General features: G+C 53.1%; 435 protein-coding genes, 4 tRNA genes, 1 other RNA gene and 3 pseudogenes (2 of these 443 running past the window's edge). 109 read left to right on the forward strand and 334 right to left on the reverse strand.

What is annotated here, in order from left to right:
• Window positions 1-327: the 3' portion of a carboxymuconolactone decarboxylase family protein gene (locus KJS42_RS01645; RefSeq protein WP_193415162.1), read on the forward strand. The gene continues 126 nt to the left of window position 1, outside the view; 327 of the gene's 453 nt are visible here — the last part of the coding sequence; its start codon lies off the left edge, out of view; it ends in the stop codon at window positions 325-327.
• A gap of 77 nt (window positions 328-404) precedes the next feature.
• Here the strand turns inward: KJS42_RS01645 and KJS42_RS01650 are convergent, their stop codons facing one another.
• Window positions 405-2597: an alpha-galactosidase gene (locus KJS42_RS01650; protein WP_213621766.1), complete on the reverse strand. Its 2193-nt coding sequence runs from the start codon at window positions 2595-2597 to the stop codon at window positions 405-407.
• A 135-nt stretch (window positions 2598-2732) separates the two neighbouring features.
• Complete coding sequence (locus KJS42_RS01655) at window positions 2733-4121, reverse strand: MFS transporter (protein WP_213622092.1); 1389 nt, start codon at window positions 4119-4121, stop codon at window positions 2733-2735.
• 141 nt (window positions 4122-4262) lie between these two features.
• Between KJS42_RS01655 and KJS42_RS01660 the strand changes: the two genes are divergently transcribed.
• Entirely contained in the window at window positions 4263-5144 is an 882-nt protein-coding gene (locus KJS42_RS01660; protein WP_213622093.1) for a LysR family transcriptional regulator, read from the forward strand.
• A gap of 6 nt (window positions 5145-5150) precedes the next feature.
• Here KJS42_RS01660 and KJS42_RS01665 read toward each other — a convergent pair whose 3' ends face one another.
• Both KJS42_RS01665 and KJS42_RS01670 read right to left on the reverse strand, forming a co-directional pair.
• Window positions 5151-5357, reverse strand: a complete 207-nt coding sequence (locus tag KJS42_RS01665) for a DUF5957 family protein (RefSeq protein ID WP_213621767.1) — start codon at window positions 5355-5357, stop codon at window positions 5151-5153.
• Between the two features lie 41 nt (window positions 5358-5398).
• On the reverse strand, window positions 5399-6898 hold the full coding sequence (locus tag KJS42_RS01670; protein WP_213621768.1) for a multicopper oxidase family protein: 1500 nt from the start codon (window positions 6896-6898) through the stop codon (window positions 5399-5401).
• Window positions 6899-7058: 160 nt separating this feature from the next.
• Here KJS42_RS01670 and KJS42_RS01675 point away from each other — a divergent pair, with 160 nt between their 5' ends.
• On the forward strand, window positions 7059-7745 hold the full coding sequence (locus KJS42_RS01675) for a response regulator transcription factor (protein WP_193415158.1): 687 nt from the start codon (window positions 7059-7061) through the stop codon (window positions 7743-7745).
• Window positions 7746-7801: 56 nt separating this feature from the next.
• Window positions 7802-9121, forward strand: coding sequence for a sensor histidine kinase (locus KJS42_RS01680; RefSeq protein WP_239483645.1), 1320 nt, complete (start codon window positions 7802-7804; stop codon window positions 9119-9121).
• 28 nt (window positions 9122-9149) lie between these two features.
• On the opposite strand, the gene KJS42_RS01685 is transcribed toward KJS42_RS01680, so the two are convergent.
• The 3 genes from KJS42_RS01685 to fabF form a co-directional block, all read right to left on the reverse strand.
• Window positions 9150-10349 (reverse strand): VanZ family protein, encoded by a 1200-nt coding sequence (locus KJS42_RS01685; protein WP_213621769.1) that lies wholly within the window; start codon window positions 10347-10349, stop codon window positions 9150-9152.
• Between the two features lie 175 nt (window positions 10350-10524).
• Window positions 10525-11628 (reverse strand): DUF4349 domain-containing protein, encoded by a 1104-nt coding sequence (locus tag KJS42_RS01690; protein WP_213621770.1) that lies wholly within the window; start codon window positions 11626-11628, stop codon window positions 10525-10527.
• A gap of 178 nt (window positions 11629-11806) precedes the next feature.
• Window positions 11807-13045 (reverse strand): beta-ketoacyl-ACP synthase II, encoded by a 1239-nt coding sequence (fabF, locus tag KJS42_RS01695; RefSeq protein ID WP_213621771.1) that lies wholly within the window; start codon window positions 13043-13045, stop codon window positions 11807-11809.
• Between the two features lie 161 nt (window positions 13046-13206).
• Between fabF and KJS42_RS01700 the strand changes: the two genes are divergently transcribed.
• Window positions 13207-14046 carry a helix-turn-helix transcriptional regulator gene (locus KJS42_RS01700; protein ID WP_155605231.1) on the forward strand — a complete coding sequence of 280 codons (840 nt, stop codon included), beginning with the start codon at window positions 13207-13209 and terminating at the stop codon, window positions 14044-14046.
• Between the two features lie 98 nt (window positions 14047-14144).
• Entirely contained in the window at window positions 14145-15116 is a 972-nt protein-coding gene (locus KJS42_RS01705; RefSeq protein WP_213621772.1) for an iron-hydroxamate ABC transporter substrate-binding protein, read from the forward strand.
• Window positions 15117-15189: 73 nt separating this feature from the next.
• Here the strand turns inward: KJS42_RS01705 and KJS42_RS01710 are convergent, their stop codons facing one another.
• From KJS42_RS01710 to KJS42_RS01735, 6 genes are all read right to left on the reverse strand, one after another.
• Entirely contained in the window at window positions 15190-17988 is a 2799-nt protein-coding gene (locus KJS42_RS01710; RefSeq protein ID WP_213621773.1) for a glycoside hydrolase family 3 C-terminal domain-containing protein, read from the reverse strand.
• A gap of 128 nt (window positions 17989-18116) precedes the next feature.
• On the reverse strand, window positions 18117-18431 hold the full coding sequence (locus tag KJS42_RS01715) for a hypothetical protein (RefSeq protein ID WP_193415151.1): 315 nt from the start codon (window positions 18429-18431) through the stop codon (window positions 18117-18119).
• Between the two features lie 37 nt (window positions 18432-18468).
• Window positions 18469-19095 (reverse strand): NUDIX hydrolase, encoded by a 627-nt coding sequence (locus tag KJS42_RS01720; RefSeq protein WP_213622094.1) that lies wholly within the window; start codon window positions 19093-19095, stop codon window positions 18469-18471.
• A gap of 29 nt (window positions 19096-19124) precedes the next feature.
• Window positions 19125-19916, reverse strand: a complete 792-nt coding sequence (locus KJS42_RS01725; protein ID WP_193415150.1) for a lipid II flippase Amj family protein — start codon at window positions 19914-19916, stop codon at window positions 19125-19127.
• A 45-nt stretch (window positions 19917-19961) separates the two neighbouring features.
• Window positions 19962-20465, reverse strand: coding sequence for a GNAT family N-acetyltransferase (locus tag KJS42_RS01730; RefSeq protein WP_193415149.1), 504 nt, complete (start codon window positions 20463-20465; stop codon window positions 19962-19964).
• A gap of 146 nt (window positions 20466-20611) precedes the next feature.
• The gene (locus tag KJS42_RS01735) at window positions 20612-21232 is read right to left on the reverse strand and encodes a class I SAM-dependent methyltransferase (protein ID WP_155605225.1); all 621 of its coding nucleotides are present in this window, start codon (window positions 21230-21232) and stop codon (window positions 20612-20614) included.
• A gap of 160 nt (window positions 21233-21392) precedes the next feature.
• On the opposite strand from KJS42_RS01735, the gene KJS42_RS01740 reads away from it, so the two are divergent.
• Complete coding sequence (locus KJS42_RS01740; protein WP_193415148.1) at window positions 21393-22103, forward strand: hypothetical protein; 711 nt, start codon at window positions 21393-21395, stop codon at window positions 22101-22103.
• A 159-nt stretch (window positions 22104-22262) separates the two neighbouring features.
• On the opposite strand, the gene KJS42_RS01745 is transcribed toward KJS42_RS01740, so the two are convergent.
• The 5 genes from KJS42_RS01745 to KJS42_RS01765 form a co-directional block, all read right to left on the reverse strand.
• Window positions 22263-22784, reverse strand: a complete 522-nt coding sequence (locus KJS42_RS01745) for an HXXEE domain-containing protein (RefSeq protein ID WP_193415147.1) — start codon at window positions 22782-22784, stop codon at window positions 22263-22265.
• Window positions 22785-22852: 68 nt separating this feature from the next.
• Window positions 22853-23590: a sulfite exporter TauE/SafE family protein gene (locus KJS42_RS01750; RefSeq protein WP_155605222.1), complete on the reverse strand. Its 738-nt coding sequence runs from the start codon at window positions 23588-23590 to the stop codon at window positions 22853-22855.
• 123 nt (window positions 23591-23713) lie between these two features.
• The gene (locus tag KJS42_RS01755; protein ID WP_213621774.1) at window positions 23714-25717 is read right to left on the reverse strand and encodes an alpha/beta hydrolase family protein; all 2004 of its coding nucleotides are present in this window, start codon (window positions 25715-25717) and stop codon (window positions 23714-23716) included.
• Window positions 25718-25873: 156 nt separating this feature from the next.
• A complete protein-coding gene (locus KJS42_RS01760; RefSeq protein ID WP_213621775.1) occupies window positions 25874-27340 on the reverse strand; it encodes an amino acid permease in 1467 nt (488 codons plus the stop codon).
• Window positions 27341-27428: 88 nt separating this feature from the next.
• A complete protein-coding gene (locus tag KJS42_RS01765; RefSeq protein WP_213621776.1) occupies window positions 27429-28337 on the reverse strand; it encodes a LysR family transcriptional regulator in 909 nt (302 codons plus the stop codon).
• Window positions 28338-28452: 115 nt separating this feature from the next.
• Here KJS42_RS01765 and KJS42_RS01770 point away from each other — a divergent pair, with 115 nt between their 5' ends.
• Window positions 28453-29733: an amino acid permease gene (locus tag KJS42_RS01770; RefSeq protein WP_213621777.1), complete on the forward strand. Its 1281-nt coding sequence runs from the start codon at window positions 28453-28455 to the stop codon at window positions 29731-29733.
• Window positions 29734-29788: 55 nt separating this feature from the next.
• On the opposite strand, the gene KJS42_RS01775 is transcribed toward KJS42_RS01770, so the two are convergent.
• From KJS42_RS01775 to KJS42_RS01905, 27 genes are all read right to left on the reverse strand, one after another.
• Entirely contained in the window at window positions 29789-30211 is a 423-nt protein-coding gene (locus KJS42_RS01775; RefSeq protein ID WP_193415141.1) for an NUDIX hydrolase, read from the reverse strand.
• Between the two features lie 2 nt (window positions 30212-30213).
• Window positions 30214-30609: a zinc ribbon domain-containing protein gene (locus tag KJS42_RS23315; RefSeq protein WP_193415140.1), complete on the reverse strand. Its 396-nt coding sequence runs from the start codon at window positions 30607-30609 to the stop codon at window positions 30214-30216.
• A gap of 26 nt (window positions 30610-30635) precedes the next feature.
• The gene (locus KJS42_RS01785) at window positions 30636-31136 is read right to left on the reverse strand and encodes a GNAT family N-acetyltransferase (RefSeq protein ID WP_213621778.1); all 501 of its coding nucleotides are present in this window, start codon (window positions 31134-31136) and stop codon (window positions 30636-30638) included.
• The gene (locus tag KJS42_RS01790) at window positions 31133-31633 is read right to left on the reverse strand and encodes a GNAT family N-acetyltransferase (RefSeq protein ID WP_213621779.1); all 501 of its coding nucleotides are present in this window, start codon (window positions 31631-31633) and stop codon (window positions 31133-31135) included. Before KJS42_RS01790 ends, KJS42_RS01785 begins: the two co-directional genes overlap by 4 nt.
• Window positions 31626-32135 carry a cupin domain-containing protein gene (locus KJS42_RS01795; RefSeq protein WP_213621780.1) on the reverse strand — a complete coding sequence of 170 codons (510 nt, stop codon included), beginning with the start codon at window positions 32133-32135 and terminating at the stop codon, window positions 31626-31628. Before KJS42_RS01795 ends, KJS42_RS01790 begins: the two co-directional genes overlap by 8 nt.
• A 118-nt stretch (window positions 32136-32253) precedes the next feature.
• Window positions 32254-32757 carry a GNAT family N-acetyltransferase gene (locus KJS42_RS01800; protein WP_155605214.1) on the reverse strand — a complete coding sequence of 168 codons (504 nt, stop codon included), beginning with the start codon at window positions 32755-32757 and terminating at the stop codon, window positions 32254-32256.
• A 94-nt stretch (window positions 32758-32851) separates the two neighbouring features.
• On the reverse strand, window positions 32852-33559 hold the full coding sequence (locus tag KJS42_RS01805; RefSeq protein WP_213621781.1) for a YjjG family noncanonical pyrimidine nucleotidase: 708 nt from the start codon (window positions 33557-33559) through the stop codon (window positions 32852-32854).
• 43 nt (window positions 33560-33602) lie between these two features.
• Complete coding sequence (locus KJS42_RS01810; protein WP_213621782.1) at window positions 33603-33953, reverse strand: VOC family protein; 351 nt, start codon at window positions 33951-33953, stop codon at window positions 33603-33605.
• A 14-nt stretch (window positions 33954-33967) separates the two neighbouring features.
• Window positions 33968-34882: an AraC family transcriptional regulator gene (locus KJS42_RS01815; protein WP_213621783.1), complete on the reverse strand. Its 915-nt coding sequence runs from the start codon at window positions 34880-34882 to the stop codon at window positions 33968-33970.
• Window positions 34879-35772, reverse strand: coding sequence for a pentapeptide repeat-containing protein (locus tag KJS42_RS01820; protein ID WP_213621784.1), 894 nt, complete (start codon window positions 35770-35772; stop codon window positions 34879-34881). The genes KJS42_RS01815 and KJS42_RS01820 overlap by 4 nt, the downstream gene beginning before the upstream one ends.
• Window positions 35773-35863: 91 nt before the next feature.
• Entirely contained in the window at window positions 35864-36316 is a 453-nt protein-coding gene (locus KJS42_RS01825; protein WP_244868347.1) for a DinB family protein, read from the reverse strand.
• A gap of 164 nt (window positions 36317-36480) precedes the next feature.
• Entirely contained in the window at window positions 36481-37200 is a 720-nt protein-coding gene (locus tag KJS42_RS01830) for a stalk domain-containing protein (RefSeq protein WP_213621785.1), read from the reverse strand.
• Window positions 37201-37234: 34 nt separating this feature from the next.
• On the reverse strand, window positions 37235-38458 hold the full coding sequence (locus KJS42_RS01835) for a WD40 repeat domain-containing protein (protein ID WP_213621786.1): 1224 nt from the start codon (window positions 38456-38458) through the stop codon (window positions 37235-37237).
• A 442-nt stretch (window positions 38459-38900) separates the two neighbouring features.
• A complete protein-coding gene (locus tag KJS42_RS01840) occupies window positions 38901-40412 on the reverse strand; it encodes a sensor histidine kinase (RefSeq protein WP_213621787.1) in 1512 nt (503 codons plus the stop codon).
• Window positions 40409-41104, reverse strand: a complete 696-nt coding sequence (locus KJS42_RS01845; protein WP_155605205.1) for a response regulator transcription factor — start codon at window positions 41102-41104, stop codon at window positions 40409-40411. The genes KJS42_RS01840 and KJS42_RS01845 overlap by 4 nt, the downstream gene beginning before the upstream one ends.
• A gap of 19 nt (window positions 41105-41123) precedes the next feature.
• A complete protein-coding gene (locus KJS42_RS01850; RefSeq protein WP_213621788.1) occupies window positions 41124-41585 on the reverse strand; it encodes a GNAT family N-acetyltransferase in 462 nt (153 codons plus the stop codon).
• Between the two features lie 28 nt (window positions 41586-41613).
• Window positions 41614-42066: a putative immunity protein gene (locus KJS42_RS01855; protein ID WP_213621789.1), complete on the reverse strand. Its 453-nt coding sequence runs from the start codon at window positions 42064-42066 to the stop codon at window positions 41614-41616.
• Window positions 42067-42095: 29 nt separating this feature from the next.
• On the reverse strand, window positions 42096-42248 hold the full coding sequence (locus tag KJS42_RS01860; RefSeq protein ID WP_213621790.1) for a hypothetical protein: 153 nt from the start codon (window positions 42246-42248) through the stop codon (window positions 42096-42098).
• A gap of 127 nt (window positions 42249-42375) precedes the next feature.
• The gene (locus KJS42_RS01865) at window positions 42376-42819 is read right to left on the reverse strand and encodes a VanZ family protein (protein WP_213621791.1); all 444 of its coding nucleotides are present in this window, start codon (window positions 42817-42819) and stop codon (window positions 42376-42378) included.
• A gap of 3 nt (window positions 42820-42822) precedes the next feature.
• Window positions 42823-43452, reverse strand: coding sequence for an NUDIX hydrolase (locus KJS42_RS01870; RefSeq protein WP_213621792.1), 630 nt, complete (start codon window positions 43450-43452; stop codon window positions 42823-42825).
• Between the two features lie 38 nt (window positions 43453-43490).
• Window positions 43491-44129 carry an alpha/beta hydrolase gene (locus KJS42_RS01875; RefSeq protein ID WP_213621793.1) on the reverse strand — a complete coding sequence of 213 codons (639 nt, stop codon included), beginning with the start codon at window positions 44127-44129 and terminating at the stop codon, window positions 43491-43493.
• Window positions 44130-44169: 40 nt separating this feature from the next.
• Window positions 44170-44730 (reverse strand): DEAD/DEAH box helicase family protein, encoded by a 561-nt coding sequence (locus KJS42_RS01880; protein ID WP_193415383.1) that lies wholly within the window; start codon window positions 44728-44730, stop codon window positions 44170-44172.
• Window positions 44731-44814: 84 nt separating this feature from the next.
• Window positions 44815-45384 carry a GNAT family N-acetyltransferase gene (locus KJS42_RS01885; protein WP_213621794.1) on the reverse strand — a complete coding sequence of 190 codons (570 nt, stop codon included), beginning with the start codon at window positions 45382-45384 and terminating at the stop codon, window positions 44815-44817.
• Window positions 45381-45908 carry an RDD family protein gene (locus KJS42_RS01890; RefSeq protein ID WP_213621795.1) on the reverse strand — a complete coding sequence of 176 codons (528 nt, stop codon included), beginning with the start codon at window positions 45906-45908 and terminating at the stop codon, window positions 45381-45383. Before KJS42_RS01890 ends, KJS42_RS01885 begins: the two co-directional genes overlap by 4 nt.
• 22 nt (window positions 45909-45930) lie before the next feature.
• Window positions 45931-46389: a DinB family protein gene (locus tag KJS42_RS01895; protein WP_240908620.1), complete on the reverse strand. Its 459-nt coding sequence runs from the start codon at window positions 46387-46389 to the stop codon at window positions 45931-45933.
• Window positions 46390-46400: 11 nt separating this feature from the next.
• On the reverse strand, window positions 46401-46922 hold the full coding sequence (locus KJS42_RS01900) for a GNAT family N-acetyltransferase (RefSeq protein WP_306433120.1): 522 nt from the start codon (window positions 46920-46922) through the stop codon (window positions 46401-46403).
• 20 nt (window positions 46923-46942) lie between these two features.
• Entirely contained in the window at window positions 46943-47449 is a 507-nt protein-coding gene (locus KJS42_RS01905) for a GNAT family N-acetyltransferase (RefSeq protein ID WP_213621797.1), read from the reverse strand.
• Window positions 47450-47658: 209 nt separating this feature from the next.
• On the opposite strand from KJS42_RS01905, the gene KJS42_RS01910 reads away from it, so the two are divergent.
• Window positions 47659-48909, forward strand: coding sequence for an RICIN domain-containing protein (locus tag KJS42_RS01910; protein ID WP_483311266.1), 1251 nt, complete (start codon window positions 47659-47661; stop codon window positions 48907-48909).
• Window positions 48910-48953: 44 nt separating this feature from the next.
• On the opposite strand, the gene KJS42_RS01915 is transcribed toward KJS42_RS01910, so the two are convergent.
• Together KJS42_RS01915 and KJS42_RS01920 are read right to left on the reverse strand one after the other, a co-directional pair.
• Window positions 48954-49421, reverse strand: coding sequence for a hypothetical protein (locus KJS42_RS01915; protein ID WP_213621798.1), 468 nt, complete (start codon window positions 49419-49421; stop codon window positions 48954-48956).
• Between the two features lie 84 nt (window positions 49422-49505).
• On the reverse strand, window positions 49506-49955 hold the full coding sequence (locus KJS42_RS01920) for a PH domain-containing protein (RefSeq protein ID WP_193415120.1): 450 nt from the start codon (window positions 49953-49955) through the stop codon (window positions 49506-49508).
• Between the two features lie 123 nt (window positions 49956-50078).
• On the opposite strand from KJS42_RS01920, the gene KJS42_RS01925 reads away from it, so the two are divergent.
• Window positions 50079-51068, forward strand: a complete 990-nt coding sequence (locus KJS42_RS01925) for a GNAT family N-acetyltransferase (protein WP_244868348.1) — start codon at window positions 50079-50081, stop codon at window positions 51066-51068.
• Between the two features lie 87 nt (window positions 51069-51155).
• Here KJS42_RS01925 and KJS42_RS01930 read toward each other — a convergent pair whose 3' ends face one another.
• The 5 genes from KJS42_RS01930 to KJS42_RS01950 are packed head-to-tail and all read right to left on the reverse strand — an operon-like array spanning window position 51156 to window position 57960.
• On the reverse strand, window positions 51156-51800 hold the full coding sequence (locus KJS42_RS01930; RefSeq protein ID WP_193415118.1) for a pentapeptide repeat-containing protein: 645 nt from the start codon (window positions 51798-51800) through the stop codon (window positions 51156-51158).
• Window positions 51800-52654, reverse strand: a complete 855-nt coding sequence (locus KJS42_RS01935; RefSeq protein WP_213621799.1) for a nucleotidyltransferase domain-containing protein — start codon at window positions 52652-52654, stop codon at window positions 51800-51802. The genes KJS42_RS01930 and KJS42_RS01935 overlap by 1 nt, the downstream gene beginning before the upstream one ends.
• A 36-nt stretch (window positions 52655-52690) precedes the next feature.
• Entirely contained in the window at window positions 52691-54895 is a 2205-nt protein-coding gene (locus tag KJS42_RS01940) for a DEAD/DEAH box helicase (RefSeq protein WP_155605190.1), read from the reverse strand.
• The gene (locus KJS42_RS01945) at window positions 54892-56238 is read right to left on the reverse strand and encodes an ATP-binding protein (RefSeq protein WP_155605189.1); all 1347 of its coding nucleotides are present in this window, start codon (window positions 56236-56238) and stop codon (window positions 54892-54894) included. Before KJS42_RS01945 ends, KJS42_RS01940 begins: the two co-directional genes overlap by 4 nt.
• 51 nt (window positions 56239-56289) lie before the next feature.
• A complete protein-coding gene (locus tag KJS42_RS01950; protein ID WP_213621800.1) occupies window positions 56290-57960 on the reverse strand; it encodes a TerB N-terminal domain-containing protein in 1671 nt (556 codons plus the stop codon).
• A 125-nt stretch (window positions 57961-58085) separates the two neighbouring features.
• Here KJS42_RS01950 and KJS42_RS01955 point away from each other — a divergent pair, with 125 nt between their 5' ends.
• On the forward strand, window positions 58086-58796 hold the full coding sequence (locus tag KJS42_RS01955) for a M50 family metallopeptidase (RefSeq protein WP_213621801.1): 711 nt from the start codon (window positions 58086-58088) through the stop codon (window positions 58794-58796).
• 108 nt (window positions 58797-58904) lie between these two features.
• On the opposite strand, the gene KJS42_RS01960 is transcribed toward KJS42_RS01955, so the two are convergent.
• Window positions 58905-59723 carry a VOC family protein gene (locus tag KJS42_RS01960; RefSeq protein WP_155605185.1) on the reverse strand — a complete coding sequence of 273 codons (819 nt, stop codon included), beginning with the start codon at window positions 59721-59723 and terminating at the stop codon, window positions 58905-58907.
• 216 nt (window positions 59724-59939) lie between these two features.
• Here KJS42_RS01960 and KJS42_RS01965 point away from each other — a divergent pair, with 216 nt between their 5' ends.
• Both KJS42_RS01965 and murI read left to right on the forward strand, forming a co-directional pair.
• Window positions 59940-60638 (forward strand): HD domain-containing protein, encoded by a 699-nt coding sequence (locus tag KJS42_RS01965; RefSeq protein ID WP_213621802.1) that lies wholly within the window; start codon window positions 59940-59942, stop codon window positions 60636-60638.
• Window positions 60619-61398 carry a glutamate racemase gene (gene murI / locus KJS42_RS01970; protein ID WP_193415110.1) on the forward strand — a complete coding sequence of 260 codons (780 nt, stop codon included), beginning with the start codon at window positions 60619-60621 and terminating at the stop codon, window positions 61396-61398. The genes KJS42_RS01965 and murI overlap by 20 nt, the downstream gene beginning before the upstream one ends.
• Window positions 61399-61483: 85 nt before the next feature.
• On the opposite strand, the gene KJS42_RS01975 is transcribed toward murI, so the two are convergent.
• The 4 genes from KJS42_RS01975 to KJS42_RS01990 form a co-directional block, all read right to left on the reverse strand.
• Window positions 61484-62029, reverse strand: coding sequence for a GNAT family N-acetyltransferase (locus KJS42_RS01975; RefSeq protein ID WP_213621803.1), 546 nt, complete (start codon window positions 62027-62029; stop codon window positions 61484-61486).
• Window positions 62030-62080: 51 nt separating this feature from the next.
• Entirely contained in the window at window positions 62081-62842 is a 762-nt protein-coding gene (locus tag KJS42_RS01980) for a DUF3891 family protein (RefSeq protein WP_213621804.1), read from the reverse strand.
• A gap of 388 nt (window positions 62843-63230) precedes the next feature.
• Window positions 63231-64073 (reverse strand): Gfo/Idh/MocA family oxidoreductase, encoded by an 843-nt coding sequence (locus KJS42_RS01985; RefSeq protein ID WP_213621805.1) that lies wholly within the window; start codon window positions 64071-64073, stop codon window positions 63231-63233.
• Complete coding sequence (locus KJS42_RS01990; protein ID WP_155605180.1) at window positions 64070-65131, reverse strand: Gfo/Idh/MocA family protein; 1062 nt, start codon at window positions 65129-65131, stop codon at window positions 64070-64072. Before KJS42_RS01990 ends, KJS42_RS01985 begins: the two co-directional genes overlap by 4 nt.
• 230 nt (window positions 65132-65361) lie before the next feature.
• Between KJS42_RS01990 and KJS42_RS01995 the strand changes: the two genes are divergently transcribed.
• The gene (locus KJS42_RS01995) at window positions 65362-66939 is read left to right on the forward strand and encodes an FAD-dependent oxidoreductase (protein ID WP_213621806.1); all 1578 of its coding nucleotides are present in this window, start codon (window positions 65362-65364) and stop codon (window positions 66937-66939) included.
• Window positions 66940-67008: 69 nt separating this feature from the next.
• Here KJS42_RS01995 and KJS42_RS02000 read toward each other — a convergent pair whose 3' ends face one another.
• The 9 genes from KJS42_RS02000 to KJS42_RS02040 all read right to left on the reverse strand — a co-directional run bounded on the left by KJS42_RS02000 (window position 67009) and on the right by KJS42_RS02040 (window position 81767).
• Window positions 67009-71733 (reverse strand): S-layer homology domain-containing protein, encoded by a 4725-nt coding sequence (locus tag KJS42_RS02000; RefSeq protein WP_213621807.1) that lies wholly within the window; start codon window positions 71731-71733, stop codon window positions 67009-67011.
• 31 nt (window positions 71734-71764) lie between these two features.
• The gene (locus tag KJS42_RS02005; RefSeq protein ID WP_244868349.1) at window positions 71765-73297 is read right to left on the reverse strand and encodes an extracellular solute-binding protein; all 1533 of its coding nucleotides are present in this window, start codon (window positions 73295-73297) and stop codon (window positions 71765-71767) included.
• Between the two features lie 104 nt (window positions 73298-73401).
• Window positions 73402-74319 carry a carbohydrate ABC transporter permease gene (locus KJS42_RS02010; protein WP_213621808.1) on the reverse strand — a complete coding sequence of 306 codons (918 nt, stop codon included), beginning with the start codon at window positions 74317-74319 and terminating at the stop codon, window positions 73402-73404.
• 18 nt (window positions 74320-74337) lie between these two features.
• The gene (locus KJS42_RS02015; RefSeq protein ID WP_213621809.1) at window positions 74338-75306 is read right to left on the reverse strand and encodes an ABC transporter permease; all 969 of its coding nucleotides are present in this window, start codon (window positions 75304-75306) and stop codon (window positions 74338-74340) included.
• A 386-nt stretch (window positions 75307-75692) separates the two neighbouring features.
• The gene (locus tag KJS42_RS02020) at window positions 75693-77288 is read right to left on the reverse strand and encodes a response regulator transcription factor (protein WP_213621810.1); all 1596 of its coding nucleotides are present in this window, start codon (window positions 77286-77288) and stop codon (window positions 75693-75695) included.
• Complete coding sequence (locus tag KJS42_RS02025; protein ID WP_213621811.1) at window positions 77263-79053, reverse strand: cache domain-containing sensor histidine kinase; 1791 nt, start codon at window positions 79051-79053, stop codon at window positions 77263-77265. Before KJS42_RS02025 ends, KJS42_RS02020 begins: the two co-directional genes overlap by 26 nt.
• A gap of 33 nt (window positions 79054-79086) precedes the next feature.
• Window positions 79087-80613 (reverse strand): extracellular solute-binding protein, encoded by a 1527-nt coding sequence (locus tag KJS42_RS02030; RefSeq protein ID WP_213621812.1) that lies wholly within the window; start codon window positions 80611-80613, stop codon window positions 79087-79089.
• A gap of 237 nt (window positions 80614-80850) precedes the next feature.
• Window positions 80851-81150 (reverse strand): VOC family protein, encoded by a 300-nt coding sequence (locus tag KJS42_RS02035; protein WP_244868350.1) that lies wholly within the window; start codon window positions 81148-81150, stop codon window positions 80851-80853.
• 137 nt (window positions 81151-81287) lie between these two features.
• Window positions 81288-81767, reverse strand: a complete 480-nt coding sequence (locus KJS42_RS02040) for a DinB family protein (protein ID WP_213621813.1) — start codon at window positions 81765-81767, stop codon at window positions 81288-81290.
• Between the two features lie 382 nt (window positions 81768-82149).
• On the opposite strand from KJS42_RS02040, the gene KJS42_RS02045 reads away from it, so the two are divergent.
• Entirely contained in the window at window positions 82150-84276 is a 2127-nt protein-coding gene (locus tag KJS42_RS02045; protein ID WP_244868351.1) for an Ig-like domain-containing protein, read from the forward strand.
• Window positions 84277-84289: 13 nt separating this feature from the next.
• Here KJS42_RS02045 and KJS42_RS02050 read toward each other — a convergent pair whose 3' ends face one another.
• The 29 genes from KJS42_RS02050 to KJS42_RS02185 form a co-directional block, all read right to left on the reverse strand.
• Window positions 84290-85273, reverse strand: coding sequence for a dihydrodipicolinate synthase family protein (locus KJS42_RS02050; protein ID WP_213621815.1), 984 nt, complete (start codon window positions 85271-85273; stop codon window positions 84290-84292).
• Window positions 85270-86568, reverse strand: coding sequence for a hypothetical protein (locus KJS42_RS02055; protein ID WP_213621816.1), 1299 nt, complete (start codon window positions 86566-86568; stop codon window positions 85270-85272). The genes KJS42_RS02050 and KJS42_RS02055 overlap by 4 nt, the downstream gene beginning before the upstream one ends.
• 91 nt (window positions 86569-86659) lie before the next feature.
• Entirely contained in the window at window positions 86660-87982 is a 1323-nt protein-coding gene (locus KJS42_RS02060) for a helix-turn-helix domain-containing protein (protein ID WP_213621817.1), read from the reverse strand.
• Window positions 87979-88806, reverse strand: a complete 828-nt coding sequence (locus KJS42_RS02065) for a sugar phosphate isomerase/epimerase family protein (RefSeq protein ID WP_213621818.1) — start codon at window positions 88804-88806, stop codon at window positions 87979-87981. Before KJS42_RS02065 ends, KJS42_RS02060 begins: the two co-directional genes overlap by 4 nt.
• Window positions 88796-89788 carry a Gfo/Idh/MocA family protein gene (locus KJS42_RS02070; protein ID WP_213621819.1) on the reverse strand — a complete coding sequence of 331 codons (993 nt, stop codon included), beginning with the start codon at window positions 89786-89788 and terminating at the stop codon, window positions 88796-88798. The genes KJS42_RS02065 and KJS42_RS02070 overlap by 11 nt, the downstream gene beginning before the upstream one ends.
• 59 nt (window positions 89789-89847) lie before the next feature.
• Window positions 89848-90663, reverse strand: coding sequence for a carbohydrate ABC transporter permease (locus tag KJS42_RS02075; RefSeq protein ID WP_193415091.1), 816 nt, complete (start codon window positions 90661-90663; stop codon window positions 89848-89850).
• Window positions 90660-91631, reverse strand: a complete 972-nt coding sequence (locus KJS42_RS02080; protein ID WP_155605164.1) for a carbohydrate ABC transporter permease — start codon at window positions 91629-91631, stop codon at window positions 90660-90662. The genes KJS42_RS02075 and KJS42_RS02080 overlap by 4 nt, the downstream gene beginning before the upstream one ends.
• 37 nt (window positions 91632-91668) lie before the next feature.
• The gene (locus KJS42_RS02085; RefSeq protein ID WP_244868352.1) at window positions 91669-93075 is read right to left on the reverse strand and encodes an ABC transporter substrate-binding protein; all 1407 of its coding nucleotides are present in this window, start codon (window positions 93073-93075) and stop codon (window positions 91669-91671) included.
• Window positions 93076-93213: 138 nt separating this feature from the next.
• Entirely contained in the window at window positions 93214-95289 is a 2076-nt protein-coding gene (locus KJS42_RS02090; protein ID WP_213621820.1) for an alginate lyase family protein, read from the reverse strand.
• A gap of 71 nt (window positions 95290-95360) precedes the next feature.
• A complete protein-coding gene (locus KJS42_RS02095) occupies window positions 95361-96437 on the reverse strand; it encodes a dihydrodipicolinate synthase family protein (protein ID WP_213621821.1) in 1077 nt (358 codons plus the stop codon).
• Window positions 96437-97453 (reverse strand): NAD-dependent epimerase/dehydratase family protein, encoded by a 1017-nt coding sequence (locus tag KJS42_RS02100; RefSeq protein ID WP_155605161.1) that lies wholly within the window; start codon window positions 97451-97453, stop codon window positions 96437-96439. The genes KJS42_RS02095 and KJS42_RS02100 overlap by 1 nt, the downstream gene beginning before the upstream one ends.
• Before the next feature lie 130 nt (window positions 97454-97583).
• Window positions 97584-97988, reverse strand: coding sequence for a GNAT family N-acetyltransferase (locus tag KJS42_RS02105; RefSeq protein WP_213621822.1), 405 nt, complete (start codon window positions 97986-97988; stop codon window positions 97584-97586).
• Window positions 97988-98569, reverse strand: a complete 582-nt coding sequence (locus KJS42_RS02110) for an ATP-binding protein (protein WP_244868353.1) — start codon at window positions 98567-98569, stop codon at window positions 97988-97990. Before KJS42_RS02110 ends, KJS42_RS02105 begins: the two co-directional genes overlap by 1 nt.
• A complete protein-coding gene (gene aac(6') / locus KJS42_RS02115; protein WP_213621823.1) occupies window positions 98570-99010 on the reverse strand; it encodes an aminoglycoside 6'-N-acetyltransferase in 441 nt (146 codons plus the stop codon).
• 21 nt (window positions 99011-99031) lie between these two features.
• Window positions 99032-99460, reverse strand: coding sequence for a GNAT family N-acetyltransferase (locus KJS42_RS02120; RefSeq protein ID WP_244868354.1), 429 nt, complete (start codon window positions 99458-99460; stop codon window positions 99032-99034).
• On the reverse strand, window positions 99457-99642 hold the full coding sequence (locus KJS42_RS23320) for a GNAT family N-acetyltransferase (protein ID WP_306433121.1): 186 nt from the start codon (window positions 99640-99642) through the stop codon (window positions 99457-99459). The genes KJS42_RS02120 and KJS42_RS23320 overlap by 4 nt, the downstream gene beginning before the upstream one ends.
• Window positions 99643-99649: 7 nt before the next feature.
• Entirely contained in the window at window positions 99650-99964 is a 315-nt protein-coding gene (locus tag KJS42_RS23325) for a GNAT family N-acetyltransferase (protein WP_306433122.1), read from the reverse strand.
• A 12-nt stretch (window positions 99965-99976) separates the two neighbouring features.
• Window positions 99977-100783: an aminoglycoside phosphotransferase family protein gene (locus tag KJS42_RS02130; protein WP_213621824.1), complete on the reverse strand. Its 807-nt coding sequence runs from the start codon at window positions 100781-100783 to the stop codon at window positions 99977-99979.
• A gap of 238 nt (window positions 100784-101021) precedes the next feature.
• Window positions 101022-101471, reverse strand: a complete 450-nt coding sequence (locus KJS42_RS02135; RefSeq protein WP_306433123.1) for a histidine phosphatase family protein — start codon at window positions 101469-101471, stop codon at window positions 101022-101024.
• Between the two features lie 154 nt (window positions 101472-101625).
• Window positions 101626-102330, reverse strand: coding sequence for a gluzincin family metallopeptidase (locus KJS42_RS02140; protein ID WP_213621825.1), 705 nt, complete (start codon window positions 102328-102330; stop codon window positions 101626-101628).
• A gap of 80 nt (window positions 102331-102410) precedes the next feature.
• Window positions 102411-102917, reverse strand: coding sequence for a GNAT family N-acetyltransferase (locus KJS42_RS02145; protein WP_213621826.1), 507 nt, complete (start codon window positions 102915-102917; stop codon window positions 102411-102413).
• Window positions 102918-103391: 474 nt separating this feature from the next.
• Window positions 103392-103883: a GNAT family N-acetyltransferase gene (locus tag KJS42_RS02150; protein ID WP_213621827.1), complete on the reverse strand. Its 492-nt coding sequence runs from the start codon at window positions 103881-103883 to the stop codon at window positions 103392-103394.
• Between the two features lie 83 nt (window positions 103884-103966).
• On the reverse strand, window positions 103967-104611 hold the full coding sequence (locus KJS42_RS02155) for a PhzF family phenazine biosynthesis protein (protein WP_213621828.1): 645 nt from the start codon (window positions 104609-104611) through the stop codon (window positions 103967-103969).
• Window positions 104612-104754: 143 nt separating this feature from the next.
• Window positions 104755-105006 carry a helix-turn-helix domain-containing protein gene (locus tag KJS42_RS02160; RefSeq protein ID WP_213621829.1) on the reverse strand — a complete coding sequence of 84 codons (252 nt, stop codon included), beginning with the start codon at window positions 105004-105006 and terminating at the stop codon, window positions 104755-104757.
• A 15-nt stretch (window positions 105007-105021) separates the two neighbouring features.
• A complete protein-coding gene (locus tag KJS42_RS02165) occupies window positions 105022-106029 on the reverse strand; it encodes a GPP34 family phosphoprotein (RefSeq protein WP_213621830.1) in 1008 nt (335 codons plus the stop codon).
• Between the two features lie 159 nt (window positions 106030-106188).
• Window positions 106189-108555, reverse strand: coding sequence for an RNA polymerase recycling motor HelD (gene helD, locus KJS42_RS02170; protein WP_213621831.1), 2367 nt, complete (start codon window positions 108553-108555; stop codon window positions 106189-106191).
• A 231-nt stretch (window positions 108556-108786) separates the two neighbouring features.
• A complete protein-coding gene (locus KJS42_RS02175; RefSeq protein WP_213622100.1) occupies window positions 108787-109272 on the reverse strand; it encodes a nitroreductase family protein in 486 nt (161 codons plus the stop codon).
• Window positions 109273-109467: 195 nt separating this feature from the next.
• Complete coding sequence (locus KJS42_RS02180; protein WP_155605148.1) at window positions 109468-109638, reverse strand: hypothetical protein; 171 nt, start codon at window positions 109636-109638, stop codon at window positions 109468-109470.
• A 101-nt stretch (window positions 109639-109739) separates the two neighbouring features.
• Window positions 109740-110498 carry an SDR family oxidoreductase gene (locus KJS42_RS02185; protein ID WP_155605147.1) on the reverse strand — a complete coding sequence of 253 codons (759 nt, stop codon included), beginning with the start codon at window positions 110496-110498 and terminating at the stop codon, window positions 109740-109742.
• A gap of 174 nt (window positions 110499-110672) precedes the next feature.
• Here KJS42_RS02185 and KJS42_RS02190 point away from each other — a divergent pair, with 174 nt between their 5' ends.
• Window positions 110673-111281, forward strand: a complete 609-nt coding sequence (locus KJS42_RS02190; protein ID WP_155605146.1) for a TetR/AcrR family transcriptional regulator — start codon at window positions 110673-110675, stop codon at window positions 111279-111281.
• A gap of 76 nt (window positions 111282-111357) precedes the next feature.
• Here the strand turns inward: KJS42_RS02190 and KJS42_RS02195 are convergent, their stop codons facing one another.
• From KJS42_RS02195 to KJS42_RS02275, 17 genes are all read right to left on the reverse strand, one after another.
• A complete protein-coding gene (locus tag KJS42_RS02195; protein WP_213621832.1) occupies window positions 111358-112014 on the reverse strand; it encodes a PspA/IM30 family protein in 657 nt (218 codons plus the stop codon).
• A gap of 1 nt (window position 112015) precedes the next feature.
• Window positions 112016-112528: a hypothetical protein gene (locus KJS42_RS02200; RefSeq protein WP_213621833.1), complete on the reverse strand. Its 513-nt coding sequence runs from the start codon at window positions 112526-112528 to the stop codon at window positions 112016-112018.
• Window positions 112529-112662: 134 nt separating this feature from the next.
• Entirely contained in the window at window positions 112663-113697 is a 1035-nt protein-coding gene (locus KJS42_RS02205; RefSeq protein ID WP_193415071.1) for a glycoside hydrolase family 88/105 protein, read from the reverse strand.
• Window positions 113698-113722: 25 nt separating this feature from the next.
• The gene (locus KJS42_RS02210) at window positions 113723-115363 is read right to left on the reverse strand and encodes an extracellular solute-binding protein (RefSeq protein ID WP_213621834.1); all 1641 of its coding nucleotides are present in this window, start codon (window positions 115361-115363) and stop codon (window positions 113723-113725) included.
• Window positions 115364-115390: 27 nt separating this feature from the next.
• Window positions 115391-116290 carry a carbohydrate ABC transporter permease gene (locus tag KJS42_RS02215; RefSeq protein ID WP_155605141.1) on the reverse strand — a complete coding sequence of 300 codons (900 nt, stop codon included), beginning with the start codon at window positions 116288-116290 and terminating at the stop codon, window positions 115391-115393.
• A 15-nt stretch (window positions 116291-116305) separates the two neighbouring features.
• Entirely contained in the window at window positions 116306-117244 is a 939-nt protein-coding gene (locus KJS42_RS02220) for an ABC transporter permease (RefSeq protein WP_483311268.1), read from the reverse strand.
• Between the two features lie 276 nt (window positions 117245-117520).
• Window positions 117521-119794, reverse strand: coding sequence for a helix-turn-helix domain-containing protein (locus KJS42_RS02225; protein ID WP_213621836.1), 2274 nt, complete (start codon window positions 119792-119794; stop codon window positions 117521-117523).
• A gap of 205 nt (window positions 119795-119999) precedes the next feature.
• On the reverse strand, window positions 120000-121616 hold the full coding sequence (locus KJS42_RS02230; protein WP_213621837.1) for a response regulator: 1617 nt from the start codon (window positions 121614-121616) through the stop codon (window positions 120000-120002).
• A complete protein-coding gene (locus tag KJS42_RS02235) occupies window positions 121591-123504 on the reverse strand; it encodes a cache domain-containing sensor histidine kinase (protein WP_155605138.1) in 1914 nt (637 codons plus the stop codon). Before KJS42_RS02235 ends, KJS42_RS02230 begins: the two co-directional genes overlap by 26 nt.
• Before the next feature lie 72 nt (window positions 123505-123576).
• Window positions 123577-125262 carry an extracellular solute-binding protein gene (locus KJS42_RS02240; protein ID WP_155605137.1) on the reverse strand — a complete coding sequence of 562 codons (1686 nt, stop codon included), beginning with the start codon at window positions 125260-125262 and terminating at the stop codon, window positions 123577-123579.
• Between the two features lie 114 nt (window positions 125263-125376).
• On the reverse strand, window positions 125377-126267 hold the full coding sequence (locus KJS42_RS02245) for a carbohydrate ABC transporter permease (protein ID WP_155605136.1): 891 nt from the start codon (window positions 126265-126267) through the stop codon (window positions 125377-125379).
• 18 nt (window positions 126268-126285) lie between these two features.
• On the reverse strand, window positions 126286-127254 hold the full coding sequence (locus tag KJS42_RS02250; RefSeq protein ID WP_155605135.1) for an ABC transporter permease: 969 nt from the start codon (window positions 127252-127254) through the stop codon (window positions 126286-126288).
• 186 nt (window positions 127255-127440) lie between these two features.
• A complete protein-coding gene (locus tag KJS42_RS02255; RefSeq protein WP_213621838.1) occupies window positions 127441-129426 on the reverse strand; it encodes a hypothetical protein in 1986 nt (661 codons plus the stop codon).
• Window positions 129427-129566: 140 nt separating this feature from the next.
• Entirely contained in the window at window positions 129567-130988 is a 1422-nt protein-coding gene (locus tag KJS42_RS02260; protein WP_213621839.1) for a family 43 glycosylhydrolase, read from the reverse strand.
• A complete protein-coding gene (locus tag KJS42_RS02265) occupies window positions 130985-131767 on the reverse strand; it encodes an alpha/beta hydrolase (protein ID WP_244868355.1) in 783 nt (260 codons plus the stop codon). The genes KJS42_RS02260 and KJS42_RS02265 overlap by 4 nt, the downstream gene beginning before the upstream one ends.
• Window positions 131768-131934: 167 nt before the next feature.
• The gene (locus tag KJS42_RS02270) at window positions 131935-133200 is read right to left on the reverse strand and encodes an alkaline phosphatase (RefSeq protein WP_213621841.1); all 1266 of its coding nucleotides are present in this window, start codon (window positions 133198-133200) and stop codon (window positions 131935-131937) included.
• A gap of 88 nt (window positions 133201-133288) precedes the next feature.
• Window positions 133289-134149: an RCC1 domain-containing protein gene (locus KJS42_RS02275; RefSeq protein WP_213621842.1), complete on the reverse strand. Its 861-nt coding sequence runs from the start codon at window positions 134147-134149 to the stop codon at window positions 133289-133291.
• A gap of 172 nt (window positions 134150-134321) precedes the next feature.
• On the opposite strand from KJS42_RS02275, the gene KJS42_RS02280 reads away from it, so the two are divergent.
• Genes KJS42_RS02280 through KJS42_RS02290 form a run of 3 tightly spaced genes read left to right on the forward strand, consistent with a single transcriptional unit; the run spans window position 134322 to window position 137318 of the window.
• On the forward strand, window positions 134322-135119 hold the full coding sequence (locus KJS42_RS02280) for an SDR family NAD(P)-dependent oxidoreductase (protein WP_213621843.1): 798 nt from the start codon (window positions 134322-134324) through the stop codon (window positions 135117-135119).
• On the forward strand, window positions 135116-135892 hold the full coding sequence (locus KJS42_RS02285) for an SDR family NAD(P)-dependent oxidoreductase (protein ID WP_213621844.1): 777 nt from the start codon (window positions 135116-135118) through the stop codon (window positions 135890-135892). The genes KJS42_RS02280 and KJS42_RS02285 overlap by 4 nt, the downstream gene beginning before the upstream one ends.
• Before the next feature lie 37 nt (window positions 135893-135929).
• On the forward strand, window positions 135930-137318 hold the full coding sequence (locus KJS42_RS02290; RefSeq protein WP_213621845.1) for a mandelate racemase/muconate lactonizing enzyme family protein: 1389 nt from the start codon (window positions 135930-135932) through the stop codon (window positions 137316-137318).
• Between the two features lie 79 nt (window positions 137319-137397).
• Here KJS42_RS02290 and KJS42_RS02295 read toward each other — a convergent pair whose 3' ends face one another.
• The 4 genes from KJS42_RS02295 to KJS42_RS02310 all read right to left on the reverse strand — a co-directional run bounded on the left by KJS42_RS02295 (window position 137398) and on the right by KJS42_RS02310 (window position 141605).
• Complete coding sequence (locus tag KJS42_RS02295) at window positions 137398-138381, reverse strand: mannonate dehydratase (RefSeq protein WP_213621846.1); 984 nt, start codon at window positions 138379-138381, stop codon at window positions 137398-137400.
• A gap of 25 nt (window positions 138382-138406) precedes the next feature.
• Complete coding sequence (locus tag KJS42_RS02300) at window positions 138407-139762, reverse strand: ABC transporter substrate-binding protein (RefSeq protein WP_155605122.1); 1356 nt, start codon at window positions 139760-139762, stop codon at window positions 138407-138409.
• 62 nt (window positions 139763-139824) lie between these two features.
• Complete coding sequence (locus tag KJS42_RS02305) at window positions 139825-140652, reverse strand: carbohydrate ABC transporter permease (protein WP_155605121.1); 828 nt, start codon at window positions 140650-140652, stop codon at window positions 139825-139827.
• Window positions 140649-141605, reverse strand: coding sequence for a carbohydrate ABC transporter permease (locus tag KJS42_RS02310; RefSeq protein WP_155605120.1), 957 nt, complete (start codon window positions 141603-141605; stop codon window positions 140649-140651). Before KJS42_RS02310 ends, KJS42_RS02305 begins: the two co-directional genes overlap by 4 nt.
• 264 nt (window positions 141606-141869) lie before the next feature.
• Here KJS42_RS02310 and KJS42_RS02315 point away from each other — a divergent pair, with 264 nt between their 5' ends.
• Complete coding sequence (locus KJS42_RS02315; protein WP_155605119.1) at window positions 141870-142775, forward strand: RraA family protein; 906 nt, start codon at window positions 141870-141872, stop codon at window positions 142773-142775.
• Between the two features lie 46 nt (window positions 142776-142821).
• On the opposite strand, the gene KJS42_RS02320 is transcribed toward KJS42_RS02315, so the two are convergent.
• The 12 genes and pseudogenes from KJS42_RS02320 to KJS42_RS02375 form a co-directional block, all read right to left on the reverse strand.
• Window positions 142822-143991 (reverse strand): helix-turn-helix domain-containing protein, encoded by a 1170-nt coding sequence (locus KJS42_RS02320; RefSeq protein WP_213621847.1) that lies wholly within the window; start codon window positions 143989-143991, stop codon window positions 142822-142824.
• Between the two features lie 47 nt (window positions 143992-144038).
• Complete coding sequence (locus KJS42_RS02325; protein WP_155605117.1) at window positions 144039-144686, reverse strand: GntR family transcriptional regulator; 648 nt, start codon at window positions 144684-144686, stop codon at window positions 144039-144041.
• Window positions 144687-144858: 172 nt separating this feature from the next.
• Window positions 144859-145941, reverse strand: coding sequence for a Gfo/Idh/MocA family protein (locus KJS42_RS02330; RefSeq protein ID WP_213621848.1), 1083 nt, complete (start codon window positions 145939-145941; stop codon window positions 144859-144861).
• A gap of 28 nt (window positions 145942-145969) precedes the next feature.
• The gene (locus KJS42_RS02335) at window positions 145970-146953 is read right to left on the reverse strand and encodes a Gfo/Idh/MocA family protein (RefSeq protein WP_155605115.1); all 984 of its coding nucleotides are present in this window, start codon (window positions 146951-146953) and stop codon (window positions 145970-145972) included.
• A gap of 34 nt (window positions 146954-146987) precedes the next feature.
• Window positions 146988-148697, reverse strand: a complete 1710-nt coding sequence (locus tag KJS42_RS02340; RefSeq protein ID WP_244868356.1) for an extracellular solute-binding protein — start codon at window positions 148695-148697, stop codon at window positions 146988-146990.
• 57 nt (window positions 148698-148754) lie between these two features.
• The gene (locus tag KJS42_RS02345) at window positions 148755-149675 is read right to left on the reverse strand and encodes a carbohydrate ABC transporter permease (protein WP_213621849.1); all 921 of its coding nucleotides are present in this window, start codon (window positions 149673-149675) and stop codon (window positions 148755-148757) included.
• Window positions 149676-149706: 31 nt separating this feature from the next.
• Window positions 149707-150615: an ABC transporter permease gene (locus KJS42_RS02350; RefSeq protein WP_155605112.1), complete on the reverse strand. Its 909-nt coding sequence runs from the start codon at window positions 150613-150615 to the stop codon at window positions 149707-149709.
• 613 nt (window positions 150616-151228) lie between these two features.
• Window positions 151229-151369, reverse strand: a pseudogene (locus KJS42_RS02355) (IS256 family transposase); the annotation flags it as partial.
• A gap of 168 nt (window positions 151370-151537) precedes the next feature.
• Window positions 151538-152419 carry an SDR family oxidoreductase gene (locus KJS42_RS02360; RefSeq protein ID WP_213621850.1) on the reverse strand — a complete coding sequence of 294 codons (882 nt, stop codon included), beginning with the start codon at window positions 152417-152419 and terminating at the stop codon, window positions 151538-151540.
• Between the two features lie 54 nt (window positions 152420-152473).
• Window positions 152474-153082: an NADPH-dependent F420 reductase gene (locus KJS42_RS02365; protein ID WP_213621851.1), complete on the reverse strand. Its 609-nt coding sequence runs from the start codon at window positions 153080-153082 to the stop codon at window positions 152474-152476.
• Window positions 153083-153270: 188 nt separating this feature from the next.
• Window positions 153271-153618: a winged helix-turn-helix transcriptional regulator gene (locus KJS42_RS02370; protein ID WP_213621852.1), complete on the reverse strand. Its 348-nt coding sequence runs from the start codon at window positions 153616-153618 to the stop codon at window positions 153271-153273.
• Between the two features lie 612 nt (window positions 153619-154230).
• Window positions 154231-156822, reverse strand: a complete 2592-nt coding sequence (locus tag KJS42_RS02375; protein WP_213621853.1) for an adenosylcobalamin-dependent ribonucleoside-diphosphate reductase — start codon at window positions 156820-156822, stop codon at window positions 154231-154233.
• 676 nt (window positions 156823-157498) lie between these two features.
• Here KJS42_RS02375 and KJS42_RS02380 point away from each other — a divergent pair.
• The 3 genes from KJS42_RS02380 to KJS42_RS02390 all read left to right on the forward strand — a co-directional run bounded on the left by KJS42_RS02380 (window position 157499) and on the right by KJS42_RS02390 (window position 161467).
• On the forward strand, window positions 157499-159277 hold the full coding sequence (locus KJS42_RS02380) for a DEAD/DEAH box helicase (protein ID WP_213621854.1): 1779 nt from the start codon (window positions 157499-157501) through the stop codon (window positions 159275-159277).
• 9 nt (window positions 159278-159286) lie between these two features.
• Complete coding sequence (locus KJS42_RS02385) at window positions 159287-160246, forward strand: YqhG family protein (RefSeq protein ID WP_213621855.1); 960 nt, start codon at window positions 159287-159289, stop codon at window positions 160244-160246.
• Between the two features lie 165 nt (window positions 160247-160411).
• On the forward strand, window positions 160412-161467 hold the full coding sequence (locus KJS42_RS02390) for a hypothetical protein (RefSeq protein ID WP_213621856.1): 1056 nt from the start codon (window positions 160412-160414) through the stop codon (window positions 161465-161467).
• A gap of 79 nt (window positions 161468-161546) precedes the next feature.
• Here KJS42_RS02390 and KJS42_RS02395 read toward each other — a convergent pair whose 3' ends face one another.
• On the reverse strand, window positions 161547-162503 hold the full coding sequence (locus KJS42_RS02395) for a DMT family transporter (RefSeq protein WP_213621857.1): 957 nt from the start codon (window positions 162501-162503) through the stop codon (window positions 161547-161549).
• A gap of 127 nt (window positions 162504-162630) precedes the next feature.
• Here KJS42_RS02395 and KJS42_RS02400 point away from each other — a divergent pair, with 127 nt between their 5' ends.
• A complete protein-coding gene (locus tag KJS42_RS02400; RefSeq protein WP_213621858.1) occupies window positions 162631-164127 on the forward strand; it encodes an aminotransferase-like domain-containing protein in 1497 nt (498 codons plus the stop codon).
• A gap of 112 nt (window positions 164128-164239) precedes the next feature.
• Here the strand turns inward: KJS42_RS02400 and KJS42_RS02405 are convergent, their stop codons facing one another.
• The gene (locus tag KJS42_RS02405) at window positions 164240-164467 is read right to left on the reverse strand and encodes a YqzE family protein (RefSeq protein ID WP_213621859.1); all 228 of its coding nucleotides are present in this window, start codon (window positions 164465-164467) and stop codon (window positions 164240-164242) included.
• 169 nt (window positions 164468-164636) lie between these two features.
• On the opposite strand from KJS42_RS02405, the gene KJS42_RS02410 reads away from it, so the two are divergent.
• Window positions 164637-165338: an N-acetylmuramoyl-L-alanine amidase family protein gene (locus KJS42_RS02410; RefSeq protein ID WP_213621860.1), complete on the forward strand. Its 702-nt coding sequence runs from the start codon at window positions 164637-164639 to the stop codon at window positions 165336-165338.
• Here the strand turns inward: KJS42_RS02410 and KJS42_RS02415 are convergent.
• The 3 genes from KJS42_RS02415 to KJS42_RS02425 all read right to left on the reverse strand — a co-directional run bounded on the left by KJS42_RS02415 (window position 165325) and on the right by KJS42_RS02425 (window position 168187).
• On the reverse strand, window positions 165325-166137 hold the full coding sequence (locus KJS42_RS02415; protein WP_213622102.1) for a divergent polysaccharide deacetylase family protein: 813 nt from the start codon (window positions 166135-166137) through the stop codon (window positions 165325-165327). The two genes, KJS42_RS02410 and KJS42_RS02415, sit on opposite strands and share 14 nt — an antisense overlap.
• 86 nt (window positions 166138-166223) lie before the next feature.
• Window positions 166224-166769 (reverse strand): putative ABC transporter permease, encoded by a 546-nt coding sequence (locus KJS42_RS02420; RefSeq protein ID WP_213621861.1) that lies wholly within the window; start codon window positions 166767-166769, stop codon window positions 166224-166226.
• A gap of 440 nt (window positions 166770-167209) precedes the next feature.
• A complete protein-coding gene (locus KJS42_RS02425) occupies window positions 167210-168187 on the reverse strand; it encodes an aldo/keto reductase (RefSeq protein ID WP_213621862.1) in 978 nt (325 codons plus the stop codon).
• A 111-nt stretch (window positions 168188-168298) separates the two neighbouring features.
• Between KJS42_RS02425 and KJS42_RS02430 the strand changes: the two genes are divergently transcribed.
• The gene (locus KJS42_RS02430; protein ID WP_213621863.1) at window positions 168299-169204 is read left to right on the forward strand and encodes a D-isomer specific 2-hydroxyacid dehydrogenase family protein; all 906 of its coding nucleotides are present in this window, start codon (window positions 168299-168301) and stop codon (window positions 169202-169204) included.
• A 58-nt stretch (window positions 169205-169262) separates the two neighbouring features.
• On the opposite strand, the gene KJS42_RS02435 is transcribed toward KJS42_RS02430, so the two are convergent.
• Window positions 169263-169347: transfer RNA gene (locus KJS42_RS02435), tRNA-Leu, on the reverse strand.
• A gap of 155 nt (window positions 169348-169502) precedes the next feature.
• On the opposite strand from KJS42_RS02435, the gene KJS42_RS02440 reads away from it, so the two are divergent.
• Entirely contained in the window at window positions 169503-170693 is a 1191-nt protein-coding gene (locus tag KJS42_RS02440; RefSeq protein WP_213621864.1) for an ROK family protein, read from the forward strand.
• Window positions 170694-171033: 340 nt separating this feature from the next.
• On the opposite strand, the gene KJS42_RS02445 is transcribed toward KJS42_RS02440, so the two are convergent.
• Entirely contained in the window at window positions 171034-171894 is an 861-nt protein-coding gene (locus KJS42_RS02445; protein ID WP_213621865.1) for an AraC family transcriptional regulator, read from the reverse strand.
• Between the two features lie 153 nt (window positions 171895-172047).
• On the opposite strand from KJS42_RS02445, the gene melA reads away from it, so the two are divergent.
• The gene (melA, locus tag KJS42_RS02450; RefSeq protein WP_155605095.1) at window positions 172048-173346 is read left to right on the forward strand and encodes an alpha-glucosidase/alpha-galactosidase; all 1299 of its coding nucleotides are present in this window, start codon (window positions 172048-172050) and stop codon (window positions 173344-173346) included.
• A gap of 14 nt (window positions 173347-173360) precedes the next feature.
• Here melA and KJS42_RS02455 read toward each other — a convergent pair whose 3' ends face one another.
• The 6 genes and pseudogenes from KJS42_RS02455 to KJS42_RS23065 all read right to left on the reverse strand — a co-directional run bounded on the left by KJS42_RS02455 (window position 173361) and on the right by KJS42_RS23065 (window position 180950).
• On the reverse strand, window positions 173361-174185 hold the full coding sequence (locus tag KJS42_RS02455; protein ID WP_213622103.1) for a carbohydrate ABC transporter permease: 825 nt from the start codon (window positions 174183-174185) through the stop codon (window positions 173361-173363).
• A complete protein-coding gene (locus KJS42_RS02460; RefSeq protein WP_193415370.1) occupies window positions 174178-175068 on the reverse strand; it encodes a carbohydrate ABC transporter permease in 891 nt (296 codons plus the stop codon). Before KJS42_RS02460 ends, KJS42_RS02455 begins: the two co-directional genes overlap by 8 nt.
• Window positions 175068-176403, reverse strand: a pseudogene (locus KJS42_RS02465) (ABC transporter substrate-binding protein). The gene KJS42_RS02460 and the pseudogene KJS42_RS02465 overlap by 1 nt, the downstream one beginning before the upstream one ends.
• A 191-nt stretch (window positions 176404-176594) precedes the next feature.
• On the reverse strand, window positions 176595-178385 hold the full coding sequence (locus KJS42_RS02475) for a sensor histidine kinase (RefSeq protein ID WP_213621867.1): 1791 nt from the start codon (window positions 178383-178385) through the stop codon (window positions 176595-176597).
• Window positions 178386-178388: 3 nt separating this feature from the next.
• Window positions 178389-179957, reverse strand: coding sequence for a response regulator transcription factor (locus KJS42_RS02480; RefSeq protein WP_213621868.1), 1569 nt, complete (start codon window positions 179955-179957; stop codon window positions 178389-178391).
• A gap of 90 nt (window positions 179958-180047) precedes the next feature.
• Complete coding sequence (locus KJS42_RS23065; protein ID WP_244868358.1) at window positions 180048-180950, reverse strand: GNAT family N-acetyltransferase; 903 nt, start codon at window positions 180948-180950, stop codon at window positions 180048-180050.
• Window positions 180951-181030: 80 nt separating this feature from the next.
• Between KJS42_RS23065 and KJS42_RS02490 the strand changes: the two genes are divergently transcribed.
• Window positions 181031-181990 (forward strand): amidohydrolase family protein, encoded by a 960-nt coding sequence (locus KJS42_RS02490; RefSeq protein ID WP_213621869.1) that lies wholly within the window; start codon window positions 181031-181033, stop codon window positions 181988-181990.
• Here KJS42_RS02490 and KJS42_RS02495 read toward each other — a convergent pair.
• Window positions 181973-182170: a hypothetical protein gene (locus KJS42_RS02495; protein ID WP_155605089.1), complete on the reverse strand. Its 198-nt coding sequence runs from the start codon at window positions 182168-182170 to the stop codon at window positions 181973-181975. The two genes, KJS42_RS02490 and KJS42_RS02495, sit on opposite strands and share 18 nt — an antisense overlap.
• A gap of 123 nt (window positions 182171-182293) precedes the next feature.
• Between KJS42_RS02495 and KJS42_RS02500 the strand changes: the two genes are divergently transcribed.
• Complete coding sequence (locus tag KJS42_RS02500) at window positions 182294-183079, forward strand: lipase family protein (RefSeq protein ID WP_213621870.1); 786 nt, start codon at window positions 182294-182296, stop codon at window positions 183077-183079.
• Window positions 183080-183143: 64 nt separating this feature from the next.
• Here the strand turns inward: KJS42_RS02500 and KJS42_RS02505 are convergent, their stop codons facing one another.
• From KJS42_RS02505 to KJS42_RS02565, 13 genes are all read right to left on the reverse strand, one after another.
• Window positions 183144-185198: a serine hydrolase domain-containing protein gene (locus KJS42_RS02505; protein WP_213621871.1), complete on the reverse strand. Its 2055-nt coding sequence runs from the start codon at window positions 185196-185198 to the stop codon at window positions 183144-183146.
• A gap of 96 nt (window positions 185199-185294) precedes the next feature.
• On the reverse strand, window positions 185295-186575 hold the full coding sequence (locus KJS42_RS02510; RefSeq protein WP_213621872.1) for an ATP-binding protein: 1281 nt from the start codon (window positions 186573-186575) through the stop codon (window positions 185295-185297).
• On the reverse strand, window positions 186572-187315 hold the full coding sequence (locus KJS42_RS02515; protein WP_213621873.1) for a LytR/AlgR family response regulator transcription factor: 744 nt from the start codon (window positions 187313-187315) through the stop codon (window positions 186572-186574). Before KJS42_RS02515 ends, KJS42_RS02510 begins: the two co-directional genes overlap by 4 nt.
• 322 nt (window positions 187316-187637) lie before the next feature.
• Complete coding sequence (locus tag KJS42_RS02520; RefSeq protein WP_483311267.1) at window positions 187638-187976, reverse strand: hypothetical protein; 339 nt, start codon at window positions 187974-187976, stop codon at window positions 187638-187640.
• 192 nt (window positions 187977-188168) lie between these two features.
• Window positions 188169-189620 (reverse strand): MDR family MFS transporter, encoded by a 1452-nt coding sequence (locus KJS42_RS02525; RefSeq protein WP_213621874.1) that lies wholly within the window; start codon window positions 189618-189620, stop codon window positions 188169-188171.
• Window positions 189621-190017: 397 nt separating this feature from the next.
• Window positions 190018-190105: transfer RNA gene (locus KJS42_RS02530), tRNA-Leu, on the reverse strand.
• Window positions 190106-190194: 89 nt separating this feature from the next.
• A complete protein-coding gene (locus KJS42_RS02535; RefSeq protein WP_213621875.1) occupies window positions 190195-191811 on the reverse strand; it encodes a glycoside hydrolase family 5 protein in 1617 nt (538 codons plus the stop codon).
• Between the two features lie 143 nt (window positions 191812-191954).
• The gene (locus KJS42_RS02540) at window positions 191955-193328 is read right to left on the reverse strand and encodes a glycoside hydrolase family 28 protein (RefSeq protein WP_213621876.1); all 1374 of its coding nucleotides are present in this window, start codon (window positions 193326-193328) and stop codon (window positions 191955-191957) included.
• The gene (locus tag KJS42_RS02545) at window positions 193315-194442 is read right to left on the reverse strand and encodes a glycoside hydrolase family 88/105 protein (protein WP_193415024.1); all 1128 of its coding nucleotides are present in this window, start codon (window positions 194440-194442) and stop codon (window positions 193315-193317) included. Before KJS42_RS02545 ends, KJS42_RS02540 begins: the two co-directional genes overlap by 14 nt.
• A gap of 59 nt (window positions 194443-194501) precedes the next feature.
• Window positions 194502-195377 carry a carbohydrate ABC transporter permease gene (locus tag KJS42_RS02550; RefSeq protein WP_213621877.1) on the reverse strand — a complete coding sequence of 292 codons (876 nt, stop codon included), beginning with the start codon at window positions 195375-195377 and terminating at the stop codon, window positions 194502-194504.
• The gene (locus tag KJS42_RS02555; protein WP_213621878.1) at window positions 195377-196345 is read right to left on the reverse strand and encodes an ABC transporter permease; all 969 of its coding nucleotides are present in this window, start codon (window positions 196343-196345) and stop codon (window positions 195377-195379) included. The genes KJS42_RS02550 and KJS42_RS02555 overlap by 1 nt, the downstream gene beginning before the upstream one ends.
• Window positions 196346-196541: 196 nt before the next feature.
• Window positions 196542-198098, reverse strand: coding sequence for an extracellular solute-binding protein (locus KJS42_RS02560; protein ID WP_213621879.1), 1557 nt, complete (start codon window positions 198096-198098; stop codon window positions 196542-196544).
• A 118-nt stretch (window positions 198099-198216) separates the two neighbouring features.
• Window positions 198217-199725 carry an extracellular solute-binding protein gene (locus KJS42_RS02565; RefSeq protein WP_213621880.1) on the reverse strand — a complete coding sequence of 503 codons (1509 nt, stop codon included), beginning with the start codon at window positions 199723-199725 and terminating at the stop codon, window positions 198217-198219.
• A gap of 134 nt (window positions 199726-199859) precedes the next feature.
• Between KJS42_RS02565 and KJS42_RS02570 the strand changes: the two genes are divergently transcribed.
• Complete coding sequence (locus KJS42_RS02570) at window positions 199860-202202, forward strand: AraC family transcriptional regulator (RefSeq protein ID WP_213621881.1); 2343 nt, start codon at window positions 199860-199862, stop codon at window positions 202200-202202.
• 124 nt (window positions 202203-202326) lie between these two features.
• On the opposite strand, the gene KJS42_RS02575 is transcribed toward KJS42_RS02570, so the two are convergent.
• The 4 genes from KJS42_RS02575 to KJS42_RS02590 form a co-directional block, all read right to left on the reverse strand.
• On the reverse strand, window positions 202327-203361 hold the full coding sequence (locus KJS42_RS02575; protein ID WP_213621882.1) for a zinc-binding alcohol dehydrogenase family protein: 1035 nt from the start codon (window positions 203359-203361) through the stop codon (window positions 202327-202329).
• 116 nt (window positions 203362-203477) lie between these two features.
• The gene (locus KJS42_RS02580) at window positions 203478-204437 is read right to left on the reverse strand and encodes a LacI family DNA-binding transcriptional regulator (RefSeq protein WP_213621883.1); all 960 of its coding nucleotides are present in this window, start codon (window positions 204435-204437) and stop codon (window positions 203478-203480) included.
• Window positions 204434-205771, reverse strand: a complete 1338-nt coding sequence (locus tag KJS42_RS02585) for an alpha/beta hydrolase (protein ID WP_213621884.1) — start codon at window positions 205769-205771, stop codon at window positions 204434-204436. The genes KJS42_RS02580 and KJS42_RS02585 overlap by 4 nt, the downstream gene beginning before the upstream one ends.
• A 161-nt stretch (window positions 205772-205932) precedes the next feature.
• Window positions 205933-206017, reverse strand: a tRNA-Leu gene (locus KJS42_RS02590).
• 162 nt (window positions 206018-206179) lie between these two features.
• On the opposite strand from KJS42_RS02590, the gene KJS42_RS02595 reads away from it, so the two are divergent.
• Window positions 206180-206608 carry a YhjD family protein gene (locus tag KJS42_RS02595; RefSeq protein ID WP_155605074.1) on the forward strand — a complete coding sequence of 143 codons (429 nt, stop codon included), beginning with the start codon at window positions 206180-206182 and terminating at the stop codon, window positions 206606-206608.
• Window positions 206609-206629: 21 nt separating this feature from the next.
• Here KJS42_RS02595 and KJS42_RS02600 read toward each other — a convergent pair whose 3' ends face one another.
• The 4 genes from KJS42_RS02600 to xpt form a co-directional block, all read right to left on the reverse strand.
• Window positions 206630-206974, reverse strand: coding sequence for a carboxymuconolactone decarboxylase family protein (locus tag KJS42_RS02600; protein WP_155605073.1), 345 nt, complete (start codon window positions 206972-206974; stop codon window positions 206630-206632).
• A 66-nt stretch (window positions 206975-207040) separates the two neighbouring features.
• Window positions 207041-207256, reverse strand: a complete 216-nt coding sequence (locus KJS42_RS02605) for a hypothetical protein (protein WP_213621885.1) — start codon at window positions 207254-207256, stop codon at window positions 207041-207043.
• 189 nt (window positions 207257-207445) lie between these two features.
• Window positions 207446-207778 (reverse strand): hypothetical protein, encoded by a 333-nt coding sequence (locus KJS42_RS02610; protein ID WP_009222820.1) that lies wholly within the window; start codon window positions 207776-207778, stop codon window positions 207446-207448.
• 101 nt (window positions 207779-207879) lie between these two features.
• A complete protein-coding gene (xpt, locus tag KJS42_RS02615; RefSeq protein WP_213621886.1) occupies window positions 207880-208452 on the reverse strand; it encodes a xanthine phosphoribosyltransferase in 573 nt (190 codons plus the stop codon).
• Between the two features lie 598 nt (window positions 208453-209050).
• Here xpt and KJS42_RS02620 point away from each other — a divergent pair.
• A complete protein-coding gene (locus tag KJS42_RS02620) occupies window positions 209051-210097 on the forward strand; it encodes a YkvI family membrane protein (RefSeq protein ID WP_155605069.1) in 1047 nt (348 codons plus the stop codon).
• A gap of 44 nt (window positions 210098-210141) precedes the next feature.
• On the opposite strand, the gene KJS42_RS23265 is transcribed toward KJS42_RS02620, so the two are convergent.
• From KJS42_RS23265 to KJS42_RS02635, 3 genes are read right to left on the reverse strand one after another with little or no spacing between them, the layout of a single operon-like run.
• Window positions 210142-213339: an AAA family ATPase gene (locus tag KJS42_RS23265; protein WP_213621887.1), complete on the reverse strand. Its 3198-nt coding sequence runs from the start codon at window positions 213337-213339 to the stop codon at window positions 210142-210144.
• Window positions 213336-214685 (reverse strand): metallophosphoesterase family protein, encoded by a 1350-nt coding sequence (locus KJS42_RS02630; RefSeq protein WP_213621888.1) that lies wholly within the window; start codon window positions 214683-214685, stop codon window positions 213336-213338. Before KJS42_RS02630 ends, KJS42_RS23265 begins: the two co-directional genes overlap by 4 nt.
• A 19-nt stretch (window positions 214686-214704) precedes the next feature.
• On the reverse strand, window positions 214705-215826 hold the full coding sequence (locus KJS42_RS02635) for a glycosyltransferase family 4 protein (protein WP_155605066.1): 1122 nt from the start codon (window positions 215824-215826) through the stop codon (window positions 214705-214707).
• A 166-nt stretch (window positions 215827-215992) separates the two neighbouring features.
• Between KJS42_RS02635 and KJS42_RS02640 the strand changes: the two genes are divergently transcribed.
• The 4 genes from KJS42_RS02640 (at window position 215993) to KJS42_RS02650 (ending at window position 219793) form a co-directional block, all read left to right on the forward strand.
• Window positions 215993-217426 carry an RsmB/NOP family class I SAM-dependent RNA methyltransferase gene (locus tag KJS42_RS02640; protein ID WP_213621889.1) on the forward strand — a complete coding sequence of 478 codons (1434 nt, stop codon included), beginning with the start codon at window positions 215993-215995 and terminating at the stop codon, window positions 217424-217426.
• A gap of 119 nt (window positions 217427-217545) precedes the next feature.
• On the forward strand, window positions 217546-217641 hold the full coding sequence (locus KJS42_RS23075) for a sporulation protein YjcZ (protein WP_193415011.1): 96 nt from the start codon (window positions 217546-217548) through the stop codon (window positions 217639-217641).
• Between the two features lie 141 nt (window positions 217642-217782).
• Window positions 217783-218367, forward strand: a complete 585-nt coding sequence (locus tag KJS42_RS02645) for a DUF2087 domain-containing protein (protein ID WP_155605064.1) — start codon at window positions 217783-217785, stop codon at window positions 218365-218367.
• Between the two features lie 142 nt (window positions 218368-218509).
• Entirely contained in the window at window positions 218510-219793 is a 1284-nt protein-coding gene (locus tag KJS42_RS02650) for an MFS transporter (RefSeq protein WP_213621890.1), read from the forward strand.
• Here KJS42_RS02650 and KJS42_RS02655 read toward each other — a convergent pair.
• The 6 genes from KJS42_RS02655 to KJS42_RS02680 form a co-directional block, all read right to left on the reverse strand.
• The gene (locus KJS42_RS02655) at window positions 219785-220600 is read right to left on the reverse strand and encodes a Cof-type HAD-IIB family hydrolase (RefSeq protein ID WP_155605062.1); all 816 of its coding nucleotides are present in this window, start codon (window positions 220598-220600) and stop codon (window positions 219785-219787) included. The two genes, KJS42_RS02650 and KJS42_RS02655, sit on opposite strands and share 9 nt — an antisense overlap.
• A 423-nt stretch (window positions 220601-221023) precedes the next feature.
• Entirely contained in the window at window positions 221024-221797 is a 774-nt protein-coding gene (locus KJS42_RS02660) for a pseudouridine synthase (RefSeq protein ID WP_213621891.1), read from the reverse strand.
• Between the two features lies 1 nt (window position 221798).
• On the reverse strand, window positions 221799-223340 hold the full coding sequence (locus KJS42_RS02665) for an RsmB/NOP family class I SAM-dependent RNA methyltransferase (protein WP_213621892.1): 1542 nt from the start codon (window positions 223338-223340) through the stop codon (window positions 221799-221801).
• 94 nt (window positions 223341-223434) lie between these two features.
• Window positions 223435-223917 (reverse strand): DUF309 domain-containing protein, encoded by a 483-nt coding sequence (locus tag KJS42_RS02670; protein ID WP_213621893.1) that lies wholly within the window; start codon window positions 223915-223917, stop codon window positions 223435-223437.
• Entirely contained in the window at window positions 223907-224722 is an 816-nt protein-coding gene (gene yjbM, locus KJS42_RS02675; protein ID WP_193415006.1) for a GTP diphosphokinase, read from the reverse strand. The genes KJS42_RS02670 and yjbM overlap by 11 nt, the downstream gene beginning before the upstream one ends.
• 49 nt (window positions 224723-224771) lie before the next feature.
• Window positions 224772-225866, reverse strand: a complete 1095-nt coding sequence (locus KJS42_RS02680; RefSeq protein ID WP_213621894.1) for a quinone-dependent dihydroorotate dehydrogenase — start codon at window positions 225864-225866, stop codon at window positions 224772-224774.
• 196 nt (window positions 225867-226062) lie between these two features.
• On the opposite strand from KJS42_RS02680, the gene KJS42_RS23270 reads away from it, so the two are divergent.
• The gene (locus tag KJS42_RS23270; RefSeq protein WP_272491417.1) at window positions 226063-226194 is read left to right on the forward strand and encodes a hypothetical protein; all 132 of its coding nucleotides are present in this window, start codon (window positions 226063-226065) and stop codon (window positions 226192-226194) included.
• Between the two features lies 1 nt (window position 226195).
• On the opposite strand, the gene KJS42_RS02685 is transcribed toward KJS42_RS23270, so the two are convergent.
• Window positions 226196-227635: a L,D-transpeptidase family protein gene (locus tag KJS42_RS02685; RefSeq protein ID WP_213621895.1), complete on the reverse strand. Its 1440-nt coding sequence runs from the start codon at window positions 227633-227635 to the stop codon at window positions 226196-226198.
• A gap of 378 nt (window positions 227636-228013) precedes the next feature.
• On the opposite strand from KJS42_RS02685, the gene KJS42_RS02690 reads away from it, so the two are divergent.
• Window positions 228014-228922 (forward strand): transposase, encoded by a 909-nt coding sequence (locus KJS42_RS02690; protein ID WP_213621896.1) that lies wholly within the window; start codon window positions 228014-228016, stop codon window positions 228920-228922.
• 363 nt (window positions 228923-229285) lie between these two features.
• Here the strand turns inward: KJS42_RS02690 and KJS42_RS02695 are convergent, their stop codons facing one another.
• The 3 genes from KJS42_RS02695 to KJS42_RS02705 form a co-directional block, all read right to left on the reverse strand.
• Complete coding sequence (locus KJS42_RS02695) at window positions 229286-230026, reverse strand: Bax inhibitor-1/YccA family protein (RefSeq protein WP_213621897.1); 741 nt, start codon at window positions 230024-230026, stop codon at window positions 229286-229288.
• A 141-nt stretch (window positions 230027-230167) separates the two neighbouring features.
• On the reverse strand, window positions 230168-230410 hold the full coding sequence (locus KJS42_RS02700) for a ferredoxin (protein ID WP_155605054.1): 243 nt from the start codon (window positions 230408-230410) through the stop codon (window positions 230168-230170).
• 138 nt (window positions 230411-230548) lie between these two features.
• Window positions 230549-231865 carry a DNA polymerase IV gene (locus KJS42_RS02705; protein WP_213621898.1) on the reverse strand — a complete coding sequence of 439 codons (1317 nt, stop codon included), beginning with the start codon at window positions 231863-231865 and terminating at the stop codon, window positions 230549-230551.
• Between the two features lie 199 nt (window positions 231866-232064).
• Between KJS42_RS02705 and cimA the strand changes: the two genes are divergently transcribed.
• Entirely contained in the window at window positions 232065-233684 is a 1620-nt protein-coding gene (cimA, locus tag KJS42_RS02710) for a citramalate synthase (protein ID WP_193415001.1), read from the forward strand.
• A 71-nt stretch (window positions 233685-233755) separates the two neighbouring features.
• On the opposite strand, the gene KJS42_RS02715 is transcribed toward cimA, so the two are convergent.
• On the reverse strand, window positions 233756-234334 hold the full coding sequence (locus KJS42_RS02715; RefSeq protein WP_213621899.1) for a TlpA family protein disulfide reductase: 579 nt from the start codon (window positions 234332-234334) through the stop codon (window positions 233756-233758).
• A gap of 141 nt (window positions 234335-234475) precedes the next feature.
• Between KJS42_RS02715 and KJS42_RS02720 the strand changes: the two genes are divergently transcribed.
• Window positions 234476-234940, forward strand: a complete 465-nt coding sequence (locus KJS42_RS02720) for a M67 family metallopeptidase (protein WP_193414999.1) — start codon at window positions 234476-234478, stop codon at window positions 234938-234940.
• Between the two features lie 23 nt (window positions 234941-234963).
• Here KJS42_RS02720 and KJS42_RS02725 read toward each other — a convergent pair whose 3' ends face one another.
• The 3 genes from KJS42_RS02725 to KJS42_RS02735 are packed head-to-tail and all read right to left on the reverse strand — an operon-like array spanning window position 234964 to window position 238215.
• Complete coding sequence (locus KJS42_RS02725; RefSeq protein ID WP_213621900.1) at window positions 234964-235701, reverse strand: exonuclease domain-containing protein; 738 nt, start codon at window positions 235699-235701, stop codon at window positions 234964-234966.
• The gene (locus tag KJS42_RS02730; RefSeq protein ID WP_213621901.1) at window positions 235698-236789 is read right to left on the reverse strand and encodes a DUF294 nucleotidyltransferase-like domain-containing protein; all 1092 of its coding nucleotides are present in this window, start codon (window positions 236787-236789) and stop codon (window positions 235698-235700) included. The genes KJS42_RS02725 and KJS42_RS02730 overlap by 4 nt, the downstream gene beginning before the upstream one ends.
• A 25-nt stretch (window positions 236790-236814) precedes the next feature.
• Window positions 236815-238215 (reverse strand): ammonium transporter, encoded by a 1401-nt coding sequence (locus KJS42_RS02735; protein ID WP_155605047.1) that lies wholly within the window; start codon window positions 238213-238215, stop codon window positions 236815-236817.
• Window positions 238216-238491: 276 nt separating this feature from the next.
• Here KJS42_RS02735 and KJS42_RS02740 point away from each other — a divergent pair, with 276 nt between their 5' ends.
• Both KJS42_RS02740 and KJS42_RS02745 read left to right on the forward strand, forming a co-directional pair.
• Entirely contained in the window at window positions 238492-238932 is a 441-nt protein-coding gene (locus tag KJS42_RS02740; RefSeq protein ID WP_193415369.1) for a helix-turn-helix domain-containing protein, read from the forward strand.
• Window positions 238933-238995: 63 nt separating this feature from the next.
• A complete protein-coding gene (locus KJS42_RS02745; RefSeq protein ID WP_155605045.1) occupies window positions 238996-239676 on the forward strand; it encodes a zinc metallopeptidase in 681 nt (226 codons plus the stop codon).
• Between the two features lie 109 nt (window positions 239677-239785).
• Here KJS42_RS02745 and gltC read toward each other — a convergent pair whose 3' ends face one another.
• Together gltC and KJS42_RS02755 are read right to left on the reverse strand one after the other, a co-directional pair.
• Window positions 239786-240697, reverse strand: a complete 912-nt coding sequence (gene gltC / locus KJS42_RS02750) for a glutamate biosynthesis transcriptional regulator GltC (RefSeq protein ID WP_193414996.1) — start codon at window positions 240695-240697, stop codon at window positions 239786-239788.
• A 72-nt stretch (window positions 240698-240769) separates the two neighbouring features.
• Entirely contained in the window at window positions 240770-241384 is a 615-nt protein-coding gene (locus KJS42_RS02755) for a rhomboid family intramembrane serine protease (RefSeq protein WP_155605043.1), read from the reverse strand.
• Window positions 241385-241491: 107 nt separating this feature from the next.
• Here KJS42_RS02755 and tpx point away from each other — a divergent pair, with 107 nt between their 5' ends.
• Window positions 241492-242013, forward strand: a complete 522-nt coding sequence (tpx, locus tag KJS42_RS02760; RefSeq protein WP_213621902.1) for a thiol peroxidase — start codon at window positions 241492-241494, stop codon at window positions 242011-242013.
• A 74-nt stretch (window positions 242014-242087) separates the two neighbouring features.
• Here the strand turns inward: tpx and KJS42_RS02765 are convergent, their stop codons facing one another.
• The 3 genes from KJS42_RS02765 to KJS42_RS02775 form a co-directional block, all read right to left on the reverse strand.
• Complete coding sequence (locus KJS42_RS02765) at window positions 242088-242486, reverse strand: DUF1499 domain-containing protein (protein WP_155605041.1); 399 nt, start codon at window positions 242484-242486, stop codon at window positions 242088-242090.
• A 179-nt stretch (window positions 242487-242665) separates the two neighbouring features.
• Window positions 242666-242855: non-coding RNA, 6S RNA (gene ssrS, locus KJS42_RS02770), on the reverse strand.
• A 76-nt stretch (window positions 242856-242931) separates the two neighbouring features.
• Window positions 242932-243738: a YesL family protein gene (locus KJS42_RS02775; RefSeq protein WP_155605040.1), complete on the reverse strand. Its 807-nt coding sequence runs from the start codon at window positions 243736-243738 to the stop codon at window positions 242932-242934.
• Between the two features lie 187 nt (window positions 243739-243925).
• On the opposite strand from KJS42_RS02775, the gene KJS42_RS02780 reads away from it, so the two are divergent.
• A complete protein-coding gene (locus tag KJS42_RS02780; RefSeq protein ID WP_082691542.1) occupies window positions 243926-244027 on the forward strand; it encodes a sporulation protein YjcZ in 102 nt (33 codons plus the stop codon).
• A gap of 66 nt (window positions 244028-244093) precedes the next feature.
• Here the strand turns inward: KJS42_RS02780 and cshA are convergent, their stop codons facing one another.
• Window positions 244094-245683, reverse strand: coding sequence for a degradosome RNA helicase CshA (gene cshA / locus KJS42_RS02785; RefSeq protein WP_213621903.1), 1590 nt, complete (start codon window positions 245681-245683; stop codon window positions 244094-244096).
• 270 nt (window positions 245684-245953) lie between these two features.
• Between cshA and KJS42_RS02790 the strand changes: the two genes are divergently transcribed.
• From KJS42_RS02790 to KJS42_RS02805, 4 genes are all read left to right on the forward strand, one after another.
• Window positions 245954-246781, forward strand: coding sequence for a YitT family protein (locus tag KJS42_RS02790; RefSeq protein ID WP_213621904.1), 828 nt, complete (start codon window positions 245954-245956; stop codon window positions 246779-246781).
• A 184-nt stretch (window positions 246782-246965) separates the two neighbouring features.
• Entirely contained in the window at window positions 246966-247160 is a 195-nt protein-coding gene (locus tag KJS42_RS02795; RefSeq protein WP_155605250.1) for a hypothetical protein, read from the forward strand.
• Window positions 247161-247341: 181 nt separating this feature from the next.
• Entirely contained in the window at window positions 247342-248529 is a 1188-nt protein-coding gene (locus tag KJS42_RS02800; RefSeq protein WP_193414992.1) for a putative glycoside hydrolase, read from the forward strand.
• Between the two features lie 96 nt (window positions 248530-248625).
• Window positions 248626-249999, forward strand: coding sequence for an MATE family efflux transporter (locus KJS42_RS02805; protein WP_213621905.1), 1374 nt, complete (start codon window positions 248626-248628; stop codon window positions 249997-249999).
• A 45-nt stretch (window positions 250000-250044) separates the two neighbouring features.
• Here KJS42_RS02805 and KJS42_RS02810 read toward each other — a convergent pair whose 3' ends face one another.
• From KJS42_RS02810 to KJS42_RS02825, 4 genes are all read right to left on the reverse strand, one after another.
• On the reverse strand, window positions 250045-250260 hold the full coding sequence (locus KJS42_RS02810) for a DUF3906 family protein (RefSeq protein WP_213621906.1): 216 nt from the start codon (window positions 250258-250260) through the stop codon (window positions 250045-250047).
• Between the two features lie 212 nt (window positions 250261-250472).
• Window positions 250473-251444, reverse strand: a complete 972-nt coding sequence (gene pfkA, locus KJS42_RS02815; protein WP_155605035.1) for a 6-phosphofructokinase — start codon at window positions 251442-251444, stop codon at window positions 250473-250475.
• Between the two features lie 51 nt (window positions 251445-251495).
• Window positions 251496-252575, reverse strand: a complete 1080-nt coding sequence (locus KJS42_RS02820; protein WP_155605034.1) for a tetraprenyl-beta-curcumene synthase family protein — start codon at window positions 252573-252575, stop codon at window positions 251496-251498.
• A gap of 92 nt (window positions 252576-252667) precedes the next feature.
• The gene (locus KJS42_RS02825) at window positions 252668-252985 is read right to left on the reverse strand and encodes a hypothetical protein (RefSeq protein WP_155605033.1); all 318 of its coding nucleotides are present in this window, start codon (window positions 252983-252985) and stop codon (window positions 252668-252670) included.
• A gap of 159 nt (window positions 252986-253144) precedes the next feature.
• Between KJS42_RS02825 and KJS42_RS02830 the strand changes: the two genes are divergently transcribed.
• A complete protein-coding gene (locus KJS42_RS02830; protein ID WP_213621907.1) occupies window positions 253145-254338 on the forward strand; it encodes an MFS transporter in 1194 nt (397 codons plus the stop codon).
• Window positions 254339-254738: 400 nt separating this feature from the next.
• Window positions 254739-255386, forward strand: a complete 648-nt coding sequence (locus tag KJS42_RS02835; RefSeq protein ID WP_213621908.1) for a nitroreductase family protein — start codon at window positions 254739-254741, stop codon at window positions 255384-255386.
• A gap of 62 nt (window positions 255387-255448) precedes the next feature.
• Here KJS42_RS02835 and KJS42_RS02840 read toward each other — a convergent pair whose 3' ends face one another.
• From KJS42_RS02840 to KJS42_RS02855, 4 genes are all read right to left on the reverse strand, one after another.
• Window positions 255449-256336, reverse strand: coding sequence for a prenyltransferase/squalene oxidase repeat-containing protein (locus KJS42_RS02840; RefSeq protein WP_213621909.1), 888 nt, complete (start codon window positions 256334-256336; stop codon window positions 255449-255451).
• A gap of 21 nt (window positions 256337-256357) precedes the next feature.
• A complete protein-coding gene (locus tag KJS42_RS02845) occupies window positions 256358-256780 on the reverse strand; it encodes a VOC family protein (protein WP_213622106.1) in 423 nt (140 codons plus the stop codon).
• Window positions 256770-257789 carry a helix-turn-helix transcriptional regulator gene (locus KJS42_RS02850; protein WP_213621910.1) on the reverse strand — a complete coding sequence of 340 codons (1020 nt, stop codon included), beginning with the start codon at window positions 257787-257789 and terminating at the stop codon, window positions 256770-256772. The genes KJS42_RS02845 and KJS42_RS02850 overlap by 11 nt, the downstream gene beginning before the upstream one ends.
• A gap of 167 nt (window positions 257790-257956) precedes the next feature.
• Complete coding sequence (locus KJS42_RS02855; RefSeq protein ID WP_018750471.1) at window positions 257957-258154, reverse strand: cold shock domain-containing protein; 198 nt, start codon at window positions 258152-258154, stop codon at window positions 257957-257959.
• A 237-nt stretch (window positions 258155-258391) separates the two neighbouring features.
• Here KJS42_RS02855 and KJS42_RS02860 point away from each other — a divergent pair, with 237 nt between their 5' ends.
• The 6 genes from KJS42_RS02860 to KJS42_RS02885 all read left to right on the forward strand — a co-directional run bounded on the left by KJS42_RS02860 (window position 258392) and on the right by KJS42_RS02885 (window position 263175).
• On the forward strand, window positions 258392-258625 hold the full coding sequence (locus tag KJS42_RS02860) for a hypothetical protein (RefSeq protein ID WP_155605027.1): 234 nt from the start codon (window positions 258392-258394) through the stop codon (window positions 258623-258625).
• A gap of 43 nt (window positions 258626-258668) precedes the next feature.
• Window positions 258669-258842 (forward strand): hypothetical protein, encoded by a 174-nt coding sequence (locus KJS42_RS02865; RefSeq protein WP_193415408.1) that lies wholly within the window; start codon window positions 258669-258671, stop codon window positions 258840-258842.
• 249 nt (window positions 258843-259091) lie between these two features.
• Window positions 259092-260882, forward strand: coding sequence for an oligoendopeptidase F (pepF, locus tag KJS42_RS02870; RefSeq protein ID WP_213622107.1), 1791 nt, complete (start codon window positions 259092-259094; stop codon window positions 260880-260882).
• An 81-nt stretch (window positions 260883-260963) separates the two neighbouring features.
• A complete protein-coding gene (locus KJS42_RS02875) occupies window positions 260964-261335 on the forward strand; it encodes a LapA family protein (protein ID WP_155605025.1) in 372 nt (123 codons plus the stop codon).
• A 45-nt stretch (window positions 261336-261380) separates the two neighbouring features.
• Complete coding sequence (locus KJS42_RS02880) at window positions 261381-262418, forward strand: M42 family metallopeptidase (protein ID WP_213621911.1); 1038 nt, start codon at window positions 261381-261383, stop codon at window positions 262416-262418.
• Entirely contained in the window at window positions 262405-263175 is a 771-nt protein-coding gene (locus KJS42_RS02885; RefSeq protein WP_213621912.1) for a hypothetical protein, read from the forward strand. The genes KJS42_RS02880 and KJS42_RS02885 overlap by 14 nt, the downstream gene beginning before the upstream one ends.
• A gap of 391 nt (window positions 263176-263566) precedes the next feature.
• Here KJS42_RS02885 and KJS42_RS02890 read toward each other — a convergent pair whose 3' ends face one another.
• The 6 genes from KJS42_RS02890 to KJS42_RS02915 form a co-directional block, all read right to left on the reverse strand.
• Window positions 263567-264886: a helix-turn-helix domain-containing protein gene (locus KJS42_RS02890; protein WP_244868359.1), complete on the reverse strand. Its 1320-nt coding sequence runs from the start codon at window positions 264884-264886 to the stop codon at window positions 263567-263569.
• A 199-nt stretch (window positions 264887-265085) separates the two neighbouring features.
• Entirely contained in the window at window positions 265086-265835 is a 750-nt protein-coding gene (locus KJS42_RS02895) for an ABC transporter permease (protein ID WP_155605021.1), read from the reverse strand.
• Window positions 265836-266597 (reverse strand): ABC transporter ATP-binding protein, encoded by a 762-nt coding sequence (locus KJS42_RS02900; protein ID WP_213622108.1) that lies wholly within the window; start codon window positions 266595-266597, stop codon window positions 265836-265838. It lies immediately after the preceding gene.
• A gap of 142 nt (window positions 266598-266739) precedes the next feature.
• Window positions 266740-267060 (reverse strand): PadR family transcriptional regulator, encoded by a 321-nt coding sequence (locus KJS42_RS02905; RefSeq protein WP_213621914.1) that lies wholly within the window; start codon window positions 267058-267060, stop codon window positions 266740-266742.
• Between the two features lie 18 nt (window positions 267061-267078).
• The gene (locus KJS42_RS02910) at window positions 267079-267426 is read right to left on the reverse strand and encodes a DUF1048 domain-containing protein (RefSeq protein ID WP_155605019.1); all 348 of its coding nucleotides are present in this window, start codon (window positions 267424-267426) and stop codon (window positions 267079-267081) included.
• A gap of 10 nt (window positions 267427-267436) precedes the next feature.
• Window positions 267437-267784 (reverse strand): DUF1048 domain-containing protein, encoded by a 348-nt coding sequence (locus KJS42_RS02915; RefSeq protein ID WP_213621915.1) that lies wholly within the window; start codon window positions 267782-267784, stop codon window positions 267437-267439.
• A gap of 337 nt (window positions 267785-268121) precedes the next feature.
• Between KJS42_RS02915 and KJS42_RS02920 the strand changes: the two genes are divergently transcribed.
• Together KJS42_RS02920 and KJS42_RS02925 are read left to right on the forward strand one after the other, a co-directional pair.
• Window positions 268122-268595, forward strand: a complete 474-nt coding sequence (locus KJS42_RS02920; RefSeq protein WP_193414976.1) for a MarR family winged helix-turn-helix transcriptional regulator — start codon at window positions 268122-268124, stop codon at window positions 268593-268595.
• Window positions 268576-272784, forward strand: coding sequence for an acyl-CoA dehydratase activase-related protein (locus KJS42_RS02925; RefSeq protein ID WP_483311269.1), 4209 nt, complete (start codon window positions 268576-268578; stop codon window positions 272782-272784). Before KJS42_RS02920 ends, KJS42_RS02925 begins: the two co-directional genes overlap by 20 nt.
• 240 nt (window positions 272785-273024) lie before the next feature.
• Here the strand turns inward: KJS42_RS02925 and KJS42_RS02930 are convergent, their stop codons facing one another.
• From KJS42_RS02930 to hemE, 9 genes are all read right to left on the reverse strand, one after another.
• The gene (locus tag KJS42_RS02930) at window positions 273025-274353 is read right to left on the reverse strand and encodes an MATE family efflux transporter (protein ID WP_213622109.1); all 1329 of its coding nucleotides are present in this window, start codon (window positions 274351-274353) and stop codon (window positions 273025-273027) included.
• Window positions 274354-274744: 391 nt separating this feature from the next.
• Window positions 274745-276694 carry an ABC-F family ATP-binding cassette domain-containing protein gene (locus KJS42_RS02935; protein WP_213621917.1) on the reverse strand — a complete coding sequence of 650 codons (1950 nt, stop codon included), beginning with the start codon at window positions 276692-276694 and terminating at the stop codon, window positions 274745-274747.
• 15 nt (window positions 276695-276709) lie between these two features.
• A complete protein-coding gene (locus KJS42_RS02940; protein WP_213621918.1) occupies window positions 276710-277543 on the reverse strand; it encodes a DUF92 domain-containing protein in 834 nt (277 codons plus the stop codon).
• Window positions 277540-278181 carry a fumarylacetoacetate hydrolase family protein gene (locus tag KJS42_RS02945; RefSeq protein ID WP_213621919.1) on the reverse strand — a complete coding sequence of 214 codons (642 nt, stop codon included), beginning with the start codon at window positions 278179-278181 and terminating at the stop codon, window positions 277540-277542. The genes KJS42_RS02940 and KJS42_RS02945 overlap by 4 nt, the downstream gene beginning before the upstream one ends.
• On the reverse strand, window positions 278162-278962 hold the full coding sequence (locus KJS42_RS02950; protein ID WP_244868360.1) for a glycerophosphodiester phosphodiesterase: 801 nt from the start codon (window positions 278960-278962) through the stop codon (window positions 278162-278164). The genes KJS42_RS02945 and KJS42_RS02950 overlap by 20 nt, the downstream gene beginning before the upstream one ends.
• 36 nt (window positions 278963-278998) lie before the next feature.
• Window positions 278999-280420 (reverse strand): CapA family protein, encoded by a 1422-nt coding sequence (locus KJS42_RS02955; RefSeq protein WP_213621920.1) that lies wholly within the window; start codon window positions 280418-280420, stop codon window positions 278999-279001.
• A gap of 220 nt (window positions 280421-280640) precedes the next feature.
• Entirely contained in the window at window positions 280641-282065 is a 1425-nt protein-coding gene (hemG, locus tag KJS42_RS02960) for a protoporphyrinogen oxidase (RefSeq protein WP_213621921.1), read from the reverse strand.
• A gap of 6 nt (window positions 282066-282071) precedes the next feature.
• On the reverse strand, window positions 282072-283013 hold the full coding sequence (hemH, locus tag KJS42_RS02965; RefSeq protein ID WP_213621922.1) for a ferrochelatase: 942 nt from the start codon (window positions 283011-283013) through the stop codon (window positions 282072-282074).
• A gap of 56 nt (window positions 283014-283069) precedes the next feature.
• On the reverse strand, window positions 283070-284131 hold the full coding sequence (gene hemE / locus KJS42_RS02970; RefSeq protein WP_213621923.1) for a uroporphyrinogen decarboxylase: 1062 nt from the start codon (window positions 284129-284131) through the stop codon (window positions 283070-283072).
• 258 nt (window positions 284132-284389) lie between these two features.
• Between hemE and KJS42_RS02975 the strand changes: the two genes are divergently transcribed.
• Entirely contained in the window at window positions 284390-285607 is a 1218-nt protein-coding gene (locus tag KJS42_RS02975; RefSeq protein ID WP_155605009.1) for an MFS transporter, read from the forward strand.
• A gap of 120 nt (window positions 285608-285727) precedes the next feature.
• Here the strand turns inward: KJS42_RS02975 and KJS42_RS02980 are convergent, their stop codons facing one another.
• Window positions 285728-286894, reverse strand: a complete 1167-nt coding sequence (locus KJS42_RS02980; RefSeq protein WP_213621924.1) for an alanyl-tRNA editing protein — start codon at window positions 286892-286894, stop codon at window positions 285728-285730.
• A 168-nt stretch (window positions 286895-287062) separates the two neighbouring features.
• Between KJS42_RS02980 and shc the strand changes: the two genes are divergently transcribed.
• From shc to KJS42_RS02995, 3 genes are all read left to right on the forward strand, one after another.
• The gene (gene shc, locus KJS42_RS02985) at window positions 287063-289006 is read left to right on the forward strand and encodes a squalene--hopene cyclase (RefSeq protein ID WP_213621925.1); all 1944 of its coding nucleotides are present in this window, start codon (window positions 287063-287065) and stop codon (window positions 289004-289006) included.
• A 279-nt stretch (window positions 289007-289285) separates the two neighbouring features.
• The gene (locus KJS42_RS02990; protein WP_213622110.1) at window positions 289286-289954 is read left to right on the forward strand and encodes a DUF559 domain-containing protein; all 669 of its coding nucleotides are present in this window, start codon (window positions 289286-289288) and stop codon (window positions 289952-289954) included.
• 330 nt (window positions 289955-290284) lie between these two features.
• Window positions 290285-290785 (forward strand): GNAT family N-acetyltransferase, encoded by a 501-nt coding sequence (locus tag KJS42_RS02995; protein ID WP_213621926.1) that lies wholly within the window; start codon window positions 290285-290287, stop codon window positions 290783-290785.
• Between the two features lie 42 nt (window positions 290786-290827).
• Here the strand turns inward: KJS42_RS02995 and KJS42_RS03000 are convergent, their stop codons facing one another.
• The gene (locus tag KJS42_RS03000) at window positions 290828-292150 is read right to left on the reverse strand and encodes an APC family permease (RefSeq protein WP_213621927.1); all 1323 of its coding nucleotides are present in this window, start codon (window positions 292148-292150) and stop codon (window positions 290828-290830) included.
• A gap of 248 nt (window positions 292151-292398) precedes the next feature.
• Here KJS42_RS03000 and KJS42_RS03005 point away from each other — a divergent pair, with 248 nt between their 5' ends.
• Window positions 292399-293112 carry a cupin domain-containing protein gene (locus tag KJS42_RS03005; protein WP_213621928.1) on the forward strand — a complete coding sequence of 238 codons (714 nt, stop codon included), beginning with the start codon at window positions 292399-292401 and terminating at the stop codon, window positions 293110-293112.
• A 68-nt stretch (window positions 293113-293180) separates the two neighbouring features.
• Here the strand turns inward: KJS42_RS03005 and pfkB are convergent, their stop codons facing one another.
• The 3 genes from pfkB to KJS42_RS03020 all read right to left on the reverse strand — a co-directional run bounded on the left by pfkB (window position 293181) and on the right by KJS42_RS03020 (window position 295602).
• The gene (pfkB, locus tag KJS42_RS03010; protein ID WP_213621929.1) at window positions 293181-294101 is read right to left on the reverse strand and encodes a 1-phosphofructokinase; all 921 of its coding nucleotides are present in this window, start codon (window positions 294099-294101) and stop codon (window positions 293181-293183) included.
• A 4-nt stretch (window positions 294102-294105) separates the two neighbouring features.
• The gene (locus KJS42_RS03015; protein ID WP_213621930.1) at window positions 294106-294855 is read right to left on the reverse strand and encodes a DeoR/GlpR family DNA-binding transcription regulator; all 750 of its coding nucleotides are present in this window, start codon (window positions 294853-294855) and stop codon (window positions 294106-294108) included.
• Window positions 294856-295005: 150 nt separating this feature from the next.
• On the reverse strand, window positions 295006-295602 hold the full coding sequence (locus KJS42_RS03020; RefSeq protein ID WP_155605003.1) for a TetR/AcrR family transcriptional regulator: 597 nt from the start codon (window positions 295600-295602) through the stop codon (window positions 295006-295008).
• Between the two features lie 323 nt (window positions 295603-295925).
• On the opposite strand from KJS42_RS03020, the gene KJS42_RS03025 reads away from it, so the two are divergent.
• Window positions 295926-296807 carry an ABC transporter ATP-binding protein gene (locus KJS42_RS03025; RefSeq protein ID WP_213621931.1) on the forward strand — a complete coding sequence of 294 codons (882 nt, stop codon included), beginning with the start codon at window positions 295926-295928 and terminating at the stop codon, window positions 296805-296807.
• A 23-nt stretch (window positions 296808-296830) separates the two neighbouring features.
• Window positions 296831-298444, forward strand: coding sequence for an ABC transporter permease (locus tag KJS42_RS03030; protein WP_213621932.1), 1614 nt, complete (start codon window positions 296831-296833; stop codon window positions 298442-298444).
• A 53-nt stretch (window positions 298445-298497) separates the two neighbouring features.
• On the opposite strand, the gene KJS42_RS03035 is transcribed toward KJS42_RS03030, so the two are convergent.
• Window positions 298498-299127 (reverse strand): O-methyltransferase, encoded by a 630-nt coding sequence (locus KJS42_RS03035; RefSeq protein WP_193418414.1) that lies wholly within the window; start codon window positions 299125-299127, stop codon window positions 298498-298500.
• 134 nt (window positions 299128-299261) lie between these two features.
• On the opposite strand from KJS42_RS03035, the gene KJS42_RS03040 reads away from it, so the two are divergent.
• Together KJS42_RS03040 and KJS42_RS03045 are read left to right on the forward strand one after the other, a co-directional pair.
• Window positions 299262-300407 carry a THUMP domain-containing class I SAM-dependent RNA methyltransferase gene (locus tag KJS42_RS03040; protein ID WP_155604999.1) on the forward strand — a complete coding sequence of 382 codons (1146 nt, stop codon included), beginning with the start codon at window positions 299262-299264 and terminating at the stop codon, window positions 300405-300407.
• A gap of 71 nt (window positions 300408-300478) precedes the next feature.
• Window positions 300479-302527, forward strand: coding sequence for an LTA synthase family protein (locus tag KJS42_RS03045; protein ID WP_213621933.1), 2049 nt, complete (start codon window positions 300479-300481; stop codon window positions 302525-302527).
• Here KJS42_RS03045 and KJS42_RS03050 read toward each other — a convergent pair.
• The 17 genes from KJS42_RS03050 to KJS42_RS03130 all read right to left on the reverse strand — a co-directional run bounded on the left by KJS42_RS03050 (window position 302509) and on the right by KJS42_RS03130 (window position 325170).
• A complete protein-coding gene (locus tag KJS42_RS03050; protein ID WP_193418417.1) occupies window positions 302509-303531 on the reverse strand; it encodes a LacI family DNA-binding transcriptional regulator in 1023 nt (340 codons plus the stop codon). The genes KJS42_RS03045 and KJS42_RS03050 overlap by 19 nt on opposite strands.
• A 122-nt stretch (window positions 303532-303653) precedes the next feature.
• Window positions 303654-304763: a glycoside hydrolase family 172 protein gene (locus KJS42_RS03055; protein WP_213621934.1), complete on the reverse strand. Its 1110-nt coding sequence runs from the start codon at window positions 304761-304763 to the stop codon at window positions 303654-303656.
• Window positions 304764-304817: 54 nt separating this feature from the next.
• Window positions 304818-305735, reverse strand: coding sequence for a ribokinase (gene rbsK / locus KJS42_RS03060; RefSeq protein ID WP_213621935.1), 918 nt, complete (start codon window positions 305733-305735; stop codon window positions 304818-304820).
• 14 nt (window positions 305736-305749) lie between these two features.
• Complete coding sequence (locus KJS42_RS03065; RefSeq protein ID WP_213621936.1) at window positions 305750-306361, reverse strand: KpsF/GutQ family sugar-phosphate isomerase; 612 nt, start codon at window positions 306359-306361, stop codon at window positions 305750-305752.
• 290 nt (window positions 306362-306651) lie between these two features.
• Window positions 306652-307464, reverse strand: a complete 813-nt coding sequence (locus tag KJS42_RS03070) for a carbohydrate ABC transporter permease (RefSeq protein WP_213621937.1) — start codon at window positions 307462-307464, stop codon at window positions 306652-306654.
• A gap of 13 nt (window positions 307465-307477) precedes the next feature.
• Window positions 307478-308365 carry a carbohydrate ABC transporter permease gene (locus tag KJS42_RS03075; RefSeq protein ID WP_213621938.1) on the reverse strand — a complete coding sequence of 296 codons (888 nt, stop codon included), beginning with the start codon at window positions 308363-308365 and terminating at the stop codon, window positions 307478-307480.
• A gap of 91 nt (window positions 308366-308456) precedes the next feature.
• Window positions 308457-309773, reverse strand: a complete 1317-nt coding sequence (locus KJS42_RS03080) for an ABC transporter substrate-binding protein (RefSeq protein ID WP_193418426.1) — start codon at window positions 309771-309773, stop codon at window positions 308457-308459.
• A gap of 89 nt (window positions 309774-309862) precedes the next feature.
• Window positions 309863-311191 (reverse strand): ABC transporter substrate-binding protein, encoded by a 1329-nt coding sequence (locus KJS42_RS03085; RefSeq protein WP_213621939.1) that lies wholly within the window; start codon window positions 311189-311191, stop codon window positions 309863-309865.
• A complete protein-coding gene (locus KJS42_RS03090; protein ID WP_213621940.1) occupies window positions 311181-312767 on the reverse strand; it encodes a response regulator in 1587 nt (528 codons plus the stop codon). Before KJS42_RS03090 ends, KJS42_RS03085 begins: the two co-directional genes overlap by 11 nt.
• Window positions 312768-312806: 39 nt before the next feature.
• Window positions 312807-314579 carry a cache domain-containing sensor histidine kinase gene (locus KJS42_RS03095; RefSeq protein ID WP_193418429.1) on the reverse strand — a complete coding sequence of 591 codons (1773 nt, stop codon included), beginning with the start codon at window positions 314577-314579 and terminating at the stop codon, window positions 312807-312809.
• A 164-nt stretch (window positions 314580-314743) separates the two neighbouring features.
• Window positions 314744-316750: a glycoside hydrolase family protein gene (locus tag KJS42_RS03100; RefSeq protein ID WP_213621941.1), complete on the reverse strand. Its 2007-nt coding sequence runs from the start codon at window positions 316748-316750 to the stop codon at window positions 314744-314746.
• A 22-nt stretch (window positions 316751-316772) separates the two neighbouring features.
• Window positions 316773-317855 (reverse strand): glycoside hydrolase family 172 protein, encoded by a 1083-nt coding sequence (locus tag KJS42_RS03105; RefSeq protein WP_213621942.1) that lies wholly within the window; start codon window positions 317853-317855, stop codon window positions 316773-316775.
• Between the two features lie 638 nt (window positions 317856-318493).
• Entirely contained in the window at window positions 318494-320755 is a 2262-nt protein-coding gene (locus KJS42_RS03110; protein WP_213621943.1) for a DUF6259 domain-containing protein, read from the reverse strand.
• A gap of 24 nt (window positions 320756-320779) precedes the next feature.
• Complete coding sequence (locus KJS42_RS03115; RefSeq protein WP_193418435.1) at window positions 320780-321607, reverse strand: carbohydrate ABC transporter permease; 828 nt, start codon at window positions 321605-321607, stop codon at window positions 320780-320782.
• Window positions 321608-321636: 29 nt separating this feature from the next.
• Entirely contained in the window at window positions 321637-322524 is an 888-nt protein-coding gene (locus KJS42_RS03120) for a carbohydrate ABC transporter permease (RefSeq protein ID WP_213621944.1), read from the reverse strand.
• 2 nt (window positions 322525-322526) lie between these two features.
• Window positions 322527-323951, reverse strand: coding sequence for an ABC transporter substrate-binding protein (locus KJS42_RS03125; protein ID WP_213621945.1), 1425 nt, complete (start codon window positions 323949-323951; stop codon window positions 322527-322529).
• Window positions 323952-324036: 85 nt separating this feature from the next.
• Window positions 324037-325170, reverse strand: a complete 1134-nt coding sequence (locus tag KJS42_RS03130) for a glycoside hydrolase family 183 protein (RefSeq protein ID WP_244868361.1) — start codon at window positions 325168-325170, stop codon at window positions 324037-324039.
• Between the two features lie 387 nt (window positions 325171-325557).
• Between KJS42_RS03130 and KJS42_RS03135 the strand changes: the two genes are divergently transcribed.
• The gene (locus tag KJS42_RS03135) at window positions 325558-326457 is read left to right on the forward strand and encodes an AraC family transcriptional regulator (RefSeq protein WP_193418441.1); all 900 of its coding nucleotides are present in this window, start codon (window positions 325558-325560) and stop codon (window positions 326455-326457) included.
• 77 nt (window positions 326458-326534) lie between these two features.
• Here the strand turns inward: KJS42_RS03135 and KJS42_RS03140 are convergent, their stop codons facing one another.
• From KJS42_RS03140 to KJS42_RS03160, 5 genes are all read right to left on the reverse strand, one after another.
• Window positions 326535-327500 (reverse strand): acetylxylan esterase, encoded by a 966-nt coding sequence (locus tag KJS42_RS03140; RefSeq protein WP_213621946.1) that lies wholly within the window; start codon window positions 327498-327500, stop codon window positions 326535-326537.
• Window positions 327501-327620: 120 nt separating this feature from the next.
• Window positions 327621-327851, reverse strand: coding sequence for a YuzB family protein (locus KJS42_RS03145; protein ID WP_155604996.1), 231 nt, complete (start codon window positions 327849-327851; stop codon window positions 327621-327623).
• 31 nt (window positions 327852-327882) lie between these two features.
• Complete coding sequence (locus tag KJS42_RS03150) at window positions 327883-328185, reverse strand: iron-sulfur cluster assembly accessory protein (protein ID WP_155604995.1); 303 nt, start codon at window positions 328183-328185, stop codon at window positions 327883-327885.
• An 82-nt stretch (window positions 328186-328267) separates the two neighbouring features.
• Window positions 328268-328507: a hypothetical protein gene (locus KJS42_RS03155; protein WP_155604994.1), complete on the reverse strand. Its 240-nt coding sequence runs from the start codon at window positions 328505-328507 to the stop codon at window positions 328268-328270.
• Window positions 328508-328635: 128 nt separating this feature from the next.
• The gene (locus KJS42_RS03160; RefSeq protein ID WP_155604993.1) at window positions 328636-329259 is read right to left on the reverse strand and encodes a TraX family protein; all 624 of its coding nucleotides are present in this window, start codon (window positions 329257-329259) and stop codon (window positions 328636-328638) included.
• A 121-nt stretch (window positions 329260-329380) separates the two neighbouring features.
• Between KJS42_RS03160 and KJS42_RS03165 the strand changes: the two genes are divergently transcribed.
• Window positions 329381-330292, forward strand: a complete 912-nt coding sequence (locus KJS42_RS03165; protein WP_193418445.1) for a diacylglycerol/lipid kinase family protein — start codon at window positions 329381-329383, stop codon at window positions 330290-330292.
• Window positions 330293-330363: 71 nt separating this feature from the next.
• Here KJS42_RS03165 and racE read toward each other — a convergent pair whose 3' ends face one another.
• The 4 genes from racE to KJS42_RS03185 form a co-directional block, all read right to left on the reverse strand.
• On the reverse strand, window positions 330364-331182 hold the full coding sequence (gene racE / locus KJS42_RS03170; RefSeq protein WP_155604991.1) for a glutamate racemase: 819 nt from the start codon (window positions 331180-331182) through the stop codon (window positions 330364-330366).
• Between the two features lie 175 nt (window positions 331183-331357).
• Window positions 331358-331792, reverse strand: coding sequence for a YtxH domain-containing protein (locus KJS42_RS03175; protein ID WP_193418449.1), 435 nt, complete (start codon window positions 331790-331792; stop codon window positions 331358-331360).
• A gap of 120 nt (window positions 331793-331912) precedes the next feature.
• Complete coding sequence (locus tag KJS42_RS03180; protein WP_213621947.1) at window positions 331913-332332, reverse strand: DUF86 domain-containing protein; 420 nt, start codon at window positions 332330-332332, stop codon at window positions 331913-331915.
• A gap of 24 nt (window positions 332333-332356) precedes the next feature.
• Window positions 332357-332644: a Dabb family protein gene (locus KJS42_RS03185; RefSeq protein ID WP_155604990.1), complete on the reverse strand. Its 288-nt coding sequence runs from the start codon at window positions 332642-332644 to the stop codon at window positions 332357-332359.
• Window positions 332645-332808: 164 nt separating this feature from the next.
• Here KJS42_RS03185 and KJS42_RS03190 point away from each other — a divergent pair, with 164 nt between their 5' ends.
• On the forward strand, window positions 332809-333117 hold the full coding sequence (locus tag KJS42_RS03190) for a hypothetical protein (protein ID WP_193418453.1): 309 nt from the start codon (window positions 332809-332811) through the stop codon (window positions 333115-333117).
• Between the two features lie 126 nt (window positions 333118-333243).
• Window positions 333244-333319 (forward strand) — tRNA-Ala (locus tag KJS42_RS03195).
• Between the two features lie 118 nt (window positions 333320-333437).
• Here the strand turns inward: KJS42_RS03195 and KJS42_RS03200 are convergent.
• The gene (locus KJS42_RS03200) at window positions 333438-334151 is read right to left on the reverse strand and encodes a MerR family DNA-binding transcriptional regulator (protein ID WP_244868362.1); all 714 of its coding nucleotides are present in this window, start codon (window positions 334149-334151) and stop codon (window positions 333438-333440) included.
• 138 nt (window positions 334152-334289) lie between these two features.
• Between KJS42_RS03200 and KJS42_RS03205 the strand changes: the two genes are divergently transcribed.
• From KJS42_RS03205 to KJS42_RS03215, 3 genes are read left to right on the forward strand one after another with little or no spacing between them, the layout of a single operon-like run.
• Window positions 334290-334784 carry a DUF6022 family protein gene (locus tag KJS42_RS03205; RefSeq protein WP_213621949.1) on the forward strand — a complete coding sequence of 165 codons (495 nt, stop codon included), beginning with the start codon at window positions 334290-334292 and terminating at the stop codon, window positions 334782-334784.
• Window positions 334785-334805: 21 nt separating this feature from the next.
• Window positions 334806-335444 carry a streptogramin A O-acetyltransferase Vat(I) gene (vat(I), locus tag KJS42_RS03210; RefSeq protein WP_213621950.1) on the forward strand — a complete coding sequence of 213 codons (639 nt, stop codon included), beginning with the start codon at window positions 334806-334808 and terminating at the stop codon, window positions 335442-335444.
• A 59-nt stretch (window positions 335445-335503) separates the two neighbouring features.
• A complete protein-coding gene (locus tag KJS42_RS03215; RefSeq protein ID WP_306433124.1) occupies window positions 335504-335917 on the forward strand; it encodes a DoxX family protein in 414 nt (137 codons plus the stop codon).
• A gap of 139 nt (window positions 335918-336056) precedes the next feature.
• On the opposite strand, the pseudogene KJS42_RS03220 reads toward KJS42_RS03215, so the two are convergent.
• Window positions 336057-336821, reverse strand: a pseudogene (locus tag KJS42_RS03220) (VOC family protein); the annotation flags it as partial.
• A gap of 60 nt (window positions 336822-336881) precedes the next feature.
• On the opposite strand from KJS42_RS03220, the gene KJS42_RS03225 reads away from it, so the two are divergent.
• The gene (locus KJS42_RS03225) at window positions 336882-338078 is read left to right on the forward strand and encodes a DALR anticodon-binding domain-containing protein (RefSeq protein WP_306433125.1); all 1197 of its coding nucleotides are present in this window, start codon (window positions 336882-336884) and stop codon (window positions 338076-338078) included.
• Between the two features lie 105 nt (window positions 338079-338183).
• Here KJS42_RS03225 and KJS42_RS03230 read toward each other — a convergent pair whose 3' ends face one another.
• Genes KJS42_RS03230 through KJS42_RS03245 form a run of 4 tightly spaced genes read right to left on the reverse strand, consistent with a single transcriptional unit; the run spans window position 338184 to window position 341356 of the window.
• Complete coding sequence (locus tag KJS42_RS03230; RefSeq protein WP_213621952.1) at window positions 338184-338978, reverse strand: ABC transporter permease subunit; 795 nt, start codon at window positions 338976-338978, stop codon at window positions 338184-338186.
• A 38-nt stretch (window positions 338979-339016) separates the two neighbouring features.
• Window positions 339017-339820: an ABC transporter permease subunit gene (locus tag KJS42_RS03235; RefSeq protein ID WP_213621953.1), complete on the reverse strand. Its 804-nt coding sequence runs from the start codon at window positions 339818-339820 to the stop codon at window positions 339017-339019.
• A gap of 5 nt (window positions 339821-339825) precedes the next feature.
• A complete protein-coding gene (locus tag KJS42_RS03240) occupies window positions 339826-340707 on the reverse strand; it encodes an ABC transporter ATP-binding protein (protein ID WP_193419102.1) in 882 nt (293 codons plus the stop codon).
• Window positions 340708-340741: 34 nt separating this feature from the next.
• Window positions 340742-341356 (reverse strand): TetR/AcrR family transcriptional regulator, encoded by a 615-nt coding sequence (locus KJS42_RS03245; RefSeq protein WP_213621954.1) that lies wholly within the window; start codon window positions 341354-341356, stop codon window positions 340742-340744.
• A 225-nt stretch (window positions 341357-341581) separates the two neighbouring features.
• On the opposite strand from KJS42_RS03245, the gene KJS42_RS03250 reads away from it, so the two are divergent.
• From KJS42_RS03250 to KJS42_RS03260, 3 genes are read left to right on the forward strand one after another with little or no spacing between them, the layout of a single operon-like run.
• Complete coding sequence (locus tag KJS42_RS03250; RefSeq protein WP_418888793.1) at window positions 341582-342952, forward strand: ABC transporter substrate-binding protein; 1371 nt, start codon at window positions 341582-341584, stop codon at window positions 342950-342952.
• Complete coding sequence (locus KJS42_RS03255) at window positions 342949-343836, forward strand: carbohydrate ABC transporter permease (protein WP_193419098.1); 888 nt, start codon at window positions 342949-342951, stop codon at window positions 343834-343836. Before KJS42_RS03250 ends, KJS42_RS03255 begins: the two co-directional genes overlap by 4 nt.
• 23 nt (window positions 343837-343859) lie before the next feature.
• Entirely contained in the window at window positions 343860-344693 is an 834-nt protein-coding gene (locus tag KJS42_RS03260; RefSeq protein WP_155604972.1) for a carbohydrate ABC transporter permease, read from the forward strand.
• Window positions 344694-344708: 15 nt separating this feature from the next.
• Here the strand turns inward: KJS42_RS03260 and KJS42_RS03265 are convergent, their stop codons facing one another.
• The 3 genes from KJS42_RS03265 to KJS42_RS03275 all read right to left on the reverse strand — a co-directional run bounded on the left by KJS42_RS03265 (window position 344709) and on the right by KJS42_RS03275 (window position 346504).
• Window positions 344709-345704 carry a helix-turn-helix transcriptional regulator gene (locus tag KJS42_RS03265; RefSeq protein WP_213621955.1) on the reverse strand — a complete coding sequence of 332 codons (996 nt, stop codon included), beginning with the start codon at window positions 345702-345704 and terminating at the stop codon, window positions 344709-344711.
• 54 nt (window positions 345705-345758) lie between these two features.
• Window positions 345759-346256: a DinB family protein gene (locus KJS42_RS03270; protein ID WP_213621956.1), complete on the reverse strand. Its 498-nt coding sequence runs from the start codon at window positions 346254-346256 to the stop codon at window positions 345759-345761.
• A 128-nt stretch (window positions 346257-346384) separates the two neighbouring features.
• The gene (locus KJS42_RS03275; protein WP_193419096.1) at window positions 346385-346504 is read right to left on the reverse strand and encodes a sporulation protein YjcZ; all 120 of its coding nucleotides are present in this window, start codon (window positions 346502-346504) and stop codon (window positions 346385-346387) included.
• Between the two features lie 205 nt (window positions 346505-346709).
• On the opposite strand from KJS42_RS03275, the gene KJS42_RS03280 reads away from it, so the two are divergent.
• Window positions 346710-346967: a hypothetical protein gene (locus tag KJS42_RS03280; RefSeq protein WP_244868363.1), complete on the forward strand. Its 258-nt coding sequence runs from the start codon at window positions 346710-346712 to the stop codon at window positions 346965-346967.
• Window positions 346968-347004: 37 nt separating this feature from the next.
• Here KJS42_RS03280 and KJS42_RS03285 read toward each other — a convergent pair whose 3' ends face one another.
• From KJS42_RS03285 to nrdR, 6 genes are all read right to left on the reverse strand, one after another.
• Window positions 347005-347628 (reverse strand): DedA family protein, encoded by a 624-nt coding sequence (locus tag KJS42_RS03285; protein ID WP_155604968.1) that lies wholly within the window; start codon window positions 347626-347628, stop codon window positions 347005-347007.
• A gap of 218 nt (window positions 347629-347846) precedes the next feature.
• The gene (gene pstB / locus KJS42_RS03290; RefSeq protein WP_193419092.1) at window positions 347847-348605 is read right to left on the reverse strand and encodes a phosphate ABC transporter ATP-binding protein PstB; all 759 of its coding nucleotides are present in this window, start codon (window positions 348603-348605) and stop codon (window positions 347847-347849) included.
• A 14-nt stretch (window positions 348606-348619) separates the two neighbouring features.
• Complete coding sequence (pstA, locus tag KJS42_RS03295; RefSeq protein WP_193419090.1) at window positions 348620-349507, reverse strand: phosphate ABC transporter permease PstA; 888 nt, start codon at window positions 349505-349507, stop codon at window positions 348620-348622.
• Complete coding sequence (gene pstC, locus KJS42_RS03300; RefSeq protein ID WP_155604965.1) at window positions 349504-350406, reverse strand: phosphate ABC transporter permease subunit PstC; 903 nt, start codon at window positions 350404-350406, stop codon at window positions 349504-349506. The genes pstA and pstC overlap by 4 nt, the downstream gene beginning before the upstream one ends.
• 87 nt (window positions 350407-350493) lie before the next feature.
• The gene (locus tag KJS42_RS03305; RefSeq protein ID WP_213621957.1) at window positions 350494-351453 is read right to left on the reverse strand and encodes a phosphate ABC transporter substrate-binding protein; all 960 of its coding nucleotides are present in this window, start codon (window positions 351451-351453) and stop codon (window positions 350494-350496) included.
• A 187-nt stretch (window positions 351454-351640) separates the two neighbouring features.
• Complete coding sequence (nrdR, locus tag KJS42_RS03310; RefSeq protein ID WP_068786490.1) at window positions 351641-352111, reverse strand: transcriptional regulator NrdR; 471 nt, start codon at window positions 352109-352111, stop codon at window positions 351641-351643.
• 136 nt (window positions 352112-352247) lie between these two features.
• On the opposite strand from nrdR, the gene KJS42_RS03315 reads away from it, so the two are divergent.
• The gene (locus tag KJS42_RS03315) at window positions 352248-352469 is read left to right on the forward strand and encodes an alpha/beta-type small acid-soluble spore protein (RefSeq protein WP_059046046.1); all 222 of its coding nucleotides are present in this window, start codon (window positions 352248-352250) and stop codon (window positions 352467-352469) included.
• A gap of 72 nt (window positions 352470-352541) precedes the next feature.
• On the opposite strand, the gene KJS42_RS03320 is transcribed toward KJS42_RS03315, so the two are convergent.
• The 10 genes from KJS42_RS03320 to KJS42_RS03365 form a co-directional block, all read right to left on the reverse strand.
• Window positions 352542-353105: a lytic transglycosylase domain-containing protein gene (locus tag KJS42_RS03320; RefSeq protein ID WP_213621958.1), complete on the reverse strand. Its 564-nt coding sequence runs from the start codon at window positions 353103-353105 to the stop codon at window positions 352542-352544.
• Window positions 353102-353698: a dephospho-CoA kinase gene (coaE, locus tag KJS42_RS03325; RefSeq protein WP_155604962.1), complete on the reverse strand. Its 597-nt coding sequence runs from the start codon at window positions 353696-353698 to the stop codon at window positions 353102-353104. The genes KJS42_RS03320 and coaE overlap by 4 nt, the downstream gene beginning before the upstream one ends.
• Window positions 353699-353736: 38 nt before the next feature.
• Entirely contained in the window at window positions 353737-354615 is an 879-nt protein-coding gene (mutM, locus tag KJS42_RS03330; RefSeq protein WP_213621959.1) for a DNA-formamidopyrimidine glycosylase, read from the reverse strand.
• A 37-nt stretch (window positions 354616-354652) separates the two neighbouring features.
• A complete protein-coding gene (gene polA / locus KJS42_RS03335) occupies window positions 354653-357310 on the reverse strand; it encodes a DNA polymerase I (protein ID WP_213621960.1) in 2658 nt (885 codons plus the stop codon).
• Between the two features lie 148 nt (window positions 357311-357458).
• Window positions 357459-358118 carry a phosphate signaling complex protein PhoU gene (gene phoU / locus KJS42_RS03340; protein WP_155604959.1) on the reverse strand — a complete coding sequence of 220 codons (660 nt, stop codon included), beginning with the start codon at window positions 358116-358118 and terminating at the stop codon, window positions 357459-357461.
• An 18-nt stretch (window positions 358119-358136) separates the two neighbouring features.
• Window positions 358137-358892: a phosphate ABC transporter ATP-binding protein PstB gene (pstB, locus tag KJS42_RS03345; protein ID WP_155604958.1), complete on the reverse strand. Its 756-nt coding sequence runs from the start codon at window positions 358890-358892 to the stop codon at window positions 358137-358139.
• Between the two features lie 237 nt (window positions 358893-359129).
• Window positions 359130-360347, reverse strand: coding sequence for a methyl-accepting chemotaxis protein (locus tag KJS42_RS23275; RefSeq protein ID WP_280516394.1), 1218 nt, complete (start codon window positions 360345-360347; stop codon window positions 359130-359132).
• Window positions 360348-360468: 121 nt separating this feature from the next.
• A complete protein-coding gene (locus KJS42_RS03355; protein ID WP_155604957.1) occupies window positions 360469-361194 on the reverse strand; it encodes a response regulator transcription factor in 726 nt (241 codons plus the stop codon).
• Between the two features lie 148 nt (window positions 361195-361342).
• Window positions 361343-363139 carry a two-component system histidine kinase PnpS gene (gene pnpS, locus KJS42_RS03360; RefSeq protein ID WP_213621961.1) on the reverse strand — a complete coding sequence of 599 codons (1797 nt, stop codon included), beginning with the start codon at window positions 363137-363139 and terminating at the stop codon, window positions 361343-361345.
• Between the two features lie 2 nt (window positions 363140-363141).
• Entirely contained in the window at window positions 363142-364692 is a 1551-nt protein-coding gene (locus tag KJS42_RS03365; RefSeq protein WP_213621962.1) for a fumarate hydratase, read from the reverse strand.
• A 141-nt stretch (window positions 364693-364833) separates the two neighbouring features.
• Between KJS42_RS03365 and yfbR the strand changes: the two genes are divergently transcribed.
• Window positions 364834-365454, forward strand: coding sequence for a 5'-deoxynucleotidase (gene yfbR, locus KJS42_RS03370; RefSeq protein ID WP_213621963.1), 621 nt, complete (start codon window positions 364834-364836; stop codon window positions 365452-365454).
• Window positions 365455-365543: 89 nt separating this feature from the next.
• Here the strand turns inward: yfbR and KJS42_RS03375 are convergent, their stop codons facing one another.
• Together KJS42_RS03375 and KJS42_RS03380 are read right to left on the reverse strand one after the other, a co-directional pair.
• Window positions 365544-366413: an SDR family oxidoreductase gene (locus KJS42_RS03375; protein ID WP_213621964.1), complete on the reverse strand. Its 870-nt coding sequence runs from the start codon at window positions 366411-366413 to the stop codon at window positions 365544-365546.
• 101 nt (window positions 366414-366514) lie between these two features.
• Window positions 366515-367399: a glycosyltransferase family 2 protein gene (locus KJS42_RS03380; protein ID WP_193419075.1), complete on the reverse strand. Its 885-nt coding sequence runs from the start codon at window positions 367397-367399 to the stop codon at window positions 366515-366517.
• 162 nt (window positions 367400-367561) lie between these two features.
• Between KJS42_RS03380 and KJS42_RS03385 the strand changes: the two genes are divergently transcribed.
• Window positions 367562-367915, forward strand: a complete 354-nt coding sequence (locus KJS42_RS03385; RefSeq protein WP_155604951.1) for a helix-turn-helix domain-containing protein — start codon at window positions 367562-367564, stop codon at window positions 367913-367915.
• A gap of 86 nt (window positions 367916-368001) precedes the next feature.
• Here KJS42_RS03385 and KJS42_RS03390 read toward each other — a convergent pair whose 3' ends face one another.
• The 3 genes from KJS42_RS03390 to citZ form a co-directional block, all read right to left on the reverse strand.
• A complete protein-coding gene (locus KJS42_RS03390; protein ID WP_155604950.1) occupies window positions 368002-368427 on the reverse strand; it encodes a hypothetical protein in 426 nt (141 codons plus the stop codon).
• A gap of 811 nt (window positions 368428-369238) precedes the next feature.
• Window positions 369239-370534: an NADP-dependent isocitrate dehydrogenase gene (icd, locus tag KJS42_RS03395; protein WP_155604949.1), complete on the reverse strand. Its 1296-nt coding sequence runs from the start codon at window positions 370532-370534 to the stop codon at window positions 369239-369241.
• A gap of 86 nt (window positions 370535-370620) precedes the next feature.
• Window positions 370621-371733 carry a citrate synthase gene (gene citZ, locus KJS42_RS03400; RefSeq protein WP_155604948.1) on the reverse strand — a complete coding sequence of 371 codons (1113 nt, stop codon included), beginning with the start codon at window positions 371731-371733 and terminating at the stop codon, window positions 370621-370623.
• A gap of 350 nt (window positions 371734-372083) precedes the next feature.
• On the opposite strand from citZ, the gene ytvI reads away from it, so the two are divergent.
• Window positions 372084-373202 (forward strand): sporulation integral membrane protein YtvI, encoded by a 1119-nt coding sequence (ytvI, locus tag KJS42_RS03405; protein WP_213621965.1) that lies wholly within the window; start codon window positions 372084-372086, stop codon window positions 373200-373202.
• 51 nt (window positions 373203-373253) lie between these two features.
• Here ytvI and KJS42_RS03410 read toward each other — a convergent pair whose 3' ends face one another.
• From KJS42_RS03410 to KJS42_RS03445, 8 genes are all read right to left on the reverse strand, one after another.
• Entirely contained in the window at window positions 373254-373646 is a 393-nt protein-coding gene (locus tag KJS42_RS03410) for an FxsA family protein (protein ID WP_155604946.1), read from the reverse strand.
• Window positions 373647-373711: 65 nt separating this feature from the next.
• Complete coding sequence (locus tag KJS42_RS03415) at window positions 373712-374131, reverse strand: acyl-CoA thioesterase (protein ID WP_193418182.1); 420 nt, start codon at window positions 374129-374131, stop codon at window positions 373712-373714.
• A gap of 129 nt (window positions 374132-374260) precedes the next feature.
• Entirely contained in the window at window positions 374261-375682 is a 1422-nt protein-coding gene (gene pyk, locus KJS42_RS03420) for a pyruvate kinase (RefSeq protein ID WP_155604945.1), read from the reverse strand.
• 247 nt (window positions 375683-375929) lie between these two features.
• Complete coding sequence (locus tag KJS42_RS03425) at window positions 375930-377015, reverse strand: acetyl-CoA carboxylase carboxyltransferase subunit alpha (RefSeq protein ID WP_213621966.1); 1086 nt, start codon at window positions 377013-377015, stop codon at window positions 375930-375932.
• A complete protein-coding gene (accD, locus tag KJS42_RS03430; RefSeq protein WP_193418186.1) occupies window positions 377016-377909 on the reverse strand; it encodes an acetyl-CoA carboxylase, carboxyltransferase subunit beta in 894 nt (297 codons plus the stop codon).
• A 119-nt stretch (window positions 377910-378028) separates the two neighbouring features.
• Window positions 378029-378217 (reverse strand): hypothetical protein, encoded by a 189-nt coding sequence (locus KJS42_RS03435; protein ID WP_036624401.1) that lies wholly within the window; start codon window positions 378215-378217, stop codon window positions 378029-378031.
• Between the two features lie 203 nt (window positions 378218-378420).
• Window positions 378421-378915, reverse strand: a complete 495-nt coding sequence (locus KJS42_RS03440) for a phosphatidylglycerophosphatase A family protein (protein WP_155604943.1) — start codon at window positions 378913-378915, stop codon at window positions 378421-378423.
• Window positions 378916-379502: 587 nt separating this feature from the next.
• Window positions 379503-383258, reverse strand: coding sequence for a DNA polymerase III subunit alpha (locus KJS42_RS03445; protein ID WP_213621967.1), 3756 nt, complete (start codon window positions 383256-383258; stop codon window positions 379503-379505).
• 237 nt (window positions 383259-383495) lie between these two features.
• On the opposite strand from KJS42_RS03445, the gene KJS42_RS03450 reads away from it, so the two are divergent.
• The 3 genes from KJS42_RS03450 (at window position 383496) to KJS42_RS03460 (ending at window position 385046) form a co-directional block, all read left to right on the forward strand.
• Window positions 383496-383825, forward strand: a complete 330-nt coding sequence (locus KJS42_RS03450; protein WP_059046083.1) for a YtrH family sporulation protein — start codon at window positions 383496-383498, stop codon at window positions 383823-383825.
• Complete coding sequence (locus KJS42_RS03455) at window positions 383822-384322, forward strand: sporulation membrane protein YtrI (RefSeq protein WP_155607179.1); 501 nt, start codon at window positions 383822-383824, stop codon at window positions 384320-384322. The genes KJS42_RS03450 and KJS42_RS03455 overlap by 4 nt, the downstream gene beginning before the upstream one ends.
• A 424-nt stretch (window positions 384323-384746) precedes the next feature.
• A complete protein-coding gene (locus KJS42_RS03460) occupies window positions 384747-385046 on the forward strand; it encodes a YtpI family protein (RefSeq protein ID WP_155607178.1) in 300 nt (99 codons plus the stop codon).
• 56 nt (window positions 385047-385102) lie between these two features.
• Here the strand turns inward: KJS42_RS03460 and KJS42_RS03465 are convergent, their stop codons facing one another.
• A complete protein-coding gene (locus KJS42_RS03465; RefSeq protein ID WP_155607177.1) occupies window positions 385103-386437 on the reverse strand; it encodes a DRTGG domain-containing protein in 1335 nt (444 codons plus the stop codon).
• A gap of 52 nt (window positions 386438-386489) precedes the next feature.
• Window positions 386490-387212 carry a YwiC-like family protein gene (locus tag KJS42_RS03470; RefSeq protein WP_213621968.1) on the reverse strand — a complete coding sequence of 241 codons (723 nt, stop codon included), beginning with the start codon at window positions 387210-387212 and terminating at the stop codon, window positions 386490-386492.
• A gap of 228 nt (window positions 387213-387440) precedes the next feature.
• On the opposite strand from KJS42_RS03470, the gene KJS42_RS03475 reads away from it, so the two are divergent.
• The 3 genes from KJS42_RS03475 to KJS42_RS03485 are packed head-to-tail and all read left to right on the forward strand — an operon-like array spanning window position 387441 to window position 388288.
• Window positions 387441-387674 carry a DUF2249 domain-containing protein gene (locus KJS42_RS03475; RefSeq protein ID WP_155607176.1) on the forward strand — a complete coding sequence of 78 codons (234 nt, stop codon included), beginning with the start codon at window positions 387441-387443 and terminating at the stop codon, window positions 387672-387674.
• 17 nt (window positions 387675-387691) lie between these two features.
• Window positions 387692-388051, forward strand: coding sequence for a hypothetical protein (locus tag KJS42_RS03480; RefSeq protein ID WP_155607175.1), 360 nt, complete (start codon window positions 387692-387694; stop codon window positions 388049-388051).
• Complete coding sequence (locus KJS42_RS03485; protein WP_155607174.1) at window positions 388052-388288, forward strand: DUF2249 domain-containing protein; 237 nt, start codon at window positions 388052-388054, stop codon at window positions 388286-388288.
• Between the two features lie 70 nt (window positions 388289-388358).
• On the opposite strand, the gene KJS42_RS03490 is transcribed toward KJS42_RS03485, so the two are convergent.
• Window positions 388359-389465 carry a TIGR04053 family radical SAM/SPASM domain-containing protein gene (locus KJS42_RS03490; RefSeq protein ID WP_213621969.1) on the reverse strand — a complete coding sequence of 369 codons (1107 nt, stop codon included), beginning with the start codon at window positions 389463-389465 and terminating at the stop codon, window positions 388359-388361.
• Entirely contained in the window at window positions 389456-390895 is a 1440-nt protein-coding gene (gene hemG, locus KJS42_RS03495; protein ID WP_193418194.1) for a protoporphyrinogen oxidase, read from the reverse strand. Before hemG (KJS42_RS03495) ends, KJS42_RS03490 begins: the two co-directional genes overlap by 10 nt.
• Before the next feature lie 173 nt (window positions 390896-391068).
• Here hemG (KJS42_RS03495) and ilvB point away from each other — a divergent pair, with 173 nt between their 5' ends.
• Window positions 391069-392787, forward strand: a complete 1719-nt coding sequence (ilvB, locus tag KJS42_RS03500) for a biosynthetic-type acetolactate synthase large subunit (protein WP_155607171.1) — start codon at window positions 391069-391071, stop codon at window positions 392785-392787.
• A gap of 109 nt (window positions 392788-392896) precedes the next feature.
• On the opposite strand, the gene KJS42_RS03505 is transcribed toward ilvB, so the two are convergent.
• The 3 genes from KJS42_RS03505 to KJS42_RS03515 all read right to left on the reverse strand — a co-directional run bounded on the left by KJS42_RS03505 (window position 392897) and on the right by KJS42_RS03515 (window position 395261).
• The gene (locus KJS42_RS03505; RefSeq protein WP_213621970.1) at window positions 392897-393190 is read right to left on the reverse strand and encodes a hypothetical protein; all 294 of its coding nucleotides are present in this window, start codon (window positions 393188-393190) and stop codon (window positions 392897-392899) included.
• Window positions 393191-393328: 138 nt separating this feature from the next.
• Entirely contained in the window at window positions 393329-393673 is a 345-nt protein-coding gene (locus tag KJS42_RS03510) for a YlbF/YmcA family competence regulator (RefSeq protein ID WP_155607169.1), read from the reverse strand.
• 424 nt (window positions 393674-394097) lie between these two features.
• A complete protein-coding gene (locus KJS42_RS03515) occupies window positions 394098-395261 on the reverse strand; it encodes a DUF445 domain-containing protein (protein ID WP_213621971.1) in 1164 nt (387 codons plus the stop codon).
• 240 nt (window positions 395262-395501) lie between these two features.
• On the opposite strand from KJS42_RS03515, the gene KJS42_RS03520 reads away from it, so the two are divergent.
• Genes KJS42_RS03520 through KJS42_RS03545 form a run of 6 tightly spaced genes read left to right on the forward strand, consistent with a single transcriptional unit; the run spans window position 395502 to window position 402199 of the window.
• Window positions 395502-396869 carry a YheC/YheD family endospore coat-associated protein gene (locus tag KJS42_RS03520; RefSeq protein ID WP_193418203.1) on the forward strand — a complete coding sequence of 456 codons (1368 nt, stop codon included), beginning with the start codon at window positions 395502-395504 and terminating at the stop codon, window positions 396867-396869.
• Between the two features lie 38 nt (window positions 396870-396907).
• The gene (locus KJS42_RS03525; RefSeq protein WP_193418205.1) at window positions 396908-398020 is read left to right on the forward strand and encodes a YheC/YheD family endospore coat-associated protein; all 1113 of its coding nucleotides are present in this window, start codon (window positions 396908-396910) and stop codon (window positions 398018-398020) included.
• 23 nt (window positions 398021-398043) lie between these two features.
• A complete protein-coding gene (locus KJS42_RS03530; protein WP_155607165.1) occupies window positions 398044-399420 on the forward strand; it encodes a YheC/YheD family endospore coat-associated protein in 1377 nt (458 codons plus the stop codon).
• Window positions 399417-400541: a YheC/YheD family endospore coat-associated protein gene (locus KJS42_RS03535; protein ID WP_193418207.1), complete on the forward strand. Its 1125-nt coding sequence runs from the start codon at window positions 399417-399419 to the stop codon at window positions 400539-400541. The genes KJS42_RS03530 and KJS42_RS03535 overlap by 4 nt, the downstream gene beginning before the upstream one ends.
• A 37-nt stretch (window positions 400542-400578) precedes the next feature.
• A complete protein-coding gene (locus KJS42_RS03540) occupies window positions 400579-401133 on the forward strand; it encodes a GNAT family N-acetyltransferase (RefSeq protein ID WP_193418209.1) in 555 nt (184 codons plus the stop codon).
• Entirely contained in the window at window positions 401090-402199 is a 1110-nt protein-coding gene (locus KJS42_RS03545; RefSeq protein ID WP_193418211.1) for a YheC/YheD family endospore coat-associated protein, read from the forward strand. Before KJS42_RS03540 ends, KJS42_RS03545 begins: the two co-directional genes overlap by 44 nt.
• 41 nt (window positions 402200-402240) lie before the next feature.
• Here KJS42_RS03545 and KJS42_RS03550 read toward each other — a convergent pair whose 3' ends face one another.
• From KJS42_RS03550 to KJS42_RS03590, 9 genes are all read right to left on the reverse strand, one after another.
• The gene (locus KJS42_RS03550) at window positions 402241-402936 is read right to left on the reverse strand and encodes an HAD family hydrolase (protein WP_244868364.1); all 696 of its coding nucleotides are present in this window, start codon (window positions 402934-402936) and stop codon (window positions 402241-402243) included.
• A 73-nt stretch (window positions 402937-403009) separates the two neighbouring features.
• A complete protein-coding gene (locus KJS42_RS03555; RefSeq protein WP_213621972.1) occupies window positions 403010-404107 on the reverse strand; it encodes a GerAB/ArcD/ProY family transporter in 1098 nt (365 codons plus the stop codon).
• A gap of 21 nt (window positions 404108-404128) precedes the next feature.
• Complete coding sequence (locus tag KJS42_RS03560) at window positions 404129-404338, reverse strand: hypothetical protein (protein ID WP_193418214.1); 210 nt, start codon at window positions 404336-404338, stop codon at window positions 404129-404131.
• Window positions 404338-405504, reverse strand: a complete 1167-nt coding sequence (locus KJS42_RS03565) for a Ger(x)C family spore germination protein (RefSeq protein ID WP_213621973.1) — start codon at window positions 405502-405504, stop codon at window positions 404338-404340. The genes KJS42_RS03560 and KJS42_RS03565 overlap by 1 nt, the downstream gene beginning before the upstream one ends.
• A gap of 6 nt (window positions 405505-405510) precedes the next feature.
• Window positions 405511-406989, reverse strand: a complete 1479-nt coding sequence (locus tag KJS42_RS03570; RefSeq protein WP_213621974.1) for a spore germination protein — start codon at window positions 406987-406989, stop codon at window positions 405511-405513.
• A gap of 286 nt (window positions 406990-407275) precedes the next feature.
• Window positions 407276-408370 carry a GIY-YIG nuclease family protein gene (locus tag KJS42_RS03575; RefSeq protein WP_339821020.1) on the reverse strand — a complete coding sequence of 365 codons (1095 nt, stop codon included), beginning with the start codon at window positions 408368-408370 and terminating at the stop codon, window positions 407276-407278.
• Window positions 408367-408915 (reverse strand): phosphodiesterase, encoded by a 549-nt coding sequence (gene yfcE / locus KJS42_RS03580; RefSeq protein WP_213621976.1) that lies wholly within the window; start codon window positions 408913-408915, stop codon window positions 408367-408369. Before yfcE ends, KJS42_RS03575 begins: the two co-directional genes overlap by 4 nt.
• Before the next feature lie 73 nt (window positions 408916-408988).
• Window positions 408989-410071: an FAD:protein FMN transferase gene (locus tag KJS42_RS03585; protein WP_193418218.1), complete on the reverse strand. Its 1083-nt coding sequence runs from the start codon at window positions 410069-410071 to the stop codon at window positions 408989-408991.
• A gap of 335 nt (window positions 410072-410406) precedes the next feature.
• A complete protein-coding gene (locus KJS42_RS03590) occupies window positions 410407-411303 on the reverse strand; it encodes a LysR family transcriptional regulator (protein WP_193418231.1) in 897 nt (298 codons plus the stop codon).
• A 130-nt stretch (window positions 411304-411433) separates the two neighbouring features.
• Between KJS42_RS03590 and KJS42_RS03595 the strand changes: the two genes are divergently transcribed.
• Window positions 411434-412912, forward strand: coding sequence for a carboxylesterase/lipase family protein (locus KJS42_RS03595; RefSeq protein WP_244868378.1), 1479 nt, complete (start codon window positions 411434-411436; stop codon window positions 412910-412912).
• A gap of 26 nt (window positions 412913-412938) precedes the next feature.
• Window positions 412939-413679 (forward strand): sulfite exporter TauE/SafE family protein, encoded by a 741-nt coding sequence (locus tag KJS42_RS03600; RefSeq protein WP_213622115.1) that lies wholly within the window; start codon window positions 412939-412941, stop codon window positions 413677-413679.
• A gap of 69 nt (window positions 413680-413748) precedes the next feature.
• On the opposite strand, the gene KJS42_RS03605 is transcribed toward KJS42_RS03600, so the two are convergent.
• The 20 genes from KJS42_RS03605 to KJS42_RS03700 form a co-directional block, all read right to left on the reverse strand.
• Complete coding sequence (locus KJS42_RS03605; RefSeq protein WP_213621978.1) at window positions 413749-414297, reverse strand: CueP family metal-binding protein; 549 nt, start codon at window positions 414295-414297, stop codon at window positions 413749-413751.
• Between the two features lie 86 nt (window positions 414298-414383).
• The gene (locus KJS42_RS03610) at window positions 414384-414605 is read right to left on the reverse strand and encodes a hypothetical protein (protein WP_213622127.1); all 222 of its coding nucleotides are present in this window, start codon (window positions 414603-414605) and stop codon (window positions 414384-414386) included.
• Window positions 414606-414722: 117 nt separating this feature from the next.
• Complete coding sequence (locus KJS42_RS03615; protein WP_213621979.1) at window positions 414723-415532, reverse strand: alpha/beta hydrolase; 810 nt, start codon at window positions 415530-415532, stop codon at window positions 414723-414725.
• Between the two features lie 31 nt (window positions 415533-415563).
• Entirely contained in the window at window positions 415564-417027 is a 1464-nt protein-coding gene (gene gtfA / locus KJS42_RS03620) for a sucrose phosphorylase (RefSeq protein ID WP_213621980.1), read from the reverse strand.
• A 13-nt stretch (window positions 417028-417040) separates the two neighbouring features.
• A complete protein-coding gene (locus KJS42_RS03625; RefSeq protein ID WP_213621981.1) occupies window positions 417041-417997 on the reverse strand; it encodes a carbohydrate kinase family protein in 957 nt (318 codons plus the stop codon).
• Between the two features lie 24 nt (window positions 417998-418021).
• Window positions 418022-418954, reverse strand: a complete 933-nt coding sequence (locus tag KJS42_RS03630; RefSeq protein WP_213622116.1) for an alpha/beta hydrolase — start codon at window positions 418952-418954, stop codon at window positions 418022-418024.
• Window positions 418955-418963: 9 nt separating this feature from the next.
• Window positions 418964-420439, reverse strand: coding sequence for a serine hydrolase domain-containing protein (locus KJS42_RS03635; RefSeq protein ID WP_244868365.1), 1476 nt, complete (start codon window positions 420437-420439; stop codon window positions 418964-418966).
• Window positions 420440-420567: 128 nt separating this feature from the next.
• Window positions 420568-421557, reverse strand: coding sequence for a LacI family DNA-binding transcriptional regulator (locus KJS42_RS03640; RefSeq protein ID WP_193418255.1), 990 nt, complete (start codon window positions 421555-421557; stop codon window positions 420568-420570).
• A 76-nt stretch (window positions 421558-421633) separates the two neighbouring features.
• Window positions 421634-422458: a carbohydrate ABC transporter permease gene (locus tag KJS42_RS03645; RefSeq protein ID WP_155607132.1), complete on the reverse strand. Its 825-nt coding sequence runs from the start codon at window positions 422456-422458 to the stop codon at window positions 421634-421636.
• Entirely contained in the window at window positions 422458-423339 is an 882-nt protein-coding gene (locus KJS42_RS03650) for a carbohydrate ABC transporter permease (RefSeq protein ID WP_155607131.1), read from the reverse strand. The genes KJS42_RS03645 and KJS42_RS03650 overlap by 1 nt, the downstream gene beginning before the upstream one ends.
• Window positions 423340-423441: 102 nt before the next feature.
• Window positions 423442-424809 (reverse strand): ABC transporter substrate-binding protein, encoded by a 1368-nt coding sequence (locus KJS42_RS03655; protein WP_244868366.1) that lies wholly within the window; start codon window positions 424807-424809, stop codon window positions 423442-423444.
• A 205-nt stretch (window positions 424810-425014) separates the two neighbouring features.
• Window positions 425015-426103 carry an AI-2E family transporter gene (locus KJS42_RS03660; protein ID WP_193418257.1) on the reverse strand — a complete coding sequence of 363 codons (1089 nt, stop codon included), beginning with the start codon at window positions 426101-426103 and terminating at the stop codon, window positions 425015-425017.
• A gap of 375 nt (window positions 426104-426478) precedes the next feature.
• Entirely contained in the window at window positions 426479-427048 is a 570-nt protein-coding gene (locus KJS42_RS03665) for a manganese catalase family protein (protein ID WP_009227053.1), read from the reverse strand.
• A 51-nt stretch (window positions 427049-427099) separates the two neighbouring features.
• A complete protein-coding gene (locus KJS42_RS03670) occupies window positions 427100-427378 on the reverse strand; it encodes a spore coat protein CotJB (protein ID WP_155607128.1) in 279 nt (92 codons plus the stop codon).
• 4 nt (window positions 427379-427382) lie between these two features.
• On the reverse strand, window positions 427383-427601 hold the full coding sequence (locus KJS42_RS03675) for a spore coat associated protein CotJA (protein ID WP_155607127.1): 219 nt from the start codon (window positions 427599-427601) through the stop codon (window positions 427383-427385).
• A 184-nt stretch (window positions 427602-427785) separates the two neighbouring features.
• A complete protein-coding gene (locus KJS42_RS03680; RefSeq protein ID WP_155607126.1) occupies window positions 427786-429150 on the reverse strand; it encodes a hemolysin family protein in 1365 nt (454 codons plus the stop codon).
• A 33-nt stretch (window positions 429151-429183) separates the two neighbouring features.
• Window positions 429184-430323, reverse strand: coding sequence for a radical SAM/CxCxxxxC motif protein YfkAB (yfkAB, locus tag KJS42_RS03685; protein ID WP_244868367.1), 1140 nt, complete (start codon window positions 430321-430323; stop codon window positions 429184-429186).
• Complete coding sequence (locus tag KJS42_RS03690; RefSeq protein ID WP_213621982.1) at window positions 430323-431423, reverse strand: HD-GYP domain-containing protein; 1101 nt, start codon at window positions 431421-431423, stop codon at window positions 430323-430325. Before KJS42_RS03690 ends, yfkAB begins: the two co-directional genes overlap by 1 nt.
• Before the next feature lie 84 nt (window positions 431424-431507).
• Window positions 431508-432335: an undecaprenyl-diphosphate phosphatase gene (locus KJS42_RS03695; RefSeq protein WP_155607123.1), complete on the reverse strand. Its 828-nt coding sequence runs from the start codon at window positions 432333-432335 to the stop codon at window positions 431508-431510.
• A gap of 37 nt (window positions 432336-432372) precedes the next feature.
• A complete protein-coding gene (locus tag KJS42_RS03700) occupies window positions 432373-433806 on the reverse strand; it encodes a bifunctional metallophosphatase/5'-nucleotidase (protein ID WP_213621983.1) in 1434 nt (477 codons plus the stop codon).
• 137 nt (window positions 433807-433943) lie between these two features.
• Between KJS42_RS03700 and KJS42_RS03705 the strand changes: the two genes are divergently transcribed.
• The 3 genes from KJS42_RS03705 to KJS42_RS03715 all read left to right on the forward strand — a co-directional run bounded on the left by KJS42_RS03705 (window position 433944) and on the right by KJS42_RS03715 (window position 436310).
• Complete coding sequence (locus KJS42_RS03705) at window positions 433944-434696, forward strand: molybdenum cofactor biosynthesis protein (RefSeq protein WP_213621984.1); 753 nt, start codon at window positions 433944-433946, stop codon at window positions 434694-434696.
• Between the two features lie 81 nt (window positions 434697-434777).
• Window positions 434778-435809 (forward strand): HD-GYP domain-containing protein, encoded by a 1032-nt coding sequence (locus KJS42_RS03710; protein WP_193418265.1) that lies wholly within the window; start codon window positions 434778-434780, stop codon window positions 435807-435809.
• Between the two features lie 162 nt (window positions 435810-435971).
• Window positions 435972-436310, forward strand: a complete 339-nt coding sequence (locus KJS42_RS03715) for a L,D-transpeptidase (protein WP_213621985.1) — start codon at window positions 435972-435974, stop codon at window positions 436308-436310.
• A gap of 126 nt (window positions 436311-436436) precedes the next feature.
• Here the strand turns inward: KJS42_RS03715 and sufB are convergent, their stop codons facing one another.
• From sufB to KJS42_RS03745, 6 genes are all read right to left on the reverse strand, one after another.
• On the reverse strand, window positions 436437-437834 hold the full coding sequence (gene sufB, locus KJS42_RS03720; RefSeq protein ID WP_213621986.1) for a Fe-S cluster assembly protein SufB: 1398 nt from the start codon (window positions 437832-437834) through the stop codon (window positions 436437-436439).
• 22 nt (window positions 437835-437856) lie between these two features.
• Complete coding sequence (gene sufU / locus KJS42_RS03725) at window positions 437857-438279, reverse strand: Fe-S cluster assembly sulfur transfer protein SufU (protein ID WP_155607189.1); 423 nt, start codon at window positions 438277-438279, stop codon at window positions 437857-437859.
• On the reverse strand, window positions 438279-439499 hold the full coding sequence (locus KJS42_RS03730) for a cysteine desulfurase (protein ID WP_213621987.1): 1221 nt from the start codon (window positions 439497-439499) through the stop codon (window positions 438279-438281). The genes sufU and KJS42_RS03730 overlap by 1 nt, the downstream gene beginning before the upstream one ends.
• On the reverse strand, window positions 439496-440797 hold the full coding sequence (gene sufD / locus KJS42_RS03735) for a Fe-S cluster assembly protein SufD (protein ID WP_213621988.1): 1302 nt from the start codon (window positions 440795-440797) through the stop codon (window positions 439496-439498). Before sufD ends, KJS42_RS03730 begins: the two co-directional genes overlap by 4 nt.
• A 19-nt stretch (window positions 440798-440816) precedes the next feature.
• Window positions 440817-441599, reverse strand: coding sequence for a Fe-S cluster assembly ATPase SufC (gene sufC, locus KJS42_RS03740; RefSeq protein WP_213621989.1), 783 nt, complete (start codon window positions 441597-441599; stop codon window positions 440817-440819).
• Window positions 441600-441910: 311 nt separating this feature from the next.
• Window positions 441911-442384, reverse strand: a complete 474-nt coding sequence (locus KJS42_RS03745) for a Dps family protein (RefSeq protein ID WP_213621990.1) — start codon at window positions 442382-442384, stop codon at window positions 441911-441913.
• A 248-nt stretch (window positions 442385-442632) separates the two neighbouring features.
• Between KJS42_RS03745 and KJS42_RS03750 the strand changes: the two genes are divergently transcribed.
• The gene (locus KJS42_RS03750; protein WP_155607113.1) at window positions 442633-443184 is read left to right on the forward strand and encodes a hypothetical protein; all 552 of its coding nucleotides are present in this window, start codon (window positions 442633-442635) and stop codon (window positions 443182-443184) included.
• A gap of 93 nt (window positions 443185-443277) precedes the next feature.
• On the opposite strand, the gene KJS42_RS03755 is transcribed toward KJS42_RS03750, so the two are convergent.
• On the reverse strand, window positions 443278-443718 hold the full coding sequence (locus KJS42_RS03755) for a DUF423 domain-containing protein (RefSeq protein ID WP_418888794.1): 441 nt from the start codon (window positions 443716-443718) through the stop codon (window positions 443278-443280).
• Window positions 443719-443843: 125 nt separating this feature from the next.
• On the opposite strand from KJS42_RS03755, the gene KJS42_RS03760 reads away from it, so the two are divergent.
• The 3 genes from KJS42_RS03760 to KJS42_RS03770 all read left to right on the forward strand — a co-directional run bounded on the left by KJS42_RS03760 (window position 443844) and on the right by KJS42_RS03770 (window position 446169).
• On the forward strand, window positions 443844-444257 hold the full coding sequence (locus KJS42_RS03760) for a hypothetical protein (protein ID WP_155607112.1): 414 nt from the start codon (window positions 443844-443846) through the stop codon (window positions 444255-444257).
• Window positions 444258-444415: 158 nt separating this feature from the next.
• A complete protein-coding gene (locus KJS42_RS03765; protein WP_193418288.1) occupies window positions 444416-445276 on the forward strand; it encodes a DegV family protein in 861 nt (286 codons plus the stop codon).
• Window positions 445277-445314: 38 nt separating this feature from the next.
• Entirely contained in the window at window positions 445315-446169 is an 855-nt protein-coding gene (locus tag KJS42_RS03770) for a DegV family protein (RefSeq protein WP_155607110.1), read from the forward strand.
• Window positions 446170-446250: 81 nt separating this feature from the next.
• Here KJS42_RS03770 and narI read toward each other — a convergent pair whose 3' ends face one another.
• The 7 genes from narI to KJS42_RS03805 are packed head-to-tail and all read right to left on the reverse strand — an operon-like array spanning window position 446251 to window position 453850.
• Window positions 446251-446940, reverse strand: coding sequence for a respiratory nitrate reductase subunit gamma (gene narI, locus KJS42_RS03775; RefSeq protein WP_155607109.1), 690 nt, complete (start codon window positions 446938-446940; stop codon window positions 446251-446253).
• A 20-nt stretch (window positions 446941-446960) separates the two neighbouring features.
• Window positions 446961-447623: a nitrate reductase molybdenum cofactor assembly chaperone gene (gene narJ / locus KJS42_RS03780; protein WP_244868368.1), complete on the reverse strand. Its 663-nt coding sequence runs from the start codon at window positions 447621-447623 to the stop codon at window positions 446961-446963.
• 6 nt (window positions 447624-447629) lie between these two features.
• On the reverse strand, window positions 447630-449129 hold the full coding sequence (narH, locus tag KJS42_RS03785; protein WP_213621991.1) for a nitrate reductase subunit beta: 1500 nt from the start codon (window positions 449127-449129) through the stop codon (window positions 447630-447632).
• Complete coding sequence (locus KJS42_RS03790) at window positions 449119-452802, reverse strand: nitrate reductase subunit alpha (protein WP_213621992.1); 3684 nt, start codon at window positions 452800-452802, stop codon at window positions 449119-449121. The genes narH and KJS42_RS03790 overlap by 11 nt, the downstream gene beginning before the upstream one ends.
• Window positions 452803-453087 (reverse strand): hypothetical protein, encoded by a 285-nt coding sequence (locus KJS42_RS03795; protein ID WP_155607107.1) that lies wholly within the window; start codon window positions 453085-453087, stop codon window positions 452803-452805.
• Window positions 453088-453093: 6 nt separating this feature from the next.
• Window positions 453094-453417: a hypothetical protein gene (locus tag KJS42_RS03800; RefSeq protein ID WP_155607106.1), complete on the reverse strand. Its 324-nt coding sequence runs from the start codon at window positions 453415-453417 to the stop codon at window positions 453094-453096.
• A complete protein-coding gene (locus KJS42_RS03805) occupies window positions 453371-453850 on the reverse strand; it encodes a hemerythrin domain-containing protein (RefSeq protein ID WP_213621993.1) in 480 nt (159 codons plus the stop codon). The genes KJS42_RS03800 and KJS42_RS03805 overlap by 47 nt, the downstream gene beginning before the upstream one ends.
• Before the next feature lie 367 nt (window positions 453851-454217).
• Here KJS42_RS03805 and yhbH point away from each other — a divergent pair, with 367 nt between their 5' ends.
• Complete coding sequence (yhbH, locus tag KJS42_RS03810) at window positions 454218-455387, forward strand: sporulation protein YhbH (protein ID WP_155607104.1); 1170 nt, start codon at window positions 454218-454220, stop codon at window positions 455385-455387.
• Window positions 455388-455395: 8 nt separating this feature from the next.
• Entirely contained in the window at window positions 455396-456823 is a 1428-nt protein-coding gene (locus tag KJS42_RS03815; protein ID WP_167521245.1) for a SpoVR family protein, read from the forward strand.
• Between the two features lies 1 nt (window position 456824).
• Here KJS42_RS03815 and KJS42_RS03820 read toward each other — a convergent pair whose 3' ends face one another.
• From KJS42_RS03820 to KJS42_RS03830, 3 genes are all read right to left on the reverse strand, one after another.
• Window positions 456825-457328, reverse strand: coding sequence for a hypothetical protein (locus KJS42_RS03820; protein ID WP_213621994.1), 504 nt, complete (start codon window positions 457326-457328; stop codon window positions 456825-456827).
• Window positions 457329-457448: 120 nt separating this feature from the next.
• Window positions 457449-457775: a hypothetical protein gene (locus KJS42_RS03825; protein WP_213621995.1), complete on the reverse strand. Its 327-nt coding sequence runs from the start codon at window positions 457773-457775 to the stop codon at window positions 457449-457451.
• 224 nt (window positions 457776-457999) lie between these two features.
• Window positions 458000-459895 carry a PrkA family serine protein kinase gene (locus KJS42_RS03830; RefSeq protein ID WP_155607100.1) on the reverse strand — a complete coding sequence of 632 codons (1896 nt, stop codon included), beginning with the start codon at window positions 459893-459895 and terminating at the stop codon, window positions 458000-458002.
• A 229-nt stretch (window positions 459896-460124) separates the two neighbouring features.
• Here KJS42_RS03830 and KJS42_RS03835 point away from each other — a divergent pair, with 229 nt between their 5' ends.
• The gene (locus KJS42_RS03835; protein WP_213621996.1) at window positions 460125-460883 is read left to right on the forward strand and encodes a DUF2161 family putative PD-(D/E)XK-type phosphodiesterase; all 759 of its coding nucleotides are present in this window, start codon (window positions 460125-460127) and stop codon (window positions 460881-460883) included.
• 65 nt (window positions 460884-460948) lie between these two features.
• Here KJS42_RS03835 and KJS42_RS03840 read toward each other — a convergent pair whose 3' ends face one another.
• Both KJS42_RS03840 and KJS42_RS03845 read right to left on the reverse strand, forming a co-directional pair.
• A complete protein-coding gene (locus tag KJS42_RS03840) occupies window positions 460949-461089 on the reverse strand; it encodes a hypothetical protein (protein WP_155607098.1) in 141 nt (46 codons plus the stop codon).
• Between the two features lie 34 nt (window positions 461090-461123).
• Window positions 461124-461373, reverse strand: the end of a protein-coding gene (locus tag KJS42_RS03845; protein ID WP_213621997.1) for an aminotransferase class I/II-fold pyridoxal phosphate-dependent enzyme. Its footprint extends 1127 nt past the window's final position; the window shows 250 of its 1377 coding nt (coding positions 1128-1377); its start codon lies beyond the right edge, outside the window — the gene reads right to left on this strand; the stop codon is at window positions 461124-461126.

The raw sequence follows: 461373 nt of genomic DNA on the forward strand, positions 1-461373 counted from the left end.
TCGCAAATCAACGGCTGCGCTTATTGTCTTGATATGCACACGACGGAAATGCGCCAGCTCGGTGAGAGCGAACAGCGGATTGCCCTGGTCAGCGTTTGGCGGGAAGCTCCTTGCTATACCGATCAAGAGAAAGCGGTGCTGGAGTTGACCGAAGCCGTAACCCGAATCGCCGATGGCGGCGTGCCGCAGGTGGTTTATGACCGGGTCCGCAGCTTTTTCAACGAGAAGGAAACGATGGATCTCATCTTCGCGATCAATGTCATTAACTGCTGGAACCGCATCGCCATCACTACCGGCATGTTTCCCGGCTGCCGCGATGAAGGTTAAACAGTTAAACGCAAAATGCCGATTGGCGAACAAAAAAGACCTGAAGGAGTGAAGCCTCCTTCAGGTCTTTGCTTATGTTATCGCTTCGCTTTCAGTCGAACCATCTTGCTGCTAAAGTCGCCGCGCACCGAGGCCATGGACAAGCCGGCACTCATCAAGCGGTCACCGCCGTATACCTCACCGCTTCCGGCCAACTCATAATCTTTAGCCGGGTCAAGCCCTTGCAGTTTGACGCCGCGCAGTGGGCCGTTGGGTTCTGCGAGCACCCGGAAATAGAACAAGAGCGCTTCCTCTTGATCTGGGCTGACGAACATCCAAGCCGTTTCGTTGCCTTCGAACGGGCTTTGTAGACGATACAAATCACCTTGTTGAACCAATCCGCGAATTTCTTTGTACATCGCGATCTGGCGCTTGGCTGTTTCCTTCTCTTCGTCCGTAAACCGAGTGAGATCCAATTCGTAGCCGAAATTGCCGGACATCGCCACGTCCCCTCGGAACGTCAGCGGAGTCGTTCTCTCCACTTGATGATTCGGCACGGCGGAGATATGCGCCCCCATTGTGGATACCGGATAGACGATACTGGTGCCGTATTGGATTTTCAAGCGCTCCGCCGCATCCGTATCGTCGCTTGTCCAAGTTTGCGGCATGTAATACAGCATACCTGGGTCAAATCGGCCTCCGCCTCCGGAGCAGCTCTCGAACAGGATATGCGAAAATTCGCTCGTCAAGCGTCCCAACAGTTCGTACAGACCCAACATGTATCGGTGAGCTACCTCTCCCTGCCGTTCGGCCGAACTAGCTGCTGATCCGATCTCCGTCATGTTCCGGTTCATATCCCACTTGACGTACGTGATCGGCACCGTGGAGAAGATATCGCTCAGTCGGTCGTACAAGTACTGGCGCACATCGCTGCGCGACATATCCAACACCAACTGATCGCGCGCTTCCGTGCGTCGCCGCCCCGGGACGTGTAAGCACCAGTCGGGATGGGCCCGGTACAGATCGCTGTCCGGAGAGACCATTTCGGGCTCGAACCAAAGGCCAAACTGCAGTCCGTTGTCCTTGACACGATGGGCTAAGTCCGCCAACCCGTCGGGCAGCTTGCGGCGATCCTCGAACCAGTCGCCCAGCGAGCTGTTATCGCGATCGCGCCGGCCAAACCAGCCGTCATCCAGTACAAAGAGCTCAATGCCCAGCTTGCTGCCTGCTTTGGCGATGGCTTCAATTTTGTCCGCATTGAAATCGAAATACGTCGCTTCCCAGTTGTTGACGAGGATCGGTCGTTCCTGATCGCGGAATTGCCCGCGGCACAACCGGGTCCGATACAGCCGATGATAGGTGCGCGACATCCCTCCAAGCCCTTCGGCGGAATACACAAGCACCGCCTCCGGCGTTTGGAAACTCTCCCCCGGCGCCAGCTTCCAAGTGAAATCAAACGGATTGATCCCGATCGAAACCCGGGTTGTCCCAAACTGCTCGACTTCCGCTTCGGCGGTAAAGTTCCCGCTATAAACCAGGCTGAAGCCGTAAACCTCGCCTTGCTGCTCTGTGGCATCCGGCCGCAGCAACGCCAGGAACGGATTCTGTTGGTGGGAGCTTGAACCGCGGCGGCTGCTGATTCCGGTCACCCCCGGAGCCAGCCGTCTGCGCTGCACATGGCGTTCGCGTGCCCAGGCACCGGACAGGTATAATGCATCATAAGAAGCGTCCGGGAAATCAACTGAGGCGCTAAGTGCACGCTCCAATTGGATCGGTTCACCGCTCTCATTGCGGAGCCGGGCCGATCTGGCGATGGCGTCAAAATCCGCAAACACCGTGTAGCTTAACACGACGGTCAGGCCGGAGATGCGATCCTCCAGCTCCAGCTCCAGCGTTTCCGCCTCGCGATCCTGCTCGACGTAAACGGCAGGAAGCCCCTCAAGAAGCGGCTTCCCCGGGACGATTCGATGGGAGCGATACGTCAACTCCGTCGCCCGGGTGCCATTGGCGAGCCGCACTTGGTAAGCCGGGCTCCGGAAGTCGCTTGTCCCGTATTGCGGATATTCCTGCGGTAGGGAGTCCAGCGAGATCGATTTATCCTCCGGGATGGGATTCGGGCTGAATGATGCACGTTCCTGGAAGGTTAACAAACCTTCCAGGTTGCTGTCATGACGAAGCTTGGCACCGAAATACGCATGCGCGGGATACCCGTGTACCAACTGAATCACATAACTCGTATTGCGGGATTGCAAATGGAAAAGGCCTTTCGCTTCATCGAAAATGATAGACATTTCGCGATCCTCCTGGTAGGTTCTTATCTGACTTTATTTGCATTCATCTTACTCCATTCTACTATCATACCCAGGAGGAGTAACGAGAATAAAGTGATCTTCTATATGGATTTTTGTGATTTAATCACGTTTAACTCAATGAGGCCTGTCGCTCATCAAAGTCTCCGTGGCACGTTGAGTTTGGCGATGATAATAACGGTACGACAGCAGAATGCCGATATGCAGCAACGCCAAAACGAAATAAATATTGGCGAACACGGCGGAGCCCTCAAATGGATTCAGCGGGTTCCAATGGGATACGGAGCCGTGGTCTACCGCCTTGCCGTAGAGGCTGGTCGAGACCGCGCCGGACAAAAAGCCCAGCATGGACAACAACCCCATGCCCACACCGGTCTGCTCCTTGGGCAGGGTGCGGGAAATCGTGTTGGACAACGCCAGTTGCATGAACATTTGCCCCACATTGCCCAAGATCAGAATTGCCGCTATCCAGCCTGCTGCCGCCCCGGACCCCACCGAAATCAGAGCAAAGCAGCTGATCAGCAGTAGGGACGCTACATAAACAACGAAGGAATTGCCCTTGGCGTCTGCGAGCTTCCCCCCTTTACGGCCGACGATCGCCGATGCAACAGCCCCTGGCACCATGGCAAACCCGATCCAACCGGGAGGAAGCCCGTTCACTTCCGCCAGCAGCTGGGGCGTCAGGAATGGCAGCGCATAACCGATCCCCAAGACGAGCACCGACAGCACTAGCCCGTACGAATAGCTTTTATTCCGAAATAACCGCGGATTCACGAACGGCTGCGAGGCCCCTCGGATTCGCCAAAGAAATAAGAGAAACAGGATCAAACTGCCTAAGTACAGCTCCCACCGCCCATAGGTAACACCGAGCAATAACAACGTGACTGTACTGCCAAGCAGCCCCCCGCCAAGCCAGTCGATCCGAACGGTCTGAATCGGCTCGTCGCTGAGGTACTTACGGTAGAACGGCAAGGTGAACAGCATGAGCATAGGAATACAAAACAACCATCGCCAATCGACCAAACTGACCAGCAGCGCAGACACGACCGGACCCATCGCGCCACCGATCGCGAGTCCCGTGGCTGTAATCCCCAGCGCATACCCGCGGCGCTCGGCAGGGAAATGCCGTACCGGAATGATCATCGCGGCCGCGGGCACCACTGACGCTCCGGCTGACTGCAGCACGCGGCCTAGCAAGACCATCCAATACGCCTGAGCCGACAGTCCGGTTAATGAACCTACACAAAACAAGATTAACCCGAATGTCAGCAGCTTCCTCAACTGAAAAGCATCCGCCAGCTTCCCGTAAATCACGGCCCCGATGGCGTAAATCAAAGCATATGCCGTTGAAACCCAGCTGACCTGGGTCACGGACAAACCGAATTCGCCTTTGATTTCGGGGAGCACGATATTAAACATCGTTGCCCCCATGGATGACAAGATCATCGTAAAAGCCAAAACGCGGATCAGTTTCTCGCTCGCCTCGGATGAAACGGCATTTTTCATCATGATCGTCCCCCTGTCGATTTCCTCACAAGTTATTGTATGATTGAATATTAATAATGAAAAATATATATTAATTTATATATTCATAACCTTGAGGATATCGATTGATCGAATTCAAAATAGAGGGGAGTAATCATGCGCATGGAATTACTGCAATTGGAGTATTTCCGCACGGTCGCTCATATGGAGCATATGACCCGAGCCGCCCAAGAGCTGCACATCGCCCAGCCGGCGCTCAGTAAGACGATTGCCAGGCTCGAGGAAGACTTGGGAGTACCGCTGTTCGATCGGCAAAATCGTCAGATTCGGTTAAACGCCTTCGGCAAAGCCTTTTTGAAAAAGGTCGAGACCGCGCTTGACGTCCTCGATGAGGGGCGGCAGGAGGTGGCGGATCTGGCTGGGTTGGAGCGCGGCAGCATCCACTTGGCCACAAATACGCTGGGGCGTATTACGACCGCGCTTGGGGCCTTTCGCGAAACTTACCCAGAGGTAAGCTTCCGCATCCTTCAGACTTCGCCGGCATCCGTCGAGGAAATGATCGAGCTGCTGGAAAAAGGCGAGGTCGATCTCTGCTTCACCGCTTCCTCGCTTGATCATCCGGGAGTGTGCGAGCAGCCGGTGTTGGATGCCGAGGTGTTTCTCGCCGTCCCGCCCGGCCACCGCCTGGAGGCAAACAAAAGCGTCCGCCTCGAAGACGTGGCGGACGAACCTTTTATCGAATATAAAGCAGGCCACCCGTTTCGCAAAATGAACGAATCGTTCTGCCTGACTGCGGGCATTCGCCCACGCATCGTCTGCGAGGTGGACGAACCGAACGCGCTTGGCAGCCTCGTCCAGGCCGGATTAGGCGTCGCCTTCGTACCGGCATGCCGGAAGGACGAACGCCCTCCCTACCCGATGCTGCGGATTGAAAGCCCGGAGTGTCGGCGCGTTTTCTCGGTCGCTTGGCTGGAACGCCGATATTTATCCGAAGCCGCACGTCGGTTTCGGCAGTTTCTCGGCGAATATTATAGTGAGGCGTAAAATCGCTTATTGCTTACTTCTGCGCAGCGGTCGCTTAAGAACGCCCCACCCTGCCAACGCCGCGGTCACGAGCGGCAAATACTTGATGCCTCTCAGCCAGGAGAGATCGCCTCTAAACCAAGTGACCGCGGAGATCGCGATGATTTCGCTGAGGACCAATCCGCCAATCAATCCGCCAATCAACGCAGCGATAAACCAAAGTGCTTTTTTCATCGTAAATTCCTCCTAAGAATAGAAAATGACTAATCTTCCGTTTAGTCTGGCAGATTACCGGATTTGGTTCCCACGCGATACGGTGTGGTCAAACCCTCGTAGTTCACCATCATCGTCATCCCGTTGGCCGCATGGCCCAGATTGTGGCAGTGCTCCATCCACAAGCCGGGATTATCCGCTTTGAAGGCCACTTCATATTCCTCTCCGTTGAACAGAAGAACACTGTCCGCATATACGGGACTTCCCGTCAACGGTTTGCCGTTCTTTGTCAAGATCTTAAAGAGATGTCCGTGCAGATGCATCGGATGCGGGCCTCCGAAGGTATGCTTGAACCGGATTTTGATCCACTCTCCTTCCTTCACAAGAAGCGGAGGAATTTCGTGAAATTTCTTACCGTTAATGTCGAGGAGTCCGAGCTTCAGATCATAAACTCGATTGAATTTCATATCAGCGGTGATTCCATCCGCGAGCGGAGTTCCATAATCCGTAAAGTCGAATTGCGGCGCGTCTTTACTCAGCGGCATTGGAAGCGGACCGCTCCCCAACCTAACATTCCAGGCTTTGTGCTCTTTACTGTATACTTCGACCTGTCCGCTTGACGGCATTGTAAACAGCACGTCGTAGCGCTGGCCTCCGCCGATCGGAATCCATTGTTCCCGGAGCATCCCCGGGCCGTGTAAGTCCTGTCCGTCGATTGAGATCACCCGGAAGTCCACACCGGCCACCCCCATCCACTGCACCTCACTAGAGGCGTTGATCAGTCGCAGCCTAACCGTTTCTCCAGGAGCTGCGTCGAGATGCAAGCCACCGGTGAGCCCGTTGGTCAGCTTCAACTTCTCGTTCAGCAATTGCAGCGTAACAGCGTAATCTTGATCGTATTGAAAATCCGACAGCTTCGGCTCGACGATCAGCCGGCCGATCAGCCCTTTACCCGCCTGTTCCGAACTTTGCTGATGGGAATGATACCAGTAAGTCCCCGGATGTCGGGCGATGAATTCATAAGTAAAATGCTCCCCCGGCCAAACGGCATCTTGCGTAACGCCGGCCACACCGTCCTGAGAGCAAGGCAGAATCACCCCATGCCAATGGATCGTGACCCCCTTGTCAATGTCCCGATTGGTTAAAGTTACTTTCACCCGCTCTCCTACCTTGACCCGCAGTTCCGGACCGGGCGAAGTTCCGTTGAACGTCCAGGCCCCCGTCTTTTTCCCGTTTTCCAGGTTTAGAACGGTCTTTGCCGCGGTCAGATCAAAGCTTCTCACCTGATCCTGCTCCCCTTCGGTGGATTCAACCTCCTTCAACTCGGTGCAGGAGATCGCCGCGGCCGATTCGCCGGCTCCAGAGGTTTCGTGACCTTCGCGGCTTTCATGGCCGATAGGATTCGGGGCATCGCCAATTTCGGCTCCATGATGCATTTGGCTCATATCCACTTCCTCCGGATAACGAAGCTCATTGTAGCCGCATGAAGTTAAGAGTAGCAGGGCGCCGAAGCACACACTCCAATGTTTCAACTTATTCAATTTCAAGCCGATTCCGGCCATCTTGTTTTCCTCCTCCTTGTTGGTACGCCCTCATCATATCCGTCAAATGTTGAGAACTTATGACGATCCGTTACGGTTTCAGTGAAATTTCCCGGGTGGGATGGAAAGTGGGTAGAAAGCGGATATAATGAAAAAAACAAGCATGGGAGGACGAACCACAATGCCACATACCTTACTGCTTGTCGACGATGAGCGTCAAGTCATTGAATTTATGGAACCCTTTTTGCAGCAGGAAGGATTTCTAACCCTCACGGCCGCGACAGGGCGTGAGGCGCTGCACAAAGCCGCTTTGCATAAACCATCGTTAGTTGTGCTCGACTGGATGTTGCCGGAAATGAGCGGAATTGAGGTTTGTCGGGAGCTGCGAAAAACGGGGACGGCCGGAATTATCATGGTAACCGCACGTGTAGAGGAAACCGACAAATTAATAGGACTTGAGGTGGGCGCCGACGACTACATGACCAAGCCGTTTTCTTTGCGCGAGTTGGCCGCCCGTATCCGCTCCGTGTTACGACGGATCGAAGGAAACTCGGGGGTTGAGCAGTTGCTGAACTACGGAGAACTGACGATTTCCGAAGCGCAATGCCGCGTGTGGAAGCGGGACATGGAGATTGCCTTGACACCAACGGAATTCAAGCTACTGCTGACACTCGCCGCAAGACCGGGTATCGTCTACAGCAGGCTACAATTGCTGGCCGCGATGGAAGATGACTTCGCCAATGACGAGCGCACGGCAGACGCCCATATCAGCCGCATCCGCAAAAAAATCGAGGATGATCCGGCCCACCCCGTTTACATCAAAACTGTATACGGGTTTGGTTACCGGTTTGAAGCCCCGCAGCCATGACCGTTTCCCGCAAACTTTTTCTCGTCATCGCCGCTTTTATTTTCGGGGTCAGTTTGATGTTTATGTTTTTCACTTATTTCACGATCCGGGACTCTTTAGAGGTCATGTTGCAATCGTCTAGGACGGAGGAACTGAATCAACTGGAGGAGGAAATCGAGGCTTATTATGAGAAACACGGAAGCTCATGGACCTCGCTGACACCCGCGGATTTGGCACGCCTTGTGCCGGAAGGGAGACTCGCGCCCAGCATCGGCTTGATGGATGCCGAGCGTCGGATGCTGGCGGTCAGCGACGACTTGCCGGTTCGATTGCTCGAGCGACTAGGAATCCACAGAGAGCTCTCCATGGAGGGAAAAACCATCGGTTGGGTTTACTACTACGATTCCGATGTGGCTAATTTGTCCAAGCTGCGAATCGGCACTCCCATCTCGGTCGTTTTCCTTGTTGGAGGCGGGGCGGTTGTTTTTATGCTACTCTCGCTAGGGGCCGCCTTTTTCGTCTCGCGATGGCTCACTTCCCCGTTGCGCCGGCTGGTACCGATCATCGATCGGCTGGGCCGCGGCGAATTCGGGATTCAAGCACCGGTGAACTCCAAAGACGAATACGGCAAGGTTGCGCAAGCGATCAACGGCATGTCTGCGCAGTTGGCGCGAGCCGAAGAAGTTCGCCGGAATCTAGTCGCCGACGTCGCCCATGAGCTGCGTACGCCGCTCACGATCATCCGCGGGAAGCTGGACCTCCTGCAGCAAGGCGGCGGCCAAATTCAGCCGGAGCATCTGCTTCCGATCCAGGACGAAATGATCCGACTCACGCGACTCGTCGGCGACCTGCACCAGCTGTCGTTGGCGGAGGCGGGCAAGCTGCCGCTGGATCTTCGGCCAACGGATATGGGTAAACTGCTGCGAGAAGTCGTGGAGCGAGTAAGCTGGGAAGCGGAGGCCAAGAACATCACGTTGTCCATGAAGGTTATGGGCAACCGCTCGATCGTCTCGGCTGATGCGGAGAGGATGATGCAGGTTTTTCTTAACCTGCTGCACAATGCGATCCGATATACGCCGGAAGACGGACGGGTCATGTTAACGCTGCGGGATGTGGACGTCGCTTCGACGGTCAACCCTAGCCCGAGACCGATGCTGCAGATTCGCGTTCAAGACACAGGCCCCGGCGTCTCCCCCGAACACTTGCCTTATTTGTTCAATCGCTTTTACCGTACGGATGAAGCGCGTTCTCGCCACGCCGGAGGGATGGGGCTGGGACTGGCCATCGCCAAGGAGTTCGTCGCAAACCACCTAGGCACCCTGGAAGCAGAAAGCCGCCCCGGAGAAGGAACGGCTTTTATCGTCACTTTGCCTATTATTGAACGGGAGCACGCCTAATTGTTGGAAGGTTCCATGAATCCGTATATTAGCGTTTTACACGAACCCTCCCATCACGAGTCGGCTCCTTCAACATGATAGCATGACCGGTACGGCTGATTTTTTCGTAGAACAACAGCGGCTCCTTCCGAAAGAAACGTTTAGCGACATGGATGAAGAAGCTCATGTTCACGCCTAGAACGAGGACGGCCAACAGCACCCGGAACAAGCTCGGCATGTCGGCCGGCGGGAAAACTAACAGGCGGTTGAGGCCAAACACTCCCCAATAGAGCAGCCCATAGCGGACGATCAGGGGAAGCAGGCCTACGGTTTGCCGCCCCGCCTTTGTGGCGGACAAATATCGCTGTACGGTTGCGACCAAGCTGCCGGTTGGCTTCTGCTCCCCCTCGTCCGCCGGAAGTCCGACCAGTTGGATCCTTACCATCCACTTGCCAGGCGTCTTCCCGCCGGTCAAATAAGGCATCAACATGAAATATAATCCCGTGGACACGAAATAAGCTTCCTTAACCCCTAACCGATAAATGACGGTCATCAAGGCACCCCAAATCAGATAGTCGAAAAATAAGGCCAGCCCGCGCCGGGTATAGGTCACCCGTTTTGTCGCCAGATTCACCCCCCGGTCCAGATGTTCGATCCGCGGCAAATACCGGGACAGCCATACGGCCAGCAAGAAACCGATCATCCCCCCGAGCGTATTGGTCATCAAGTCGTCGACGTCGAAGACGCGGTACGGATGATCATATATTCCATAGATTCCGGTCAGCTGTGTCACTTCAATCAACAAGGAGAGCAGGAACGACAGGATCAAACTCGTGATCGGGCCTGAGCGAAAATAATACCGAATCAGTATTCCGAAGGGTACGGTCAAGGCTACGTTAAAGATCACCTGCAGGAAAGCCCGCTCCTGAAGAACCCGCCAATAGGTTGACGGCTCCCCAGGAACGATCGCGGTTTCTTTGACAATGTCCTGGAAAAAGTGAAATGGAATCAACTGCAACGCTCCGTCGCTAAGCGGCAGGTTATGGCGACTCGCGGGCAACGGCAGCATAACAAGGAATAGAGCATTCAGCAAGTAAAGCAGAAACAAGTACAACACGAACGCTCTAACCTTATTGACATAACCGTGCCGCCGGTATTGCACGACCAGGAACGGTAAGGTGAACAATAACGCCACAATCGGAAACGCACCGAAAGCATACGTAATGGGAAATAAATAATTGTCTAACATCAAAAGTCAACCCTTTCAATCTGGGTAGTTTGGTTCATTCATCTTAACATAGAACGGAATGCATCCCGTTTAAGTTTAGTTTAAGAATTGGGAAGGATTATCCTATTTCCTTACACGCAAAAAAAGCAAGCCCTAAGGGCATTCCCTTGGGCTTGCTTTTACATTCATCCGGGACCTAATTTTCTTCCGTTGAGTCCCCATTCTCTTCCACCGTGTCCGGCTTCGTCGGCGTCACGGAACCGGCCATCGGTCCTACCGCCTGGTCCGCCTGAAGCTGTGCACGGCGTCGCTCCCGCTCCGCCCGGTTCTTCCGGCGCGCCATCCAGATCGGGATCACGATCAAGGCTGCGATGATGAGCAGCGGCAACGCGCCGGCTGCAAATACGACCAGCCACTGGAAGAAGAGTGACAACACGTCGATGCTGCCTGTCAAAGCCTTTTTCATCCGCTCCAACAGCGGAGTATCGCCGCTTGCCGCCGCTGACAGCTGCGAAACATCGGGCTGGTACACGCGAATCTCAATCGTCGAGAAGGACACATTGCTGTCGATATACCGCATTCTCCCTTTAATCTGCTCGATCTCCGTTTGAATTCGCTCCAGCTCATTCACGAATTCAACCAGTTGCTTGGTTTGGGTCGCTTGCTCGACGAATTTCAAGTACCTCGCTTCCATGGCCTGCTTGACCTTTAAACGGGATTCCAGATCGACATACTCCTCCGAGACATCCTGTCCTTGAATGCTCCGCTGCAACGATTCCGGCTTCAGTCCCTCCAAACGGTCCAGGAACGAGGAGAAGCCTGCCGCCGGGACCTTCAGCACGAAGTTGCCGCCTTGTTCATGCTGCGATTGGTTCTCGGAAAATTCGACGATGTACCCGCCCGCCAGCATCACCAAATTGCGGATCTCCGATTGCGTTTTGGCGTAATCCTTCACTTCCATGACAACGCTCGCCCGATAAATGAGTTTACTGCTAATCCCTGCATCTGAGGCAACTTGTTGAAATCCTGGGGTGGGATTCACCGCCGTATTGCTGCTCCCGCTGCCACCGTCCGCTTTCAGATCCTGTGCAGCGGGCGCTTCAGCCGTATCGGCAGCGACCGCCGCGGTGCTTCCCCCATCCATTTCGCTTTCGGCCGAGCTGGTTGCCTTATTCGCCGCCCCGCTATAGGCTAACGAATTCGAGGCCGCATCATTGCTAGCGCTTCCACAGCCGCCCAGCAACAGCAGAATCACTACGACGATACTCCAAACGGCAACCTGTTTCCCCCTCTTGCCCATAGGTATGACCCCCTACTATTTCAGGTTTCAAGACTCCCGCACGATGCCGGCTTTGTCGGTTCGCTTTATCTGTTCACCGTGTAAAGTCGTCTCTTACCATCTTAACGCTTCAAGAGTCAAGAAAGTTGCCCGTCTTGCAAAATAAATAACCGTCCCGAAGGACGGTTCGTTTTCCAGCTTATTCCTGATATTTACGCAGTACGATCACGGCGTTATGACCGCCGAATCCAAACGAGTTGGACAACCCGATCTCAAGATCGGCCCGGCGGGATTCATGGGGGACGTAGTCCAGATCACATTCCGGGTCAGGATTTACCAGGTTGATGGTCGGCGGGATAAGCCCTTCCTTCAGCGATTGAACCAAGGCGATCGCTTCCGCACCGCCGGCCGCGCCGAACATATGGCCAATCATCGATTTGTTCGCCGTAACTGGAATACGATAGGCGTGTTCTCCAAACGCCTTCTTAATCCCTTTCGTCTCCCCAAGGTCGCCGACATGGGTGCTTGTCGCATGGGCGCTGATCACGTCCACCTGATCCGGCGTAATCCCCGCCGAAGCAAGCGCCCGCTTCATCGCCTGGTAAGCTCCGACGCCTTCGGGATGCGATGCGACAACGTGGTAAGCATCTGAGCTTGCGCCGTAGCCGATCACTTCGCCGTGGATACGTGCTCCCCTCCGCAACGCGTGCGTCAGCGACTCCAGCACGACGATCCCCGCGCCCTCGCTCATCACGAAGCCATCGCGATCGGCGTCAAACGGCCGGCTAGCCTGCTCAGGAGAGTCGTTCCGCTTCGATAACGCGGTCGCATTCCCGAAGCTGGCCAGCGCGAGGGGATGCACCGCCGCTTCCGTACCGCCGGCGATCATCACGTCGGCTTCGCCGCTGCGGATTAACCGGAACGCTTCGCCGATCGACGAGTTGCCGATCGAGCAAGCCGTAACCGGTGATAGCGTTTCGCCCAATGCGCCGAAGCGGATGCTGATCTGCGCAGCGGCCATATTGGAGATCATCATCGGCACCAGGCTGGGACTGACCCGGTTCGGTCCGCGCTCATCCAAGACTCTAACATTGTCCGCCAGCGTTTCGATCCCGCCGATGCCTGAACCAACGTATACGCCAAATCGCTCGCGATCCAGTAGTTCCGGTTGCAAGCCGGCATCCTGAACGGCTTGTTCGGCGGCATACAGTGCGTATTGGCAGAAGAGATCCATCTTGCGTGCTTCCTTCCGCCCGAACACCGCCTCGCCGTCAAACCCGCGGACTTGCCCCGCAATCTTGGTGCCAAACGCCGTAACGTCAAAACGATCGATCGGTGAAATCCCGGACCGTCCCTCTTTTAATCCTTGCCAAAATGTATCGACATCATTTCCCAGCGGAGACAAGATCCCCATCCCGGTAATTACAACCCGTTCCATTCGTCATCCTCCTTCAGGTATCGCGACCAGATGCTGCGTGTCGCCAATAAACCTCTAATGTTTTCTATTGTAGCCCCAAAGTATCCTATTACAAGTTTTTAGTTATCCTAGTATAATAGATAACACACTAACGATGTATCCAAGGAGGAGGACATGAGCGGATGAGCACAGAACCGAGATTAGAAGCCTTATCCGAATTTTTAAAAACACAACGCGCCAAACTGCATCCCCATACGGTAGGTTTACCGGCAGGTTCGCGCCGACGGACACCGGGTTTGCGGCGCGAGGAAGTCGCCCAGCTCGCTGGGGTAAGTACGACGTGGTATACCTGGTTGGAGCAAGGCCGGGATATCAAGGTGTCTCCCTCCGTCCTCGATGCGATTGCCGGAGCGCTTCGACTGAACGCAGACGAGCGTAAGTACCTGTTTGACCTGGCGTCTGACAGCGGTTTTCACCCGGATTGGGTTGAAGAGAAGGATCCCGTGATCAACCCGTCGCTCCATAAAATTTTGCAAGAGTTGAAATATTGCCCGACAATTATCTCCGACCGTCACTGCCATATTGTCGGATGGAATCCCGCCGCCACCCACGTATTCGTAGATTTCGAGCAGATCCCGGATGAGGAACGCAACTTGATCTCCCTCCCTTTTGCCAAGAAGGAACTGCGCAGTCTGGCCGTCAATTGGCCGCATTTCGTCAAGGGCTTCTTGGCCATCTTTCGCGCTTACTATGGACAATACGTCGCAGACCCCTGGTATTCGCAGTTCATCGAAAGAATGTCGCAGCGTTATCCGGATTTCCAGGAGTTGTGGAACCAGAGCGAAGTCAGCGCCGCTCCGGAAGTCATGATTGAATTCCGCCATGCAAAAGCCGGCAAAATGCTATTTAACTTGACCTCGCTTCAAGTACAGGGCGATGCGGATCTACGCTGCAGCATTTATACCCCAATCGAAGGAACGGCGACGGAAGCCAAGCTCAAGAAATTACTAGAGGGAACATGAAAGGATTAGTATTGACAAACCGCGAAGAAATTCGTATTGTGATTCATAGTGATACTGATAATCATTATCATATAAATCAGTGACAAGGAGAATCACGTATGAAGAAGCTGTTTATCCCTTTTATTTTGGCCTTCGCCGTCCTGGCTGGAGCCTGCGGTAACGAATCGGCAAGGCAGGATTCTGCGGCCAATACCCAGACCGAGAACGCCGCAGGTGGCACGAACGGAAACGACTCCGCGGCAACGGATTCGGCTTCCGATACGGTTACATATCCATCGGAGAACGGTCCCATCGAAATTCCCGCCAATCCGAAACGGATCGTAGCATTGACGAACGCTCCGAACATTGTGGCGTTGGGTGGCTCGCTGGTCGGTGTGGACACCTGGACGATGAAAAACCCGCTCTTCACCGACAAATTAAAAGACATCGCTGTCGTATCGGAAGAGAATCCGGAGCAAATCTTCGCCTTGGAACCCGACCTCATCATTGCCGGGTCGCATATGAAAAATCTCGATAAACTAAGCGAAATTGCGCCGACGATCATTTATACCTGGGGTAAGCTGGACTATTTGGCGCAGCAGGTGGAAATCGGGAAAGTGCTGAACAAGGAAGCGGAAGCTAAAGCCTGGGTCGAGGATTTCACGACCCGTGCCAAAGCAGCAGGCGAAGAGATCAAAGCCAAGATCGGCAAGGACGCCACCGTCTCCGTTTTCGAATATGACACGAAGAACTTCTATGTATTCGGGAACAATTGGGCCCGCGGTACGGAGTTGTTATATCAAATGATGGAACTTAACATGCCGGAAAAAGCGAAGAAGGATGCCTTGGGCCCCGGCTACTACACATTATCGAATGAAATCCTGCCTGAATATGCCGGAGATTACATCGTGCTGAGCCAGAACAAAGAAGCCCAAAACGAGTTTTTGCAATCCAATACGTGGAAGAACATTCCGGCCGTCAAAAACGGCCATGTCATCGAGATCGACACCGCCGCTTCGACATACAGCGATCCGGTCACGCTGGAGTATTTGTTGAAGATCTTTAAGGACGGATTCCTCTCTCTGCCTTAATGCCTCACGCTAAATAAATCAAAAGGGATGAGCCCTTGCTTCCGAACGGAAGGGCTCATCCCTTTTTCATTTATTAAATGAACTCGATCCAGCCGATTTCCAGACCCGGCTTGATATAATCAAACTTCAGCTCGTAATCGCCTTCTGTAAGCTCGATGCGGAGCTGCTTCTGAGTGACCCATTTTCCAAAGGTGCCATTCGTCTGCACGGTGGTCAATAGCTCGCCATTCAACAGAAGATTGCAGGCGGATTGCGACAGGTTCATGGCTTCGTATCGAATATGCGCTGTCACCGTGTACACCCCGGCTTCCCGCACCTTCACCACCACGGTCTGTGCACTGGCCAGAACTTTGGCGCTTTCCGAGCGGGACAACGAATAGACTTCTGTGCCTTCCCCGACAACGAACTTACCGTCTTGTACAGCCTGGATCGAGCGGACCTCGTCAGCCGATTTCGGTTCACGGGCAAATACCGGTGCATTCATCAAAAACCGGCAAATATTCATGGCGCACCGCTGCAATTCGCCGACCGTCAACGATCCATTAGCCAGAGCTTCTAGCGTATTATCCCCCAGCGAATTGATCTCCGCGCCATTGTTGTTCACGACCATATACAGATCGTTTTGGGCACGTACCATGAAGGATGTATTCTTCGCATCGGCCGGTCCGCCTTCTACGCAGTCGTTCATGACTGCCCACCAGTCCGTCATGACGATGCCCTCGTAACCCCATTCGTTTCGGAGAATGGTCGTGTTGAGATCATAGTTGGAAGCCGCCCAATGACCGTTGACCGGATTATAGGAGGTCATGATCGAAGTCGCTTCTCCTTCTTTCACCGTCATTTCGAAGCCTTTCAGGTAGATTTCGCGCAAAGCCCGTTCAGAGACAACCGTGTCCACTTTCGAACGCGCCTGCTCCTGGTTATTGCCGGCAAAATGCTTCACCGTCGCGGACGAGCCGCCTTTCTTAATCCCACGCGTCATGGCCGCCGCGAAACAACCGGTCAAATACGGGTCTTCGGAGAAATATTCGAAATTCCGTCCATTTAATGGGTGCCGATGGATGTTGATTCCCGGGCCCAGCAGGGTGTCGATTTCATTCTGCAGAAGCTCTTGTCCCTCCAGCACGTATAACGATTCTACCAGTCCAACATCCCAACTGGAAGCGAGCAACGTGCCGATTGGCAGTTGAGTTGCCTTCAAACCGCTGTCCATGCGAATGCCGGAAGGGCCGTCGGCAGCACTAGCCACCGGGATCCCGTACTCCAGCAGATTGTCCCCTACCCCGCCAAAAGCGGAAGCCGTTCCCGGCGTGACCTTCGGGCTGCTCATGCCTTCGCCGCGCACGATTGTGGCCAGATCCGCGTCGCTCAGTTGAGCGACGAATTCCTCTAGGCTGGAATTACCGGCTTGAACGTCCTTCAGCATGATGCCACGATGGCCTGTTTGCGGATACGCTTCCGGTAATCTGCTTTCGATGCGTTCTCTGAGCGAAATCGTTCGCTGCGGGACTTCCTCGCGCACGATTTCATACGTACCGTTCGCCTTGCGGATTCCCGGCTTCATCCGGGAAAAACGTTCAACCGGAGCCGCAGCTTCCTCCAGCCGTTCAACAACGGCCAGTTCAGCAAGATGGAACGCCGCTTTCCCGCTCACGGCAACCCGTTCCGTGTTTCGGATGCTATTGCCGACATAAAGCTCGTAATCGCCGGCTTCCAATACATAACAGGATTTATTCCCCGTAAAGCCGCCGTCGTCATAGGAGGCCATCCGCCACACCGGTAATTGCAGCGTCAGCACCTCGGATTCGCCAGGCTGGAGCAACTTGGTTTTCGCAAAAGCTCCGAGCGCCCGGGCCGGTTTGCCCAATTGACCTTGCGGCGCTTCATAGTACAGCTGAATAACTTCTTTTCCGGCAAAATCCGCTCCGGTATTCGTCACCGCAACTTTAACTTCAAGCCGGGCATCGATGCCCGCTCCTTCGAGCTTCACCCCTTGCACGCTCCAGGTGAAGGATGTGTAGGAGAGTCCATAACCGAAAGGAAATAGGACCTTATCCGGACAGAATGTTTCAAAATAACGGTAACCTACATAAATATCTTCCTCATAGAAGTTCCGCACTTCACTGCCAAAGTTGGCTGTGGACGGGTAATCCTCGATGTGATAAGCGACCGTATCCGGTAGCTTGCCGCTTGGCGTGACATCTCCCGACAGCAGGTCGGCCACCGCATGACCGCCGATCATTCCGCCTTGCCATACGAACATGACCGCCTGGATTCGGCCGTCGTGTACCGGATCGTTAATCCAGCTCATGTCGATGACATTAGCAACGTTCATGAGTACCGCGACCTGTTCAAAATGCCGGGTGACCGTTTCGAGATTCAGCCGTTCCTGCTCGGTTAAGCGATAGCTTCCCTCGGTATCGGCATTATCCTTATCCTCGCCGGCCGTCCGGCCGATGACGACCACCGCCTTGTTCGTCACCTTCTTAGCCTCCGCTACGATTTCGTCCGTCAGCGGCATTTCCTGCTGGCACCAAGGCTCTGCAGCCCAACCGCCGCCGCCGTTATCAAACGGGTTCTCGGCAATCCATTGCTCATATTGCCCGGCCAGCTGCTCATTGACCTGAATGCGTGGATTGGCCCGGAGCCCGTCCAAAATGCTGACGACATAAGGAACGTTCACGGCGCCGCCAGACCCCGTGCCGCTTCGGTAGTAATCGATTTGACTTCTTCCGAAAACGGATACAATTTCATTTTCACGAATCGGAAGCATAGCGTTTTCATTTTTCAACAAAACGCCGCCTTCGGCTGCCGCGATTCGGCTGTACTCGGCGAAACCTTCCAAAGGAACGCCCAACATCGATTTGCTCATTATCTCTGCTCTCTCCTATCCGTTAGTAGATCCCGTTACGGGATGCCTCATAAGTAGTAGACCTAGCTATAACTATACCAAAACCAACGTGAAGTTGGATAGAATAACCTGCTTCCTGCAAGGGGAATTCATGCGAAGATATTGGCGTAGATGATGATCCCTATAAACGGCACCACCCAAAGCAAAGGGAGCAGATTCCACCATACGGCTTGTTTGTATTTGCCTTTAGCGAAGAAGGTCCATCCCAAAATCAAGCCTAGCAGTAGCCCCCCGGGATAAGCCTGGAGGTAGGCAAACAACCCTCTGATCCCTGGATTCACATCGCCGGAATCTCGAAACAAATACGCAGAAATGCCCAGCACGACAAGCCACGAGATAGAAAACATCAAATACACGAGCTGCGACAGGATCAAGAAAATCAAAGTTTTGCGTTTGGATAACATAAGGATGACCTGCCTTCCTTCATCGGGTTAAGTGTGCCTAGTCAAGCCATACTTCAGTTTCGTGACGAAGGTCGAATAAACGTTCAATCTGTTTCGAGGTGTTTCTCCCCGTGGACAATGGCGGTAATTCGTCCCGGCCGAAGAATCCGACCTCCAGCGTCTCCATCCCGGCTTCCGCTTGCCCTCCGGCGATCTCGCACAAAATGAACAATTTGTAGATATGGTAAGCTTCGGGAGGATGCTCGTGGAATTTCTTGTCCAACACGGCAAGCAATCGCACGGGGACAACAGTAAGACCGGCTTCTTCCTTCACTTCCTTGACAACGACTTCTTTCGGCGAAAGACCGATGTCCGCCCAACCGCCGGGAAGCGCCCAAGCCACGTCAATTCGTTCTCTGACGAGCAAAATCCGGTCTTCTTGGAATACCGCGCCGCGAACGTCAACTTTTGGGGTGGCATACCCGCTTTCTCCGGCAAACAGGGACTTAATTTTCTCCGTCTCAACCTCCGTGTAACGGGCCAGAATGTCCACGCTGAGCTCGCGAAGCATTTCAAAACGCTCAAGGTCGTACATATCTTTAGAATAGGCCAACCCGGCCTGACTAATCGACTGGATTTGCTTCGCCCATTCCAGCCATAACCGCCGTGGAATCGAGTCCGACATCGTATCGCAACCTTTCGTGTAGAAATGCTCTAGATCCATTGAACCGCTACCGAGATCAAATAGGCTGCTGGCAGAATGATTGCTTGTGCCGCAAGCGTCCCCAGAAATCTGGCACCCATCAATAAAATATAGATCTTCCCGAGTTGTTGCCGGGATTCTTCCTGATGTAGCGCCCGTTCCGTAATCAGCCCGAGCTTTGGATCGATAAAGATCGTCAGCAGGATGGTAGCGACGCCGTTAATGATGCCGGACGCTTGTGAGGCCGTCGTGGCCAGTTCCGGCACCAGATAAGCAGCGTATAAAGAAGCCAACACGCCAACCGTATAGAAAGCGGTCACCGCGATATTCAGCAATATAAAGCGCTTCGGAACTCCCATGAGGCGAAAGGAACGAAGACGCAGGTTGGGCTTGCGAAAATAATGCCGGACGTTTTTGAGCTGCGGGATCGATACGCTCGTGACCAGCTTGGGCAGCGATCCTGCCACCTCCAGCTTGGCGATCACGCGTTCAAAGAGATTTACACAGGTAGGAAATAGAAGCATCGCCAGCAGCGTTCCGGCAGAACCGGCCAACAGGATGATCCGCAGCGTGTCCATCACCTGAAAATCGGGATACTTCCTGGCGTGATCGATAAATGTGGCCGTCATCGGTGCCTGAAGCATATTCGCTGTTCTAGATACAAGCACGACGATCCCGGTCAGAGACAACGCAACAACGATTTTGTTCAATTTCACACCGGCATAACGGATTGAATACGATAGGGTCTCTGCTGCATGAATAATCATCGTTAGGATACATACAATGGCCAGATTGGTGGTCAATTTATTCCCATCTCCACTTAACTTCCCTTAGATTCATGGCCTTGCCTAAATGCGTTTCACGTATTTGGCCATCATCGTTCGATAATCGAACAATACTTCTTCCTTCTCTTCGGTATACACGAACCCGTTCGATTTATAAAAAAGCGTACCGATGCCGTTCTCGCGTTCACACCAGGCATAAATTTCCTTAATCAAGGGGTTCTGGCGAATCAGCTCGTTCAGCAATTGCTTGCCGATGCGCTTACGCTGATGCTCTTTTAATATATATAGTCGAGTCAGTTCGCTAACTCCCTCATCCGGCTCCGACAATTGGCCGAAACCAACGATTTCCCCTTCCCATTCCGAAACCAAAAACTTGCGCGACGATTGCGCCTCATCCAACGTAATGCTTTGTTCCAGGCTGCTCTTGGCATAGGCATGGGTCAAATACGTCGCAATGAAATGCTCCGGATAAATCGTTTCGTACGTGCTGTTCCAGGTTTCCACGGCCACCTCGCGAATGCCGTCGATATCGTTCAGACTTGCCGGACGGATCAGCAGTGAATCCATCAACTTCAATCCTTTCTCTGTCTAAAATAACTGAACCCAGCCTTGGATATGGGCGATCTCCAGCCGGGTCGTATGTTCAAAAGTGATATAAAGGACATTTTACAAATCTATGATACACTGTTCGCAACGGGGAATGCTACCCCTAATCATGAAATCGCTTTCTTTCTAACAATGTAATCAACGAACCCTTGTCTGATGCGTTCTCCTTCATAAATTCTTTCAAGCACCCTGTCCTCTTTATACAAAATCTCCATATCGCTCAGGAGAGCATCTGGCTCCCCCGGCTCGTAATAGGAATGAATCACCGGTTGGTCATCATCAAATTGCTCGTGTTCATGATTCCCCACGTCGGGACCTTGCCCGCATCGGAAGTCATTTGTCGTCAGAAAATTAACGAACATCAGCCCGCCCGGCATTAAGACGCGCTTTAACTCCACAAGCGATTGTAGGACCTCTTGTTTACGCATATGAAATATCGAATTGTACGAGTACACAAACCCCATCGATTGATCTGGAAAGTCTAATTTGCGCATATCCCCTTCACGGATGTTCAAGGATTGGTCTTTTTGCCGGCCATACGCATTAGCTCGGTGGCATTGCTCCGGATCCGCATCGATGCCATAGGTAGTAAAGCCGTAAGCGCTAAACAGGCTCAAGGGAGGCATGTCCCCGCCAGCCCCGCAATCGAGAATCCGTCTTGGAAGGTTCGTTTCCATACAATAGGCCAGAAAACGGTACAACGGTACTTGCTTGAATATTTCTTGCAAGATCCTCACACTCCAATAGGTATGTATTTTCGTTCACAAACATTATATTAGAGAACTGATGATAGATATAGGAAAAACCTTATTCTGAGGTTAACACTGGGATGAAAAACACGTGCTAAGCTTGTCATGGGATCAAATGAGATAAGAGGAGGCAATCAACATGCTGGACAACAGTGCCAACTGGCGGGAGTTGGCCTTTCATCATATCCCGCGCATGCTCATCGATGAACATGAGCCGTTCCGTCCCATCCGGGTCGGCGTGACGGTGCTTACGGAAACCGGGCCATCCCCTTCGTTCAAACGAATGCTGGAGGTTGATCACAAGCGCGTTGGCGCCGTGATCGAATATGCGGTCTATTGGGACTACGATATTACGCATCTCTACGATCTGGAACATATGTGGATCTTCCTGTCGCCGCAAGGGGCTGTCGTCGATTGCGAGGCCAGCTTCCACGGGACGTACTTGAAAGGCATCGCCCCCAGTAAAACGAACGTCGGATCTGATGGAAGCATCAGCTTATATTGTCAGCCGGGAAAACACGCCTACTCCCCGCTTCGCGAGCTGTTCGATCTACTGCCGAACTTGCATCTGGCAACCGGCGAGCATGCGGGAAAAGACGGCGTACTGGAGCCCGACATGCTACGCGGTACGTATAAGACACTACCCGATGCCGATGAGCTCGCGGCCAAGCATCTCCGCAGCTTCCGGTTTGACATCGCCGGCACTTATATGCCGTTCGATTGGACGCCCGACATGCTGGTAACCTGGGAGGAACTGAAGCGAGAAATCCCGGCCCGCATGAAGGATTTGCTGAACCAGCTGCGCGAACAAAGGCCGACCAGTGCCTTGAGCCAAGAATCGATCTTATAGCCATTTCAAAAGCCTTCCAGCGGCATCAGTGCGCGACCGGAAGGCTTTTATTTTTCTCTGATTTAGGGATAAGTCAGCAGTAAGGGTTAAAGAACGTAATGGCGGGGTTTGTGATTTAAGACCTGCAGATAGTCCCAAAATTCACTGCGTCGTTGTCCGCTAAGACTTCACCCAACGTTTGCCCAGCTCATGGCCGACCATCACCAGCGGTACGACGAGCAACCCAACCGGAACGCTGAGCAGAATCTCGCCCCAGGTTACCAGGTTATCCGAAAGCAGACGGTCAAACAAAACCAACGAATAAGGAAGTACAATCAGAACGGCGGTGACGACGCCCGGCGTGTACATTTTCAAATAGAGCGACTGGGCCACATGAGTAAACACATGCAAGAAGAACAATGAGTTAATGGATAAGAAGATAAAGAACCTTCCTTGCTCCGCCGCCATCAGCGTAAACGGAACAAAGACGATAAATTCCAGCAGAACGGCCACGGCGAATTGGCTGCTGTTGATGGTAAGCATCTGCGTTAACGAACGCCTCATACGAGCCGGGACCGCAGCCACCGCCTTCTGACGATTTCGCTTCGCCCATGGCCCGACCCAGATCATCTCCTCCATGTCATGGATGACAAACGCTACGAGAAACAGCCAGACCAGAGATGAAATACTTAAGTCGTCCATCTACTACCCCCCTCTCGAACAGATCCAATCACAACAACCTCAGTCTTCCCCTCATTCTCCACATTGGCTTACCCTGTCACAACGCCAATGATCGTCCACACGCCGGAAACCATGATCAGCCATAGGGCTACTCGTTTAAACCGCTGCTCATCCAGCTTCTTCAGCGCACGAATGCCGACGAACACGCCGATCAGCATGCTCGGGACGAACCAGCCTGTGTAGTGAAGTGTCTCTCGAGTCAACAATCCCCCGTACAGGTAGGTCAAGATCGTCACGATGTTAAGGAAGATCCCGTATACCGAAATATTGGCACGAAACGTCTCCTTGCCCACTCCCTGGTTGGATAGAAACAAAGCGACCGGCGGACCGCTCATCGAGATGCTTCCATTCAGCAGCCCGCTCAATGCGCCGATCGGCAGGTACGCCAGCTTGTCCCGCTTGACCGGAAACGATTTGCCCACCAGTTGAAGCGCAGCCACAAGGATAATGAGGGTGCCAGTAGCCAGCTTTAGGACATCCCCGCTTAAAAAGAGCAAAAGATAGGTCCCCAGCGGAGCAGCCAACAAGCTAGAGAGGATCAGGAGCCAGATCTTACGAATATCGGCGTGTTTGTAGCAGCCAGCGAATACAATCACATTCGTGCATAGGCTCAACATGACGATGATCGGAACCGTTTCCTGCAACGAAATGATCTGACCTAGGATCGGCGTCGCGATCAGCGCAAAACCAAAACTGGTTAGTCCCTGTGTGAATCCGGCTGCCAAAATAACGATGATACCAAGCAAGATAAGGACGGACGACTCCATGAGAACGGGCTCCTTCTGGGGTGATTTTCCTGTAGATATACTCCGTCTACTTTACCACCATCGGCCGGTTCCTTCTATGCCCAATCTCTCGAACCGGCCGAAGAGCCGAAGGAGGAATTCTAGCTACATCGTCGGTTGTAAATAGAGATGAAACCACGCCGAAATTTCCTTCAGTCGGCGAATCCGGTGCACCGGTTTGCCCGAACGGGACAACTCGTGGTTTTCGCCTTTGAACAGACATAACCGCGACGCCACGCCATGCATTTTCAAAGCGGTAAACATCTGCAGTGCCTCCACCTGCCAGCAGCGGAAATCTTCGTCGGAATGAAGAAACAGGGTCGGGGTTTGCACGCGGTCCGCATACTTTAGCGGGGACTGCTCCCACATGTGCTCCGCCCCGTCCCACGGCGTAGAAGCGGTTTGATCTACGGCGAAATAGTAGCCGATATCGGTGGTACAGCACATTGAAATCCAATTGGAGATGGACCGCTGAGAGACGGCGGCGGCAAAACGCTCGGTATGCCCAATGATCCAGTTCGTCATAAACCCGCCGTAGCTTCCCCCGGTGACGCCCAGCCGCTGCGAGTCGATCGCGGGATAAGCTGCCAAGGCCCGATCCGTGAATTCCATCAAATCCTCATAATCGATCGTGCCATAGCGCCCCCGGATATCAGCAAAATCGTCCCCGCGTCCGTCCCCTCCTCGCGGATTGCTGTATAACACGAAATAACCATCATTGGCCCACAGCTGCATTTCATGGAAAAATACCGTTCCGTATACGGTTTTCGGACCGCCGTGAATGTTCAGGATGGCCGGATATGTTCGGCTAGCATCATAATCCTTCGGCAGCAGCACCCAGCCGTCGATCTCCACGCTGTCCTTGTTTACGAAGCTCAGCGGCTGCGGGACCGCAACGTATTTTCCATGCAGGACCTGATCGTTGAAATTTGTAAGTTGAATTTCCTCCCCGGAGGACAGTTCTAGCTGGTAGAGCTCTTGCAGCCGTTGCTCCCGCATCCCAATGAACACAACTGTTCCCCCGCTCTTGGCGAACACATCCATAGAGCCTTCGGCTTGGCTGAGAAACTCGGTATGTCCATCATAGGTGATTTTACACAACCGGGAGCATGCCCGGTCGGTTACAAGACAGTAAATGCCGTCCTTCTCCGCCTTAAACCATCGTCCTTCGCCCAAGCGGCAGTCGCTACCTACCGTGTTGCCCACGGAGAAGTCCGGATCGGCAAACCGGACGATCCGCCCTTCCGGGTCCAAGCGCGAAAACGTCGGGTTTTCGTTGATCGTATATTTTCTGTGCTCCGAAGCGGCGAATACGATATCTTGCCCTAGAAACTCAGCCGAACGGAACTGATAAGTGCCGGCCGGAATCCGTTCGCGCGCTTGGGCTGTGCCAAGATCCAAAGTCCAGAGCGAATCGGTCAGTTCCATTTTGTCAGAATAATCTACCCCTATGTACATGAGCTGCGTTCGAGTATCGTTCACTTTCATCAGGGATACGTCAAAAGACGGAGCGCTTACCGGCGTCAAGCTTCCGTTTGCCGCATCATACAAATAAATTCGATTCCGCTTCTTATTGGTGATTCCCGCACCGTTTTGCCAAAACGGAATTTCGTCCAAGACCGTGTAATCCTGCTCTTCATCGTAAGCCTTCCGAGCTTTGGCCTTGTCTTCCTCCGTCTGTCCCGTGATTGTCGGATTGGCGTTGTCGTAAGAGGCACGTACCGCCCATCGGCTGTCGTTCAGCGGCAAGATTTCCGTTACTCGCAGCGGAAGGGTAAAAGCTTTGAGCGCTTCGCCTCCATCCAGGCGCAAGGTATAGAAATGGGTTTGGGGCTCAAGCGGATGCGGCTCCTTGTCCAGATGCTCCCGGTCTGCCTGAATGAACAGAGTATCGTCATCCAGCCAACGAAACGACCCTACATCTCCCATTCCCGTATACTGACGGGTTTGCCCGTCTCGAACTGAAGTGATCCATAAATCGGAGAGATACCCCTGCTTCTCTGGATTGCTGATTTTCACGCCATAGGCGGCATAACTTCCGTTTGGTGAAAGCTGTACGGCCGACAGGAAACGATACCCGGTAAAATCCTCAAGCTGCAACGCTTCCATTCCTGACCCACTCCTTTTCCGGCATTTTATCCCATTCTACTACGCCGAGATCCGCAACAGAAGAAGAAGTCGCTATGAAATCCATAAAAAAAGACCTTCCCCGATCAAGTTCGGAGTAGGTCTCTAGAAATTGGAGGAAGTCACGCGAGATCAGCATTATTCTTTCGACTCAGATGTGGGGCTTTGCGCTTCGCCATCAGCCTCCCGGATTCCCCTGCCGCCGGTCATCTCCTCCGCCGCTTCCATCAGCGGCGTTGTGACCCGCGTTGGCAGGGTCCGAACAGGTTCACGGGATCTTCTCTGTTTCACCCAGTAGATCCCGGCAAGCAGGGCGACCAAGCTCAAACCAACCACCAGCCCGGCGCCTTGTCCGGAAATAAACGGCATACTCGCGATAATCCCGACCATGCCGATAAGGCCAGCCCAAGACGTGTAAGGATATCCCGGAAGCTGGCAGGCGGCTTCGGGAGAGCAAGGCGTCGTTCGCCGCCAGCGATAGTGCGATGCCAGAATCATAAAATAAGAGAACAGCAGCGAAAACCCGCCGCAGCTGACCAGGAAGAGGTAAACCTGCTGAGGAAGCAGGTAACCCATGGCCAAGCCAAACAGCATGGCGGCTCCAGAGAACAAGATCCCCTTATAGGGGATATCCTGCCGGTCTTTCAGCCAAGCGGGGGCATGACCTTCCGCTGCTAGGGAACGCAGCATCCGGGCAAGGCCAAACGTGGAGGCCAGCATGGTAGACAAAATTGCCGTTATCATCACGATATTGATCAACATCCCGGCCCACCCCATTCCCCAACGGGTTAAGGCCAATACCAGCGGACTTTGATCCGCAATCATGCCTTGCGTCGGATACAGCATAAGGACCACGGCGATGGCGGCAATATATAACGCCACCAAGCTAATCAAGGTCATGTTGATGGCCCGGGGAATCGTCTTCTTGGGATTCTCAACCTCGGAAGCGGCCAAGCCGATGACCTCAAATCCAGCGTAGGTGAAAATCACAATCAGCATGCTGCCGGCAATTCCCGTGAATCCGCCCGGAAACCATGCTGTTCCCCGCAATTCACCCACGCCTGCGGCCGGGGTTCCGGGTACCCAGCCTGCGATCAGGGCTAGCCCAATCACGATGAACCCGACGATCGCCAGCAACTTGACTGCGGCAAGACCACTTTCCAGCTTGCTTAGGTAGTTGGCCCCGAGCAAATTAAGCAAAGTGATCCCCACAATGATGATCATACCCATGGCGACCTCCGGGAATCTCGGGAACCACTCCCTCAAAAATGTTGACGCGGCAATCGATTCGCTGGACATCGCCAGAATCAAGCCGATCCAATATACCCAGCCAGTTACAAATCCGGCGCCCCGCCCAAAGCTGCGTTCGGCATACGTGCGAAAAGAGCCCGGCACCGGGTCGGCTGCCGTCATTTCCGAAAGAGCATAGAGGATGACGTAGACCAGCAAACCACCGAGAATATATGAAAACAAGATGCTGGGACCCGCCGCTTTAATCGCTACGCCCGAACCGAGAAAGAACGAGCCTCCGACCACTGTGCCAAGCGCCAGCATCGTTAAATGAAACGTGGAGATTCCTTTTTCCCTTGCCTTGCCGTTACTCACATCGCCCGCCTCCCTATTCGCTTTAGTAACTATAGGGAGTATTGGCGTATTATAACGAAAATATGTTACATAAATGCGATGCAAAGGCCTACAAAGCCGCTTCTTCGCGCCACCGCTCCGCTTGTTCCCGTACCATAGAGACGAATTGCTCCAAAGCCGGAGATCTCCATTTCTTGCGGTGTAAGGCTAACTGGGTTGCAACCCGCTGAGATTCGTCGTTCCAGTTCAGCTTCACCAGCTTGCCTTCCGTAAGTTCGCTGCGCACGGTGATCAGGGGCAAGAAGGACAGGCCTAAGCCGGTTATCACGCACTGTTTGATCGCTTCAACGCTCCAGAACTCTAAGTTCGGATCGGGGAAAACGCCATGACTGTTCAAATAGTGCTCAAACAAGGTACGATAGGAACAGCCGCTTTCGGTGTGCAGGATCGTTTGATCCTTCAACTGGGCCGGAACGACTTCCGGCTCCTGGCTTAAGGGATGGTCAGCCGGAGCGACCAGTGCCATCGGCTCATGAACAAGCGTTTCAATGTGCAAGTCCCGATCCTCCACCTCCGGCTGTAGTAGAAAAGCCACATCCAGTTCCCCTGAACGAACCAGATCCCTTAATTCCCAGCACTGTCCGGGCTTCAGCACGATCTGCACTTGAGGATAACGCTGCCTGTAATGACGGATGACCTCCGGCAAACGGAACGCAGCCAGCGATTCCGGTGCACCGATCTTTAGGGATCCGGCCATATCCGCTTCCGGACGCAGGGCGTTTTTGGCCATCTCGTGGATCTTGGAGATCTCTTGGGCGAAGGGGAGCAATCGTCGACCCGCATCGGTTAAGACGATCCTTCTGCCGATCCGGTCGAACAGCGGCAACCCGACTTCTGCCTCCAATGCCTGAATTTGTGCCGTAACGCTGGACTGCGCATAATCGAGCTGCTGCGCGGCCCGAGTAAAGCTGCCAGCCTCGACCACAACCAGAAACGTAAATAAATGACGGGACTCCATTAGTTCACCTACTTCCATCGGAAATTCGAATGGATAAAATTCGATAATTCTGTTTTTCCTATGGATCTATTATCTGATACGCTAGAAAAAAACACAATGAAAGCAGGAAACCTCCATGAAAGAAACAAGCACCAAACTCCAAAAAGGGATTGGCCTGCCGCAGGCTATCGCATTATACATCGGCGCCGTGTTGGGCTCCGGCGTCTTGATCGTACCCGGACTGGCGGCGGAGACGGCCGGCCCGGCTTCCTTGCTCGCGTGGGGATTCATGACTTTGCTTATTTTGCCGATGGCGTTGTCGATGGGACTGCTTTCAGCTAAATATCCAAATGCCGGCGGGGTATCTCACTTCGTAACCTTAGCTTATGGGAAGAAAACCGGAACGCTCGTCGGCTGGTTTTTCCTGATGTCGGTGCCGATCGGTGGACCTGTGGCCGCTTTGACCGGTGCCGGGTACTTATCCGCGGCGCTGGGCTGGGGAGAAGGTGCCAAGCTGACGGTTGCCGCAGTGATGTTGGCCGTCGGCCTGCTGACGAACTGGGTCGGCATGCAGCTCGCCGGCAAAATCCAGATTGCCGTAGTTATTGCCATCGCCTCCGTGTTAATCTTCGCTTTCGGGGCGGCATTACCGCGAATGGAAAGCGTTCATTTTACCCCGTTTATGCCGCATGGCTGGCTCAGCGTCGGCCAGGCCGCTTCCATGCTGTTCTGGTGCTTCATCGGCTGGGAGGCGGTATCGCACATGTCCGAGGAGTTTAAGGATCCGCAAAAGGCGGCAATCAAAGGGGTGACCGCCGCCGCAATTATCGTAGGGACTTTATACTTTTTGTCGGCATTAGCCACGGTTGGCACGCAAAGCTACCTGAAGGGCGGCTCAGAGTCTTCCATGGTCTGGATTATCAGTCAGCCGCTGGGTTCATGGGGCGGTATCGTCGCCGGGGTTACGGGGCTGTTCATTTGCATGGCCGCGATCATCGCCTATACCGGAGCTGCCGCTCGGGTCGCATACGCCATGGCTCGCGAAGGCAGTGCCCCGAAATGGTGGAAGGGGTTGTCTCCACGGTTTCACACCCCCACCGGCTCGCTTTTATTCCTCATGTTCTGCTTTGCGGCAGTGATGATGCTTTACGGAACCGGGACGGTATCCCTAAGTACGCTGATCCAGTTTCCGAACGCGACCTTTATTCTGACGTATATGGGCGGCTGCGCCGCGGGGATTCGGCTTCTGAAAGGCAGCCGCACCGGAGTTGTCCTTAGCTGGATTTCTTTCGCCGCCACGGCCGTCGTGTTTCCGTTCACCGGCTGGGCCATGCTGTACCCGCTGCTAATCACCCTGTTGTTTCTCGCGATCCAGTTACGCATCAGTCGGCGGAAGGCGGCTTCACTGGAATCCTAAACCAATATCGGAAAAGCCTGCCGAGAGTTCGGCAGGCCTTATTGATGTTCAAATCTCAGATTCGGCCTTCGTCAAAATACGTGACCTCCACACCCTTCGTCACGATAGAACTAATTCCTTCGAGATAATAGGGCATCCGTTCATCGGCATGCTGCACATCCACCCACTCGATAGCCAGAATTTCGTCCGGCCGGGTAATCTCCAGGTCACCGCTGACGATTTCCGCCCGGAATGTCAGTAATACCACATGTTCATCTCTATCCGTATGTACGAATTCGTTCACGGCCACGATCCCGAACACCTTAACATCCAGTCCCGTCTCCTCCTTGCCTTCGCGGATCGCCGCCATCTGCAGCGTCTCTCCAGGCTCTACCGCACCTCCCGGCAACGTCCAGGCTTCATTTTCATTCTGCACCATGAGCACTTTAGTTCTAGTCTCATCGGTAATCAATAGATACACGACATCCGTTCGTTTCATCGTTAACCTCCAAACAATAAATCCAGAATGGTCGAGAATTTGCCAGACGGGTGTCCTCGAAGTACGTCCGGGTCATAGATTTCCACATGACCGCAATGCAGGCAGGAGACAAAGAGGTAATGGTTGTGCTGGATGTCCATCAGTTGACTCAGTCCGGTGCCGGTCATCGCCACCTCTTTCACCGTTGCCTCCCGGTTCCCACACTTGCCACATTTGAACCGGCGCTGCAGCACTTCTTCCAAATTGAAGTAATCCATGACCCGAGGGGGTTCGGTGGGATCGCCAGGTTCCGGGCCGGGCAATCCCTCCAGATGCTCCGGAAGCACCTCATGTCTGCATTCGGGACAAACGTCTTGGACCAAAACGACCCGCTCTCCGCACCAAGGACATTGAATCATGGCCTCCGCCTCCTTAGAGATCAAGCTTAGAAAATTTTCCCCATATAGTACTCGTCGACGTACATCCCATCCATCCGAATGGAATCTCGTTTAACCCCTTCGATTTCAAAACCCATTTTCTTATTAAGCGCAGCGGCCCGTTCATTCGGTACCATCACCGTTAATTCGAACTTGGTGAGCTCGCTCTCTTCGCGCCACTTTTCGGCCGCATGAAACAGCGAAGTCCCCAAGCCACTTCCTGTATAAGCTTCAATAATACCTATGACGATGTGACCGATGTGTTTCGTTTTGTTCGCATTCCCGCCGAAGATAGCCAGATAACCAACGAGCTCGCCTATCTCCTCCGCTACTAGGATCGTGGAGCGTCCATCCGCCAGAATCGCTTGAATCCGATCCCGCTGAAGCTCTACTGTCGTGGTTCGTTCTCCCGGTTCATAAAGCATAAATTTCGTTTCCTGATCCAATCGCAGGCAAAGGCGCAAGAACCGCTCGGCGTCGTCCTCTCGAATCTCTCTAATTAGAGTCATCCCGTTCTCTCCATCTTGAAATGATAGATATGTTGCAATCCCACCGGACCTAATCGCGTTAAACCGCGGTCTTCAAACCCGACCTGGAGGTATAGCCGCTGGGCGGTAAGATTCCGTGCGTTTACGGCAAGCACGATTTCATCGACTTCGGGGAAGTGTTCCCTTACGAAAGCGGGAAGCTGCAGCATTGCCGCTTTGGCATACCCTTTACCCTGTTGCCGGAAGTCAACCGATAAGGCCCGTAAGAGGATGGCCCGCGGGTTATCGACCAACAAATCCGAACCCGCATTCAGGTGCAACACGAAGAATCCGACCGTCTCCCCTTCCGCCGATTGGATGACCACCGGATACCGGTTTGGATCCTGGGCAGCCACTTCCAAAGCCTCGCCAGGCAGCGCAGTAAATTCGACTTGCTCGGAGAGGAGCTCAAACCCTTGAAGCGTTTCAAAATCCTCCTCCTTAGCATAAAAGCGAAGTTGCGATGGACTACTATTCATTTTCTATCCCGCGCTCCTTGGCCGCCCATTTATCTGCAACCTGATCCTCGCCCTTAAAATAGTCCACTTGGTCAGCGCTATCGTAAATTTCCTGATAAGGCAAAATATTAATTTTCCCCGAATCCGGATATTCGCAGACATCCAGCCCCACATTCGTGCGAATATCCAGATACTTGCACGGCTTTTCCGTATGATTAAGCAGCTGGTGTGCTCCTGAAGGACCCGTCTCGAAGAAGACGACATCCCCGGTTTGTAATTCCTGTTTCCCTTCCGGCGTACGGAGCAACGCGCTTCCCTCCAGAATAACGAAGAGTTCCTCGGCATTGCGGTGAAAATGATACGGATATGAGTATTTCCCCGGATCCAACGAGCGGATATCGAACGTCAAGTGTTTGGAGCCGGACAGCTCCGCCAAGCGTTCGCTGGTGTGCCAAGCAAACTCCGGAATCGGTGATTGCTTCAGATGGTACGTAACGCGGTCCGCGTGATAAAGATGTGCCATACCTCTCCCCCCTAGATAAAAAAATGCCCGGCCGCCGATCATCTTTTCCTGGGGCCGGGTCATGCGTTGGTCTCTCCATTATACCTAATTTCGGACCGTTCGGATGGTTCTTGTTCTCTTATAACGAAAAGGTTTGGGCCAGAACCTCGTGGAGACCAGGCAGCCCCTCGATTTCCACGCTTTCGATCGACTCGACGAATGTGATTCCGTGCTGCCGGTAAATCTTCTTCCAGAAAGCAACGGCAATGGCGTTATTCTGCAACTGTTCCACCCGAATCCGGCCCGACAAGCGCCGCAGGATTTCGGATACGGCCTTCTCTGCCGTTTTCTGCCCGCGATATTTATGTAGAATAAACATCTCCTGTACCGTAAAATCGATCTCTTCAGGTACAAAAGGCGGTGCGCAAACCAGTAGGAAACCAGCCACCTTCCCCGAACAATAAATAAAATAAGGATGCAGTTCCTCCCGCTCCAAATAGAGGTACGTGTTCGCTAGGTCGAATCTCCCGTCATCACCCGGTTCCTCGCCGGTGAAAGCCGACAAATCATGCAAATACAAATTAAACAAATTAAAGAACAGCGCCTTCTGAGACGGTAAAATGGTTGCGATTCGAACGTCCATGTAGAGCCCTCCTTGGTTTCGCGAGTTACCGTCCTCTTTGGTCACGGAGATAAATATCCAGAGCTTCAATGCCCCGGCGGGCAAGAGCTACCCGTCAGTGGTCGACTCCGGCCAGCATTATGAGTTCCGCCAGGCTGCGAATCTCGTAAGTCGGCTTCAGGCCCAGCGTATTCGGGCGATGGAACGGGTTAAACCAGCAGGTGTCGATGCCGTAGTTTTGGCCGCCCCTCATGTCAGAAGTCAGCGAATCTCCAACGATCAACACTCGGCTTTTGTCCGCCTGCCGAAGCCCCAGTTGCTCAAAAGCATAATCGAAAATACCCGGATGCGGCTTCTGATATCCCGTATCCTCGGACACAATGATTGCCTCAAACATCCCCGACAATTCCGAACCGGCGATCCGGTTTGTCTGCACCTTCTTAATCCCGTTGGTGATGATTGCCAGGTGAACACCGGCTTCGTTCAAACCACGGCAGATGTCGTAAGCGCCGTCGATTAGATATATACCTTCTCCGAGCAACTCCAGATAACGCTCGCTGATCTCTGCCACCTCGAAACGGGGAGTCAGACCCAGCTCCTGCACCAGCCGAGCAAACCGCTCCGTCCGAAGCGCAGCCTGCGTAACAAGCCCTTGTTCAAGGTCGCGCCACAGCTGCTGATTAATCGCTTGATAGGCTTCCATCACCTCATCGGTGCAAGCAATGCCTGCCTCCGTAAGCGTCCGGGTTAAGGCATGGCTCTCCGCCTTCGGATAATCGTATAACGTATCGTCCGCGTCGAATAAAATATGCGTATAAGTCAATGGTGCTCCTCCTGTTGCCTTCTAAGTTATCGTAAAGCATCGCCTAGCATTGGCAGACCATCAGCAGATTCCCGTCGGGATCCTTGAAATTAAACCAATGATTATTCTCGATCCCCGTAACCAATTCCACGTTCCGCTCCTTCATATAAGCGTAAGCTTCCGTAATGTCATGCGTGTTGAAATGAAACGCAGGAACGCGAAACGTCTTGTCTTTGGCATAGATTTTGCTGTCCAGCACCAAGCCAGCCCCCTGCATCGGCAGCACGTATAAATGGCCGTGCAGAACTTCTCCGTCGACCGGCAGCCCTAGTAAGCCGCAATACCAGTCCCGGGCCTGTTCAATGTCGCTGACCGGAAGAAACACCGCCCCGATTTGATTGCTGATCGGATTCAAATAAACCTCTCCCTTCACGCCCTTGTTTTGATCGGAATGTATAAGTCCACCTTGGCCTTGCCTTCGGGATCCTGAGCCGGATCGTTCATGCTGAACTCCAGGCAGTACCGGTCGTCCGGGTCGTATTCGCTGTCCGGCAGCCAGTTACCGAAAATGCTCTGGTACAGAAGCGCAAGCTTATCCGTTGTATCATAGAAATAAAACTTGGCATAAAGTCCTCCCGGCAGCGTCTGAAACTGAATCTCCGGCGGCGTATCCGTTTGGCTTAACCCTTCTGGAACGGTCACACAGGCATCGTACCGGCATTCCTCTTCCTCAGTCACTGCGGGATCGTCCAGTGAAATGCCGATATAAGATTGCCCCGGCGGAAACAGACGATGTTCCGCGGCCCACATGCCTAATTTCGCCCAAGCGCGATAGGTTTCCAGATAACTGCCCACATGCCTTACGTACGCTACTTCCATCAAGGGAAGCTCTTCAATGGTTGCTTGCATTTGCCAAACCCTCCTCAATAAACTGTGTTTTACAGTTTGATCATAAGGGCTCGGCGCCGGACCGGCCTCCTCGGGATTGCGGTCTGATAGCGAAATATTGCGATCCTGCCGTGCTTGTTCGCGCATCTCGGTTGGTGTTTGGCCGTAGTACTTCTTAAATGCCGCATTGAAGTTTGAGGCCGACTCAAATCCGCATCGCAGGGAAATCTCCAGCACAGGGAGGGGAGATTCCCGCAGATAAGTGGCAGCTTGGGCTAATCGCTGCTGAGCGATATACGCAAACGGCGTACGCCCTGTAACTGATGCAAATATCCTCGAGAAATGATATTTGGAAAAATGGGAGACTTCGGCCAATTGATCCAGACTGAGCTTCTGATCCAAGTGCGCATCGATGTGTGCGCAGACCTGGTTAACTCTTTCCTGATAATCGTTCATCCCGCTTCAATCCTCCCCGGAGCCCCCTCCCAATGGGAGGGCCGTTGGAGGAGAGGCGGTAGCTTCGTAGCCGAGTCCCCTTTAGCCGCGTTGATTTGAGCTTGGGTAAGGAAGAAGCTCTGAGACAGATTGGCACCTCTTAAATCGGCATCCCGCAGATCTGCACCGATCAAGTCGGCACCGCAGAGGTCCGTTCCCCGCAAATCGGCGGCGATCAGATAGGCGCCTCGCAGGAGGGCACCACGTAAGTCGGCCCCCCGAAGCTTCGCGCCGATCAAGTCAGCGCCGCGTCCAAAGTTTCTGCGGCGTCCAGGTGACGACTTGGCCTGTCGGAGCGCTTCGGAACGGACGCGCTCGCTCACCTCCAGCAGCAGCTCGTTGACTTTGGCACGATGAGCTGCCGGATCACAGGCGAGCAGATCGTCCGCACCGGCGTAAGCGAGCCGTTCAGTCTCGTCATAGGCGAAGCGCAACTGATCATGCAAATCATTTACCTGGGATAGACTTAACGCTTCGTCCAGGTACCAGAGCAATTCGTGCAGCTGCCACATCACCGGGAACACTTCGAACATCGGCTTAGTAGATCCCGCCGCTTGACGCCAACTCACCCCAGCGAAAGTCACCTGTGAGACCTGTTGCCCTGCGCCAAAGCAGTCATAGACTGTACAGCCTCGATAGCCCTGCTCCCGCAGTCTGCCATGAATCCCGCAGCGAAAATCCTCCCGCAAATGTCCGCAAGGCTGTCCTGCCGCCTTATCCGCAGCGAAGTCCACCGATGCGGCGAAGGGCAAGGCGGCACAACACAAGCCAAAGCAATTGTCGCAATCGGCTCGCAGCGATAATCGGCGTTGCCCGTAAGCTGTTTCCCCGGTCGTTAAGTTCTCAGGCATAACGAAATTCCTCTCTTTTCTTCTTCAAGGTTGTGTATCTAATATAAACAAGGAACCGGGAAAATCAAAGGAATTTCCTAGTTTTATTCCCTTAACGAATATCGTGAATTTGTCCGAGATGATGCTCCGCATGCCGGATATAATCTTCAAATAATTCGTCAAGTGTTAGCGAGGTACCGTCGGTGAGCACACATCGTTTCGCTCCATCCGATTCGGTGGCACTACGCAGCGCATTCAGGATCAACCCGTTAAGTTGATTCCACAACAGGAGAAGCTCCTCACGGTGATAGTAATGCTGATAGCCGTGGCGTTTCACCCAATCATCCTGCGCGTACCCATCAATTGTGATCGGCTCATCCGTCGTCAGAATCCGCATAAACCGCACATGGTTATTTGCCGCCGAATCGCACAAATGCCCGAGGATCTCCATCTTCGACCACTTCTCCGGCGACGGTTTATTCACAAAGCTTGCCTCGTCCATGGCGCTCACGACTCTCGAAAACTCCGCCAACAAAAGCTCCAATTGATCAAACGATTTGATCATCCCGCTCCCCCTCCTCGATTCGATAACGTAACCAATAACTCCATATTAGGCCAGAATACAGCTGGAAGTAAATGCCGATTTGCTAACCTTTGCCTAATCAAAAGAGGCCTGTCGTAACAGGATGAACTCCTGCTCCGACAGACCTTCCGAGATCCCTAAAGAGTTTATTTCAACTTCGCAACAGTGACGGCTACCTTCTCCATCTGGGTTTGGCTTATTTTGCCATCCGGCGAGCTTAGCGTCACGAAACGGTCATCCAACTTGAAGGAAAGCATCGGCGTTTCAGACGGAGTGTACCATTTCGCTTGAACACCGTTCGACAAGGTGATCGTTTTTCCCTCGTATTCGTAAGCATAATCCCGCGGGGATATCGAAACCGTCATATGAATAAAAATCAAGTTCACGCCATCATCCGAGGCGCTCACCAGCTTAAAGCCATCCCCTTTAGCCATTTGTTGGGGCGCATATGGCGTTTCGAAGGATTCGAATTTGGCGAACGCTTTGATGATCTCCTCCAACTGGGCTTTTGTATAGTTTACAGTGATCAAATCTGTATTGGATTCAGGGATTTCCGGGGTTTCCGGAGCTTTGCTCCCGATTTGCACCTGATGGCGGGTAGCGTCATAATTCACCGGAACCTTCAGCACATCCGCCAATGCCCGTACCGGCAAATACGTCGTTCCGTCGTAAGTGATTGGCGCCAACTGACGCCCTTGCCCGTCAACCGGGGCGTAGGTTTGACCGTTAACCTGGATGCCGATTTGGTGATTTAAATAAGCGGTGATTTTCTGCAATTGCGTTCCTGCGAAGACTCCTGCGGCTCCGGTAAAGGTCATGCCCACTACAGCGAAAGCCAAGATCGATTTTTTCATGTTGTTGTTCATATGGTTATTCCTCTCCTCACAATGTTCTTTTCAATTACTTAAACTCGATGACTTGAGTGACAAGCAGCGTTGTAGGATCATCCACCGTAATACCCAGCTGTTTACCCGATGGACTCCAGCTTAATGGGTATACCGGATGGGGGAGCGGCTCCGTGGACGCGTAATAGGGAGCGAGCGGCGACACTTGCCCTGAACCCGTGTCGAACAGATACACCCCGTTCATACCCGGTTTCTTCTCGGTATACACGTCGAACGCCAGTTTGTCGGACTCCGGAGTCCAAGATACGTAGGAGATCAGGTCACCTTTGCCGATAAGCGTACCCTGGAGGGTGCCGGCCGAGTCGTAGATCAGCAGTTCGCTGCCTTGAAACGCTCCCGATTGGGTAACCGTAGACACGGATATATATTGGCTGTTCGGTGAGAGTTGGAAATCCCATACGTCGCGAATTAAGCTGACCGGCTTCGTCTGCCCCGGATCAAACACCTTCAATACCTGGTGGTTGTCGGTATAGTAGATTCGGCCGTGACTGACGCCAAACTGCGTAAATACCTCAACGTCAGGATCCTCCAGCGGAAGCTTCGTCACTTTCCCATCCGCCGCAGAGATTTGCCGGATCTCTCCGCGCCCACTCATAGAACCGGCGGCCAAAACATACGTATTCTCGTTAAGCCAGCCACCCAGTTCCAAGTAGTTGTCCCCGGGGATTTGAATCGTTTCGCCCGTCCCGCGATCTTTCACGAAATTGTCGGCAGTATATTTGTCCTTCCATTTTTGAATAAAGCTGTACCCCCCGTTTGGTGACAAGGTCTCTTTCACGAGCATATAGCCGTCCATTTGCTGTCCCTCCTCTCCCGCGGGTTTGCGCGTATGGCCATTCACCAGGTTCAGGATTGAAGTCGCGTACTCGTATTGAGGTTCCTCAGTCGCCGTCCCGGCTTTGACGAGTCGGATCGTTTCGATTGCCACCTCGTCTTCTGAAATCCAGGATTGAATGCTCGCGGCTTCAATCTTATGCGTTCCAGCAACGGTTACCTCTCGGCTAGCCGGTTGCCCCGGCGTGTGAACTATCGTTAACTGTCGCTTGGCTTTGGCTTCATTCGCTCCACCTCGGACGGGCGTCTGCTGCCCGGATTGGCGAGTGGCACCAGGGTCCACGACCGTCAGCCGGTCTCCGGTTGCTTGACATGCCGTTAAGGCGATGGACAACAGCGTTGCAGCCAACAGCGTGAACCCGTACTTCCCAGCGTGATGCTTCATCACAGGTACCTCCCGCGTTAGTGCCACAGGAGCTCCGAAGCGTTTCGGTTTCCCCTGTTGACCTAAGTATAGAAAAGAGTTATCACATAAAAATATCCGACTTGTAACGTTCTTGTAACGTCTTTGCTAAATGTGAAAGTGCAGGCGATATGCACACGAATTTCGGTAAGTGGCCTTCAGATGCAAAAGTGCAGGCAATTTGCCCGCGGATGTCGATAAATCGTCTTTCAGATGTAAAAGTGCAGTTTATTTTTGCCCAAAACGTCCTTAAAGTTAGAATCAGCTCCTACCGGATGCACTTTTACATTTGACTAGCTCGAAACTGGCACTGGGGCTAGAAATCAAATGCACTTTTGCAGTTGCTCCTTTCACCTTGCCGCCGGACCCGACGACATGCCAAACAGCCCGGACCTCGATTAAGTCTGGGCTGAAACCGGCTGAATTAGCCGCCATCCTGAGGATCAGGACGCTCAAGCGGCAATTCGATGACAAACGTCGATCCCTCGGGGCCGGATGCGGTTAGTTTCACCGAACCCCGTTGCTTCTCTGCGAGGCTGCGAACTAGCGGCAGGCCAAGGCCTGTCCCTCCATGAACTCTGGCTCTGTCGCTGCTGACGGTAAAGAACGGATCAAAGATGCGAGGCCACGCTTTCGGTGGGATGCCGATGCCGGTATCTTTCACCGTAATTTGCATCCGCCCCGGACCGCCCGGTTCTGAGATCGCTTTATTGGATAGAAATACTTTGCCGCCGGGTTGATTGTATTTCACGCCGTTATCCAAAAGATTCATCACCATATGCATCACGTTATCCGAATCGGCCCAGACCTTGCCATCCTGCAAGGTTGTGACCAGTTCGATGCCTTGCTTCTCCGCTTTCGCTTGCAAGCGTAACGCCGCTTCCGTAAGCAATGGCTTCAGGTCGACCGAGGAGGCATGTGTTTCAAACTCGTAGACGTCCATGGAAGACAGCTTCAACGATTTCTCAACAAGCGCGTATAATCGCTCGGCTTCCATCCCGATATGCCGAGCCGCCTCCTCCAGGAGCGCCGGGTCGTCCCGATACATATCCAACAGATCGGCGTAAGCGAGAATTGAGGTCAGCGGGGTTTTCAGTTCGTGACTGATGTTCCCGATGAACAGTTTCTGTTGCTGCTCCAGCTCCTGCAAACGGGTAACCGCCTCAAGCAGCTTGCTTTTCTCATCGGTCAATTGGGTGTGGGTGGTCGCGATTTTTCCGCTCATTTCATAGATCCCCTGCGCGAGTTCCCCAAGCTCATCTTTCCGTTGGACAGTAGGCTCACGTAGGTACTCCCCTTCTCCTATCCGCGTTGCGGCGCGGTTTAACCGCGTGATTACATGAGCTTGTCGCCAGACAAAGAGGTAGCCGAGCAGAAATCCCCCAACCAGCACCGTCACACCCGCGAGCCAGAACAACCGCCGAATCCGCTCGTAAAAAGCCTGTTGTTCCGTGAGGGACACATGAAATTGCACCGTTCCCACCGATTGCTGTTCGAATGCATAAAGAGGCGCTAAATACAATAGCTGATCGCCTTCCGTGATATAGGCAGATCGCCCTTTTGCTGTATAACTTAGCGCATCCTGGACATCCACCTTGGGCTGAAACGGCAACGAGGTGCCCGCAAGCGACCCGTCGGTTTTATAGAGTGTGACCGGCAAGCCGCTTTCGGCACCCAAATCGACGGCAAGACCTTGGCCGCTTTGCTCCATGAACGCATCCGGAGCGGGCGAACCGCTCGTCAGCACTTCCTGGCGAACCCGGAGATTCGCGGACTCTGCCTCTGCGGCCAACGTTTGTTCCAGGCGCTCGCGCTGGTCCTCCCGGATGCCTGCCAACACCAGGACGCTAAGGACGGCGATGACGGCAGCCAGCAGAATAGCGAGAAGCGCCGCTGCCTTCCCTTTGAGGCCAAATCGCCAAGTCCGTCGTTTCATGGCTGTTGCTCCGCACTTTTATAGCCAATGCCGTACACGGTTTGAATCACATTGTTCCACTGACCCAGCTTCTTGCGCAGTCGTTGCACATGCATATCGACCGTTCGCGTGCCTCCGGCGAAATCCATGTCCCACACTTGCTCCAACAGCGCTTCCCGAGAATACACCCGCCCGGGATGTTCGGCGAAGAGCGCCAGCAAATCAAATTCTTTTGGCGTCAGGTCAATTAGGGTACCGCCAGCATAAACCGTCCGATTGAGTAAGTGAATCGTAAGTTCACCTAATCGAACGAGCTCCCGATCCTCATTGGGAGTCCCGGGGATTGTCTGTAAGCCGCGTCGCGCAAGCGCTTTAACTCGGGCGACAAGCTCTCGCATATCAAACGGCTTGGTCATATAATCGTCCGCCCCAAGCTCCAGGCCCAGCACTTTGTCGACGATGTCGTTCTTAACCGTCAACAAAAGAATCGCCGGCCGCTGCGGCCGGCCTTCCAGTCTGCGGCATACCTCGTATCCGCTTAGCTTGGGCATCATGACATCAAGTACCATGACCTCCGGTCGGAACGAATCGACCCGGTCTAGCGCCTCTTCCCCATCCGCCGCCGTCTCCACCGTGTACCCTTCGCGTCGCAGTGCGTAGGACACTGCTCCGGAGATGCCCGCTTCGTCATCCACTACAAGCACTTTGGTCATGCGACAACTCCTTTTTGTACTACAAGCTTAGAAAGTAATGGTAAAACTCCGTATCCCGCTCGTATCCACTTTTTTCATACAATCGCTGAGCCCGGGCGTTGGTCATAGCCGTCGACAGCTCCAAGCCTTTGGCATCCGTATCCCGGGCATGGGATTTTGCTGCTTCCAGCAACAGCTTCGCCGCGCCTTGGTTCCGATATTCCTCCTGTACGTACAAATCGTTTAAAATCCAAATTCGTTTCATCGAAATGGACGAAAAGGAAGGATATAGCTGCGTAAACCCAACTGCCTTCCCACTGAGCGGCTCGACCGCCAAGAAAACGACGGATTCGCTCCGGCTTAGCCGGCTCTCCAAAAACAGCCGGGCTCCTTCCAGGTCCGAGGCTTGTTCATAAAATAAGCGATATTCGTCAAACAGCCGGGCTAATTGCTCCAGATGTCCAAGTTCCGCTTCATAAACGCTGACGGGTGTATGATTCATTGGTGCATCTCCTTGTTAGATGATGAATTCAATAGTCTAGCAGCCGGCGGAGCTGCCACTGCCGCTCCAGCTCAATCCTTGCCTTGGCGGTGTCCGCATCGTCCGCGGCAAGAGCCAATGCCTTGGCGGCATAGGTGGCGCTATGCGGCGCATGCTCCGCCACATGCGCGGTCGCCGCCGCATGACCGGCGGCTCGGGCCGCTGCACTGGCGGAGGCATGGCTGGCTTCGCGGGCCGCGTTATGCGCCGCAAACGCTGCCGCACGCGCCGCGGCCATGCTCACTTCGCCGCGCACCCAGGCGCGGGCCGCTTGGATCGCCTTGCGTGGCCGCAAATCCCCTGGCCGCTCCGCCTCGAAGCAGGTCAGCACGCGCTCCGCGCATTCCGCTGCCCATAACGCCAACGTCCGCTGATCCGTTTGCTCCGCATGATCCGCGATGGACCGCTTGATTTTCGCGTCGACAAACTTCCTGGATTTCAACGTGGCTTTTCTCCTTTCCCCAAACACAGCTAGTTGAACAACCCCCAATAGAAAATAAAAACGAGCGCCAAAATCACTGCAGCGGAGATGACCAGCGTTTGGATGAGATTGCCGTATATTTTTTTGAGATGAAGATAGGATTCCGTTAGGATAAAGAAACCGGCAAAGATCGTTACGACCATACCCAAACAACGAACAAAACCGAAAATGAAACGAAACAGAAAAAAATCCGAGGCCGCAAAAGGAACCAGGCAAAATCCAATGCCAACCAAAAAGGCGTAAAGCAGGCTTTTTCCTTATTCAACCATATCACGTCCTTCGCTTATTCGGCTTGCTTAGCATCCTGTCATATAGTTTATATATGCCGAAGCCCAGTAGAAAACCCGCCGTGTTCAAAATCATATCGTCGACGTCGAAGCTGCCTCTCTTCAGTACCAGCTGCAAGATTTCAAGGATCACGATTCCCAGCAGAAAAAGAGAAATCTCTTTCCGCAGCTTCCCTCCGAACACCATGGGCATCAGGAGACCAAAAGGGATAAACACGCCGATGTTCCCGATCATATTCACGAGCCATCGGGCTGACATAAAATCACCTGCACGAAGAAATTGGCGGATCGTAAATAAAGGCTTCAAGTTGTACCTATAGGTATCATGCGGTTCTCGGCCGAAACCGAACAACATCCAGTAAATCAGCAGCAAGGAATATCCGACCAGCGCGAAGGCAACCCACCGCCTATCCTGAGGTTTCACCATGCGCTACCTCTTTCCGATCTGGTCAAATAACAATTGATAGTACTCGTCCGAATTGGGCGTAAAATCCGTTAGACGCCATGTGGCCTGTTCTTCCATCAGGGTCCTGCTGGGGTCATCCACGTAAACTCCGGTTGACGTCAGTTGGTCGCGATCCCCACAGCGCAACTCCTGAAAGTCTCGCAAGCTAACCCAATAAAGCCCCGTCAGTTCCTCGGCCTGGATGCGGTAATCGACCAAAGGCTGTTCGCTTTCGTAGAGAAATACATGGTTAAACTCACGGTCGATCAAATGGGGGGAAATTAGATGCTCCTGAGCTACCTTGCCGATATAGGTCAGATCCTCAACCGGTACCGCTAGTCCGAGCTCCTCTTCCAGTTCGCGGACTCCGTCCCTTGCTTCTTCTCCAGCTTGGAGATGTCCTGCGCAGGAAGTATCCAGGAGCGAAGGGAACACGTCTTTATTCACATGACGCCGTTGAAACAAGAGATCGATTTCGCCCTTGGTATCCCGTTTCATAATCCAGCAATGAAAGGTTTGATGCCACAAACCTTTTGTATGTACCTCTTGTCTGGAGGCGGTGCCCAGCTTCCTCATCTCTATGGTGTAGAAGTCAAAAATTTCGGTTTCGCTCATGTTGTCCTCCAAGTCGATTCGTTCTCATGCCCCTGTTCTCATGGCCGATATTCCGCCTCGAGAAGAATATCCTTATATAACACGGTGAGCTCGCGCAAAATCTCCAAGCTTTCCTCCGCCCGCTCCATCTCCAGGCCATGATTGGCTCCTGGAATGGCCACAACCTGAAGCCGGCTTGATGCCTTCATGCGGCTTGCCATTTCAGCAGGAAACAAGTCGTCCTTTGTGCCGTAAACCACAACCGCTCGAGTTTCATGGATATACGGCAACGTATCGGGAATCGGCGTCAAGTAAATATGCCGGATTTCCGCTCCAGCGCCCAGTTTGCGATGGACTTCCCCGGCCACGACCGTGCCCAGACTTTTGCTGATGAACACCATCTCTTCATAATTGCCGTTCAGTTGACGCACCGCGTGTTCGCATTCCTCGACGACCTTCGGAATCTCCCGATATTCCAGCTCCTTTCGGGCTGCCTGATAACCGTACTCCAGCGCCAGGATATCATATCCGCACTCCCAGGCAGCAAGACCGGCATAGTGTAGCGTCGGCTTCTCGCAAGAGTAATTCTTCCCGGGGAACAAGACGACCAACTTCCGATTGGAATCTGCAACCTGAACGTATCTTACGTTGATCTCTGCATTCCAATGGGAGGGAAATTTCAGAAGGGTTGCTTTCATGCTTGCCGCTCCTCTCGACTATAGGGGAATTTCAACACGATTACAGCTGAAACCGCTCCTGGATGATTCTTGCCACCTCGTCCGGGGAACAGGCGGTATTGTTGATTTTGATGTAATTAGCTTCTCCTATCTCACCGTCCAAGGAGTTCAATCGATGTTTCTCCATGGTTTGAAGTAGATCCCTTTCGGAGCGCGCCAGATTTCTTTTACTTGCCTTATGCAGCAGACGATGCGGATCGCGGTTGCGGATCAGCCGTTCCTCCAGATCGGCCTCCAATTCAACGTAGAACACTTCACCGCCCTGGGATTCAAAAATCCGGCGGATATGTTCAACATATTCCCGGTCAGACGGGAGGTCAAACGCCCAGACATAGGTAAAAATCAGCCCGGGCAAGTCACTTTTCGCTACCTCTTCAAAGATTTCCTCCCGAAACAAACCAACCAGCCGTTTGCCGGCGGGAGACCCATAATCAAAAAAATGCGAGACCAGCTCAATCGTCATATGATTATGAAATAACTTCAGTCCAGTAAGCTTCTCCAGCTCCTGGCCTACCGTCATCTTTCCTACCGCCTGCGGGCCAAATATAATCACAAGCTTCATCTGCACCATCTTCCCCTCCGTATAGAGTTCGACCCGGCTCGTCGCACACAGGAAGGCCGGGTCGTCTTGAAGTACTATGGGATGTTAGTTGCGTCGGGGCAGCTTGGCATCCAGATAGGTGGTCTTGCAATCGCTCCGCAGCATTTCCATATAAATCTCATCGAAGTACGTATCATTCATATAATAGCTTTGCGATCGGCGGCCGAAAACGCGGAACCCAGCTTTTTCGTAACATCGGATGGCCGGTTGATTGAACTCAAATACGCGCAGCATGATATTGTTGAGATTCAAGACTTTGAACCCGTATTCGCAAATGAGCTGCAACGCCTCGGTTCCATAACCCTGCCCCCGTTGGTCCTCATCTCCCAAGAAGATCCCGACCTCCGCGACCCGGCGAATCGAGTCCATAGCAAACAAGGAACAATTTCCCAGCAGTTGGTCATCGTCCATCCTAACGATCGCAAAATTTTGGCCCTCTTTGACCATGTCCTCCAGCAAGCCTTGTTCTCGTTGCAGCCCAAACACTTCTCTGGAATTCCCCAGTCTGACAGACACGGAAAGATCATTGATCCACCGGGTATAGGTCTCTACGTCTTCTGGATTCACGGGGGACAGATACAACCTGGATCCCTCCAGTTTCTTGAAATACTTCATCGGTTATCTCTCCTTCTCTCCGCTCTTTCGATCACTTTCGTGCCGGCGACAACGTCGTGGCAAGTCTGGTTTCCCTTAGTGGAAAATAATATCACAAGATAAATCAACAGGATACCGTTAGGCAGGTAAATCCAGCCCGGGTGGGCCGGTATTTCCACACTCCACCAGGGTTCGGGCACCAGGATGATCCCATGGGTCATTTCCCAGGGAAACAGACGCACCGCCGTTCTGACCAAAGCCTGCCCAACATGGATCGGCTTGCCTTGATCGTCCGTGACGCGCAAACCCAGACATTTTTTGCCGAGCGTCTGTCCATAACGTCGCTCCATCAGGATGAAGTAACCCCATACGGGCAAAGACATCGTACCCAGCACCCAGAGCTCAACTTCGATCCCCTTGTCGAAATAGGCAAAGGGAAAGCCGGAAAACACAGCGTTCACCAGCCCCTGCAAAGCGACCAAAACGGCAGCCAGCATCATGAAATCAATCCAGTAAGCCAATAATCTCTTTAAGGCGAGTTTCATGTCTCACCTTCCGATTCATTTTTTATACAAGATACGCTTTACGTTCTTCGATTTGACTCCGATGATGCTGATCATGCCAAATAAAATCGCGCAGATAGGATTCAAACGTAAACTCCCCGTAGGTTCGGTTAAGCATCGCCTCATCCATGCCCTCAATCGCCTCGAGGATCAAGCAGCGATAATACACGGCAAGCTCGATTAATTCCGATTTTGATTTCGCGTGCCCAAACTCCACGGCCTCACGGTTAAATTCGTCAAAATCCAGCTCCTGCAACGAAAGGGGCTGATCCTGCGAGATGGGCTGGATAGCCCTCTCCCAGAAATATTTGTCCCACATCATCAAATGGCTGACCAACCCGTGGACAGACCACTTCCCTTCGTTAACGGGCTTCGCCCAATCCAATGGCTCGATGTCCCGGACATAACTTGTCCACGCGCGGAATTGGCTCAAAAGGTCATCTTTGACTGCTTGCATTGACATCCCCGATCCCCCTAATCAAACTCTCTTGATAAAATGGAATACTGATACGAATCCCGCCAACTTCCCTTGTGCCAGCGATGTTCCCGAAAATGCCCTTCATACTGCATCCCGAGCTTTTGCATCACTTTAGCGGAACCCACATTATCCGGCCGACAGGTCGCATAGATCCGGTGCAGTCCCAGCTCGCGGAAGCCCATGCGTACCATGAACTTGGCCGCCTCCGTCGCGTACCCTTCCCCCCAAAATGTCCGATTGAAGCAATACCCGAGCTCGGCTTGCCTGTACCCCTCCAGGAACAAGCCGCACCCCCCAATCAATTGACCGGTCTCACGGATGACCACTGCCAGTTCATACGCTACCCGCGGCAGTTGCTCCTGCTTTTGGATCACTTGTCTCAAATAATCCTGCGTATCTTCCTCCGAATTCGGTCCCCAGAGCATATGCTCCACCACCAATGGATCAGAAGCATAAGCATGAACCGCCTGCTCGTCCTCCCACATAAATTCCCTGATCTGCAGACGTTCCGTGTTCATTAGCATCCTCCGTCCCCCATTCAGTTCAGTTTTAACGCCATATCATCCTCGTCATAATACTTGCCGTCCCATTTCAAGGCTCTTCGCTCGGTTCCGTAGGTCCGAAACCCTATCGATTCGTAGAGTTTGAGAGCCCTCCCGTTTGTAGATACGACCGCTAGATTGAGCTGTTCCAGCCCATCCAACTGCTTAGCTCTCGATAGGAGCTCCTGCATCAGCACCTGACCTATTCCTTGGCCCCGCATTCCGGGCGTGACGTACAAACCGAATACAGTTCCTTTATGCCGTGTTTTGGGGGAGCTTTCCCGAACAAAGGTAACGATGCCCGTTAACGTCCCATCTTCGTCGAACGCGCCCAGCACGAATCGGTCTTCGCTGGGTTTGATGCGATCCGCCACCGTGTCAGTCGAAAAAGCCGCTTCCCGCTCGTAAGTTGATCCGAAGGCTTCCGGATGATCCTGCAAACCTCTCAAACGAAGGGTCTGATAGATCACAGCATCTGACGCCTCCAATATCCGCAGCTCCATACGATTCCTCCCGTTCTTTCATGGGTTGATACAAGAATACCAGAACCGTATCCATTTGAAAAACCTTCCAAAATAGGTGTTGTAAAACTAACCTTTAAATGGTAATCTATGTAATGATAGCGCTATCATAATAATCGAAACCGGTTTAGTATGAACATCGCACGTGGCAGGTTAGCCCAACCCATTCAATTTTTGAAAGGAGCGAATTCATGATGCTAAAACGCGGTAAACCGATTCTCCTCTTTCTGCTGCTCACCCTCTTGGTCGTCTTTGTGCCTGCACCCCAAATCTCAAGCGCGGCTCCAAACTGGAAACTGGTCTGGAGCGACGAATTTAATGGTTCCTCTCTCAATCGTGCTTACTGGACACCCGAAATGGGCACCGGTACGAACGGTTGGGGAAATAACGAACTCCAGTATTACACCGACCGTCCGCAAAACCTGCAAGTTACCGGCGACAATCTGGTGATCACCGCCCAGAAGGAAAATTACGGAGGCAGAAACTACACATCCGCGCGAATCAAAACCCAAGGCTTAAAGAGCTTCACTTACGGCAAAATCGAAGCCCGAATCAAGCTTCCGACCGGACAAGGCCTTTGGCCGGCGTTCTGGATGCTGGGCGAGAACATCACTTCCGTTAACTGGCCTTATTGCGGCGAAATCGACATTATGGAACGCGTAAACCATAACGCGGTTGTTAACGGCACCGTGCATTGGGACGCGAACGGATACGCCTCTTACGGCCGGACTTCAGGCAATTTAGATTTTTCTCAATACCATACGTACACCGTTGAATGGGACTCGAGTTATATTCGCTGGTTCGTGGACGGTATCCAATATAATGAGTTCTATATCGCAAACGGAACCGGGAACACGGAAGAATTTCAGAAGCCGTTCTTCCTGCTGCTGAATCTTGCAGTCGGCGGCAACTGGCCGGGTAGCCCGGACGGGTCCACGCCATTCCCCGCGCAAATGCTGGTGGATTATGTACGCGTCTATCAGGACCAGGTCGGTACTTCGCCTACCCTTGAGAACGGCGCAGTCTATACCCTCGCTTCTAAAGCTAGCGGTAAGGTGATGGATGTGGTTGATGTCTCCACTGCAGACGGGGCCAAAATACAGCAATGGACCAACTATAGTGCCAGCAATCAGCGTTTCCGTCTGGATAGCACAGGCGATGGATATTACAAGCTGACAGCCATCCACAGCGGCAAGGTGCTGGATGTCCCAAGCGCAAGCACAGCCACCGGCGTGCAGCTGCAGCAGTGGACGGATAATGGTACGGATGCTCAGCGTTGGCGTATCGTTGATGCGGGCGGCGGATATTTCAAGCTGGTATCCAAAGCCAGCGGTTTGGTGGTGGATGTGTCCGGCGCTTCGACGGCGGACGGAGCAGCGGTGCAACAGTGGACGGATAACGGCACGGACGCGCAGAAGTGGATGTTTACGAAGGTGAATTAAACAGAAGCTTTAAAGGGGCGGCCGAGCTTCCGCCCCTTTTCAGGTTAGTTTATTTTCGGGAGGGAACGTTGGCTTCGGATGCTGGCTGGTATATGTCCGATCCCGAAAATTAGGCTGCAAGCCATAAGAGGATAAGAATGCAGCAGAAGTGAGGCACTCATGAAATACAGGACCGGCATGACCGCCATCGGCACCGGAATCCCCAACATCGACGTGTATAAGTAACGATACTCCCGTTCATTCCGAAGGTAGCGAATCCAGCCGCTGGCGTAAAACCCTAAGCTCAGGAGCATCATCACGAGAGCGATCCATTCAAGGCTCCCTTCCAAGCGTATCGCCGAGAACAAAGGGAGAACCACGACACCCACTCGTCCGATGCCTTCAGCGATTTGATAAATGTGGCTTTGTTTGGTTTCTTTCAATCCGGGTATGGGCTGCGGAGGCCAAACCACAAACAACAAATTTGGGAGTAACACCGCTGCCGGGATGAGTAAACTGGACATATGCACCATAGGATAAGCCTACCTTCTCTCCCCTTGCTTTTCACCCAGCATAGCAAAAAAAGATTTCCGGCGATGTGACTTGCCTCCCTTCGCTCAAGGGCTATCCACAATTTGAATGGAGTGATTTCGCCGAATCAGCTCTTCGATGAATCGCTTTTGATCCGCCGGTGAGATAACGACGCTGCCAAGGACACCGGTTCGGTAGTGGATTTCAATCGCATCACGCGAGGAGATGAGTCGATACCCTAACCAGATATTCGGATGGTACGTAATCCGAGTAATCTCCTCGAATCGAATTTTGGAACGGAGCATGCCTCCCTTAACGAGCAGCACATCCTCTTTGATCTCGTAGGAGATACCGATCGCGAGCCACCCCAGCAAGGCGGTCACGAGCACATCGGGTACGATTAGCCCCACAAGTCCTCCCGACGTTAATGCTTGCGGATCGAGAAGCAACGGCCATAGAATCACCAGATTTGCAACCAAAATCAATGCCGTCCAAAGGACAGTGAACAAAGGATCTCGTTTCGTTTTGAATCGCATAGCAACCCTCCTGCAATACAGGTTGAATTTCAGGAATTTCTATTTATATCCAAACCTTACCCTCCTCATAACCGATTGCCATGAGATAATGGCAGAAGAACCGATTACATAGGAGGTTATGGATTGATAACGTACACGATTCGTCAAATGCGAAAACCGGACGATTATGATGCGGTCGCCGAACTAATTAACTTTATAGCATCAGAGCCGACGTCCGGGAAGTTGTTAGAGGAAGATGACGCCAAAATTCCGCCAGGCCAGTTGGACTATAACGAAGAGGGGAAGCTTACGGGCTGGGATCATCCCAAATGGGTTGCCGAAGATACGCAGGGTCAGATCGCCGCTTATGCCCATGTTTGGCGCGCTCCTTGGACGGAGCCGGGCGAGCTCATGTTCACCTTGGTGGTGCGGCCGGAAGTGCGAATGAACGGCGTTGGCCGTGCCATTTACAATGAAGTTGAACGTTGGTCTACCGAAGTCAAAGCCAGTCGCCTGACTAATTATATGAGGGATAACGATGCCGCTTCCTTGGCTTTTGCGGAACGCAGAGGTTACGTCCGGGAACGCCACACGTTCGAGTCTGTACTGGAGCTGGCGACATTCGATGGCGGTAATCTGCTGGGCGCGATTTCAGCAGCCCAGAACACCGGGATTGAATTCGTTACATTGGCGGATGAGCCCGGTGAAGCTAACGAACGAAAACTGCATGAGCTGTACCGGTCAACGCACCTGGATATCCCCGGATTCTCCGGAAGTTTTCCTTGGTTCGAAGAGTGGAAAAAATGGAGTATCGACCAACCCGGCGTTCGTCCCGAATGGATCCATATCGCCAAAGACGGGGAACGGTACGTTGGCGTCGTGACGCTGCAGCAAAACGAGCAAACGCAGGCGATGTACCACGAGTTCACCGGCGTGCTGCGGGAATACCGCGGTCGCCATATCGCTCTAGCCTTGAAGCTGCTGGCGATCCAGACGGCGGTAAGCTGCCGAGTGCCTTACTTGCGGACACATAACGATTCCATGAACGGTCCGATGCTGCGCATCAATCGTGATCTGCTTGGTTTCCGTGCCGAGCCTGGGAGTTATAAGATGGTACTGGAACGAAGTTACTAGTCGAGGAACTCTAAACCCGAGCAAAACGCCCCAACCTATGGATAGCTCTATCAAGGTGGGGCGTTTTGCAATTGAGTTTGTTACTTTCTATTTTACGATCAAGCCAAGCAGTTTGGCAAAGCCGATGGCTTGCTCTGGTGAAACCGTACAGCCTGCTAAAGCATAGGTGGGAATATCCGCACGTTCAAACGTGCACGTACTGATATCCATACCCTTCAGAGTGGTTTCATTAAAATCGGTCTCATTCAGATCACAGCTCAGCAGCTCGACCTCCTTGAACTTGGAGCCGTAGAAATTCGCATTTTGGAGAGAACAGTCCTCAAATCTGACCTGTTTTAAGGAGGCCTCCACCAGGTCACTCAAATTCATGATGCAATGTTCGAACGTCACCGAGCCCGTATTGGCCTTGGATAGATTCAGTCCCGTCAACTTGCAGTCCTTGAAATGTACCCGATGGATAATCGCCTTCTCCAGCACCGCATTGGACAAATCGCAATTTTCCAGCACGACATCGGTCATGTCCATCCGCTCGAATACGGTGCCGGCAAAAGAACAACCACGGAGCACCACTTTGGATAGGATGCATTTTTCCAATACCTCATGTTCGTAAGACGCACCCACCACCGTTGCTCCAACCAATTCATGGTCCTCATCTTTCAACACTTCATTCCAATTGGCTTCCGTTAAATCAGCCGTGAGTTGCGGGGCGCTCATTTTCGACTTTGCGGTCATCAAGATTCCTCCCCGGTTGACGTCTTCGCTAATTCATTTACCTCATCCAACAAGGTTCGGAGTTCGTGGATGCTTTCGCGGATTCCCTTCGGGTCTGGTCCTAGCTTTCCGTACATCAGATCCAATCGATCTTTGTAACTTTCCGGTCGGATGTCAAACGATTGGATGTTACGCACCGCCTTTTTCTCGTTCAAGCAATAACGGCCATTTAACGCATAAAGTGCTTGATTGAGGCTCGACACGCTTCGAAAAGCATGCCCGGTTACGTATGAGATATCGTCACGATCGGCACTTGATTCCATAAGCATCAGGGAAAAACCCGCTTCAAACAGAAACTGCCGCAACATGCCCTCTCGTAATAGAGGCGGGTACGGATGGGTCTGATTTTTCAGCCGGGTCAACCGGTCTTCCCGCTCCCACAAAATCCGGCATACGGCTACCTCCCCCATATAAATGCTGTTCAAGAAAGCATGGGGATGCCCCGTTTGGTACATCATTTGGACAATTCCTTCACAGCAATCCTCAACTGCCTTTCGGACTACGGTCATATCCCGATACAGGAAATCTACGTGATAACCGCCGATGACGAGCCAACCGCCACCGTTAACCCCCGGGCCCCATTCGCCGATCCCCGTTAACAGATCGTTTCGGTGCTGATCGTCGAGTTCCGTCGCGATTTGACCCAACCCGGTGATATCCAAACCGTTTTCGCCTTCATAGTACAGGCCGATGTCGATATCCGAATCGGGACGATGGGTGTTCGTCGCCCGCGATCCTCCCAATACGATGGCCTGAAGGCCTTCCGTTCCCTGCAGGCGGTTAACGATCCGCTCTAGGATGTGTTCAATACTCATGGTCGCCCTCCTCTATTCGTCTGAACTGCCCAAAGGTCATTCACTTGGCTTCCCTGCCGCTTCCAAAGCCTCGGCCAAGCCCTTTACATCGAGACCGTCCACGGCAAAAGCTCGCCGTACCAGCTCAGGCGGCATAAACTCATCGTACTTGCCTAGATAAGGAGCCTCCGATGCCGCCAGCAGCGCCTCCGGATGGTCGACGGATGCGAGTTCTGCCCGAATGGCGGACAATAGTTCCTTGGCGCCCGATCTCCCTGCCACAACCATATAATAGGGTTCCATCGGCACCACCTGACGCAGCCCCATTGGGTCTGTCAGATTATGCTTCAGCAAACGTTCCAGCGTGCGGAATTGCTTGCTTCCTGCCCAAGGCAAAATAAACAGCGAGTCGCCCCCCGCCGGAATCACCGGGCTGTTCAAAAGCCCGCTTTCCCGAGCTAACCGCCGCGCCCGCTCCAAGCGGTTGGCTGCGCCCGGAGCGAGGTACGGGTACAACGTATGCTCCTCCAACACCTGGCGCATTTTCTGCATGACCCGGCTATGAACATCTCCTCCGGCGCCGAGCCAGAGCGTATCCACCTTGCCGCGGGAGGATTTCACGTACACCGCTTTATGCTTGCTGTCCACTTCCTCGACCTTCCACATCTTCCCGGCCAGCGAGAAGCAATAGCCGGGCGGCGGCACGGTGGTGATGCTGCCGATTTCCTCGGAGCCGTTGTAGACGACATGCTCCTCATCGTCCTTAAAGACGGCATAGAAGCGGAAGTTGTTCACGACCTTCTCCCCGCCAAGTCCGATGATCAACGTACCTTCTTCGGTCTGCTGGATGTGGTCGGTCTGCAGCAAATACTGCAGCATCCCTTTGTACTCCTCTGGCTCGACGCCGCGAAACGCCGGCAACGTCAGCACGGCCCGGGCCAAATCGGCCGGTTCCGCTTCGCCGATGCTCTTCAGCGTGCTCATCGTCTGATGGTATAACACGCCTATCGGCTTCTTGCGGAGAGCTACGGGTTCTACCCAGCGCTCACGGACGTAAAGCTCGATGACGGCGATGGCCCGCAGCAGCATCCATGGCATCCGGGCAGGCAATTGGGCGTCCTCGTCCTCCTCCTCCGCACAGAGGAACATCATCTCCGACGCCTGATCTCCGCGCCGACCGGAGCGGCCCAGCCGCTGCACGAAGCTGGAGCAGCTATATGGCGCGCCCAGCTGGATAACCCGCTCGAGCTCACCGAGGTCGATGCCGAGTTCCAGCGTCACCGTCGCCGCGGCGACCGCCGGGCCGGGACCGGAGCGAAGCGCGGCCTCGGTCTCCTCCCGCAGCATCGCGGAGATGCTGCCGTGGTGGATATGAAACACGTCGCGCTCCTCCCGCTTCGCCGCAATCCGGCGCAGCTCCAGTGTGGTCAGCTCGGCGTCAGTGCGGCTATTGGTAAAGACGAGCGCTTTTTTGCGATGGGTGTTGTCATAGATGAAGTTGTAATAGTTCTGCTTGGCCAGCTCCAAATGCTCCGCTTCCCGTTCGTCCCGGGCATCCGGGAAGGAGAAGTGCTCGACCGACAGCTTCAGCTTCCGACCGCCCTGCGGAGAGACGACTTCTACCGGCTGCGGCGTACCCGCCCCAAGCCAACGAGCGGCGATATCGTAATCCCCAAGCGTAGCCGACAAGCCGATTCGCCTTGGCGAGCAGGAAGCCATTCGCTCTAATCGGGTCAACTGGCTGATCACCTGAATCCCCCGGTCGGCCCCCATAAAAGCGTGCACCTCGTCGATCATGATATACCGCAAATCATGGAACAATGCCGGGATCGCATTCGGGCGGTTCATCAGCAGCCCTTCCAGCGATTCAGGAGTAATTTGCAGCACGCCGCAAGGGCGCTGCATCAGCTTGGTTTTCTCCGCTTGCGCCACATCGCCGTGCCAATGCCAGACGGGGACCTCCCCGTCCCGCAGCAGTTCCTTGATCCGCTCGAACTGATCGTTAATCAGCGCCTTCAACGGTCCGATGTATAGAATGCCGACGGATTCCGAAGGCCGATGATAGAGCTCTGTAAGCGCAGGGAAAAAGGCCGCTTCCGTCTTCCCCGACGCGGTCCCCGACGCGATCAGGAGATGATTAGGCGTGTCGAACAACACCCGGCAGGCTTCTACTTGAGCATCGCGCAGCGAATCCCAATGTTTGCGGTAAATGTATTCCTGAATGAACGGAGCCAGCCTAGCAAACGGATTCCCCCCGCTCATAGCTCAAACTCCGCCAAGAAATCGTCCAACTCGTCGGTGCCGCCCTTGTTCTTGGAACCCTGGTTCCCGGATGCCGCATACTCCTGCTCCCGTTCGCCCATCAGCTCCTCGAAAGACAATGACGGCTGCTGATGCAGCAGGTGCAGCACATCCATGAAATCGCGCACGACCTCGCGTGTCGTCAGCAGCTCCTCGGCCCCAAGCCGATTCACCGCCGCCTGCATGAAGGCGATCAACTGTTCATCGGCCAAACGCATTTCATAACCGAAATGCAGCGCGTGAATCTCCCGCAGCTTCTGCAGCAAAAGCAGGATCTCTTCATGAGACAGCATGTCCAGCTTCAGAATGGGCGAGGTATACGAACGGCGCGTCCCGCTGCTGTAACGCCCGTCCATCAGCCGCGTGCGAAGTGCATCGTAGCTAAACAACCCGCGGCGTTCGTCCTCGACGAACTGCGGTGTCCCGCCTAAGTAGATGCCCAGGTACTGTGCTTTCCCTTGCATCGTGTCGTTAAACATCGTCAGAAGCTTCTCGTAATTGCTTTGACGGGAGACGCTGTTCGTGATTTTGTACAGGTTTACGCCTTCGTCGATAAAGAGCAGCAGCCCGCGATACCCGATGCGCACCGCAAACTCCGCCCATAATTTCATATAGTCGTACCAATTGTCGTCATCGATGATGACGCCGACGCCCAACTCTTGGCGTGCCTCCGTCTTGGTTGGGACCTCTCCCCGCAGCCAACGCAGGGCGGCTGCTTTCCGATCATCATCGCCAAGCTTATACCCCGACCAGTAGGCGGCCAGGACTTTGGCGAAGTCGAATCCATGCACCAGACTTTGCATCTCGTTCGTCACCGCATATATCCGCAGTTCTACTGCATCATGCAACTGCGGATCGCCGGGACGCAGGCCGGTGGCCTGCATTTGCTCCTGCTGGAGGGCGGCGATCCACTTCTGCAGCATCGTCTCCAGTGCGCCGCCGTCCGGCCGCGTTCGGGTCGACAAATGCATCATCAGTTCCCTGTAAGTCGCCAGGCCCTGCCCCTTCGTTCCAACCAGCCGGCGTTCCGGCGACAGATCGGCGTCGGCCACCACGAAGTCGCGGTCCATGGCATAATTGCGAATCATCTGGAGCAGGAAGCTCTTGCCGCTCCCATAACGTCCGGAAATGAGGCGAAAAGCCGCTCCGCCCTCCGCAATATTGTCCATATCCTGCAGAATCGACGCTACCTCCGGTTTACGCCCGACCGCAATATGCTCCAGTCCCACCCGCGGCACGACCCCGGCCGTCAAGGAATTGACGAGCGCCGTGGTCAACCGCTTCGGAATTTGCATCTGTTTCATCCACCATCACCTCATCGTTCAAAACTTATCCTCTATGTGATCAGCGCTGGATTAACGCCCTGTTATCAGCCACTTGCCAAGCTCCACACGGTAATCCTCCAAGATTTCGTCCCCATCGACCAAGAGATCCCCGATCCGCTCCATCGCGAGTTCGTTGATTTCATCGACCAGCAGCTCAGGCATAGAACCGATTTGCTCGGCGATCATTTGGCGTTCCGCAGCGCTCTGCCCCTGGAACAAAGCGGCCAGCATTTGCGCCTGAGGCGCGGTGAGACTCGCGAACAGATCCTGCCATTCCTCCGACAGGGTTACAGACGCCTCTCCTTTGGTCTCTAGGGTCTCGCGCCGTTCCTCGATCGGCGACAGAAGTACCTCTTCCGGCACCTGCTCATACCCCCGCTCAAAATCAAAGGTCGGCTGCAGCGGTTCGGCGACTGATATCCTCGGAGAACTTGCGACCTTCTCCGGCGGCAGACCCGGTGCTTCCGGCGCAAACGCCAGCGTCTGCTCTTCGCTCAGCAGCATGTCCCGCACTTCGTTGGATTCCTGCTGAAGCTTGCGCAATTTGGTCGCGTTGATTTTCACCTTAGGGATCCGGGCCTTCGCTTCTTCCGCCTTGCGACGATCGAACTCCTTGCTCAGGAATCGGTCGACCAAATGTTCAATCTCTGGCCCCACGTCGATTCCTCGAAGCTTCCCCTTATAACCCAACTGCTCTCGCAGCTTGTTCTCCGTCAGACGAACGAGTTGGGTCAAGAATGCGCGCAGCGGCGGATGCCCGCTGTAAGGCAGAATGGAGACCGGCTTGGTTCGACCGTATAGATCATGGTCGTACACGGCGCTGCGGAACAGGAAACGGGATACTTTCTGTTCCATCGGCTTATGCAGCTCCAGAATTCGGCTTCCCTTGCTCTTTAAGAGATAGCCGTCCACCAATGAAACCACCTTCGGCACATAGTTTCGCAGTTCCTTACGTCCCTGCTCCAAATAAAAACGGCTCTTCTCCACGTCATAATCAATCAACGTGAGGAGCAGCTCCCAGCTCACATCCAGCGGATCCGCGGTGAATCTTCTGCGCCATTCTAGCTCCCTCAGCTCCGTCGACAAATTGCGCGGGAGCTTGGCCATCGGCTCCGCAGGCGGCATCTCTAAATCGAACACCAAAGCCAGATCATACAACCATTCCCGCACATAAAGATCCAGCTTGGGATAACGCTGTCGATACCCTTGCCAGACCCGTTCCATTAACGTGTATCCCTCGGCGGGTTCCGACCAGCCGACCCCATGGATCAGCTCGTACAGGTAGATAAATAGATACGACAGGTCGGTGTCCGGATAACGTCCGGAGCGGACTTCATTCCGCCAGTACAAATACCATTTCAGCTGCCTTGGCTGCATTTCTTCATAAGTCGGCCAATACGTCTGAAAAGGGACAAACTCCGCCGTTTCCGCTACAGCCGTCTCCAGTTCCTTCGCTTTCTGGACGAACAGCTGCTCCCGCGAAACATAACGAAAATCCTGACGCCAATCCATATCGCGCTCCCACAGATCCGGCGCTACAACTCGGCTCACGGGCTCCGCCTTGCCGTTCGCCTGCTTCGTGATGTCATCCACTTCCAATTCGGCGAACGTCCATCGAGGTTCCGTTCCTAACCGCCGCTCTCGATCTCTATGTACATGTAGGCCGAAAAAGCCGTGTTTTTCGTCCGTTCCATCCTTCATCGTCCCAAAACCTCCGTCACGACCAGTCTATCATCGAACCGAAAATTTGTTCGCCTTTTGAATACTATTTTGCCCTCCCTTATAATGAAAAGCAACAGCAAGTTGCCAGGGAGGGCGAAAGTTTGATGAATAAATGGCTGAAGGCCTTATTATTTTTGATCGGGGCGGCCGTTTTGACCCGATTGATCCCATTCTCCGATTGGTTCCGCATGCTAGATACAATGGTTCATGAGTTAGGCCATGCCATCGTCACATTGTTTGCGTCCGGACAGGTGCTCCGTATCGAATTGCATCCTGATCACAGCGGCGTTACCTATTCGGTACTGGCTTCAGGCTGGAGCCAATTGGCGGTATCCTTGGCCGGTTATATCTCAGCTTCGCTGTTTGCGGTAGCGATGTTCTTCGGTTATTCTCGGCAAAATCAAGCTGCCGGCCTTGTCCTCATCAGTATCTTGGCTTTGGCATCGTTGCTGTTGTTCGTACGATCGGGATACGGCCGGGGGTGGTTGATCCTGTTTGTGCTGATCAATGGGGCGTTCTTTCTACTAGGGGGGCGAATACGCAATTTCTATTACTTGCTGCTCGCTTTCTTATGCCTGGAGGAGTCGGTGATGGGGCCCGTCACGCTGCTGTTGAATTCCATCGTTTCTCCTAGCCAAGCGGGTGACGCGACCAATCTGGCCCAGCTTACGGGAGTTCCCCCTCTGGTCTGGTCGTTGATATTTCTAGCTATCTCATTGATTTGCGCCTTGTCCGCCTTGCAATTGTATTGGAATGACCGCAAACGGAGTCGGGAGAAGAAAAGAATGAGCGGGTCAAGCTCGATAAGCCCTTGAAATCGGCATCACTTTTCCTTCACAATCGTACATCTCAGCACATGGACTTCCTGATTCTCACGAATCATAGCATCGACATCGTCGCTGGATTCCATATGGTCCTGCACCTCACATACTGCTGATGTTAAAACGATTCCCGTCCGGATCATAGAAATGAAAACTGACCAACCCTTGAGTCAGAAACCCGCCTATGCCGGAGGTTTCGATCCCGCGTTGTTTTAAATATTGATGATATTTGAACAAGTCCTGACGTTCTTGAATCCAACATACCGGCTGGACTTGACCGTCCACTTTCCCCACATAAGCCTCTTTGTTTTTTTGTTCGAGCACCCAAAGCGACTTGTTCTCCGAATGATTTAGCTTTAGCTCCATCACCGCGTAGCCGCCGGCTGGATGATGCTCAACGCACTTCATTCCCAAATGCTGCCCGTACCATTGAATCGACTCGTTTAACCGGCTGACCCCCAGCCTGACCCAGGAGGGCGCCAAATCGGAGGAAGGCAGCGATCGATCCTCTTGGAGCGTTAACCGGATCCCTTCGGCGGTAGCCCAGACATCGAAGTACCTGGTTTTGGGGCCCAAATACACGGTGGATACCCGCACTCCATCGGTCACAAAAGCGCGCCGCAAGCGATCCAATTCCCGGGTTCGAAAACACAATCGAAGATCGGGATCCACGGTCCCGCGTTCGGCATAATGATGAGGGAGCCGGGTTCCCGTAAGATAAGTAACCAGCCAGGTCCCAAAGTCCATCTGAGTCATTTTGCCCTCTGAACAACGGGGATCGACCTTCCCATTTTCTTGCCGAAGCACCTTCCACCCGAAATACTTCTCGAACCACTCCACGACCTGATCATGATTATCCCACAACACATCGATCGTTTGACCGTCAAAATAAAGCTCGGGGATCTCCTTGCCCGTTGCCATAGGGGAACCTCCTTATATCCAGCTGTTTTCAACCCTATTATCCCTGAACCCGTCCGAATGATAAAGGAAAATATTTGCAAGATGCGCCGCTTCCATCTGAAACTTTTGTTCATATAATGCGACTGGATATAACAAAACAAGTTTAAAGAATGCCGATTTTGAGGTAAGATGGTATTCGATGTTTCTATGAACTAGGGATTGGAAAGGAACGGTGAGATGGATCGGCAGCAGCAAATCATTAAACAAGCCGAACAATTCGTGCAAGAAGTGCACAGCGGTGATGGGAGCGGACACGACTGGTGGCATATCCACCGCGTTCGGAATACGGCTCTTGCCATCGCTCGCAAGGAGCAGGCGGATGTATTTGTTTGCGAGCTTGCGGCTTTGCTGCACGACGTGGCGGACGAAAAGCTGAATCCGTCCAAGGAAGCCGGGATACTGCGTGTCCGCAGCTGGCTGGATGAACATGTGAGCAATTTGTCCGTTAATCAAGAAGTCATGGAGATCATCTCCACGATGTCTTATAATGGCGGCAAAAATCCTCCGATGTCTACGCTCGCCGGACAAATCGTTCAGGATGCGGATCGGCTTGACGCCATCGGGGCGATCGGGATAGCCCGAACGTTTGCTTTTGGCGGATCCAGAGGCAGATCCATGCATGAACCAGGCCAAGATTTCTCGGATCATGACTATCGCAGCCGCGGAAAAACGACGATCTATCATTTCTACGAAAAGCTGCTCAAACTGAAAGATTTGATGAATACCCGGCATGCCCAAAAGCTGGCCGAATCGCGGCATGAATATATGCTGCGTTTTTTGGAGCAGTTTTACCGGGAATGGGATGCCACCGATGAACATCAGGACGAACAAAACACAACAAATTCAGGTGATATGAGTGAGAATCGCATTTTTTGATTCAGGCATCGGCGGCTTAACCGTGTTAACGGAGGCCATGAAGAAGTTGCCGAAGGAAGATTTTCTTTATTTTGCCGATACGCTCCACGTGCCTTACGGGACCAAAACGCTGCCCGAAGTGAAGCGATACGTTCAGGAATCGGTTAGTGTCATCATGCGAAATGACATTAAGGCTTTGGTCGTAGCCTGTAATACAGCAACCAGTGCCGCCATTGAAGAACTTCGGCGCATGTACCCTATTCCGATCATTGGCATGGAGCCGGCCGTCAAACCGGCCGTCAAGCGAAGTCAAGCTGCCGGCAAACGAGTGCTGGTGTTTGCGACCTCTTTGACGTTAAGCCTATCTAAATATACCGACCTGGTAGCTCGGGTGGACGACCACAAGGTGGTGGATTCCATGCCTCTGCCGGAGTTGGTGCAATATTGCGAACAACTCCAGTTCGATCGGGAAGAGATCGAGCGTTATTTCAGCCGCAAGCTGTCCGGCATTGATCTTGGGCAATACAGCACCATCGTACTCGGCTGCACGCATTTTCCTTATTACAAGACGATTCTGCAGCAAATTTTGCCGCCTCATATCGAGCTGATTGACGGCAGTCACGGCACGGTAGAGCGGTTGTGCTCTTTGATCGGCGGTTCGACCCTCTCCACTCAGGGGTATACGGGACATATCGAGTTCAGATGCTCGGACGAAAACCCGGCTTATCTGGACAAAATGGCGCGAGCACTGGATTACCTGCAAACGCAATATGCACGATAAATGAAGAGGCTGCTTATGTAAAAGTCTTGTCCAGGCGATGAATCGCTCGGGGCAGGACTTTTTTCGCGGGGGCATAGGGGTTGGTTTACTCCATCTCCTCATTCAATAGAACCATATGGATATGATCTTCCCACTGCCCGTTGATCTTCAAATACCTTCTGGATGTCCCCTCATTCTGAAAACCCAGCTTCTGGACCACGCGAAGCGAGGCCTGATTCCTCGGCATGATGTTCGCTTCAATCCGGTGCAAGCGCATTTCGTGAAACGCATGGTTTACCATCGCTTCGACGGCTTCGGTCATCAATCCTTTTCCTTGTTCCTGCTCATCGATCTTATAGCCCAGATGGCAGGATTGGAACACGCCTCTAACGATATTGCTCAAAGCCACCGCCCCAATGATTCTACCATCAAGGAATAACCAAAATTTACAGAGCGATCCTTCGTGGTTCTTAGCCGCCTCGTCCCGCAGCAATTCCTGTTGAACCGAGGAAGTGTAGAAGTCCTCCGTTCTTAGCGGTTCCCACTCCTCAAGATAGGTTTTATTCCGAACGGCAAACGCTAAGACCTGATCCGCATAGGTATCATCGATCATTTGGAGCGTCATGCGTTTCGTAGTGATTTTGTTTTTCATGGGTAACCTCTCTCTATTCGTTAGTCGTCATTCTTAATTTGGAACTCGATATTATATCGTTGCCTTAGAGAAGTGAATATCTTGCTTTACCCTGACGCTGGCTTTATACGCTTCGCTGAATCCTAGGGTTTCGATCTTTTGCTTCAAGACATATCTCTGTTCCAGGGTTGTCATTAGTTCCTTGGCCAAAAGAGACGGGGTTAACCGGATTTCTCTAGCATTGATCCACCTGGCTTCACATCGTTCCCCTAGTAACGTAGCTTCAAAGCCTTCCCTAAACCAAGGATGTTCCTCTTCTTTGGAAACGCCGGGTTCATTCAGGCAAACGTAAAGCGAGATGTCATCACATAGTTGCAACAGCATGAAATGCCGTTGGATGACCTCTTGAGGAACGCTTAGTTTGTCGGTGATCCGACGCTGCCTTTCTAGCTCATGTTGGTAGAATCGAACGCACGCCTCGTCTAGCGAATCCCTGATATGCATAAAAGAAGCATAGTGGAGACTGCACAACAAAGCCGCGTATTCATTCATGTTCTCCACTTCGTCGATGCCTTGCTGATATTTTTCAATTTTCGGGGTTAGCGGATAGTCCATGAAGGAATACGGCGCCCGGCTCTCCGTATTCCAAATTGGCGAGGCATCAAGCGGGATCCAGCCTCGGTCATGCTGATCTATGGCTAGCAAAGCACTTGATAGAAACTCGTCATTCAGAAATAACTCCTTCTCCAAATGGCTGGCGATTTCACCCGCCAAGCGCGCATGGTCATGCTGGGTGATCATCACAAATTCCCGCTCCGTCTCTCGAATAATCATAGTTCCACCGCCTTTTCGTTGTGCATCTATCATTTATTCCGATATCTTGGTACTGATAGTCTGATGATCCGCTTCGAACCCCAACGTACCTAAAATCAATGCAAGAATAGTTAGCTTTTTCATAGATCCTCCAGAAAATGATCTCTTGCTTCATTATAACGGAACGTAGGGCCGCTATTCGAACATTTCCCGATTATTTCCCATGCTAACGGAACCATAAGCCGCTATTCGGCTAAAAATGGAGCTGACGGGGCCTATTTCGACCCAATAAAGTCTTCACGTTCCGTTAGAGTTCACAGTCTCGTGTTTGCAGCCAAATAGCGTCACTTAGTTCCGTTAACACTCGACCCACCTTCCTGCGAAGGTGGGTCGAGTTAAAACAAGATGATTAGAAAGACGGCAACTCCACCCAAACCCCGGGCGTTTCCGCCGCTTTCATCCCATACTCGATCACGGCGATCACGGCGACGGTTTCGGCAGGGTCGACCATAGGCTGGCCGGTTTCGAAGAACGTCACCATATTCCTGATGAACGGCTCGAAGAAATTGGAGATCGCGGAGGCTTGCGTAAAGGTTTCGTTGCCGTATTTGATACCCAGCGTAAATGGGCAATTGTCCCCTAAATGGTGGATCGTGGCACGGCGACCTTCCCCGAAATCGATGAGAAGCGCGGGAGAATCTGCCGTTCCAGTATACATGACCCGCTGCGGATCGGCTCCCATCAGCCGAACGATGGGCTCAATTTGATGGATCGAATAGTTGTCAAATGCGCCCGGCCCCCAGCTGCTGATCGTTTGGATTCCGGCCGGGTCGATCTCCGCATATTCGCTGGCAAAGCGGAGCGCAGACGTTGAATACATCGGTGTATCGTGATGTGCGGCCAGCTCGAATAAGCGAACCGCTGTCTCCCGATCCGGAGCAAACGTCTTGTCGATGTAAGTCGGCTTGCCTGACTGGAGCGGCAGCTGGGACAGTTCTTCATGAAATTCCGGGTTATCGGGAGACAACACGATCAAGTAATCGCTTCGCTCGACGACGTCTTGGATGGTCGTCAGCAATTCGATCCCGTTCTCCTTACACCAGGCTTCGTTCGTGCGTCCGTTCTCCTTGTCTCTTTTCCCATACGCATACGTCACCTTCATAGCGCCATCTGTAGCCTGCTCGATCCACCCGGGATATTTGTTGGCGTGGAACTGGTCGAGGTGAAGGTCGATAAATCCGATTTTTTTCATGGGATGGCGATTTCCTCCCCTTTGTCGGATGAATCATAGATAGCCTGGATAATCCGGGAAGACAGAATAACGGTATCAATATGCGAGGGCTGCTTCTCCCCCGTTTGGATACATTCCAGAAAGCTATCGATTTCCTGCTGATACATATTGCCTGAGGTGAATTTCGGCGTCGTTTCGGTCAAAGCGCCGTCTGTTGCCGTATAGAAGGTAAAATCCCCTCCGTAGTTCAGTCGAATGCCGCCCTTATCGCCCAAAAAGTCGATAAACATCTCCTCGACCCCGATGTTCTGGGCCCAAGCTCCGTTCAAGGAGATCGTGGGACCTTCGGTGCGGATCAGCGCGGTCACGAAATCGTCGACATCATAGGTGCCGTTATAATCCGGCGGTCCTGCCCACATTTTGAGGTAAGTATAGTTAGCCATCTCTTTCCCCAGCTTGGAGTAAGCCTGCCCGGTGACGGTTTGGGGTTTCGGATCGCCCGCGCAATACATGACGATGTCGAGGAAATGAACGCCCCAATCGATTAACGCGCCGCCGCCGGCAATGGCCTTCGTGGTAAAAGCGCCGCCCAAGCCTGGAATCGATCGATGTGAACGGAAGCTGGCATAGACATGATACAACTCGCCGAGCTCGCCGTTTTGAATCATTTTTTTGATGCGGTTCACGCTTTCGTTATACCGGTTGACTACCCCGATATTCAGAATTTTGCCCGTCTCATGCTGAACCTGCTGCATCTCCAGGGCTTCTGCGTAAGTGCGGGCTGCCGGTTTTTCGCACAGGACATGCTTGCCTGCCCGCAGGCATTCCATGGCGATGGAAGCGTGTGAAGCATTCGGCGTACAGATGGATACCGCATCGACCTCCGGATCTTCTACGATCTGCCGGTAATCCGTGATGGCTTCGCCGCATTCGTATTTGGTAACAGCGGCTTCCGCCCGATCCATCAGAATGTCGCAAAAATACTTGATTTTCACCTGCTTGTGAGCTAAGTAGGACGGGATATGGGCGTGGTTCGCAATCGTGCCGCAGCCAATCACGGCAATGGTTACTTGGTTCATCGGCTTACCTCCTACAACGTGAAATAGTCGCTTCAAGAAAGTCTATGATGATTCCTAGCATACCAGATCCATCGCGAATTGAGATGAGGTCGAGAGCGAATGCACATCAGATTACCATAAAAGGTCACCCGCCTCCCGTACCGTTCTCGTGCTGATCCATCTACAATAAATGCAATCATGGACATTCTGACGCCTAGCTCTTAAAACCAAGCCAAAGGAGAATACATGCGATGAAACGCGAAATGCAGGCCGATATCGTGATTCTCGGGGGCGGGACCGGTGGAACTGCGGCGGCCCTGGCTGCCGCGGCTTCGGGCAAAACCGTCATCATGACGGAAGAGACGCTCTGGATCGGCGGACAGTTGACCAGCCAAGCCGTTCCGCCCGATGAGCACCCGTGGATCGAGTATTTTGGTTGTACGAGAATGTACCGGAACTTCCGCGAGGGCGTCCGCCAATATTATCGGGAGCATTTTCCGATGACGTCGGCGGCAAGGAACCTGCCCGAGCTCAATCCTGGCGGCGGCATCGTCAGCCGGATCAGTCACGATCCGCGTGTCGGCTTAGCCGTGCTGCAGCAAATGCTAGCTCCGTACATTCATAGCGGAAGGTTAACCCTACTGCACAATTACCGAGTACGACATGCCGAGACCACCGGGGACGTGGTGAACAGCGTTACGGTACGTCATCTCGGCACCCGGGATGAGCTCGTGCTTCAGGCTCCGTTTTTTATCGATGCCACCGAGCTTGGCGATATGCTACCGCTGGCTGGCATCGAATACGTGACCGGCGCGGAATCCAAAGCGCAGACCGGGGAACCTCATGCCGTCGACGGCGAACCGGAGCCACAGAACATTCAGGGCTTTACTTATTGCTTCGCTGTGGATTACGCGGAGGGAGAAGAACATCTCATCGACAAGCCCAAGATGTACGATTTCTGGCGGCAATATCGAGCGGATTTCTGGCCGGATCAACTGTTAAGCTTAACCGGCGTGAGGCCCTCCACGAACAAGCCGGTCGAGTATGAAATTTTCCCGGGTCACGGAGGCAAATTTCCGCTGTTTCAATACCGGCAAATCCTTGACCCCACTCATTTTGACAACCGCTTCGGTTTTCGTCCGCTTTCTCTGGTCAACTGGCCGCAGAATGACTATTGGCTGGGCTCCATCATCGACGTCCCGGAAGAGGAAGCCGCGCGCCATTTGCACCAGGCCAAACAGTTGAGCCTGTCGCTATTGTATTGGCTGCAGACCGAAGCTCCCCGGCCGGACGGCGGGCAAGGTTACCCGGGTTTACGCCTGCGCCGCGACGTCGTCGGAACGGAGGACGGACTCGCCATGGCTCCCTATATCCGCGAGTCGAGACGAATTCAAGCGGAGTTTACGGTGCTGGAACAGCATGTTGCTACAGCTTCCCGTCCGGACGGTGTAGCCGAAGTGTTCCCGGATACCGTCGGAGTCGGCTGTTACCGCATCGATTTGCATCCGAGTACAGGCAACCAGCCGTATATCGACATTTCCTCCCTGCCCTTTCAAATCCCGCTGGGCAGCTTGATCCCCAAACGGGTCAAAAACGTGCTGGCAGCAGGCAAAAATATCGGAGTCACCCACATCACAAACGGCTGCTACCGGCTTCATCCCGTAGAATGGAACATCGGCGAAGCGGCAGGAACTTGCGCCAGCTTCTGTTTGGACCGCAACCTCTTTCCTACAGATGTTCGCAATCATGAAGAAACTTTATCCGATTTTCAGCAGCGCCTCCTCGATCAAGGGGTTGAATTGCAGTGGCCAAAGCTGCGTCCGGTCTAATCCGAAAAAAGATCATGCCAGCCTGCGGATGACTTCATCCATAGGCTGGCATTTTACTTTCTAGCTCGTTTACGGATTGATTAGCCCCGCCATCCGCAGCATTCGGGCGAGAACCGTCGCCGCCTCCGCACGGGTTGAGGAGGCTTCGGGAGCAAATACGCCGGCCTTGCGCCCCTTCATCAAGCCCGAACCCACCGCGGTTGCAACGGCTTCTTCGGCCCACCCTCCAATTTGGCTGCGATCCTCGAAACCGGACAGCATGGAATTCGGATTTCCAGGAGTAACCTCTGCACCCGCCAGCTTCAAGGCTCGAACCAGCAGCACGCTCATCTGTTCCCGGGTAATTTGCACATTCGGACGGAACTCCCCGCCTGTAAAACCCTCAATCAACCCGTGTTCCACCGCCGCCGACACGGCATCTGCATACCACGCACTGGAGTTCACATCCGTAAAGTCTGATCTCGGACCCTGTCCCTGCCCCGTTAATCCGAGGGCGCGGACGAGCATGGCGGTAAATTGAGCTCTCGTGATGGGATCATTTGGACTGAAATCGGTGTTAGATGTGCCCTGGATGACCGTTTTGGAGGCTAACATCGCAACCTCGTCCGCTGCCCAGTGCGCGTTCATGTCCGTAAAGGTCTTCCGGTGCGAGATCGCCGCATACGTACCGCTTTCCTTCAACCAGAAGGTGATTCGGGACTTACCACCCTCTTCATTGAAGACAGCAGGTACGAACGCGTAACGGTTCAATGAAGGTTCCAGAAGCAGAACGGTCGTTGTATCGGCATCAACGGTTCCTACCAGCGATGTTGTCGTCAGCTTGGCATCCGTTCCCTTAAAGACCGGCAAGGAAGTCAAAGCGTTCCCCTGCCCCCAGAAGAAGGAGACCTCCAGCTTAGGCCCGAGCAGGCTAGCCTGCTGCGGCAACAAACCGTTTAGCCGAGTCTCTTGCTCTTTCTCGGGAATCCCCATGCGAATGAGCAAGCGATCCGCCGTCCCTCGTAAGTTCAAGGAATCGCTTAACGCCTTAACAGGCAATTCCAGCCTTCCTAACGAAGACTCCAGAAGGATGACGCCTTCCGGTAACTCCTTCACCACCGTCTCCACTCCGTCAATGGGCAGGTGCAAGGCGATGACATCTGCGGTTTCATCGAAGCTGTATTGCAACTGCTGCGATGGGATCGGCTTCTCGCGAAGGCTCTTCACCTCTTCGAGCATCCGCGTCAGATCCGCTTTGACGTCAACGAGGTGTTGCCCGTTCTCCGTTGTTTTCTTCTGGATGCTCAACCGTTCCGGCTTCGCGGGCCTGGTGGACATGGACGGCGAACCGCTGCTGCTGCCGCCGGATGAACCGGGTTGGCCGGGATTCGAGCCGCCGTCTCCGGTGGAGGTACGAATGATTTGCACTGAATCGCTATTGGTCTTCAGATCATCCACATACACCTCCACTTGTACGAAATTGATTCCCGTCGTTAAAGGTACGCTTACGGTAAAAGTACCAGTCTGTGATATGGAAGCCGCCTCTCCGTTCACCTTGACGGAAGGCGTCCCAGGTCCAAGCACTTCGATGGTTCCTTCCAGCAGATATCGGCTGTCCCTTGTTTCCCGCAGCTCGTCGTCCATCAGACCGCTTAATACGGCCGCTCGAACCTCATCGCCCACCTCGTAAGCATTCGCTACGAGCTGGCGGTTCGTTCTCGTTCCCGAAGGATCGATGGTCGAGATGACGAAGCCGCCGGACGGAATGACGCTATTGTTCTCTTCCGGCGCCCCCCAGCTCCAATTGATCGCCTGTTTCCGGTTTGCGACACGAGTGACGATTCCCGTATGGTCCACGACCACCTCTACGCCGAAATGATTCGTGCCGGTCGTCGTTCCGTAGGCATCCGTCATCACGTTAATGTTGCCCTCTACTCGGTTCACATTGTAGTAATGACCTTCCAGGAACGTGTCGGCACTGTCTGGCAAGCTCATGCCAAGCTGATAATCCTTCACCCATTCGCGGTCCTGGAGTGCCGCCTTGGCGATCGCCCAGTTGATCTGGGAAGCATCAAACAACATCAGCCCGTTGGTCGTTTTCAAGCCGGCCTGGAACACCTCCCGCTGAACGGCAGGGAGCTGCACATTATTTAACGCAATTCCCGCATACAGCGGAATTTCTCCATTCGTGACGATGTTCCCGAGCGTAATATACTTCTGGATCTCCTGACTGGTCGTCTGATAAGCGCCGATCATCAGAAAATCCAAGGTTTCGATATATCCGGTATCGTAATACTCCGGTGTATAGACGGACTCCATCGGAAAGCCCAGAGAAGGGTGGACGTGGAAATTCTTGCTTCCCCAGTTCACTCCGTTGAGATAATACGTCTCATACCAAGAACCCACATAGGAAGATACCTGGATGGTTCTTCCCGTTTGAGCTTCGTAGGAATCCACTAGCGATTTGACTTCGCCGAAGAAGCTCTGGATGATGCCCGAACGGAACTCCCACCAGTCCTGAATGAGCGGGCCATCCACTCTGGCGTTATTTTCGTAATAGAAAATATCATTCGGCCAATGGTTCAACTGCTTGCCGCGCTGGAGCAAAAACTGCTCGAACTTGACCCTGGTCTCCTCGCTGAAATCCGCGCCTTCGTTGTCATACCGCCCGCGGTCGTGAACCACGCCGTCTACGTCATAATTTTTGATGATCTCCTCAAACGTCTTGAGCTGGTACTCGCGCACCTCATCGTTCGCTGGATTGACGAAAGCCACCAACCCCTGCTTCGCGCTTTCCCGCAGCCGTTTGATCTCGCCGTTGTTCTCCGCGTAGTGCACGCGCTCCTCCCAATCCAGGTGATCATTCAGCACGGCGAACTCGTTATAGGCAATCGATCCTTCGGCAAACACGTTGATGGCCGCATGAATCTCCAGCCCCAAAGCGTGGCCATGATCGATGAACTCCTGCAGCAAATCTAGGTTGGGGCTGGCTCCCGCCTTCTCGGGAGCTTGGATCTCGCTGACGTAAGGTCTGCCGGTCAAGTCGTTCTTCTTGTACGAGACATACCCTTCAACGCCTTTCACATCAAAAGCGATAGAAGTAACCCCACTGTCCTTGGCCTTTTGAAGAAAAGCGCGCACCTGCTCGCTGGTTTGGAACTTTTTCGCATTCGAGGCCTGATCTACCCAAAGAATGACTTGTTTCTCCTCGGATAAATTGTCCCGGGCAAACACCGCAAGGTCTCGTCGATCCTGCTCGATTCCGTTCTTCAGCACTTTGATTTCGATATAATTGGTGCCTTTGGCTAAAGCGTAGGTATAACTGAACGCACCACCCGGATCCAAAGGGATAGCACTCTCATTTACCAGCAGTTGGATCGCCGTCGGATCGTCGATGTTCTCGATCGTCCCCGAGATGACCGTGCTGTTCTCCGTCACCGTGTACATCCGCTGATTGTTCAGTTGAAGCCGAGGGATCAGACCGTTTCCGCTCATCAGATCCCGAACGGATACGACTTCCCCATTCTTGCGAAGCTTGATGACATCTCCAACCTTGAAATTTTCCGCCAGGAAACGCTTGATGTAATTGCCGGCATAACTGTTGTCCTGCGCCATCAATACGTAACCTTCCTCTGGGATGTCAAGAGCTGTGGGCCCGGACCATACCGGAGGCTGGCCATTGATGGAAGGATTGACCACCTGCAAGACCCGATTGTTGGCATCAACCTGCACCGCGACATTCGTCTGGGGAATCACGAGGGAGGCACCGTAATCTCTCGTAAATAAAGCTACGATATTCGGCACGCCCGTGACGTCTTTATCGACATCGTCGATCTTGATTCGCGGTCCATCGATGTCAATCGAGATGTCTTTCGGTGCCGCCTCGACTTCGATATAGTCCTGATTCTCCGAAGGTTCATACGTAATCGTCAGCGTGTTCGTTGCGATCTCCTCCCCAGTCTGGAGCAGCCTGATCGTAATCGCGTTTGCTCCAGAACTTAAGTACACATTCTCGCGAAAAACGCCTTCCGCCGATAGCTCGGCCGTGTCCCCGTTCACCGTAACGGCAAGATCCAGCTTCTCGTCATAATTCGCCACAAATCCAGCCACTTCGATGACAGGGATGTCCACGATGGTCTGGTCCTCCGTAATCATCATGAGCTCTGGAAGCTGTGGCTCCGGGTCAGGATCAGGTTCCGGTTCGGGGGCAGGTGGAGGCTCAGGCGTGGGTTCCGGTTCCGGATCTGGCGATGGAGGAAGAAAATCCGCCGCCGTCACTTCCACTCCCGCTCGCATCAGCTTCACGCGATCCCCGGTATGATATCGCCCGAAAAGCGTCTGCCGATAACTCGACTCCTCCCAAGTGATGCTCCCTCCAGCCAGTACGATATACCCTCCATCCGGAATCAGGAGCATCTGCTCCTCATCCCAGGTTGTCGGGGGATCGTCTAGTGGGCCAACGACCTCCTGCACAAGACCCGCTGCATCCACAGCGACCGCAACATGCCGTTCTGGAACTCGAACTTCCAGGGTGGTATACGCAGCGTCGGTTACAGTGGCTCCGCTTGTGTATAAGGCGAGATAATCGACCTTTTCCTCGAGCGAAGCTTCCGTCACATTCATATCCGTGAATTCAAGTGAGGTACTACCGTCCTCGGTGACAAACTGCACCGGTTCCCTTTCAACCTCTTCAACGCTCGATGGGTCCTCCACCCCGGCGGCCGAGGAGATCATCGGCGCGCCGGGCCAGAACAACGCCGCGATCAAAGAAAGACACATGAGCCCGGCCATCCGTCTCTGCAAAGTACGCTTCATCCGCTTCCCCCTTTCCATTCAAAGAGAGTCTTCACTTAGTTGACTGGAACCACTCGTTCGCCGCAGCAACCATGTCGGCTCCGCCTTCCGCTCTCCATTGCGCCAGGAATTGATCGTATTGCTCGATTGGCTTCGCCCCCGAAATGAATTGCAGCACGTTATCATCCAGCAACGTCGTCAGCTTGAGGAGATTTTTGGATACGGCTTCGATTGGCGGTGCCGTCGACATCGGATCCACAACGATCAAGCCTTCCGCGTTTTTCTGGAATGCTTCGAAATGAGCTTGAAGCACCGGATCCTTCCGTACGCGTGCCTGCCAGTAGATCGGGTACTTCTCTTCGTCAACGCCGGTCATGAAGCTGCTGGCATTGTTTAACTGATCGTTAAAGATCGGGAGAATCGGATAATATTTGTCGTCCTTCACTTCATAATGAACGCCTTCCTGGCCGAGGGCGATGCCTTTGAAGGTCTCCGGCTCCAGCTTTGCGTTCAGAAAATCCATCGCCGCTTCTTTATTCTTGGAGGATTTCAGAATGCCGATATACCAGGTCGTGTTCGCCTTTGCGCCAACAACCGCTTTCCCATCCGGTCCCTTCAGATAAGGGATAATGGACGTTTTGGCTTCGGGGAAGTTTTTCTGGAGCGCAGCGATCGTTGATCCCGCGTTCCACCAGGCCAGCTTATACATGGCCGCATTGCCGCCGGAGAACTTCTCGATCGATTCCTGGGCGGTGTTCAGCGGGGTTTCCGTATCCAGCAGGCCTTCCTTATACAATTTGCTCATGTAGGCAATGTACTCTTTCATCTCCGGTTGCTCCGCCCGATGCACCAGCTTGCCGTCCACTTCCTTCCAATCCGTGTACACGCCAAAGGTCGTAGCGATGTCTCCGTAGATAGAATCCTTGCTCATCGTCAGCGGGATGACATTCTTCTTCTCTTTGATCGTTTTCAGCACGGTGTACAACTCGTCTCGATTCGTTGGGATGGACAGGCCTAACTCATCTAGCCAATCCTGCCGGACCACAAGCTCCTCGCCGATGCTCACGCCTGCCCCGGTCTCGGGAATGCCGTAGATCTTCCCGTCGATCGTTGCGCTGGCGAAAGACTCCGGCTTGATCGACTGTTTGATATAGTTGCCATGGGCCTCCAGTAGCTCATCCATCGGTTCGAGCGCTCCCGCTGAAGCTAGATTATAGAACTGGGCCGCATTCAACTTGGCGATATCATAATTCTCTTTACTGGACACCATTAAGTTCAGTTTCTCATCCGCATTCTCCGCAGGAAGCAATTCATAATCCACATGGAATCCGGTTCTTTCCTCAATGTATTTCGCCACATATTCGGTTTTCGGATCAAACAGCCCGTATTGCATGATCATCCGCAGGTCCGGTTTACCCGAATTGTCCCCGCCATTTGTTCCTTCCGAGGTTGCATTGGTTGTATTGCCCGAAGGCTCAACCGCATTAGGTTCCGACGTTCCGCCTCCTCCGCCGCATCCGGATAACACCAACGCGAAGCTTAGAATGGCGGTGAGTACCGCCGATGTTTTCATCTTGAAAATCATGAATAACCTCCTTAATAAGCTTTTTTTATGGGGGTAGCACTGCAAGTCGAGCGCATCACCTCCTTCAGGAGCTGTTCTCATAGAGCCGACCTGAGCCGACCGACTCAACCTTTAATCGAACCGACCAGCACGCCTTTGACGAAGTATTTTTGCAGGAAAGGATACACGAGCAGGATCGGAATAGTTGCTAGAAGAATCGAGGAGGCTTGAATCGACTGAGGTGTTGTGTTAATCGCGGCATCGACGTTATCCTTGAGGAAATCGCCGCTGGAGGACACGAGAAGCTCCTTCAAGTAAAGCTGCATCGGCTTGATGGCCGGGTCGCTGATGTAGATCATGGCGGAGAAATAATCGTTCCAGAACGCCACGGCAAAAAATAATCCAATGGTGGCAAGTACCGGCAACGATAAAGGGAGCATCACCGACGCCAGGATCCGGATATTCCCCGCACCGTCCAGTTTGGCCGACTCCTCCAACTCCTCCGGAAGGCCTTCGAAGTAATTTTTGATAATCAGCATGTTGTACACGTTCACCATTGCAGGGAGGAATAGGACCGGAAAGGAATTGACCAGATTCAGGTTCTGCATCAGCAAGTACGTGGGAATCAACCCGCCGCTGAACAACATGGTAAATACGAAGATCAACAAGAGCCCCTTCCTGCCGCGCAGCCGAACCTTTGACAACGGATAAGCCGTCAGCGTCGTCAAGAACAGACTGCAAACTGTCCCAATCACGGTGAGGGCGATGGAGACTTTGAGCGAATTCAGGAACATGGAGTCTTGGAGCACATATTGATAAGTCTCGAGTTGTAGGCCAACCGGAAGCAACCCCACCCTTCCTGAGATCACGGCGCTCTCGCTGCTTAAGGACTTGGCGAGCAAATTAACGAAGGGCAGCAGCGTCGTCAGCCCCAACAAGATAAAGAAGATGTAATTGAGAACCGTAAAGCATTTCTCGGAAAACGAGGTTTTCATCGTCCCCCTTGGCGCTGGTAATCTTTCCAAAGCCTGTTTCGGTTCCATGCCTTCCTTCCCCCTTCCTTACCAAATCCCGCGCTGCAAATATTTGCGGCTGGCTGCGTTCCCGGCAATCACCAGCGTAAAGGAGATGACCGCCTCAAAGAGCCCTACCGCCGTTGAGAAACTGTAATCCTGACTGCCAAGCCCTCTGCGGTACACATACGTGCCGATGACATCGGAAACCTGATAGACCACAGGATTGTACATAACCAGAATTTGTTCGGTTCCGGCTTCCAGTACGCTGCCGAGTCGCAAAATAAACATCAGGACGATAATCGGCGCGATTCCCGGCAACGTAATATGCCAGAGCTGCTTCCATCGGCCGGCTCCATCCATCTTCGCCGCTTCATAGAGCATCGGATCAATCGTGGTGAACGCAGCCAGGTAGACAATGGTGCTCCAGCCGGTCTCCTTCCAACCCGCCGAAGTGATCAGCACGCTTCGAAATACGCTGTTATCGAGAAAGAAAGCAATCGGCTCCATCCCCATCGAGGCCAGCGCTTTGTTGACCATCCCTCCGTTCGTCGACAACAGATCCATAAATAATCCGCCAACGATAACCCAGGACAGAAAATGCGGGAGATAAATCACCGTTTGCACCGTTCGCTTAAAAATCATGTTTCGCATCTCATTCAACATGAGAGCAATGACGATAGGTAAGGGAAACAGAATCACAATTTTTAGAAAACTAATAATGACCGTATTTTTGAACACTTGGGCAAAGTCCGGCGACGTAAACAGCTTCTCGAAATGCTTCCAGCCGACCCAAGGGCTGTCCGCAAACCCGCTGAAAATGTTGAAATCCTTGAAGGCAATACTTATTCCGTACATCGGCGTATACTTGAACAGCAAAACAAACAATATCCCCGGCACGAGCAGCAAATAGAGATCCCATTCCTTCCAAATGTCGCGCCCCAGCCGGCTCCAATAGCCGCGTTTGGGCTTGATCGTCCTGGCCGATTCGGGCCCGGGCCCGATATTCAATTGCATCCGCTTGCCCCCTTCCCCTGTATTCGTCCACTTGTGATAACATTGTAAATTTGGAACGGGTGGGCTGAGTAGGCGAGAGCAATTACTATTTGTGGTAATATGATGGTTTATCAACCTAATGAAGGGGTAAAAAAAGAAGCCTTGCGGCTTCTATTGATGTGGAGTTATGATCCGATCAAGCGACATGGGGAGTACGATGAAGGTTAAACATGAATGTGCACTGTAGGCTCCGAGCTCAAATCTCATTAACGCTTGCCAGAGAGCTTATACGTGGGAAAACAGCTCCTTTTCCGCAGAAAACCGACAAATAAGCTTTCTAATCAGCGTTAGATTGACAACCACGCCATAAAGACCCAAATAGCGTTGCTCACAAGCGTTAAAGTTCGCTAACCCTTACACTCCCCAGGATTTACCCCCCAATACTTGCGGAAAACCTTGGTAAAGTAACTCACATCCCGGTAACCCACCGAACGAGCAGCGTCGTACACCTTATGTCCTTCCTGCAGCAGTGATTTAGCCCGCTCCATTTTGCGTTCGAGCACGTAATCTGAGAAGGCGACCCCCATCTCCTGCTTGAACAACCGGCTTAAGTAAGAGGAATTGATATACATGCGGTCTGCCACCGTGTGCAGGGTTAATTCCTGATCCATTTCCTCATTCAACAACCGCAAAATCTCCTTCACCACCTGATGGCTGTTCGCTTTGCGTTGCTCCTTCACGTAGACCACAATCCGGTTAACGATTCTCGTCATATGCGCCCAGGTCTGCGTTTGAGTGCTCAGTAAGCTCATGTTCTGGATATACCTCGCATCATCACCAAGCACCTGTTTGATCGTCCAGCCCCGCTTTTGAATCATACGGGTAAACAGGCCATGCACAAAGAACACCGACTCATGAAACTCGTCCGAAGTCTCCATCTTGGTAACCTGTTCATCCCATATCCCTTGCAGGGCTTCCATGGCTTTGGCCTCGTCCGCGGTCTCCATCGCAATCTCTAACTCCTTCTCCAGATTGGGTTGGATCGCGAAGGGCCGAGCGTACTCCCTAGCTGTTTCCCGATACGGGATGATAAGATCATGCCCGTACACGACCCGCTCCTGCAGGGCATGGCTAGCCTGCCGGTATAACGAAACCAGGTGCTCTAGTGGGCCCGCCCCTGCGCTAATGCCAGCGCTGGCAGTTCGATGCAGCACTTCTTTAATCCGGGAGAGTAGCTGGGACAGGTCCGCATTCATCCGTAGCATCGCCTCGCTCACCTCGGTCTCTGGCCCAACCACGAACACCATCATCAGATTCATGTCCGAGTCGGTCGCGATCCACCAGGTCGGAGGGGGTAACAGTTCTTTGGCCAGAATTTGCAACGTAAACTTCTGAATCTCCGCCTTCTCCCCCTGCTCTGGAGATGGGTCCAGTTCCATCACGGCAACCGCGATACGATCCTCTTGCCGCAGCGGGATTTGCAAATCCATGCATTTGCTCAGGATCTCCCCGTGTCCAACCTTGCCGCCGGCCCACTGAAGGAAGAACAGATTTTGCAAATGTGGCAGGTTGGACAACCACTGCTTCTCTAACGCCGCCTGGTGCCGCCATTGTTCTAACTCGTGCTGCAGCTGTCGCCGGGCTTCCAGCACGGCTTCCAAAATTTCTTCCTCGCCCGCGGGCTTCAGCAAATATCGTGAAACCCCATGCTTCAGCGCAGTTTGGGCAAATTCGAAATTGTCGTGTCCGCTCAAAATAATGATTTTCATCAACTTCTTGAGCAATCCACGCTCTTTAAGCTCGCGCAGCAGAGTCAGTCCATCCATCCCCGGCATTTGTACGTCGATCAGCATCAGATCCGGCTTCTTCCGTTCCATGAGCTTCAACGCATCCAGTCCGTTTGCCGCCGTGCCGATCATATCGATTCCGTGTGACTCCCACAAGATATTATAGGCAAGCGCCTGGCGCAGCCGGGGCTCATCTTCCACAATCATCAGATTCATCCCTTTCCCCCTCCCATGGAATGGATAACAAAACAGCTGTTCCTTCTCCCCATACGCTCTGAACCGTCAACCTCGCTTCCGGTCCGTAATACAATTTCATTCTGCTCAGCACATTGCGCAGGCCAAACAAATCCTTCGCCTGCTCTTCTTCCTGCAAATAGGCGGAAACCTTGCGGGGATCCATATGGTCCAGCTCCTGCTGGATATAATGGAGCCGCTCTTCCTCCATTCCCGGGCCGTTGTCCTCCACGCGGATAAACAACGTCCGCTCCTGTTCAACCCAACTGGAGATGACCAGACAACCGTCCGATTCTTTCCCCTCCATGCCATGGATAATCGCATTCTCCACGATCGGCTGAAGCAGCAGCTTTAACAACGGAATCCGCTTGCTCCGCTCCGATATCCGATAATCCACACGGAAATTGTCCATGAAACGAAGTTGCTGGATACGCAAATAATAATTCAAGTGGACGATGCTCTCTTCGATTGTGAACACCTGCCGACCCTTGTTTAGGCTGAGCCGGAAGAAGCTGGAGAGGTTCATCACCATCTCGCTGATTTCCTCTGCATCGTAATTTTTGGCCATCCAGTAGATCGAATCCAGCGTGTTATACAAAAAATGCGGGTTGATCTGGGATTGCAGAAAGCGGAGCTCCGTCGTTTTCAGGCGCAACTGCTGCTCATAATGATCCTCGATCAGGTGTTTCTGCACCATGGCCATGCGATTAAAGGATTGGATCAAAAATCCAAACTCGTCCTTCCGATTCGTAGTGACATGGATCCCCAGTTCCCCGTTGCCGAGTCGTCTCATCCCCTTGGCCAATTTCAGTACGGGAGAAGCGATTCCGCTATACACGACCCAGGATACGGTGAAGGCAAGAATCAGGCTCAGCCCGATAATCGCAAAGGTAAACAGGCGCAATTGATCGGTCTCTTGATACAGCTCGCTTTTGGGCTGGACCATGGTCAGTCGCCAGGTCGAATAGGAGGAATCCATCGTGACGGTCATATCCTGATCCGGAAGATGGGGGGTCGATGGTTTGCCAACCTCAAGCAGCACTTCCCCCTGTTCATTTGATAATGCGATTCGGCTGTTTTCCGAAGGCAGCAAGGTTTTGATAATATTCAATAATTTATTCTTACTGAACGACACGACGAGCAGATTCGCTTGCCGATCGCTGTTGTACAAATCCATCGCCCGCAGAAGCGAGATGCTGTCGGTGTTCGTCAATTGCCCAAAAGTCACCCCGTCCGTAACCGCATAGTCCGACTTCACATAAGAGATGCCTGTCCCGTTATGGCGGGCGGTCTCCACGAACCATTCCTTCTGGGCGTCCCCTGCCAGTTGTTTGCCTCCGTAATGGGTGGAAATCAGCATCCCTGAGGCGGGATGATAGACGGAAATTTGTGAGATATATCGGTTAACCGAAACGGAGTTCGACAGTTGTTCCAAAATATAAGAGAAAGCCATGATTGATTGCGGCGAGAAATCGCTGCCGTTCTCGTTCAGCAGTGCATTCATGGCGGGGTCCCCGGCGATCAGCGTCGAAATCTCCTCAACGTTCTGGAAGACCAGGTCCAAGTGGTTCATCGCCGAGGAAAGGGCCGTTTCGGTCCGATGCACCGCCTGGTTATAAAGGATATCCCGCGATCTCTCCACCGCAAACAGACTAATCAGGACCAACGGAAGCAAGATGAGTATAAAATATCCGGTCAGCCGGAATTGAATATGGTGCGAAAAACGGTTCTTGATCCATCGAATCACCGTACTCCTCCTCCAAGCGGTGCGGCTCCGCGATTACTTCCTGCTTTCGTACCAGCGATTGACTTCTTTCGTTATTTCACTCCCTCCATCCGCTTTCCATCTCTCGACATATTGATCGAACGCATCCAGGGGTTCGATCCCTAAAATAATTTTGACAAATACGTCCTCCAATCGAGTCAGGTTCTTGCTGTATTTCCCCATCGCCGGCGTCGGAATCCCGTAAAATGCGTTAGACATAATATTGCGGTGAACGGTTTGGATATTGTTATATAGGTTAAAATCGCCAAGCGAGTCGAGGCGCTGCTTAAATAACGTTTCGTCGGGAACGTCCACCAAGGACTGATAAATCCCCCGGTACAAGCTCTCGTCATGCAAGGCGAAATCCGTAACGATCCGATCTCCTTCCCGCCGCCAAATTTCATTTTCAAAACCGAGCTTCAATGTCTTATAGTCACTCGCGATAAAATCCAGCAATTGAATCACTTCAACTGCATGCGGGGAATTCGCCGGGATCACGTTATAGCCGCGAATGAGATCAATGCCGTTTACGCCTTTGTCCCCTTTGGGTCCTGTAGGATATTCCAATGGAATCCAACGAGCGTCCGGGTCCCGTTTCATATTGGCAGCGATCGGTCCACGCGTATCGTACCAGGTTGCTGAGAATAACCCCACTTTCCCGTTCTCGACCTTCTCGAACAAGTTTGTCTGAAGGTTTAACGGGAACTCTCGTTCCAGCAGCCCTTCTTGGTACAACTGGGCTAGAAAGCCAAGCGCTTCTTTCGTTTCTGGCAGAATATTTCCGTAAACCAAATGACCGTCACGTTCAAACCAGGTGTCCAGTTGCGTACCGTAGGCGCCGAAGAACGGAGAGGAGCGTCCAAGCTCGGCCGTGAACGTCAAACCCACGGTGTCCTGCAAGCCATTGCCGTCCGGATCATCCCGGGTGAAGGCTTGAATGACTTTGTAATAATCGTCCAGCGTTTCCGGAGGGTCTAGACCCAGCCGGTCCAGCCAATCTTTTCGCGCATACATCAACTCGATGCCGGTCACTTCGTTTAAGCTAGGCACGGCATAAATTTTGCCGCCGTATTTGACTCTATCCCATACTTCGGGAGGAATTTTCTCTTTCAGGTGAGGGCCGTACCGGTCGATCAGATCATCCAAGGGTAACAGTGCTCCCTGTTTGACATAATTGTCAAACCATACGGGCTCATAGGCGTGCAGCATGTCGGGGAGGTTCCCCGAGGACATAATGACGTCCAGTTTTTCGTCATAGACCTCGGTGGGGGGCGTGTTGACCTGAATGTCCAGGCCGGTCTGCTCTTCAATATAATTCAAATAACGGTTGTCGTTCTCATCCATGCCCTCGGGAAAAGTCATGCCCAGATCGGAGATGACGATGCTGACCTGAGGACGAGAACGCTGATCTCCTCCAGTAGGCAGATCCTCGGCTTGTCCGGGTAGGCTGCATCCCGTGAGCTCCGTGGCAATTCCCATAATCAATGTCAATAATAGCAGCAACCGCTCGTTCCTCCGGAGCAGAATAGATCGTATTCTCATTGTGTCCATGTCCCTCCTACTCCCCTCAATCTAGCTTGCATATCCGATCAGACCCGTTTATCCCTCTCCTATAAACCAAATTATACATAGCGACGCCTAGAGAATTTGTCGAACGTTGATAGCGGTCATCTAGAAAAAAAACTAAAACTAATAGGGTAAACTCGGGTTTGAATAAAACAAGATCAGTCCCAACCCGGCCGTTGAAAATGAATCCAAGGCCGGACTGATCTGATCCCGTCATCTTCCAAACTCATCCTTATATTCATCGACCGGGTCCCATTTGGACCAGGCTCCTTCAAGGAGGTTCCCCTCCGGATCACGGAAGTAGAAATACTTCGCTTCCCCGTTTCCCAAGGTCATCAAGTCTTCTACTTCAACCCCTTTATTCCGTAACATCTCATGCGTGTATTCGATATTAGGACAGTTGATCGCCATGATCGGAAACGGATTTCCGTTGCGCAGGATTTCTAGTCGATTGGGACTTTCCGTCTCAATCAGCAATAACGCAATCGAATGTTGATGCGGGTGATGCAACACGGCTAGATTAGATCCGCGGTCTTCGAATTTGTTTATCTATGTAAACTCTAGATTGTCCGTATACCACTGAATGGACGCGTCGATACGGGATGTCGGTACATACACATAACCAATTCGTGAAAATTTATAGGGTTTACTCATCCGGGGAATAACCCCCTGCCTATCAAATTGGCCGTTACCGGCTTCTTACCGATTTCTCGTGACCATACGGATAATTGGCCGATATGGTGGATCTCGTGGGCGATCACGTGCCGCAAGACTTCACCGTAAGTATGGGCTTCCCGCTCTCCCTCATCCGTGATATCGATCATCACGCGATCTTCCAAACTATCCTTCCAATCATAAATAAATGGTGCAAACTCCCCGTGACAACGGTCGGAAAAAGCCTTGACCTCAGCTAAGCTGGCCACTTCCTCGAAAGGAGGGAGATTGACCGTTCTCTCTTGGATGCCACCAACGATCCACCCATATTCGACGGCCACAATATGATACAACGTAGGAAGGATGCGTCCGAGTCCTCCGGTGCGTTTCTTCATCAATTCTTCCTCGCTTACCGTCTCGCACCAGTCAAACCAATCGCGGCGGACTTGCCAGTTATACTCGAATAATTTCAACATCCCTGATCCTCCTTTAAAATCTCTGAGTCACAACCGTGTTCCACATCCAAATAATTAGACGCAATAGGCAATTTTCCCTTCCGATGGAACAAATGGATTCGGAATAGACATGCCGTTTTTTTCGGACGATATACGGAAGTATTCACTTAATCCTAAAGCGCTTACAATGGTGGAAAATGTTTCTCTATTTTAAAAAGGAAGTGAGGAGATTCAGATGTTTGTGTTCCTTGCTAAGCGAAAAGATAGGTTCTTCAAACTGCTCGCCGCCCTATGCATCGCTTCTCTTCTTCCGCTTCTCCCGCTTGGCCCCCTCCCAATGGTCTCAGCCGCTTCCCTCGTAACGATTGACACCCCTGCCCACGGTGATGAAGTGGAGGTAGGAATGCTTACCGTATCAGGCCAGTACACGGAGGCGTACAACGTCGTCCTGATCGTCAATGGCACGGAGCAACTGCCGACCCGGACGGACGGCGAAAACGGCGAAGCCTCGGGCGTTTGGAGTGCCGAGCTGGACACCAGCCGATATGACGGTGAGATCACCCTGCTTGCCAAAGGAACGCAAAGCACGACCCGATACGGTGTATCGAGTCAACCGATTACGATCCGTGTGGATAACCCCCAGGTGACGAAACCCGCCGTTTCCATTACGAATCCGCTGGATGGGGCGCAGCTTAGAGGGAAAACCACCTCGATTCACATTTTCGTAAACTCCAGAAGTCGCATTCAGTCAGTGGAAGTTCGAATCAACGGTGGGGCCTGGCAGAAGGCCGTTAAGTCCGGAAAGCTTTACAAATATACCTGGAATACCAAAGACCTTGGCGATAAGACCTCCAGTCTGGAAGCCAGAGCGATCGATGAATTTGGGAATATCGGCCGCAGTATGACCGTATATGCTTCCACGGGAGGAGGAACCCACGAACCCGTGACGGTTGAGAGGCAGGATCGTGCCATGTGGATATGGGAAAAAGCTGCCTACAATCTGTTCCTGAACCCCGGATCCAAATCCGCTCTAAAAGCTTTTGCCGAGGACACGACCACCTTTGATTCGGATCCAATCACAACCTTCTACATCGGCGTGTTCCCTTACGGCGGAGTCGATATTCTCGAAGAGTATCCCGACAAGGTACGCGATTTTGTGAGCTGGGCGCATGACAACGGCTACCAGGTTCAGGCCTGCATTGCCGGTGGGACAACGCCGCCCTATATGGGAGCGCTAGCCCCTTATCATGAGTATGCCGTCCGGGAAATCGAGAAGGTCATCAACTATAATATCGCGGCGACTCCAGCCGAACGATTCGATGGCGTGAACGTGGATATCGAACCGTATATCCTGCCGGAGTTTAACGCGGAGAAGCCTACGGTTCAACTGCAATACCTCGATGTGCTGCAGAAAATGATCGATCGCCGGAACGCCGCCGGCATTGACTTGCCCTTCGGACCGGCCATTCCGCGCTGGTTCGACAGCAGCGAAGGCGCCAAAGAGATTACGTGGAACGGGGAAACCAAATGGCTCTCTGAGCATGTTCAAGATCTCAGCGATTACATCTCAATCATGGATTATCGCGACGTGGCGGATGGGGGCGTCGGCATTATCGCCCAAGCGCAAGGCGAACTGAGCTACGCCAATATGATCGGAAAGCCGAATTCCGTCGTGATCGGCGTTGAAACGCTGGATATCGCAAGCAGCGGCGATCCGGAAACGATCACGTTCCGTGAAGAAGGGCGCACGTATATGGAAGCTGAGCTGGATAAAGTGTATGCGGCGTTCCAATCCGATCCGGCCTTCGCCGGCATCGCCATGCATCATTACGACTCGATCCGCTGGCTGCCCTCCACCTGGGGACCGGACGGCCATCTCTGGCGTGTCGATCCCGCTGATACGGAGCCGCCTTCCGCCTTGCCGGATCCGCCGCTGGCCTCGGCAGCCGGTTTTCAGTCGGTGCAGCTAAGCTACGGGCGAGCCACGGACAATTCCGACATCGAACATTATCTGATCTATCGCGGTACGGAACCCGATTTTTCGCCGGATGACGCTCATTTGGCCGGGATCTCCAGAAATTTGACGTATATGGACACGGGATTACTCTCGAATACGACCTATTACTATAAGGTCGCAGCCATGGACATCAGCGGCAATATCGGGCCGGCGACCTCTCTGGAGGCATCCGCAACGACAGCGACCTCCTCCACGTACCTGAAACCGATGATCGTCGGAAATATGGAGATTACCTTCAACGGGACACGCGCCGAAGTCCGCTTGGAAATCATCGATCTTGAAACCGGCCAAGGCGTGCCCGCCGCTGTGTATGGGCGATTTACCCAGAGCGGAGGGCGTTACATCGAAATGTCCACCGATGCGAATGGGTACGCCAGCGGTTCGTCCGAGGCATTAACCTCCCCTTCCGGCGAAGTTGGCTTCTTGCCCCAGCGGATCGTGGCTCCCGGATACTATTGGGCGTCGGCCTATGACCTGAACCGGAACATCACCGCCATCTGGCCGCAGCGTTAATCCCTGGCGCGGGCTAATACAACCGATACCGTTCAATGGCCCGGCGAAGAGAAGCGATCTCCTGCCGGGTCATTCTGTAGTCGGCGAGGTCATTCGCGGCTTCCTCCGGAATCACGCCGGACAGCGCAAGGCACCCAAGCATACGCAATATATATTGATCCATCGGGCGGATAAATGTACTCTCGGCATAGCCGTCCACCCGGGCGGATAACGCCATGAACATTGCGTAGTCTCCATCGGCATACGCCTGCATCAGGTCATGCTGAATGTTCGGGAACGCGGCGCCTAGTCCAACCAAGGCGCCGCGAGCCCCGCGCATCAGCGAATATCCGAACATCCGGTCCTCTCCGGTAATGAGCAGCTGCTCCGGGAATTCTTCGGACATGAGCGTGGACACGTCCTGCAGCGTCATCACGCTGTCGAGCGTCGCCATTTTGATCCCTACTGACATCTCAAGGGACAACAAGGCTCTCAGCACTTCAGTGGAGTAGGCGATTCCCCCGGCCTCGGCATATAAATAAAACAAAATGAGAGGTTTCCCCAATTGCCCTAACGCTTGATGATAGTCCACAATGGCTTGATTCCGTTCCGTTTCCGGGAGCTCATGGAGAATCACAGGCGGAAATACGAGCAGAGCGTCCGCTCCCCCCTGAACCGCATCGGCAGCCATGGACAAGCTGTCCTGCTTCCATCGATCTATCTTGGCCGCACCCAGCAAACGGAAGTCCGGGATCGCTCCAACGCCCGCTACCAACAGCTTGGATTCTCCAAGCGCCGCTCTCCACGTCTCTAGAACCGAAATTCGCTCCGAACGGTCCATATGTAATCCCCGTCCTGTATGTGCCCAAACGGCCGCCCCGGCGATGGATTGTGACGCAAGATACCGAGCATAAGCCTCCTGCGCTTGCTCATGGATCTGGCCCGTAAGGTCGCGCGGGACCGGAACGGCCGGGACGAGTCCCCATGCCAAGGCTTGTCTCACCTCGGTAATATTCATTCGTGATCCCCCTTTACGAAAAAATCGCGTCCCCGCTCCCGATACCAAGTGGTCACCTCGCGGAACGAGGCGATTCCCTCCCGATGTCCGATTTCCCCAGTTTCCCTTAAGTGAAGCATCCAGGTGACCAATCCGTTCTCCGGATGAAAATACAGATCATGCAAAGCCCGCTCCGTTTTGCTGCCAATGGTCATGCCATACGCGCTGGAGGGCAGCTGAAACAAGGTGTGCATCTGCAAGCTTTCGGTGCCGCGCAATGCGTATTCCAGCGCCATCTTACCGGAGTGCACATCTCCTGTCCCCGAAATGCCGGGAACAGGTACCGTCAGCTCCCCCTCAAGCTCCAATCGGCGCAGCCTGGAGAGAAGCCGCAGATTTCGGCGACTCAGGTCCGGCCCGCCATAGGCGGCCCCGCGCTTCTCGCCATCTTGACTCGGCCGTTCATAAAGCCGATTCGCGTAGACGAGATAATCCGGCCGAACCTCACCTTCTTCAATCAACGTTCTAATCGTCCGCAATTGAAAGTCATCATCAAACACCGTATTCATCAGTTTAATTCCCAGTTGAAGCTCGTCCGGCGGCAAGGCCGATTGGATCAGCCTGGGCACCTCTCGATACCAACGAAGGATGGCCTCCTGTTGCTCCGCCCGGTCCGATCCGGCTAGCGTCGGGCTAAAGTCTTTTTCCAATTGGAGCGGACCCGCTTCGCCGGCCTTCCGCCAAACCTGGGCCAAACTCTGCGTCGTATGGCGATATTCGTCTAACGCAAAATCGTCGTTTCCCGCCGGCAAGTGATATTTGCAGGAAGGCACGACGACGGTCCCCCATTCGGACCCATGGCGCAGTGAGGCTGCGAAGAAGCCCAGGTATTCCGCAAACGAACCATGCCACCCCCGTCCATGCCAAGTAACGTTCCACCCCCTGTCGCCTGTTTCCTTCCCGGTGATAGGCTCCACCTTCATCCGCGTATCCTTGACGGCCCAAGCCTCCATCCCGCGATGGCCTTGTCCGTTTTCCGCGATCACAGTTTTTAGGACGACAAATCCCAGGCCGGCCTGCGCATCCGTACGAACTTGAGCTTCATTCAGCGACAGCTGGCCCGCGGCTTTGCCAAATGGGTTCTTGATCGGAGTAAGTCCGTACCTGGAAGCGACGTCGATGCCATACGCCTCCATCAAATAAATCTCAAGCCGCTTCGGAAGACCCGTATGTCGGAACCGTTCGTAGTCGCGGCGAATCCGGACCCCATCCGTATGGCGGTGGCTGGGAACGGCGGGCAGTATCAGGCGGTTCATTGGCTTCATCCCCTTTTGAATAACGCTATATCCTGATTTGTATGCCGAATCTGCCCCCGTTTTGTCCTCCGAAACGCCTATTTTTCCCCGATCAAAAGAAACCGTCGATGTGCAGTGCGTAAATTTGACGGGGTCGACCGCGGCCCACCGGCTGCTCCTCCCCCACGATGGTGGCTAATTCGTATTTCTCCAACGCGGCCATGATTCGCCGAGCGCTGCGCAGGGTGATCCCGAATCCTTCCGCCAGTTGCGCTGCGGTTAAGGCCCTAGTGTCCAGCCTGCGACATAGAGAGATTAACCTGTTCAGCGTTCCGACGCTGAGACCGGCCTTTTTGGCCATGGAGATCAGCTCCGGGTCTTCGCTGCGTGCCGAATATTTCAAAGTCAGCTCTGATCCCATCGGCCCGTAGACCTGCCCGTCCTGCATCATGAGAAAACAGTTGCCGCCCCCGCCCGCTTTGGCTTTTAGCAACGCTTCCCGCGCTTTTCCTTCCGCCTCGTTCGCCGTTCGACCGAGGCCGATTCCAATACTCGCCTTCCACTGCAGCCGCTCCATCACCTCCAGCAGCAGCGGGGCTTGCTCGAATTTGCGAGTCGCCTGTTCAATGATCCCCCGCGTGGTGATGAAGGAGACCTCGCCCGAATCCGTCCAGTTGATCAAAGACTGCGTCTCCTCCCCGAAATCGATCAGGATTTGCTGAAGGATGATTTTTTTGCGCTGAACCTCGTAGTCGGAAGCCGCCTCCTTCACAACCCGTTCGAAATGATCGATATTCAGAATGCCGATCGCCATTTGCGTGCTGGATAAACGAAGGCTCTTCCCCTCGAGGAGCGCGCGGTTCAGCACGTCCCGAATGGACGATTGCGTAGGCACGACGCGAAAAGCGGGAACGCCCAGCTCAACGAGCTGCTGATACACCGAAGTGACACAAGTGACGGTGGCCGCGACGAGCCCCTGGCTCCACAACTCGTAGTGAAAGGCGACCAGATCTTCGTGGCGCGTACCCGCGCTGTACGGTTTGACGTAAATTTGCCGGCGCACCAGGCCAAGCTCGTCTAGCTGCTCCTCCAGTTCATGCCGCAGGAGCACGTCCACGCTGATACGGATTTCCCCATCCATCTCTAGCAGCTGGGTGCGGTAGAAATCAAACAACACCTTATACAACGTAGTCCCGGAATATTGTACATGCACCATCGGCAGGCCAGGCTCGCTATTGAGTGCGAGCTGATAGGGAATCGGACCCGTAAACAACAGAATGTCCGCCTGCTCCCGAACGCGGGCCACGACTTCGAGCGTATCCTGCTCATGTGGATAGGGGGCCGGGATCATGTTGAGCTCCTGAAACACGCTGCCGACTTCCACCACCTTATCGACCAAGTCACTTGGACCGATTACCGCCACATTGAGGTTCAAGGACGATCGTCACCTCCACCGGACAGTTCCTGGGTCACTTCGATGAGGGAAAGTTGCGTTAACTCCAGGACCCGATCGCCGAAATATTCAAACGAGAGAAATCCGTCATACTCCAGTTCCGCCAGCTTTCGCAGGATTGCGCGATGGTCACAGTCTCCTTGCAGCACGGGAACGGGAACGCTTTGGGCCCAGTCCTGGTGGTTCCATTGATAGTTCTTGAAATGAACGTGGGATATCCGGTGATAGAACCGATCTAGGGCAGGCAAGGGATCTTGATGATCAACGAAAAAATTAAACCCGTCGAAGATCAATTCCAACTCCGGGCCAACTCGATCCAGCAGCTTGGAAATGTCGTCTGTGGTATCGGCCAACGTATTGTTATGCATTTCGATAACCAGTCGAACTCCATCCTGCTCACAAGCTGCGGATGCAGCCGATAGACCGGATACTACGCTATCCCATAAAGAGGGGGGCGCCTCACGGGACGATAGATGCCCTGCGAATGTACGTATCCTCGGGCAACCCAGTTCCTTAGCCCAACGGGCTGCCCTCTGGACCTGCTGGAGATCGGCTGCTTCGTTTTGGGAAAAGGAGGTGTACGTACTGATTGCCGGGACACTGAGACGTTGTTCGGATAATAACCGTCGAAGGTCGTGAGTCGTGCCGCCGCCATCTAAATACTCCGCGATGTGGCCGTCCCATAGCTCAACCCCATCAAGCTGTAACCGGTTAGCTGCCTCCAGCACTTCCTTGAGGATCATCCCTTTGAGTCCGGTGGAGCAGATACTGAATTTCATCGCGAGGGTTTTCGGCTCAGTCGACAACCTGTTCCACCCCCGTAGCCTGTGAACGGTACACCGCCTCTAGTACGGCGATCACCGACTTGGCGTATTCGCCGGAGCATTCCGGCTCCGAGCGATGCTCGATGGCATCCAGCAGATCATATAGCTGCGAGGCAAACGGAGATTCGTCGCCTTGGTCATCATCACCTTCCACCGGTTCGTACTCCCCGTCGCTGCTGATCCATAGGCCTTGGCGAGAAACCAGCCTGGCCATTCCGCCGGTAAAAATCAGCTCCGTTTCGTCCTTTGCCACGCCCGCATAGCCGGATTGGACGATCACCGCACCTATGCCGCCCTCCGTCTCCGCCAGTACGATGCCGCTGCCCTCCACATTGCCGATCGGCGCTTCATAACTGAGCATCGCCTTGACTTTCGTCACCCGGCGACCGGTCAACCACTGGATCTTATCGATCGAATGGGCGCCCAAATTCATCAGGATGCCGCCTCCGGCCTTCTCCTTCTCGAGGAACCAGCGCGGGCGTTCTTCTTCGAAATAGGCTTTGTGCCGAGTGTCATGAATCGCCACCAGCTTGCCCAGCCTACCGCTTTCGATCAAAGTCTTCGCTTGCCGGTTCGCCGGCAAATAATGCTGCGTATGCCCGACCATCAGCGCTATCCCGGCTTCCCTTACCGCAGCCAGAATCGCGTCGCAGGACGCCGAGCTGATCGCCATCGGCTTCTCCAACAGCAGATGGCAGCCCTTCGCTGCGCAGAAAACGGCGCATTCCTCGTGTAGATGATGCGGCAGCGCGATGATGGCGATGTCCGGCTTTTCCCGAACGATCATTTCCTGGTAGCTGGGATAATAGGCGAGGCCATATTGGGCCGCGACATCCCGCCCTCTAACGCCATCGGGATCCGCGACCGCCACCGTGGTCAACCGCTCCGGCCCCAGTTGCCGAATCGCATCCAGGTGGTTACGCGAAATGCCGCCGGCCCCGATCATTACAATCCGATAACTCATAAACTCCCTCCTCTACTTAATGCCGGCGGAATTGCTGCCTTGGCACAATCCCACCGTCTCTACTTAATGCCGGCGGAATTGCTGCCTTGCACAAAGTATTTCTCCGCGAACAGGAACACGAGCAGGATCGGAATCAAGCTCATCAGAGCGGCGGCCACCATATACTGCTCATTGCCCGACCATTGTCCGGCCATGGACAAGATGCCGATCGGCAACGTAAAGTTCTCCTTCGACGTTAGGAAGATGGCCGGAGACAAAATCTCGTTCCATTTCGTCATGAACGTGAACACCGCCAGCGTTGCGAAGGTCGGCTTGCACATCGGCATAAAGATCCGCCAATAGATTTGCATCGGATTACAGCCGTCTAACCGGGCTGATTCCTCATAATCTCGCGGGATGCCCAGAAAGGCTTGTCGCATGAGAAAAATGCCAAACGGCTGGGCCAACCATTCGATGATCCAAAGCGGAGTCAGCGTGTCGAGCAGATGCAACGACTTAAAGATTACGAACTGCGGAATGATCAGGACGACCGGCGGAATCATCATCGTGCCGAGAACGACGAGGAACAGCGTATTTTTGAACGGAAACTTCAGCCTGGCAAACGCGAAAGCGACCATGGAGCACGAGATCAGCGCACCGATGACCGACAGCACGGTGATGATGACGCTGTTCATCGTATACTGGCCAAACGCCCCAAGCTTCCAGACCTCAACGTAATTGCTCCACTGCACGGGAGAAGGAAACCACTCTGGAGGAACTTTGGTGTATTGAGCGTAGCTTTTCAAGGAATTAAACACCGTCGTAAGAAAAGGCAGCAACATGATCAGCGAGCTGCAAATAATGACCGTATAACCGGCGATTTTTTTCTTTCTCATTCGTAATGCACCCACTTCTTCTGCAACGTCATTTGGACGACCGTCAGCAAGAACAGGATCACGAACAGCACCCAGGCGATCGCGGAGGCATACCCCATACGCAAGAACGAAAATCCCTCCTGATACAAGTAAATCATCAGCACAAGGCTTGCTTTGTTTGGCCCTCCTGCGGACGAAGCGTCCATCGCCCCGCCGGTCATGACGTAGATTTGCTCAAACGCCTGGAACGTCGATATCGTGCTCATGATCAGCACGAGGAACGTGGTGCCGGAGATCAGCGGCACGGTGATGCGGCGGAACTTCTGAAGCGTGCCTGCGCCGTCGATTTCGGCCGCTTCGTACACCTCGGACGGGACATTTTGCAGTCCAGCCAAATAAATCACCATAATGTACCCGATGCCCTTCCATACTGCAATCAGCACGAGCAACGGGATGACGAGATGCTCATCCTGCAGCCACTTCTGAGGATCCAGGCCTAACGCCTGCAAGAGCGAGTTGGCAAAGCCAAACCTCGGGTTAAACACCGCGTCCGACACGTACATGATGACCGTCCAGGAGGAGATGACCGGCAAGAAATGCGCGAGACGGAACATTTTCAGCGCCCGCAGCTTCTGGTTTAGCGCCACCGCGAGTACGAGGGCAAAGAAGGTCTGCAGCGGCACGAACAAGATCGTGAAATAAACGGTGTTCCCCAGCGCCTTCCAGAAGACCGGCTCGCTCAGCAGCTTGACGTAATTGTCCATACCGGTCCATTTCGGCGGGTTCAAGATATCATATTCAGAGAAGCTGAAATATAAGGAGGCCAAGAGCGACCCAAGTACAAATACGAGAAAATGAACGAGATAAGGGGTCACCATCAGGAGCCCCCATTTGCCATCGTGATGCAACCGACTTCGTTTTTTGCGGATCGGGGAAGACCCGGTATGAGCCAGGTCTCCTGTCCGAAGGTCTGCCGTTTTCCCCACCATGTTCATCACGCTTTCTTATCGATTTGGTCATCCGCCTCTATTTCTTATAAAATTCATCCAGCACCTGCTGTACCTCTTTATCTGCTTGGGTTAAGGCCTCGTCGACGCTAATCTCGCCTTCAAAAGCCCGGTTGATGTTGTCCCCAAACTTCCCGACCCATTCGCTCCAAACCGCGTTGACGTCTAGCGTGCCGGCGAATTCAAAGCTATCAAGGAATGCCTTCTTGTTCTCCGGGTTGCCGCTTAAGAATTGCTCGGAGTTCGCCACCGATTTTTTGACCGGCACCGCTTCTCCCAGGGCCGCCCATTCATTTTGCGCTTCGTCTTCGGTCGCCCAGTATTTCACCCATTCCCAAGCCGCGTCACCTTTCGCCCCTTCCGCCTTCTTGTTGATGACCCAGGAGTTCGCGATGACCGGGGAGAACCGTTTGCCGTCCGGCCCCTTGGGTAGCAGGGTCACGTCATAATTCAACCCCGCTGCATTCGCATCGATTGTGCGGGCATAGATCCCGATGCGCATGGCTGCGGCTTTGCTAGGAAATGGCGCCATGTTGCTTTGGAAGCTTTTCAAATCAGAAGGGGTTGTTAACAGTTCGCGCTGCATACCGTCTACGATCCATTCCATTGCTTGCTTGTTCTCTGGCGTATGGATGATCGACTTCGTCAGCGTTTCGTCCAGGACGCCGCCGCCGTACGATTTCAGCACCGTCATCCAGCCTTCGGTAATGCTGAAAAACGTTAAGCCGTATTGCGCGACTTTATTTTTGTCAAAAGCGGTATCCGTCGCATAAGCTCCGTTCGAATCCTTGGTCAGCTTCTCCGCCGCTGCCTTGAGATCGTCCCAGTTCCAATCCTCTGTTGGATACGCGACCTTAGCCTCGTCGAACATGTCCTTGTTATAGTAGAGGACGGCGATTTGAATCCCCTGCGGGACGCCCCAGTATTTCCCGTTCGCATCTTTGTTGAAGTCGAGGCCGTAATAGTCGTCCTTCTTCAAGTCCCGATCAATCCATTCGGTCAAATCCTTTAAGACGCCGCGTTCCGCGTATTTGGGGACAAGCACGCCGTCGGACAGCCAGAGGTCAGGCGCGCTTTCCGCCGCAATCTGCGTGTCGAGCTTTTGGAAGAACTGATTGTAAGGCGAGGATTCCGTCTTGATCGTGATATTCGGATGCTTCTCCTGAAACTTGGCGATCAGCTCCTGCATCTTCGCATCGGTTTGTGCCGAGGAATAATAGCCTAGTCTCAACTCCACCGGCTTGTCGGCCGTTTCTTGCGGTTGATTTTGCTGCTGCCCTTCCGCCGTACCTCCGTTCCCTCCGGTCCCGCCGCCATTCGTGGACGGAGTCCCGTTCCCTCCCCCGGAACATGCCGAAATCAACAACACAAACGTCAAAATGACGATTGCTCCGATCCCTTTCCGTTTCATGCCCTGACGTCCCATTTCCATCCCCCTTGCTTATTCCCCACCCCATGTAAGCTATTTCAAGAAGGTCGATGGGAGTGGTGCTGTGATTATCTTCAAAGTAAAGGACCCCGAATTAGAGTTCAACGTCCTTAAATCGCCCCAAAATCGCGCGCACTAAACATTCACAATATACGTTTGAGCGAAAGGCGCTACGGCGTGAGCTCGGCGAACCAGCAGCACATCCCCGCTAAGGTGCACGTCGGCAAACTGGTACCCCCGAGGCCCTTGGTGTGAAAATAACACCGCATCCTCCCCGCTCTCATGTGTGACCGACAGTGCCGTCGCCAGCTCCCTTGGAACCGGGCGGCCGTAGCTGTCCAGCACGTCCAGTTGGCGGATGGCTGGCGGCGCCTCGCTCTGCCGCCGGGCTGGAACCAACACCGTGACAAACTTCGTAAACCCTTGCCCGGATTGCCGAAGGACGACTTTGCAGGCGGGCGTCTTCTCGTTGTAGTTGCGCGAGACCCAGCTCGGTTCGACGTCGATTTTCACAGGATGAAGCGGAAGGACCCGAAGCACCGGCCCTCCGCTCCCGCTGTTACCGGCGTCTCCGATCACGAGGCGATTCTCGGCCTGAAACCGCACCTCCAGCCCCTCGGCTAGATGAAACGGCAGCGCGTAGGCGTGTTCCTCGTCGCCGTGGGACAGGCAGGTATCGACGACAACCCAATAATCCGGCTTCACGAACAGGATTTGGCGCATCACCTGAACCGGATGGTGCAACCGCCAATAGCCGTCATGTCCCCCTTGGGCATAGTCGTAGCCCGGGGCGGTCTGCCACACGCGACCGAACGAACGAGCCACGTTCCTCCACTTCCAGGAATCCACGTAGTCCGATATCGTCTGTCCGTCGACGGAAATCGTATTGTGTTGGAGTGATTCCTTGAAATACTGGCGATCACGGGTTTCCATGTAGGTGCACCGTCCCGGATCGACCAGAAACTCGCGGCCGTAAGCAAACAAACTGATATGCAGGGCATCGTCATGTCCGTGGGCCCGAATCACGTCCATATGCCCGTTATCGAACCAGAGATAACGAGCCGTAGGCTCCCAATCGCTGCGCATAAAGGCATACCCGCCTTGCGCCAGCTCCTTGGAGACGAACTCCGGCACCGTTGCTTCGAGTTTCTCGTAGAGTTCGAACCCTTTTTGTCCGTAATACCAGATTCCTTCGTAATCCAGCGATCCATAGGCTTGCGATTTCAGATCGCCTCTCCGATACAGCACGGCCCCTCTCGCGAGCACGTCCCGGATATCCGTACTGTCGCTGTCACTAAAATTCGGCTGGCGTCCGTCCGGCTGGATGATCGCCAGCGAGGCGGTGTACATTCGGTTTAGAGTATCATGGAGGGTGGGCGGCAACGCGATGCCGTTAAGCTCCGCAAGCCAAACCGATTCGAACAGGCAATGCAGCACCTCATGGTGGTACATGCTGCTTTGTTCATTTTGCAAGCCGTCCTCAAAAACCTGTAGCGGGCACATCTCCACCAAGCGCTGGACCGCGATTTGCCGCCATTTTTCCGCTTCCTCCAGATCGGGAAATAGCAGTGCCAATTGAAACAGGCCATTCGTTTCGAGAAATCCCCAGTTGCTTTGCCGGTCATGCGACGTATAGGCGACGCTCAGGTACATCCCATGCCGTCGGACCGCTTCGAGGAATACCGTCTCTTCCTCCGTCCCCCAATGCTTCGAGCCGCGCACGCAATAATAGCCTTTAAGCCAATGGGTGATTCGGATGCCGCTGTCAAGCTTGCGCCAAGTATCCTTGACATTGAAGCTGCGATCAGCGCTCCCCAACACTTCCGCTTCGCTCAGCGGGTTTTGTCTCATCCAATCCTTCAGCAGCCGGATATACGCCAGCGCATACGATTCTTGGCCGGTTAACCAATAGGCTTGCCCCAACTCGCCCATGTATCTCGCCCGGTTCAGCATGACGAGCCATTCCAGATCCCCGTTATGCCGGTAATACCAATCAATGCCGTTCGGGAAAGCCACCTCCTCTTCGCAGCGCTCCATATCCCAACGATGGGTGAAAATAAACGTGTTTCGCGCGGCCAAATCAGCCCGGTGGAGCACCTGCTTCACTTCTTCGGGCCAATGCTTGCGGCAGGCATCCACAATAAAGGGTCGTTCCTCCTCAATCCAGTAAAAACGCCGGGTTACCGGGTTATCATCCTCTCCTAACGCCATTTGCTTTGCTAGCCTCCTTCATAACTCATCCATCGGTCCACAAGGCATTTGATTTCCCATGTCGACTTCAGTTAAAGCCCCAGCCACTCTTCCAACCCTTCTTGGACAAACCGATCATCGTTAAGATCAGGATATGCGCGATATACGCGATCAATTTCTGCAATTTGTCCGGGAGACAGCTCCTCCTCCGGATCGAGGCACCATCGACCGGCCAACAAGCCTTGGCGTCGCAGCACCTCATGAATGCCGGGAAGACAACCTTGAAACCCGTTAGCCGCATCAAAAAAGGCTGCGTTCGCATCGGTGATTCGCATGCCGCGCGTTAGCAACTCCGCAGGGATGGGGGCGCCGCTCTCGCGGAGAGCAATGATCTCCTCCAGCAGCTCCACCGCTTGGGACGTCCATACCGCCCAGTGGCCCAGCAGTCCGCCGACGATCCGCTTCTCCACCGTTTGCCTCGAGGTTGTGCGGTAGCTGAATACGGTGAGCAAATCCGCGACGATGTTATCGTCGTTTCCGGTATAAAGCGCAATCTCGTCCCTGCGACTGGATTCGCATACGGCCCGCACCACGTCCAGCGTCTGATACCGGTTAAAGGGGGCGATTTTGATCGCCTTCACCCCGGGAAGCTCCGCCAGTTCGCGCCAAAACGCGTAGCTAAGCCGCTTCCCACCCACCGCCGGTTGCAAATAAAACCCGCAGACGGGGATCACCGTGGCGATCGCTTCCGTACGGCGGATCAGCTCCGCCTCGCTGTCATCCGCCAGCCCGCCGTTGCTGACCAGGCCCAGGTCATACCCGAGCCCGGCGACCAGCTCGGCTTCGCGAACCGCCTGCTCGGTTGGGCCGCAGATGCCTGCCACCTTCAGGAACGGGCGTTGTAGCCCGGCGGCTTCCACCTCCTCGGCGGCCAGGCGGAGTACCGGCTCAAACAAACCAATTTCAGGGTCGCGGATCTGAAATTGCGTTGAGTGAACCCCTACCGCGATCCCGCCGCTCCCAGCGGCGATATAATAACGCGTTAACGCGCGTTGTCTGCGCTCATCCAACCGGCGCGTCGCGTCCAGCGCCAGCGGGTGCGCGGGGATCACCGTTCCCCGGTGCAGCAGCTTGTGCAGCTCGGGTTTCAACTGCGGTTGATTGCCCATCAGAACACCCCTCCCCTTTCCTGAAAATGGGTAGGTTTCCCTAACGTATTTCCGCCAATCTCAACCCAATCCGCGGTCCAACACATCATTTCTCGGAGTGAAACCCGTGGATACCCCAATAAAGCATGCGATGCGGAAGCATTGCTTAATAACGCCGTCGCCTGTTCCTCCCCGGTGAATACCGGCCGGATTCCGAAGGCTTCGCCAAACCGTTCGGCCAGCCAACGGATCGATACCGTCTCCGGCCCAGTGATATTGAACGTCTTCGGCGGCGAATCGCAATGCAACAGCGAACGGATCGCCATCTCATTGGCGTCCCCCTGCCAAATGACGTTTACCAGGCCCATGTTCAGGTCGATGGGCTCCCGTTCCTTCACCGCCTTGGCTACCTCCAGCAAAATGCCATACCGCAGATCAATCGCATAATTCAGCCGAAAGTTGACAAGCGGGGTACCGTTCTTACGGGAAAAATATTCAAAGACCCGCTCCCGCCCCAAGCAAGATTGTGCATATTCGCCGATTGGCGCGGGGGCGGTTTCCTCCGAAGCCCCGCCCTGGGTAACCGCCGTCAGCGGGTAAATATTGCCGGACGAGAAAGCCACGATCCGCGAGGCTTTAAATTTCTCCGCCACCCGCCCCGGGAGATAGGCATTCATTGCCCAGGTATAATACTCGCGTCCGGTCGTCCCGAATTTGTGGCCGGCCATGTAGATGACATTCCGTGCCTCCGGCAGACGCGACAACGCGGCTTCTTCCAGTAAATCCGCCGAAACGGTGCGGATGCCCGCTGCCTCCAGCTCCTCCCTCAGCGTCCCCGAGGAGAACCGGGAAACGCCGGTGACCCTGGCGTTCTTCCCTGCGGCGGCCAAGCCCCGGGCAAGCAGTTTGGCCAAGCTGGGGCCCATTTTCCCGCCGACACCCAGAATCAGAACATCGCCGTCCAGCCCTGCAAGATCCCGAACCAGCCGGTCTGAGGGCTCGCTCAAACGCTGTTCCAGCTCAAGAATCGTTTTCATCTCTCATCACCTCATCTGGTTTTCCCCTTTATGGTAGAAGCGTCAGGAATTCCAGACAACGACCTTATATCGTCCTAAAAACAAAGCAGGAGGGAACCGGCCGCCGCCGATTCCCTCCTATAAATCTATGCTATAGCTTTTTGGACAAGAGAATTTCAAGAGGATCCTTCTCCTGCAGCAAACACCCGACGTCGACATATCCAAGCTTCCGGTAGAAATGCTGCGCCTCCTCGTTGGATTGCGTCGAGGTCATTACGACTTGAAAGCCCCGCTCTCTCATTTGCTCTTCCCAGTGAAGGACAACATCCTTGCCAAGTCCCTGCCCCCGATAAGGTTCGTCAATCCATATGAGATTCATAAACGGCGTGTTGTCCCAAAAATAATTGAACCTCATCCAGCCGATGGCTTGGTTGGAATCCCGAAGGATGTAGATTTCCCCCGCCATAATCTTGGTTGGAATTAGCGTCCTTGCGAGATGTTTGTCCCTCTCGCTGATATAATCGATGTCTGCTTCGGTGGCGAACTCAATGTTCACTATTGCTCCCCCCGTTCGTTATCCATGCAGAGATCCCGGATCTGCCCAAGGATTACAGGGAAGTCGCGCGGATCCTTAATGACAAATAAATAGTCCGCTTCTTCTAGTCCCGGTTGATCCTGTTTCGAATCTCTTTGTCGATCCAAAACTTCCGAAAAACTAGACGCATTTCGAAAGATCTTATTTTTTCTCTGCGTCTTTTCCACGCGTTCCTCTAGCAAATGGAAGGGCAAATCAAAGTAAACCAGAATTCGCTTAAATCCCTTCTCCTGAAAATAGCGAAGCACATTCCTTCGCGAGGGTTCATGCAAATTTGAATTACTCAGAATGATGTGCATGTGACTGTGTTCTACCGCATACGCCACAATGGTATTGGTGATGGAGAACTTTAACGTATTTGGCCCTTCCGAGGGGCGCAATTTCATATAATGCGCGTTAATGAACGCAGCATGATTGTCCTGATCAATGACCACCGCATCTTGCTGCAAGACTTTTTCCAACTCTGTGGCAAATGTCGTTTTTCCGCTATGCGTCATTCCTACCGTCATAATTACAAAGCGGCCCCTTGGCGTATCTTCCATTTAGCCAATCTCCTTCATAAACGCTACGATTCTACCGGCTTCCCTAAATCCAATCTTTTGGTGAAACGCTTGGCTTACCTGGTTATCCCATCCTGTGTCCGAACCCAACTCTTTACATCCCAGAGATTTCGCCCAAACTTCCCCCGCCGCCACCAATTGCCTCGAGATTCCTTGATTTCGATGATTTTCGTCAACGTAAATGCCTTCCACATATCCGACCGGACTGGAGCTGGTGCCTTCAACGTAATCAAAGCGGAGAGACATATGCAAGAATCCGATATAGTTCCCATCCTTGGCAGCAAGATAGACCCGATCTTTCTCCGATGCTAGCAAGTCTTCAAACTCGCTCCGAAGCTCCAGCCATTCATGATCCGGCCAAAGCTTCAACGCCAAACGAGTTACATCATCCAGATTGGTTGGATTGGCATGTTCAATCATCATTCGTTCTCCCTCTAAGCGTACTCAAAGAATTTTCCGTCCCATCACAACCCCAAACATCCCTGTCATTCCTTCGTGATCGTTAAGCCCATATTGACGATAGAACGCTTCCTTTCCCTGGGACGCAAACAAGCCTACGAAAGCTTTTTCCGGTGCATTTTCTTTTAGGTAATTCACCAAAGCCTCCATGATCTGTCGTCCCACGCCCTGTCCTTGATGATCGGGATCCACAGCAACATCCTGTATGTAAAAATAAATCTGCCCATCCCCTACGATCCGCCCCATCCCGACCACTTCACCCTTCTGCTCCACAACAACGCTGAATATCGATTGGCTTAAGGATAGGTCGGCGACCTCAAAGTTCATAAACTCTTTCCAACCTACGACGGTGCAAAGTTTAGTGTATTCCTCCAACGTAGGTACTCTATGGATTAGGGTGTATTCTGCGCTCAACTTATTTTCCTCCTCAACGTAAAATAGAGTAGTCCTTCTTTTAACTCACTTTCTTGGTGAAACCCCAACTTCTGAAGCAGTCTCTGAGATTGGAGGTTATCGACTTCCGTCGTCGCCTCAATATAGTCCAGCCCCATAAGCTCAAATCCGATACGGATTAATGGTTTCATGGCCTCCTGCATGAGTCCCTTACCCCAAATAACCTGGTGCTAAATCAAACCCGATTTCTGCTTTAGTTCCCGGATTCCCTTCGGTGTACCAGCAATGGTAACCGCAAGTCCCGATGAGCTCCTGGGTATCTTTGCTGAATAATCCGTATCGGCATCCCGTGTCCTGGATATGGAAGGCGATGATCTCTTCGGCCTCCTGAAGATCTTTACAAACCTCAATATCCATAAATTTCGTGACCTCCGGTACCGAAAAATGCCTCAATACGGCGGCTGCATCTGCCAAAGTCAATTCTCTGATGAATAGTCTTTCAGTTTCCATGTTCGGATAATTCATGTTATACCGCCTTCAAAAAAGTTGTTCTGTCCAATCCTCAAAATGCTCCTCAAGAAATCTAATTTCCTTCTCGTAGTGAGCTAAATGGCCTTCGTCAACAAGCTTGATAAATGCCGTGTCTCCGGATGCGGCACGCTCGGATAAGGTAGTGCACATGGTTTGAATTCGAGAAATGACCCAATTCTTGAGGTCACCCGGGACCTCCATCCCATAAGATTGGAAGAACAGCTCAATCCTACTTTTTCGCCGAACCGCATGACTCTCCCGATCATAAGGAACAACCTCGTGATCCACTTCTCCAGGTGAAAAAGCAGCAAGCGGAACGGAAGTATACAAGGTGTAAGCGATATCCCACAACCGCGGACCGGGGCCGGCCATATCAAAGTCAATGATCCCTACTGGCCGATTGTGATCAAACACAACATTATATAAAGCTGCGTCGTTATGACAGACCACTTCATGCAATGCTTCATCGGGATAACTATTAATCGATTTCTGGGTGGTTACAAATCCTGTAGTGGCATCATGATAACTTCTCAAGAGCTTAGCCAACTCGGTAAGCACGCTGTCCGACCACATATATCGTTCAATTTCGGGGTAGTCGTTCCCCGGCACATCGCCTTCAAGATAAGTTAGCATTTCTCTCCCCTGTTCATCGCGCCCCAAAAATCTCGGGGAATGAGCAAACCCTTGACCTTCAAGGTGTTTGAGTAAATCATACACATAAGGATTGGGCTTCGCCTTCCTTCGTACAGTTCCCCCGACTCTCACGACCTGATTGATATTCCCGCCATGCAAGATTTCTTCGTGTTCGGACAAAAAGTAAACCTCCCGTCGATGGTTCTAATTCGGTTCATGGTTTCTTTACGTACTATCGGAATTGTATTCGAAATTTCATATCTAAATTGGCGCTGGCAACGAAAAATCCGAATTGTATTCGGTTTTTCATATAGATTTAGGCCAAAATACTTGAAAGTGTGCATATCTATATGAATTTTCATATACATTGCGATAAAACCGACGAAAACGCCAAAATGTATTCGATTTTTCGACCAAACTACTTCCAAAGACGCTTTACATCCATTACCTTATCCCCGGTAAACCCCAGCTCATACACATCCGGATTCGTAAGCCGACTCCATGCCTCAAACCCAAATGAATCATCAAAGTGTTTCAAGATAAGAGCCATTAGATTTCCGTGCGTCACCACAGCGATTTTCCTTTCCGGCCGTTGGATGAGGTCTTGGATGGCAGCAACTCCCCGGGTCATCGCCTCACGTGAGGATTCACCACCCGGTAACTTCAAATCGAGATCATCAAACGACTTCCTCAGTTTATCCATCCAATCTGGCATCCCCTCTGACGACAGGACTCTCTCACGAAGACGATGATCCATATGTATAGGTAAACCTAAACGTTGGGATAACGGTTGGACTGTTGAGACCGCTCTTTGATAGGGGCTGCTCACCATCCAGTCTATGAATCTATCATGTAAAAAATCCGCCATGCCCCGCCTGAACTTCTCCTTCCTGCGTTAACTTCGCCGAGGCTTCTTGACCATTAGCCTTACAATGTCTGATTAGATATATCCGCTTCAAAGATATCCCCCCTTACTTAGGATTGGATTGGTAAGGATAACATTTCTCCTGTTTCATTTCATTCTACAATGAGAGAATCTCTTTATTGCAGTATGCTTTCCAGTGTAAATATAGTTGATCCATGGTCGTACCCAGGATTGTCTCCAAGGCTAGAGGTTCTCTAATGATTTCATTTAACGATTCAAGTCCATACTCATCGACAATGAACTGGATCATTAAGCCGCTATAGAAATAAGCTGAACTTCCGTAATCATCAAAGAAGGTGGGACTATTTAGCTGTTCTAGTGTTGGAATCTCGCGAAAATGATGTTTCTGATTCAGTGCGTCCTCAAGTTGCAATGCAGCGTAAAATGCCGTGCCTTCATCCAGCCACTTCACACTTCCAACCGCCGGATGGATTTGTTGGATTATGGCATGAATAAACTCATGAACTAATTGATCCGTATATTCGGAATGTAAAGAAGGAACAAATCGTATTTGCGGCGGGGTAAATACCTTAATAATGTTATCTTTGGCATCGTATGTACCTTCGGTTTGACGACCTATGATTTTGTAAAATTGCTCGCGATCCGTATACACATGAACCCTCGTTTTCTTAGATGGACTAAATTGGAACATGGTCGTTAATCGCTCATAATTGGATTCGTAATTTAGGGCAAGCTCTTGAATAACTTGTTGAACATCATCATCTTGACTCGGTGAGTAGAATTTCCCATGGATCGTTTCTTGGATTAGGTAGAGTTCATCTTCATCTCCTTGCTTAGTCAAGGAACAAGATCCTAAGAGTAGCATCGTGACCATACTCCATATCGTAAATTTATGCCTCAAAAATCTTCCTCGCTCTCTTGTCAAATATTAGGTATGCGATACACTTTATCGTATAGAAGCGACTTACATGCCAGGAACTCCTGCTCTGTGAGTGGCTTGGGGTAGCTCATGATTTTCAGTGGTAGATCTTGTCCCCCGACCCTCAACGGCGGCTGAACATAGGGATACTCATTAAGGTGGAATCCCAGTCTCTCGTAAAACCGGATTCGACGACATGAGATGATATCTTCCGGCAGTTCCACCTCGAGAACAGTCAATTGGTCCGACTCGCCCAAATAATGACTCATCAACCGATCCCCGATTCCGCCTCCTCTCATAGCTGCATCTACTGCAAAATGCTCAATAAAACGGAATATCGGAAATTCCCAAACCGCCAAAAAGGCGATAATCCGTCCCTTCTCATCCGACTCGGTGATCAGCCGATATTCAGGATGCCGCAACAGCTCTTTTTGCCCAAATTGGGTTCGGTATTCGATCTCGGGAAAGGATGCCGACATGATTTCATACACACGCTCAAAAACATTCATTCCGCTAACACTTCCTCATTCCTCGAATTACGCTTAACTAGCTAATCATACTCTTGCTTCCCAATCCTCTTTTAGCAGCCCATAGACCACCTTATTCGTCTATTCTTCTCCGCAAAGAACAAACCTCCCACGAATCCACTTACAAAACATCGAGAGAATTTACGATCCCTTTGGTGATCTGGGGATACACCACAGTCAAGATGACCGATACAATGAACATAGTAAGCAGGATTCTAGGATATTTCCCCCTCAACCAACGAACCGTCTGGTACAAGCAAAATAATAATAGAGGAATTGCAATCAAGGATGTAATATGCCAGCCTAACTGCCCCTCCCTCGTCCAACTACCAATCCCTATGAACTCCAGGAAGCTGTCCAATAAGGAATAGCCGTAAACGTGGTTTGTCGCTAAGATCAATAATAGGAAATAGCCCATCAACCATAGCCAACCTTGGTTCACCCGAAGACCTTGTTTCAAATTCCAACACCTCCGCTACTCAACACGACCGAGGTCTCGATCTGCCTTGCAGGTACATTCCAATAGGTACGAAGTAATTGATTTTTCTCTTCGGGCGACACCAAATGAAAGCCATTCTTGACATAGAAGCGGATGGCCCAATCCGCCGATGCCCACGTTCCGATCAAGATCGGTTTATTGGTCAAAGCCATGAGATGCGTGAGAAGCTTCGAGCCAATTCCGCTCTTCCGTTGCAGAGTTCGAACATAAGCATGACGAATTAAAGAAACCTCCCTTTTATCCTGAATCCCCATAACTCCAAGCAATTGGTTATCTTCTTCATATCCCCAAAATACGACGCCTTGGTTGATTTCATCTAATAATTCATCCCACGTCATATACGGTTCATGATACCTGTCCTCAGGGATGATCCCCTTATAAGCTTGCGCCGCATCGTTAATGATCTGAGAAATGTCCTCCCTATCTTGATCCGTACATAATCTAAGCATGGGACTTCCCTCCTTGGTTTTTACGCTTACCTATCTTTTATTCGTATTCGATCTTCATTTCCTTTACGAATACCGCGGTTCCTCTAATGTCGTGCATGCATAAATACACCCGGGTCGTGCGTTTCCATACAAAAAGGATGGACAGAAGCTCTTGGGTTTTCTTTCAAGATGTCAGGAAATATGCGATTCTTGGGGGCCATTTTCATAAATGAGGATAACCTTCGAATGGGGACTAACAAGGTCCAGGTTCCTGTACTTCCATAGACGATGGGGAGGGAGATGTCGATTTCGCTGCCAGTCAAACCCAGGGATCCCGCTAACTGATCAACGTCTCCGTGATATGAGATGAATTGTGGGCGATCTTGCCTCATTTCAATCTCCAGCGTAGGATCCGAAGTCTTCAAAGAAACCGGCAAAACACCGGCACGGGTTTCAATCGTAAGGGAGGTTTTATTCTGCAAAACCCTTTTTTCCTTCAAACAATGGATCGAGGCTATGGTGGCATGGCCGCATAAATTGATCTCGTGCCCGGGAGTAAAATACCTCAATCGCAGATCGGCTACGCTGGACCTGAGCACAAATACGGTCTCGTTAAATCCCACGACGCCAGCGATCTGCTGCATGTCCGCATCACTTAAGGAATCCGCATGGAGAACGACGCCATCCGGATTTCCGTAGTTCGGTTTGGTTGAAAACGCATCGTAATGATAAACGGTGATCCTATTCATCCTCGAACCCACTTTCATGTTTAGGTTGTATCCTTCCATAATTATACTTCTGATCATTAGGGGGCGGAAGCTACGATTCTGTTATAAAAAAAAGCCCCCACTTACGCGGAGGCCTTCTATGCACACCTAATTCAATTATTCCATCATAGCTTCGCCTTGATCTCCGGGACCGACATCCCCTCGGAGCGCAATTGCTTGATCCGCGAGATTCTTTCCACCGTTTCTTCCCGTAGGTACCGGCGCGTTAAATTCTCTTCAGCCTGCTCGAACGGCAGCATGCCTTCCTCCGTGTAGAACTTCAAGGTGCTGTAACGGGTCGCCGTCAGCCGCGCCAGTTCGCCGATCGTCACGAACTCCGAGGCCAGAATGGCTTCCATGGTACGTTGTCTGGACATAGGGGCAGGACTCCTTTAGATCGGGCGTTTCGGAAGCAGCCGTACCCCTTGGATCGGGATGCGCACCGTGACAAAATGAGGAACCGCTTCATAAACCTGATTGTCGATTTTGATCGTGGGGATCTCCCCGTCCTTCAACACCGTAAATACATGGCCTTGGGCCTCAAGCCGCTCTTTGACGGCCTCTAGACGTTGCTTGGAGTTAGAGAACCAAGCTTCCGTCTCAATAAAAACCGCCTGCGTGCGATCCAGCAAGGGAAACAGGAAGAGCATACCGGTGCCGACCGAAGTGCGCACGAACGTTTTTTTCATCCGTAAAACATGCTTGATCGCGAATTCCCATCCCCGATAGATATCAATAGGAAAGATCGTATGAGCCAATGGATTGCTGGAGTCCAGCCCGATCATGCGAGCCGCCACAAGGTCCAGTTCATTTCGTGAAAAGAGGTCCGGCAAACAGCCGCTTTCCCGCAGCAACCACAAGAGACAAACCGTATCGTCGCTGACCGGTCCATCCTCCAGAATCTCCGCCCGGAATCCCTCCGTTATCCGCGTATATTCATCGATGGGGCAGCGGTATTCTTTGATCGATACGCCGGCCGATTCGTAAAACATATCGCACCCGAGTAAATTCGGGATCTCCTCCAAGCCCCCGAGATCCGACAGCGTCTTCGCCATAGCGAGCTCAAAACGGGCCAACTTCCTTTTGGACAACGAAGAAGCATGCTTCAACCACCAGGACAAGTCATGTTGACGGCCGCGAGCTTTCGAACTAACCCCGTTCAGAATCAGCTCTCGGTATGCCGATACCTTGCTTGATGCATTCTCCCCCGTCCTCGTTACAGGCTGGATCTTGCCATTTGTTCCGGTTAACCCGTCGTCCAGATAGACCTCCAGAACAACGGCAGCCGCCATCGCGCGAAGCGATATCTTCTTGACCTTCGTTATCATGTTACTTCGCTGCGCATTCAGCGCGATCATCGAAAAACGCTGGGCCAAGGTAAACTCCGTTATCTCTGCCATCGCCAAACTCCCCCATCGGTCTGGAATCGAGTGACCTTCTTCTTCGTCAGAAAATTACTTACTACTTACTACTTACCACTTACTATTTACACCATATTCCTTTTGGGATGTTTTGTCAATTGAGATTCCGCACTTGCTCGAAATCGGGATCTAGCCCCCTTACTCCTCGACCAGCACCAGCCCTTTGGAGATTGCCGGCTCCATAAACGGACTCGCCGTCCCAACGCTAAACAGCTGTAAATGATGCATCGCGCGCGTGCAGGCCGTGTAGAACAACCGTCGCAAGCTCTCTTCTCCATAAGACCGCACCGAGGCATCGTAAATGATCACCGCGTCAAACTCGATACCTTTGGCCAAATAAGCCGGAATGATCACCACGCCCTGCTTGTATTCAATTGAATCGCGGGTCACCAGCTTAAGCTCGCGGATTCGTTCTCCCCCCAAAGCGGCATAAGCGGCTGCGCTTTCTGCCGCCGACCGACATACGATGGCGATCGTATCCGCCCCACGCGCTTTCAATTCGGCGACCCTGCGTTCAAGGCAGCGGTGCAGCTCCGAAAGATCGGCCACCTGCGTTAACTTTGGCTTCTCCCCTTTACGCTCGAACGGTTCGATATTTTCGCCGCCAGGGATCAGACTCCGCGTAAACTCAACGATCGGTCGGGTCGACCGATAACTGCGGCGTAGTAAAATCGTTTCGGTAGCCTCTGGCCCATAAAGGCGAGTCAGCCCCTGGAAATCCGCCGTACCGGCAGCGTGAGCGAAGATCGCCTGATGGAAGTCGCCTAGTACCGTCAGTTTCGCTGCGGGAAACAGTCTTTTGATAAACTCGAACTGAAGCGGAGAGTAATCCTGCGCCTCATCGATCAAAACATGACGGATGGACACGTTCGCCTGGAACCCCAGAATCAGCTCGTTCAGCAGCAGAAATGGCGTCGCATCCTCATAGTACAACTTGCCATCCTTCAGGTTCTGAATCGTGATGCGGCAAATTTCCGGCCAAACTTCCCTCAATTCTGGCGCCTCTACTTCCAACCAGGAGCCGGTACCGAGGGTTGGCGTCTCAAAGAGCTGTTTATAGATACCGGCTAGATCGATAAACCGCAGCTCGCGGATCTGTTCCCGCACCGGCTTCAGCTTCCTGCGCACGACCATTCGTGCTAGCTCTCTCGCCAAGCGTTCGCCCTCGATCTCCTCGTCCGAATCTTCGTTTAGGCCATGCTTTTTGCGAATCTGTTCATAAGCCCGTTCATATTGCTCGTTGCTCAGTAACTCAATTGCCTCCTGCACCCACGGCTTGCGGCGTTCCAGCTTCTCGATTTCGCCAATCCGCTCCTTCAACCATGTCGTCAGGCGATCGATTCGCCCGGACAAACGTAAGTGTTCGTCTCCACCGTAAAATTGCTCCGCCATTTCTTCAGCCGTAATCAACGTGCCCCCGCGAAACTGCAAAGGCAGGAACCGCATGCCGCCTTGCTCCAAGGAAGAACGATAAGCTTGGATCGCCTCCAAAAATGGCACAGACGCCTTTAATCGAATCGCGGCCATACGCGCCGGGTAATCCGGATTATCGTTCGCCGTCAGTGCATATTCCAACTGCGCGTAGGCATCCTCGATCTCGAAAAGACCGCTAAGTCGATGATCGAGGTATTCCTGGAACGTCACCTGTTGCATGTTCTCCTCGCCAAGCTCAGGGAGCACGCCCGATACATAAGTCTGAAACATCACATTAGGCGAAAATAAGATGATCTGATCCGCCGTCATCCGTTCGCGGTATTTGTACAGCAAATAGGCGATCCGCTGTAAAGCGGCCGATGTCTTTCCGCTGCCGGCAGCGCCTTGGACGATGAGCAGCCGGGCGCGGTCGTGCCGAATGATCCGGTTCTGCTCCTGCTGGATCGTCGCCACAATGCTGCGCATCTGCGAATTGGCCGTTTGACCAAGCACCTCCTGCAGCACCTCGTCCCCGATCGTCAGTGAAGTATCGAACATCGATTCGATCTGCCCCCGGCGAATCAGATATTGCCATTTCCGCTTCAACTCCCCATGAATCGTCCCGCTTGGCGTGGAGTACTCGGCAGGTCCCGGGGCGTAATCGTAGTAGACGCTGGAGATTGGAGCCCGCCAATCGTAAATCAGGAACCTCTCCCCGCTGGGATCCATCAAGGACGAGACACCGATATAGACCCGCTCCATCCCCGGCTCGCCATCTTCGGCGAAATCGATTCGCCCGAAGTAAGGATTCTCCTGCATCCGTAACAGCGCGGCCCGGCGTTTAGCAGCTTGGCGATGGCTGCTTTGGCTTAACGACAACACCTCGGCCTGCTGCCGCAGGCTGATGACCGTTTCCAGAAAGTCGTCGAAGTTATCCAGATTGACCGTAACATCTTCCCAGAAATGCTTGCGGAACTCGACGACTTCATTTCTTCGCCGCGAGGTGTCCTCCTCCAGTTCGCCGACGCTCTCCGCGAGGACCTCCATCACACGGTCCAACCGTTCTTGTTCCCGCTTCAGCTCCTGATCCATAATCAGCACTCCTTTTCATAAAAATGGGGGTTGACGCGAATTGATTTTTTGTGTACAATAAAATTAGGAAAGCTATACTCATATTTTTAACTTCGACACATGCTATACAAATATAGCATGTTTTTTGGCGTTAATCAATATGAACTGTTAAAAGCCGCGCCCTCCCTTCACAGGGTTGGAACGCGGCTTTTAGAATTGACTCACGTATTCTCTGGATTGCCTATCGCCGGATTAGGGCAGGGTTGTAATCTTCTCCTTGATCGGCATTCTCGGCTTCGCAATCGGTACCTCTGCCGGATACCCAATGCCGAATACCCCTATTACCTCGTACCCCTCCGCCACGCCGAGAAGCTCGCGGTTATGAGGCAAGCCGCCGATCGACGACCAGAATGTGCCGACGCCGGCCTCGTGGGCAGCCAACTGGAAATTTTGCGCGAAGCAAGCGGCCGCCATGACATTCTCATCCCGCTCGATCCCCGTGGCTCCGGGTTTGGATACCAACGCGATAACGACAGGGGCACCCCAGAAATCGCTCTTATGCTTCAGCTTTGCCCGCGTTTCCGGTCCAATGCGAAGCAACTCCCACGGTTCGTTGCAACGATGATTCGGTGCGAAGCTTGCTGCTTCCAGCCAGCCCAACAGCACTTCTTCATCGATCGGGTCCGGTTTGAATGCCTTGATGTTTCTCCGGCTTTTGATTAAATCAATTATGCTCATGCTCATCTGTAGCTACCTCCCTTAATTCAAACCAATGGATAACTTCTTGAATGATTCCGTCAACCGCCTTCAAGCGTCGTTTACCAATGTATAGAATAGGTATTTCAAAGTCAAGTTTATCCATCTCGGTGCAAAAAAAAAGACAGCCCCTCATAGAGAGATCTGCCTTTTTCAAATAGGCCAAACAGTCAGGTACTAATACAACCGCTCTTCGCCGGTAACCGGGTTCTGGAATGCCGATTGGATATCGCTTTTCGTCAACTCCTCGGCAAACTCCGTATCCTGAGTCGGTTTTGATTTGGCCGTTTGTTTCGCTTTCGGGGCTTTCTCCCGTTGATTGTCCATCTGTTTCGAATCCTTCTCCATCGCCTAGAGCACTCTCCTTTACTTGCGTAAGAATATTGCATGCCTAGACATTAGGGTGCGGCTCGGTTCCGTTTTTTATGCAGAACTGCCAGTCGTTAGGATTAATAAGCTGTCCAGCCGGCGTCCGCGGTAATCGTGGTGCCGTTGATAAAGCTTGAATCGTCGGAGGCCAAGAACAACGCTACTTTTGCGATATCCTCAGGTTTTCCAAGGCCTGGGTTGATGCCCATCCCCACTTGAGCTCGTTCCATGCCAAACGGATTGACCGCCGTGAGCGTCGCACCGATATTCGTTTCCACCGCCCCCGGGGCAATTGCATTGCAGCGAATCCCAAGCGTGGCGTACTGGAAGCCAACGTTCTTCGTCAATCCAACAACCGCATGTTTAGAGGCGGTATAAGCCGCTCCTGCCCGGGAGCCGAACAAACCGCCGGCTGAAGCGATGTTCACGATAACCCCTGCTTTTTTCTCCGTAAAAATCGGAAGTGTCTTGCGAATCGTCCGCATCGGACCTGTCGTATTCACGGCGAAGACCTTGTCCCACAAGGCATCCGTGATATCGGCGGCAGGAACGAAGTTATCCATAATGCCCGCGTTGTTAACCAGGATGTCCACCGTACCAAAGCGGCTCACGGCACTGTCGATCAAACGCTGTACGTCTTCTTCTGAGGCTACGTTGGCCGCGATCGCGATTGCTACTCCGCCTTTGCTCTCAATTCCCTCCACCACTTTGCTGGCATGCTCCAGGTTGAGGTCAGAAACAACCACTTGGGCGCCTTCAGCCGCAAACAACTCGGCGATCGCTTTCCCCATCCCCGAAGCTGCCCCGGTGACAACCGCTACTTTCCCATTTAACTTCATATCATTTATCCCTCCGCTTTTATGATAAAATGTACATATGTTGATTAATAATCATCTGTAATTCAAGTATAAAAATCACAGTAAACGCTTGCAATCAGCAAATTACGCTGCTTTGTTGATTAATGGACAAGCTTGACCTTTTTGTTTACGAAACTTAGGAAAGAGGGTGTAACGATGCCCCGGACCACGTCAAAAATGGACCCGAGAATCCTGCGAAGCAAATCAGCGCTGCGCACCGCCTTGCTTCAGTTGATGGCGCAGCAACCGTTTCACGCGATCACGATTACGGATATCGTTAGGCAAGCCGGTTATAACCGCGGGACGTTCTATGCGAATTATGGGACAAAAGAGGAATTATTAAACGATATGATCGAAGATAAAATCCAGGATCTGCTTCTTGCCTTCCGGGCGCCGTATGAGAAGATCGATGTATTTTATCCGCATGAGCTCCATGCGCATTCCGTGATGATATTCGATCACGTTGCCCGGAACGCCGATTTTTATACCGTGCTGACCCACAGCGAGGTTCTTCCGGCACTCCGCGAGAAAATCTTAGTGTCTCTAAAGCAAATCATCATGGAGGACCTGCGATGCGAAAGCTGCGAGACTCAAGTGATCGACACGGAACTGATGGTCATCTATTCGCTGCATGCGTTGCTCGGGTTGATTTTTCATTGGATCGAAAGTGGATTTGTCCACTCCCCATTGTATATGCAGGAGCAACTGGTACGGATTCTTCACCAGCAATCCGGCGTAAAACTGGAGGTTAAGAGCAAGCATTAAACAAGAGCCTGCCGGATTGTCGGCAGGCTCTCTTGCGCTATCGTGGCTGATGACTGATGACTAAAACAGCAACCTCTTATGAGCTTAGCTTGGCCGCTTTCAGTTTGGCCAATTCGGCCTGCACTTCATCCTGTTCCGACCCATCGGCCAAGCGAAGCCCGTCTTGATCCACCGATCGTACAGCCGATACCTCAGCCTCTAACCGCATTACTTTTTGCTCCATGCGATCAAATCCGCGAATAATTTTCCCGGTGTCTCCTGCCGTTATACTTGCGTTCGTTGCCCGCAGCGCAGTCATGGCATTTTTGCGTGCAAGGAGGAACGTTAGCTTGTTACTGAGGTCCTTATGCAGCTCTACCAATCGGCCAATTTCGCCCTGCAGGGCTGCCGTTTGTTTCCGAATGACCTCGCGTTGCTCCAGGTACGTCTGCTGCAGCTTCTCCTGATGCAGCTTCTCCTGAATCGCCAGCTTCGCAATGTCATCCTGATCGCGATCGACCGCCAATCCGGCTTGACGGGTGCGTTTCTCAATCACTTGTCCGGTTTGGGCAACCAGCAGATCATAATGCTGCTCGGCAGCAAGCTGGTTTCTTAAAGCTAGGCGGGCATGATCGATCTGATCCTCTAGCTGCCGGATATAATATTTAGCCATGCTGACCGGATCCTCCATACGATCCAGCAGATGGTGCGTATCCGCCGCCGCCATGTCTTTCATTCTTCCGAAAATCCCCATATTATTCTTCCTCCTTATATTGATTACGTTCCCATTCATCCAGGAATCGGCCTCGGTGATGACCGATATCAATCGGATACGGAATCACGATAGACTCTTGCGGAATTGCATTCTGTTGATGGTTTGTCCATTTTCGGTACAAGAAGTAACCCAAGATGACAACGATCAAACCCCACAATGGGGTTAGCAAGCTCATTGCGCTAATGACGGCGAACCCAGCACCCGCCCACTTCAGTATCCCGCTTGCTTTAACAAACAGCGCGGTACCGCCGATCCATGCAGCCAATTGTAACAGACTCAGCCATAACGGCTTGGCGCTCGCCTCCTTCCGGCTGTCCGATTGCATCATCATCGGCATCCCATGTTGTTCGTAGCGAAAGGAATCCTGCCACGCTTGATGGTGACCCATGTGGGCACTGGCCGTCGTCACGCCGAACAGTTGGGTGCAAACGATGGCCGTAAAAAGGACAACCGCCATAACGGCTATCCCAGCCGTGATGGAAGATCGTTTCACGACACTCACCTCCTTCCTCGGATGTCTTTGTCTTGATGAGATGAGCTTAACGCGCGAACCTTTAATGAAACTTAACAAAAAGCATAAGCACAAAAAAAAGCGAAACCACCACGTGGTTTCGCTTGAGCCCCTCTTTAAGCCTGTTCCCCGTTTTCGATCACGGCGGCCAGCAAAGCGAGAGTTAATCCCTGCCCCCAACCCTGCGCCCATTTTCGATCGATGTGAAGATAACCTTCGATATCCTTCATCACGGCGGTCCCGCCGGATACGTTCAGAACCCGCCCGTTATCGGCGATGTTCGCCAAAACCCCGTCCAACGCCCTCTGTACATATTTGGCGTGCAGCGGATTGCCTTGGGTGATCATCGCCGCCGCGATCCCCGCCGTAGCGGACACTTCGCCGTAAGCGTTCGGGTAATCGAGCACGGTGCCCCACAAGCCGTCTTCATGCTGCAGCTTCTTCATCGCGGCTAACTGGTCGCGCAAGGAGCTCCAAAGATGCATCATCGGCGGATACAAATAGGCCTCCGGCAATCCCTTGGCCGCGCGGGCCATCGTGTAAGCCGCCCAGGCGTTGGCACGCCCCCAGTAAATGCCGGACATATGATCTTGGTTGAGGTGATTGTACCCGTGATACCATAGGCCCGTGTCTTCGCTCTGCAAATAGTTGATATGCCAGTAGAACTGATGGAGCGCATCGTCGATCCAAGGCTTCTCGCCTAGCATCACCCCGGTGCGGAGCATGAAATACGCCGCCATAAACAACGTATCCGCCCAGCATTGCTCAGGGAAATCATTCCCCGCCGACACCGTATGCTGCAGAACCCGGTCCCCGAACCGCGGGGCCTGGTTCTGCAGATAATCGATTTTGCTCAGGATCAGGTCGAGATATTTCTGCTCCTTCGTTTGTTCATACAGCGTGAGCAACATATGTCCCATCGCGCAAGCATTTACCGTCCAGACCGGGAGCCCAGCCTCGATGTACTCCTCGCACCATTGAACCATCCGCTCCACATAGGCCGGTTCCCCGGTCGCTTCAAACGCCCGGCTGATCCCGTAATAAGCCACGCCGCATGGCCAATCCCAGGTCAGATCCATCCCGAAAGTATACTCCGCAACGCGTTCGATAATCGGCTTCAGTTCGGAAGGGGCCGTGTTTAGCTTCAACATCTCTCCATCCTCCTCGCCCTTTACTCTATTTGTAGTTCCCGGCATCGATTGCTTCTTGCTTCTCGTCGAGAACATCCTGATACCCCGCATCTAGATACATTTTCTTGGCCGCTTCGTACGTAGCATCGAACTCGCTCTCCGACGCAATCGCGATCTTGACATACAACTCCTGGAACAGCGAATTCAGATCGGCCTTATATTCATTCACTTTCTCGAGCACCACACTGTACAGGGCATCCGGCGTACGGAATTCCGCATACTTGTCGTAGAAAGCCAAGGAGTCTTTAGCCAAATTCTCATATCCCGGTGGCGACATGCTGCGCAAATAGGCTTCCCGCATTTTCTTCGGATCATCGTATTTCACGGTTTCGACAACGAGGCACCAGTAGTCCTTGTTGTTGTTCTGAGAGAGGACGGAATCTCCTTTAAAATCCGCGTTTTTCACGGCGATGCCATCGGCATCCAGCGTATAGTTCTCGCCCTCAACCCCGTTTTGCAGGAAGAACAGATTCTCCGGCTGGCTCATCCATTCCAGGTACATCCACACGGCGGCGCGTTCCATCTCGCTAGACTCATAATTGATGCCCATGATCATCCCGAAGGGCCAGTAAGCGCGTCCCTGCGGCTTCCGCCCCTCCGGCACGCCGGCTTGAGCATCCAGCACAGCAAATTCCGCATCCGGATTGTTCTTCAGCGTCGAGGTGATCACGTCGGTATTGCTGGAGAGATAGAAGCTAAAGGTCCCGGTTTTGCCTGCCACAAATTCTGCCTTGGCCTTGTTCTCATCATCGCGCAGATAGAATTCCTTATCGATCAAGCCGTTGTTATATTGATAGTTCAGGTTACGCAGGTAACGCTCCGTATCAGCGGTAGTCAGATCCGCCACGCCCAGGTCGGAATACAACGCGCGGTATTTCTCGTCGATCGGCCAGTCGCGGAACGCGTAATTAAACGTGTAGTTGTTCTTTTTTAACGTTTCGCCGCCGGCACCCAGGCTCGCTTCCTTCCACTTGGCTAGCAGCTCGTTATATTTCTCCAGGGAGGTGAGATCCTCCATCTTCATGCCCACCTTCTCTACCCAATCCTTGCGGATCAGCGTCGTGAAGCTGTCCAGGCTTGGACGCTCGCCGAAGAAAAACACGTTTTTCTTGTCGACCGCCCCATACTGTTTTATGGTGTCCCCCATCGTTTTCCAATAGGTCGGTGCGTAATGGGCAATTTCGTCCAAATCCAGCTCCTGCATCACGCCTTCCCCATAGTAGGCCAAAGCCTGAGGCATATCATAATGGTAAATAATATCCGGTGCCTTATGAGATGCCAACAGTTGTTCATAATCCGTCACCTCATTGCTGCGGGTGATCGGGATGAACTTCACGGTGACGTTATGCTTGTCGCCAAATTCCTGCTGAATCCAGCGCGTGTAGTAGTTATCGGTGACATTCCAGCCCTCGAAAGCCCTTTCATAAACAGGAAGCTCAAGCGTGACCTTCTCAGGAAAACCGGCCGAATAGTCAGCGTACTTACCGTCCGCGCTCTGATTCGCGGAAGGGCTTGACTCGTCCGAGCCCTTGTTCGAATTGGCGTTCTTGCCGCTTCCGCCCGTACAACCTGACAATAAACCTACAATGATCATCGAAACCAGGATCCAGGTAAACTTTTTGCCCATTTCTCGATTCCCCCTAATCGATAATAACTACTCCTTGACAGCGCCGAGCATGACCCCCTGAACGAAATACTTCTGGATAAACGGATACACGCACAGTATAGGCAGAGTAGCAAATACAACGCACGAGGCCTTCAACACCTCGGGATTGCTTAGCGAAACCTGCGTGGCTTCCAGTTGAAAGCTTTCGCTCGCCTGAATGACCAGATAATACAATTTCAGTTGGAGCGGCCGTAAGTCTACTCTTTGTTTAATGTAAAATAACGCATCTTGATACGCATTCCAGCGTCCGACCGCGTAAAACAGCGACAAAGTCGCCAGGATCGGCTTGGAGAGCGGGAGTACAATGCTCCACAAGATCCGGAAATGCCCCGCACCGTCGATCCGAGCCGATTCCTCGAGACTAACCGGGATGCTGCTGGAGATCGCCGTCTTCATGATCAGCAGGTTGAACGCGCTGAACGCCTGCGGCAGAATAAGCGCTGACCATGTATCCAACATGCCGAGATTGCTGATCAACATGTACTCGGGAATGATCCCGCCGGTGAAATACAAAGTAAACATAAAGAGGAACGTCAGCGTGGTTCGGCCCTTCAATTGCTTGCGAGACAGCGGATATGCCGCACAGATCGTGATGATCATGCCGAGTACGGTGAACAGAATCGTGACCACCACCGACACGTACAAAGAGCGCAGAATACTGGCATCGGCGAAAATTTTGCTGTACGCCCCCAAAGTAAACCCTTCCGGCCACAGAAACACCTTGTTCGCAATGACAAACGCATCATCGCTTAACGATTTGGCGATGACATGAAGAAACGGCAGCAAGCATACGAGCGAGGTGAGGATCAGCGCGAGATGAATCAGGACGTCCCAGACGTCGTAGCGATGTTTGCGGCGAAGTCGCAGCGTGTTTACGGATGCTTTCATGGTTCGCCTCCTTTCTTAGAGCAGCCCGTCTTCGCCTAGTTTCTTAGCCACCCGGTCGGCCAGCAGGACGAGTACCAGCCCGATCACGGACTGGAAGAGCCCTAGCGCCGTAGCACGGCTAAAGTTCCCGCTCTCGATCCCCCAGCGGTACACCAGAACGGGAATCGTCGTCGTGAATTCGGTGGTCGCTTTATTTTGCAGGGCAAAAATCCGTTCGAACGAGCCTTCCATCACCCGGCCTAAATTCATGATGAGCAGCGTCACGATCGTCGCGCGAATCGAAGGCAGCGTCACGTTCCACACCTTCCGCCACCTTCCGGCCCCGTCCACGGTCGCCGCCTCGTACAACTCCGGGTTAATGCCGCTCATGGAAGCCAGGTAGATGATCGTTCCCCAGCCCATGCTTTGCCAGATGCCGATCGCAAGATAACTGACCAACCAGTTGTTGTCCTCTTGCAAGAACGGGATCCGCGTCCCGCCCATCATCGCGATCAGATTGTTGATGACCCCATTGCTTTCGCTTAACAGCTGATAAGCGATCGCTCCAATAATGATCCAGGAGAGGAAGTGCGGCAAATAGAGCAGGGTCTGGTTAATCCGTTTGAACTTGACGTTCTTGATCTCATTGAGCAGGATGGCGAGCAGGACGGGAATCGTGAAGCTAAAGACCAGGTCGAGACTATTCAGCAAAAGCGTATTGCGGACGGCGCGGCCGAAATCATGTTTGGCGAAAATCTCGGCAAACACCTCGAACCCCACCCATTCGCTGCCCCAGAACCCGCGGGCGATTTTGTAATCCTTAAAGGCCAGCACGAGTCCTGACATCGGCGCGTATTTGAACACCAATACAAAGGACAAAGGGATTAATAACAGGAGATAAAGTTCCCAGTCCCGCCGGAAATGGAATGCAGCCCCTCGACCTAATGCCGGGTCATTTCTGAATTTGGGCTTCAATTTTGAAGCGCTTTCAACTTTCACAACATTCACCTCCTCCACAGTCTGGCCTGACTCGGTTCCATCACGGTTGTTTCAGCGATGGCGAGTTTGTGTCACATCATACCCCCACGTTTAATCCGCCGTAAATCATGAGTTTTGATCTTCCTTATCACTTTTGATCGATCCCCTTGCAGTAATGGCGATTGCCGGACTTTATGATCAAATCTGAAGGGTTGAAGCAAAAATGGAGCCGCCTCCTTCGGCTAACCCGAAGCAAAGCAGCTCCCACGAAATTTAACCCGAGCTCCGCAGCTTGCTAGCCTTGTAACTACTCGGCGACATCCCTTCATACTTTCGAAAAAACCGATTGAAACTCTGAATGTTCACGTAACCGACCTCCGCTGCAATCTGTTTCACCGTCATCCCGGATTCCAGAAGCAGCCCCTTGGCTTTCTCGATCCGCCGCAGGTTCATATAATCGATCAAACTGGTTCCTGTCATTTCGAACACGATTTTGCGCATGTAAGAGTAACTGATCCCAATTTCCTTAGCCATGTTCTCAAAGACGATTTCTTCGCAGTAATGCGCATCCAGATAACGGAGGATTCGTTCCCCGTGCCCGGGTTCACTCTCGGGTCTACGCGCAAGGTACTGGAGAATATCGCGGTAGAACTCACGCATATAGTGATCCAACTCATCCAATGTGTCGATGGAGGCGATAGCGGAATAAATGTTGCCCCGACCGGCGAATATCCGCGTAGGATTCATCTGATTTTCCCGCAGTTCCTTGATCGTGACACCAACCAACTGGTGATAAATAAACATGATATTGTCGTAGGAAATAGAGGGTGCGGATTGGATTTCTCCGCGGATCACAGACAATTCCTCTAAGAGGCGCTCAAGGTTCCCCGCCTGCAGGAAATTCAGAATTCGCCTCTCGCTATCTACAGGATAAAGATAAGGCTTGCCGCGCTCCTCTTCCTCGCTCCAGAAGGAGATCCCTCCGCCTCCGTCAACCATCCGCTGCTTAATGACCTCCATGGCCTCCGCCGCGCGATCTTGAAGACCGGCGTTTTTCTCCGTCCGGCTGCTGACCCCAACGGTTACCGTATGGCCAAGCAAATCCCCCGCATATTGACTCAACGCCTCAAGCGCTGACTTAATTCCTTCGTAATCGCGATCTACCTCCTCCTGCCCGAAGTTGATCACGACGGCAAAGCAGCCCTCACCTTGATAAACGCATCTCGCAACAACTCCGGGAGGGAATAAGGTCTCGCCATGCGTAACGATTAGATATCGGTGGTAGCTTCGGGTTTCCGGGTTCGTCATGTCCGCGTAACTTCGGTAACGGTCGATCGAAAGGACGCCAACCAAACTATAGGGTTCAGGAAACAGCTCCGTCGCCGGCTGGACCTCTTCCCCTCGCAGCAAACGGTGAACCGCCAAACTGCGGACATCCTGCTCCCGTTCCTGAAGCAGCTTATAGAGCTGCTCCTCTTCCTCCTGCATTCGTTTAAATACGGCATCGAGGAAGGTCAATTCATTTTTGTCCGCTACTCCTCGGCTGCCACTGGACCTAACGGTCCGGACCAGCCTTCGCAACGGTTTGGATAGCCAGGTCGCGAGGAACACCGTCAATACGGATCCGGCAAAGATCACGGCAGCCGTCAGCCAAACGATATTATGCTGCAGCTTGTTCGTTTTGGCCATCAACGCATCCATGGAATAAACGTTTACGTTCCACCATCCGAATAAATCTGAACGGGACCAGTTGTACAAAAGCCGCTCGCCATGAAGCTCATGAAAGGAATAACCTTCCCGCGCCTGGCTTTCTAAGATCTCTTGCATGTTCGGTTGCTTGGTTCCGTCGGTAAACAGCACCGCCTTGTCATTGTGCGAAATGATCAACCCATCCGCTTGCATAAGCAGATAGCCGTGGTCGGCCGGCTCGGCGGATCGCAAATATTCTCCGATTTGGCTTTCCCGCAGGTTGACCACGATCGTCCCGCGTGTCGTCGTTGATAACCGGTTCAGGGGCAACACGTAGGAGATCACGGTTTCTCCCGAGCTCAACCTCCGAGGTACCCACACGCCGCTAATCCCTCGTCGTCCCTCCAGAACCTTCTCCATCCAACCGATCGGTTCATACCGGTCCGTAGTCGTAATGCCTTTGTCGGTCGAAATCACATAATCCGCACCGCTTAAGTAAAAGAAAGAGGAGTACACTCCGTTCACCCGGTTGTTCAGGTTCACCAGTTCCCGAAGCACCGTCAATGCCTGGCTCACATGATTGTAATCCTCTTGCAGCTCTCGGTAATTCTCAAATGGACGGACGCGGTCAAAGACCCTGCTTGCCGTGAGCCTTACTGTATCCTGAGCCAGGTTATTCAGCGCATTTTCGTTCAACCTTCGGTTCGCGTCTAATCCCGCCAAGGAAGATTCCGCAATCGCCTTCTCGGAGTACCGCAAGATTTGCGTACCGCTGAACAACGTCAGAATAATCGCGGGAACCGCCATGACGCAGAACAGGATGACTGCCAATTGAAGCATCATTGGAATCCGTTTCATCTTCCCTTTCATCCCCTCCGAAATGGGCTTTCCGCAGCAGATTTCTGGGTGACTGATCTAAAGCGCTTACATAACACACTTGGATAAATTATACATCAGTGCCAAGTCAGGGTCTATTTCTATCATTTTAAATTTTCACAATTCGATAAACGCAAAAAAGCCCGTACCTAATAGGTACGGGCTTAGCAACTCCGAACTCCGGGCTTCACTCCTCGTCCATGCGGGTGTTCGCTCCAGCGGTCCAGGCGCTGCCGGCCACCAGCTTATCGCGATACTCCTGAGGAGACACGCCCTCCAGCTCTTTGAAAACACGGGAGAAATGACGGGTATTCTCGAATCCGACGGCATTGCTGATTTCCGACAGCTTAAGCGAACCCTTTCCGACCAATTCCTTCGCTTTTCGGATTCTTACTTTTTTCAGATAAGTCACAAAGCTTTCGCCGGTATACGCCTTAAACGCTTCGCTGAAATAGGAGTAATTCAGCGATACATGGTTGCTGACGATCGCCATATTCAGTTGACGGTGGTAATGGTTTTCGATATACGCCACCGCTTCTTTCATATCTCCGTGCTCACTATGGGCGGATCGAACTTCCTTGATATATTCGTCAAGGTCTGAGAGCAGCTGTTCCAGCGATCGGAAATAGTCGTGAAAATGGCAGAAGTTCGACATATCCCCCACTTTGCGGTAGAGCTTCAGCACGTCGACGGAAGCTTCGCCATAAACGCGAAACACTTCATCCAGCACCTGTTCGTTCATATGCCGGCTGACCGCCTCCAGGTACGACATATCCAACTCCGGCAGTTGGTCAACCCGGAAGATCTCATGCAGGAGCGAGCCGATTTCTTTTTCCCGATTCGTACCTAGGATATTCCCAAGCTTGCGGATGGTCTCCCTCGGAACAGGATAAGACAACCGCTTCATCTGCAATTCCTCATACCAGATCAATCGAGTCTTCGGATAAATAAAAGTATATTTCAACGACTCACACGCCTGGCGATAGCATAGGGCCAGATCCGTGAGCCGGCTTCCTTCTTCGCTCACGCCGATCAACATCCCGTCAAGATCCCGTTCCGCCGCCAGCAGCGAAAGTTCCTCAAACTTGCTGCGTGGACCCCCGACTAAAATCATTCGCCCCTCGCGATCCAACAAGGAAGCGTTGAGTACGCCGTCCACACTTTCGAACATATGCAGAGCAAGCGACTTTAAATCCTCTTTCTTCATGCGGCTCCCATCCACGTTTTTGTAGGTCAAAGCCGCGATCGTAAAGGGGAATGCATATTGATCGAAACCGATTTCGGAACTCCAGATGCTAAGGTCCTCCCCGGCCAACTCCTGCTGCGTCTGCAGGAGCTCCTGCAGACGCACCGATTGAACCTGCAACCGATAGCTCTCCGTAGCGGCTAATTGCTCAACCATGTGCGAGCGTTTCGCCAGATTATCCTGACACTTTCGCAGCGCCGCAAACAGTTCATCCCGGCGGATCGGCTTCAAGAGATAGTCGACGGCCTGATAGCGGATGGCTGCTTTGGCATACCTGAAGTCTTCATAACCGCTTAGAATAATAATTTGCGGCCGACCGGCCTGCCCTTCCGGCTGCGGACCTTCCGACACGTTCTCAATCAAAGCGATTCCATCCATGATGGGCATCCGGATATCCGTTATGATGATGTCTGCACCTTGGGTCCGGTATAGCTCGAGGGCTTCCGCCCCATGAGCTGCCGTAGTGAGATCGTATTGGCCCGGGAATTCACGTTCAATCATAGTCTTCAGACCAAACCGAATATTCTTCTCGTCATCCACGATCAATAGTTTTGTCATCTGTGCCAACCCTCCCTGTTAACAGCACCTTCGGCATGATCATCACAACTTGGGTGTACTGTCCTTGCTCGCTGAAAAGCTTCAGACCGTACTGTTTTCCGTAATATAAACGTATGCGCTCTTGAACATTTCGAAGGCCAATACCGTAATGATTCGACGGTGCAAAATTTCCTGGAATCTTATCTGTCAAACCAACTCGGTCTAATTCCTGGTTCAATTCAAGCAGCGAGGTTTCATCGACCCCTCTTCCGTTGTCCGTCACTACGATTCGGATATCGCTTTGCGGCAATTCCAGAACCTGAATCGAGATGTTTCGCGCTCCCGTTTCATCCCCGGTCCAAGCATGCTTCACTGCGTTTTCGATGATCGGTTGAAGCGACATCTTGAGCATCTCCATATCCAGAAGATCATTTGAAATATCCAACTTCAGCTCAATCGGTTCATCAAAGCGAATATTCATCACTTCGATATAGTTTTCGATGTGGCGGATTTCATCGCGCAGTTTCACGTATTCCCCGGACCATTTGAAGTTATACCGCATCATTCCCCCGAGGGAAGTCAGCGCATCGGAAATTTGCCGTTGGTTTTCGATTTCAGCCAGCATTTTGATGTTCTCTAACGTATTATACAAAAAGTGAGCATCGATTTGGTTATGAAGGGTTCGCAGCTCCGCTTCCTTCGTGAGCGCTTCCTTGTAAACGGCCTGGGCCACCAGCGTATTGATCGTGTTCATCAGCTTGGAGAAATGATGCGCCAGTTCTCCGACCTCGCCCCCACCGTGGATCGTGATACCGCTGTAGGTCTCCCCACGCCGCACCTTCTTCATTTCTTCCGTAAGCACACGAAGATTCTTCAGAATAAACGCATTAAGAATATAAGCAATGACAGTAACCAACGTAATAAACCCAATATTGGCTCCGATCAAAATATTGCGCATATGTGAAATTTCCTTAAGCACGCCGTCCATGGACACGATATTCAACAGATCCGCATTGATCCGCTCAATGGGCTTATGCAGCAGCAGAAATGATTTTCCGTTCTCTTTGTAATAAATATCCCAAACCCCGGTTTCTTTATAACGTATCAGTCGCTCCCGGATCGCTTGCTCCAGTTCCGGATTCGTACGAAGATACGAGCTTGGGTCGCGGGTAAAAATCTGGGCTTCACTATCCACAAGCAGCATTTGCGATTCGCCGTTCTGGAAGGTGGAATAGGTTCTTGGGCTGAATTTTTCCAGCAACATGTCGACCTGAACCATCCCGACGTGATGGTTTGTCGGAATGCTCATTTCTCGAAGCAAGGACACCTTTGGCGTTGCCGCTGGGGTTTGCCCTTTGTAGCGTTGCATCAAATCCGGATCATTGTATTGAAAAGACCAGGATTCCGTTCCTTTCATTTCCTTCGCTTTTTGAAACCACGGCTCACTTGCTACACGGGTTTCCCGGAAGAAAATCGGCCAAATTTCGGTGATGTTACTGCTTGAGAAGAGCCGCAGATGCTCCACATTCGGGTTTAAATACTGGATTCGCGTTAAGCTTTTAAACGTATAGTAGCTGAAATTGACGAGTTCACGAGCACCTGTCTCGCTCGCATTCGCTAGATAATCCTGTACTTCCAGATCGTCGTAGGAGACTTGCGCTGCCCGCGCCATCGACTCAATCTGGGTATCGATATGCTGGATTTCCATCTCCAGCAACGAGGTATTCTTGTCCTCGGCATCACGGACATACATGTTATTGATGGCTTGATACGAATAAAAGGACACCAACGAACTGGGTCCTAAAATAATGAAAATATAAGAAGCAATCAGGCGGCTCTGAAGTGAGCGGCGCCCAAACCAATATTTAAACGAATCCCACCATGCTGCCCAGGGCTTCCTTCTCTCCATATGCCGCGCGACTCCTTTTTATAAACGCCCAAAAGCCCGCGATTCGCGGGCATTTTTTGGGCAGAACGAGGATTATTCCATGCCAAGTTTCTTCTTGTTCTCTTCATACTTAGTTTGCTGGAACGCCTGCACTTTGGCAAGTCCCAGATCTTCTTGTTTCTTGATGTAATCGGACCAGATCTTATCGAATTCTGCGTCAGACGGTGCCATCAGCAACTTCGGAAGCGTCTTGCTGCGCAGATCCTTAATCTTGCTCAGGATAATGCCTTCATCCGAATTGGCCAACGGATCGATCAAGTCAAATTCGGAGACACTGACGGTTTTACCGCGAGTCCAGTCTTCCAATTGTTTGTACGGTTCAACCGATTCAGGCTGCCATTGCTGGGTGATGTTGGTGTTCTGCATCATCCAGAAGGTAAAGGAGGAGCCGTATTGTTTGTCGAATGCAGCCCGGTCTTTATTCATGAGATCAAAGGCTTCCGGTTTGAATTGGTCTTTGCCGTCAATCGTGTCATAGCTGACGCCTTTTTCACCCAGGTAAAGGTCTTTTTGACCTTCTTCACTCATCAGGTAGCTCAGGAATTTAATGGCGCGAGCTTTATCCTTCACATCTTTAGAGATCAATGTTACCGTCCAACCGGAAATCGAAGGACCGTTCAAAGTAGGCGGATCCAGTTTGGAGTTCGCCGGACCGTCAACCGCGATGTAAATCTTGTTTGGATCTTGTTGGTACAGAGTGCCCAATTGCGCTGCAAAGTCGGTGCGTTGGTACAGCATCGCGAAGTAACGTCCTTGCGCGATCTTCTCTTCCATTTGAGCGCGTTTGTCGATGAAGATATCCTTCGCCAGCAAGCCATCTTCGTTAGCTTTGCGCAGCGTTTTCAACCACGTTACATATTCCGGATCGGTTTCACGGTTGTACAGCTTGCCGTCTTTTTGTCTCGGAATTGCCAGGAAGTTCTGCAGATATTGTTCCAAGGAGTCATTACCGACAGCTGTAAATTCATGCAGACCCAACGGAATCAGCGGTTGACCGTTAATTTCAGGGAATTTCTCTTGAGCTGCTTTCAGAGCAGCCACGAAGCCTTCCGGTGTACGCATATCAGGGCTGCCGATGGCTTCATAAATATCTTTACGTACGACGAAGGTTTGGTTGGATACATACGTATCGCCGTATTGCTCATAGTCTTTAGGGGACGAGGAAGAGTTCGGATAACCGTATACATTCCCGTCTGGCTGCGTGTACCAGCCCAGTTTGTCTGGGTCAGCGATTTTGAAGAAGTAAGGATCATATTGTTCCGCCAATTTGTTCAGCGGCTCAACGAGTCCACCTTCGATCATTTTCTTCACGCCGTCTTCATACCAGCCCAGCGTAATGAAATCAGGCAGCTTGCCGGATGCGATTAGCGTGTTCAGCTTTTCGTTTTCATTCCCGGCAGGAACGATGAAGTTGATGTTTACGCCCGTTTTCTTCGTTACATATTGGGAAGTCGGGTCAACCCCCCATTTATTCGGGAACCAGGCAAAGTTCAGGTACCAGTCGAAAGTGATCGGAGACGTATCGGATTTCCAACCTGGTTCATCAGCCGATGGTGTTGCGGCCGGCTCGGTCGATTCTTGCGAATTGGTGTTGGCAGGCTTGTTGTTAGCGCTTTCCTTACTAGCATTGCCATTACCGCCGCAAGCAGCCAGAGACAGGACCATGATGGCCGCCATCAGCAGCATCATCATTTTTTTGGACTTGCTTTTCATGCCCATGCTTTTTACCCCTTTTCTCATTTGGTGTGATTCCTTTTATGTGCAACTCCAAAGCCGCCGAGAAGCGGCTTGGAGGAGTTACCACGAACGTGGTGAGTCGGCCTATACCGCTTCTTAGCCTTTGATCGAGCCGATCATCATCCCTTTAACGAAATAGCGTTGCAGGAACGGATAAGCGAACACGATCGGCAGGGTCGTTACGACCATCGTTGCCAGTTTGATCGATTGGGAAGTGACTGTCTTGGTCACCGCACTGCCCTGTACGGCCGTCGTCATGATGTTGGAACTGGACTGGGCCACAACCCGGTATAGAAACGTCTGGATCGGCTGCAGGTTCTCGTTGTTGACGTAAATAATCCCCGTAAAATAATCGTTCCATTGATAGACCCCGTGGAACAAGGCGATCGTTGCCAATACCGGCATTGAAACCGGGAGCACGACTCTCAAGAATACAACCCAATCGTTCGCTCCGTCGATCCGGGCCGCTTCCTCCAATCCATCGGGAATTTCCCGGAAGAAGGTCATGAAGATAATGAGGTCAAAAAAGCTGAACAGCACCGGAATAATGTAAACCATGAAATTATCAAGCATATGCAAATCCCGGATGAGCAGGAAGGTTGGAATCAGCCCCCCTGAGAAAATCATCGTGATTGTTCCCAATAGGATGTACAGCTTCCCTCCGATCAGCTCTCTGCGGGAGAAGGCGTAGGCGACCATCGCGGTAAAGAACACGTGCGCGACAACGCCAATGACGGTCTTGGCTACCGTAAGTCCCATCGCGGTCATAATGCCCGGATTATCAAATACCGCCTTGAAATTCTCGAGGCTGAAAATCCGAGGCCACCAGTAAATCCCCCCGAGCATGGCGTCCTTCCCGTCGTTAAACGCATTGATCAGGACGTACCAAATCGGATACAGCGTGACGAAGCAGATCAGCAGCATTCCCAAATTATTCAGTGTATCGAAGACGACTTCGCCTTTCGTTCTGCGGCTTAATGAAAACATGTGCAGGTCCCCCTTGGCCTAAAACAACGAAGTGTCGTTGAGTTTTTTGGATACTTGGTTGGCAATCAGCAGCAGGATGAGCGCTATGACGGACTTGAACAATCCGATCGCCGTAGAGAACGAGTACCGGCCCGAAGAAATCCCTGTATAGTAAACATAGTAATCTATAACATTACTTGCACTATCGTTCAAGGAGTTACGCAACACCAAAATCTGGTCGAAGTTAGAGTTCAGCACACCGCTGACCGCCAAGATGAACAAAATACTGATCGTAGCTTTGATTGCCGGAAGCGTGACGTACCACATTTGCTGGAACCTTCCGGCTCCGTCAATGGTGGCCGCTTCATACATTTCGGGCGAAATGCTCGTAATCGCCGCCAAGTAAATGATCGCGGACCATCCGAGCTCCTTCCAAATATCCGAAGTGATCACGATCGTCCAGAAATATTTCGGCTCAGCCAGGAAGGAAATCGGTTTATCAATAATGTGGAGCGCCATAAAAATATCATTGACGATGCCCACGTCCGACAGCCAAGTTGCCAGGATCCCCCCCAGCACAACCCAGGACAGGAAGTGAGGCAAATAGGAAATCGTTTGGATCGCTTTCTTGTACCGAAGCGAACGAATCTCATTTAGGAATAAGGCGAATACGATCGGTAAAGGGAACATAAGCAACTTCAGCAAACTGATCCCAAGCGTATTTTTCATGACATTGACGAAGTTCTCGTCCTGCAAAAATTCCTTGAAGTGCGTAAGACCCGCCCATGGGGCTTCCGAAATCGTTCGAATAATGTCGTAGTCCTTAAAAGCAATGATGACACCATACATCGGAATGTAGTTGAAGATGATCATCCAAGCGATGCCGAGCAGAGCCATAATTTGAATATGTCTTTGCGTGTACAGTTTCTTCAGCCATTTTCGCCTTGACGAGGGCGGCGTTTCTATCTCTTGCATGGCTGCGGGTTGCGTTGACGGCTGCATTTCCATCCCCTCTGACCTCCAAGCTGTTCTAGTCTAGTATTGTAAGCACTTTCACCTATCTGTATCTATTGTACTTGGGATCGAAGCATAGGGATATGCTCCAGATTTCGTATCGATGTATTCGTTTTTCGGCTGGCGATCGCGATTTTTAGAAAACAAAAACCCGTACCGGGAAGATACGGGCAATAACGCCTACTTCATGATCAATTCGGTTGGTTGAACACCGTACGGTGCCCTCGTCCCTTGAATGACGTCCAGCATTTCCGCGTGGGTGGCCTTGATTTCCTGCACAAAATCCTCATAAGGCCGATGGCAGACATCGACGATCCCGATCTGGTAGTTCTCTCCGTCGAAACGGCCTAGCGTGGCTTGATCATTCAGTATAAAATAATGCGTCCCCACCAGGTACTTCTGACTCGCTGCAAATTCCGTGTAATAGCGATACGCTTTGCCACGGTCGGCCTGCGTGTATACGCCTTTCAACCCCGGGCTTAGCAACCCTACATCCGGAGCTCCAAAATGGAATTCGCCGATCAGGATCGGTTTACCGGTGTGTTCGTAGATCGCGCGGAGGTCGACTTCATCCGGTCTAAACTTATAACAGTTATAAGTGAAGACATCATAGTACTCACTTCCCTCCAGAACCAGTTCCGAAGAAATAAACGCATAACGCATTCCGAGATTTAAGTGATGGGGATCGATCTTCTTCGACGCTTGAGCCGGGATACGGACATACTCATGAGCCATCCGGCGGGAAAAATCCAATAAATCCGCATCCGCGGCATCGGAAAATTCCTCATATCCCAGTTCACGGATCGCGCCGAAATCCACCACTTCCATCCCCCACGCCGCACTTAGGGCATCCGGCCGGCCTTCATATCGATCCTCCAGATAGCGAATCAGCTCTTCCTTACTTGCCAAGGAATATCCGCTGCGGAACATTTCCCGCGCCAAATTCACGCGATCCCCAAACGCCCAATGCGGTTCGTTCGTCATAAAATATCCGATGAGATAGCGGTCCTCTTTAAACGGCTCCAATTGCGCGGCATACCGCTCCGAGGCCTCTCGATACTCCTGGCTGAATACGTCCGGAAAATCCCGATACACGGTCTCTTGGGTTGTCGGGAATCCGGCCAGCGGTATCACATAGGGCAACTTCGCCGCTCGGGCAAAATTCAGATCCGACCAGTTCCCCACCGTATTAAATCCCCAATCGATCAACCGAGAACGAGTCATTTGGCTCCAAGTCTCATGATATTTCTCGCCGAAGGCTCGAATCAGATTGCTTACGGCATAATTATAATAATGATGACCGTTCAACGTCTCTCCCGTCTGGAAAGCAGGTCGGAAAGGTCCTTCCTCTTCCGGGATCCACTCCAGACAAGGTTCAATGCCGTCGATCCGTCCCGCTTCCCCGGAGGAAACCACATCCAGCCCCTTACTGTAGAAAGCGTATCCCTCCGGATCCACCAGCCAGAATCGGTCCCCTTGCTGCGCGACATGAAAGTATCCTGTAGGTTCAAAAGGAATGGATTTATATCCCCCATAGGTACTGTATTCCGGTCCAAAATGCGCGATCGCGTCGTCTTCTGCCTCTTTCTGCAAATAACGGACAAGCTCCTCTGCCGATTCGGTTTTGCCGCCCCAATCCTTGATTTTCAATTGTCCCAGCTCATCAACGATCGGCTCTACCTCCTGTCCCAGGCTGCAATCGGGCTTCTCGTCCGCTAGGTACAAATCGTGCAGGATAAAGGAACGATGCGTATAGAACGGCAAAAAAATCATTTCGAAATGCTTGACTTGCTCCGGTTCCATGGCGGTTCCTTGCAAAAATGACTTCAGTTTGCCCGGCGTACGCTCCAGAAAGATATGCTGGGCATCTAAATGCTCAAGGTCAAAAAACGTTCGAACCCGAATCTGAGGCAGGAATCCCGTCATGCAATACAAGTCCGGTATACTCTGCACCGAACTTGGAGTGCGCTTCGAAAAACCAAGCGCCATCTGAAACTCCGTGATCGATTGAACGGTTAGCTCCAGCACAAGATGCTGGCCTTTCTTAAACTCCAAGCCGGCGAAATGGAGCCTCCCCCCCTCCGGGGAAATTTCGATCAAACGCCCGCCGTCCGGAAGCGGTTTCATTTCAATGCTGCCGCTTACGTTCATCTCTGTTGGTCTCATTGGTTCAGTCGCTCCTTCGGATTGGTCAATTCGTAAAAATTATACGATATTTCGAAGAGCTTCCTTCCGTTTTCCGAAATTGTGTGACCAAGCCCGAAATTGTGTGACCCTTCCGAAACCGTCGAATAGACAGAACGCGCTTATTCCAAGGCAAACGAAGCCAAGTCCGCGCATCCGTTCCCGGTATACTTGAAATATAAGGCCTGTATGCCGTCCGGAATGGCAATGTCTGCGGTGTATTCCGTCCAGACGTTCGTGAAGTCAACCGGGATAGTTCCGAGCGCCGGCCCCTCCCATGCCGTTTGGATCTCGAAAGCACCTTGGCAATACCCGCGTACTTTGATCTTAACTTTTTTGATGCCATGACAATCGAAATACTTGAACCCGGCCGTGGCAGAATCCGTCATGTTAGCGATATATCCGATCTCCTCGTCTCCGTCTTTCCCGTCTTGAGTGATTTTGGGAAACCGGCTGTCCATCCAGGCTCCGGAGCCGAAGCCGCCGGTATACGTCGCCTCGTCTTTGCAAAACAGATGGCAAGCCAGATAGGCGGGATATTCCCCGTGCCCTACAAGCGGACCGCCATTCGGGCCGCTGGAGGTCATCTCGGCTTGAGCGATCGTTCCGTCCTCGCGGAAGTGAATCCGCTCGATGCAGCCCTGCCGGCAGAACGCTGTACCGTTGGTATGCCGGTGATAGAAGACATACCATTTCCCATTGATTCGTTCGATGCTGCCATGATTATTTCCGCCGTAGTACATCGGCTTGTCCGCCGGTTTGTAGGAATCGATATGAAGATCGTTGTTGCTGATGAGGACTCCTTGATAGACGAAGCCATGAGTCGGAAATGGACTGGTTGCGTAACACAACTCATGCATGACGATCGAGGAGTAGATCAAGTAATAAGTATCGTCTTTCTTACGGATCGAAGGAGCTTCAAAAAACGCATGTCCTTCAAACCCGCTCCCCTTGCTATAAGGCTCGCTTGGCGCGACAAAAACCGGTTCCTCCACGATCGTGAGCATATCCGGGCCCAGCACCGTAACCATCGCGCCGTGTCTGGATCGATCTCCGGCCGCACAGAATCCGGTATATAAGTAAGTCCGCTCGCCCTCCGTCAACACCCCGGGGTCAAACTGAGGTTCGTCGCCGGCTTTTTCTCCCAAACGCGTGCCGTCGGCATACTGAACGTACCCGTAGAATTCAAACTCCCCAGCCGGAGTCTCGCAGACGGCGACAGAAACGATCGGAACCTTGTCGAGCACATAATACAGATAATACCGCCCATCCGGTCCGACGGTAACGTCCGGGGCATAGAGACACATCCTGCCGTCCGGATTCAGCGGGTCATCGGTTTTCTTGTAGATGACGCCTTCGTATCGCCAGTCCCCCAAATCCTCTACCGGAGCCGACCAGCACACATAGTCGTTTAAGCAAAATACATGGCCGTTAAACCGGTCATGTGACCCGTATACGTAAACCCTATCGCCCCAGACATGCGGCTCCCCGTCAGGAACATACTCCCAAGACGGCAGAAATGGATTGAATCCTTGCTTTTTCATCGGCGGCTCCCCTCTCCCGGTTCATTTCTGAAAATCCACTGAGAAAACTCGCTAAGGCCGTTTCTCCATACAGGCCAGTCGTGGCCTCCCTGCTCCTCCACCCAAATGTGGGGGACCCCCTGCTCAGCGAAGTAAGCATGTGTCCGGTCGCTGACGTATTTCAAATTATCCTCATCACCGCAAGAGAGCCATAACAGACTCATTCGCGTCGCCGCCTCCTGCGGATTCGGGGCGAGCTGCTCGGGAGTCTTCGTATTGGGGGCCGGGGAAAATGCGCCGATCCAGGCGAATTGATCCAAATGGCTTAATCCGATGTTTAAGGACTGCCCGCCTCCCATGGACAAGCCGGCGATGGCGCGGCTCTCCCGCCCGGTACTGACCGGATAGGTAGCTTCTACAAAAGGGATCAGGTCATGGAGTAAGTCCCATTCGAAACGCTCGAACGCCTCAAGCTTCTCAGGGGCAAAAAGGTCGCCCTCGGCCCGATCTTCCGGCATAGCGCGGCCATTGGGCATGACCACAATCATGGGTGCGAGCTTCCCATCCGCATAAAGCCGATCCAAAATGAGATGCGGCTCGCCATGCTCAAACCACTCGTGTTCATCTCCGCCAATGCCATGTAATAAATAGAGTACCGGATACGTTTGATTCCGGGAAAATCCGGGAGGGGTATATATCCTTGTTTTGCGCTGGGTTCCTACGGTTGTGGAGCGATATTCCACGACCTCGATGCTTCCGTGGTGCAAATGGCTGGATGCTTCCGAAACTTGCCGATCCATGATCTTCATCCTCTCCGTCATTTAGATAATTGAATTATAGCGCTTCCAAAAAAACGCTCGCTAGGCTGAAAATAAAGAACTCATCCGTATTTCTTTAAACAAAAGAAGCGATCGATCCAGTTAGTTGCCCAACTGAATGATCGCCTCTTTGGCATAGAACAACGTGCTTATTTTGCGGTAAAGCCTAGTGCTTTCATCATCTTCGTGAAGATTTCCGTATTTTCGAAGGCTCCGGTGAACAGATTCGCGTTCTTGCCCATCGCCGTAACCGGAATATCGACCGCCGTATGGCCGGACGTCGTCCAGTCAACAATGAATTGCTCCTTGGAACCCGCGATCGCAAACGGTCCGTCTTCCTTGGAGATCGCATCTCCGGATTCATCCTCCGTATCAACCGACTCGATCGAAAGGCCGCCGGTTTCATGGTCGGCCAGGACCAATACGAGCGTATCCGGGTTTTTCTTGGCGAAATCCTTGGCGACTTGCACGGCTTTATCCAGCTGTTGACCGGCTTTAATGGTCAATGCGGCGTTGTTCTCATGCGCCATCTCATCGGTTGCTTCCTCCTCAACCATGAGGAAGAAACCCTTTTTGTTTTGGGACAACGTGTCGATCGCTTTCTTAGTCATATCCGGAAGAGAAACGACCGGGTTATAAATATCGCCGTCCCCTTCTTCTCTTTGCTGGAACATCTCTTCATTCGCGAACAAACCGAGAAGCTTGCCGCTTTTTGCTTTTTGCAGATCCGCTTTATTGCTGACGTAGGTGTAACCCATTTGTTTGGCTTTGTCGACCAGGTTGCCTTGGGTCCCCTTACTCTTCTCGGAAGGATCCTCTGCCGGCTCGTCTTGGAACGCGCCCGGGTTACCGGCCGGGAACCAGAAATCCTCGCCACCGCCCAACAGCACATCCACTTTGCTCTTCGTCAAAAGTTGGAGCGCGATATCGCTTTGCGCAGAACGATTCTCCACATGGGCACCAAAAGCCGCTCCGGTCGCGTCCGTCACCTGGCTCGTCGTAACGACTCCCGTGGACAATCCCGCTTGTTTCGCGTATTCCATAATCGTTTTGACCGGTTTCTTGTTGGCATCCATTCCGATTGCGCCATTATACGTTTTTACCCCGCTGGCATACGCCGTAGCGGAAGCTGCCGAGTCGGTTACGGCCGACGTCGAGCTCGTATGTACCAGACCGGCATAAGGCATGTCGTCCATTGCCAGTTTGCCTTTCTCTCCTACCGTAGCCAATCGAATGGCGTTGCGTGCTGCATTCCCCATTCCGTCCCCCACGAACAGGATCACGTTCTTCGTCTTTGAGGAGGCTGCCACTGCCGGACTCGGGGTCTGTGCGGTCAGAATGCCGGTCACCGCTACCGCTGCCGCAGCAGTCACCACAAACGCTGTTCTTAAACGCAAGCTTTTTGCAAGTTTCATAAAGTACGAACCTCCTAAATGTTTTGAGTTTCGTACTCTATGATAAATACCATATATTAAGGAGATGTATGGCGTGTGTAAAATAATGTTAAATGGAAAGCTGCACACTGCGCCAGCCACTTAATTCGCATTGGCCGTATCTGTTATCCCCGGTAGCGACCACCGTTCCGTCCGACTTTAAGCCAAGGGTATGAGCACAACCCGCAGCTACCGCCACAATATCTTGCCAGCTGCTCACCTCACCTTGGCCATGTTGATTCGATCCCGCCGCCACTACGGTACCGTCTGCTTGAAGTCCGAGGGTATGGTAGCTGCCAGCGGCAACTGCCACAATATCGCGCCATGCTTCCACTTCGCATTGATGATGTTTGTTCAACCCCACAGCCACCACGGTGCCATCCGATTGAAGACCGACGGTATGAAGATACCCCGCCGCAACCGCCACGATCTCACGCCAGTTGCTTACATTACATTGGCCATAACGATTATTTCCCGCCATTATCACCGTACCGTCAGATCGAAGTCCGGCGGTATGCCAATCCCCTGCGGTTATCGCTACGATTCCCTTCCAGTCGCTTACTTCGCATTGCCCTTCCGCATTCCTCCCCACAGCCACCACCGTACCATCTGATTGAAGGCCGAGGGTCCGGCGCCATCCCGCGGTGACCGCCACGATCTCGCTCCAACCGCTCACCTCGCACTGGTGATGCTGGTTCCAACCTACCGCCACCACCGTACCGTCCGCTTTAAGCCCAACGGTATGCGAATTCCCCGTGTTCGTCGCCATATGTACATTCCCTGCCGCCACCGCCACGATATTACGCCAGTCCTCAACCTTGCATTGTCCATGTTTAGGATCGCCGACAGCGATAACCGTGCCGTCCGAGCGAAGACCGACGGAATGCCGTGGGCCTGCCGCCAGGGTTGCTTTATATAATGTAGGGTCCATGTCTTACCTCCTTGTGTCATGGATTCCGATTGAATTCATCATACGAAAAGCTTCTGAAAGAAATCAAACAAAATCATAAGATTAACGTCTCGAACCCGAGGGCAGCCGAAACTTATGATGAGAGTGTGACATAGCTACCTGCCCTACAAATCGGGTACCCCGGGGGTGATGTATGAATCAACCTGCGCAAGTCGTTCTGATTACGGACGCCGACCATCCCACAGGCAAGGCCATGATCCGCCGCTTCGCCGAGGATGGCGCCTATTTCCTGTTGAACAGTTTGTCTGATGGCACGCTAATTGCCGCCGAGATCGACATGGCTAAAGCGTCTGGATCCAAAGTGATCGTGAAGAATGTCGACCTGAGCGCCGGCGCGAACGCAAGTGAACTTGTTCTGCTGGCCGAGCGGGAGCTCGGTGCGCTTACCGTCCTGATCCATAATAACGATCGGCTCGTCTCTATTTCCGTCGAAGACGGCTCCGAAGCATCGTTTCGCAAGGTAATGAACACCAACGCAAAGTCGGCCTTTTTATGCGCGCAAGCGGCCGGAAAGGCCATGGCGGTACGGGAGTCGGGCAGCATTATCTTCGTCTCGTCCATTCATGCCGAGAAGCCGACCGGCTCCTCCTTCGTCTACAGCGCATCCAAGGGCGCCGTCAAGATGCTGGCCAAAGAAGCGGCCCTGGAGCTCGGGCGGCACGGCATCCGCGTGAATACGATTGAGGCCGGTCTGATCGAAGGCGACGGTGAACGGTTCCGCAGCTCGCTGACGACGCTCTACCGCAGTTACGAACTCAAAGTTCCGAGCGCTCGGCTAGGCACTGCGGAGGATATCGCAAACGTCGCCCACTTCTTGGCTTCAAGGGAGGCGGGATACGTAAACGGCGCGGATATCCGGCTGGACGGAGGGTTCCTCCTGCATTATATGGATCACAAAATGAAACGGCCAAGGAGCGGTGATTCGCCATGAGTCTATCGGGCAAGGTCGCACTCGTAACAGGAGCCGGTACCGGCATCGGCCAGGGCATCGCCATCGAGATGGCAAACAGAGGAGCAAGAATGGCACTCCACTATAACCGGAGCGAGGCCGGCGTTCTCGAGACGAAGAGACGAATTGACGGAGCGGGAGGAAGCAGCTTCATTGTCCGGGCGGATGTCTCGAACCAGAAGGAGATCGCCGCGATGGTTCGCCACATCGAAACCCGCGCTGGCGATATCGATATTCTGGTCAACAATGCCGCTGTACAACTGAACTACGACCTTTTCAAACAGGATGGCGAAACGTTCGACCTCATGTTCGATACGAACGTAAAGGGCTACTGGCAGTGTATCCAAGCCGTTATTCCCGGCATGAAGCGGAAGGGAACCGGCCGAATCATCCTGATCTCCTCGGTACATGCCAAGCGGCCGACGGATTTCGATCCGATTTATGCCATGACCAAAGGCGCGATCCGCATGCTCGGGCGGGAAAGCGCGATCGAGCTGGCACCGTACGGCATTACGGTGAACACGATCGAGCCGGGAGCCGTCGATGTGGGCAAATACAACCTCATCTCACCGGACGATCCGGATGCAGAGAAGAAACGGGAGGCGCGGCGCAAGCACCAGTTGGAGAAATTCCCGCTGGGGCGCGTGGGACTCCCGCTTGATGTCGCTCAGCTCGCCTGCTTTATCGCCTCGGACGAAAGCGAGTACATGACAGGCTCCGCTATCCGGCTTGACGGCGGAAGCATGCTGCTGTAACGAGGCTGCAGCACACCAACCGATTAGGAGTGATTTCATGGTAAACAAAGAAACGTACGAACAAACGCTGGCCCATGTTCGTACTTCCTCCAGCCCTTCGGAGCTGCGTATCACCGATATCCGCTTCACGGATATCGTCGGCGGTCCGTTTCACAGCAGCTTGATCAAGGTATTCACGAATCAAGGGTTGGTCGGTTTCGGGGAAGTCCGCGACGGCGCAGACAAGGCCTACGCCCTCATGCTGAAGAGCCGGCTACTCGGAGAGAACCCGTGCAATATCGACAAGCTGTTCCGCCGGATCAAGCAGTTTGGCGGGCATGCGCGTCAAGGCGGCGGCGTCAGCGGAATCGAGCTTGCGCTCTGGGATCTGGCCGGCAAAGCGTATGGCGTGCCGATCTACCAGATGCTCGGCGGCAAGTTCCGCGATCGGGTTCGCATGTATTGCGACACGGATGTTGTCGGCAAGGACACCGGCAAAGCGATGGGCGAAGCGCTCAAGAAGCGGATGGAAGCCGGCTTCACCTTCCTCAAGATGGATCTTGGCATCGGCCAGCTCATCAACGAACCGGGGACGCTTAGCGCGCCGCTTGGTTTCCTGGAAGAGATGCGGGAGATCGCGAAACACCGCTACAGCCGCGACAAAGGTAATCTCACCGAACAGGAGCTTCGTGAAATCAAGAACCGTCACTACGATATTTACAACATCCCTCATCCCTTCACCGGCATTCATGTGACGGAAAAAGGCCTCGACATGCTGGAGCAATATGTCGCGGACGTCCGGTCGGTTATCGGCAGCGAAGTGCCGCTCGCCATCGATCACTTCGGCCATATCGGACTTGAGGACTGCATCAAGCTAGGCAAACGTATCGACAAGTTCAATCTGGCCTGGATGGAGGATATGATTCCGTGGCAGTATACGGATCAATATGCCCGTCTCTCTCGCGCCGTGACGACACCGATCTGTACGGGGGAAGACATTTATTTGAAGGAGAACTTCAAGCCTCTCCTCGAAGCCGGCGGGGTGTCTGTCATCCATCCGGACGTGCTGACGACCGGAGGCATCCTCGAGACGAAAAAAATCGGGGACATGGCGCAGGATTACGGCGTCGCGATGGCGATCCATATGGCGGAGAGCCCCATCGCCTGTCTGGCCGCCGCTCACGTCGCCGCGGCGACGGAGAACTTCCTAGCGCTCGAATACCATTCCTGCGAAGTGGATTGGTGGGACGACATCATCATCGGCAGTCGACTCCCGGATAAGCTGGTCCAGAACGGCTTCATCACCTTGACGGACGCTCCCGGACTCGGGATCGACGATCTGAACGACGAAGTATTGGCTGAGCATCTTCATCCCGAAATCGGCGGCCTCTGGGAGTCAACGGATCAATGGAATCATCATTATTCTAACGACCGGCAGTGGAGCTGAGGCTCCTCTGCTTTTTCTTTCACAATAAAAGGATCGTCCTGACGGCGCAAGCCGATCAAGACGATCCATTTCATTCCTCTTACAGGGTGGCGGAAGCGCGGTTCATCTTGGCCGCCGCCTCCATTAAGCCGGTAATATATCCTACGCCAAACAAACGGCCAAGCAGCTCATACCCCGGGTTCTCATTGTCTTCTCCTTCCATCGTCGGCACGTGGTCCGGCCGGGCCGGGCCGCTAAAGCCAACCTCGTAATACGTCTTCATCGCTTCGAGCATATCCGTCTGGCCATCGTCATGGAACGTCTCCTCGAATTTTTCCGGCGTGCCCTTCACGTCACGGAAGTGGACGAAGAATAGCTTCTGCTGGTCAGCGAAATGCCGAATGACTCCCGGGATATCCTCACCGGCTGTCGCCAGGGTCCCCTGGCACAACGTGATGCCGCTATAAGCGCTCGGCACCAGATCGATGGCCCGCTGCAGCGCCGATGCGTTCCGCAAGATCCGCGAGACGCCGCGGATCGGCGTAATCGGCGGATCGTCCGGATGAAGCGCAAGCTTCACCCGGGCGGATTCCGCGACGGGAACGATTTTTTCCAGGAAATAATGGAGGTTCTCCCACAGTTGTTCCTCCGTCACAATTCCGGCTTCCGTGGGCGGCACTTCCGCCATCAGGCTGTGATCGTAGCTGGAGACGAGCGCTCCCCCGCGTGTCCGGGTTGTCGTTGAGGTGCGGAACCAGTTGAATTGAGCCATAAAGTTATAGCAGAGCACGGGAATGCCGGCGGCCCCCATATTGACCAGGAATTGCTGAAAAATCTCGATTTCCTCATCACGGCCGGGCGCTCCCAGCTTAATCTTGTTGCTTGGCGGCATCGATTCGATCACGGACAACGTTAGACCAAAGTCGGCATAACGCTGCTTCATTCGGATCAGCGGCATCAAATCCCAAGGTTTCTCCGTTTTCTCTTCCCACGGCAGCCCGCTGACCGCGTAATTGACGTTCATCTGTTTTGCCAAATGCCACAGCCGGCTTGGCTGGGATGGAAGAAATTCCGCAAGCTGCATGTCGTTATCCGCCTCTTTCTATCGTTTAGTTGCCTGCCTTGGCGGCCAGCTCCTTACCGAGCTTATCGATTTTGTTGAAAGCTTCTTCAATGGACTGCTGACCGAACGTCACCGCGTCCATCTCCTTCTTATAGGCATCCACCCATTCCGTAAATCCCGGTGCCGGCGAATAGAACGGCAACGCCTTGTCAACGGACAGATCATAAATTTCTTTACCGAGCTTATCCTTCGCCTCCAGATTCGGTTCCAGCTTCTTGTAGATATCCGGATTGATCGGAATCCCGCGGGTCAAACCAAGCGCATCCCCTGCGGCTTCATCGGTAATAAACCATTTGACGAATTTCTTGGCTTCTTCCTTGTTCTTCGAATTGGTGCTGACGCTAAGGAAGATCGTCGATTGCGCCCAGCCTCCGCCCGCAGGGCCGGTCGGCATATTCACGACGCCCACCTTGCCCGGCATGAGCTGCTCGAGCGCGCTGACCGAGCCGGTTGTTGCGCCCCTCGTCATCACGACCCCGCTTGCCATCGGGTCGGCCTGCGGATCGTTCTCGAGGAAGGCGGCAGACTGCTCCGCCGGAGGAACGATTTTATCCTTGCGGAATTGTTCGTAGGTTTGATAGAACTTCATGAACAGGTCCTTGTCGAGCGTAAACGTCTTCCCGCCGTCAGACATGATCGGCGGTTTCCCCATCGCCGTCTGGTAATAGTTGTAGAAATCCCAGGTTGTCGTGTCGCCGATCGGGTATTTGCCCTCCGGCAGCTTGGCGCGGGCGTCCTTCGCCCATTGGAAGTACTCGTCATAGGTCCAATCTTTATGCGGTAAAGGGATGCCATATTGCTCGAGATCCGCCTTGTTGAAGGCGGTTCCCTGCGCATTCTGGCTCAGCGGGATGCCGTACAGCTTGCCGTCGATCTTCAGGTTCTCGATGACGCCAGGATCGACGATTCCGGTCAGGTCGATATCCGACAGGTCCTCCAGCTGTCCCCGACTTACGTATTCTTGCAAGTAAGCCGCATCCATCTGCAAGACATCCGTCATCGTTTTCGACGCCGCTAACGTCGGCAGCTTCTGCCAATAAGCGTCCCATGCCATATGCTCGGGTTTGAATTTAACGCCGGGGTTTTGCTGCGTATAAAGATCCAAGGCTTTCTGCGTCGCTTCGTGGCGTGCGTCCGTCCCCCACCACATGATGCTGAGGGTCTTCTCTCCGCCGGAGTCTCCATTTCCACCGCTCCCGCCGCCGTTTCCTCCAGAATTCCCACCGGAATTTCCACCTGCATTTCCTCCGGCATTGCCTCCGCCTCCGCCGCCGCAAGCCGTCATTACAAGAAACAGGGCCAGCAGGAGTGCGGCTGCACTCATCCATCTCGATTTGCTCATTGTCGATTTCCCCTTTCCATTTCTCTTAATCAAGCACTTGACTTCAATGGGTAACGCCAAAATCAACCTTTCAGCCCCGTCGTTGCGATCCCTTCCACGAAATGCTTCTGTGCGAACAGGAAGATCAGTGCGGAAGGAAAGACGGACAACAGCGACATCGCGAGCAACTGCCCCCACTGAATCTCGAACTGGTCGATGAATCCCCGGAGCGCCAGGCCAACCGTAAATTTATCAACCGAGCTAAGGTACAGCACCTGCGAGAAGAAATCATCCCAGCTCCAGATGAAGGTGAAGATCGCAACCGTCACGAGTGCCGGCTTGATGAGCGGGAAGATGATCCATACGAAGATGCCATATACGGAAGCGCCATCGATCTTGGCCGCCATGTCCAAATCGCGAGGGATGCCTCGAATGAACTGGACGAGAAGGAAGATGAAGAACGCGCCTCCGCCGAAGAAATGCGGCAGAACAAGCGGCACGTAGCTGTCCACGAAGCCAAAGGAGTTAAACAGGATATACTGCGGAACGACCGTAACTTGGCCGGGCAGCATCATCGTCAGCAGAAGGACCGAGAACCAGAAGCCCCGCAGTTTGAAGTTCAGTCGGCCGAAGCCATAGGCTACGACCGCGGCAGTCAACACACCGCCAAATACGTTCCCAACCTCCATCAGAAGCGTATTGCCGAAGAAATGGGCAAATGTATAATCGCTGGAGTACTGCCACCCGTTGCTGTAGTTCTCCCATAACGGCGTTTTCGGCCAGAGCGTCGGCAAGCTCAGCTCCTCCGTCTTCTTCAGCGAAGCGCCAACCCACCAGATCACCGGATAAAGCATGAGGAGGGAGAATAAAGTCAGAAGCAGATGATTCGTCAACTTAGACCTAAGCTTCATTTCGCCCCTCCCCCTTCCGATTCGTAGAACACCCAATAGCGAGATGCGGCAAAGTTAATGACGGTCAGCAGACCCACGATCGCAAGCAAGATCCAGGCAAGTGCCGAGGCATACCCCATCTGGTAATGCTTGAACGCCTTTTCGTACAAGAACAAGGCGTACACGTACGTGGAATTGACCGGTCCTCCTTTGGTGATGATGAAAGCGGAGGTGAAGGTTTGGAAGGAGCCGATCACGCCGAGAATTAAGTTAAAGAACATGACAGGAGACAACATCGGCAGCGTGATGCTGAAGAATCGGCGGAACTTGTTTGCGCCGTCCACTGCCGCAGATTCATATAACTCCTGAGGGATCTGTTTGAGTCCGGCCAGGAAAATGACCATCGTCGAGCCGAACTGCCAAGTATTCAGCAGAATGAGGGTTCCGAGCGAAGTGTCCGGATTGGTGATCCACCCCATGCCCTGGATGCCAAACCAGGCGAGCACCTGATTGATGTAGCCGTCTAGTCCGAACATATTGCGCCATAAAGCCGCAACCGCAATGCTTCCGCCAATCAGCGAAGGGAAATAAATGGCCGTTCGATACAGATTCATCCCTTTCAATTTCTGATTGAGCGCCATAGCGACGAGAAGCGAAAAAAGCAGCTTGAGCGGCACGGAGAATAGGACGAACGTGAAGGTTACGGTGAGAGATTTCGTAAAGGTTGAATCATTCGTGAAAATGTTGACGTAATTGCTCGTTCCCGTCCAAACCGGATCCTCCAGGAGCGAATAATCGGTGAAAGACAGGTACAACGATTGGGCGATCGGCCATAACGTCAGCAATAGAAAGCCGATGAGCCACGGGGAAATAAAAATATAACCGGCTAGATGGTTTGCACCGGTCTTCGCGCGCTTTCGGACGGCGCGTCCAGCTTTTCCAGCTTCGTTAATCGTATTGGTTTGTGCAGCCATCCTTTTCGATTCCTCCCCTCTTGCGATACACCTTGTGATAAATGTTGTAGTAGTACTACTGTATTCGAAGGCGGTTTCACGATTAAAGGTGACGAAATTATGATATTGTTTGATTTTTTAGAATCCCTGGGTCCCACGGGAAGCGCCGACGACAGCGGTGGAAAAAATTATGATGGGGCGGGAAATGCCTTAAGAAAGTCGCATCGACAAAACGGCGGCCCTCCCTAACAATAGAGTCATGTTGAACAAAGAGGAGGCGCTTCAATGAAATTCGATAACCCGGAAGATCTCATTCAATTGACTCCGCTGTGGAAGGGCGAACGGTTCGAGAACGGGCGACCTAAGGTGCCGGAAGATGTCCTGCGAAGAATACGAAAAATTACATTGGAGGAAGCATGGGGGCCACTATGGCACCGTGGCTATACGTTTCAGTTCGAAGGCGACTTTAAGATCGTCCATCCCGATCAGGTGATGGTGGGACGGGCCGTAACGGCCGTTATGGTGCCCAAGCGGCCCGATCTGCACGAGACGCTGCTGAATTACGGGCATGAGCAGGAAGGGCGAAGGGGCTTCTTCAACCAGTGGGTCATCGACTCCCTAGTCGAGGATGACGTCGTTGTCGTCGATATGTTCGACAAGATCCATCTCGGCACCTATGTGGGCGGAAACCTGTCTACGGCCATATCGACCCGAACAAAGCGGGGCGGCGCCGTGATCTGGGGCGGCATCCGCGACAATCAGCAAGTATCCGAGATCAAGAACATTAACGTATACTACCGCGGTAGCGACCCGACGGCCATCGGCGATGTCACGATGGTGGGGATGAACGTGCCGACCCGGATTGGCAAGGCGATTTGCCTTCCTGGCGATGTGGTTCTCGGAACCCCGGCGGGTGTGATTTTCATCCCTCCCCATCTTGCCGAGCTGACAGCGGAGCAGGCGGAGAAATCACAGGTCCGCGACGTGTTTGGCTTCATTCGGTTAAAGGAAGGTGTCTATTCCACCGCGCAGATCGACGCATCCTGGCCCACCGCGCTGTGGGAAGACTTCATCCAGTGGTTCCAGAACGACGAGGCGGCTGCCGAATACCGCCATTTATCCTGGGAGAAGGAGCTTGAGGAGGCGCGCCGGAACGAGCAGGACGGACACCGTTCCGACGTACGTTTATAAGGGCAGAACCAAGAAACAGGAAGCGGACGCTGCGCCGCTTCCTGTTTTATTTGCAAATCGACTCCCGATACTCGCTCGGCGATACCCCAACCTTCTTCTTAAAGATTTGGCTGAAGTAACGGGGATCCTGGTAACCGACTTTCTCAGCGACTTCATAATTTTTCAAATGGGTCGTCCGAAGCAGTTCCTTCGCCTTGTCGATCCGAATATCGGTCAAATGCTCAATAAACGTCTTGCCAGTATTCGTCCTGAAGAGCATGCTCAAATAGGTTGGTGTCATATACACTTTCTGAGCAACGCTCTGCAGCGATGCGCATTGGCAATCCTGCTCCATGTAGAGGATCGTCCTCTTAATGATGCTGCGATGGTTCTCTTTCTGGCCAGGCGAGACGACCTTCCACATCCCGGTTAGAAAAAGGCAGACGTAGTGCTTCAGCTCTTCCAGCGTGCTTAACCTTACAAGCGATGTCGCTTCAAACGGTCTGTAAGCGCCTACATTTTCTTCATCGGCAAGGACCCTTCTTTCCACACCGACCAGCAGTCGGATCGTCAGCTCATACATGCTTTTAACGTCGACCAGCCCCTGCTCCAGTACCGCAGAATAAAACGACTCTACCGCCTCTAAGATTTCCTGTTCCGAAGCCGCTGAGCGGAAACTCTCAACCAACTGTTTTTCCCTTTCTACCGGGTAACGGTCTATCGACTCCAGATGGCGAAGCTCGCCGAAATGGATTATTTGGCCGGTTCCGCTGTAGAACTTGTTCTGTAACGCCCATGAAGCCTGCCGATAGGATAAGTGGATATCGCCCAAATGGCTGCAAGGCTTCCCAACGCCGATATTCACGGGATGAGCGAATTGCTCCCGAAGTACAGCCCGCAGCCGTTCAAGCACCTCCTTGGACACCCACGAGAACAGCAGCCCGATCCGTCCGTCCCCGTCAAGAAAGGCGATACCGTTTGCCGGCATCCGCTGCTGAAGGCTTTCTCGCATGCTCTCCAGATAAGACAGCTTGTCGTGTTCATGATCAGCGGAGGCAGTTGGCTCCAGCAGTGCAATCGTAGGGAAAGTATAGTAAGGATTTAATTGAAGCTTAGCCAAGCTCTCCTTTAAATCCGCCTTCGCATCTGCCGGCCCGGATACAAGATATCGCAGAAGGCGGTCTTTCATCCATGACGTGATCGCCTGGTGGTCCAACAATAGACGTTCATTCAGCATACTCCATTTCCCCCTTTGGATAGAGAATGACAACTGAGATCCTGGCCTTAATCGAGATGAATAATTTTGTACGCATGCATGTGCTCAATAAACGCTTCCTCCGCAACGTCGCCGTCCCCCGTCCGGAGGGCGTCAATCAGCATCCGGTGCCAATCGGCCAGCATTTCCGTCGTCGAATGCCGATTGGAGATGGCCATAAAGCGCATTACCTTCGTCCGCATATGGTTCCATAGCTCCAGGATGGCTTGATTATCGCAGCGCTTGTAGAAAAAACCGTGAAAGTCCATATCCATTTCCAAAATGCTTAGCGTGTCGCTCTGCTCGACCGCTTCCTCCATCCTTTGAATGATCCTCTCAAGCGCGGCGTAATCCGCCTCTGTCAGCGTTGGCATAGACGCGCGAACAGCGAACCCCTCTATGATTTCGCGGAGGACAAAAAGATCCCGAATCTCCTTGGATGTAATGTTGGATACGACCGACCCTTTATTTCGAATGCCGTTGATCAATCCTTCCTGCTTCATCCGCTCCAGCGCTTCCCGTACAGGCGCCTGGCTAACCTGGAAATGTCCCGCGATATCCAGCACGATGAGCCGGGTTCCCGGGCAAAGCTCGCCCGTGAGTATTTTTCGTTTGAGCGCTAAATAGATTTGCTCGCTAATGGAATTCACCAGCGGGACGATATCATTGCTTGGCATCCTTGTTTCGTCTCCATTCGCGATAATCGATTATCGATTATCGATAATCCATTTTTTTCTATTGTATGAGGGCACCCGCGCATCTGATACCGGAAATCAATAATTCGTTAGCAAAAAGATCCGCGAAGCTTTCGCTTCGCGGACCGAATGGGACATTCTTTATTTCACATTCTTACTCCTGATCAAAATAGACAATCTTCCCCGTCTCGGCGGATTGATAGACCGCCTCCAGGATCTGAGAAACAATCATCGCTTCCCTCGGTTTAACCAAGGGTTCGATGTCGTTCACGATGCTGTGAATCCATTGTTTGGCTTCATACTCGAAATCGGACATCTTCTCCCCACGGAAAAGTTCCCTTGCATTCGGATCCACATCAAGCTGATTCAAGAACAAGCTTCCGTCCCGCTCGCCGTTTATCCGCAATTTATTGTGGTTGAAATCCGCGCCCCCCTTCGTTCCGCAGAGCAGATTGCCACCGCCGTCCGCAATGTTCAGGGCCCAGCTAGTTTCAATAATGACGGTAGCCCCATTCTTGAATTTCACATATCCGAACGCAGAATCTTCGACCTCGAATTCATTAGGATCCCAAGATCCCCATTCGTTTGCGGCATTTTCGGTATCCTTCAGTTTATGGAAGACGCTGCCGACGACGCTTTCCGGTTCATAGTTATCCATCAACCACAGGATGAGGTCGAGGGAATGGGTTCCGATATCGATCATGGGACCGCCGCCCTGCTTCTCTTTATCCAAAAACACACCCCAGGTCGGTACGCCTCTTCTTCGGGTAGCGACAGCTTTGGCGAAATAGATCTCACCCAGTTCCCCACCTACGATCATCTTTTTTAACAGTTGGCTTTTGGCGCTGGACCGGCTCTGGTACCCGACGGTTAGCTTCTTGCCTGTTCGCAAGTGGGTCTCGTACATCGCTTTCGCCTCCGCACCGGTGACGGCCATCGGCTTCTCGCACATGACATGCTTGCCGCTTTCGAGCGCATCGATGGATATCGAGGCGTGAGAACGGTTCGGGGTTAGCACATGGACGACTTCGATCTCTTCGATCGCTAGCAGATCCTTGTAATCCGTGAACACCTTGGCTTCCGGCGTACCGTATTTTTTCGCCGCTTGCTCGGCTCTTTCCGGGATCAAATCGCAGAAGGCCACCATCTGCACGTTCTCCAACTTCGCTAAACTCGGCATATGTTTGTCATTCGCTATCAATCCGCAGCCGATGATTCCTATTTTGACCGTTCGCATCGAATTTCCCTCCCTTGTGTCATTTGAATCATTTGAACTCTACCGTTCGGTTTTCCTGATGGGCAATGTAGGCTGCTTCCAAGAGCTCCGTCAATTTCGTCCCCTCTTCCAGTCCGAAGGGCATTGGCTTATCGTCAAGCACGGCATCCACCCACTGGAGGATCGGAAGCGGTTGCTCTGCTGGGAGTTGTTGAGGTGAAATCCATCCGCCAAAGGGTAGATCGAGCTTCTTCGAAGTGACTTTCACGGTATGATCCGAGATGATCAAAGTGCCCTCGGTACCGTAAATTTCAAGCGCAGAAGGCGTTCGGAACGTAACCAGGCTGGTTTCGACCAGGGCGACCGCGTTATTGGCGAACTCGATAGAGCATTGCGCATTATCTTCCACGGCACGATTCGTGAAATAATGGAACATGGAGTTGATTCGTTTGGGCTTCCCCAAATACCAACTGGCGAGGTACATCGGATGACAACCTAAGTCCATCATGGCCCCGCCCCCGGCTTGCTTCTTATCGTACCAGTACTCCGGGAGCCAATTGTTCAAAGCCCCGTCGTGGCCGTTACGTATGCGCAGAAGCGTAACGTCTCCTAAGATTCGGTCATCGATCAGCTGCTTCGCGAACAACTCGTGCGGTCTCGTGCGAGCAGGAAATGAAATGCCGAACTTGACGCCGGCTTGGCGCACCGCTGCCGAAATCCGATCGCATTCCTCCGTGGTAAGCGCCATCGCTTTTTCGGTAAAAATATGTTTACCGGCCTGAGCCGCAGCGACCATGACGTCCGCATGCATACTTGTAGGGGCATCCACCACGACGCCATCGATGTCTTCGCGCCCGAGAAGAGTATCCAAATCCGCCTCAAAATCCGCACCCAATTGGGTTGCCCATTCCCTTCCGCGTTCGGGTTCTTCATCCCAGACGGCCGTGATCTTCACCTTCCCATGGGATTGCAGCTTTCTGGCGTAATCCTCCGCATGCACATGCCATTTACTTAACATTGCAACGTTCAACATATCGTGTCCTCCTTCGTCTTGAGGATGAGTCGAGTTAGAACCCTACATCATCTCGTTCTGCCGCCTTTTGAGCCACAAACTCCGCCATCTCATCCACACCGGCAGCTTTAAACTTGTCTTGCACCTCATGAAGCATTTTTAAAGCTTCTTCATCAGACGCGGCAAACAATGCCTTCTTAAATTCCTCATCAAAATTCAAGCTGCTGGTTTTATCGATGAATTCCTGATAATTAGGCCACTCTCTCGCAAGATAACTGGCACTGACCTTGTCGATGATTTTGATCGGCAATTTGGCCGAAAAGCTCTCCTCCAGCTTTTGCCACTGCGTTTTTTGATCCTCTGGCGTAGGCCAAGTGACGGTATCGGAGAAGGCACCAATGAATCTTCCCGGAAGGTAATTGAGCCCGGCATCTCTCTTCAAATCCGGATTCTCATCGAATTGTTTCTTCACATCCGGAATCCATTGAGGAATCCCATTCTCCAGTGTGTAGTGCGTTCCTTCAATCCCGAAGTACGATAGCAACCGGCCTTCCTCGCTGTTGACATAATCAATGTACCGTAAGGCCGCATCGGGATCTTTGATGTTCGCGCTTAAGAAAAGGACCGGGAAACCGGAACGGCCGGGTTTTTCCACTTGCGTCCGAATTTGTCCGCTCTTATTCTTCATGGGTCCCAGCAGCTCATATTGCATATCCGGATTCGTCTTATACAGCGTTTTGGATAAATCAGGCAACATCGGTTGAGCTCCGAATACGGCGAGCTTGCCCGTAGTCAGCTTCTCGTTTGCGGTTGTGCTCGTATTGCTGAAAGCTTCGAGATCAAACAAACCTTCCGTTAATAACTTCCTCATATATAGCAGTCTATCTTCATGATCCTTGGTTTGCGTCCAGTGGATCAGCTTTCCGTCAACCTCACGGTAGTCCGAAATGTTGTAATCCGTCCAACCCGCAAGGAATTGGCCATAATCCCATCCATTCCACATCGTTCCGGCAGGGATCACCGGCTTTCCGGCAATATCCTTGAACCCGCCGTCTCTGATCTTGATCAATAAATCATAAAGTTCCTCTTGCGTATCAATATCTTCCGCTTTCACATTTAACGCCTTGAGAATATCTCCCCGAGCAAAAAGGCCGTAATTCCAGTTATGAATGCTCTCTGGGGTTCCGTCCGGGGTTTCCGTAGGGATGAGATAGGTTTTCCCTTCAAAATCCGGGCTGTTGAGATCGAACTCGTTGAAATCCTTCGCTATCCCGGTGGTCACAAGTCGTTTCACATTCGGGTACTTATCCAGATAAGGAGTGAGATCCAGAAGTTGCCCTTCCATCGCGGCCTTCTTGATGACTTGCCCTTCTCCCCCTGTGGTCGACCAGAAGGGGGCGTTCACAATATCCGGAACCGTACCGGAGGCAAAGATGGTATTCAGCTTTTCGACCTCGCTTGTCGTGATGGACTCCAGTTTTAAGGTCACTCCGGTTTTATCCCGGATTTGACTAGCTACGGGGTTATTCTCCTGATCCTGCGGGAAACCGGCTCCGCCCCCGTTCCAAGCACTAAGGAAAGTTAAGGTGACCGGCTTTATTTCCTCCGTGCCCGATTCCTTCACAGTACCTGGCTCACTCGGACCCGTGTTCCCCGTTCCCGCTTCCTCCTTCCCGCCTGATCCCGTACAAGCCGTCAAGGTTGCAAATAGAAGCAAAGCGATCAGCGGAATGCCAAGGACACCCCTCAACTTGTTCTTTCTCATACTACACTCCCCTCTCATTGAACATTTTTATATAAAAGGCTTGGCCTCTTATATCACCTACTCTTTAAGGGAACCTACCAATACGCCTTTCACAAAATACTTCTGCAGAAACGGATACACGCAAATGATCGGTGTCGTAATGATAATGACGAAAGTCATCCTCAACGCTTCCGGAGTGACGCCGCGCAGCTCCATCTGAGATTCGGTCATATTTTGAATCGCAGATCCGCTATTTCCCGACGATGACGTCATCGATTGGAAAGACGCTTCACTGATCATTTTGTTCAGGAACGTCGCTGCAGGCTGTAATTTCTCGTTCTGGATAAAAAATTGTCCGGTGAACCAGTCATTCCACACGCCCACCCCGACAAACAAGGCTATAGTAGCAAGTACCGGCATCGAAAGAGGCAAAACGATTCGGGCGAACACCGATAACTCGCTGGCCCCGTCGATTCGGGCTGATTCCGATAAGGCTTCAGGAATCCCATCGAAGAAGGTTTTCATGATAATCGCATTAAAGAAGCTATACAGGGAGGGCAGAACCAGTACCCAAAACGTGTTCAGAATGTGTAACTGCCGGAACAGGATAAAGGTCGGGATCAGTCCCCCGCTGAACAAGGTGGTAAAGAAAAAGAAGAACACGATAACTTTTCTTCCCGGCAAGCCTTTCCGCGAAAGCGCATAGGCTAACAAAGCCGTCAAAAATACAGATCCGATCGTGACCACCAGGGTTCGAGTAACCGAAACGTAAAACGAATTTAAGATAAGCGGGTTGGTAAACGCCTTTGCATAGTTCTCTAAGGTGAACACTCTAGGAAAAAAATAGATTCCGCCCTTCATCGCATCGTAGCCGTCATTGAATGAAAGGGCTAAGAAATAAATAAAGGGATATAACGCCGTGGCGCAAAAGATTAACAACACCGAATAATTAAGCAGCATATATATTCGATCCGCCGGCGTCAGCCTTTTCGCACCCATGCACACACCTCCTTATGCTCCTCGAAGCCCCTTACCATAGCGATACCTCGCTCACACGTCTTGAAATATGATTGACAGCCACAATAAGCAGTAACGAGATCGCGGATTTAAATAAGCCGATTGCCGTGGAATAAGCGAGTTGCCCTTGTTGGAGTCCTGTTTTCAACACATACGTGTCCAATATCTCGGAAACGCCTAAGGTAGCTGGAGTTTGCATCAGCCAAATTTGGTCAAAGCCCGCGTTCAGGATTCCGCTGAGGGAAAAGATCAGCAGGATCGCGATCGTCGGCGTTAGGCAAGGCAGCGTAATTTTGAATAATTTACTCCATCTTCCCGCCCCGTCGATTTCTGCAGCTTCATACAAGTGCGGGTCGATATTCGTTAACGCGGCTAAATAGATGATGGAGCCCCATCCTACCCCTTTCCAAACGTCGGAAATGAGAACCAAAGGATAGAATAACTCCGGCTTCCCCATAAAAAAGATCGGATCCAAACCCATTTGATAGCGAATGTCATTGATCAGCCCTACGTTCGGAGACAGAATTTTTTGGAGTAAAGTCACGACGACAACCCACGAAACGAAGTGCGGCAAATAGGAAATCGTTTGAAACACTCTTTTGATTTTTTCGTGCATAACGGCATTTAACATCAAAGCCAAGATCAATGGAGCTGGAAATCCAAATACAAGTTTCAGGGCACTAATGGACAACGTATTGCGGAGGACTTCGTAGAAACTGGAATCGTGTAAGAACTGTTCGAAATACTTAAAGCCTGCCCACGGACTCCCCAATATGCCCAGGTTGTATTTGAAATCTTTGAACGCTATCAAAATGCCGTACATCGGATAGTAAGCAAAAACCAGAAACCAGATGATAGCGGGAAGCAAAAACAAATAGATATGCCTGAAATACCATACTTTCCTTAATCTATTGGGTACCATGCTCCGATCACCTCCTAGATCATCATCAGGTCGATTCTATAGAACTGCCAATCCATAAACCGGTAGCCTAGTGTTCCCACCCCTCTCTTGCAAGCGGTTTCATTTAGTTGATTATAAATATTCGATATAAACAAATATATTCAATATACTATAGGAAAAATTCCATCATTCTTTGTAAGACGAAACCTAACACGCGAATTATTACGGAAATTTGGTACTAAAGACCCTCCAACAACGGAAAACTATAATGTGTATATTTAATATGTACACTAAGAGTCTAACGAGGCACAAAAGAGGAGCCTAAGCATTGTTTGCTTAGGCTCCTCTTCATATCTTCTCTATGATGGATCATAAAAGGTGCAAAAAGAATGGGTAGAAATCCTTGTTTTCATTCCGATTCTATTCTGTAGCATGAGTTTTGGCTCTTAGAAACTGCAAACTCCTACTGCAAACAATTTCCCAATGTATGCATGCCATTCATGATTATACAGCCGGTATTTTACCAAAATGCATACATTGCATAAACCTGCATAAAAAGAGCCAGGAAAATGGGTCTGTCAAGATTTTTGTGTAAACTCATGATAAGGAAATCCCCCGAGGGGGATTTTGCGGCTTAACGCAAATGATTACCCACCCGTTCCGGAAAAAAGACGGAGAGCTGAAGCAGCATCTGGCCCCAGTTCTGGACTCGGCCTGTCCATTTGCGGGTAACATCCATCGTGGCCAGGTACAACATTTTCAACAGCGCTTCATCTCTCGTGTGCTGTCCCATGTGTTCTCCCAACCTTTCTGCTTAGGAGTTTACACAATTTATTTTACAGACTCCGGGAAACGTTAGCTCAATAAAATAGCGACAGTCAATTTTCTAGTCCTTGGCTGTCGCTGTTTCTTTTTCAAATTTAGTCTAAAACATATCCAGCTTTCAATCTTCAACTTTAGAAAACTGATATTTAAAGAATTCCTTATATGTCATTGGTTTTCGGCCAATCAGACGTTCAAGATCCCCGGATGTCTCCGAAAATTCTCCAGTGTTGACTCCTCGCACCCAGCCTAATAAAAAATCAGTCATGAAAACAGGCAAGCCATTTGTTACCATAGAGTCTATATATTCTTTTTCGCTAACTGCCTCATAAGGGATATTCATCCCACTAATCTCCGAGAGGGCTTCAGCGATGTCTGTAAAAGAGCTTCCCTCGCTGCCACCTAGAGTGTACGTCTTATTTTCGTGCCCGTGTTGGGTGAGAACGGCTACGTTAGCTGCCGCCAGATCATCCAGAGATGCAGCGGCAACTTTGCCGGAACCCTCTGGTACTCGCACGCCGGCTTTAAGCGCATCTCCGAAATACATATGCAAGGTTTCAAGGTACGGTGGATTCCGCAGAATGGTATAGTCTAGTCCGGATGCTCTAAGCGTTTGTTCAGCAAATAAGTCTGACATCGTTACTTCGGGCAAAATAAGATTTGAATTTTCTTTTCGAATGATCGACGTGTAGATCACTTGTTTAACACCAGCCTGCTTTGCAGCTGCGATGACATTGAAATGTTGCGTATTGCGGTCGGTAAATGCTTGCGCGGAGATAAGCATCACTTTGTCAACACCATTAAAAGCCCGCAGAAGGGAGTTATAATCAAAATAGTCGCCCTGATGGGCCTCCACACCTTCTTTAACAAACCTTTCGATTTTTACGGATTGCGGATCACGTACCAATACAGCAACCTGATTTGCCGGAACCTTTTTAAGAAGAAGGTTTAGCGTCCTGCTGCCAAGATTACCCGTTGCTCCAGTAATAAGTATTTTACCCATATTAGTAACTCCTTTGAACTTTTATTGATAAACCAGTTGCAGTATAGAATAACGTTATCGTACAGTTAATTGATCCAGCAGATTTAAATTCAATCCGGCGAGAGGTCCTCCTATTTGCTGCAGCAGACCGCCCTGGCTCAAGGATCCAAGATCAATACAGGCAAAGCCAATCTTCTCCCAAATTTCTTTCAAGACTTGTTTTATCTGGATGTCGTCACCGGACATGAACAGGACGGTCTTCGGCTTCTCTTCCGTGTAGTCCTTAATCCATTCCATCGGAACATTGTTAAAAGCTTTAATTACATGAGCACCCGGAGCATATTGGGCTACGATTTCACTTGAATTCTTTTCTGACCATTCACCAAGTAGAGGGTCTGCATTTTCAAAACGGTTGGTAGCATCAATAAGAACGCGGCCTGTCCAGTCAGGAACCATTGACAAAGCAGCAGGCATTTGCGCCCACGTCACGCACAATATTACAAAATCCTGCTCCGCTGCTTCTGACGGTGTTCCGGATTTTGCACCAGCACCGAGCGAGCTTATCAGATCCGAGAGCGTTTCGGGACCACGACTATTACTGAGAATAACTTCATGACCGTGAAGCAATAAATGTTTCGCCAGCGTTTGAGCAACTGTTCCAGCACCTATAAAGCCAAATTTCATAACCCACCTCCAAAAACTTATCGACCTACATACGACTACTTTTATTAATTCTTAGATCTTCTTCATGGCGACAAGTCTTATTATGTTCCATCTATAACTTTTAAAATAGTACGTACTTTTAGGTTATATAGTAACTAAAAGGTGATAATTGTGATGAAATGCAGAATAAATGGGTCAATGAAATTACTCTATTCTACATTTAATCTCCGATACTCATCCTTGCTCAAGTTCTTCTCTGCATAATTTTGGCCCCAATCACAAAGAGCTCGCAAACTGGGTTCAAGTGACATACCCATTTCTGATATTGAATATTCCACTTTTGGTGGTACCTGATTGTACATTTTTCTTATAATCAAATTAGCACTCTCCAACTCCCGCAACGACTGGACTAACATTTTCTGAGATATTGTGGGTATGAGCCTTTTTAATTCACCGGTTCGTTTAGGACCCTTTATTAAATAATACAGAATAAGAGGCCTCCACTTCCCGCCAATGACATCTAAAGTGATTTCCAGATCACAATAAAAAGTTTTCAATTAAACAACACTGCCCTTCATTAAATTTCCATAAATATATTACATGATAACCCTATTACTTGTTGATCTAACGGGAAACGATAGTTGAACATAAAGGGTTTCACATATTAGTCATGACTAATATGTGAAACCCTCTTTTACTAGGCTTGATCGTAAAAAATGATTAATCATAACCACCCGTCCAACAGGTGGTTTGCTTTTGGGGTATAACCCCTGTTGCCAAACTGCATCTAAAGACGCTAGCCTGACAATTAAATTGTTCAGGCTCAGTGTAATTTGTCACCTTGACTTACCAGTTAAACTGGTTTACTTCTTTTTGCCACCGTTTCTGCTGAAGGATCTTCATACTCTTTCACGCTCAGTTATCAATGGCTTGGTATGACCCCTCCGCCCAAAATTTTCGCTTCAAGCTGGCTTGCTTGTTGGTCAAACCCTAGTTCCCTCCACCCGCATAGCGGGTGGTTTTTTGTTTCGCACGCTTCGCGAGCTCAACTGGCTAAAGCCTAAATAAAGGTGAAGACAAAGTTGTCTTCACCCAGATGATTTACTTTCGCTTTTCTATTTACTACTACTTACTCTCTCTCCTTGTGTTGACTAGTTCATTATCAATTCTTACGAGCACTTACTATATCCGCAGTTGCTGCAAGTCTTGCAGCCTTCGATGTTGATCAGCGAGGCCGAGCCGCAGGACGGGCAGAGGTCACGGGAGGTGGCCGGCGCGCTGCCATGGCTGTGTCCGCCGTGCGAGCCGTCCGCGGTACCATGATCTTGCGCGGCTTCCTCGTGATGCGCGATCGTTGCTGCCACCGGCGCCGGGTCGTGGTCGCCGTACGGGCCGTTTTGCACGTGCGTCTCTAGCGCTTTAGCAACCGCGTCCGCGATCGATTCCACGCGGTTTGGACCAAAGCCGATAGCGCCTGTGCCGCCGATCCCTTTGAGATGCTTGATCAGCAACTCAACCTTCTCGCCGTGGTCGCCGTAACGCAGGAACAGCGAGCAGACGCGGCCAAGCGCTTCCGCCATCGCAAACACGTCGGAACCGGCTTTCCCTACGTTCAGGAAGATTTCACCCGGAATACCGTTCAAATCGTTGATCGTGATATATGCCATGCCAAACGGCGTGTTGATCTTATAAGTAGCGCCATGGAGCACTTGCGGGCGTCTCTTGTACTGTTCCGCCGTTTTCGGGCTGCTGGCTTGAACCGGAGCGCTTGCCGGCTGTTCCGTTACGGCTACCGTTGCTGGTGGAGCCGCTTCTTCTTGTTTCTCTTCCTTCTTCTCCGTTTGCAGGACTTGTACGTCACGGCTACCGTCGCGGTAGATCGTTACGCCTTTGCAGCCAAGGTCGAAGGCCAGTTCATACAAACGTTCCGTTTCTTCCACGGTAAAGTCGGATGGGCAGTTTGCCGTTTTGGAGATGGAGCTGTCGACCCAACGCTGGATCGCGGCTTGCACGCGGATATGATCCTCCGCCGACAAATTCATCGCGGTCACGAAGTAATCCGGCAGCTCTTCCCCTGGATGTGCGTCCAACCACTCTTGCGCGATCGGTACGAACTGCTCGTCGAATCCAAGACGACTTTGACGGTAATATTTGAAGGCGAAATATGGTTCGATCCCGGTCGAGGTTCCAACCATCGTCCCTGTGCTGCCGGTTGGCGCCTGAGTGATGATCGTGACGTTGCGGACCCCTTTGGTGCGAACCGCTTCGCCAACTTCCGGATACACTTCCGTCATCACTTTCATAAATCCGCTTTGCAAATATTTGTCCGCTTCGAAAGCCGGGAAGGAACCTTTCTCTTCCGCGATATCTGCGGAGGCCAGGTAAGCTTCCTTGGCGATAAAGCCATATAATTTATCGAGGAATTCCAGCGATTCCGGGCTGCCGTAACGGATGTTCAACTTGATCATCAGCTCGGCCAGGCCCATCGTCCCGAGGCCAACGCGACGCTCTTTCTTCTGGTTCTTCTCGTTTTCTTCAAAATGATAAGGCGTTTTGTTGATGACGTTGTCCAGGAAACGGACCGAATAGCGCGTCGTTGTGGCGAGTTCGTCCCAAGCGACATCGTGTTTCTCTTCGTCGTAGAACTTGGACAAGTTCATCGCCGACAGGTTGCAGACGCCCCAACCCGGCAAACCTTGCTCCCCGCACGGATTCGTACAAATGATCGGGTTAAAATACCAGCTGTTGGACATTTGGTTGTAATATTCCATAAACACAACGCCCGGTTCGGCGGATTTCCAAGCCGACTCGATGATCGTGTGCCAGATCTCACGCGCTTTGACAGTGCGATAGTGGATCACTCTGCGGCCGTCCGCTTTCCACTTCTCGAGATCGCCGTCCCACACTTCGTTGTAGTCCTCGTAAGTCGTATCCGGGAACACCAATTCCCAATCGAGGTCTTTCTTCACCGCTTCCATAAAGCTGTTGCTCACGCAAACCGACAGGTTCGCGTTCGTAACCTGGCCCATCGTCTGCTTGACGGTGATAAAGTCCATGACGTCCGGATGCCAGTCGTTGATCATCAGCATCAGCGCGCCGCGACGGCTGCCGCCCTGCTCGATCAAGCCGGTGGTGTAGCTGAACAAACCTCCCCAAGATACGGCGCCACTCGAAGAGCCGTTTACGCCTTTAACAACCGCACGGCGCGGACGCAAGGAACTGAGGTTAATCCCCACGCCGCCGCCGCGTGCCATGATCTCGGTCATTTCGGACAAGGTCTCCATGATGCCGCCGCGGCTGTCTTTTGGCGATGGGATCACGTAACAGTTAAACAAGGTCAACTCGTCACTGGCGCCGGCACCTGCGGCAATCCGGCCGCCCGGTACCAGCTTCCAATCGTCCAGGATATAGCGGAACTTCTCTTCCCATTGCTTCTGCAGCTCCGGCGTTTCCTCTACGGAAGCCATCGCTTTAGCAAGGCGGTCCCACATTTCTTCAGGGGTTTTCTCGATATTGAGGGTCAGCTTCTCCACGTCGGACTCGACCAACTCGCCCCGGCGTGTCTTCACCGTAACCTTACGACCCTTACGTGCAACGACTTCGCCAACTTCCTTTGTTGGGAATTTGGGATCATCCTTCGTCAGAACGAGGACGACGTCGCCGACTTTGGCGTGACTAGGGTCCGCATCTTTCCAGGCGTACCGGTCCAAGAAGATTTTTTCACTTAGCCCCTCAAGGCGCTGTTTTGGCACAGTTTTCAAAGAAAACACCCTCCTATAAGTTTGGATCAAAGATTCGTAAATATATCGGTCATTCGCGCCGGATCTTGAAGTCGAAAACGGGCGAAAAAACGAAAAAAGCGTTGTTTCAAGCCGATATTCGCCTGCCTGAAAGCCGCTACGCACACCCTATAAACCGTATTATCATATGTATGAATCACAATATATTGTGTGCGAATACCATTATACTATACAATATCTCGTTGTCACAGCAGGACAGCTTGAAATTTTAGGCTTTTTTCCGAATGCTGCTGGCCCAAACACTCGTTTGCTCCGGTTCTCTCAATTTTTCGGTCTTGAATCTATGAAACCGCCATGTAACCATTTCCAACCCAAGCTATAAAACGGAAGAACTGCCTCTGGAGGCTTCATCATGCGATTATCCCTTTCGTTAAGGGAGCAAGGTCGAGGTCGAACGGTTCATCTAAATCGCTTTGATCTGAGCAAACGGGATCATCATGTAAAACGGTCAACCCAAGCAATATCAATAGCTGATGCTCCGTTTCGCTCCCGCTCCCCTCTCAAAAGTTATGAACTCCTTCTTTTTCGTCCATACTACACCTACGTCTGCAAGAAGCACGCGGTATGGACTGATTCGGATCCTTTCGTAGCCGCAATAGAGCTAGTCAAATACGCATCAAAAGGGAGGTTTTACATCATGAATCCTCATCCCCCCGGCCCTTCCCCCAATTCGGTCGTCCCGCCGGAATGGAATCTGCAGATCCCCGTAGACTTCGACCGAAGTTGGTTCAGCGACTTGGAATCGAGACATCAAAAGGGCGGCCCATGGGACGATTGGAAGCTGTTTAACCTTGCCCTTGAGGCCGAAACTGCTTCGCTTGTCACGAGCTTTGAAGAAATGCAATGTTTGAAGCATCTGCAGGGCGTCACCCCTCTACCGCACCAAACCGAAACGGCTCGAAAGGTCCTGTTCGAAATGCGCGGGCGTGCGATCCTCGCCGACGAGGTGGGTCTTGGGAAGACGATCGAAGCCGGTTTGATTTTAAAGGAATACATCGTGCGCGGATTAGTGAAGAAGGTATTGATTCTGGTGCCTGCATCCCTGGTGTTGCAGTGGGTTCGGGAACTGAATCAGAAGTTCGGCATACCGGCCGTAGCGCAGAAGAAAGAGCATTCCTGGCACAACGACGTCGTTGTCGCCTCCATGGACACGGCCAAACGCGACCCGCATAAGAATATTTTACTCAATAACGAATACGATCTGGTCATCGTTGATGAAGCCCACAAACTGAAGAACAAGAAAACGACCAATTATCAGTTCATGCTGCAGCTGCGAAAAAAATATTGCCTTCTCCTGACCGCCACTCCGGTGCAAAACGATCTAGGCGAGCTGTTCAACCTGATCACGCTGCTTAAGCCGGGGCAACTGGGCGGGCAAAGCGAATTTGCCGCCAATTTCGTCGTCGACAAACGACAGCCGAAGAACGAGAATCAGCTCAAGGATGAGTTGGCCAAGGTGATGATCCGCAACCGGCGCGGTGACGGCGAGCTGGAATTCACGAAGCGAATCGTCCGCAACATTGACGTAGAGCTGTCCGAGGAAGAGAAGAACCTGTACAACGGGGTTACTTCCTTCATTAAAGACCAATATAACGCCGCTGGCGGCGACCTCAACAGCATGCTGTCCCTGGTCACCCTGCAACGCGAGGTATGCAGCAGCCGGGATGCGGTATTCGTCACATTGGTTAATTTATCTAAGAAGCTTGCCCCTGATTCCCCGATCCGCGATCGGATTTGGGATCTTGTCGACCTGATCCGTCAGATCAAAGCGAATAGCAAAGCGGAGAAAGCGATGGAGCTGATCCGTGAAATGAATGACAAGGTGATCGTGTTCACCGAGTATCGGGCTACGCAGGAGTATCTGCTGAAGTACTTCCGTGACCGCGGAATGACCGCGGTTCCGTACCGGGGTGGGATGAACCGAGGCAAAAAAGATTGGATGATGGACCTGTTCCGCGGCCGGGCCCAGGTGATGATCGCGACCGAAGCGGGCGGCGAAGGTATCAACCTGCAATTTTGCCATCAGATGATCAACTTCGACCTGCCCTGGAACCCGATGCGAGTGGAGCAGCGGATCGGCCGGGTGCACCGGCTGGGTCAAACCAACGACGTCAATATTTACAATCTGTCTACCAAAGGCACGATCGAGGAGCATATCCTTCACCTGCTGCACGAGAAGATCAATATGTTCGAGTTGGTCATAGGCCATCTTGACGTGATTTTGGAGCGGTTCGAAAAACAACATTCACTGGAAAAAAGCATTTACCAAATCATCCTCGAATCCGGCAGTGAAGAGGAGATAGCCAGCCGCGTCGATTCGCTGGGACGCGAATTCCACACCATAAAATCCGAGCTGGATGCAGAAGCCGAAGGAACCGAAAGCGAAGGCGGCCTGCAGCAGCTGTTGGGAGGTTGATCTGCGGTTATGTCCATGACCTCTGAACAGATACGCGAGTATGTTCTGACCTATCTGGAAGCAACCGAATGTCAGTTCCTTGAGAAATCGCCACATCACGTCACCGTGAAACTCTCTCCTCGCGCGGACCGGGACTTAACGAACCGTCCCTATTACTGGGGGTTCATCGAACGGACCGGAGCGGAGCCGGAAACGATGTCGTTTTCGTTTGTTTTTGATCCGGAGGCTCACCGGGCGGCCGAAGAAGCGAAGGCCTCCCGGGAACAAACGGGACCCGGGCAGCAGATGGAAGCCGCACAGGAGGACACGCTGCTCGGCCGCTACTTTGGCGCGGTCCGCCCGCTCCCGGTACTCGGTCCGGGAAGGATTCAACGCGAGGAGCTCACATTTGGCAGCCCGCGGCTGAAACAGATTTTTGAAGCAGCGCGTAAAGGCGGCCGTTATGTGTATTTGTTCGAGGAGCCGGGGCAACGTCAACGGATGGCCTTGCTGCCCGCCGCCTATGAGCCTTGGCTGGGCGTCTGCTTCAAGGTGGAATTCTGCTGCGATATGAAACGCGAGGAGCTGCATTATTACGGAGTTTCCCTGCTGACGGGCGCCGTCGATGAGTCGTTTCAGACCCGAATTGCGGCGAAACAACTGGTTCCGCGCTTGCCCGAAAACGTCCATATCGAACCAACCAAGCTGTCGTTAGATGCCGGACGCACCGTGCTTGAGCAGCGGCTTGCCGATCAGATTGCCGCTTATGACGACCGCTGGGCCCAGGAGGCCCGCGAACGGTTGAACGACGAGTTAGCATTGATCGACGCTTATTACAAGGATCTCGTGAAAGATCCCGAACCCGAGCGGGCTCAAGGCGCCAGCGAGCAATACGAAGCGAGACGAGATGAAATCCGCTGGCAGTATGAGCCGAGAATTGTCGTATCCGCCTTGGGCTGCGGCATCTTTCATCTGCGTTCGCCGCGGTGACGAGAAATCAGACTGATCTCGCTAAAAGACCGCAAAAATAGAAGCCGTTTGCCGCAAAGCAAAGCGACAGGTTGCAACATCCTTTTTGGGGCGGCTTCGGTACAATGGACAAGCAATCGAAACCAGGCCTGATGAGGCCTGACGAATGGCTAGGGAGGCGATACCATGCCGGAAGCACGCAAACCTCAAAAGAAATTAACCACCACTTGCAAAATTCTCTTATGCGCAAGCATCTTATATAGCGCATCAGGCGCCGGTCTACCGCTGGCGGACGGCTTGGGCACGGCGGGGGCCGCCGGCGAGCGAACCGGGCAGGCCGCGTTGGCGACGCTCGGGACGGCGGCGGATGCACCCGCGCCTGAGGCGCTGCGGCGCTTCGCCGCCGAGGCCGTCGGCCAGCTGGCCCAGGCCGAGCCGTTTACGGCCTGGGCCGGCGCCGACACCGCCATTGAGCCGCTGGGGCCGGGCACGCACAGCTGGCTCGTCACGGTGGCGGCCGCCGGCAGCGGCCAAGGCGGCGCAGCCGAGGTACCGCCGGGCGCTTCAGCCCCGCGCGGCTACCTCATTATCTCCGCGACCGAGAGCGGAGATTACAAGCTGGTCGAATACGGAATGGGCACCTATTCCGTATTCGACCCGGCGCTGCTCGAGGCCGCGCTCCGGCAGAGCAGCCTCGGCGCAGCCGCTGCGGGACGGGTGACCGCCGTCCCGCTCTACGCCGGCCCGGCATTGGCCGCGTGGAAGGTTCGCCTGCCGGATGGCGGCGAACCCCAATACGTCAATGCCGCCGACGGCGAATGGCTGCCCGAAACGACGGGCAGCTGGGACAAGCAGGCGGGCGGCTACGCGCCGCCGCGGCTGGCTGCGAGCAGCCGCGCGCCGTTATCGACCGCCCCTATCGTCTACACGTCATCCCGCTTCGATCCCTACGACAACCTGTTATGGATGACGGCTAAACCGCTGGCGATGAAGTCCGATGCCTTCATCGGCAAGCTGAAAACCAGTCGGAAGCTTGTCTATGCCGCTTCCGGTCCTGAACGCACTTATTCCTTTCCTCTTCCGGTCTACGGATATCAAACCTGGACGAACAACAGCCCTTTGGCAGAGCCATCCGCTGAAGCCGAAGCCGAGGCCGTTTACGTCGTTACCGGCACCGACACCGCGATCCGGTTGATCGCGCTGGACGCTTTGATAGCTAGCGGGAAATTCGTCACGTTCTAGCTGCGAGAGTACTTCGAAGAGCACTGCCGTTAGCTGACAGTGCTCTTTTGGCTCTTACACACGGACCCTCATACGATCCCTATGATCCCGCCACCGAACCCGCACTTCCCTCTGCGGATGCCTGGGCCGTCAGCCGTGACGGTCTGCTGAGCAACTGGTGCAGGCTGTCCAGATTCGTCAGCACTGTGCCGGCGATAATCGTTCCTCCACCCAGCACCGCATACCATCCTGCCGTTTCTCCGTAGAACAACACGCCGATCGTCATCGCGATGAGTGGCGAGACGTACAACCAAGTCGACGGAAACACCGGATTGGTCTTAGCCACCAGCCAATAAAACAAGCTGTGCCCCACCATCGAACCTACCACGGTCAGATAGAACAGCGAGCCTAACGCGGACGGCTGCAGTAAAACCTCGGCCGACACCCTTTCGGTGAAAGCCGACAGGATAAAAAGCAGCAAGCCTCCGTATATCATTTGCGCGGCGTTTAGCGCGATTGGCGACTCCTCCGCATAGCTTTGGGTCACTCGTTTGGTGTACAGGGCGCCGATTGAATACAGCACTTCCCCGATCAAAATCGCCGCGCAGCCGATCGCCCAGCGGGGGCCGGCCTGCACCGAAATCATGTTGGGAAGCACGAGCAGCATCACGCCAACCAAGCCGATGAGGATGCCTAGGACGGCGCGTCTTGTCGTTTTTTGCCGCAGGACGATCATCTGAAGCAACACAATCATCAACGGCCCAGTAGCCGATAACACCGCAGCGACACCGGAGGTCACGTATTGCTCCGCCCAGTACAGAAATGAAAACGTCCCGAAGGTCAACAACGCCCCTGTCACCAGCATCTCCTTGCGCAGCAGCAAGGACCATGCGGCCTTTTTTCGCCAAACCATCCACAGGAACAGGATCGACCCGGCGGCAAAGAAACGGAGACCCGCCGAGAAAAACGGAGGCGCCGCATGGTCTACTCCGATTTTTATCGCTAAAAAAGTCGTGCCGAACACGAGACACACGATCAAATAGTTGACCACAATCATCGAGATCTTCCCCTTTCGCCTATTGAACTGTATCATACAGTAAAGAAGACAGAACAGATGGGTCATCGCAGAACAGATGCTTGGGCTTTTCGCATAAAATGGATTCGTGGTGCAAGGGGGGAAGAGGATGAACGTAAGACCCAAGCCGCCGGCAGAGTCCGGCAAGATTCTCTATACGCAAGTTTATGATTATATTTGGGACCGAATCCGTCGGGGAGACTGGAAAGCGCATGACAAACTGCCCTCCGTGCGTGCGTTGGCCGGGGAACTTCAGCTCCACCGGTTAACCGTCTTCCGGGCCTATGGGCTGTTAAAGGAACAAGGAATCGTTTACGTCAAAGAGAAGTCTGGTTATTACGTTTCCGAAGAACAACCACATGCAGATCCTGCCGCACCCAAAGGCGAAGAAGCAGCATTCTTCGTTCCAACCGCCGCTGGAGTCAGCGAGAAGGCGCTCTCCGGGCCCCGGCACGGGGGCGGACGAATGCAAAACACCTTAAGCGAGATCCACCGCATCCCGGCCGACTATTCGTTCTCCCAGGCGCTCATCGATCCGAACCTGCTGCCGAACCTGTTCCTTTCAGACCACGTGAAGCAGGTATTCGACCGCTATCCCAAGCTGCTTGGCACTTACTCCTCTGTCCAAGGAGACGAGGAGCTGCGGGAGCTCCTCAGTGCAGATTTGCAGCGGAAAAATAAGCTTCAGGTCTCCCCCGACGAACTGCTGATCACGACCGGCGGCCAGCAAGCGATCGACCTGCTGGCTGGCGTTTATCTTCGTCCCATGGACCATGTCCTGGTGGAACGCCCAACCTACAGCTCGGCGCTTGACTGCTTCCGTCAGAGGGGCGCTCGTCTCTTACCCGTGGAGATTCGCAGGGACGGGTATGACCTGGACGTTGTCGAAGCTTACCTGAAACGCCATAAACCCCGGATGTTTTATATGAACCCGACCTTTCACAATCCGACGGGATACACGGTGCCGGCCGTCCAACGCAAGCAACTGGTTGAACTGGCGGAGCGCTACGGTTGCTTGATCGTCGAGGATGACGCAGTTCATGACGTTTACTTCGACGCACCGCCTCCCCCGCCGCTCTATTCCTACGATACGGAAGGCTGGGTCGTCTACCTGCGCAGCTTCAGCAAGTACTTGGCGCCTGGTCTGCGCATCTGCGCCGTTGCCGCGCGAGCAGCCGCGATGGTTCCGCTGCTGACCGCCAAGTCGCTGGCCGACAACGGGACGCCGCTCGTCAACCAGAAGCTGTTCCAGCACTGCTTCGAGTCGGTACGGCTGCAGCTGCACCTGGAGAAGCTTCGTACGGCGCTACAAATTCGCCGGGACGTGATGGAGCAAGCGCTCGCTTCAGGTACAGGCTGGCAGTGGTTCCGTCCGCAAGGCGGCTTGAATCTGTGGGTCCACCTCCCTGACGGGCTAAACGCCAACCGGCTCCTGACCGAAAGCATCCGCCGTGGGTTAACGTTCGTCCCCGGAACGATCTGCGATCCCATGGGTGAAATGAACGACCAAATCCGGCTCAGCTATTCGTTCATGAATGAAGCGCGGATTCAAGAAGGCGTTCACCTGCTGGTCCGCTTGGCCGAGGAGCTGGTGCAAAGCGAATGAAGCACGCGATGAATGATGGGAACGAATTCGATACCCGGGCAAACCTAAAAAAACAGCCGCCTTCTCCCTTGCGGGACGGAAGACGGCTGATTTCGCTTGAGGCTCGGCCAAGTCACACTCCGCGGGAACGGGAGGGATGCTCTTTCCCCCGGGATTCCTTCTTCTTCGGTTTGGGAATCTGCTCGGCCCACAGGGAGATGGAGAACGGGATCATCCCGAACCATCGCCGGCTCCACGGTTCCTTGACCTTCGAGCGCTCACGGCGGACTTCCCGCGGCGTTTCCACGTAATCCACCACCCGCTCCGTGATGTATTTGACCAACTCGTCGCCTTTCGCCATTGGAGATAGCTCCTTTCCAGCTTAGTCATTTCTTCGTTAGCTCTAGTTTGTGCCGAATCGCACCGCATTAAACCCGTACAACCCCATGGCTACCGGCAAATCGCCAATGCATGATTTTCCTTCCGCTGGCTCACTATATAGAGGTAGAAAAGCCCGAAAGGTGAGACACATGGGAAAGATTACACGATGCCTGCTAGCCATAATGAGTTCGATCCCCATAGCATTCGGTTGGGGGATCGCCCCGGCAGCGGCTGACGAAGGTAAGGATCTTCGACATGCCTTCCCCGAACCGGTGATTCTGATCGATGCCGGTCACGGAGGGATTGACGGGGGAACGTCTTACGAACAGATTCTCGAGAAGGATATCAATCTCGAAATTGGGCGGCGGCTTTATGTCGTCCTGAGAAGCCACGGCTACCGCGCAATACTCAACCGGACGGGGGATTATGCCCTAAGCGACGACAATCGCTGGCTTCACAGCCGCTCACGGCACCTGCGGGACCTTGCCCAGCGTAAGGAACTTAGCGAGCAGTTGCCCGCTTCGATCGTCGTCAGCTTGCATGTCAACTGGGGACGGAATAAATCGAAACGCGGTCCGCTTGTACTCCATCAGAACGAAGGACGAAGCGTGGTACTAGCAGACTCGATCCAACGGTCACTGGAAAGGTTCTATCAGTTGGAAGCAGCTCGAGTTCCGGAACACGGGAAGCCGTTTTATTTGCTGAACCATATCGATTGCCCCGCCGTCATTGTGGAGACGGGATTTCTCAGCAATACCGAAGACCGCGCCATTCTCACGAACGGGCGCGGTCAGCAGAGGATTGCCGAAGCGTTGTATCGAGGCATCTCCGAATATTTTACGGTAATGTAAACCCCGGTCCCGGCTTCACGCCGGGACTAATTTGTTCCCGCGCCAATTCGCTGATTCCGATGAAATGGATGCCTTCTGCTTGCAGCATCGGGATATTCTTTCTTAATGCAGCCGCCGTTTTCTTGCCTTGCACACCCACATGTCCAATGGTTACACAGCTGCCTCGGTTCTCCTTCTTCAACAAGGCAAGGACTTGCCGCAGTTGACCCGAGACGTGCTCCACGCTGCCCACATCGTCCAGGAAAATGTCATTTTCAAGCCGGGGCAGTCCCTTCTCTTCGCTTAAGCGAGGAATGACCGACCAATAATTGGTTTTGCTATCAACGAAGAATAAACCGCGTTCCCGGCATACCTCCAAAATCACCGACATCACGCGCTCATCTCCGGTTACCTTCGAGCCCATATGGTTGTTCATACCCACGGCATAAGGCACTTGTTCAATCGCGGCTTCCACCCGCCGACGGATCTCCCCGTCCGTCATGTTGGAGAGGATGGCCCCGGGTCCCAGCCACTCCGGTCTTCCTTGCTTCGGCTCCATCGGCAAATGGACAATCACATCGTGCCCGTGCTCGTGCGCCCGTCGCGCATCCTCCTGAGTGGTTTCCAAGAAAGGCATGACTGCAACGGTCAATTTCACAGGCAAGTCCAACATTTCGTCCGTCCCGTCCATCCGATTGCCAAAATCATCGATAATCACCGCAAGTTTGTGGGTAGACACTGGTTGTTTGCTATCCACTGCCGGATCTGTCTTCTCTCCTCCAGCGCCGACCGGCGCAGCTCGTCCGCTTCCGGGTGTCATCAACAACAGCGCGATCAAACAACTGACAGTCAGTACCGGGAACCATCGAACCGGGTTGCGGAAAATCGTCAAATTCGCTTCCTCCTTTACTCATCCCCACTTGGATTTAAAATCAAGCTTCCCCGAAATTCCCGTCGCCGCGTCAGGCAAGTCCACACCAGATCGGCCGCAAGCAACAGCAATAGCAGCGGGCCAGCCACGGACCACACCGAGGAAATGCTTTGATACGCTTGTTCCACCAGCGGGTGCAGCACTTTGAGCATCAACGCCGACAGAAGTCCCCAATACAGTGAAAATCGCAGGCAGACATGGCCGCCAAGCTGAAACCGTAGCCCAGAATAATCCCACCATCTTCGCCCAAACATCGTGAACAGCAAATATCCGCTGATCCCTTCAACGACGGTTGGAATGATGAGACATAATAGAGCCGCTAGCAGCGGGCGTACTCCTTCTCCCTCCTGCAAAAATATCAATAGAAGCAGCGGGGCTACGCCGTACATCGGCTTAAACGGGCCCTTCATGAACCCCTCCTTCCAGAACACTCCCTGCGTGAACAGGCTGTATACATTTTCGAGCAGCCAGCCAAAGAGTGAATACAGCAGAAAATAAAAACCGAGTTCTCCCGCCGTCATGAACACCATCCTCCTTTCTGCTAGTATGACTGTCCCTGTCCGGAAACATGCGCAAACGGTCCGCTGCGCACCAGAGCTCACAAATAAAGGTAAAAAATACCCTTACATCTGCGAAAAGGCCCCTTTTGAACAAAATAGCGGTATTTGATGGCCTTATTTTTCCGCAGGAGCCCCAAATGGGGCGGTTTTGTCCCTATCGAACCGAAATAAGGCCATTTTTTACCGCTATTTGTTCAAAAAGAGCCATATCACCGAAAATAAGGTGATTTTTTACCGTTATCTCTTCCGAGGCCGGCGAAGTCCATGCCTTACCCATCGGGCGTAGCAGGGCTACCGTGTCCGCCCCATACCAAAAACCAGCCCCCACTACCAAGCAGTGAGGGCTGGTTTTACTTGTGTTATGCCGTTGTCTGTCTTCGCCATCCATGGGCCAAAACTCGTTACATTCCCAGCACCGGATGGGGGACATACGGTTCTTCCAGTCGAGCAATTTCGTCCGGGGTTAACCGAAGCGACACCGCGGCAACCGCGTCCTCGAGATGATGTGGTTTGGTCGCTCCCACAATCGGAGCTGTGACCGGGGTTTTCTGCAGCACCCAGGCCAAGGCGACCTGCGCGCGCGGGACACCGCGCTGAGCTGCAACCTCGGCCACACGCTCGACCACCTTGCGGTCGGCTTCCGCCATAGTCGCGTACAGACGTTGGCCGAACAAGTCGCTTTGCGAACGCTCACTTTGTTCATCCCAATCGCGGGTTAACCGGCCGCGAGCCAGCGGGCTCCAAGGAATGATACCGATGTTCTCCGCTTCGCACAGCGGCAGCATCTCACGTTCTTCCTCGCGATACAACAGGTTCAGGTAATTTTGCATGGAGACAAATCGGGTCCATCCGTGCCGCTCAGCAGTATGCAGTGCTTTAAGAAATTGCCAGGCATACATCGAGGAAGCCCCGATATAACGGGCTTTGCCAGCCTTGACGACATCATGGAGCGCCTCCATCGTTTCTTCGATCGGCGTCGTGGGATCCCAGCGGTGAATCTGATACAGATCGACGTAGTCCGTCCCCAAACGTTTCAGGCTATGGTCGATTTCCGCCAGGATCGCTTTGCGCGATAAACCTCCGCCGTTCGGACCGGGACGCATGCGCCCATGGACCTTGGTGGCGATTACGATCTCGTCGCGGTTGGCGAACTCTCGGAGTGCCCGTCCGACGATTTCTTCACTCGTCCCATCGGAGTACACGTTGGCCGTATCGAAGAAATTAATGCCAAGCTCAAGTGCCTTGCGGATAAACGGACGGCTTTCTTCCTCGCTCAGCGACCAGGGATGCGGCCCGCGGTCCGGCTCCCCATAACTCATGCAGCCCAGGCAAATACGCGATACCTCAAGGCCGGTTCGTCCCAGCTTCACATATTCCATCTTCCATGCTCCTCCCGTGATAAAATCTGGAATCCTAGCCCTTCATGGTATAGTATAAATCAAGCATATGAAATTAAGTACGTTAATGCCAGGTCAAGGAGGTTTTTAGAAATGAAGTTTAATCAAATCACCTGCGCGGATAACGTTGGGCTCGAAGCCTGGGCTTTGGAAGAATTACAAAACTATTCGAAGCAACCCATCATTCGGTTTGATAAAGATCCGCAAAGCAAAGATGAGTTAATGGGAAGAATCCAAGGTGCGGATTGCGTACTTGTATCCTGGAGAACGAGGATTGATCAGGAGTTGATTGCAAACCACCCGTCGATTCGGTATATCGGCATGTGCTGCAGCCTGTATGACGAGCGATCGGCCAACGTCGATATCGCCGCGGCGAGAGCGCATGGCATCGAGGTAAGGGGAGTTCGTGATTATGGCGATGAAGGGGTTGCCGAATTCGTCATGAGCGAGCTCATCCGCTTGCTCAAAGGTCTGGGCCCGCACCAATGGCTAAGCGAACCGGTCGAGCTGCAGCAGCGCAAGCTGGGCATCATCGGGATGGGGACGACGGGCAAGATTTTGGCGCATCGGGCTTCCGCTTTCGGCATGCAAGTCCGTTATTTCAGCCGGAACCGCAAACCGGATTGCGAACAAGCCGGGTTTGAATATGCTCCGCTTCGCGAGTTGCTGCATACCTCGGAGATGATCTCCATGCACTTGCCCAGAAACACCCATCTCCTCGGACCTGAGGATTTCGCCGCATTGGGCCACGGCAAAATTCTGGTGAACACCTCCCTCGGAGCGCCATTTGATGCCGCTGCCTTTCGGGAGTGGATCCAAGCAAGCGGAAATTATGCGATCTTTGACGCTGACGGTGCAGGGGAGTTCAAAACTGAGCTTCACCGCTATCCCCAAATCATCTATACTCCCAAAGTGTCAGGTTTTACCCGGGAAGCCAGAGGAAGATTATCTCGCAAGGTATTGGATAATTTAACGAGTTATAGGGGCACGAGTAAATGAAAAAAACAGCCTCGCAACCGCTCCGAGGAGCAAGTTGCGAGGCTGTTCTACTTAAGGATGCGGTCGAGAGGACTCGAACCTCCACGGGGGGTTAGCCCACACGGACCTGAACCGTGCGCGTCTGCCAATTCCGCCACGACCGCGTTTCTCGGTTGATGCATTGTTTTGCAGCAACGAAATATATAATATCATTTATTTTTCGAAGAGTCAATAAATGAATCTCTGGAAATCCCCCCTCCTTCCCGTTATACTTAAAGGATATCCCGACGAATTAACTTGGAAATGGAGAGCCTTATCGATGTTGACTCATTCCAATCCTTTGATTAAGAAGCAAATCTATGATCGAATCTCGTTCCTCGGCACCGTCTCCAAAGCCGACCTGATGAGCGAGTTTCCGCTTACTAGCAGCAGCATGACACGTTTACTGGAGGAGATGACCTCCCGGGGGCTAATCGTCATCTCCGGGCTGGGGAGCTCGACCGGCGGCCGAAAGCCGATCCTGTTCCAGACGAATCCGAAGCACAGATTTGTGTTTGGGCTCGAAATCTCCCGGATCTACTCCGTACTTGGTCTATATGATATGCATTTAAACCCTTTGTCACAGGCCCGCTGGAAAATGGACGATCGCATGACACCCGATGTTCTGGCGGACTCTGTTGCCAATACCGCGAAGGCGTTTCTTACGGAGCACGGAATCACTTCCGCCGACATTCTGGGAATCGGCATCGGTGCGGTTGGCCCGCTGGATCATCGCAACGGAATCATCCTCGAACCCGAGTGGTTTCCCGCCCCCTCCTGGAGACACGTTCCAATCTGCACTATGCTCGAGGAGCGGTTAGGGATTCCCGCCATGCTCGATAACGGGGCCAACACCGCGCTCATCGGTGAGCACTGGGCGCTACGATCCGAAACCATTCGGCACGCCTTATACGTGCATGCCGGCGTAAACATCCGCTCGGCCGCCATGTCCGAGGGCCGTATTCTTCGAGGAGCCGCCGATACCGAAGGGGCAATCGGGCAAATGATCATTCAGATGGACGGACCAAAGCTCCGTAATAAAGGCAACTCCGGAGCGTTGGAGGCTTTCGTTTCGGTTCCCGCACTTGAAGAGCGGGTTCGCGTAGAGCTCATAGCCGGGCGCATCAGTGTGTTGTCCGGCGAAGCCCCGGACCGTGTGAACTTCGCCGCCCTGGTCGACGCCTTGTCTCAGAACGATTCACTGGTAATGGAACAATTCACGAAAACGGCCGTCTGCCTCGGAACCGGACTAGCCAATCTGATCAATGCCTTACACCCTGAATATGTTGTTCTGGGCGGTCCGCTTGTCAGCGCACACCCGCTTGTTTTCGATATTGCAGTCGAAGTCGCGAAGAAAAATGCATACCATTATCCCGAATACAACCCGCTGTTCACCCAAGGTCAGCTGACTGATACTGCCGTAGCCACGGGGGCGGCGCTGATGGTGCTGCAGCATTGGCCAATCGATTAAGAAAGAGATTGGCCCAATGGTGGTCCATTTGAAAAGTTCCCTTGATTGAAAAAATAATTGGCCAGGTATGAACCCACCTAGCCGATTATTTTTATTGTTGGCAGAGTTGCCCAACTTTCAGAAGATTATGGGCATGGGAAAGCCCCCCTGATTTCTGATTCATACGTGCGCTGTACTGTCACCGGCAAGAATGTTGCAGATAGTGCAACATTCTTGCCGATTCCTTCGTATACGCCCCAAAATCCTGCACGAAATGCAACATTTCCGTGATCGGATCCACTTACCTTCCGGGACGAACCCTTTGCTTATGCACCGCCGGAGGTTGAGACCCGACATGCTCTCATTCCTTCCCGATCCCGCTACGGTATTCGCTCGGGGACATCCCGGTGGATTTCTTGAACTGCCGCGAGAAGTACAGCGCATCGTTAAAGCCAACAGAGGAAGCGATTTGATCGACGGTTAACGAGCCGGTAAGCAACTCCTTTGCTTTATCGATCCTCACCTTCGTCAAATACTGTTTGGGCGACAGTCCGGTCCGTGCCTTAAAGGCGTTAAATAAATGGGCTCGGTGATAACCGAGATTTCGGGACAACTCCTCGATGCCGATCTGCTGCGGGTATTGCAGTTGAAACCAGCGGATCGCCTGCTCCACCTGCCGGTCGATCATCGCCGGCTCCTTCGCGGCGGCACGGGGGAGGATGTCCCGATTCGCCAATCCGAAATGGTGAAGCAGAAGCGTCATCCAGCCCGTCGCCTCAAGGTTCTCCAAACGCGGGTGGTCAGATTGCCGGAACGAGGAGCGGAGACGGGCGTAAAGCTCCCGCAATTCCTCGGGTTCCCTGGAGCTTACGACGGGTTTATCTGGCGTGATGCCGACGTCCTTTAACTGCCGAAGGACGCCCGGTCCTTTTAACGCGACCCAGGCGTAATGCCACGGGTGCCGGGAATCCGCTTCATAAGTGAACAAGCCGTTCGGAAAAATCACGAAGGTGTCCCCCGGCCCGCAGGAATAAATGCGTCCGCCCCAGGTATATGTTCCTTTCCCCTCAAATACCGTGTGCAGCAAATAATGATCGTGCACGGACGGCCCGATACGGTGATTCGGATGGGGACGGCCTTGCCCGCTAAACAAGACGGTCACATCCCGTTCCCGGTCATCGGGGTTCATGTGGACTTCAAATAAGTCATGTTCGGGAATCATCACGGCCCCCTAGATAAGCGTTTTGGCCTGCTCTCCCTAGCGTAAAGGATAGCAGACCAAAATACAACATTCCTCCATACTTCCCTTCCATTCCTCCATACCTTTATTTCAGGGCGAGAGCTATATTGAGGAGGAAAGAGGAGGAGATAGGACATGTCCAAAATTACATTTATCGGGGCTGGCAGCACCGTATTCGCCAAGAATGTACTGGGCGATTGTATGCAAACCCCAGCCTTGCAAGGTTTCGAGCTCGCTTTATTCGATATCGATCTCCGGCGGTTGAAGGATTCGGAGAATATGCTGAACAACTTGAAGCTCAGCAGCGGCAGTACCTGCATCGTGAAAGCCTACACCGACCGGAAGGAAGCGCTGAAAGGGGCGAAATACGTCATCAACGCCATCCAGGTCGGCGGCTACGATCCTTGCACCATTACGGATTTTGAGATTCCGAAAAAGTATGGGCTGCGCCAGACAATCGCCGATACGGTGGGAATCGGCGGGATTTTCCGTAACCTGCGGACGATTCCGGTGATGCTGGACTTTGCGGCCGATATCCGCGAAATGTGCCCGGACGCCCTGTTCTTGAATTACACAAACCCCATGGCCGTGCTGACCAATGTCATGAATACGTATGGCCAGGTCCGTACTGTCGGGCTTTGCCATAGCGTGCAGGCTTGCATTCCCGGCTTGTTCGATAGCTTAGGGATGGACAAAACCGGAGTTCAAGCCAAAATCGCTGGCATTAACCATATGGCCTGGCTGCTGGAGGTGACCCGAGATGGAGTCGACCTCTACCCGGAAATTAAACGCCTCGCGGCCGAGAAGCAGCAGCAACCACATCATGATATGGTGCGCTTCGAAATGATGCTGAAATTCGGATATTACATCACGGAGTCGTCGGAGCATAATGCTGAATACCATCCTTATTTCATCAAGCGGAACTATCCTGAACTCATCGACCGTTTCCAAATTCCGCTGGACGAATACCCGCGCCGCTGCGTCGAGCAAATTTCCAACTGGGAGCGCATGCGGGAGGAGCTCGTTGGCAACCAGGAGCTCAAGCACGAACGCTCTCACGAGTATGCTTCGTATATCATGGAGGCCATCGAGACCGACGTTCCGTTCAAAATCGGCGGCAACGTGATGAATTCGGGACTGATTCCCAACCTCCCGGCGGAAGCCTGCGTGGAAGTCCCCTGCCTGGTGGATGCCAGCGGCGTAACTCCTACCTATGTTGGTAATCTGCCGCCGCAATGCGCCGCCTTAAACCGGACGAACATCAATACCCAGCTCTTGACGATTGAAGCGGCGATCACCGGTAAGAAAGAGCATATTTACCATGCAGCCATGCTTGACCCCCACACTTCGGCCGAGTTGTCTATCGACGACATGATCGCCATGTGTGATGACCTCATCGAAGCCCATGGGGATTGGCTGCCAGCCTATCGCTAAACGGAAATCTTCTGCTATTTGACCGATCCGATCATCCCGGCTACGAAATGCTTCTGCATGACGAAGAAGACGATGGCCGTCGGGAGCGTCGAAATGACGATGGCCAGCATAATCAATCCGTAATCCGGAGAATAGCTGGAGCCCAGCGTTGAAATCAGCAACGGTACGGTCTGCTTCTGCGGCGTTTGCAGCACGATCAGCGGCCACATGTAATTGTTCCAGCTGCTCATGAACGTGATAATCGCCGCCGCGGCATAGGTCGTTTTCATCGTAGGCACGTATACACGGAAGAACATCCCCAGCTCGGATAAGCCGTCGATCCGGCCTGCTTCAAGCAGCTCATTCGGGAACATCTTCGTGCTTTGCCGGAAGAAGAAGATCAGAAACGCCGTCGTCATGGTTGGGAGCACAACCGCGGCCAGCGTATCGATGCCAATCAAGGGAACCAGGTTGGTGATTCGACCGAACATGCGGTAAAGCGGCACCATCAAGGCTGCAAAGGGCAGCATCATCGATAACAATAGCACGTTAAATACGATGTCCTTCGCCTTGCTCCGGTAGATCTCGAAACCGTAACCGGCCAGCGAAGCGACCAGCATAGCAAGTAACGTCGTGGAGACGGAGACGGTCAGCGAATTTTTGAGCGCATTCAAAATATCAACGGAATCTAGCAAGCTGCGCAGGTTCTCCATAAAGTGGGAGCCTGGCAGCAGCTTGCCCCGGGTCACGTCTACCGATGGATTCGTTGAGCTGACGATCATCCATAGAAACGGAAAGATCGAAACAAACGCCGCTATGGCGAGGAACAGGTACATAGACAGTCGTTTCACCCTATGCATCACGATCACCTGCCACTTTAAATTGTACAATGGACAAGATGACAATCATCACCACGATGGAATAAGACACCGTTGCCGCATACCCGAAATTCGCTGCGTACTTGAAGGACAAATTATAAATGTATTGCGAGATCGTCGAGCTCGCGTTACCCGGACCCCCCTGCGTGATGTTCATAACTTCGTCGAATAGCTGCAACGTGCCAATCGTCGAGGTGATCGAAGTAAACAAAATAATCGGTTTCAAGAGCGGAATCGTGATTTGGAAAAACTGTTTGCTCGCCGACGCTCCGTCAATTTTGGCTGCTTCGTAAACCGAAGGATCGATGTTCTGGATGGCCGAAAGGTAAAAGATCATGTTGTACCCCGTCCATCTCCAGGTAATCGCAATAATGATCGTAATTTTGGCCCAAAACGGATCGGTAATCCACGGAATCGGTTCCGACACAAGGTGCAATTGCAGCAGCAGCATATTGACCAGACCGTCGCCCGCAAATAGGTATTTAAAAATAACGGAATAAGCGACAAGCGAAGTGATGCAGGGGAGGAAGATCGCCGTGCGGAAAAATCCCTTCCATTTCAAATTCCGGTCATTTAACATCACGGACAAGATTAACGCCAGCAGTACCATGATCGGAACCTGTACGATCAGGTATATGAACGTATTCTTGACCGCCGTCAGAAACATCGAGTCCGTAAACAATCGCTGATAATTGCCCAGCCCGTTAAAGGTCAAGTTCGAGCCCGTACCGGTTTGCAGCGACAGAAGCAGTGCCTGGATCATCGGATAGAAGTAAAACAGTGCGATCAGCACCACGGCTGCTGTCACAAACAACCAACCGACGGCGGAAGCCTTCCAGCGCAAAACAGAGCCAGTTGCTCTCATCATTGCAATTGAGATTCGGCTTGAGCCTGGGCGTCGCGGATGACGCTGTCCACGTCTTTGCCATTCAAGTAGTTCTGGATTTCAATGGCCATAATGTCATCGATTGCGTAAGTGTGCAAGCCGTAATTGACCTTAGGCACCTCTTCGGTCCATTTGGCGAAATCGGCATAAATCTTCTGACCGCCGAAGAACTCGTCGGCTTTATCGTAAGCCGCTCCGCTGGATGCGGCCTTCAGCGAGCCGATCGCGCCGATTTTCTCCAGCAGCAGGGAATATAACTCGCTATCGGAGCCAAATGTTTCCGCCAGGAAATTCGCAGCCGCGTCCTGACCGTCCATATTCATCACATACCAGGAGCTCCCCCCTAGATTCGAGGCGTTCACCGATGCTGCGCTATTCGCCAGCTTCGGCGTCGGCACGACCGCCCATTTACCGGATTGGGAAGCCTCCGCTTTAACAGACGGCGTAATCCAGTTGCCGGTTGGGACAGACGCAACATCTCCGTTGTTAAACGCCGCCAGGAATTGGCTCCAGTCCGAATTTAATTTCACGATATTGGCGTCGAACATCGCTTTATAGGTTTCGAGGGCTTCCTTGATCACCGGATTGTCCGCCAGATTTGGCGTTTTACCGTCTTCCTTCAAGTACCACGTTCCTGCCGACTGCGCCATCACGCGGATTAGCCCGATGTCATTGGGATCCTGAGTCAGCATGTCTTTGCCCGTAACTTCCTTGACTTTCTTGCCGATTTCGATGTACTTGTTCCAATCGATATTGGTTACATCCTCCACGGTATATCCCGCTTGCTCCAGGTAATCCGTCCGCACGTAAAGCGCCGTAGCCCCGGAATCGAACGGTACGCCGTATTGTTTACCGTTATAGCTCGTCGGTCCGATTTTGTACTCTGCGAAATCCTCCGGTTTGATGAGATCGGACATGTCGCGAAACGAATCGGGATAAGCCTGCAAGAAATTTTGGGCCCGATAATCCTCGATCAGCACGATGTTCGGCAGCCCTTTAGTCGTCCCTGAGTTCAGCCCGGTGTTCAGCTTCTGGACGATGTCGTCCTGCGCGTATTCTACGATGTTCACCTTGATGTCCGTGTGCTTCGCTTCATATCTTTCTTTGGCCAAATTTAATGCGGCGATATTAAAGTTCGGATCCCAGGCCCAAACGGTGATCTCCTGGGCGCCTTTCGAGCCGTCCCCGCCGTTCCCTGCAGTCGAACCCGCAGTGTCCCCCGTACTCTCCGAGTTGCCGGAATTGCCAGGAACAAGCGGACACCACCAGCGTCAGCACTAGACTGACCATCAATAGCATCAAGCTTTTTCTCATTTCGGTTCATCCCCCTGTTATCGTGATGGGCAGCGCCTCATTAAGAAAGCGCTTCCTTTTATCGCTTTTAGGATAGCATTGCGGCGGAACGGCCCGTTAGGAATATCTTTGTGCGGTTTGGTGATTTTCTTGTCCATGTCGAGTTTACCGCAAGACGACACTGGTCTTTTTTTTGGAAAATAGGAAAATCTTTAGACCGCATCCCCGGTTACCTCCGAATCCTCAATCAGTGGAAGTACGATGCGAATTTGCGTCCCTTCTCCCTTCACGCTGGTGATCCGGACGCCGTAGGACTCCCCGTGCAGCAGCTTAATCCGGTGATTCACATTTTGAATGCCAATCCCCGTTAATAGCTGGCTGCGGTTCTTCGGATGATCGGGAACCCAGTCGTTCGGGTCAAATTCCATACCGTCCCCGTTATCCGCCACTTCGCAAACAAGGGAATGATCCGTTTTCGAAATCAGGATGTAAATCGTTCCTTCGGTTTTAACGTTAAAAGCATGAAAAAAGGCGTTTTCGATAAAGGGCTGCAGAATCAGCTTGGGCAGCTCGCACCGGATACAGTCTGGAGATACGAAATAGCTCACCTTGATCCGGTCGCCGTAACGGACTTGATTGATAAATACGTAGTTTCTCAGGTTCTCGAGCTCCTGCTCAACCGTGATCGTTTCGTTGGCATTGCTGATCGTATTTTGCAGCAGGGAAATCAACGCGTTAATCGTCTCGGCCGCGGTTTCCTTGCTGCCCTTCTGGACCAACAGCTTGATCGAGGCTAAGGTGTTGTACAGGAAATGCGGATTGATCTGCCGCTGCAGTGCGGCGAGCTCAGCGTTCCGCTGTTCCTTCTGCGTTTCTAGCAGCTTGTGAACGTAATCGTTTAGCTCGTCCAGCATGTAGTTAAACGCTTTGCTCAGCTCTTTGACTTCATAGCTGCCGCTGACCGAGATGTAGTTGCGGAAATCCTTCTTCGTGATGGTCGACATCAGCCGGACCAGACGTGTCAGCGACAGCGTTAACCGGCGGGAAATCACGAACACAAGGAGCAGCGCAGCTCCAATAATGACCAGGCAGATCAACGCGACTTGGCGAATGTTGATGATCTGCCCGGCGGTGTACTGCCGATCGATCAGGTTCACGAGATACAATCGATAGGGCGGCAGGTCATTCGCCAGAATGATCGCTTCTTTGCCAAATGCCGTCCCCTTCAAGTAATCCAGCCGGTCGCGCTTCAACGTCTCGACATCCCGAAGCAACTCAGACGACTTGCTACCGATCAGCTCCGTGCGGTTGCTGGAGACGACAACGCCGGCCGGGTCAAGCACGAGCACATCGTTTCCGCTACTCGTAAAGTTGGCGAAGAACCGGCGAAATTCCGTTTCTCGAATCGCGATATACAGCATCCCATAACTGAGCCCGCCCGTACGATCCACCAACGCTTTGGAGGCGACGATAAATCGCTCCTTGCCTGCTTTACCGTCCCGCTCGTCATATTGATACAACACCCGTCGCGGCTCCGCAGCAGTATAACGGGTTAACGGATCGTCAGCAAGTTCCTGAGAAGACACCGGCCAGTAGTTCGAGTCGGTCGAGTAACTGCGCCCATTCACCCCGATGATGGTGACCGCCACATCGTAAGCCCCCAGATTGGACGCGATCTGCTCCATCTGCTCCGCCATGCGGTAATACACCTTCGACATCGCCACCGAATCCGTGTCCCCGCCGGTCAAATACGTCTTCACCGAGCCGCTTTGCGAGGCAAAGGTGACCGCGTTAACGACGGAATCGTTAAACGACTCCATCCCGGTATTGATCTGGTTCAGAACTTTCCCGTTGGTGATGCTGAACGTTTCGGCAAACAACCGCTCCGCCATGCGGATGGTGATTAGCGAGGTGAGAAGGCACACCGCGACGATGCTTACCGTCATGACGACAAAGAGCTTGGAGATGAGATGGCTGCTGCGAAACTTTTCGATTAAATTCATCCGTTATCCCCTCTTGGCGAGCTGCTGCCGGCGATATTCCCGCGGCGACAACCCCGTTTGCTTTTTGAACACTTTGGTGAAATAACTGGGATCCGAATAACCCACTTGGCTGCCGATCTCCGAAATGGGCAACACGTCGGTACGGAGTAGCTCCATCGCCTTGGCGATACGGATCCGATTTAAATATTCGCTAAACCCCTCATCGTTGTGAGTGGAGAAGTAGCTCGACAAATACGACGGATTAAAGTGAAAATGCCGGCTGAGTGAGCTTAAAGAAAGCGGCTCTCCATAGTGTTCATCGATATACTCAAGCAGCAGCTTCATGTTGCCGTCGCCGGGCAGCGGGACACGGGCCGATATCAGTGCTTCCGCTTCACTCAAGAAAGCGTGGAACGCCTGTAAAGCACCGGCTACGTCCTGCGCTTCATCAATGGCTTTAAAATAGGTGAACTTCGATGCTTCCAGCTCTTTCGCTTCGCGGTGGAGCTCCAAGGCTGCAATCGTCACGTGGAATACGGCGTTCCCCAAGAACGATTTGAACTCAAAGGGCGTTTGCCGATAACTCCCGGCCGCTTCGGCAGCGAGTCCTCGCAATCTCCCGAACGCTTCCTCCGCCTGCCCCTTCTTAATTCCAGACATCAATTCCTTCATGTCGAATGTAGGAAGCGCGGTAGCCGGGGGTAGCTCTTCTGTTTGCAGGACGGTCTTTCCAGGAAAATAAAACCGAAATCCCAACAGCTTCTGCCACTCTTCCCGGTACGCGTTCCCCAAATCGCGAAGCTCCGCAAATTCGCTGCCGATCACCCACGTCAAATCCGGCATCAGCGCTGCTTTGGCCAGCGCGTATCCGTACACAGCGTCAGTCACTTCAACTCTGTGCTGACCGGGAAAATTCAGCAACATTAGCAGTTGCCTGCCTTCGGAATAGATGCGCTGAATCCGCATCGAAACGGTCAGCTCGTACAATCGGCTCTCCAATCCTGCCGCAAGACCGGATAGATACCCGTCCGGTTCCCCCGCTATTTGGCTGGCATCCGTACCGGTCAGCAGAAACCGATCATACGGAAAAGCTTCGGACAGCCGTTGATCCCGTTGATCCCCCTCCTCCGATTCGTATCCGTCGATTAGACGCTCGAGCAGGCGTTCCAGTGGCAAGTCCCCGCGTTCGATTTCTCCGAGTGAAAACCCAGGAATTTTGCGAGCGGTTCTTTGCAATACCTGCAAGAGCTCCTCCGTCTCCAGCTTTGGCTTGAGGATATAGTCCGCGACACCGCTTTGGAACGTGGAACGCACATACTCGAATTCCCCAAAGCTGCTCAGCACGATCACCTCCACCTGCGGGTAGCGGGCTTTCAGCACGCGAGTCAATTCCTCCCCGTCCATCACCGGCATGACGATATCCGTAATGACGATATGAGGCGACAACGGTTCCATCATCTCCAGCGCTTCCTTGCCGTTTGCGGCCTCGCCGACAATGCGGAACCCATGCGTCTCCCAATCCAGATGGTGCTTGATCCCCTGACGCACCAACAGTTCATCATCAACAATCATTATCCGGCAGAGCTCGCTCATGTCTTTATCCCCCCAGGATCCAATCAAGTTCCGTTCGAAATGTTAGCGTATACACAAAAGAGCAAAACGGCGGTCTCCCGCCGCTTCGCATCACTGCAGATCCAATCGGTAATTCACCGCATACTCCGCTTCTTTAAACCCTTCCTGAAGATATAACGCTTTGGCCCGTTCATTTTCCGCGTTAACGCACAGGATGACCCGGCTATATCCGGTTTCCCAGCCAAACTCCATCGCCCGACGAAGCAGCAAGCGGCCGAGTCCCTTCCCTTGGTATTCAGGGAGCAGTGCGAGAGGCCCGATGTTCATGATCGGCGCATCCACGTATTCGTCGTCCGCGCAACGTACAATGCCAATCGGCCGATCCTCATGGACCAATAACAGCATACCGCCGTTCAGATAATCCGATTCTCCGGGATACTTCGCCACCATGTCCGGCGTAATTGGCGTTTGGCTGCCCTTCAGTTGAGAAAATCCAGCATTCCGCACGACGCACCAAGCTTCCTCGTCCTCCCCAGGGCGGAACGCACGGAAGTTATAGCCTTCCGGAAGGTCATACGGCGCGGGGTTCAGCGGTTCGTTCACCAGCAGGAAAGAATATCTTTCCACCTGGAAACCAAGCTGTGAAACGATCTCCATCAGTCCGGGATTAACCGACGGCACAAAGATGAACATCTTCGCCAAGCCCTCGCCATGCTTCACGATTTCAGCAAGCAAGCGATGGTAAACGGCCTCATCCCCGGTTTCGCTGTGCAAAATGCGAAAACGCGCCTGCTGTCCCTTTCGCTGGTAAGCATCGGCGATGATCGAAGCCGCGCCGATCAGTTCCCCCTTCTCATTGACGGCTATGTAAGTGGGATGCTCCTCATGAATTTGGAACTCAGCCAAATCCTCTTCATACAAGAAGGAGTCGTCCACCTCTTGGCGATGCTTGCGACAGTATGTCTTAAAGTCCTCCATCCGCTCCGGACTTAAGGGCAAAATTCGAATGTCCATGTTTGCTCCCCCTTTTAGATCAATAGAAATTAATGATGCGCTATGCTAGGATATCGTTAATTAGGATGGAGGTGGTGTGGATGAGCCTTTCCTTTACAGAGGCTTTACACCTTAACGCGCTGGATGAATTGAAACGCATACCGAAAAGCGATTTGCATAGTCATGCCGGGCGCGGCGGCAACATCTCCTACATTGAAGCCTGGTCCGGTGCTAAAATCGAGCCCCCCGGCCGGCCTTTCGACTCTCTCCTGGATATGCAAGCCTGGTTCGAGTCCAACATCAAAATCCATTGCCGCGGCCTCCAAGGATACTTAAAACGGATCGAAGCTTCCTTCGCACAGGCGCAGGCCGACCGAATCGAGGTATTGGCACTTAGTTTCGGCCTGGATGAAATCTCCGCCTTGGGCGGGATGAAGACGTTTATGGGGATCATAGAAGAATTGCACAGATGTTTGACTCCCGGCACGTCGTTTTTCCCTGAGCTGTCATTAGGCAGGGAAAGCCGGATCGAAGATATTTTAAAAGAGATTGATGAGGTATTGGCATATCGTTGGTTTGCTTCCATCGACATTTGCAATGATGAATTCGCCCAGCCGATCCGCCATTTCAAGCCGGTCTACCGGATTGCCAAGGTAGCGGGGCTAAGGCTTAGAGCGCATGTCGGGGAGTTCGGCTCACCGGACGATGTTCGAGAAGCTGTGGAGGAGTTGGAACTGGATGAGGTTCACCACGGCATTGCGGCGGCACGATCCGTCTCCGTAATGAATTGGCTGGCTGATCATCACATCCGGTTAAATGTCTGTCCAACGAGCAACATCCTGCTACGGGTAGCGGACAGCTACGCGAGACATCCCCTGCGCAAACTTTACGATTACGGGGTTCCCGTTACCATAAACACGGATGATCTGTTGATCTTCAACCAAAGCGTCTCACAAGAATACCTGAACTTGTATCAATCTGGGCTCATGACCGCGGAGGAACTCGATTTCATCAGGGTGACCGGGTTAAGTTATGTCGGCTCACTACATAAACATCATTAAGATCAACACAACCGCAAGAACACCAACGGCATACATCACGCCTAGACGTAGCCAATTCCGGCCAGTTTGTTGGGTGTAACGCGGATTTTCTTCCCGGTTGCTTTGCGATTGCCCGATTCTTATCGTCGCGATCAAAGCAAACGCCAAAATCAAAATGATGACTAGGATTAACCATGCCATACAATCACCTTCCTAAAGAAGTCGTTGTCCCTATTATAATCAGCCTGGGCCAATCGCGCACTATAGCATCTTCTTTCTTCGCTCTTAATATATTGGAATCAGGAAGGCGAAGGGGGATGGATCATGGAATTAAACCAGGCTCAAGTCCAGCGCGCGTTGTTCTTGGCGGCGGTTTGCGGCCAGACCTACGCGCAATTCACGAATTCGGACGGTACGTTTGTCCTCCCGCCGCCTTATTCACTGTATGAGACCCTCGAAGCAAAATCCCTGATCGGCCAGTGGGAACGCTTCGGGTTTATATGGCATTCGGCGGACGAGATCGTGATCGCCTTCCGGGGCACTAGCTCAACGTCCAACTGGATTGCCGATGCCATCGCCACGCAGCAGAAGTTCAAATGGGCCAAGGATGCCGGCGCCACGCACCGGGGATTCACCGGCATTTATGCATCGGCCCGCCGCCAAATTCACTCGGCGCTGCGCCGGCTACCGGAGGATAAGACGCTATATCTAACGGGCCATAGCCTCGGAGCCGCCCTGGCAACGTTGTGTGCCATGGACATCGCCGCTAACACGCCTCGCGTGCCCATCCTGTTTACGTTCGGATCTCCTCGTGTCGGGGATCCGAATTTTGTTAACGCATTTACCCAGTACGTCCCAAACAGTTATCGGATTCACAATGAATTCGACGCCGTGACGCATATCCCCCCTACGATTTTCAAGCTGCCAAAACTAGATAAAACCTACTATTACCGCCATGTCTCCGTTTCCTACCCGCTGTATTTCGCCGACACCTCGTTATCCTCCAATCATGTCATCGACAGCTATTTCGCAGAGTTGGCTAAGCTTGATTCGGCATACACCGATTATTTATCCTCCTTGAGCCCTTCGTTTTGCCCGAATCCGGGCTAACATCGTTGAGAACCGAAGAACCGCTAGCCGTCAATGCACGGCTAGCGGTTTTCTCTAAGAGAAATTATTGGCTCAGATGAATACGGAACACGTCTCCGGGTTGCCCGCCGAACACGATCTTCCCGCCGGCCGGCAGTTTAAAGGAAGGCTGCTTACTAATAATCGACGAGTGAACCAGCAACCCTTGTTCGTCATATACGATGAAGCCGCCGCTTCCTTCCGTTTTCACGGTCATCGTCCGCTCTGCCAAGGACGGCTGTATGTTAAACCATCTTGCCTGGCCGCTTGGTAGAATGGTGATCTTCGATTGCGCTCCGGCGTAGAGGTTAGGAATTCCATCCTCACGGATAAAGGTTTGACCATTTACATCCAAAATCTCCGCGCCACTCAACTCCGAGAATTTGAAATCAAAAGCGTCCCGGCTGTTCATATTCGGAATTTCCATAATGTTCACCGCCTGATTGGCATCCACGATTTTAGCGCCGTTGGCATAACCGTATTCAAGATCAAGTGAGATCGTTTTATTGAGAACCGACGTGGCCAGGAAGAACAGGGAATTGATTTTCTCATCCAAAGCATAATACATTTTTCCATCTCTGGTTTTCCACTTTTCTTTCATCGCTTGACTCAGCGGTTGAGCTTCCAGCTTCTGATATTCGTAGGATACCATATGCATTTGGCTAAGCCCCGGGAAGTTCAAATATGCATCCAGCTTCAAATAGGTCTTGCCGTTGGTCTCCTTCACAAAGCTAACGTTGGCCGTGCCATCGCTGCTCGCAAACCGGCCGTTGCCCGTATATACATACGTTTGTGCCGGAATTAAACCGCCCATTTGGGCTGCCAATTCCATTTGCCCTTGTTGAATGACAACCTTCATTGTTTCGCCGACCATTCCGTATAATCCGGAATAAGCTTGCAGCTCCTTAGGCATTTCCATCTTAACGGGAGCCTCGAAGGTCGGAGTCGGTTGAATCTCGTCAATCAGGCCTTTTTCGTCCAAATACTCCAGCAATACCCCGGCGGCGAAGGCACTGTTATAGAACGAGCTTCCTCCCGAAGAAAGCACGGCGATCGAGATATGCTGCTCCGGCAAGACGATCATTCCGGCGTGATACACGATCGTATCGCCGCCTTTCGATAAAGCGGTGATGCCGTATTCTCCAAACGGAGCCAGCTCTACAGCATCCCAGCCCAATCCGTAGTTAAAAATATTCGTTTCTTCCTCCACCCAAATTCCGTTGCGATATTCGTGGGCTTGCATCAATTTCGACGCAGCCTTGGAAAGCAACTCCGGCCGGTCTCCCATCAGGACTTCGGCAAATTTCGTTAATTCTTCAGCAGTAGAATAGATGCCGCCCGCACCAAGCACATTGGCATTTTCCACAGGTAAAACATGATCTATTCCTGGAAAATAAGTTTTGGCCAGCTTCTCTCGGTCAAACGTATCGAGTGGCGTTTTGGTGCTTCCGAGTCCCAAAGGCTTGCTAAAATGTTGATCCAGGTAATCTGAATAGCTGACACCACTTACGCGTTCCACCAGAATCTCCAGTAGCGTAAAGCCATCATTGCAATAGACGGAATACGCGCCGGGGTCAGATTTCAGGTGCTCGGACCGCAGCTTGCTCAGCAATTCGTCATGGTTTTGCGTGTCGTTATCATCAAATAACATGCTGTTCTCGTAGTGGGAACCATACAAACCCGATGAATGGTTTAACAACATCCACGGCGTAATTTGGCGATACCTTTTGTCCGCCATTTGAAAGTCCTTGACATACATCGTGAGCGGTTGATCCAAGTCCACGAGCTTCGCATCGACCAATTGCATGGTCGCTGCGGCGACAACCATTTTGCTGACCGAGCCTATTCCGTACATCGTCTCCCGGGTGACGGGCGCACCCGTTTCCTGATTAGATGCTCCAGCGCCGTCAGATAACGTGATCGCTCCATGATCCCTAATGGCGTATTGCAGGCTGGTTACGCCATAATCTGAGATGACGGTTTGAGCCAGCGCTTGCGCTTTATCCTTTACCGGGTTTGCACTTGCCTGAACGTTTCCTTGACCCGCCGGCATGATGAGCACCAGTAACAACGTAAGGAAACCAATCATCCATTTGTTCATTTCCGATTCCTCCCTGTACCTTTATCTATTGGATATAGGTTTTATCGTACATGAAGGAAGAAGCGGATGAAGGCCACTCGTTCTGAAACGCAAATATCAATCCCCGAACGGCAGGACCACCATATTATTAAAGGACTTACTGCCCGTCTCGATGGTCATGTTGCCTCCGTATTTCTCGCATATTCTGGAGATATTGGTGAGGCCGATCCCGTGAAACTCCCGGTTTGGCTTCTGGCTTTGTAAACGAATCACCTCATGCTCGGTTTGGTTTTTAATCTGAATGGACAGAGCAGACTCGTCCGAGCGGATGCGAATCAGGATATAGCGATCTTCTGCGATCTTGACTTTCTTGGAAGCTTCCAAAGCGTTATCCAGCATATTGCCGAGCACGACGCAAAGGTCGTAACGATCGATGTTCAGATCCTGCGAGTAGAGACTCAGCTGTGTGTCGATTCGAATCCCATTCGCCTCGCCGATATTCAGTGCGTTTGTGACAAGGGCATCGATTACAAGATGGCCCGTATTCACTCGATGATAAGCGTCTTCGACTTTATTTAGCGTGACTCTTATATGTTCTAATGCCGCAGCCGGGTCCCCCCGCTTGATGCACTCCTCAACATACAGAAATTGCTGGTTCGTATCGTGGATGATGCGTTTGATGGATTTGAAGCTATGCACCGTTTTTTCATAGTTCGCGTCTTGGTAGTCCATCTGTCGCTGCAATTGAAAATTCTCCTGTTGGAATTGAAACTTCTCCATCATCGTGTCGAACATATAGATCACCAACACATTGAGTAACAACAGTCCGATGACCCAAATAAAGAAATGCAGGTTTTTTTCGCTAAACGCAGCCAACCTATTTACCTGATAAATGCTGAACACGGGGACGAACAGAAATAGAAGGTAGTATGAAGGCTTTAACGGATACGTTCGACGTTTGGCCATGAGTCGGATCAGCTGAACTACAACAAACATAAACGTGCAGGAGAGCAACAGAGTTTTGGCGGACGCCGAAAAGCTCGAAGGTTCAAAATTCCGAAATTCGTCCGAATTGAGGGTGTAGAAAACAAACAAAGAGAGCGAATTGACGATGGACATCAACACCGCGTACAAGACCGTATACATCAACTTGTTTTTGAGTTCAACCTGGTAGGAGTCCGCTAAACTGTAAATCAGCAATAAGGCTACACCGGAGGCGGCGCCCCACCCCATGTCGACAGTCAAATAGACCGTGCTCACCAATACGAATACGATAAAATGCACGATCCGATGCGGTTTACGAGCCGACCGCCCAAACACCGAGTCAAAATATAGGAGAAGCTGGTAACCTAGCACGAATACGATGCTGATCAGAATCGGAAGATGAAATGGAATCATAAGTTGTCCTTCATTACCTTGAATTTCGTATAGAAATCTTTCACTTCTTTGATTTTCGATCGTCCGATCGGCATTTCCAATCCGTTTGACATCTGTACGACACTCCCAGCAAATTTGTTCACATGGTTCATATTAATGATGATTGAGCGATGAATCTGCAAGAACTGACTGTCTTTTAGAGACTCCGCATACTTCGAGATCAGTCCTTTACTTTCAACAACTTGAGATACGGTTATGAACTTCAACTTGTTCTTCACTGTTAGGCTCTTGGCGGATTCAATCGCGATAATTTCATCATGCTTGAGCACCACATCTTCATAGCCGGATTGAACGATCAAGAACTTCTTCTCCTGCGCTTGAAAATAACGGCACAACCGAATGACCTTCTCCTCCAGTACCGACGGCGCGACAGGCTTGATCAAGTATTGAAAAATAAACACATCAAAGCTCTCCACCATATATTCGGGATAACTCGTCAAAAAGATGATTTGCTCATCCAGATGCTGAAGCTCCCTGATTCTCCGGGCTACGGAAATCCCGTTTATCCCGCTCATCTCCACATCCAATATGAGAATATGGAACGGCGATTTCTCCTGTTCATAATGGGACACTAACTGTTCGCCGGAGGGGAACAATTCGATTTCAAATTCGATATTGGCTTTAAACGATAAAGCCAGCAATATCTGCCGCAGTTGGTCTCGTTGCTGCTCATCATCATCGCAAACCGCTACTCGAAACATCCTGCCTCACCTCCGTTGCTTTCTTCTCATTGTTCCACTATAACGCAACGCAGGGTTTCCCTCCTCTTGCTCGCTTCTTTGCACGATTATCCCCTTCACTCAGGGAGCAGAGTAGAGTTGAGGGTTGGGGCAGAGTTGGGCTTGAGCTGGGTGGAGATCGAGGTGGAGATCATAGAACGGACGTTAATCATGCGCCATGATTCACTTACTAGCATCTGATCCAACGGGATAATCGTGCAAAGAGCGAACAAGTACGCGTATTGAGCTAACGGATGCGCGCTACACCGCTATTTCCGAGCATACTAACTAATATAGCGAGCAGTTATTGGGAACTATTCATGTTCTGATTCTGTAATCGAATCAGTACTTTGCCAAAACGTCCGCCCTCCTGAATGACTACTTTGCCGGACGGATATGCTTGATCCAAATAGTCAGCAATGATATTCCGATTCCGCTCATCTACTGGCAGACGGTGATGGCCAAGCCAAGACATCGTTTCCTGCATTGCCGTTTCTCTGGTGACCTCCTTTGTTTTCTTTTCCCATGTGATTAGCGATTCATAAGCATAACCTTTAAGATACAACAAATGCAGCAAGTATCCCATTTCCGTAGGTTTCGTATGAAAAGGCTGACCCGTGAGGAGAGGCCAAACTTCGTTCACAAGGCTATGCTCTGCAGGAATTATCGGCATGATTGTTCGTTGAGAGTCTTGGCCCTATGGTCAAAGGATCTAGCAGGATCGATCCCGGCTCTTCTCATCATGTTTACGATGGTATCGGAATCGTCTTTCCATGCTTTTTCCCAAACGGATGCATTGTAAAAATCGTTCATGATCCTCCCTCGCTCTTTCCTTTTAGTTTATGGACTCCCCTATTTCTGCTTCCTGTTCTAGTCCCGGCGACTTCCCTTTACGAAGAAGGAGACCAAGTACAAACGCAACAAGGGCGATGACGCCGCCGAAAACAAACGCATTGTTGATGCCCGCTGCGAGCCCGTTGGCAATTTCCGCCGGAGCCTGCGGATCGCTCACCCCGCTCAAATAATGCTTTTGTCCGCCCGACATAATACTGATGTACAGAGCAGTGCCGATTGCGCCGGACACCTGCTGCAGCGTATTCAAGATCGCTGTCCCGTGCGGGTGCAGATGGTTTGGCAGTTGGTTGAGCCCCGCCGTCTGTGCGGGCATCATGACAAGCGCGGAACCAATCATCAGTGCGACGTGAACGGCGACGAGGAACCCCGTGCTCGTCGTTTCATCGAATCGGGTAAATTGCCATAATGAGATGGCAACAAGGGCCAGGCCTGGGATGATCGTTATGCGAGGTCCAAACTTATCAAACAGCTTGCCTGAAATCGGAGCCATGAGCCCATTCACAAACCCTCCAGGAAGCAGAATCAAGCCTGATTTAAATGCCGTTACCATGAGTACACCTTGCATAAATATTGGAAGCATGATCGCCGAGGAGAAAAATGTCATCATTAGCACAAGCATAAGCGCCACGATAAGCGTAAATGTCGGATACCGGAAAGCACGTAAATCCATAACAGGTTCCTTTAACAATAACTGCCTCCACACGAACAGCAATAAGGAAATAACGCCTGCAGCGATCGTCCAGACGACTGCCGGTTCCGACCAACCGTGTTCGCCGGCATTACTGAACCCATAAACGATTCCGCCGAATCCGATCGTTGATAACACGATGGATAGGAGGTCCACTCGCGGTTTGGTAACTTTCGACACATTCTTCAACACAACGGCTCCTATGATAATGGAGAGCAGCGCAAAAGGTAGTACAAGGTAAAATAGCCAGCGCCATGTTAGTCCGTCAATGATTAATCCTGATATAGTTGGGCCAATTGCCGGGGCGAACATGACGACGAGCCCAAAAATGCCCATTGCACCTCCGCGCTTTTCTGGCGGATAAATGGTCATGATAACGTTCATTACAAGCGGCATCAGCATGCCGGTTCCCATCGCCTGAATGATCCGCCCGACCAGCAGCACACCGAATTCCGGCGACACCGCCGAGGTAACCGTACCGACAAGGAATAAACTCATCGCAGACAGAAATATTTGCCGGGTCGTAAACCATTGCTGCACGATTGCCGTAACCGGAACAAGCACGCCAACAACGAGCATATAGGCGGTGGAAAGCCACTGACCCGTTGCAGCAGACACACCAAACGATTTCATAAATTCAGGAAGGGCATTGCCCATTAAAGTCTCATTCAAACCGGCGACGAACATGCCGATAATCAGAGCAAACAGGATTGGGCCGCGCTTTATTTTAATTAAGTCGATCATCCTTTTTCCCCCAAGCCTCTATATTCAGGTAACCGTGCCACACATCGAAAAGTTGTTTTTCCATAATAAATATATCCTCCATAGATCTTCAATATCCACAATTAGAATATATGAAATGCATTGCTTGAACGCCTTATCCCTGTTTCTCCCCCTCCCTCAATAACATTACAATTATAGATCTACAGTGTCCATAATAAAGGATTACATTCCTTTTTGCAATAACATTCTTTGAACTGCGCAGATTTCGATTCCACGGTCTTCGGCATAGCTGAGCCAACCTAATGCTGGCAAACGGTGTAAACATGGTTAGAAGCAACGCTTTGCAAACCACCCCAATCAAACAAAAAGCTCCTGAACCGTCACAAGGACAGGTTCAAGAGCTAGTTCATTCTTAAGGTGGTGCGGTCGAGAGGACTCGAACCTCCACGGGGGGTTAGCCCACACGGACCTGAACCGTGCGCGTCTGCCAATTCCGCCACGACCGCTTGGTGTTTAAAATCCGCGAAATCCATAACCCGTTTTTCACGGCGACAAGATATAAAATATCATGCGCCGCAAAAAGAGTCAACCCTTTTTACTCCACCGCGATGGAATGCAAGTCGATACGTCCACCTTGCACGCTCACAACCAGCGTGGATGCGGCAGCCGAAGTCAACTCGGCGCTAACGCGGCGCAGATCACTGCCCGGGGAGAGCGTTATGCATGCTCTCTCCACCCCATCCTGCATGACGGTTACGAGCGCAGCCTCCTTGCAAATCAGCTCCAGCGTCGCCGTATGACCTGCATCGATGCCGCGGAAGGAGTAGGCTGCAAACTCGCCGTCTGTTAACTCCAAAGCGAGGTTCTGCCAGCCGCTGTCGAACCCAAACTTCTTCGTTTGGGGCTCGTCTACAATCGGTACGATTTTCATCCCCGTTTGGGCCCGGTACTTATAGATGTTCCCTTCCGTACGGGTTCCGCTGTAGGAGACACCTCTCCCCGGCAGTTCATCGTAATCCGTGCCGCGAACCCGGCAGCCCGGAGTACGGAACACCGCCGCCGTCACCTCCGGCCGCAGGGTGCAATTCTCTACCTTGATATTCTCCAGATAGGCATCAAGAATTTGCTGCACGCGTTCATAACTTGGCCGTGCTCCCCCTTCTGTATAAGCAAGAAACTCGTCCCAGCTCTCGGGCTTGTTCACGGTATAAGGCGATGTCGCGCGCTCCATCTTCTTCCATGGCCATAAATTGTAGCCGATTCCCAGCGACAAAGCGAGCGGATACATCGCAGCAAACCACTCCAGGTCGTTCTCCCCGGTCTCGCCCAGCCATAAGGGCAGATCCAGCACCTCGGAAAGCGCCAGGAACTCCTCATACGCCTCTTTGCCGGGCTTGCAGGCATACCTATGGAAATGAATAACCATGTTGGGGTCATAACGTTTATAAAATATGGCCGTATTCGTCGCCCAATGATGCCCCTCCACCGATAGCAGATGCCGGTTATCGATTTCCCGAATGGCGGCGATCGCTTCCTCATAAAAGGCCGCCAACCGTCGAACGAGGTAATCCTCGTGTTTTCCCTCCATCAACCCTGGCCGAACCGGCTCGTTCAGCAGGTCGTAACCACCTACGATCCAGCGATCGCAGTACCGTCGGGCGAGCTCCTTCCACAGCTCGATCCCTTTGTTCCAACTGTCTTCATCGGTGAATAAGCGAGGGAAATCATCAACCGAGTCGTCGATGTTGGCTCCGGTCTGCCCGCCGGGCGCACCGTGTAAGTCCAAGAAGGCATAAAGGCCAAATTCCTCGCACCAATCCAGGCAACGGTCGATCAGTGCAAAACCGTCCTCTTTCCAACGAATCCCCGGCTCGTCCTCCATCAGAATCCGCCATCCGAAAGGAATGCGAACCGAATTGTAGCCCTGCTCCGCCATCAGCCGAATATCCTCGCGAGTCACATAGCTTTCTCGGAAACGCTTCCAGAACTGTTCGGCATAGGAACTGCCGGCAACTTCCCGAATGACTGCTTCGATTCGCCGTGGGCGGTCAAACCGGGGGTTATGGGACAACCACATGTACCCTTCGCATAGCAGCCAATTTCCCAGCCCCCAGCCTGTGAGCAGGATCTCCTCTCCCTCGCCGTTCACGATCCTTGTTCCCTCTGCGCGGAGAAAGCCTTTCACCCGCGAGCGATCCGTTTTTTCGTGCATCGTTAGTCTCCTCCCGCTGCTTATCGGTAATCTCGAATAGATCATTGAATCGGAACCATTATAGCATCCGATTCCCTCGAGCAATCGCCGTCCCGATATTTGTGACCACGACCCGAAAAACGTGCACCTCTCCATTGTTTCGGTTATTCTGGCAACTCCCCGGGGAAGCTTGCTTCATTCGACGGGATTGTCACTCGTTCCACCAGCTTCTCCGGCTTGGCGGTCCCCTTCGAGCGGCAAGCCGTCAATTCGATGTCCTCCCCGTTCTCGATATAAAAGGCGGGACCTTCATGATTTTCGATCGCCACCTGGTTAAACCTCACGTCCTGCACATTCCCCAAGTAGAATCCTCGCCGCGCCATATCCTCAATCCCGGCCATCATTGCGGGGCGGCCGGGAATCGCGTCCTTCGCCATCGAGATTTCGATGTGATCGAAGGTAACTTCCGAAATATACCGCTCTACTAAGCCGTATAGAAACCCGGCGGAGGCATGAACCTCACGAGCGGTGATGTCGGAGAAATGAATCCGTCGAAAATGCGGCGTCTCATCCGTGACCGGATAAGGATTTTTGTCCCACACGTATTTTTCCTTGCCGCGTGGTCCACAGAAGTAATAGAGATTCATGATAAATGGACAAATCACGTTTTCCATGACGATGTTGTTGATCCGGATGTCTTCGACGATACCGCCGCGACCGCGTCGGGACTTGAGCCGGATGCCACGGTCCGTTTGTTGGAAGACGCAATTCGAAATCGTCACGTTGCGGATATTCCCGCTCATCTCGCTCCCAATGACAACGCCGCCATGCCCATGGATCATCGTGCAATTCGTAATCGTAATGTTCTCGCAGGAAACCCGCTCCGCCGTCTCCTCGGTACCTGCCTTAATGGCGATGCAATCGTCTCCGACATCGATATGGCAATTACTGATTCGCACGTTCGAGCAGGATTCGGGATTAATCCCATCCGTATTGGGCGAATCCGCTGGATTCAGAATCGATACGTTGTCGATGGTCACATCGCGGCAACGAATCGGATTTACCGTCCAACTGGGGGAATCGACCATCGAGACGTCCTTGATTGTCACCCTCCTGCAGCGGTCGAAGCTAATCAGCTTTGGACGCGGATACTGAAGCTCCTCCGGGCGGTTTCGGTGCTTCTCCCACCAAGGCTGCCCGTTCCCCTGCAGGCAGCCGCTCCCCGTTACGGATACATTCTCGAGATCCTCCCCGTAAATACAGGAGGCATGAACCTCTCTTTGAACTCCTTCCCACCTGGATTTCACCATCGGATAATCGTCCGGATTGGTGCTGAAGGATAACAACGCCCCGGGACTTAGCCTAAGCTCGACATGGCTCTTCAGGATGATCGCCCCCGTCAAGAACGTCCCGGCCGGCACGACCACCGTGCCGCCCCCGGCTTCGCTTGCGGCCGCGATTGCAGCGGCGATGGCCGCGGTTGCCGGAGCTCCGCTGTCCTTCACCGCACCATAATCGGCGATATTATACATGCACATCGGCTTGATTCTCCATTCGGCTGATTAACGTTTCCATTTGCGTGCAGGCCATCACGAACGCGCCGACGCCGTGCAGATCGTTTTTTACCTTAGGGCGGGCGGCGTAATGGTCATAGTCGCCGGCAGACGTGCCAATACAGATGTCCGGCACCACCAGACGGCCTAGTTCATCCCATTCCACGACCCGGGTAAGCCCTTCATACCCCCGCATTGCGGCTTGCGCTGCTTCCTCGCCTACAATGCCCAGCTGTACCGCTTTTGCCAGAGTATAAACAAACAGGCAAGAGCCCGATGTTTCCAGCCAGTTATCCGGCCGTTCGCCTTTATCGACGACCTGATACCACAGCCCGCTCTCCTTGTGTTGATAACGGATTAGCGCGTCCACGAAACCGGACAGCGCACCCGCAAGCTCCTCTCTCCCAGGCTCCTCTGCCGGGAGCAAATCGAGAAATTGAGATACGGCCAAGCCATACCAGCCAAGGGAGCGGCTCCAAAATTCCGGAGAACAGCCGGTCTCCGGATCAGCCCACGGCATCTGCCGGCTCTCGTCCCAGGCATGGTACAGCAAGCCGGATTTTTCGTCCCGCATGTATTTCCGCATCAGCTTCTCCTGTCGGAGCACCTCCGCCCGGAGCCCCGTTTCTCCGAATGCATTCGCATATTTCAGGGAAAATACACCCGCCATATACAACCCGTCTAGCCACATTTGATACGGATATTTATCCTTATGCCAATAACCGCCCTCGGACGTGCGATTTAACGTCAGCAGCTGGTTTCTCAGCTTGTCGGCCGCAATCCGATATTTGGCTGCCCCGGTTCGTTCGTCTAACGTGAACAGGAGCAATCCGGCCTGCACGGCATCCAGCTCATCGCGGGCGAAGTACAGGTTGCCCCGTTCATCCACCAGATCATCGACATATTGTTGAATGTACCTGATGTACTTCTCTTCCTGAGCGACCTCCCACAACTGCTCCATGCCGCACAGGAAGACACCTTGATGGTAATGCCAACGATGCGCAGGAGGCAAGCTTCCCGCGTCGGCGTAGGTGTCCATCAACGAATCGCAAGCCTTCCTCGCCCATTCGAGCGGTGTGTTCGGACCATGCATCGTCATTCCCAAGCTCCTTCCGTCTCAGAATTGGATTCCCCTCGATTGAATCCCCTTTGCCCCGTTTACCCCTTCATCGATCCCAACAATGCCCCTTTGGCAAAATGCTTCTGCAGATACGGATACACGAGCAAGATCGGCAGGGTTGCAACTACAATTACCGCCATCTTGATCGTCTGGTCCGGCGGCGGAACAGTCCCGTCCAGCTCGGCACTGTGGTCCAGTCCGCTCGCCAGCACGACGATTTGCCGCAGCAACACTTGGATCGGCCATTTCGCGCTTTCGTTAAGATACAAAATGGCCGACATGTACGTGTTCCAGTACGTTACCGCATAAAACAGCGAGATCGTAGCGATTGCAGGCATCGAGAGCGGCAAGACGATTTTGAACAGGATACCAAAATCATTGCAGCCGTCAATCCGGGCGGACTCCTCCAAGCCCTCCGGAATGTTCTGGAAGAAGTTCTTGAGGATAATCATGTTAAACGCGCTGATCGAGGACGGAATAATCAGGGAGGCGAACGTATCGATCATCCCCAGTTCCTTGACGACCAGAAATGTGGGAATCAGCCCGCCGTTGAACAACATCGTGAAGACGACCAAGAAGTTGATCGTTCTCCGGCCATCGAGATCCTTGCGCGCCAGTCCGTAAGCCATCAGCGCCGTCAGCAACATGCTGAACACCGTGCCGATTAGCGTCACGCCAATCGAAACGCTCATCGCCTTAAAGATCGTATTGGTCGAGAAAATAAATCGATAAGCTTCCAGGCTCCACACTTTAGGAATCAGCACGAATTTATTGGCCGCGAGCTCGGCGTTCGTCGTAAACGAACCGGCCACGACATGAACGAAAGGCAACACCGTAATCAACGCAATGATGGCCAGCAGCGTAAAATTGAGGGCAGCGTAAATCCTGCCGCTGACAGATCGGTCCTCCACCATCAGTAAACGCCCTCCTCCCCGATTCTCTTGGATAGTTTATTCACCAGCATCACTAGAATTAGCCCAATAACGGATTTGAAGAAACCGATTGCCGTGCTGTAGCTATATTGGCCCTGCCTTAGCCCCGCGGTATACACATACGTATCGATGATCTCGGCGACTTGTCGGTTCATGGAGTTGAGCAGCAGATAGACATGCTCAAAGCCCAGATCCAGCACATGCCCGATTTTCAAAATAAACAGCGTAATAATTACGCCCCGGATCGACGGTAACGTAATATGCCACACCTGGCGCATCCGGCCGGCTCCATCCATCCGCGCCGCTTCATACAATCCCGGATCGATAGCCGCCATGCCTGCCAGATAAATGATCGTTCCCCAGCCGGCCTCCCTCCAAATGACCTGGAGGATGTACATAGGCCGAAACCACTCGGGATTCAACAGGAAATTGATTTTCTCAAGACCAAAGTACACCAGCAGCTCGTTGATGATCCCGCCGTCCATCGTCACCATCACGTAGGTAATCGATACGATGATGACCCAGGACATAAAGTGCGGCAAGTAGACGAACGTCTGGAACAACCTCTTAAAGAAGTGGCCCCTGAGCTCATTCAACATCAATGCCAGAATGATCGGTACCGGAAAGTAGATAAACAGGTTCAGCGCAAACAAGATCACCGTGTTTTTCAAAATGATCATGAAATCCGGCTCGGTAAACAGCCGTCTGAAATGCTCCAAACCGACCCATTCGCTGCCTCGGATGCCGTCATACGGCTTATAATCCTGAAAGGAAATGATCAACCCGTACATCGGGAAATATTTGAAGATGATGAAATACAGCACGCCGGGCAGTAGCATCAGGTACAGCCATTTATTTCTCCATAGTCGCTTTCGGAGAAGTCCGGTCTTCGTGCGTCTCCCGAGCGGAATCTTCGGCGTGACGGAGGATGGAGCGGTCGCTTCACTCATACGTATCTTCCTCTCTCCAATGAGGTCCTTCAAAAAGTTCATCTTTCCATGACGAAGGAGTTCAAGACGTAGATTCGGCGTCGAATCTTGAATTCAGCCGGGCCCTCCGTTGCTCACGTACTCTAAAGTACGCTCCGCTACTCAGGCCCTAGCTTCATCCAACCTTCTTGATCCTGAAAACCTGACTTTTTGAATTTTAATTAATGGCCGCGTTATATTCCTCGATAATCTTCGAACCGCCCCGACTCTTCCATTGCTCAACCGCTTTCTCGAAGCCGGCCTTGTCGATCTGGCCGTAGATATATTGATAGGTGGCGTCCGTAATCAATTGCTGCAGTTCTACGCCTTTATCCGTAAAGGTTTGCGAATCCAGCGCCGCAGTCGGATCCGGAACGCCTACCTTCACGTTTTCCTTGATCAGCTCTTCAGCATGAATTCGGCCCGGCAGCGTATTATAGCTCTCATACATGCCATTCGTTTCGGCTTCACCGATGACGCTGTCCTTGAACGGCTTCACTTCGCGTTCGATCAATTCCTTATCGTCCGCAACCTTGGCTTTGCCTTCCACTACGGTATAATGTGTGCCTTCAATGCCCCAGTACATCAAATTAGCCACTTCCGGCGTCATCATCTTGTCGAAGAACGCAAGGATCTTCTTGAGCTCCGCTTCATCCTTGACCGCCGATTTCGGGAACAGAATGATATTGTTGTACCCCGGAATCATCCATTGAGCGAATCCACCGTCTGGTCCGGCAACCATGCTGTGCGTATCGAGTACGGCATCCGGCACGTTCTTAATCAAATCCTTATTCAGCGAATCGATATCCTGCATGGACCCGCCGATGTAGAGACCGGCCTTCCCGCTTGTAAACATATTGACGGCATCGGTTTTGCTTGTCGCCGCAAAGTCTTGGTTCATGTAGCCGTTATCCCGCAGCTTCTTGAAGAAATCCATCGTATCGATGTACTGCGGGAACATAAATTCCGGCTGAAGCTGACCGTCCTGCTCGCCCCAGTTATTAGGCGTGCCGAACCAGGCGGATACTGTCTTGAATGCGCCGTAAACCAGTTCGTTTCGGTCCGCGAGGCCGGTCGTATCTTTTTGGCCATTGCCGTCCGGGTCTTTCTCCGTGAAGGACTTGGCCATTTCAAACAATTCATCGACATTGGCCGGTGCGGAAAGCCCCAGCTTATCCGCCCAATCCTTGCGGTAAATAATCCCTTGACGCGCCAGCGGTCTGCCGATATAGAGGGAGTACAGCTTCCCCTCCACCTTCGTATTGTTAAGGATTTCCGGTTTCAATTTGTTAAGGTTCGGGAATTCGGTCAAGTAAGGGCCAATTTCCCAAAACTGCCCGTCCTTGATCGCTTCTTTCATTTGAATAAACGTGGTCTGGTTTTTGAGGTAGGTCACTTGGGGTAAGGAGCCTGTGGCAAACGAGGTGTTCAGCTTTTCTTCATACGTGTCCGCCGGAAAAAACTGATAGGTCAGCTTCGTGTTCGTCAGCTTCTCCAGCTCGGTTTTGATCGTATCGGGGGGTGTTTCCGACGTATTTAGCGGTAACATAATCGTGATTTCTGTCGGTTTCTCCGCCTCTACAGGCGCGTTCCCGCCGTTGTCCGTGGTGGACGCAGCAGGTTCTGTTGCCGCCGGGCTGCCGCTCCCCCTATTGTTAGCGCTTCCACAACCAGCCAGCACAACGCTAAGTGATAACAGTGCGGTCAGGATGAGGATGAATGATTGTTTCTTCATACCTTTGGACCTCCCATGGTTTGGATTGCTTACCCTTCCACGGTAACCTTCCAAAGGCATAACGGAAACAATCATTTCCTCATAACGGCAACGCCAAGCGGCGGACCTGAACAAATGATTATGGGTGTGATAACGCATCCTCGAACTCGCGGATGACCGCTTGGCCGCCGCTTTGTTTCCACCGTTCAATCTCTTGCCGAAAACCTTCGGCATCGATGCGCCCCAGGATGTAATGGTACGTGGCATCGCTAATGATCGTTGACAGCTCTGCGCTCTTCTCGTCGTACGTCGGCGAGCTGAGCCGGATCGTTGGATCGTCAACCAGGAACGCTTCGTTGTCTTTACTGAGCTGTTCGGCGATTTGAGTCAAATGCTCTTTTTGCGCGACATCCATCAGATTGGGGTTGCCGATATCCGCAATCATCAGCGAATAGAGCGGGTTTACCTCATTCACTCGCAGCTGCGAGGTCTCCTCCGGCAAGATGACCTTCCCGTTTTCTATCTTGTAGTGCCTTCCTTCCAAGCCGTACATCATCAAATTGGCGACATCCTTATCCATCGTCCGGTCGAAAAAGCCCAGCGCGACCTTTAGATCCTGCTCCGTTGGGATCATTTTCTTGGAAAACAAATAAAGTCCGTTGAAATTAGGAATCGACCATACCTTATAACCGTACGGACCATTAATCCGGTTGACCAGGGTGAAATCAGCGTTTGGGTTCATCGCCCTCGCCTCAATGGAGAGGCGTTGTACATCGGTCATGCTTCCGATCAATACGCCCGCCTCACCGCGAATGAACCGGTCGCGCTGCACTTCTTTGCTCGTGAGCGGGAAATCCAGATTGATCAGCTTTTCGTCGTACAGCTTTTTCACATAATTCATCGTATCCAAATATTCGTCCGCCATAAATTCCGGAATGACCCGGCCGTCCTCGACTTTCCAATTGTTTGGCGTGCCGAAATAGGAGCTTAACGTCTTGAAGATGCCGTAAACCAGATCGTTCCGGTCTACGATACCTAGTGTATCCTGCTTCCCGTTGCCGTCCGGATCACCGTATGTAAATTGTCTCAACACCTCATAGAGCTCATCAAGGGTCTGAGGTTCTTCTAAGCCGAGACGGTCCAGCCAATCCTTGCGCAAAATGAGGCCTTGCCGCGAGGACGGACGCTCGGTGTACAACCCGTAGATCTTTCCGTCAACCGCAGCCTGATCCAAAATTTCCGAATCCAGCTTGCTTAAGTTCGGAAACTCTGCCAGGTAAGGTCCGATTTCCCAGAAAACATCCGAGCGGATGGCGTTCCTGACCAGATGGTAATCGGAAAATTTCACGAAGCTGACCTTAGCTAAGGAGTTGGTCGTCAGCCCAGTCATCATTTTGTCGGTATAGACGCCCTCAGGCACCCACCTGAGATCCAGCCGAACCTCGGTCTTCTCCTCGATCTCCGCCACAATCTCCTTGGATGGCGGCTGCGGAAAATGCAGCGGCGCTAATATGGATAAAAAAGGCCGGTCCACGCTTGTCGCCTTAAGCTTCGTTTCCCGGTTCATGCAACCGCCAAGCAAGCAAACGACGATCAGGAGAAGGATAAGCACGGAGAAGCCGCGCTTCCCGCTTTTTGTACTGAACATTCGTTATAGCCCCCCATATCGAAGAATAATACAAAATGATTATTGCCACACGAGATGATTATTGCTATTATTTTACAGACGCTTTACACTTGAACATAACGACTTCTCATCGATAAGGTCAGGTGCTGATTTTGGTGAAACCCTTAAGCTTCTTAAGCAAACTGATGATTTTTACGATCGCCGTGAGTACACTGCCCGTCCTGTTCATCGGTTCCTTTTCGTATTTGACCTCAACCCGGGAGATCCAAAAAAATGTCAACCAAAGCAAAATGGAGCTGATCTCTCAAATCAACTCCAATGTAGAGCGTAAATTAACGACTGTCAACCAAACCTTAAATCAAGTGGTCAACTCGACCGTACTGAAAAAGACTCTTCAAAACCCGTTAAGTGAAAGCGATTTCAAACTATACAACGATCTGCGAAACGAAATCCGGAACATGCAGTCCTTCGATACGAAACTGGAGGATGTCGTATTGATCAACCTGCAGCAGGACTGGATGGTAAAGAATTCGGGCTTGTACCGGATGAGTGAGTATAAGGACCGCGAAGGGCTCGAACGGTTGATGAACACGCCTGACGATACCTCCTGGATTTTAACCCCGTCCTCCTGGTTTTACAGTGAGGAGAACGCCGATTCCGCACCGTGCAGCTACAGCATCAGCCTAATCAAGAAGCTGCCGGTCTCTAATTTGCACAAGTACGGATTGGCATTGGCGAACATTCCGGCCTGCAGCCTGCAGGATGTCGTGGCGACCGACAGCGAGCCGCCGGACAGCGTGATCGTCGTTAACGAACGCCGGCAAATTCTGATGCACCCGGATCCGTCGCTCATCGGCCGGCAGTTGGAGGAATCCGGATGGGGAGATACGTCCCTAATCGTGGACGAAGCGCAGCCTGCCGGGCAATTTCAGACGTTCATCGGCAAGCAGGAATATTCCGTCACCTATTTGCGTTCGCAGCTGAACGGGTGGGTGTATCTCTCGGTGACTTCCATTGGCAGCCTTACCCGGGAGGCGGGAAAGATCGGGCTTTATACGTTCTATGTCTGCCTGTTGATGCTGATGTTGTCGATTGGTTTGGCCTGGTTCGGCTCACGCCGAATGTACTCGCCGATCGAGCGTCTTCTAAATCTGATCGGCCGGCGGAAGACCGATGTCCGCCGAAGTCATGCCAACGAATTTGAGTTAATCGGCGAAGAGTATCACCGCTTGTTTCAGTCCAAATCCCAGCTCGAAACAGAGGTACACCAACACATTAGGCAGGTGCGTACCTTTTCCTTGATCGAAGCGTATCAAGGGCATTACACCAAACGCCAATTGCTCGAGAAACTTGAACAATACGGCTACAATGAGCAAATCGATGCCTGGCAAACGATGGCGGTGTTCACGTTGGCCCTTGATTTTACGGATGATTCGGCTTACGGAAAAAAGGACCTCAACCTGCTCCTGTTCGCCGCGCAAAATATCATTGAAGAGTTGCTTGATCCCCAAAGCCGGTTCGCCCCGGTGATCATGGATCAAACGATTGTGACGTTGATCGGAAGTCCAGACGGGGAGCCCGATTCGTTTCACCAAACCGTGTATGCCTGGACCGAGAAGCTGCAACATGAAATCCATCAGTGCCTGAAGCTGCAAGCCAGCATTGGCTTAAGCTTGCCTTTCCAGGCCATCCATAAGCTGTCCATCGCTTACCGCGAAGGGATTGAGGCGCTGAAATACCGGATTAAGCTAGGCACCGGGGTCATTATTCAATACGAGAACATCAACTCCGGAAAGCATGTGCTGAACGTAAATTACCCGACCCATAAAGAAAATGACTTATTGGACGCGATTAAGCTGGCGGAGGTGGAGAAAGCGAAAGAACTCACCGGACGGCTATTTCATTCCTTATTCGGTCAAGAGCTGTCGCCGCAAGAATATCAAATCCCGTTAACCCGCCTGCTGAACAATCTACTGGTGATGATGCAGGAAGCGGGAATTGCGTTGCATCAAATCCAGCCTACGGGCGGTTCATTGTTTGAAGAGATGCTGGGGTTACATACCAAAGCGGAAATCGAAGATTGGTACTGGACGACGGTCATCCACCCGATGATCCGTATCTTCAACAACCGGCAAAATGCCCAGTACCAGAACATCTCGGAGAAAATCATCGATTTGATCCAACACGAATACGACGCCGATCTGACCTTAGAGGCCTGTGCTGCCCGCCTTCATTACAATGCGAATTATATCAGCAGTATCTTCCGGAAAGAAACGGGGTACTCGTTCAGCGAATACCTCACGATGTACCGGTTCAAGATGGCTAAACTTTGGCTGCGCGAAACGGAAATGCCCGTCAAGGAAATCGCGGCCAAGCTCCGCTACAACAACTCGCAGAATTTCATCCGCTCCTTCCGCAAAGTGGAGGGAATGACGCCGGGGCAGTTCAGGGAGACCGCCGCAACACATTTGCTGGATAAGGTTCGGGAAACGATCTAGGTCTCTGACAACGCTTCTTGCGCTACTCGAACACAAAACGCCGCGACTAGTCCTGCTAGGCGGCGTTTTTCATGATTATCCCGTATGCTCAGGTGATAGATTCTCTGCCCCTGGTTTGGTATATTTATTCGAAATCTTGCAGCACCACTTTACCCACCGAACGTCCCGTTTCCAGCATCGCATGGGCTTTTCGCAGATTAGCCGCATCAATCGGAGTTAGCTTTTCGGTCACCGTCGTGCGGATAATCCCCCGGTCCACCAAGCCTGCCAGCTCGTTCAGAAGCTTATGCTGCTCGATCATATCAGCCGTTCCGAACATCGGACGGGTAAACATCAGCTCCCATACGAAAGTGACGCTTTTGTCTTTCAGCATTGTCAGATCAAGTCGTTCGTCCGTCTCGACGATCGAGCAGATTTTCCCCTGCGGCGCAATCGCGTCCGCCATGTTCTTCCAGTGCTTCTCGGTACTGTTCAGGCAGAAGATATAATCTACATTCGCAAAGCCAAGTGCCTTCAACTGAGGAACGAATTCTTCGTAATGGTTGAGGATATGATCGGCGCCAAGTTCCTTTGCCCATGCTGCCGATTCCGGACGGGAGGCGGTGCCGATCACCGTAAGCCCCGCATATTTGGCCAATTGGGTCGCGATCGAGCCAACGCCGCCAGCGGCCCCGATGATCAGAATCGTTTTCCCGGAGTTAGCGTCTTCGACGGAAGAAAGGCCCAGACGGTGGAACAATCCTTCCCAAGCGGTGATCGAAGTCAAGGGCAACGCTGCTGCCTGCGCAAAGTCCAGCGTGCTCGGCTTCAGGCCGACGATCCGCTCGTCAACGAGATGGAATTCACTATTTCCGCCCGGCCGCGTGATGCTCCCGGCATAATACACTTCATCTCCTGGTTTAAAAAGCGTGCAATCCGGTCCCGTCTGCTCAACAACGCCGGCCACGTCCCAACCGAGCACTCTTGGCTTGCTTTCCGTCCGGTTCTTTGGCCCCCGTACCTTCACATCTACCGGATTGACGGAGATCGCATGAACCCGGACTAGCAAGTCTTGGCCAGTTGGCGTAGGCTTCTCGATCTCCACATCCATTAGGCTATCAGGATCATTGATGGGTAAATACTTGGTTAAACCGACTGCTTTCATCTTGTTTCCAGACATTCGATTTCCTCCTTTGGAATTCGTGGATCTTATGTCCGTAAATATATCGTTATGGAAACCTTTCCGTAAGTACGCACATTCGTGTTATATAGTATCCTTTTTTATACTTATAAAGATTACTTTAAAGGAATAGAAATATACTCGCTGTATTCCGATCTCACCTGTTCGGGGTCCTTATCTTTCGATTCGATATAAAACTGCATGATCTCAAAAGCAGCTTCGAGCTGTCCCCGGTTCTCTTCCGAAGTGAACATACGTACACCCGGAGGCAGCAGTTCCGCACAGCCACTCGTACAAAAGGCGGTCAACTCCAGATCCAGCCCTCGGGAAACGTGAGCCACGAACGCACCAACGAATTCATTCAGTACCACTCCGCAACCACCTTGATGCCTCGCCAAAAAATCCGGCAAGCGGTCCGCATTGTCTGCCGTCAGTACGAAAACCGATTCTTCGTTGAGCTGAGCCGCGTCAACAATGGCCTTCACCGTACCCTTGTTAGCAAGTGTATCCAACACAAGAAAGTGCCGTCCACCTCGATCAGCCGTTTGCTCTCTCCATAACTCGAACGCTTGTCGATAATCTATCACGACCTTGTGAAACAAAGGATCATCGATATGGCTATCCAGCAGCACGATCGGTACCCCGATGCTGAAGTGGATCGAGATATCCCGGAACGTTTCCTTCTTCACGCCGGCCAACAGCACCCCGTCTACTTCCCGTTGACGGATGATTTCCGGAGTTGGCTTCTCAGCGTCCATCCCCAGGACGAGCAGGTGATAGCCTGCCTGTTTGCAGAGCTCGTCCATTCGTTCGGCCAGCATGCCGTAATATAGCTTCTTCCATAACCCGTCTTGCTCGCTGCGGCTGAAGAGCAAGGCCACCATACCGGACTTACCGCGGACAAGCGAACGTGCCGTTAGACTTGGGATATAATTCAGCTTGTCAGCGGCTTCGAGCACCCGGCAACGCGTCTCGTCCGTGATCTTCTGATTGTCCACCTTATTCAGAATATAGCTGACCGTCGCCACCGATACCTTCGCTTCACGGGCGATGTCTTTCATCGTCGTTTTTTTCACAGTAAGTCCTCCCACTCCTCTACGATGAACTGAAGGCGAACCGGCGTCGAGGTATTAAACCGTCTATTCGTATCTCTTCGTTCATGAAAACCAAAGCCCCTTGATACTTTCACATCAAATGCCAAATCTCTCGGCAGCAAAAAACATCCCTGATAAAAGCCGTCCCGAACTTTCGGAATTTCGAATCCTGCATGGATTCGAGCGTCTGTCGGAGTTGTCGGCGGAACGGTCACGCTGATTTCAACCCGCACGTAATCTGGCAACTCCGGGACGATCTCGAAGTTCGTCGATCCGGTAAGGTCACGATAACGTACCGTCACTTTGGACGTCCCTTCGATTCGCGGAGTGACTCTGCCGTTAGAGTCAACCGTTAAAACCTCCGGACGATCCACCGTATAGTCGGCTGCCAGCAAATTCATTTGGAAGCCGGTGTCGTAAGTCACCTTCGGATTCAACTGCCCTTGGAGGCCCTGCAGCCCGATTGTCCCTCTAGCAGCCAATTGCAGGTTATGAGGACGTCCAATCTCGCCGAACAGATACAACAACGGGCAATGCAACCGCCCCGCCCAATCCGCCTGGGAATGGCCGGCCGTCTCATCGAGCAAGAACATCAGATCTTCCCCTGGCTTAAAGCCGACCTCAATCAGTTCGTCGACGAATGCCCGTACATGTCGGGGCATGATTAGCCCTTCCGCTCCGCCGACATCGACCCAAACCCGCAGCTCCGCCGGCTTAACCGGGAAGGAGTGATATAGTTTTTGCTCACGAAGCGGTTCCTGTTTGTTCGTATCGCCTCCTTGTTCATTCACTACTGTATGCACCAGGAATGGCGACATGATCGCCACCTGACCAAAGACATCCGGTCTGCGAAACGCAATATGATACGAGACAATTCCGCCCGCGGACGAACCGATTAATGCGGTATGCTCCCGATCCTTCAAAGTGCGAAATCTGCCGTCGATCATCGGTTTCAATTCCTCAATGAGAAACCGTTCGTACAGCTCACCCTTGCAGGATGCGTGGAACGCTTCGCTTACGCTCGGATGCTCGTGAAAATATTCGGATGCCCGTTGATCCGAAATCGAGGAGACGGCTACGATAATCACTTCTCTCATTTGGCCTTTCCTGCTTAGCCGATCTGCCGTCAGATGCATCTCCCACGAGCCTCCCATCCCATCCGATGCAAACATATGCTGTCCGTCCTGTGCATAAAGCACCGGATACCGGCGATTCATTGCTTCTTCATAAGAAGGAGGCAAATAGACGTAAATATCCCGTTTGTTGTTCAACAGCTTGGAGTAAACGTTGGAAAGTGTGATGATTTCGGCGCTCATTCGATAACCATCCTCCTATGGGTTAATACCACTTAATCGTTTAAGTTAAGTTGATACTAGTTCAGCCTTCAACTTTTGTCAACGAGATCCGCTATGTACAAAAAACAAAAAAGCTCTTCATTCGCCGTAGGCGAATCAAGAGCTTTCTATGGATAAATCGATGCGGTCGAGAGGACTCGAACCTCCACGGGGGGTTAGCCCACACGGACCTGAACCGTGCGCGTCTGCCAATTCCGCCACGACCGCAAAATGGTTATCGTGCAAAAATCATATTTTGCAGCGACAAGATAGATCATACCATGCACTGCATAGAGAAGTCAATGTAAAACTTTCAAGATACACCCTTGATTAAAAACACGAGCCTGGGGTATGATAAGAACATAAGTTCGCATAAAGAGGTGTTGACCTATGGCCGTTCCCGGCATTAAGGAAGAGGAACTATCCCTCATTAAGAGCGCGTTACTGCTTGGTTTTTTGCAAAAAGTGTTTCAACGCGATGCCCGAATTCTCGAACAAAGCGGGCTGCTGAAGAGCCCCGAAGCTTACGTCGACCTCATCCGCGGCGGCGAACGTCGCGTTGCGCTTGTTCTATCGGAAATACACGGTAAATTCCGCGAGCGGAACATCGAAATCGAGCGGATCCACCAGGATGAGAACGGGATTCAGGCCGAATACCGCTGCCGAGGGTATCACGGGAAGATGCGGATATTGTGGGCTGGCCTACAAAGGGAGGTGTCCTCCCGGATGCGCGCATATTTGACTGGCAGTACCCCAGCGCCTAGCTCACCCCGGGAGCGAACAGACAAAAGGAACCTCAAGGCGCATCCGCTTCCTTAAGGTTCTCTTCTCCGGATAAATCTATTGAACTGGCGGGACGCTCAACGCTTCCTGCACCCGAGTGACGCCTTGGGATAACGCATTCCCGGCCAAGGCAGCCGAAGCGACGGCGACCGTCTCGAGAATCTCCGCATCGGTCGCCCCCTTGGACTTCGCCTCCTCGGCATGGTAGAACGTGCAAATTTCGTTGTTCGTCGAAAGCGCGACCCCAAGGGCAATCAACTGCTTCGTCTTGGCATCCAGTGTACCACTCGAGAGGCTTTCGCCGGTAAACGTATGGTACGCTTCGGTTACCTTCGGCAGGGCTTCCCCGAATCGGTTAATTTCGTCCTTGTAAGCTCGTATTTTCTCGCTGACCTGCGACATGCGAAACATCCTTTCCTAGCTATTGTACCCGCACTTATACGATGTCCCGCCCGGTCAAAAATATGCTTAATCCACCGGCGAAATCCGTGGCTCCTTCGCAAGCTGGTAAATGTAATTACGATCGAGCTTGACCACGTTGCGGTTCGGTTTGCGGACCAACACATGCGTGTCGTCCCAAGCCACTACAATCCCCCGCACGTCGTTCTCCGGAATACCGTCGCGTACGACGCGAACCTTTTCTCCGGACAGCCGGTATTGGTCCAATGTTTCGTCTGAAATCATACGAATACGTCCACCTCCTGGATTTCATTATACAATAGTTGGGGGTTAGGTCCATTATGAGCCTGCTCCGTGCAAAAAAAGCCCCGCCGGTGAACCAGCGGGACTTCGTGATGACTTTTGGATGCCTAAAGCAACCGGTGCGGTACCGGATCTAGATCTGGCCGCATACGGAAACCGTACAGTTCCCTCTTATCGAGAAGCATGTTCTCGGCTGTCATTCGTTTCGAACCAGAAATCAAGCACTTTCGCCGACATGACTCTCTGTTCCAAATACCCTACCTGTTGCGGACTGAACTGTTCCTTCCAGGGCACATCAAGCTCTTGGCACAGCCCGGCTATCGTCAACAATTGCGACCATGCTACATAGCGTTTGTACCAGAAAAACTGAGGATGTTCAAGCATATAGGGATAAAGGTCATCAAACTCGGTATGTTTGCAATCCAGGGCACGTTCAAAAGTAACCTTCGCTTCGGACAATTTCGAAAGAAAAAACTCCGCGTCTACTGCCAATTCTTTCCCCATTCTTTAAGCCTCCTCTCCCTAGTAATCCTCATTATAGCGAAAAAAAGGGGGCCTGCAAAGGATTAACCGAAATTTGGCTGGTTTTTCTTCATTCGTTTGTCCTAGTCAACGAACGTAATACGGCCGCCTTCCAGAGATGCGATACGCGCCAGTGTTTCAAGCCGAATGCCTTGCTCGCGAATCGCTTGAGCGCCGGGTTGAAAGCATTTCTCGATGACGATTCCTGCTCCCACCAGTTGAGCGCCGGATCGGGCGATGATTCGGATCAATCCTCGAGCGGCGTCACCGTTGGCGATAATATCGTCGATAAACAGCACTCGATCCTTCTCCCCAAGGAAATCACGCGATACCAGAATATCCGTGACGATGCCTTTCGTAAACGAGGGCACCCGCTCGCACAGCATGTCCGGCTCGGCAAGCAACGTCTTCTTCCGCCGCGCGAACACGAGCGGCACACCCAGCTCATAAGCGGTGGCGAACGCCACGGCGATCCCCGACGACTCGACGGTGATGACGCGGGTAACCCCTTGATCGCCAAACCGTTTGGCGAATTCCTTGCCCATCTGCATCGTCAGTTGCGGATCGACCTGATGGTTAAGCAATCCGTCAAGCTTCAGCACTTGGTCTGAGACGATAACCCCTTGCTCTACGATCTTTTGTTTTAATAACTCCATGTGATTTCCTCCACAGATCAAGATCAATATTTCCGTTCAAAAGTCTGTTTCAAGTGTTCCTGAGGTTTGGGTAAACATGCGGCGGAGCGGAGCGTAACGGAACGTAACGCCCTTATTTGCACATTTCCCGGATATTTCCCGCTGTAACGGAACACAGAGACCTTATTAGGCCATTTTAACGGTCAACGAGCAAGAAATCCCCCAAATAGGATCTCCTCGTTCCGTTAGAATGTGAATCCGCCTATTCTCCGATCAATAACGTCTCTGGGTTCCGTTAGATTGACGAACTCCTTGATTCCACTTCGTGATCGAAAGACGACTTTTGGGACGACCGGTTCAATAGAGGTCCAAAAAGGCGGCTTTCGAGCATCGAGAAGGTTGGATGAAGCCAGGGACTGAGTAGCAGAGCGTAGGCAGACCTACGTGAGCAACGGAAGGCCCGGCTGAATTCAAGATTCGACGTCGAGTTAGCTCCTTTATTCCACTTCGTGATCGAAAGACGACTTTTGGGACGACCTCATCATTAGGTTTAAGTCATGTCCCGTTGTTGGACAACATACCCTGTACTATATATAGCACAAGAACCGGGGGGAAAACCATGAAAAATGCCGTAAAAGTTCTGCAGATTGCTTTTACCTATATCGGCACCGTCGTTGGCGCCGGTTTTGCGACGGGACAGGAAATTCTCCAGTTTTTCACCCGGTACGGCAAATGGGGCGTCTTGACGATCCTATTGTCGACAGTGCTGTTCGTATGGCTCGGAACTAAAATGATGCTGCTCGCCCGCGACATCAAAGCCGCTTCCTACGAGGACCTGAACCGCCGTCTCTTCGGCGAAAGGATTGGCCGGGCATTGAGTTTGTTCACTTTGATCGTGTTGATCGGCGTTAACAGCGTGATGCTCGCGGGAGCCGGCTCCGTCTTTATGGAGCATTTGGGGCTTCATTATCAGACAGGCCTATGGATCACCCTGATATTCACCTATTTACTGTTGGGACGAGGGATAAACGGGGTGCTGCAGCTGAACTCCATCGTTGTGCCGATGATGTTAATCCTGTCACTTGCGATCATATCAAATACCGCCGGTACCCCGGGAGCAACCCGTTTTCTGACGATGGAGACCGACTCCGCGCTGATCGCCGCCTGGGCGGCGCCGTTGATGTATGCCGCGTTCAACCTGTCGATGGCCCAAGCAGTGCTCGTGCCCATCGGCAGCCACACCGAAAGCCGTCGCGTCATTGTTCTGGGCGGCGTTCTCGGCGGTCTGGGGGTTGGTTTTATGTTAATGGCCGGTCATTTTGCTTTGTCGGCCTACATGCCAGGGATCGTACAGTATGAAATCCCGATGGGCAGCATCGCTCAGCAGCTCGGGACAACCATCCAGCTGATCTATGTCCTGCTTATTTTCATGGAAATCTTCAGTACCTTCGTCGCCGATGTTTATGGCGTGACCCTCCAGTTGCAGCAGCGGATCAAGGTGCCCCCCATGCTGATATCGGTCACGATTTTGTTTATCTGTTATATCACCAGCCAGTTTGGCTTTAGTTCCCTACTGTCCGTGCTGTATCCTGTGTTTGGCTTGTTCAGTTTGTTATGGGCGCTGATGCTGGGCTTATATCGGCAAAAAGAAACCCCCAGAGGCTAAGCCCCGAGGGTCTTCTGGCAACCACGGCTCCCTGTGTGTATCTCCTACATCCGCACGATGTTCGCAGCCGGTAGCAGCGTTTGAACTCGCCGGACAACATGCTCGTGGCAAGTCATCATCATAATCTGCTGGCGATCGGCAACCTTCCGCAGTACCGACAAGGCCCCTTCAAGGCGGCCTTCGTCGAAGTTAACGAACAGATCGTCCAGCAATAATGGCAGCGAACCTTGCCCCGACACGGCTTCGGACAAGGCCAACCGCATCGCCAGGTACAGTTGTTCCGCCGTTCCCCGGCTGAGGAGCGCGCTCTCGAGCGGCCCAAGTTCCGTATGCTCGGCCATCAGCTCCTGGGTGCCCATTTTCATGACAATGCGCCGGTAAGTGCCGCCGGTCATTTCCGCAAAGTACCCCGAAGCCGCCTGAAGCACCGCTGGCTGTCGCTCTTCTTCATACACCCGGCGCGCACGGCCGATCAGCTCATGGCAAACGGCCATGACCGCATACTGATCGAGACGGTCGCTAAGGGCTGCCCGCTGTTCCTCCAACTGCTGTACGAGATCGTCCCGCCGGCAGCGGACTGCTAAATTTTCCTGCTCCTGCAGCAGACGTCCTCGCTTCTCCTGCAGTTGCCCCAGCAACACTTCCGCTTGCTGCAAATCCTGCTCCGACATCTCCAGCTGCTGCCGGAGCTCTAATTCCTCCATCGTTTGCAAAAGCCGCTCCAGCTCGGCTTGCTTGGCTTCGTCAAGTCCAGCGAACAACATCAATTCCAATTGACGCAGATCGCGTTCCAAAGCATCCCGCCGTTCCCGCGCCGCGTCCAGGCGCAGCAGTTCCTCGCCATCTCCAGCGCCTGCTTCGGCGAGCAGAGCTTGCTCCGATTCAAGAACCTGGTGCAAGCGATCGTCCAAGCGCTGCCCCTCTTCCTCCAGAGGTTGCAGCTTGGCGGATAGCTGGTCCAGTCGGCTTTTCTCTTCGATGGCGCCGTTCAGCCGGGCCAATGCTTCCCGCAGAACCGTAACTGCCTGATCAGGTTTTTCTTCGCTTCCATAGGCCAAGCATTCCTGCTCAAACTGCTCGTTTTCCTGCCGCAAGGCCGCCATCTTGGCCGTCAGTCCGTCGAACCGGGTTAACCCGTCCCGCCCTTGCTCCGCCAAGCGGAACACGTCCGACGCTGCCTCCGGGGATAGATCAGCGGACAATCTCCGCTCGACCAACCAGGCCTCCCACTCTCTCGCAAGCTCGTCAAAGTCCGCTTCGCGCCGGGACAACTCGCGCTGGGTAGCCGCAAGCTCGTCCCGGACAGCGGATGCCTGTTGGAGGGCGACGTCCGCCTGGCCCTCCAACGCGGCGTGGCGCTGATCCCACAGCAGCCACGCCTCCATCAGCCGGCGCAGCTGCCGCTCCTCTTCGCCCCAGTCCATCAGACCGGACGAAGGGGCGGCCCCGCTGCGCGACCGGGAAGCGGCCGCGGCGCTTTGCGGATGGCGGACGAGCCGGGACAGCAGCGCGCTAAGGCGCGCTTCCGGGCCGGCGTCGTCCCCGGCGCCGAGCGCGGCCGAACCGCGGCGCAGCCGCCGCTCGCCGGCAGGCGGCGCGCTGCGGAAGGCGGCCAGCGCCAGGGCGGCGTCCAGGCCGAGCAGCACGGCTGCCGCGGCCACGGCGCCCCACGGCGCTTCCGCCGTGAGCCACAGAATGACGGGCAACGCCATCGTCAGCACGCCGCTCCCGGCGAGCAGCTTGCGGTACAGCGCCCGCATCTGTGCCGCGGCCAGCGCCCTGGCGTCCGCCGCCAGCTGCTCGGATGCCTGCCGGCCCGCGCCTTCCCGCCAGCGGTCCAGCTCGCCGCGCAGCTCGCTCCAGAGCGCGCGGATTTCGCCCGGCTGCTGCGGGACGAGCATGGCGAACTGCCGCCGCCCCTCCGCGGCGCTGTACTCTACCCGCGCGACTGCCGCCGCGCCGGTCTTCTCCGCGGTTGCCGCAGCTCGTTCCAGCTTGGAGCGCTCGCTCCGCAGCAGCTCCATCTCCTTGTCGTACGCGGCAAACCGCGCCGCAAACCGGCGAACGCTCTCCCGTTCGCCCACCGTTCCGGCAAAAGCGCGCAGCTCCTCCGCGCCCCATGCCGGATTAATGCTGCGCAGGCACTCGGCCAGCCGCCGCTCGAGCTGGAGCGCTTCCGCCGCCAGCTCCGCAAGCTCGCCCTGCCGGGCCTCGTAGCCCGGCAGGCGGCCGGCCAGCTGCCGCAGCGCCGGCTCCTGCGCCAGCACCGCCGCATCCGGGCGGTGCCGCGCCAGCTCCACCTGCAGCGCTTCCCGCCGCCGGGCCCATTCGCCGCGCTCCAGCGCCAGGCGCTCACGCTCCGCTTGCAGCGCCTGCCAGCGCGCCGCCCCCTGCGCGGGGAAGCGGGTGACCGTCGGTAGCGCCGCCAGCTCCGCGCGGATGGCCTCGCGCTGCAGCCAATCGGCCCGGCTGGCCGCCGCCTTATGCAGGCGGGCGGTTTCCCGGCCCCTCGCCGTGCGGGCTGCTTCGGCCTCCGCCAGCTGCGCCGCCAGCCGCTCCAGCTCCTCCAGCACATCGTTGTACCGCGGCAGCAACGCTTTAGCGGCCTCGGCCTCGCGCTCCAATCGCTCTACCGTTTGAAGGAGCTGGGCGATTTCCTGCGTCCGTCCGCGCGGCCGATATAGTTTGTCCATGTCCTGGACTAGTCTTTTCTCCCCGCGCAGCACCGCAGCCCCACCGCCGATACCCGCGTGAAATAGGTATCGGCTGAGCTCCTCCGACTGCAAAGCTCCCACTTCCTGCAGCTCGGTCAACGACACGGCAAACAGCTGCTTGAACATCGCTTTCGACATGCCTCCGAGCAGTTCTCGCTGCATCTCCTCCTGCGTCGCTTCCCGCACTTCCCCGTTCGCATCGCTGCGCGTGATCCGCAGCCGATCCCCGCGTGTACCGGGTAAATTCCGACCCTCCGGCGGCTGCGCGTAACGCTCGATCAGCCAACGGGCCCCGTCATCGCCAAGGACCGTCAACGCCCCGCCATGCGCTCCGCCCCGAAGCGGCTCATAACGCTCGGCGGCCAATGCCCGAGAAGGAATGCCAAACAACAACGCTCGAACGAAACCGAGCAGCGTGCTTTTTCCCGCCTCGTTGGGACCGTACAACACCGTCACTTGACCGGGAAGCTCTACGTCCAGTCCGTTCAGGCGACCAAAGCCGCTGACCTGCATGCGTTCCAGCTTCATGAAGCCCCTCTCCCTTCTCGCGGAAACGGCGTATCCTCGTTCAGCAGGGCAGCCGCCAGTTCTTCAGCCCGTCGCAGCAGGTCCTGCTTGGCCTCCGGATCCTGCTCCTGCAGCAGCCGCCGCAGTTGACGATTGTCCGAGAGCGGTGCCAGCGCAGCACGAACTAGTTCATCCACATATTCGGGTTCCGCCGACGTTCGCTCACCCAGTCGAAATAGCTCGCCGAGGAAGCTGTCCTCCGCCATTAGGCCCTCGCGATCCAGCTCCACCCCGGTCTCGAGCTTGAAGCCTGCCGGCCAAACGATCCCTTCCCCTGGCATCAAGCCCCCCGCATCCGCCGCAGCGAAGCCGGCTTCCTCGAGCCGTCCGCTTTCCTTGCGCCGCAATTCTTGCAGCAGCTCGGCTGCTTCCGGCCCGGACTGCAGCAGCGTATGCAGCGGTCCCCGTCCGGTGAACGTGAGACGAGCCACCGTGATTCGTCCAGGCTCGGCTTCCCGCAGCTCGTCCAGCCATTCTTCTACGCTTCCCTTCCAAGCTTCTTCGGTGGTCAACCCGTCAATCGAAAGTCGGCTTTCCATCCATAGCACTTGATCAAGTCTCCGAAACGTTAACCGAGCTTCCCCGTTCTCCGCCACATCTACAAGATAACAGCCCTTCGGGCCGGTCTCCTTGAGGCTGCGACCTTGGATGTTGCCAGGGTACACCACCCACGGCGACTCGCAAAGAATCTGCCGCTTATGGATATGACCCAGCGCCCAATAGTCGTAACCCGAGGCCTCTAGATCGCGGAGCGAGCACGGTGCGTAAGCGTCATGCCCCTCTTGACCGTCCACGTTTCCATGCAGCAGCCCGATGTGATAGAGCACCGAACCCGGCTCGCGCCGATACTGCAACGCCAGGTTATCATGTACTGCCGGAGTCGGATAAGAAGTCCCGGTCAGCACCGCTACCGGCTCCCCATCGTGCCGCCTTACTGCGGTGACGCTTTCCGCGCGAGGACCAAACTCATAAACATGCCCAGGCAGCGCCAATCTTAGCCGTCTACCAGATAAGGGATCATGGTTCCCCCGAATCATATAGACCGGGATGCCATGCTCCCCCAGCTTGTCCCAGCCTTCGCGCAAGCGTAGCTGCGCACGCAGTGAGGAGTCCGAAGCATCATAGATATCCCCGCTGATCACGACAAAGTCGACGGCTTCCTCAATCGCAAGCCGGACCAACCGGTCAAAGGCGGCGAAAGTGGATTCCCTCAATAACCCGCGCAGCCGATCCGGCACGCCGGACATCCCCGAAAAGGGGGTATCCAGATGCAAATCGGCCGCGTGAAGAAAACGAAAGGCTTTCATTCGTGCAACAACTCTTTCCTTATTTGAATTGCAAGTACAGCTTCTTCAATTCATGTACAACCCGGTTTAACGAGTATTGGGCTTTGGCTTTCTCCGACCCGCTGCGGGCCAGCTGATAGCGGTAATCTGGATCCATGATGACCTTCTCCAACGCTACGGCCAAAGCTTTCGAATCTTCAGGCGGGACCAGGAGACCGTTCACGCCGTCCTCGATTTGCTCGGCAATCCCGCCGATCTCCGTCCCGACGAGCGCTAGGCTGCAGAGCGCCGCTTCGGCGAACACCGAACCGAAGGCTTCCGCCCGCGACGGCAGCACAAAAATATCAAAGAATGGCATGAATTCCTCCGGATGCAGCGTGTACCCGTAAAATATCGTCTCATCATAAATGCCCAGACGCTGCGCCAGTTGCTCCAGCTCTTGGCGGATCGGACCGTCGCCGATGATATGCAGCACATAGTTATGTCCGCGTCTTTTCAACTCCGCGCAGGCCTGCAGCAACGTATCCAACCCTTTGGCAGGCACGAGGCGGCAGACGGTGACCAACTGGGCGACTTCATTATCATGGGGGATCGGCTTAAACCGTTTCTCGTCAAACCCGTTTGGAATAATGCCGATGGCTGCGGCATCGTCCACATAAGGCGTCAGGTAATCGGCAAAAGATTGCGAAACGGTATACATCCGGTCGGCGCGATGCTCCAGCTCGCGGTACAGCGAAGTAAGAAACCGGTGCTCCGGCCCGTTCTCCCGGATGCGACCGTTCAAGATGAGTTCTTTTTCATAACTAGAGTGAATGCTTTGGATGACCGGGGTTTGCGGAAACACTTCCTTCATCGCTAGTCCCGCAATCGGATGATGGGCATGGATCACATCGTAAGGCTGCTTCAACCGAAGCTTCGTCCACCACAAGTAGTCGCGATAGGTTTGAACGTATTTTTGCACGATCGGGCTCTCCCCGTACTGCTGCCAATCAAAGGTATGAAAAATAACGGGATCGCTCCCCTTCGAACGGATCCGTTTCGGCAGAGAAAATAATTCCATCTCCCAATGGGGAGGATTAAACCGGTCTTGCAGGTACGGAATCATCGACGATACGCCCCCGGGTTGTTCCGGCGGGAAAAATAAAGCCTGCAGCAGTTTCATTGAGGTTCTCCTTTGCATGTCGTTTACGATTGTGCGATAAAACCCGCTTCTTTTTCCATTATGCCATAGGCAAGAAGGAACATCCATTCCCCTTTTGAGAATAAAAAGCGATATGATAAACTGCTGAAGTGACGGATAATCCGTTTATTCGGAAGGAGCAGCAATCATGACCATTCCATCCCTGCCGGCCGCTTATCAGGAAGCGGTGACGGCCATGCTCGGCCCGGCCGAAGCGGAGGCCTTTCTCGCAAGCTATGCCGCCCCTCGCGCCTACGGACTGAGACTGAATACACTGAAAATGAACCCGTCTTCTACGGCAGCAAGCAAGCTCGCGGAGCTATTTGATTTGCGTCCGGTGCCTTGGTGCGGGACGGGCTATTATTACGAAGAGTCGACCCGGCCGGGCAAACATCCCTGCCATGCCGCTGGACTCTATTATATTCAAGAGCCGTCCGCGATGTCCGCCGTGGAGCTGTTGGATCCGCAGCCCGGTCAAACGGTGCTGGATCTGGCCGCCGCCCCCGGGGGAAAAACGACCCAAATCGCTGCAAAAATGGCCGGACAAGGCCTGCTGATCAGCAATGAGATCCATCCGCAGCGGGCGCGAATCCTGGCAGAGAACGTCGAGCGCCTCGGCATCCGGAACGCCGTCGTGACTCAGGCAGCGCCGCCGGCACTGTCGGCCCGCTTTCCGCTCGCCTTCGATCGCATTATGCTGGACGCTCCTTGCTCGGGCGAGGGCATGTTCCGCAAGGATCCCGAGGCGATTCGCGAATGGTCGCCGGATTCGGTGGAGTTATGTGCCGCACGGCAGTGGGACATCCTGCAGGACGCCGTGGCGATGCTGAAACCCGGTGGCCGCCTTGCCTACTCTACCTGTACGTTTAATCGCCAAGAGAACGAGGATACCATCGCTCGCCTGCTGATGGCGTATCCTTTCCTGCGTCTGATCGCCGAGAAACGAATCTGGCCGCACCGTGAGCAGGGCGAAGGCCATTACGTCGCCCTGATTGAGCGGGATAATGCGGAAAAGGACGGCACGATGGACCCCGGCAGTGCCGGACGCGCAGACACCGGACGCAGCAATGTGCGCGATCGTGGACGTGCCGCCCGTGGGGGTCGCTCCGGCCCAGTGGAACGTAGCGCCGCTGCTGCCTTAGAAGGCTTCCGCGCTTGGGCGGCGGACGAGCTCCCGGCTTTCTCACTTCCCGTCGGAGGCACCCCGCTTCTGTTCGGCGAGGCGCTATACCTCCTGCCGGCTAGCGACGGCTTGGCGCTAACGGCGGAACACCTGACCGGCCTGAAGGTCCCACGCGCCGGGCTGCACCTCGGCGATGTCCGCAAAGGCCGGTTCGAGCCCGCTCATGCGCTAGCTGTGGCGCTTAACGCCGCCGAAGCCGCCCCGCGAGTATGGACGCTCGGCGAGGATTCTCCCCTCGCCGCTGCCTTCCTGCGCGGCGAGACGCTGGAGGTGCCAGCAACATTACGCGGCTGGCACCTCGTGACCCTCGCCTGCGGCGAGGGCCAATACCCGCTGGGCTGGGGCAAAGCCAGCGGCGGACAGCTGAAGAACCACCTGCCCAAAGGCCTTCGGCATTAGGCACCCCGCCCAATCTATCCAATGTGGACATTAGTCCAGACCGCGCCCTCCCAGGCAGCATACAATACACTATCTCGTGATCAACGGGAAACCTATCCTGATGTAAGGGAGGAATAACAATGGGTGAAATCTACGGAGGAGGCTTCACTTCAACGGGAGCTATTTTGGTGCTGTTCATCTTGCTCGTTATCGTTTCCCGTACCCTTTTAGTTTAATGCCACGACATGCCTGAAAAGCGGCTGGAATCCTGCATGGATTCCACCGCTATTTTTTTTGCCTCCCTTGACAAAGGAAACCAGCGCATGGAATAATACGATCATCTAATTATACAAATATCGAATTAGTGAGGGATCAGAATGCAGCTGGACCGGTTGGTCAATTTCCACAAAGCGGTGGGCGATGTCACTCGTATCCGCATTATCGCACTGCTACAGAACGGCCCCCTCCATGGTCAGGCCCTAGCGGGGAAACTTGGGGTCACGCCGCCGACGATCACGCATCACATGACCAAGCTGCGAGAAGCCGACTTGGTGTACGAGCGCCGGGATAAGAATACGATCTATTTTTATCTGAACGAAAAAAGCCTTGCCCTTCAGGCTCAAGCGATCCTGAATATCGGCAAGGCGCTCCCAGCGGCCGAGGACAAACACGAAGAAGCGGCGCGTAAAGCCGCGGTGCTGGACAACTTCTTCAACAAGAACGGCACTTTGAAGCATCTGCCGGCCCAACGCAAGAAAAAGCTGATCGTTCTTGAACGCCTCGTCAAGGGGTTGGAACCGCACCGCAAGTATAAAGAGAAAGAAATCAACGAATACATTCTGAATTACCACGAGGATTACGCCACGATTCGCCGCGAGTTTATCATGAACCATTTCATGTACCGCGAAAATGACATTTACGAGTTGAACCCGCCGGAGCTTTGGGGTAAAAGCTCATCCTAATCGCTAGCGGATTGTGCCGGTCAAGCAATGAGGCATCGCTTATCGCCTCGTTGCCTTTTTTTGCCCACTAAATTAGATGATCATTTAATTAGATAGTTATAACACTACTGTTGTTTTCTCTGAAAAGGAGTGATCTCATCCCATGAATTCCTTACGAATCCTACGCCAGGAACCCTCTTACCGCCGTCTGTTTGCAGCCGGACTGGTCAACGGCATCGGCGACCGGTTCAGCCAAGTGGCCGTCCTCGGCTTGCTATTATCGCTGACCGGCTCAGGCCTAGCCGTCGGCATCACCTTTGCGGTCCGCCTGTTTCCATACCTCGTCTTCGGACCGCTCGGCGGACTGCTCGCCGACCGTTTCTCCAAGAAAACGATCATGATCTTCACCGATGTCATTCGTTTGTTTTTTGCGCTGACCCCGCTACTGGTCCGCAATCCTGGGGATATCTGGATCATCTATGCCAGCGCGTTTGCCTTGTCCGCAGGGGAGGCCATTTACGCCCCAGCCCGCATGTCGCTGATCCCCCGGCTTGTACGCCAAGATCACCTGCTGGCGGTGAATAGCCTGGAACAGGCTATGGTCGGTTTCGTGCTCATCGGTGGATCTGTCACAGGGGGCATCCTTGCTGCCGTAGTGGGCGGACAGGTGTCTTTCGTACTCAACGCGTTGTCCTTCCTGATCTCCGGCTTGCTGCTCCTCCGCCTTGATCCCGCCAAGCGGTCGGCAGCCGCAGAGATCAATTCCGGCGAGCTAATATACACGCCGACGCCAGCGCCGACGCTCGGGCCCCGCCAAACCGCTGTACTCCGACGGTTGCTCACTCAATCCTTCTTTTTGCGGATCATGTTGATCGTGTTTGCCGTTTGGCCGATCGCGGATGGAATCTTTAATGTACTGATCAGCGTATACGCCGCCGAAGTGTTCCGTATGGGAGATATCGGCATCGGATTACTCTATGGAGCGCTGGGTGCCGGGATGCTGGTCGGCTCCGGACTCACCGGCAGAATGGCCCGCTATATGCGGACGGCCGCTGTCCTGACCGTGTTGATCGAAGGGGTTTTCCAAGTGATGATCAGTCAATCGCCTTCGTTTCTCCTGCTCATTTTGCTGTTAGCCTTATCGGCAGTCATCACTAGCGTGGGCAACGCCTGCAACGAAACGGTTCTGATGCAGTTGATTCCAACCGAATGGCAGGGACGGTTCTTCGGCGGATTGGCCACCTTGCAAAACACCTTAATGGGTATCGCCATGCTCGCCGCCGGTTTCTTGCTTGAAGTGGTGACGCCTAGAACTTTGGGGCTCACCGGAGGATTGTTTCTCGTCTTGCTCGGTCTCAGTGTAAGCCTCGGCTGGCTGCTGCACCGTCCGAGATCAATTGAGCACTCCTTGTCCGATACCGAGAAGAAGACCACCCTCTCACCCTGATGGAACATCTCCTAGAACATACTTTACCAGCGCTTGCCTCACGCCTTCCTCGTTGTTCGAGGCGGTCACGGCATTGGCCGCCGCTTTCACATCCAGCGGAGAATTGTCCATAGCTACGCCTAACCCGGCATAGGTGAGCATCGTTAAGTCATTATAATAATTGCCGATCGCCATGACGTTTTCGGCAGGGATTCCGCGCTTCTCTGCCAGCTTCTGCAGGGCTGCCCCTTTGGAAGCTTCTTTATGCATTAAATCGATGAAAAAGTCGCCGCTGCGCAGCATATTGAATTCCTGTGTCCATTGGCTCCAATCCGAGTACACGCGGTCCAGCTGATCCATCTCGCCGGCGACAGTGAATTTCACGATCGGTTCGCTGAAATCGGCCCAACCCGGCATATCTTCCGGTTCCATCAGAAATTTGTGGTACATGTCCAGCGCTTCCTTCGTGAGCCCTGCCGCATTTTCCACATACAGCGCAAAGGTGGTATTGACGTCAAAATGAACGTGATTCTTTCGGCAGTACTCCATATACGGCTCAAGTCCATGCGGATTCAACGCGAATTCGTGGACGATCTCCTCGGTCCGCACATCCACCGTGGCTGCCCCGTTATGGCTAATCACATAGCCCTCCAACCCAAGCTCGCGCATATAGGGAATCGAGCTCCGCGGAGCCCGGCCGGTGCATAACACGAACTCCGTGCCTTGCCCCGCGATGGCTCGAATCGTCTCGATCGTTCCCGGGGTCAACACGTGGTCGTCGGTGAGCAGCGTGCCGTCTACATCTAATGCGATCAGTTTGTATTTCATGTGTGGTCTCCTTTCTTGACTCAACCCTCCCCATCCCTCCCTTACCGTAAGGGAGGGGGCCCGAGGGCCTGCTGCCCTCTGGTCTCCCGCAAAGGGGAGGAACGTGGGAGTGCATGAGGTGCTCCTGCACGCTCTCCCCTGCGGGGATTCGCTTAAGTTGGCTCGTGGAACGCTTTTCCCCCTTCGGGTACGTCTTACTTTAGGCGTTCCCGTTCAACCTGGTAAACCGTGCTGCTCATCCCTACTTCTGTCGGCTCACCTGGGCAGGCAAACGTGCTACAAGCCGCTTTTCGCCCTACGGGCACGCTCTACTTCGGGCGCGCCTGCATAGCGGTGACTGCAACGTTCGGCCTATATCCTTCAACTTCGTGCTGTTAAGGCGCTCTCCCTTCGGGAATCGCTCACTGTAGAGCGAATCGCTAGTTACCCTTTTGAAGCTCCGGTGCCTTTGTACGTGCGCAGCGACTCCAGCTCGGAGTCGGTCAGCTCGCGGAAGGCGCCGAGCGGCAGAGACTCATCGAGAAGGAGAGGCCCCATCGACAGGCGCTTCAGGTATGTGACCCGGGAACCGACGGACTCGAACATCCGCTTGACCTGGTGGAATTTCCCCTCCGAGATGGTCAGTTGGATGCGGGAGATGCGGGTTCCGTCCGCTTCGGCTCCGTGTTCCAGCACCTCTAGCTCGGCGGGTAAGGTGACGTAGCCATCGTCGAGCTCCACGCCCTCCCGGAAGCTCGCGGCTTCCGCATCGCCCACATGGCCGAGGACGACAGCCTCGTACGTTTTGGGTACATGCTTGCGGGGGGATAACAGGTCATGGGCCAGTTGACCATCGTTAGTCAGCAGCAGTAGACCCTCTGTATCTTTGTCCAGTCGCCCGACGGGGAAAGGCGAGAATACTTGATAATCCATCGGGAGCAAATCGAGTACGGTTTTCTCCCGCCGATCCTCAGTAGCTGAGATGACACCGGGCGGTTTATGCAGCATCAAGTAGACAAACTCCCGATAAAAAATCCGCTCCCCGTCCAGCTCCACCACATCCGTTCCAGGATCGCACTGGATGCCGCTGTCCTTAACGACCGCTCCGTTGATCGCGACTCGGCCTTGTTTGACGTATTTTTTGATTTCCGATCGGGTTCCATAACCGAGATTTCCCAGAATTTTATCCAACCGTTGCGTTTTCTTGCCGGCACTCATCTTACGTCCACCTCCACCCGGCGGGATATTCGTTCTTCAGCATTCCATCCTGCCATTTGCCCCAACCCAGCGAATAGCCGTCGACCGTGATCAGCACGTATCCTTTGGGGCTAGCGTTCTCCGAGCATTGAATCCTCGCCGCTTCCACCTGCAGGGTTTCTCCCTTCAGATAGCGAATTGCCTCGCCGTCTGAAGCGGACAAATCCAGCACCCTCACCGTTTCCGATGGAGACAGTGCTGTGGCCAAGGGCTGCCCAGGTATAAGACGCCCATTTTTCACGCTCCCGACGTACCAGCCAGGCCGGACAACCTTCAACCCGTCCAGACGCTCCTTGGTAAGCGGAGACAGGTAGACGTTGCCTCCAAAAAGCAGCGGTTCCCCCGGTAGTTCCGCCTCATTGAGATGCTCACGGGAAAAAGCCCGCCAGCTCTCTAACAACTCCCTCTCGTCCACGCCTTTGGCATCGCGCCCAGTTCCCTGGCGGCCCCGGTGGCCTTGACGGGATTCCCGTTTACTGCGGGATTCCCCCTCCCATTCCGAGGGGGCATTACCCAATCCTATGGTTTCCTCCTGGGGTTGTCCTTCCCCTTGTCGCTCCAGTACGGCGAGAAAATGTCCCTCACCCTCCACCTTATGCGGCCAAAGTCGGCCGCACATGGCAGTTTGCGCAGCGACTTCCGCCGGATATATCCGGCCTTCCTCTCGCTTGGCTAGCCATTCCAGCCACTCCGGACGTCCAGGGGAGATCCGGGGATCCCACTTGAGCGGTACGACCTTAAACTCTGGATGCTCCAACAGGAAATCCGCGATCGTCGCCTCGTTCTCTTCCGGCGCAAACGTGCAGGTGGAGTATACCATTCTCCCGCCCGGCGCCAACAGAGCCGCCGCTGCCTTCAAGATATCCCGTTGCATGCCGGCATACTTCCGAATCCATTCCGGTTCCCATAGCCGGGCCATATCCTCGTCTTTCCGGAACATCCCTTCCCCCGAGCAAGGTGCATCGATCAGAATTTTATCGAAAAAATTCGGGAACGCACGTGCGATTCGCTCCGGTGTCTCGCCGAGCACGACCGCGTTACGTACGCCGTACAGCTCGATATTTTTAGCCAAGGCTTTGGTCCGTTCCGCGTTAATATCATTAGTTACAAGCATGCCGCTTCCGCGCAGCTTGGCCGCGATTTGCGTCGACTTTCCTCCCGGGGCCGCACAGAGGTCGAGCACTCGCTCCCCGGGCGCCACCTCCAACAGCTCCACCGGCGCCATAGCGCTTGGCTCTTGGATGTAGTAGAGCCCGGCGTGATAATACGGATGTTTGCCCGGCTTCGTTTGCTCATCGACATAGTACCCCGTTTGACACCAGGGAATCGGCCGCAATTCGAACGGCACCGCTTTCCTGAAGGCCTCGGAATCAATTTTTAGCGTATTGACGCGGACCCCCGCAAACCGCGGATTGTCGTAAGAGGCACGGAAAGCCGCATATTCTTCTTCTCCCAACAGCTCCTGCATGCGCTCCAAAAATTCTTCTGGTGGTTGTACCGCCATGCCTGTCCCATCCATTCTTCGATTCAGTCATTTTGCTTCGTACCGCAAAACGCCCGTCTCCCCTACAATGGGGGACGGGCCGAAATCAGCCTTGTCAACGCGCTTTCCTTTGATCCAACTTTTGCTGCCTTTCCTCATGCTTCTCACCGCGCTGCGGTGTACGCCGCTGCGGATTATTCGGGGCGATGTTCTCCGATGCCACTTCCACCATGCGGACCAGTTCCGAATCTAACAAACGGATCGTCAGATCGTAAAAGGCAAAATCCCGTTTCCCCTCATCTGCTAGCTCTCTGATGTACGCCTCCGTCTCCCGCAGCAGCTTGCCAAGGTCGATGCCAAGCGACTGTTCCGGATACGGAGACAGCTGTTCTAAGGCCGAAAGCAGCATTTTCCGCCCCCCGGACAAATTGCCGCGCCGGGCATGGAACAAGCCGACAGCGATCTGAAGCAACCCTTTGTACAGCGGGTCATGTCCCCGCGCCAACCAAAGCTCCTCGAGCACCTCATGGCACTCGAAGTAATCGCGGTCTCGGTTGAAGTAAACGAGGTACGCCACAAACAGCGGCTCATAGCTCATCCCCGGGCTCCTCTACTTTTTTGTGCTGCTTGATGAGGCCTTTCACTTCGCCCATCAGTAGCTTCATCCCTTCGAAATCCTTCGTTTCCCACAGCCGGTTGAACCGCTCCTGCGCGTCAATCGCTTCGGACACAAGATGGTAAAAATACAACTGATGAATCGACGCAAGTACCGAGGAGACGATGTTGGAGTCGTCCTCGAAGCTCTTCTGCGCAACCAAAATCTCCTCGCGGATGCTGGACATTTCGTTATCGAGTACGAAGGCGGCTTCCGCGGCCTTTTTGAGCCGGCCCCGCATCTCCTCGGGCAGGCTCTCGCGATACTTGTAGTTCAACGAATGCTCGATGGTAGCCCAGAAATTCATCGCCAGCGTGCGAATCTGGATTTCGGCTAGCACCTGCTTCTGGCCAAGCGCGGTTTGCACCGGATATTCCACGATCATATGAAAGCTGCGATACCCGCTTTCTTTATAGTTGGTAATGTAGTCCTTCTCGTAAAGGACCTTAAGATCCTTGCGCATCCGAATGTACTCCGCCACCCGGCGGATATCTTCTACGAACTGACACATGATCCGGATGCCGGCGATATCTTCAATCCCGGTCTCCAGATCCTCCAGAGCCACGTTGTACCGCTTCGCCTTGTCTAGAATGCTGGATATTTTCTTGACCCTTCCGGTCACGAATTCGATTGGCGCATACTCTTCAAGTTTCTTCAGTTCGGAGCGCATCGTCTTGAATTTGACCTTTAGCTCCTCAACGGCTTGTTCATATGGAAGCAAAAATGTTCCCCAATCTCTACTGTCCATCCTTATGCCTCCTGTCTTCTATCCCCCCGGCTTGGCTTCAGCCGGCCGCTTATCGGTGGTCCGCCCCAACCGCCTCGGAAATATGGCGATAGCCGTCCCGCCGCAGCAGTTGCCGCAGTCCACGGTGCAGCTTGCGGTTAATCTCCGGGCCTTCGTAAATCAGCGCGGTGTAGATTTCAACCAAGCTGGCACCTGCCTTGATCTTGGCGTAGGCATCGTCCGCCGTGAAAATTCCGCCCGAGCCAATGATCGGCAATCGCCCGCCCGTTTGCCGATAGACCCGAGAAATGATCTCCGTCGATCGCATACCAAGCGGTTTGCCGCTCAGGCCTCCCGTTTCCTGGGCGTTCTTATGCGTGATCCCCTCTCGGGACAACGTCGTATTCGTGGCGATAAGACCCGAAACACCACTGTTTTGGATCGTATCGACCATATATTCCAGCTCATCAAAGCTGACGTCTGGCGCAATTTTGACCAGCACCGCCTTCGATTTACCGTGTCGCTCCGCCTCTTCCGCCATCCGGTCGATCACGGCGGTCAACAGCGTTGCCAGCTCGTTACCATGCTGCAATTTACGCAGGTCCGGCGTATTTGGTGAACTGATGTTTACGACGAAAAAATCAGCGTATTCGTATAATGCCGAAATGCATTTCTCATAATCGCGAAAAGCTTCTTCATTTGGCGTTGTTTTGTTCTTTCCAATATTGACGGCGACCGGAATCGGACGAAGCTTCAGCGCCTGCAAGCGCTCTGCCATCGCCTCCATCCCGCGGTTATTGAACCCCATCCGGTTGATCAGCGCCTCCTCGGGAGGCAGCCGGAACAACCGGGGACGATCGTTGCCGGGTTGGCCCAACGGCGTCACCGTGCCAACTTCCATAAATCCAAATCCGATCGCGGAAAAACCTGGCACCGCGTCAGCATTTTTATCAAGACCGGCGGCTAACCCCACCGGGGAAGGAAAATGAATACCGAATAAGTTCGTCGCCAGCTCCGGCGCCTCCGGCACGCCGTACATCCCGCGCAACATCGATGTCATTCCGGGAATAGCAGCGGCAGTATGTAATCCATTGATAACGAGATGATGGGCATCCTCCGGATCCATCCGGAAAAACACCGGTTTTCCCAATGCACGATACAACACGTTTCTCTGTTCACTCCGATCCGATGCTTTGCATGATTTTGCTATTATCAGTTTAGCCTTTTCCGTTGGAAAAGAAAAGTTAAACGGTGCGTGAACATAACAACAAGGTGATGGAATTTTATGATGAAAGCCGTTACAATAAGGGGGAATGCACCTCCATTATCGCTTCAGACTAGGTTAGAGAGGGGAAATATTCATGTCAACCAAACGCAAACCGCCTACATTCCAGCAAAAAAAGGACGAAGTCAACAAGAAAGCGCTCATCTGGTCGATTTCCATCGTAGCTGCGCTCGTGGTCGTGACTGCCGTCCTTCTGATCGTAACCTAAACTAGTCCAACCAATGGTATGTGCGGTGGGGATTGGTCTGATCCTGTCTATCGCCCAGGGCGAAACGCTCCGCCGGGACGTTTTTCAGCTTCGGTAAGATCCCCTTTCCAATCTCCACCTTCGTTCCCTTCGGGACGAGATCGAACAGCTCCTCCACGTCCTTCTTCCCCATGCGGATGCATCCCAGTGACTCATCCTTCCCGATGCTGTCCGGCTCATTTGTTCCGTGAATCGCGTAATTCGTATCCGACAGCTGCATGCCGCGGCTGCCAAACTCTCCGTTATCCCTTCCGTTCGGGTTCATCACTTTCTCGGAAATCGCAAATGTGCCCTCCGGTGTTTTGTCACCGCCCAAGCCAACCGGATAACTCCGAACTATCACATTCCCACTAACCACGGCCAGTACATGCGCTTGTGTATCGACGATAATCTCATATGGCTCGGCAAAATACGGCCGCTGCCCCGGAACCATTCCCTCCGCGAGCACCGCTGTCTCATTTTCTTTTCCCGTCGCGGCGATACCTTTATTTTTCAGCTGCGCCAACAGCGGGCCGAACCCCTGCACCATGGTCGGATCAGTCCCCGCGATCCAATTGTCAGGATACGGCCCGGTTAGATCCTGCAGGCTGGAAGGCCAGGCTCCCTTGGCCTGCTTATAATGGGTCATCGCTGAGGCCAGCACGCCTAGCGATTCCTGCTGCGGAATCCACACCTTCGCGTGCTTCTGCAGCTCTGTTGGATCCGGCGGCGTACATTCGCAGGCCGCCGGATCATAGGCTTGGAGCGTAGTCCGACCGTCAGCCGGACTTTGCTCCAAGCCGAACACGACTGGCAGGTCGTCCGACCAGACCAGCCAGTCGCCAGCCCGCTCCATGCCAAGCGCCGCCGCATGGAGCGGGCTAAAATCGGTTTGCCGCTGCAGCGCGAGCAAACCGCCCACGGCCTCCGCCTGCGTCCCGACGGGATCGCCGGCGTAGCCGATGGCGGTGAACGCCGGCCCCGAGAAGGCCGGCGCCACCGGAGGCGCACCGCCCACCGCCTCATCCTCGGCGAGTGGCGGCACATCGGCCGGCGTCTCTCCGAGCTCGACGCCAGCTGACGCGGGCACGATCGCCGGCCGATTCCCCGGCGCATCGGCCGAGGGAATCCACATCAGCAGCGCGATCAACAGCGCCAGGCTGAACTTGCGTAGGAACCGGCTTCGTTTCTCCCGCCGGTGCGTCTCCTGCATCAGCCCTTCCTTGTAGCCGGACAGTACCTCTTCCGGAAGCGGGATTTTGCTGGATTCAAACGCTTCGTACACGTTGCCCGCCTGAATATAGCAATAGTGGGCTTTCCCCGCTTGCCCGTTCAATTCATATTCCTTGCCCAGTAAATACCAGGCCATTTTATTGTTAGGATGGTTTTCTACATATTTTTTAAGATAAGCTGAGTTTCCCATCAGTTCCTCCATGCCAGGTAGTCGAGAAATCACCATTATTTACTTATATCGGCAGAGAGATCAGGGATTCTAACCCATTATTCGCCAATTACGCATTTTTGCGACTTAATACCTAGCGTAGGTTTAGAAGCGGGTATACGGGATTAGAGATTATGCAGGGCGATGCGAGGCGATGCGGGGCTACGTGCCTCTGATCGCCTCTTTGCACGATTATCCCCTTCGATCAGGACGTGGTGGTGGCGAGAAAAAGAGGCTAGAGAAACTTTGTAGATAAATGATTTTTTTGGAAGAATTTTGGTTGTATTAGGAACGTATGTTTGGTATAATCAAATTAACGAACGTATGTACGTATATTAATAGTGAGGGAGGGAAGCCGACATGGAAGGTGGTCATCCGGAAACGATTCTGCCACCCCTGAACTGCTGCCGTTATACTAGTGAACAGGATTGTGTGGACGCACTGATTGCATTGAAGTGGCCAAACGGTTACATCTGCCCACGCTGTGCTCACCCCCATTGCAGCCGTCTGACCACACGACGCATTCCTTTGTTCGAGTGCGGTAAATGCGCGTATCAAACGTCACCTCTGGTGGGTACGATTTTTGAAGGAACCCATCTGCCCTTATTAAAATGGTTCCAGGCAATGGAGTTGTTCTTGCTTCCCGACGGCATCTCGGCTATGCGGCTGAGCCGGGTGATCCACGTTACCTACAAGACCGCTTGGTTGATGCTGCACAAAATACGCCATGCCATCGGAGAGTTTGATGCTCGTGAGTTGTTGAGTGGAGTCGTAAAGGTAAATAGTGACCTGTACGGATTTGATCCGTCCCGCGGCCAGCTTTTATATTCTCGTTCCTCTGTAGTCGTGGCAGGATGTACAGTAACGGATGCTGGCGAGCCTGAGCATGTCAAAATCCAACTCGTCCCGCAAAATAGAAGAGAGATCCGTAGGGCAAACCGCCGCGAACTCGCCGCCTTCATCACTGAGAATGTGGAGATTCGTACATCGGAGATACAGTCGTTTCCTATTGCCTATCGGCTGTATACACCCTTGCGGAAAGTGGTAAGAGAGGCGTGGGGATCGCTGAGAAGTACCTATGTGGCCTTAGGACGGAAGTATCTGCAAGCGTACTTGAACGAGTACACTGTGCGTAGGCGTCTACGCTTGTCTGGAGGGAAAGCGACGATGTCGCATAAGTTGCTGTGTATTTGTGTGGCGATTCCAACCATTTCATACCATCAACTGATTGCGCGTATACCGAATCCGCCCCTTGTAGCTGCAGCTTAACATATATTACAGGATTTCTTGCAGTTCTCCAAAACCTGCTTCACTGTTCCGAGGCACTATTCTTTGATAATCCTGTCTTATTTAATAGTTATTTTTTCACATAACTTTTCTCGCCCACCTAATTATCTGAGTATCTGAGTATCTGAGGCGCTCTGTTTCACTCTGCGTTTCTGCGTTTCTGCGTTTCTGCGTTTCTGCGTTTCTGCGTTTCTGCCTTTCTGCCTTCTGTATTTCTGCATCTCTGTTCCTCTTTACTTTTTCTGCCTGATCAAACGGGATAATGGTGCAAAGAGAGAGGACAGGGTAGTACGAGTTAGGCTACCGCCCTCCCCCATACCATCCTGTCCTCAAGTTAAATTATTCTTAATCGCGGCTTGCCAACTTCGCCAACAGGCGGACGAGTTCCAGATACAACCATACCAACGCCACTATCAAGCCAAAGGCGCCGTACCATTCCATATATTTCGGAGCGCCCCGCTGGGCACCGTTTTCGATAAAATCAAAGTCCAGCACCAAATTCAGCGCCGCGATAACTACGATTACCAGCGAAATACCGATGCCAATCCAATCGTTACTGTGCAGATACGGGATGTTAATGCCGAAGAATCCGAGGATAAAGCTAGCTAAATACACCAACGCAACCCCCGCGGTTGCCGCAAACACACCCAACTTGAAATTCTCCGTGGCTTTGATTAAACGCGTTTTGTAAGCCAAGAGTAACGCCAAGAATACGGCCATCGTCAACAAAGCAGCCTGAAGAATAATGCCGTTGTACAGCGTTTCGTAGGTCGCGGATATTGCGCCAAGGAACATTCCTTCCGCTATCGCATAAAGAGGAACCAGATAGGGCGACGTCCGGGGCACAAAGCTAACGATCAGAGCCAGGATCATGCCGATAATCGCACCGGCTACCGCCATGCCGCCCACGCTATAGCCGTCAAAATAAAGCATCCACGTGCTGAACGCACTACCTAGAAGGATAATCAGCGTGATAAACGCCTTGTTAACCGTACCTTCAATCGTCATTTGCTGCATCCCGGAGTACGAGTCCGGACGATCAAAGGATGAATCGCGAAGAGTAGGATTTCCGCTTCTACCGATCAAGGAATAACCACCTCGTTTGATGAATTTGTATTCAGTATTCATTCCTATGATCATATCACATTCTACTCCCAAGAAGAATAAAAAAAGAACGCCCCCGCCGAAATCGGCGTAGGGCGTTCCTTGAACCAGTTATTCCAAGGTTTAACCTTCTTTATTAAACGGCTCATCCGCAATTTTGATGGAATCCGTCGGGCAGCCGTCGCAAGCGTCCTGGAGATCGTCGTGCAAATCATCCGGAATCTCCGTTACCCCGCGATTGCCGTCTTCGCCGTAAATCACTTCGGCCAAACCCTCATCGTCATAATCGTAGATATCCGGTGCTGTCGCGCCGCAAGCGCCACAAGCGATGCAAGTGTCTTTCTCAACCCAAGTATATTTCGCCATCTCTTATCTGCCTCCTGAATAAACGGTACGAGTCCGGTGCGTTTTATATCACCATGACCAATATAATATAAATAGTTTGCAATTTCAATGCGTTTTCCGTATTATACCAATTCCAAAAGGTGATCATTCCTTGATCGTTCATTCCTCGATCGAACGAGGGCCGTCCGCATTTTCGTCACGCTCCTCGCGAAGGAAATCCGTCTGCAGCGAAGTCCCGCGAATCCGATGATTACGGATCAACGCCGACGGATCGTCAGTCAGCATGCCAGCGGTCAGAACTGCGTCTTCACCAAACTTGTCCCTTAGCATATCCATCGTACGGGTTAGCGACTCTTTTTTGGGCTGGCGTTCGTAATCGAACAAATCCAACTGCAACGCAGACTCCTCTTTGGGAACCAAATTTTGCAATGTAATCCCAAGCAGTCGTACCGGCTTGTCTTCGCTCCAATGGCGACGATACAATTCACAAGCTTCACGGTATATCTCCTCCGCCTGCTCGGTTACCGTATCCAGACTCTGCGAGCGGGTGATCGTCTTCATGTCCGGGGTGCGGATCGTAATCTGAATCGTTTGCGCCATCAGATTCTGTCGACGTAACCGACGCGCCACCTGGTCGGCGACGTTCAGCAACACTCGCTGCACGTCCTCCATCCGGCTAATATCGCGCGGAAGCGTAGTCGTATGGCCGATCGACTTGTTTTTTTCACGTTCATCATTAACCGGCGAATCGTCGATTCCGTTCGCCGCCCGCTTCATCCAGGATCCAGCCACTCCAAATCGCTCGATGAGCTTTCGTTCCTCGGCGGCCGCTAGCTGGCCAATCGTATAGATCCGCATCGACTTTAGTTTATCCGCGGTCTTCCGGCCGATGCCAAACAAGTCGCTGCACGGTTTATCCCAAAGTAACTTCGACACATCACGTATACGCAGAACGGTAATGCCGTTCGGTTTTTTCATATCCGAAGCCATTTTGGCCAGTAGCTTATTCGGGGCAATGCCAACCGAGCAGGGAAGACCTAGCTCGTGCCGAATCCGCTGCTGGATTTCGTTTGCGATCTCGAGCGGGGTGCCGAATTGTTTGGAGCCGGAGATATCCAGATAACATTCGTCGATGGAGACAGCCTGGAGCAGCGGCGTGTATTCATATGCGATATCCATGAACGCCCTGGAATATTTGCGATAGAGGTGGAAGTCCGGCTGGATAACAATAAGCTCGGGGCACTTCTTCAGCCCTTGGCTGACGGTCATCCCTGTCGACACTCCTAACTTGCGTGCGGTATACGAGCAGGTGACGATCACGCCCTTTCGCAATTCCACGCTTCCGGCCACCGCTGTGGGTTGGTTCCGATATTTGTCGGGCTCTTCCGCCTCATGAACCGAGCAATAAAAAGCGTTCATATCGACATGCAAAACGACTCTTCCCCGGGCAGGGTAAAAATCAGCAGTATCTCTCACTTTCTTCCCCTCATTTATCATACGTTACTCCTAAGTTCAGCATACCCGTCCCCGGAAAGACGGTCAATATCGGCACCAACCATTTTCTCAAAAAAGCGTGTTACATTTAAAATGTAAGTGTTATAATTATTAATTAAAAACCAAACACACGGTGAGAGCTAACCACCCTCATACATTGCCAAAGGGGGATACTTCGATCATGTCAAAGCCAATATCCATCTTCGACACCACCTTGCGCGACGGTACTCAAGGCGAGGGCATCAGCCTGTCGGCGGACGACAAGCTGAAGATCGCCAGAAAGCTGGACCAGCTTGGGGTTCATTACATTGAAGGTGGAATTCCGGGCAGCAACGGGAAAGACATTGAATTTTTCAAGCGGGTCAAGGAACTGAACTTGCAGGCCAAGATCACCGCTTTTGGCAGCACGCGTCGAAAAGACAGCCTAGCTGAACACGACGCTAACCTTCACCGGATGGTGGAAGCCGGTGTTCAGGCGGCGACCCTGGTCGGAAAATCGTGGGATTTTCATGTACACACCGCCCTGCAGACGACATTGGAAGAGAACCTCGCCATGATCTTCGATTCCATCGCTTATTTGAAGCAGAAGGGGCTTGAGGTTGTTTTTGACGCTGAGCATTTCTTTGACGGGTATAAAAATAACCCTGATTACGCTCTCGCCGTCATGCGTAAAGCGGAAGAAGCCGGCGCCGACTGGTTGGTGATGTGCGATACGAACGGCGGCACGATGCCGCATGAGGTGTTCGATATCGTCAGCACGTTGTCCGGAGCGATCTCCGGCTCAAAATTGGGGATCCATACCCATAACGATTGCGAGCTAGCTGTTGCCAACTCGATCAGCGCCGTCCGCGCCGGAGCTACGCAAATTCAGGGTACGATGAACGGATACGGCGAGCGTTGCGGCAATGCCAACCTTTGCTCGATCATACCAAATCTACAACTCAAGCTTGGTTACGATGTGCTCGAGGCGGACCGGTTGAAGCAACTCACCAACACCGCCCGCTACATCAGCGAGATTGCCAACGTGCATATGCAGGTCAATCAGCCCTACGTCGGAAACGCCGCGTTCGCTCACAAAGGCGGCATCCATGTCTCCGCGATCCTTCGCGATTCGCGAACGTACGAACACATCGCTCCCGAGCTCGTGGGCAACCGTCAGCGTGTGCTCGTCTCCGAATTGGCGGGACAAAGCAACATCCTCTCCAAAGCGCAGGAGATGGGCATCGATTTCGATCCGGAAAACGAGAACACCAAGCAGGTCATCGCCAAGATCAAAGATTTGGAGCATCAAGGATATCAATTCGAAGGCGCGGACGCTTCTCTCGAATTGTTGTTGCGCCAAGCTAACGGTGATTTAAAGGAACTATTCATCTTCGAATCGTTTAAGATGCTGGTAGAGAAAACTGCCGACCGGCCAGTCGTATCCGAAGCTTTCGTCAAGCTGAAGATTGACGGGGCTAGCATCTACACCGCGGCGGAAGGCAACGGTCCGGTTAATGCGCTGGACAATGCGCTCCGTAAAGCGCTGATCACGTATTACCCGGGCTTGAAAGACATGCACCTATCCGACTATAAGGTTCGTGTACTCGACGACAAAGACGCCACCGCTTCGAAAGTGCGCGTACTGATCGAGTCCCAGGATTTCCACAATTCCTGGAATACCGTCGGCGTCTCGAGCAACGTGATCGAAGCCAGCTGGGAAGCGCTCGTAGACAGTATTCGTTATGCTTTGCTGGGGCAAACCAAACGCGAGGGTTATGAAGAGATCCCTTCCGCCGGTCGGGGATTAGTCAACCACTAATACCAACAAACGCCATATTCACAAGAAGGCCCGAACCACCGCTATTACTTGGTGATTCGGGCCTCTTCACGCTAAATCAAGTTTTTGATTTTGGCTTCCAGTTCTTCCGGTGGAATGACCCCAACGATAACATCGCGTATGACACCCTGTTCGTCGATCAATACGTTGGTCGGGAAGGCGATACCGTTAAACATCCGATAAGCCTCTTCTTTTTCATCCAACAGCACCGGGAAGGTATAACCATATTCCTTAACGAAAGCCTTCGCCTCATCTAGCTTATCGTATAGCGTGACATTAACGGCATAAATATCCAGGGAGTCTTTATATTTCTCAGCCAGCGCCTTCAACTCAGGAGCTTCTTCCTTACACGGATCACACCAGGAAGCCCAGAAGTTCAGCAACAGCACTTTGTCCCGCTTGCCTCCAACTTCGTATGTTTTCCCATCCAGTCCCGGCAAGGAAAAGGCCGGCGCAGCCGTCCCAGGCTTAGGTGCCCCCTCCGCCGCCATAGCACTGAGGGAAGGTTCCTTCTTACTTCCCTTGGAGTCGCCGCTCAGGCTCGAAAACCAGCCGTCCTGTCCCCCACGATCTAGCAAGGCGATCGCCAGCAACACCAATAGCGCAGCCAATATCCATCGATTACGATTCATCGTATGTCCGTCCTTTTATGCCCTCAATTGTTTTAAGATTACGTTTACCGTAAATATTGTACCCTTTTTTAACGATTTGTTACAATGGAGCGTGAAAAAGGTGAACCTTTGAAACTTAATTCATGGACAGGAGTTCGCAAAATGAATCAGTTCTGGATGTTGCCAGCGAAAATTCGGGACGAAATGCTACGAGATGGGCTACAGCGGCACCCCGAGGAGGCTTGCGGCCTCCTGTTCGGTACGTTTGACGGCCGCCAAGGAACAATCCAACGTTACCTTTCCGTCGCCAATCACTCCAAGACTCCGCAGCACGCTTTTGAGCTCGATCCGGCCGTGTGGGTCCGAAGTTGCTTTGATCCGCAATTGATCGGGCTTTACCATACCCACCCCAGCTCACCACCACTGCCATCGCCGGAGGATCTGCGTCAACTGCCCATCTTCGCTGCCCAAATTCGCCTCTACCTGATTGGGGGCAGGGTTTCCTTCGCAAACGATAAGCCGCCCAGCGGACCGGACGGCTTCAGGATTCAAGCTTATGGGATCGATTCGAACGGCACGGGGTATACCCTTTTGCCCGTACATCAGGAAAATCAGAATGGTGAATAAGTACAAGCCGATAAGAGGTTACGTTACGTTTTACTCAAAAAAGTATACAGATCACCTAAGGTTAAGACGTTTTGTTCTCTCAACCGGTCGATTAACGCGATCCAAAGACGAGCGGTCATTTTGGAATCCTCCAATGCGTGATGACGCTGGGTAACCGGGATCCCATATACAGCCAGCCATTCGTCCAGCCCTCCCGAGATGCGGCGCTCCGGTTCCAGCTTACGGGCAATCATCATCGTATCCAGCACCCGGTGCCCGAGATGGGCTTTAGTTGTTTTCCATAACGCCACGTCCAGGAAGGCTTTATCATGTGCACTCCCGTGCGCGACGAGCACCCGGTCATCAACAAAAGCCATGAATTCACGCAGCGCCTCCAGCAAAGTGGGGGCAGATTGGGCCATCTCCGGCGTAATTCCGGTTAACTCGATAATCCGTTCGGGAATTTGGCAAGCCGGTTTAGCGAGGGAATAATACACTTCTTCGCTGATGCGCTCCCCCTCCACCTTAACCGCCCCAAAGGACAAAATTTCATCACCATAATGGTAATGAAATCCTGTCGTCTCCAAATCGAAGACTGCCGTTTTTAATTCGCTCAGCGGAACGTGAAGCGTCTCGGGACGACGCTGCCCTTTGGTCAAAGAACGAACGAATGCGATTTGCTGCGCGCTGGGCGCGCCAAGCATCGAGGCGATCCTTGGCGACACTCCGCCGCCCTTGAAGGCATCCCAAAAACCACCGTTTCCCTTCATCGGTTCTTTCATAACCATTTCCTTTCCGCATACCGGTGCTGCCTTTGGAGAGTGCGGTACATGACCTTGACCGTGCTAAGTGATTCCCGCAGTTCGCGCCGGAGCTCTTTCTGTTTTAACATCTCTTGAGGCAAATAATGGGTTCCTGTCAGCAACCCGTTGTCCGTTTCCGGGGGAACAAGGGACCTAAGCCTCACCGCCGTCTCAAACGCCCGACTACAGGATTCCAGCCAACGGGTAGGAACCGCCTCAAGCTGAACCAGCTGAGAAATGCGTTCCCAAGTTGACGAGGATTCGACCCCATATTGCAAAGCCAAATAACGAACGGCATTAACAATCGGAATGTACAAGCCGTACTTGACGTCAAAATCACCGGCATGCTCGCCGCTCTGTTCCGTTATCACCTGACCCAGAATATTTAATGCTGCTTTGTGACGGACGGTATTTCGCAGGATCGCTGCCACGACATCGCGATCGTTGCCTTGATCTTCTTCCATGACGGTCTTCATCGTTTTGCGCAAAGCGGCTGTCAGCGCCGCATCACCGTAGACATGGCGCAAATCAGCGGCAATCATCAAATAGCGAACTTGTTCCCAGGCTAGAATATTTCGCCACTCTAGCAACTGTCTCTCCCACGAAACTAGGTTGCCTCGCCATAACTTATTAGACAACATGACGCTGCCGGGGCACGGAGGATAGCCGACCTGCTCAAGAATCGCTGAAAGCCTGTGGCTGAATCGTTCAAAATAGAGCTCCAACTGCTCTACGTCGCCCTCCCCGTAGATCAATCCGTTATCCTGGTCGCTCCATAAAGTCGGTTCCGCTCGACCAGCGCTTCCAAAAGCAATAAAGGCATAATGCGAAGGAGGAGGGCCGTAGCCCTCCCGGATCATCTCTTCTTCGCAGCATCGGCAAGCTTGGGTCATGACAGCATCATGCAGGTCCGAGACCTCCCGGTTCCATGCTTGAATCGGCATCGATGTCAGCTTGCCGTATAAGCGGTTCTGCTCATCGACTCGGGCTGCCTTTAGCATAGCGGGAGTCGCAGCGGACCGGATCGCGTTCAAGCTTGCGTTGTTCATGGCCGTGTCATGACTCATGGCCCCCAACTTCCTTTCCTCTCTCTTATTCGGCAGGAATGCCGGACGAAGTATTCTTGTTCAGCAAGTTCATTTGTTCTGGATAACCGTAAGTGCCATGCTCGCTGATATCCAGACCCATTGTTTCTTCTTCCTCCGTGACACGTAGCCCAGTCGTCCACTTCATGATCCCTAAGACTAAGAAGGAAACAACCAGTACGAAGGCGAAAGTACCGATCACCCCAAGCAGCTGTACGCCTAATTGTCCGAAGCCGCCGCCATAGAACAAGCCAGCTTTGCCTACGCCCGTCTTCTCAGCCAATTCCGGCGTTGCGAACAAACCGGTGGAAATCGCACCCCATACCCCGGCGATCCCGTGTACGGAGAAAGCGTAAATCGGATCATCCAACCCAGCGCGTTCAAACCATCTTGCCGTAAAGAAGGTCAAAATCCCGGCAACCGCACCGATGATAATGGAAGCCCAAGCGTCAACGAAAGCACAAGAACCGGTAATTGCTACAAGAGCGGCCAGCACGCCGTTCAGCATGCTCGGAATATCCGATTTGCCCATTACCGCCCAGGAAATGAGCAGTGCGGCAACCGCACCGGCGGCTGCGGCCAGATTGGTTGTCATCAGGACATAACCAAAGAATCCATCGTTCAAAGGAGTTAATGCGCTGCCCGGGTTGAAACCGAACCAGCCGATCCACAGGATAATGACGCCGAGTACCGTCAACACTTGGTTATGGCCAGGAATGTTGTTCGGTTTCCCATCTTTATTGTATTTACCCAGACGTGGTTTAAGCAGAATAGTTGCTGCAAGAGCCGCTGTAGCACCGGTTAAGTGAACGACCGTCGAACCGGCGTAATCTTGCATCCCCAGATTACCAAGCCAGCCGCCGCCCCATACCCAGTGAGCTACGATCGGATAAATCAGGACAATGAAGATCGTACCGAAGATGATATAAACGCTAAGTTTGGCGCGTTCCGCCATCCCGCCGCAAGCGATCGCGAGCGATACAGCCGCAAACGCCATTTGGAACAAGAACATCAAATTGAGCGGTACACCAATTTCGGAGAATACGCTAAAGGAACCGATATCCCCTTCGCCGCCGAACAGGAATCCGGTCGTACCCAGGAAGCTGTTCCCGTCGCCGAAAGCGAAACCGAAGCCAAGCAGCCACCAAGCAAGAACGGATATTCCCAGAGTAAGGACCGTTTTGCCGGCTACGTGCCCGGCGTTCTTCATCCGAACGGTACCTGCTTCAAGTAAAGCGAAGCCGGCTTGCATAAAGAACACCAGCATGGCTGCGACGAATACGAAAAGCGAATTCAGGCCCAGCTCCAGAACCGGGGCAGTAACCTCTCCCTCCGCTGCGAATGCCGAGACCGGAAAAGCAAATGACGCGAGAAAAATGAGTCCACCATAAAGCCACTTCTTCTTCATCTTTAACACTCCCCTAATGTTAAGTTTCCTTACACAAAATGAATTGTTAAAGTGATTATAAGACGAAAGACGCAGGAATGACAATAGTTTTTTGAAAAAAAATAGATTTACTACATACTTTCTAACATACTATGTTAGGTTTATGGTTATATCGTCTTATAGTTACTGATAAAAATAAAGCATAACGTTTGACTGTATGCTTGTTGTTAAGTATCATGAGGATAAATAAAATAAATATAGAAGCAATCTTTTGGATATGTCGGAAGAGGTGATGGAATTGGAGTAAATAAACTGTACCGGATCGGAGAATTGGCTAAAGCCGCCGACGTCAGTGAGCGGACGATCGATTATTACACGAAACTAGGGCTGATCTCCCCGGAGAAGCGCACCCAGACCAACTATCGTTTATACAGTGCTGAAACCTTGACCAGGCTTGAACGTATTAATCAAATGAAACAGGAGAAATATACGTTGGAAGAGATCCGCGAGAAGCTGGACCAATGGAACCGGGTGACTCACGAGGTACAAGTGACCGAGAAGTTGAGTTCGCTGGAGCTCCATATGCAGCAGTTGGAACGCGAGGTCAAGGAGCTGGAGCCGCTCATTTCCAGCTTACAGCCGAATCAGGCCAAACGCGCATTCGCGAATTTGTTACCGCAAAGCTTAGCCTGTATGGAAGCGATCCGGCTGTTAATGAACCACGGGCCTTTTTCCTAACCTATATTTCTAATCAACCTCTGTTTGCATCCTTGACAACTAAATCATATGGAGGAATGATTCATGTATTCAGACGTGATGCTTATCCCGATTCTGATCGCATTTGGGCTCTCGCTATGGGCGCAGTTTCGGGTCAAAGGTACTTTTAACAAATGGGCAAAAGTTTCAAACCTTTATGGTTTAACTGGTCACGACGCAGCAAGACGTATGCTCGACGCCAACGGCCTCTATGATGTCCCGATCGAGCCGGTACGCGGTGCCCTGACAGACCACTATGATCCAATTCACCGTGTAGTCCGGTTGTCAGAGCCGGTATACTACGAGAGTTCCATATCCGCCGTCGCCGTCGCCTGTCACGAAGTCGGACACGCAATTCAGCACAAGCAGAAATACCCCATGCTGGTGCTTCGCCATCGGATGTTCCCGCTGGTGAACTTCGCTTCCGGAGTTGCCCCCTTCCTGCTGTTGGCCGGTTTCCTCTTTGGCGCGCTGAACTTGATCGGACTCGGGATTATCTTCTTCTCCGCCGCCGTCTTGTTCCAGATCGTCACCCTGCCGGTCGAATTTAACGCCAGCAGCCGAGCTCGAAAGGTGATGCTCGAGCAGGGCTTTATCTCTCCGAATGAATCGCGCGGAGTCGGCAAAGTGTTAAACGCCGCGGCTTTAACTTATGTGGCTGCCGCTTTGATCTCCATTCTGGAATTGCTTCGCTACATTCTGATTTTCACGAGTAACCGCGACTAATCAACTTCACGTAACAAAGGCTGCACGGTTTCCGAGCCCATCGGCTCGGAATCGTGCAGCCTTTTTTTTGTTTTCAGCCGATTCAGCAAACGTTTACATAACAATTCATTCACGGATTTGGCAGCGTATCGACCTGAAGGCCAAAGTATTCCAGCAGGAACATCCGGAACGATTGCGCCACAAGCGGCAGCTTCTCGTCGGCACGGTGAATCAATCCGATCGTGCGCGTCACCTTCGGTTCGGAGATCCGTACGCGGATCGGCTGGAGCGTAAAGCTTTGAAACAACGCCATCTCCGGCAACAAGCTAACGCCCATGCCGGCGGCAACCAATCCTCTTATCGTATCGGTTTCTTCGCCTTCGAAAGCGATTTTCGGCGTAAAACCTGCCTCCAGACAGGCATGCCAAACAATCGGTCGCAGCGAATAGCCCTTGCTGAACAAAATGAACTTCTCATCCTTGAGTTGGCTTAGCTTGATGCTTTGCTCGCCAGCCAATGGATGCCCCGGTGGAAGAATGCCTACCAAATCCTCCGTCAACACCACATTACCGGTGACTTGATCATGATTTTCTGGAAATGGAGAGATAAAAGCTAAATCAATTTCCCCGGATACGACATCGCGAATTAATGTAGGATAAGTGCCTTGTCTAAAACGAAACTTCACATTGGGATACAGCTTGCGGAACTCCGCCACTACGCTGGGAATCATATGAATCCCCAGACTGTTCGGGAATCCTAAACGGATTTCCCCCTGCTCCGGATCAAGAAATTCGTGCACCTCGCTCACGGCCCGGTCGAGATCCTTAAGAATCATCTCCACTCGGCTGCAGAACAGTTGCCCAACGGCGGTGAGATGGAGATTCCTGCCCTTCTGCATAAACAAATTAACGCCAAGCTCCTGCTCGAGCTGGTGAATTTGCCGGCTTACCGCCGATTGGGCGACGTGCAGCTCCTCGGCAGCCTGAGTCACGTGCTCTTTTCTCGCCACTTTCACAAAATACTGCAGTTGTCTTAATTCCACGAATCTGATCGCTCCATTTCGCATGTGCTCGAACCTATTCTAAATTTAATGTACCATTTACACTCTTTAGGTTCAACGCCGTTTTAACAACCGGATAATCAACCCGTAGATAAAGAAACCACCAACGAGTCCGCCGAGATGAGCTGCCAGGTTGATCTGTGGAACCAATACCGAATAGATCACGCCGATAATGAGCAGGCTGTATAGCGTTTTACGCGAGCTTTCATCCATCAGATTTCGCTGCAGTAAAGCAATGTAGAGAAATGCGCCATAGACCCCATAGACGGCGCCTGAAGCCCCTACGGAGATATGAACATCCGCACCAACCTGATAGATTCCCATGCTGATGAGGTTCCCGACGAGCCCGCTCCCCAAATAGAGCAACGCGTATCGCCACCAACCCAACAGACGCTCCAGCGGCGGCGCAAACACCAGGATCGCAAAGGAATTCGAGAACAGGTGATCAAAGCCCCGGTGCAGGAACATGGAGGAGAACAATCGCCAGCTCTCGCCGGCTAATTCCGGAATATTGGTCAACGCTCCAAACTTGAGTAGTGTATAGGGATTCGTCGATCCTCCATTCACCGCCAACACGATAAACATGATGATGTTGGCAGCCAGGAGCAAGCAGGTCACGGGATAATACCGCAGATAACTTCTCCAGTTTTCGTATCTTATGAAAATCATCGGAACCTTCCTTTACCTTGGTTTTTCCTTATGTTGGACATTTTCTTTTCAAAACGATTATAATTAAATTTGAGTGAATAAATCCATCTGTCTAGGAGGAAATGAACATGGCCCAAGAACGCGCAAATGTAGCTACATTTAAAGGCAATCCGATCACGCTGATCGGCCCGGAACTCAAAGTCGGCGATACGGCTCCCGATTTCCGCTTGAATAAAAACCTGCTTGAAGAAGCAACACTGCAGGACTACGCCGGCAAAATCAAGCTGATCAGCGTTGTACCTTCGCTCGATACGGGTGTCTGCGACGCGCAAACGCGCCGATTTAACCAAGAGGCCGCTGGCCTTGGCGAAGACGTGGTTATCCTGACCGTCAGCGCCGATCTTCCATTTGCCCAAGCCCGCTGGTGCGGTGCCGCCGGCGTTGATCGGGTGGTCACCTTGTCGGATTACAAAGACAATTCCTTCGGCAAAGCCTATGGCGTGCTGATCAAAGAGTTCGCGCTCGACATGCGTGCCGTGTTTGTACTGGATAAAGACAACAAAATCCAATACGTGGAAGTATTGAAGGAAATGACGGAGCATCCGGATTACGAAAAACCGGTAGCTGCCGTTAAAGCGCTGCTCTCTTAATTCCAGAGCCCAAACGAAAAGCGAGTAGGAGAGGATTCTCCCTGCTCGCTTTTTTTTGCGTTGCTTAACGAATTTTACAAGTTCGAGGACACTTTGTGAGCTGCCAGCTTCTTGTCCAACACCGAGAAGAGCTGGAGGATGTTGCGATAATTCGCGCCTAGGTCTCCCATCGATCCACGTGTCGCGGAATAAATATCAACCGCGCTTCGCACCGGGCCGGTGGATACGATCGATACGGTGATATCCATCACGCGCCCAAGGCTGGTCCGTTTCTCCAACGTAATCTCGCCAACGGACTGCACCTCGTGCAGAACTTTATAGCCGGGGATTTTCTTCAAAGTCGAGGAGACTTCCTCCCAGCATTTCTCTTTGGACAATGAATAATACCTGGTTTTGAGTTCGGGCACTTTCGCGCGGTCGCTGGTTCCTTCCTGGCTGCGGAAAATGCCGGTAAGTGTTCTCTTGAATGACAACGGTTCTTCCTCCTTCACGTTCCTGACCCCATTTGCATGGGTATGCGTTTTCTTAGTTATTAGTTTAACATTCTTGGATGACAAACAAAAGCGAGCATGCGCATTTCGGCGCAAACAAAAAAAGCACCTTGTCCCTTTTCTTTATGAAAAGAGTACAAGGTGCCGCTCACATGTTTCATCATAGACCCGCCTATGCCGTCCGATTACATTATCTCGAACCTGCACCCGCAGGTGGGTGACCGCAGCGACGTTTTTGAAGTCCCCGCATCCAATGGATAGGGCCTTTCAGCCATGGCGCAATATAGGTCTCCCGAGATAACCGTCATTGGTTCAAAATAACAGAAATCGAAACGCACATCGCAGGACGTAAACCTATTATACGGCTTCGTTAAGCAATTGTAAACTCACCGGGCAAGGAAGATGATGGTAAAGTCAGGCCGTAAAGTCAATCCTTTTCCTTCTCCTCGCTTGTCGGCAAATCCAGGGCCAAATCCTCGTCGTCCTGTGCCGAATTGCTGACATTCGACGCATCTTCAGATTGGCGCATCCGCTCTACCTTCTCCTGTATCTTGTTGTAAGCAATATAGAAATTGTAGAACGCAACGAATGCGGTCAAGCTTCCAAAACCAAAGAAGATCAACCAGCCAAAGCGTAAGGTCAGAAACCCAAGTACGCCCGCACAAATGAGCGTGGACAAGGTTCGGAACGGCCGGAGAATGGTGAACAGGATTGCATTTTTGATCAGTTGAAACGCTCCAAGATGGTAATGTGCAACAAGCGAAAAGAAGTTAAACAAAGACAGGAACAGAATCAACAGGAAGAACAGCATCACCATGCCGATCATCTGCAGATTGTTCATCTGGTTCATGTAGACTTCATAATCCACGTACATAATCGCAAACAAAACCGTATAGAAAATGCCGCCGATCATGCTCTGCTTGTAGTTTTCCTTGTATCCTTTGAAATAGACTTTGATGATGCTCAAATCGCTTTCTCCCATCACCCATTTCCGAGTCACGGAAAATAAAGCGGCGGTTGCCGGAAACAGTGTAAACGGTGCCAATATACCCATAATCCAAATCGTCAACGTCTCCGGCTGAGGAGTCGGCGACTGCAGCACCAGCAACAGCTTCATCGCAAGTACGATCATAAACGGCGACGAACACAGCAGCCACAACAGGTTACTGCCGGCGATCCGCATAATCCATTCGGTGATTCTATAAAATCCACCCATAAAACCTTTGTATTCCAAGTAAAGATCTCCTCTCAAGCATTGTATAGTGCAATAGCTCTGCCTATATTAACTATACATGATTCGTCCAACTCGTTCCAGCGCCTAATTTGCTCTGCTTTGGGTAAGCGTCTAATCTAAGAGGGCCCCTGTGCCATAGTATATACCGTAACTTCAAAACTTCAACATCATCAAAGGAGGTTATCACATGTCCGGTGTAGGATATGGCGGAGGTTTCTGGACCTCTACGGGTACGATTCTGGTATTGTTCATTCTGCTCGTTATCGTGAGCCGTACGATCCTTCTGTAATGAACAAAAACGAAGAAGACGGAGATTCCTCCGTCTTCTTTTTGTTGAGATTATGACAGACTCACCTTAGTTGTCGAACGAAGGGTTGTCATTGTATTTGGAAGAAGAAGGTCTGCGTTCTCCGCCCCCCGAACCGGTCCGTGGCTTGCGGTCGGAAGAACGGTAGGAGTCGCGTCCACCATCGCGGCTATAGCCTCCGCCTTTGTTGTAACCCCCGCGGCTGCCACCTTGGGAATCGCGGCGGTAGCCTCCGCCTCCGCCTCCGCCCGTGCGGTTGCCGTAACCCGACGGCTTCCGTCCGCTGGAACGGATATCCGGATTGCGACGTTTCACGCGAATCGGTTCTTCCGGCGTCAGTTCAACATTGGTTTTCTCGTTCTTGTCCCCTGTAATCAACTTGAATGCAGCTGCCAGCAGGTTCACCGAATCGTATTGCTCCAGCAATTGGATCGCGATGCCTTTATTTTCGTTCATTTCATTGTTCTCCACCAGCTCAATCAAACGCTCAGCAATAATGCGCTGTTTGCCTTCAATCGCTTCAGCGATGCTCGGCAGCGGCTTGCGGGTGATCTTATGGCGTGTAATCCGCTCGATAAAGCGCAGGTGATCGATTTCGCGCGGCGTCACGAAGGACCAAGCCGCCCCTTCTTTGCCGGCACGGCCGGTACGGCCGATCCGATGCACATAACTTTCCGGATCCTGTGGCAGGTCGAAGTTCACGACATGGGTCACGCCGGATACGTCCAAACCACGTGCGGCCACGTCGGTTGCAACCAGCACATCGATACTTCCGTCGCGGAATTTACGCATCACGTTATCGCGCTGGTTCTGCGACAGGTCGCCGTGCAGACCATCGGCGGAATAGCCTTGTTTCTGCAGGGCTTCGGACAATTCGTCGACACGACGTTTCGTCCGGCCGAACACGATCGCGAGCTCCGGCGATTCCATGTCAAGCAAACGGGTCAAAGCGTCGAATTTCTGGCGTTCTTGAACCTCGATGTACGCTTGGTCAATCAACGGGGCGCTAACTTGTTTCGGAATGACCGACACATGCTCCGGATCCTTCAGGAATTGTTGGGCTAACTTCTGGATATTCGCCGGCATCGTTGCGGAGAACAGCATGGTTTGACGCTCTTCAGGCACCAGCTTCAGGATCGATTGAATGTCCTCCATGAAGCCCATATCCAACATTTCGTCGGCTTCGTCGAGAACGACAGTTTGTACATCGTCAAGTTTAATCGTTTTCCGGTTAATGTGGTCAAGCAAACGGCCCGGTGTGCCGATAATAATTTGAGGCTTCTTCTTCAAAGCGCGAATTTGGCGTACGATGTCTTGTCCGCCGTAGATGGGAAGAGAACGCGTACCTTTAAAACGGGAGAGCTTACCGATTTCTTCGGCGACCTGAATGGCCAGCTCGCGGGTTGGCGTCATAATCAGTGCGACGATACGATCTTCTTCTTTAGGAATTTTGTTAATGAGCGGCAAGCCGAAGGCTGCGGTCTTTCCTGTCCCGGTTTGCGCCTGTCCGATCATGTCGCGCCCTGCCATAGCGATCGGGATCGATTTGGCCTGAATCGGCGTCGCTTCTTCAAATCCAAGTTCCGTAATGGCTTGCAATACTTTAGGCTCTAGGCCGAAATCTGTGAATGTGTTCAATGTATCATGCTCCTTCTATATAGTGGACATTCCACCGGCTTAACGGTATTCTTAAGTAGCGTTTAAAAGGTTGTTCAAAAAACATCTTTTGAACTTCAATTTAATCGTTTATAGGCTGTCCAATCCGCCTGTAAATTTTACATAGGTCTAGTCTGAAAACTGGAAAAGAGTACCTACTCAAGAACATCTCAAGTATTATAGCACAAAATATAAACGGAATACCAGCAAGCGGGTTGGGATACTTCCTTTATTTTCGTGAGGTGAAAGATTGTGTTTAAGGAAATTAGGAATGCAATAGTCATTGTGCTCGGGGCTGCCATGATCGCCGCGGGTTTTAATCTGTTCCTCGTACCGCTCCATTTGCTCAGCGGCGGAGTGTCCGGTTTGGCAATGCTGACCGCCTATTTTTCTCCGCTCAGTATCAGTACGATGTATCTGGCATATAACGTGCCGCTTTTGATCGCCGGATTATTTTTGCTGGGGAGACGGTTTATCGGTTTAAGCATCTTATCGGTTGCGGCCACGACCTGGCTCATCGCCCTGATTCCGACACCGGACAAGCTTTTGTCATCGGATACGCTGCTCTCGGCAGTATTTGGCGGTGTGCTGGTGGGCATCGGCAGCGGCATCTCGTTCCGCGTCGGCGGCTCGTCCGGCGGATTCGACATTGTGGGTTCGATCGTAACCCGCTTTCGCGATTTTCCGGTCGGCAACGTCATTGTCGGACTTAACGGCATCGTCATTCTAGCGATGGGCTATCTGGAAGGGAATTGGGATCTGGCTTTGGCCTCGATGGTCTCCATCTATATTTCCGGCAAGGTCGTCGATCTGATCCATATCAGCCATATCAAAGTGACGTTGTTTATTATCACCGACAAAACGGAAGTGATGCTCGAGCGGCTATTGTCGCTGCCCCGCGGCGTGACATTGATCAAGACTCAGGGCGCTTTTTCCCATAAAGAAAAAGATATGCTGATGACCGTCACAACCCGTTATGAACTGGCGGAACTGCGGGAAATCATCAAACAAACCGATTCCAGCGCCTTCGTCAATATTGTGGAAACCGTCGGGGTAATGGGCTCGTTCCGCCGTCGTTAAAGCGTTTTACTGAAAGAAGCGGCCGTTTCCAAACTGCTGCTTCTTTGTTATAATAATCACAGCGGTTCCTTTATAACTTCAAAGGGTTCAGCTTTACCCCGTATTTCACAGGCTTTTTGCTTTTCCGATTTAGGATTGATTCCGCAGTGAATGATTCTGAAAGGAAAGGGTGATGGATGTGGAAATGGAAATGGAAACGGTAAAACTGGAACAGATCGTTAAGAAGTGGTTTCCGGATATGTTGCTATTTCTGAACCAAAGGGAACTGAATTCGACGATCCTCCTCCGGGATGGCATGACCATCTTGGAACCGCAGGACGCGCTGGAGATTATTCAATTCAGCATCTGCGAGCATCAAAACCCGGCGTTTCTTCATTAAATATGTAACGCTTACAAGCACGACGGAGTCGTTTCTTTTGCTTCGGCAAAGGAAACGACTTTTTTGCGTTTTTTTCTTCTATGAATCTCTGAAACTTTTTACCAATTGTGACATTCCTGTTCCTTCTGAAGGCCGTTCTTCCGATATAATAAGTAGCGATTGCAAACAAGGGAGAGATATCATGAACATCATCTGGACACTACTACTTCTGGCCTTGAGTACAGGCAGTGGAGCAGCGCCGCAGGAGCAAGCCGCGGGGATGGAACCGGCGAACTCCATGATGGCATCCGTTACCCACACCTTCTCGGTGAATCTAGCGGAGGGGCGCCTGGACAATCCTATCAAACCATCCGATCTGAAAGAAGATCCTCAGGTCGACGCTCCCAAAGTCAAAGGCATTTATGTTACTGCATACAGTGCCGGGGGATCCCGTATGAGCCAACTGGTCGATCTCGTCGACAAGACCGAGCTGAACGCGATGGTGATCGATATCAAGGATGATCTGGGTTATATCACGTACAAGACGGATAACGCCGAGCTGAATAAATTGGGGAAACCGCAGCCATTCATCCGTGACATCGATGCATTAATGGCTCGCTTGCAGAAGCATGATATTTATCCGATCGCCCGAATCGTGGTGTTTAAGGATACGATTCTGGCCAAGAAGCATCCGGAGCTCTCGTTCCGTCACAAGGATGGATCCGTGTGGAGCAACGGCAAAGGCGACAGCTTTGTGAATCCCTACAGTAAAGAGGTTTGGGACTATAATATCGCCATCGCCAAGGAAGCGGCTAAGCTCGGCTTCAAGGAAATCCAATTTGACTACGTTCGGTTCCCCGAAGGCTTTGAGAAACGGGCGGATAGTCTGAGCTATACAAAAAGTGAGATGAGCCGCGTCGACGCCGTCTCCTCCTTCGTCAAGTATGCCAAAGATGAGCTCGAACCGTTAGGGATCCGGGTTTCGGTGGATATCTTCGGATACGCGGCATCGGTGCCAGCGGCCGAAGGAATTGGTCAGGATTTCGTGAAAATCTCCGACAATGTCGACGTGATTTGTCCGATGATCTATCCAAGCCATTACACAACCGGATGGTTTAATGCCAAGGATCCCGACAAAGCCCCTTATCAGACGATCAAGGGCGCGGTACAGGATACGCAAACAAAGCTTTCGGAGCTGGGAGAAAAGCAGCCGATTATCCGGCCTTGGATTCAGGACTTTACCGCCAGTTGGCTGGGAAGCGGACATTACATCAAATACGGCAAACATGAAGTGGAAGAACAAATCCGGGCGCTGAAGGAAATGAAGGTGGATGAGTTTCTGTTGTGGAACGCCTCCAACCGTTATACTTCCGGCGTCGCTTATGAATAATAATGCTGCAAAGCCATCAAACCCGGGCCTTTCTGCCCGGGTTTGGTTTCGCTTGAACGTAAAGTAACCCTTTGAGGATCGGAGATATGTCGGCTTATGAATCAAACATACACGTTAAAACAAAAATATGGGCAATTTTTACGCATTTTGATCCCCATCCTGGTCACCCAGGTGACGATGTCCCTGATGACCTTCTTCGATACGATGATGTCCGGCCATGCCAGTCCGGCTGACCTTGCGGGTACGGCCATCGGCTCAAGCCTTTGGATCCCGGTACAAACCGGACTTAGCGGTATCCTCATGGGCATCACGCCCATCGTTTCGCAATTGGTTGGCGGCGGTCAGAGTAACAAGGTCGGCTATCACGTCATCCAGGCAATATGGTTGTCGGTGGCCGTGAGCTTGGTCGTGCTGCTCGTCGGGGCATTCTCGATCTCTCCCCTGCTGAACACGATGGACCTGGAACCCAAGGTGCATCATGTCGCCTTCTATTTCCTAGTGGCGATTTCCACGGGAATTGTTCCGTTGTTCGGCTATATCGTACTGCGCTCGTTTATCGATGCGCTGGGACAAACCCGGATATCGATGATGATTACGCTGATCTCCCTCCCGCTAAACGTGGGCGCTGGATACTTGCTTATATTTGGACACGGCGGCTTCCCTCGTCTTGGCGGCATCGGTTCCGGAATCGCCACGGCCTTTACGTATTGGTGCATCTTTCTAATCGCTTTGTGGATCGTACATCGGCAAGAACCGTTCGCCTCATACGGCGTCTTTCGCAAGCTGCATCGCATCTCGCTGGCCAAATGGCGCGAACTGATGAAACTGGGTGTGCCGATCGGCTTCGCGATCTTCTTCGAGACGGCCGTTTTCGCCGCCGTAACGCTGCTGATGAGCCGATTCGACACGCTGACGATCGCTGCTCATCAAGCGGCGAACAATTTCGCCTCGACGCTATATATGATCCCGCTCAGCATCTGTCTGGCGCTAACGATCCTCGTCGGCTTCGAGACCGGCGCTTCCCGGCTGAAGGATGCCCGGCAATACGCGGCCCTTGGCATTGGGACTGCCGCGGCCTTGTCTTTGGCCACCGCCGTCCTGTTGCTGTTGTTCCGCCAAGGTGTCGCGCAGCTCTATTCGAGCGAACTCGAAGTCGTCTCGCTGATCAAGCACTTCCTGGTGTATGCGATCTTCTTCCAGATCTCGGATGCCATCGCCACGCCAACGCAAGGCGTGCTGCGTGGGTACAAGGACGTTAGCCCCGGCTTCTGGATCTCTCTGTTGGCCTATTGGGTCATCGGGCTGCCGTTTGGCTTCGTCCTAGCCAACTACACTCCTCAGGGCCCATACGGCTACTGGATTGGCCTCATTACCGGCCTAGCCGTAGCCGCCGTCCTGTTGCTGTATCGTCTGGTCGTGATCCAGCGTCGGTTTAGCAGCCGACAGATTCGTCCGGCGGATGCGCAATAAATGATGAGAAGCCCGTGACCGATGGAAGGTCACGGGCTTCTCTTTTTAACGCGGCATGCTGTCGGTTGCCACTACGTAGCCGGCCCCGGGCGCGATCCGTTTCTTCTCCACGATCGACAACTCCGTGACTGCGGGTGCGGGCAACACCTGCCGCTGCAAATGCCCTTCGGCTGCGGCGAACGCCTTCTCCTCTTCCTCGGTGGCGATGACGATCACGAATGCACCGGCGGAGGTTTCCGCCTCCAATCGATACAGATACATACGTACCTTCCCCCTTCATCAGCTATGCGTTCGATTGTAGCAGATGTAGGAGGGTTCGCCTAGACTGAGCTTTACCGCTCCGAACAATTGATCATGTTGCCTAATTTTCAACATTTTCACCCGAAAAGGTAGAGGCTCCGCCATACTCCAGAACAACAAGCCGAGCCGGGATTCCTCCCGGCTCGGCTCCTCTAACGAACTAACTCATCTATTTATTGCGACAAACGCGATGCCAGCTCGTACAGCTCCATGTTAAACGGCTTCTTCGTGCTGACAACCTTCTCGATGTCGGTCAAGATCATTTCGCCGCCAATCATGCCGCAGGCTTTGTTCGACTCGCCGGCGATCAGGCTGCGCACGGCGAAGTCGCCAAGGCGGCTGGCCAAGTTGCGGTCGAACGGCGTTGGCGATCCGCCGCGTTGGATATGACCCAACACGGTTGCGCGCGGCTCCACGGAAGGCTGGCGTTGCTTGATCGCCTGCACCACGTCCTCGCCGCTGCCCACGCCTTCGGCTACGATCACGATGCTGTGGCGTTTGCCTTTTTCAAAGTTCTGCTTCATGCGGTCCGCTACTTCGTTCAGGTCAAACGGCACCTCTGGTACGAGGATCGTCTCCGCACCGGCAGCCAATCCGGCATGCAATGCGATGTCGCCGCAATGACGGCCCATCACTTCCACAACCGAAGCCCGTTCATGGGAGGACATCGTATCACGCAGCTTGTTCACTGCATCCACCACGATGCTCACCGCCGTATCGAAACCGATGGTGTAATCCGTAAAGGAGATGTCATTGTCGATGGTCCCTGGCAGCCCCATCGTTTTGATACCGAGCTTGCTCAGCTTCTCAGCCCCTTGATAAGAACCGTCGCCGCCGATAACGACCAGGCCATCGATCCCGTGTTCGCGCAGAATCTCCGCGCCCCGTTGTTGGCCTTCCGGCGTTTTGAACTCCAGGCAACGTGCGGATTGGAGAATCGTCCCCCCACGTTGAATGATATCGCCGACGCTGCGGATGTCCATTTGGAAAATATCATTGTTGAGCAAACCTTGATATCCGCGTTGAATGCCGTACACTTCCAGGCCGTAGAACAACCCGCTTCGTACAACGGCGCGTAAGGCCGCGTTCATGCCCTGGGAGTCTCCTCCGCTGGTAAGGACTGCGATTTTTTTAACTGCTGACATGATAATTCCTCCTAATTCGGTTGTAAGTAAAGTTAGCATTGCTCCAGTTTTCTAAAGATGCTTGCGAATCCACAGGCTGTTAGCGAAGAAGAACAACCGCATAAGCGGGCTTCGCCGCATCAACCGTTTGGATACCTCGCGAATTTCGTCCTGCTGGCTGACCTTCGGGTCGGATAAATAGAGGGCCAGCAAGCCTTCAATGATCATCCTATGAAACGAGGAAGCGGGCAACTTCCGAATATCCTGCCGCGCTCCCTCGACGATCAACGTGATTCGGCCCAACATCGTTTCCTTGCTATCGTAGTAACTGCAAAAGTTCAAATCCCCGCCAAGCTCATCTTCCGCTTGATCGATCAGATAGTCCAACATAATATGTAGCCCGCAAACATGCGGAAAATAAGCGTCGTGGATCGTTTTTGCGCTTTTCTCGTCCAACCCGTCGTGACTTGCCGCCAAAAACAACATAAACACCCCGAGAGTTGAACCCGTCGCTGCCGCGAACTCGTTCCATCGCAATTGCGGCGCACGATACTCGTGGTTCGCCCACCAGCTTAGCAGCTTAGCCTCGCGCTCCTGCGGGTCGATGTGCTTGTACACCTGCAGATCCGTATAAAGTCCTACGAGGTCAACGATGTACGGCATCGCCGCCGGGTATCCGCGGAGCTCATCGATGTTCGCTTGGCAAGTCCCAACCAGCCGGTGCAGATAACCACCATCGTCCTGCTCCTCGCGAAGGGCATAGTAGTTCCGCAGCGCCGCATCAGGGTCTACCGCATCCAGCATACTCTGGTGCAAGAGTCGGAAATCCTCAGGGTCCTTGGAAGTGCTTCGGTCGCATAAATTGTCCAAATAATCGCTGATGGTTTGGAACGCAACGATGAGAGGGATCAATACGTGGCGCATCCGCAAGTTTGCGGCCGCATATACGGCACCGCCCTGGCAATGGAACTCTTTCGTGGCGATGCTGGCCAAAGCTTGCCGCCGCAGCTCAGGATCGGGGATCTCCTCGGCATCCTTCCTCCAACGATCCAGTTCCTGACGGACATCCGGCAAAATAAACTTATAAACCCGACTCATCAGCCGGATCGGCTCCTTCGGGAATTGGTTTCGGCTTTGCTCAAGTTCAATCAATGGCCTGCCTCCACTGCGTTGTTAAAAAACGGCCTATCTGAAAACCATTCTATATTATAATATGATCCAACTTTTAGCACAAATAAACAAAATCACAAATGCCTTTTGACGGAGGGCTCATCCTGGGTTGTCCGGTACCAAATATGCAGATCGTTAATTCGGCTGGCCAGCTCAGCGATTTCGCCGTTGAGACGACAGCTGCGCTCGAAATCGGACTCATTACTCATCTCGCCCAGCATGTGCTCAATCGACCGTTCCAGCACCATGACTTTGCTTGGAATCCGTCCGCGGATCTCTTCCCAATAGGCGATCATCGCCAGCCGTTCCTCCCGCTCGTATTCGTCAAAGGGACGCTCCAGCACCGGCACGTGAATGCCCAGGCGCTCATCGTAAACAAAACAATCCTTCATGGCGATAACCTCCTAGAGATCAGTATAAGGGTTTTACATAAACGGAGCGTAAATTTGTTGCCGCCGAACCTCTTAATTTCTGGTATACTTGCAAGCATACTAACCATAACCGCACTAAGCGCACAATGATCTGACTGCAGAAACGGAGTACAGAACCCCATGAATCGGAAAACTACGGTCAGCCCCGATATCGGATGGCTACGAGCCTTTACCTTTACAATATACGGAACAAGTGTCCTTGTTTCCTCCTATTTCCCACTATTTTACGCCCAGCTTGGATTTTCGACCAGCCAAATCGGTTTGCTATACGCCCTAGGCCCCATGATTTCGCTTGTCTCCAATTTACTGTGGAGTATAGCCAGCGACCGTTACCAAACGATTAAGAAGATCCTGCTCATCTTGCTGGTCGGCCAAATCGCGTTGACGTTTATCTTATCCGCCTCCACCTCATTTTCTATCATCATGGCGGTTATAACCGTATTTTACTTCTTCTTCTATCCGGTCTTCCCGTTGTCCGACACCATCGTGATCTCTACGGCCAAGCAGCACGGCATCCATTTCATCTCCATCCGCCTGTTTGGTTCGTTCGGATACGCCTTCTTTGCTTTACTTATCGGTTACGTTCTGACCCGGGTAGGCTCCTCAAACACGATGTGGGTATCGATCGCGATTGCCGGACTCGCGCTGGGGTTCATCCTGTTCGTGAAGGACCAGCCTACATCCGTAGCCAAGATGGATCTGTCGGGCATTTGGGCGATCCTGCGTCAAAAAGAGCTTCTTTGGTTCTTCGGCTGCGTCTTCTGCCTGGCCATTGGCATGCGGATGAACGAAGCGTTTATCTCGATCAGCCTGAAGGAGCTCGGCGCGAGCGAAAATCTCATCGGCTGGGCGATGCTCGCCTCGTCGCTTTCGGAAATCCCTGTGTTCATCTACCTCAGCTTCCATGGGGAAAAATATAAGGAATTGCCGCTCCTGCTGCTAGCCAGCCTGCTGTTCGCCGTCCGGTTCCTGTTGATGGGACTAACCGGATCCGCCTACGGCATCCTCGCCATCCAGGCGATGCATGGCGTAACGTTCGGCATCTTCTATGTCACGGCCATCCGCATGCTCACCCGGCTGATCCCCGATGAATTCCGGGCGACCGGCATGGCCTTGTACACCATCGTATGGTCCAGCTTGGCCGGGCTTCTTAGCGGCACCTTCGGCGGTGTGATGTTCGAACAGCTTGGCCGCCAGCCGTTCTACCTGACCGCGATGGGCGCGGCAGCGGTCGCGTTCATCGGGTTCGGTAGCCGATATTTCCAGAAGGGGCCGGGAGCGAACAGTCCCTCGAAATTCGAACATAAGGCTTAGCTTAAGAAATGGAAAATTCGATACGATGTTGAATTATATTCGATTTTTCATATCCAATTTTCCGCTGAAGCCCATTTTCTATTCGATATTTCATATAGAATTCTGACCACCGTCTTCCTTGAACACAATTCTATATGAAATTTCATACTCATTCTGCCGAAATCGCCTGAAATTTCGACTTCTACTCGATATTTCATATACATTACTCGCTTAAGCTTTTCGGTACCCGGATTGGTCAACTGAGTCCATGCTATGCGGATCTCCCTCCCCAAATATGGCTTTCTCATTCACCAGGCCCTACTCTAACTCTATCTCTGTTCAAAGGACATATCTTCCTATATAATAGTTATTATCAGATGATAGTACCTGGTATTAAATATGAAGAAGCAGGTGAAAACGCATGGATTTCGCTTTGTTCCGGGACATCTTAAAAACCCGCCGCAGTATCCGGGAATTTACCGAAGAAACCGTCAACCTCGCCGATATTGAGGATCTCATCGATTGCGCCCGTTATGCGCCCAGCGACACGAATTCGCAAACCTGGGAATTTATCGTCGTTAGGAACACCGATAAAATCAAACAAATCGAGGACTTCACCTGGGAGAGCCTGCATGAAACCGCAGCGCGCGCCGCGGAGCATGGGCTGGAACGGGAAGCCAAGTTATTGGTGAAGTCATTTGGCCCTTACGCTACCGCCTTTTCCGGTGCGCCGGCGTTAATCGTGTGCTTGTCCACCCCGTACACGTCCAAGTTCCGGGAAAGAATTTTTGACCCGATTGCCTTCGTGGCTCCCGAGGTTTGGGAAGAGGAAGGACTGAAGAGCAGCTGTCTAGCCGCCCAGAACCTGATGCTCGCCGCGCATGCCAAAGGCCTGGCCACTTGCCCGATGACCGGTCCGGTGCTGCTGGCGGAAAAGAAGCTGCGCGAATTCCTCGACATCCCCGCCGACCGTGGAGTGAACATGGTGATCGCGCTGGGTCATCCGGCGATTTCGCCGAAGCCGGTGCCCCGCAAGGAAATCGCTGATATTTTGCGGATCGTTGATTAAGCGTTAACCCCAAGAGGCTCCTTTCAGCACACAGCTGAAAGGAGCCTCTTTTTCTGTTGCGCTTAGGACAACCGGCCGTAAGCCTTCAGTATCTTCAAATTTTCCACGGTTAGCCAGCCGCGCCATTCCTGCTCAGCAGCCGGACTCGTTCCCGGGAACGTGAGCGCCCAGCCGCCATCTTCCTGCTGCGTGCTCAGCAACCAATCCAAATGCCGCTGCACCTCCTGATCCGAGACAAGCTTGGCCGCATAACTGTCCGGGGTTGGCGCGTAGTCCAGCACCTTGTGGACGTAGCCTTGAGCCAGCGGATCGGTTTCGATTCCGCTTGGGCCTGTCAGCCATTCATCCAACCTAGATCGATGTGAGGCCGCCCGCTCGCGGTCAGGAACCTGCTGCAAGAAGGCGATCCACTGCGCAGCGTCGTGATAATCTCCGGGGAGCCCCTGTTCGACGTGATTCCACAAGAAGTCGATATGGCTTCGGAACCAATCCTCGTGAATGAAATCCGTGCGTTCCTGTTGCTCCAGCAACATGCCCACGATACTTCCGGTCGGGTTGATCGAAGGAACCCCGTCCTCTTCAGTGACCCACCAAGGTGCATGCGGATATCGGTTCACATTCGTCGTTGCCCGCGGCAGGCCGCCACCCGGAAGCGTGATGCTGCGCAAATATCGGATCACCCCGTCCAGCAGATCCGATCCAAAACCGCCGACCTCACGCATCACCAGCAACGCCGTTTCAGTGGCCACCGGCTGGCTGTGCGGGCCGCGCATATCCGCCTCAAGCGCATGGCCGAAGCCGCCATCCTCGTTCTGGTACGGTCGAAGCGCACCCAGCACCTCCTCCGCAGTCCCTCCATCAAAATGATAAGCAAACCGTTTGCGATCCAACAACCGGGCATTCGAATAAATGAAAGTTGCGGCCCGTTCCAACACTCCCCGTTCACTCATAACCCTCTTCCTCCTCGCCAATTAAGCTTCGAATATCCACTCGGGATTCCAGACAACCTCCCACAAATGTCCGTCCGGATCTTGAAAATACCCTGAGTACCCGCCCCAGAACGTATCATGGGGAGGAACGGTAATCTTGGCCCCTGCCGCTTCAGCTTGCTCCATGACCTGATCCACTTCCGATTTGCTCGCCACATTGTGGCCTAGCGTAAACTCCGTGGAGCTTGGAGCATGCACGATAAGGCCGGTATCATGCGCGATACTTTCCCGTTTCCACAACGCCAGCTTCAGTCCCGCCTGCAAATCGAAAAAGGCGACGGCCCCGTGCTCGAACTCCTGGCCCACGATCCCGTCGGTCGCCCAGCCGAGTCCATCCCGGTAAAATCGCAGCGCCCTTTCCAAATCCTCCACACCGATCGTCAATACCGTCATTCTAGGTTTCATCATTCTTGCTCCCTCCAGTCTTCTCGTATCCTACGTCCGTCTCACGGGCCGGAGTAACCCGGCCTGTCCGGTACAGCTCGGCCAGCTCCACAGCCCGCCGATGAAGCTCCTCGCGCAGAGCCAAAGGCTCAAGCACTTCCGCATCATGACCTAAACTGAAGAAATGCGATACGGCCCAATCCCATTCCGAGCCTGGCAGGATGCAATCGAGTCGCCATTCTTCCTCTCCTATTTGGTGCACCTCCTGGCCAAAATGCGGATCCTGCTCCGCCAGCAGTGAGCCACGGTACGTCAGTTTTACAAGGAGTCGGAAGTCCTCCCTTGGGGCCCGTGTTAGGGGTTGCCTCTGCATGGCGGCCTCTCCCCTTCCCGCACCCGCATCCGGTGGGGGAGACGTCTCGTCGACCTCTACGAACCGGTCGACGCGGAACGTTCGCTTCTCGCCGTGCGCAAGCGACTCGGCTTCGCAATACCAGAACCCGTGCGCGGCGTACACGCGCAAAGGTTTCAGCGTCAGCTGCCGGCGATAATTCACCGAGCGATACTCCGCTCGGATCCACTGCCCGCCGGCGGCATAAGCCATCAAGGCGCTGAGGAACGGCGCCTGGGTCCCGCGCTCCGGCACCTCCATCTCCACGTGCCGGAGCAATGGAGCTATTTGCCCTAGCATCTGCTCGGGCAAAGCGGAGCGGATCTTGTCGGCGACGGTCCATTTCGCCTCGCGGAAGGGACTGCCGCTGTATTTGCCCATGCCGTCCAAGGCCAGCAGGACGGTCAGGGCCTCGCCGGCGTCAAGCTGCAGCGGCGGCAGCCGGAAGCCGTCCATGAGGCGGAAGCCGCCGCCAGGGCCTGAGAGCGCATACAACGGAATGCCGATCTCACCCAGAGCCTGCATATCGCGGAGCACCGTCCGCTTGGACACCTCCAGCTTGTCAGCCAAGGACTGAGCCGTCTCCGGCCGCTGCTGCAACGCTATCACGATCGCCATCATCCGATCCATCCGCTTCATCGCTTACGTCCCCTCCCGTTAAATCCACTTTAACAAAGCAATGGTGACAACAGAATGTCACCCATTATCCTATGTATACAAAAAAACACAGCCCTATAAAGAGCTGTGCCTTTCATTATCGCGCTTGGAACCAAACTTTATAAGTGATCCGTTAAACGGAAGTGATCTTATAATTTGATTACGTTAGCAGCTTGAGGACCACGGTTACCGTCAGTGATTTCGAACTCAACGGCTTGGCCTTCTTCTAGAGTTTTGAATCCGTCGCCTTGAATTGCGGAGAAGTGTACGAATACGTCTTCGCCACCTTCAACTTGGATGAAGCCATAGCCTTTTTCTGCGTTAAACCATTTAACTGTACCTTTCAAATGAACAACCTCCTAAAAATAATCGTCATCTTTGACGAATACCCATATTATACTCTATGCCCAACGACAATGCAACGTGTCAGTTCGCCCAAACTTTACGGTCCAAAACCCGCGTTAGAACGTACGGTTTCATTTGCTTTCCTCGGGGGCGTGAGTTATCATTTTACATAAAATATTACCATTAATCCGCGGGTTTCATACCTGCAAACCGAAGCCAAAGATTGGAGAACGCCTGAGATGATCAAAAAGCACGAAATATACAAAAAAGACAAATGGAACATGATGACGGTAGAGGTTCAAGGCAAGTACATCGTACTCCGTGAAATTTCCGACCAGTGGGGCGAGGAGTCGCATACGTTCCTTAGCCGTCCCGCGCTCATGGATTGGGTGAAACGCCGGTTTCCCAAGGAGGAATATGCGGGTAACGAGACGGAATGGGATGATATCATGAACGCCTTTAAGCAGGTTTAACCCGTCCCTCCGGACCATTCCAGTACGAAACGGAGTATTAATTATGATGGATAGTTCCAACCTTCTTATTTTTATCATCTGCGCGTTCGCGCTAGGCGTCGTGGTTGTCCTAAACAAGGATCGCCTGCAGCCTCGCCTTCGGCGCGGCCTGGCCCTAGCCTCCGTCATTATGATCGCGGTGGCGTTTGGGCTGATGATTTACAGCTTCCTTGCCTGACAATTCCCTATAATTCCTGCAGCAGACGGCCATACTAGGAAAATGCCCAAAGCCAACTGGATCATGAGATCCAGCTTAACATCGGGCTCCCGACACGAATAAGGGAGGTTTTCCGGTATGAGACACAAGCGCACCCCACGTGCGATTCCCCTGCTGTTGACCGGTTGCCTTCTGGCAGCCGCATTCCCAGGCAGCGCCGCGATTGGTCAGCCTGCCTCATCATCTTACCCAACCCAAAGGAGGATTCCGATGAGCACCGTATTGAAACGTTCAGAGGTACCACAGGAGAATACGTGGAAGCTGCAAGATTTGTTTTCCGACCAAGCCGCTTGGGACAAATCGTACAACGATCTTAAGACGCTGAAAGACAAAGCCGCCGAATTCGAAGGCAAGCTCACCAATGCGGAGAGCATCAAAGCCGTATTCGAGCTGGAAGACGAGTTATCGTTGCAAATTGAGCGGCTTTACGTTTACGCCCATCTCAATCACGACGAGGATACAACGAACCCTACATATCAGGCCCTTGTGCAAAAAGCCAAGAAATTAAGCGTGGAAGTCAGCGAGGCCTTGTCTTTTATTACCCCGGAAATTCTGGCTTTGCCGGAGCAGGAGCTCGACAAGCTGATTCAAGATCCTGCCCTTGCGGACTACAAGTTCACCTTGCAGGAAATCAAACGCGAGAAAGCGCATGTGCTGAGCAAAACGGAAGAAGCGCTGCTCGCCCAGGTTGGCAATTTGTCGCAAGCGCCGCAGCAAATTTTTGGCATGATCAACAATGCCGATATGAAATTCCCGAAAATCAAGGACGAAAACGGGAACGAAGTAGATTTAACCCACGGCAGCTACATTCAGTTCCTGGAGAACCCCAACCGCGAAGTACGCGAGCGGGCATTCAAAGCCGTTTACGAAACCTATCGTAAGCAAAAAAATACCATCGCCTCCACGCTGAGCGCGAATGTGAATAAGAACATGTTCTATTCGCGGGTCCGCAAATACCCTTCTGTGCTGGAAATGTCCCTATATGGCGACAACATTCCGAAGGAAGTGTATACGAACCTGATCGATGCCGTCCATGAGAGCTTGCCGCTCCTGCAACGCTATATGAAGCTGCGCAAGAAGCTATTAGGCGTCGACGAACTTCATATGTATGACCTGTTCGCCCCGTTAGTCGAGGAATACAAGTGGGATATCACTTATGATGATGCGAAGAGCATGGTCGAGGAAGGCCTTCAGCCGCTGGGTGAGGATTACCTGAAGGTGCTGCGCGAGGGCTTCGAGAACCGCTGGATCGACGTGTACGAGAACGAAGGCAAACGTACCGGCGCATACAGCTGGGGCGCCTACGGCACCCATCCTTACGTGCTGCTCAACCACAAGGACAATCTGAACAGCATGTTCACGTTGGCGCATGAGATGGGCCACGCGCTGCATTCTTATTTTTCGGATGAAGCTTTGAAATACCGGGACGCTCAATACACCATCTTCCTGGCCGAGGTCGCTTCGACGACCAATGAAGCGCTGTTAATGGATTACTTATTGAAAAAATCAACCGATCCGAAGCAAAAGCTGTACCTGCTGACCTACTACGCTGATCAGTTCCGGACGACGTTATTCCGGCAAACGATGTTCGCAGAATTCGAGAAGCTCATCCACGAGCGCGCCGAAGCCGGAGAATCGCTGACGCCGCAAGAGCTGTCTGAGATTTACTACGAGTTGAACATAAAATACCACGGTAAAGACATGGTCGTTGACCAAGATATCGAAATGGAATGGGCACGTATCCCCCATTTCTATACGAGCTTTTACGTGTATAAGTACGCTACCGGTTTTTCCGCGGCGACGAGCTTCTCTAAACAAATCCTTGAAGATGGCAAGCCGGCGGTTGAGCGTTACCTCGGTTTCCTGAAGAGCGGTGGCAGCGACTACTCGATTAATATTCTGAAAAAAGCCGGTGTCGACATGTCCTCGCCGGAGCCGATCCGCGAAGCGATGAGCGTGTTCGAGAACGTCATCGAGCAAATGGAACAATTGACGAAGTAACCTAGGCTAAAGGCTTCCACAAAATCCCTTGCCCCAAGCGGACAAGGGATTTTATACTGTTCTAGAAGGAGGTGTACCCTCATGAAAATTCAATGGTCCTTGATTTTAGCTCTGATCTTCGCCTTGATTACCGCTGTGTTTGCCGTGATCAACGTCGACCCGGTCCAGGTAAATCTGCTGTTTGGCTCGGTCAGCTTCCCGCTGATTTTGCTGATTCTCGGCAGTACGCTGCTCGGCGGCATTATCGTCGGGTCGTTTGGCATATACCGCGGTTACCGGCTGCAACGCGAAGTCAAAGGCTTACATGCCAAGCTTGTACATATCCAAGAAGCAACCGGCTATGTCTTCCCGGAACCGGAGAAACCGGAACGCGGCAAGAAGAAGAGAACTGCCGAAACCGACACGGAGACCGGAAATGGTACCGAGTCGGCAGAGGATTCCAACCAGCCGTAATCTGTTATGGAGCACCACGGACTAAACCCCTGAAGGAGGTTTCCCATGAATATTCAACCAAATGAAACCTATATGTTAAATTTACTGAAAACCTTGCTGGATACGCCAAGCCCAAGCGGGTTCACGCGTGGGATCATGTCGCTGATTGAGCGTGAAGCCGAAGCGCTGGGCGTGCCTTGCAGCTTTAACGAAAAGGGCGGTGCGATCTTGACTCTGCCCGGCCGTGATTCCTCTCGGCGCATCGCCCTCAGCGCCCATGTTGATACGCTCGGCGCCATGGTGCGCGCCGTCCGCTCGAACGGGACGCTGGCAATCACATCCGTTGGCGGATTTATGATGCACAGTATCGAGAACGAATACTGCCAGATCCACACCCGCAGCGGCCAGGTCTTTACCGGCACAATCCTGTCGACCCATCCTTCCGTTCACGTGTACAGCGATGCGCGTGACTTCAAACGCGAGGAGAAGAACATGGAGGTGCGGATCGACGAGCTCGTGGAGAACAAAGACGACGTATTGAAGCTAGGCATTGCCGTTGGCGACTTCATTTCGTTTGATGCCCGTGCCGTAATGACACCCAGCGGATACATCAAGTCCCGCCATCTGGATGACAAAGCCAGCGTGGCTGCTCTGTTCGGCCTGATGGAATCGAGCCGCCGAGAAAGCTGGACGCCGCGGCACGACCTCGTCTTCCTTATCTCCAACTATGAAGAAGTTGGGCATGGCGCCTCCTGGATCCCGGACGGCGTGAATGAAATGATCGCCGTCGACATGGGCGCGATGGGCGATGATTTGAGTTGCAAAGAGACCGATGTCTCTATTTGCGCCAAGGACTCCACCGGCCCTTACGACTATGACATGACCAGCCGGTTGATCGAGCTCGCCCGAGGCCTTGGCATCCCGCATGCGGTCGATATTTATCCGCACTACGGTTCCGATGCCTCGGCAGCGTTGCACGGTGGTCACAATATTCGCGCCGCATTGATCGGGCCGGGCGTGCATGCTTCGCATGCCATGGAACGGACCCATAAACAGGCGGTCATCAATACAACCCGCCTGTTGGCCGCGTATGTGGCCGATTAATTGGCGGCGCTGGGGGATCGCCACGGCTTCGGCTGGGGCGATCTTTCTCGGTATCCTGCTGATGATCGGCTGGGGCAGCCGCTATTTGCTCCCCCATCATTATGAATATCATAAGCTTACTGCGGTGAACGGTGTCAAGCTGCATGCCTTGGTCGTCGATCCGGAACGGATTGAGCTCCGAGCGGCGGATCAACCGCTAGGGCGTTACCGCGTGTACGGCATCAACGGCGGTTTTTTCTACAACGATGCCGTATTGTCGATCGCGGTGAACAATGACCAGCCGATTCAAGGCACGGCTGGCGCTTACGGCTCCGGCTGGTACAACGCCAAATACGACCGCGGCACGCTCGTATGGGACGGCGCCACAGGCGGCTTCTCGGTCCAGGTGGCTTCCGCCGCAGACGAGCTTATAGTCAAGGATCGCGCTAAGTATTTCGCTCAAGGCGGCGTCAGCATGAAGCTGCAGGATGATGCCGGGTGGAGGGCGGCGGTAGAGTCCGAGCACCTGCCGAACCCCGACGAGAACCGGCTCCGCTCCGGACTCGCGTATGACGCGGACGGCCAGCTGTGGCTGATCGTCACGCCTACGCGCTGCACGGCCGAAGCGTTCCGCAGCGCCGTCAAGGCGACGCTCGCGGACGGCCAGCTCGTCGATGGTATCTTCCTCGACGGCGACGGTTCGGCGCAGCTCAACGCTGCCGAAACCAAACTGAACGGCGATTCCCGCGATTTGCGGCAGATTATTGTGATAAGGTGAACGAAAAAAGACGCCGTGTGGCGGTGTCCTCGGTAGGTATCCTTGATGTCCCTCTTATGTTGCCTTTGCGCGATTATCCCTTTTATTCAGGGGGGACAGGGGCCCGGAGTGAGGGCGAACTCTTCTCCAGTTCTTAGAGATATCTGATCAAAGGGGATAATCGTGTAAAGCCCCCAATTATATACTTCCTGATATCTTAATAAAAACGCCTATTCGTTATAAATAAACGAATAGGCGTTTTCACTTATGTCCTCTTATGTAGATTTTTATGCGCCACCATGCATATCAAAGGTTGTAATAATTGGTTGATCAAAGTTACCGCTACCTGGTGAAGCCAATAGTAAGGAAAAAAGAACTGCAAAAACAACGAGGAATTTGAATTTCATATACTTCAAGTCACCTCACACACAATAATTTTATATTTCTGGCATATTTCTTTTGGAGCCATATGTCTATGTTGTTCAAATAGAACCATGAATTTAATAACTAGTTCCTTTTTATTAATTATAATTGAATTTCCCAGTCCTTGCAGTAAATAATTAAATCCCTTTGTGTAATCTCCTCTGTGTAAATAATAATAGGTTAGATCATATAGAAACTTATTATACTTATCAGGTAAGACCTGGTCATTATACAAATCATTTGACTTCTTGAGGTTTATATATGCATCTATTTCTGAATTAAATTGAAGGAGTATAGAATCGACATCAATGTTGTATAAGTTTGCAGCAAACATTATATTCAAAAGTCCAAGAGTAATTTCCTCTTGGTTTTCTTGAATAAACGTCACATATTCTTGCAATACTTCAATATCTCCACTCATTAACTTATTGACATAAAGATTGACCATCGACCATTTCTGAAATAAGCCTAACCAATGTCTCGTATCCTCGTCCGTTTCTCGTACCCAACTTAAATCGGTATATTGATAAGTATATTCCAACGCTTTAACAAAATCTCCCCTACCGTCATATGCTTCTGCACGCAGCAGGTTTGCATAGGCGATATAGACAAACATGGGTCTGCTAAGCCGACGCTGCATGTTCTGAAACTCCTCTTCCGAGCGTCGTTCATTGAAATAGAGCAGGCGTGCCTTGTGTTCCATCTCCTGGGCCAGAGCCTCAACCCGGTCCCACTGACGAAGCGAGCGATACAGGTTGGCCAAATCCTTGAGCGCGTCCAGCTGCAGAACTTCATCCAACCGATCCACATAAGGTTCGAACTGATAGGCGATTTTGAGGTTATGGGCCTGGTCCGTTCCGATTCGGATCTTGAACAGGCGATACTGGCATACCGCGAGCCGCTCGGAATATTGCCTGGTTTCGCTCATCGCCACATTCTCATACAGGATTTCTGCGGCAGCGTACAGCCCTTTCTCATAAAACTCCTCCGCCAGTTCAAATAACGAGGTGGAGTACATCAAATTATCCATAAGTAAGCTAATCGTTCTTCGTATACAATCCAGCTTGTCCAGTTCGGCGCATTTGCGTAGGAAAGGGCCCACTCTCCGCCAGTCGGGATTCCTCTCCTGAAGATAATCATGAATGTAATTCTCGTAATAATGTCCTATGGGTACGCCCATGATCTCCGAAATCCGGTCCAAGTGATCCATGGTTAAGGTTCGGTTCCCGTTCAGCAAATAACTCAGCGTTCCCACGTTAATATTTAACCTCATCGAGAATTGACTCAGATTCAATTCATTGTCTTTCATAAAGGAATGAACTTCCTCCAGGATCGTCGATGTACTCATTCGTTATCACCACACATTCCTTTGATACACGAGGTCTGGAATTATATGTATAAAGTTAATATATCTTCTTTTCATACTGCGGTCAATTAACATTCTAAAGCTGATGAAATATAGAAGCCCTTGCCCTCTCCGTTTGAGGAGAGGGCAAGGGCTTGCTTGCTTACCCTAACTTGCGTTTAAATGCTCTGCTCGCAAAGATGTACGCGAGGAACATGATTCCGCAGCACCAGCCAAGCGCGATCCAAATCTCGTTCCCCACCGTACCTCCGTAGAGAAGGGTACGAACGGCATTCACGATGGAGGTGACGGGCTGGTTCTCGGCGAATGCACGGATAACTTTAGGCATGGTTTCGGTAGGAACAAAAGCCGAGCTGATAAATGGAAGGAAAATCAGCGGGTACGAGTAGGCTGTCGCTCCTTCCATCGACTTCGCGGTTAATCCGGGAATAATCGACAACCAGGTCAGCGCCAGCGTGAACAGGCCAAGAATCCCAACTACCGCAAGCCAATCCAGGAGCGGAGCGCCCGAACGGAAGCCCATCAAGAGTGCGACAAGGAACACCACCACGAGAGTTAACGCATTGGAAAAGAGCGAGGTCAACACATGAGCCCACAGCACCGATGAACGCTTGATCGGCATGGTGATGAAACGCGACATCAGCCCGCTTTTGATATCATTAAACAATCTTAAGGAAGTGTAAGCAACGCCGGAAGCGATCGCCATCAACAGGATTCCCGGCAACAAATAATTCACATAGTTGTTCGTACCTGAATCAATGGCTCCGCCAAAAACATAAACAAACAACAGCATCATCATAATCGGCGTGATCGCGACCGTGATGATCGTATCCGGGCTGCGCAGGATGTTGCGCATTAATCGACCGAGCAATACCCCTGTTTTGTTCTTCATTTATTTCTCCTCCTTCTTGCCGATGATCGCGAGGAAGATTTCCTCCAAGCTCGGCTGCTTCTCGATATATTCTACTTTCGCCGGGGGGAACATCTCTTTGAGCTCTGTGAGCGTTCCGGTCGTAATGACCTTACCCCCATGCAGGATGGCGATTCGATCCGCCAATTGTTCGGCTTCTTCTAGGTATTGGGTCGTCAGTAAGATGGTTGTACCGCTCCCGGCGAGCTCTTTGACGGTATTCCACACCTCAATCCGAGCTTCGGGGTCAAGCCCTGTCGTCGGTTCGTCAAGAAAAATAACGGCCGGCGTACCGATCAAGCTCATGGCAATATCCAGCCTGCGTTTCATCCCCCCGGAGTATTTATCCGCCCGGAGGTTAGCGGCATCGTTTAGGCTGAATCTGGCAAGCAGACTGTCGGCAACTTGTGCCGGCTTCGGGACTCCGCGCAGCTTAGCGATCATCACCAGGTTCTCCCGACCGGTTAGCATCCCGTCTAAAGCGGCGAATTGCCCCGTCAGGCTAATGGTTTGGCGAACCGAATCCGGCTGGCGCTTCACGTCGAAGCCACTGACCGTCGCTTCACCGTCATCCGCCTTCATCAGCGTCGATAGGATGTTAACGGTTGTCGTCTTCCCCGCTCCATTGGAGCCCAGCAAGGCGAATATTTCACCCCGCTGCACCTCAAAGTCCACCCCTTTTAACACCTCCTTGTCTTGAAAAGATTTTCTAAGTCCTTTGACAGAAATCGCTGCATTCCTCATCATTGTTCTCCTCCTATACGTTAGTATTTAGTGTGACTGGTAACCCGTATTACTTACTACCTGGTGAAAATAAAACTGAATAGCAAGGTGGCGATTCACCTAAGTTACCGGCTATTCAGTCGTGAACATCGATGGGGTGACATTAATTCGACTTCAAGGCGTTGATTTTGGACGAGACAAAATCCCACTTCTCCCAAAACATTTCAAGCTCTTGGCGGCCTGCCTCATTCAGGGTATAAAATTTCCGGGGCGGTCCCATATCCGACGGTTTCTTCTCGATGTTCACTAGGTTCTTCTTCTCCAGTCGTACGAGGATGGTGTATACCGTCCCCTCCACGACTTCGGCGAACCCCAGCTCGTTCAAGCGGCGGGTAATCTCGTACCCATAGGTTTCACGACGGCTGATGATTTCCAGCACGCAGCCTTCCAGCGAACCTTTTAGCATTTCCGTTAAATTGTCCATGATCTGCACCCTTTTACTTCATTTTTTATGGATAGACTTGTTCACGGCTTGATTGACTTTTTGGTTTACAGATTCTTGATAGACGTCGGCGTAAGTTTTGGAGTCTTTGATGAGTTCGTCGCTAAAAGCCGCAACGTCGCGGCCTGTCACTTCCAGGACCCCTCTCCCCAAGCTTGCTCCCTCTTCAAAGAGATCCACAATCCCCGAGAGTAAGTCGATCCCGTCCATGAGTTCAGTTGGACCCACCTTAAACAGATATTTCTGAATCTCGTTATAGACGATTTGATAATCCTGCGGAAGTGCTTTAACCCGTGCGACGTGAGCCCGCCATTCTTTTTTGCCTTGGAGTATTTGTTGAATATTCATGTTATCCCTCCTACTTCCCTAATTTTTTGGCGACATTTCTGTTGAGTTGCTCGCGCCATTTGTCGCGAAGCGACTTTGCTCCTTCTTCGCCGGCTAGCGATGAACAGAAGCCTTGGATATCGTCGCCCAGCACCTCTTGAACACGTTGACCGTCCGCCGCTGTTTCTTCAAGCCAGCTAAGCGCTCCATCCAAAATGGGCATAAGGATGCGACCGGTGAAATCGGAGTGCTGCCAGAGATTTGATTTAATCTCCTCCCATGCCGCTTGATAATCGGCCGGCAGCTTGTGGGCACGCGCCTCAAACCCTTTAAATTCCCTTGTCATGTCGTTGCCCGTAATTTTGTCCCAAAAATTCATGACGCTCTTCTCCTTTATCTCGAAAGTTCGGGGCAATGAAAGCCCACTATTCTGTCTGACTAATATTCTGTATAACTTAGTACCTGGGAAAAAGGAACCGAATAGCTTTCTGAGTACCTCACTCCCGCTATTCAGTATTGCTTATTACAGGTACATTGTAACACCGAGTAGCAGGGGTGTCAACTGGATTTCTCAATAAACTTTTCGCGGCTAGCGTACCCCGAATTTCCTTGTCCTTATTACATTTTTAATATTCGGGGGTTCCCGCCCGGTGATATGGTTTGAATATAAAGCTTTACGGTAAAAGTTTTTTTGTCTGGGGAGGGTAGGAATCGCGATGAAGGAGCATCAGGAAATGTGCATCGGAATCTGCGAGACGACATTGGATATCGCCCACAGCATGGGTCGGTTGTTTTTTAACGATGGGGAGCAGATATTGCCTAGCAAGTTTTTTATCTTACTCGCGGTTTACCGGAACGGTAAATCGACGGTAACCCAAATCGCCGAGCTGGTTGGTTTATCGTCCAGTGCCAATACGATCGCCATTAATAAAATGGTCAAGGAAGGATTGCTGGACCGGGTTCGGGATACCGTGGATAAACGCATCTGCTGGATCGATTTGACGGCGAACGGCCGCTTGGTCCTTGAAGAGATGATAGCCAAGCGCAACCATCTCTTTCAAACGATCCTCGGCGATTTTCCTGAGCAACAACTGCAGGTGTTTTTGCAGTCTTTGCTGACGATTCGGGATAAATTTGCCGTAGGAATTACGGAGACGGAGGAACATCATGTTGCTGCAGATCGGACTTGATATCGGATCCACCACGGCAAAAATCGTAGCATTGCGCGAAGGGCGCATCGTGCACCGGGCGTATGTCCGCCATTATTCGGATATCCGCAACGCAGTACCGGCATTATGGCGGGAAGTCATGGAGCGCTTTCCTAACGCGGAGGCCAGCCTTTGCATCAGCGGCTCGTCCGGGCTAAAGCTAGCGGAGTTGACCGGCATTCCGTTTCTGCAGGAGGTTGTCGCCTGCACGAAGGCGATTCAACGGCTGGCACCGGAAACGGATACTGCGATCGAGCTCGGCGGCGAGGACGCCAAGATCATCTATTTGCGCGGCGGCATTGATCAACGCATGAACAACGCCTGCGCTGGCGGAACCGGCGCGTTTATCGACCAAATGGCCGCGCTGCTGGAGACCGATCCGGCGGGGCTGGACGAATGGGCTGCCCGCTGCGAAACGATCTACCCGATCGCCTCCCGCTGCGGGGTGTTCGCCAAAACGGACGTCCAGCCGCTCCTGAACGAAGGAGCGCGTCGCGAGGATATCTCCGCCTCAATCTTTCAGAGCATCGTCACGCAGACGATCAGCGGGCTAGCCTGCGGGCGCCCGATCCGAGGCAAGGTGGCTTTTCTCGGCGGGCCGCTCACGTTCCTGCCGCAATTGCGGAAGCGTTTCATTGAAACTCTTCAGCTCGCGCCGGAAGATGTCGTGTTCCCGGACGATGCCCAATATTTCGTGGCGATCGGAGCCGCATTCCAAGGCTCCGGCCCTTTATCTCTCCCGCTCAGCGATTGGCTGGAGCGCATGGAGAATGCCGAATGGACGATTGCTCCTGACGGCGAGAACCGGCTTGCCCCCCTGTTCGCGGACGAACAGGAGTACACCGACTTCCGGAAGCGGCACGATGCGGCAAGCGCATCCCAAGCGGACTTGGCAAGCTATAGCGGTCCCTGCTTTCTCGGCATCGATGCCGGATCGACCACGACCAAGCTGGTATTGACCGGCGCTAAAGACCAAATTCTACATACGTTTTATCGTGGCAATAAAGGCAACCCGCTAGCTTCCCTAGCGGAAGCGCTGCAGGAGATGTATGCCCGGTTGCCGGAGAATGCGTATGTTGCTCGCGCCTGTGTTACGGGTTACGGCGAAAGCTTGATGAAGGCCGCGTTCCGCGTGGATGCCGGCGAGGTCGAGACGGTAGCCCACTATAAAGCGGCGGCCCGCTTTATGCCGGATGTCGACTTTATTCTCGATATCGGCGGCCAGGATATGAAATGTATCAAAATCCGCGGAGGTACAATCGACAGCTTGCTGCTAAATGAAGCCTGCTCGGCGGGCTGCGGTTCTTTTCTCGAGAGTTTTGCCGGGGCGCTTGGGCTGGGTATCGAAGAGTTTGCCTCCGCCGCCCTGGAGTCGGTCCATCCGGTGGATCTCGGCTCGCGGTGCACGGTGTTTATGAACTCCAAGGTTAAGCAGGTGCAGAAGGAAGGTGCGTCCCTGCCCGACCTTTCGGCTGGCCTGGCTTATTCTGTCGTAAAGAACGCACTGCAAAAAGTAATCAAAATCCGCAATCCTGAGGAGCTCGGACGGCGCATCGTCGTGCAGGGCGGAACCTTCTACAATGATGCCGTGCTGCGCGCCTTTGAACTACTTACGGGCAGGGAAGCCGTTCGCCCCGATATCGCCGGCATCATGGGCGCTTATGGTTGCGCGCTGCTAGCTCGCGAGCAATATGACGGAGTAGGTTGCAGCAGCCTGCTGCCTTGCGAAGAGCTGCATTCGTTCACCTATGAGGTCTCGCATGCCCGCTGCTCGTTATGCAGTAACTATTGTGCCATGACGATCAATCGGTTTCCCGACAAGAGCTTCCATGTCAGCGGCAACCGCTGCGAACGCGGCGCGACGCAGAAGACGTCGAAGACCGGTCTTCCCAATCTCGTCGAATCCAAATACGAGCGGATGTTCAGCTACGCCTCGCTCCCTCCGGAGCAGGCCACGCGAGGGACAGTCGGCTTACCGCGGGTGCTGAATCTGTTCGAAAACTACCCGTTTTGGCACACGTTTTTTACGCAGCTGGGGTACAGGGTTGTTCTCTCGCCGAAGTCCTCGAAAAAACTGTACGAAACCGGCATGGAGACCATTCCGTCGGAGTCCGTCTGTTATCCTGCTAAGCTGGTGCACGGCCATATTGAAAGCCTCATTCGCAGCAAAGTCGACTTCATCTTCTATCCTGCGGTCATTTATGAGAAGAAGGAAGACGCCTCGGCCGACAATCATTTCAACTGTCCGGTCGTCGCCTCGTATCCCGAGGTCATCCGGACCAATATGGACCGGTTGAGGGAGCAAGGCATTCCGTTGATAAGTCCATTCCTGAACATCGATCATGTACCGGCTTTGAAAAAAACACTGCAAACCACGTTTCCTCGCATTCCGACAGAGGAACTGGAGGCGGCGGTTGACGCGGGGCTGCAAGAAGCAGAGCGGGCTCGCGGCGATATCCGCGCTCAAGGCGAAGCGACGCTGAAGCTGCTGGAGGAGACGGGAGCCAAAGGCGTCGTGCTCTGCGGCCACCCGTACCACAGCGATCCCGAGATCAATCACGGTATCGCCGATCTGATTGCCGGGATGGGGCTGGCGGTTTTGACGGAGGATGCGGTGTGCCATCTGGGCAGCGTCAAGCATCCCCTACCCGTCGTCAATCAATGGACGTACCATGGGCGGATGTACCGCGCGGCTTATTTCGTTAGCGGTCGGGCCAACCTGGAGCTGGTGCAGCTCACTTCGTTTGGCTGCGGGATCGATGCGATTACCGCGGATACGATTCAGGAGATCTTGGAGCGTCACCATAAGACGTTCACCCTGATTAAGGTGGATGAGATCAGCAACCTAGGGGCGGCACGGATCCGGCTGCGCTCGCTGCTCGCGGCGATGAAGGAACGGGAACCGTCGCAGAATACCGCACGGACGGTGTCCGCACCGGTTTCGCCGGCCTCTTTTACCAAAGAAATGAAAAGCGGATACACGATTCTTGCCCCGCAGCTCTCGCCGATCCATTTCGAGTTGTTCGAAACGGTATTCCGCGGGGCCGGTTACCGGCTGAAAGTGCTGGAGAAGGCCAGCAAGCAATCGACGGAGGAAGGCCTGAAGTTCGTAAACAACGACGCCTGCTATCCAGCGATCATGACGATTGGGCAAATCATGGCGGCCCTGCGCGGCGGCGACTATGATCCGGAACGAACGGCCGTCATTCTGACCCAAACCGGGGGTGGTTGCCGGGCGACGAACTATATCGCTTTGCTGCGCAAGGCGCTGAAAGAAGCGGGAATGTCGCAAATCCCGGTTATTTCGTTAAACGCAACGGGGATCGAAAGCCAGCCGGGCTTCAAGCTTAATTTAAAGCTGATCAACCGGTTAATTGCGGCAGCCTGCTACGGCGATTTGCTGATGCGGCTCTTGTACCGCTTCCGGCCATACGAGCGCAACGCTGGCGATACCGAGCTGTTGTTCCGCAAATGGATGGTACTATGCAAGCATTCCCTGCGGGAGTTCTCTTCTCAGGAATACAAGGGGAATATCCGAAGTATGGTTGCGGAGTTCGAAGCTCTTCCGCAAACGGGGGCTACCAAACCACGGGTTGGTATCGTCGGTGAAATTCTGATCAAATTCCATCCCGATGCCAATAACCGGATCGTAGAGGTGATCGAAGCCGAAGGCGGCGAAGCGGTAGTGCCCGATTTTCTCGACTTCATGTTCTATTGCTTATACAACCCGATTTATAAGGCGGATCACTTAGGGAAGAGCAAAATGTTGGGTTTCCTGAACCCGATAGTGATCCGATATATCGAAATGTACCGAAAACCGGTGAAGCAGGCGCTGGAAGCCAGCCGTTGCCTCACCCCTCCGGAGAGCATCTACACGCTGGCGGAGAAAGCCGGACGCCTGCTGTCGGTCGGCAACCAAATGGGCGAAGGCTGGTTCCTTACGGCGGAAATGATGGAGTTGCTCGATCACGGCGTGAACAACATCGTTTGCATCCAGCCGTTCGCCTGCTTACCGAACCACATCACCGGCCGCGGAATGATCAAAGGGCTGAAGGAGCTATATCCGGACGCCAATATCGCGGCGATCGATTACGACGCCGGCGCCAGCGAGGTGAATCAGATCAACCGTATCAAGCTGATGATGTCGGTAGCCAGCGGCGTGTTGTGCTAAGCAAGTAAAAAACCTTTAAGCCAAGACCTGCCCAGGTGGGCCGGTGTGAGGCTTAAAGGTTTTTTATGCGATAAATCGAATAGAAATCGCCGATTGGGGTATTTTTGACGGCATATATATGAAATTCCGAACAGATTTAGGCTCCCGAGAGAGCAAGTGCCAGTTTCTATATGAAAAATCGATTAAAATCCGAATCTCCCGACGCAATTGGTAATTTGTATGCGAGAAATCGAATACAAGTTAGTCCTCCACCAGCCGATGCCGGTACCACTTCGTTCCGCGGAAACGGCGCAGGAAGATGAGACCGCGGATTCCCCATTCGATGTCCATCGCCAGCCAGACGCCAACGACGCCAAACGGCAGCACCACGCCTAAAATATAGCCAAGCACGACGCGGAACAGCCACTTCGACAGCATCGAGACGACCGACGTATATTTCGCATCCCCGGCGGCCCGCAGCGCCGAAGGCGTGATGAAGCTGATCGCCCACAAAGGAATTTGCGCGATCGTATTGATCAGCACAATCGTGAAGATCTCATCCACGATCTCTGCCGGCGGGTGAAACAGCGATACCAGCGGATGGTACAACGGGAGAATGAGGAGTCCCATGACGACGAAGGTTGCGGAGGAGAGCCACAGGAATGAGCGTGTCAGCTTCCGGGCGTCCTCGATCTCCCGGCGACCGATGCACTGTCCCACCACGGTCACGATGGCGATCGACAGCGCGTTAGCCGGAATTTGAATCACCATCGCCAGCGATGCGCTAATCGCGTTGGCGGCAATGGCGTAAGTGCCCAGGCTGACGATAAAGATCTGCGTCAGAATTTTGCCGCCGTTAAAGAACATTTGCTCCGCGGCAAACGGCATGCCGATGGAGAGGATTTTTTTGAGCATCGTCCAGTTGACCTGAAGCATGTCCCGTAAACGTACCCTCAGCGATTCGTCCATCTTGACTAGATAATAAATGGCGCAGGCCGCGGCTAAGTACCGGGAGACATTCACTGAGATGTTCATCCCCATGATGCCCATATCCGCCAAGTTGATGAGGACAAAGTTCAGCGCCACATAGGTTAGGTTCATGATCAGCGACAGCATCAAGGAGGCTCGCGACTTCCCGATCCCCCGCAGCACCCCGCATACCGCTTCGACGATCGCAATCCCGCAAAACGACAGACTGCTGCCGATCAGATACGATTTGGCGTTCTGAAAGACATCGGCCTCCGCCGAACCGAACAACAGGTTTAAGGTGGGCGAGTGCAATGCGATGATTAGCAAACTAATGGCGAGCGCTAACAGCAGAACCGAGGACACGGAACCGGAAGAAGCCTTGGACACCATCGCGTCATTTCGGCTGCCCTTGTACTGTGCGACCACGACGGTCCCCCCAGTCGCCACAGCCACAAATACGTTGATCAGGAAAATATTAAGGGAATCGACCATATTCACTGCGCTCACCGCCGCTACGCCGGAGGAACTGATCATTGCAGTGTTAACCAGGTTCAAGCCAATGATAAACGCCTGGTCGATCAAGATCGGAATAATGAGTGCGATAATTTGCCGGTAATCCATCGATTGACCGGAGAAATGCCGATCCAAAAAGCGATGAGTTGATGCTTTCCTAGCTGCGCTTACCACGATATCAACTTCTTTTTCATCAAATTTATGCAAAAGAAAGACTCTTCGCCAGGCGAAGAGTTTGCAGGTCTCGATTATATCATAAATTCATAGATTGGAGCGCTACACCCCAAAAAGTTGCATTTTGTGCAACATTTTGGAGGGTGCCGGCCGTTGCAGGGCAAAAATGCTGCATGTAGTGCAACATAATTAGCTTAAAAGCCCATCAACTCGCCCAAATGTTGTAGAAATTACAACATTTCATCCGACCAGCGGTTGTATTTGGTGCATTCAGGCTGCGGCTGAAAAAATCAGGCCTCGGACTCATCCTCACCTCAGCCGTGCTTCACAAGTTCCGCTGGGCTTCGATCTTCTCCGCCAGCTCGTTCAGATACGTCCAGCGCTCCATCAGGCGTTCCAGCTCGGCTTCCGCTTCCTGCTGCTGCTGCATTAGCTCCTGCAGACGGACGGCGTCGCTCGCGGCGGACTCCATTCCCTCGGAAATCGCCGCAAGGCGCTGCTCGGTCGCTTCGATGGTGGCATCGATCGTTTCGTATTCGCGCTGCTCGTTATAGCTGAACTTCAGCTTCTCTCCGCGGCCCGGGTCTCGGCTGCCAGACGGAGCTTGCGGTCCGGCGTCGCCCCGGTCAGACCGGTCGGTGCCTGTTTTGCGCAAATCCGGGGCGGTTTGTCCGCCCGCTTGCTGCGTCCGCTCCTCATATTCGCTGTAGTCGCCCACGTGCACGGCGACCACCCCGCCTCCCTCAAACGCCATGATCTTGTCTACGGTCCGGTCGAGGAAATAGCGGTCATGGGAGACGACAAACACCGCGCCGGGGAATTCATCCAAATACGCTTCCAGTACCGTCAGCGTCTGGATGTCGAGGTCGTTCGTCGGTTCGTCCAGCAGCAACACGTTTGGAGAGCCCATCAGCACGCGCAGCAGATATAACCGCCGCTTCTCTCCCCCCGACAGTTTACCGATCGGCGTCCACTGCATGTCCGGCGAGAACAGGAACCGCTCCAGCATTTGCGCCGCGGTAATCCGTGAGCCGTCCGCCGTCGTGACAACCTCCGCCTCATCCTTGATATATTCGATTACTCGCTGCTGGCTGTCCATTTCCTGATGTTCCTGGGTAAAATAACCCAGCTTCACCGTCTGCCCAAGCACGATTTCGCCGCGATCCGGCTCAATCCGTCCGGCAATCATGTTCAGCAGCGTCGATTTCCCGCTGCCGTTAGGCCCCACGATGCCGACGCGGTCCCCCGGCACCGCCGTGTACGTCAGCTCCCCGATCAGCAGCCGGCCTTCGATCGACTTGCGCAGCCCGTCGATTTCCAGGATTTTGCGGCCCAGCCGCGTGGAAGCAACCGAGATTTCGAGATTGTCGTTCTTATATTCCGTCTTCGCCGACTGCAGTTGCTCGAACCTTTCAATCCGCGCCTTTTGCTTCGTCGAGCGCGCTTTGGCTCCGCGGCGGATCCAGGCGAGCTCGGTCCGCAGCAGATTTTGCCGCTTCTGTTCGGACGCGGCTTCGCGCTCCTCGCGTTCGCTCTTCAGCTCCAGGAAACGGCTGTAATTCGCCTCATAACGGAACAGCCGGCCGTGATCCAGCTCCAGCATGACATTGCAGACGCGATCCAGAAAATAACGATCATGCGTAATAAGCAGCAGCGCCCCGCGCCGTTTCTGCAAATACGTCTCCAACCAGGCGACGGAATCATTGTCGATATGGTTGGTGGGCTCGTCCATGATCAGCAGCTCAGAGGGAAGGATTAACGCTGAAGCCAACGCCACGCGCTTGCGCTGGCCCCCGGACAAGCTGCCCATGTTCTGGGCGAAGTCGGTGATGCCTAGCTTGGACAGAACGCTCTTGGCCTCGCTGACCAGGGTCCACGTTTGCAGTCGGTCCATCTCCTGCGACAGACGCGCCAACTCCGCTTGACGTCCGGCATCCCCCGGCTCTCGTTCCAATGCTTCCTCGGCCTCCATATAAGCCGACACGACCTGCAGCTCGGACCCGCCGCCCTGGAAGACGCCGCGCAGCACGGAAATATCCGGGGCAAACTCCGGATTTTGCGCCAGAAACGTCACCCGGACGTCCCGATTGATCGCAACCTTGCCGGAATCGGCTTGTCCCATGCCGGCAATCACCTTCAGAAACGTAGATTTCCCTGTTCCGTTGACGCCGATCACGCCGATTTTATCGTTTTCATCCATGCCGAAGGAAGCGTCCTGAAACAGCACTTTCTCCCCATAGGTTTTCGTCAGATGTTCCACCGTCAGTATGTTCATTCGCTAACCCCTACTTTATCCTATCATCCCGATTCCCCACGCCACGAACCCGGCTGCCAGAGAACTGAGTAAATTCACCATATCATTATCCATCCAACGGTAACCCCGCAAATGGACGGTAGCTTGGTCACAATGTACCGCCACCTCGACCTCTTTGCCGCACACGGTACAGCGCTGCATGTCCTGGATGGTCGCGCCTAGCCAGGAATCGGCGAAAGCCCCAACCAATCCGGAAACCCCGCCGATCAACCCCCATTTCACCAGCGCGAACAGCGCGGGAACAACTTCGTTATACGCATCGTCTCCGATCCACAGTCGGAGCAGCCAAGCGGCGCCGCCGATGCACGCCGCACCGGCCAGCGCTGCGGTACTCCCCAGCAGCGTCACCCCGCCCGACGTTCCCGGAGGAACCCGGCGGCCGTTTAAGATCGAACGCGGCTCGCGTTTGCTGAGCCCGCCCCATTCCGTCGCCCATGTATCCGCGGTCACCGCGGCCATCGTCCCGACGAAGAAATACGCCCACGCCGGATCCGGCCAGAACAGGTTGCCGAGACAGGCCAACATCCCCAGACCGCCGTTCGCCAACACCTGGCCGGCGTCCCGGCGTCCGCTTTTGGCATAAGATTTCTCCAGCTCGGCTTTACGGTCTCCGCGAAAATGCGAGAAAGCCGATGAGCTGACGAAAAACAACAGCAAAATGCCAAACCAGAACAAATTGCCTGCCCCGTAATATACGGTCCCCATGACGAATGCGGCCAGCATGCCGGAGAGGGATAACGATTTCTTCTTGTAAGCCGCTCCAGACACGATTAGGGCGCCAAGCGCCCCAATGATCCAATCGAAATTCATTTTGCCGCCGGGCCGGAAGCTACCGTGCAGCTTCCCAGCACCTGGGAGCCATAGGACAACTCCAGCTTATCTCCTTGAACAACCGGGCCCACCCCTTCAGGCGTTCCGGTAAAAATCAAATCCCCTTCGCCCAGACCGTAATGCTCGGCGATATAATCGACGATTTGCTGCAGCGGGAAGATCATCCGACTGATGTTGCCGCGTTGCACAACCTCTCCGTTCTTGCGCAGCACAAAATCTTCGTTTGCCGTTTCCGCCGCGCCAGGGAAGGCAAGATAAGGCGTGATTGGCGCCGACTGGAGGAAACCTTTGGCCGGTGTCCACGGATTGCCCTTGTCTTTGACGATGTTCTGCACGTCGCGAAGCGTGAAGTCGATTCCAAACGCGATCACGTCCACCAATTCGTCGACCGTCATCCCCGGCTTATAATCACGGGCGATACGCAGCACTAACTCGGCTTCATAATGCACCGAACCGCGGTCCGCCGGAAGCTCAAGGCCCCGGCCGTCCATCGTCGTCACCGCATGCGACGGTTTCAGGAAGATCATCGGCTCAGTTGGCACCTCGTTGCCGAGCTCCTCGGCATGTGCCCGATAATTCCGCCCAACACAATACACATTAGCGATCAATTTGTTCATCGTCATCTTCTCCTCCTGGGGATTGTGGTTTCACAATCACATGATTCGTTTTCCCGCTGCCGATCGCCTCACGCCATACATCCGGCCGGTTTGTGCAAAGCAGAATGTCGGGGTGCAGCGCCGCCGTTTTCCGCAGAGACCTCACATCGTCCATCGTCCATGCCATCACGTCGATGCCGTGCTTGAATGCTTTCTCGGCTAGCTCTGCGGTTAATGCGCGATAATGTATCGATAAAAAAGAACAATGCAACAGCTTCAGCCGCAGCAGCAAATCCTTCGGCTGCCGGTCAATAATCAGACCCGTGCGGATGCCGCGGCCAATCTCCTTGATTTTCGCCAGGATCCGCGGCTCAAACGAAGTCAGCACGACCTCGTGTTCCATATGCCGACGCTTGACGGCGGAGATCACCTTTTCCTCCAAGCCGGGGTACCTATTCCCTTCCGTCTTGATTTCCAGATTGGCGCGCAGCCGTCCGGCGATCGTGTCCAGAAACTCATCCAGGCTAGGCAAACGTTCCCCACGGTAAGCCTTAGCTTTCCAACTGCCGGCATCCAGCGCCTGCAGCTCCGCCCACGTCTTGTCCTTGACCGGCCCCCGACCGTTTGTCGTACGGTTTAAGGTAAAATCATGAATCAACAAAGGCACGCCGTCCTTTGAACATTGTACATCAACTTCGATCCAACGGACATCCTTCTGCTCCATAGCCAGTTGGACCGCGGCCATCGTGTTCTCCGGGGCGATCCCGGAGAAACCGCGATGGGCGACACATGGGTTACGCAATCCCTCGCCTCCCTCCTAACGGAAACGATCCTTTCCTTACGCGCGATGATCCGCCAGCAGCGTTAATCCGGGCTCTTTCGTCCTGCCGATCCGGGAAGTGCTCACTTCGCCATCCTCAGAAATCCGCACTCCCGGCGAGAAGCTCTGGATCTCCTTCAGCAACTGGCTTCCGTCTTGAGGGCTCATCGGCACGGGCTGGCCCAACTCGGTAAGATAAGGGATCAGCTTGAGCTTACAATCCCCGCTGCGTGTACAGGAAGCCGCAAATACCGCGGTCTCCCACGTCTTCGGGTCCTTCGATTTCGTAAAAATAAAGTTGCCCGTGCTATAGGCAATCCACTTGCCTTTGTATTGCTCCAGCCCCTGCATTACATGAGGATGGCCGCCAATGACCAGGTCAGCACCGGCATCGATAAACGCGTGGGCCAAACCCTGCTGATGTTCTTCCAGCTTGGTGGTCCGCTCTTTGCCCCAATGGGTCATGACAAGCACCAGATCGGCATTCTTGCGCGCCGCCTTAATGGCGTTCACTGCAGCTTCCGGCGCGTACGCCGAGGCGACTCCCGGTTTGTTCTTTCCGGCAACCCATCCCGGCTCCGGCACTACCCGGCTGAATCCGAACAAGGCGATCTTGATGCCTTTGCGTTCGAAATAGACCGGGGCGTAAGCTTCTTTGCTGTTCTTGCCCGCGCCGACATACAACACGTTGTGTTGCCGCAGGGCTTTCATCGTATCCTGAAGACCGGACACGCCTTGGTCCAATACATGGTTGTTCGCCAAATTGACCGCGTCCACGCCGGCCTGGGCCATCGGTCCAATCGCCTTCGGCGGCGACTTGAAGACAAAGGTCTTATCAACCGCCGGGTTTCCGCCGGAAGTCACCGGCGTCTCCAGATTCAATACGCTTAAATCGTCGTTCTGGAACAACCCCCGCACGTATTTGTACGGAGAATCGTATCCTGCTTTCTCCAGCCGCTCCTCAACCTTTCCGGAAAAAATCGTGTCCCCCGCAAAATGAATCAGCAGTTGCTCCGCATCGCCGCCATTCTCCTTGCCCGAACCAGTGCCGGATGGCGGATTGGCTATGCCAACCTCGCCTCCGTCGGGTGCATCTCCATCCCCTTCTCCGGGCGTGGTGTCCCCCGCTTCGGAGTGATCCGTACCGTTCCCTTTCTCCGTCCCCGTTGGTGCAGCACTGTCGTCCTCCGACTGTGGAAGTGGCGTTTCCTCGGCACTTGAATCGCCGTCGTCCGGTACACTTTCACCCGAAACGCCGGGCAACTGCCCCGTTCCCGCCTCCGGTACAGCCTGCCCGGTTCGTTCTTCCAAATAAAAGTAAGCTCCCAGCACGAAAATTAAAGTGATGAGAGTCATGTTAAGCAGGAGCCAGATCCGGTTTTGACGCCGCCTTTTTTCCTGCTGCTTCTTTTTGTTTTTTTCCGACCTCGGTGGATACATGACGGACTCCTTTTTACTTCGATCTATCTTTTCAGTGAACCTTCGATGTCAGGTTTTGAGCACCGCCGAATCCACCTCTCTGAATACGCTTCGTGATCAAGAGCTGACCGTTTGATTTTATTATATCAGGTATCCGAAAATAAATAGAACCCCTCACCTATTTTGCGGGCAAGGGGTCAAGAAGTCCTAAGTTGGGTTGGGTCACTGAGTCGGCTCCACTTTAAGCCTGGGCGACCTTCAATTGATCGGCCATCTGCTCCGCCAGCTCCTTCGCCTGCTTGATGCAGTCAGGCAGGCCGACGCCGTAAAACGCCGCCCCGGTTGCATAGACGCCAGGCAGCGATCCCTTCAGTTGGCGGGTTAACTCCGCGACCTGCTGCAGATGTCCAACCGGATACTGCGGCATCGATTTCGGCAACCGAGTAATTTCCGTGAACAACGGCCGGGCCGTGATATTCATCAACCGCTTCAGATCCCCAAGCACGAGCTCCGTTAGCTCCTCCTCGGGCAGAAATGCCTTCTCCTCATCGCCGGAACGGCCAACGTAGCAGCGCAACAGCATTTTGTCGTCCGGGCTCGTATGCAGCCACTTGATGCCGGTCCACGTGCAGGCGGTAATATTCAGGCCTTCCTTGCGCGGTACCAAGAAGCCCGAGCCATCGAACAAGCCAGTAACATCCTTGCGATCAAACGCCATAACGACGTTAGCAACGGACACGTAGTTGATCGCATCCAGCGCGGTCACATCGACATGTGGCCGGAGCAACTCCGCAGCGGCAAACGCTGGAACGGTGACGATCACATCGTCTGCCGCCAGCCCTTCGCCTGACGCAAGCACAACCTCGTACGCTTCCGGTCCCGTACGGCGGATATCCACCGCTTCGGTCTCCAAGCGGCAATCTACATCCGACAGCGATGACACCAGTCCGTTCACCAACGTCTGCAAGCCTTTGCGGAACGTCAGGAACGCACTGCGCTTCGTGCCTGTGTGCGTTTCCACCGGCTTCTTGCCGGTCATCATGCCCTTGATCAAACTTCCGTAAGCCCGCTCCACCTCTCCGAATTGCGGGAAGGTCGATTGCAAGCTGAGCTTGTAGGTATCGCCCGCATAGATCCCCGCGAGCAGCGGCTCGGTTACGTTCTGCAGCACCTCGGAACCCAGCCGGCGTTCGATAAACATACCAAGTGATTCGTCCTCCTCGCTTTGCCGCGGCGGCATCACCAGGTCCAGCATCGCCCGGGCTTTGCCGCTCCAGGAGACGAGTCCGCTGCGCAGGAAGGGGCCAAGCTCCGTCGGGATGCCTAACACCAGCCCCGAAGGCATTGGATGCAGCTTGCCTTCACTGACGATGTACGTCTTCTTGGCGTTCGGGTTCATTGAGACAAGCTCGTCTTCCAGTCCCAGCTCCTTCGCCAGATCGGTCATGGCCGTCTTGCGGGCCAGGAAAGAATCCGGACCTTTCTCAATGACGAAATGGTCTTTCTCGAGCGTTTCGATTTTACCGCCAAGGGTGTTGCCTTTTTCCAGCAGCGTAATTTGCGGGGTTAAGCCCCTCTCCGAATAGAACTTGCGAACGTAAAAGGCCGCGGACAGCCCGGTCAGCCCCCCGCCGATAATGACAACCTGACGTGAAGAATCACGCATGTCCTCTCATCTCTTTTCCCAAGATTTGATAATGACGTCGCCGAGCGCCTCCATGTATAAAGGTTCGGTGTTCAGCGATTCGATCCGTTCCAGTCGCATATCCAGTTCTTTCGCGATCGTTTTGGCTTCGATGTCCAGATCGTACAGCACTTCCAGATGGTCCGATACGAACCCGACGGGAGCGACCAGCACATCCTCCACTTGTTCTTCGCTCAAGTCTTTTAACGTATCTAAAATATCCGGCCCCAGCCACGGATCTGCCGTACGGCCCGCGCTTTGCCAGGTGAACTGCCAGTTGGTCACGCCAACTTTGTCCGCCACGGCCTGGGACGTCTCCAGCAATTGGTCGCGGTATGGATCGCCCATTTGCAGGATCTTCTCCGGCAAGCTGTGGGCGCTGAACAGCACTCGAACCTGATCGCGCAGTGCGCCGGCTTCCTCAAATTGGTCGAGCTTGGCGGACACCCGAGCGGCAAAAGCCTCGATCAGCTTTGGATGTAAATGATAGCTCTCCACGAAGCGCATCGAAACTCCTAGCTCTTGCGCCTTCGCCTCCGCCCGCTTGACGTAACCGCCGATGCTCATGACGGAATAATGCGGTGCAAGCACGATGCCAACCGCTTCGCGGATGCCGTCCTTCGCCATTTGCGCCACGCCGTCCTCTATAAAGGGATGGGCATGCTTAAGCCCTTGATAACAAACGAACTCCGTATCTTGGCCCGCGGCCATGCGGTTCAGCGTTTCCTGCAATGCGGCGACTTGCTTGTCCGTATTGGCGCGCAGCGGAAACACTCCCCCTACGATCGCCTCATATCGGCCGACCAGCTCCTGGAGCTGTTCCGCAGTTGGGGGATGGCCACGCCGGATATGCGTATAATACGCTTCGACTTGGTCCAGACTTTGCGGCGTGCCGTAAGACATCACCAACACTCCGATTTTCGATTTCACGATTCCAGTTCACCTCTAGTCGATAATTGAGTTGCACTCATATATGTGGTTTAGCATTACGCACGCGGCGTTGATTGATGCAGGATTGCTTCGGCGGAATACGCATGTACGAATTCCGTTAGCTCGCGCAGCTTGTCGATGGAAGCCTCAGGAAACAAGCCGTGCCCCAAGTTAAACACAAATCCCGGGGCCGCTTGGCCGTCGTCAACAATTTTTTTAGCCTGCTGCTTAATGACCTCCATCGGCGCGGTCAAAATGTAGGGATCCAAGTTGCCCTGCATTGCGAACTTTCCATTCGTCCGACGTCGACCTTCCGCAATGGATACGCGCCAATCGAGCCCTACCGCGTCGGCAGCGATATCGGTCAACGACGGAAGCAGCTCTCCTGAGCTTACGCCGGGAAAATAAATTTTCGGTACATCCAAATCGCGAAGTTCGGTAAAAATACGGGTGATCGTCGGGAGTACATACCGCTGAAAATCATTTGGAGCAAGTGCTCCCACCCAACTGTCAAACAATTGGAGCGCTTTGCCTCCGCTTTCTACATGGGCTCGCAGATAAGCGATGACCATATCGCCCAGCTTGTCCATAAGCTTAAACCAGGTTTCCGGTTCGCCGTACATCAAAGCTTTCGTGTGGATATAGCTCTTAGACGGCCGTCCTTCGATCAAATAGCTGGCGATTGTAAACGGCGCGCCGGCAAAAGTAATGAGCGGAACGTCAAGCTCCTTATCCAGAATTGCGATCGTCTCCAAAATATGCGATAAATCCTTATGGACGTCGATCGGCTTCAGTCGCTCCACATCCGCCAGCGTCCGAATCGGCTGTTCAATAACCGGCCCGATATTTTTGACAATATCAAACTCCACGCCAAGGGAAGCAACCGGATTCATGATGTCGGAATACAAAATAGCCGCATCCACACCAAGCTTGCGGACGGGCATCATGGTGATTTCTGCCGCCAGCTCCGGCTGTCGGCATATCTCTAATAAGCTGTACTTTTCTTTAATTTTCCGGTAATCAGGATCATATCTGCCCGCCTGGCGCATGTACCAAACCGGAAGACGATCCACCTCTTGCTTCCGCAGAGCCCGGATCAAACGATCGTTGTAAACCAAGCCGCACGCCTCCAATACTCGTAGAAACCATTTTGATGAAAAATCATAGCTACACTATAAACATTCTAATGTACATTATGCCCTACTTAAAAGTAAGTAACAACTATCACAACGGCCAAACGCATGGCGAACCTATGACAATCGAATGAAGATGCCATGAAGAATGCCTCAGACCAAGCATTTCCAATAGTGATATACTAGGATCACTTTGTGAAGTGAGATGCATCCTTAGACCCTGCGAAAGGAAGTGAAAGCACATTGAACACCTGGAAGGTCAATCTCATTGTGCTTTGGTTCGGACAATTTCTGGTCAATGCCGGGATGACGATGATCACGCCGTTTCTCTCGCTGTATCTAGCGCGGGATTTGCACGTGCAGGGAGAGCATGCGATCGGAATGTGGGCCGGGATGATTTTTGCCGCCAATTTCGCGACTTCGTTTATTTTTCAGCCCATCTGGGGAAAGCTTGCCGACAAATACGGTCGTAAGATCATGTTGCTGCGCTCCGGCTTCGGCATGGCCATCGTCATTACGTTGATGGGCTTCGCTACGCAACCTTGGCATCTGCTCGGCTTACGATTGCTGAACGGGACCATCTCCGGCTTTAATCCGGCCTCCGTGGCGCTGATCTCAGGCACGGCGCCGAAGGAGCGAATGGGCTTCGCGATGGGTACGATTCAGTCCGGCACCGTGGCCGGTACAATTCTGGGGCCCTTGATCGGCGGATTGATGGCGGAGTGGATTGGGTTTCGGCCGATTTTTTACATTACCGGGGTGCTGTTATTTATCGCCTCCTTACTGGCACTTCTGTTCGTGCGCGAGAAGTTCGACCGCGAGGAAGCGTCGCATACGCCGCAGCCTTCCGTGCTGCAGGGCTTCCTGGAGCTGAACAAAACGCCTCAGCTGACCGCGTTGTTCGCCGTGACGTTCCTGCTGCAATTCGCGATGCTGAGCCCGATGTCGCTGCTGCCTTTATACGTGGAGAAGCTGCACGGACAGACCGCCGACGTGGCGTTCTGGGCCGGTTTTGTCAGCGCCGTGACGGGGATTTCGAATATGATTACCTCGCCGGTTCTCGGCAAAGTCAGCGATAAGCTGGGGGCTCACCGCATCCTGACCTTTTGTCTCATTGGAGCGGCGGCCACGCTGATCCCGCAAGCGTTCGTGCAAACGGTGTGGCAGCTGATCGCCGTTCGGTTTTTGATGGGCGTATTCATGGGGGGGCTGTTGCCAAGCGTCAATGCGCTGATCCGGTACTACACCCCGGACGGCATGGAGAGCCGGGCGTTCGGTTTTAACAGCAGCACACTGGCTCTCGGCAACATGATGGGCTCGCTGATCGGCGGGTTCCTCGCCGGGTATATCGGCATCGAAGGCCTGTTCGTCATCTCCGGCATACTGCTGCTGATCAATACGATGTGGGTCCGGCTGAAGTTGTATGCGAGACCGAAGCCGCGAATGACGGCGCCGAGGTAGCAGGAATCCCTCCAGTTATTTTCAAGCATTCGTACGCGGAAAAATGAACCGCTGTCTCCAGCGGCTCATCGTTTTATCGGACTAATACGAGAGTTCCCGCACTGACAGCGGCAATTCTCCCTATAACAACGCTTGTTTGGCAAACTCGTAAAAAGCCAGCGCCTCGGGCCGACTACCGAAGCCGGCCTGCGCCAGCTTGTCGCTGCCGCCGCCTTTTCCGCCATATGCGGCCAGATGCTCCTTGAAGAATGCGCCACAGGACACCGAATGGCTGCCGTTCTGAGCCAGCACCACCTTGTGCTCGGATTCGGTCGCCAGCAACACTGCCGCGTCACATTGCGCGGTGAGCTTCTGCGCCAGGTTCTGCAGCTCTCTTAACGTCTTGTCCGCAAAAATGTGAGCGATCCGCCCGACTTCCTGCTTGGCCAACAGCTGGCCTACCGTAATCTCGTCCATAGCTTCTTGTAATGCGTCCAATTCGGATTGCAGCCCCTTCTGCTCGTCCTCCCATTTGTCCAGACGCTCCAGGATGCCGTCCCGGCCTGTTTTCAATCTGGAGGTCACCGCCCCAAGCACTTGTTGCTGCTCCCGAAACTCGTTTAAAGCCCGGTACCCGCATTTGAAAAAGATCCGTACATGGCCCTTCTGCTTCTCGGTCTTCAGCAGCTTAATCATCCCGATCGCGCCGGTCGCCGCGACGTGCGTTCCTCCGCAACCGTTGTATTCCACGCCCTCCATCTCGACGATACGGACGCGGTCTACCGCCTTCGGCGGTTTTACCAGAGGCAGCCGCGAGGCTTCTTCTTCAGTGACAAAGTAGCCGGAAATCTTATGATTCATATAGATATGACGGTTCGCCTCGTGTTCGATGGCAGCAAGCTGCTCTGTCGATACCTCCGTCCGATCTACGTCAATCGTGCAGTAGTCCTCGCCGAGATGGAAGCTTAGCGTCATCGCCCCATGCTCTAAGCATACGGCCGACAACAGGTGTTGCCCGCTATGCTGCTGCATGTGATCAAACCGGCGGTCCCAGTCGATTTCACAGCGGACCTCCCCCTCTCCCGGGAATCGCTCTACCTTATGCAGCACTTCATCGCCTTCACTGATCACGTCAAGTACGGGAATGCCTTCAATTCGCCCCGTATCGTTCGGTTGCCCTCCCCCGTGCGGGTAAAAGGCGCTTTCTTCCAACACGACGTAAACGCCGTCCTCCCGTTCCATCTTGTCTTTGACGCGGGTTGTCCAACAGGTCAAATAAGCATCGTCAAAATAGAGTCTTGTCGTCATTGCTAACTTCCCTCTCTTTGTATCTTTCCTTAATCTCAGTAGAAGTCCATTTCTTCCCTTTACTATACCTGAACTCGGGGGTACTTCGCACCATCGTTACTGAGTTGCCGCACATGGCTCTCTTCCTCCTCTCATATAATGGGGTGAGGTGACAAGGAGGGAGCAAGGATGGCGTACAACATCGCCGATATTCGGAGAGAGATTCACCGATTGTCTGAGGAACTGATTCAGCGGCAGGAATCGGATGGCACTTGGCGGTTTTGCTTCGAAAACGGCATCACCCTTGATGCATGCACGATTATTCTTTTTCGCACGTTAAATGCGGACCGGGAGGAGCTGATCCGGCAGCTGCACGACCGCATCTTGGCCGCCCAGCAGCCGGAAGGCTGCTGGCGATGGTACCGCGACGACGATGAAGGCCACCTGTCCGCCACGGTTGAGGCGTATTATGCCCTGCTGTTCTCCGGGTACAGCCGGTCGGAGGACGAAGCGCTGCAAAAGGCGAAGCGTTACATCTTGGAACGCGGCGGCATCGGGCAGGCGAACAGCCTGCTTACAAAAGCGATCCTGGCAGCCACCGGGCAGAGGGCCTGGCCCTCGTCCTTGTCGCTGATCCCGATCGAAATCCTGTTGTTGCCCGAGTCGTTTCCGCTGAACTTCTATGATTTCTCCGGTTACTCGCGGGTTCATCTTGTTCCGCTGCTGATCATGGCCGAGCGGAACTTTCGCGCCAGGTCCATGCGGACGCCCGATTTGAGCGAGCTGTTCTCGGACGACCGCGGTCCGGAAGAAGAGGCGCTGACGCAGTCCCGCGAGAGCCGGGAACCGCTTGAGCAGTTCCAATCGGCGTTAGGCCATTTGGTCGGAACGCCGCGGCGCATTCGTCAGGCCTCGATCCATAAAGCCGAGCAATATTTGCTCGAAAGGATCGAAAGCGACGGGACGCTTTACACCTATGCCAGCTGCACGGTGCTGATGGTCTTCGCTTTTCTGGCGCTTGGTTATGAAACACAGCATCCGGTCATCCAGCGTGCCGTCGAAGGTTTAGCTAACATGAAGTTTACGGTGGACGGCGGCGGCCTTGGCGAAAGCGGCTACGTCACGATCCAGAACTCCCCTTCCACGGTCTGGGATACCGCGCTGATCTCCCATGCCTTGCAGGAAGCCGGCGGCCCGCCTTCCCATCCGGCCGTTCGACGGGCTGCCGATTATTTAAGGGAACGTCAGCATCGTAAACCGGGGGATTGGCAGATTCATAATCCGGGCACCGTACCCGGGGGCTGGGGTTTCTCGGAGACGAATACATTCGTTCCCGACGTCGACGACACCACGGCCGTCCTGCGCGCCCTCCACGCCTTGCACGCTGACGATCCCGCTACCCTCGACGCGTGGAACCGCGGGCTGAATTGGGTCTGGTCGATGCAAAACGCCGACGGCGGCTGGCCGGCTTTCGAAAAAAATACCGATAAGGTCATGCTTACCTGGCTGGCCATCGAAGGGGCAAAGTCCGCGGCCACCGATCCATCGGAAGCGGACCTGACCGGCCGGACGCTGGAGTACCTGGGGAATTTCGCCAAGTTGGGCGTACGTCACGATTGGGTCGCGCGTGGGGCAGACTGGCTGCTAAGCCATCAACAGGAGGACGGGTCCTGGTACGGTCGATGGGGGATCTGCTACATTTACGGTACCTGGGCGGCATTAACGGGATTAATGGCGGTAGGCATGCCCTCCGACCATCCGTCCATCGCGAATAGCGCCGAATGGCTGCGAAATATCCAAAACGCCGACGGCGGCTGGGGGGAATCCTGTCGCAGCGATCAAGCGAAGCGGTACGTGCCGCTCCGCGCCAGCACGCCCTCACAGACGGCGTGGGCGCTGGACGCGCTGATCGCGGTGCACGACCGGCCAACGCCCGAAATCGAACGCGGCTCCGCCCGTCTGATCGAACTGCTGCACGAAGACGGCTGGCCCGCCTCCTATCCGACCGGGGCCGGGCTGCCGGGGTATTTTTACGTTCACTATCATAGTTACCGGTATATCTGGCCGCTTCTGGCGCTCTCGCATTATGCGAAAAAATATGGGGACGAATCGGCGGATGATCCGATCGGCTGACGTCCCGCCGCTCCTGTTATTTTGCGGAGCACCGGGACGTTCAGGCCGCGATCCGCGGGGGATCCGGTGTCGTCCCCCCGACCTTACGACCGCATGGTCCACGACGTCGATCGGGGAGACTTCTAGTTTTGCCAATAGTTTCCGGTAGCTGTTCTGCGATATGTTCAAACCGCATCACGCGATGTATAATGGACCTAAGACGAAGAACGTCCCGATCCATGCATTTGGAACCGGGGCGTTTTCTTATTTTTCGGGAGGGATGGGTCCATGGTTTCAGAGATGGCGTTTGAACAAGCTCATGCCGCATTTATGCAGGCGCATCTACAGTCGAGGACGGGAGAGCGCAGAGGGCGTCTGGAGCGCGGTCACCGGGAGGCGGAGAAGTTATTCTGCCGGAAAGTTTGGTGGGAGGTGCAAGGGAATTTCGATCGCCTGCATCCGGAGTATGAGGTTGTAGATTGGCGAGGGCACTCTTATTTTTGCGATTTCGTATGGTTGGCTGGACCCGTGAAGCTGGTCATCGAGATCAAAGGGTTTGGTCCGCACGTCAGGGACATGGACAGGCAAAAATACTGCAACGAGCTAAATCGGGAAACTTTTCTGACCGCGATGGGGTTTCAGGTGATTTGTTTCGCCTACGATGACGTCGCGAACCGGCCGGAATTGTGCATCACCTTGCTGCGCATGGTGCTCAATCGGTATTTGCCGGCGAATTCCCCAGCGGATGCTCAATCGATCCAAGAACGGGAGATCTTGCGACTTGCATGCATGCTGGCCCGGCCGCTGCGTCCCGTGGACGTAGAGACCCACCTGTCCCTTAACCATCGGACCGCCGTCCGTACTCTGCAATCGTTAAAGGCTAAGGGAGTTTTGACCGCAGTTTCAGGTGCGGAAGGCAAACACGTCGTAAAATACGAGTTGCATAACGACGCCGTTTATTGGTTTTGAGGGGGGAAGGGCCTACACCGGCAAAGAAAAACCTGCATAAATACAGTTTTTTGAGCGCCTTTTCTTCAAATCGAGCAAATGTCTGCAAATATACAGTTTTTTGTGGTGATTACCGTGATATTAGCCTTTCCGAGGTAAAATCCCTGCACTTTTGCAGGTTTTCGCCCTAAATCGGTTATTCCGATGAAAAAGCCTGCACTTTTGCTGCTTTTTTGGGAGTTATCCAAAAGAGTACATATACATAGGCACCCCCCCATCATAGTGATATGATGATTGTGACGATAAAGGGTTGCCTTACACTTATCTTTAGGGAAGGAAGAGGAAAACATTGTGACCGAAATCAGAGAGGCTGTACTGGAGGATTTGCCGGACCTACTGGCCATTTATAACGAGTCGGTGCTGAACTCCGCGGCCACGTTTGACTTGGAAGCACAGACGCTAAAGCAACGGAGGGTCTGGTTCGACAACCACGGCGGGCGGTTTCCGCTGATCGTGGCGACGGCGCAAGGGGAAGTAGTCGGTTATTGCAGCCTGAGCCCGTTCCGGGCGAAACCGGCATATGCCCATTCAGCCGAGCTTTCGGTGTATCTCGCCGCCGAGTTCCGCGGCCAAGGCATCGGCTCCGCCCTAACCGCCGACATTTTGCAACGCGCAGCAGCGCTTGGCTATCACACCGTCATCAGCGGGGTGGTCGGCGGCAACGAAGCCAGCCTCAAGCTGCACGAGAAGTTCGGCTTTGAATACATCGGTTGTTTCAAAGAAGTGGGACGCAAATTCGGGAAATGGTGGGACGTCCATTTCTATCAATACATAACGGGCGCCGGCCATTAAGCCGGCGCCCATCGGCAAGCCTGTTTTCGTCTAGCGAACCGCCTATTTCCGCTTCATATAGGAGTAGATCGGCAGTCCGATCAGCGTGATCCCAATCCCGATCAAGGATTGGAGCGGGCTGCTAATGATCGTGCTCCCCAGGATATATATCCCGCCTACGATCCCAACTAGCGGCGTCACAGGGAACAGCGGCACGCGATACTGCCCTTTCGGGGAGGATACATTCCTCCGCAGCAGAAACACGCCAAACACGCCCATCGTAAAGAAAATCCACAACACGAAGATCAGCAGGTCGGTTAACGTATCAAACGTCCCCGAGAAGATATAAACGACTGCCAGCACTCCTTGAAAAATCAACGCATTGGACGGCGTCTGAAACTTCGGATGGATTTTGCGGAACACCGCCGAAAACGGAATTTCTCCTTTCTCGCCCATAGCCTGCGGAACCCGCGCCGCCGTCATCAGGTATCCGTTTAGTGCGCCAAGCACGGAGACGATGATCCCCACGGTGATGAACATTCCCCCGCCGCTGCCGAACAACGCTTCGGCCGCATCCGCGCCGGGAGCTTTGGAGCTGACGATCGCGTCATAAGGCAAGATTTGAAATATCGCCAGGTTAACCAACACATACACGCAGATAACGAAAATCACGCCGATGGAGATCACTTTGGGCAGCGTTTTTGCCGGATTCTTGATTTCGCCCGCCATGTTGGTCACGCCGATCCAGCCGTCGTATGCCCACAACGTCCCCAAAACTGCTACGCCAAAGCCCGCGCCGGTAGCAGCCCCATGCACCCCCGAGAATCCCGGCGCCGAGCCGGTGAACAGGCCAAAGCCGATGATGCCGACGATCGGGATCAATTTGCCAACCGTAGCCAGCGTTTGAATGACGCCGCCATATTTGGTGGAGACCACGTTCATCGCTAGGATAAAAGCAAGGATCGCCACGGCAAGCAGCTTTTGCTCGAACCCGTTCATCGGGATAAAATACCCGGAATACGAGGCGAACGCGATGGCTAAGGCCGCCACGGACGCAGGATAGGAAATCACCGTTTGCACCCACCCCAGCAAGAAGCCCACCATATTACCGTATAGCTCGCCAAGATACGTATACAAACCGCCGGATTTGGGAATCGCGGAGGCGATTTCGGCGACGGATAAAGCCGAAGCCAACGTGATAATGCCCCCCGTCACCCAAGCCAACAGACTCATCCAGGGAGATCCGGCATGGGTTAACACGATCCCCGGTTTCAGGAAGATCCCAGATCCGATAATGACGCCGACAACGATGGCAAGGGCTTCGACGAAATTCACCGTTTTACGGATAGGCCGGTGTTCTTGCCGTTCTTGTTCGATTGATTTCATAGGTCGTTCTCAATTCCTTTTGGTTGTCGTATTTTCGTAAATGGGAAGCTGGTCCGCAAATTACCGCATCATTATACTGTACCGGCCTTTCCTTAAGCAATCGATTTTTGTGAAAAAAGGAACACATTCGCTCGATCTCGTGAACCTGTGCTAATCCCCTGCTCCATCCCGTACATATAATTTCAAAGCCGAACATAAATATCAGTAGAAGTGATAGCGCCTATACGTAGGAAAGGCAGGGAACAACCATGGCGGTTTCTTACATGGATTTCACATCACCCAACGCACAGTTCTCGTTCGACGTCAACCGGAACACGACGGTCAGAAAGGACCAACGCAACTTCATCAACGAATTGTCCATCCATCAGTTAAATACGCTCGGCAATATGTCGTTTCTGGACACATACCTGGACAAAGGCAATGTCATCGAAATGCATATTCACCAAAACGCCTCCGAGCTTGTGTACTGCCTGTCGGGGGAAGTCGTCGTCTCGATCATCAACCCGTTCACCAAAGAGCTGCGGCATTATCCGAACCGTCCCGGTCAGGCGACAAGCATCCCGCAGGGGTGGTGGCACTACGATACCGCGACCATAGACGGAACGCGTTTTCTGGCGATTTTCGATCAGCCGATTCCTGAAATTATCCCCGCGTCCGATATGCTGCGGCTGACTCCGCCCGAAGCGTTCGCGCATACCTATTGCCTGGATGTCGACAAGGTCCGGGAAGCGTTCGCTCCGCTTAATCAAACGGTGATCATCGGCCCACCGCGGGGTTGTCATCAGGAAAACCAACAAGCCCCTTTCCCTAATCCGCAGCAGCAGGCTTATTCGCCGCATCCCCCTCACCCTCCCTATAACCAAGGTTATGGACTTCGGCCATATCAACAGAGCGACGGCAATCCCCGCCGCCCGCAGGTCATCGGAAACGGTTGGGCCCATTTATACCACGATGGACCTTGAAGATAAGAAGTAGCTGAGGAAATCGAAAGAACCCCAAGCTCGGATTGGGGTTCTTTCGATTTTTTTCCTTATTCAACTTTAACAATGCTCACCCTCGCCCGCAATTCATCAATCAGCACACGCTCAGCCAAATCGTCGGAGAAGGCAGTTGCGCTTCCCGAAGCGACGCCGGCGCGGAACGCCTCCATCAAGTCCCCCCCCATGGCAAGCGTTCCCGAGAAACCGGCGATCATCGAATCGCCGGCGCCCACAGAGTTGCGCACCTTCCCCGGCGGAACATTCGCATGATAAACCTCGTTTCCGGTGATTAACAAAGCCCCTTCACCAGCCATCGAAATTAATACATGCTGCGCCCCTTCTTCAAGCAACCGGCGACCGTAAGTAATTAACTGTTCTCGTGTTTCTATAACCACGCCAAACAGCTCGGCTAGTTCATGATGGTTCGGCTTTGCGAGCAGAGGCTGGTACGCCAGTGCCCGGCGCAGCGGTTCGCCCGTGGTGTCGATGACGAATTCGGCTCCTTGCAACCGGCATCTACGGATCAACTGCTCATAGAAATCGCCGGGAAGCGACGGAGGCAGGCTGCCGGCCAAGATAACGAGGTCGCCTTTCCTGAGGAGGGACAGCTTCTCCACCAAGGCATTGGCTTCTTCTCCCGTAATGGCCGGGCTCCCGCCGTTAATCTCCGTTTCCTCGCCATGCTTGAGCTTGATATTTATCCGGGTATCTCCGTCGTCGATGCGTACAAAATCGGCGTTAATCGCCTCATCCCGCAGAAATCCCTCAATGAAATCACCGGTGAATCCGCCGAGAAACCCCATGGCGGTCGTGTCCGCCCCAAGTCGCTTCAGAACGCGCGAGACATTAATGCCTTTCCCGCCGGGTAACTTCAGGTCTCGAGTCATGCGATTCAATCCGCCAAGCTGCAGGCCGTCTACTTCCACGATATAGTCGATGGAAGGATTTAGGGTGACGGTATATATCCTCATGTGTTTACCCTCCAATAAGGTTTGTCATTTCCGCGATCGGCTTGCGCCAACGTTCCGGAACTTGCTCCGCGATGAGTGCCGCCTTATCCAGTTCCATGATCTTGGAGAAGGCGACGTGCCCGATTTTACTGGAATCGGCAAGCACATAGGTTAGCGAGGAGAGCTCACTCGCACGACGTTTCAAAGCTGCTTCCTCCGGGTCCGGCGTCGTGTAACCCCCATCAGGATGAATACCGTTCGCCCCGAGAAAACACCGGTCAAAACGGAACCCTCCCAGGTTATCCAAGGCCAAGCTGCCGACCAGCGCTTTCGTGCGTTTCTTGGCTAAACCGCCGAGCAAATAGCTTGGAATATCGGCCTCCAGCAGCGCATCCGCCAGTGGCAAGCCGTTCGTCACGACGGTGATAGATTTCCCTTTCAGATAAGGGATCATTGCCAATGTCGTCGTTCCGGCATCTAAATAAATCGCCTCTCCGCTTCGTACTAAACCGGACGCCATCTCGGCAATCTTTTGCTTTTGGGGGAGGTTTACGGCTGATTTCTCCGCCATTCCCGGCTCAAGCCCCCCGGACATTGTTGGCAACGCCGCGCCGCCATGGACTCTCCGGAGCTGGCCTCGCTCCTCCAGATCCTGCAAATCGCGCCTCACGGTAGATTCAGACGCCTCAAGCATCGTGCAAAGCTCCTGGAGCTTGACGATGCCCTTCTCCTGCAGCAGCCGCAGGATCCGGCGATATCTCTCTTCGTTTAGCATCATTCCTCCTCCTAACTAAACACATCGTATCATAATTTCCGCAAATATCAATCAAATACATTCATAATCGATCATTTTCAGTCACTCCACTTGTCATAGCATGAAAAAAAGAACCCTGTTCAATTCAGAACAGAGTCATCTTCTTCAATTCTATTGACTTGGCGCAATGCCTTTGACCAGCAGTTCCGTCCATTGGGCGGTATAAGGGAGAATCTTCGAGTAGATATGCGGGCTGGATATCCCTTCAACCAAAGCTTGGAAGTAAATCAGCAAAAATTCATCCGAATATTTCAGATCCACCTTGCCTTCTTTACGCCCGCGATGGAATAAATCCAACATCATGCTATAGCTCTCCTTGACATATTGCTGCATGATCAACGATAAGCCGTCATCATCCTTCTTCGTAAAATAATCCATTAAATCCACATAAAATTGCTTATTGATTTTATCCAAATAATTGATTTTGTTCAGGCTCATAGCAATGATTGTTTCTTCGAAGGGCTTGTTTTCGGCCATGATGGCTCGGGCCGCATCCCCCATTCGGGTTAAAAAATACGTAAAAACCTCGTGGATCAAGTTTTCTTTGCTTCCAAAATACTTAAAAACCGTCGTTTTACCGACATTGGATTGTTTCGCGATCTCATCCATCGTTAGATTTTCAATCCCGTCATCGGAGTTCATTAAGTTAAACGCCGCTTCCAAGACTTGCTTTTTCTTCTTTTGGGTCCTCTTTTCAAAACCGTTCATTTCTCATTCCTGCTTTCCAACCGTGTTGAATTAAAAATATTTATGATCTTCTTAGTTCATAATTTCTCTACTTATTAAGTATATACCGAATATTATGAATCATCAAACAAACTATAGTTCTAAATTTCTTTTTTTTAAATTGACTGGGTAGATAAAAAAGGCTTATAACTGAATTTGTAAATGAACTTTGGTTTAAAACAAGGGGGATTATCGCAATTATATGAACTATTATCACATTATTAGTTCTTTATTATTCGAAGTTATCCTTGGTATTTAAACTGGAAAGCACGTTACTAAAACTGTGAAGAGGGAGTTTTAGTGCTATGACGGAAATTGTAAAAGTGCAGGGTTTACAAAAAAAATTCGGGAAATTCAAAGCTTTGCGTGACGTGTCGTTCACGGTAAACGCCGGGGAGGTCGTCGGTTTTATCGGGCCAAACGGTGCGGGGAAATCAACCACGATTCGCACTTTGCTTGGCATCATTAATCGGGACGCCGGAGAGGCTAGCATCTTTGGCAAAGATGTTTGGAACGATAGCCTCGAGATTCATAAACGAATTTCTTATGTTCCGGGAGATGTGGCTCTTTGGGGCAGCCTCACCGGCGGCGAAATCATCGATTTATTTATTAAATTGCACGGCGGCGGAGACAAAAATAAGCGCGATTATTTGATTAAGCGTTTTGAGTTGGATCCTAAGAAGAAGGCAAAGGGCTATTCCAAAGGGAACCGGCAAAAAGTTGGCTTGATTGCGGCTTTGTCCGTCGATTCCGATTTGTATATTTTCGATGAACCGACTTCCGGTTTGGATCCGTTGATGGAAGCAGTCTTCCAAGAAGAAGTCGAGAAAATCAAACATGCGGGAAAAGCCATCTTGCTGTCCTCTCATATATTGAGCGAAGTGGAACGTCTGGCCGATAAAGTCGTGATCATCCGCCAAGGCAAAGTGGTTGAAACCGGAACATTGGACGAATTGCGTCACTTAACCCGTTCTACGGTCACGATGGTAACCGAAGGCGATGTGGCCCGGATGGCTTCCATTAACGGGGTCCATGATTTCAAGCAAACCGGGAATCAAGCGACCTTCTCTGCGGATAATGCATTTATCAATGATATTTTGTCCGAAGCGGCAAAATTGGGCGTCAAGAAGTTCGAATCGGTGCCGCCTACGCTTGAAGACTTATTCATGCGTCATTACGAAGTCTAAGAGCGGGAACGGAGGATACGATCATGCAGGAGAAATTTGCACTTTGGGACACCTTATTTATTCAATATCTGAAACGGGATTGGAAAAAAATCGGGATCTGGATTTTGGGATTAGGCTTGTTTTCGGCTGCTTATGTCCCGGCTTTTGAAGAGATCGGAAAAGGGCAAGGATTGCAGGGAATGTACGAGACCTTGCAAAATCCGGCGATGATTTCCATGGTTGGTCCGACACCGGTTGAGACCGCGGCGGATTACACTTTAGGTGCCATGTATGCGCACGAAATGTTGTTATTCTGCGGTTTGTTCGCGATGATTATCGCCGCTTTGCATGTGGTAAGCCACACGCGCAAAGAGGAGGATTTGGGACTTACGGAGCTTGTCCGCTCCTTCCGAGTAGGTCGACAAGCCAATTCTTTTGCGGTGACTTCCGAAGTCGTCATCATTAATATATTACTAGCTCTCGTCATTGGCGGAATCATGACCAGCTTTGGCGTAGACACGATCTCGGCCGGAGGATCCTTTTTGTTTGGCGCATCCATCGGGATGGCAGGGATCCTAGGGGCGGTGATTGCCTTGGTTATGGCGCAAATTATGCCGACCTCATCCGCCGCAACGGGAGCATCGCTCGGGATTGTAGGCTTGCTTTATATTTTTCGAGCCGGAACGGATGTGTCGAACGCCGACTTCTCTATGATCAATCCGATGGGTTGGACTTATCTGACTTATCCATTTACGGAGAACAATTGGGTACCTCTCATTTTGGCCGTGGCCTTCAGCATCATTGTCGTGATCATCGCTTTTGTCCTTGAAGGCCGTCGGGATATGGGGGCCGGTTATTTACCCGAACGTGAAGGTCGGGAGTCAGCAAAAAAATCATTGCTGTCCGTCCCTGGCTTGTTTACCAAGCTGAACAAAGGCGTAATGATCAGTTGGCTGATTGCTTTCGTCGTCATGGGCGCAGCTTATGGTTCGATTTACGGAGATATGCAGACCTTCCTTGAAAGCAATGAAATCATGAGCCAAATGTTTACGATCTCCGGCGTTTCCATCGAAGAAGCCTTCACCGGGACCATTATGATGGTCATGATCGGATTGGTTTCCATTTTGCCGATCGCCATCGTGAACAAACTTTTCGCGGAGGAATCGCGGCTGCATTTAAGCCAACTTTATGCGACAAAAGTGACGCGGGCTAAGCTCTATTGGACGAATGTCATTTTGGCCATCGTTGCCGGAATCATTGGCATTTTGCTGGCTACAAGCGGACTTGGCGGAACGGCCATTTCTGCCATGGGCGACAGCTCAACGATGGATATGGGAGATTTCTTTGCCTCAGGCTATAATTTCCTGCCATCCGTGTTGTTCTTTACCGGACTTGCCGCTTTGGCTTTAGGTTGGGCGCCAAGACTTGGCAAAGCCGTTTATGCTTATCTTGGTTATTCCTTTGCTTTAAACTACTTTGGCGGCATTTTGGATTTGCCGGAATGGTTCTCGAAAACCGCGGTCCAAAGCTGGATCCCTCGGATGCCGGTAGATCCGTTCGATGCGGTAACCTTTATTTCGCTCTCGGCAATCAGCATTGCCATGATGGGAGTTGGCTATTTGGGATACCGTAAGCGGGATATGGTTGAAGGAGCTTAGACGTCAAAAAATAAGACGGGTCACTTGATTCTTGTCAAATGACCCGTCTTTCTTTATTTCACCATCGCCAGCGCCAGTCCGTCATACGCCGGCAGCAGCGTGCTAATCAGCCGCTCGTCCCGGGCGATCGTCTCGTTGAACCTGCGCATCGCCTGCACCGACGGCCCGTTTTTGTCCTCGTTCAGGGTCCGTCCGCGCAGCAGGATATTGTCGCCGGCAATCAGCGCTCCCGGATTCGCCAGTTTGATGGCGTATTCGAGATAGTTCGGGTAATTTTCCTTGTCCGCATCGATAAAAAAGAAATCAAACCGTTCCCCCCGCTGCTCCAGGGTCTGCAAACTATCGAGCGCAGGTCCAACCATGTACCCCGCAACCTGCTCGAATCCGGCTTCGTGCAAGTTGGCCCGAGCCAGCTCGGCGTTCTCCTCCTTCAACTCCAGCGACAGGAGCCGCCCGTCCGCAGGCAATCCCCGCGCCAGACAAATGCCGCTATACCCGCCCAACGCACCGATTTCCAGCACGGCTTTGGCACCGGCCAGCTTGACCAGCAGCGTCAGCAGCCGACCGTACCCCGGTGCGATCGACACGTCCCGCATCCCGCTGTCCGCGATGGATTGGGTCACCCGCTCCAGCACCTCGTCCTTGGCATATAGTTCATCACCGTATTGTTCCGGTGTCAGCATCTCGATCTTCCTTTCATCCGTTCATTCCTTGATAAGAACCGTTTGTAACTTACAGAACATTGGCCTATACTGAATTGTATGGTTTTTCCGTTATTCTCACAAGTCTATGCGAAGCTGGAGTGATTGACGTAATTATGGCTGGACCTTTGCAATTGATCGCAACCGCCCCAATGGGCCTGGAAGCCGTGGTGGCGCGCGAATTAAAAGAATTGGGTTATGAAGACACGGTCGTGGAAAACGGGAGGGTTCATTTTACCGGGGATCTGATCGACATCTGCCGATGTAACCTGTGGCTGAGAACCTCAGACCGGGTGCTCATCAAAATGGGTGAGTTTACCGCTGTTACGTTTGATGAGCTGTTCGAGGGCACCAAAGCGCTGCCTTGGCAGGACTTTATTCCGGTTGACGGGGAATTCCCCGTGGAAGGCCGTTCCCACAAATCGCAACTCAGCAGCGTACCGGCTTGCCAGGGGATCGTCAAGAAGGCGATCGTCGACAAGCTGCAGCAAGCGTATCATACGGAGTGGTTTGAAGAAACCGGACCGCGTTACGTAATTGAAGTGATTTTGCTGAACGACAAAGCGTTGTTGACGCTCGACACCACCGGCCCGGCGCTGCACAAACGCGGCTACCGCAAGCACGCGACGGAAGCGCCGCTGAAGGAGACGATGGCGGCGGCGATGATCCTGCTGAGCCGTTGGAACCAAAACCCGGCGCGTCCGTTCTACGATCCCTGCTGTGGATCGGGCACGCTGCCGATCGAGGCGGCGATGATCGCCTGGAACATCGCGCCGGGCCTGCGGCGCACGTTTAACTCTGAGCGCTGGCCTGTCGTGCCGGAGGAGCTGTGGCAGCAGGCGCGCGACGAGGCGATCGACGCGGTACGGGACGACGTGCCGCTGAACATTACCGGCAGCGATATCGATCCGGAGGCGATCGAGATCGCCAAAGCCGCTGCTAAGAGCGCCGGGTTAGCGAACGAAATCAAGTTCGCTTGTCTGCCTGCGGTGAGGGTCCAGCCGGAAGGCGATTACGGCGTGATGATGACGAATCCGCCCTACGGGGAGCGGATTGGCGAAGAGAAGGAAGTGCGCAAGCTGATCGCCCAGCTTGGGAGAGTTATGGCCGGGTTGCCGACATGGTCCTTCTTCGCGCTCACTCCGACTAAGCAGTTCGAGCACGATTTCCAGCGCAAAGCGGACAAGCGCCGCAAGCTGTTTAACGGGCGTATCGAATGCCAATATTTGCAGTACCTCGGGCCCCTTCCTCCGCGCCATTAAACGTGGAGGGAGGGTCTCTCCCTTTTTTTATACATGCAACCGCAAGCAAGGAAAGGAGCTGACACTACGTCATGCTGCGTCTGACCTCGAATCGCGGCCTCGGCAGCCGCTTTTTCGTCTATATTTGGTTTATCGCCGCGGTCTTCATGAAACTCTACGTTCTTCATGGTAACCTGCACGCCCGTTATATTGACATGAACCTGCTGGACGATCTGATAGCCATCGGTTCGATTATGCTCGTATCGTTCTGGACCTTATGGCTCCCCCCGCGTGGAAGAGGGGTCGCTTTAGGCATATTGAACGTGCTGCTCACCGTGCTTATCTTCGCCGACTTGGTCTACTATCGGTATTTCGGCGATTTTTTGACGGTACCCGTGTTGCTGCAAGCCGGACAAGTCGGGGAACTCGGCGGCAGCATCCGAGAGTTGATCCATCTCGCTGATCTGTGGCTCATCGTCGATTGGGCCGCTTGGGCCGCAGTGAAAATTATGCTACGGTTCACGCGAGGGGGCAGTAGCCGCCGCCAGGGTCAGCTTCACAACTCGTTTGGAGGTCGGTCCTCCAGCCTCAACTTTGGCGGAGCCTCCTTCTCCCCCGTTTCCTTCGGTTCGGGAAGCCGGAGAAGCGGCGGACGCCGGTTCGGACGCCTTTTTTCCGGGATTGGCGTCTTTCTGCTTGGTTTTGTTTTGACGATGGGACCGATTCGTTTCTATACTCAGACCTGGGCCGTTGGGTTGTTCGAAAACAACTGGTGGAACGTCTCCTTATACAACGTGACCGGCTTGCTTGGATTTCACTATTATGACGCCAGCCGCTACCTCAAGGAACATCTCGGAAGCGGACAACAGGTCAACGCCGAGGAGCGGGACGAAATCCGTCAGTGGTTTAACGAGGCCAGCCAACGCCGCCAATCGGACAATAACCTGTTTGGGGCATATGCTGGGAGCAATGTCATTATCATTCAGGCCGAGGCCTTCATGAATTTCACGATCGGTAAAACAATCGGCGGCCAAGAAATCACGCCGAATTTCAACAAACTGATGGACGAAAGTTTATATTTCTCGAACTACTATCATCAAACGGGTCAAGGACGAACTTCGGATGCAGACTTCTCCTCGAATAGCTCGCTGCACCCCCTGCCGACGGGGTCGGTCGCGGTCCGTTACCCGAATCATGCGTTCGACATGCTCCCGCAGATTCTGAAGTCGCAAGCCGGTTATACGGCTGAGGCTTATCATGCGTATGAAGGCAGCTTCTGGAATCGCAACAATATGTATCAAGCGATGGGGTATGATCGGTTCTACAGTAAAAAAGACTTCCAGCTGGACGAACCCCTGGGCTGGTCGTTGGGGGACAAATCTTTTTTTCGGCAGTCGTTAGAGGTGATGTCTCAGGAGAAGCAGCCCTTTTATTCCTTCCTGATCACATTATCCAGCCATCATCCGTATTCGCTGCCGGCCTCCATACAGGAGCTGGACACCGGCGAGTTTGAAGGCACGATCTTCGGTGATTATTTGCAAGCCGTGCATTACGTGGACGCGGCGCTTGGAGAGTTCGTAGAGGGCTTGAAGCGGGAAGGACTGTGGGATCGTACGATTTTGGCATTTTACGGGGACCATGACAATTCGATCACCGACAAAGCGGGGTATGAGCAGTTCCTTGGCAAAACGCTGAGCGATTTAGACATGCACCAGATCATGAGTCAGGTGCCATTGCTCATTCATCTGCCTGACGGTGGACATGCCGGCGTCTATCCGGAACCCGCCGGACAGCTTGATCTGACGCCGTCGCTGCTGCATTTGCTGGGCATTGCCACGGATTCCTACTACATGATGGGCAATAACCTGTTTGCCTCCACCGGGCCCGACCGCCCAGCGGACCGTCTGGTCGTTCTGCGTTCCGGCGCCTTTACGGACGGCAAGCTGTACTACATTCCGTCCGCCGACAACCTGTTCACGAACGGCACCTGTTACGATTTGTCCAGCCGTACGCCTGCCGAGATCGAACCGTGCCGGGCTCCCCACGAGGAAGCCATGAAGCGCCTGCGGATCTCCGACGAAGTGATCGCTACCAATCTGATTGCGGACTTCCGCAAGGAAGATCAAGGGGTGAGGCGGTGAGAAACACTTGAATCGCGGACAACCAGCTCAGGGAGCAGTTTGACATTTTCGATGGGCTGGTTGTACCCGTTCATGCGGCGAACTAGCATTTCTGCCGCCGTCCGTCCGATTTCCTCTGCCTGGAGGGATACCGAAGTTAATTTAGGATAAGTGCGGGACGATAGGCTCAAATTATCCATTCCGGCGAGTAGCAAGTCTTCGGGGACGCGAATCTGTTTCTCTTCACAGGCCCGCAGGAAGCCGTATGCCATCAGGTCATTGGCGCAGATAATAGCCTCTGGCAGCAAATGGCTGCCGTCGAACAGGGATAGGCCAGCCAAATATCCACCTTGCTCGGTATAGTCGCTTTCTCGAATCCATTCGGCGCGCAGCGAAAGCTTTGCCTCCTGCAGTCCATCACGGTAGCCTTCGTAGCGTTCACGGCCGGTTTGTTCTTGCAAACGGCCTCCTACATACCCGATGCGGCGAATGCCTTGACTCGCGAAGTGGCGTACCACTTCTTTGATCCCCTCCTGCGTATCGACCCAGACATAATGGAAGTGATCCTTTCCAACCGGCGAAATATATTTGTTCGTTAGCACGACCGGCGCTTGGAGGCGATTCAGCAGATCGATATTTTCCTCGCAAAAATGGAAAGAGACCATGATCATGCCGTCGGCGTATTTTTCCCGCAGTAGTTGGATCGCCCGTTTCTCTTCGTCAAGCCGATTCTTCGTATCCATCAGAATCAGCAAATAACCGTACGGGTCCAGCACATCGTTGATCCCCTGGATCATATCGAAATAAAAAGGATTGCACATATCCGGAACTGTAAACAATACTTTGTTGGACACCCGCGTTTTCAGCATTTTTGCCGATTGGTCAGGGGCGTAATCCATCTCTTCTGCCGCCTGCATGACCCGCTTCCGGGTTTCTTCCTTACAGTACCCTCGGCCAGACAAGGCGCGCGATACAGTTGACGGGGAGATGCCCAGTTTTTCCGCGATATCGTAAATTGTCGCCAAATGATCATCCCATTCTATGAAATCGCTATCAACACTTACTCCTATTTTAGAATAGAACCCCTCATTGAATCAATCGACGGGTTACACAAACAAGCGGCCATCCCTACGGATGGCCGCGATGTTTATGGATTTGGGTGGGCAAATTGCTGTCGATTTGATTCCTCGTCGAACGGCAGGATGTCCGGCAGCGGCATGCGGTCTTTAACCTTCGGCATAGGCGCAAACGGCAAATGCGGCTCGGATTGGTACCAATAGGCCGTGGACGAGAGATCGTCGCTGCGGTGGTTGTTGTGCCCGTGTTCGATGGTTACTTTGATGCTTTCGTCGAACATGACCGGGTCTTGAATATGGTAACGATACACGGAAATTTTCCCGCTCCAGTTAGGTCCTCCGCCAAGAATGATGCCGTGATACGGCGTGCATACCTCCTGCTGCGGGCACCAGGCCGTATTGAAGTAATCCTCCGTTCCCGTTCCGTGCAGGGAAGGCGGCCACGACTCGCCGTCGATAAAGATCATGTCGTCGCCTTCGCCGTACCAGTTCCACTCCCGGGTCTCCCGCAGGTTGTGGATGTTCAAATTGCAGCCGACGTAATGGCCTTTGCCTTGAACCTCCAAGATGATGTAGTTGCCGTCCCCGGTCGTGTTTTTGCCGCCGAATTCAAATAACGCGTTGTCAATATCCTTGTCGGGAATCCCTTCCGTTGGACATTCGCGATGCCATTTGGCATGAAAGCGCAGTTCATCTGCCGGCAAGCTTTCATACTCTTCGTAATCGACATAAAAATAAAACTTGATCGTCTGCTCTGCTTCACTTTCCACGGTGATCCGCGCTCCGGAAGCAAAAGGCATCGGAAAATAGCTGATGAATGCCTTCCCGTCCTCCGGGCTCATCATCAGGCAGGCGGAGGTATAGTTTCTTGTAATCCCATGGCCGAGGCCAAAGAAATCGCCGATCGGCGCTTCCACGCTAGGTTCGGTTTCGTCGTCCCAATACATGCGCAACACGATTTTGCGCGGCAGGAACGTTTCTTCCACCGGAGCATCGGTCGCCATCGTCATCCAGACATGCTTGATGCAACCCGCACCGGGGATCCTGCAAATTTCGACGTTGTCCCCGGGTTTAATGCTGAAGTAGTCCTTGTTGCCTCCCGAGCGGTCGTAGCTGGACGCACGCTTGCTTTTGCCTTGACGCTTGCGGGAGAGACTTGACAAATTTTGCACGATCTCCATGTTGTGATCCCTGCCTTTATAAGTTTGGTCAGCCGATATCGGCTATGCAAGTTGCTAGATTCTGCTTTTGAGAAAAGCCTCCACTTCCTCGCGGCGGGGCAGCGAAGGAATCGCCCCTCGCCGGGTGACGGTCAATGCGCCTACCGCGTTAGCGAACCGCACGGCTTGCGGGACCGAAGCACCGCGCAGCAACTCTACAGCCAGGGCTCCGTTAAACGAGTCGCCGGCCGCCACCGTATCGACCGGCTTCACCGGGAAGCCTTCCACGCTCGTAAAGCCATCGCGGCCGGCGATCAACGCGCCTTTTTCCGCGAGCGTCACGATGACATAGCTTACTCCGCGATCCAACAGCATTTGCGCGCCTCGCCGGACGTTCTCGAGCGAATCGGCAGGTATGCCTGTCAGTAAACTCAGTTCGCTTTCGTTCGGCGTCAAATACGTAACCTTGCGCAACAGCTCATCACTCAGCGTCCGCGCCGGGGCTGGGTTCAGGATGCAAGGCACGCCATACTTCCGGGCCAGCTCCGCGGCTTGCTCGATGACGGAAATATCCATTTCCAGCTGCATTACGAGCATTTGCGCATTTCGAATGAGCGGCTCCAGCCCCCGAGTCTCCTCCAGCGTAAACTGAAGGTTGGCTCCTGGGACGACGATAATGCGATTTTGTCCGTTGCCGTCCAGAACGATCGAACCGACGCCGGTTGGCGCATGCGCATCGGTCAAGATATGACCGATATCGATCCCCTCTCGCTCCAGCACCGTTCTCATCTCTTCGCCGAACGGGTCGTTGCCGAGCTTGCCCGCCATCGCCACTGAGGCGCCGAGCCGGGCGGCCGCGACCGCCTGGTTGGCTCCTTTACCTCCCGGGAACCGATCGAAGCTGTTGCCGATAATCGTTTCCCCGCTTTCCGGAGCCCGGTTGGCCCCGATGACGAGATCCATCATGAAGCTGCCGATCACCATAATGCCCATGCTTGCGCTCCTCCTTACGAATGGACGTCCGAACCTGTGTTTTTCCGGGACAGTTGGTCACCCAGGCTACCTCCGGGGTGAAACAGATGGAAACTTTCCTGAGTGAAGCCTTTCACTTTGCATAATGTAACGACCAAGGCGTCGCCGACGGCCAGTTGCAGGAGGGCGCTCGTGGTCGGCGCCAGTCCGAGATGATCGGCTTCCCGCTCGTAGTTGTAGGACAAAACGGCGTTACAACGACGGCCTAGCGTGGAATTATGGTTTTTGGTGATCGCGATGCAAGGCGAGCCGATTTTTTCGATGATTCCGAGTACGTTCAACACCTCGGCCGTTTCGCCGCTATTGGACAGCAGGATCACCACATCTTTCTTTTCGATCATCCCGCTGTCGCCGTGTACCGCTTCGGCGGAATGGACGAAAAATGCTGGCGTGCCCGTACTGGATAAGGAAGCCGCGATTTTTTTGCCGATATGGCCCGACTTGCCGATCCCTGTGACGACGACCTTGCCCGTGCAGTCTTTCAGCATTTCGACGGCCTTCACATATTCTTCGTTGACGTTTTGGCTGGTCAGATAAAGCGCGTGGGCTTCGTTCTCCAGCGCCTCCCGCACCCATTGATCGATCATAGTATCTTTGCTCCTTTCAACTAACAGAATCGAAAACCTTCTCTTGCCGGTTATGGAAGGTCCCTCCCCGTAATCCGGTGCTTTGCAGCATTATCCCGTTTGTTCAGGCCTCGAAGCCGTGAATAGCACAACCCCGGGAACGAAACGATCGGGCGGAGAATCTTATTCCCTCGTGTTCCCTCGCCCCGCTTCATCTCCCTTACCCAAAGGGATAATCGTGCAAAGGAACTTACAGAAATTAGCATGGTCTCTTTAATCAAGGTTCAAAAAGCCGGGTTATCAGCACTGTCTTACTTAATGCCGGTCATTTTGATGCCTTCGACAAGATAGCGCTGCGCCATAAAGAACAACAGCAGCGTCGGCAACGCGGCGATCACCGCGGCGGCCAGCACCACGTTCCACGGCGTGTAATACCCGCCGCCGACGAGGTTGGCAAGCTGTTGCTGCACCACCCACAGCGATTCGCGCTGCGTGATGATCAGCGGCCACAAATACGCGTTCCAGTTGGCGACGAAGAACCCAATCGTCAGCGGGATAATGATCGAACGCGACAGCGGCAGCGCGATCCGGAAAAACGTTCCGGCCACCGACAAGCCTTCGATATAAGCCGCTTCCTCCAGTTCTTTCGGAAAATCGCGGTAAAACTGCCGGAACAGGAAAATCCCGTAGGCATTAAAAATCGACGGTATGATCAGTCCGGCATAAGAGTCCAGCATGCCGAAGCTCTTCGTAATCAGGTAGAGCGGGATCGTAATCACCGCAAATGGCACCATCAGCGTGCTTAACATCCAGGCGAAAATATACTTCCGCCCGGGAAAACGCAAGCGGGCTAAAGCATATCCCGACATCGCGTGAAACAGCATGGCGACGACGGTGACGGTGATGCTGACGACCAGCGAGTTGCCGATCGAACGCAGCAGATGCGTCGTTTGGATCGCTTCGGTAAAATTGCTCCACGCCAGTTCCATGGGAACCCACGTCACGTCGAGCACGTTCTCCTCCGACCGCAAGGAGCTGATCACGAGCAGGTAAATCGGAAACACCATCACCAGTCCCAACAGGACGGCAATCACATTCTGCGGCATTCGCTTCCATGTTCTCACTTGGGTCACCTCCTTAATCTTTGGCGGAAAACAGCTTCATTTGGACGAGGGACAAACAAAAGATAAGCAGGAACAGGACGAATGCCAGCGCCGACGAGTATCCCATGTTCAATAGCTGGAAGCCTTGCTTGAAAATATAGACGACGCTCACCTCCGTGCTGCTCGCCGGCCCGCCTTTGGTCATGACCATGATTTGGTCGAAGACCTGGAAAGAGCCGATCGTCGTCACGATGAGGATAAACGTATTGGTTTCTTTGAGCAGCGGAAACGTAATCCTCCGGAAAATCTGCCAGCGCGAAGCCCCGTCGATCGTGGCGGCTTCGTAATAATCCCTGGGGATTTCCTTAATCGCCGACAGGAAAATAATCATGTTATAACCGACGTTGATCCACAGCAGGATCGCAACAATGCTGTACAGCGCCTGCCCAGGAGAGCCGAGGAATTGCTGCGGCTGACCGCCAAATAACTTGATCACCTCATTAACGATACCGTTGCGCGGATCGAGCATGTACATGCCAATGATCGCGGAAATGACCGAAGTAATGGCATAAGGAATCAAAAACAACGTCCGAGCCGTCGAGACGGTTTTGCCTCTGAGCGCGTTCAGCATCACCGCCGAACCAAGCGATAGACAAAACAGCAGCGGAACGTAGACGACGGTAAACTGCAGTGTTTTTCCGACGGAGTGCCACCAGTCCGCATCCTTGGACAAGCTGACGTAGTTATCAAAGCCGATGAACTTCATCGGGTTCAACGCGTCCCAATCATGCAAGCTGACGTAGAACGCGTAAACGATCGGTAAAAAGACGAAGATGAACAAGCCCAACAGATCGGGCAACAAAAAACAGTAGGCCGTGATTCTTTCCTGCCATAATCTAGTACGCCATTTGCGCGGAATCACTTCAACCCCTCCTCCAAAGAAGATTCGGGGGAGGCGAGCAACCGGTAAGCAACACCCGCCCAGCCCCCAATCCGACATATGCCTAGTTTCTTTATTTCATTGCTTCGTTGATTTTGGCGTCGGCGTCTTTGGCGGCTTCCGCCCCTGTTTTGTTGCCGAACATGACTTGCGTCATCGCATCGCCGATCGCTTCGACGACGTCCGGGTTATACACCGGCTCCGGAATGGCCGATTCATAAATTTCGTTCGTGTACACTTGGCGCAAGCCTTTGTTGTAGATTTCCTTACCGGCTTCCACTACCGATTGGCGGGCAGGGTAAGCGAACTTCGTTTCCGTCGCCCATTTCAGCGGACGGGACGTGTCGGCGTCGGCAAAGGCCCACATGACGAACTTAGCGGCTTCCTCCAAGTTTTTGCTCTTAGCGTTCACGGCGAATTTCCAGCCTCCAGCCGTCGTTACTGATTTGCCCCCGTCAGGAATCGGCAATGGAGCGAGCTTGATCGGAACATCGCCATAGACATCCTCGATCCGGCTGACTGCCCAGGTTCCGCAAATTTGCATGGCTGCCGTCAGCTTGCCCAAATTATCGATCTCCCAAGGGCCGTACTGCAGCTTGGAAGGCGATAGTTTCTCCTGGAAGAACGTGCCCCAGAAATCGAGCGCTTTCGCCGTCTCCGGCGAATTGAACGCCGACGTCTTCCCGTCGTCCGCCAGCACCTTGCCTCCAGCTTGCCATAGAAACGGATAGAAGTTGAAGTTGAAGTAGGCGCCCTTGTCCGGAGGCAGCACGAGACCGGCCACTTTGTCCGTCGTCAGCTTACGGGCGGCTTCCAGCAGCTCATCCCACGTTTTGGGCACTTCGACGCCGGCTTGCTTCAGCATGTCTTCGTTGTAGTAAAGGCCCAGAAGCTCCATCTCGTAAGGCAAAGCCAAAATTTTGCCGTCCACCGTTACCGCATCCAGCGCGGAAGGAAGGAAGTCCTCTTTGATCCCTTCCGGGAAGTACGGCGACAAATCGGCCAGATACCCGGAATTGGAGAATTTCATGAAGTCGCCGGGGCTGATCATGTAAATGTCGGGACCATTGCCGCCGGAAAAGGCGATCGGCAGTTTCGTCGAGGTATAATCAGCTTGATTGTAGGTGGAGTATTCGATTTCCACGTTCGATTGTGAAGCGTTGTACGCTTTGACGAGATCTTGAAAATACTTCTGCTCGGCTTCGGTGTGCATATCCCAGAATTGCAGCTTGACCTTTTCCTTCGTCCCTCCGCCATTTGCGGCTGGAGCTCCGTTCGAACCGGCATTTTCCGCCTGATTGTTCGATCCGCCCGAGCCGCAGCCGGCCAGGAGAAGGAGTAAAAGCGCCATGAGAGCGGGCAAAACGATCTTCCAACGAGTCTTCTTCATCTCTTATGAATCCCCTTTCATTTGTGGTCGACTTCAGTATAGTCGCCGGGGATTCATGCTCGTAACGGGAAATAATTTCGGAGGGTGGATTATTTTTCGCTGTCCGTCAGGTAGTCGGTAATTTGCCGATAGGTGCTGGCAGCAAGATCATCGGGCAGCGCTCCACCGTACAGCAGACGCTGGAGCGAATCCGTGAAAATGCCGCTGATTTCCGCTGGATACTGTGGCTCCTGCCGCTCCGTACCGTAAATCTGCTCCGTGAACACCTGGCGCAAGCCTTTTTGGTACAATTCACCGCCCGCTTCCATAACCGATTTGCGTGGGGAATAGGCAAACTTGACCTCACTGACCCACTTCAGCGGAAGTTCCGGTTCGCCGGCAAACGCCCACATCACGAATTTCTTGGCCTCGTCCGCGTTTTTGCTGAAATGGTTCACGCCAATCTTCCACCCTCCGGCGATCGTGACCGGCTGTCCGCCGTCAGGCACGGGAAGCGGAACGACGCCGATCGGTTTGTCGGCGTAAATCGTCTCCAGCATGCGGATATTCCAGGTGCCGCTGACCTGCATCGCCGTTTCGCCGCTGGCTAGGATGCCGATGTCCGTCGTTGGGCGGGACGGGTGCATATTCAGCAGTCCCCGATCCGCCATGTCGCGGAAGAACCGGAACATCTTGTCGGCGCCGGGAGCATCCAATCCCGAGGTCCGACCGTCTTCCGACACCAAATCCGCCCCGGTCTGCCACAAAAAAGGGAGCCAGGCGAAATTTTGATACACGCTTTGGAACGTCTCCATCGTCAGCCCGCTGACGCCCGGCGACTTCAACGCCTGAGCCGCTGCTTCCAATTCCGCCCAAGTCGCCGGCGGTCGAATCCCTTTCTCGCGGAACATCGCTTCGTTGTAGTACAAGCCCAGCAGCTCCGTTTCGAACGGCACCGCGTAAATTTGCCCGCCCAGCGTTACCGATTCCAGCGCCGCATCGTTGAAATCCTGCCGGATCTCCGGCGAGAATTCCGCGGTAAGCGGCTCCAGAATCCCAGCATTCTCGAACCGCCGGATCGTTCCCGGGGATACGAAAAACACGTCCGGCCCATGCCCCGAAGCAAACGAAGCCAGCAGCTTGCTATCAGTAAAGTAGTCGTCGCTCGAGATGAAATCGACCTGGATTTCCACGTTTGGATGCTCTCGCGTATATTGCTCGCCCAGCCATTTCCAGAACTCGAACTCTTGGCCGGTATGAAAGCTCAGCAGATGCAGGACGATCCGGTCCGGATCGGCCTGCGTGACTTCCGGATGATCCAGCAAAATATCAAGGTCCCCGCGTTCCGCCGCAGGCTGCGGCGACGTCCGGCAAGCGGTAAGCAGCAGCGTTACGGCCATGATCGGCAGCAGCCAACGCCAAATCACCCTACTTTTCATCGTCCTCGTCCTTCCGGTAGAAAAATTGCCGATACTCTCCCGGCGTCACACCCTCCGTTTTTTTGAACAGCCGCGAGAAGTATTTCACGTCCTGATACCCGACCATTTCCGAAATGTTATACAGCTTCAGATCAGGGTCCATCATCAGGTTTTTCGCCTTATCCATCCGAAACTGGGTCAAATACTCGATTAACGACATCCCCATCTCCTGCTTGAAAAAGGAGCTGAAATAACTGCTGCTCATGCCTGCCTTGCCGGCCACGTCGTTCAGCGAAATATCCTGCATGTAGTGGCGATGGATAAAGCCGACCACCGTTTCCAGCGTCCGGTTGTGCTTCTGCTGCTTTTTCCATTCCGCCTTGTCGATCGCAGCCGCCGTCAGCTCATCGACGAACCGGATGAACTCGTCGGCGGAGAAATTCACCTGAAACCATTCGTAAGGCTTAAGCTCATCTTGGAAGACCAGCGCGGTGATTCTCTGCTCGTGCACATAGCGAACGACGGAGGATAACAACTGAAGGCAATACCCGTGAAAGACCGGGTAAACGACGTTTTGCTCCAGTACCGTGCCGACGAAGCGGCGCAGCGTTTCCCGCGCCCGCGCGCCGTCTCCTTCGCGAAGCGCTAACACGAGCGCCTCGTCCAGTTCGCTCGGATAGCCGGGGGCGTTCCCGTTTCCTTCCGTGTTCGCCAATTCCCCATGCTCATGCACGAGACCGCTCCCGTAAATCCAACGGTTCAACAACGCTTCGCGCGCTTCAGCAAAGGCGTGGGGCAGCTCGGCGAATTCGCCCGCGCGGCCGCTGATCCCCACCGAAATGGAGATCCGCACCCAACGGCGAACCTCATAAATCATCGATTCATAAACGTCCCTTGGACAAGGCCCGCCGAGCAGCAGAAAATAGATTTGCGACGCGCTCGCAAACAAAAACCGGCTGCCCAGACCCTCCCGGTTTTGCAGAATTTCGTACGCGACATTCCGTACGGCAAACACCACCAGCTGACGGTCTCCCCATTGGTCTTCGGTCACCAGCTCGTCGAAATCCTCAATATCGATCGCGATGACGCAATAATTCTTGACGCCTTCGGGTAGTTGGCCGCGCAGCCGGTCCAGATGGTCGGCGGAGTCCTCGATGCCTAGCAGCCAATCCTTCCACAACTTGGCGTAGTGGAAGTCGGCGGAAATCGCCGAAGCGCCGGTTACTGGCTTGCTGATTTCTTTTTTCAAACGACCGAGCAGATCACGAACTTCATCCGGTTTCAGCGGCTTGAGCAAATAGTCGAATGCCCCGAACCGGATGGCGGTTTTGGCGTATTCGAAGTAACCGTACCCCGACAAAATGACGACCTGAACCGGATATTCCCGCAGCACGTTCAGCAAGTCCAAACCATTCATGTTCGGCATACGGATATCAGTAATCACGAGATCGGGCATATCCCTGCGCACGAGCTCCAGCGCTTCGTTTCCGTTCTTGGCTTGGCCCACGACCGTCCATTCGGCGTCCAGGGCGGGAATCAGCTTGGTGAGTCCGCTGCGGACCTTCGGCTCATCGTCGACGATCAATGCTTTATACATGTCATATCCCCCTGTTTGATTGATCTAGGTTTCGCCTTATCAAGCGATTGCCGGAATGACGATCGTAATCGTCGTTCCTTGCCCGTAAACGGAGTTGACCTGAACGCCGAACTCCGGCCCGTATTCCAGCTTCAGACGGTCGTTCAGGTTATACATCCCGATGCCGTGCACCAACCGGTCGCGAATCATTTGCAGCTTTTCCTCGGAAATCCCGATGCCGTTATCCTGGATGCGGATCAAGATGGCCCGGCCGTCCTCTTGCAGCGCCATCGACACATCAATGCGCCCGCCCGATTCCATCTCCTCCATCCCGTGTAAAATGGAGTTTTCCAGGTAGGGCTGTAGCAGCAGGCGTGGCACTTTATAGCCGTAAATGGACGGATCGACGTCAAACCCGATTTCGAACCGTTCCTCAAACCGCATCTCTTGCAAATAGGCGTAATTCCTTGCCCATTTCAGTTCCTCTTCGATCGTGACCAGCGGAGCGCCCGGCCGGATCGCGTAACGCATGATATCGCTCAGCGACGTAATCATGCCGCTGATCTCCGGCTGTTCCTTTTCGATCGCGATCCAGTTCATCGCGTCCAGCGTGTTGTAGACGAAGTGGGGATTGATCTGCGCTTGCAGCGCTTTGACCTCCGCTTCTTTTTCCTGTTCGGAGATGACCTTCACTTCGTGGATCAAGTCGTTGATCCGGCTGCTCATGCTGTTGAAAGAGCTTTGCAGCAACCCGATTTCGTCCTCCGACTGCGCCTGTAGTCGATATTCGAAATTGTCTTTCTGGATCCGTTTCATCGCCACCGCCATCTGGCGGATCGGTTTGGTGATGTAGTGGGTCGTCAGCCAGGCCAGCAGCACGAATAACAACGCGAAGACGCATAACGTAACGATAAAAAAACGCTTCAGCGAACCTGATTCTTGCCCAACGTCCGACTGTGGGATTAACGAAAAATAGTACCAGCCATTGTAGTCGGAGCGCTCCATGCCGATGCGGTAAGGCTTCCCGTTCAAGTCCTGCCGGGATAACGCGTCCCCGCTTGCGACCATCTCCTTGAAAAAGGCCTGATCCGCAAGCTTTAGCCGGTAGGCCTCGTCGTTGCCGTGCCATACGATGTTCCCGTCGCCGTCCGCGATCAAAATGACGCCCTGCGGACTCACGCTGACGCCTTTCACGATGCGATCCAGCGCGGAAATTTTGACGTTCATCATCAGCACGCCGATATTTTGCAAGGAATCCGTCACGTCTTTTACCAGCATGCCTGCCGGGATGTAGTAGGTCGAGTAGTTGAAATAGTTATTCGCGGGCATTTCGTACGTCGGCAGCCACGTAATTTGCCCCGCCCTCGCCTCGACAGCCCCCGTCCATTCGGGATGCCGCTCCAGGATCGGCCGGAACACGCCGGAGCCCTTGATGTCGGCAAAATACATCGCCCCATTCCTCGCGAGCAGGTAAATCGAGTCGATGTCCTCCTTGCCGCGCAGCGAATCGCGCAGAAACCGATTGACCTTGTCTTCGGCGTTCGGCTGGACCCCTTTCGAATTTCGGCCGTCCATCCGGCTAAGCTGCTCGATGAGCGGCCCGTTGTCGTAAATCGCGAGCATGCGGTTTTCAATCTCCGACAGCAGCTGGTCAACGTTGCTCCGGACCAGATGAAGCGACTGCAGCGCTTCGCGGTCGGCCCGCTCGGCAGCGAAATTGCTGGAGCTCCGGTAGAAAATAAATCCGGCAAACACCAGCGGCGTCAAAATAAACAGCACAAGCATCAGCATCAGCTTGTTCCGGAGTTTGGCGTTTTTGAGCCTAGTCCACATCAGGGCGTTTCTCCTCCAGTCATAAAGCGCTTACATGATGGGAAATTCCAAATTGTGGGATCGATTGCAGATCTCTAACCAAAGTATACGACCCCGTTTCCGTTTCGGCAAAAGAAATCGGATTCATCCCTGAAATTCCCGGTTTCAGCCGCCCCATTCCAGCCTCAAATGTCCAATTCCGGATGATGCGCTTTGATTCGCAAGTAACTTTCCGCCGCTGCCCCGTTGCCCCAATCGAAAATCGTAAACTCGCCCATCCCGACTCCCTGCTCGTTCACCTCCCCTCCATGCCCGTAGTTTTCCATCATAAAACCGTAATCCCGTTCCCCGAAAAAAGGAAACGCTTCCTCCCATTGCGCTTTCGTCTTCGGATTTTCCGGGCAATACATCATGACGAAGGAGGCCTTAAGCGCGGCCAGCCCGCGTTCGAGATATTCGGTTCTGCCCAGCTCGCGGCCATACTCCAGAATCAGCTCGGCGAACAGGCTTTGCCGGGAATCGTTCCATTCGCCGTCGGCGTTCATGACCCCGAATCCTCCCAATACATCGACATGCAGGTACGGGGGCTGCCAAGAGGCTTGCGTCATCAGCATTTCGTCCAGACATCGCTCCCCTGTCGCTAAATAATGCGGTTCCCCGGTACGTCGGAAGCATTCGAGAAACGCCTCCGCCGCCCAAAACATCGATAAATTGCACTGCTTATACATATTGTTGCGCGCATACTTCCGGCCGACATGATCCTTGCCGCCAAACCCCGAGCAGGACCAGTACGTTTCGAAATCTTCCCAGCGCCCCTCGGGCACCACCTGCTCCGCGACCGTCTTCGCTGCCTGCAGCGCGGCTTGAGTATAGCGGGCCTGGCCGGTCATTTCGCCAAGCTGGAGCAAAAACGTGACGGTAACCGCCGTTTCCGGCGAATCACGCAACGCTTCGAGCGGTTCCAGGGTATGCCAATCCAGCCAAGCGGGAAAAAAACCAAGCGCATCCTGAAGCGCGATCAACGCGTCCCCGTAACGAACGGCATAGGCCAACAACCGCGGGTCCCGCTCCAGCTCCCCGTACCACCGGAGCATCCATAGCGCCGTCCAGCTCATATCAGCGATATGATAAGGCGCCTCTTTGATCCGTCTGTCCGACAGCGGATTGCGGTCGGAATTTCCCCAATACGCAGTGTCCCAACCTTTGGAGCGGCGGACAAGCGCGCCTCCGAGTTGGACCTGCTCCATCTCCGTGGCGATCACCGACGGAAAAAAACCACCGCGCTGCGGGGCGGACAACGCCAGCTCCTTCGTCAATCTGGCCCGCCGGATCAGGTCCGAGTCATTCTGTTCCCGGCCATAACGGAACACGCCCGCTGCTGAGCGAAGCGAACTGAACCACGCCTGATTCCAGATGGAGCGGGTTTCCCGTTCGCTTGCCGGTCCGGGGAAGTTCGGGCTTTGCGTAACGTTGACGATGAACGCCGGGGCCCCTACCCGGGTCCCGTTCAGCTCGAACTCCTGCCACACCTGCCGTTCCCAATGCTCGAACGCCCAACAGTACGCGTGACACACGAACGATTCCAGCGGCGCGGTTAAGGGAGCCCCAGTCCGGTAAAGCGGCGCCCCCCACCGCTCCCAAAGGAACCGCAAGACCGTTCGCCACGGGTTGGTCAGCGCCTCCGGCGCATCGCTGACCATCAGGTAAAAGCCAACCTTCACGCTGCCTGCGGCGTAACTAGCTCCGGGCTTTCTTTCGTAAAGCACGTGTTCCTTTACCCGGCTTTCGCCCATGCCCAGCACAAGCTCGTTTCGGGAAGCGTCATTATCCATGTACCAGCGGACCTGCGTCCCTTCTCCCAGCACGTCGAGGTCGGGAATCAGCGCCAGCATCCGCCGGTTATCCCGGACGATCAACGCCGGAGAGCGGAAGCTGTGCTGATCGATCACATGGCAGTCGGTCGGGGTCAAATGGGGCGCCCAATGGAAAGAGGGGGCAAAGGCCGGTATGACCTTTACCCTCCAATCATCCTGCCGGACCGGACGATCCAGGCGAAACGTCAGCCCAAATCGGTACACGCCGGGTTCCGGCTCGCTGCCATTTACCTCCGGCTCCTTACCCCCGATGAAATCGTACGCGATTGACGCTACGAATTCCGACAGGTCCGGGCCGAGCGAGATGTTGCCTAGCATGTCATTCCCTCCTTGGATTCGCTTAAATGACTTCCAGCCCGTCGTTATCCGGTAGCTGCGGATAATCCGCATGTGGCTCCGATTGATACCAATAGCTAACGGAGGCGATGTCGTCCTGCAGCGGTAAATACCGGCCGCCGGAACGCCAACCGAGCGCCTGAATCGTGACGCGCAGATCGCTTTCGAACCGGATCGGGTCCATCACGTGCCAGCGATACATGCCGAAGCGCTGCTGGCTCCGGTACAAGCCGTCCGGCTTAATGATCTGATGGAGACCTAAGTAAGCCGTAGAAAAGGAGGCGTATTCTCCTTTCGGCTGCTCGAAATTCCATGCACCGCCGAAGTAATCTTCCGTGCCCGTGCCGCAAATGGTCGGATACTCCTGATCCCCGTCCATGTAGAACTTGATCTCCCCTTCGCCCCACCAACCGTTGTTGTTCACCTGCCAAGCCAGATAAGTGCCCACGTAGTGGCCTTTTCCGCGGACGCCGTCCAACAGCACGTGCACGTCCTTATAGCGAAGCGGATTACTTCTACTCCATTGGGCATGGAAATAAGCGGCATCGTCCGGGACCTCAGTCAAGGTGTAATCGATTTGATAATACAAGACGACCGACGACCCCATCCGGTTTTCGACCGTGATTTTGGCTTTTTGTCGGAACGGCATCACCCAATAGCTGTTCATCCCGCCGGCTGGGTTCACCGCTACCGGCAGCGAGTTGACGTTGCTGCGCTCGCACCAGCCGTTGCAGAAGAAATCGCCCAGTGGCGTTTCCACGCTCGGCTCGCTCTCGCCGTCCCAGTACATCCGTAAAATCAGATGTCGCCAGCTGTCCGGGAAGCAGGTCAGCCAAATATGCTGAATCGCTCCCGGCCCGTCGATGTCCGCTACCGTAAAGGTCTGCCCCGGCGCGATGTTCACCGACGGCGATATTTTCCAGCCCTGGCCGAGGTCGCGGGCGCATTCCGCCCCCGTGCCTTCGGTGGCCATGCCGCCTTGGCCTTTGGCGCCGGTAAAATTCTCCGCGCTGATCGAGCGCGTCTTCGCCGGCGACATCCGGTACAAGTTGCCTAATCCTAGATCTAGTCCGTTAAATGGGTTCATGGTCATCTCTCTCCTTGATAAATATTGTTCATTCGAAAAATAGCGGAACATTATGGTCTTATTTTCCTAACTTAAGCCTGATTATCATCAATAGGGGAACTTTTGGGCCTTATTTTTCAATGAATCGTGCAAAATGCAGGGATTTGACAAGAATAGCGCCATATACTTCCTTTATTTCACTTGAAATGAAGAAGATCGCCGAAATAGCGCCATTTTCTTCCGTTATAGGCTCACGTGAGTCTTTCACCCGGCTATCTTAAGCTGCTATCCCAAACTTTTTACTTGCCGCATACTCATGTTCATCCAGGTACACTCCACTGGCAAGCTAACGGAAGCCAGAGGCGCTATTCACTGCTTTGGGGGCAGCTTCCGATTCTAACGGAACTAGGAGACCTTATTCCGGCCAAAAGCGGCTAATGGGGCACCGTAAGGGTCCAATAAGGTCTCTGGATTCCGTTACAGCGGGAAATAGCCGGGAAATACGAAAATAAGGTCACTACGTTCCGTTACATTCGTTGCGACCGCCGCGATCCGATGTGATCCGATGTGATCCGATCCGATACGATCCGATACGATACGATGAGATCCGTTGCGACCGTTACGAACTGCTGCGTTCCGTCGCGCCACGGAAGTCTTGGCTACGTAAGCTTCACGGGATGCATCAACGCTTCCAACAAAACGACGCTACGCGGCGGGATCGTCAACTTGAGCTCCCGCGCAATCGCCTGGACGGTTTCGGATTTCCGATGCTCCGGTCCCGGCGAATACACATGGCAACGCATCTCCGTGACAAGTTCGGACACGGGAAGATCGCCCGGGCATACCGCCACCTCCCGAACTTCCTCGCCTATATTGGCGAAGAATAACCCGACGCTTTCGTCGCGGTATTTCCATCCCGCATGAACGATCCTCTCCACGCTTAAGCTCCCCGCATCGTTATACTCCGGGGAACCGATCCCGTGGTTGTAGTGGAACCAATCCAACGTCACCCGGCCGGAATCTAGGGGAAGCGGCGGCAGCATTTCGCCGTAAGCGAGATACTTATTGCCCGCGCCGGTTCGCAAAGCCGCAAATAAGCCCAGGTAGCCGGCGCGCTCCTCCGCAAAAGCATACCCCCGCGGCTCGAATACAGCGTAATGCTCGTCGCTCCCGTTCTCCACGCCGTCCAGTTCTTCCATCGGGCTGTATTCGTAATTAAGCTCGTACAGCCCACCCCACAAATACGTTCGCGCCACCGTGAAATAAAACAGGTCGCCGATTTCCGCCGTCAGCTTGCCCCAGCCGTCCAGCCTGACGGGACCGTACTCGTGGTACACGTAGGCAAACAGCGGAACCAGCTCCGCGTCCCCCGATTTCAGCAGGTCCCGGAACGGGTAACCCTCCAATGGAGCGGCCGGTTGACCGCCGGCGCGGGCCTGGTAGAAGTCGAGCACATCCAGAACCGTCTCGTTCATCATCTCCGTGCCCATCGGCACATATCGTCCTGCCACTTGCCCCATCGCCGCTTTCGTCTCCGCATAATTGGTCCGGTAAGCCTCGTTAATCGCTTTGCCCCCGCCGACCGGGTGCCCGTGACTTTCGTCAAGGCACGTCTTCAGGATGTTGTTCGCCGAAATGTCGTAGTAAATCGCATCCACGTCCGCTTCCCGTTGAAGCGCTTCGTCCCGGCGCCGATGAAACTCTCGGGTAAAGGGGGCTGCCGGACAGAGGAAAGGGAACCGGTAAGCATCGATGCTCTTTTTGTCCTCCGGAAAACGTTGGGCGGCCGCTCTGGCTCGTTCCCCGTCCGCCCCGCCGAAATTGAACAGATAATCGAATTCGAACGGAGCAAACCGATCGCCTTGCTCGCGGATACAAGCGATGTTGTCCGGGTTGAAGTGGGTCGGGAACCAGTCGTCATAGCCGCCGGGCACGCCCCGACCGAACGTCTGCGGCGCATTGCTCCAATCCGGACCGAGGATATGGAATAGCGGCGTCCCAATCCGCTCGCGGTACTTGCGCAGCCACTTCGTCCGGTCGTAGCCGGCATTGATGCCGAACGTGGCCGCGCCCGCCTCCTCGTACAACCAACGGAACAACTCCATTTCGCCGCGGTCCCGCCGCTCCGCCAAAGTTCCTCTCGCGCACCACGGCTGCTGAACTGCCCAAGCCTTATAGAGACCGGCGGCTTCAGGCCAACCCCGGCCGCGTAGCAGCCGCATCTCCATCGCGTAAGGAACCTCGATACCTTTGCCGGCTCCGATATCCTCGCAGGCGTGAATGAAGGACGCTTCCAGCCGGCCGCAATCGTTCTTGTAGAAGTTGAGCCACTTGGCATAACCCTCCGGATCCAGCGCCGCAAAATACAAACCGCCGCGTCCCTTGCCATAATAGGCAAAAAACTGCATCGCCGCGCCGGAGAAGCTCTCCGGATAAGGCATGTAGCGGAAGCCCATTCCATCCTGCCGGAAATGCTTCAGCGGATTTCGGACCTGAAATCCCGTGGCAAAGCTGTGGACGACAACGTCGTCCTCGCCACTGTCCGTGATCGCCCGGAGACCCGAAAGGATCGGATACTCCAAGCTGATGACGGGCGGTCCATCCGCGTCATTATCCACCCCGCAGCGAAATTCCAACTGATCCGCATCCTCCCGCAACCGGATCGTTCCGGTAACCACCGGCCCTGCCTCGCTTTGCCAGCGGAGCAGGCACTCCCGATATCCCTCACCTTGCCGGACTTCGTAAGTAAATCCGCGAAACCCGCCCGAAGTACCGGCTTCGGTCTCCAGCCGAAAGACGTCGTCCCCGAGGCGTCCCGCTTCGACGTATTCCCGTCCATTTGAAGGATCGCGCAGGGAAACGATCGCGCCGTTCTCCTCTCTGAGTCCCACGTACAGATGGGAGTTTTCCAATTCGATCACTCAAACTTCCTCCTTTCGCCGTCGTTACTTCAACCCGGAAATTTTGATGCCGCGAATAATGTATTTCTGGAAGATCAGGAAGAGCACGATCGTCGGCACGGCCGCCAGGCTCGATCCGGCCATCAGCATCCCCATCTCCGTCCCGCGCTCCGAGCGGAAGGTGGCCAGATACTGCATGATTTGAAACAGGTTGACGTTCGTAACCGTCATCGTCGGCCAAACGAAGGAGTTCCAGTAACCTAGATACGAGCCGATGCCGACGATAACGAACACCGGATACGACATCGGCAAGAAGATATGCGTGAAAATTTTGAAGCGTCCCGCTCCGTCGATCAAAGCCGCTTCCTCCAGCGCCAGCGGAATATTGAGGTAAAACTGGCGAATGAAAAACATGTGTCCGGCAGAAGCAACGCCCGGCAGCACGAGTACCGCCAGCGTATCCAGCATCTGCAGCTTGGTCACGACGATAAACGAAGTCACCAGAATCGCCATGCCGGGGATGAACATCGTCATGATGACGTACACCCATAGCACCCGCTTGAAGCGGAACTCCAGACGGGCGAACACATAAGCGGCAGAGGCGTTAATCGCCAGGCTTAACGCGGCGAATAACACCGCCCCTCCGAACGTAATGATCATCGATTTGAGAAACATGTTGTCCTGCAGTATGGAGATGTAATTGCCGACCAACCACCGCTCCGGGAAAAACCGGAACGGCGTGGACAGCACCTCCGTTTTGGCCTTGAATCCGGCGATCGCCATCCACAGCAAGGGAAACAATGCGATACAGGCGACCAGAATGCCGGCGGCATGCAGGACGATTTTGCCGAACAACGCTTTGTTGTTATTCATCGTCTCTTAGTCCTCCATCCGGGTTGAATTTAACCGTCCACCGCTTTATCCGAATTCAGCACCTTGAAGATGATCGCGGAGATGCTGCCCAGCACGAGGAACAACATCAGCGCCGAAGCGATGGAGTGACCTACGAGTACGTCGTTCCGGAAATGGTTGAAAATGTACAGGTTCGGCGTTTGCGTCTCGTTGAGCGGTCCGCCGCCGGTCATGACGAGTGGCAGCTCGAACTGCTGAACGGCCCCGGTGAAGCCGGTGATCAGCAGGTACAAAATGACGTTTTTCAGCAGCGGCAGCGTTATCCGCAGCATTTTCGTCAGCCCGCCGGCTCCTTCCAGTTCGGCCGCTTCGTAGTAGCTCTCCGGGATGTCAAGCAATCCGGCCAGCATGATCAGCGTCGTAATTCCGAAGCCGAGCCATACGACCGGCACCGCGAGGCTCGCGAGCGCCGTCCGGACGTCGGCAATCCAAGCCAACTTCTCCAGCCCGAACAACCCGAGCAGGTAATTAGCCAAGCCGGCGTCGTAATCGTAGATAAACGCGAAGACGATCGAGGCGATGATGCCGGAGATGATCGTCGGAATGTAGATCGACGTTTTCACGAACCCGGACCAGCGTCTTCCCATGCCTTTGATCACGTGAGCGAACAGGAAGGCCAGCACCAGTTGGGCCGGAACGACCATCAGCGAGAAGCGAAGGCCGATCAGGATCGACTTCGTAAACAGCGGATCGGTCAATACGTTCGCGAAATTGCGGAACCCGACGTAAACCGAATCCTGATAAAAACTCCAATCGTAGAAGCTGACCTGGATGGCATACGCGAACGGGATAATGACGAATACGGTGAGCAGCGCCAGAATCGGCAGCAGCATCGCGTACGCCACTTTGTTCTCATAACGATGCTTGGAGCGATGCATCCTTATTCACCGCCGTTAGCTCTCGGGTTCGTCCCTGCCAGCTTCTGCTTCTCGATGAAATTGTTGATTTCTTTCTCCGCGGTCGCGAGCGCCTTATCGACGTCCTCGCCTTTCATGGCCTTTTCAATCGCAGTGGCAAAGAACATGCTGATGTCCCAAGGATACACCGGCTCCGCTTCGGAATAAGGCACGATTTTCTCGGAAATCAGCTTGCGCCACTCGTCGGTTTTCGCGTCTGGATCCTGGTTCATCGCTTCGTCTACCGATTTGCGCGGCGAGAACTTGGAGAATTGGCTCGTTCTGAAGAAGTCGATCATTATATTCGGATCGCCGGCCAGCAGCCAGCCGATATATTCCGCAGCCGCTTCGGGATGTTTGGACTTACCGTCGACGACCAGCGTCCAGCCGCCCAGTGTAGCGGTCGTTTTGGTCTGATCACCGTCGATCGAAGGCATCGGGGCGACGCCAATATTGTCCAGCATGTTTTTGTATTCGTTGCGGAACAAGCCGATCGACCACGATCCACTGATCTGCATTGCGGTCTTCCCTTGCCCGAACGGCGCCGCATCCGCGTAACCGGCCAATTGCTGCTTCGGCATGATCCCTTCCTGGTACAGCGTCTTGTAGAAGTTCAGCAGCTCCTTGTAGCCGTCGTCCATGACATCCGCTTTGGACCAGTCGTCCGTGATCGGAAGATGCCCGGCTGCGTTATATTGCAGGCCCCAACTCGACCATCCGAGGTCACCGGCGGTTTGGGCCGTCGATAAGCCGTACACGCCGTTTTTGGTGAGTTTCTTTCCATAATCGATCAACTCGGCCCACGTCACCGGCGGCTTAGCCGGATCCAGCCCGGCGGCTTCGAATAAATCTTTCCGGTAATACAACACCGCCGAAGGCTCAACCAGCATCGGATAAGCATAATACTTCCCCTCCACCGTGACGAAACCCTTGACATTGTCGTGCAGGTCATCGATCAAGCTAGGGTCCAGATAGTCGTTCAGCGGCAAGATCTGGCTTTGCTTCGCCGACGGCGCGAGATTGCTGTAGTTCATCGTCATCACGTCGGGCGCCTTGCCGGCCGCTTGCGCCGCTTTCAGCTTTTGCGCCCAGGCGTCTCCCGGCACGATCGTCAGCTTGACTTCGATATCGTCATGTGTCTTGTTGAATTCGTCCGTCCATTTCTTGAACCAGGCATCGGTCGTCTCCTCGAACTTATTAGCCCAAAACTCGATCTTGACCTTCTCCTTCGGAGCCGCGTTATCGCCGGTCGTCGTTTCCTCGGCGGCGTTTCCGCCAGCCGTTTCCGCATTTCCGCCCGAAGCGGCATTCCCGCCGTTCCCCGCACCCCCGCAGCCGGTTACGAGCATGGCTACGATCAGCAGCAATCCCAATGTCCACGACAATCCTTTCAAACGACGCTGTTTCATTTGGTTAACCTCCCTTTTTTATTCGGCAAAACTTCTATTTAAACGCCTTCAGGCGCTTAAACCTTAGCGGAACACCCTTATGGGCTCAATCGCCGGGGCCGGATTCTTCCAGCGTGGCTTTGAACCAGAACACATTATACGGATCCCAAAGCGATAAGGTAAAATAGATCGTCCGCCCGTCGTCCGCAAGAAACCGGTCATTCATGTAAGGCGCGTACAATCCCGGATAATCGGCAGCCGGAACCAAATCAAGCGCGTCACCCCACGGCCCCCAGGGGGTTAAGCCTTCCCGGAGGACGACGCCCTGGCCTTCCTTCAAATAAGTCATCAGCCACCGCTCCACCCCGGGGTTCCAGATCACGGACAGCTCCCCGACGGTGTCGTCCACCACGAGCTTGGCTTGGTCCATGTCCTTGCTCCATCTCGGTTCTCCTTGTTCGCCCTCGCCCGCAAAATATTCGTAGCTGCTGAGGTCCTCGAGGTTTTGTTCCTTGACCCGCATCAGCTTGACGCCGCCGAAACGGCCCGACGGGATCGTCCAGAAATAGATTTCTGCTTCCTCGCCGTCCCCGGTCTTGAACGGGCTCACCTGGATAAACCCGCTGTCTCCCGGCCACTGGAGCCCTTCCACGACCGACCAATGCTCCCCGCCGTCTTCCGATTTAGCCACTCCGGAGTGATTGACATCCCATGTTCCGGGATCCCCCCAATGTTGGACCGACATATAGTAAAGGTACATGGCTTTGTTTGCGGCCAAACCATGCGTAGGGATCACGGTCATCTCGTCGTAATCGAGCTTCTTCGACGGGATCAGTTCTTTGGCCAGCCCGACCTCATCCGTAATCATCCCGTCGAACGTGATCCCGTCGGTCGGATCGGTGTCCGAGCTGTAGGCCATGACGTTGGATCTCCAAAAGCTGCCGCCCCCTCCCGTCATCCCATCCGGCCTTTCGCCAAACGTATCGCCGAAGACGAAGTAGGTTTGATCCCCCATCGTGAACATCGAACCTAAATCGGTTCCGTAAACGGCGTACCGAACCGTAGGGTTCAGCGAATCCTTGCCGGTCAGCTGGGCGATTTGCTGCAGATTGGCAGTGTTCTTTAAAATAAACGTTTCCCCCACGGGCGCCGTCGTCCGAGGGATTCCAGACGGCTCCTTGCCGCAGGAAGCGGTCAATAGGAGCATCGCGGAGAGCAACATCAACGACAAGCTGCGCAACGGTATTCATCCCCTTATCGTCGTCCCCTTAGGGCGCTTGAAAATGGCTTTCTCGCTATTCTGCAATCGATTGCAGATTGTGGAAACATGCTCCTTCGCCTGGGCGAAATCGTTGGCTTCGCTTCCACCACGTTAAGCCCCCTTTCGATTCGGTTTTAACCATGATATATTGAAAGCGATTACATATTTGAATTTTACATGATCCTCCCGCCTAGTTCTATGTTGGGATTTGTGATTTTTTATCCATTCTTGCTATTGTGTCCCAATCAAGATCTCATCTCTAGCAGCGACCCTATCAAATTGCGGAAATTCTATATATGATTAGAAGATCATTTAGTTTCCATGGATGGAGGATTTGTTTCCAATCTTGCTACACAGGAGGAACGGATGGACAATCAGCCAATGACGCTTCAGGACTTGATTCATCGTTTATCGCCCAACGTTCGGAGAGCCTGGAATCACCGGGTCGACGAGATGACGCTGGCGCCTCGCATCATTTTTGACTATGAGCTGCTGTATATGGAAAAGGGGGAGCTCACCATCCGCGTGGAGAACGAAACGTTCGTCGCCGAGCCCGGGGATATTCTGCTGTTCAAACCAGGACTGGAGCATGCGTTCGTGGAATCGCGGGGAGAGTGCTGGATGCCGCACATTCATTTTGACGTGCTGTATTACGAGGATTTTGAACAGGTGCCGATCAATTTCAAAAATCGCAGCGAATGCACCGAAGAAGAGTTGGCTTGGCTCCGCCCCGACATCCTGGGGAGGGCCTTCGGATTTCCCAACGTCCTGCGTATCGGCAACCATGCCGAGGTGCACAAAACGCTGATGCAGATCATTCATGCCTACGAAAGGCGCGACGCCGACTATCCATTAATGCAGAAATCGCTGGTACTGCGCATTCTTTATTTGTTGCAGAAAGGGCTGAAGGCGAACGACAATGCGCATCTTGTCATGCACCAACGCGCGATGGAACGGGCGGTCACCTATATCATGGAGCATTACAACGAGACGGTCCCGCTGGAGACGTTGTCCAAGATCGCTTGCCTCAGCTTATTCCATTTCTCCCGCATCTTCAAGCAGACGTTCGACCTGACGCCCCATCAGTTCCAAATCCGCTACCGGATCGAGAAGTCGAAGGAACTGATGATGTTTAACCGCTTGTCCTTGTCCACGATCGCCGAAAAGGTCGGTTACAGTAATGTATACTCCTTCAGCAAAGCGTTCAAACAGACCGAGGGTATGTCCCCCCGCCAGTTCATGCGCACGAATTCAAAATCGACCTAAGCCAGACTGGCCGCCCGGCAAGTCGTACGCCAGGCAGCCCGAGATGGATGGGAGGCGAAAACATCGTCCCACGCCACTTAAGGACGCAAATGCTCGCGCAAGAAGGCATAGGCTTTCAAACGATGCTCGTCGGGCCCTTCCTCGTGCCCCATGAACGGGTAAAGCAGCAGCTCCTTGCCCGCTGCGGGATTACGGTTGTAGGCGGCAGCGATCGTTTCCGGCCAGCAGATCAAATCCTTGAAGCCCGCCGAGTATAGCACGGGAACCTTGATTTTCTCGGCTAAATTCAAATTGTCGAAATAACTCAGCGTCGTAAGTACCTGCTCCAACGCTCCCGGAGTTTGGGCTACGAACTCGGCGATTTCCGAGACAGAACCGGTCGAATTCATCAACGCGAATTCCAGGTGGCACAAGTTCGGGACATTGGCGACGGCCACGCGGGGAACCTCGCTTAACGCCGCCATCTGTAACGCTAACCCTCCGCCTTGGCTCGTTCCATACACCCCGATCCGCTCCGCATCAATCTCGGGTTGAGCGCTCACCCATTGCAGCGCTTTCCAGGCGTCAATCGTCATGGCCAATCCGTAGAAGTTCTCCGGTTCCAGCACCCCTTGAGTCATCCAACCTTTGATAGTACCTCGGGCAGAGGACAGATGATTCCCCGTTTCTCCGGTCTGTCCCCGTGTATCCACTGCAAAAACAGCATAGCCCATCTGCAGCCAAATCGCATAATTCTCCGGAATTCCCCGGTGACATTGGTACCCTTGGTAAATCACTAGACAAGCGTGCTTACGCCCTTGCCTTTCCGTGCCCTTTGGGACCAAATACCAACCGTGCAGCGGCGTATCGTCGTACCCTTCAAACTGCACGCGCTCAGCGTCAACCCCCTGCATAAACGTGGCAACTGACTCCCGACGGTCGTGCAGCGGCTTGGCCACAACCCGTTCCAGGGTCCGGCTCCAAAACTCGTCAAAGTCCTCCCTGGCCGTACCCTCCGCCCGATAACGTGCCACATCCGCCATGCGTTCCTGAATCGCTCCCATGATCCGCCTCCTTTTGTGATGGAATAAATAGGCTGGTTTTATTCTACCAAAAAAATCCGCACCCGAGACATGGATCGTTAGATCGCCTCGAGTAGCGGATTTTTACGTCTGTTTATTCCATCATTTCGGTTTCTTCACAAACGGTGCAGCCTTCTCCAGCACCTCGTCTTCTGTCGGTGCGCTGACGTATCTGCCGTTAATATATACGAACGCTCTTTTGCCGCACGGACCGCAATACGATTTGCAGCCGACTTTGATCTCGGCGTCCGGCGCGAGCTTTTGCAGCTTCGGTACAAACGTCTTCATGCGGATATGATTGCATTTATCGCAAATCCGAATATCGTTAGCCATGCCTGGTCCCTTCTTTATCGTTAGCTAAAGCTTAGTGATCCCCGTGATTGCCTTTGGATGGGTTGGTGATAACGAAACCTTCCTCCGGGAAATACAAGTAATCGATCTTCACGCCGTCAAGTAACGGATCGGTACCTTCCACGATCACATCGATCTCCTTGTCGGTTTTAACGATTTGGTCGGCGTCGGCCGGCTTGGCCAAATCCAGTCCGTAGTGGGCATGGTCGCCGTGAGAATGGGTGATGAATACCTTCAACACCATTCCTTGGTTCTCTTCCTTCGCCAGTTCCTTTTGTATCACTTTCGCCGCATTGCGGGTAATTTTGACGTTCATATGATCTCTCCTATCGCACAAAAATATCTTCCTCTAACATTCCTATTGTAAAGAAACGCCGCCCAACAAGCAAGGCCAAACGCTAAGCCTTTGGGATTTTACGCTCCGCCCGGGTGACGAACCAATCCATCAACAGCATCGTCACGGCCATGTCGTCGATGGGAATCCACGGAAGCACATCCGGCAGAACCCAATAGAGCAGCGCCGGTACGACCAACAACAGCTTGTCGGTAAACGGAATTTCACCCGAAGTCAACAGCGGGAGAGTCCGACGAAAAATATGGGACCAATGACGAAGCGACCACCAGCTTTTCCATTTCATCTCCATCCCTCCCTGTCATCAGCTAGTCATTTCTATCCCCTTAAGATACCCTATTTTAACATGTTTCATGGCACAAAAAAATCCGGGTTATCCCCGGATCCTTCTTTCGTATTCCCTGGCTCCAACGGTTACAACAGGTACACAAGCAAAGCCAATACCACCAAATGCGCAGGATAGAAAGCCCTCCATACCCATCGGGGAAGCCGCCAGGTTTCGAGTTTTCGCCACAATCCCGGCCCATATGCAATCACGATCGTTGGCAGAATGCTGGCCAATTGAATCACCCATCCATAGGCGAACAAGTAGACAAGGTTCAAAAGCAGGTGCATCGTCACTGCTTTACCCTGTTCGGCATATTTGAAAATCAGGACTAACAGCAGCCCATACGCTCCGTAATCAAACGGAAGCACTTCCATCATTACGCAGACGCCGGCGATGATCACTGCGGATAGCGGTCCCGGTTTGGCTGCATCAAGCATACGTATAACCAAGGAGGAGACAAACAAGGTGGCCACAACGTTTAACCCGTTCGTATCGAAAGCCAATTGATAAGGAATTTGCGATAAGACAGCGAGCAGAAACAAACGAAGTGCGTATTTCCGGTAATTGGAGGTATGCACATGACCCTGGACAAGCGCATAGGCATAGATTGGAAAGGCAATCCGCCCGATAATACGCCACAGCACTTCTCCGGGAAAAAACAGCAGCCCGACATGGTCGATCAGCATGGTGATCATGGCGATCAGTTGCATGGCCTACACTCCTTTCGTCCATCCAAGAGGTTTACAAAAATTTTGATTTTCATTTATTCAAAACTTCAGTAGACTGAAATTACGCCGCTATGGCGCTTCCAACATAGATAGGGGAGTCATCATGTATTTGTTTATCGTGAATCCAAATGCAGGCAATGGCGAAGGCCGCCGAGTTTGGAACAAAATCAGTAAACTGCTGCGCCGACGGGGGATCCCTTACGAGCATGCCTTTACGGACAGCCGCGAGCAAGCGCATACATTTCTTCGGGGCCGATTGTCCGGCCAGGAGACTTGGAAAGCGGTGGGCGTCGTTGGCGGTGATGGCACGATCCATAGCCTGCTGCCTTCGCTGCGACACTCCGGTGTACCGTTAGCCGTATTCTCGGCTGGCTCGGGCAATGATACCGCCCGTGGATTTGGGATCCCGCGTCGTCCGCGTGCCGCGCTCGAGGTGATGCTAAGCGGACGATCGGTTACAGCCGATTTGATTACCGTCGAGGATCGCAGCACCTTAACCGCACTGGCCGTGGGCTTCGACGCCGAGGTGGCCCGGAACGTGAACCAGAGCCGCTACAAGAAAATATGCAATGCCCTTGGACTCGGCAGACTGGCATATATTATCGGCATCTTTCATACCCTTCTCACTTTCCGTCCGGGTCCATTGAATATTGACTGTGATGGGATTGCTTATCATTTCGAGTCAGCCTGGCTGACGGCCGTCAACAATGTGGACAGCTATGGCGGCGGACTGTCCATCTGTCCTGACGCCAAGCCGGATGACGGCGTTCTCGATCTCTGTATCGTGCATGATTGCTCGAAATTGAAACTGCTGCTATTGTTTCCCACCGTATTATTCGGTGCTCATACCAAGTTTTCGTTCGTCACGATGCTGAGGGGCCGGAACATTACGGTGTCCAGCCCGATCCCGCGCCTAGCCCTGGGGGACGGTGAAGATGTTGCCGCCACGCCGCTTAACGCATCGGCGGATCCGGGTGCCATTCAAATTCTGCGGCCCGTGCCGGAAATGAGCTAACACGTCCGGTCCGTGGTCAAAAAAACCTTTGGACGGGGCAAAGGACCACCCGCCAAAGGTTTTTTTATGGCTTACCCCGCCGGGCTGGACACCTGCCATACGACCGGTGTCAGCTCGATTTGCTCGCCCAGCCACTGGCGGGCGATCTTACGAAACAATTCCGCATCCCCGCTGCAGAAGAACTGGTGTACGGGTACCCGGTTGCCTCGAGCCAAACAACCGCGCTGATGTAGCACGGTACTGATCTCCCTTGCGGTTTCATCCGCTGAACTGATTAACTTCACTTTATTCCCCATCACCTGTTGGATGGGATCTTTTAGAAAAGGATAATGAGTGCAGCCAAGGATTAGACAATCGATAGGGTGTTCCTTCATTCCCCGGAGCGACTGCTGTACCACTTGCAGCGCTTCTTTCGTTTCATATAACCCGTGCTCAACTAGGGGAACAAACTCGGGACAAGCCTCACTGATGATTTCGGTTTGCGGATTAAGCTCTCGCAATGCAGCGGTATACGCCCCGCTTCGGATCGTCCCCAATGTTCCGATCACACCGATTTTACCGGTTTGGGTGGCACTGATGGCTGCTCTTGCCCCGGGGTGGATCACGCCGATCACGGGGATATCCACTTTCGCTTTAATGAAATCGAGCGCGGCCGCCGTTGCCGTATTACAGGCGATTACGATCAATTTAGGTTGAAACTGAATCAAATAATCGACGATTTGCTCGGTAAACAAGCGGACTTCTTCAGGCGATCTTGGACCGTAGGGAGCTCGGGCCGTATCTCCGAAGTAAATGATCTTTTCTCTGGGAAGCTGTCTCATGACTTCCTTGCAGACGGTGAGGCCTCCCACTCCCGAGTCTAGTATAGCGATGGCTTGCTGCACGAACATACCGCATCCTTCATGTTTTAGTTTAATTCCCTCTCGTTAATTTATGACTCCGTTCTGCAAAGGGTACCTAAATCTTAACTCAATTTGCAGTGTGGAACAAGAAAACCTACTATGATGAAAAAAAAAGGAAAAAGACCCGGAGCGGGCCTTTTTCGGGTGAACGTGTACGTACGAGTTATTTGTCTTCTTCGCTTTCGCTGGTTGCTGCCGCTTCTGAAGTTGCGACTTCCAGCACGTCGGCTTCAGTCGTTTCTTCCCCCGCTACAACGCCGAGGACCACCGTCTCCTCATCGGCCACGGACTCCTCATCCGCTGCAAATTCAGAGACTTGAGCCATGTTCTCTTCCTCTGCATCCTTCGCAGGCAGACGGCTTTGAATTTCGCTGATCAAGCCTCCCGCCGCTTCCTTCACCTTACCTACTAGAACGGTGCTCTGCTCCGACACCTTACCGGCAACCTCTTGTGTCTTCTCGCCAACCTGACGAGCACCGTCGGCAATATCCTTGCGTAGTTCTTTCCCGGCTTTGGGAGCAAACAGCAGCGCCGTTACCGCACCGGCAACCGTACCGATGGCAGCACCCCATAACCAACCCTTATTTCCTTTGCTCACGACTCATCTCTCCTTTTCGGCATCTCTCCGCGAATGCCTATATCGATAATGCATTATAAGCAGCGACGGCCCGTCTGGTCACACCTGTATAGAATTATTTTTGGGCTTGTCCAGACCGGATCAAACACCTTCCTGATCAAGGTACTTCAGCACTTTTGCCGAGAAATCCTGCAAGACGTCGGGCAGTCGCTCCCTCAACCCGATCACCTCCTGCCGGTCCCAAGCGAAATAATCCTGCACTAGCGGTTTCCGCAGACGAACCAACTCAATCAGCGTGGCATGCAGCGTGGCACCTATCACTTTCTCGTCCAGCAGGATGTCTACGATATCTTCATAACTGCTCGCATCGCGCATGATGAAGCCGTCGATCAAATAGCTGCCCACATCCGTTACGATCTCGATGGCTAAATGCAGCGCTCGTTCTTCGGCATACCGCCCCAACAAGGTCGAAGCGGACAACGCGGATTCATGTAACGCCTGCAGCAATTCCGGTAGCAGCTCCAGCCTGCGTTCGATTTGTTCCCGGTTTACATAATACACGGGTATTCCCTCCTCCGGCCCAACCTAGAATTCGAAATCGACCGCAACCTGGCTTTCACGTACCTCGTTCATGTGCTCAATGACTTTTTTATGCTCCGGATGAACCTGGTAACCGTCCAAATCAGCGAGCGAGTCAAAGGTTGCAATTAACGCAATGTCATAGGAACGAGGGGAACGGATCACATCCGTGCCCACCTCCAGGCTTCTCAGTTGCTCCACTTTGCCCTGCAAGCCACGCAGCACCTCAACCGTACGTCCAACACTCTCCGGCGACGCATCTTTCAGTTTGAACAAGACGATATGTTTGATCATGGATGAATCCTCTCCTCACGTAACTTTTCAGTATCTATTTTCAGCATAACATAAAGGATACCCGCCGGAAAGTAAGCCCCACCCGAACTCTATCAAACTATTTTCATATGATATATTGTCTCTTTGACTAGAGATGAAGTCTGATTGAAAAGAGGTGAAATGGATTGACGATCCTGCGTTTTCTGCTGCACGAACCGCTGCGAAGGCGAATTCGCCTGCTGCAAGCCGAGCTTGAGCTGCTGGCCAGCCGGGTGGAGCATCTGGAGCAAGCGCTCGAGGCTGCCTCCTTTCCGGATTCCGATACCCGCCAGCGGATTGAATCCTCGATCGGTCTTCGGATCACGATCGAGACGGCCGGATCCGATATTAACGGCACACTTGTCGCGGTTCGCCCAGATGCATTGGAGTTGATCGATGAATCGGGGCGACAAGTTATCGCACCGACCGCAAAAATCACGGCGATGAAGGTGTAAGCGATAGTGTTATGCCGGGTTCCCTTTCCGGCAACCCTTAGTTGCCGGAAATTGGGGGGCCGCATTTTTTTGCAATGGGATATTGACAGCCCGGCCGCATTTTAATAAAATGAAATAGTCGCTCACGGGGCCTTAGCTCAGCTGGGAGAGCGCATCGCTGGCAGCGATGAGGTCAGGGGTTCGATCCCCCTAGGCTCCACCATACATAAAGTCTAACAGCTCATTTGGAGCTGTTTTTTTATTTATACCACGTGTCAAAAGACGCCTCGGATCCTGATCACCAATCAGGTTTTCCTGGGGCGTTTTTGTATCTGACTTCCTCACTCACTCGTGCGAAGATCTTCCATTTCAATCACCTCGTACAACCGGCTAAGTGCATTCACCTGAGCCAGAAGCGTCTTGTTTAAATGAGCGGACATCTGATGGGCATATGTTAAAAACTCCTCGACCTGATGGGAATTTATTCTTTTCAGCGAACGTTTAAGCGCAACGGTTTCCTCCGAATAAACGCAGCTTTGCAACACCTGCATCAACCTGATTTTGAATAGAAGCACCCCGTCGTATAAGCGATATCCGTTCGCGGGATTTCGTTCTACCGTAAGAACCCCTTCCTTTTCCCAATATCGAATCGTTGATTTAGGGACTCCCGTTTTAAGGGAGGCTTCATAAATATTGAAAAGTTGTTCCCGGTCAAATTCTTTAGTTCCGTCGGTATAAAGCTCCAATTCGCGTATGAGTCCGGCTAATCTCTCTCTTTCTTCGTAGAGAATGATTTCCTTTTCCCTAACGATCCAGAGTGCGATGTCCCATTCGTTTTTTTGCAGGTGGATGAGTACGGTTGTGGTTACTTCCATTCCAAATGCAACAGACATCGCTTGGATGCATGCCAAATAAGCTTCATGCCGCTCTGTATAGATGCGATATCCATTGGCTGAACGCGCAGAAGGAGGGATTAACCCTTTCGCTTCATAATTCCGCAATGTACTGGCGCTGATATGAAACTTATCCGCAGTTTTTCGTGGACGCAAAGTCACGGCTTCACCTCTTAACATTCATAGACTTATAAGGTTTTAAGTTAATAATGCAGTGATTTCAGCACTTAATTATGCTTAACCTTTCAATTTGCTTCTATGTTATACAATGGCTTTAAACAAAACAAGGAGGAGATGTAGATGAACCCGCAAGATCTGCCCCTTTTCCACCCCGACATGTCGATCGAGGAGATTGGCGAAGAAGGGAATCGGTATATCGGCACCGTATGGAAGTCTCTTTATGACTCAATGCATGAGGAGCTAACGAAGGCTTTTCTCGAAATCGAGGATGCGGCATATGCGCTGTATTTAAACCAACTGATGCCGCCGTTGTTCAATCGCTTAATGGAGACCGGATTCGAGGTTATAGCCCCTGTGGAAGAAGATGATTTCGTCATCGGTCAATGCTTGATTTTCAGAAATTCCCTTGAAAAGTGGGGCTCCGAGGAGAACAGATCGAGAATATTCTGGAACGTTATCCATCGAAAGGGGACGCTTCCCCTCGGGACTTTGTTAACGGAAATTCCCCATTCCCATTTGAAATTCGACATTCCGGAAACTCCGAAGCTTTATACGTTGAGGGAGAGCGTTAAAGATCGTATTTTGCATGGAGTTCGCCACATCAAAGACAAATGAAATCGTTGCGGGAGGAAAATCATGATCACAGGCCCAAACCCTAATGTGAAATATCCGATCCCTGGAAATTCCAATCTGCAGTTTATTAAAAATACCATTACCAAGCCGAATATTATTGCTGGCGAGTACTCTTATTATGAAGCCTCCAACGGGGAAGCGTTCGATGATCAAGTCTTGTACCACTATGAAGTTATCGGAACGAAGTTGATCATCGGCAAGTTTTGCTCCATCGCTCCTGAAGTTCGATTTATGATGGATGGAGGAACCCATCGAATGGATGGATCGACGTACCCTTTTAACCTTTTCGGAAACGGGTGGGAAGCATTTACTCCTACCTTGGAGGATTTGCCGATTAAAGGGGATACGGTGGTCGGCAACGATGTTTGGATCGGCAGACACGCGACCATTATGCCTGGAGTAAAAATTGGCGACGGGGCCATCATTGCCGCCGAATCCGTCGTCGTTAAAGATGTGGACCCCTATACGATCGTCGGCGGCAATCCTGCTAAGGAAATTCGCAAACGCTTTGCGCCTGAAGTCATCCAAGCGTTGCTGGACATCCGATGGTGGGATGCCGACATTCAGGTCATTAATTCCTATATCGGCGCCATCGTCAGCGGGGATATCGAAACGTTAAGTAAGATGAAATACGCTCCATAAACTCTACATGAAGGAGGGAAATTCCAATAGCGCCACTTATCGCATTAGTAACGTCCTTCGTGATATTCCGTTCGGTCGGTTTGCTAGGTTGGACCTACTTTGATAGTTGGCACTCCTCGCTGCAAGCCGCAGTCGTTGTCATGTTGTTGCTTGCGGCTTCTGCTCATTGGGGAAAGAGGCGCCAGGACCTCAACCGTATGGTTCCTCCCAGCTTTCCCAACGCCGCTTGGGTGGTATCCGCAACAGGGGTTCTGGAAATCGCGGGGGCTATCGGAATCCTGATTCCCTCCCTTTCTCTCCTTGCCTCCATTTGCTTGGTTTTATTGTTAATCGCCATGTTTCCCGCCAATATTTATGCGGCAAACCAAGGGATAACCATCGGCGGACAGCCCGTACCGAAGTTGGGGGTACGCAGCTTGCTGCAGATTGTATTTATCGCAGCTATCCTCTTATCCTCACCGATCTTTGGGTAGTGAGACGGGGAATGGCTCCGGTAGGAAGAAAGAGGTTGATCCGTAGGGATCAGCCTCTTTCTTGAGATGTACTGTGGGTTCGCAAGCTGCTGTTCAAGGCTTAAAGCTCATAGTAATTACCGCGCCTTTACCATAGCGTTTACTTTCCCTCAAAAGCCCGTTGCAACTCCGCAATGTCAAACTTCTTCATTTTCAAAAAGGCCTGCGTCACGCGATTGCGTTGCTCCAATGTTCCCTGGTTCATCATCTCGTCCAAGTCGGAAGAAGAGATTTGCCACGAGACGCCGAACCGATCCTTGAGCCAACCGCATTGTTCAGCCTCGGGAACGGCAGAAAGACTTTCCCAATAATGATCGATTTCCTCCTGCGTTTCGCAGTTTACCAAGAGAGAAATCGCTTCGTTAAAGCTGAACCCATGGTCATACGCGCTGTCCATCGCTGCGAACCAGGCGTTCTCCAACCTAAAATCAGAGAACATCACCGCCCCCTCTTGGTCCGGTTCTTGGCCGGGGCCATACTTGACGATCGTGCCCGGTTTCGCATTCCGGAATACGGAAAGATACAATTCACGTGCTTCTTCCGCCTTGCCACAGTTATCCCCTATGAACATCATGGACGGAACAATCGCTGGACGCGGCTCCCCCTCCGGATTTGTTAACATCAACTGCCATGTGAACCCATACTTGTCCTGAATCCAGCCATACCACTCGCTGAAAGGATATCGATCCAACGGCATAAGCGCAGTCCCGCCGTCAGACAGCTTGTTCCACACCTCATCAAGCATCTCTCTGGCGTTAGGGTCTCTGGAGGGGTCGAAATTGACGATGCACGAAATAGAAGGATTCGGTTGGAAGAACGGGCCTGCTGAGATCGCCATAAATGGAACCCCCCAAACCGTGAACGTCCCGCGCTTCTGAAGCAAAGAACTCGAGTGCTACGGGCGTTGGAAGACGGGGACGGAAATGTGGCTTGGATCGGTTTACTTACGGCGGAGCGCATCGTTCGTGAGCATCTGGAAGAAATGAAGTCTTTCGGGATTGATTACGACTTGCTGGTGTGGGAGAGCCGTATCGTCCGGGAAGGGTTTTGGGATTCGGCCTTTCGGTTGCTTCAGCAAACCGAGCAGTTTCAAAGGGAAACGTCCGGGAAGCTGGAAGGCTGCTGGGTGCTGAAACAGCCGGTGCCCGATTCAGAAACGGGGCCCGATACCGAACATCAAGCCGATAAGGTTCTCGTTCGGTCTAATGGAATTTTGACCTACACAGCCAAGGATATCGCGTACCATCTCTGGAAGTTCGGTTTGCTGACGAACGATTTTCGGTATAAAGGGTTTGCGGATGGGCTATGGTCCACGCATGCAGAAGGGATCGCCGCCGATTACGGCAAAGCAGACCTCGTGGTGAACGTGATCGACCGCAGGCAGGAGTACCCGCAGGCGATGGTAAAGCAAGCACTGGAGGTCCTGGGATTTGAAGCTTCGGCGAAGAACCTGCGCCACGTCGGCTATGGCGTTGTTTCACTAAGCCCTGGTGCGGCAAGGGATTTGAGTATCGACACCTCCGACGGCAAAACCGCATACGCCATGTCCGGACGACAAGGAATCGGTATCAAAGTGTCCGATTTGCTGTGCCTCATGGAAGCGCAAATCGAAAGCAAGCGCTCCGATCCCGAGGGGTTGTCCAGCCGCTTGATCGCGGCTGCAGCAATCCGTTACTACTTACTGCGGTACGCATTACCTACCGAAGTGGTGTTTGATATTCAACAGGCTACGGAGACGACAGGCAATACCGGCGTATATCTGATGTACGCCCATGCCAGAGCCGCCGGCATCCTGACCAAAGCCCAAGCAAACGGGCTCCTGCGAAGGGAGTCGCTCCCGGAAGACTTCACCCCGTTGGAACGGGCTGAACATGCCTTGCTTAGGCAGATCGCGGCTTGGCCGGATACGCTGAGTGCGGCTTGCGAGGAACTGTCCCCTACGCCGATCTGCCATTTTGCCTATGAGCTCGCCACCTTGTTTAATCATTTTTATACGGCTTGTCCAATTCTGAAGGCCGAGCCGAATCGGCAACCGTTCCGGCTATGGCTCACTGCCAATTTTAAGAATACAATTGCCGATGCACTGGATGTGATAGGGTTGCCGGCCCCGGATCGCATGTAAGCGGCAAGAACATCGGCGAAACGGACCAACCGATCCCGAAGCGGCGCGGCCGATTATCCGGCCGCGCCGCTTCATGGGCGGAGTTCTGCCTCTGCCGTGCAACGTTTAAACGTTTAATTCTCTTTTGCGATATGCCGTATAAGTGGCAATGACCAGCACCGCCACCAAAATGACGGATAGAGCGGCAATCCCTGCATGAATCCCTTCTCCCTTTACGATGCGTTCATAGCTGAAGTACTTAAAGGGAGAGAGCACGTTTAAAGCATCCAGTTCGTCTGTCAAGTCGGTGATTTTGGAAATGACGAAGCATCCCAGCAGGATCCCTGTGGCAATGGAGCCCGCGGTTTTAGGCCGTTTCAACAAGGCTGAAAGTGCCGTTCCCATCGATAGGAAGATGAACTGAACCAGCAACAAGCTGGTCATGAATTGCAGGATTTCCCCTGTGATGGCCTCTCCTTTATTGTAGGCGGAGACCATCACGAGCGAGGAGACCAGGGTGACGAGATTCAGAATCACCACTTGGACCAAAGAGGCCAGCAGTTTGGCCGTAATGACGTTTCCCCGCGACACCGGCTTCGCCATAAGGAATTCGACCGTTTTATCCCGTTCCTCTTTGGCGATGATCCCGCTCCCCAGCAGCACCGCATGAATAGCCACTGTCAGCTCGATATACAAAAATAACATGGCAAAGAATCCGCTCATTTGCGTGACATCAAACGACCCGATTCCAAGCAACGCCTTCATCGTTTGCGGTAAGGCATCAAATACCTCGCTGCTCGCGCCGCCGGCAGAATAGGCCGAATACTTGCTCATCCCGCTGACGACCAGCAAGAACAGGCACACGCCCCAGATGATCAGGCCCTTCCGGTGCGCCCTGAGTTCCCTTCTGAATATATTCATCGCAACTCCTCCGTTCGATCGAGTCCAAAGCGCAGTTTTTAGCTGACGGCATGGATATCTTTTTTCAGGTATACCGCGTAACTCAACGCCATCGCAACCACAACAATAACGGAGCCGGCGATTAGGTAAGGCGTCTCGTAACCGGCATGGGCCAGAATGTAGGAAGGCTCGAAATATTTAAAGGGCGAGACAAAACGTAAAACCTTTTTGTCCTCCCCGGTCGCGAGCAAGGCGCCAATCAAATATAATCCGAACACAACGCCCAGCGATAACGGAAGGACGCTCCGGAGTTTGGTAAAAAACACGGAGGACGCCATGCCGATCGCCAGGAACATGAGCTGAACAAAAAGTAGAGTCAAATTGATCATCAAAAATAGCTTTTGGCTGAAATCCTCTATTTTGACTCCGTTAGCGATAAGCGACGTTGCCGCGTAGAAGACGATATCCATCGCCGCCAAGATCAGCAAAGCTGCCAACAGTTTGGAGTTGACGACTTGCGCTCGCGACACGGGTTTGACCAGTAGAAAATCCGCTGTTCTCTCCCTCGACTCCTTGGTCAGAATCGATACACCAAGGTTCATTGCCTGGATCGCGCCACATAAAGCGATAAAGGAGAAAATCATGGAATATAGCCCCAAGATCGAGGTGACCGTATCCAAATCAATGCCCAGCATGGCCTGAACGGATTCCGGGTAACTGCCGAGCAGCTTTTTGAAATCCAACGCATCGCTCGCTACGCTGGGATAAATGGACAAGTAGAGCGCAGCCAAGGCGATCATTGCGCAGGTCCAAACAATCGCTGATTTCCTCATTGATTTCAGTTCATGCAGTACCATATTCATGGCAGCTATTCCTCCTTCACATAGTAATGCATGAAGATTTCCTCCAAATCAGGCTCCACGATAGAGATGTTGGTCAGTTCAACCTCGGCAATTCTTTGCATCATCGCGTTAAGGTTGCCTTTAAAGATGAAGCTGGCCGCAGAGCTTTTCAACTCAAGATTACTGACACCGTCCATTTGGAAAGCAGTCGGATCGATCGCGAACTTTGCCTCCAGGCTAACTTTCTTGTAACTGTTGTCCTGCAGGTCGCTTATCTTCTCTTGTTTGATGATCCGCCCTTCCTTAATGAAGGCGACGCGGCTGCACATCTTCTGCACTTCACTGAGGATATGGGACGAGAAAAATACGGTCGCCCCTTTCCGGTTCTCCTCCGCGACCAGTTCAAAAAAGGTCTGCTGCATCAGCGGATCCAGCCCGCTGGTTGGCTCGTCGAGAATAATGAGTTTCGGCTCATGAAGCAGCCCCTGCACAATTCCAACCTTCTTTTTATTACCAAAGGATAGGTCGTCGATTTTCTTCTTCAGATCCAAGTCCATTCGCTCTGCCAGTTCCTTGATTCGTTTAGTGCAATCCTTCTTGTAAAAGCTTGCGGAATAGTTGAGCAAGTCGATCACGCGCATGCCATCATAATAAAAGACTTCCGAAGGCAGATATCCGAGCTCCCTGCGGATCTCGGGGTGTTGAATGCAGCTCTTGCCAAACAGGGTTGCACTGCCGCTTGTCGGGTAAATGAGTCCTAACAGTGTCCGAATCGTCGTCGACTTCCCAGCCCCATTGGGACCGATAAAGCCGAAGATCTCCCCCTCTTCTACCTGCAGGTTTACGTCGGTAATGCCTCTCGAGTTCCCATATTTCTTTGTGAGGTTTTTCACTTCAATCACGCTCATGGTACGCCCTCCTTCTCGAATAAACCGCCGCCACTTACAAATACTCCGGCCGATAAAACTGCGCTTTCAGCATGTCGATGCTACGGAAAAACTCCCTTGCGATGACCTCGATATCTATTTTGTTCCCCCTGGACATCTGACTGGTAAACCCCTCCGCCATCCAGGTCAGCATGTTCATGAGAAGCTGCAGATCGATACCTTCCTTAAACTTCGATTCATCCACACCGGACAAGGCGATCCGATTCCGGATGTCCTCCCCTTTGGCCAAAATCGCCGTAATGTCCTGCCGCACTTCCTCATTCGTTTCGAAATACACACTGGTCAAAAAAGACAGCACTGCCGCATGCCTCCCGATTACAGACACTTTAATGTTCGTGGCTTGCTTAATCCTTTCGAAGAAATCCGTCAGTGTTTCATCGAACTTCGCATTGATTTCGTTCATCACTAAATCGCTGCAGTAGTTGATCAAATAGAGATACAACGCTTTCTTCGTGCCGAAATAATGGAAGACCATCGCCTTAGAAATCCCGGCCTCCGCGGCGATGTCGTTCATCGACGTCTTCTTGTACCCGTTGGTACCGAAACACGCTAAAGCCGCATCGATAATGCCATGTTGTTTTTCCAAGGGCAAACTCCAAAATTTCTCCATATCTTCACCTCCCGTGCACCATAAACCGAATCGGTCGATAAGATCATACTGCCATAAACCGATTCGGTCAATAGTTTTTCGAGGCGATTCCTGAATAAATCTTTCTATCGATAAGTATGTTTTACTGGAAGGCATGAAAGCGGATACAACGTAATGTCTTTCACAACCTGAGAGGAGCCAAACCCAAAGAGGATACGAAAACAGGGAGGGAACAACATGTCATTCATGAAAAAGAGAAGTTGGGCCATCGCTTCCGTTTTGTTGTGCACGGCCTTGGGCGGGACACTGCTAGCCGGGTGTTCCGGGTCCGGTGACAAGTCGGGCAGTTCCGGAAAAACAACGATTACCGTGACGTACCGGGATGACGGAGCTGGAGAGAAAGGCTCGCTGTATCGTTGGCTAACGGAAATTGCCGCTGATTATCCAAATAAGGAGGTCGAGATCAAACCGGCGCCGATCCAAGCATCGGAAGGTGATTATTTTGCCAAGATTGCCTTGGCCTTAAAGTCCAAAGATACTGCGCCGGATATCGTAACAGAGGATACGTTTATCCTCAATTCCGACGCCAGTGCCGGCTATCTGGAACCGCTGGACGAACGGTTGAAGGGCTGGGAGGACTGGACGAACGGTTCGTTCATCGAGGCGATGAAGAAGGGCGTAACCGCCAGCGACGGCAAGGTGTACGGAGTACCGTATAATACCGACTCACGCGGGCTTTGGTACAACAAGCAAATCTTCAAGCAGGTGGGCCTCCCCGAGGATTGGACACCGAAGAACTGGGAGGAAGTGCTTGATGCGGCTCGCACAGTGAAGGAGAAGGCGCCGGACATCGTTCCAATCTGGATGAACATGGGAAAGGCGACCGGGGAAGCCACGTCCATGCAAACGTACGAAATGCTCTTGTATGGTACGGGCGAACGGCTGTATGACGATGCAAGCGGCAAATGGATCATTCAAAGCCAAGGGATCTTGGATGCGTTAGGGTTTGTTGAAACCGTGAACAAGGAGAAGCTTGGACCTCCGCTCTCCAAAGTCCTGAACGGGCAGGCCGGCAACACCGCTTCCCGCGAATATTTGCCACAGGGCAAGCTAGCCATCTCCCTCGACGGTTCCTGGATCACGGGCAACTATCTTGATTCCGGAGCATCCCCTTGGCCGGAATACAAGGATGTGTTAGGCTTTGCCCCCATGCCAACCAGCCAAGGCCAGGCACCGGGTTCCATCACCCTTGCCGGAGGCTGGGCCTTGTCCATTCCAAGCAACGCCAAGCATAAAGACGAAGCCTGGGAGTTTATCAAATATGCGCTAAATAAGGAAAACAGCCAAAAGCTGGTTACCGCTTCGGGTAATATTACCGTCCGGGCCGATGTCGCCAAGGATCCGGGGTACACAAAAATGCCGTTTAACGAGATCGCTACGGAATACTTACAGAACGCCGAGTTCCGCCCGGCGCAGGACAAATACCCGGAGGTATCGACGCAAATCCAAACGATGGTTGAGTCGGTTGCCACAGGTACTTCCCCTTCGGATGCAGCCCAAAAGTATGCCCAGGACGTGACCCGCATCGTAGGTGAGAACGGAGTCATCCAAAAATGAGCAGCATGGCGGCGGAAGGTTACTCCAGAAAACGAAATTCGTACGCATGGCTGTATTTCATGCTCCCTTCGATTGCAATCATGCTGGTATTTTTTATCTATCCGGTCTTTCTGACCTTCTTTTACTCGTTTACGAACCTCGCCTTAACGGGGGAATCCGCCAGAGAACTGAAATTCGTCGGTTTCGACAACTATCTCCACATGTTCAAAGACCCGACGGTTAAGATCAGCATATGGAATACGCTCGTCTTTCTGTTTGGCTCGGCGGTCATCGGGCAGCAGGTGCTGGGCTTTCTCATCGCCCTGCTTATGAAGCATAAGAATAAGACGTTCCGCCGGGTCATCGGCACGATTGTCCTGGCCGGTTGGGTCACCCCGGAGATCGTCTGCGCATTGTGCTTGTACAGCTTCTTCGGTGACGAAGGCACGCTGAACTCGATCATCACCTCGCTGGGAATTCCAGCCGTTACTTGGCTGTATACCGTTCCGATGCTGACCATCATCCTCGCCAACATTTGGCACGGCACGGCCTTCTCGATGCTGGTCTTTCAAGCGGCGTTGGACGATGTACCAAGCGAGGTGGAAGAAGCCGCGGTTGTTGACGGCGCCTCACGGTGGCAGGTCCTGACTCGGATCATTATCCCCTACATCAAGGAGACCTTTACCACCAACATGATGCTGGTCACGCTGCAGACATTGGGCGTCTTCGGGTTAATCTACGCCATGACCGGCGGGGGGCCGGGTACATCCACGACCACGCTGCCAATCTTTATGTACAACCAAGCCTTCGTGAACTATCAACTCGGGTACGGCACCGCGATCTCCTTACTGCTTCTGTTAATCGGGATCGTGCTCAGCTTGTTCTATACCCGCTCGTTGAAATAGTCCAAGTGCAAGGAGACTTCGTTATGAGCGCAAAACAACGGAAAATCATCTACCGAATCATGCCCTATGCGATCCTCACCTTCATCGGGATCTGCTTCGTCTTGCCTTTGTTATGGGTCGCGGTTGCTTCCGTCGACGCCAATGCAATGCAAACACTGAAGCTGCCGAAGGCGGTGACGGCGGACAATTACATCGAGGTCATCACCAGCCGCGAGAACCAGCGCGCATTCCTGATTGGCTTGATCATGTCGCTGGGGCAGGCGGTGCTTGTCGTCATCTTGGCGCTGCTCGCTGCCTATCCGTTGTCCCGGTACCAGATGAAGTACAAGAAGCCGTTTATGCTGACCATCTTGTTCATGACTTCTCTGCCGATCACCGCGGTAATGGTCCCGGTTTATCAGCTGTTCCTTAGCCTGAAGTTATATGACCAGATCTTCGGCGTGATCCTGTTTTATGTGGCTTCTTCCATGCCTTACGGCATATGGATGCTGAAGAACTTCATGGACTCCGTCCCACTGGATATGGAGGAAGCGGCTTGGGTAGACGGGGCCTCCGTGTTTATGGGGATCCGTAAGGTTGTTGCGCCACTGATGGTCCCGGGGATCTGTACGGTGGCGATCTTCACCTTCTCAGGCAGCTGGGGGAATTTCTTCGTCCCTTACATTTTGCTGCAAAATCCGGAAAACTTCCCGGCTTCCCTAAAGCTGTACCAGTTCTTTGGTCAATACGGGATGATTGAATACGGCAATCTTGCTGCTTTCTCCATTATGTACGCAATCCCGTCCATTGTGCTGTACATCTTATCCCAACGATTTATGTCCAAGGGGTTCGGTTTGCAAGGGGGAACGAAAGGGTGATGCGCGGACCTTTGCTTACCCTTCCTTGCCTTCTGTGCTACGCACCTGCATCTGTTGATAATGTTCAGCCATCGTCTGGCTGACTTCCGCCATGCGTTTGATCAAGACGTCAGGCTCCATGATCGTTAGAGCTTTCCCATACGGTAGCAAGTAATAAGGCACATAGGTGAGCAAGGAGGCGCTTTCCATCCGGAAAACCGCCTCCTCTTCGTTTCGTTGAACTAAGGTGTGACCAAACAGCCAGTGACGCTGCAGCTCGTTTAAGGCTCGTTCGTGGCCTTGGATTCTCACCGTGAGTAAGGAGGCATCCTCCAACGACTCCGGCAACAAATTCCCTAACAAGAACGCTTTGGCGGAAAAATGGGACGGCCGTTCGAACCGCTCCTCGCTACGTTCCAATCGTTTGATCCGGTCGACCCGAAAACTGCGAAGCCGCTGCCGCAACCGACAGTAGCCGACAGTATACCAGCTCCCCTTCCAGTGTACGATGCCGTAAGGATCGAACACACGGTCGACGGCGGCCTCATCTTTACCTCCCCGGTACGCCATCTCCAGCGAACAGCCTTCAGCCGACGCCAGTTCCAGAGTTTGCAGGAAGGACTGCTCCCTTTCATCCACCGGCGGATAGATCACCGACATGCCGCGACCGTGGCGTTCGATTTGCTCCAGCTGTTCTTCGTTCGTGTACAGCTTCAGCTTGTCCACCGCGCGGATTAACGCCTCACTAAACGGATATCCGGCTTCCCGGGCAAAAATCGAAGCATGCACCAGCGCCTTCTGCTCCTCCGCGTCAAACATCAGCGGCGATTCCGCAAATCGGCCGAGAATCCGGTAACCGCCGCCCGGCCCGGCATCGGCCACAATTGGCACGCCGCTGGCACAGAGCGAGTCGATGCATCGGTACACAGTACGGATATGAACCTCCAGCTCGTCGGCCAGCTGACGGGCGGTCATCTTCCGGCCAGACCGAAGGAGCCATAGAATCGACAACATATGATCCGCTTTGGACATGCGCATCACCCTTTCCGGTGAAATGTTGCTTCTATTTTAACCGCCCTGACCGCTTTAGGCCAGCGGCTCCATTCCTTGTTCGATCCAGGACTCGTAATTCGGTCCGTAGACATCGGGTAGACGAAGCCCGGCCTGACGTATCAATACGGTCATTTGTCCCCGATGGTGCGCTTGATGCATGAGTGTAAACCGGAGTGAGGCTCCGTTCGGCCACGGTTCGCCCGCGATTTCCGTCGTTGCCAGCAGCTGTTCGTCCGTCCACTCAGATCGGACCGCCTCGATGAGCGCCTCGCTGATGCGATGGTACTCCTCCGCAATCTCTGCCGCTGATGCAGGAACATGCTCACCGCCAGCCGGGCCAGCGAAATTCAAACCGCAATGGGTCATGTAATGGATCGATCCAACCAAGTGCCAAGCAATCTGCCCTAAAGTTCTGCGTCCTTCCACAATCGGCTGGGATAATGATGCATCGGTTAGCGCTTCCATGATGCGTTCCGTCAATTTACTCTCCTCCGTCCAGGCTTCAATAAACTCTTCGATTTTGGCAAACATCTTGTTTCCTCCCGCAAAATATAGTTTTGACTTGAGTATAGCGAGGAAACACTGACAGTTACGGTCAGTGTTATAAAAAAAACAAAGGCCCCGCTGCAGCAGGGCCCTTGTGGAGGTGTACGCCTCAATTATACGATAAGCGCTCTGGAAACGATGACCAACAGGATGAACAGAACCAGGATTGTACCCGTAGAAGTCCAGAAACCACCGTAACCTACGTTGCCTACGCCATTTTCATATCCCGACATTGATTTTTCCCTCCTTTTTAAATATAGAACATCATATTACGACCTGCTTGCGAACGATCGGGACATTCGCGGAGTTCAGCAAAAATGGGTTTATCATGCCAGATTGTCTAAATAACCTGAGCTTCAGATCCGGTCCATTGCAGCCGCCTAATCACGACTTTTGCTCATTGCATATGATGAAACAAGTCAATCTTAAAAGCAGGTGGTGTTCTTGGGAGGAAAAAAAAGACGTCAGTACCAAAGACTCCAAGACAATGATATCTCCTCGGATGACCTGGCGATTATCGGAGCCGGGTTCACCGTGCTCGGGGATTTTTTCGATTTGCTCTCCCTGTTAAAGCTGAAGGAAGAAAAAGCAGGGAACGGCAGCGGCACATCCAGCAGCGATACCGAGGAAACGCTGATTGACGAATTCATGCTGCTCCGAAGCAAACCCGAAAATAAAAAAAGTCGAAAGAAATAACAAGGGCGCAGGATCAACATCCTGCGCCTTTTGGGTATTACCGGGATAGTTTGGCTATCTTCAGCCTCCATCGACGCCACTTCATATACACGAGCAGCACGAGCAGCGCCCCCAACCCCATAAAAAAATACTTCAAATATTTCTCAACCAGGTCGATGGCGACCTGCCACTGTTCGCCAAACACAAATCCAATGCTCACAAAAGTAACGACCCAAAGAGCTGCCCCGGTGTAAGCATACAAAGCGAAGGTTCGAAATGGGATGCGGATAATACCGACGAAATAACCGAAAAACTGTCTAACACCAGGCACGAAGAAACTGATCAACAGCATCTTGTTGCCATATTTCTCATAGACTCGTCTTGTTTTGTCCAAATGCGAAGGTTTTACCAGAATCCACTTTCCGTACCGTTCGATCAGCGGCGCGCCAACCCGGTGTCCGATCCAATAGGTGATGGTCACTCCGATCACCGCCCCTGCGTATCCGGCCAGCACAGCCGGCAGAAAATCAAGGAGGCCCTTATAAGCCAAATATCCGGTATAGGTCAATGTCGTTTGACCCGGCGGTAGCGGCAGCGCGATAAAATCGATGGGAAGTCCGAGCAGCAGGACAAAATAGCCGTATTGCTCAAACATCCTTTCTATCCAATCCAGCACGTTCATGATCTAATCTCCTTTAGTCATTCCAGGCGCTGCCAACGCCACTTGTGTCCTTTCTTCCATGTTATCAGTATATACGGAGATTTTCCAATCTAAAAGGGACCCCGGACGGGGCGAACCCCCGCCCCGGGTCCGGTATTGTCCCCGAAAACGAGAAGAAGGCCAGACCGGAAAGGGAGTCCCCGGTTGACCTGTTTGTTTGGTGAATCCAGCAGCCGGGCTTAACCGAACCGACCGGAAATATAATCGTCCGTCCGTTTCTCGGACGGATTGGTGAAGATCTTGCTCGTATCGTCATACTCGACCAGTTCCCCCATCAGGAAGAAAGCCGTCTTCTCTGACACTCGAGCCGCTTGTTGCATGTTGTGCGTCACGATGATGATGCAATAATCCTTCTTCAGATCAGCAATCAATTCTTCGATTTTGGCACTGGACACCGGATCCAGGGCTGAAGCCGGTTCATCCATCAGGATGATGCTCGGACTAACCGCTATCGAACGGGCAATGCAGAGGCGCTGCTGTTGGCCGCCGGATAAAGCTAAGGCGGAGGTATGCAGTCGATCTTTCGTCTCGTTCCATAGCGCCGCTTTGATAAGCGATTCCTCGACGATTTGATCCAGCTTCTTCTTATTCCGGATCCCGTGGTAACGCGGCCCAAAAGCGATATTTTCATAAATGGACTTATGGAACGGGTTCGGACGCTGCCAGACCATGCCGATCTTTTGCCGCAGCAGCACGACATCCGTCTTCGGAGCATTGATATTGTCTTCCCCGATCCAGATTTCTCCCGTGATCTTTGCTCCGCTGATGAGGTCATTCATCCGGTTTAAGCTGCGCAGAAAGGTGGATTTACCGCAGCCGGAAGGACCGATCAATGCGGTAACTTGCCGGGAGGCAAAATCAAGCGATATATTCTTAACGGCTTGCTTCTCTCCGTAAAAAACACTTAAGTCTTTCGTTGATAATTCGATATTAGGCACTTGGCTTCGTCCTCCTATTTCGTCGCCGTAAATTTCTTGAGCATCACGCGTCCGAGCCAGCGGGCCAGCAAGTTAAATGCCAGCACGGTCAATATCAGTACGGCCGAAGCGCCGGCGGCGATTTCGGGTGCGTCCGGTGCCAAACCTTCGGAATTGATCTTCCAGATATGAACGGCCAGCGTTTCCGCCGGACGGAACGGATTTAGCGGTGACGTCGGACTAAGCGGATTCCAGTTGCTAAAGTCAAGCCGCGGACTGCTCATGCCGGCGGTGAACAGCAGCGCCGCAGCTTCACCAAACACGCGACCTGCAGCCAGGATGGTCCCGGTCAGGATAATCGGCGTAGCGATCGGGAGCATGACCGATTGGATCGTTTTCCATTTGGACAAGCCCAACGCCAAACTGGCTTCCTTCTGAGCCTGCGGCACGCTGGCTAATCCCTGCTCCGTGATCCGCACCATCAGCGGCAGATTGAAAATCGTTAAAGCCAATGCACCCGAGAACAGGGAAAACCCAAATCCGAATACATTTACGAGTACGAGCAGACCGAACAAACCAACGACGATCGACGGAAAAGAGGATAACACTTCCACGATCAAACGGATAAAATCGGTGATTTTCCCCGGTTTGGCATATTCGCTCATATAGATCCCTGCCCCGATACCTAGCGGTACGGTGATGATCATCGTTAAGACCAGAAGGAATAAAGAGTTGAATAATTGCGGGCCGATCCCGCCGCCTTCCTTAATCGTTTCGGGCGGTGACGTAAGAAAGTCGAAGCTGATATGCCCCAACCCCCGAACTAAAATAAAGCCGAGTAAACCCGCCATAATGAGAACGATCAATCCGGCCAAAGCGACAATGACGGCCGTTGCGATTTTGTCTACAGTTTTTGCGCTCATCGTTTTGCTCTCCTTTCCAGCCACCGGACGATAAAGACGAATATGAACGTCATTAGCATCAAGATCAGCGCCAGCGTCCAAAGGACATTGTTTTGCGTCGATCCCATCACCGTATTCCCCATACTCAGTGTAATCACGCTGGTCAAGGTGGAGGTGGATTCAAAGAGAGAACGCGGAATATGCGGCGCATTCCCGATGACCATCTGTACCGCCAGGGCTTCCCCGAAAGCCCGGGCCATGCCCAATACGACCCCAGTTAATAAAGCCGGCATGGTTGTCGGCAAGACGGTCCGATACAAGGTTTGCCAGCGCGTTGCGCCGAGTGCGTAAGAACCTTCTTTCAAACCGGGAGGCAGAGCAGCTAGCGCATCGGTGGCAATCGAAGTTATCGTTGGCAAGATCATAATCGACAACACGGTCGCTCCGGCCAAGATACCAAGACCTTGTCCCGGGAAAATATCCCGGTAGAAAGGCACGATGACGCTGAGCCCCACAAAACCATATACAACGGAAGGGATCCCAGCCAGCAATTCGATGACCGGCTGCAGATATTTCTTCCCGAACTTTGGCATAATTTCGACCATAAATAAAGCTGCGCAAATGCCGAGCGGGGCCGCGATCAACGCCGCCAAAATCGAGGTGCCGAATGAGCCCAAAATAAACGGAAGGGCACCGAATACCGGAGGTTCCCCATCCGGTTTCCAGTTCGTACTGCCGAATATTTCGCGAAATGCGATCCCGTCTTGAAAAAAGGTGCTTAACCCCTTGGTTGCTACGTAATAAACCATCGAGAAGATGGTGACGACCAGCAATACGATACAAAACGAAGCGTAAATTTTGCCGGTCCATTCCTCGACGATATGCGGTTGTATTTTTTTTCTTCCGCCGGACTGAGCCATGAAACCTCTCCCTTTAATAACAGCACAGAAAGAGGCAGAACAGTCCGCCTCTTGCCGCGCCGATATGATGTTATCGAGTCCTATTGGTTACTTCTGTGTGATCTTGCCATCCACATCGCGTTGAACTTGCATTTTGCTTGCCGGAATATAACCAAGCTCTACAACGTCGCCGTTGTCGCCTTGTACGTCAGGGGAAACCATGAAGTCCAGGAACGCTTTAACAACTTCGTTTGGCTCGCCTTTGGTGTACATGTGCTCATAGGCCCATACCGGATAAGTTCCGTTTGCTACGTTCTCTTCTGTAGCTTCAACGCCTTCGTATTTCACAACTTTGACGGAATCGTCAAGGTAGGACAAGGCAAGGTAACCAATCGCCCCCGGCGTTTCGCCGACAAGCTTCTTAACCGTACCGGAGGAATCCTCTTGGATCGAACCTTGCAGGTCTTCCGTTTTTGTGCCCAAAGCATATTTCTCGAACGTTGCGCGAGTCCCGGAGCTCGAAGGACGGTTGACGATTTGAATCACTTGATCGGGACCGCCAAGGTCTTTCCAGTTCGTGACTTTACCCGTGAAAATTTGTACCAGTTGGTCTTTTGTCAAATTGTCGATGGTGATATCCGGATTCACGACGGCAGCCATCGCCACGACTGCAACTTGATGGTCAACCAGTTCGCCGGCTTGAGCAGCTTCCAGCTTCTCTTCCGCGAAAACGTCGGAGTTCCCGATGTCCGCCTGTCCTCCGGAGACCTGCGTCAGACCCGTGCCGCTGCCTCCACCTTGAACTTGTATAGAAACTTTAGGATTTTGATCCATGAATTTTTTCGATACTTGGTCTACCAAAGGTTGCAATGCCGAGGAACCTACCGCCAGGATCGACCCGGAAAGTTCCGACGTTGCTGCGTTGCCGCCGTTGTTCGCGGATGCTTCATCCGTAGTGCCGCCGTTCGTTCCAGCCGTGTTGTTTTGTGCCGCGTTGTTGTTTTGACCACATGCCGCCAGCGTCAAGCTCAACACCAATGTCAAAACCAATAGCATACTCTTTTTCATTGTCTTAGGTATCCCCCTTATGTGTTTTACAATTTGATTATAGAAAGCGAAGATCAATCCTGTGTTTTCGTTTTGTAAACTTTGTGTAAAATGATGAGACATACCTCATCTAGTTCTGATTATTCTGTGCAAAATATAAAAAAAACACTCTCGCGCTTAGCAGCGAAGAGTGCTTTAGTAAAAGAAACTATTCCGTGACCCCCGTATTTTTGGAGAGCAGGCCCTTCAGTTCTTTCATAAACATATTGATATCTTTAAATTGACGGTAAACCGAAGCGAACCGGACATAGGCCACCTCGTCCACCGGATATAACTGCTCCATGACTAATTCGCCAATCCCCCGGCTTTCAACCTCTGCGTTGGCCGAATGGCGCAGGGAACGTTCCACCTCGGAGACGATCGATTCCAGCTGCTCAACGGAAACCGGGCGTTTCTCGCAGGCTCGGATCAAGCCTCTCAGCATTTTCTCCCGACTAAATTCCTCGCGACTTCCATCCTTCTTAATCACGATCAGCGGCATTTCCTCCACCATTTCAAACGTTGTAAACCGACGACTGCATTTCTCGCACTCGCGGCGACGACGGATCGAGCGGTTCTCGTTAGCCGGCCTTGAATCCAGCACTTTCGTCCCTAAATAATCGCAATACGGACATTTCAAGCTAGAACACCTCCCCTCTAAATGCCGTAATGACGGCCTTTTTTACTTAATGGCAATAAATTACTTTAGATTCATCGGATTGAAGTTGATAGTCCGGCACATAATACTGTTACCAACCACAAGGAGGTGAACAATCATGGCCCAAAATAATAACTCTTCGAACGACCTGGTGGTTAGACAAGCTTCCGGAGCTTTGGATCAAATGAAATATGAAATTGCTCAGGAACTTGGCATCTCTTTCCCACAAGACGGATATGCTGGTAACCTGACCTCTTACGAAAACGGTTCGATCGGTGGTTTCATTACGAAACGTTTGGTGACCTTGGCTGAACAACAGCTGGCAGGTCAATTCAAATAATCCGATCACCAAGGAAGCATTGACAGGCGATTAGCCGGTCAATGCTTTCTTTATATTTTCGCAATAATCCACCTAAAACTCGTCGTAAATCTTCACATACTGCTTGTAATAATGCGAGACCCGCTGAACGTAATGCCTAGTTTCGCCAAACGGAATATTCTGTGCCGTCTCCAGCCGGCCATCCCATCGTCCGCTCTTCAGCCAGTTCTTTACATTCGTCGGCCCGGCGTTATAGGCGGCGATCATAGCGATCGAGTTGCCTTCGAATTGCTCGGATAACGACCCCAGGTACCACGTGCCGATCCGGATATTCGTTTCGGTCTCGTTGCGGATGTCCTCTAACGTCGTATCGGGCAGCTTCGCTTTGGAGATGACCCACTCCGCCGTATCCGGCATAATCTGCATAATTCCAAGCGCACCTTTTCGGGACTCCGCCCCCGATTTGTAATTGGTCTCCACCTTGATAATCGCCGCAACGATAAACGGATCGAGACCGTTGTTTTTGGCATGTAGACGAATTTCTTCTTTATAATAAATCGGATAAAATAACGAAAGCCAGGTGGAATTTAAAAAGATGAGGCCCGTGAAGCCAATAAACAGGAGAAGCAGAACCCTCTTTTTGCGAAGCCACCTCATTTTAGCCCCTTATCCCGCCAAAAGACGTCAATCTGCCGCTTTGTCTCGTCTAGTCCACCGCTGTTATCAATCAAAATATCCGCCCTCTCCTTCTTTACTTCGATGTCCATCTGGGCGCTTAAACGCTGTTCGGCCGCTTCCCGAGATAACCCGTCCCTCTGGATTAATCGAGACATTTGAAGCTCCCGGGGCACGTATACGACCATAATTTCTTCATATAACGGATCGAGACCCGATTCGTAAAGCAAAGGGATATCCGCCACCACCAGTCTGTGCGGATCCTCTTGTTCCAGCTCGTCCAGACGCCGCTTCATTTCGGAACGGATGGCGGGATGCGTCAACGCCTCCAACGCCTTACGCTCCTCCGGATGAGAGAAGACGATTTCGCCGAGCTTTTTGCGGTTGAGCGTTCCATCGGGGTGAAGCACCCCTTGTCCAAAGCGTTCGCGGACGGCCGCCAGCACCGGATGGCCCGGCTCCATAATCTCCCTGGCGATCAAATCCGCATCAAGCACAGCGGCGCCAAGGTTGGCTAGCATGCGGGAAACCGTGCTTTTCCCGGTGGCGATGCCTCCGGTGAGTCCGATGTTCATTCCCAATACACCTCACTGTTTTGACTTGGAGCTTCGACCTAAATTTCATCTATCGTTTGTTTAGCGCCTCGCGTCTTATGACTTGTCCGGTATGCAGGCTGACATTTCGGGCAATAATGCGTTCCCCGTCCCCCTACAACGGTCTTCACCACCTGCTGTCCGCAATTTAGGCAAGGCTCCCCTTGTCGGCCGTACATCCGCAAGGAATGTTGGAACATTCCCATCTCTCCCTGTCCATTGACATAGGATTTGATGGAGGATCCTCCAGCTTCCACCGCTTCTGTCAGCGTATCTATGATAGCGGTGTGAAGTCGCTCCATCTGCCGCTTGGTTAGCTTGTCCGCCGGATGTTCCGGGTGGATTCCCGCCCGGAACAGGGCTTCATCCACATAGATATTCCCCAGACCCACAATGTATTCCTGGTTTAGCAGCGCAGGCTTGATCTTGGTAGACCGCCTGGATATCACCTCTTGAAAAGCCTTTGCCGTAAAAGAGGCCTCCAAAGGCTCCAACCCCAGTTTGGCCAAAGGCTTCTCCGCAAATTCCTCTCCGGGCAAGAACAAATGCATGGTACCGAACTGGCGCACGTCCTTGTAACGGAGTTCGGATCCATCTGTAAACCGGAAAATCACATGCGTATGCTTCTCCACCTCATCGCCGGTCTGATAAACGCCGTATCGCCCTTCCATCCGCAAATGGGAGACGAGTACCAGCCCATCCATGATGATGCGCAGAAATTTCCCGCGGCGGCCAATCTCTAATATCGTATGTCCGGCGAGCTCGACTTCAAACCGCTGGATATCATCCGGCCGTTGGATGATTCGCGGCAAGGAGACGTGGACGCTTTGGATCGTTTTCCCGACGATCAATTGGGTCAAGGTCCGTCGGACCGTCTCGACCTCCGGCAATTCCGGCATATCCTCTCACCTCATTCTAAGTTGTAATCCCAAGAACCTACTTCGCTTCGTACCAATTTAATCCGCTGGACACTTCGGCCTTAAGCGGCACGGAGAGCTCTAACGCTTTCCCCATCGTCTCCGGCACGAGCTTGCTCATGATCTCCAACTCTTCCGGCGGTACCTCGAATACCAATTCGTCATGGACCTGAAGCAGCATACGGCTCTTGAGCCCGTGCTTGTGCAGTTCCTCGTCCATCCGCACCATTGCCAGTTTGATGATGTCCGCCGCGGAGCCTTGAATCGGTGTGTTCATGGCCGTACGCTCAGCGAAGGAGCGCAGGTTGAAGTTCGACGCGTTGATCTCTGGCAGATAACGGCGGCGCTCCAACAGCGTTTTGACGTAACCGTCGCGCTTCGCTTCCTTCACGATGTCGTCCATATAACGTCGGACGCCTTGGAAGGCGTCGAAATATTGATCGATGAACCGGGCGGCTTCCTTCCGCGTAATGTTCAGGTTCTGGGACAAGCCATAGTCGCTGATCCCGTAGACAATCCCGAAATTGACGGCTTTGGCCGAACGGCGCATATTGGCGTCAACCTGGTCCGGTCCAACGCCAAACACATCCATTGCCGTCTTGGTGTGGATATCCATATCGTGCAGGAACGCTTCCTGGAGCCCCGGATCACCGGAAATATGCGCTAATACACGAAGCTCAATTTGCGAGTAATCCGCCGCCAGAATAAACCAACCTTCCTCTGAAGGAACAAAAACTTTGCGGATTTTGCGGCCCTCCTCGAGGCGGATCGGGATGTTCTGCAAGTTTGGATATTGGCTGCTCAGGCGTCCGGTTGCGGCGATCGTCTGCCGGAAATACGTATGCACCTTACCTCTTTTCGGCGAGATTTCCTTCAGCAGGCCCTCGACGTAAGTCGATTGAAGCTTAGCCAGTTGGCGGTATTCCAGAATAAACTGCACGATTTCATGGTAAGGTGCCAGCTTCTCCAACACTTCCGCATCCGTCGAGTAACCGGTTTTGGTTTTCTTGATCACCGGCAACCCCAGCTTATCAAATAGGATTTCTCCTAATTGCTTTGTTGAATTGATATTGAATTCCAGGCCGGCGATTTCATAAATTCGCGTTACCAATTTATTGATCTGGGCTTCAAATTCCACGCCGAGCTCTTTCAAGGCCTCCTTATTGACGGCGATGCCTTGCTTCTCCATGTCGGCCAAAATCCGGGATAACGGCATTTCCAGTTCGTAGAACAGCCGCTCCATTTCATATTTCTCGAGCTCCTGCCGCTGTAGCGGCAGAATGCGCAGCAGGGCGTCCGACTTGCGAGCCAGATGACGGCTTAACGCGTCCGGCTCCGGCACCTTAAATTTGGCGCCTTTGCCGTATACCTCATCGTCGCCGGGCACCGCCGGCAACTGGTATTTCGCCGCCAGGCCGCTGATCGTCTGGTCGCTTTCCGTCGGATCAAGCAAATAGGCGGCCAGTTGCACGTCATGTTCGGCTCCGGCAAACGCGACACCTTGCCAGAACAGCACCAAGTCCGCCCGGTGCAGATCGTAACCCCGCTTTGGCACGTGCTCATCCGCCAACCAGGCGCGCACTTCCGCTGCCGCCCCCTCTTGTAACACGTCAAACGGCAGGAAATAATGGCGGCTGGCGGTGGACAACACCATGCCCATCATTGTAGCTTGATGCGGATTGTCCCCGTAGGATTCCACAATGATCCCTTCGATGTTCGCCAGATCGGCGTTCAGCTCGGACAGGTTCTCCAGGTTAACCGCGGTGACCTCAATCTCAACCATCTCCGCGGGAGCCGCTCCCTCTGAATTCCCTCCACCGGCAAAGGACATCCGCTCGAGCAGCGACTTAAACTCCAGCTTGCGCAGCATCGGAACGGCCGATCCCTCCTGGATGCCGTCAAACTTCATCTCCTCCCAAGAGCGTTCAACCGGAACCTCGCGGAAAATGGTGGCCAGCTGTTTGCTCATGCGGGCATCCTCTGCGTGGTTCACCAAATTTTCCTTCATTTTCCCTTTCAATTCATCGGTATGGGCCAGTACTTCCTCCACAGAACCGAACTGGTGCAGCAATTTCAGGGCTGTCTTCTCCCCAATCCCCGGCACCCCCGGGATATTGTCGGAGGTATCGCCCATCAGCCCTTTCAGATCGATGATTTGCAGCGGCTTAAGCCCGTATCTCTCCTCGATTTGCTGCGGATCATAAGGTTCGACCTCACTGACACCTTTGCGCGTTAATGCCACTTTAACCCGATCGCTGACGACTTGCAGCATATCCTTATCTCCGGTCACAACGAGTACTTCTTGACCGGCTTCCTCGGCCCGTTTGCTCAAGGTGCCGATAATATCATCGGCTTCGTACCCGGCCAATTCGAACCAGGCGATGCCGAAGCTCTCCAGGAGCTCGCGCATCAATGGAAACTGCTCGGACAGCTCAGACGGGGTTTTGTCGCGTCCGCCTTTGTACTCCTGGTAGCCTTCGTGGCGGAAGGTCACTTTCCCCGCATCAAAGGCCACCAGCATATGCGTGGGGCGCTCTTCTTGGATCAACCGCAGCAGCATGTTCGTAAAACCGTAAACGGCATTCGTATGCAAGCCGCTGGAATTCGTGAGCGGCGGCATGGCAAAAAATGCCCGGTAAATAATGCTGTTCCCATCTATAAGTATCAATTTTTCCATACGACACCTCGTCCACAGTTTTCTACCTTTTCTTATGATAACACAGGGGCCTTCCCGATAACACCAAAGCTCGCCTTGGAAAAGAAAAACCGGCCGCCGCTCGCACAATTTCGCGAGCGGCGGCCGGTTGACCGCGGGGGAGCAGGAATTATTCGTTTAGGTCCGGACGATGGCCGGTCACCAGGTAAACGGCGCTTTCGCCAATATTTGTCGCATGATCGGCGATTCGTTCGATATACCGACCCACCAGCGTCAGCAACATCGCTTGCTGGAGAGATTCCGGATTAGAGATCATAAACGCATACAGCTCATGGATCATTTGGCTGTACAAGTGATCGACTTCATCATCATCCTTCGCCATTTTATAGGCCAAATCGGTATTCTCGTCCAAATACGATTGCAGCGATTCCCGCAGCATCAGAATAACAAGCTCGGACATTTTCGGAATATCGATCAACGGCTTGATAAGTGTCTGACCTTCCAGCCGCGTAGTGACCTTGGCAATATCGATGGCCAAGTCGCCCATCCGCTCTAAATCGCTGGAAATTTTAAACGCTACGATGATCCGGCGCAGATCCTTGGCCACCGGCTGCTGGGTCACGATCAGACGCGAGCCGATCTCCATGACCTGCTCTTCCATTCGGTTCAACTCCGCATCGCGCTTCACGATCTCTTTCGCTTTGGCCGAGTCCAAAGCCTGCAGGGCGCTGATAGCCTCCGCCAAAGCGTGCTCGACATGCTCGCCCATTTGTCTCAGCAGTTGCCGCAAATCCTCCAGGTTCTGATCAAATTCCTTTCTTTGAATCATCTTGCTGCAGCCTCCTTATTATCCGAAACGACCGGAAATGTAATCTTCAGTGCGTGGATCCTGCGGCGTGGAGAAGAGCTTCTGCGTATCGTCCGCCTCTACGATCTCCCCGTTGAGGAAGAACACGGTCCGGCCCGAAATACGCGCCGCCTGATGCATGTTATGCGTCACCATGACAATCGTATAACTATCTTTTAATTGCTGCACCAGTTCCTCAATCTTGAGGGTGGAAATCGGGTCCAGCGCTGAAGTGGCTTCATCCATCAACAGAATATCGGGCTGTACGGCAATGGCTCGGGCAATGCAAAGACGCTGCTGTTGCCCGCCGGACAAGCTGAGAGCCGACCGTTTCAGGAAATCCTTGACCTCGTCCCACAGCACGGCCTGACGAAGACTCCGTTCCACGATTTCATCCAAAGCCGCTTTGTTCTTGATGCCGTGCAGCCGCGGGCCATAGGCGACATTGTCATATATCGATTTTGGAAAAGGATTCGGCTGTTGAAACACCATGCCCACCCGTTTGCGCAAGGCCTCCACCTGGACATCGTCGCCATAAATGTCACTGCCGGCGATTTGCACGGTGCCTTCGATCCGTGTCCCAGGAATCATGTCGTTCATCCGGTTCAAGGTGCGTAAGAGCGTTGACTTCCCGCAGCCGGAAGGCCCGATGAAAGCGGTGATCGCCTTTTCCGGAATATCCAGAGAAACGTCCTTAAGCGCATGGAATCGGTCATAATACAAATTCAACTTTTGAATCCGGATAATGTTATCCATCTCAGTTCTCCTTCACAAATAAACATCTTTGCCCCGGCCTCAGGGCTTATGCCAGATTGACCGAGGAAATGGCGGGCAAACTTGAAGCACGGTACCCGCCTTCCCAGCGAGCCCGTGCCGGCGTTTCAGCTATTGATTTAGTATGCTCGAATGAGGAATTATTCCATGTAAAACAGTTTCATTTTAGCGCACTTATGTAAAAGTACATGAGTCTAATTGTAAACGTAGTGTAAAATCTTACGAAAGTGAGGCCAACTGCCGTAGCTCGCCTAACACGGTTCTCGTGCGACTGGCTGCCGTTTCCGAGGAACGGAACATCTCTTGGCCGCGCTCCTCTACGGTTCGGGCTGAATCCACCAGCGCTTGAAACGTCCCATCCGCGTTGCCCACTCTACCGTGGCTTTCCGCCATTTCTCCCGCAGTGGAGGAAGCGGTGGACGCCGTTTGCTGGATTAACCGGTTCACAATACCTAGCGTTAACCCGATTTCTTCGGAAAAGCTCTTCGTCTGCAAGGCAAGCTTGCGAACCTCGGAAGCCACAACCGCAAACCCTCGTCCATGTTCCCCGGCATGAGCCGCTTCGATCGAGGCATTCATGGCCAGCATGCCGCTTTGGTCCGCCAGGCTGCGGATATGATCGGCGACCGATGAGATTTGTTTCGTCCGTTCCAACAGCTCCGCCATTTGTTTCTCTTGGGAGCGAGTCATGTCTAGCACACGGGCGAACGACGCCTTGACCGCTTCCAACTCATGACGTCCTTCCGCCGACAATCCGTTCATCCGTTCCGATTCCAGCAGGCTTCGCTTCGCCGACTCCGTCACTTCAGCGATCGAGCATTCGATCTGTACAATCCGATCGCGGCTCTCAAGGACCGCCGCCTGCCTGGCTTCGTCCGCTTCCCGCTGCAAATGCCGGGACATCTGCATCAAATCCTGAACTGTCAGGATTCCGTAATATTTCCCCTGATCGGTTAAGATCAAACCATCGTAGAAAGAGGCCCCCTCCCGTCCTAACGCTTGATCCAACAGTTCCCCGGCCGGTGTATTCAACTCGCAGATTAACGGTTCCCGCTGGGCAAAACGAAGCGCCGATACCTCATAAAATAGATCCGCAGCAAACCGACCGGCCAAATGGCGAAAGAAACGATCTCGCATCAACAGCCCGATCGGTTTGTGATCATCATCACAAACCACGATACATGGAAGCTCGGGTTGCCTCTGGAACTGCCCCAACACATCTCGGCAGGAAACCTCCGGTCCGATCACCGGAACCTTATGGCTGTAAGAGTGAACCTGTACCGCCGCAACCGCCACGCCTTCCGTCGAGCGACCGCCTGAGCGGCCGTCTTCCATCAGCAACGATTCCCCGTTAACCCCGCCTTCTACGTTCGCCGCCAAGTTCTCTGTCTCTTCAATTGCAGCACGCTCCAATACTGCGATGGCCTGATTTTCCAACCTGAACCACTCCCCCGTATTTATACGTTACGCACGATCTACTAGAATCATAGAGGGAGAGTGTTAGTACATTGTTTTCGGGACTTTTGTCCTATGTAAAAAAAGAACGTCCATCACGAAATTACATGATGGACGCTTTCTTCTTATTGACAACCAGTTTGTATCCGACGCCGCGGATGGAATCGATATGCACCGACTGCGGATCCAGTTCGAGCTTCTTGCGCAGCGAGCTGACGTGCACATCCACGGTCCGTTGCCCTCCGATATAATCGAAGCCCCATACGGCATTCATCAGATCGTCCCGGGTCATCACCACGCCGGGCTTGCGAGCCAAGTATAGCAGCACCTCGAACTCCTTTGGCCGGAGCGTGATCGCTTCCCCGTTCAACGTGACTTCGTATTTCTCCGGATAAATCGTCAAGGCGCCCAACGCGATTTGAGAGTTCTCCTGCTGGACCGGTTTGTCGCGTTCCTCCTGACCTGTCGATCGGCGGAGAACGGCGGCGACACGAGCTAGTAGCTCAGCCACACCAAACGGTTTCGTGATGTAATCATCGGCGCCGGACTTCAGGCCCTGCACGACTTCCTCCTCCGCATTTTTTGCGGTCAGGATAATCACCGGCGTCATCACGCCTTCGCTTCGCAGCTTCGACATGATTTCGAAACCGTTCATGCCCGGCAGCATCAAATCGAGCAATATCAAATCAAATTCTTGCTGCAGTGCGGTTTCATAACCGGTCTGCCCGTGATCCTCTACGACAACTTCATAGCCTTCGCTCGTCAGATTGTAAGACAAAAGCCGGGATAACGTCGGTTCATCTTCGATAACCAATAGACGTTGTGTCATAGTACCCCCCATTTATTCGCGGTACAAGTTCATGCTTTGAACCAATATCACTTTGATGACAAGCCCAGCATATCACGGCATTGTTAACGCGGTGTAAAGTTTTTCAAAAAACAGTTTACACTTTATTGGTATGTTCCCAGGACCGATCTTAATCATCCAAGGCATGCATCAAGGGGAGTTCCAAAATAAACGTCGTTCCTTCACCGACTTTGCTCTCTACGCGGATAGTGCCGTGATGCAGTTCAACGAGGTGTTTGACGATGGACAGGCCCAGACCCGTGCCGCCCGAGCTGCGGGATCGCGCCTTATCGACCCGATAGAAGCGTTCGAAAATCCGCGGCAGATCCTTCTTAGGAATGCCGATCCCCGTATCGCTAACCGTAAACTGGACCCTCTCCTCGTCTCCGCCTTCGCCAACTATGATTGCCGATACGCGTACTTTTCCGCCTTCCAGCGAATAGCTGATCGCATTGGACAGCAAATTCATGAAGATTTGCCGCAGGCGATCCTCATCCGCCTCGATGAACAGATGCTCCGGAACGTCATGCGACATCGAGATTGACTTTTTGCCGGCCGCCGGAAGAAGGACTTCATACACGCTGTCGAACAGCTCTTTCAACTGCACCGGGGCGTATTCCAGCGGCACTCGCTTCGATTCGATTTTGGACAGCTCGAGAATGTCGCCAATTAATCGGTTTAACCGGTCTCCTTCGTCATAGATGATCTGCAGGAATGAGCGCGCGGTTTCCTCGTCCTTCACCCCGCCAGCCATCAGCGTTTCGGCAAAGCCTTTAACCGCCGCGATCGGCGTCTTTAACTCGTGGGACACGTTGGCAACGAATTCGCTACGTATCCGTTCCAGCTTCCGAATTTCGGTGACATCCTGTAACAGGAACAACATGCCGCGGTAGTTACCGTTGTCTTCAAACATCGGCACGCTGTCGAACAGCAGGATTTTTTCCTCGGGATCGTAGACGTTCCGTTCCTCCTGAACTGCTTCCTTGCGGGCAATGCCTTCTTCCATAAATTTGATGAACTCATAGTTTCGTTTGAGCACCTGATACGATTTGCCGAGCAGCAGCTCGCCTTTCATATGCAATATCCGTTCCGCTTCCCGGTTAATTAAGGCAATGCGCTCCGCAGCATCCACCATCAGAATGCCGCCGGTCATGTTCGCGAGCACGCTCTGCATCAAGTCCTCGTTATCCCGGATCCGCTTGAGCTGTTGCTGCAGGCTGTCTGCCATGCCGTTGATGGCAAGGCCCAATTGACCGATTTCGTCCTTGCGGGCCAGCTTGACCCTGGCGTCGTAATCGAATCCGGAGATGCGATGGGCGACGCGGGTGATCTGCTCCAGCGGCTTAGTCAACCCGGCGGCCACTCGGTAACTTACTAGACCCGCTATGAGGAATAGGATAAGCAGTCCGCCGAACATCCAGATCCACCCTTGGGCAAGCCCCTTCTCCACGGCTGCCAAACTCATCGAAAGGCGGATATAACCGTCAAAATCACCGACCGTCACGCGATGCGCTACGTACAGCATATTTTCCCCGATCGTATCGCTGTACCGGATCGCACTGCCCACGTTCCCACCTACGGCAGACTCGATTTCCTGCCGGTGGGCATGGTTATCCATTCGCTCCGGGTCGGACTCGGAGTCGCCGACGACGATACCGTTCAACGTAATGAACGTGACCCGGGAATCGGTCAGCTCTTTTAGCTGTTTCGCCTTTCGTTCGTAATAAGCGCTGGCCTCGGAATTCCCTTCCACGGGAACAAAATCGAAAGTCGCCTCAAGCAGATTAATTTCCCGGGCCATATTATCTTCCAAAGCCCGGATATGCGAGTTCTTAAACATCTGGGCCATCGTGATGCCGGCCGCCAGCATCGAGAGCCCGAGTAGAATCATTAGGATGAGTGTTAGGCGCGAGCGAAAGGTTTTCATGTTTATTTGAACACCGGATCCTTAAAGGCAGCCAGCTTCATCAATGAGTCCTGCTCCACGCCTTCATGCAGGCTGTCCCCATGCGAATCCATCGTTACGATTGCAGCGAAGCCTTCAACCTCCAGATGCCACATGGCTTCTGGAACTCCAAACTCCATAAAGTCGACGCCGTTGACCTTCTTGATGCATTCCGCATAGTACTGTGCCGCACCGCCAATCGCGTTCAAATACACGCCGCCATGCTCTTTCAGAGCAGCCAGCGTCTTAGGGCCCATCCCCCCCTTGCCGATGACTGCGCGAATGCCGAACTTCTTCATGATATCCCCTTGATACGGTTCCTCGCGAATGCTCGTCGTTGGTCCGGCCGCCTTCACGTGCCAGCCTTCGTTGTCCTTCAGCATCACCGGCCCGCAGTGGTAAATGACCGCTCCATTCAAATCCAACGGGGCGTCATGATCCATTAAGTGTTTGTGCAGCGCATCTCGGCCGGTATGCATTTCTCCGTTAATAACTACAACGTCGCCAACCCGAAGGCTGCGAATTTGCTCCTCCGTCACCGGTGTTTGCAGCACGACTTCTCGGTTGGCTGGGGCCTGAGTTTCCTCGGATGCCGCGCCCGTTTCGGCTGTCTCAAGATCTCCTACCGGTACTTCGCTTCCGCGCTCATAGAGCCATCTCCGAATGGCGCCGGTAGAAGGATCGATGTCCACACCCTGGCGGCGGAACGCCCAGCAGTTGTATGCAACCGACACAAAGAAGCTGGCCGGAAGCCGATTTATCGCTCCGATCTTACAGCCCAGCAAAGTCACTTCTCCGCCGAATCCCATCGTGCCAATTCCCAACTGATTGGCCGTATCCATAATATACTGTTCCAGCCGGTCCAAATCCGGATTCGGGTTAACGTCATCGAGCGGACGGAATAGCTGTTGTTTGGCTAGCTCATACCCCGTCGTGCGGTCGCCGCCGATGCCGACTCCAAGAAACCCTGCACTGCAGCCCTGCCCTTGTGCCTGATAAACGGCATGCAAAATGCATTTGCGGATCCCGTCGAGATCTCGCCCCGCACGGCCTAACCCTTCCAATTCGGTCGGCAGGCTGTACTGTATATTTTTATTCTCGCATCCGCCGCCTTTCAAGATCAGTCGGATGTCGATCGTGTCTTTCTCCCATTGTTCGAAATGAATAACCGGCGTTCCTGGGCCCAAATTATCACCGCTGTTCTCTCCCGTTAAGGAATCTACGGAATTTGAACGCAGCTTACCTTCCTTGGTCGTCCGCTGCACCGCAGCGTAAATCGCCTTCTTCATCTCAATCTGATTCGCCCCTACCGGCGTATGCACCACAAAGGTCAACATTCCGGTATCCTGACATATCGGCGAAACCTGTTCCTCCGCCATACGGATGTTCTGCGCGATAGTCGACATGGCCAAACCGGCCCGCGTCGCTCGGTTTTCCAGGGCCCGCCCCCGGTTTACCGCACGTCGTACGTCGCCCGGTAACCTTGTTGAAGCTTCCACAATTAATTCGTATACGCTTTCTTCAAACTGGTGCATGATCCATGAATCCCCTCTCCCTGTCATCTTGTGTAAACCATAACCCTATCGCATTCTTCAGATTTATAATAACATAAGAACTAGTTTAGGTTGACAATTTCTGTCCAAAATCCACTTCGATAAAAGCGAGGTTTCTCACTGATGAGCTACCCTTTCTCTGCTTATCTATACCGCCTGCGTTCGATTCATCGATGGAGCCTGATGCGCAGCACCGCCCCCGATAATGTGGCTGAGCATTCGTTTCATGTCGCGTTGCTGACTCATCTGCTATGCGAAATTGGGAACGCCCGGTTCGAACGGAGCTTAAATGCGGAACGCGCCGCAACGTTAGCGTTGTTCCATGATGCAACCGAGGTGTTCACCGGCGACATCCCAACGCCGGTCAAGCATCATAATCCACGGCTTCTGTCCAACTTCCGCGAAATGGAGGCGATCGCTGCGGAACGTTTGCTCTCCATGGTCCCGCCGGAACTCCAGAACGTTTATACTCCGTTGTTATCGCCGGGACAAGCGAAGGGATCATCCGAAGATGCCGCTTTAGTGGTGTATGTCAAAGCGGCGGACAGCCTGGACGCCTATTTGAAATGCGCCTGGGAGCTGACGACCGGCAATCGTGAATTCGCCGTTGCCAAAACGCAGCTTCTAGATAAGCTGCAGCGGTTGCAGCTCCCGGAAATCACATATTTTCTAGAACATTTGGCGCCCAGCTTTGAAATGACGCTTGATGAGTTATCTGAGACGGAGCAGCACGAGAGCGATTAGATGTTTCAGAGATAGAAGAACCCCCAAGCTTGCTCGGCACTGCCGAAAAGCTTGGGGGTTCTTTGTTGGAGTCCGTTTCGGCCCCATGGTTAACCGTTAACGATCTCTCCACCGTTGATGTGCAAGACCTGACCACTCATATACGATGAATCGTCCGAGGCCAGAAATACATAAGCCGGTGCCAGTTCCTCCGGTTGACCGGGGCGCTGCATCGGCGTTGTTCCCCCGAATTCGGACACTTGCTTCTCATTGAAGGTTGATGGAATCAGCGGAGTCCAAATCGGGCCGGGTGCCACCGCGTTCACCCGAATGCCTTTGCTTCCGACCACATTCATCGACAAAGCCCGCGTGAAGCTAACGATAGCCCCTTTCGTTGCTGAGTAGTCAATCAGCTGCGGGTTGCCCTTATAGGCCGTTACCGAGGCCGTATTGATAATCGAGCTTCCTTTGCGCAAATGCGGCATCGCCGCCTTGGTCAAGTAGAACATGGAGAAAATGTTCGTCCGGAACGTCTTCTCCAGTTGAGCAGCCGTAATCGCCGTAATGTCCGGCTGCGGATGCTGTTCGGCTGCGTTATTGACCAGGATGTCGAGGCGCCCTAACTCCTGCACCGTTTGCTGCACCGCCTGCAAGGCAAAGGCCTCATCGCCGATGTCGCCAGCGATCAGTAAACATTTGCGTCCTTCCTGCTCGACTTCCTGACGGGTCACCTCCGCGTCATCATGCTCATTCAAATACATAATTGCGACATCGGCACCCTCTTTCGCGTAGGCTACGGCGACGGCCCGACCGATCCCGCTGTCACCACCGGTGATCAGCGCTACTTTGCCCATCAACTTGCCCGCAGCCTTATAATCTCCCTCATATACCGGGCGCGGGTGCATCTCCGCTTCAACGCCGGGTTGATGGTTTTGATGTTGGGGCGGTAAGGTCTGCTTTGCTTGTCCGTTTCCTGCCATTGCTGCATCCTCCTTCGGGTAATCCGTGAATTAGGTGCGATGGCACCTGAACGTTCCCTTCCCCTAATAGGATGACCTTGACGCCTCGGCTTATCCCTCTTCTATTTCCATTGGATCCCGAATCGTTCGGTAAACCACCTCACATCATGTTTGCGAAGAGAGTCATTTTTCTCCCTCCGTGCCAAAGTCAACTCGCTCAGCTTCGCATCCGTTATCGGCTCTCCTTCATACGCACAGCGCACCAGTTCTCTGCAAGCTGAGACTCCTTCGTCATCGAAATGTAAATAGGCAAGGCTCATCAAGTCCTTTCCCCATTGATCCCCGCTGTTGTCATAAGGGAAATTCTGCCGAAACACTTGAATGAGTGTCACCTCCGGCACGTAGCGACAGCTCCCACCCTGCAGCCATAACCTCAAGGAAAACTCCGCCGTTTCCAGATCCTTGCCGATAAAACCGTCTTCCATCCCGCCCATGTCCCGAAAAGTATCCCGTCGAACAGCAAAGCATTCCCAAGACATCCAGGGGATCTCGTTCTCACCCGCGAACCGAATCGGATACCCGCGAACCGATCCCACCACCCCTCCGACATTCCTCCCTTTCGGAGCAGGGGAGTGCTTACCCATCTCAAAGGCTGGCGACACGCCCTCAGCTTGTCCACGCATCAACGGTGCCAGTAACCGTTCCATCCATCCGTCATCATAATATAAATGTGACCCGCAAAAAATCAGAACTTCTCCAGTGGCATAAGCAGCCCCGAGATTGCGTGCCGAAATTCCCGGATCACCCTTTACTCGCTTAAAAGGTCGGTCGAATCGGTAGCTCATCAAAAAGTCACAACACCCGTCAACCGAACCTTCGTCAACGATAATGACTTCATAAGGCAGTGTTGATTGCGACACTTTTAAAGATTCCATCGTGGTATACAAATCGATCCCATTGTTCTTGACCGTAATGATGATTGAAACGGAAGTAGATTCGGAAGACATACTAGATCTCCTTAAAATTGGTTATATTTAATAATTGAACCATTTCAGTAAATCCTATGATTCCATAATAACCCAATTCGTACTTGCAGTAAATACAAACAAAACCTGTAGTTTATTATCTTTCATTCGGCTTCTCACTAAGGTAAATACAGGAGGGGTGTTATGGATTACGAGGCATTGGGGAAAAGGCTGCGTCAAGAACGGCATAAAATGCACTTGACCCAGGAAAAACTCGCCGAACGCATCGAAGTTTCGGACGCATACATAGGGCAAATCGAACGGGGAGAGCGTAGCTTGTCCCTGGAAACACTCGTCAAACTGGCGAATCAATTAGGCGTTACCGTTGATTATTTACTTCACGATTCGATTGTGATCAGTGATGACCATTTTATGGACCAGATCCAACAGATCGTCATGAACCGGTCGCCGAAAGAGAAACAACTGGCGCTCGATATTATGAAATTAATGTTTACCCATTTGGACGATTTAAAAAAAGAGGATACCAATCTTTCCTAGTAAGAGACTAGCGCTGCTTTGCCGCGCACAGCATGAAAAAGACCTGTCGGCTTTAATGCCGACAGGTCTTTTGGCTTATGTCTGAATCAAATAATGGTACTGTACACCATGAAGAAAACGATCAGCAATACTGCAACGGACAATAGGGCGCTTAAAGTGCGCAGTTTCCCTTCTTCCGCGGTTACGGTTTTATTCTGGCGAATCCCTTCCTGCGCCAAACGCAGCGGTTTAGCCAAGATACCGCTAAACGCTCCAATCGCCAAATACAAGATGACGATCACAATCATCCAAGGCACGGAGTAATCGCCTTGACCAATCAGGTAGCCGCCCGTCAGCAATTGGATGATGAGCCCGATTTGGGCATATCGGTTCAAAGAGATCACGGCTGATACCGTTCCTTCCTGAGCCGCGAGCGACAACTTGCCGATTCGGCCGAGCACAAACGGCAGGACCAGATAGAAGCCGAGCGCCAGTGCGCCGATAATATGTAGGAATAACATGACTTGGTACATTAACATAACCGTCCTTTCTGCGTCAATTACATTTATTATAATCTATTATAACTTTGGATGGAAATAAAAGAAACGTTTGTTGGGGCGGGCCATGAAAACAACCTGATAAGGACTGAGGGCAACGCTAGGAAATGTTCCTACGATCGCTGTTGCTCACGGGTTTCTTGATCTTACAAATTCATGCGAGGTTGAAACCCGCTCACAAAGGCGAACGCTCCGCTTCTTCGGAATCATTTCCCGCTTATGCCCTATCCCTTATCACGATTGAAGAGCAAAGCCCGCCCCGAACAAACTCGGGCAGGGCAGAGGAAACAACTGGATAAGGACCGGGGGCAACGCTAGGAAATGTTCCTACGATCGCTGTTGCTCGCGGGTTTCTTGATCTTACAAATTCATGCGAGGTTGAAACCCGCTCACAAAGGCGAACGCTCCGCTTCTTCGGAATCATTTCCCGCTTATGCCCTCTCCCTTATCACGATTGAAGAGCAACGCCCGCCCCGAACAGACTCGGGCAGGGCAGAGGAAACAACTGGATAAGGACCGGGGGCAACGCTAGGAAATGTTCCTACGATCGCTGTTGCTCACGGGTTTCTTGATCTTACAAATTCATGCGAGGTTGAAACCCGCTCACAAAGGCGAACGCTCCGCTTCTTCGGAATCATTTCCCGCTTATGCCCTATCCCTTATCACGATTGAAGAGCAAAGCCCGCCCCGAACAAACTCGGGCAGGGCAAAAAAGACCCTCCCTAAGAACGCTAGGGAGGGTTAATGTTAACGGAGGTTGCATATCCAAAAGGTTAGAATTAGCTAATTACATGTTTTTGATGACATGGTCGGCAAACTCGGAGCATTTCACTTCCGTTGCCCCATCCATCAAACGGGCAAAGTCGTAAGTGACTGTTTTATTGTTGATTGAAGTTTCCAGACCCTTATAGATCAGGTCCGCCGCTTCTTGCCAGCCCAGATGCTCCAGCATCATAACGCCGGATAAGATAACGGAGCCCGGATTTACCACGTCAAGGTCAGCGTACTTCGGCGCCGTACCATGCGTTGCTTCGAAAATGGCATGCCCCGTTACGTAGTTGATGTTGGCGCCCGGCGCAATACCGATGCCGCCAACTTGCGCTGCCAAAGCGTCGGACAGGTAGTCGCCGTTCAAGTTCAACGTAGCGATAACTTCGAAATCCGTTGGCCGTGTCAACACTTGCTGCAGTGCGATATCGGCAATCGCATCCTTGATGATGATTTTGCCTTCGGCTTCCGCCGCCTTTTGTGCTTGGTTTGCTGCGTCAGCGCCGGATTGTTCCTTGATCCGGTCGTATTCGGCCCATGTGAAGACTTTATCGCCAAATTCCGCTTCCGCGACTTCATAACCCCAGTTCTTGAAAGCACCTTCGGTAAACTTCATGATATTGCCCTTGTGCACCAAAGTGACGCTCTTACGGCTATGTTTGATCGCATATTCGACCGCGGCGCGGACGAGGCGTTTCGAACCTTCTTCTGAAACCGGCTTAATGCCAATCCCGGATGTTTCTGGGAAGCGAATTTTGTTGACGCCCATTTCATTTTGCAAGAATGCCAGGACTTTCTTAACTTCCTCGGAGCCTTCTTTATACTCGATGCCGGCATAGATGTCTTCGGTATTCTCACGGAAAATCACCATATCCACGAGTTCCGGACGTTTAACAGGAGAAGGCACACCTTCGAAATAACGAACTGGACGAAGGCAGACGTACAGGTCTAACTCCTGGCGGAGCGCTACGTTTAGCGAACGGATGCCACCGCCGATCGGCGTGGTCAATGGTCCTTTGATGGCCACAATATATTCGCGAATCGCGGTCAGCGTATCAGCTGGCAGCCATTCCCCGTATGTATTGAAGGCCTTCTCGCCGGCAAACACCTCGTACCAGGCAATTTTCTTTTCCCCGCCGTAGGCTTTGTCCACGGCGGCATCCAATACACGTTTCGAGGCTTTCCAAATATCGCGGCCCGTACCGTCACCTTCGATAAAAGGAATTACAGGATGGTTAGGCACCTGAAGCTTCCCATCCTGAATCGTAATTTTCTCGCCTTCAGTAGGAAGATCGAACTTTTCCAGTTTCAACATTTTAACGGTTTCCTCCTTCAGTCTGTTTGCTGCATCTCACGGTCTCCATTTTACCACAATGTTCCTTGGAGCTCCCGCATGGCTGCTTATCTTAATTCAATGGGAACGTATTTCTGATTGGTGACGCCCGTATATTCCGCACGCGGACGAATCAAGCGGTTATCTTCCAACTGTTCCAAAATATGCGCCGTCCATCCGGACAACCGGCTGATCGCAAAAATCGGCGTAAACAGGTCGCGCGGAATGCCCAGCATCGTGTAGACGGAAGCGGAATAGAAGTCAACGTTGGGCTTCAGCCCTTTTTGACCTGTGACAAGTTGCTCCACTTTAACGGAAATATCGTACAACGTGGAATCGCCTTTAAGAATGCTCAACTGACGCGACATATTCTGCAAATGTTTCGCGCGTGGATCGCCGTTTTTGTAAACACGGTGACCAAAGCCCATGATTTTCTCCTTGCCTGCCAGCTTCTTCTGAATGTAGGGCTCCGCTTGCTCCAACGTGCCGATCTCAGCCAGCATATTCATCACCGCTTCATTCGCACCGCCGTGAAGGGGGCCCTTCAAGGTGCCGATCGCCGAGGTAACCCCGGAGTAGATATCGGACAACGTCGCAATCGTCACGCGGGCCGAGAACGTCGACGCGTTCAGCTCATGGTCAGCATGCAGCACCAACGCTTGATCCAAGGCACGAACCGCAATCGGATCCGGTTCTAAGCCGGTTAGCATATACAAGAAGTTGTGTGCGATCGATACGTCCTTCAGCGGGGCGATCGGTTCCTGGCCTTCCCGAATTCGGGCAAACGCAGCAATCAGGGTCGGAATTTGAGTCTGGAGCTTAATCGCCTTCAATTGGTTGTTTTCTCGGGAGTTGTCATTGGCGTTCTCATCATACAAAGCAAGAGCCGATACGGCAGTACGAAGCACTGCCATCGTGTTGGCAGTCTGCGGATACAGCTTCATCTGTTTCAGCACCGCATCAGGAACCGCGGCATAATCGCTTAATTGCCGCTGCAAGCGTTCCAGTTCAGCTTGATTGGGCAATTTGCCGTACCATAACAAATAAGCCGTTTCTTCAAAACTCGCACGTTCCGCCAAATCATCGATATTAATACCACGATAGGCGAGTACGCCATCATGAATGGAGCTGATCGAAGAGGTTGCCGCAACAATGCCTTCCAGGCCTTTCGTAGCTGTCATGAACCATCTCTCCTTTGTTAACATTTTGTGAGCAAACAAGCCCCTGAAAACATTTTCAAATTGAAAGTTTTAAATTTTCGAAGTCATGCAATACCGGGCCTATAATTGCAGAAATATTGCTCCACTGCTTACTTCTTCATCATACTGGATTTCCGAAAACATGGGAACCGCTTCAGCACTGCCGGGTACATTAAATGATTTTATCACAACAATAAAGAAATTTTGTAAACGATTGCAGTTGTGCAATGAATTATATCACATTATTCGAAAGATGTTTGAGGCGGAATACTCGCGGCGGACAAATAATAGAGTAGAACTAGGACATGTATTGGGAAAAGGGGAAATGCCATATGGATCACGTGATCGTCAAGCGCGTGCTGCGCGGCAGCTGGATATGCGTCGTCCTCATCAGCTCCATCTTGGCCGTCTACTGGCTGCTCCCGCTGGTTTATCCGTTCTTAATCGCCTGGCTGATCTCCTATGCGATGCACCCGTTTGTCCTGTGGCTCCAAAAGAGTCTACGGGTACCAAAGTGGCTGGCTGTAACGCTCTCGCTGCTCATTTACTTTGGAAGTGCAGGGATTATTGTGTCCGCAGCGCTAACGCGCCTCGTTAAAGAGTTAATCCATTTGGCCGAATCCTTCGATTTGCGCATTGCCGAGTGGAGAAACCTGTTTGTTTCATGGACGCAAAGCGAGGGCATCCAATCGATCATTACCGAGATCAACCGATTTATCGCCGATAACCCCGGTTACGAAAATACCATCCATAAAAACATCGACAACACCGCCGAAAGAGTTGGATCCTTTGTTTCTCATTTCGTCAATAATGTGCTGGAAACGATCGTCACCTTGCTCTCCTCCCTCCCCAATTTAGGGGTCATTCTCGGCGTGATCCTGTTGGCTACCTTTTTTATCAGCAGCCACTGGGAGCGCGATATGCGGTTCTTGGCTAACTCCATTCCTACACCGTTTCGCAAAACCGTAGGCGCGATTTGGCGCGACCTGCAGCGAGCCCTCTCAGGTTATCTGCGCGCCCAATTCATCATGATTTCCATCACCGCGTTTATCGTATTGCTCGGCTTACTTATTTTGGGCGTCGATTCCGCCTTTACCTACGCCCTGCTGATTGGACTTGTCGATTTATTACCTTATCTAGGCGTCGGAACGATCATGATTCCTTGGCTGATTTATGCCTTCGCCACGGGCGACGTCACGCTGGGGATCGGACTTTCCGTGTTGTACGGGGTCATCCTGCTAGCCCGCCAACTGATTGAACCTAAGGTACTGGCCACTAGCGTTGGACTGGATCCCTTGCCCACGTTGATCGCGATGTTCGTCGGCCTCAAGCTGTTTGGCGTGTTAGGACTGATCATCGGCCCGGTTACGTTGGTCATTCTAGGTGCCGCCGTCCGTGCCGGTGTCGTCCGTGATTTGCGAAACTATATTGTACACGGCCGTTTGAGATAAAAAAAGGGCATCCCGTCTTCCAAGACGAGATGCCTTTCTAAAATAAATCCGTTAACGGCGGAAATACGTGATCGTTCCGTCTTTCATCTTCTTGCTGACCCATTTCATGAGCGGGATCCGATACAGCACACGCGTTAGCGGGAACACCATCGTAAAACCGATGAGATCGGTAATGAAGCCGGGGATCAGCAGCAGGATCCCGCCGGCAAACACGCATAATCCATCCAGGACCATTCGCCCCGGAATTTGTCCGCCGCTCATTTGGGCTTTGGCATCCGCCAACACTTTACGCCCTTCAAATTGCATCATCAACCCGCCGAGCACGGACGTTGCCAGCGTCAGAAAGATCGTTTTACCGACACCCAACCTCTCGCCAACGTACATATACCCCCAAAATTCTACGATCGGAATCAACACAATGAGAGCGGCTATCCATTTACGCATATCAGGACTCCTTTATCACATTCCTGTACTTGTATTTTACCGCCTCTACGCCGGATAATCAAAATTTACGATTTTCGGGCTTCCTCCAGCGCCGCATACCATTCCGGAAATACCTTCTTGAACTGAACCGGTTTGAAGTTCTCGCGGCGAACCACATAGTGGGAAGAAGAACCTTCTACGCAAAGCGTGCCTTCCCCATTGTACACCTCATAACCATAAGCGGTTTTGACGCCGCTGTTCTCGATGACCCGTGTCTTGAGCAACACGGTTTCCCCATAACGGATTCCGCGTTTGTATTCTACCTTCATTTCGTGAACGGGAGAAATATATCCGGCCTGCTCCATCTTGACATAATCAAAGCCAAGATTTCGGCTCAACTGCAGCCTCCCCAGCTCGAACCATTCCAGGTAATGGGCGTGGTAAATAATCCCCATCATATCGAATTCCGAATATTTCGGCTCAATCACCACTTCGCATACGTACACTCGATTCGCTCCTTTCCGGGTTTCCCGCCAATCTATCGCATGATGGTTTTGCGGCAAAAAAAGCAATGGTCCCGAGCGGGCCCCATTGCCTTTTGTTGTGACGATAAGTCAATCTATTTATTCCTACGACTACTTGCGGATTTGCCCGATTTTCACCAGGTTGGTCGAACCGGAACGTCCGAGTGGTACCCCAGCCGTAATCACGACGAGGTCGCCTTCCTTCACGAGTCCGGAATCTAGGCCGCCCTTCATCGCTTTATCGAACATTTCGTCCGTCGTGCTGGCCGTATCGCCTTTCACCGGCGTTACGCCCCAGTTCAGGGCCAGACGGCGCAAGGTTTGATCTTCGGTCGTCACGGCGATGATCGGTGCTTTCGGACGGTATTTGGAGACCATCCGTGCCGTATAACCGGTTTCCGTCGAAGTAATGATCGCTTTGGCATTCAGCTCCAATGCCGAGTTGGCAACCGCTTGGCTGATCGCTTCAGTAACCGTCGTTTGTTGTGCATTACTTTGTTTAACGAAGATTTCACGGTATTCCAAAGCGGATTCCGCTTTCTCGGCGATGCGGGACATCGTCAATACCGATTCCACCGGATATTTCCCGGCAGCCGTTTCGCCGGACAACATGATCGCATCGGTACCGTCGAAGATGGCGTTCGCCACGTCACTTGCTTCGGCGCGAGTAGGTCTAGGGTTGCGTTGCATCGAATCAAGCATTTGCGTCGCCGTGATCACCGGTTTCCCTACGCGGTTACATTTCTCGATCATACGTTTTTGTACGAGAGGCACATCTTCCGCTGGAATTTCTACACCGAGGTCACCGCGGGCAACCATCAGGCCGTCGGAAACTTCCAAGATTTCATCGAGGTTGTCAACGCCTTGTTGGTTTTCGATTTTAGAAATGATTTGGATATGAGCTGCGTTGTGTTTCTCCAGCAATTGACGAATTTCAAGCACGTCGCTCGCTTTACGAACGAAGGAAGCGGCAATAAAATCGATGCCTTGCTCGATCCCGAACTTGATGTCGTTAGCGTCTTTCTCGGTGATGCCTGGCAGGGAAATGTTTACGCCTGGAACGTTAACGCCTTTTTTGCTCTTAATGGTACCGCCATTGACGATACGGCATTTGATTTCCGTACCTTGAATCTCGACGACCGTCAAACCAATCAGACCGTCGTCAATCAGAATCGTCGAACCGACTTCCACGTCTCCAGGAAGTTCTTTGTACGTAATGGAGATCCGTTCCTTGTCGCCGAGAATTTCTTCGGTCGTCAAGGTTAGGAATTCGTCCTGTACCAGCTCGATCGGTTCTTCTTTCAGCTTACCGGTACGGATTTCAGGACCTTTGGTGTCCAACAGTATGGCGATAGATTTCCCCAGCTCTGCACTCGCTTGACGGATCGTCTTGATCCGGTTACCATGCTCCTCAAAATCACCGTGGGAGAAGTTCAAGCGAGACACGTTCATTCCGGCCATAATCAGCTTCTTGATGTTTTCTAACGATTCACTGGAAGGACCGATAGTACATACGATTTTTGTTTTGCGCATTTGGGTTTCCTCCGTTTAAAATAGTTCTCTCTATATAATCTTTTCCAACAACTAAATTTACTACAGTTTTGTCGATTTGTATAGGAAGTTTATCATATTGTAACGAACATTCCTTCAAAGCATGCAAAGTTACTCGATTCACGCATCTCATCTTGGTGCCTAAATTTGCATTATTCCCTGAGTACAGCGAAAATAACCTTGCCGTAGGTCCCCATAGGTTCCACCCGTAAGGTTATCGCTTTGGATCTTAACTTTTCTCGGCGGTATGGGCCTCAGAGGCAGCTGCCGATTCGCCAGACGCATCCACAGGAGCCTCATCCTCGATCACGCCAGCAACTTCAGCCACGCTATCCGATGTGGCCGGAGCCTCCGTCTTGCTGGCCACTTGAAACTCGCCGATTTTGCGGAATTTCCGGTATCGATCTTCCACGAGTTCATCCGGATGCAAGTTGGATAGTTCCTCCAGGTGTTGGAGCAGCGATTCTTTGATGGCTTCCGCGGTCGATTCGTAATCCCGGTGTGCTCCACCACGCGGCTCGGGAACGATCTGTTCGATCACCCCCATCTCCAACAGGTCTTGAGCGGTAATCTTCATCGCTTCCGCCGCCTGATCGGCCTTGGAAGCATCCTTCCAGAGAATGGAGGCCGCTCCGTTCGGCGAAATGACGGAGTAAATCGCATTCTCCAGCATCAGCACGCGGTTACCTACGCCAAGTGCAAGCGCCCCCCCACTGCCGCCTTCACCGATGACCACGCAAATCACGGGAACCCGCAGCATCGACATATCCCGCAAATTGCGAGCGATCGCTTCCGATTGCCCGCGCTCCTCTGCCGTAATTCCCGGATAAGCGCCTTTTGTGTCAATAAATGTAATGATTGGGCGCCGGAACTTGTCCGCTTGCTGCATGAGCCGCAGCGCCTTGCGGAATCCTTCCGGATGCGCGCTGCCGAAGAAGCGGGCAATATTGTCCTTCGTATCCTTCCCCCGCTGTTGTCCGATCACCGTGACCGGCATTCCGCCAAGCTTGGCCAATCCCCCAACAACGGCAAGATCGTCGCCAAATACCCGGTCCCCGTGGAGCTCAATGAAGTCCTCAAAGATCAGGCCGATCATATCGAGTGACGTCGGGCGTTGATGATGCCGGGCCAGATGCATTTTTTGCGAAGGGGAGATGTTGTTGTAGATCTCTTCCTCCAGTTGCCGATAGCGCTCTTCCAGACGTGCAATTTCTTCTGTAAAATCGATGCCCTTCTCGCTGCCAAACTGCTCCAGTTCCAAAATCTTCTCGCGCAGCTTCACGAGAGGCGTCTCAAAAGGCAATTCGCCTGCCATTTATGCTCCTCCCTTCACGCCGTGCAAATCTAGCAACTTCGCTAGCGTCGACTTCATGTCCTTCCGATGAACGACAAGATCGAGCTGACCGTGTTGCAGGTTGAACTCGGCCGTCTGGAAATCGTCTGGAAGCTTCTGACGGATCGTCTGCTCAATGACGATTCTTCCGGCAAATCCGAATACGGCACCGGGCTCGGCCACAATAATGTCGCCAAGCATGGCAAAGCTAGCCGATACGCCGCCCGTCGTTGGGTCCGTAATGACCGAGATGAATAGTCCGCCATGTTCGCTTAATCTAGCCAACGCAGCGCTCGTCTTGGCCATCTGCATCAAACTGAGGATGCTCTCTTGCATCCGCGCTCCACCCGATGTTGAGAAAATGATCATTGGCAGGCGTTTCTCCGTAGCCGCTTCAATCGCTCGCGTAATTTTCTCCCCGACAACCGAACCCATGCTCCCAGAGAAAAAATCAAAGCTCATCACGGCAACCACGGCAGGAAAGCCCTGAATTGTCCCCTCGCCGGTGACGACCGCTTCGCGTAGACCCGACTTCAGGGTTTGCTGCTCCAACTTGCTGGCGTAGCCCGGGAATTCTAAAGGATCCACGGAAACGAGATCCGCATCATATTCCGTAAAGCTACCTTCATCGAAGGTATAGCGAATCCGCTCCAGCGCGTTTAAGCGCATATGATGTCCGCAAGCCGGGCACACCATATAATTCTTCTCCAGCTCTTTACTGTACTGAATCGCGCCGCAACGGCCGCATTTATTCATCAGACCTTCCGGAATTTCGCGTTTCGGACGATCCGCCTGCGGCGTGCCCTCTTCGCTGCCAGTTCGTCCGGAAGGAATGGTCGCGTACTTCCTCTTCTTCTGAAACAAATCTTTGAACACAACTACACCTCTTCAGCCGTTTATTTATCGTGGCAGATCCAAAAGTCTATAAAGCCCAGTCGACCCTATGAACCCGCACTTCCAGGCCTTATCTGCAACTAGGAATCTCGAATCCCCTGCTAAGGATGCAAAATCGAATTCAACACTTCTTGCACTTCTTCCAATTCCCCGGAAGGAACCAGAATCTCAAACTGCTGTTTGGATAAATTAACAGGACGTGTTTGGACGAGAAAGCCTTCTTCGGTGAGTTTCGTCTTGATCATATCCGCAACTTTTGCGGTAGGCGCGATATACATAACAGTCCACATGCCCTTTTCAAAGCCCCCTAACCTAATCTTTGAGCCCGTATAATAGAGTAATGATAACATAATTTTCAAATTTCCCGCAACAAAAGGAAAACCGCGCCGTAAGCGGCCCGGTGCAGGGAATTGCCGCAGGGCCCGGCGCTTCTTGTAGAAGGAGCGCGGGCCTATCGGCGGGGGCTGGGCGCTGTTTTCTTTTTCTTTTTCGCTTAAGAGGAACTAGGAGGGTAGGTAGCGGCTTGCTCGTGCTTATGGGCAATTCGGGCGGAGGCGGCGGCCGCGAGACCCGCAACCAAGTCGTCGAGAAAGACGTGAATGGAATCCCCGCGATGATTCAACTTCCCGATGATTTCCGGTTTGACCTTGTCCAAATAACCAAAGCTTGTAAGTCCGATCATCCCGAACACGCTCGTAATGCCCAGCGCCATCGTCTCATCCACCCCGTAGAGCGGCTCGTCGGCCTCCATGATGGCTTGCAGCGGTTCCGGAAGCTGCTTCTGCTCAGCCAGCTCGTCGAGGGCAATCCCGGTGAATAAAGTATATTGGACTTCTCTTTTTTGCAGTACGGCTTTCACGCTCTCCAAACATTGGTCCAATGTCAGATCATCATGATACGCGGTTTGCAGCGCATGAACAATTTGAGCAATATCCTCCAGCTTCACTCCGCGGCGCAGCAGTTGCGCTTCTGCCAATTCATAAGACATACGCATCTTCCTCCCCTGATTCCGAGTACAACGCCGCTGCCTGTTTAGACTCGATGCCTGACGCGCTGCCGGAATCCGCTCTCGGGCGTTCTTGCCCGGTTCTTGGTTTTTCGTGTTTCTAAGTGTATGCACGATCCTTCGAAAATGTTCGTTCAAACTTGTCCGGAACCGGATACGGTGATCCCCTGGGCTATTTTTAAGTAGGCCGATCGACAATTGTTGGCGGAGGAATATGTGGATAATGAAGGTGTTGATCGCTGGCGCTAGCGGAAGGGGCCGATCGCTGGTGCTGACGGATGGTACTGATCGCTAGCGCTAGCGAACGTGTGGATCATCGAGCTCTAACGGACCGTAGCGACGCTATTTGGCTATTTCCCGGTTATTTCCCAACGTAACGGACTCCACAGCCCTTATTGGGCACGATTCGGGAAAGAGCGGGCGGTTTGCGGGGAAATAACGTCTCTCAGGTCCGTTATTTTGACTAGTCCGACGTATCCAAAGAAATAACGTCGCTGGAGTCCGTTACAGCCATAAAAAAACCGGTCCTGCAACAAGTGCAGAACCGGTTAGGCATGGCGCAAAGCAAATCATCTAATCTTGACCGTGTCGGAGCCAAGCATCCGCTCCATTTCTTCGATCAAGGCGGGCGAAGGCTTTATGCTGTAGCGCTCCGTCAAGGCCAGCAGCTTACCGGTGCTTTCGTAGAAGAGCACCGTCGCGACCGGGCCGGGATGCTGCTCCAGCAGCAGCTTGAGCCGCTCGAGCAGGCGCGCGTTCTCCGCCGCGGCCGTGATCTTGATGAAGACGCGCTGCGCCGGCGTCTTCTCCTGCTCGCGCCGCGCGCCCGGCGCGGGCGCGGATGGCGGCGCCGCCGCGGCCGAAGCGGCCGGCCGTGCGGCGGCGCCTGGGCCTGCGGCGCTGGCGGGGCGTTGCCCGCCCGCAGCGCCCGCAGGCGCTCTCTCGGCCGCGCGGGGCCCCGCGGCCGCACCGCGTGCGCCGCCTTTGCCACCGGCAGCGGCGGCGCCTGCCCCGCGCCCGCGCGCCAAGCCGCGGCGCAGCTGGGCCAGGCTTTGCTCGCTCAGCGGTGCCACCTCGTCGGCCAGCAGCTTGAAGCCTTCGTCCTGCTGCTGGACGACGCCGCGCAGCGCGAGCAAAGCCCCTTTACTGACGTGGGCGGCCGAGCGCCGCCACACTTCAGGGAACAACACGACCTCGCAGCGTTCGATCTGGTCTTCCAGCTCCATGAACGCCATCGCTTTGCCCTGCTTGGTCGTGATCGTCTTCACGGACACGACCATCCCCGCCACGACCGCGCGGGACTCATCAGGCGCTTCGGCCAAGTCCATTAGCCGTTCTACGCCGTCTCCCTCCAGAAGCGCGTCGAAATCATCCAGCGGATGGCCGGACAAATACAGCCCCAGCAGCTCACGCTCCAGGTCCAACTGCTGCCCGGCCGTAAACTTCGGCACGTCCGGATATTCGATATCCCAATTGGGCGACTCTACGAAATCAAACAGTTGAATCTGCAAATCATCCCGTTCTTTCCGCCATTTCAGCGCCGCTTCGACCGTCTCGTCCAGCATCGCCAGCAATTGCGCGCGATGACCCGGCAAGGCATCAAACGCCCCGCCTTGAATCAGCGACTCGATCACCCGCTTATTGCAGGTCCGCAAATCCACCCGCCGGCAAAAATCGAGCAAGCTGTCGAACGGACGCTCTTTCCGTTCTTTCAAAATACTTTCGATCGCCTGGGTCCCGACGTTTTTGATCGCGGCCAGGCCAAAGCGGATCACGCCTAGGCTCGGCGCCTCCTGCCCCGGTTTGGCGGCACCGTCCTGCGAACCGCCGCCGACCTCTACGACCTCAGCGGATCCAACGCTTGCCCCCGCCTGCGGCGTAAACAGCACATTGCTCTCGTTCACGTCCGGCGGAAGCACGACGATGCCCATCCGACGGCATTCCACAATGTATTCCGCTACCTTCCGATGGCTGCCGGTCACGGCGGTCAGCATCGACGCCATAAACTGCACCGGGTAGTGCGACTTGAGGTACGCTGTTTGGAAGGCCAGCACGCCATAAGCAGCCGCATGGGCGCGGGGAAAGCCGTAGTCGGCAAAGCGGACGATCATGTCGTATACCGCGTTCGCCTCGGCTTCACTATAGCCCTGCGCCTCGCTGCCGACTACGAAATGGCTTCGCTGCTCGTCGAGCACCTCGCGTTTTTTCTTGGACACCGCCCGACGCAGCAAATCGGCTTCACCCAGCGAGAAGCCCGCCATTTTGGAAGCGATCTGCATGATTTGCTCCTGGTAAACGATGATACCGTACGTATCTTTCAGGATCGGCTCAAGATCCCGGTGCGGATATTCCACGCCGATCTGCCCATGCTTGCTGGCGATGAATTTGGGGATGAACTCCATGGGACCCGGACGGTACAGCGCATTGACGGAAATGATGTCCTCGAATGCCGACGGCTTGAGCTCCTTCAGCACCCGCCGCATGCCCGTGGACTCCAGTTGGAACACGCCGGTCGTCTCTCCGCGGCCCAGCATCTCGTACGTTGCCGGATCGTCGTCCGGAACAAGCCGGAAATCGGGTGCGCTGCCCGCCTGCTCCTGGACCCAGTTCATGCAACGCTCGATAATGGACAAGGTGCGCAGCCCCAGAAAGTCCATTTTAAGCAGGCCGATCGCTTCCAGGTTTTCCATGGAGTATTGCGTTAGTGCGGTACGCTCGCTGCCCGCCTGCAGCGGGACGGCATCGGTCAACGGGTCTCGCGAAATCACAACACCGGCGGCGTGAGTCGAGGCGTGCCGCGGCATGCCTTCCACTTTTTTCGCCATATCCAGCAGCACCTTGACCCGCTCGGACCCGTCATACATCGCTTTCAGGTCCGGGCTTTCCTTCAGTGCACGTTCAATGGTCATCCCTAGGTGTCCCGGAATCAGCTTCGCCACTTTATCCACTTCACCAAAAGGCACATTCAGCGCCCGCCCCACGTCGCGGACCGCTGCGCGAGCCGCCATCGTCCCGAAGGTAATAATCTGGGCGACATGCTCTGCCCCGTATTTTTCGACCACATATGCAATGACCTCATCCCGCCGCTCATCGCTGAAGTCGATATCGATATCCGGCATCGTCACCCGCTCCGGGTTCAAGAACCGTTCGAAAAACAGTTTGTATTTGATCGGATCCACATCGGTGATTCGCAGCACGTAAGCGACCAAGCTGCCCGCGGAGGATCCCCGGCCCGGTCCGGTCGCGATCCCATTACGGTGAGCAAACGCGATAAAATCCCATACGATCAAGAAATAATCGGAGAAGCCCATATTGGCAATCGTCTCCAGCTCGTAACGCAGCCGCTGTTCCAGCTTCTCCCGCTCTGCCGGATCTTGCCAAATGTCCAGTTGACCATAACGTTCAACCAATCCTTGCTCACACAACTCCGCCAGGTAACTTCCCGCGGTTTGTCCCTCCGGAATCGGACGGTATGCCGGTAAAATATGCCGGTCAAACTCCAGCTCCAACTCGCAGGAATCGGCAATTTTCGCCGTATTGGCATACGCCTCCGGCAAATGGGGAAACAGCAAGGCCATTTCCGCGGCAGTTTTCAGATAAAGCTGATTGGTATGCATTTTAAGCCGGTCTTCGTCATCCACCGTTTTACCCGTACCCACGCAAATGAGCACGTCTTGCACCTCTGCGTCCTGTTGGCTCAAGTAATGTGCGTCATTGGTGACCACAAGCTGCGCCCCGATTTCCCCGGCCAATTGGACGAGTTGCGGATTCACTTTCTTCTGCTCGGGGATGCCATGGTCCTGAAGCTCCAGGTAAAAATCCTCGCCAAACGCCGCCTGATACCGTAGTGCGGCTTTTTTCGCTTCCTCATAATGGCCTCTCAGCAGATGGAAAGGGACCTCTCCGCCTAAGCAGGCACTAAGGCAGACCAGGCCTTCACGATGCCGTTCGAGCGCGTCCCAGTCGATTCGCGGCTTGTAATGGAAGCCCTCAAGGTGACCAATGGAGCTGAGCCTCATCAAGTTGCGGTACCCGGTCTCATTTTTGGCCAGCAAAATCAAGTGATGAATCGGCTGGTCCTGCCGGCTTCCCCGTTCCTTGCGCGAGCCTGCCGTAAAATACACCTCGCAGCCGATGATCGGCTTGATGCCGTGCTTTTTACACAATTTATAAAAAGGAACCGCGCCGTACATGACCCCGTGATCCGTCAGCGCCAGCGCCTTCATGCCGGAGGCCGCGGCCTTGGCAACGAGGTCCTCGAGCCGGGCGGCCCCGTCCAGCAAGCTGTATTCACTATGTACGTGCAAATGAACAAAGCTGTCCATGCGATCCCTTCCTTTCGGATTTATTTCACAAACTAAGCCAAATCAGGTTCAACCGTCGACTTTTCAGCGCCGAGAAGGTTGAATTCAAGATTCGATGTCGCATTCGCTCCCTGAACTGCTTCGCGATCAAAAGTCGACTTTAACACTACCTTTATTGAATATTTTATCATACATGGCTAGGCCTCGCCCATAGACTGGTAGAAAGACCGGACAAACCTCGGAAAGGGGCAAACGCGCATGAGTACGTTTTTGACCAAAGCGGTGATGGATTTCTTTATCGCCTTCGGGATCGTGGTGGGGGGCGCCATGGTGGGCGGCATCGGTGCCGTCGTTTCACTCCAACCGCCAACGCACACGATGCTGGACATCGCCGACCGCATTAAAATATGGGCGCTCGCCGCTGCCGTAGGCGGCACGATCGACCCGATGCGGGTCATCGAGAGCAATTTTTTTGACGGGAACCTGTCTCCGGCCATCAAACAAATCTTGTACCTGCTGTTTGCCTTTCTCGGTGCGCATATGGGTTCGGAGCTGGTGCGTTGGATGTGCGGGGGAGGCCGAGGATGACCGAAGAGGCGAAACAGCCGAAGCTTACGGGCTTCCGCAGGTTTATGCAGTTTACCGCTGTGTTTATCCTCGGCATGGTCATGGGCAGCATCGTCTACAACGTGATCTATCAGACAAGCTACAATTTGCTTTGGATCCAGAACAAGGATCTCACGATCCAGCTGCATCAGGCAGAAGAGGATATCCGGACATTAAAAAAATACAACAACCGCTCGACCGTCATCAAAGAGATTAAGGTTCGCGTGGAGGAACGAGATCCCCCGCTCGATTCGCTCGCGGTTAAAGAGGTGGCCGAGCAGCTTCATAACGAGTTGGAGGTGCTGCGGGGCCGCAATATTTTCGATATCGACTCCGATGCCAAAATGGCCCGAACGCTGTTGAACCGCAAAATCTATGTCGTGCGCGATAAGGAGTATAGTATTCAGATCAAAACGATGTTGGTGAGCGATGGGGTGCTGCAGGTTTGGGTGGATATGAGGCCCTATATTCGTCTCTAGCAAATCATGCTAAAATAGAGGTAATTAAAAAAAAGAATTTTGATCACGAAGCGGATGCATGGAGCGGGTTCGGCGTCGAATCTTGAATTCACCCGGGCTTTCCGCTGCTCACGTAGGCTTCTCCTACGCTCCGCTGCTCAATCCCTAGCTTCATCCAACCTTCTCGGTGCTGAAAATCCTTTTTTTAAATTTGATTGAACCGGTAATTAAAAAAGGATTTTGATCACGAAGCGGATTCACCATTTTATATGATTTTTCATATAGAAATGGGCCAAAATTGTTAAAAAGACCAATTCTATATGAAATTTCATATAGAATATAGATATTTTGGCTTTTGAGCGCGAATATATATGATTTTTCGAACACAATCCTGCGGGGAGGCTATCCCCCTAACATTATGTTTATAAAGGAGCTAGTTGAATCAATGATCCAAACCATCCAATACGTTCTTTACGCTATCCTGATCATCTGCTGCGTGGGCTCGGTCTTCTTCAGCTTCAAGTCGCGGCGTTCGCTCGATCCGCAAACGCGGGGGATGGCGGCCGCCAAAATGAACATCTTTATGGGCGTGATGCTGATCATTCTGGCCCTCATTCAAATGTTCATGTTTAGCGGTTCGACGCTGCGGGTTGTCATCGGCGCCGTGTTTATGGTGCTGGGGGCATTCAACATTTTTGCCGGCATCCGCAACCACGGCTTGTATGCAAGGCAGAAACAGGGATAACCTCGGCTGCTCCGCCGTTAGCTATCCCCGTCCCCTGTCGCTTACCTATCCCAACCTCACGCGTGGTCGATCGACTGCAACGTCATGACCGCCTTGGAGATGAGGGAGTCCTGATACGTCAACATGATCTCCAGCTTACAAGCCCGGCGGCTCATCTCCAGCAGCACAGGAGTGATGACGATCGGGTTTTCAATTTGCACCGGACGCACGAAATAGGTGGTGATATTGTCGACGACAAAGTCGCCGCCGCTGGTGTCCTTGGCCGCGCGAAGCCCCGCCTGGGTCATTAGCGAAGTCAGAACCCCGTGCGAAATCGTCCCCAAATCGGTGGACATCTGCGGCGTAATCATTCCGCGGAAAAATAACTTCCCCTCTTCGTCCCGCTCCTCGGCAAACCCATTCCACATCAAATGCTCAAACGTTTCGCCTAGCTGCGGCTGATTGCGCACGTCCCGCATGGCCTGCAGCACCTCACGACGCGTCACCGACGAGACCAGCTTCCGATTGCGGTCGACAACGGGCAAGAAATCGATTCCTTCCCATACCATGATTTGCGCGGCGGAAGCCAGCGATGTCTGCAGGCCGACGGTAATCGGATGGCGAGTCATACATTTCTCGATGGACTGGTCGCCGCTAAGCTCCTCGACATTCTTTCGGCTGACGATCCCGATGACCCGATTCCATTCATCCACAACCGGAAAATGCTGATTTCCCGTCTCCAATGACAACTGGTCAAAATCGGAAATGTTGCTCGTCGCCTTCAGCATATTCACCCGCGGCTTGCGGCTGACGATGTCTTCCACGAGCATGATTTTCTTCTTGATCAAGCGGTCAAACAACGCGCGGTTAATCATGGAAGCGACGGTAAACGTATCATGACGCGATGAAATGATCGGCAAAGACAGCTTGTCCGCCAAAGCCTTGACCTCGCGGCTCGTCCCGAAACCCCCGGTGATCAGCACGCCGGCGCCTTGCTCCAGGGCCAGCGAATGGGCATTGTCGCGGTTCCCGATAATCAACAGGCTGCCGGCGTCGATGTATCTGGCCATGGCATCGATTTTCATCGCACCGATGACGTATTTGTTCAGCGTTTTGTCCAAACCTTCCCCACCGCCGAGTACATGGCCCTCCACGATGTCCACCACGTCGCCAAAGGTTAACTGGTCGGAGATGTTCCGCGGCTTCTTCTCTACGCGAACGGTGCCGATCCGCTCCTTCGTAATGACGATCCCCAGGTTCTCCGCTTCCTTTACCGCCCGGTAAGCGGTGCCTTCGCTGACGCTCAGCGTTTTGGCCAGCTTGCGTACGGATATTTTCGTCCCGATCTTCAGTCCTTCGATATGCTGGAGCAGCTGTTCGTGTTTTGTGACGCTTTCCTCCGGTCCCTCCAACTGTTATACCCCCCTGCCCGAATCTGTACTATTCTGTATTCATTATACACCTTCAAGCGTAGGTCATCCAGACGGCGGCAAGAACGATAACAGAATAGACAATTTCCAGCATACCGGACGGTTTCGCGGTGATTCCTGTCCGTGGGAACCAGACCGCCCGTGCCAGCAATACCACTGCAGCCAGTCCCAATGCCGGAGACAGAAGCCAGAGCCCCAGAAGCGCCAGGACCAGATGGTAGGCTACGGAATAGGCATAGAATCGCTTGTTGTTCCGTTCGCGGATAATCGTTTTTACATAAAAGGCGGTTCCGATGAAGTACGCCGTGCTGATCAGGAACAATTCCATAGCCAGCCGGAGATCGGTCCCTCCTCCAAGTTTGTAGGAGATAAATACCATCAGGCTGAATTGCACGATAGCGGCAATATCGTTCAGCAAAGCGCGTTCTCGCTTTCGCTTGGCATAGAGGGCATTGATTGCAAACAGCGGAACGAAGAGGAGCGCCATTAGCAGAACGATGGGACGGAACAGAACCAAAGCGGCCGCCGCAGGGACTAACAGCGCACCATAGAACAGCACCGGTTTGCGGAAGCGGGCCGCTTTTCCCGTCCGAATCCACTGCAACAGGGGAAACATCAGCAAATAGATCAGAAGCCAGCAAACAAACAACAGTCCGTGAATCGCCCCGGGGGTAGAGGCGAGCATCCCGAACAGAAACGGAACGACCAGCATCGCCCAGGCTCCGTGCTGATTGGGAATATAATCTCGGATTCGCACGTCATTGGTTCCTCCTTCATCTTCGTGTAAAGCCTAAATTACGGACATTATAATCAGTAGGCCTAAGCATCCCAGTGACAGGAATCACTGGAACCATGGCGTCTTCCGGACAAATCCAAACAGAAATTTTCACCGGCAATTGACTTGTGACTGATATCACAATCATTCTGCTTCCCGTTGATATAATGAGGTCGAATCGTTAAATTTTTAACTTTAGGAGGACTTCACATGAGTCAATTCAAAGCTACTGTCAACGCTACCGAATATCCGCCGCAGCTCAAGCATAAGACGATTTTTGCCGCTTACAATTCCTTGGAGCCGGGGGAAGCCATGCTGCTGATCAACGACCATGACCCGGTGCCGCTCCGTTTTCAGTTCGAAGCGATGCATCCCGGCGGTTTTACTTGGGAGTACATTGAGCAAGGGCCCGAGATGTTCCAGGTGAAAATCGGCAAAAATTAAAGCAGGGGGAATGCCCTATGGCTACGATTACGGTTATCGATGACAAGACGATCCAAATCGCCGTGGAACTGGAGGATGCCTTGCGCATGATTCAGGAGGCGGAGAGCAACCTCGAGCGGTACGCGGGTGAGATCCTCACGATCGCCGAGAAAATGCCGGAATTTCAATACACGTATTTCTGTTTCTACGCCTATGACACCGCCACCTTGTTTGAAAAAATGTTAGGGATCGATCCGAAGCAGTATTTGTCCTTCTCGCTGGATGCGCCGGACTCGTTCTTCTATACTCTTTACGGCGGCATGAAGGGACTTAGCGGTGCGGCACGGCTGTGCCAAGCGTTTGCAACCGAACGGACCGACGTGGAGGTGAATGTGTAAATGGCAGACCGCATTGTTGAACTCGACGTTCGCCCGTTTCTTCGCCGAGGCGAGGAACCGTTCAGTGTGATCATGGACACGGTCGGGAAGCTGGAAAAGGGCGAGACTTTCGTTCTGCACGCCACCATGAATCCCGTCCCGCTTCTAAAGGTGCTTGAAGGTAAGGGCTACAGCCATGCTTCCGAGCAATTGGCTGAGGATCATTGGAAAGTGACATTTGAACCTCTTCCATCCTAATGCCCATCCGTTGGATTTACAAGAATGAAAGGAGGCCGATCGGCCTCCTTTTTGCATTGCGTGAATTTGCTCACGGTTGATCGTGACTGTTGTAGCCCCGAGGAATGTAGGAGCAGTACGGATCGCTTTCCAAATAATCACCGGTAACCGCATAGGCCCTTGCCCTGGAGCCGCCGCATAGCTCCTTGAATTCGCAGGCTCCGCACTTGCCCTTAAGCAAGGATTTATCTCTTAACTGCTGCAAAATCGGCGAATTTCGATAGATTTCCACCAACGAAGTGTCTCGGACACTTCCGCAATTCACCGGCAGAAAACCACTCGGATACACCTCGCCAATATGGCTGATAAATACGAATCCGTCTCCGTCGTTTACGCCTTTAGGCGATCGGCCGAGTACATCCATTCGTTTGGGCGTTGCCGAGCCCCCCTCTACGGAAGCGGCGATTCGCCTCTGCTGCTGCATGAATACCCGGCGGTAATGGGGCGCTTCCGTCGCTTTAATGCCGTAAGGCATCTCCCGTTGCAGGTTCGCCAGCCAAATCATCACCTGCTCATGCTCTTCCGGTGTAATCATGTCTTTCGTCATTCCCCGCCCCGTTGGTACAAGGAAGAACACGCTCCAGAGCACCGCCCCCATCCCTTTGACCGTTTCCGCAATTCGCGGCAGATCGTTCAGGTTATAACGGGACACCGTCGTGTTGATCTGAATCGGAATCTCCAGCTGTTGTAAATAACCGATCCCTCTGGTCGTCATCTCGAATGAACCCGGTGTGCCGCGGAAATGGTCATGGATCTCCGCCGTCGAGCCGTCTAGGCTAAACGCCCAGCGAGAAAGACCAACCTCCTTGGCTTTGCTTACGGCGGAGAAGGTAACCCTCGGCGTGGCACTTGGGGTCATGGAAACGGGCAATCCCTTCTCATGGATCGCATACCGCGCCAGGTCAAACAAATCCGGTCGCATGAGCGGGTCTCCCCCCGTAAATACAAAAAGCGGATCGTCCATTTCCGCGATTTCGTCGATAAGCTTCTTGCCTTCTTCGAAGGTCAGCTGTCTGGGATCGGGGTGATATTGAGCTTCCGCCCGGCAGTGCAGACATTTCAGCGCACAGGCTCTCGTCAATTCCCAAATGACGATAAAGGGATTCACGTTATAATCTTTATGCTGAATCAGTTGCATTTCGATTCATCTCCCAACCAAGTTAACGCCGCTTCCGCCGCTTCCTTCCCTTGACGAATGCAATCGGGGATCCCCACTCCGCCATACCCCGCTCCGCACACCATAACGCCGGGCATCACCTGCTCCAATTCGGCACGAAGCTCCTTCAGATGCTCCACATGACCAACCGGGTACTGCGGCATCGACTCCGGCAAAGCCGACATTTCGCAAAAGAGCGGTTCGGCTTCGATCCCCATCAGATCCTTAAGTTCAGCAGCCACGCGTCGACGGATCTCCGTCTCCGGCAGCTTCGTCCAGGCCTGGTCTCCCAAGCGGCCGATATACGCACGGAGCAGCACGCGTCCTTCCGGTGCCGTGTGCAGCCACTTGGAGGACGTCCACGTAATTGCCGTAACCATCCGCCCTTCCCCGCGCGGAATCAACACGCCGGAACCGTCCAAATCATGCTGGATCTCTTGTCGCCGGTAGGCAAAAGCCAGATTCGCGACCGAGACGTAACGGATCTTTTCCAAATAGGCCGCTGTTCGAACCTGATCCTGAAGTAGCCGGGCCGAGGCATAGGCCGGGGTTGCCAGGATGACGGCGTCCGCCTCCAAACGTTCGCCCCCAGATAGCTCCAATTCGTAGCGTCCCGCTTTCTTACTCATCCCGTCTACCGCTTGTCCCGTTATGACCTGCTCGCCTTGAAGCGCAGCGGCTAAACCGTAAGTAAGCACGTTCAATCCGCCCTCCAGCGTCAAAAACATGCTGTTATGCCCCCCCTTAGGCATTTCCTCTCGCGGCTTGGGGGAAGGTTGTTTTTTGCTCGCCAAGAGACCGAGAATCAAACTACGATGTTTACGCTCCATCTCCATAAACTGGGGGAACGTTGCTTCCAGGCTAAGCTCCGCCGTATCCCCGGCATAGATGCCAGCTAGCAGCGGCTCGGTCAGGTTCTCCAGCACTTCACGCCCCAACCGTCGATGAATGAAGCCGCCAAGCGATTCATCCCCGCCGCCGCGTCTGGCTGGTAGCACGAGGTCTAACGCGGCGCGCAGCTTGCCGGCCGGCGACAGCAGGCCGGTCTTCACCAATGGCCACATTTGCGTAGGAATACCGAGCATCAGCCCTGGCGGCATCGGGTGAAAGCGGCCATGATGCACAATGTAGTTCTTTTTGGCTAGCGGATTCGTTCCCACCAGCAAATGCTCTAAACCCAATTCCTTCGTCAACTCCAAAACAACGGTTTTCCGCGCGATGAATGAATCGGGGCCTTGCTCTATCGTAAAACCGTCCCGACGCAAGGTGCGAATGTTCCCGCCTAGCCGGTCCGTTTGCTCTATAATCGTTATTCCGGCGTCGATCCCCCGTTCGCGAAGCCACTTCCGGGCGTAATAAGCCGCGCTCAACCCGGAAATCCCCCCGCCGACCACCGCAATGTTTCTGCTCATGATTAGGTTTGCCCTCCTTTGAGCGGCGTGACTCTCCTGCGAGTCCAACCGTCTCATCATTGAATTCCTAGTAATCGTAACCCCTTGATCCGCGCCGTTTTATGACTGGAATCACTCCAAATGCAAACCCCTCGCGATAAAATGGTCAAAATTCCACCGGGAGGTAAGTTTAAATGAAGAACATCCATGAAACCAAGTTACCCACCGCCAAAAACGGAGCGGAGCTGCTGATCGAGTGCTTGCGTGCGGAACAGGTCGACACGATCTTCGGATATCCCGGCGGTGCGGTCATTCCGATCTACGATGCGCTGTACGATTGCCTAGAAATCCATCATATTCTAACCCGGCATGAGCAAGCCGCCGTGCATGCGGCGGACGGATATGCCCGAGTCACGGGACAGGCCGGGGTCGCGCTCGTCACCTCCGGGCCAGGGGCGACAAATGCGGTCACGGGTATCGCTAACGCCTATATGGACTCGGTCCCGATGGTTGTGCTGACGGGTCAGGTTTCCACCGACCTGATCGGTCGGGACAGCTTCCAGGAGGTCAATATTTACGGAATGACGATGGACGTGACCAAACATAATTATTCCGTGATGGACATCCGCGATTTGCCTCGAATCGTCAAAGAGGCTTTCCATCTCGCGGTCACCGGGAGACCTGGGCCTGTGCTTATCGATCTGCCCAAAAACATCATGACCGCCCGTACAGACCAAAGGCCCGCCATCGAAGTTCATATTCGCGGATACGAACCCCAATCCGAGATCAGCGAAGAGGCCGTGCGGCTCATTGCCGGCAAGATCGAGTCCTCCCGCCGCCCGGTCCTCGTGGTAGGCGGCGGCGCAGCGGCATCCGGCGCCGCCGAGCAGCTGCGCCAGCTAGCGGAAACTGCGCAAATCCCGGTTGCCACTACGCTGATGGGCATCGGCGCCTTCCCGTCCCGCCATCCGCTCTATCTCGGGATGCTGGGAATGCACGGCACCTATGCCGCGAACCGAGCGGTCCATCATGCGGATTTGCTGATTTGCCTCGGCACGCGGTTAAACGATCGGTTATCCGGCAATGCGAAATCGTTCGCCCCTAACGCCTGGAAGATTCATGTGGACATCGATGATGCCGAGCTGGACAAGAACATTCCCGTGGAGCTTAAGCTCTGCGGGGATATCGGAAAGTTGCTGCGGAGGTTGAACGCTTACGTGAAAGGGCCCGAGAAGACCGATTGGCCGGAGGAAACGGCCGGATGGCAGAGGAAGGTGCCGCATTATAGCGATGAGGCTGCAGGATCGTTGAATCCACAGGAGGTCATTCGGCTGATCGATAAGCATACCCAAGGTAACGCGGTGGTGGCAACCGATGTCGGGCAGCATCAAATCTGGACCGCCCATCACTACCGGTTCTCCCGCCCCCGATCCTTCCTCACTTCGGGAGGTTTAGGTACGATGGGCTTCGGCTTCCCGGCTGCGATTGGCGCGGCCATTGCCCTGGGCGGGCCCGCCGCCCCGCCGGTCGTCTGCATCACTGGGGACGGCAGCTTCCAAATGAATCTGCAGGAGATGATGACGGCCGTCGATTACGGCTTGCCGGTCAAAATCGCCATCCTAAACAATGGCTATTTGGGGATGGTCCGGCAATGGCAGCAGTTGTTCTATGAACGACGATATTCCTCCGTGCACATCACATCCCCCGATTTTGTCGCTTTTGCCGGCGCATACGGGGTTCCCGGGCTCCGGGCGCAGACGCCGGAAGAAGCCGATGCGATCATCCAACAGGCGCTGGCCCTCCCCGGCCCCGTTCTGATGGAATTTAATGTTCGGGAAGAGCAAAACGTGTATCCGATGGTTCCGCCGGGAGCAGGCAACGATCAAATGCTGACCGGCGACGGCGAGAATTAGTGCCCCCGGCAAGTACAAACGTAAAAAGGGACCGTCCTGGAAGAATGGTGATCTTCCAAGACAGTCCCTGTCCATTTTCTGGCCAGCCGTCAGTTCCGTTGCCTGCCACTTATGCATTTTCGCCGCGTTTGCCGTCCTCCTGCCATTGGAGCTCCCATTCACGGTATTTCGCCCGCCGGATTCGATCCAGCTCGCGTTGCTTCTCCTCCCCTACGCCTAAGAGGAAATGCAGGTGCGCCCCGATCACGAGGAACGCAAACCCTGCCCACACCGCGCCAAACAGCGACACCCAACCAGCTCCAGGTTCAAAAGAAATCATAGGCAGCGCATATATGAGCATCGCCAATGCCAGAATCAGATAAACGACATGCTTCCATTTGCTTGGTTTTTTTACGATTTTCATCTTCCGCAGCTCCTTTATTTCATAGATTACGAGATATGAGATTCGGTTCGTTGTACCTTGTCTCTTCTATCTCTATGAACGGAGCTGAAGGAATATGATAGAAACTTGCAAATGGAGGATACGAACGGAAACGGGGATTTAGATCCCCGAGCCGTACAAGTGAGCTAGACTATCCGTAATAATTTTGTTGACGTCCTGAATGATCACACTTAGGCGACGTTCGGCGTCAAACAAACGACGGATATTAAGGTTCAAGCTCAGCACCTCGAACTGTTTCTCCATCCGTTCCATTTCTTCCTGCGACGGCATTTCTCCAGTCATCATTCGTTGCTGCACTTCATTTTGGCGAACCCGGAATTCATCCAGCATCCGTTTGCTCTCGGGATCAGCATCCACCAGCTTCATCGCCGCTGTAATTTCGTTAACCTCTGGGCTGTCCTTCAAGGCAGCCGCCAGTTCATGCGCTTTGTCGTAAATGTTCATTGATAAACCTCCAAATTTTATTATAGGGTATAAGCAGCCTTAGGGCAGGCCTGCTCCGTACTATATTGGGCGAACGATGTAACACCCTGGGCTAATGTCGCAACAACAACAACAATAACAACAACAACTTGCGCTAACGCTGATCAGGATGCTTATTTGCCCAATAATCAAGGGTTTCCACATGTAACGCGGATCAGACACCTTATTGGGTTGGAACGACCCCCGTTTTATGCAAAAATCGGGAAATAAGCCTTACAGCAAGCGTTAGAATTTTCTTTTCCTCTTTTCGGCTCAAATCGCGTTCCTCATAAGCGTTAGGCAAAAGATTCGTTGTTGTTACATTGTCACTACTACTACGCACGCGCCGTGGCAAGCCCGACCTTGCAGCCCGGGCGGTTCAACAGGCAGTTTTCCGCCTATCCCCCTATCCCATCCACAGCATCAGCAGCGACTGGAATAAACCGATAATTCCGCCAAGCAATACACCAAGCCAAGTAATGGCGCGAAATTCCTTGCCCGAGACGCTGAGGATAACCTCCTCCAGGCGTTCCACCGGAAATTTCTGCACCTGCTCCTCGACGAGGCCCGGCAAATCAACCGCCTGCATCGCCGCGGGAATTCCCTTGGCGATGAGGCGCAGCAGCCGCTCCGTCAGCGCCGGAACCATCGCGATGACCTGCGTTTTCCACGGTTCGATCAACGAGCGGAGCGGCAGATTCTCCGCCTGCTCCAGCCACCGTTCCAGTGGAAGCTGCTCCAGCTTGCCGCCTAACCAATGAAGCGCCTCCTCGCCGGTCAAAGCGGCTAACAGTTCCGCCACCGGCTTCTCGCCGTACAACTCCAGACGGGATTCGATCGCCCGGGCCGTTTTGCTCACGGCCTCTTCGCCGCGCAGCGCTTGAACGAGCGCCGGGGTCATTTTTTGAACCAATTTATCCTCATCCATAAAGATCGCGGCCATCGTACCGAGGAATCCGCCCGCCTTGTCCATCATCCCCGCCGCCATTCTCGACAGCATTCGCTGTCCGCTGGCAGACAACAGTTCCTCCTCAACAACGCCCAATAATGCTCCGGCCAGAGCGGCGCTCCAGGCCTTACGGTTCTCTTCGGACCATCCGGGAACAAGCCGCTTTAGCGGCAGCTCCCCCAGTTCCGAATGTTCCCACAGTCGAGTCAAACCCCGCATGGCCGTTTCTCTAACCCCGGTCGCCAAGCGAGTTTTCAGCGCTTCATATTCCGCCTCGCTCCATACGCGCATCGCGGCTTGCCGCAGCGTCGACTCGCTGGAGCCTAGGCGTTCAACGATGCCGTGCAAGGCGTTATCCGCCTTGCTCCGGAACTCTGGGCGCTGCACCGTTTCCTGCAGCCCTTCGGCTGTCACGAGATACTCCGCCACGACCTGGCCAAGTGACTCGGCGATATCATCGCGGCGTTTCGGAATGAGTCCCGGCGTAAAGGGGACGTGAAACTTACCAATATGTATGGGGTTGCGCGGATGGAACAGCATTTTAATCGCAAAGTGATTGGTGACACCGCCAACAAAAGCTGCCACTGTAACGCTTACCAACACGTAAAGCCAATCGGGCATCCTTCCTCCACCTTCTTTCTCTTAGGCTGCCGCCCTAACTATCTCCCGCGAAATCCGCCCTCGGACCGCACCCGGCAAGGAAAAGGACGGTTCATCCCTTCGCCTTAGGGCCGCCGAAAACGGGCATAGGTTAATCACCAAGGATTCTATGTCCTCATATGATGCATTACACGCATTTAACGCAGATGATCTTTACTTGCATCCAAGACTCTAGCTTAGCTTGGAAGGAGATCCGCATTCATGCCCTCCAAAAAAATTACGGTACAAATCATGAGTCCGGGCATTCTTGAAGACGACATTCTCGTGCTTGGAGACATGCTGATCAAACAATGGAAAATCCCGACGCATCTTCCGCTTCTGCTCACCTTCGGATCATTCCGGCACCGCGTCAAAGTTATTCCTTTATCCAGATCCGACGGAGTTCGCATGAGTTCCAGTCTAGCAAGCAAAATGGGGATCCCGCCGCGATCGTCGCTGCGTCTCATCTACCGGCCGCATTCCTCCACCCTTCAATTGGGTCCGCTGCTAGGCATACTGCTCAGCCAGGACTTCCCCGGCAATCCGGAAAGGCCGTTTGGCCAGATGACCTTGTTCTGTAAGGAGCTCGTTAACGCCTGCTCGCGCCAAGGGGTTTTCGTTTACTTCTTCACGCCTAAACACATCGGCACAAGCACAGGCCAGGTCTCGGGCTGGGTCTATGGCAACGGGTGGAAGCAAACCCATCTGCCTGCCGCAGACGTCTTCTATAACCGGCTGAATTCGCGGAAATTGGAGAATAAACCTAGCGTACAGCATTTTATGAAAGAAGTAAAATCCCGCTACGGGAGCCATTTTTTCAACGAAAAATATCTCGACAAAACCGAAGTGTTCGACGCCCTGGGTCGAGACACTTCCGTGCAGCGCTACTTGCCGGAATCCCATCTGTTCCGTAATTACGCCATGCTGAAAGCGATGTGCGCCAAATATCCGGTCGTCTTCCTGAAACCGATTAAAGGAAGCCTCGGCAAGGGGATCATCCGCATTTCGCGGCTCGAAGGCGGAGCCTTTCAGACGTTAACCGCCCAGGTTGGCGGCACGCGGCGGCAGGTTTACCCGAATCTCAACAAAGTATTTACATCGCTCTCCGGCAAAATGAAGGCGACCCGCTACCAGATCCAGCAGGGGCTTCATTTGATCGAGGTGGATCATCGGCCGGTGGATTTTCGTGCGCTGGTTCAGAAGAACATCTCCGGCAAATGGAACACGACCTCCATTGTGGCACGGATTGCCGGAAGTCAGCATTTCGTCTCCAACCTGGCCCGCGGCGGTACCCTCAGCACGGTGAAAGACGCGATCGCCCGCAGTTCGCTGCCGCAAGGGGTTAAAGGTAAAGTCGCCGCGAAGCTGAAGAAAGCGGCCCTGGATATCGCCCAGAGTGTCGATGCGCAAATTCCGGCCCACTTTGGGGAGTTCGGTATCGATTTGGCCGTAGAAACAAGCGGCCGGGTGTGGCTGCTGGAGGTCAACTCCAAGCCATCCAAAAATGACAACACCCCAATGGGCGAAGGCAAAATTCGACCTTCGGTTAAGCAAGTGATTGAATACACCCGTTATTTGTCCGGCTTTTAAACGTAACCCTTAGGGCCTCTTGGAAGGAGGGATTCCGCATGAACAAGACACCACAAGGGACCATTGGGATCCTAGTCGCCGAAAGCGACGGGCCATATCCATTCGCGGAAGCCGCGTTCTGTCGCAGATTATGCCATATCGGTGAAAAGCAGGGCCTCTCTGTAATGGTCTTCTGCTTAGGCTGGATCGCATCAGGGAATGCCGTTGGCATTCCGTCCTACACCTTTGAACATGGGACCTGGATTCGCAAATGGTCCCCCAGGCCGGACATTATTTACGACCGCTGCCTAACCCATGACCGCAAACAACAGCTGCGCAAGCATCGCCTGCTCGAGCGGTTGGCCACCGAGCATCCCTTCGTCTACCTGGCCCGAGGGCTCGCGGGCAAATGGGTGGTCTACCAAGCCCTGCTCGAATGTCCGGAGGTCGCCGAGCATTTGCCAGAGACGGTGCTTTATCAAGGGCAGGTCCAGCTGGACAAATGGCTGCAAACCCATGACGGTGAAGCGTTCTTGAAACCTCGTAACGGAACGCATGGAAAACGGACGATGCTTGTCAAATGGCTTCCCCCCCGCGATGAAGTCAGGGTGATGGGCCGGAGCGGACGAAATACGATGTTTCGGCGCCGTTTTCTCACCAAACAAGCCGGGCTCGATTGGGTTGACCGATTTACCGGAAGACGCCCCTTCCTGATTCAGCCGTATTTGCAGCTGAACAGCTCAGAAGGCGAGCCATTTGACGTGCGTGTCCTCATGCAGAAGAATGCCAAAGGCGAATGGAGCTTGACGGGGATGGCGGCACGCGTCGGTCGTAAAGATTCGCTTACCTCCAATCTGCATGGAGGGGGTACTGCCCACCGGGCGCTGCCTTTTCTCATCCGAGAACTCGGAGACCAGGGCGGCAAAGCCGCTGAAGCAGCGATCCGCAAATTGTCACTCTTGATTCCGGCCTATCTGGAGACCCGTTTCGGCAGGCTGGCGGAACTGGGCCTTGACTTCGGCGTAGACCGCCAAGGCTGCGTTTGGGTGCTGGAGGTCAACTCCAAACCGGGGCGCTCCTCGTTCTTTCGGATCGGCGATCCGGAAACCGCCAGAAGGTCGCTGGAGAATCCGATTGGCTATGCCCGCTATTTACTGCTGAGCAAACCCTGATCACTTTTAGGAGGATAAAATCCATGAGTTTGACTTTTTGCAACGTCCATTTCACGCAAGCCCCCGAACGGGTGGTTTACGTGTCAGGGGCTCTAATGAAGAATCTGAAGCTGTCCGGAAAAAAGTCGCTGCATCTAAGACTCGGCGGAGAACGCGTTCCCGCCACCATCAAACGAATTAATAAAGCGGGAAAACATCTCTATCTGGCCAGCGGCGTACGCAGAGGCATCAAGATCCCCAAGCCCGGCGGCGTCTACCTCCGAAGCCTTCAAGAGGGGGAAGTGCAGATCGGCCCGCTCATCGGCGTCTTGTCCGATGGCCCGGTGTCCTCGCAGACCAATCCGTTCGGTTCACGCACCGGTTTCATTAAACAACTGCTCAGGCAGGGAAGCAAGATCTCTTATATTTTTGCGTTCACCCCGCGGGACATCCATTGGGAGGACGATACCGTGACCGGGTACTTTCTAAACGAGGCCGGCCGATTCACACGGAAACGGGTGCCGCTGCCCGACGTTGTATACAATCGTCTTCCCAGCCGCCGTGCCGAAACAACAAGCTCGATCAATCAGCTGCGGGAACGGTTCGTTCGCCGGAAGATCCCTTTTTTCAACTGGAGCTTCTTCAATAAATCCGATATCTACCGCTTGCTGGAGAAAGACACCAGTGTCGTCCGCTACGTTCCCGAGTCGATCATGAGCCCGACGCCCGAGCAAATTAAGGAGATGCTGGATAGGCACTCCCTCGTTTATTACAAGCCAAACAGCGGCAGCCTTGGCAATGGGATCTACCGCCTTTCCTATATCCCGAGAAGCGGTTACTACGCCAGGTATCGGAAAAACGGACGCAACGCCTTGCTGCGCTTCTCTTCCTTCGCCAGCTTGATGCGTACGCTGCAAGCCAGACACGGCCGGGCGCTCCGCGGTTACGTGGCCCAGCAGGGCATTCGCCTGATCGAAATCGACAGCTGTCCAATCGATTTCCGGTTCCACATGCATAAGAATGGGAGAAACCAATGGGTCGTCGTTGGGATCGGGGCGAAAAAAGCCGGCAAAGGCAGCGTCACGACTCACTTGAAGAACGGGGGCTCCCTGCTTACACCGGATCAAGCGCTCAGCAGAGCGTTTGGGGCGCGCGCCGATGAAGTGCTACGGAACGCCAAGTCCGTTGCGATCACGCTAGCCGAAGCGATCGAATCCCATCAACAGCATCTGATCGGCGAGATTGGTTTTGATATCGGGATCGACCGGGAGGAGAAGATATGGATGTTCGAAGCCAACGCCAAGCCGGGGCGTTCGATCTTCAAGCACCCTTCGCTCCGGGCGGAAGGGAAGGCGTCGGTGGACCATATCTTGGATCATTGTCTCTACTTGAGCAAATTCCGGAGGAGGGATGGCTCATGAGCAATCCGCTCTTGAGCGAGAAGAAGCCGGTCGTCGCCGTGTTAACGGTGGATGATAACGACAAGCTGTTCCGCGGAAACCGCAGCAACTTCAGGGATCTCGTCAAAACCGGGCAGGAGCTGGAATATCCCGTTTATGTCGTAACGGCCAAAGACTTGAAGCTTGGCTCCAAACGTGTTCAAGGCTATTTTTTCCATCCGGAGGACAAAGCGTGGAAGAAACAATGGTTCCCCTTGCCCGATGTCATCTACAACCGCATTCCGCTGCGGGAGGATGAGAAGAAACCGGAGGTGCGCCGTAAAATCGACGAGGTGATCCAGCACGAGTCCATCCATCTCTTTAATCCCTTCTTTTTCAATAAGCGGCGCTTATTTGAATGGCTGAAGAAAGGTCGGTCTACCAAGACGCTTGTGCCGGATACGAAGAAAATGATAGGTCCCAAAACCCTGGCCGCTATGCTGGAGAAATTCGGTAGCCTATACCTTAAGCCGGAAAGCGGCAAAGCCGGCAAGGGCATTATGCTGTTGCGGCTGGATGCCAACGATATCAAGCCATACCGTCTCACGATTCAAGGAAAACGACGCCGAAACGTCGTATATAAGACCGCCAAGCTCCCCCTGTTATGGAGAAGAATCAAGAAGGAGGCCGGCGATACACCGTACATCATGCAGGAAAGCATTGAACTGACGTCCTTTCGGGGCCGCCACTTCGACATGCGCGTGCTCGTGCAAAAAAACGGCAAAGGCATCTGGATGGTGACCGGGATTGGCGCTCGTCTGGCCGGGCCGAAACGGATTACGACTCATGTCCCTCAAGGCGGCAGCATCGAGGATCCGGAAAAGATGCTTCTGCCGGCTTTCGGGCCCGAGATGACGGCACTCCTCCTAAGTCGGATCAAATCCAGTGCCCTCTTGATCGCCAAGCAGATCGAGAAGGAATCCAGCTACCTGCTCGGAGAAATGTCCATGGATTTAGGGGTCGACACAGACGGCCGTCTTTGGTTCTTTGAAGCGAACGCCAAGCCGATGAAGTTTGATGAGCCGCATATCCGCAAAAAATCGCTGGAGCGGATTTTCCAATATAGCCAATATTTGTCCCGCCAGCCGAAATCCAAAGCGTAAACGTGAAAAAATTCTACCTTATAGGAGGTCGGTAGTGGTGGAGATTAGAGCCGTGACGCGGGAAGCCGGAGTCCCTTGGGAGCTGCAGCACGGCGAAATACTGGCTTTCGTTCGCAAATACGGCTCTGGCCGCATCTCGCCCTCCGTCCTCCGGCGGCTTCTCCGGCTGACGCCCAGCGATCTTGACCGACCCGGTTGCTCCCTGTTCGTCGCTCGGATCCGGGCGGAGGACGGGGAGCGGTTAGCCGGCATTTCTTGCACTGCGGATTACGGCCGCAAGCTATGCGTGGTTGTCGTGCACCCGTTGTACCGGGGCCGGGGGATCGGCGCGAAGCTGCTTCAGGCCCAGTTGACCCGACTGAAGCAACTAAGCTGCAGGGTTTCGCTAAGCCAGGTCCCGGAGCTGCGCTTGTGCTTTCGTGCTGGGTTGTACGCTTCCGATCTGATTCGGGACCCGAGCGGCAAAACGCTGCTCCTCCTGGAGTCGCGGCCCATTTCCCCAGAGCATAGAGAACCGTCCGCCCATTACAGCAAGGAAGGTGATATCGTTGTCACACCCCGTCCTGGGCATCCTGACCTTGTACCTCAATGATAAGAAGCAGTTGGAGGAACGGCATATCTACCAGCGCATGATCACGGAGGGACAAAAAATCGGCCTGGACATTTTCGTGTTCACCCCGATGGACGTTTTCGATCAGAAAAAACAGATTTTTGCTCTCGAGTATAACCCGAAAGCCAAGAAATGGTTCCGTAAATGGCGCAGCTTCCCGGATTTGATCTTCGATCGTTGCCGGATTCAACGCAGCAAACGGTTCGAACAGCTGCTGCGGTTCCGGGCCCGTTACAGTCATTTAACCTTTCTCAACCGGCCGTTACGGAATAAATGGACGATATATCAAACCTTGTCCCGCAAAAGCCGATTCCGATCCAACCAGCCGGAGACCGTGTTATTTCAAAGCAGCAGCGACGTGATGGGCCTGCTGAAGAAGTATTCCGCCGTTTATGTCAAGCCGATTAACGGTACTGGCGGCCGTGGTATTCTGCGGGTTGAGCGACTGGACGGCGATCAGTTCCTGATCCAGGGACGTCGTCAGAACCGGAGCATCATCGCTCCCCAGAAAATTCACAAATCCCGTCTGAGCGCCTTCCTGCTGGGTTGGAAGGGGAGCGGCCGCTTCATCGCCCAGCAAGGTATTCAGATCAAGCTGCCGAACGGCCGCGTCCACGATTACCGGATGCTCGTGCAGAAGAACGGCCAAGGCAATTGGGAGATGACCGGTTGTGCCGGCCGCGTAGGACCTCCCCGCAGCGTGACTTCCAATCTGCATGGCGGGGGCCATGCAGTGGCCATGAATACCCTGCTGAAGCAATGGATCCCAAGCGAGGAACGGCGTCAAGAGGTTCGCCGATCGGCCGAGAAGCTCAGTCTCGAGGTCGCAGCCTACCTGGAGGATACCTTTGGCGCCTTGTGCGAGCTTGCGCTTGACTTGGCGATCAACCGCCATGGCCAAATTTACTTGCTTGAGGTGAACCCCAAGCCCGCCCGCGAGGTGTTCAATCAATCGGGTGATTCGCAAGCGTACCGCGCAGCGATCGTGAAACCGCTGGAATACGCGCTGTGGCTGCATAAGCAAAAAGTCGCTTCCCCCTCCAATTAGGAGGGAAAGCGGCTTTTTTTACGTATCTCAACAACCCAAGTTTATGCTTCCCCCGCCTGATCGTAAAGGGATATCAGCTCGTCAAAGGAGCCGATCAGGACGTCGGAACCAGCCAGTTCGCTGCCATCGCCGAATCCGGCATAGGCACAGCCGATCACCGTTAGCCCGTTCCGCTTGCCGGCTTCAACGTCCGAAGAGCGGTCGCCGACCATCCAGGCGCGGGAGACACCGTGCCGATCCATAAGCAGCTTGACCAAAGCAACTTTCGTTGCCGTTTGGTATTCGCCTGCACTGAATATCCCTTCGAACAGCGGCAAGATCCGATGCGCTTCGGCAACGCCTTTGACGTAATGCTCCAGCCCGTTGCTGGCAACAAACAGCCGTACACCACGCCGCTTCAACTCCTGCAGTGTTTCCTGCACTTGTGGATACAACTCCGTGTTTAGTTGTTGTAACCCTTCCAGTTCAAATTCCAAAAGCAGATCATCGGCACGGCGATGCACGGCTTCGCTTTGGTTTGGGAGAACTCGGCGCCATATATCCGGCAGCAGCATTCCCAAGCAGCCTAAGATCAGCTCTTCCGGCGGCGTTTCCCCGGAATAAAGTCCTTCCTCCCGCAGCTGTTCAAACACCTTATGAAAAACCGGAATCAACAGCGTTTCCGTTTTGAATAGCGTTCCATCCATGTCAAAAATCATCGCTTCTGGCTTAGGAAATTCGTCTGTCCTTCTCTCCATCCCCACATTCCTTCCGTATGTATGATATAGCCCCATGATATGTCAAAGCGGCATCCCTTGTAAACCGAAGTCGTTATCCGGACTTCGCCCGGCGGGCCGACCGCACTTTGATCTCAGCAATCAGCAGCAAAAGCACGGGGAACACAACCTGAAATGGAAATGCGTAAAAAGGGTATATTTTTGTGGCGAAAAACTCCATATCCATAATATTGTCGAACAAAGAATAGGCCAAATACGTGGTCAGGAGACCCGTTTGAAGGACCACGCTACGATAATTGCTCAGGCGAAACAACTTCGCGATGCCTTGGCTTGCGGCCAACAAGCATACGCTGAACTTTACGAAGACGCAAATCACGAAGATAATGGCTACCGTACCTTCGATGCGCTGAATAAAATCCCCGACGTTAATCCGTCCTATGGCCGCATAGGAGGGGAAATACACGTTGCTCATCGTATAGGTCCCCAAGACGAAGATGTTACGTAACGAAATGAACAGGATCAAGGCTCCGCCGATCAATAACCCGAAGAGGAAAATGCGAACAAACGACTTGCGGTCCCTCACTCCGCCAAAAATGGCGGTTAACAAAAAGGCTTCGGCAAACGGGAACGAAAAGGTGGAGAAGGCACCTTCCCAAACCGGCCCCCAGTTATGATCCAAGATCGGAAGGACGTTATTGAACTCCATTCTTCCGATGGTGAGGAACAACACGAGCAAAATCGTCACCGTGCAAATGTTAAAGAGCAGCCGCACACTTCGTCCCAACGTTTCAATGCCGTGCAGCACGACGAACACGCTGAGCGCGCACACGAACAGCATCGGTACGAGCATCGGTGTTTCCGGCATCGCTTCGGACGTCATGAATTCCCCATAATTTCTGAGCACCAACGAAGCCAAATGAACGGCATACCAAACGTACAGCAGGATGAACAAGTTCCCCAGGACTTTGCCGAACACGTTCTGGCAAATGTCGAATAGATTTTGCCCGGGATATAGCGTGAGCAGTCTAGCGGAAATCAGAGCGACCGGGATAGCCAGGCCGATGGCGATCAGAATGGCGATCCAAGAGTCTCTTTTGGCCTGCCCAGCCGCTCCCAGGATCATCGTACTCCCCATGATGAACAGAATCAAAATCGTTCTGGCTTCGCCGCCGGTAACCATTTCCTTGTTCATTGCGAATTCCCACCCCCCGTGTTATAGACCGAATAGCAAACCCACCAATTGTTCGATCGCCTGCGTCGGACTCGGCAGCTTAGCGCCTGTGGCCAGTACCAGAGCTGCCGCGAAGGACGGCAGACCCATGACGCTGCTGATGACAAAATCCTTTTTATATCCGTTTTTGTAGGTTTGGACTTGATCCAACAACACGATGAAGGCATAAGCAATGATCGTAAGCAGGATCACTACTCTTCACCCCCTGTCTTGATCGGTTTTCTAATCGATGCCGTGCCTTTAATATCAACCTTGGCTTGTACGGACACCTTCAACCTGGAAAATTTCTCGTCCCAATCGGGTTCAAGCGACTTCCATACCTTCGGCATCTTCTTATGAATCCGGTCACCAAAGCCGAAGATATCCTGTTTATACCGCTTTTGCGCAATTTCGATCACCTTCTCCATTTCTTTGACCAATATGTCCTCCGCCATTCTCTCGATTTCTGCTTGCCCCTTTGCCGTATAGTAGTCGACATTTTCTTGCACCTCGTCAACCGCCGTAACCGTATGGGTTTTAACCCGGATTTCGACCTGACCGTCCACCAGCACCGGTTCCACTTTGGTTTTGCTCTTAAAAATCTCCAAAGAAATTCCTGGTGGCCGGTTGTACCCGCCCAGCGTCAGAATTCCCCCTTTGATTTCGTCCCGAAGAAACAAAACGAACTTGGTATCGTGGGCATTCATCCTTCCCAGCATCTTGTCGATATCGAAAACGGCCGATCCGCGGATGGAAGCCGTCTTGGCCCCCTTATTCTCCGAAGAATAAACCATCGGCAAGATACTGCTGATGCCGGGGGTATTGATCGTATCCGCGAAATCAAAGATCTCTGTCGTGGGGGAGTTCGATACGCTTGTTTCATTTTTCAGGATATCATCGATCTTGTAAGATAGCGGTTCGCCCGATTTGCCATCGCTGGTGAGCACTTCCTCGGCCGTCTTCTCTCCGGACACCAGAATATGGATATCCGCCCGTGTTTCCGTATCCCTGACATACCAGTCGATAATTTTCGCTGCCCCGTCCCGTGCGATTTCCTCGCTTAAAATGATCGACTTGGCATGAGCCCAATATAATCGGCTACCGGACTCCGTAATCATTCTGCGAACGATTTCAAACATCGTCTTTCCGGATAAACTGATCCGGGACGAACCGACGCTCATCGCGTCCTGCCCCCCCGAGCCGTCGACTACCTCGACGGTCAGTTTGATTTGGCCGTCTTCTACTCCTTTATCGATGGCAATCCCGGCGACGGTCGTCAATTTATCGACTTCCCGGTAATTCCAGCAGCCGGATAACGTGAAAACCGTGAGGCTGCACAGCATGACGGCCAACCGTCTTACGCGTGCTCTCTTATCCATCTAGCGTTACCTCATGACTTTCCGGATCCGCTGTTTGGCCTGCGCCAGGGGAGCCCCGACCTTTTCTCCCCACCAAGGAAGCCGGATCACCGTATCCCTGATGTCGGACTCCTTGAAAGAACCCACCGTCAGCATGTAAGACACCCCGAAGCTACGCAGGCTCATCAAATGAATGACCAATCCGATCATTCCGAACAAGTAACCGTAAAGCCCCATAAAGGAGGACAAAACCAGCAGCATGAAACGCGTAGAGATCGAGGCTGCTTTCATCTTAACGTTAAGCAGCGTTGTAATGCCGGTAATCCCAACGACGATGACCATGGGGGCACTCACGACTCTCGCATCGACCGCGGCTTGTCCCAAGACCAATGCGCCCACGATGCTGACCGCCTGGCCGATCGAATTCGGAATTCGGGTCCCCGCCTCCCGCAGGATTTCGAAGACGACTAGCATGACAAAACATTCCGCCACCGTCGGCAAAGGCACGGATTGCCTTGCCGCGGAAATGCTGAGCAATAGCGGCGTGGGCATCATTTCTTGGTTGTAGGTGACCAAAGAGACGTAAATAGCCGGGACGCTGACGGCCAAAAACTCGCCGAGAAACCGAATCATCCGGTTGAACGAACCAAAAAAGTAATTGCTGTAATAGTCCTCGCTCACTTGAAAATACTCCACGAATAGAAAAGGAACCGTCAGCACAAACGGGCTTCCGTCCACCAACACGGCAATGCGTCCCTCCAAAATCTTGCCAGCCAGGGCGTCGGGACGTTCCGTATTGCCCACCGTTTCGAACGGCGTCAAGGTGTGATCGCGAATCAATTCTTGCAGTTGCCCGGAATCCAGTAAGGCGTCGATCTCCAGACGTTCCAACCGTTTGATAAGCTGGTGCAAAATCTTTTTGGAAACGACATCCTCGACATAACAAAGGCAAACCGATGTGTTGGTCGTTTTCCCGATCTCCAGAAATTCAAATTTCAGATTCTGGCTTCTCACTCTTCGCCGGATGAGAGACAAATTGATGATCAGCGATTCGGTGAACCCTTCCCTTGGTCCGATCACCGACTTTTCCGTGCCCGGTTCCGACACAGCCCGAGTTTGCCACCCCCGCGTCCCAACGATCAGGGCCTGATCATGCCCCTGAAGCAGAAGAACCGTATTGCCGCTCAGAAGTTCATTCAGGATTACATTCATATCATCCGATAAACTGAGTTCGCTGACCTCGATAATGCCATCCATCAACTGCTGCATGAAAGGAATATCATCGGATTCCTTGGATGTCTGGAAGCTTAAGATCGGCCGAATGATGAAGTTGCTTAACGTCTCGGTGCTTACCATGCCTTCAATATGAATGAGGCAGCCGGAAAAGGACTTAACTGAAGGATGCTGGAATGTGCGGAACTTGATGGTGGAATCCCCGGGAAATAATCGTTTGATCAACGCGATGTTTTCATCGATTGATGGGTACAGGCTTTCCTGGATCGGCAAACCATTCCCTCCTCGCTTTATAGCATGTGGATATGTTATTCCCAAAATGGGTAAATTCTATCAGCTGATCCGTTTGAATTTTGGAAAAAAAAACAGCAGGGTCGCTAAACGCTCCCTGCCGCCTTCATTTGATCTTCGGGCATCTGGCTGTTGATTGATCAGCCAAAAAGCCTCCCAGGCGCCCCCGACCTTGTCGCGGTTAGCCACCAGTCCCGCCCCGTTGTCTATCTCTAACTTAAACAATTAATGTAAACGCTGTCAATAAAAAGTTAGTTTCATAGATTCTTCAAATTAAAATTATCTCTTCCAGCATATGCGCAATCTGAGTCGAGTCGTTGGTCTCTATCCATGTCTGCGGAATCGACCTATGCCTGCAATCGCTGCTATGCAAATAACGGTAGATAATTCGGTCTTCGTCGATTTCATCGCGACTTGACTTACCGGCCAAAGGGAGTCCCGCTTTGCCGAAGCAGGCAAGCGCCTTATCGGCAAGTTCCTTGGACAAAGCCGTATGTGTGGCTTCGGACAGACCAAATTTCTGGCTATAGAGAATTTGATTCCTCCGCAACAAGAAGCATTTGGCTTCCTGCTCATTCAAATGCTCCAGCACCACAAGGTTCCGGTTCTGCTCAGCGAAATCGGCGATCTCCTCCTGTTTGGCAAACAGATCGATGGCGTTCAACGCATCTCTAACTTTAGCCGCTGCTTCAAAATCAAACCGGTCGGAAGCCTCCTGCATCCGCAGTTCCAACTCCTCCCGCAGGCCGGAATCAGTTCCGTCCAGCAGCGCAGTAATTCGAGTAAGGCTACGATTGTTGATCTCGATCGCTTCCCCACCCAAGCAGGCTCCGAGACATAAACCAAGCGAATGGTTCAAGCAGGGGGTCCCGATGCTGGAGGAACTGCTGCGGCTGCAGGCGATATGCAACGCTTCACGGAGGCTACGGACCGCCTGCTCCACGGTATGCCGACTAGCCGTGTAAGGCCCGTAGACATGGCGAAGCCCCGGATCCTCTGGCTCATCCGCGACTTCCAAGCCCCAAATTCTCTCATTGTCCCGGATGGCTATATACGTATAACCCTGCGGGCTTTTCATTTTCTTGTTATACATCGGTTTCAACTCGCGAATCAGCCTGCACTCCAACATCAAAGCTTCGAATTCAGTGTCGGTGAGTCGGATCTCCAAGTCTTTGATGTTATGCACCAGTCTCTCCACCTTCTTGGAGCGGTTGCGAGAGATGTGGAAATAAGAGCGAACCCGTTGCTGCAGGTTTTTGGACTTACCGACATAAATCACGTTTCCCGCCGCATCCTTCATCAAATAAACCCCCGGTGAAGCTGGGAGCGTCCGCAGCTGATGTTCTATTCGTTCGTTTATCATGGAGCGAATGCAATCCGTTTTACGGTCTCACCGGCGAAATCCTTAACAAGAAACGTTCCCGCCTCCAAAATGCCATAAGAATTCGGGAAATTCTCTTTCGGCAAAGCGATGGATCCCGGGTTCAACACATAAACGCCATCCTTGCGGTCGGCCACCGGGATATGGGTATGCCCCTGAATAAATACGTCGCCAGGCGCCATCGGCGGAAGCTGCTCCATGTTAAATCCATGCCCGTGGGTGACGTAAATTCGGCGCCCTTCGAAGAAGAGCATGGCGTAATCTGCCATCATCGGAAATTCTAACAGCATTTGGTCTACTTCAGCATCGCAGTTCCCGCGCACGGCGATGATGTGATGCTTATGCCCGTTAAGCGTTGCCGCGACCCGTTTCGGATCGTAACCCTCCGGCAGTGGATTCCTTGGCCCGTGGTACAAAAAATCCCCTAACATGATGATTTGATCAGGCCGCTCTTCTTCCACTTTTGCCATCGCCCGATCCAGCCAAGCGCTCGACCCGTGGATATCCGAAATCAACATCAGTTTCATAGGAACCAACTCCTTGTCCAATTCGTTCTAGTATAATAGAAAGACGCTCAATCGCTTGAACGTCTCTAGCGTGCTATTCTTCGACTAGCGTATATTGCCCGTCCGTCACTTTAAAAGTATCCTTGAGTCCCGATGTGACGTAAATTTTATTGTCCTTCGTGATGAACATCGCTTCCGTCTCATCGTTCAAGTCCTCGATATACTTCAAGCCTTCCGTAAGACCCATCACATAAACGAAAGTCGACAGCGCGTCGGCATCCGTTGCATTATCCGCCAGAATCGTCACGCTCTTCAGATTGTTTTGCGACGGTACCCCAGTTCTCGGATCAAGAATGTGATGATACATCACACCGTCCTCGATGAAATATCGTTCATAAATCCCGGAGGTATCGATCACCTGATCGCTTAAGCGAATCGTGCCCATGGTTGTGCCGCGCGAGCTGTCAGGATCCTGAAGGCCCACGTTCCAGCTGTCTCCATTGGGCTTGTTCCCGATAACGATGATGCTGCTACCGCCAAGGTCGACAAGCGCGCTCTTCACGCCTTCCGCCCGTAAATAAGCGGCGACCTCGTCCGCCGCGTAACCTTTCCCGATGCCGCCGAGATCCAGAACCATCCCCGGCCGTTTCAGAAACACGGTGCTTTTGGCCTCGTCCACGACGACATCCTTATAACCGACCAGGCTGAGTTCCCGCTGCAAATCCTCCGGCGCCGGGACATGGGCCCCTTCATGCCCGATATCCCATAGATCAACCAAACCGCCGACGGTGGGATCGAATAGCCCGTCCGTCTCTTTGGCGTAGTCGAGTGAACGTTCCAGAACCTTCATCGTATCCTCTGATACCTCAACCGCCTGTTTGCCGGCTTCCTGATTCACTTTGTAGAGTTGGCTCGTTTCTAACGTACGACTTAGCTCGATATCCAAGGTTTTCAGCATGTTGTCGATATGGTCCAGATGCTCCTCCGCCTTGGGGTCATCAAACAATTTGATGTTAACCACCGTATCAAAAATATAATATTGTTTCGAAACCGGCTCCCCGGCCGTAGGATTCTCCTTCGTTCCCGTGTTCCCCCCGCAGCCGGAAAGAATTGTCATCAGCATCGCCGTCAAGCTTAGGATCACGGCTCTTGTACGCCATTTCTGTGCTCGTTGCATCGTTTCACCTCATTTGAAATTCCACGCATCTAGTGGTTAACATATCGTATTGTATAATTTCTACAAGCGATTAGTCCAGTAAGTACATCACGTTTAGGGTTTGGAGGTGCTTGGGGTACGGATGCAAACGAAATAGAAGTGAGAGTCCTCTCGCTTCCAGCATTATCCGGTAAGTAAATGTGAAATGATCGGTGGCAAATCCGATAACGATTCCGGGAGATTGGCGTCGCGCCGCTCGACTATCGGAAGGAGAACCGGTAGAAGACGCGGGGACCGCTGTAGTTAGCGGTATCCCTAAAATGAAGCGCAAAATAGGGTTGTCCCGTAGACAACCCTCATTCATAATCCATCCTTCCTGATACGGCCAACCTCGCGAAATACTGGATGGTAAAATCGCGGAACTGGACCGCGATCTGCTTCAGGTACCGATCCTTTGGCCAGGACAGGGAAATCGATCGTTTGCACCAGCTTTCTTCGAGTCGCAGCAGCCTGACGTCCGGCCCGGTAGATCCGCTCCAAGTGATCGCCGGCAGGAACGCAACGCCCTGTCCCGCACGAATCAATCCTCGTACAGTAGCCGGATCATCGCTCTCGAACCGAATTCGAGGTGTGAACCCGGCCAACCGGCAGAAGGCATCCGTCGTTTCGCGCAAAGACTTGCCGGATGGCAGCATAATGAAGCGATCCTCCCTTAACTCACTTAAGCGAACTCGTTCCCGGTGTGCGAGAGGATGATCGGCGGGAACCGCAACGAGAATATCCTCTTCGAGCAAGGAGACGGCCTCCGTCCCAGGGGGCGGCACCGCCCCGTCCGAGAGGCATAGATCGAAGTTCGTTCGAGGGTCCAGCGGTGATGCATGCTGCAGCAAGTTGAATTGGGCATTTGGACATTCCGTACGAAAAGCAGCCAGTATGCCCGGAAGCAAATGCGAGGATACCCGAACATCCAGCGTGACCATAGGAGAAGCGGATCCGTTGGTATCCCGCAGTCGCTGCTCGCCATCCTCCAGCGCTTCCAACGCGAGATCCACATGCTGGAGGAACATCCTGCCTTTTTCGTTCAGGCGGATCGTCTTGCGCTCCCGCAGAAACAGCTCGGTCCCTAGCTCGGCTTCCAGCGCCGCAATCATCTTGCTGAGCGCCGGTTGCGAAATATGCAAGCTGTGGGCGGCTTTCGTCATATGCTCCATGCGGGCCACCGTCTGAAAATACTTCAGTTGCAACAACTCCACGCGGAATGTCCTCCTTATTTCATAACCTATAGGTTATGATCTTTATATTCAAATATATATTATGGTTCATGAAATCAAGCAAGATATAATAATCACAACATCGATAGAACAGGAGACGATCATCTTGATTGTGCAGACGTTGTCAGGCAAAGTCGAGGGCTTGAAAATGGAGGGAGCCTACGTATTCCGAGGCATTCCCTATGCCTCAAGTGCGGGGGGATCGCGAAGATTTAAACCGCCGACCCCTCCGCTTCCGTGGGAAGGCGTTAGACGATGCGACCGATTCGGCGCTATCGCACCTCAGAATCCGGCTCAGGAGGGGATCCTGTCGGAACTGGCGCAGTCCGAGGATTGCCTAAACTTGAACGTATGGACGCCGGAAGACTTGAGCAATGGACCAAAGCCCGTCATGGTCTATGTCCACGGCGGGGGATTCGTTGGGGGAACCGGGGCAGAATGCGTCGGTCTCAGATTCGCATCCGAAGAGGGCATCGTCTATGTGTCAATCAACTATCGGCTGGGTGCGTTAGGTTTCTTGAATTTAAGAGAGTTACTAGGTGAGGAATACGCGACTTCGGGCAATAATGGAATGCTCGATATTATCGCTGCTTTGCAGTGGGTTCAGCACAATATCGCCGCCTTTGGCGGCGACCCTTCACGCGTCACCGTCATTGGAAATTCAGCAGGGGCTAAATGCGTGGCGTCCCTTTATCTCATGCCGAAAGCACATGGCCTGTTTCACCGTGCGATTGCGCAGAGCGGAGCAACGCAAGCGGTTCGGGATCCGCAGACCGCGGACGTGACAACTCGGAGGTTGCTGGAGAAGCTGGGACTGTCCCCGGCAAACTCGCGCCGATTGCTCGAGCTTCCCGCAGAGAAGCTGATTGAAGCGCAATCGGCTGTAGGCTTTGATACCTCGCATGGCTTGCATATGTTCGGTCCCGTGGCCGACGGCCTTGTCATCCCTCTGGATCCGCTGGCGACCCTTAAGCACAGTCAAGGGCTGCCGCCGCTCTTGATCGGGTTCAACGAGGAGGAGGCAGCGATCTTTATTCAGAATGATCCGCGGCTTCAGTCCCCGCATCTGGAGGTACTTGAAGGATTCTTCGGAAAAAATACCGACGCCGTGTGGAACGCTTATCAGCATTACAGCAAATCCATGTCCCCTGAGGCTGCTTGGACCCGAACCTTAACGGAGCACTTGTATGGCATCGGGGCGATACAGTTCGCGGAGGCCGTAACCTTCTCCGGTGCACCGGTTTGGATGTATAGGCTTCGATGCGGCGGCAGGCTGGGGGCGATCCACGGATATGAAGGCAGCTTGATTCAAGCGGCACTGGCCGCAGGCGACTCCGGCTTCATGCCTACGCCGTCTATCGATGACCCCTATGCTGTGACGCCTGAAATGAAAGAACTTGCGCGAGGGATGAGGGCAGCCTGGAGCGCATTTATCCGGAGCGGAAATCCGAACACCGAGCTTTTACCGACTTGGCCTGTCTACGGAGAAGAGCACGCTACCATGGTGCTGGACCTGGCTAGTTCCGTGCGTAGGAACTTACCGGTCCCGGTCGGGGCTCTTGTCCCCCACCAGGTTTGGAGGATGGATTGATCCCGCTCGTTGAAGTTGCCCTGGTCATGGTGGCGCTCGGCTTCCTCCTCGGCTTCGTAGGGGCAGGCGGATCGGGATTTATCATCTCAATTCTTACCGTCGTTTTCGGTTACCCGATTCATACGGCGCTAGGTACTGCGCTGGCCGCCATGTTCTTCTCGTCCTTCTCCGGTTCGATCAGTCATTACCGCGAAGGAAATATGGCGTTGCGTTCCGGGGTGATCGTCGGCTTGACCGGTGCGGCAGGGGCATGGATTAGCTCGGGTTGGTCATCTCTGATCCCCGGAGATCGTCTGGGGTATCTGACCTCCGGCATGCTGTTTGCTTCCGGATTGGCCTTGTGGTTTCGAATGGGTTACGTTTCCCGGCGCCCGAAAGCGCCCGACGATACGACACTCGTCACAGTCAAGGGCGTTCGGTTCTGGTTGCTAGCGCCGCTCATCGGCTTGATTACCGGCTCCTTATCGGGATTGTTCGGCATCGGGTCGACGCCTTTTATCCAACTGGGACTTATGCTTCTCCTGGGAATGTCGATGCGTTACGCCGCCGGTACAACCATGCTGGTGATCATGCCGATTGCCCTCGCCGGAGGGGCCGGCTACTTCACCATCGGTTACCTGGATGTTCATTTACTCCTCGCGGTTGTGATCGGAACGATGTCCGGCGCTTATGTCGGAGCCAAGTTCACGAGACGTGTGCCTGTTGTCTGGCTAAAAACCTTCATGGTAATCACCCCTATGATGGGCGGCGCGATCCTCTTATTGTAGCTGCCGGTCTTTGCCGACCCCAAAAACGGACCCTCTGATGAGGGTCCGTCGTTTTTGAGGTGATTCAGATTAGCTGAGTTGCAACGTCGTGATACACGTTTGATCCCCATCAAACGTGGAGATTTCCGACTCGGCCGTCTTCCCGTCATAGCTAACCTGAACAAGATAAGTTTGCTCGCGCGGCAACCACAAGTCGATAAATCCGTTAGCCTGGGACGTCATTTTTTGGTCCAATACGGTATTTCCGTTCGCATCGGTGACATTCACTTGGAACTCCTGCTCGCTCATTTCGCCGCGGCATCCGGTCAAGCTGTGGATCTCGCAAGGATGCGTTTGGTTCACGTAAGGCGCAATCGAGACGAAAAATTCGTCCTTCGGCAGATCATATGTCTTCGAATCCGCCGTATCGCCGTCCACGATCAGTTGGCTCGAAGTAATCGATGCGGACTTGGCGCTTAATTTTCCAACGCTGTAGTCCTGGACCATCTGCTTGATGCTCTGAGCGTCTATAGCATTCGATTCTTTTTGCTTATCGGCTTGTCCTGCGATCAGAAAATAACTTCCCAGCGCGGCAACCGCAATGACTCCGATTGCCGTCAAGATGGTTTTCCGTTTCATGCCTGGCACCCTTTCGCACTAGCTTGGTTTCTTCGATACAATCGAACAACCCGATTATAGCATAGGTTCCGGGTGCCTTCATTCATTTAAAGATATTGGAAAGGTTCCTTGGCGTCCACGAAAGAGACCGGGGTACCGCCCACCAGCGGTTGCAGCCAACCTGCCATATGCTTCAGGGTACGAACCACTTCCAGCGAATAGATGTTGCTGAGCAATAATACCGTAAACAAAATGGCCAGGATGAGCGTGAATGGAACGAAAAACCTGAATACAATGCTCTTTCTAGTAAACAATCCTCCGGCCTTCATCAAGCATCCTCTTCCTTTATCTGGGCGATGGTTCGAATAAGGGATGCCCCCGAAGAGGAAGCAAACCGGCCGACAGGCCGTAGCTCTCTTCAGGGGCATATGAAGCAGAAGACGATTTTAGGTGACCGAATCTGGATCGGTGACAGCCCACTCTATGGCCGGGCCGATATACTTATTCCAGAAATTCCAGTCATGCGTCCCAGCGCTTTCCTTATAGCGATGAGGAATTTCCTCTTGAGTTAAATAATCATGGAACCGCCGGTTTACGTCAAGCAAAAAGTCCTCGTTCCCGCATGCCATGTAAATCTCCGGAATAAGCGCGCCTTGTTCCTTCAATTGCTTAGCTAGCGCTTCCGGATCCTTGTCGCTTCCGAGAAGCTGATTCAGGTCCCCGAAAACGCGCTTGTAGTAATTATAGTCAGCGATGGCATCCTGATAGCCCGGGGACAACCCGGCGATGGTGTACGGAATGAGCGCGGAGGAAAGCGCGATGATCCGGCCAAACTGGTCGGCATATTTCAGACCGTTCCGAATCGCTCCGTACCCGCCCATGGAAAGTCCTCCGATAAACGTATCCTTTCGGTCTGCGGATAACGGGAACATCAGGCGTGTGAATTGGATCAGTTCCCTCCCAAGGAATTCCCCGTATAGCTGACTCTTGTCCTCATCGTCAAGGTAGAAATGGTTTTCCCCCGAAGGCATAAATACGGCGATCTTGTACTTATCGGAGAGTTCCCGGATGCGGGAGAAATGGATCCAATCCGTATGATTTCCGGAATACCCGTGCAACAGATACAACGCCTTTAAGGGCTTGGCCTCCTCCACGGGTTGACCCGGAATCGGCGGCGTGTCCAAGGGAACCAGCGCGCTGAGTGCGACTTCCCTTCTCAACGATCGAGAGAAAAATTGGATCTGTAACATGGCCATGTTGTTATTCCTCCTTGTTTTTTTGAAGAAATCAAATCCGATATTCGGTCAATAGACCGTGCTCGTCGATGTATTCGATCACCGATTGGTTCGTATTCAAATCTACGATAAGCAAACAGCTCTTGTTTTCCTGGCTCCAGCGCATGCGAATTTCATTGTCCGTCGATCCCGGCACCTGGAACTCTCCGTCAAACGCCGGATAGGTGTTGCGGAATCGAATCAACTGCAGCAGCCGCTGTACAGCTTCTTCCCCCAACGCCAGGTCCATCTCCTCTACGGTATAATTATGACGGTTAATCTCCCTGCCTTCCCCCGTCTCCTTCACGCGGTCCATGTCGTTCGCACCCGCAAACAATCCCGTATAATAGACCTGAGGAATTCCGGGAGTGAAAAATTGAATCGCTCTCGCCGCAAGATAGGCATCATCGTCTTCCCCTAGCGCGCTATAGTAAGTACAACGGATCTGGTGAACGTCAAAACCATCCTCCGCCTTATGCTCGTCGGACAGAATCAGACTGAGATTCGCGCCTCTTTGCACACAGATCTCCACGAGGTTTCGCGCTGATTTGGTGTCGATCAGCTCATCCAGGTCCGGCTTGACCGGGATCCCGTCATGGCAATCCAGCATGGTAAATTGCTTATGCGGCCGAATGTTCAAATAATGGGTAAGCTCTGCGGCATTCTTCGTAAGAAGCGCTTCAAGAATACGATAAGGCAAGATGAAATCGTAAATCCAGAAGCCGCGCTCCGCCAGTTTGAATTGCGTCGAGTAATGCGCATGAACTTCCGGCAACAGCTCGATGTCGAGCGAATCCGCCAACGCTTTGATCTCGTCGAGAAACTCGTAGATGTCCGGCTCTACGAAGAAACAGCTGGTTCCCAGCTTCTTAATGACATATCCAACCGCGTCCAGTCTAACGATCTTGACGTTCTGCTGCTTGAAATTCTCAAAGAAGGCGCGTAGGAGCTGACGTGTCTGCGGTGAACGAATGTCCAAATCGATTTGCTCCGACGGGTCCGTCTTGCCAAATGTGGTCCACACTCGTTCCTGTTTGCCGCCGGCTTCAAAGGTCGAGTAAGGCAAAGGGCGGCGGAGAAACATTTTGTCGATATCCTCCTGAACCGGCTCCCCATTCTCCCATACTTTATCCAGCGTAAGAAATAAATCGGCATACTCGGACGACCGGCCCTTCACCAGGAAGTCCTGAAAATAGGGCGATTGCCTGGAAATATGATTCACCATCAAGTCGACCAAGACATCGAACTTCTCCCCGATTGCTCGAATGTCCTCCCACGTTCCGAAGCCGGGTTCAATCTCCAGATACGTTAGCGGCGCAAAACCGCGATCTCCGGAGGAGGGGAAAGGGGGCAGGATATGAACGCCGCCCGCAAAGATATCGGAGAAATGCTTCGTCAGCATTTCGCTTAACGTCCGGAGGTTCCCACCCATGGAATCGGGATAGGTGATCAATTGAACTTTATTTTTCAGCGACATGCTTTAAGTCCTCCTATAATCCAAACTGAGCTTTAATGACTTCAAGCTTCGGCAAGTCGACCACAGCACCTAAGTGTTTCAATTTGTAAGCACTCACGGCAAAACCTAAATTCAACGATTCCCTGACGGTGAAATTCTGAAGCAAGGCGGCATAAAATCCGGACCAGAACGCATCCCCGGCTCCCGTTGTATCTACAACCTCAGTAGCGAGTGTCGAGAAGCTGACCGTCTCATTGCCATTCGATACGATCGCCCCTTGTTTCCCGAGCGTCATAATAACCAGCTTAGCACCCAAATCTAAGAATCGGTCGATCTGCTTAAACGGATCCGCCATACCGAACAACCGCTCCGCGTCATCCTCTGAAGGCTTCACGATATCTACTTTAGGGATGATCGATTTCACGTATTCCACACCGTCTTCGCCAGGCTGCCATATCATCCGGTGATAGTTGGGGTCGAAACCGATCAACAACCCCCGCTTCCGGGCCTCCTCCATCACTCGCTCGATGACGCGCCGAGAGGGCTCCCGTGAGATCGGCCAACACGAGAAATGAACCGCTTTGGATTGTTCCAGGGCTTGCCCCAACTTTGCATCATAAGTTAGGCGATAATCAGCATCCCGATAGAAGATCGGGATCGGCGAAGCTTGACTCTTCGTCAGCACGACCAGGCTGGTCGCCGCATCCACTCGCTGAATTCCATCCGTATTCATGCCGGCGGCTTCCAAGCGCTGGGTCAAATACGTACCCAGGCCATCTTGTCCAACGGCGGAGACAACCCGGGAGCGAATTCCCAGCTTGCTGGCATTCATCGCGATGTTCGAGGGAGAGCCGCCGGGAAACCGGGTATATCCGTCTCCCCGGGATTCCTCTCCGTATTCATTGGCTATCATGTCCACGAGCAGTTCGCCGATGGTCAAGAGATCATTGGGCGCAGCTTCAAACGTGAATCTATCTTCAAGATGTATCATGCTAGTTCCTCCCTGAGTTCCGTGTTAGCGCCGGAAAGCCCTTGCCAGAGCATTTAGGTAACCGTCCTTGGCGCGCTTGCTTACTTCCGCTTCGGGCACCGAATGCTCAAAAGCGTGGTAACCTCCCGGATACAGCTGGAATTCCACGTCAACGCCGTCCTGGGCCAGACGTTTCACATAATCCAGCGTCTCGTCCCGGAACGGGTCCAACTGGCCGACACAGGTATAAGTCGGAGGGAGACCCGCCAGGCTCTGAGCCCGGCTTGGCGCGGCATAAGGAGAGATCTCCCCGTTTGCATGCTCGCCTAGATACATCTTCCAAGCGGCCTGATTATTCGCTCGATTCCACACGGCCGGATAGGTGATCTCATAGCTGGACGGGGTGACGTTACGGTCATCGATCATCGGGTAAAGCGGCATTTGAAAACAGATCGCAGGACCGCTGCGATCGCGTGCCAAGAGTGCTAACGCTGCCGTCAACCCTCCTCCGGCGCTTGGCCCGCCGATGGCGATTCGCTGAACGTCAATGCCAAGCTCGGCCGCATTCCCGGCGATCCAGACTAGCGCAGCATATCCGTCTTCAATTCCCGCAGGATACGGATGCTCCGGAGCCAGGCGGTAATCCGGTGAGAAGACGATGCAGCCCGCGGCTTCCACGAAACTTTGGCAGATTCCATCATCCACGCCGGGATCGCCAAGCACATAACCCCCGCCGTGCAGCCACAGCAAGGCGGGGAGGGCTTCCTCGCCTTGCTCCGCCGGCTCGTATACCCGCAATAACATGGATTGCCCATCCGCACCAGGAATTTGACGATCTAGGATCCGTACGTGTTGGGATCGAGGCGCATCGTTCGGAGGAATCATCCGAGCCTTCGCCAGGTCTTCCGGCAATCGAAAGGGCGGATTCAACGTTAACCCCTGCTTCAACTCTGGAGCTACTCTATCTATAAAGTTCATCTTCATCTCTCATTTCTCCTCAACGCCGCTAAATTCGTGTTTCAAAGGGATAAAGCTTAAATGCTCATGCTGCAGGCTTACGCCGTTCCCTTGGAATTGAAAAGCTAGCCGGTCGTAATGCGGGGAATCGGGAGGGTAGACATTAATTTCAAATCGGCTGCGATCCAACCACACGCCTCGAACCGCTGCTTTATCGCCTCCCCGGTGATTAACATGCCATTCCCCGATGCCGGCGATCAACTGATGCTCCCCTCGATGATCCCTCCATTGGAAGACGCAGCGATTCTCCGTAAACGTCAATCCGATCCGCTGCACACCTTGTTCATTGCTTTGGATCGAATAACGCTTCTGGGGGGGATCCCAAGGCAAACTCTCCAAGCCGCCTTGTTCTCCAAGCTCCAGCGAGTTCAGTTTGCTAGCGAGACGGTCATTTGCGATCGAATCTGATGCCAGGCAAGGTTCATTCATAGAAGGCAGTAAATGCCGCCAGATGGCGTCCATCACCCCCTGCATATCCGGTAAGCCGCCATTTATCGCGATGACGGCGTCCTGATCGGGCAGGACGATGCAATACTGGCCAAATGCCCCATCTCCCCGATAGGCGTTATGGCGGCATCTCCAGAACTGGTATCCATAGCCCTGGATCCAGTCGATATTGATCGGCTGCCCTTCCGGGTTCGCAATCGGCCTGTTATCGACCTGGCGCGAGCCGGCTTGTTCGATCCATTCGGAAGCGATCAGCCTCTGCCCGTTCCATTCGCCCTTGTTCAGAAGAAGTTGGCCGAACTTGGCGATGTCTTCGGTGCATAGCTTGAGACCCCATCCCCCTGTATTTTCGCCGTGAGGCGCTTCCTCCCATGACAGCCGGTCGATCCCTAAAGGCACAAACAGGCGAGGTTGTAAATAGTCAACCAGACGGCTTCCCGTAACCCGCTCCACGATCGCTCCCAACACATGGCTTGCTCCGCTGTTGTATAGGAAATGAGTACCGGGAGCCTTGGTAACGGGATGCTCCATGAACCCTCTTACATAGTCGCGGTCGCTTCGGTCGCCCACTCGTGCTTCCGTTGTATGCTGCAGGAAGTCCGGGGTAGCTCCAAATCGAGCCGTGTCGGTCTCATGCCCCGTTGTCATCGTCAATAAATGCCGAATGCTCATATCTCTAATATTTTCGCGAATCGCGCCGTGATCCATCTCCGGAAAATACGCAAGAACCCGTTGATCTAAAGAGAGTCTGCCCTCTTGGACGGCAAACCCCGCCGCGAGCGAAGTAAAGCTCTTGGTCAGCGAGTAGACGGCATGGGGAATCTCCGGATGATACGGTTTCCACCATCCTTCGGCCAGAACATGGCCGTGCCGCAATAACATGAATCCGTGAAGTTCCAGCTTTCGCTGCTCGATCTCCTCTAGGAAAGACAAGATCGCTGAGGAAGATACGCCGTAGCGTTCCGGAATACTTCGCGGTAATGAATTCGTGACTGTCATAGGAGTTTCCTTTCCTGTGCAGATAATATGATAACCGGTTGACACATCGGATGAAATAAAAGCCGCTATCGCAATGGGCGGCTTCATCTTGAATGTTAACTTCTTGCAGAAGATCATGCCTCGCCTGATCAAGTCGTCTCCCGTTCAATCAAATGGACGGGGAACGAATTCACTTTGGGCACTTCCTCCCCTTCCAATTGCTTGGCGACCAACTCGATGGTGCGTTCACCCATCTCACGGATCGGTTGCCGGATGGTGGTTAGCTGCGGCGAAACCAACGTAGCCACTTTAACATCATCGTAGCCGATGATTTTAATGTCATTAGGAATGTTCTTATTTAATTGACGGCAAGCTTGAATCGCCTCGGCCGCGATGACGTCGCTGCTGGCAAAAATCCCGTCAACTTGTGGATGTTCGCTCAAGAAACGAACCACCTCGCTCGGATTACTAGGCTGATCGTCGTCCGTAATTTCCAGTTGCAGATGAATCGGGTTTAGGCCGGCGGCGGCTAATTCCTCATCATACCCTTGCGCTCTCGCATTGGCTAATAAGGCCCCATGATGCGGTCCGCCGATGCCGCGATAAATGTAGACGGGATGGTGGCAGCCCTTGTCGATGAACAACTTGGCGGCGAGCTTCCCTCCGAGGAAATTATCGGAAGTGACGAACGGAATATCTTCAGCCACCGTGCGGTCAAAAGAAACGATGGGCAAATTCAAATTCAAATAATGCTTAATATCCAACACCGAGCTGCCCATGATAATGGCGTCTACCTGATTTTTCTTTAGCATTTCGATATATTTTCGCTCTTTGGCAATATTTCGATTCGAGTTGCAGAGCAGCAGCTTATACCCTTTCTGATCGGCATAATACTCTAAGTAATAAGCCAATTCGCTGAAAAAAGGATGGGAAACCGCTGGAATTATCAACCCGATCATATTCGATTTTCTGCGAAACAAGGCGCGCGCCATTTCATTGGGCTGATAGTTTAACTCTTTCATTACCTGATGCACTTTATCTCGCGTCTTCTCGCTGATATATCCCCGATTATTTAGTACACGGGAGACCGTGGTTACGGAAACCCCCGCTCTTTCCGCAACATCCTCTATTCTGGGCATGAAATCCCACCTTGCCGTTTTTATTAACAATTATAACCGGTTTTTTTCGTTTTTTCAGCCAGGGATTGCCATTCGCCTATTTCAAGGCCCCTTCTGTAATCCCCTTAATGATCTGCTTCTGAAGGAACAGGTAAAGCACCAATACCGGGATGACGGTCATGATCAATCCGGCCATCAGCGGCGCAAAGTCCACGGAATAAGAAGAGAAGAAGTTGAACGTGGAGAGCGGCAATGTCCGGTGCGCCGGAGATAGCAGGACCAAGCTGGGAAGCAGGTAATCGTTCCAGATCCACAGGATGTCCAGGACGATCAACGTGACGAATACGGGCTTCAGCAAAGGCAATACGATTTGGAAGAACGTCCGCAGCCGGGAGCTCCCTTCAATAAATGCGGATTCCTCTAATTCAAAGGGAACGCCTTTGATGAAACCGTGGAACGTGAACACGCCAAACGGTACGCCAAAACCCAAATACATAAACAATAAGGTCACTTTCGAATCTAACAGGTCCATATTTCCGTACAGCATGACCAGCGGAATCATAAGCACCTGAAATGGAAGCGTGAGTGAAGCTAACATCACAAAGAAAATGAATGCGTTCACCTTCCATTTGAATCGGACAAACAAATATCCTGTCATCGACGAGAAGATCAGAATGATAAAGACCGCCACGACCGTGATGATCAGGGAGTTCAAAAAGCCGTGTAAGAAATCCATTTTACCAATCGCGCTCGAATAATTCCCAAAGTGGAATTGGGTCGGCAGGGATAACGGATTTTCGACGAACTTCTGGGTGGTCTTGAACGAATTCATGACAATTAACAGAAATGGCGTCAGAAAGATAAGCAGGAAAATGTAAAGAAGCGCCGTTTTAACCCCTGTGGCTATTGATCGTGCCTTCATTACGATTCCACCTCCAGTTTCTTGAGCAGGTAAGATTGGGTCAACGCAATGATGGCGACCACCGCAAACAACACCACCGCTTCCGCTTGGCCTATCCCGTACTGGTTGGACAGAAAGGCCTTTTGCACAATATGATAAGTCGCCAACTCGGTGGAGTTAAACGGCCCCCCCTTGGTTAAGGCCAAGTTGATATCGTAGGTTAAGAAGGAACGCGAGATGGAGATAAAGATACAGATGATGGTGGCCGGGATAGATAGTGGAAGAATGATCTTCCGAATGACCGCCGACCGACCGGCACCGTCAATATTTGCAGCCTCCAGCACATCTCCCGGTACGCCGGAAAAACCGGCAATGTAAATAATCATCAGATAACCGATCAATTGCCAGGCCGTCGCGATCACCAGCGCCCAAAAGGCGGTATTCGTGTCTGTCAGCCAGGAAGTCGAGAATAAGGACCAGCCATATTTATTGCCTAGATAAGGGAGCACCTGGGAGAATAACGTTTGCCACAAGTAACCTAGGACAATCCCGCCGATCAGATTTGGCGTAAAGAAGCCGGTTCGCAGCCATTGCTCCCCCTTGGCACCGGAAGTCAATGCCAGCGCAATGAAGAACGCCGCCCCGTTGGCAATCAAGACCGTAAAGAACACATACTTCAGCGTAAACCAGAGCTGGCCCAGAAACACTTTGTCACTAAACACTTCGTAGTAATTTGCAAATCCAATGAGCTCACTATTGGCCGTTCGAACATCCCAATTCGTAAACGTCAGATACAAGCCGACGAGAAAAGGAATCACGACGACGGCGGCGAAAGCAAAAATGGAGGGCCCGCCGAACAGCAGGAACGTTCCGGCATTGGATAATACGTTTTTCTTCTTCATGTTGCCGCCCCTTTAAGTAAACCGTTTATTTTTGACCGATAAATGAGGCGGGCCGAGGCTAGGCCTCTTCCCGCCCGTTCTTGTGTCCAATCCAACGATTTGTTATTTTCTTCCTTGATATTCCCAATATTCCTGAACCTCGTCCGCAAGGCCTTTGCGATCGACTTTATCGACGAGGTACTTTTGCATCGCCGCTCCAGTCTTGGCCCAGTAATCCTGCGGCAGGTAATTGATCACGCCGATATTCATCACTTTACCTTGATCGACATATTGAGATACCGCATCGGAGATGATGTTGCTGCCCTTCACTTTGACATCCTTATATGGCATGGACAATCCCATCTGCGAAATGATCGCTTCTTGTCCCTGATCGCTTGTGACCATCCATTCGATAAACACCTTAGCCGCTTCTTGTTGCTCCGGCGTCGATCCCGCTTTATCGATGGCAAACAATTTCGGTTCACTGTATGCGATTTGGCTGTTGCCGTAGTCGTCCGGATTGTTGCTGATCGGAACCGGAATCACGCCGAATTCCTGATCGCGTCCTTCAAGCGGTCCAACTACCGCCCAGGTCCAATCCCCCATGAAGTAGAAGGCGGCATCGCCTTTAGCAAAATCTGCACTGTCTTTGTTGTAGTCCGCCACGAGCGGGTCACTCTTCCGTGCGTTATATTTTTTCAACAAGTCAAAGGTATCCATCAGGCCATTAAATTGCGGGTTATCCATCAATTTAACTTCGCCACTCTGTAAGGACTCCATGAATTTTCGGTTGTCCTCGACATTAGCGGACTGCAAGGAGTAGGCCAGCCCCAAATAATGCGACCCAAGCGACCAATCTGCTCCATGGATCATAACCGGTGCTTTGCCTGCCGCTTCAATCTTTTGGAACAACGCTTCTAGATCATCGCGGGTTTTGATGGAAGCCGGGTCAAAGGCGCCCCCGATCGCTTCCTCAACCGCCCGTTTGTTGTAAAGCAATCCGTAGCCTTGCGCCGTCCATGGAATGCCGAGGAATTTTCCATCCAGCAGCGCCCCATCTACAGCACCGGGTTTGGTCAGCCCTTCATATTTGGCCTTCTCCGATTCCAAGTCCAAGAAGGAATCTTTATACTGCAAAATAGTTCCTGCATCGAGATTGGCGATGGTTGCCGGATTGCCGGAAGCTAATAGAGATTGGAACTTCTCGATTTGCGCCCCGCCGATCGGCGTAGGAATGAGTTCAACGGTAACGTTCGGGTGAAGCTCATGATACGTTTGGAACAGCTTCTCGAATACTTCATTCACTTCAGCCGATGTGTTAAAGAAGGTTAGCTTGACTTCCTTTTCCGTTTGTTCCGTTGGTTCTCCGCCCTGATTGTTTGTCGCGGCTGGAGTATTGCTGCTTGCGTCGTTGCCCTTCGAACATGCCGCTAATAGAGAAAGCAACAAAACCAGGCATAACGTCATTTTAAACCCTTTCAATTTGTTCAAGATCCTTCCCCCTAGTCATCGTTTTGTATGCGCATTCAGGTTCTGCGCATCTTTATGATAACCGGTTGACATAAAATATGTCAACCGGTTATCATAAATTGTTTTTTAGTCCCCCTTCATTACAACCCTCCTCACTCCCGCCCTAATAAAGAACCGGCCTAAGCGATATTACCATCACCTAGGCGGTATCATTAAGCTTCGTTCCTTACAACGTTTCCCACTGTGACCTTAGAAACAGCTTATAGAGCCGCTTCCAGGCGATTTTGATCAGCATGTAGACCGGGATGACGACCAGCATGCCAATAATGCCGAACCAATTCCCGCTTCCCAACACAAGCAGGATCGTCGTCACCGGATGGATGTCCAACTTCTTGCCAAACACGTAGGGAGAGATGACATTATCCTGAATCTGCTGCGCCACCAAAATAATGACCAAAGCCCATATGCCGGTAGATGGGGATTCAATGAGGCCGATAATGACAATTGGAATAGCGGAGATGATCGCCCCGAACAATGGGATGAAATTCAGAATCACCGCAATCGTTGTCAACAACAACGCATACGGCAGCCCGATGATTAAGAAGCCGATAAACATCAGCACGCCTAACGCTGCGTTCACGATCACTCGGCCGATAATATAATCGTTTAGCGCTTTGTCCATGTCACTGGCAGCACGATACACTTCCCGCCGATAGCGGATCGGCGAGAGTTTTACTACGCTGCGTTTGAAGCGATGTCCTTCCTTCAGCATATAATAGAGCAGGATCGGGAACGTAAATAACACGATCGCAAATTGGGATAGGAAAGAGAAGAAACCGCTTAGGTAATTCGTCAGGAATGAGATCCCCTTGCTTAAATATTCCGTGAAATTCGTGGCTAATCCGGAATCCGATGGAATAATCGACGCGAGGAAAGGCGTTTCTCCCCACTCCTTCAGTTGCGCATCCAGCAGATTCACAAATTGGGGAATGTTTTGTACTAAATTGACCAATTGGGTTTGCAACAACGGCCATACCCCGGCAATAAATCCAATGGCCAAAATCGCCATAATGACAAATACAATCAGGATGGCGAATCCCCGCTTGATCTTATGCTGTTCCATGTACTGGACCACGGGGCGGAGCAAATAGTAAAAAAATCCGGCCAACATTAGCGGAATCATAATAGCTCCGATCACGGCCTGCATGGGAAGGAAAAAAGGCCTCACCAAGGAAAACACATAAACGATGGCCAGTAGAATCAATACAAACTTCGCTCCACGGGTCCATCTTTCCAGCAAGTTCATTCTCATCATCACCTAACTTAATATATTCGTGTGCATAAATAAGATCTCATTCTATATTATTGGTTTTCGATCCAAAAATAAAATAGGAGCTAAGCGGCATCCTGCCGTGTAGCTCCTATAGGTTAGCCTCGCTTTGATTTGTACTTCAGCTTACCCGCTGACCCGCCGCATCAATTCTTGCCTGTGAGGCGCTATCGCATTTCTTGCAAACTTTTAGTTGTTGTCCCGTACTCGTGTTTTTGGTATACAGCAGCTTGATGCGTGTGCTTCCGCACACCGGACACGTTCCGCGGCTGCGCGACGGCAGGTGCCAGAGCGATTTTCCACGTTTATTTTTGGCCATAACCTATCACCTTCAACGATAGAATGAGTTCATTTCAACAATTAGAAGAATTTCTTATGCTCCCGATCCTCTTTCAGGATCTCCACCGCTTCGCGGAATCGTAAGCTGTGCACGATCTCGCGCTCGCGAAGGAACTTCAGACTGTCCTGGATATCGACGTCGTCGGTCATGTCGATGAGCCACTGGTATGTAGCCCGCGCCTTCTCCTCGGCCGCGATGTCCTCGTACAGGTCGGCGATCGGATCTCCTTTAGCCTGGATGTACGTCGCCGTAAACGGTACTCCGCCCGCGTTCTCGTAAAAGAGCGCCTTATCGTGGTTCACGTAATACGGATCCATACCCGCTGCCTTCAACATCTCCGGCGTGGCATCTTTGGTCAGCTTATAGACCATGGTTGCGATCATCTCGAGATGGGCGAATTCTTCCGTCCCAATATCGTTCAAAAGCCCGATCACCTTGTCGGGGATCGTATACCTTTGATTCAAATAACGCAGCGCCGCCGCCAACTCGCCGTCCGCGCCGCCGTACTGCTCAATCAGCAGTTTGGCCATCCGCGGATCGCATTTGCTGACGCGAACCGGGTATTGCAGCTTTTTCTCATACACCCACATATCGCCTATTTAACCTCCTTTAGCTTCCCATCACGGATTGAAGGCAGGTTGCTACACCTGCCAAGGCCAAGGGCTCTGCGACCATTCCCACGGGAATTTTGAATAGGCTCGCCCGAAATTTTGTAGCGGTCCGTACAGCTGCTGAAAATGGTTCGCATGTTGCGTCCGTTCCTGGGTCAGCTGATTAAACTGCTGAATTGCCGCCAGATCGTCCGGATGCGTATCGAGATACAAATTCAGCTCCACCAGCGCAAAATCAAGTGCCTGCAGCTTCTCAAGCTTCTCGTAATACTCCTGATCGAACGGTTGGTTGTTGGGATTTGTCGTCATGGGATCACCGTCCTTTTCCCCATTTGGATTCATAAGGACTGAACAAAGCCGGCCATAATGTGCCGTGTCTTAAGGCGTCCATCGGGCTAAACTGCGGCAGATTCGGGGGCTGGAAGTGGATAAACAGCTGCGGAGGGGTGCTGTAGGTTTTGTGCGTAATCGGCGGACATGGGTCGAATGGGCCTATAAAAGGGGTCCACACACGTTCCTGAGGATGGCTCAAAGAAACTTCCTCCTTCTTCAAACATGGTCATGCAGGCGGATTCGCCAATTTTTCCCTGCATCCTACCACTAACATATGACAATCGCCCAAATAATGAACCGGAGGAGGCGCAATTTCACAAAAAAATAACGCCGTCCCCCTAACCGGGAGTTGCGGCGTTATGGATCAACGGAACTTGTCCGCCTTATTCTTCTTCGATTTCTTCATCCGGCTCCTCGACAACGAGGCGGATCACTTTGACGCGCGTGATGCGCAAACGGCTGGCTTCCTCGACTTCGAATAAGAAGCGGTCGAGTTGCTTTCTTTTCCCTTTCGCCGGGGTTCCTTCCAATTCCTTAAACAACCAGCCTCCGATCGAATCCACTTCCTCGTCTTCGATTTCGCTACCGACGAGGTCGTTCACCTCTTCGATCCGCAAGCGTCCGTCTACTGAATAGACTTCATCTGATAACTTCTCGATCTCCGAACGTTCGTCCTCGAACTCATCATGGAGATCGCCGACGATTTCCTCGAGAATCTCCTCGGCCGTTAACAAGCCGGCTGTTCCGCCATATTCGTCGACGACCAGCGTCACCTGAGAGTGCTTTTTCTGCATCAAGCGAAGCACCTGACTGATTTCCATGGACTCCGGTACATTCAGGATCGGACGGACCATTTCCTCCAAACGAAGCGGTTTCTCCGGATCAGGCAGCAGCAGGTCGGTAATATGGACGAACCCGATGATCTGATCTTTATCCTCGACCGCAACCGGGTAGCGAGAATGCTTCGTGTTCGCCACAATCTTCATGTTATCTTCCCAGCCGAGATTCGTGTACAAGCAGTCCATATCCGTTCGCGGCAACATCACCTCACGAGCCAGCATATCGGAAAAATCGAAAATATTGTCTACGAGCTTCATCTCGTCTTTATCGATAACGCCGCTCTTGGCACTTTGATCCATTAGAATGCGAATTTCTTCCTCGGAATGGGCCGCTTCGCCTTCGCCGGCCGGTTCGATGCCAATCAGCCGTAACATGCTGTTCGCCGCCGTATTCAGCAGCCAGATTACCGGAAGGAATATCCGGTAGAACATCAGCAGCGGCCACGAGAGCCATAGCGACGCCGCTTCCGACTTTTGAATCGCCAATGATTTCGGCGCCAGTTCGCCCATCACGATATGTAAAAAGGTAATAATCGCGAAGCCAACCGCAACCGAGATCGTCGAGATCAGCGTTGGGTCCGTCGCGCCCATCTTATGCATCAGCGGTTCGATTAACAACTCGGACACCGCCGGTTCTCCAACCCATCCTAATCCCAACGAAGCTAGGGTGATGCCCAGCTGCGTCGCCGACAGGTAAGTATCCAACCGCTTATTGACCTTCAGCGCATAATTCGCCCGTCGGTTACCTTCCCGAGCCAACTGGGTAAGCCGAGATTGGCGAACCTTAACGAGCGAAAACTCGGCAGCCACGAAAAACCCGTTCAAGAAGACGAGAATAAGGACGAGCAGCAGATTCCAGACCAGCTTGCCTATTTCAATTTCGGTATGACCATCGGGTGACACAGGCATGCAATACGCCTCTTTCCTATATTAGTTCTACCTTTATAAAGTAGCGGCTTTACGCGTTTTAAAATTCGTATCCGGATAATACATGTCCGCAACCAGTAGGTTCGGCCCGCAGCAACCGGCTGCGTCACAGTGACAATTCACCTTCTGGTTCAGAGGATGTTCCGTCACCCAGCGGCCGAAAATATCATCCAGCCGTCCTTCCCGCACATTACCGAAAGCCGGGATGGCGGCAAAATCCGTGACGTATACCTCCCCGGTGAACATATTCACATTCACGCGATTGCGTCCGTCCGGGTCATTGCGAACCGTCACATTCGGCTCTCTCCGCAAACGACGCAGCAGTTGCAAGTCCTCCTCATTCCCGTTGCAAGCGAAGAACGGCAGTGTACCGAACAGCATCCAGAGCGCTGGATCTCGTTCGTCCAACAGCGAGTGAATCGCCGCCCGCATATCGCCAAGTGCCAATACCGGCAGCCCTTCGGCAAAATCGGCCGCATACATCGGATGAACCTCATGCCTTTGGCAGCCCATCTCGACGATCATCCGGTGAATGTCCGGCAGCTTCTTGTGCGTGCGGTAATTAATCATCGACTCGGCGGAGATGAACATGCCCGCTTCGCTGAGCCTACGTGTATTCTCCATCATCGTATCGAACATTTGATAGGCGACTTCCGGCTTGACCGGGTGCCCGCTGCGAGCGAATCCGATCTCATGGAAATCGTGCCCGCTTGTATAGTTGAACGAGATATGCATGACATCCAAATAAGGAAGCAGCTTCTCGTAACGTTCGTAGTCCAACGTGAGATTGGAATTGATTTGCGTGCGGATTCCCCGTGCCTTGGCATATTTCAGCAACGGGATGATTTTCTCCTCCACGGTTTGGCGACGGAACGTCGGCTCGCCGCCGGTGATGCTGATCGTCTGTAAATACTCGACTTCATCAAGGGATTTTAATATGAGCGGCAGAGGCAGCTGCTCAGGCTCCTTCAGCACAAGGCTATCACCTACCGCACAGTGCTCGCACCGCATATTACACAGATTCGTCACCGTCAACTCCACGCTGGTTAATACGTGGCGTCCGTAATCACGAAGCGATCGGATCGGATCCCACGGATCATAGCTTGGGCTGATCGGACTTCCGGTCCTATCCATCGTTTTTGTCTGTTTATTCATCATTCACATACCACCATTTCCATTCCGTCCACTTCCGCAATCACGATGGAGAGCTGGGCGGACAAATCTACTTCGTAAGGCGATCGGATATCCTCGCCTCGCGGGTCCGTCAGAACCCGAACAACCGGCCGCTGCGGCATATGACCGGGTATCTTCGATACCACGCCCGTCTCGCCCGTACTTAATCTAACGGTCATCCCAATCGGATAGATCGCGACCCGGTCGCGAAACAGCTCCAGCTTCGGCTTCTCGTACCAATGCCCGCAACCGGTATACAGCACCTCCAGCGCTTGATGCGGCAGCATCGCATTGCGATAAACCCGGTGCGTCGTCATCGCGTCGTAAGCATCCGTAATCGCGATCCAGCGAGCGTATTCGTGAATATCGTTGCCGCGAATACCTCTAGGATACCCGCTGCCGTCCATTTTCTCATGGTGCTGGTACGCGCAATGCGCCGACAACAAAGGGATCCCTGGCTCATCTTTCAACATTTTAAATCCAAGGTCCGGATGCCGCTTGATCAATGCAAACTCCTCATCTGTTAGCCGCGACGGTTTAGTCAGCAGCTCAAGGGGGAGCTTGGTTTTTCCGATATCGTGCAATAAGGCACCCAGGCCCAGTACGGTCAATTCGTCTTTCGTATACCCGTGGAGTTGCCCAAGCAGCAGCGTATACACGCAAACGTTCAGGGAATGACGAACCAAATAATGATCCATGCTGTTCATGTTCATCATCATGATCATGGTATCGTCACGGGCGCTAAGATCGTCCAGAATCGATTCGATCAAGCCGGAGAACGTTTTGCCTAAATAAGGGTACGATACGTTCTTCACATTCGGCGCGGCCCATTTACGGAAGTTCGTCCGGATTTCGCCGAGCGCGCGGCGTCGCGTTTCTTCTTCTATCATTTCAGGGATCACCAGATCGTCCGTGCGGGGGTCGGCCACGTAGACAAAATCCAAACCGTGGGACTGCAGCCTGCGTATGATCGCATCGGACAATACCGCATTTTCGGACAACAGAATGATCCCGTCCTCATTATAAATCTTTTTCCCTAATTTCATTCCAGCCTGCAGCGAGGCGACTGGGATTAACCGCATGACTTCCACTTCCGTCTCTGTAAGGTTTCTTTATGTATCTGGAATCAGCGGTCGATACCGAACACCACTTACTTTTGAAGCGGGTTAACGCATGATGAAGATCCAGAACAACGCAGCTAAAATAAAACGATAGTACGCAAAATGACGAAGCTGCACCTTTTGGATGAGTTTCAAAAACGCCAGTACGACCACATAAGCTACCACGAAAGCAACCACAAATCCAATAAGAAAATAGCCGATCGTATCGGACGTTAAATACCGGTAGGAATCCAACATTTCATAACCCGAAACCGCGCACATGATCGGAATCGCGATCAGGAACGAGAAGTCGGCCGCCGCTTTATAGCTGGCGCCGCTGAGCATCCCCCCAGCGATCGTCGAACCGGACCGGGAGAAGCCGGGCCACAACACGGAAATACACTGATACACACCGATCAGCAAGGCTTGCTTATAGGTTAACTGGTCCATTTCCTGGGCGGTGATCGTCGCTTTATTCTTATTGAACCACTCGGCGAAGATCATGAAGATACCACCAACTACCAGCGCCCACAACACCGTCTGAGAACTGAACAGGCTTTTGATGTAATCGCGGAAGAAAAAACCGACGCCGAGCGCCGGCACGATCCCGAGTAGAATATGAATCAAATTGAGGCGGCCTCTCGGAGCATTCCGGTCGACCACCGTTACTTTTTTGCTCAATCCGAGAAGATTCAAAATCCGCTCCCGGTAGACCCAGGCCATCGCCAGAATGGCACCTAACTGGATGACGATTTCAAAGGTTTTCATTTCCGGCGACTGATCGTCGTATCCCATCAGCTTGGCCGTTAAAATCATGTGGCCTGTGGACGAAACAGGGATAAACTCGGTTAACCCTTCTACTATGGCTAAAATAATCGAGACAATAAGACTCATTTGTTCCTCCTGATCGAGTGTGACTTTGCGCTATAGCTTATTCTACTTTTTTCCACCGGGATTGAAAACAGGATTCCACTGCGCCGGCGGTTTGCAATTCGATGCGGAGCAGGTCGCGCAAAAATTCAGGAAGCATGTAGCGCTTCTCCGTTCCCCGCTTCAACCGTTCGTAACCAACGCCAAACGTAAACATATCCAGCGTGCCGACGAGATAGGTTTGTTCTTCCCGCAATGGCTCGCCTGCCACACTAGCCTGGATGATCCGTTTGTATGGCGGAGCAGAGGGATCGTATTCAATCTCCAAGCCGTCGACGCATATGCCGCCTAGTACCTTCCCCCGAAAGCCAAATCCCATAATGGATTTGCCCATCTTCTCCTCGAGCAGCGACTCCTCCAGGCTAGCCAAAATATCTTCGCCGGACACCCGCATCGTACAGGGATTGATCGGCGAAGGGCAACGCTCGTGCAGCATTCCCTCGCTGATATCGCCGGCCGGCAGGCTCGCAAGCAACTGCCCGCTGTTAACGAGAGAGAACTCGCTGCCCGTATGGCGGCGAACCGCCTGAGCAAGCAGATTGCCAAACGGGGATTCGGCTTCATACGATACCGGCAACTCCCGATCCGTCACGACAACGGTACGATTCAGCCGAACCTTAGCTGCTTTCCGCTGTGAGGCGATGGCTGACTCGACCTTCTCCTTCTTGGGTCCCTCCACTACCGGAAGACAAATTCCGTCCATTCTAAAACGGCCGGTAATGGAATCCCGACGAACGACAACCTTCCCCAGGTAATTGCCGAATTTACCCGCTGCCGTTACCATCGTTGATCCGATTTGCAGCGGCTCCTCCAGCAAGTGATGCGTATGGCCGCCGATGATCAAGTCGATGCCCGGTATCTTCTCCGCCAGTTGCCGATCCATCGGAAGCCCTAAATGAGACATGACGATGACGAGATCAACCTCGCTCCGCAGCATTCCTACATCTCTTGCAATCGTGTCCAGCGGGTTGAGTGATTCCAGGCCAAGCAGCTCATAGAACTCGGCAAATGCGGCCGTCGCCGCCACTAGTCCGATCTTGAAGCCCTCTTTATGCACTACCAGCCGGCTTCGCATCCATGCCGGCGGTTGACCGGACCGTAACTCTACAATATTGCCGCAGACTACGGAGCTATGCAAGCTGGCATAGGCCTGGCTTAGCAATTCCGGCGTAAAGGTCAGCCCTTCATTATTGCCGATCGTGATGGCATCATACCCCGTCAGGTTCAGCACGTCCACATTAACCTGTCCCAAGGTCCCTTCGGTTTCGATCGCCGCCCGGTCCATATGGTCGCCGATATCGAGAAGGAGTGTGGTGGCCGGTGACTCGGCCCGCAATTCATCCATCATCGCCGCAATGCGCCCCATCGTTTCGAAATGGCTATGGATATCGTTGGTGTATAGTATCGTTAACGTTTCCTGGTTCGTTTCCGGCATCAAGAACTGCCTCCTTGCTCTCTCAATCTATTCGGCCTATTCTAAATTTTAGAGTTCATTGTGTATTATATACCTTAAAATTGATCGTTGTCTTGTTATAATGTATATTACATACAAACCATTCCGAGGAGACTCCTATGAATATTCAAATCGCCCTTTTTGCTGGATTGGCAGACCGAATCGGCACGTCCAGTCTTAGCTTTGCCTACTCGCATCCTGAACGGCCTCTCACCGCCGCTTCATTAAAGGAAGCACTGGCGGAAACCTATCCCTCGGCGGCAAATCTCATCTCCGCTTCTTTCGTCGCCGTGAATCAGGAGTATGCCGCCGGCGATACGCCGATCACCGAGGCAGACGAAGTCGCGTTGATCCCGCCGGTTTCCGGCGGGGAACCAACGTCCGAGCTTGCATCGGGCGGGGCTGACGCGGACCTGTTTATCATCACCGATGAACCTCTGTCCGTGGAGGAGATCACGGCCAAGGTCATCGCCCCCGATCACGGAGCGGCGTTGACGTTCACCGGGACGACCCGGGAATGGACGCAGGGACAGCGCACCGTCCATCTCGAATACGAAGCCTACGTCCCGATGGCCCTAACCAAACTGCGTCAGATCGGTGTTGAGATCGCCGAACGCTGGCCGGGCACGCGCTGCGCCATCAGCCACCGGATCGGTCATGTGGACATCGCCGAGATCAGTGTGGTCATCGCCATATCGGCACCTCACCGGGCCGGATGTTACGAGGCCAGCCGTTATGCGATTGAGCGTCTGAAGCAAATCGTACCGATCTGGAAGAAGGAGATTTGGGAAGACGGCTCCGAGTGGAAGGGCCATGGACTTGGGCCTTGGGACCCTCGCGTTCCAGGAGAACACCTCCTTTCGGATGATTGACATCTAACAAAATTCATTGTCAGTCCAATTATTTCCTGATATGATTAAGGAAAATTGGAAGATTATGAGGTGTCATCGTCCTTGAAAGTACATATTATGGAACTCAGTCCAGGCGACCGTCTCCAACATGACGTATTTAATCATTTCGGCGTTTTCGTTTTGCAGCAAGGCTGCGAGTTGACCAGTGATGCTATCGTCAAATTGATGCAGCACGGAATTGACTATGTTGATATCGAGCCGCAAACCCTTCACGCCGAGTTCCCTACAGATCCTGCCTTCCGTGCCAAGCCTTATTTAAACGAAGCCGTAGACGGATTTGAGGAATTGTTCTTGGAAGCGCTAACTAGCGGGAGTATCGATGAAGCGAAGGTCGATCGGCTCTTAGAGCCCATGATTTCCGAACTCGATACCCAGAAGGACGTTGTCTCCTTGCTGCTGATGATCGGCGACGATGACAATTATACCTACCATCATTCCATGCAAGTCGGCATGCTCTGCTATTATATCGCTTCCTGGATGGGGTATACCAAAGAAGAAGCCTATAAAGCCGGGAAGGCCGGCTATTTGATCGATATCGGCAAAAGCAAGATACCGCAAAACATCCTGACTAAACCCGGCAAGCTGACGCCGGAGGAGTTTGAGGAAGTAAAGCGCCATACCGAATACGGCCATGAGATCATTCTCAGCTCGACCGGGGACGAGCTCTCCGCGCTGGTGGCGCTGCAGCATCACGAACGGGAAGATGGCAGCGGTTATCCACATGGCCTGCGCGATAAACAAATTCACCCGTTGGCCAAAATCGCCGCCGTGGCAGACGTGTACTCCGCGATGACCTCTAACCGCGTGTACCGCTCGAAGCAAGAGCTTCTGTCGGTCTTGCGCGAGCTCAACAGCCTTAGCTTCGGCAGGCTGAGCCCGGAACCTACGCAAGCGCTAATTCGCCACCTGCTGCCCAACTTCATTGGCAAGAAAGTCATGCTGAATTCCGGCGAGTTAGGTTCCATCGTCATGACCAACCAAACGGACTTCTTCCGGCCGCTCGTCAAAACCGACTCCCGGTTCGTCGACCTGTCCAAAGAGCGCGAAACTTCGATCGAAGAAGTTTATTTATAATCCTGGCATGATTACCGGGTCCGAAAGGGCCCGTTTTTTTATTTCGTTCACCGGTCCGTGACAGCAACCACTCCCACACAGTCCGACTCCCTCCGCCTTCGCCCAGCCAACCCCTGCATATGGGTCATACACTAGCAATAAAACGGAAGGCTGGTGCAGATCATGCCAAATTACCGCATTATCGTTGATTTATCGGATCGAATGCTCTATTTGCTGGACAATAACATCGTCGTCCGCGGATTTCCGGTTGGAATCGGAAAAATGCTCACGCAAACCCCTGAAGGATCGTATACGATCGTCAACAAAGCCCCGAACCCCGGTGGGCCGTTTGGAGCTTATTGGATGGGCTTGTCCAGGCCCCATTACGGGATCCACGGAACCAACGACCCTTCCTCCATCGGCAAAGAAGTATCACACGGCTGTATCCGCATGTACAACCCGGATGTCGTCGAATTGGCCCGGATCGTACCGATCGGGACGAGTGTAACGATCCGGAAATAGGCCGGATTCAGTCCGAGGTAAGCGATTCTCTCACTCCTCTTTACTTCCCAATTTGAGAAAAGTGCTGGAGACGTAAAAAGCTCGCCAACCCTTAAAGGTTGGCGAGCTTTCCCCTTGCGTTCAATCTTACCCGATACTGCCTTCCATCTCGAACTTGATCAAGCGGTTCATTTCCACCGCATATTCCATCGGTAGCTCTTTCGTGAACGGCTCGATAAAGCCCATGACGATCATCTGCGTTGCTTCTTCCTCGGTCAGGCCGCGGCTCATCAGATAGAAGAGTTGCTCCTCCGATACTTTCGATACGGTCGCTTCATGCTCCAGCGTGATGTTGTCGTTCATGATCTCATTGTAAGGGATCGTATCCGAAGTCGACTCGTTATCGAGAATCAGCGTATCGCATTTGATGTTCGATTTCGCGCCTTCCGCCTGACGACCAAAGGATGCGAGACCACGGTAAGTGACCTTACCGCCATGTTTGGAGATCGACTTCGACACGATCGTCGACGTCGTATCCGGCGCCAGGTGAATCATCTTCGCACCGGCGTCCTGAAGCTGGCCTTTGCCGGCAACAGCGATGGACAGCACGCTACCTTTCGCGCCGCGGCCTTTCAGGATAACGGCCGGATATTTCATCGTCAGCTTGGAACCGATGTTCCCATCGACCCATTCCATGTTGGCGTTCTCTTCGGCTACCGCACGTTTTGTAACCAGGTTATAGATATTTGGTGCCCAGTTTTGGATCGTCGTGTAACGGACACGCGCGTCCTTCTTCACGATGATTTCAACGACCGCGCTATGCAGCGAGTTCGTGCTGTAGATCGGCGCCGTACAACCTTCGGTATAATGTACGAAGCTGCCCTCGTCGGCGACGATCAGCGTCCGTTCGAACTGCCCCATGTTCTCCGAGTTGATCCGGAAATAAGCCTGCAGAGGCACTTCACACTTCACGCCCTTCGGTACGTAAATGAAGCTGCCGCCGGACCACACCGCGCTGTTCAAAGCCGCGAACTTGTTGTCCGCCGCAGGAACCACCGTTCCGAAATACTCCTTGAATAGTTCCGGATATTCACGCAAGGCGGAATCCGTATCCATGAAGATGACGCCCTGATCTTCCAGATCCTTCTGAATGCTGTGGTATACGACCTCTGATTCGTATTGGGCGGAAACGCCAGCCAGGAACTTCTGCTCAGCCTCTGGAATCCCCAGTTTATCAAAGGTTTCCTTGATTTCCGTCGGAACTTCTTCCCACGTTTTGCCTTGTTTCTCGGAAGGTCTAACATAATATTGAATATCGTTAAAATCTAGCTCGCTCAAGTCACCGCCCCAGTTAGGCATTGGCATCTTCTCGAACTGCTCGAGCGATTTCAGGCGGAAATTAAGCATCCAATCAGGCTCGCCTTTGATCCGGGAGATCTCCGTTACGATTTCGCGGGTTAAGCCTTTCCCCGATTGAAAGATCGACTTGTGTTCATCCCGGAAGCCGTATTTGTACTCTTCCAATTCCGGTGCTTTCTTGGCCATGTTCGGCTACCTCCTTAGGGGATTAGTTATCCGCTTGGATTCCTTTTTTCAGCGCGTTCCAAGCTAACGTAGCGCATTTGATGCGGGCAGGAAATTTATTAACGCCAGATAAGGCCTCGAGATCTTCATAATCGTCAAAGTCCACCGACTCGCCAATCATCAACCGGGAGAACCGTCCGGCCAGGTCCATCGCTTCATCGAAAGTCCGGCCCTTGACGGCTTCCGTCATCATCGAAGCCGACGACATGCTGATGGAGCAGCCTTCCCCGGTAAAACGGGCGTCCTTGACGACGTTATCTTCCACAATGAGCTGCAAGGAAATACGGTCGCCGCAAGTCGGATTGTTCAAATCCACCGTCAGCGCGCCTTCCTCAAACTTCCCGCGGTTGCGCGGGTTCTTATAATGATCCATTATGACTCGGCGGTACAGATCGTCCAGTTGCATCACCCAAAATACTCCTTTGTTTGGATTAAAGCTTCCGCCAGTCGGTCGATATCCTGTTCCGTATTGTACAAATACAGGCTGGCTCTGGCCGTTGCGCTCGCTTCAAGCCAGCGCATAAGCGGCTGGCAGCAGTGATGGCCCGCCCGGATGGCGATGCCGGAAGCATCAAGCACGGTTGCAACGTCATGCGGATGAATATCCTGCAGATTGAAGGTAATCAAGCCCACTTCGCGCTCACGCGGTCCGTATAGAGTCAGCCCTTCAATTTCAGACAGGCGGTTCATCGCATAACCGGCGAGTTTAGCCTCATGCCGGTGAATTTCCTCAAGCCCGATACCTTCCAGGAAATCAATGGCCGCCGCCAGCCCAACTGCGCCAGCGATGATAGGCGTCCCACCTTCGAATTTCCACGGAAGCTCCTTCCAGCTTGATTCATACAGCCCAACATCGTCGATCATTTCCCCGCCGTATTCAATCGGCTCCATGGATTCCAGCAGTTGCTTCTTCCCATATAGTACCCCAATTCCAGTAGGCGCGCACATCTTGTGGCCGGAAAAGGCATAAAAATCCGCGTCCAGATCCTGTACGTTGACCTTCATGTGCGGGGTGCTTTGGGCGCCGTCGACGACCATAACTGCCCCATGCCGATGAGCGATGGCCGCGAGCTCCTTGATCGGATTCACGACGCCAAGAACGTTGGAAACGTAGGCCGTTGCCACAATCTTCGTCTTCGCGGTGATCGTCTTCTCCGCATCCGCCAGATCGATATGACCGTCCGGTTGCAGCGGAATGTATTTCAATACTGCTTTCTTCTTTAATGCTAGCTGTTGCCATGGAATGAGATTACTATGATGCTCCATCGGAGTAATGACGATTTCGTCCCCTTCACCGACAGCTGCCGCCCCGTAAGAGGAAGCGACCAGATTCAACGCCGTAGTGGTACCGCGGGTAAAGATGATCTCTTCCCGGCGCGCTGCACCGATGAATCGAGCTACCTTCTCGCGTGCGTTCTCGTAAGCATCGGTCGCCCGGCTGCCCAGCGTGTGAACGCCGCGATGCACATTCGCATTATCCCATTCGTAATAATGCTTGATTGATTCAATTACGACAGCCGGCTTCTGTGAAGAAGCCGCACTGTCGAGATATACGAGCGGATGCCCGTTGACTTCCTGCTGCAAAATCGGGAATTGTTTCTTGAGCTCTTCGGCGTGAATGCTCATTGTCCCAACTTCCTTTCCACCAGGCCTTGCAGTTGCTTCTGCAGCTGTTCCAACGGAATATCCGATACGACAGGAGCGAGGAAGCCATAGATGACTAGACGCTCCGCATCTGCACGGGAAATCCCACGGGACATCAAATAATAGATTTGCTCCGGATTGACTTGCCCTACGGAAGCCGCATGTCCTGCCGTGACGTCATCCTCGTCAATCAGCAGAATCGGGTTCGCGTCTCCACGCGCTTTCGGGCTTAGCATCAGCACTTTCTCGGTTTGCTGACCATCCGCTTTAGTGGCGCCTTTCTCAATCTTCGTAATGCCGTTGATGATAGCGGTCGCCTCTTCCCGAATGACTGCACGGGTGATCATTTGGCTGGTCGAGCTCTTGCCGTAATGGACTGCCTTCGTCGTGTAGTTCAAACGTTGTTTCCCCGAACCGACGGCGATCACCTTCGCATCAGAGGTCGAACCGTTCCCTTTCAAGATGGACAGCGTTTCGCTCGCTGAATCGCCGCTGTTCATTTCTCCGATAATCCATTCGATGCTTCCGTCGTTTTCGACTACGGCGCGGCGGTACGTCATATCTGTCGCTTGCTCGCCCAAATGGTGAACCGTGGCAAATTGAACCTTGGCACCCGGTTTTACCACCACTTCGGCCGCACCGTTATGCACAATGTTTCCATTCAAGTCCACAGAAATATAGTTATCCACATAGGTCACTCGGCTGTTCGTATCCGCTACGATCAATATGTGCGGCGCAAACGCAGCTCCCGCATTGTCCAACAGGAAAATGCTCTGCAGCGGCGTATCAATCACCACGTTCTTCGGAATATATAGGAATACGCCGCCGTTCCACAATGCTGCATGCAAAGCGGACAAACGGTTTTCGTCCGGTTTTACGACACTGTGAAGGTGCGCCTTTACGAGGTCGCCATGCTCACGTACTGCCGTTTCCAAATCCGTGAAGATGACCCCTTGGCTAGCCAATTCCGGTGCCAGACGAGTAAATACCGTATCTGCATTACGCTGAACAAGCAAATTGCTCTGCTCCGTCAAATCGACTAGCGATTGAATGCTGTCGGGAAGCTGCTGCGGATTTGTGTCGTGGGTCTGATCAAGCTTTCCAAAATTCGTTAAATCCCAGCGGTCAATCCGCGTCTTCTCCAATTTAGGCAGTTCCAGTTCCGTCGCCAGCTGCAGCGCCTTCGACCGGCTGTCCGTCAGCCAAGCCGGTTCGCCGCGCTTCGCGGAAAGTTGTTTCAATTGCTCCGCTTCTACCGGAAGTACGGTTTGTGTCGTCATTCTCTACTCCTCCTTCCGATTAGGCTTCTTGACCAACCGTTTCGTCCACAATGCCCAGCTCTTCCTTGACCCAATCATAACCTTCGGCCTCCAGGCGTTCGGCTAGCTCAGGACCGCCGGATTTCACGATGCGACCTTGCATCATGACGTGAACGAAGTCCGGTTTGATATAGTTTAACAAGCGTTGGTAGTGGGTAATAATCAGGAAACCACGGTCTTCGCTGCGCATGGAGTTCACCCCATTGGCTACGATCCGCAAGGCGTCGATGTCGAGACCAGAGTCGATTTCATCCAAAACAACGATCTTCGGATCCAGCAGCAGCATTTGCAAAATCTCATTCCGTTTCTTCTCGCCGCCGGAGAAACCTTCATTCAAATAACGGTGCGCGAACTCTGGATTCATCTCCAGCACTTTCATTTGGCCTTCCATTTGGCGAATGAATTTAATCAGGGAAATCTCGTTCCCTTCGTCGCGGCGGGCATTAATTGCACTACGCAAGAAGTCCGAGTTCGTCACGCCTGCGATTTCACTAGGATATTGCATCGCCAGGAACAGACCTGCGCGTGCGCGCTCGTCAACGGCCATCTCCAACACGTCTTCACCGTTCAGCGTCACTTTACCGTCCGTCACTTCAAACTTCGGATGGCCCATTAGCGCAGATGCCAGCGTACTTTTCCCGGTCCCGTTAGGTCCCATGATAGCGTGGATTTCCCCGCCTTTTATCTCAAGATTGATCCCTTTCAGGATCTCCTTCTCCTCGATTGTCGCCTTAAGTCCCTCAACTACAAAATGCGTTGCCATGTAACTGCTCCTTCCATCCACAAATATTAACGTTATTTGCTCAGGGACGCCGCCCTTGTTGTTGCCATTATATCATAACAATTATCACATTAGAATGATTCTAAGTGATTCTCATTGATTCTCATTTCCATTCTAACCTACTTTATTGGCATAAGCAACGTATGCCAGCGGATATAAACCCGTATGCTATACTCTTTGTCACAGACAAGTCGAAATTCCCATTGTTACCCAAAGTAAAAGGACCCGGCCCTTGCTTACGGCCAAGCCCTTGTGGAAATGCCTCACTTGTATGAACTTGTAACAAAGCAGGGTTAACCCAAATAGGCCCGGAGCATCCACATCTGCTTCTCAAGACTGCCAACGTAGCCGGTCAACAGATCGCTGGTGGCATGATCCTCGGCCTTGTCAGCCAGCGCAATCCCTTCGTTGTACGCCTCGGTCAAGGTTGCTAAATCCTCAAGCACGTGCTGCACCATTGCCTGCGGCTCCTCCTTACCGCCCGCCTCCTGGATGGTGGCAAGTTCCAAGTACTCCTTCAGCGTTGCTGCCGGGTTCCATTTTAGCGTCAGCATCCGTTCAGCGACGGCATCCATTTGCTCAGAAACTTCATTATATAATTCTTCAAATTTGGCATGCAGTCGAAAAAAGTCGCTCCCTTTCACATACCAATGATAGTTGTGCAATTTCACATAAAGCACATTCAAGTTGGCGACCTGTTCGTTCAACAGTTGCTCCAGGCTCGATTTCTTCGTTTTTCCTGTAGATTTCGTTTCCGAATTGGCCATCCTCATCCCTGCTTTCTATATAGAATAAGATGTCATTATCTTACCCGAATTCAAGTTAAGCGAAACAGAAAGATGGTGGACATCCAGTTTACGTTCCGCCTGTTTGCTGCGGCAAACGCTTTCTTTCGGTTTCCAGCAATGCTCAGTGTTTTTTTCATGAATTTGGACTATGATTGTTGTATTAGTGGTGCTATGATTATTTGGGTATTTTCAACATAAAAGGATAACACGCAATATTTGGGGGAATTATGGACAATCACACTGGTCAACATCATGAGGAAGAATTGGGTTACTTGTTCAACGTCGAAATTCTGATCAAGGGCACGACGAACCCGTTGGCATTGCAAGCGCTGCTGAAGCTGCTAAACGGCAGCTCAGACATCATAGATTTCCGCATTAATTCCGGAATAGAGTTGGGACAAATCATTGAATCGACCTTAGCTTCCCGCAAGCAGTCCCGTATTGATAAAGCCAGAGTCGCCTCAACCAAGAATAGCGCCAAACAGACGCCACAGCCTCCGGCTGCGGCCGAGAAGAAGAAAAACGAACCGGCTGCCCCGGCTTCAGGCAACTTCAAGGATATTGCGGCCAGCGAGGAATTCCAGGCTTGGATTCAAGGCTACATCACCGGGAACAAGTTGGTCCGGCTGTATGTCAACCGAAACGGGAAGCGGACGAGCATTCCCTGCCGAATTCTGAATTTCCTTCCGGAAACCTACGCTCTAAACGTATACCACGTCGACGAGAAGCAGGTCTATACGCTAAAACTGAGCGAAGTCATCGACTTTCTGGATACTTAAACGGTTCACCGGATCATGTCAAAGGGCTGACGTTTCCTGCCAAGCAGGATTCGCCAGCCCTTTTGATTTCGACACTCAAATCAGGCGGGTTCTTTAAGCCCCCGCCCGAGAAGTACCCTTCCAGGCCTCAAGTGCAAGCAGCAACCAACCTCCCAGAAAAGCTACGCCGCCAAGCGGCGTCACCGGACCAAGCCATCGGAAGTCCAATGTGGATAGCCCGTATAAACTGCCCGAAAATAGAATCACACCGATCAGAAACAATCTTCCGCTCCACAACAGGCGCCGGGATTCTCCCCATTTTCCGGAAAACAAAGCGGCCACAAGCATCGCAATGCCATGGATCATCTGGTAATGAACCCCGGTCTCGAAAGTCCCAATGGCCGACTCGCCGATCCGTTCCTTCAGGATATGAGCGCCGAACGCTCCAAACGCCACGGCTAGAAGCATGACAATGGCACCGATTCCCGCATATTTTCGCTGCACGATCGCATTTCGCCCCTCTCTGAGTATGTCCACCGTTTTCATGTCCATCATACCGCAGAGCTTCGTCTATTTTCCACTGCAATCCCTCCTCCCCAAAAATGTCCTTGCAATTTTCGGAAGGATATTTAAAGATGTTCTTGAATAGGTTTACATTACCGTATTAAAGGAGTTTTCAAATGGATTATCGCCAATCAGAGCAAGAACCCGTATCCTCTTACAATGCGCCTTTTGAGCCCGCCTATCGGATGAAGTTCTCCGGACCAGGCATCGCTTCATTCGTCCTCAGCTTACTTGCCGTAATCGGCTATATCGTATCGCTAGCGCTGATTACGTCCACGGTACTAGAGATCATGGACCAGCCAGCAAACGTGATCGCTGAAGACCTGCTGCAGCGAACCGGCGCTTTGCTCGGCATTTTACTGTTTCTCGTATCCGGTTTGTTGGACCTGATCGCACTGATTTTGGGTATTATCGGCCTAGCGGTCAAAAACCGACGTAAAGTGTTTGCGATTTTAGGCACGATTTTCTCAGCGTTATCTTTGTTGATGCTCATCATGTTGTTCGTTTTGGGCAGCCTTACCGCCCCGTAACAGTGGCGGCTTGATGCCGCCGTTTCAAGCCCCAAGCCTCGCGGGTACGGTGACGCGGACTTGGGGCTTTTCCTAGTCTCGTTCTTTTTGTTAGAATAGTGAGAAGTTGCTTTTTTCATCTACTAAGAATTCGTATCAACTAACCAAGGAGACTGCTTATGTCTAATGTGAAAATTTTCGCGGATAGTACCTCGGACCTTCCAGCCGGTTGGGCCGAACGGCATGAGATCGGACTGGTCCCGCTTTGCGTCGTATTCGGTGATGAGACGTTCCGGGACGGCATCGACATTACCCCGCCCGATATCTATCGCCGGGTGGAGGCCGAGGGAAATCTGCCTAAGACAACGGCTCCGTCCCCGAAAGACTTTATGGATGCCTTTGGCCCTTATATCGATCAAGGACGGGACATCGTGTATATCAGCTTGTCCTCCAAGCTCTCGTCCACTTACCAGAACGCGCAAATCGCTGCCGCGGAATTTCCCGAGGGCCGGATCCATGTCGTTGATTCCCTTACCCTATGCAGCGGTATTGGATTGCTCGTTATGAAGGCCGTGCAGCTTGCCGAGAAGGGCTTTGAAGCCGCGGAAATCGCCGGACAAGTCGCCGCGATGCGCCCTCAGGTGGAGACCCAATTCGTTATCGATACGCTGGAATATTTGTATAAAGGCGGACGCTGCTCCGGGATGCAAAATTTCATCGGCAGTCTGCTGCAAATCCGGCCGGTGCTGAAGCTTGTGGACGGAAACATCATCCCGGCTTACAAGGTTCGGGGCCGCAAGGAGAAAGCCGTGCAGCAAATGCTCGACAACGCCCTGGCCGATAAGGATAAAATGGATCAGGATTTAATCCTGGTCGCTCATACCCTTGCCGAGGAAGAAGCGCAGCGGCTGGCCGTCATCCTGCGGGAACAGACCGGTGCGCGCAAAGTCGCCATTGCGGAAGCTGGTTGCGTCATATCGAGCCACTGCGGACCGCACACGGTCGCAATCATGTATACAAGAAAACAACCGGCTTCCTAAGTCCCATAGATAACCAATGAACTTTTAGGAGGATTCATATGGGTTCCATCAAAATTTTTGCGGACAGTACCTGCGATCTCCCTGCGGATTGGATTACGCAGTACGACATCGGCATCGTGCCGCTGTACGTCACGTTCTCGGAACAGACTTATAAGGATGGCGTCGATTTGACGGTGCCTGAGCTGTACCGGAAAGTCGACGAAACGGGCAAGCTACCGAAGACGGCAGCACCTTCCCCTGCGGACTTTATACAGGCGTTTACGCCTTTTGCCCAGGAAGGCCAGAGAATCCTATATATCAGCTTGTCTTCAGAACTATCCTCGACTTACCAGAACGCGCTGATCGCCGCAGAGGAGTTTACCGAAGGTACGGTTACCGTGTTTGATTCCCTGAACTTATCGACCGGCATCGGTCTTCAGGTCATGAAAGCCGTCGGGGCCGCGTCGGAGGGAAAGAGCGTGGAAGAAATCGTTCGCTTGCTGACCGCCGTACGTTCGCAGGTCGAGACCGAATTTGTTATCGATTCGCTGGACTATCTCTATAAAGGCGGACGCTGCTCCGGGATGCAAAACATCGTCGGCAGCCTGCTGAGAATACGCCCCGTCATTAAGGTTGAGGACGGAAAAATGACCCCAGCTTACAAGATCCGCGGAAGCCGCGAAAAAGCGTTAGATCAGCTTCTAAACAACGCGCTTAGCCGCCTGCCCGAGATGGATAACGACCTTATCTTCGTCACCCATTCCTTGGCGGACGAAGACGCAATCATGCTGAAGGAAGCGTTGGAGGCCAAAACAAACGCCCGACTCGTCGCGGTATCTAATGCCGGTTGCGTCATTTCCAGCCACTGCGGCGCCAAAACGATCGGCATCTTATATACGAAGAAGCTCGCCTAACGAACGCACTAGGAGAAAAGGGAAGGCAAGGGACATTCGCCCCTCGCCTTCCCTTTCTTGCGCTTACGGCTAACAACACCCTTATCGCCGCTTATAGCTCACCCGCGAACGGTACTGCTGCGGGGCGCGTGCCGGATAGCGTACCGGCAGAGAGAACATATGCACCAGCTTCGTGAACGGGATCGAGGCGAACAGCAGAAAGGCCGTCAACACATGCAACTGAAACAACAGCGGCACCGTATCCATCAGATGATAATCGGGATGGAACGCAAGCAGGCTGCGGAACCAAGGGCCGATCGTCGTACGATATTCATAAGCCACCACGGTCGTATTGTAAACGATTGTCATATACGTCCCGTTGGCAGCGACGATCAGCAGCAGGACGACGGCGAAGTAATCGGCAAAGCCGGCATGGGCCCGAACGCGCCGGTTCAGGATTTTGCGAATCAATAGCAGGACGAGCCCTAATACCACCATAAGGCCTGCCAGCCCGCCGCCGACGATCGCGAAGAAATGATACGTTTCATCGTGAACGCCTAGGGCGTGATAAACGCTTCGCGGGATCAACACACCCATCACATGGCCAACGAAAGCGAAGACGATGCCGTAATGAAACACCGTCGACCCGACCCGCAGCCATTTTTTCTCGAAAATTTCCGTCGAGGGAGCCGCCCAGCTCGCCTGCCGGAAGGCAAACCGGTACAGCAAGCCGAGAATCAACACCGTCAATGCGATGTAGGGATAGACTACCCACCAGAATAATCCGGTCATTGCGGTTTTCCTCCATTCATTCAGTTGCACATTTTGAATTGCGTCGGATCCGTCCCCGTGCGGGCTGTCCCATCCATTCCGTAAAGAATCGGGTAAGGAAGTTCGTCCAGGTCGGCTTGCTCCCGCTTTGCTTCCAATCGGCGGATGTCCTCTTCCGAGGGCTCGCCGAATACCTCTTCCATCAGGTAGGCGAACACCTCACGGTAAGGGCTGTCCTCCGGGAGATGATCGGCAACGCGCTTCGTCGCCACGGCCAGCCGCAGATCCAGTGCCCGTACGTGGACATGATCCGGGCGCATCGCCAGCAGCTCGTACAGCAGCGGCATATAATCGGCCAGTTCGCCAGCCGCCGCCACAAATCCGGCATCGCCGATAATGTGCTTCAACAGAATCAATGCAGCCCCCCGTTCGCGGCTGTCACCAAGCTCGTGCGCGGTGAGATAAAGCCCGGTTTTTTCCTTCCAATCAAAGGTCCAGACGTACTTCTCTCGCAGCTCCCGGAGGGGGAGGGACTGCAAAGGCCGAATTACCGTTTCCAATCGGCTCCTCAACGTAAGATCCTCCACTTCCGATACCGCCTCAGCCGTCTCCCTCAGGATCTCCGGATAAACGTCGTCAGGGTATCCAAGCAATTTGGCGGCGACGACCAATCCGATGCGTTTTGCTTCCATGGCTTCCACCATATCGATCTATTCCCCCTTGGCAAAATACTGCGACATAAAGCCATCCTCCGATGTAATTCCCTCCAGGCTGCAAGCGCCTTGGCGATAATGTAATCCGGCTTCCCCGATCATTTCCCGCCGCGCGGTCGGAATGACAAACCGTTCGTTATGCTTGGCGACGGCAAACAGACGGGCCATCTCCTCGATTTCCTCCACGGTTGTTCCCGCTTCCTCCAGCAATCGGCTGCGTCTCAGCTCGTCCAACCCTCCGACGGCGCGATCGCGCATCATTACGCGCATGGCCGTCATTTTCAACAAAACCTTCCGAACTACTTTCGTATCCCCCGCCGTCAGTAAGGAAGCCAAATATTCCACCGGAATCCGCATTTGATCCACCGCCGGGATATACATGTCCGTCTGCAGCTCATCTTCCTCGATGTGGTTCATGATCGGGCTGAGCGGCGGCACGTACCAAACCATAGGCAGCGTCCGGTATTCGGGATGAAGCGGGAGCGCGACCTTCCATTTCATCGCCATTTTATAAATAGGTGAACGCTGAGCGGCATCGATCCACGCATCCGTGATTCCCGTTCTTCTCGCTTCCTTAATGACTTCGGGATCGTTAGGATCGAGGAATACGCCCAACTGCGCTTCATACAGCTCCTGCGGATCCTCCACGGCTGCGGCGGCTTTGACCCGGTCCGCATCATACATCACAACGCCGATGTAACGGATCCGTCCGACACATGTCTCGGAGCAGATCGTCGAGAGTCCGGCCTCCGTGCGCGGATAGCAGAAATTGCACTTCTCCGCCTTATGCGTGTTCCAGTTGTAATACACCTTGTGGTAAGGGCAACCGTTCATGCAAAACCGCCAGCCGCGGCAGGCTTCCTGGTCGACGAGCACGATGCCGTCCTCGTCCCTCTTGTAAAGAGCACCGGACGGACAAGAGGCAACGCAGGACGGATTGAGACAATGCTCGCAAATCCGTGGGAGGTACATCATAAACGTCTTCTCGTATTCTAACGCGATGTGCTCTTGCAGCTTCTTCACGTTAGGGTCCATCGGGACGATTTCGCTGCCCCCGGCCAGATCATCGTCCCAGTTGGGGCCCCATGTCGGCTTGTCCATGTATTCGCCCGTAATCATGGATACCGGCCGTCCGACCGGCAGGTTCTTGCGTTTCGGGCTATGGAGCAGGCTGTCGTAATCGTACGTCCAAGGCTCGTAGAAGTTGTCCAGATCGGCCATGTCCGGATTGTAAAAAATATTCGCCAGCTTCGCGATCGGCCCGCCGGCCCGCAGCGACAGCTTGCCGCCGCGCAGTACCCAGCCGCCCTTGTATTTCCGCGAATCTTCCCATTCCTTCGGATATCCCGGTCCCGGCCGGGTCTCCACGTTGTTGTACCACATATACTCCGTGCCGGGGCGGTTGGTCCAGGTGTTCTTACAGGTGACCGAGCAGGTATGGCAGCCGATGCACTTGTCGAGGTTCATCACCATCGCGACCTGTGTTTTAATCCTCAAGCCAATTTACCTCCTTCAGCGGACGGATGATCGTCATCGTATCCCGTTGATTTCCTGTCGGCCCGTAATAATTGAAGCCGTAACTAAGCTGCGCGTAGCCGCCGATCATATGCGTCGGCTTGAGCGTAATGCGGGTCACGCTGTTGTGCGTGCCGCCCCGCTGCTTGGTGATTGAGGTGCCGGGCACGCCAAGCGTACGGTCTTGGGCATGGTACATATAAGCGATTCCCTCGGGAATCCGGTACGTCAGCACCGCCCGCGCCGCCACGACCCCGTTCCGGTTATATACCTCGATCCAGTCGTTGTCCTTTATGCCGATCGAGGCTCCATCCTTCTCGTTTAGCCATACGACCTGCCAGCCGCGGAACAACGTTGACATCTGGTTCGTATCGGTAAACATCGTATGGATACCCCACTTCTGGTGGGGGGTCAAATAACGGATCGTCAGCGATTTCCCGTTCCCCGGCACCTCCCGTTCCCCTTTCAGGAAAGGAACATGCTCCAGCGGCGGCAAATACAACGGCAGTGCCTCCCCGAAATCAAGGATCATTTCATGATCGAGATAGAAGCTTTGCCGACCGGTTAACGTCCGCCACGGAATGTTGTATTCAGTGTTCAACGTAAACGGGGAATACCGGCGGTTGTCCTTCTCCAGCCCGCTCCAAACGGGTGCAGAAATGGCTTGGCGCGGCTGGGCCGTGATATCGAACAAGGTAAAAGCTTCCTCTTCCCTTGGTTTGGCGATGTCCGCAAGCTGCTTCCCCGTCTTCTTCTCCATGTCGCGCCAACCTTCGACCGCACGTTCTCCGTTCGTCGCCCCCGACATCAACAGGATGGCTTCGATCGCTTGGCGATCATCGTACAAATCCGGCTGGCCTTTGCCAATGCCCTCCCGTTTGGAGATCCCGAGTCGTTCCTTCAGCTGCTTATACACCCGTTCACCTGGGATCTTGACCGCTTTGGAACTATACCCCTTCTCGATGTTCGGACCCAACGTGATCATCTTCCCATAGACATTCGGGTAGTCGCGCTTGACGATGAGGAAATGCGGCATGCTCTTGCCGGGAATCGCTTCAATTTCTCCTTTCCGCCAATCCTTGATCTTCCCGTGCACCTGAGCTACTTCATCCGGGCTGTCATGCCCGAGCGGCGTCATCATGACGTCCTCACAAGCGGGAAGATGCTTCTCGGCCAACTCCGAGAACGTCTTGGCGATTTCACGGAAAGCATCCCAATCGCTTTTACTCTGCCATGGAGGAGAGATCGCCGGGTTAAACGGGTGGATAAACGGATGCATGTCCGTGCTGCTCAGATCATGCTTCTCGTACCAGGTCGCCGCAGGCAACACGATGTCCGAGAACAGTCCGGAGCTCGTCATACGGAAGTCCAAGCTGACGAAGAGATCAGTCTTGCCCTCCGGCGGCATATCGTCGGTGTGCACGTCCTTCGGTCGCCAGGACTGGGATGGGTCGGTTAAGACCTGGTTGTCGGCGCCGATCAGATGCTTGGCGAAATACTCATGTCCCTTGCCGCTGTCACCCAGCAGATTGGAACGCCAGTTAAAGAACACGTGCGGGAAGTTACGCGGATCGTTCGGATGCTCGATCGCAAAGTCCAGCTCGCCGTCCTTGACCATTCGAGCAACCTCCTGGACGGCTTCCCGGTCATCCGTCAGGCCCTTCTCGCGCAACTGCTTCGCCACTTCCAGCGAGTTCTGGCTGAACTGCGGGAACGACGGCAGCCAGCCGAGCCTTGCGGCCATCGCATTGACGTCGGCCGGGTGCTGTTTGCTATAGCGGCCTCCCCATGGCGTAACCTGCTCTTCGTTTACCGGAGCTTCGTACCGGAACTGCTCTGTGGCGAAATAAAAAAACGACGTGCCGTTTTGCAGCCGAGGCGGGCGAATCCAGTCGCCGGCAAAGGCAATTTGCTGCCAGCCTTCCAGCGGCCGCACCTTTTCCTGGCCGACATAGTGAGCCCAGCCGCCGCCGTTTACCCCCTGCGCGCCGGTTAATAACACCAGGTTCAAGATGGCACGGTAGATTTGGTCGCTATGGTACCAATGGTTGGTCCCCCCGCCCATCGCGATCATCGAACGGCCCCCCGTCTTGGCGGCATTGTCGGCGAACTCACGCGCGACCTGAATACAATGCGATTTCTTCACCCCGGTAATCGCTTCTTGCCAGGCCGGCGTATACGGCTTCTTATCATCGTAGTCGGTTGGATAGTCGCCGGGCAGCCCCCGAGGAACGCCGACATGAGCCATCATTAGGTCGTATACGGTCGCCACCTTCAGGGTCTCGCCTGACGGGGTTTGCAGGTGCTTGACCGGCACGCCTCGCTGCACGGTTTGCCCTTCTTGTTCCGCGAAATAAGGAAAATCGACCAGAGCAACCTCATCCGCGCCCTCAAGAAAACTCAGCTGCGGATCGATGCGTGTGCCGTCCGGCTTGTCCAGATCCAGATTCCATCGGCTGTCTTGATCCCAGCGGAAGCCTTGGCTGCCATTTGGCACTTCCGGTTTCCCTGTAGCGGCGTCCCAGAGCACCGTCTTCCAATCGGCCAGCTCCTGGTCGTCGCCGAGATCCGCCGCGCGCAGGAACCGATCCGAGCGGAAGCTTCCGTTTCCCTCTTTCAAGAGGACGAGGAAGGGAAGGTCGGTAAATTTTTTCACATACTCCTTGAAATAAGGGGTCTCTTGATCGACGTAAAATTCCTTCAGAATGACATGCGTCATGGCCATGGCCAGCGCGGCGTCCGTGCCTACTCTAGCCGGCAGCCAGATATCGGCAAATTTCTCGTATTCCGAATAATCCGGACTCACGCCGACGACCTTGGTCCCGTTGTAGCGGGCCTCCACCATAAAATGAGCGTCAGGGGAACGGGTCTGCGGGATGTTAGTGCCCCAAATAATAAAGTATTTCGTATTGTACCAATCTCCGCTCTCCGGCACATCCGTCTGATCCCCCCACACCTGCGGGGAAGCCGGCGGGAGATCGGCGTACCAGTCATAGAAGCTCAGTATCGTTCCGCCGATCAGCGAGAGGAACCGAGTTCCTGCCGCATAGCTGACCATCGACATTGCCGGAATCGGGCTGAAGCCAACCACGCGGTCAGGCCCGTACTGGCGGATCGTATGAATGGTTGCAGCCGCGATCATTTGGCAGGCGACATCCCAATCCGCGCGGACGAAACCACCCTTGCCCCGCGCCTTAACATAGCGGGCGCGTTTCTTCGGATCGTCCACGATATTCTTCCAGGCGATCACCGGATCCTTAACGGCCGCCATCTCCTCGCGCCACATCTCATATAGATCCCCGCGGATGTACGGGTACTTCACCCGCAGCGGGCTGTAAGTGTACCAGGAGAAGCTGGCTCCCCGCGGGCAACCCCGCGGTTCGTATTCCGGAAAGTCCGCGCCCGTCGTTGGGTAATCGGTCTTCTGCGTCTCCCACGTAATGATGCCATCCTTCACGAACACGTTCCAGCTGCAGGAGCCCGTGCAGTTGACACCATGTGTGGAGCGAACGACCTTGTCATGCTGCCACCGGCCGCGATACAAGCTCTCCCAATCCCGGCCGCGGGGGCTTTCCTCGGTCCAGCCGTCATTGATGCGCTCCCCGCGCCGCAAATATTTCAAAGACTCGAACAGCTTGTTCTGCTTATCGCCCACTTAACTATCTCCCTTCTGATCAAATGCCGTTTGCGAAACCGGATTAAACCGCTCACCGGTCAGCTTGAACGCGCCCTCTCCGGCACGCAGCTCTTCTGCGAACACGCTCCAGACGGGGGCATTGCAGGCGGCCAGGATCAAGCGCTGCAGCTCGTCCGGCTGATGGATGGAAGCGATCTTCGCCTCGACATCGGCCTCCGGCACTCCGAATCGCATCTGCAGCACCGCAAGTAGATCTTCCCGGTCCTGTCTAACGATTAACTCAAGCTCGCGTGCTTCCTCCAACTTCCGTCAACTCCTCTTATAGTAATCCGCGATCAATGCCTGTTTGACTCGTTCGGCGGCTTCCCGCAGGAATCCCCTGATTCGTTCGTCATCGTGCTCGATCCAATCCCAAGGAATCACGCCGCTTTCCAGACGTTCAAACCGCTCGCCGTAGCGCACGCGAACGGCAACGCCCCGTTCATGGAGCTGCGCTCCCGCCTTGACGTCATAAGGGTGCAAACCCAAGCGCGCGAGCTCATCCGTCAAACGGGAGTAAAGCCGCGGCTCAGCTGCGCGGAGCGGTTTATCCGGCAGCAAATCCGTCAATTTCGGGGCCGGAAGATGCGTCATGACGTACCGCCTCCATTTCTTTTTCCACCATGTCTTCTTCATACCGGTTATGCAGCTGGTCAACCAGGATTAGCGCTTGAAAGCGGTAGACCACTTGATCCCCGACCTCTCCCCGCTCCAAGCAATCCCTAATTTCGGCCACCAGTTCCCGTAGCAGTTGATGATCCCGGGTTAAAGCGGTGATGACATCCTTCAGCTGCGGCTTCAGTTCGAGCGCCTCGACGTACAGCCCTTCTTCCTCGCTCTGTGCGTGTTGAAGCGTGCGCGATTCCCAATGCTCCACGGCGATCCAGGCGATATCCAGCGCCTTCTCCGTTTCACCTCGGCTCAAACAGCGCGCGAGCAGCTCCGTGAGTTCCTTGGCCTCTTCCAACACCGCTTCATGAATCAATGCATGGCTGTCCACATTTCTTAAGGAGGGTCCCGATCTCATGTTTTCACACCCCTTTTATGGCTAATTTTTACTAGGGTTCGCTTTAAAATTCCGAATTATACCACTTTTTGGGCAGAAAAAAGCCCGAAGCCTCGCTTTAACGCAAGGCTCCCGGCAATATCATGCATGCATATTCAAAGTAACGTTCCTCCCATGAATCCGTTCGGTCAGCGGCCGAAGCACATATCCCGGCTTCTTAAACCCTTCTAACTTCGATTCGGCTTAACGGGAGCCTCCGCTTTTTTCCAACTTTAATGTTTCCAAACCGGCGTAAGCTCCCTCACATATCGCCCCTCCCCGTGAATATACTTTATTTACATCCACAAATATAGCGTTCCGGGAAATCCCGATATGGAGGTGTTCATCTATGCCAACGCCTGATCGATATAACTTTGTCGTCTCCAAAGAGGATTGGTCGCTGCATCGCAAAGGGTATCAGGATCAACAGCGTCACCAGGAGAAAGTGCGGGAGGTCATCAAGCAGAATCTGCCTGACCTCGTCACCGAAGAAAATATCATTATGTCGGACGGCAAGCAGATCATTAAGGTTCCCCTCCGCAATTTGGAAGAGTACCGCTTTATCCATAACTACCAAAAACATAAGCATGTCGGCCAAGGTGACGGAAGCAGCGAAGTAGGGGATGTGCTTGGCCAGGACAGTCCCAAGGACAACGGAAAAGGCGGGAAAGGCGGCAAGGCCGGCGATCAACCTGGCTATGATTACGTGGAGGCCGAGATCAGCATCGAAGAGTTGGAGGATATGCTGTTCGATGAGATGGAACTGCCCTACATCCAGGAGAAAGACAAAGAAGAAATGGAAACCGAATCGATTCGTTTTAACGATATCCGCAAAAAAGGCCTGATGTCCAACATCGATAAGAAACGTACCATTCTGGAGAACTTGCGCCGGAACGCAACTGCCGGCACCCCTGGCATCCACGGCATTTCGCCGGATGATCTCCGCTACAAAACGTGGGAGGAGATCATTGTTCCCCGCTCCAACGCGGTCATTCTGGCGATGATGGATACGTCGGGTTCGATGGGCGCATTCGAGAAATATTGCGCACGCAGCTTCTTCTTCTGGATGACCCGGTTTTTGCGGCGTCAGTACGAGAAGGTGGAGATCGTCTTTCTGGCGCATCATACCGAAGCGAAGGAGGTCAGCGAAGAGGAGTTTTTCACCCGGGGGGAAAGCGGCGGTACCATCTGCTCTTCGGTTTATCAAAAAGCGCTGGAGATCATCGATTCCCGTTATTCGCCGTCCAGCTACAATATCTATCCGTTCCACTTCTCCGACGGTGATAACCTGACCTCCGACAACGAGCGCTGCGTCAAGCTGATCGGTGAACTGATGAAGCGCAGCAACCTGTTTGGGTACGGGGAGGTCAACCAGTACAACCGCGGCAGCACCTTGATGTCCGCTTACCGGACGATCAAGCAGGAGAAATTCATGTATTACGTCATTAAGGAAAAGGGCGAGGTTTATAACGCGTTAAAGCGGTTTTTCCACAAGCGCGAAGGGGGTGCGGCCAGTTGAGCAGCGAAATGGAACAGCTCGAATACGCCATCGCGGAAATCATGGAAATCGCCGACTCCTTCGGGCTTGATTATTATCCGATGCGGTACGAAATTTGCCCCGCCGATATCATCTATACGTTTGGCGCCTACGGCATGCCAACCCGCTTCTCGCACTGGAGCTTCGGCAAAACATTTAACAAGATGAAGATGCAATACGATTTTGGATTAAGCAAAATCTACGAGCTCGTCATCAACTCGAACCCGTGTTACGCCTTTTTGTTGGAAGGCAATTCGCTGATCCAGAACAAACTGATCGTTGCCCACGTGCTGGCACATTGCGATTTCTTCAAAAACAACATGCGATTCTCCGCGACCAACCGGGATATGGTGGAGAGCATGTCTGCGACCGCCGAGCGAATCAGCCGATATGAATTGGCTTATGGCGCCAGTACCGTGGAAAGCTTTATCGACGCCGTGCTCGCGGTCCAGGAGCATGTAGACCCGCAGTTGATCAAACCAATGCGGTACGACAAACGCCGACAAATGGAGGAGAAGCTTCGCCGGGCCAAGGACGGACGGTATGGGCAGGTGAAGGAGGGCGCCTACGACGATCTGTGGTCGCTGGACGAGAATCCGAGCGGACGCTCGGCGGAAGCCAAAGAAAAAGCCGTCCAATTTCCGCCCGAGCCGGAGAAAGATCTCGTTTGGTTTATACAGGAATACTCGGAAGCGCTGGAGGATTGGCAGCGGGATATCATGAGCATGCTGCGCGAAGAAATGTTGTATTTCTGGCCGCAGATGGAAACGAAGATCATGAACGAGGGCTGGGCTTCCTACTGGCATCAGCGCATTATCCGCGAACTCGACCTCACCAGCGACGAAACGGTCGAATTCGCCAAGCTGAACTCCTCGGTCGTCCAGCCGTCGCGGCAAAGCTTGAACCCGTATTACCTCGGGCTCAAGATCTTCGAGGACATCGAACGCCGCTGGGATCACCCGACCGAAGAGGAACGCCGCCGCTTTGGCCGCGAGCCCGGGCAAGGCCGGGAGAAAATCTTCGAAGTGCGCGAGCTCGACTCCGACACTTCGTTCCTCCGCAGCTATTTGACCAAAGAACTCGTCCGCGACCTGGATTTGTACATTTTCGAGAAGCAAGGCCCGGAGTGGAAAATCACCGACAAAACCTGGGAGCATATCCGCGACCAGCTGGTCGCCTCCCGCGTGAACGGAGGCTCCCCGTACATCGTCGTCCAGGACGGCGACTACCTGCGCTCCGGCGAGCTGCTGCTGAAGCATCAGTATGAGGGGCTTGAGCTGGACCTGAAATACCTGGAGCACACGCTCCCCCACGTTTACAAGCTGTGGGGCCGCCCCGTACACCTGGAGACGGTGGTGGAAGAGAAGCGCGCGATGTTCTCCTATGACGGGCAGAAGCATGTGAGGAAGATGATTTGAGTTAGATCACCTTCAGGCTGAAATAGAAATCACTTTGACCTTGATCCAGGAACCATTCGCAATGGATGCGGTACAGGTAGGTACCTGTCACTTGAGGAACCTTATAAGGGTCATTGAGGGCTCCGCCTTCCGGGTCCGTCCCCGTTAGCGTGAATTCCTTGATGCCCTCTGGAGCCTCGGTATCGATCGGAGCGCCTCCCGGAACAACGGCTGCCTTTAGTTCGGGGAGGCTGGCATCCACGCTGACGCAGCTGCCTTCGCTGCTAAGGACTGGCGAGCACCAAGAGTAACTGGCCCGGGCAACCTCGATGGCGGTTCCTTGTACGGTAACGGTGGGCGAGGGTGGGGTGCCTGCGATGACCCATTTGGAATGAATGGTTTGCTGGATGTCAGATGGATCCACAGGCTCGTTCTGCCGTAAGCCAACCGAATAACCCGCCCAGAAGGTACACGCTACTATCGCAAGTGCAACTACGGTTAACATGAGTTTGTTACCCTTTTCCATGGAATCCTCCCGCATTTGTTTCTTATAATAACGTTGCCGATGAGTTGGATGTTTCAATACAAAAGTAGAGCCGCCTCGATCCTATCGATCAGGCGGCTCTTGTTCTGCATGCGGAACCCGTCAGGACAGCAAGGCGATGACCAGCAGCTCGTAAAGCACCAGCGTCAAAATCAACTCGTCGCTTGGACTAGGGCCCCAAAAAGGTGCGCCAAAGGCCCGCTGGCCCCCGTGCCGTGGAACGGCCAAATGCATCATCCCGCCTTGGCAGCTGACGATCCGGCCGACATGCACATGACCGTCCATCGTCTCAATACGGACTCTTTGATTGACATGCTGACGGCAGATACCTTGCACTCGGTCGCGGATCGATCGCAAATGCTGCGCGGATTGCGGGTCCGCCTGATAAACGATGCGTTGTTGAGGGTGCCCCCATGGTTGAACACTCATTCGTTATTCGCCTCCAAGGTTTCAAGTTCAAGTTATCGTATGCGGATACCTAGAGGGCGGTGAGGCGGGACGATGGGGAAATCGGAATTCGAACGGCCTTCTCGCTCCAAATTAACGGTAGAAAATCCAGTTAAACTCGATACGTCGGTTGGAGACGCGCTGGGCATAGCAAATAACGCAAAAAAAGGGGAGGGTTTCCCCTCCACCTTAACTTTTTCAACTTATTACCGGTTTAACAAACTGCCCACATATCGCAGCAGCTCGTTGGCGCAAACCGGGCAGTAGCCATGCTCGTCGATCAGCCGCTTGCTGACCTCGTTGATGCGTTTGAGTTGGTTTTCGTCCGGCGTTTTGGTCGAGGTCGTGATCTTCACGATGTCCTTGAGATCGGCGAACAGCTTCTTCTCGATCGCTTCCCGCAGCCGGTCGTGGTGATTATATTCGAATTTCCGCCCTTTGCGCGAGTACGCGGAGATGCGGATCAGGATTTCCTCTCTGAACGCCTTTTTGGCGTTTTCCGAGATGCCGATTTGCTCTTCGATCGAGCGCATCAGCCGCTCGTCGGGATCCATCTCCTCATCGGTGAGCGGATCGCGGATTTTCGTCCAGTTGCAGAACGCCTCGATATTGTCGAGGTAGTTCTCGAACAAGGTGCGCGCCGATTCCTCGAACGAGTAAACGAACGCTTTTTGTACTTCTTTTTTGGCGAGCTCATCATATTCCTTACGGGCAATGCTGATAAAGTTCAGGTAGCGCTCGCGTTCTTCCTTCGTGATCGAAGCATGCTGGTCCAGGCCGTCCTTAATGGCCCGCAAAATATCCAAGGCGCCCATGCAATGCAAATCCTGCTTGATTAGCGCGCTGGAAATCCGGTTGATGACATACCGCGGATCGACGCCGGACATGCCCTCCTCCAGGTACTCGTTTTGCAGCTCCTTCAAATCGGCGTCTTTGTAGCCCTCGACCTCTTCGCCGTCGTAGAGGCGCATTTTTTTCACCAGATCGACGCCTTGCTTCTTCGTCTCCTTCAACCGGGTCAAGATGGAGAAGATCGCTGCCGCCCTCAGGGCATGCGGGGCAATATGGATGTGACTCATATCGCTTTGGCCGATCAGCTTGGCGTAAATTTTCTCCTCTTGCGACACCTTGAGGTTATAGGGAATCGGCATGACGATCATCCGCGACTGCAACGCTTCGTTTTTCTTATTCGCGATAAAAGATTTATACTCCGCTTCGTTGGTATGCGCGATGATCAGCTCATCCGCCGAGATCAACGCGAACCGCCCCGCCTTGAAATTCCCCTCCTGCGTCAGAGACAGCAGGTTCCACAGAAACTTCTCATCACATTTCAACATTTCCTGGAACTCCATCAGACCGCGGTTGGCTTTGTTCAGCTCGCCGTCAAAGCGGTACGCCCTTGGATCGGATTCCGACCCGTATTCCGTGATCGTGGAAAAATCGATGCTGCCGGTTAAATCGGCGATATCCTGCGACTTCGGATCCGACGGGCTGAATGTGCCGATCCCAATGCGGTCGTCTTCGGACAAGAGCACCCGCTCGACCTTGACGTTCTCGATGTCGCCGCCGTATTCCGTCTTCAGCCTCATTTGGCAAATCGGGCATAAATTGCCTTCGATCCGGACACCCAGCGTTCGTTCCACGTCCGGACGGAGCTCATGCGGAACCAGGTGAAGTGGGTCCTCATGCATCGGGCAACCCGCGATCGCGTACACCGCCCCTTTATCGGTCCGAGAAAACTTCTCGAGTCCGCGCTTCAGCAGCGTAACCAGCGTCGATTTGCCCCCGCTCACCGGTCCCATCAGCAGCAAGATCCGCTTGCGCACGTCGAGCCGGCGGGCGGCGGAGTGAAAGTACTCCTCGACCAGCTTTTCGACGGCCCGATCGAGCCCGAAGATTTCTTGTTCAAAAAATTTATACCTTTTCCTGCCATCATCCTCTTCTATGCCATAGGACTTAATCATTTCATAAACCCGGGCATGGGCGGTCATCGCCGGCGAAGGGTCTTTGGCCAACAGTTCGACATAATCTTTAAATGTGCCGCTCCACGACAAGGAGTCGCTTTCCGCCCGGTAAGCCGCTAAACGCTCAAAAATGTCCATGTTAGGTACCTCCTGTACTCCCGCTTTGGGGGTTCTCCCGCGTCCCCGATCTTTAGAACTTGCCTGACCAGTGTATGGAGCTTCCACGATAAAAAGTGTATTACATACCTATGCGCGTGAATGGGAGAAGTTGACCTTTTTTCCGACGAAAATATTCGGATGGAAAAAGTAGGAATTGAGGTTTGTGATATACTTTTTACATGATCATGGGAAGGAAAAGGGGATCGTCATGGCGGTACAGCATGAGACGGAATTGTACGCTCCGCTGAAGGCTTTTTTTGAGGAGCGCGGATATGTGATCAAGAGCGAGGTGCGGCATTGCGACCTGGTTGGCGTTCGGCCGGGCAGCGATGAACCGCTGATCGTGGAAATGAAAAAGACGTTTAATCTTCCCCTGCTGCTGCAGGGTTTGGAACGCCAGCGCCTCAGCCCCAAGGTGTATTTGGCTGTAGAACGCAATCGCGCCAAAAAAGGGGCGCACAACCAGCGTTGGAGCGAAATCACGCTGCTTTGCCGCCGGCTGGGGCTGGGACTGATCGCGGTTACTCGGTATAAAACAAAACCCGCTTTCGTGGAGATCCTGTGTGCGCCGGGGAACGAGGCCTTGTACACGCCGGGGCCGAAAGTGGTCAAACGCCGGGCGGAGAAGCTGCTGCATGAGTTCCACGAACGAAGCGGCGACTACAACGTTGGCGGCAGCACCGGCACCAAGCTGGTGACGGCCTACCGCGAACGGGCGCTGCGCATCGCGCTCGCCATCGAGGAGGGCGGCGGCGAGATGTCGCCGAAGGACGCGCGTGACCGCAGCGGCGTCGGCACGGCCGCCGCGATCCTGCAGCGCGATTACTACGGCTGGTTCCGCCGCGTCGTCCGCGGGCGCTACGCGCTAACGCCGGCCGGCGCAGAGGGGCTGCGTCAGTACGCCCACGTCGTTGACGGGTGGCGGAGGGTAGCAGCGACCGCGGAGCGGGAAGGGGAGCGCCTCTAGGAACTGGCGGGATGAGGGTGGTGCGCTGGTCTATCCTAGAGCCATGGAATTAATCCTTGGCCCGCTCAGCTCTGATCTTTATCCCGTTGATCTTTAGGTTCCGGGATTTGATTCAGACCTCTCATGAATAACAGATACACATAGACGGCCAGACCCAGGCCTGCCATAAACAGAACGAATTTCCCTATTGCCCATAACGTCGCCATCGTTCTACCTCCCTTATTGCGATTCGGGCAGCCTTCATTCGTCCGCGGAGCGCGCCGTGAACTCGGCGAGGGCGGCGGTGAGACGCGCCAGACCCTCGCGCAGCCGCGCCGGTTCGTGCGCGGCGACGGTGAGCCGGATGAAGCGATCATCCGGCTCTTTGGCATAGCACAGCGTCCCCGGCAGGAACGCTGTGTCTTCCAGCAGCGAAGCGCGCAGCAGCGCTTCGCTGGAGACCCCGGCGGGCAGGCGCAGCCAGAGGTACAGCCCGCCGCCGGGGTCTTCT

The sequence above is a fragment of the Paenibacillus sp. J53TS2 genome (assembly GCF_018403305.1).
GTDB classification, from domain to species: domain Bacteria; phylum Bacillota; class Bacilli; order Paenibacillales; family Paenibacillaceae; genus Fontibacillus; species Fontibacillus rhizolycopersici.

Coding starts and splice junctions, on each gene's coding strand:
- KJS42_RS01650 (WP_213621766.1), bottom strand. CDS start 2,597: ATGTCTATCATTTTCGATGAAGCGAAAGGCCTTTTCCATTTGCAATCC.
- KJS42_RS01655 (WP_213622092.1), bottom strand. CDS start 4,121: ATGAAAAATGCCGTTTCATCCGAGGCGAGCGAGAAACTGATCCGCGTT.
- KJS42_RS01660 (WP_213622093.1), top strand. CDS start 4,263: ATGGAATTACTGCAATTGGAGTATTTCCGCACGGTCGCTCATATGGAG.
- KJS42_RS01665 (WP_213621767.1), bottom strand. CDS start 5,357: ATGAAAAAAGCACTTTGGTTTATCGCTGCGTTGATTGGCGGATTGATT.
- KJS42_RS01670 (WP_213621768.1), bottom strand. CDS start 6,898: ATGGCCGGAATCGGCTTGAAATTGAATAAGTTGAAACATTGGAGTGTG.
- KJS42_RS01675 (WP_193415158.1), top strand. CDS start 7,059: ATGCCACATACCTTACTGCTTGTCGACGATGAGCGTCAAGTCATTGAA.
- KJS42_RS01680 (WP_239483645.1), top strand. CDS start 7,802: ATGTTTATGTTTTTCACTTATTTCACGATCCGGGACTCTTTAGAGGTC.
- KJS42_RS01685 (WP_213621769.1), bottom strand. CDS start 10,349: ATGTTAGACAATTATTTATTTCCCATTACGTATGCTTTCGGTGCGTTT.
- KJS42_RS01690 (WP_213621770.1), bottom strand. CDS start 11,628: ATGGGCAAGAGGGGGAAACAGGTTGCCGTTTGGAGTATCGTCGTAGTG.
- fabF (WP_213621771.1), bottom strand. CDS start 13,045: ATGGAACGGGTTGTAATTACCGGGATGGGGATCTTGTCTCCGCTGGGA.
- KJS42_RS01700 (WP_155605231.1), top strand. CDS start 13,207: ATGAGCACAGAACCGAGATTAGAAGCCTTATCCGAATTTTTAAAAACA.
- KJS42_RS01705 (WP_213621772.1), top strand. CDS start 14,145: ATGAAGAAGCTGTTTATCCCTTTTATTTTGGCCTTCGCCGTCCTGGCT.
- KJS42_RS01710 (WP_213621773.1), bottom strand. CDS start 17,988: ATGAGCAAATCGATGTTGGGCGTTCCTTTGGAAGGTTTCGCCGAGTAC.
- KJS42_RS01715 (WP_193415151.1), bottom strand. CDS start 18,431: ATGTTATCCAAACGCAAAACTTTGATTTTCTTGATCCTGTCGCAGCTC.
- KJS42_RS01720 (WP_213622094.1), bottom strand. CDS start 19,095: ATGTCGGACTCGATTCCACGGCGGTTATGGCTGGAATGGGCGAAGCAA.
- KJS42_RS01730 (WP_193415149.1), bottom strand. CDS start 20,465: ATGGATTCACTGCTGATCCGTCCGGCAAGTCTGAACGATATCGACGGC.
- KJS42_RS01740 (WP_193415148.1), top strand. CDS start 21,393: ATGCTGGACAACAGTGCCAACTGGCGGGAGTTGGCCTTTCATCATATC.
- KJS42_RS01745 (WP_193415147.1), bottom strand. CDS start 22,784: ATGGACGACTTAAGTATTTCATCTCTGGTCTGGCTGTTTCTCGTAGCG.
- KJS42_RS01750 (WP_155605222.1), bottom strand. CDS start 23,590: ATGGAGTCGTCCGTCCTTATCTTGCTTGGTATCATCGTTATTTTGGCA.
- KJS42_RS01755 (WP_213621774.1), bottom strand. CDS start 25,717: ATGGAAGCGTTGCAGCTTGAGGATTTTACCGGGTATCGTTTCCTGTCG.
- KJS42_RS01765 (WP_213621776.1), bottom strand. CDS start 28,337: ATGGAGTCCCGTCATTTATTTACGTTTCTGGTTGTGGTCGAGGCTGGC.
- KJS42_RS01770 (WP_213621777.1), top strand. CDS start 28,453: ATGAAAGAAACAAGCACCAAACTCCAAAAAGGGATTGGCCTGCCGCAG.
- KJS42_RS01775 (WP_193415141.1), bottom strand. CDS start 30,211: ATGAAACGAACGGATGTCGTGTATCTATTGATTACCGATGAGACTAGA.
- KJS42_RS23315 (WP_193415140.1), bottom strand. CDS start 30,609: ATGATTCAATGTCCTTGGTGCGGAGAGCGGGTCGTTTTGGTCCAAGAC.
- KJS42_RS01785 (WP_213621778.1), bottom strand. CDS start 31,136: ATGACTCTAATTAGAGAGATTCGAGAGGACGACGCCGAGCGGTTCTTG.
- KJS42_RS01790 (WP_213621779.1), bottom strand. CDS start 31,633: ATGAATAGTAGTCCATCGCAACTTCGCTTTTATGCTAAGGAGGAGGAT.
- KJS42_RS01795 (WP_213621780.1), bottom strand. CDS start 32,135: ATGGCACATCTTTATCACGCGGACCGCGTTACGTACCATCTGAAGCAA.
- KJS42_RS01800 (WP_155605214.1), bottom strand. CDS start 32,757: ATGGACGTTCGAATCGCAACCATTTTACCGTCTCAGAAGGCGCTGTTC.
- KJS42_RS01815 (WP_213621783.1), bottom strand. CDS start 34,882: ATGAACGATTATCAGGAAAGAGTTAACCAGGTCTGCGCACACATCGAT.
- KJS42_RS01820 (WP_213621784.1), bottom strand. CDS start 35,772: ATGCCTGAGAACTTAACGACCGGGGAAACAGCTTACGGGCAACGCCGA.
- KJS42_RS01825 (WP_244868347.1), bottom strand. CDS start 36,316: ATGATCAAATCGTTTGATCAATTGGAGCTTTTGTTGGCGGAGTTTTCG.
- KJS42_RS01830 (WP_213621785.1), bottom strand. CDS start 37,200: ATGAACAACAACATGAAAAAATCGATCTTGGCTTTCGCTGTAGTGGGC.
- KJS42_RS01835 (WP_213621786.1), bottom strand. CDS start 38,458: ATGAAGCATCACGCTGGGAAGTACGGGTTCACGCTGTTGGCTGCAACG.
- KJS42_RS01840 (WP_213621787.1), bottom strand. CDS start 40,412: ATGAAACGACGGACTTGGCGATTTGGCCTCAAAGGGAAGGCAGCGGCG.
- KJS42_RS01845 (WP_155605205.1), bottom strand. CDS start 41,104: ATGACCAAAGTGCTTGTAGTGGATGACGAAGCGGGCATCTCCGGAGCA.
- KJS42_RS01850 (WP_213621788.1), bottom strand. CDS start 41,585: ATGAATCATACACCCGTCAGCGTTTATGAAGCGGAACTTGGACATCTG.
- KJS42_RS01860 (WP_213621790.1), bottom strand. CDS start 42,248: ATGGTCGTAACGATCTTTGCCGGTTTCTTTATCCTAACGGAATCCTAT.
- KJS42_RS01865 (WP_213621791.1), bottom strand. CDS start 42,819: ATGGTGAAACCTCAGGATAGGCGGTGGGTTGCCTTCGCGCTGGTCGGA.
- KJS42_RS01870 (WP_213621792.1), bottom strand. CDS start 43,452: ATGAGCGAAACCGAAATTTTTGACTTCTACACCATAGAGATGAGGAAG.
- KJS42_RS01875 (WP_213621793.1), bottom strand. CDS start 44,129: ATGAAAGCAACCCTTCTGAAATTTCCCTCCCATTGGAATGCAGAGATC.
- KJS42_RS01880 (WP_193415383.1), bottom strand. CDS start 44,730: ATGAAGCTTGTGATTATATTTGGCCCGCAGGCGGTAGGAAAGATGACG.
- KJS42_RS01885 (WP_213621794.1), bottom strand. CDS start 45,384: ATGAAGTATTTCAAGAAACTGGAGGGATCCAGGTTGTATCTGTCCCCC.
- KJS42_RS01890 (WP_213621795.1), bottom strand. CDS start 45,908: ATGAAACTCGCCTTAAAGAGATTATTGGCTTACTGGATTGATTTCATG.
- KJS42_RS01895 (WP_240908620.1), bottom strand. CDS start 46,389: ATGTCAATGCAAGCAGTCAAAGATGACCTTTTGAGCCAATTCCGCGCG.
- KJS42_RS01900 (WP_306433120.1), bottom strand. CDS start 46,922: ATGAACACGGAACGTCTGCAGATCAGGGAATTTATGTGGGAGGACGAG.
- KJS42_RS01905 (WP_213621797.1), bottom strand. CDS start 47,449: ATGGAGCTGCGGATATTGGAGGCGTCAGATGCTGTGATCTATCAGACC.
- KJS42_RS01910 (WP_483311266.1), top strand. CDS start 47,659: ATGATGCTAAAACGCGGTAAACCGATTCTCCTCTTTCTGCTGCTCACC.
- KJS42_RS01915 (WP_213621798.1), bottom strand. CDS start 49,421: ATGGTGCATATGTCCAGTTTACTCATCCCGGCAGCGGTGTTACTCCCA.
- KJS42_RS01920 (WP_193415120.1), bottom strand. CDS start 49,955: ATGCGATTCAAAACGAAACGAGATCCTTTGTTCACTGTCCTTTGGACG.
- KJS42_RS01930 (WP_193415118.1), bottom strand. CDS start 51,800: ATGACCGCAAAGTCGAAAATGAGCGCCCCGCAACTCACGGCTGATTTA.
- KJS42_RS01935 (WP_213621799.1), bottom strand. CDS start 52,654: ATGAGTATTGAACACATCCTAGAGCGGATCGTTAACCGCCTGCAGGGA.
- KJS42_RS01940 (WP_155605190.1), bottom strand. CDS start 54,895: ATGAGCGGGGGGAATCCGTTTGCTAGGCTGGCTCCGTTCATTCAGGAA.
- KJS42_RS01945 (WP_155605189.1), bottom strand. CDS start 56,238: ATGAAACAGATGCAAATTCCGAAGCGGTTGACCACGGCGCTCGTCAAT.
- KJS42_RS01950 (WP_213621800.1), bottom strand. CDS start 57,960: ATGAAGGATGGAACGGACGAAAAACACGGCTTTTTCGGCCTACATGTA.
- KJS42_RS01955 (WP_213621801.1), top strand. CDS start 58,086: ATGAATAAATGGCTGAAGGCCTTATTATTTTTGATCGGGGCGGCCGTT.
- KJS42_RS01960 (WP_155605185.1), bottom strand. CDS start 59,723: ATGGCAACGGGCAAGGAGATCCCCGAGCTTTATTTTGACGGTCAAACG.
- KJS42_RS01965 (WP_213621802.1), top strand. CDS start 59,940: ATGGATCGGCAGCAGCAAATCATTAAACAAGCCGAACAATTCGTGCAA.
- KJS42_RS01975 (WP_213621803.1), bottom strand. CDS start 62,029: ATGAAAAACAAAATCACTACGAAACGCATGACGCTCCAAATGATCGAT.
- KJS42_RS01980 (WP_213621804.1), bottom strand. CDS start 62,842: ATGATTATTCGAGAGACGGAGCGGGAATTTGTGATGATCACCCAGCAT.
- KJS42_RS01985 (WP_213621805.1), bottom strand. CDS start 64,073: ATGAAAAAAATCGGATTTATCGACCTTCACCTCGACCAGTTCCACGCC.
- KJS42_RS01990 (WP_155605180.1), bottom strand. CDS start 65,131: ATGAACCAAGTAACCATTGCCGTGATTGGCTGCGGCACGATTGCGAAC.
- KJS42_RS01995 (WP_213621806.1), top strand. CDS start 65,362: ATGAAACGCGAAATGCAGGCCGATATCGTGATTCTCGGGGGCGGGACC.
- KJS42_RS02000 (WP_213621807.1), bottom strand. CDS start 71,733: ATGAAGCGTACTTTGCAGAGACGGATGGCCGGGCTCATGTGTCTTTCT.
- KJS42_RS02005 (WP_244868349.1), bottom strand. CDS start 73,297: ATGATTTTCAAGATGAAAACATCGGCGGTACTCACCGCCATTCTAAGC.
- KJS42_RS02010 (WP_213621808.1), bottom strand. CDS start 74,319: ATGGAACCGAAACAGGCTTTGGAAAGATTACCAGCGCCAAGGGGGACG.
- KJS42_RS02015 (WP_213621809.1), bottom strand. CDS start 75,306: ATGCAATTGAATATCGGGCCCGGGCCCGAATCGGCCAGGACGATCAAG.
- KJS42_RS02020 (WP_213621810.1), bottom strand. CDS start 77,288: ATGAATCTGATGATTGTGGAAGATGAGCCCCGGCTGCGCCAGGCGCTT.
- KJS42_RS02030 (WP_213621812.1), bottom strand. CDS start 80,613: ATGAGAATACGATCTATTCTGCTCCGGAGGAACGAGCGGTTGCTGCTA.
- KJS42_RS02040 (WP_213621813.1), bottom strand. CDS start 81,767: ATGTTGAAATTATTCGAGTATAACTGGCAAGTCCGCCGCGATTGGTTT.
- KJS42_RS02045 (WP_244868351.1), top strand. CDS start 82,150: ATGCTTACCGTATCAGGCCAGTACACGGAGGCGTACAACGTCGTCCTG.
- KJS42_RS02050 (WP_213621815.1), bottom strand. CDS start 85,273: ATGAATATTACCGAGGTGAGACAAGCCTTGGCATGGGGACTCGTCCCG.
- KJS42_RS02055 (WP_213621816.1), bottom strand. CDS start 86,568: ATGAACCGCCTGATACTGCCCGCCGTTCCCAGCCACCGCCATACGGAT.
- KJS42_RS02070 (WP_213621819.1), bottom strand. CDS start 89,788: ATGAGTTATCGGATTGTAATGATCGGGGCCGGCGGCATTTCGCGTAAC.
- KJS42_RS02075 (WP_193415091.1), bottom strand. CDS start 90,663: ATGAGAAAGAAAAAAATCGCCGGTTATACGGTCATTATTTGCAGCTCG.
- KJS42_RS02080 (WP_155605164.1), bottom strand. CDS start 91,631: ATGGTGGGGAAAACGGCAGACCTTCGGACAGGAGACCTGGCTCATACC.
- KJS42_RS02085 (WP_244868352.1), bottom strand. CDS start 93,075: ATGGGACGTCAGGGCATGAAACGGAAAGGGATCGGAGCAATCGTCATT.
- KJS42_RS02090 (WP_213621820.1), bottom strand. CDS start 95,289: ATGGCGTTAGGAGAGGATGATAACCCGGTAACCCGGCGTTTTTACTGG.
- KJS42_RS02095 (WP_213621821.1), bottom strand. CDS start 96,437: ATGGGCAATCAACCGCAGTTGAAACCCGAGCTGCACAAGCTGCTGCAC.
- KJS42_RS02100 (WP_155605161.1), bottom strand. CDS start 97,453: ATGAAAACGATTCTTGAGCTGGAACAGCGTTTGAGCGAGCCCTCAGAC.
- KJS42_RS02110 (WP_244868353.1), bottom strand. CDS start 98,569: ATGGAAGATACGCCAAGGGGCCGCTTTGTAATTATGACGGTAGGAATG.
- KJS42_RS23320 (WP_306433121.1), bottom strand. CDS start 99,642: ATGCAGGAGGCCATGAAACCATTAATCCGTATCGGATTTGAGCTTATG.
- KJS42_RS23325 (WP_306433122.1), bottom strand. CDS start 99,964: ATGAATTATCCGAACATGGAAACTGAAAGACTATTCATCAGAGAATTG.
- KJS42_RS02135 (WP_306433123.1), bottom strand. CDS start 101,471: ATGGCGGATTTTTTACATGATAGATTCATAGACTGGATGGTGAGCAGC.
- KJS42_RS02145 (WP_213621826.1), bottom strand. CDS start 102,917: ATGAATGTTTTTGAGCGTGTGTATGAAATCATGTCGGCATCCTTTCCC.
- KJS42_RS02150 (WP_213621827.1), bottom strand. CDS start 103,883: ATGCTTAGATTATGTACGGATCAAGATAGGGAGGACATTTCTCAGATC.
- KJS42_RS02155 (WP_213621828.1), bottom strand. CDS start 104,611: ATGAATAGGATCACCGTTTATCATTACGATGCGTTTTCAACCAAACCG.
- KJS42_RS02160 (WP_213621829.1), bottom strand. CDS start 105,006: ATGTCCAGACAACGTACCATGGAAGCCATTCTGGCCTCGGAGTTCGTG.
- KJS42_RS02165 (WP_213621830.1), bottom strand. CDS start 106,029: ATGGCAGAGATAACGGAGTTTACCTTGGCCCAGCGTTTTTCGATGATC.
- helD (WP_213621831.1), bottom strand. CDS start 108,555: ATGGATCAGGAGCTGAAGCGGGAACAAGAACGGTTGGACCGTGTGATG.
- KJS42_RS02175 (WP_213622100.1), bottom strand. CDS start 109,272: ATGAGCATAATTGATTTAATCAAAAGCCGGAGAAACATCAAGGCATTC.
- KJS42_RS02180 (WP_155605148.1), bottom strand. CDS start 109,638: ATGGAGAAGGATTCGAAACAGATGGACAATCAACGGGAGAAAGCCCCG.
- KJS42_RS02185 (WP_155605147.1), bottom strand. CDS start 110,498: ATGAAGTTAAATGGGAAAGTAGCGGTTGTCACCGGGGCAGCTTCGGGG.
- KJS42_RS02190 (WP_155605146.1), top strand. CDS start 110,673: ATGCCCCGGACCACGTCAAAAATGGACCCGAGAATCCTGCGAAGCAAA.
- KJS42_RS02195 (WP_213621832.1), bottom strand. CDS start 112,014: ATGGGGATTTTCGGAAGAATGAAAGACATGGCGGCGGCGGATACGCAC.
- KJS42_RS02205 (WP_193415071.1), bottom strand. CDS start 113,697: ATGTTGAAGCTAAACACGGCCCCTTCCGAACTGAAGCCGATTATCGAA.
- KJS42_RS02210 (WP_213621834.1), bottom strand. CDS start 115,363: ATGGGCAAAAAGTTTACCTGGATCCTGGTTTCGATGATCATTGTAGGT.
- KJS42_RS02215 (WP_155605141.1), bottom strand. CDS start 116,290: ATGAAAGCATCCGTAAACACGCTGCGACTTCGCCGCAAACATCGCTAC.
- KJS42_RS02225 (WP_213621836.1), bottom strand. CDS start 119,794: ATGAAACGGATTCCAATGATGCTTCAATTGGCAGTCATCCTGTTCTGC.
- KJS42_RS02230 (WP_213621837.1), bottom strand. CDS start 121,616: ATGACAAAACTATTGATCGTGGATGACGAGAAGAATATTCGGTTTGGT.
- KJS42_RS02235 (WP_155605138.1), bottom strand. CDS start 123,504: ATGGAGAGAAGGAAGCCCTGGGCAGCATGGTGGGATTCGTTTAAATAT.
- KJS42_RS02240 (WP_155605137.1), bottom strand. CDS start 125,262: ATGGGCATGAAAAGCAAGTCCAAAAAAATGATGATGCTGCTGATGGCG.
- KJS42_RS02245 (WP_155605136.1), bottom strand. CDS start 126,267: ATGTTTTCATTAAGCCGCAGAACGAAAGGCGAAGTCGTCTTCGATACA.
- KJS42_RS02250 (WP_155605135.1), bottom strand. CDS start 127,254: ATGGAAATGCAGCCGTCAACGCAACCCGCAGCCATGCAAGAGATAGAA.
- KJS42_RS02255 (WP_213621838.1), bottom strand. CDS start 129,426: ATGAGACCAACAGAGATGAACGTAAGCGGCAGCATTGAAATGAAACCG.
- KJS42_RS02260 (WP_213621839.1), bottom strand. CDS start 130,988: ATGAAAAAGCAAGGATTCAATCCATTTCTGCCGTCTTGGGAGTATGTT.
- KJS42_RS02265 (WP_244868355.1), bottom strand. CDS start 131,767: ATGGATCGGCAAGTTTCGGAAGCATCCAGCCATTTGCACCACGGAAGC.
- KJS42_RS02270 (WP_213621841.1), bottom strand. CDS start 133,200: ATGAAACTTGCAAAAAGCTTGCGTTTAAGAACAGCGTTTGTGGTGACT.
- KJS42_RS02275 (WP_213621842.1), bottom strand. CDS start 134,149: ATGGACCCTACATTATATAAAGCAACCCTGGCGGCAGGCCCACGGCAT.
- KJS42_RS02280 (WP_213621843.1), top strand. CDS start 134,322: ATGAATCAACCTGCGCAAGTCGTTCTGATTACGGACGCCGACCATCCC.
- KJS42_RS02285 (WP_213621844.1), top strand. CDS start 135,116: ATGAGTCTATCGGGCAAGGTCGCACTCGTAACAGGAGCCGGTACCGGC.
- KJS42_RS02290 (WP_213621845.1), top strand. CDS start 135,930: ATGGTAAACAAAGAAACGTACGAACAAACGCTGGCCCATGTTCGTACT.
- KJS42_RS02295 (WP_213621846.1), bottom strand. CDS start 138,381: ATGCAGCTTGCGGAATTTCTTCCATCCCAGCCAAGCCGGCTGTGGCAT.
- KJS42_RS02300 (WP_155605122.1), bottom strand. CDS start 139,762: ATGAGCAAATCGAGATGGATGAGTGCAGCCGCACTCCTGCTGGCCCTG.
- KJS42_RS02305 (WP_155605121.1), bottom strand. CDS start 140,652: ATGAAGCTTAGGTCTAAGTTGACGAATCATCTGCTTCTGACTTTATTC.
- KJS42_RS02310 (WP_155605120.1), bottom strand. CDS start 141,605: ATGGCTGCACAAACCAATACGATTAACGAAGCTGGAAAAGCTGGACGC.
- KJS42_RS02315 (WP_155605119.1), top strand. CDS start 141,870: ATGAAATTCGATAACCCGGAAGATCTCATTCAATTGACTCCGCTGTGG.
- KJS42_RS02320 (WP_213621847.1), bottom strand. CDS start 143,991: ATGCTGAATGAACGTCTATTGTTGGACCACCAGGCGATCACGTCATGG.
- KJS42_RS02325 (WP_155605117.1), bottom strand. CDS start 144,686: ATGCCAAGCAATGATATCGTCCCGCTGGTGAATTCCATTAGCGAGCAA.
- KJS42_RS02330 (WP_213621848.1), bottom strand. CDS start 145,941: ATGCGAACGGTCAAAATAGGAATCATCGGCTGCGGATTGATAGCGAAT.
- KJS42_RS02335 (WP_155605115.1), bottom strand. CDS start 146,953: ATGTTGAACGTTGCAATGTTAAGTAAATGGCATGTGCATGCGGAGGAT.
- KJS42_RS02340 (WP_244868356.1), bottom strand. CDS start 148,697: ATGAGAAAGAACAAGTTGAGGGGTGTCCTTGGCATTCCGCTGATCGCT.
- KJS42_RS02345 (WP_213621849.1), bottom strand. CDS start 149,675: ATGGGTGCGAAAAGGCTGACGCCGGCGGATCGAATATATATGCTGCTT.
- KJS42_RS02350 (WP_155605112.1), bottom strand. CDS start 150,615: ATGGTACCCAATAGATTAAGGAAAGTATGGTATTTCAGGCATATCTAT.
- KJS42_RS02360 (WP_213621850.1), bottom strand. CDS start 152,419: ATGGGTAAAATACTTATTACTGGAGCAACGGGTAATCTTGGCAGCAGG.
- KJS42_RS02365 (WP_213621851.1), bottom strand. CDS start 153,082: ATGAAATTTGGCTTTATAGGTGCTGGAACAGTTGCTCAAACGCTGGCG.
- KJS42_RS02380 (WP_213621854.1), top strand. CDS start 157,499: ATGAATCCTCATCCCCCCGGCCCTTCCCCCAATTCGGTCGTCCCGCCG.
- KJS42_RS02385 (WP_213621855.1), top strand. CDS start 159,287: ATGTCCATGACCTCTGAACAGATACGCGAGTATGTTCTGACCTATCTG.
- KJS42_RS02390 (WP_213621856.1), top strand. CDS start 160,412: ATGCCGGAAGCACGCAAACCTCAAAAGAAATTAACCACCACTTGCAAA.
- KJS42_RS02395 (WP_213621857.1), bottom strand. CDS start 162,503: ATGATTGTGGTCAACTATTTGATCGTGTGTCTCGTGTTCGGCACGACT.
- KJS42_RS02400 (WP_213621858.1), top strand. CDS start 162,631: ATGAACGTAAGACCCAAGCCGCCGGCAGAGTCCGGCAAGATTCTCTAT.
- KJS42_RS02405 (WP_213621859.1), bottom strand. CDS start 164,467: ATGGCGAAAGGCGACGAGTTGGTCAAATACATCACGGAGCGGGTGGTG.
- KJS42_RS02410 (WP_213621860.1), top strand. CDS start 164,637: ATGGGAAAGATTACACGATGCCTGCTAGCCATAATGAGTTCGATCCCC.
- KJS42_RS02415 (WP_213622102.1), bottom strand. CDS start 166,137: ATGACACCCGGAAGCGGACGAGCTGCGCCGGTCGGCGCTGGAGGAGAG.
- KJS42_RS02420 (WP_213621861.1), bottom strand. CDS start 166,769: ATGACGGCGGGAGAACTCGGTTTTTATTTTCTGCTGTATTCACTCTTT.
- KJS42_RS02425 (WP_213621862.1), bottom strand. CDS start 168,187: ATGGAATATGTGAAGCTGGGACGAACCGGCCTTGAGGTATCGCGTATT.
- KJS42_RS02430 (WP_213621863.1), top strand. CDS start 168,299: ATGAAGTTTAATCAAATCACCTGCGCGGATAACGTTGGGCTCGAAGCC.
- KJS42_RS02440 (WP_213621864.1), top strand. CDS start 169,503: ATGTTGACTCATTCCAATCCTTTGATTAAGAAGCAAATCTATGATCGA.
- KJS42_RS02445 (WP_213621865.1), bottom strand. CDS start 171,894: ATGATTCCCGAACATGACTTATTTGAAGTCCACATGAACCCCGATGAC.
- melA (WP_155605095.1), top strand. CDS start 172,048: ATGTCCAAAATTACATTTATCGGGGCTGGCAGCACCGTATTCGCCAAG.
- KJS42_RS02455 (WP_213622103.1), bottom strand. CDS start 174,185: ATGCATAGGGTGAAACGACTGTCTATGTACCTGTTCCTCGCCATAGCG.
- KJS42_RS02460 (WP_193415370.1), bottom strand. CDS start 175,068: ATGAGAGCAACTGGCTCTGTTTTGCGCTGGAAGGCTTCCGCCGTCGGT.
- KJS42_RS02475 (WP_213621867.1), bottom strand. CDS start 178,385: ATGAATTTAATCGAAAAGTTTCGCAGCAGCCATCTCATCTCCAAGCTC.
- KJS42_RS02480 (WP_213621868.1), bottom strand. CDS start 179,957: ATGAGCGAGCTCTGCCGGATAATGATTGTTGATGATGAACTGTTGGTG.
- KJS42_RS23065 (WP_244868358.1), bottom strand. CDS start 180,950: ATGGACATTCGAATTTTGCCCTTAAGTCCGGAGCGGATGGAGGACTTT.
- KJS42_RS02490 (WP_213621869.1), top strand. CDS start 181,031: ATGAGCCTTTCCTTTACAGAGGCTTTACACCTTAACGCGCTGGATGAA.
- KJS42_RS02495 (WP_155605089.1), bottom strand. CDS start 182,170: ATGGCATGGTTAATCCTAGTCATCATTTTGATTTTGGCGTTTGCTTTG.
- KJS42_RS02500 (WP_213621870.1), top strand. CDS start 182,294: ATGGAATTAAACCAGGCTCAAGTCCAGCGCGCGTTGTTCTTGGCGGCG.
- KJS42_RS02505 (WP_213621871.1), bottom strand. CDS start 185,198: ATGAACAAATGGATGATTGGTTTCCTTACGTTGTTACTGGTGCTCATC.
- KJS42_RS02510 (WP_213621872.1), bottom strand. CDS start 186,575: ATGATTCCATTTCATCTTCCGATTCTGATCAGCATCGTATTCGTGCTA.
- KJS42_RS02515 (WP_213621873.1), bottom strand. CDS start 187,315: ATGTTTCGAGTAGCGGTTTGCGATGATGATGAGCAGCAACGAGACCAA.
- KJS42_RS02525 (WP_213621874.1), bottom strand. CDS start 189,620: ATGATCGACTTAATTAAAATAAAGCGCGGCCCAATCCTGTTTGCTCTG.
- KJS42_RS02535 (WP_213621875.1), bottom strand. CDS start 191,811: ATGCACGAAAAAACGGATCGCTCGCGGGTGAAAGGCTTTCTCCGCGCA.
- KJS42_RS02540 (WP_213621876.1), bottom strand. CDS start 193,328: ATGTGCATGTATAATATCGCCGATTATGGTGCGGTGAAGGACAGCGGA.
- KJS42_RS02545 (WP_193415024.1), bottom strand. CDS start 194,442: ATGACGATGCATGGTCCGAACACACCGCTCGAATGGGCGAGGAAGGCT.
- KJS42_RS02550 (WP_213621877.1), bottom strand. CDS start 195,377: ATGGTGGAGGACCGATCTGTCAGCGGCAGGATTTACGCTGCCCTCAAT.
- KJS42_RS02555 (WP_213621878.1), bottom strand. CDS start 196,345: ATGAGTGAAGCGACCGCTCCATCCTCCGTCACGCCGAAGATTCCGCTC.
- KJS42_RS02560 (WP_213621879.1), bottom strand. CDS start 198,098: ATGAAGAAACAATCATTCATCCTCATCCTGACCGCACTGTTATCACTT.
- KJS42_RS02565 (WP_213621880.1), bottom strand. CDS start 199,725: ATGTTCAGTACAAAAAGCGGGAAGCGCGGCTTCTCCGTGCTTATCCTT.
- KJS42_RS02575 (WP_213621882.1), bottom strand. CDS start 203,361: ATGTCTGGAAACAAGATGAAAGCAGTCGGTTTAACCAAGTATTTACCC.
- KJS42_RS02585 (WP_213621884.1), bottom strand. CDS start 205,771: ATGAGCGCCGAAATCATCACACTTTCCAACGTTTACTCCAAGCTGTTG.
- KJS42_RS02595 (WP_155605074.1), top strand. CDS start 206,180: ATGGCCGTTCCCGGCATTAAGGAAGAGGAACTATCCCTCATTAAGAGC.
- KJS42_RS02600 (WP_155605073.1), bottom strand. CDS start 206,974: ATGTCGCAGGTCAGCGAGAAAATACGAGCTTACAAGGACGAAATTAAC.
- KJS42_RS02605 (WP_213621885.1), bottom strand. CDS start 207,256: ATGATTTCAGACGAAACATTGGACCAATACCGGCTGTCCGGAGAAAAG.
- KJS42_RS02610 (WP_009222820.1), bottom strand. CDS start 207,778: ATGGGGAAAGAATTGGCAGTAGACGCGGAGTTTTTTCTTTCGAAATTG.
- xpt (WP_213621886.1), bottom strand. CDS start 208,452: ATGGAGTTATTAAAACAAAAGATCGTAGAGCAAGGGGTTATCGTCTCA.
- KJS42_RS02620 (WP_155605069.1), top strand. CDS start 209,051: ATGAAAAATGCCGTAAAAGTTCTGCAGATTGCTTTTACCTATATCGGC.
- KJS42_RS23265 (WP_213621887.1), bottom strand. CDS start 213,339: ATGAAGCTGGAACGCATGCAGGTCAGCGGCTTTGGTCGCCTGAACGGA.
- KJS42_RS02630 (WP_213621888.1), bottom strand. CDS start 214,685: ATGAAAGCCTTTCGTTTTCTTCACGCGGCCGATTTGCATCTGGATACC.
- KJS42_RS02635 (WP_155605066.1), bottom strand. CDS start 215,826: ATGAAACTGCTGCAGGCTTTATTTTTCCCGCCGGAACAACCCGGGGGC.
- KJS42_RS02640 (WP_213621889.1), top strand. CDS start 215,993: ATGACCATTCCATCCCTGCCGGCCGCTTATCAGGAAGCGGTGACGGCC.
- KJS42_RS23075 (WP_193415011.1), top strand. CDS start 217,546: ATGGGTGAAATCTACGGAGGAGGCTTCACTTCAACGGGAGCTATTTTG.
- KJS42_RS02645 (WP_155605064.1), top strand. CDS start 217,783: ATGCAGCTGGACCGGTTGGTCAATTTCCACAAAGCGGTGGGCGATGTC.
- KJS42_RS02650 (WP_213621890.1), top strand. CDS start 218,510: ATGAATTCCTTACGAATCCTACGCCAGGAACCCTCTTACCGCCGTCTG.
- KJS42_RS02655 (WP_155605062.1), bottom strand. CDS start 220,600: ATGAAATACAAACTGATCGCATTAGATGTAGACGGCACGCTGCTCACC.
- KJS42_RS02660 (WP_213621891.1), bottom strand. CDS start 221,797: ATGAGTGCCGGCAAGAAAACGCAACGGTTGGATAAAATTCTGGGAAAT.
- KJS42_RS02665 (WP_213621892.1), bottom strand. CDS start 223,340: ATGGCGGTACAACCACCAGAAGAATTTTTGGAGCGCATGCAGGAGCTG.
- KJS42_RS02670 (WP_213621893.1), bottom strand. CDS start 223,917: ATGAGCTATGAGCCGCTGTTTGTGGCGTACCTCGTTTACTTCAACCGA.
- yjbM (WP_193415006.1), bottom strand. CDS start 224,722: ATGGACAGTAGAGATTGGGGAACATTTTTGCTTCCATATGAACAAGCC.
- KJS42_RS23270 (WP_272491417.1), top strand. CDS start 226,063: ATGTCAACCAAACGCAAACCGCCTACATTCCAGCAAAAAAAGGACGAA.
- KJS42_RS02685 (WP_213621895.1), bottom strand. CDS start 227,635: ATGGGAAACTCAGCTTATCTTAAAAAATATGTAGAAAACCATCCTAAC.
- KJS42_RS02690 (WP_213621896.1), top strand. CDS start 228,014: ATGGAAGGTGGTCATCCGGAAACGATTCTGCCACCCCTGAACTGCTGC.
- KJS42_RS02700 (WP_155605054.1), bottom strand. CDS start 230,410: ATGGCGAAATATACTTGGGTTGAGAAAGACACTTGCATCGCTTGTGGC.
- cimA (WP_193415001.1), top strand. CDS start 232,065: ATGTCAAAGCCAATATCCATCTTCGACACCACCTTGCGCGACGGTACT.
- KJS42_RS02715 (WP_213621899.1), bottom strand. CDS start 234,334: ATGAATCGTAATCGATGGATATTGGCTGCGCTATTGGTGTTGCTGGCG.
- KJS42_RS02720 (WP_193414999.1), top strand. CDS start 234,476: ATGAATCAGTTCTGGATGTTGCCAGCGAAAATTCGGGACGAAATGCTA.
- KJS42_RS02725 (WP_213621900.1), bottom strand. CDS start 235,701: ATGAAAGAACCGATGAAGGGAAACGGTGGTTTTTGGGATGCCTTCAAG.
- KJS42_RS02730 (WP_213621901.1), bottom strand. CDS start 236,789: ATGAGTCATGACACGGCCATGAACAACGCAAGCTTGAACGCGATCCGG.
- KJS42_RS02735 (WP_155605047.1), bottom strand. CDS start 238,215: ATGAAGAAGAAGTGGCTTTATGGTGGACTCATTTTTCTCGCGTCATTT.
- KJS42_RS02745 (WP_155605045.1), top strand. CDS start 238,996: ATGTATTCAGACGTGATGCTTATCCCGATTCTGATCGCATTTGGGCTC.
- KJS42_RS02755 (WP_155605043.1), bottom strand. CDS start 241,384: ATGATTTTCATAAGATACGAAAACTGGAGAAGTTATCTGCGGTATTAT.
- tpx (WP_213621902.1), top strand. CDS start 241,492: ATGGCCCAAGAACGCGCAAATGTAGCTACATTTAAAGGCAATCCGATC.
- KJS42_RS02780 (WP_082691542.1), top strand. CDS start 243,926: ATGTCCGGTGTAGGATATGGCGGAGGTTTCTGGACCTCTACGGGTACG.
- KJS42_RS02795 (WP_155605250.1), top strand. CDS start 246,966: ATGGAAATGGAAACGGTAAAACTGGAACAGATCGTTAAGAAGTGGTTT.
- KJS42_RS02800 (WP_193414992.1), top strand. CDS start 247,342: ATGAACATCATCTGGACACTACTACTTCTGGCCTTGAGTACAGGCAGT.
- KJS42_RS02805 (WP_213621905.1), top strand. CDS start 248,626: ATGAATCAAACATACACGTTAAAACAAAAATATGGGCAATTTTTACGC.
- KJS42_RS02810 (WP_213621906.1), bottom strand. CDS start 250,260: ATGTATCTGTATCGATTGGAGGCGGAAACCTCCGCCGGTGCATTCGTG.
- pfkA (WP_155605035.1), bottom strand. CDS start 251,444: ATGTCAGCAGTTAAAAAAATCGCAGTCCTTACCAGCGGAGGAGACTCC.
- KJS42_RS02825 (WP_155605033.1), bottom strand. CDS start 252,985: ATGAAGGATTGTTTTGTTTACGATGAGCGCCTGGGCATTCACGTGCCG.
- KJS42_RS02830 (WP_213621907.1), top strand. CDS start 253,145: ATGAATCGGAAAACTACGGTCAGCCCCGATATCGGATGGCTACGAGCC.
- KJS42_RS02835 (WP_213621908.1), top strand. CDS start 254,739: ATGGATTTCGCTTTGTTCCGGGACATCTTAAAAACCCGCCGCAGTATC.
- KJS42_RS02840 (WP_213621909.1), bottom strand. CDS start 256,336: ATGAGTGAACGGGGAGTGTTGGAACGGGCCGCAACTTTCATTTATTCG.
- KJS42_RS02845 (WP_213622106.1), bottom strand. CDS start 256,780: ATGAAACCTAGAATGACGGTATTGACGATCGGTGTGGAGGATTTGGAA.
- KJS42_RS02850 (WP_213621910.1), bottom strand. CDS start 257,789: ATGAAGCGGATGGATCGGATGATGGCGATCGTGATAGCGTTGCAGCAG.
- KJS42_RS02860 (WP_155605027.1), top strand. CDS start 258,392: ATGATCAAAAAGCACGAAATATACAAAAAAGACAAATGGAACATGATG.
- KJS42_RS02865 (WP_193415408.1), top strand. CDS start 258,669: ATGATGGATAGTTCCAACCTTCTTATTTTTATCATCTGCGCGTTCGCG.
- pepF (WP_213622107.1), top strand. CDS start 259,092: ATGAGCACCGTATTGAAACGTTCAGAGGTACCACAGGAGAATACGTGG.
- KJS42_RS02875 (WP_155605025.1), top strand. CDS start 260,964: ATGAAAATTCAATGGTCCTTGATTTTAGCTCTGATCTTCGCCTTGATT.
- KJS42_RS02880 (WP_213621911.1), top strand. CDS start 261,381: ATGAATATTCAACCAAATGAAACCTATATGTTAAATTTACTGAAAACC.
- KJS42_RS02885 (WP_213621912.1), top strand. CDS start 262,405: ATGTGGCCGATTAATTGGCGGCGCTGGGGGATCGCCACGGCTTCGGCT.
- KJS42_RS02890 (WP_244868359.1), bottom strand. CDS start 264,886: ATGAAAGACAATGAATTGAATCTGAGTCAATTCTCGATGAGGTTAAAT.
- KJS42_RS02895 (WP_155605021.1), bottom strand. CDS start 265,835: ATGAAGAACAAAACAGGGGTATTGCTCGGTCGATTAATGCGCAACATC.
- KJS42_RS02900 (WP_213622108.1), bottom strand. CDS start 266,597: ATGAGGAATGCAGCGATTTCTGTCAAAGGACTTAGAAAATCTTTTCAA.
- KJS42_RS02905 (WP_213621914.1), bottom strand. CDS start 267,060: ATGGACAATTTAACGGAAATGCTAAAAGGTTCGCTGGAAGGCTGCGTG.
- KJS42_RS02910 (WP_155605019.1), bottom strand. CDS start 267,426: ATGAATATTCAACAAATACTCCAAGGCAAAAAAGAATGGCGGGCTCAC.
- KJS42_RS02915 (WP_213621915.1), bottom strand. CDS start 267,784: ATGAATTTTTGGGACAAAATTACGGGCAACGACATGACAAGGGAATTT.
- KJS42_RS02920 (WP_193414976.1), top strand. CDS start 268,122: ATGAAGGAGCATCAGGAAATGTGCATCGGAATCTGCGAGACGACATTG.
- KJS42_RS02930 (WP_213622109.1), bottom strand. CDS start 274,353: ATGGATTACCGGCAAATTATCGCACTCATTATTCCGATCTTGATCGAC.
- KJS42_RS02935 (WP_213621917.1), bottom strand. CDS start 276,694: ATGAACATACTGACGGTGGAACATCTGACGAAAACCTATGGGGAGAAA.
- KJS42_RS02940 (WP_213621918.1), bottom strand. CDS start 277,543: ATGAATTTCGATTGGATCATTGGGGCGCTTGGCGCCCTAATCGTGTCT.
- KJS42_RS02945 (WP_213621919.1), bottom strand. CDS start 278,181: ATGAACAAATTGATCGCTAATGTGTATTGTGTTGGGCGGAATTATCGG.
- KJS42_RS02955 (WP_213621920.1), bottom strand. CDS start 280,420: ATGTATCCACCGAGGTCGGAAAAAAACAAAAAGAAGCAGCAGGAAAAA.
- hemG (WP_213621921.1), bottom strand. CDS start 282,065: ATGCGTGATTCTTCACGTCAGGTTGTCATTATCGGCGGGGGGCTGACC.
- KJS42_RS02980 (WP_213621924.1), bottom strand. CDS start 286,894: ATGACGACAAGACTCTATTTTGACGATGCTTATTTGACCTGTTGGACA.
- shc (WP_213621925.1), top strand. CDS start 287,063: ATGGCGTACAACATCGCCGATATTCGGAGAGAGATTCACCGATTGTCT.
- KJS42_RS02990 (WP_213622110.1), top strand. CDS start 289,286: ATGGCGTTTGAACAAGCTCATGCCGCATTTATGCAGGCGCATCTACAG.
- KJS42_RS03000 (WP_213621927.1), bottom strand. CDS start 292,150: ATGAAATCAATCGAACAAGAACGGCAAGAACACCGGCCTATCCGTAAA.
- KJS42_RS03005 (WP_213621928.1), top strand. CDS start 292,399: ATGGCGGTTTCTTACATGGATTTCACATCACCCAACGCACAGTTCTCG.
- pfkB (WP_213621929.1), bottom strand. CDS start 294,101: ATGAGGATATATACCGTCACCCTAAATCCTTCCATCGACTATATCGTG.
- KJS42_RS03015 (WP_213621930.1), bottom strand. CDS start 294,855: ATGCTAAACGAAGAGAGATATCGCCGGATCCTGCGGCTGCTGCAGGAG.
- KJS42_RS03020 (WP_155605003.1), bottom strand. CDS start 295,602: ATGAACGGTTTTGAAAAGAGGACCCAAAAGAAGAAAAAGCAAGTCTTG.
- KJS42_RS03025 (WP_213621931.1), top strand. CDS start 295,926: ATGACGGAAATTGTAAAAGTGCAGGGTTTACAAAAAAAATTCGGGAAA.
- KJS42_RS03030 (WP_213621932.1), top strand. CDS start 296,831: ATGCAGGAGAAATTTGCACTTTGGGACACCTTATTTATTCAATATCTG.
- KJS42_RS03035 (WP_193418414.1), bottom strand. CDS start 299,127: ATGCTGACACCGGAACAATACGGTGATGAACTATATGCCAAGGACGAG.
- KJS42_RS03040 (WP_155604999.1), top strand. CDS start 299,262: ATGGCTGGACCTTTGCAATTGATCGCAACCGCCCCAATGGGCCTGGAA.
- KJS42_RS03045 (WP_213621933.1), top strand. CDS start 300,479: ATGCTGCGTCTGACCTCGAATCGCGGCCTCGGCAGCCGCTTTTTCGTC.
- KJS42_RS03055 (WP_213621934.1), bottom strand. CDS start 304,763: ATGGAGATCGTGCAAAATTTGTCAAGTCTCTCCCGCAAGCGTCAAGGC.
- rbsK (WP_213621935.1), bottom strand. CDS start 305,735: ATGGGCATTATGGTGATCGGCAGCTTCATGATGGATCTCGTCATCGGG.
- KJS42_RS03065 (WP_213621936.1), bottom strand. CDS start 306,361: ATGATCGATCAATGGGTGCGGGAGGCGCTGGAGAACGAAGCCCACGCG.
- KJS42_RS03080 (WP_193418426.1), bottom strand. CDS start 309,773: ATGAAGAAGACTCGTTGGAAGATCGTTTTGCCCGCTCTCATGGCGCTT.
- KJS42_RS03085 (WP_213621939.1), bottom strand. CDS start 311,191: ATGAAAAGTAGGGTGATTTGGCGTTGGCTGCTGCCGATCATGGCCGTA.
- KJS42_RS03090 (WP_213621940.1), bottom strand. CDS start 312,767: ATGTATAAAGCATTGATCGTCGACGATGAGCCGAAGGTCCGCAGCGGA.
- KJS42_RS03095 (WP_193418429.1), bottom strand. CDS start 314,579: ATGTGGACTAGGCTCAAAAACGCCAAACTCCGGAACAAGCTGATGCTG.
- KJS42_RS03100 (WP_213621941.1), bottom strand. CDS start 316,750: ATGCTAGGCAACATCTCGCTCGGCCCGGACCTGTCGGAATTCGTAGCG.
- KJS42_RS03105 (WP_213621942.1), bottom strand. CDS start 317,855: ATGAACCCATTTAACGGACTAGATCTAGGATTAGGCAACTTGTACCGG.
- KJS42_RS03115 (WP_193418435.1), bottom strand. CDS start 321,607: ATGAATAACAACAAAGCGTTGTTCGGCAAAATCGTCCTGCATGCCGCC.
- KJS42_RS03120 (WP_213621944.1), bottom strand. CDS start 322,524: ATGCATCGCTCCAAGCATCGTTATGAGAACAAAGTGGCGTACGCGATG.
- KJS42_RS03125 (WP_213621945.1), bottom strand. CDS start 323,951: ATGAAACAGCGTCGTTTGAAAGGATTGTCGTGGACATTGGGATTGCTG.
- KJS42_RS03135 (WP_193418441.1), top strand. CDS start 325,558: ATGGACAATCAGCCAATGACGCTTCAGGACTTGATTCATCGTTTATCG.
- KJS42_RS03140 (WP_213621946.1), bottom strand. CDS start 327,500: ATGGGAGCGATTCAGGAACGCATGGCGGATGTGGCACGTTATCGGGCG.
- KJS42_RS03145 (WP_155604996.1), bottom strand. CDS start 327,851: ATGGCTAACGATATTCGGATTTGCGATAAATGCAATCATATCCGCATG.
- KJS42_RS03150 (WP_155604995.1), bottom strand. CDS start 328,185: ATGAACGTCAAAATTACCCGCAATGCGGCGAAAGTGATACAAAAGGAA.
- KJS42_RS03155 (WP_155604994.1), bottom strand. CDS start 328,507: ATGAAATGGAAAAGCTGGTGGTCGCTTCGTCATTGGTCCCATATTTTT.
- KJS42_RS03160 (WP_155604993.1), bottom strand. CDS start 329,259: ATGCAACTGATCGCCATGATCACCATGCTGATCGACCATGTCGGGCTG.
- KJS42_RS03165 (WP_193418445.1), top strand. CDS start 329,381: ATGTATTTGTTTATCGTGAATCCAAATGCAGGCAATGGCGAAGGCCGC.
- racE (WP_155604991.1), bottom strand. CDS start 331,182: ATGTTCGTGCAGCAAGCCATCGCTATACTAGACTCGGGAGTGGGAGGC.
- KJS42_RS03185 (WP_155604990.1), bottom strand. CDS start 332,644: ATGATCAAACATATCGTCTTGTTCAAACTGAAAGATGCGTCGCCGGAG.
- KJS42_RS03205 (WP_213621949.1), top strand. CDS start 334,290: ATGAACCCGCAAGATCTGCCCCTTTTCCACCCCGACATGTCGATCGAG.
- KJS42_RS03230 (WP_213621952.1), bottom strand. CDS start 338,978: ATGAATATATTCAGAAGGGAACTCAGGGCGCACCGGAAGGGCCTGATC.
- KJS42_RS03235 (WP_213621953.1), bottom strand. CDS start 339,820: ATGAATATGGTACTGCATGAACTGAAATCAATGAGGAAATCAGCGATT.
- KJS42_RS03240 (WP_193419102.1), bottom strand. CDS start 340,707: ATGAGCGTGATTGAAGTGAAAAACCTCACAAAGAAATATGGGAACTCG.
- KJS42_RS03245 (WP_213621954.1), bottom strand. CDS start 341,356: ATGGAGAAATTTTGGAGTTTGCCCTTGGAAAAACAACATGGCATTATC.
- KJS42_RS03250 (WP_418888793.1), top strand. CDS start 341,582: ATGAAAAAGAGAAGTTGGGCCATCGCTTCCGTTTTGTTGTGCACGGCC.
- KJS42_RS03255 (WP_193419098.1), top strand. CDS start 342,949: ATGAGCAGCATGGCGGCGGAAGGTTACTCCAGAAAACGAAATTCGTAC.
- KJS42_RS03260 (WP_155604972.1), top strand. CDS start 343,860: ATGAGCGCAAAACAACGGAAAATCATCTACCGAATCATGCCCTATGCG.
- KJS42_RS03265 (WP_213621955.1), bottom strand. CDS start 345,704: ATGTCCAAAGCGGATCATATGTTGTCGATTCTATGGCTCCTTCGGTCT.
- KJS42_RS03270 (WP_213621956.1), bottom strand. CDS start 346,256: ATGTTTGCCAAAATCGAAGAGTTTATTGAAGCCTGGACGGAGGAGAGT.
- KJS42_RS03275 (WP_193419096.1), bottom strand. CDS start 346,504: ATGTCGGGATATGAAAATGGCGTAGGCAACGTAGGTTACGGTGGTTTC.
- KJS42_RS03285 (WP_155604968.1), bottom strand. CDS start 347,628: ATGAACGTGCTGGATTGGATAGAAAGGATGTTTGAGCAATACGGCTAT.
- pstA (WP_193419090.1), bottom strand. CDS start 349,507: ATGAGCGCAAAAACTGTAGACAAAATCGCAACGGCCGTCATTGTCGCT.
- pstC (WP_155604965.1), bottom strand. CDS start 350,406: ATGGCTCAGTCCGGCGGAAGAAAAAAAATACAACCGCATATCGTCGAG.
- KJS42_RS03305 (WP_213621957.1), bottom strand. CDS start 351,453: ATGAAAAAGAGTATGCTATTGGTTTTGACATTGGTGTTGAGCTTGACG.
- KJS42_RS03315 (WP_059046046.1), top strand. CDS start 352,248: ATGGCCCAAAATAATAACTCTTCGAACGACCTGGTGGTTAGACAAGCT.
- KJS42_RS03320 (WP_213621958.1), bottom strand. CDS start 353,105: ATGAGGTGGCTTCGCAAAAAGAGGGTTCTGCTTCTCCTGTTTATTGGC.
- coaE (WP_155604962.1), bottom strand. CDS start 353,698: ATGAACATCGGACTCACCGGAGGCATCGCCACCGGGAAAAGCACGGTT.
- mutM (WP_213621959.1), bottom strand. CDS start 354,615: ATGCCGGAATTGCCGGAGGTCGAGACGGTCCGACGGACCTTGACCCAA.
- polA (WP_213621960.1), bottom strand. CDS start 357,310: ATGGAAAAATTGATACTTATAGATGGGAACAGCATTATTTACCGGGCA.
- phoU (WP_155604959.1), bottom strand. CDS start 358,118: ATGATTCAAAGAAAGGAATTTGATCAGAACCTGGAGGATTTGCGGCAA.
- pstB (WP_155604958.1), bottom strand. CDS start 358,892: ATGGATAACATTATCCGGATTCAAAAGTTGAATTTGTATTATGACCGA.
- KJS42_RS03355 (WP_155604957.1), bottom strand. CDS start 361,194: ATGACACAACGTCTATTGGTTATCGAAGATGAACCGACGTTATCCCGG.
- pnpS (WP_213621961.1), bottom strand. CDS start 363,139: ATGAAAACCTTTCGCTCGCGCCTAACACTCATCCTAATGATTCTACTC.
- KJS42_RS03365 (WP_213621962.1), bottom strand. CDS start 364,692: ATGCACCAGTTTGAAGAAAGCGTATACGAATTAATTGTGGAAGCTTCA.
- yfbR (WP_213621963.1), top strand. CDS start 364,834: ATGAGCTACCCTTTCTCTGCTTATCTATACCGCCTGCGTTCGATTCAT.
- KJS42_RS03375 (WP_213621964.1), bottom strand. CDS start 366,413: ATGGCAGGAAACGGACAAGCAAAGCAGACCTTACCGCCCCAACATCAA.
- KJS42_RS03380 (WP_193419075.1), bottom strand. CDS start 367,399: ATGTCTTCCGAATCTACTTCCGTTTCAATCATCATTACGGTCAAGAAC.
- KJS42_RS03385 (WP_155604951.1), top strand. CDS start 367,562: ATGGATTACGAGGCATTGGGGAAAAGGCTGCGTCAAGAACGGCATAAA.
- KJS42_RS03390 (WP_155604950.1), bottom strand. CDS start 368,427: ATGTACCAAGTCATGTTATTCCTACATATTATCGGCGCACTGGCGCTC.
- icd (WP_155604949.1), bottom strand. CDS start 370,534: ATGTTGAAACTGGAAAAGTTCGATCTTCCTACTGAAGGCGAGAAAATT.
- citZ (WP_155604948.1), bottom strand. CDS start 371,733: ATGACAGCTACGAAAGGCCTGGAAGGCATTGTTGCGGCAACCTCTTCG.
- ytvI (WP_213621965.1), top strand. CDS start 372,084: ATGGATCACGTGATCGTCAAGCGCGTGCTGCGCGGCAGCTGGATATGC.
- KJS42_RS03410 (WP_155604946.1), bottom strand. CDS start 373,646: ATGCGTAAATGGATAGCCGCTCTCATTGTGTTGATTCCGATCGTAGAA.
- pyk (WP_155604945.1), bottom strand. CDS start 375,682: ATGCGCAAAACAAAAATCGTATGTACTATCGGTCCTTCCAGTGAATCG.
- KJS42_RS03425 (WP_213621966.1), bottom strand. CDS start 377,015: ATGGCAGGCGAATTGCCTTTTGAGACGCCTCTCGTGAAGCTGCGCGAG.
- KJS42_RS03435 (WP_036624401.1), bottom strand. CDS start 378,217: ATGTGGACTGTTATGTATATCGCGCCTACCGCAAAAGTTGCGGATATG.
- KJS42_RS03440 (WP_155604943.1), bottom strand. CDS start 378,915: ATGTCTTATGAATTGGCAGAAGCGCAACTGCTGCGCCGCGGAGTGAAG.
- KJS42_RS03445 (WP_213621967.1), bottom strand. CDS start 383,258: ATGGACAGCTTTGTTCATTTGCACGTACATAGTGAATACAGCTTGCTG.
- KJS42_RS03450 (WP_059046083.1), top strand. CDS start 383,496: ATGAGTACGTTTTTGACCAAAGCGGTGATGGATTTCTTTATCGCCTTC.
- KJS42_RS03455 (WP_155607179.1), top strand. CDS start 383,822: ATGACCGAAGAGGCGAAACAGCCGAAGCTTACGGGCTTCCGCAGGTTT.
- KJS42_RS03460 (WP_155607178.1), top strand. CDS start 384,747: ATGATCCAAACCATCCAATACGTTCTTTACGCTATCCTGATCATCTGC.
- KJS42_RS03475 (WP_155607176.1), top strand. CDS start 387,441: ATGAGTCAATTCAAAGCTACTGTCAACGCTACCGAATATCCGCCGCAG.
- KJS42_RS03480 (WP_155607175.1), top strand. CDS start 387,692: ATGGCTACGATTACGGTTATCGATGACAAGACGATCCAAATCGCCGTG.
- KJS42_RS03485 (WP_155607174.1), top strand. CDS start 388,052: ATGGCAGACCGCATTGTTGAACTCGACGTTCGCCCGTTTCTTCGCCGA.
- KJS42_RS03490 (WP_213621969.1), bottom strand. CDS start 389,465: ATGCAACTGATTCAGCATAAAGATTATAACGTGAATCCCTTTATCGTC.
- hemG (WP_193418194.1), bottom strand. CDS start 390,895: ATGAGCAGAAACATTGCGGTGGTCGGCGGGGGGATTTCCGGGTTGAGC.
- ilvB (WP_155607171.1), top strand. CDS start 391,069: ATGAAGAACATCCATGAAACCAAGTTACCCACCGCCAAAAACGGAGCG.
- KJS42_RS03505 (WP_213621970.1), bottom strand. CDS start 393,190: ATGAAAATCGTAAAAAAACCAAGCAAATGGAAGCATGTCGTTTATCTG.
- KJS42_RS03510 (WP_155607169.1), bottom strand. CDS start 393,673: ATGAACATTTACGACAAAGCGCATGAACTGGCGGCTGCCTTGAAGGAC.
- KJS42_RS03515 (WP_213621971.1), bottom strand. CDS start 395,261: ATGCCCGATTGGCTTTACGTGTTGGTAAGCGTTACAGTGGCAGCTTTT.
- KJS42_RS03520 (WP_193418203.1), top strand. CDS start 395,502: ATGCCCTCCAAAAAAATTACGGTACAAATCATGAGTCCGGGCATTCTT.
- KJS42_RS03525 (WP_193418205.1), top strand. CDS start 396,908: ATGAACAAGACACCACAAGGGACCATTGGGATCCTAGTCGCCGAAAGC.
- KJS42_RS03530 (WP_155607165.1), top strand. CDS start 398,044: ATGAGTTTGACTTTTTGCAACGTCCATTTCACGCAAGCCCCCGAACGG.
- KJS42_RS03535 (WP_193418207.1), top strand. CDS start 399,417: ATGAGCAATCCGCTCTTGAGCGAGAAGAAGCCGGTCGTCGCCGTGTTA.
- KJS42_RS03550 (WP_244868364.1), bottom strand. CDS start 402,936: ATGGAGAGAAGGACAGACGAATTTCCTAAGCCAGAAGCGATGATTTTT.
- KJS42_RS03555 (WP_213621972.1), bottom strand. CDS start 404,107: ATGAACAAGGAAATGGTTACCGGCGGCGAAGCCAGAACGATTTTGATT.
- KJS42_RS03565 (WP_213621973.1), bottom strand. CDS start 405,504: ATGGATAAGAGAGCACGCGTAAGACGGTTGGCCGTCATGCTGTGCAGC.
- KJS42_RS03575 (WP_339821020.1), bottom strand. CDS start 408,370: ATGATAAACGAACGAATAGAACATCAGCTGCGGACGCTCCCAGCTTCA.
- yfcE (WP_213621976.1), bottom strand. CDS start 408,915: ATGAAACTGATGTTGATTTCGGATATCCACGGGTCGAGCGCTTGGCTG.
- KJS42_RS03585 (WP_193418218.1), bottom strand. CDS start 410,071: ATGCAACGAGCACAGAAATGGCGTACAAGAGCCGTGATCCTAAGCTTG.
- KJS42_RS03600 (WP_213622115.1), top strand. CDS start 412,939: ATGGTGGCGCTCGGCTTCCTCCTCGGCTTCGTAGGGGCAGGCGGATCG.
- KJS42_RS03605 (WP_213621978.1), bottom strand. CDS start 414,297: ATGAAACGGAAAACCATCTTGACGGCAATCGGAGTCATTGCGGTTGCC.
- KJS42_RS03610 (WP_213622127.1), bottom strand. CDS start 414,605: ATGAAGGCCGGAGGATTGTTTACTAGAAAGAGCATTGTATTCAGGTTT.
- KJS42_RS03615 (WP_213621979.1), bottom strand. CDS start 415,532: ATGGCCATGTTACAGATCCAATTTTTCTCTCGATCGTTGAGAAGGGAA.
- gtfA (WP_213621980.1), bottom strand. CDS start 417,027: ATGTCGCTGAAAAATAAAGTTCAATTGATCACCTATCCCGATTCCATG.
- KJS42_RS03625 (WP_213621981.1), bottom strand. CDS start 417,997: ATGATACATCTTGAAGATAGATTCACGTTTGAAGCTGCGCCCAATGAT.
- KJS42_RS03630 (WP_213622116.1), bottom strand. CDS start 418,954: ATGAACTTTATAGATAGAGTAGCTCCAGAGTTGAAGCAGGGGTTAACG.
- KJS42_RS03635 (WP_244868365.1), bottom strand. CDS start 420,439: ATGACAGTCACGAATTCATTACCGCGAAGTATTCCGGAACGCTACGGC.
- KJS42_RS03640 (WP_193418255.1), bottom strand. CDS start 421,557: ATGCCCAGAATAGAGGATGTTGCGGAAAGAGCGGGGGTTTCCGTAACC.
- KJS42_RS03645 (WP_155607132.1), bottom strand. CDS start 422,458: ATGAAGGCACGATCAATAGCCACAGGGGTTAAAACGGCGCTTCTTTAC.
- KJS42_RS03650 (WP_155607131.1), bottom strand. CDS start 423,339: ATGAAGAAGAAAAACGTATTATCCAATGCCGGAACGTTCCTGCTGTTC.
- KJS42_RS03660 (WP_193418257.1), bottom strand. CDS start 426,103: ATGATGAGAATGAACTTGCTGGAAAGATGGACCCGTGGAGCGAAGTTT.
- KJS42_RS03665 (WP_009227053.1), bottom strand. CDS start 427,048: ATGTGGGTGTATGAGAAAAAGCTGCAATACCCGGTTCGCGTCAGCAAA.
- KJS42_RS03670 (WP_155607128.1), bottom strand. CDS start 427,378: ATGACGACAAATCCCAACAACCAACCGTTCGATCAGGAGTATTACGAG.
- KJS42_RS03680 (WP_155607126.1), bottom strand. CDS start 429,150: ATGCCTGTGTCACCCGATGGTCATACCGAAATTGAAATAGGCAAGCTG.
- yfkAB (WP_244868367.1), bottom strand. CDS start 430,323: ATGAATAAACAGACAAAAACGATGGATAGGACCGGAAGTCCGATCAGC.
- KJS42_RS03690 (WP_213621982.1), bottom strand. CDS start 431,423: ATGCGGTTAATCCCAGTCGCCTCGCTGCAGGCTGGAATGAAATTAGGG.
- KJS42_RS03695 (WP_155607123.1), bottom strand. CDS start 432,335: ATGAGTCTTATTGTCTCGATTATTTTAGCCATAGTAGAAGGGTTAACC.
- KJS42_RS03700 (WP_213621983.1), bottom strand. CDS start 433,806: ATGCCGGAAACGAACCAGGAAACGTTAACGATACTATACACCAACGAT.
- KJS42_RS03705 (WP_213621984.1), top strand. CDS start 433,944: ATGAATATTCAAATCGCCCTTTTTGCTGGATTGGCAGACCGAATCGGC.
- KJS42_RS03715 (WP_213621985.1), top strand. CDS start 435,972: ATGCCAAATTACCGCATTATCGTTGATTTATCGGATCGAATGCTCTAT.
- sufB (WP_213621986.1), bottom strand. CDS start 437,834: ATGGCCAAGAAAGCACCGGAATTGGAAGAGTACAAATACGGCTTCCGG.
- sufU (WP_155607189.1), bottom strand. CDS start 438,279: ATGCAACTGGACGATCTGTACCGCCGAGTCATAATGGATCATTATAAG.
- KJS42_RS03730 (WP_213621987.1), bottom strand. CDS start 439,499: ATGAGCATTCACGCCGAAGAGCTCAAGAAACAATTCCCGATTTTGCAG.
- sufD (WP_213621988.1), bottom strand. CDS start 440,797: ATGACGACACAAACCGTACTTCCGGTAGAAGCGGAGCAATTGAAACAA.
- sufC (WP_213621989.1), bottom strand. CDS start 441,599: ATGGCAACGCATTTTGTAGTTGAGGGACTTAAGGCGACAATCGAGGAG.
- KJS42_RS03745 (WP_213621990.1), bottom strand. CDS start 442,384: ATGGCCAATTCGGAAACGAAATCTACAGGAAAAACGAAGAAATCGAGC.
- KJS42_RS03750 (WP_155607113.1), top strand. CDS start 442,633: ATGGACAATCACACTGGTCAACATCATGAGGAAGAATTGGGTTACTTG.
- KJS42_RS03755 (WP_418888794.1), bottom strand. CDS start 443,718: ATGATGGACATGAAAACGGTGGACATACTCAGAGAGGGGCGAAATGCG.
- KJS42_RS03760 (WP_155607112.1), top strand. CDS start 443,844: ATGGATTATCGCCAATCAGAGCAAGAACCCGTATCCTCTTACAATGCG.
- KJS42_RS03765 (WP_193418288.1), top strand. CDS start 444,416: ATGTCTAATGTGAAAATTTTCGCGGATAGTACCTCGGACCTTCCAGCC.
- KJS42_RS03770 (WP_155607110.1), top strand. CDS start 445,315: ATGGGTTCCATCAAAATTTTTGCGGACAGTACCTGCGATCTCCCTGCG.
- narI (WP_155607109.1), bottom strand. CDS start 446,940: ATGACCGGATTATTCTGGTGGGTAGTCTATCCCTACATCGCATTGACG.
- narJ (WP_244868368.1), bottom strand. CDS start 447,623: ATGGTGGAAGCCATGGAAGCAAAACGCATCGGATTGGTCGTCGCCGCC.
- KJS42_RS03800 (WP_155607106.1), bottom strand. CDS start 453,417: ATGACGCATCTTCCGGCCCCGAAATTGACGGATTTGCTGCCGGATAAA.
- KJS42_RS03805 (WP_213621993.1), bottom strand. CDS start 453,850: ATGAGATCGGGACCCTCCTTAAGAAATGTGGACAGCCATGCATTGATT.
- yhbH (WP_155607104.1), top strand. CDS start 454,218: ATGCCAACGCCTGATCGATATAACTTTGTCGTCTCCAAAGAGGATTGG.
- KJS42_RS03815 (WP_167521245.1), top strand. CDS start 455,396: ATGGAACAGCTCGAATACGCCATCGCGGAAATCATGGAAATCGCCGAC.
- KJS42_RS03820 (WP_213621994.1), bottom strand. CDS start 457,328: ATGGAAAAGGGTAACAAACTCATGTTAACCGTAGTTGCACTTGCGATA.
- KJS42_RS03825 (WP_213621995.1), bottom strand. CDS start 457,775: ATGAGTGTTCAACCATGGGGGCACCCTCAACAACGCATCGTTTATCAG.
- KJS42_RS03830 (WP_155607100.1), bottom strand. CDS start 459,895: ATGGACATTTTTGAGCGTTTAGCGGCTTACCGGGCGGAAAGCGACTCC.
- KJS42_RS03835 (WP_213621996.1), top strand. CDS start 460,125: ATGGCGGTACAGCATGAGACGGAATTGTACGCTCCGCTGAAGGCTTTT.
- KJS42_RS03840 (WP_155607098.1), bottom strand. CDS start 461,089: ATGGCGACGTTATGGGCAATAGGGAAATTCGTTCTGTTTATGGCAGGC.